Genomic DNA, 461,373 nt, shown 5'->3' on the forward strand with positions numbered 1-461,373 from the left:
ATGCATGGAGTGGTTATATCAGGAATAGTTTACTTAATCTAATAGAAACAGGTAAAGGGCAACCAACGCAAAAAGAAAAGACAACTGATGCTTCAATAAAATAATAGTTGGTGCTGTAAGACTGATTAATTAGCGATTGTATTTGTTTGTCGCTGGAAAGCAGGTAATTTGTCGCATTAAGCTCCTCTCAAATTCATTTACTCATAATAACTTTAAGTCATAAAAGTTAAACTATGAGAAAGCTGATAATAGAAGAGTGGATCTCGCTCGACGGCCATATATCTGACAAAGAGGGACAGTTAGATTTTTTTACTACCCTCACAGCGGAAGAAAACAAATATTCAGATGCTGACCAGTTGAAATTTCTTGAAACGATCGATACAATTTTGTTAGGTCGCAAGACCTATGAGTTGTTTGTTGATTTCTGGCCGAATGCTACTTCAGAGCAGGAAGTAATTGCCGACAAACTAAACGCAACGGGCAAACTCGTTTTTTCTAACACAATTGAAAAAGCTCCATGGGGCAAATGGCCCGAAGCAGAAGTGATAAAGGGCGATGCTGTTGAAGCAATCCGGAAATTAAAATCATTGCCTGGCAAGAATATGGTTTTGTGGGGCAGTATTTCATTGGCGCAGGCATTAATGAAAGAAAATCTTATCGATGAATATCACATCCAGTTATGTCCAGCATTAACAGGTGGAGGCAGAAAGCTTTTTCCTGATCAAGCAACCATGCAACAGTTTGAACTTATCGAAGTAAGGCAGTATCTCACCGGGGTTGTCTTTCTCAGTTATGGCAAGTTGAAATAAGCTTATCAGATTCGCTAACTTTATTCTTCAACTCATCTTGCCATGCAGCGTATCTATCTTTTCTTATTGTTGATGTGTTTACAGTTATCTCTGCCAGCTCAACAGCAGCCGTTACGTATTGGAGTAATTGGTCTCACTCATACACATGTGCATTGGATATTGGGAAGAGCAGATCGTGGCGATATAAAAATTGTGGGCATTGTTGAGCCCAACCGTGAACTGGCAGAGCGTTATGCAAAGCAGCATGGCTATTCAATGAATATCCTGTTTAGCAGCATGGATGAAATGATCGCTGTAACAAGACCGGAGGCTGTAACGGCTTTCGGAACCATCTATGAACATTTAAAAGTTGTTGAGACTGCAGCGCCAAAAGGTATTCATGTGATGGTTGAAAAACCATTAGCCGTAAGTATGGAGCATGCACAAAAAATGGAAGTATTGGCGAAGAAGTACAACATTCATTTACTTACGAATTATGAAACCACCTGGTACCCGTCAAACAAAAAGGTGAATGAGCTGCTGCAAAACGGAACAGTTGGCAGTTTGCGAAAAGTAGTGGTTCGTGACGGGCACAGAGGGCCCAAGCGAATTGGCATCAACAAAGAATTTCTTGATTGGCTTACTGATCCTGTTCAGAATGGAGGTGGTGCCTTGATGGATTTTGGTTGTTATGGTGCAAACCTTGTAACATGGTTACAGCATGGTAAGCGACCAACATCGGTAACTGCAGTTACACATCAATTGCAGGAGGAAAATAATCCTGATGTGGATGATGAAGCAACGATCATTTTAAACTACGATACTGCACAGGCAATTATACAGGCATCGTGGAACTGGCCCATTGGTCGTAAGGATATGGAAGTATATGGATTAACAGGCGCATTATATGCTGATAACCGTACAGCGGTCAGATGGCGCAAAGCGGAAGGCTATGATGGGTATAAAGAAGAAGCGTATCAACTGAAGGAAAATGAAAAACCGTTTGATGATCCGTTTGCTTTGTTTGCGGCTGTTATCCGGAAGAAGGTGGTTCTGAAACCGTATGACCTTTCCTCGCTGGAGAATAATATGCTGGTGGTAGAAATATTGCAGGCCGCCAGCGAAAGTGCTAAAACAGGACGAACTGTTAAGCTAAACTAGTCAAACCATAACAATGGGATGACCGGATAGGAACTGCCGGTAGTTTTTCCTACCTTGTATCGAAATAATCATTGTATGAATCAGTATAAATGTTTGCCTGCCTTGATCCTTCTTTCCCTGTTAACTGCCTGTGGTAATGGATTGGAAGAAGGAAGTACAACAGCACCTGCAACAAAAACTCCGCCACCGGTAACTATACAACCTGCAAAACCACAACAAACTGCACCTGCTGCAACAAGTACTGCCGGATTAAATCCTGCGCATGGACAACCCGGTCATCGTTGTGATATACAGGTGGGAGCGCCATTGAACAGTGCGCCTGCGCAAACAACAGCAACATCACCGCAACAACAAACAATAGTGATGTCTCCGCCGGCAACAACAGCACCAGTTACAACAACAGCTGCAGGAAAAAATCCACCGCATGGTCAACCCGGCCATCGTTGCGATATTGCAGTTGGGGCACCATTACCGAAATAATAATCATGATTTGATGGAAGAGTGGTGATCAACTAAACCACTCACAAAATTTTTTCAGATCAACATTTCCTCCGGAAAGAATAATGCCTGCACGTTTGCCTGCAAACAATTCTTTATTCTTGAGTAATGCAGCGAGTGGCACTACGCAACTTGGTTCAACAATGATCTTCATGCGTTCGTAAACCAAACGCAGGGTTGAAATGATTTCTTCATCACTTACAGTAAGAATATCAGCAACGTATTGTTGAATGATTGGGAATGTTTTATCGCCTAGCTTGGTTAATAAACCATCGGCAATTGTTTTAATATAAGGAGCAGTTTCTATCTTGCCGCTTTTTAATGACAGCACTGCATCGGCTGCACCTTCGGGTTCACCTGCATACACTTTTGTTTCCGGCGAAAAATAATGAGCGCTTAACAGTGTTCCGCTTAATAATCCGCCACCACCGACAGGTGCTAATAAAAAATCAAGTGAAGGAATTTCTTCGAGTAGTTCTTTGGCGCATGTTGCCTGCCCGGTAATTACACGGTCATCATTGTAAGGATGGATGAATTCTGCACCGGTTCTGTCAACAATGGCCTGCAATGTTTCTTCACGTGCCTGTTGATTGTTTTCGCAGAAAGTCACTTCAGCACCATAACCTTTTACCGCATTCACTTTTACACTGGGCGAATTATTGGGCATTACAATATATGCCTTGGTGCCCAACTGTCGTGCAGCATAAGCAATAGCCTGAGCATGATTACCCGATGAATGAGTAGCAATGCCGTTTACTGCTTTTTCCTTTGATAAACTGAGTGCAGCATTCATGCCGCCTCTTATTTTAAAAGCACCGATCTTTTGAAAATTCTCACACTTGAAAAATAATTCTGCGCCTGCAAGTTCATTAATGGTGTTGCAGGTAAGTACAGCTGTTTTGTGAATGAACGGTTTGATGCGTTCGTGTGCTTGTTCAATTTGTTCTTTGGAAATACTCATGATAATTATTCTGCTGTTGCTGCAATACAATCTATTTCAATACCACAACCATAGTTCAGTTGGTTGCAGGGCACAACAATACGTGCAGGTTTATGTTCGCCCATGATCTCAGCAAAAACCTGGTTGAATTTTGGCCAGTTGCTGATGTCGGCAATAAATACATTTACTTTCAGGATGTGATGTAAACTGCTGCCGCTTGCTTTCAGAATTGTTTCGATATTCTTCATGCACTGCCGCACTTCATCTTCAATGCTTCCAATTTGCGGTTCGCCTTTTTCATTGATCGCTAATTGTCCGCTTACATACACAGTGCCATTATGCACAATAGCAGGAGAGTAGTAGCCCTTTGGTGTGGGCATTGATTCGGGATAAATCTTTTTCATCTGATGTTATATTATTTTGTGACGATCCATTTAATACAAACAGGTTTCGATACTTTGATACGCTTCTTGGTATCTTCAAGCAACCCCGTTTGCTTATCAATTTTAAAGATCACAATCTCGTTAGTATCCCGGTTGGCAACCAATAAAAAATTTCCTGTGGGATCGAAATTAAAATTTCGTGGATGGATGCCAAGCGATGGTTGAAAACCTACAGGTTGTATCATGCCATTATCCTGATCGATCCTGAAAATGGCAATGGAGTTTGCATCGCCACGGTTACTGGCATAAAGAAAATTTCCGTCAGGCGATACGTGAATATCAGCAGAACCGAAAGCTCCCTGGTAACTGATGGGATGTGATGATGTGTTTTGTACAAGCGTCAACTTCCCTTCATTATATTTAAAGACACTGATGGTGCCGGTTAATTCTTCAATGAGATAAGCAAAGCCGAGTTTTGGATGAAAGTCAATATGGCGTGGGCCGGCACCTGCATTTACTTCAGCAAAAGGTTCATCTGCCGGTTGTAATGCTCCGCTTCCTTGCGCTACTTTGTAGATCATTACTTTGTCGCTGCCAAGATCGGGTACAAAAAGAAAACGATAATCAGGTGAAAAAACAGTTGCATGCACATGTGATTTCTCCTGCCTGCTGCGGTTGACGCTGCTGCCTTTTAACTGGATGATTTGTTTTGGCTGATTTACCTGTCCGTCTTGGCGTACTTCCATTACTGAAAGATTTCCGCTGGCATAATTTCCGGCAACGAGAATGTTGCCTTTTTTATTAATGCTGATATAACAGGGATGTGCACCTGCACTTGTAACCTGGTTAAGAAATTTTAGTGAACCATCCAGTTTGTTGAACTGAAATGCACTCACCATTCCTTTTTCATCATGATTGGCGGCGTACACATATTTATTGTCGGGCGAAACTACAAGGTAAGATGGGTTTGGCGTTTTTGCAGAACCTGCAGGAACCGCATCACCCGTTTGTGCATTGAATTTGTAAGTATAGATGCCATCACTTCCGGCATCGGTAAAAGTTCCAACAACCAAATGATATTGTTGTGCTGTAACAAAAGAAGTTATCAATAAACAAAGAGGCAGCAACAGTTTATACATGATCATAATTTTAGAATGATTGGCAGCTGCAATAGCGGGTACTCTTTCATTACTGCAGCGGCACTAAAGGTAAGGCATTCAATGCCTGCAACAAAAGAGCTGATACAGCAGCGGCATATATCAAACTTAAAATAATGATCTGTTGTTTTGTGCGTGTTACAAAAAAACCAAGCAGCGGTAAAAGCTGCAGCGCATGCATGCCAAAAAAATGTGCTATGCGTAAGTCGCCCGATTCTCTGCTCCAGTTCAACACCGGTAAACCTTGTGTGGTTTCCATTGCGCTGCCTACGGTGTGGCTCAATCGTGCAGCCATCATGCCACCTGAGAATGCAAACACAACAAATAGTACAAGCCCGAAACGTATGCCCCAAAGATAGGCAGGTGGTAATTGCGGGAAAGATTCTTTCCAGAAAAGAAATGCAACATAAGCTGTCCACAAAGTGATGATGCTGATGGCGATGCCCATTAAACTAAACATCAGCCCGTTAAAAGCCGAGGAAATATTGAAATGGGATAATTGACCTTGTGATGCACGAAGGGTTATATACACTAATTCGAATGCAAGTGTGATGATGAGCGTCCGACTGTAGAACTTTGTATGTAATGGTCTGTTCAGGTAATGCATGAACCAACCCATAGTGCAACTGAAGATTACTGTTGAAAGAAAAAACTTCATGGGTTTATACCATGCGTTGATGCCAAGCACAACTGTATCGCTGAAAATGATCATTGCAATACATACAACTGCACCAACTAAACAAATCAAACTAAAGAAATACAAGGTTTGATTTCTTCTTTTTAATTCTGTGAGGAAATAATTCATATGATCAATAATTATCAGCGAAGTATTGTTTGGTATAAGCCAGGCGAATGATGAGATACAGTAATAAACCAACCGGACCCAGCATAAATGTAAAGAACAGGCAGGGGATGAGTATCCAATGATTAATGCCGTGTTTCTGTGCATTTTTCTTGATCCAGATACCTGTCATCAGATCAAATGCGAGGTAGTGCACCCATCCGGCAGTAACTGCCGTTTTATCAGTAAATAATTGCATCACGCCATCAAGCGTATTAAATTTTTCGATGTCATCCGGATTAAAACTTTGGAAGATGAGCCATGCATATACAATGGCAAAGAGTGTGATGACCACACTGATCAATAATTTATCAACAGAAGGCCAGAAGGGGCTTGCGATCAAAAGAATTAACCAGGCAACTAAAGCAATGGTGCTGCAAAGTTGAAAAACAGAATCGGGACTCATGCAGAGAAGTTTTATGAAAGATAAAGAATTTCCAAGAGGTTCTTTATTATCCCGATTCTATCTCAATTAAAATCTGTTTATATCAACCGGAAAAATGAAACAATGATTTTATACCAGCTCACCCAGAGCTTTTATGATACGTGATTGAGTTTCTTCATCACTCAGTTCTTCTGGTACAAAAGCTTGTCCGATCACTTTTTCGTAAAGTTCAACATAACGTTTGCTGATGGTGTTGATCCATTCATCGCTCATTTCAGGAACGGTTTGTCCTTCCTTGCCCATGAAATTATTTTCGATCAGCCATTCTCTTACAAACTCTTTACTTAATTGTTTTTGGCGTTCACCTGTTTGCTGGCGTTCCTCAAAACCATCTGCATAAAAATAGCGGGATGAATCAGGGGTATGTATTTCATCCATCAGGTAAATAGTTTCACCTATTTTCCCAAATTCATATTTGGTATCAACAAGTATCAATCCCTGTTTGGCTGCAATTTCTTTTCCACGTGCAAACAGTTGCAATGCGTAACTGCTTAATTGGTTCCACTCTGCTTCTGAACATATTCCCTGTGCCGCAATTTCTGCTGGCGAAATATCTTCGTCATGACCCGCATCTGCTTTTGTCGAGGGAGTAATAATGGGAGTAGGGAAGTAATCATTTTCTTTCAAACCATCTGGCATTGCTGCACCGCAAAGTTCTCTTTTGCCCGAGGCATAGGTTCTCCATGCGTGACCAACAAGATTGCCACGCACCACCATTTCTATCTTAAACGGAACACAACGTTTGCCGATGCTTACATTAGGTGCAGGCACGTTTACCAGCCAGTTAGGACAAATATCTTCGGTTGCATGCAGCATGTATGCAGCAATTTGGTTTAATACCTGTCCTTTATAAGGAATAGGACGTGGAAGAATAACATCAAAAGCTGAAATACGGTTACTGGCAATCATCACAAGCCAGTTGGTACCAATACTGTACACATCTCTGACCTTGCCTTTATAATAGTTTGTTTGATTGGGAAATTGAAATGAATTCATGCGCCCGAAGATAATTTACCTTGCCCAACCTGCGAGCTATATGTTGAGTTTTTTCTTGAATTTCCGGCTGTTTTTGCAATTCTGCTATACTTGTTTTGGCAAAGAATAATTATCGCAACTAAATTGAAGTATAAGCTTTGCAGATAGTAATTGCCTTTTGCACAGATTGTACCCACTTTATGGTATTGTTGCTGGTTAACATCATTGTGTTGTAAAGAACAATTAGGATTAGCTGTTTGCTGAAAATATTTTTGATCTGTTGAAGCATGAAAAGCTTCAAAGTCACCAACCGGCTGAGTACTGTTTGCAGACTTACAAACTAAAATTCAAAATAATCGTTCCTCAAAAGGGTGGAAAGAAAATTTCTGAATAATACTAACAATCAGTATTTTGCTAATTACTTAACCAAAAACGACTTGACCATGCGAAAAAAACTGCCAGTTTTACTACTGCTGTTAACGTCCTGCCTTATTTCCATTTCCTCTTTTGCTCAATCTGTAACTATAAAAGGAAGTGTAAAAGGTACCAGCACCGGAGAAGCCTTGCCAGCTGTTTCAGTAACAGTGAAAGGCTCATCCGCCGGCGTTTATACAAATGATAAAGGAGAGTTTAGCATTACTGTTCCTTCTTTACCAGTAACACTTGTGATATCTTCTGTTAATTTTGAAACCAAAGAGGTGACTGTTGCTTCAGCTTCACAACAGGTTGAAGTTTCTCTTACTAGCAGCAGTCCTCAAATGGGGGAAGAAATTGTTGTTTCAGCGACGAGGGTAGCAATCCGTAAAATTGAATCGCCGGTAACAATTGAACAAGTGAGTGCAGCTAATATCCGCAACTCACCGGCTTCAACATTTTATGAAGTTGTTCAAAATCTGAAAGGTGTGGATATGCTTACATCATCACTTACTTTTAAAACTCCTACAACAAGGGGTTTTAACGGAAGTGGTAATACTCGTTTCAACCAGATTACGGATGGAATGGATAATCAGGCTCCCGGTCTTAACTTTTCAGTAGGAAGCATAATTGGCTTGTCGGAACTTGACGTAGATAATATGGAATTGCTCCCTGGTGCATCATCGGCTTTATACGGCCCGGGTGGTATGAACGGAACATTATTGATAAACAGTAAAAGCCCATTCAAATACCAGGGTTTTTCTTTCCAGATAAAGCAGGGAATTATGCACGCTGATCGAAAATATCGCCAGGAAGTTTCTCCCTACTACAATTGGAATCTTCGTTGGGCAGAAAAGATAGGAGAACGTGCTGCATTTAAAATTACATCTGAATTTATACAGGCAAAAGACTGGCTCGCTGCAGATCAACGTAATTATAAACGCCTTGGTACAACAGGGAATCTTATTCCCGGTACACGCACAACCGATCCGAATTATGATGGTGTGAACGTTTATGGTGATGAAACAACTTTTGATTTAGTACCATTCTTACAAGGCATTGGAGGGCAAGCTCCTTTTCTAGCCCCATACATTAATACTTTAACAGGCAGCCCGATCAATGTATCACGTACTGGCTATGCTGAACGGGATTTGGTTGACCCCAACACAGTAAATTTCAAATTAGGAGGGGCATTTCATTATAAAATAACTGACGATCTTGAAGCCATTGCAATGGGATATATTGGGTCTGGCAACTCGGTTTATACTGCCAGCGATCGCTATTCATTTAAAAACTTTATTATTAAACAATACAAATTAGAATTAAAGGCAAAGAATTGGTTTATCCGTGGATGGGCCACTCAGGAGGATGCAGGTGAATCGTATAACGCAACTGTCACTACCAGGCTTACAAACGAAGCAATTCGAAAAACAGTAACCTTTACAAATGGTCAACCTACACCACAACTTACAGATTGGGCAGTTATATATTCTCAGGCTTTTTTAGCGGGTAAATTATCAGGTTTAACTGATATTGATGCTCATAATAATGCCAGGAGTGTTTCAGACGCAGGAGCACCTAAACCAGGCACCGATCAGTTTAAACAAATTTTCGATCGAGTAAGGTCGGTCCCTATTTCTAAAGGAGGAGGCTTATTTATTGAAAAATCAGATTTGTATGTTGCGGAAGGACAGTATAATTTCTCGCACCTGACAGGTAATGTTGTCGATATCCTGGTTGGCGGTGATTTTCGCAGGTTTGTTCTGGATTCAGAAGGCACTTTGTTTGCCGATTCTGCTGCTCCGATACCAATTAATCAGTTTGGCGGCTATGCTCAAGTGAGTAAGAAATTGCTGAAAGATCGTTTGAATCTTACGGTATCTGGCCGTTACGACAAAAATGAAAACTTTGATGGACGATTTACTCCAAGAGCAACAGCTCTCATTAAAGTAAATAAAAATAACAGCATCCGCCTGTCCTATCAAACAGCCTATCGTTTTCCCAGTACGCAGCAGCAATGGATCAACCTGAGAGTAGGTGGAGATGTGCTCTTGATTGGAGGTGTAACAGAGTTAAGAGATTATTACAAGTTTAACTCGAATCCTATTTACTCGCTAGAAAGTGTTCAGGCCGGTGCACCAAAGGTTTATGACTATAAAGCGTTGAAACCGGAAAATGTAACCTCATATGAACTTGGTTATAAGGGTGTGGTTGCCGATAATAAACTGCTGATCGATGTTTATGGTTATTATGGACAGTATGAAAATTTCCTTGCACGTACATTGGTGGTTCAGTCAAAAACAGGGAATATTTCCGGTTTGAACAGTGCTTCAACACGACAGGTTTATTCTGTACCTGTTAATACTGAAGCAAAAGTAAAAACCTACGGTTATGGGTTGGGGCTTGAGTATAAGCTTCCGGGTAATTTTGTAGTCACAGTAAACGGTTCTTCCGATGTATTGCAAGATATTCCACCTGGTTACGTAGCATTTTTTAACTCTCCGAAATATCGTGCAAATGTGATCGTCGGAAATAACCAGTTAGGCAAACGCAAAAATATTGGATTCAATATCGCTTATCGTTGGCAGGATTCTTATTTCTTCGAAGGTGATTTCGCAAACGGTGAAGTGCCTGCCATTCAAACATTGGATGCACAGTTCAGTTATAAGATACCTAAAACAAAATCGTTGTTTAAATTAGGTGCTAATAACCTGTTGAATCAATATTATTATCATGCACCGGGTAACCCTTCAGTAGGTGGATTATATTATGTGAGTTATTCTTACAACATATTCTAATTCACGTATCGAACATTATTTAATCATTCATGAAACTGACTTCACATATGAAAAAGATTGTAAGCTACTCACTGGTTGCCTTGCTGTTACTGTCTTCGTGTAACAAAGATATTTCCGCGCCGGTGCCAAACTCATTCCCAACTCCAACGGGACAAAGCATTGGAGATATCATTAATACAGATGCTAATTATTCATTGCTGAAACATGCATTAACACGTGCTGGTTTATTAACTGCTGTTACAAATAAGAACTCAGTGTTTACGTTATTTGCCCCTAGTAACGCAGCATTTACAGCATCAGGAATACCAAGCACAGCAGTAATCGATGCAGTGCCATTAGCTCAACTTACTGCTATTTTAAGTTATCACCTTATACCTGGTCAGAAAGTAAGTTCAGCAGGTATTACTACAACGTTCCCCAATGTGCAGATGCCTACAGGTTTAATTTTCCCGGCACCTAACACAAATCCATTAGCACGCTTCAGTATTTTTCCTTCACGCAGAGGCAGCGCAGCATGGGCAAACAATATTCCTGTGACTGCTGCAGACATTGCGGTTGCAAATGGAGTTATGCACCAGGTGGCAGCAATTGTTGCACCTCCTACTAAATTGTTACTCGATACTATTAAAAATGATCCGGATTTAGATTACCTGGAAGCTGCTCTTGTCAGGGCTGATTCGGGATTATCAACCACTTCAGCGCCAAGTTTTCAATATTATTTAGGTAATGCTGCTATTGCGCCGGGAGCTAATTTTACTGTGTTTGCACCTAATAATGCAGCTTTCCAGGCGCTTATTTACTTCCTGGTTTATCAACAGGTATTTGCGTTAACCGGAAGTGCTGCTACAGCCGATGCTCAGGCAAATGGTGCTGTTGCTGCAGGCCCCGCATTTTTAGCAACAAATAACGTAACCACCGCTTTAGTAAGAGGAGTTGTGGCTTATCATGTTTTAACACAACGTGCATTTGCAGTGAATTTTCCAGGCACTGCTACCAATTATCCAACGTTTGTGAATGCATCGATACCAGCGCATCCTGGTGTTGCTGTTTCATCAACTATTACCGGAGGATTTGCTACGGGCTTAAGCGTAAAAGGGGTAGGTAATCCAAGCGCTGCGTCTGCTATACCGACTGCAGCTGGTGTTGATCGTCCCGCAATCAATGGCGTATTTTATAAAATCAATCAGGTTCTCTTGCCACAATAATAACTATTGATTAATAGAGTCTTCAACTGCCCCTTCATAGGGGCAGTTTTAGTTTAGAACGATCATTAAAATGATTCCTGTATTTTTACAACGGGCCAATTTAAACCAGCAGATGCAGATCATTTTGTTTGATACAGGAACCAGGGCAACATTTTATCCGTTTTCGCTAACAAGGCCTTTATCTGAATTTCGTTGTGGCATCTTTACAGCTAAAGAACGTTGGGCATTTGTATTACAGCAGGAAGTATTTGCCCTTACGGAAAATTATTTAACCAACGCTTACCCATTTTCACCAGGTGAAGGAGATGATTTTTTATACATCAATGCATCCGTTATTTTATCAAATGAATTAGTGGGAGAACTAAAAGCATTAACATCTGAGAGTGCACTGCTTCGAAATAGTAATTTAATTGCTGTTCGAACGAAGAACAGATTGACATTTCCAATAACAACAGAACAAACGAAACATTGTAGGGAAGTTGAGGGTCCTGTTACTGTTCGGTTCCTGCATTATCCTTATGATCTTGTGCTCGCAAACGATCAAATGATTCGCACAGATATTGAGTTGATCCGTTCAAAAAAACTATCTGCTGCAATTTCATCAACCAATCAGTTAATTAATCCTGAACAGATCTTTATTGAAGAAGGAGCGGAGGTTGAATATTGCACACTCAACGCATCAACCGGGCCAATTTATATTGGAAAAAACGCATTACTGATGGAAGGCAGTATGATCCGTGGACCGTTTGTTGCGCTGGAAAATGCAGTGGTAAAAATGGGTAGCAAAATTTATGGTGCAACCACAGTTGGAAAAAAATGTACGGTTGGTGGAGAAATTAAAAATTCGATCTTTTTCGATTATTCAAATAAAGCACATGATGGTTATTTAGGGGATGCGGTGATTGGTTCCTGGTGCAATATTGGCGCAGGTGCTTCCTGCTCCAATGTGAAAAATACAGCTGGCGAAGTAAAATTCTGGAATCCATTATTACATCAATGGATCAGCGCAGGAACAAAGTGCGGCGTAATGCTGGGCGATTATTCAAAAGTATCCATCAATGCATCGCTCACAACAGGAATGGTAAGTGGCATTTGCAGCAACATTCTCACTACAGGGTTATCGCCTAAATTTATCGCCGATTTTACCTGGAACATTCATACGGGTGAAAAATACATATTGGAAAAAGCTTTGCATGATATTGAGAACTGGATGCAAATGAAGCAGCAATCGTTAACTAACAACGATAAGCAGATACTGGAATATATTTACGCCCGACAAACATAAACTACGAATAAAAAAACAACAAGATTATGAGACAGCAAGTAGCCGCAGCAAACTGGAAAATGAATTTGACCTATCAACAGGCTGAGGAATTAATTAATGGCATCATTCACACACCTTTTACATTAGGAGCAGATCAACGTGCAGTTTTTGCTGTGCCGTTTCCATATCTGACAATGGTGGTAGAGAAGCTGAAAGGAAAGATCAACACAGGTGTGGCAGCTCAAAACGCTTATACAAAAACTTCAGGTGCATATACAGGTGAAACTTCAGTTGAAATGTTGAAGTCGATCAATGTTGGTTATGTAGTATTAGGTCATAGCGAACGCCGTGAATACTTTAACGAAACCAATCAAATGCTTGCAGAAAAAGTAAACACTGCTTTAGCTGCAGGTATTACACCGATCTTCTGTTGTGGTGAAGCATTGGATATTCGTGAAGCAGGCACACAAAATGAGTATGTGGGTAATCAATTGAAAGAAAGTTTATTTCATTTAAGTGCCGATGAACTAAAAAAGATCATCATTGCATATGAACCTATCTGGGCAATTGGTACGGGTAAAACTGCATCGGCAGAACAGGCGCAGGAAATGCATGCACATTTGCGTAGTGTATTAGCTGCACAGTACGGTACAGAAGTTGCAAATGAAATTTCTATTTTGTATGGTGGCAGTGTAAAAGGTTCTAATGCAAAAGAAATTTTTGGTCAGCCTGATGTTGATGGCGGACTTGTAGGTGGCGCATCATTAAAGGCAGATGAGTTTGTACAGATCATTCAGGCATTAAAATAAAAGAGGTATGAAGCGTGAAGAACAGCTGCAACCGCTTTCGCATCAACATCACAATGGATTGATGGCTGCATTACTTCTGAAAAAAGGAGTAGGGAAGCAGGCTGATCCAACAGTGATGGATGATTTTATTGTGTCTGTATGGAATGGGGAATTAAGAAACCATTTCATTAAAGAAGAAGTATATCTGCACCCACATGTGTTGCAGATACCTGCGCTCATGGATAAATATGAGCAAATGAAAACGGAGCATCACCAGATACGACGTATCGTTGATGCGATAAGAAGCGGTGATTCAAGCATAGCACTCATCACCGATTTTCATACCCTTCTTGAAAAACATATCCGCTTTGAAGAGCGTGATCTGTTCCCGTTTATTGAAGAGCAGATACAACCGGAACAGTTAAATGAACTGGGTAGAAATTTAGAGCCGCTTGAAAGCAAGGCCTGCTCTGATTATCCTGTAAAATTCTGGGAATAATGGTTTGATCATTTTTAAACACCGTTGCTTATGGCAAAAGTCCTCATCCTCTTTGCACATCCTGCAATGGAAAAGTCAAGGGTGCACAAACGTCTTGTTGAGCACATTCCGAGATCGGCTGATATACGGTTTCATGATCTGTATGAACGTTATCCCGATTTTGATATTGATGTTCCTTACGAACAACGCTTGTTACTGCAGCATGATGTGGTGATCTTTCAACATCCGTTTTATTGGTATAGTTCTCCTGCTATTATCAAACAATGGCAGGATCTGGTGTTGGAACATGGCTGGGCCTATGGTACAGGTGGCCGTGCAATTGCAGGTAAAAAATTTATGCATGCCATATCAACCGGCGGTTCCAAAAATTCTTATACCGAAGAAGGCAGGAATAAGTATTCGCTTGCAGATTACATGTTGCCGTTTCAACAAACTGCATATTTATGTGATGTTGAATACCTGCCACCGTTTGTGATACACGGTACGCATCGTTTACCCGAGACCGATATGGATCTTCATGCGTTACAGTATGAACAGATGTTGCTTGCACTTGTGCAAGACCGCATCAGCAAACCCGAGATCGAGAGTTGTATTTACATGAATGATCTTGTTCCTATTCCTAACGCAATACAATCATAACCGATGGATAATAATTCAATTCTTTTCCAGGCGATGGTGTATTTGGCAGCTGCTGTTGTAATGGTGCCACTTGCAAAACGTTTAGGTCTTGGTTCTGTACTCGGTTATTTGTTGGCAGGTATTTTAATTGGGCCCACTGTATTGCAGTTTATTGGCACTGAAGGACAGGATCTGATGCACTCAGCTGAGTTTGGTGTGGTGATGATGTTGTTCCTGATTGGTCTTGAACTGGAGCCCGCCTTGCTTTGGAAATTACGCAAAGCAATTCTTGGTTTGGGTGGATTGCAGGTGCTCATTACGTCCATTATTATTTCAGGTATTGCTTATTTTTTAGATCTGCCATGGCAATCTTCATTAGCAATAGGAATGGCATTGGCACTCAGTTCAACAGCATTGGTGTTGCAAACACTTGCTGAAAAAGGAATCAATCGTACCACAGCCGGACGTAGTGCGTTTGCGGTGTTACTCTTCCAGGATATTGCAGTGATTCCGATGCTGGCATTTTTTCCTTTACTTGCTATCGCCGGGTTAACACCTGCTGATGTTAATGTGAATGAAGCAGAAGGTTGGATAGAAAGCCAAAGTGGATGGATGCGGGCTTTGATTGTATCAGGTGCAATTGGTTTTATTATTATTGGTGGACGCTATTTAATTCCTCCCATTTTTCGTTTAGTAGCAGCAACACAGTTACGTGAAATGTTTACAGCAACTGCGTTGTTATTAGTAGTTGGCATTGCTGTGTTAATGTCTTCTGTTGGATTGAGCCCTGCTTTGGGAACATTTCTTTCCGGTGTAGTATTGGCAAACAGTGAATACAAACATGAATTAGAAAGTGATATTGAACCATTCAAAGGATTATTACTTGGTTTGTTTTTTATTGCAGTTGGCGCTTCTATCAATTTTGAATTGATCATGAATCAGCCGCTATTGATCTTTGGATTAGTGTTGGCGTTAATGTTTGTAAAAGCAGTTGTGTTATTAGTATTGGGTAAGATTTTCAAACTACTTGTTGATCAGAATATTATTTTCTCTTCATCTTTATCACAGGTAGGAGAGTTTGCATTTGTTTTGTTGAGTTTTTCGTTAACAGAAGGTATTGTTGAAAGAGGTTATGTTGAGATATTAATGGCTGTGGTAGCTATCAGTATGGCACTTACACCCATTGCTTTTTTCCTCAATGAAAAAATCGTGTTGCCATTTATTGACAAGCGATTATCATCAAACAAAACAGAAAAAGAGGCGGATGCGGTAAATGAAAAAAATCCGGTGATCATTGCTGGCTTTGGTCATTTCGGCAATACGATTGGACGTTTCCTTCGGGCACATGGTGTAAGGACAACGGTATTGGATATTGACAGCAACCGTGTGGAGTTTCTGCGTAAGATGGGTTTTAAAGTTTACTACGGCGATGCAAGTCGTTACGATATTCTGTTGGCGGCTGGTGCGGCTGAAGCAAAAATGATCATTATTGCAGTTGATGATCCTGAGAAGCGGTTACAGATGATCGAAACCATCAAAAAACATTTTCCTGATCTGCAAATGCTGGTACGCAGCAGCACAAGGGAAGATACCTACGATCAGATGAATGCAGGTATACTGCATATCTATCGTGAGACGATCGATACTTCACTCCGTATGGGTGTGGATGCTATGAAGATACTTGGTCACCGAGCATACACGGCACAACGTGCTGCACGAACATTCTTCCGTTACGATGAACAGAAGTTGAAAGATCTTTCCAAGCTCCGGGACAATGAAAAAGAATACATCAACCAGGCAAGAGAATACATTGAAGAACTGGAAGAAATTATAAAGGCTGATACAAAACAACTGCACCTCGTAAAAGATCTTGGTTGGGATGAGGATAGTTTGATTGCTGATGAGAAGGTGAAGAAAGATGAGTAATGAGTAATGAATGATGAGTTCTTGTAGCTAGGCGAATCTTAGATTTACCAAAGTTATTCATCACTTATTATTCATTATTCTTTCATAATATGTTGTGCTCTTTCCAGTCTGTCGTTCACAGCTCTACCCAAACCTTCATCAGGTAATAATTCCGCAAGAATAATATCTGCGTTCATGCTATCAACTTCACGTAAAACACGGAACAGATTTTTGGCAGCTTCATCTTTACTTCCGCTTGCAGATAAAATAAACTGTTGCTCTTTGGGAATATGGGGATGATACTGTTGAAAGTTGATGAGGAAGATTTTCGTTCCTTCAAACTGTGGCAGCAATTCATTGATCTTTCCTAAATATAGTGGAGTATGTGTGGCATAATGACTTTTCAATTGTCCCGGTGCAGATGGATTATCTGTAACCTTCTTGTGATGCTTGATCTTTTTACCGATCACAGCTTCAATCTGTTCAACCGCAATACCACCTAAACGATACAATTCAATTTCGCCTTCTTCATTCCAGCCCACAATAGTTGATTCAACGCCAACGCCACATGCGCCACCATCAAGTATGTATGGAATCTTGTCATTTAATCCTTCATAAACATGTGCTGCAGTTGTTGGACTAACATAACCCGATGGATTGGCACTTGGTGCAGCAACAGGAAAATCAAGTTGAGAAAGCAATTGTAATGTCAACGGATGATTCGGAACACGAATAGCTACCCGTTTACTTCCTGCAGTAACCAGATCAGGAACTGTTTGTTGTTTGTTGAAGAGCATAGTTAACGGGCCCGGCCAGAATGCAGCAGCTAACTGCTCTGCTTCTGTTGAAATATCTTTAATGAATTTCTTTGCCTGTTCAAATGATGCCACATGCATGATCAGCGGGTTAAACTGTGGCCTGTTCTTCGCTGCATAAATTTTCAGTAATGCATCTTCATTCAATGCATTGGCACCAAGTCCATACACTGTTTCGGTGGGTATGGCAACCAATTCGCCTTTCGTTAAATGTTCGGCTGCTGTTGTTAGATCAATGCCAATTTCTGTCTTCATCTTAAATGCTTACCGGTAATTTTTCTTCGTGATAACTATCAATCTTATCCATGTGCAGAATGGTAGTGCTGTTGTCTTCACTGGGCTCATACATCATATTAAATTTCGCACCATAAATAAACTCACTATGTATGTAAGAGCTTCGGCTCACAACAGTATTTGCATATTCTTCGTCGTAACCTTTTACAAAGACAAGAATTTCAGTTTCTGCTTCTTCTATTTCTTTTCTTGTAAGCTGATAAAGCGGGCTATTTTCATTTATCATATGTACAATCGTCCAGTTGGTTGCTAATGAATTAGCTTTTGATAATTCAAGGTCAAGACTGTAAAAGGTATTCTTTCGTTCCGTTTCATTCTCTGTATATTTCATGACACAGGTAACCTTCACTTCAACATCTGTTAAAAAGTGTTTTTTGAAAGGAGCAAAACGAAACATCAATGCGTAACCGTCTTTAAAAGGTGCGAACAATGCAATACTGCTGTATTTCATATATGCTTTTGGTTGCGAAAACCGGCCATAGATCAAACCTGTTGCTAATGCAAGCATCAAAATACCCGTGAACGATTCAACAGCAGCAATAGTGTTAGAGGTTAATGAATCAGGAAAAACATGCCCGTAACCAACAGTTGAAAGCGTTTGCGTACTAAAGAAAAATGCTTCCCAGAATTTGCCCATCACAGTTATCTCTTCCATCCCGCCTAAGTGATGAACACCCACAATGAAATAAATGCAGGCAAACACAAGGTTTACTACAACATAGGCTACGGCAATCAACGTAATAAATTTCCAGGAAGGAATCTTTAACATGTACTGAAACACACTGAACCGTTGCATGTAAGAAATGCCACGGAAACGTACATTTGGTCGGCCGTCTTTCTGAAAGAAACGACCACCGCTTTGCTTACTGTTTACGCTAAGCCCGGTTTCTTTATTTTCTTTTGCTAGGTTGTTGCGCCTGGTTCTGGTTGATGCCATAATTCAAATATCTGTAAAGCTACAGAATTGAAGCTTTACAGATATACCATCAGTTGCAGGGCGTGCAAATATTGTTTTTTGTACAACCTATTCGCTCTATATTTGAAACTGACTATCCTGAGTATGAAACTTGCAACAGCACTTTCCAAGAGTATTTTATGGCGTGGGTTTTACTTTCTTTCGGTGATGTTGCTTAATGTCCTGGTGGCAAGGCATTTTCAATCGGATGGCAGCGGGCAGATCTATTACATCATTAACCTGCTTGCTTTTACACTCATTATTATAAGTCTTTGCCTGGAAGCTCCGATGGGCTATTATCTCTCACAACAGAAAATGAACGAAACGCAACTTGCAGCCATTTCTGTTGCATGGACCATACTGATCATGTTACCGGGTTGGTTCATCATCCGTTCGCTGGAAGTACCAAAAGAAGGAATACTGCAATTGGCTGGATTTCATTTTTCGGCCACCGCTTTTCTAACCGGTAACTTGCTCATTACTTTTTTTGTTGCATTGTTTTATGCAAAGATGGATTTTGTACTACCCAACCTTTTGCTGGTAGCTGTTAATCTTCTGCTGATCATATTGGTGCCAAATAATGAATGGGTACAAGGCTTCATGAGCAGTGAAAACTATGTGCAGTTATATTTTCTTGGGTTCTTCATGCAGGGCTTCTCGTTGATGATTGCATTTTTGTTTCGTTATTTTAAATTCAGTGATCTGAAACGCATTCCAGCAGAGCTGATCAAACCTTTCCTGTCGTTTGCGTTGATCGCTGTTGTAACAAACGCTATGACGTTTTTAATGTACAGGATCGATTATTGGTTTGTAAATAAGTATTGTGATGATGCTGATCTGGGAAATTATATTCAGGCATGTAAGCTTGCGCAACTGTTCTTTGTTGTTCCATCTATTCTTGCAGCAGTAGTATTTCCAATGACAGCATCAGGCAGGAGAGAAGAGATGAATGAAAAAATGCAGTTGCTCTCCCGTGGATTGATTTTGTCTTATTGTATCGCATGTGGCGGATTGGTAGCTCTTGGTTATTGGTTATTCCCGTTTGTGTTTGGCGAAACGTTTGACAATATGTATGTGCCGTTTGTATTGCTGGTACCAGCTATTCTATCGTATTCAGTCATTCACCTGTTGGCTGCTTATTACAGTGGTAAAAAAGTGCTGAGTGTGAATTTTAAAGGGAACCTGATTGCGCTCGTCATTATTGTTGTTGGTGATATGCTGGTGATCCCACGCTTTGGTATTACCGGTGCGGCAATTGTGAGCAGTATCGGTTATATCTCCTATATGAGTTTTATTTTACTGATGCATCGTAAAGAATACAAAAGCCGCTTTGCTGATTTTCTCTTCTTTCGCAAAAAAGATGGACAGTTGTTTTATAAGCTGCTGATGGAAAAAATATCTTCACGTAAAACAGATGTATCATGAAAGTACTCTGGCTTTGCAGTTGGTATCCGCACAGCGTAGATCCTTACGATGGTGATTTTATTGAGCGACAGGCAAAAGCATTGGCATTACACATGCAGGTTGATGTGATACATGTTGTTCAGAATTTTAACTTCCTTAAAAAAGAAACAAGGTTACGAACCGAAGAAAAACGGGAAGGCCAGCTACATTCATCTGTTTACTTTTTGCCATTACCTAAAACAACGATCAGCTTTTTTCAAAAACTTCTCTTCAATAAGCAATATCAATCCCTGTATAAGAAACTGATTGCTGATTATATCAGTAAAAACGGCCAGCCCGATCTTATTCATTTACATGTACCGGTTAAGGCAGGTAGTATGGCTGTGCAGGTTAAGAAAGAAAACAATATTCCTTTTGTTGTGACTGAACATAGCTCCGCTTATTTTGAACATATACCGGAAAATTATTTCAGCCGTAACCGCTACTTCAGGTTTGTTACAAAGCAATCCTTTGAAGAAGCTGCGGCAGTAAGTTCAGTTTCTGATTGGTTGTTGACACGTTTGAATTCTCTCTTCGCCATCAAACAAACAAAACTCATTCGTAACGTTGTTGATACATCTCTTTTCTATCCTGTAGAAAATAAACATAGACGTCCGGTGCTCATCCATGTGTCAATGATGCATCCATTAAAAAATGTTGAAGGCATTTTACATGCATTGGCAGCGCTAAAACAAAAAAGTGCTCATTGGGAAATGTGGTTTGTTGGCCCTGTGTTGAAAGAGAATACAACGCTTGCAGAGCGACTTGGTATTGCTGATCAAATAAACTGGAAGGGAACACTAACATACAAGGCTGTTGCAGAATGTGTAAGTTCGGCAGATGCGTTGGTGCATTTCAGTAATTATGAAAATCTTCCTTGTGTGATCAATGAAGCGTTGTGTTGCGGTGTGCCGGTTATTTCATCGGATGTTGGTGGAATAGCCGAGCTGATAAATTCTTCGAATGGTGTTTTGGTTGCTCCCGGAGATATAAATGCACTCGCAAATTCATTGGAAGATTTTCTGCAACAAAAAATAAGCTACAATAAAACAGAAATAGCTGCAACGGCAGCTAATCAGTTTAGTGAACATATTATCGGCAAACAATTGCTGGAGTGGTATCAGGAACTGTTTGAAAAAAAATAAATCAGGATTTAAGTTTTGAAACAAGATCAATGTACTCCTGCATGGCAGCTTCTTTACTTTTGCCTTTTAATGCATCCCATGCTTCATACTTCGCTTTGGCAACAAAATCAAATGGGTTAGAAGGAGCATCAACGTTTACGTCACCTTCACTTGCCTGTTTGTAAAGTGAGTAGAGTTGAAGCAATGTATCGTTACTTGGCTTTTCGCTTAGTTCTTTGCTGTCGGCCACTGCTTGTTCAAATTGTTGATGCAAATCCATAAGTTGTAAGTTTTCACGAAAATAAGTGAATCCACTTAAATATTTTTTTCCAGAATCAGAAATTCGAGCTTTTGCAAATGTTTACCTGTAAGATCATCTTCTACAAAGGGTTTTCGTTCACCTGTTTCAGCATAGCCGTGGCGTTTGTACCAGTCGATCAATTCTTTTCGAACAGAGATCACCGACATGTATATCTTCCCTGATCCAATGTTTTTTGCATGTTCATCTGCGGCGTTAAGTAGCTGTTTGCCAATGCCTCCACCTTGCTGGTTGGGCGATACAGCGAACATACCCAGGTAAACTCCACGTTCATGTTGTTGAAGATTTACTGTGCCGATGATCTCGCCCTCTTCATTTGTGTATTTAAGAATAATACTGCCGGGTTGATTCATGACAATTGCAACCGAGGCCGCATCTGTACGTCGATCGCCGGCGATGAGATCAGCTTCCGTTGTCCAACCTCTTTTGGAACTTTCACCACGATAAGCACTGTTGAGCAGTTGAACAATTTGAGGAATATCTTCTGTTGTGGCTATTGCAATCATATGAGTTGATTTAAAGATGAAGCAAATTACATCTCCTGATCGAAGTAGATTTTGTAAAACCTGCGGCCGGTTACTTCATCGTAACCCTGTTCAATCAGTTCACGGTTGCCATGAATATAAATATGAAAGTTACGATCAAGTTTAATCACACTCTTAAACACTCTTGCCTGTTTTTTTACTGCAGAAGGGGAGATGGCAAATGAATCCGCAATTTCCATATTGTGTTCATGCAGATAAGATGAACCGAATTGCTGAAACGATTCAATCAGTTCAGGTTCACGGAACACTGCTTCCTGGAAATTATTGATATTGAAATTCTCATTTTCTTTAAAGTATGCAACGGATTTATTTAGTAATCCGGCCTGATCTGCTTTTGACGTTTCGAACGAAGCAGGCATATTGTTCACGATAAATTCTTTGGCGACTGAAAGAAAGTTTTTGGTGAACGCAAAACTATCTGCACATTCTTTTACTCCTAAAAAAACTTCTTTCCAGTAAATTGCTTCGTTGCCTTTGTTGGTATGATCGATCAAAAATAACCGATACCCATCTTCTGATTCTGTATCGAGGATTACACAGGCTTTATCTGCTTTGTTTGGATCAAGTCCTTTTTTTGATTGAATATCGAGTTGATCACGCATCAGATCAACCAACAGAAAATCTTTTTTGTTTTCTGCTTTGATGAGTACTATACCATCAACCGTTTTATTATCGAAACTTAAGTTTCTAAAATAGGCAGTGAACAATTCCCCAGGTTTAATGCCGGGGTGTGAACTTGCAGCAGCAAGATGTTTTGCCATCGCCACCGATTGCTCATGCAAACTGTTTGGCTTTTGAAATACTGCTTTGCAATACCCATACATTTCGTTGTACTTCAAATCTGTTTCGTGAACAAACTGGTATTGCTGTTCTTCTTTAAAGGCAGTTAAAAAGAATCGGCTGAGCAGATCACGCAAGGCAGTATCAGCTAACGGAAAACCTTCTTCCGTTAAAACAGTTTGACCATCCTGGTCGATATAATGCACGGAAAGCGCCTCAAGACTTGAATCGGTAAATGTAAACATGCAATGCAATTAGCTAAAGTGCCGCAAGATAAATGAATGTGCAGATAAGTATGCCATACTTATCTATCTGTTTCACTTGTTCAGAAAGTATAAGAAGTATGGCATACCTTAAGTAGAAGTATATCTTTTAATCCCTGTAATTCAAAGCTGGTTTACGATCGCCTAATAATGCTTTGTATTTATAGTCGCCGATCTGCTGTTTGAATTCTGCTTTTGCTTTTTCAATTAACTCGGGATGAAGAAACAGATCAATCGCAGTTAACGCCATTGTTTTTGCTGATACCATCATTCCTTTTGTTCCGATCTCCGTACCGCCACAGGCAACAGCCTGCCAGCTATGTGCTGCAGTGCCCGATACCCATGTAGCCGAACGCAAACCAACTGTTGGCACAGCATAACTCACATCACCAACATCTGTACTGCCGCCACCTGCATCCATTTCTATTTTCACTGGTTTTACAATGCCTGCGTTTGCAACAGGAGGAGCGGGGAACCCAAAAGTTGCCTGAAGTTTATTGCCGAAGTCAACTTCGGCTGCCGTGTATTGCACGCCACCGGTTTTCTCTAAGTTCTTCTGCATCACTTCAGCCAATGTTCTGTTGAGCAACAGATCATGTGTGCCACCGATCATTTCGAATTCCATTTTTGTATCGGTACCAATTGCAGCACCATTGGCTGCATTTACCACACGATTGAAAATACTTTGCACCTGGTCTCTCTTTGGGTGACGCACATAGTAATATACTTCTGCAAAATCAGGAATTACATTGGGCGCTTTGCCGCCATTTGTAATTACGTAATGAATCCGTGTTTCCTGTGGAATATGTTCACGCATCATGTTCACCATATTGTTCATTGCTTCAACGCCATCCAATGCAGAACGACCACGTTCAGGCGATGCTGCGGCATGTGCAGAAATACCACGGAAACGAAACTTGGCTGACATGTTTGCCAATGCACTTGTCATGGTTACTCCATTATCGTTACCGGGATGCCAGTGAATAGCAACATCTACATCTTTAAATAAGCCAGCACGTACAAGATATACTTTGCCACTGCCACCTTCTTCGGCAGGACAACCAAATACTTTAATGGTGCCGGTGAACTTTTTCTCTTCAATTAATTTTTTAATTGCAATGCCGGATGCGACAGATGCCACGCCAAACAAATGATGACCACAAGCATGACCCGCATCTTTGCCCGCACTTATTTTTTCAGGCGCATTAGTTTGTGATAAACCGGGTAATGCATCAAACTCAGCAAGAATTGCAATTACAGGAGAGCCGCTGCCGTACGTAGCAACAAAAGCGGTTGGAATACCGGCAACACCTGCTTCAACTGTAAAGCCATTATCTTTTAATGTTTGTTGTAAGAGTGCACTGCTCTTAACTTCTTTGTAACCTACTTCAGCATAATCCCAAATCTGGAACGCCATGGTTTTATACTGATCATAGTTCGCTTGAATAGAAGTTGATGCCTGTGTTTTTAACTGATCATCTTTTGTAACAGTTAGTTTCTTTTGTGCCTGCGCAAATGCAAAAAGGAACAGGGCGGTAGTTAATAAAACGCTTCTCATGCTGATTTGATTTTTGGAAGCAGGGAAGATAAGAAGCATTCGCCTAATAAAATTCAATGGTTACATATACAATCTTTTATAATCTCACATGTTTATGCGATAGGTAATGGAGACAATGCCAACTAGTTTTGCAACGTTTCTTCCCTTTGCGAAGTCAACTAAATAACTATGATACACAAATCAACCTTATTCATCATGGCAGCTATGTTGCTGCTTTTTGTTGCTTGTAAAAAAACTCCCGTTGTGCCGGTGCCTTCACCAACACCTGCTGATCTTGTTGTTCAATGGGATAATGCTTATCTCACAGATGAGAATACAGATTCAGCCTATATCTGGTGGAATGTAAATGGACAGCGTGTTCAAAAGAATATGACGAAAGAGGCGGGGAAGTTCATCATTTCGTTAGATTCTTTAACGGGAGGTGCTGCCACCATGGAGATCAGGCTGTATACAAAAAAACTGATGAACAGTCACCGTTCGATGTATGTGAAAAAGATAAACAAACCTGTCAATAATAAACTTGGATTAGTCTATACTGCTCCAACTTCTGTTAACGATGTAAACTGGGTGCCCCGTGTATTTATGAAAGATGGAGGGAATGGCGTGATCGCTGTAATGGGTATTCGTCCTGAAGATACCTTTCTGGGTTTGTATAATGTTGGTACTAAATGGATCGATCTCACTGTTGAGAAGATTTATTATAAAGGATTGAATGTTGTAGCAGGGAAATCATGGACTTGCTATGGCGACCATTGCATCATTCCGAATGGTATGTATGAGAGCGATGATTTTTTTGCATCAGTGCCGCCGCAACTGGCAGGAAAAGAATACAACCACATTGAGCAGTTGTTTATGTTTGGCGATGGCAACTATCGTAATGGCTGGAGTGTGTTGAGTTTTAACTATAATTTTTAAGACCCGGTCAACTCATCAGGTCGATCAGTCCTTTAAATACCAATATCAGGCCGATGATGGTGAGGCCGTATAAAGCAAAATTGAAGTTGCTGTTGTTTGTGAATAAAAATACAGTAAACATAAAACCTGTTGTTAACAGGAACACGCCAATGCCGCAGTAAACAAAAGCTGCATTGCGTTTCTTTTCGTTGCGGATTTTTTTCCACTCGTCGAAGTATCGCTGTGCTGCATCACCGGATAACCCGGTTTCCAATAATCGTTGAAGAATTTCCTCGGTGCTGAGGCCTTGTTGTTTAAGTGTATTGATGCGTAGCAATACATCCGGCAATTGAGCAGTATCCATTTACGGCAAGTTTAGGAGGAAGATAAAAATTTTCTGTGATTCCGCTATTCAAGTGTACAGCCTTTTTTTAGCTGATTGATGATCATATTGTAACAAAATAGGCATGCCAAAATGTATAGGTATTAAGTTGTTTAAAACCCAATCTCAACATTGCATTTCTTCTCTTTTTCCCCACCTCAAACACACTACTTTCCGCTCGCCTAATTCACCTATCTTTGCCGCCTTGAAATCGAAGGAGAATTAATGAAGAATATCAGAAATTTTTGCATCATTGCGCATATCGACCACGGAAAAAGTACCCTGGCTGATCGTTTATTACAAACAACCGGCACTATCAGCGACCGTGATATGATGGATCAGGTTCTGGACGATATGGACCTGGAACGTGAAAAAGGCATCACGATTAAAAGTCATGCCATCCAGATCAACTACAAACACAAAGACGGACAGGAGTATATTCTGAACCTGATCGATACACCCGGACACGTTGACTTCAGCTATGAAGTGAGTCGTGCACTGGCAGCCTGTGAAGGTGCTTTGTTGCTGGTTGATGCGGCACAAGGTATCCAGGCGCAAACCATTTCCAATTTATACTTAGCGATTGATAATAATCTTGAGATCATTCCCGTGATCAACAAAATTGATATGGACGGGGCGATGATCGAAGAAGTAAAAGACCAGATCGTTGAACTGATCGGTTGTAAACCCGAAGAAATTTTGTTGGCCAGCGGTCGTGCGGGAATTGGTATTGAAGAAATTCTGGAAGCAATTGTTGAACGTATTCCGCCACCCGTAGGTAAACCCGATGAACCATTACAGGCACTCATCTTTGACAGTGTGTTCAATAGTTTTCGTGGTGTAATTGTTTACTACCGTATCCGTAATGGGAAAATTAAAAAGGGCGATAAAGTAAAGTTTGTCAGTACCGGGCAGGAATATGATGCTACAGAGATTGGCATTTTGAAACTGAAGATGACGGAGAAGAAAGAGGTGACTTGCGGCGATGTGGGTTATATCATTACCGGTGTAAAAAATGCGAAAGAAGTAAAAGTGGGTGATACCATTACGCTTGCTGCTAATCCAACACAGGAACCTATCCAGGGTTTCCAGGAAGTGAAGCCGATGGTGTTTGCCGGTATCTTCCCGGTGGTTACTGAAGACTTTGAAGAGTTACGTGATTGCATGGATAAACTACAGTTGAACGATGCTTCACTAACCTTTGAACTGGAAACATCACAAGCACTTGGCTTTGGTTTCCGTTGCGGCTTCCTTGGTTTGCTCCACATGGAAATTATCCAGGAGCGTTTGGAGCGTGAGTACAACCAAACAGTGATCACCACTGTTCCAAACGTAAGTTTTATTGCTTACACCACTCGTGGTGAAAAAATACAGGTGAACAATCCAACACAGATGCCTGAGCCAACAGCGATGGACAGGATTGAAGAGCCGTTCATCAAAGCACAGATCATTACGAAGCCCGATTATATCGGTAATATCATGACGCTTTGTTTAGGTAAGCGTGGTATACTAATCAATCAAAGTTACCTTACACCAACACGTGTAGAGTTGATCTTTGAAATGCCGTTGACTGAAATCGTATTTGATTTTTATGATAAGTTGAAATCACAAACCCGTGGTTATGCATCATTCGATTATCATCCTATTGGTTATCGTGATGCAGATATTATTAAAATGGATGTGCTGTTGAATGGTGATAAGGTGGATGCATTAAGTGCATTGATTCATCGCAGCCGTGCGCAGGACTTTGGTCGCAAGCTTTGTGAAAAATTGAAGGAGTTAGTACCACGTCAGCAATTCCAGATTGCGATCCAGGCAGCTATTGGTGCAAAGGTTGTTGCCCGTGAAACCATCAGTGCTATGCGTAAGGATGTAACAGCGAAATGTTATGGTGGTGATATCAGCCGTAAACGTAAACTGTTGGAAAAACAGAAAGAAGGTAAGAAGCGTATGCGCCAGATCGGCAACGTAGAAGTGCCGCAGGAAGCATTCTTAGCGGTGTTGAAATTGGATGATTAATTAAAAAGCTGTCATCCCGAATGATGAGGGATCAGTTGAAAATAGTTACAGCACAAAGATTTTTCTTTGTGCTTTTTTATTGAAGTATTGTTTGAGGGCTATACAGAAAAATTATAAAATTAATGCTGAACGAAAGAGCAGCTTGTTTTTCAGATCATCAGTAAGTTCTATTATTTCAATTTCTTTAACTGCTGAAGAATAATTGAATCGCAAAGGAACTTCGGCTCTGATATATTGAATTTTACGAAGTACAATCTCGCCTTTGCTGTTTTCCTCTTGCAGATCATTCAGGTGAGGATCACTCATCACAAGCGAATCAATTCGTTTCCCTTTTGCATTAAGCAGAGAAATTTGCCAGTCGCCGGATTTTGATTCTGCATCTGCAGTTCCTTTCAATTCCCCACTCACCAACTGTTGCTGGATGATCTTCATGTTAGGGTTACCTGTAACAGAATCAATGATTGATTCGAGAGTGAGATAAAGTAACCGGTGTTCATCAGTTGCTGTTTTTTCTTTATTTGAAGATGACGACAGAGCCTGTTTTCTGTTGCAGCCGCTGTTTACAAAAACAAGAAAAAAGCAAAGGAGCAAATGTAAAAAGAAAGTATATTTATGATGTGGCGCTTTCATGCGGCATGAGTTATGTAACCGTGTAAAAATACTGTATTTCACCACATTGTTTACCCAAAACAAAAATGCACTATGAGCGATTTTACACTTAACAAAGAGCCTGATCTTGTCGTTACTGCCCGTTTTATTGAAAAGGGAGATGACGCTCCTTTATATGGTGACGATCTTACCGTAAGACTTTATGACCGTGATATAGCAGACGACGATTTTTTAGGTGAAAGCCGGTTGGATACTGATGGTCACATACGTATTGCTTTTGCACATGATGCATTTGTGAATGATGCAGCGTTTAATGAAGCAAGACCCGATTTTTATTTTATGATCATGAAAAACGGGAAGCCCGTTTATACCACCAAAGTATTGGAAGAGTTAAGTATTGAAGATCTCCAGCAATTCAGGATGGGAGAGGGAGATGTGGTTGATCTTGGAAGTTTTTTGGTGGATGTGAAACAGTAGTTTTTATTCCTCCTTTTAAAGTAAGTTGATTACGTAGTACTATGATATCAGAATTGATCAATTACAGCATTTATGTCTGGCCCTTTATCAGTTTTATTATTCTGCTTCTGATAACGGTGTTGTTTTTGTTAAGTCAGTATAAGGCACTGAAAGCTGTATCTGAAGAAAACAGAAAAATTGGTTTAAACGATATCTGGTTTCAACTCATACCATTCTTTAATCTTTACTGGTGGTTTGTTGTAGTAAATCGACTGTCAGCTTCATTTGCAGCAGAGTACGATAAATTGCAGATAAGTCATAATGAGTTATATCCAACCCGTGCCGCCGGTATTGTTACTCCATTACTTTATTTTTTAGCCCTCATTCCTTTTGACGAATTAAAAACTATCGCCACTTTAGGTTGGTTTTTGTGCTTTATTATTTATTGGGTGCAAGTATACAAATGCGGAAAACTTATTCTTGCTAACAAGGAATACGAACTTCTGGATGTAGAGCGAGAAGCGCTTGATAAAACATCTTAGCTTCTTATTTCTTGAAATATAATGCCGTGTTGTTTTAACTCCTCCAGTACGGGTTCATAAATTTCTTTGCGTGTAGGAATGTGTAATCCCTTCAGTTTTATTTTTTCCTCCAGTATCAATTTTGCAGCAATGCCCAATGGTAAACCAACTGTTTTAGCCATAGCTGTTCGTAAGTTGTCTTCTCCTTTTACTACTAAGCTGCTTTTGATGGATGAAGTAGTCCCGTCAAGTACATAGTCAATTTCATGCAGCATAACAATCATGTCTTTATCCTGCGGTTGCAAAACAAGCTTCTGCTCAACTTTCGATTGAAGAATATCTGCGCTGCATTTCGCAGCCGCAGGTAAAAGCTCGTTGCTTTCTAATGCAAGAAATGCAAACTGTTCGAGTATAATATCATGATCAGCTTCTTTCACATACAATTCAAGATACATGCGGAGGCTTAATTCTCTTCCCTCAATTTGTTGCAGCTTTGCACTTAACCACTCGCTGTATGTTTTGCATTTGCTTACTAATAAGTGATCCTGTTCATTGGTAAGATCAAGATCAACTACTACATCCCAGCCTTTACAAAAATCAGCGTAACGTAATGTTGTTCGAATGAATGTTGTGGTGTTTTCCAATCCATACAATGGTATATAGCTTAACGAATCACGGTTAGGATACCAGGCAAAAGCCGGCAACTCATCAACAACAATTTCTTTGCAGTTTTCAAATACTTCATTGTAGGTTTTTTGTACCAACTGGTCATTCTCTTTATAAGCTGCACCCGCATTCCCGGCCATTACGATGTTGCGTGGGTTCCAGCTTATTTTGTAATGCCATGGGTTATCATCACTTTCAGGCGCAACCAATCCGCCGCAATGCGATTTAAAAGATGTAATGCTTCCGCCTTTTGTTCTTATCTCATCAAACAATTGCATGGCGCTCATATGATCAATGCCGGGATCAAGACCCATTTCACACAAGAACAATAATTCTTTGCTTCGTATTTCAGCTTCCAGGTTCTTGATCGCATCATCTACATAAGAGGCATTGAGCAGGTTTCGTCCAATAGCTACACAATCTTTCAGCACATGAATATGCAAAAAAGGAGGGAGGAGAGAAATGACAAGGTCAGCAGATTCGATCAGTATCCGTCGTTCATCCGCATCGGTTACATTTATTTCAATTGCTTCGGTATTGGGAGCATTGCCCAATTTTAAACTTGCCTGTTCTGCATTGGCATCAGCTACAATCAACTTCCAGTTTTTTTCGCTAACAGTTGTTTTGAGATAGTCAATTAAAACTGTTGCAGATTTGCCTGCGCCAAATACAAGAATCGTTTTCAATCAAAATAAATTTTAAGAACGATAAAGTAAGGGGAGAAATCGCAAATAACCATAGGCAATTTATTGGCTGAATCAGTTTTGGGTGTTTGGCCTTCTATCAATAAATTTGCCCCACTTTAAAAACAAAGCTATTTCAATGAGAACAATTGCCATGCGTGAAGCCCTGCGGGAAGCAATGCAGGAAGAAATGCGCAGAGATGAGAAAGTGTTTTTGCTGGGTGAAGAAGTTGCCGAATACAATGGTGCTTACAAAGTAAGCCAGGGTATGCTCGACGAGTTTGGTGCAAAGCGTGTTATTGACACGCCCATTTCTGAACTTGGTTTTGCGGCCGTAGCGGTAGGTGCTGCACAAAACGGGTTACGCCCTATTGTTGAGTTTATGACCTGGAACTTTGCTGTGCTGGCATTGGATCAGATTTTGAATACAGCTTCAAAGATGCTGGCCATGAGTGGCGGACAGGTAGGTTGCCCCATTGTTTTTCGTGGACCAAATGGATCAGCCGGTCAGTTGGGTGCACAACACTCTACAGCTTTTGAAAGCTATTATGCCAATATCCCCGGTTTGAAAGTTATTTCGCCTTCGAATCCTTATGATGCAAAAGGGCTGTTAAAAGCTGCGATACGTGATGATGATCCGGTGGTTTTTATGGAATGTGAAGTTTGTTATGGTGACAAAGGCGATGTACCTGAAGGCGAATACATCATTGAAATTGGCAAATGCGATATTAAACGCCCCGGTCGTGATGTAACGATTGTATCTTATAACAAGATGATGAAAGTTGCTCTCGGTGCTGCAGAAGAGTTAGCAAAAGAGGGTATTGAAGCTGAAGTGATCGATCTGCGTACGATCCGTCCGTTGGATTGGTTCACTATTCTTGAGAGTGTAAAGAAAACAAATCGCCTGGTGATTGTAGAAGAGCAGTGGCCGTTTGCCTCTGTATCATCTGAAATTGCTTACCGCATACAAAAAGAGGGATTTGACTACCTCGATGCGCCGATCCGTCGTATAACCAGCGTGGATGCGCCAATGCACTATGCACCAACATTGGTGGGAGCTTACTTACCTGATGTGCCCCGTACGGTAAAACTGGTAAAGGAAGTGATGTACATGAAGAAGTAACTACGTCAAAATAAATGCTTTAAAGCCGGTCAATTTGATCGGCTTTTTGCATTACTGGACAAATAAATGTCCGTATAATTTTTTATTCGAAAGAATTGCAGCATATTTGCCACGGTTTTTCATAGGATATTGGATTTTAAACGAAGCTGGATTTCTATCCGGCTTTCTTTTTTTTAAAAGCAAAGGGGAGTCAGCCGCATTGCGGAATTACGAGTTTGTGGAAGCCAAGTACATTACGGCATCAGTCCTTCAACGAATAGGCGCAGGGTGCTTAACAGCAACCAAACAAAGCCGTAAGTGATACACACAAGAGAAAGGCCTAAAGCTGAAATTTTAACAGCGATCTTCCAGGCTGGCTGCGTAGAGATTGAACTTAACTTCATAGGGATTGGTTTTGGTACGTATCAAAAGTAAACATCATCCAATTCAAAAACAATCGGAGAAAACCTGTATTTTCTTTCGGTAATTACCGAAGCCATATTAACGCCAGCTACGTAGTTGAGTAGCGTAGAATGTCCATTCAGGAGTAGCTAACTTATCAGTTGAAGGCTCTCGATACCATGGACTTAGCTTTTTATCATTCAAATTATGAAGCACATGAATATCCTGTGCAGGCATGTAACTTTGGGCCAAGAGGAAGATGAGTTTGCCCGAGGATTTGTGCCGGGCAACATCCATCACAATCACTGCATGGCCGGGCGAACCGCCTTTTATGAGCACATCGCCAGCAGCTAAATACTTCCACTCCTTTGCTTTCAATTCCTTTTCAAGTGAAATGGTGCCGCACATACCAAACACGGTTTCCAGGTAACCTTGCCAACCACGATGTTTGTATTGATCCCAGCAATATTTCTTACCGGCGTTGTCTGCAAAGCAAATTGGCTTTTGTTGTTGCTTGAGGTATTCAGCCCGTAATCGCATTACGGCATCGGCACATTGTTGCAGATCTTTCTTTCCAACTGATATGTTCAATACTGCATATTGAGCAGTTTGATTGTATTTCGGTTGGCCATTGTAGAGGTAAACTGTCTTATCGTTTTTTAAAGATTGCTGACGAAGAAAATAACCAAAACTGTTTTCCTGTAATTGCAAACGCTCATATCCATCAGGCAATGGAATTTCCTTGATTTGTTTTATTGGAGCATGTTCGTAGGCTATATTATCTTTATGAAACAGTGGCACTACAAGAAAGCCGGCAGTAAGAAAGAAAAAAGCAGCTGCATACATACTTGCATGGTTTTTGGTTAGCTTTGAAGCAATTCAAAAAAAATTCCATAAAAGAACCTGTTAAACCATATGAGCCACATATTAATTATCGACGATGAGAAAGCAATCAGGAAAACATTAGGTGAGATCCTTTCTTATGAAGGCTATAAAATTGATGATGCTGAAAACGGTGACGAAGGATTAAAGAAGATCAAAGAAAAAACATATGATGTTGTTTTGTGCGATATCAAAATGCCCAAAGTGGATGGTCTTGAATTTTTAGAAAAAGCAAAAGAGATCAACCCGGATGTACCAATTATTATGATCTCTGGTCATGGTACAATTGAAACAGCTGTTGAAGCGGTGAAGAAGGGAGCGTTTGATTATGTTGCCAAGCCACCGGATCTGAACAGGTTGCTCATCACTATCCGCAATGCAATGGACAAGCAAACCCTTGTTACAGAAACCAAGGTGTTGAAACGTAAGGTGAGCAAGGTGCAGGAGATGATCGGCGAAAGTGGTGCATTGAAAAAGATCAAAGACACAATTGATAAAGTTGCACCTACTGATGCCCGTGTATTGATCACTGGTGAAAATGGTTCAGGTAAAGAATTAGTGGCAAGATGGATGCATGAGAAAAGCAACAGAGCCAACGGGCCAATTGTTGAAGTAAACTGCGCAGCCATACCAGGTGAGTTGATCGAGAGTGAATTGTTTGGTCATGAAAAAGGATCATTTACCTCAGCTATTAAACAACGCATTGGTAAGTTTGAACAGGCGAATGGCGGAACACTTTTTCTGGATGAGATCGGCGATATGAGTTTAACTGCACAGGCGAAAGTGTTACGTGCTTTGCAGGAAAGTAAAATAACAAGAGTTGGTGGTGAGAAAGATATCACCGTTGATGTGCGTGTGATCGCCGCAACAAATAAAGATCTGTTGAAAGAAGTGGAAGCGAAGAATTTCCGCCTTGATCTTTACCATCGTTTAAGTGTGATCATCATTCATGTTCCATCCTTGAACGAAAGGAGAGAAGATATTCCGTTATTGGCCGATCATTTTTTGCAACAGGTTGCTGACGATTACGGACAAACGAAAAAGGGCATCGACAAAAAAGCTGTTGAAGCTTTACAGAAACATAACTGGAGCGGTAATATCCGTGAGTTCAGGAACGTGATGGAGCGGCTTGTGATCCTTTCAGGAAAAGTGATCTCCGAAGAAGATGTCTACAATTTTGTGATCCCAAGGGCATGAGCCAATCAATTTATTGCATCAGCGGTTTAGGAGCAGATGAACGGGCATTCTCCCGGCTTCAGTTGCCGGGGTATGATCTTCATTTTATCAAATGGATCGATCCTGAGCCTAATGAATCGTTTACCGATTATGCTAAACGCATGAGCAGTTTTATTACAGAACCGGAGCCTATTATCATTGGACTGTCGTTTGGTGGTATGCTTGCAGTAGAATTAAGCAAGCTGATTCCTGTAAAGAAGCTCATCCTTATCTCATCAGTTAAAACAAGAAATGAAGAGCCTTGGTGGATGCGTACTTCAGGCAGGCTGAAACTTCATCAACTCATCAAACCTCAACCTCATCCTTTGCTCTATCCAATCGAGAATTATTTCCTCGGCACTCATACAAAGCCGGAAAAGAAGCTGGCCAATCATTTCAGAGAAACCGTTAATAAAGAGTATCTCAAGTGGGCTATTCATCAAATTGTGAATTGGAACAATGTAACAATTCCTGCTAATTGTCTACATATCCATGGAAATGCCGATAAGCTGTTCCCCATCAGGTACGTTAAGGCTGACTATGTAATTGACAAAGGCGGACATTTTATGGTGTTTAATAAAGCGGAAGAGATCAGTCGTATTATTTCTGATGAACTAAAACGGAGTTAACAGATACAGAATATTTGAGGGCAGGTTCGGGCTGCAAAACCGAAACCCTTACTTTTGTGAGCATTAAAAAAAGAGAGCATGTCTTTAAACGAGTTTCTTTGGATTTTTTACATCAATCTTTTCCTGGTTCTGTTACCTGCTATTGGCTTATATGGCATGTTTAAGAAAGCCGGTGTGGAAGGATGGAAAGCATTTGTACCTTTTTACAACGTATGGATCATGGTTGAACTTGCAGGTATGAAACGCTACTGGTTCTACCTTCAGTTTATTCCAATTGTAGGATGGTTCATCACCATCGCCATATTGATCGATTTTGTAAAAACCTTTGGCAAGTTTTCTTTCTGGGAACATGCTTTAACTGTATTGGTGCCGATTCTTTACTTCAGTTATATCGGTTATAATAGTATTGATAAATACCTGGGTGCAGAATCTGTTCATAAACATAAAAAATCTACCATCCGAGAATGGGTTGATGCAGCCATTTTTGCTATTGTTGCTGCCGGTTTAATAAGAATGTTTGTGTTTGAAGCATATGTGATTCCAACACCATCAATGGAAAGGTCGTTACTGGTGAATGACTTTTTGTTTGTAAGTAAAACGGCATATGGTACTCGTGTACCCAACACGCCCTTGGCATTTCCATTAGTACATCACACGTTTCCGGGCATCAAAACCAAATCATATCTCGAATGGATAAAGCTTCCATATCGTCGTTGGTTTGCAAAACCTGTAAAGCGGAATGATGTGGTGGTATTCAATTTGCCGGTAGGCGATACCGTTATTAACGACGAAGTAAATTTCGGATCGAAAGTAACATACTACGATGCAATTCAAATGGCTGGTGGCGACAGAAACCGTATCTGGAATGATTACGGCGATATCATTATCACACGACCAGTTGACAAACGTGAGAACTTCATCAAACGTGCTGTAGCAGTTGCGGGTGATACACTTGAAATAAAAAATGGAGTGGTGTACATCAATGGCAAAGTGAATGATATACCCAAAGGTGTTCAAACGAACTATTACTTAAGAACAAAGGGACAACCACTGGACTATACCATGCTTGAAGAAGAGTATGGCATCAGGGAAAGTTTGCGTGAGGTATCACAGGCGCCGGGTTTAGGTAATAATGTATATGAGATATTTCTTACACAGGAACAGTTAGATATTTTCCGCAAGTTGCCTTACGTAGATTCGATTGCGCCATTTGTTTCAACTTATTCAGCTAACGGACCAACAATGGGCGGCGATGTGTTCCCAAATGATACTGCTTACTGTAAATGGACGCTGGATAATTTCGGGCCACTGTACATTCCCAAAAAAGGAGCAACCGTTCAGCTTACACCTGAAATTTATAGCCGCTACGAACGTGTTATCCGCACATACGAGCATAATGATTTTGAAATGAAAGACGGCAAATTCATTCTCAACGGTCAGCCGGCTACCAGCTATACCTTTAAAATGAGTTACTACTGGTTGATGGGTGATAACCGTCATAACTCCCTCGACAGCCGTTATTGGGGCTTTGTGCCGGAAGATCATGTGGTGGGCAAGGCATCGCTCATTTTCTTTAGTTGGGATGGTGGTCCACGCTGGAAGAGGATTTTCCGTTCAATTAAATAAAACCTTATATTTGATATCGAGCTTTTATGATGGATCCTCCGACATGTTCGGGGGATTTTTTGTCAAAATAAGTGAACATGGATAAACACGAGTATCATTTCGAGTATGAGGTGTACGATTCAATTGACGACCTCACAGAAGAAGATAAATGGCTGCTAGATGAGGCCAGAGAAGTTACCCAACATGCTTATGCGCCTTATTCCCGTTTCCAGGTGGGAGCCGTTGCCAAACTGAATAATGGAGAGATCGTTGCCGGTAGTAACCAGGAGAATGCTTCTTTCCCAGCCGGTCTTTGTGCCGAGCGTGTGGTGTTGGCCTCCATCTCTTCGTTGTATCCTAAAATACCCATTGAGTCGATAGCTATCAGCTATTTCAACAACAATGGGGAAAGTAATCATCCCATTTCTCCCTGTGGCATTTGCCGGCAGGCATTGCAGGAGTTCAAGGAAAAGACTAAGCAACCAACCCGTTTAATATTGGGTGGTATGCACGGTAAGGTGTTCATCATACCTGATGCAGCAATGCTGTTACCATTGTCGTTTACCAGTACTGATCTGAAGTAATCAAAAAAGAGAAGATTTTTTGCCGGCCATTTTCGCTTCATGTTCCAGCAACCATTGTTTGCGGTGCAAACCACCTGCATAGCCGGTTAATTTTCCATCGGCACCAACTACACGATGGCAGGGAATAATAATTCCGATTGGATTTTTTCCGTTAGCCGAAGCTGCTGCCCGGATGCTTTTTACATTACCCAACCGTTTGGCCATATGCAGATAGGTGACCGTTTCGGCATATGGTATCTTCATCAGTTGATCCCATACTTTTTGTTGAAACGCAGTGCCTGCAGGATGAAGCGGCAGATCGAACTGCTTTCTTGTTCCTGCAAAATATTCATCTAATTGTTTGATGGCCTCCAGTAGAACAGGAGACGCTGTTGTTCCTGTTTCTATAATCGACACGTCATCACGAAATGACACAATAGTCAAGTTTTCATCTTCTGCTTGTAATAAAATTGTGCCGATTGGTGAATTGTAATAAACTGTATGAATTGATGCCTCAGCCAATTCTTCCTCCGTTTTGAACTTTCTTATCCGGTGTCAGTAAAATCACCTCTTTGTTTTCATCATACACGCCCAATACTAAACACTCGCTGAAGAAATTGGCAATTTGTTTTACAGGGAAGTTGATCACAGCAACGATCTGTTTTCCTTTCAACTCTTCTTTGTTGTAGTGATGTGTTATTTGTGCTGATGAACGCTTTATGCCCTGGTCACCAAAATCAATGGTCAATTGATAAGCAGGTTTTCTTGCATTAGGAAAATCAGTTACATCAATAACAGTACCTGTACAAATTTCTACTTTCTCAAAGTCGGCCCATGTAATCAACTCACTCATCCGATTCGTTTAATTGCGCAGCAAGCGAGAGGAGATCATTTTTCTTATATGCATTCTTCTCATTGTCGAAACACTTTGCATATTCTTCCAGCATACGTTGTATAATACGTTTGTTGTTTAGTGCTTTGAAATAAGAAGGAGTAGGAGGCACGCTGATACGTTTGAAATATGTTTCAACATCCTTGTGTGAAAATATTTGACCTGAAGCCCCATCCATATAAAACTGGATATGCTCGGGTGGAAATTCAGTACCGGTATTGTTTTCCGGATCATCATCAAAATAAGCAAGTATGAACTGGCGGGGAATGTTGATCATGTACAGATTAATATCCAGCAGGCTTGCCATTGACAGTATAAGAATGCCTATGGGAATTGCATTACCTTTTTTTGCTTCAACTAATTTATGTACAAGAAAATCATCGGGATGACTGTAATTGATCTCTGTGCCTTTGATCTTGTAATAGTTGAAGAGAATGTTGTTGAGTACATTCACTTTCTCCAGTGAGGTGAGGAAGCTGTTGAGCTCAAGCCACACATTCCTGCGCATTTTCTCCAGCTCCTGGTAGTATGTAAGCAAATTAAGATCGGGATATTGATAGCGGCTGATGAGTAATGCGCCGGTAAACAGATCGTGTTCCTTATCATTTGCCCATGCTTTCAGATCCATTTGCAGGTCACGGAAATGCAGGCTGTGGATGAGCATTTCAATACGCTCCTGCGTGTATTCATCGGCTGTTGTTTCCCATAAATGTTCAAGATTAGGGATGATCTCTTTACCAAGCGAAATGATCTTTTCACTCACTTGCGAGTACACTTCATCATCGGGATCATCAATGAGGTGGAGCAGGGCGGCTATTTCTTTTGTTTGTTCCATTACATGGGTTTCGGTAATCTAACGCTGTAAATCTGGATTTTAAATTGCAAAAACTGTCAAACATTTCTAAAAAAAGTTGTTCACAACGATGTGAATGAATAAAGTTGGAGGCTGATGCAGCGGAAAAATACCCCAAATAGGTAGTACCACTTAGCCGCAACTCAGGTTAGCACGAATTTTTAAAACAAAGCTTTAGTAATTGTTCGAAAGACAATTTAAGTGGAGTATCCTTGCACTACCAACAGTAATCCGATACCGAAAAACCAAATGGCGAAAGCCACTTTAAATCCAATTGATGGCCTGTTTTTGAATCCCGGCCCTATGAACCAACCAAAGCTGGCTTCTGTACCTTAAGAGAACGGACAAAGAAACAGAACAATTTTGAAGCAGCATAAGAGCCCCCGACAAACGGGGGCTTTTTTATTGAAGTAGGTTTATCCCGGAAGTTGTGAAATTGAATTGCTAGTCATCTTTATCAACACCGGCATATTCGCTCGGTGTTTTGCCAAACTGCTTTTTGAACTCCCGGCTGAAATATTTTCGATCATTATACCCAACATTGTATGCAACTTCATAAACGGTCATATCTGTTTGCTGCAGAAGTTGTGCAGCTTTTTTCAAACGCAGTGATTTTACAAATTCATTCACCGACATATTTGATACAGCCTTGATCTTCTTATAAAGAATAGGCGGGCTCATTGCTACTTTTCTTGCCAGTTTTTCTACGCCAAAATCCGGATCATCCATATGCTCATCTACCAGTTGTATTACACGGGTTAGAAATTCTTTGTCGACTGCATTAACAAATGTATCAGCAGCAGCTTCTGCAGTTGCAGTTGTTTCAGGTGCGGCAATAATCTGTTGACCGAATTTTTGCCGCAGCTTTTCACGTGCTGCCAACAGGTTGCGAACATTCAGTTCAAGTATTTTTGTACTGAATGGTTTGGTGATATAAATATCTGCACCGGTTTCAAGCCCACTCACCTGATCGTTCTGCGAGCTCTTTGCTGTGAGTAAGATCACAGGTATATGGCTGGTACGTTCATCCGTTTTTAATTTGCTGCAAAGTGTAAAACCATCCATCTCCGGCATCATCACATCGCTGATAATGAGGTCAGGTATCTGTTCAACAGCTGTGTTCCATCCCTGTAATCCATTTTCGCAGGTAATTACATTATATTGATCATTGAATGTTTCCAACACCAGCGTGCGTAATTCCGGATTGTCTTCTGCAATTAAAATACTGAATTGTTTGTCTTCTGTTGGCCCGGCTATAACCGGTTGATGAGGCACAGCAATCGGAGCCGGTTCGGCCGCTGCTGTTTGTATGACAGGATTTGTTTCTGTCAGAAGATTTGTTTCGAAGTGGCGATTGCCTTGCAGCAATGTAACAGTAAAAACGGTTCGACCTTCCTTTCCATTTACAGGCACTTCACTTTCAACACTGATGCTTCCTTTGTGCAGTTCCACAATATTCTTCGAAAGCGCCAGACCAATTCCATAACCTGTATTCTGCAAGCCATGATCTGCCACCTGGAAAAAATTAGTAAACAGTTTATCCAGGTACTCAGGAGCAATACCCCGACCATTATCTGTTACAGTAATGTTCACTTTGTTCTCTTTCTGTTCAACCATTAGAGAAATGCGACCGCCTTCCGGCGTAAACTTAAACGCATTTGCAAGCAGGTTAAAGAACACTTTCTCTAATTGCTCTTTATCAAAATACACCGGAATATCTTCTGCTTCATGAATAAAGGAAACATGGATGTGCTTTGCTGCTGATGTTTCCTGAAAGCTGTTATAAATATCCTGCAGAAAAGGAATGAGGTTGTACCGTTGAATATGCAGATTTAAATGATTGGTTTCTGCTTTGCGGAAATCCATCAGTTCACTAACAAGTTTCAATAAGCGGTTGGCATTACTTTTTACCTGTGTTAATTGTTGCTGAATAAATCCATCGTTTTGCTTTGTGTCGATCAGTTTATCAACCGGCGCCATGATCAACGTAAGATGCGTACGGATTTCATGCGACACATTGGTAAAGAAATTCAGCTTTACCTGGTGCAGTTCATCTTCTTTCTTTAATAATGCACGGAGGAAAAAGAAACGAACAACGAGGAACATTATGGCTGCGAATGTCAACACATAAATACAATATGCCCACCAGGTAAGCCAAAAGGGTGGAAGTATCTTCAGCTCGATCGAAGCAGGTGAGCTCCACACACCATCATTGTTGGCCCCTTTTACCAAAAAAGTGTAAGAGCCGGATGGAAGATTGGTGTAAGTAGCTGATGCCGTAGTAACATCGTTCCAGGTTTTGTCGAACCCTTCGAGTTTATAAACGTATTTGTTTTTAGAGCTCTTAATAAAGTTGAGTAATGCAAACTCAATGGTGAATACATTTTGGTTATGAGAAAAAACAATGCGTTTCGTTTGGTTGATGTTGCGGCTAAGTAATTTATCGTCGCCGTTAATGACAACATCTTTGTTAAATAACCGCAAACCTGTAAATACAACAGGTGCAACATAATTGTTCGTTTCAATTGCAGCAGGGAAAAAGCTTGTAATTCCATGATAGCCTCCAAAGAAAAATTCACCACGACTATCCTTAAGATAGGAGTTATAGTTAAACTCATTGCCTGCAAGTCCATCGCTTACAGTGTAAGTTTGAGCAGTTTTTAGTGCGGGGTTGTATTTAATCAATCCTTTGTCAGTACTCAACCAAAAGAATCCATTCTCATCTTCCAATAAGCTGATCACATTTGTATTGGGTAAACCATCTTTCTCCGTATAGCGTATAAATTTTCCATTGCTGCTGTTATACATAGCAATGCCACCTTCACTTAACGCTACCCAAATATTTCCTTTCTTATCCTGTGTAATGCTGTTTACAGGTAAATCGGAATTTATTTCTTTCATATTGTTGCCATTCACTACATACAAACCAGGAACTCCACCAATCCATATAGCTCCCTGTGCATCCTTATAAAATGTTCTTGCAGGAATGCCGTTAACAAAACCGTTAATACTGCTGAATGAAAGTGGCGTAAGTTCGGTTCCTTTTTTAATGAATAATTGCAACCCTTGGTTAGAACCAACCCAAAGTCTGCCATTTTCGTCCTCCATCAACGAATTGATTTCCGAGCGAAGCGTAGCTGCATCGTTTTCTTTATAGAGATGACGTTTGAATTTATTTTGCTTGCGGTCGAGTACATTTAATCCGCCCCCATGCGTGCCGCACCAGATGTTTTGTTCCTTATCTATCATCACAACTTTCACGAGGTTCGATCCAAGGCTGCCTGCATCACCCAGCTTATTTTTATAAACTGTAAATTGGTTTGTAGTGCGGTTATAATAATTCAACCCTCCACCTTCTGTGCCAATCCATAAGTTATATTGTCTGTCTTCCACAATGCTGCTCACCACATTATTACTAAGGCTTGAGCGTGTGGCATGATTTTGTAAAACTGAAAAGTTTGTACTGTAAGGATAGGTTGAGTTGGCGCCACCAAAATATGTGCCTATCCAAACAGAACCATTTGCATCTTCGTATAAACTGTAAATTGAATTCTGACTAAGGCTTTTTTTATTGCCGGGGTCGTTTTGATAGGATTGAATATTTTTTGTAACCGGGTCGATAATACTTAAACCTTCCTGGGTACCTACCCACAACAAGCCATTACGTGTTGATGTGATAATGCGGATATTATTATTAATAAGACCAGAAGTGTTGTTGCCTGTTTTTCCAAAACGGGTAAATGAACCGGTAATTGGATCAAATAAATTAATGCCACTGTTTTGTGTGCCTATCCATAGTTGTTGTTTGGCATCTTCCGTAATTGTTGTTACATGAACAGCACTTAATGAACGGGGATTAGAAGGGTCGTATGTAAAGTTTTCGAAACGGTAGCCATCCTTTTGTGAAATCATGCGGGTAAGTCCGTTATTACTGCCTACCCATAAGTGTCCGTTATGATCTTCAAAAACGGCACGCACATTATTACCTGCGATTGAATTAATTTTTCCCGATTTATAAATTTTCAGATTGTTGGGCTGCCGGTCGGCAAAAGCATAAAGTCCATTGGAACTACCAATCCAAAGCGTACCTTTTTTATCTTCATAAATGCAGTTAATATTAACAACACCGCTGTTTAGGGAAATCCGTTCGAAAACATCTTTTTCTTCGTTATAACGGTTAAGACCTGAATACGTGCCTGCCCAAACTGTTTTGCGTGAATCGCAGAAAAGCGAGACCACATCATTGTGAGATATGGTATTGCTGTCCTTAGCGTCGTAAACATAATTTTTAAAACGTGTGCCATCGTACCGGCTAACCCCCATTCTTGTACCAAACCACAAAAAACCAGTACTATCCTGGGTGATCGAAAGAACTGAATTGCTTGAAAGCCCACTTTCAATAGTTAGATGGTGAAATGACATGGTTTGTGCGTTGCCATGTAACAGTATAAAGAACTGAAGCAATGCAAAACAAACTTTCCTGAATAAGTTGGGGAGTAGATGAAAAACCTGGCACATATCGTTCATATCAACGGGCTTAAAAATAAAGATATTTAGATGAAACCCGACAACAGCTTCTCTGTTTCGTTTTAGTTTGTTATTGAAAATCAAAGGATTGTTTTTTCGTTTATAAAATTCACCCTATTCTTTTAGGTTTGTCACCCTATCTTTTTTTCACCGAAACAAATATTGCATTCAGAAATGTGCTGCCACGAATCTTTTAAGTCTTAAGTACTAAGAATTCTAACAGCACATCCCTTGATTATTTACTTAAAAACTTCTGCTCATGCGATTGCTGAAACATCATTCATTGCCACCCGGCAATAAATTTCTATTCGGGTTGGCTGTTCTTTTTTTCCTTCCATTTCTCGTTTTTGCTCAATCAAAAACAATAACAGGCACAGTAAAAGACGAAAACGGAACGCCCGTTTCCGGTGCGTCTGTTGCCATTAAAAAACAAAACACGGGTACAACTACAAATGAGGCCGGTAACTTTACAATTACTGCTGCATCCGGAGAAGTGCTGGTTATTTCGGCCGTAATGTTTGAACCAAAAGAAGTAACTGTTGGAACCGGAAACAGCATCAATGTTCAATTAAGATCGAAAGCCACTGAATTAAGTGACGTAGTGGTGGTTGGTTACGGTACCAGAACGAAACGGGATATTGGAGGTGGTGTATTAACGGTTGATCAGCAATTATTACAAAACAGACCGGTAACGAATACGTTGGATGCTTTGCAGGGAACCACTCCGGGTCTTGTCATCACCCGTACCAATGGTCAACCCGGCCGTGAGGGACTGACAGCGACGATCAGAGGCATCACTTCGCTTGGTGTAAATAATGCTCCGCTGGTTATTATCGACGGAGTAGAAGGTGACCTTAGTTCATTAAACCCCAACGATATTCAGACAATATCCATTTTGGAAGACGCTGCCTCTGCATCTATTTACGGTGCGAAAGCAGGTGGTGGTGTGATTTTGGTAACAACAAAAGGCGGCAGGGAAAATCAAAAAACTCGTTTTGACCTGACGACGATGTACAGCATCCGCACACCGTTTGCCCGTCCGGAATTGTTAAGTTCACGCAAGCAGGGCGAACTGATAAACGCAGCCAGAGTGTTTGCCAATCAAAATAAAGATTTTACTGATCAGCAACTGGAGTGGTTCGATGATCCGAATGTAAATGATGTATGGAATGCAAACAGCAGAACATGGGAGTACTACTACAATAATGACATGGTAGATATTTTGATGCGTAAACAAAGTACGCAGCGCAATGTCAATCTGAGTGCCTCGGGTGGTAGCGACAAATCCAGCTATTTGTTTTCAATAGGATATTTGGGCCAGCAAGGGGTCTTCAAATTTGGGCCCGACAGCTACAGCAGGTTTAATGCAAGGGTGAATTATAATACCAGATTTTCTAAGATTTTCTCGCTCGATACCCGCTTGTCTTTTGTGAAAGAAAATATACTGGCCCCATCGGCTTCTATTACAGGCGAAGGTTTGATGTATAATGTTTATTCTATACGTGCAGCCCGTAACCCTATTTTCACGCCCGGAACAAATGACAGCAAGTACGCATTTATTGGTACAATATCCACCGCTTACCCCGTTTTGAAAGATGGCGGTTATGATGAGGAAGACAGGTATAACATGAACGGCGTCATTAGCCTCACTGCTAAAAAAATTGTAAAAGGACTTGATTTAAAAGTTGTTTATAGTCCGGGTATGATTTTCTCAGCACGGGAAGTATTTGCAAAAACAGTTCCTCGTTTTTCGATTGATGAAAATATGATACCCATTCCAAGTACCGCAATCAACCCGGTAAATTCGCTTAATAAAACAAGGCCCTATACGCTTAGTCAAAACTTCTTCGCAACAGCCGACTACGATTTTAAATTAAAAGATCATCACTTCCATTTATTGGGAGGTACTGAATACAAAACCTATAAGTATGACTGGGTGCAGGCTATGCAAAGAGCTTTATTACTAAACAATTTTGAAACATTAAACTACACTACTCTGGCTACTGCCGATGTAACGAACGTAGCCGATAATATACAAGAAAACAGATGGTTGTCTTATTTCGGACGCTTGAGTTACGATTTTGCGAGCAAGTATTATTTTGAAGGTGTACTTCGTCGTGATGGAAGTTCACGTTTATCTCCGGGTAATAAGTTTCAGACGTTCTATGCGCTAAATGCATTTTGGCGTGCATCACAGGAAGAGTGGTTTAAGAGAACATTGCCTTGGGTTGATGAATTTAAAATTGCTGTTTCATACGGTACGGCTGGCGGTGCACAAACTGCCAATCCTAATTCCAGCAACTACGATTTCCAGAGTGTGTTGACAAGAGGTTTTTATCCCTTCAATGATTCCCGTACCGCATTTTTGCAACAAGCTGCACTGGCGTCAGAGGGCAAGCAATGGGAGATCATCGAAACAACCAACTTCGGGTTTGATATTGAAGTGTTGAAAAGAAGATTACGGTTGCATTTTGATTACTTCATCAAAGAAAATAACAATGTATTTGTTACACAAAATCTTCCTGAATTGTTGGGCGTAGCACCAAACAGCGCCAATCTGGCTGCAATCCAGGTGAAAGGCTGGGGTGTTACTCTTAAGTGGAGCGACAAATTCAGAAACGGAGGGTATTATGTTTCTGCTAACATCAGCGACGACAAAAATCAAGTTGTTCGCTTTGATGGAGCCAATACTTACTTCGCCGGAATTAACGGCACGATCTTAGGCATGTCAACCAACTCGATATTTGGTTACAAAGCAGATGGATATTTTGATACACCCGAAGAAGTGCAAGGGTCGCCCCGCAGAACCACCAATACCGGCGTAGGCGATATCAAATTGCTCGACATCAATAAAGATGGTTTCATTAACCAGGGTATAGGTACTGCCGCCAATCATGGCGATCTGGTTTATCTCGGTAATACAAACCCACGTTATGTTTTTGGTGTAAATGCCGGAGTGAACTGGAAGGGCTTCGACTTTTCTTTCCTCTTCAACGGGGTTGGTAAAAGAAGTATTGTAATTGATCCTACTGCCAGTATCGGGTTATACGACGGGTGGAGAATGCCTTGGGTTATTCACCAGGATTATTGGAGACCCGATAATTTAAATGCCAAATTCCCGGCTATACGTTTAAGTGACAGGGTAAACGACCAGGTTTCATCTCATTGGATTCAGGATGCGAGTTATATAAGGTTGAAGAATCTGCAAGTGGGTTATACATTCAGGAATTCGATGCATAACGTAAAAGGATTGGGTGACATCAAACTCTATTTTTCCGGACAGGATCTTTGGGAATTGACGGGCATGTGGTTTAAGTATTACGATCCGGAAAACACGGGCAGAGTATCATTTGGTTATCCGCTTTGGAGAAGCTATGCCATGGGTTTAAACATTAGCTTTTAGCCTTTCAGGAAATGCAATCACTATTATTAATTATTACAATGTTCAAGACATGCGTTTAAATAAAATCTTTATAATCAACTGTATTGCTGTTGCAGCTGTATGGCTTATCAGCCCCGGCTGTACAAAGCAACTGGATCTAAATACCAGGACAGTCATTACAGACCCGGTTTTTTGGAAGGACTCCAGCGATTTAATTGTGGGCACAAACTATTTGTATACAAGTATCCCTGATTTCAATACGCCTTTGGACGATCGGTATAGCGACCTGGCAATCAACCTAAGCTCTTCAGGTGCTTTTAATCTTAATCCAGTGAGTGATGGCAGCCGTCCTATTCCTTCTTTCGACGGGCAGTGGAATAATTTATATACGTTCATAAGGGCTGCCAATAATGTAATTGAAAAGGCTGCTGGTATTCCCGATGGTCCCATGAAAAGTAATTGTATCGGACAGGCACGTTTCTTCAGGGCTTTCGCTTATTTTCGATTGGTAAGAACATATGGTGCGGTGCCCTATCTTGCCAAAACCATTAATGGCAGCACTGATCCTGCTTTATATACTCCCCGTACAAACCGAGAAGCAATTGTTGACTCTATTTATGCAGATCTTGATTTTGCTGCAAGTGTTTGTCCGCAGGCAGATAAACTGCCGGGTAGTACCGCTACTGCAGGCCAGCCCGGCAGAGAGTATGGACGTGTTACAAGAAGTGCAGCTCTCGCTTTGAAATCACGTGTGGCATTATATGAGGGTTCATGGCACAAGTTTCACGGTGCACCTCAATTTACGGGAACAAAGGATCCGGCAAAACATTTTACCATAGCACGTGATGCGGCTTTGCTTGTAATGAACGAAGGAAAACACAGTCTTTTTACAAAAGATGGAGCCTTGAGTTATCAAAATCTGTTCAGGTACCCGGGCGAAGGTTATACAAATAACAGAGAAAATATACTCGTAAGACTATATGGAAAGGATATAAGCAATGTTATTGCCTCTCAGTCATATATGCGTACGCAACTTAGTGATGGTGGGAATTCCGCATCAAGAACTTTTCATTTACTGTCACTTTATGCAGACGGATTACCTGCTGGTAAATCTTCTCTTGATTCAAACGGTAAAGAAACAAGTCTGCTCACAGATTACAGAAACAGAGACCCTCGCTTTGTATTGACTTCATTCAAACTAGGCGATCCGGCCGCTTCTATCTCCGGTGGCAATCCTACTTACGGCAACACATACCACTATCATCAACAGAAATACTGGACAGGACAGGCAGACTTTTTAGCATCGCCAAATATTTTCTTAGACTTTATTGCTATACGTTATGGCGAAGTGCTGTTAAACTATGCAGAAGCTGTGTATGAATTGAACAATAGTATATCTGATGCCGATTTGAATATTTCTGTAAACCTGCTCCGTAACAGGGCTACGAATAATGATATTACAAAACTACCCTTGTTGACGAACGCTTTTGTTACTGCCAATGGATTAGATATGCAAACAGAATTACGCAGAGAACGATCTGTTGAACTGGCGTTTGAAGGTTTTCGCTACTGGGATTTGTTACGATGGAAAACAGCAGAAACAGAGCTGCTGAAACCAGTACTTGGACGTAAATACTTCAGCAGCGGCGTAAACTATGGTGGCGCTACTCGTCCCACATTACAGAATGGTTACGTTCTCTATCAGGCAGCAGATAAAAGAACGTTTAATGTAACCAGAGATTATTTGTGGCCCATACCAACTGCACAGATTGGATTAAGCAATAACACATTGACACAAAACCCTAACTGGTAATCGAAATCTTATAATATAGAATTTTTAAACAGCAGCAGTTTTAGTTTTCATATAGCAATAGCACCTGTTTATTTGAACGGGTGCCTTTTAAAATCTTTTTCGCATGACGTATGTATTGTTTACATCTATCGCATTGGCTTTTGCAACTACTGCAGCAGTTTGTGAAAATATACTCTGCATGATACAATCGAACCTTGCGAAGTATAAAACTTATAGTCTTCAATAATTAAAACGATTGTTTATGCTTCGTGTTTCTCTTTTGTTTGTGCTTTTTTTTATTGCTCTTACAGTCAATGCGTATGAAAAACGCAACCTGTTACAGAAAAAAGCAACTGTTGATCAGGTAAAAGCAAGTCTTGTTTCAAAAGCATCATGGATTAAGTATCCTGCGTACGCAAACAGGAATGGCTGGGATGCATTTACCGGTTCATTGAAAGATGAATTAATTAAAGAAGGTGAAGCCTATCTTAACTATACATGGAAAGTAGTTACTGCATCTGATTATTTAGAGTATGAACGAAGCGGTAGCCGTGTTGCTATGGAAAATCCATTTGGTGCAAACAATATTGCATTGAGTCGATTAGTATTTGCAGAGCTGGCCGAAGGGAAGGGGCGTTTCATGAACCAGATCATTAATGGTGTGTGGCAAACATGCGAAATGTCATCATGGGTGTTGTCGGCACATTTAGGTGCACAAAAAACAAAACGATCATTACCCGATTATCGTGAAGAGATCATTGATCTTACTTCCGCTGACATGGGTTCGTTCTTATCATGGACCTGGTATTTTTTGCATGATGAATTTGATAAAGTAAACCCTGTTATTGCTGCTAAGCTTCGTACAAATATCCAGAAACGTATTCTTGAACCGTACATGCAACGTAGCGATTATTGGTGGCAGGCATTCAATTACAAAACCGGTGTGCTCGTAAACAACTGGAATCCCTGGTGTAATTCAAATGTGCTCACTTGTTTTCTTTTACTCGAAGAAGATGACACGAAATTGGCAGCAGCAGTACATCGTACCATGCAGAGTGTTGATCATTTCATTAATTATGTGCAGGCTGATGGTGCATGTGAAGAAGGACCATCGTATTGGGGACATGCTGCCGGTAAACTATACGATTATCTTCAACTGCTCAGTAATGCAAGTAACGGTAAGCTTAGCATTTTTCATGAACCAATGATCAAACATATGGGTGAATACATTGCCCGTAGTTATGTTGGCAACGGATGGGTTGTGAACTTTGCCGATGCTTCTGCAAAAGGAGGTGGCGATGCAGGAGTTGTTTATCGTTACGGTAAAGCAGTCAACAGTACAGAGATGCAGGCCTTTGCGGCATATCTCGTGCAGGCTAATAAAGGTAAAGTTGAGATCAATGCATCACGTGATTTTTTTCGCAGCATAGAAAACATTTCATCATACAAAGATTTACTCGGAACAAAACCTTCATTGCCAACAGCAAATTACAGCTGGTATCCACAAACGCAGTTTTGTTACATGAAAACTAATACAGGATTTTTCTTTGCGGGTAAAGCAGGTTTCAACAACGAAAGTCATAACCATAATGATGTTGGTACCTTCTCATTCTATGTAAATGAAGTGCCGATGTTTATTGATGCAGGCGTGGGAACTTACACAAGACAAACGTTCAGCAGCGAACGTTACACCATCTGGACCATGCAGAGTAACTACCACAATTTGCCAATGATCAATAATAAACCTCAGCAATTTGGTGCACAGTATAAAGCAAAAGATGTTTTGTTTGACGCAAAAAAGAATTTATTCAGTGCTGATATAAGTAATGCGTATAACAAGGAAGCCGCAGTAAAAAAATGGATACGCAGTTACACATTGTCAACTAATCAACTGATCATTGATGATGCATTTGAATTAACGGAGTTAAAAGAGGCGAACCAAATCAACTTTATGACATGGGCCAAGCCTGACATTTCAAAAGCAGGCATTGTGCTGCTTGAAAAAGAAGGACAGTCCGTAAAGATGCAGTATGACGCAACACAGTTTGATGCAACCATTGAAACCATTCCGCAAACAGATCAACGTCTGTCACGGGTGTGGGGCAGTGAAATTTACAGGCTAAGTCTAACGGCCAAAAAACAACAATTAAAAGGGCGATACAAATTTGTAATCACCAAAAACGAATCTCTCAACGGTAAATAATATTTAATGAAACAATCGCTTGTACTTCTGGGCTTTATTTCTTTAGTGACATTCGCATTCCGTAGCGACAAAAACGAGACGGTTTTTGTAAAAGAAAATTTTACATATGCAGGTAAGCAACTCAAGAAAATGCTTACAGCAACCGAAATTAATAAACTTGCTTTTCCCCGTACGATTAATAAAACAGGGAAACTGGTTACAACAAACATGTACGACTGGACGCCTGGATTCTTTCCGGGCAGCTTGTGGTATGCTGCAGAGTTTTCAGGTGATGCAGCATTGAAAAATGCAGCACAGCAATGGACAGAGCGCCTCGAACCGCTGAAGACGTTTACGCAACATCATGATCTTGGTTTTATGATGTATTGCAGCTATGGCAATGCATACAGGCTTACAGGAAATGAGGCTTATAAAAACATTCTCGTTCAGTCTGCACGTTCACTGAGTACCCGTTTCAATCCTGTAACAGGTTGTATTAAATCATGGAACATATTCAAATCATGGCATGGAAGTAATACATACAACTTCCCGGTGATCATTGATAACATGATGAATCTTGAATTACTCTTCTTTGCATCAAAGGTAACGGGCGATACATCATTCCGTCATATTGCTGTTACACACGCAGAAAATACCATGAAGAACCAGATCAGAAATGATTACAGTTCTTATCATGTTGTTTGTTACGACACCATTACCGGTAAAGTGGCAGGTAGAGAAACTGCACAAGGCTATGCAGATAATTCAACCTGGTCGAGAGGGCAGGCTTGGGCTATTTATGGATTTACTATGGTGTATCGTGAGACAAAAGATCCCCGCTTTTTAAAAACAGCAGAAGGCCTCGCAGATTATTTTATGAATCATAAAAATCTGCCTGCGGATAAAATTCCTTATTGGGATTTTAATGCGTTGCAAAAAGGCTACACTCCCGGTGTTCGTTCACATGCAAATAATGTGAACATACTTTACCGTGATGCATCCGCAGCAGCAATTGTGGCTTCTGCATTAATGGAGTTGAGTACCTATAGCAGTTCGAAAGGAAATCAATACAGGAATTTTGCAGTAAAAATGCTGCATTCGTTGGCAAGTCCTGCGTACAGGGCACCACTAGGTAATAACGGTAATTTTCTGTTGATGCAATCCGTTGGCAGTATTCCACACAATACGGAAATTAACGTGCCGCTCGTGTATGCTGATTATTATTTTCTTGAAGCATTACAACGTTATGATCTGTTGATGAAAGGAAAGAAACTCTTTGCAGTTCAGAAAAAATAAGTTCTGTAATTTCAATCCATCATCTGTTTACTTACAATTCATCTTCATGAAAAAAAGCTTCGCACTTCCAGCACTCTTAGTTATAGCAGTTATATATACACAAAAAGTAACCGCACAAAAGGCAAAGAAAAAAGAACAAACGCAAATTGCGATTGTAACCGGTCAGCAGGATAGACTATTTTGGGCAAATACATTGTATAAAATTGCTTACCCTGTTGTTCATAACCTTGCTGAAGGAACGTTAAAACAAAATCTCCCGTTAGAATTAGGGCCACAGTATTACCTGCCTGTGAAAAAAGTAACGTACCTGGAAGCGGTTGGCAGAACAATGGCCGGTCTTGCACCTTGGTTAGCATTGCCTGATGATGTAACAGAAGAAGGTAAGATGCGTAAACAAATGCGTGATGAATTGTTGAAAGGTTTGGCCAATGCTGTTGATCCTAACCATCCGGATTATCTCAACTTCAGAACCGAAGGTCAGCCTATTGTGGATGCAGCTTATGTGGCACATGCATTTATCCGTGCACCAAAAGCTTTGTGGGAACCGTTGGATGCAACTACTAAAAAACGTTTTGTTGAAGAATTCAAATCATTACGCACAAGAAAAGGGGCGTATAATAATTGGTTATTGTTTGCCGGACTTACAGAAGGCTTTTTATTGAAAATAGGAGAGCAGCACGATCCGGCACGTATTGATTTCTCTATTCGTAAAATGAAAGAATGGTATGCAGGTGATGGGTGGTATAGCGATGGTGAAAAATTCAGCATGGATTATTACAACTCTTTTGTTATTCATTCAATGCTGGTTGATCTGCTCGGTACATTGGTTGAAAAGAAGATGGCGCAGCAACAGGATTATGATCTGGCATTACAACGCATGATCCGTTACAGTGAGTTTCTTGAACGTGTGATTGCACCCGATGGAACTTACCCCGCATTTGGTCGTTCCATTACTTATCGTACAGCAGCTTTCCAGGCTTTGGCACAAACAGCGTTGATGGAAAAATTACCTGCACATATCTTACCGGCACAGGTGCGTTGCGGATTAACTGCCGTAATGCACAAGATGTTTGATGGCAATCAAAACTTTGATAGTAATGGCTGGTTGGTTTTAGGTTTCAACGGACATCAACCGATGGTGGCCGATCAATACACTTCAACAGGTAGCTTATATATAGCCACACTTGGCTTTTTAACATTGGGTCTTCCGGCTGATAATAAATTCTGGACAGATCCTGCCGCAAGCTGGACAAGTAAAAAAGCATGGAGTGGAGAAACGTTGAAGAAAGATTATAAAGTAGAGTATTGATCGTTCATTCTGTAACGGGATTATAAATCGTTCAATTGTTTGCACAGTCCCGGGCGTTTGAAGAGAGTAGTTTGAACGCATGAAACATGTTTTGTTTTCGGCAAGACATTGTATAAGATCAGTTATCCCGTTGTACATAATCTTGCGCAAGCAACGTTAAAACTTAATCTCCCATTGGAAGTGGGACCACAGTATTAACTGACAGTGAAAAAGTGTGATTATCGAATTGTACAGATAATGATCCATTGATCGTGATTGACGGAGTGCCGCTCGCCGCTGGAGCTATCTCCGGTGCAGGGAACCCATTAAGTTTTAATAACCCCAACGATATCGAATCCTTCACCGTGCTGGTAACGGAAATTATATTTTTAAATTAAATAACAAATATGCGTAAGATAGCTGTCATAAGTGTACTGTACATCTTTGCCATTGTTGCAACAGGTGGTTGTCAGAAAAAGAAAACAGTAGAACCAACTCCAACACCCGATCCTCCGGTTGTACAAACAGGTTTTGCAAAAGGTGCTGATGTTAGTTGGCTTACTGAAATGGAAGCTGCAGGTAAAAAGTTTTATAATGCAGCAGGTGTGGAAACGGAATGTATTGCATTGATGAAATCACTCGGCATGAATACGATCCGTTTGCGTGTGTGGGTAAACCCAACTCAATCCTGGAACAATGCAGCGGATGTTGTGGCAAAAGCAGTGCGTGCAAAAAATCTAGGTATGCGTGTAATGATTAATTTTCATTACAGTGATACCTGGGCTGATCCTAAAAATCAAACCAAACCGGCTGCATGGAACGCTTTGAATTTTACAGCGCTTAAAACTGCATTGTCAGCACATACAAGCGATGTATTGAATCAATTAAAAACAGCAGGCGTTACAACCGAATGGGTACAGGTGGGCAATGAAACCAATGATGGCATGTTATGGCCCGATGGAGCAGCTAAAACCAACATGAGTAATTATGCGCAATTGGTGACTGCAGGCTATGATGCAGTGAAAGCGGTATTTCCTACAGCAAAAGTAATTGTACATATTTCCAGTGGTTGGGATAACGGACTCTTTCAATTTAATATCGGAGGATTGATTAACAATGGTGCAAAATTCGATGTGATTGGGATGTCGGTGTATCCTCAGTTTGTAGTAGCAGGTTGGGCAGTTGCCAATCAACAAGTCCTTGCCAATATGAATGATATGGTAGCACGTTACAATAAAGAAGTGATGGTGGTGGAAGTAGGGATGCCTTGGGACAGTGCGGCCGAATGTAAATTATTCCTCACCGATCTGATTGCCAAAACAAAAGCAGTCACTGGCAATAAAGGCTTAGGTGTTTTGTATTGGGAACCGCAAAGTTATGGCAACTGGAAAGGGTACACTAAGGGTGCATTTGATAACACCGGCAAACCTACCGTTGCGATGGATGCATTTAAAAATTAAGGTTCCATAAAAACAGATATTATGTGCCGTTGCCGGCACCAGAAGACTGATGTGGTTTAATCGTATCAGTAGTTTTTAAAAATTTCCTCCGTTTCTACGAAGGAAATTTTTAGCTATATCCGATTAACAGCAATACTTTTACAAGGTTTAGGAAAGGTAATATTATGAAAACAGCTTATTTACCGAAGATCAATTTCTGATCGTTTGAAGTAAGCAGGAAAGAATAAAGAATGAAACAAAAAACAGCTTGCATTTTTTGCGGCGACAATGATTATGTGATGCAAAAGAAACATCCCTTGCACTGAACAAGCGTTGTTATGGGATCCATTAAAAAAAGATGGGCACCCAACGCCACACCCTACCAGTACAACTTTGATTCCTTCGCAGAAATGTCTCCCGCAGGGGACATTTTTTTATACAGCGTTGAAGTGTAATTACGCCAAGTCCCTTTCCGGAGATGTGGTTGCAAAATAAAACATCATGAAACCAACTTTAGTTCCCATTTTGTTTCGTCGAATTCGATGAATGCCTGCCTTCATAGCTACTTGAACGTCAGTTACTATCATTTGGACAATTAAACTGTCAGAGTTCTTCTTCTTCTTCTGCAAGCTGTAAAAAAGTTAATTCTTTATTTCCGATGAGAGTAACGGCCAGTCAGGATGAAACACATGTTCCTGTTTCATCAGCTGCTCAATGATCTTAACTACTTCAGGAAATTTGCCAGCTACATTTTTTTGTTCTGATGGATCATTATTGAGATTATACAATTCAATCGGGGCGTTTTCATTCTTGCTTACACCCAATCGAACGCCTTTCCATTTTCCCCAACGTACGGCTTGTCGCCCATCGTTTTCATGAAACTCCCAATAGAAATGTTCATGTAGTTTTTGTTTGCCTTTATTGAAGAGTAGCAAAGGAACAATTGAAATGCCATCGATTTTTTCTGAAACAGGAATCTTTGCAAGTTCTAAAAACGTTGGATACATATCCCACAATGCTGCAGGTTGTGTAACAACAGCCGGTTTTATTTTAGTTGGCCAGTATGCAATAAACGGAACACGCATGCCGCCTTCATACAAATCACGTTTGATACCACGGTAAATGCCATTACTGTTGAAGAATTCAGGATCACCACCATTTTCTTTATGTGGCCCATTATCGCTGCTGAAGATGATGAGTGTATTTTCAGCCAATCCTTTTTCTTTGATGGCTTTTACAATTTCTCCAACATATAGATCGAGCCGTCCAACCATTGCTGCAAATTGTGCATGCGGGTATGCTTCAGGCTTCATATTATGCGCTCTTGTTCTTAATGCATTACCAGTCAACGGTTGTTCATTGAACTTTTGTTTATAATAGTTGTACAAACTGTCATGTGGGCCAATCACATCTCCATGGGGCAACGTGTAAGAGAGATACATGAAGAAAGGTTTGTTGCCTTGCTCTTTGATGTATTGCACCGCCTGTTGATGGATTAGTGCGGCAGAATAAATTGAATCGTATGTTTTGTTAATGGAGAGATCAACTTTGTTGTGATTGTTCCAGAGATATGGTGGGAAAAAATCATGCGCCAGGGCCTGATCGTTATAGCCATAAAACAGATCAAAACCTTTTTTATTCGGATCGCCACTATTCTGGTTGAATCCCATTCCCCATTTACCGAATGTTGCTGTTGCGTATCCATTTTGCTGTAAATAGTTGGCAAAAGTTTTGGTTGATTCAGGCAAAGGTGTTTGACCTTCGGGTGCAAATTGCTTATTGCCACGGATAGGAGTGTGGCCTGTGTGCAATCCTGTCATTAATGAGGCACGTGAAGGCGCACATACTGATGTGCCCGAATAAAATGATGTAAACTTTTTCCCTTTTGCAGCAAGTGCATCAAGATTGGGGGTTTCAATTTTCTGCTGACCGTAGCAACCAATCTCACCATAACCCAAATCATCTGCAAAAATGAAAATGATGTTTGGTTGTTGTGCCAATGTTGAGAAGCTGTTCAACAGGCAAATGGAAAGGAGAATCGAGAAAATAGTTTTCATGTTATTTTGGCTGACTTTTAGGAACTGCCGAAGTTAGTTGTTTAATGAAACTTTCATCAAACCCATTTCAGTTTTATTGGTAAAAGGAACGATAAAATAGTTATCACCGACAGTTTGCAATAGCGACAGCATAAAGTTGAATTGATGATACACACGAACTGGAAGAGTGTTGAAATGGCCATCGTCATTTGGATAAACTAAAAGCAATCCTCTTTTTTTAGCAACAAGTTCCTGCACCAGCAACAGGTAAGATGTGTTGTGCATCACAAACTGGGAATAAGGAGCTGGATGAATTTTATAATAATTGCCATTGTTTTTTATAAGGCTGTCTTTTTCTTTTTCCAACTTGCTGTTGAGCAATGTCATCCTTACTGCTGTTGGTGCTGAAGTGTAATAAGAATAATCGTAGGTCTGCGTATAGGTGAAATTTGGACCAAGGTCAGAATAAATATCTTTGCTCACCGTCATGCCGGTTTTTCTGTTGTATGGGGCAGCTGAAAAAAGAAGCCAGCCGGTCGTTTTATTTTTTTCAACGATAAAACTCGAAGCTGTATTGTCTTTAAAAACATCTGGCAAAATACTGATCGGTGCTGTTTCATTTAGTGCATGATTTAAACGAACCATAAAAGCTCCGGGTCTTACACCTCTGAACCCAGGAGGAGTTCGAAGCAGTGAATAGATAAAAACGCTTGAATCTTTGCTGTTATAGCGAATGGTGGGTGAACTGTAAAGATATTTTCCGCTTTCAAACTGTTTTGACAAAATGTCGCCAGATGCACAATTGATCTTTAACAGAGTTAAGATACTTGTTCCGGATTCATCCTGCGAAGTTTTCACAATAAACAAATTGTTACTGCTCAATGTTACTTCTCTTAATTCATCAGTACGAATATTGAAAGGGAATATGAGTCTTGTTACAATTTCGGCTTTTCGTTCGGGTTCAAGTTTTACAACTGTACTTTTGATTTTTTTGATGTTATTATAGTAAGTGTGCGAAACCAAAAAGAAATTATGATCAATATTAAACAGCTGAAAAGTGGCTTTGCTCTTGTTCCATGATGAATCAGCAGGGTCATTTAGAAGGTAGGAAATATCACTAATGGATCCGTTCCCGTAAATCTTTATAAGCAGATGCTGCAATGGTCGTTGTGTGTGTGCATACAACACATAATAGTCATTCACTTTAAGAAGCCTGATATCAGCATTTTCCGCAAGCCTGATATTCAACTCCCTTGTAGCTTGCAACTGCAACTGCTCGTTGAAAATATGAATGACTGGCTTTTTAACGTTGCTGAAGTGAATGAGATGATGAAAGCCATTAACATCGGCGATCAATTGCAGGTCGCCACCACCAGGTGTTTTCAACACACTTTTGCTGTATTGTATTTTTTGTGCTGCGGCAATCTTACAGCAAAACAAAAAAAATATGGTAAGCAGTCGATAGTTGTTCATATTTAAAAGAATAGCCGGTTTTATAAAAGTAACCGGCTATTTCTAAATGATCTGTTACAAATTGAGCCGGAAATTTATTTCACAGGCTCATAAATTTCAACTTCGATTATACTTAACCTTCCTTTGCTGTTTGCATCGTTTCGTGTTACGCCATCATCCAGCTTTTTACCGGATACCTCAGTTGAAGTTTCGCCGGTTAAGTTAGCTGATTTTATCAATTCGATCTTCAGCTTCTTACCGGTCAATCGTTTGCACACAATAGTACAGTAGCCCAGACTTGTTGGGGTATTGCCGCTGAATACTTCCTGCCCGTCAACAGAAATGCGTATCGGATAGCTGCGTGAGCGGAAATTATTCAGTTTTAGTGTAACCTCACTGATAGTTGCCGGTTGTTGCAGTTCGTATTCGATCCATGCAGTTGATAAATTGCCATCGTTATACCAATCAGTTAATTCGTTGTCATCAAAACTTGCAAAAGCGCTATCACTCTTTGATCCTGCAGTTGCTTTTACAATGGTTAATGCATTTCTTTTTTGCACAAACGATGGAGTAGAAGGAGTAGGGCCACGTTGCAGGTTGCCTTTTAAACCGAATGATGGTAATTGTGTACTTAGTCCATTGTTCACCGGTACAACAGTTGAATGTAATTGTAGTGAGGCGGTTTTTAAACCATCAGCTGTTGCAATTATTTTGATCTGCCCGGGTTTTGTTGTCGAACGGATAAGTACACGATTTACTCCGTTTTCAACAGGAAGCTCTTTTGAAAGAATAAAATTGTTTGGTCCTTGTGCCATACCACCTCTCCATTCTGCTTCGCCTTCCAGTTGAAAGTTGATCATGTTCATGGCAATGGGGCAACGTTGACCATTTGCATCAACAACTTCTACTTCAACTAATGCCAGATCATGACCATTCGCCTGTAAACCTTTTGGATGTGTGATGGGTGTTAAACGAAGTGCAACCGGTTTACTTGCTGTTGTTTTTTTTGTGCTGCAGAGTTGTTTGCCATTAACATCGTAGCCAACTGCTTTAATAGTTCCTTTTTGCCAACGCACTTGCTTAAACGTAAACTGAAAGCGATTGGTCTGCTCACCAAAGCCAAAGGATTTTCCATTGATAAACAATTCTACTTTATCAGCCGATGAGATCACAAAAAGATCCTTCACTGTTGTATCCGTGTAATTCCAATGACCAATAATGTGGATGCCCGGTTTTTCTACATCAACCCAGCCGTCCCACATAATTTTATGAGCGTAAAAATTTTCTTTGATGATACGTAATGCATCTACTTCACCACTTCTTCTGTAATTTTCTGCACCACGATGGTGCGTATTTGTTTCAGAGAAAACAATGTTCACACCGCCCGAACTCACACGCTTACCTGTGCCTGGACGCTCTTTCCAGAAATCGTACCAGCGAGCAATATTTTCCAACGCATGCGATTCCATGTTGCGGTTATAAATCTTTGCAGGTTCACCTTTATGCAAAGGCCCATCGCCATCTTTGTGATAGGGTGGTGAATAGTCATCCCAATACTTACGTAAACCTTCATCTCGAGAATACTCCATTGCCCACACAGGAATAGTTGCACTTTTATTGACGTATAACATTTCACCACCATACTCAGCTGTTTTACTGTCGAGCATTTCCCTGCTGCCGATTGCACGACCGCCAAACGGATCATATGCATCACGAATGGCTTTCATTTCGATCATGTGTTGCTCGCTGATGCTTTCATTGCCGCACTCATAAAAAATAATACTTGGATTATTGCGATTGTAAATGATCGCATCACGCATAACAGTTTTGCGTTGTTCCCAACGTGTACCCGTTACATCTCGTTCTGCATCACCTGCCGGCATTGCCTGCATTAATCCAACACGATCACAACTTTCAACATCCTGTTTCCAGGGAGTGATGTGCATCCATCGTACGAGATTACCATTGCTCTCCACCATTAGTTTATTACTGTAATCGCTCAACCAAGCTGGTACACTCATACCAATAGCAGGCCATTCGTTTGATGTGCGTTGCGCATAACCGTGCACTTGTATCACACGGTCATTTAAATAGATCATGCCTTCTTTAAATGCTGTTTTACGGAAACCTGTTTTTGTAACAACCACGTCAACCACTTTTCCATTGATGAGTAAACTTGTTTCTACATCATACAAATAACCATAACCCCAGCTCCAGAAATTAATATTGGATGCTACGGCTGATGAACTGATCGCTTTTGTTTCGTTTGGTTGAATGGTTACCGGAGCAGATGAAAATGTTTTCACAAATAGTCCATTCATGTCTTTGACTTTAACAGCATACGATACTGTTTGCTCTTTGCCCGATTCATTCTTTACCTCTGATGATGCAACAATGGTTGCTTTCTTGTTTTTAATATCAAAGTCTTTGGCGTAAATGTAAGTTCCGGTAGTGCCAAGATTATTATACAGTGGCAACGTTTGATAAACGTTGCCGGTAATATGCAGGAATACATTTTTACTAAGGCCGCCATAGTTCGCATTGAAGTTCTTGTCGATCCATTGATATTTTGTGTTAGTTGCTTTCTCACGGTATTCCCAACTGTTATCGGTTCGTACGGCAATTATATTGTCTTCGTTACCATACTTCAATAGGTTACTTATGTCGTAGCCAAAAGCAGTTACACCATTCTCATGCAAGCCAACATAGTTACCATTTACGTAAACAGCAGCAGCTTGTCGCACTCCTTCAAATTCAATAAATACTTTTTGTCCTTTTGCTGTTGCCGGCAATTTGAACTTTTTCCTGAACCATGCAATGCCTGTTGAAAGATCAACGATATCGTTTTTAAACGCTTCATCTTCGTTCCAGGCATAGGGAAGTGTTACCTGTTTCCATTTTGAATCATCGTAAGACAGATTGATCGCTGATGAGTCATCGCCTTTATATACTTTCCATGCAGGGTTGAAATTATATTTCGTTCGTTGTGCAAATGAGTTTACACTGGCTGATAAAAGAACAGCAAACAGCAGCAATCTTTTCATGTGGTATTTGTTATTTTAATTTGCTTATTTCTGTTCCCGCCAGCAGGAAACAGCCTAAGCCGTAATCTTCAAAATCGGGTGTGCTTGTATACGAAACAGGTTGACCGTCTTTAGGTTCTTTACCTGTCCCTTGAACATAGCCCAATTTGCCATCAGGATGCACCGCTTCTTTGCACATTGCATTCCAGGCTTTTGTAATTGATGATTTGTATGTTTGTTTATCGAGGATGCCGTTGTTAATGCCCCATGCGAAACCATAGATGAATAATGATGTGCCGGAAACTTCTTTACCACCAAAATTGTTTGGATCATTTAAACTTACATTCCAATAACCATCGGCACGTTGCAATGGCAGCAAGGCAGCACACATATCTTTAAAGTCCTGGAAGTATTCGTTGTAGTGGGGATCAGTTTTTGGCAAAGCCTCTAACGTTTTTGCTAAAGCGGCAACAACCCAGCCATTACCACGGCTCCAATAACAATCATCACTGTTTGGTTCTTTATAAGGAGGAACAAAGTCTTTATCTCTCCACCAAAGTTTTTCTGCCTGGTTGTATAAACCCATGCCGCCATGTTTGTATTTCGTGAAGGCATACATTTCATACATGCGGCTGAAGTAGGTTGTATCGTTATACAGATTACCAAGTTTTACAAACACCGGCATTGCCATTTGCAATGCATCGATCCAGTTCCAGTCATCTACTTTTTTTGTCACCATCATTGAATCAATGGAAGCTTTTATATCTTTCACACGCTCAGGATGTTGTTTGTTATCGATAAGATACATGTCGATATAGGTTTGCCCACAACATTGGTTATCAGCATTACGGGTTTTAACTCCGCCACGTAAACCCCATTTATGTTTTTCGCCCCATTGCAATGCGTAATCGTAATAGGCTTTTTGTTTGTCGATACTGTACAAAGCTATCAACCCTTCATAATAAACCGCACGTGTCCAGATATTACTCGGCCGCTCGATGTTGGTGAAAATTGATTTCCCTGCATCTGGCCATTTGTTCATGAAATATTGATTAGTAAGCCGGAGTGTCTTGAGGATCTTTTTCTTCGAAGGAATTTTTTGGGCCGATGTGGTTATAGTGAAAGCACAAAACAGCAGCAGATAACTGATTCTTTTTAGCATAGCAGCAATGTTAATTAATTAAGGTTCAATATTAGTTGATTATAAAATGCACAGCATCCTGCTGCATCCTGAATTATAAATAAGTTGTTGGCTTTTCAAATTTCGATTCGGGCCGTACTGTAAAATTATTCATGTACACTTTGGTATCCTTTTCCCAAAAAATATCGCATGAAATTTGTGACTATTTAAATCAACTGCTGAAAGTTTCGGGAACGATTGCGTAAAAAAACAAGCTGTTACAGGATGGTGCAGGATAGGGTCGCTTAGGAATTCATATATTTTTATTTGTCTTTTAACCATAACAATTGCTGCTTATATGAAATTAAAAAATCAGGTACGCTCCTGCGTATTACTATTGCTGTCATTTCTATTTGTCACCACTTCTTTTTCACAAAACACATTTAAAGTTTCAGGTAAAGTAACCGATGATGCAGGTAAAGCTGTTTCAGGAGCAAGTGTTTTAGTGAAAGGAACAACAATTGGTACTACAACAAATACCGATGGTGGTTTTGAACTAAATGCGCCTTCCGGAAAATCAGTCTTGGTTATTTCTTCGGTTGGTTTTGCCGATCAGGAAATTGCTATCAACGATCGCAGTTCCATTAATGTATCCTTAGTATCCGGTGCATCCAACCTTGAGGATGTTGTGGTGATCGGTTACGCATCTGTCAAGAAGAAGGATGTAACAGGCTCTGTTGCGGGCATCAACCAGAAAGAAATCAGATCAAGGCCTGTTGACAATGCTCTAATGGCTATGCAGGGTAAAGTTGCCGGTGTTGATATCACCTCCAATGAAAGGCCGGGCCAGATCGGTAGTATTAATATTCGTGGTGTACGTTCACTTACTGCGTCTAACACTCCACTTTTTGTGGTTGATGGAATTCCATTAACGACAGGTGGAATTGATTACATCAATCCAAATGACATCGAGTCAATTGATGTGTTGAAGGATGCATCAGCCACTGCTATTTTTGGATCAAGAGGTGCAAATGGTGTTGTAATTGTTACAACTAAGCAAGGTAAAGTGGGTAAAGTGCAAGTAAATCTTTACAACTCTGTTACTTTCGAAACTATCAGAGACTGGGCACCCATTATGTCTGCGTCTGAGTATATTGATTTTCGTCGTTGGGCAGTTTATTACAGCAACCCGGCAGTTCGTCCAAGAGGTGATGCACCAACAATTGCCAATGACCGGGATATTTTTCTTGCAACAGCAGATCCAACAGCCTGGAAAAATATTAGCAGAGGCTGGGCTTCCGGCACATGGGATGGCTCAAAAGTTGCCAACACAGACTGGACAGGCTTAGTATCGCAAACAGGTATTACTACTGATAACACCATCAGCGTTAGTGGAGGTACAAAAAACATTAAGGCGTATGGTTCATTCGGGTATTTAAATAATAGAGGCACATCTCTCGGTCAAAAATTTACAAGGTATTCAGCAAAAACCAGTGTGGATGTACAAGCTACCGACTGGTTTAATATGGGTGCCAGTATGAATGTTACTTATGGAATCCAGGAGTTTGGCCAGTCCAATCTCATCATTGGTTCATTTGTCGGTACTCCTGCTACCAGTATTTATGGTTCAGCCAGGGGGTTATTCAAATGGGCACAGCCTTACGATTCTGCCGGTAACAGGATCCTTTATCCCGGTGGTGATGTGGCTATAAAAACGGTAGTAGGTGAACAGAATTTTACACAAGATCAAAGATCAACGCTGCGTGCATTCGGAAGTCTTCATGCACAATTGGATTTTGGAAAAATTCATCCGGTTTTAAAAGGGTTGAAATATCGCATGAACTTTGGCCCTGACTTTTCAAGCTATACGAATGGTGTTTATATTGACGGGCAGTCAGCAGCCAGCAGCGGTATTAACGGAGCATCATTACAGGAATCCAAAACATATTCATGGACATTGGATAACCTCGTTTACTACGATAAAGAAATTAAAAAACACAGTTTTGGTCTTACGTTGTTACAAAGTGCTACAAAGTTTCATGCTGATCCTGTAAATCGAATTACAGGTACAGGCATTCCGTTTGCCAGCCAAAAATGGAATGCGCTTCACAACGGTGTACTTCCTGCTACTAATTTAACAGTTGCGCAAACTTCTGATTTGATCGAGCGTCAGTTAGTAAGTTACATGGCCAGATTAAATTATGGATTTGATGATAAATATTTATTGACTGTATCTGTACGTTCAGATGGAGCTTCGCAGCTTGCAGATGGAAATAAATTTGATCTGTTCCCAAGTGCTGCTGTGGCATGGAGAATCAACAGAGAAAACTTTATGCAGAATGCGGGATGGCTGAATGAATTGAAACTTCGTGTTGGTGTAGGTGTTACAGGTAACTCAGCAATTGATGCTTATAAAACAAAAGGAAGAACATCGCCCTTCTTTTATCCTATAGGTGGTGCTGTTAATGCAGCGTCACTTCCTGTTGTAGAGTTTGCAAACAAAGATCTGCGTTGGGAAAAAACAACACAATACAATGTTGGTCTTGATTTCTCTATATTCAAAAGTAGAATTTCAGGTGTAATTGATGTTTATACTTCACAAACAAAAGATCTGTTAATGGCCCGTTTAATACCCAGTGTTACAGGCTATACTACAACATTTCAAAATGTAGGAGAAACTGCAAACAAGGGTATTGATATTAACGTCAATACGATTAATGTAACCACTAAAAACTTTCAGTGGACAAGCAATATCAATGCTTCATGGCAAAAGGACAGAATAGTTACTCTCGCAAATGGTAAACAGGATGATATTAATAACAACTGGTTTATTGGTCAACCGAATGGAGTAATTTATGGTTTTGAATCAAACGGTATGTGGCAATACGCCGATACAGCAACAATGCGCAAGTTTGGTCTCAATGGCAACACGTTTACACCGGGTCAGGTAAGGCCCATTGACCAAAATGGTGATAACAAAATTGATGCAAACAACGACCGTACAATTATTGGTCACACAAGACCCCGTTGGATAGTAGGTATGACAAACAATTTCACTTATAAGAACTTTGAATTGTCAATTTTTATTTACGGCCGCCTAAATTATTGGTTTAGTACAGGTGGTGAAGCTCAAACTGCACGTGGCAACCAGCGTCAGATCAGTTACTGGACAGAGAATAACCAAAACAGTGAATATCAAAAACCTTTTTATTCTGTAGGTTCGGGTGATAACTATTCAGCTTCATTAGGATATAAGAAAGCGTCGTTTTTGAAAATCAGGAACATTTCTGCTGCGTACAACGTTCCCGCAAAGCTCCTGACGAATATGCACATGTCAAGTCTTCGTGTGTATTTCCAGGCGGCTAACCCTGGTATGCTGTTTTCGCAGATTAAGTTCATGGATATGGATGCAGTATCAATGTTCTCTAATCGTGGTTATACTTTTGGAGTTAACGTCGGATTTTAAATTGACTATTACTTGTTGGTAAATGTCTGTTACAACTATCAACAATAAAAAATATAAAAGATGAAAAATAAAATACTTAAAATAAGTCTGGTTGCCACCCTGGCGGTAATGGTCGCCACTTCGTGTAAAAAAACATTTTTAGATGAGAATCTTCAAACCATAAGGGATCTGGAGTATTATAAAACAGATGCGGGTATCCAGCAATTGGTTAATGGCGCCTACCACCAGGTATTTGCTACACCTTTTAATGGTGAAATGGCTTTTTCCAACATGTGCTATGGTGTGGATGAGTTTCGTGTAGGTGGTGATCCTTCAAACGGTATGTACAATTCCTACGGCAATACGTTTGGTGCATTTATTACGCCGAATAATGGAAATACAGTAGCAGCAAATGCCCAGTGGGATAATTTATACATCGGTATTGGGCATGCCAATATGATCATTGAAAATGCAACTGCCAGTGCGTCCACTGCTGATGCGATCAAGAAAACTGCTTTGGGAGAAGGTTATTTTTTACGTGCCTATAATTATTTAAGGTTGGTTAGCCAGTATGGAGCTGTTCCGTTAAAAACTAAACCCAGTACAGCTGTTGAACTTGAATTTACACGTGCCACTCCCAAGGAAGTATATGATTTGATTATTGCTGATTTTACACAAGCGTATAACCTCTTAGGTAATGGAGGTTCTCCTGCTAAAATAACCAAAGATGCGGCAGCACATTTTCTGGCAAAAGCGTACCTGAGTCGCACAAGCGAAATCAACGATTCATGGAATTCTTCAACAAAAGCGGCTGACCTGGCTGCAATCGTTCCGCTATGCGATGCTGTAATTGCCAACCACTCATTAGCTCCCAATTTTGGTGACCTGTGGCGTTATACAGCTCCTAATGGTGCTAACGAAAACCTCAGGGAAATCATTTTGTCCGCACAGTTTACATCAGACCTATCTGCAAGTGGCTCAAATACACAGCATTTATATTTTGTTTCCCGTTACGAAGATATTACTCAAATGCAAAGGGATCTTAGTGGCGATCGTCCGTTCAGCCGCTTGGCACCCACCCATTTTATGTACCGGATCTATGACATGCAAAACGATTCAAGGTTTTGGAAATCATTCAGGACAAAGCACAAGGTTAATGCTGCTGCTCCAACAGCACCTTATGTGCAGGGTGATTTAGGAATTATGTATGTTATTAATCAACCCGGAGATACCCGGTTTTCTGCAAACCTGTTAAATAATTCGGTGGTATATAGCGGAACCGGTAAAACGATACCCCATGTTTATATTGCGTACAGGAATGGGCAAACAAATGATATCGGATGGAATGATACCCGTAAGTTCCCCTCATTAAACAAGTACATGGATGGTTCACGCACAGCAGGCTTTAACGATGTAAGAGGGCTCCGTGATATTACACTTGCCCGTTCTGCTGAAACTTATTTAATTGCTGCAGAAGCAAAAATACGTGCAGCTAAATTAGGCACCGGATCTTATAGTGATGCCTTGGTTTACATTAACACTGTAAGAGCGAGGGCGCAATATGCCAATGGCGAAAGCCGTTCGGCTTATTATGATGGCGGAGCTGCACCAAGCAGCGCACCTCAATCGATTCCCCCTTCTTTTTTCCCTGAGAATTCTTATTACGAATCAAATAATATTCCTGTTACAACTGCTGCTTCAGCAAGTTTAGCTGTTACTAACATTGCAACATTACCGGCAAGTGATGAGTATATTATTAATCTGCTTGGCTATTCATCTACATACGACAGGATGTTATGCTTCTTGTTAAACGAAAGATCCAGAGAGCTTGCGGGTGAATATTTGCGCTGGCAGGATCTGTCACGCACCAAAACATTGATTGCCCGTGCCAAAGCATTTAATCCTGATGCTGCCCCCAACATTCAAGACCGTCATTTATTGCGCCCAATACCGCAAACATTCCTTGATGGTATTCAGTTAAATGGTGTAGCATTAACCGGAGCACAAAAGCAGGCAATGCAAAACCCAGGTTATTAATTAATTCTAATGTTAAAAAAAGCTGCTCCGTGAGCAGCTTTTTTTGTGCCCATTTTTCGGCATCGATTGCGTAAAAGCTACTCCTTTTCAGGATGGCACATGACGGTTGACTGTTATACCTACGTTAATTTAGTACCGTTAACATCAGTATCGATTGCTGTTCGATGCTGGTAACAATGAGTTGATTGCTAAACAAAGATTGCTGCTGTATGACCTCTGCTTCAAAACTTGCTGCTGTACATTGCCTTTTCCGGCATCAGTTTTCTTCTTTACAGTGTTCTTCAGCTGATTTTTGCAAACAATCGATTTCCCCTTTATATCTATTCCGAAATTCTGTATTTATCAAACGAAATAAGAAATGATCTGTAGCATTATGTCTAAGAAAGTAAAACAGGTGTTCTTTTTTTTGGTGACGATGACATTGTTCTTTGCCTGCCAGAAAAAATTCGACAAATTTTATGAGCGTCCTGACACATTGGATCAACCCATTTACCAGCAACTGCAGGCCAAAGGCAAGTTTGGTCAGTTCCTCAAGTTGATTGATAAGGCAGGGTATAAGCAAACGCTTTCTACTGCAGGTTACTGGACACTCTTTGCACCGCATGATTCTGCAGTTACTGTTTATCTCACACAAAACAGTATTGCAAGTGTTGATGCAATTGATTCAGCTTCGGCAAGAAAGATTGTTACATATTGCCTGGTGTATAATGCATTTAAGCAGGAACGGATCTCTGATTTCCAGAGCAATCTTGGTTGGGTAGAAAATGCGGCTTTTAAACGTCGTACTGCAAATTACACCGGCGTCTATGATGCGGTAAATTTAAGTGGCACACCCATAAAAGCTATTGCGTCAAACAGAAATACGATAGGAACATTTTCTTATGTTGATGCGGACAATAATAATAAGCATATCCCCATTTTCGAAACCGGGTTCATGACCGGTAAAACCTTAACTGCAACTGATTACAACTATTTCTATCCAACATCAACATATACCGGTTTTAATGTTGCTGATGCCAAAGTGGTAGAAAAAGATATTGCTGCTGAAAACGGAGTTATTCATGTAGTTGACAGGGTGATCACTTCTTTACCAAGTATCGATCAATACATTGGCAGCAACCCAAAATATAGTGAGTTTAAAAAATTGATGGACAGATTTCTTGTGGCTTATGTATTAAATCAAACCGTAACGCAGAATTACAAGAATATTTACGGAACATCAACTGATGTGTACACAAAAGTATTTGTTCCCAATATCGCTTTTTCACCAAATAACGAGAACTTCCTCAAGCAACAGGATAACGATGCTCAGTCTGATACATACACCATGTTTGTGCCTGAGAACGCAACACTTCTGAATTACATCAACACTGTTCTGTTAGAACATTACCCAACTGTTGAATCGTTACCTGTAAATATCATTTATGATTTCATGAATGCACATATGTGGCGCACTGCAGTATGGCCTTCCAAATTTGCCAGCACCTTCAATTCTGTTGGTGAAGAAGCAAGATTTAATGCACTGACAGATATTACTGATAAAAAGGTATTGAGCAACGGTATTTTCTATGGCACAAACAAAGTGCAGGATGCAAATGTGTTCAGCAGTGTTTACGGTAAGGCTTATTTAAACCCTGCCTATTCAATGATGACAGGCTTGCTGAATCTTGATCTGAAATTCCAGATATCAAATATTTATCAGAATTATACCTTGTTCCTGGTGAGTAATGCAGCACTAAACGCTGCCGGCTACAGATCAGATCCTACAGTTAGTAACAATGTAAATGAACAGTGGCGCTATACACCGCCAAATGGTGGTGCTGATGTAGTGGGCCTATCGGCATTGGTACGTCTGCAACGTATTCTGAATATGCATGTGATTCCGGGAAGAGATATTACGTCAGCAATTGCTCCGGGCGTGGCTCAATCTTATTCAGGTGAATTTATTAAGTTCAACGATAACCAGGTGGTTGGTGCAGGCAACGGAGATTTCGGCACAACGGCGAATGTTGTTGATAAAAAAACAGCCAAAAATGGCACGGTTTATTATCTCGACAAAATTCTTCAGTTCAGCGATACGCTCGTTGGCCGGCATATACAAAAATTAGGAACAACGCCAACACCGGCAACTTCACAATACAATTCGTTTTATCAATATCTTCTCAATTCCACAATTTTTAACGCATCAACCCGTGAAATACTACAAGTGGCATCAGGATCATTCTATACATTCTTTATCCCTGATAACGCAGCTATATTAAAGGCTGTTAATGATGGCTATTTACCCGGTACCGGCACGGCGCCAAATAAAGTACCGCTCTTTAATCCTCCACTTGCTGCTGACAAGGAAAAAGTTGCCAACTTTATTTATTACCATATTCTCAATAAGAAAAATATTGCAACAGATGGACAGGAGAGTGGAACGTTTGAGACCATTTTCAAATTTCCAAACGGCGACCCGTCATCCATCTTCGTCAACAATTCAACACCCAACTCAATTATTCTGAATGACATGATGAGTCGCTCTGCGAATGTCATTCAAGCTTCAAGTAATCAATTGAGCAACAGGTGTACGATTCATCTTATTAATAACTACCTGCGTTATAACTAAACCAATGACCCAAACAATGCAAAGTATGCGGAATAAAATTATCCTGATCTTTTCCTTTACGGCATTTCTTACCATTCTCAGCTTAGCAGCAGTGGCGCAGGAAGTTGTAAGAGGAAAAATTACAGACAAAGAAAACAAACCATTGCAAGGTGTATCGGTTTCTGAAATGGATGCTGATAACCGTATTGTAAAAGGTACGCAAACAGATATTGAAGGAAATTTTGTGTTAAAGAATGTAAACCCGAAGAACAGAATATCTCTTTCCTACATCGGTTATAAAACAGTTACACAGCGATTAAATGGTCGTGCTGTTCTTAATCTTTCTTTGGAAGATTCACAAGGTGACCTGGGAGAGGTAGTGATCATTGGCCGTCCTTCAACATCAAATGGTATGGTGAACATTCCTGAAAAGAATCTTACAACTGCTGTGGCAAAGATCAATGCTAAAGAATTGGAAGAAATGCAGGCACCAAGTATCGACCAGGCATTACAAGGTCGCTTAAGTGGTGTTGATATTACTGCATCAAGTGGCGATCCGGGTGCAGCTATGAATATCCGCATTCGTGGTGTATCATCCATTAACTCTACCGGTATTCCAATGATCGTTTTGGATGGTATGCCGTATGAAACAGAAATACCAAGTGATTTTAACTTCGGTACTGCTGATGAACAAGGATATGCTCAACTCTTAAATATTTCTCCCGCTGATATTAAAGATATTACTGTGTTGAAAGATGCAGCTGCAACCGCTATCTGGGGGGCAAAAGCTGCAAACGGTGTATTGGTGATCACAACAAAACGTGGTAGTATTGGTAAACCTTCCATCAACTACACATTTAAAGGTTCTGTGTCCTTAGTGCCAAAGCCTATCCCATTGTTAAATGGCGATCAGTATTCTACATTGATCCCTGAAGCATTCATGAACAGGATAGGTACTTCACTTAACACAACTGTTAACCGTGAATTTAATTACGATCCCAATGACCCTTACTGGTATTACAATTACAGTAATAACACAAACTGGATCGATGCTGTTTCAAGAACAGGTTATCTCCAGGATCATACTGTAAGTTTAGCTGGTGGCGGTGAAAAAGCAAAATACTTTGCATCTGTTGGCTACTTCGATCAGAAGGGTATTACCATTGGTACAGCATTGCAACGTATCAGCACCCGTATCAATCTTGATTATACTGTATCTGAAAAAATAAAATTCTTTACCAGCTTTTCATTCACGCATTCAAACCAATCAAGAAACTATCTCGGTTCAAACTCAGCAAGTGGTGAAGCTTCCATACGTGGTATGGCTTATATAAAAATGCCAAACATGAGTGTGTTTGAATATGATGCGTTAGGCAATCTTACCACTAACTATTTTTCACCTGCTGCAAACACACAGGGACAATACAGCCGTATCTACAATCCGGTTGCCATGGCTGATAAGGCAAAGTATTCAGTATTGGGTGACAGGGTGATCCCACGTTTCCAGGTTGATTATGACATTGTGAAAAAAGTATTGAAAGCTACATTCGATATTCAGTTCGATATCAACAATACAAAGAACAACAGCTTCCTTCCGCAAATTGCAACAGGACGTCCAAATACAGAAACAGTTGTAAACCGTGCGTATGATGGCGATATCGATGCCTTCAGTGTTGGAACAAAAACGAGCCTGGTTTATACACCTCAGTTTAAAAGCGACAAGCACAGTGTGCAGGCATATATGAATGTGCTCACTAACGATTATACAGCAGTTTACCAGGAAGTAATGTCATCGAACACAGCCTCTTCTCTGTTGGTGGATCCTTCAATTTCGTCAAGAACACAGAATAATGATCTCAGAGCTGTATCTGGTCAATCACAAACACGCTCGGTTGGTGCATTAATTGGTGCCCAATACAGCTTTATGGATAAGTACCTTTTTAACGCTACAGTTCGTGGCGATGGTAACTCACGCTTCGGCCCAAATTACAGGTATGGTGTGTTTCCATCTTTATCATTTCGCTGGAGAATTTCCGGAGAGAATTTCCTGAAAGATGTGGAGAAGATCGACGATATCAGCTTCAGAGCGAGTTATGGTATTTCGGGTGAAGCACCCCGTTATGATTACCTGTTCTATAACACGTACACCACATACGATTATGCATACCTCGATCAGGCAGGTATTTATCCTTCACGTATGGAGTTAAAGAACCTCCGTTGGCAGAATTTGCATGGAACAAATATTGGTTACAACTTCAGTTTGTTTAAAGGGCGTTTGCGTATGGATGGAGAGGTATACCGTAACAGAACAAAAGACTTGTTCTTCGATGGTTTACAGATCGCTTCGTACACAGGTTTTAATTCATTGTTCATGAATGTGGGTACAATGGATAACCAGGGTTGGGAAGTTGCTGTATGGACACAGCCTTACAAAACAAAGAACCTTACAGTTGGTTTTGATTTTAATATTTCAGGTAACCAGAATGTGATTCGTGAAATTTCTGAATTCTATCCTGCACAACGTGGTGATGTAACAAAGAACGGCGAGTATCTCCGCCTGTTACAGATCAACAACCCGTTTGGTTCTTTTTATGGTTACAGATATAAAGGTGTTTATAAAGACAAATCATCAACCATTGCATCGGATGCAAAAGGTAATCCGATCATAGGCCCCAATGGACAAACCATCTACATGCGTTTCAATTATCCGCAAACAGATTATATTTTCCAACCGGGTGATGCGATGTATGAAGACATCAATAACGATGGCAACATCAATTATATGGATGTTGTGTATCTCGGTAACAGTAATCCTAAACTTTCAGGTGGTTTTGGTCCGTCAATTACATGGAAGAATCTGCGTATTACATCTTTCTTCAGCTTCCGTTGGGGGTATGATGTAATTAACGGTACAAAGATGAGCACAACCAACATGTACAATTTCGATAATCAAAGTACAGCCGTGTTAAGCCGCTGGAAAAAAGAAGGTGATGTAACTGATATGCCACGTGCATTGATCGCTGGTGGTTATAACTGGTTGGGTAGCGATCGTTATGTGGAAGATGCATCTTATATCCGTTTCAGAACAATTACCGCCCGTTACAATTTTGATAAGAAGTGGTTGAAGAAGATGAACATGAAATCAGCCAGTTTTTATATCACAGCTGAGAACCTGTTCACTTTCACCAATTACTTAGGTCAGGATCCTGAAGTGTCAATGCGTGGTTCAGATCCGTTCAGGGTTTCTTATGATAATTCAATGACGCCACCGGCAAAAAATATTACGCTTGGTATTGTTGCGGGCTTCTAATTAAAATAATTATGAAAAAGAATATCATACTATCTTATTTACTGTTTTTTGTTTTCGCCGTGAGTTTTACGGGTTGTAAAAAGTGGCTGGCATTAAAGCCGCAGGATGGAATTGTGAAGGAAGAATTCTGGAAAACCAAAGAACAGGTTCAGGCATCTGTGGTTGGCATATACTCATCTATGATGGAGTACTCAACCGGATCATATGGAAATGTTAACTATGTTCCTTCAATGGCCGAGTTATTGTTTATTTGGGGAGAAGGCAGGGCTGATCATGTTGCTAATGCCACAGCTTCAAGCCCGGATGACATTGCACTGATCAATGTAAATATTCAACCAACCAATGTAAATGCAAACTGGCGCCCTTTTTACCGTACCATCAATTTCTGTAACACTGTAATTGAAAAGGCTCCGGAAGTACTTGCTAATGATAATACATTTACACAGGCACAACTTGATCAATACCTGAGCGAAGCATTAACCATCAGGGCGTTGATGTATTTCTATCTTGTTAGAACATTTGGCGATGTGCCGTTAAAAACGGATGCTACATTAAGTGATGAGAATATCACGCCTATTCCTAAATCACCAAAGGCAGATGTTTTCGCTCAGATCGTAACAGATCTGAAACTGGCCGAATCAAAAGCGGTTACTACATATGGTAATGTTGCTTCTGATAAAGGAAGAGTAACTGTTTACACGGTGAATGCTATTCTTGCAGATGTTTATCTCTGGATGGAAAAGTATACAGAAAGTATTGCTGCATGCGACAAGATCATCAATTCCGGAAAGTTTGGTTTAATAAGAGGCGCTACAAAAAATGGCCCGGTAGTGGAATACAATGAAGATTGGTTCAATACACTTTATTACAACGGCAATTCCAATGAGGGGATATTTGAATTGCAATATAGTCAACAACGTCTTAATCCATATTTTCCGATTTTTTCTTCAAGCATAAGTGCAAGAAGATGGACAGCCATTCCTGATCTTATGGACAGAGTGTTTACGGTTGATTTTGCCGATCCGAATAATTATGACATGCGTGGCGATGGTGGCTCTGTAAGGGCTGCAACATCAACTGTGTGGAAATACGTAGGTGCATCAGCAACCGGGTTACGTTCTATCGATCAGAGTTATGCTCATTGGTTCTTTTATCGTTATGCAGATATTTTATTGATGAAAGCCGAAGCGCTTAATGAACAGGGTATGGGGCAGGATGCTTTGGATATTGTTTACCAGGTTCGTGAAAGAGCAAACGCTCTTGATGCAACAGACCTGATGCCTGCAGCGAATGACAAAAACCTGATCCAGGATTTTATCATCGAAGAACGTGGAAGAGAATTTTGCTTTGAAGGTAAACGTTGGTATGATGTACTTCGCAATGCAAAACGCAACAATTATCAGCGTATTGGTATCCTGCTTAGTATGGTAGCTATCAGTGCTCCTTCCAATCTTCAGCAATCGGCACAAGCGAAATTTAAAGATATCAATAGTCATTACTTGCCGATCTATCTCTACGAGATACAAACAAATAAACAGTTAGTACAAAATCCATTTTATAAATAATTGAAACCTCGTTTTATGAAAAGAAATATTGTTCTTGCCATGGGTTTGATCGTTGTTTTAGCAATGATGTTTTCAGCACCTGGTTGCCGGAAACTGAAGATTGAAGAAGCAACAACCGAGGATGTAAATATTGTGGGATACCTGGATAAAAACCTTGATTCATTTTCACTGTTCCGACAGATCTTAGACAGAACAGGAAACTCCGCATTCTTGAATGCATACGGAGCGTATACAGTTTTTGCCCCAACAAACAGTGGAGTGAAAACTTATCTTACAAAAATTGGCGCCGCTTCAGTTGATGCAGCTGATCTTAATACGTTGAAAGATATGGTTCGCTTGCATTTGCTTGAAGATACCATTTACACCAACTCATTTACTGATGGCAAACTGCCGGTTATTACCATGTATGGCCAATACCTTGTTACTGCAGTTGCGAACTCAGAAGGCGTATCAAGTTATTTGATCAACAGACAAGCAATTGTTCAACGCTCGAACGTGAAAGTAGGGAATGGTATCATTCATGTAGTAAATAATGTATTGACACCCGCCATTAAAACTATTGCCAAGCAACTGGAAGATAATCCTAACTATTCCATTTTTGTGCAGGCATTAAAGGAAACAGGGTTCTTTACAAAACTCAACACCGTTGACAGTGATACATCAAAGAGATGGTTAACTGTTTTTGCAGAAAGTAACCAGGCTTTGGCTGATAGCGGTATTACAAGTTATGCGGCTCTGAAAACAAGATATTCTAAAACAGGTAACCCGGCCAATGCAAACGACAGTTTGCACATTTATGTAGCTTATCATATAACACAGGGGCTTAAATTTTTGGGAGACATTATCTCTACACCAACGCATATCACATTACAACCACAGGAAGTGATCAGTGTGAAACTGATTGATCAAAAAGTTGTATTAAATGAAGATGAGTTCAATGGTGTGCTGGAAAAAGGAATTATATTAAACAGAGATAAGAGTGATCTGGCAGCTACCAATGGTGTTTGGCATGATGCTGCAGCACATTTCCAGGTGAAATACAGAGCACCTTCGGCACTTTATTGGGATGTTTCTTCTTTTGACGAGATCAAGAAATTGCCGGCTTATTACAAAAAGGCGAACTACAATTTTGCCCGACCAACTGAAGCAGACAATCCAATAAGAGATCATTACTGGGGTTGGGGACCATTGGCGGGAACAAATACATTGTCTTATCTCTATTCAAGTTCAAGTTCGGTTTCAAACTATTCAGTAAATAATGATGTAAACATGCTGCCAATGGGCTTGCCAAGCCGGCCAATATGGTGGGAAATGAAAACACCTCCTATCGTCAAAGGCAAGTATAAAGTGTGGATCTGTTACTCATGGCAAAAACAGTCATCTAGTTCAAACATGCTTTGCCAGGTTTCAGTAAATGGAGTGATCATGCAACGTACCATGAACTTTACTGAAGCAAGACCAATTGGTACTGATGCAGAACTGGAAGCCATTGGCTGGAAGCGATATATTGAAAATGCCGGTACAGGTAACAGACAGGCAGCAAGACAGGTTGGCGTTATTGAGTTTACAACCACACAACAACAAACCATCCGGATTACCCCATTGTCTGGAACGCAGAATAATAACAACCTTGATATGATTCACTTTATCCCGATCGATCAGGATCAGATATTGCCAAGATTCAGACCGGATGGAACAAAGGTTTATCTCTAATAATTGAAGAACGACTCGACTGATAAAATAAAAAAATAATAAATGAAGAGCAGGTATAAAAGTTTGTTACTGGTTGCTTTGGGAACGATGCTGCTTTATGGTTGCAGTAAAGTAAAAGAAGAGCGCAATGCCATAACGGATGAATCATTAAAGATCACGTTGTTTGAATTGGTGAATGCCAACCCAGATCTGAGCACATTCGCAAAATATCTTGTGCAAACAGGATATGATAAAGTATTGAATTCTTCAAAAAGTTTTACAGTGTATGCTCCGGTTAACAGTGCGTTGGCCACATTAGATCCGGCGATTGTTAACGATGCCGCAAAGCTGAAATTATTTGTAGGTAACCATATTGCAGGGCAGCTTTACCGTACAGCCGATGTTCCTGTTCTCACAAGGGTCGGTATGTTGAACAGCAAGTACAACAATCTGAAGGGCACACAAATTGGTGATGCTGTGATTAAGAATGCTGATAAATATGCCGCAAACGGATTGTTACAGGTAATTGACAAATTTCTTCCTGCTTTGGATAACAGTTGGGAAGTACTTTCAACAAGTGCAGATATACCGTTGAAGCAGAAAGCATTCATGCTGTCGCTTTTCAGAAATGTATTTGACACAAGCAATGCAATTATTATTGGTGTTCATCCAACTACAGGCGAACCTATTTATCAACCAGGTACCGATTCAGTATACACGAATCTTTTCTGGAATCGTGTACATGATCTTAAAAACGAACAGAAGCAGTATACTTTGTTTGTACTCACAGACGCAGCATGGGATTCGGAGGTAACAAAGTTTAAACCTTACTATGTTGTTACGAATAATGCAGACAGTAATACTCTGGTTACAAGCTGGAATGTGGTGAAAGATTTTGCCGTTGACACTTTGTACGGCAATCCTTCTGCAATTCCTGATACTATTACATCAGAGTTTGGAACGAAGCTTCCTGTTGAGCGTTCGGCTATTGTAAAAACGATCAAGACAAGCAATGGCATTGTTTACATCATGAGCAAAATGAATGTACTCCCTGCTTCAAAAATGAAAACAATTCTGATAGAAGGTGAAAGTTATACCTCTACCAATGTAGACAGGAGAGGAAATACCTATTTCCGTGATCGTATTAATACACTCACCGGTAAAGATTTTCGTGATGTACTTGTTTTGGGTCATAACTCCAGCGGTTTTAACATTCGTTACGAGTTAAAAGAAATACCCTCTATAAAATACAAGGCATATTGGATGGCTTACAACGATTTTCAAACAGCGACATATACACAAAAACTGGCTATTGGTACGGTTGCCTCAGCAACTTTTGCAATGACGAATGTTGTTGCACTCAACTTCAACGAAATATATCTCGGTGAATTTACAATGAGTCAATATGCGCCTTTGTATAATATTTATTTAGTTGCAAATGGAACCAATCCAATTGTATGCGATTACATTAAACTCGTACCAAGCTTATAATAAAGGAACAAAAAAGATATTCGTAATGACAAAAACTAACTTACATAAACTGCTTTTAACATTGTTGCTGTCCGGGGGAGCTGTTTGCATGCAGGAATTAATGGCGCAGCAAACTCAAACTGTTAAGACAGATTCAACTAAGGCAAAAGTAAAATTGCCATTAACAGGTGTTGTTACAGATGCCGCAACAAAAAAACCACTTAGTGGTGTACGGGTTGCAGTAAGAGATTTTTCTGCTGCAATTACAGACGATGCTGGCGAATTTACATTAAACGTGCCCGCATATACTGCTGATGTTGAAATAACGGCAGATGGCTTTGCAAAAAAACAAGTGTCGTTAAAAGGAAGCAAGTCAATTACTGTTGCGTTGTTAAGCCAGCCGGCATCAACTTTCCAGGATGAAGTAACCCTTCCATTTGGCAAGATCATGAAACGCAATTTAACCGCAGCTGCTGTTGGTTATGATGCAAACAGTGAATGGCGTCGTCCGTTTGAAATTACTGATGCTGCTTTGCAAGGCAAGGTAAGTGGATTGAATGTTATACGTCGTTCAGGTACACCTGGTATTGGCGCAAATCTTTTTTTAAGAGGTTTTAATTCTCTTTATACCAGCAATGCTCCGTTAGTTGTTGTAGATGGAATTGTATACGATATCAATGATTATGGTTCAAGCATTATTGCTAACAACTATACCAATCCTCTCGCTCTGATCAATGTGCAGGATATCGATAACTACACAGTAGTAAAGGACGCATCTTCGATCTATGGTGTGAAAGGTGCAAATGGAGCTATTATCATTACAACATCAAGAGCAAAAGAAGAAGCAACCGCCATCGACTTTGGAGTGTACACCAGTTATAACCAGGCTCCTGATCTCATGCCGGTAATGAATGCCCATAATTACAGGATCTACTTAAGCGAGATGTTGCAAAGTAAAGGGATGTCGTCTTCAACTATTGCAGCATTACCTTATATGAATGATGATACTGCGTCTAATTCTTCTTACTATCGCTATCACAACAATACAAACTGGCAGCGTAATGTTTTCAACAATAGTGTCAATCAGAATTATTACCTGAAAGTAACAGGTGGTGATAATATTGCAACGTATGCATTAAGTGTGGGCTTCAGCAAAAATGCTGGTGTAATTACAAATACAGATCTTACACGGTATAATACACGCTTCAATGCTAAGTTTAACTTTTCAAAGAAATTCACCGGGGAAGCAAACCTCGCATTCAACTATAATCAAACAAATTTAAAATACCAGGGTGTAGTTGAAAAAACCGGTGCCTTATACACTGCTTTAACAAAGTCTCCATTCCTTGGCCCCAATGAAGTAAATGAAAAAGGGGTGCTTTCTCCTAACCTGGAAGATACTGATATACTTGGTGTAAGTAACCCTTCTGCATTGATCAATAATATGCAGGCTTATAACAGATACTACAGGTTTATGGGTTCTTATAAATTCAGTTACGATTTCAACAAATCATGGTCGGCATCAACTCTCTTTGGTCTGGTGTTCGATAAAGTGCGTGAAAATATTTTTGTGCCACGTAAAGGTGTAGCCAATGATACATTAAGCAGCTTTGTTGCAGACAGCCGTCTTGGTACACAGGTGAAACGTTTGTTTTCTGTATTCTCTGATTCAAGAATTGAGTTCAAAAAAACGTATAACCTGCGCCATAGCTTTTCTTCAAGATTAGGATTGCGGTACCAGCACAACAAAGCACAACAGGATTTTACTTTAGGTTACAACTCTGCTACCGATGAATTGATCAGCGTGCAAAACGGTATTAATGCATTGCGTCAAACAGGTGGTGGAATTGGCGAATGGAACTGGATGAATACTTACTTTAATGCAGATTATGGCTATAGAGATCGGTTGTTTTTCAGCTTTAATGCCGCAATGGATGGTTCTTCAAGATTTGGATCGCAAGTAAAAAATGGTGTAAATATTGGTGGTAACAGATATGCTGTAATGCCATCAATTGGTGCTGCCTGGTTACTTTCATCTGAAGGCTTTATGGCAAACACTACGCTTGATCTGTTGAAGCTTCGTCTTACTTACAGCATCGCAGGTAATGATGATATTGGCAATTATACAGGACGTCAAACATATGGATCACAAAACCTTCTAGGTATGCAGGGGCTTGTGCGTAATGGTATTCCTAACCCTGCCATCCAATGGGAAACAAACAAGAAATTAAATATAGGTGTTGACCTTGCTTTCTGGAACGAACGTATAAACGCAAGTGTTGATATATATAACAACAAAACCGAAAACATGCTGGTATACGAACCACTGGCAGCTGCAACCGGTTTTGAAAAAGTGCTTGCCAACAGTGGCAGCATGAAAAACAGCGGTATTGAATTTGCTGTAAATGCACGACTTGTTAATCAAGCTAAGTGGAAATGGGATGTAGGGTTGATGATCGCAAAAAATACAAACAAAGTGGTGTCGATCCCCAGTGGACAAATGACAACTGAATACTCTGGCGCAACCATCCTAACACAAAACTCGCTCCAGTCAACTCTCTTTTATGGTTACATCGCAAAGGGTGTTTTCAGCACTGAACAAGATGCAGCTAACTCAGGATTGAAGAAAAAAAATGCTGACGGTTCTTATACAAACTTCAGAGCGGGGGATGTTCGTTTTTTTGATATTAACAACGATAACATCATCGACGAAAAAGACAGAAGCATCATTGGTATTCCAACACCTGACTTTTTTGGAAGCATCAATACAAGAGTTGAATACGGTCGCTTTTCATTAGATGCTTTATTTACATTCTCACAGGGAAATGATATTTTCAACTTCCTGCGTTACAAACTTGAATCAGCAAGTGGAATAGAAAATCAATTGAATAGTGTTGTAAACAGATGGAGAGCAGAAGGACAAAGAACTGAAATGCCTAAAGCTACCTTTGGCGATCCGATGGGTAATAACCGTTTCAGCACACGCTGGATCGAAGATGGTTCTTATTTCCGTTTACGTAGTGCTTCCATTACTTATGCGATACCATTCAAAGATAAATTCATTAAGAATGCATCTGTATACCTCAGCGGAACCAATCTGTTTACACTGACAAGATATACAGGTTACGACCCTGAATTCAGTGCATCACCAAGCTTATTTGCACAAGGTATTGATACAGGTCTCGATCCGTTATACAGAAGTATTACACTTGGAGCACGGATAGGTTTGTAAGAAGGTATGTTGTTTAAAAAATGTGAATCTTAAATCTTACTTCAGTTATGAAGAAAATAAAGTTGATAAAATCTGTTTTGTTTGCAACGCTGCTGTTGAGTTTTGCCGGTTGTAAAAAAGTGTTTGATATAAAGCCGGAAGAGCAGCTCGATGAAAGCAATGCTTACCAGAACGTGTACGATGCTGATGCAGCAGTGGTAGGTATTTACGGAAAGTTCATGGGACTGGCCGAGCAATATGTTGTATTAAATGAATTACGTGCCGATTTGCTTGATGTAACAGTTAATTCAAATGAAAGTCTTCGTCAGTTAAGTACACATAGTGTAACGGAGAACAATCCATATGCAAGTCCGAAGCCTTTTTATGAATTGATCCTCAACTGTAATGATGTACTTGAGCATTTTAAAGTAATGGTTGCTGAAAAGAAAATGACGGAAGATCAGTTTAACCAACGCTATTCAGATGTTGGCGCATTACGTTCATTTGTTTATCTGCAACTGGGCATTCATTTTGGATCTGTGCCTTATATAACAAGTGCTTTGAAAAATGTTGACGAAGTAAAGAATGCCGGCAATTTCCCCCGTATTCCGTTTAATTTATTGCTTGACAGCTTGGTTAATTTTACAGAGGCGCTTCCATTTAAAGATGTTTACCCAACAGGTACTAATCTTAATATTACAGTAGATGGTTTCCCAACAGAAAAATTTTACATCAATAAACGTTGCCTGTTAGGCGATTTGTATTTGTGGAAAAATGACTTTGTAAAGGCAGCTACATATTACAGACAAGTAATGGAAGTAGCAACCACCGGCACAGCAGGAGAAAACTATTACTCTCAATATAAAATGGGCTGGTGGGGCACTGGTGCTGCACCTCACTATGTTTCCTATACAAGAGCTGGTGATGCTTCAAGTTTAATTTATAATGATGGATGGCGTACCATGTTTGAAAATACGTGGACATCCGATGGTTTCCGCCGTGAATGGATCTGGGCATTACCTTTTGACAGCAAATTCAAACCCGATAATTCGCTGATTAAATTATTCTCCCCGATAGGTGGAAATTATCTTGTACGCCCTTCACAGGAAATATATGACATGTGGGATGGCGAAACGCAACGTGTTGCTCAAGGAGGTTCTATTCCTTACGATGCTCGTAAATTATTAAGTACAATGACAATTGGTGGCCAACCTGTTGCCATGAAGTATTTGTACAATTACATTGGTTGGAATACTGCGTCCGCTTTAAATCCATTGCAGAAAAATGGCAAATGGTTCCTGTATCGCCAAACACACCTGCACATGCGTTTTTCTGAAGCAGCAAACAGGGCGGGAAAACATTTATTAGCCTGGGGCTTATGGAATGGTGGTATTCGTAGTGCCTATCCTAACCCAATTTCTGATGTAAGTCTTTATCATAACACATTATGGGAACCGTACCCTTTCAATTTCGATGCAAGAAACAGTGATAATAGTGTGCCTTATTTCCGTGCCGACTGGTATCGTAATCTTGGAGTACGTGGCAGAGCAAATATGATCAACGTAGCTATTCCAGCTTCAGATAGCCTGTTAAGTATTGAAAGTGGCATCATTAAAGAAGGTGCATTAGAAAACGCATTTGAAGGGACAAGATGGGCTGATTTATTACGTATTGCTATCCGTAGAAACGATCCTGCATTTATTGCAGATAAAGTATATAACAAACTGATCAAATCAGGGATCTCATCAGGAGCTGCTTCAACAGCAAGAGCAAAACTGATGACAAAAGATTATTACCTGCCATTTAAATGGTAAAATAGTTTTTCAGCAAGCAATCGATAGAAAAGGGCAGGAGGTAAAATACCTGTCTTTTTCATTTAAGTAATTACCGTGATTCGTTCAATACAGCACAGCAGCCAACGAAAACGATTAAGTTGAATACTCAATTCTATTCAGCAAAGACATGATATATTTAGCATATCAAACACAAACCAAATTGCCATGAAAAGAATAATTGTAAGTGTGGCTTTGCTTACAGTAACAGCAGCCAATGCACAGGTTAAAACCAAGCCAAAACAAAACGATGTAACAACTCCTTTGCATGCCATGAAAGTGGACTATCCAAGTCCGTATGGTGCTCCTTCAAAGGAAAGTGTAAAAGCCGTTGTAGATAAAGTATATAACTATCTGAATGCGGTTACGCCTGCTGAGATGATGAACAAGAAAACAGGTGCGGCTGTAACCGATGTGAATGCATTGGATACAAACACTGTGTTGAAGCAAGGTGATTTTCGTTTGACCAGTTACGAATGGGGGGTTACGTATTCTGCATTTCAACGGGCTGCCGAAACAACCGGTGACAAAAAATATGCTGCGTATGTAAAAACGAGATATGATTTCATGGCGAAATGGATCCCTGCCATTCAAAATAAATTTTCGTGGGAATATATCCGAAAGAAGGGATTGTTGTCGCAGCCAATCAATCCACATGCCTTGGATGATGGAGGTGCGGTTTGTGCATCTATGATCAAAGCACAAAACAGCGGCTTAAGTAATAATCTGCGTCCAATCATCGATCATCTTTCGAATTATGTCATCAACAAAGAATACCGTTTGAAAGATGGCACACTTGCACGAATGCGTCCGCAGGCAAATACACTTTGGCTTGATGATCTGTATATGGGTGTACCTACTATGGCCTTCATGGGCAAGCTCACAGGCGAAACAAAATATTATGATGATGCAGTGAACCAGTTGCAGCTTTATACCAAACGTATGTTTAATAAAGAGAAAGGTGTGTATATGCATGGCTGGGTAGAGAGCATGGAACATCATCCGGAATTCCGTTGGGCAAGAGCAAACGGTTGGGCATTGATGACGATGAGTGAAATGCTGGATGCATTACCCGAAACACATCCCGGCAGAGCATTTGTATTGCAACAATTCAAAGCACATGTAAATGGTTTGATGCAATACCAGGATGGCACTGGCTTCTGGCATCAGTTGTTAGACAGAAGCGATTCTTATCTCGAAACATCAGCTACAGCAATTTATGCGTATTGCATTACCCATGCTATCAACAAAGGATGGATTGATGCAATGACGTATGCACCAACAGCCATTCTTGCATGGAATGCAGTAAGCACAAAAGTAAATGCACAGGGACAGGTAGAAGGCACCTGTGTTGGTACAGGTATGGCTTTTGATCCTGCGTTTTATTATTACCGCCCGGTGAATGTGTTTGCTGCACATGGATATGGCCCGGTGATTCTGGCAGGCGCTGAAATGTATCAATTATTAAGTCAGTTCAAATTTGTGATCAACGACAGTTCACTGCAACTGTTGAAACAATAAGCACATGAAATTTTCTGCTCTTTTTATTACTGTTTTATTGATGTGTTGTTCTGTGAAAGCACAACAACCCAGTTACAAGTTTGATTTTGGTAACGAACGGCCAACCAAAGGATATATCAGTATCGGTGAGGGATCAAACTATACAGAAGAGCTTGGTTATGGTTTTACAAATGGATCGCAGGTAAAAGCGTTCGATCGTGGCGGCAACACATTAACCGGCGATTTTATTACATCTGATAAGCCATTTTATTTTTCGGTGAAACTGCCCGATGGTAATTATGATGTGAAAGTCATTCTTGGCGACGCCAAAGGAACTTCCGCTACAACAGTTCGTACAGAATGCAGACGATTGATGCTGGAGAATATCAAAACAGCAAAAGGCAAAATCGCTACACAAAATTTTACGGTGTATGTAAAGGATAGCTTGATCCGTGATGTAAGTGGCAAAGTCATTTCCAAAGTGCGGTTAAAACCAAGAGAATCTGAATACCTGCATTGGGATAATATGCTGACGATTGAATTCAACGATTCTTTACCGAAGGTTTGTGCAGTAGAAATCACTCCGAACAAAACAGCTACCACGATTTTTCTTGCAGGCAATTCAACAGTAGTTGATCAAAGCAGGGAGCCATGGGCGTCCTGGGGACAAATGATTCCCCGTTTTTTTGTTCCCGGCAAAATAGCAGTTGCTAATTATGCCGAAAGCGGAGAAGCATTGAATTCTTTTCTCAGCGCCAAACGTTTGGAGAAAATTTTGAGCGTCATGAAGCCGGGTGATTATTTATTTATTGAGTTCGGTCATAATGATATGAAGCAAAAGGGAGAGGGCATCGGCGCATTTACTTCGTATAAGAAAAACCTGCAGCGTTATATCAGTGAAGTAAAAAAGAAAGGCGGTATTCCTGTGCTGGTGACATCTATGCATCGCAGAAGATTTGATTCAACCGGGCATATCGTTAATACATTGGAAGATTATCCTGATGCGGTTCGTCAAACAGCTAAGGAAGAAAATGTGGCATTGATTGACCTCAATGCAATGAGTAAAATATTGTACGAAGCATGGGGGCCGGAAAAATCCATCAAAGCATTTGTTCATTATCCGGCGAATACATTTCCCGGGCAAACAACCAAGCTGGAGGATAACACACATTTCAATACCTATGGTGCTTATGAACTGGCGAAGTGTATTATAACCGGTATCCGCCATCAAAACTTACCGCTTGCAAAGTTGATCAAAAAAGACGTTCCTGTTTTTGATCCTGCAAAGCCATTGGCATTTGAAAAGTTTTATTGGCCAATGAGTTCGTTTGTTACGGCTACAAAGCCAGATGGGAATTGATTATTTCGTAGCAGGGTAGGCAGCCTTCAATGTTGTTGCTTCAGCAGCAGTAATTGGCAGAATGGTGCCATGCTTGGGTAATGGATTCGGAAAGTTGGCAGGTACAACTTCCCACTTCGGGTTCTCTAAATTTTTGGTACGCAAAGCCACATAGGTTTTTGTTGGTATCCATTTCTCAATCCATAAATAGAAAAAGTCGCCATTCACATCACCGGGATTCGACTTAAACACAAGCGGCGCTTCCGTTTCGGGAACACCTGCTTTTGCACCAATGCAATAATCCACCGTTTCCCATTCATTACGAAGTGCACGGAGATTTTTTGAACGTTCTAAAACGATATCATGGCAATTGTTATGTGCTTTATCAATTGATTTGGTGAAGCGATAATACCAATCGCCAACCTTTGTTACAGTGCAATCGATGCGCCACTCATCCGGTTGCCAGATCTGTGCTTCAGTGAATGTTACAAAGTCTCTTGTAGTGGCATACATGGGCGTATAGTATTTATTGCTGTCGAGTTTCGATGTCCAGAATACAACATATGCACCAATCGACTTATCCCAAAATGCCTCAGGTGCATACGTGTTCTGCACATTTGCTGGTGAAACCAACACATCTCTCTGTGCCGACCAATTAACTAAATCATGCGACTCCCATACCTGGATATAACGTTTACGGTCAGGGCCTTTTTCTCCTTTGAACCATTTGAGATCAGTCGCCATGAGGTAATAGGTATCTCCTTCAGGTGAGCGTATAATATGCGGATCTCTTAAACCTGTTGTGCCAATGTTTGAAGTGAATACAGGCTTGCCGCCATTCAGCTCATGCCAGTCCAATGCGTTGTTACCATTCGAAAGACTGAAATGTATTTTCTCTTCTGTAAAAGTGAAATGAACAAAAAGATAAGCCTCATCTGCTGCTTTCTTAAACGCCTTTACAATACGAACCGTAATATCTTTTGTTGCTGTAGCTGTGCCTTTTTTGATCGTAGCACGCAAGATCACGTTTACATCTTTACTGTTGGGCCGTTTGACTTCTCCGCTTGCTGTGATTAGTTTTTTATTGGCAGATGACCAGGTAATAGTTGCACCGTTGAGAGTGGTGGGCAATGTTAAGTTGCCGTAAGCTGCATTAGCGTTAACGATAGTGAGTTCAGCCGCAACCGCTTTTACAACCAACTCATCATTGCTTTGCGCTGATAAATGAGCTATAGCGACAAATGCAAGTACGATTAGTGAAGAAATTCTTTTCATAATGATTTATTTAACACTGAATGTTTTCTCAACTTGCTTCAATCCTTCTGCCGTTACTTTTATTTTTACAGTTCCTGCTGCTTGTGTTGAACGCAGAATGGCCATGGCAAAACCATTGTGCAGTCTTTTTTTCGTACCTGCAAACAAATCATCGCTTAAATGATTGCCATTATCCACTGCAATTAAAGTAGCAGCACCGCTTACTTCAAAACTGAGTTCAGCAGTTTCAGTCTGCACTTTATTCCCTTTGCTATCCACTGCATATACTTTTACATATTGCAGATCCATACCATCCGCTTTCCAGTTTGTGTTTTCCGTTTCAATAATTAACGCCACTGCTTTGCCGGTTGTCTGCAGTTCGTGTTGTGCAACCACTTTGCCTGCTGTTCGTGCAACAGCTTTAATGCTGCCTGCTGTAAACGGAATATCTTTCCAATAAATGGTATTGCGTTTTCTTACGTCGGTACTGTTTTTTTGTATGCCGATGGATTTGCCGTTTATAAATAATTCCACTTCGTCAGCATTCGTATACGTGTAGAGGTTATACTTTTTCCCTTCCTGCCTGTTCCAATGCGATGAGATCACTTTTTGTCCCACTACCTGGTCGTTCCACATCTTTACATCTCCTTCATTATCTACGATGCCAATATGCACCAACGGCTCATCTGTAAAAATGCTTTTGGTTAACCATGCCTGCGGAAAAGGTTCCATTGCATGATTGAAAAAAGAATAGTTCCAACCTTTCTTCGGCCATTTATCCGATTCGCCCCAATATTCAATAGCTCCCCAATAAGCAAGACCAACCATTTTATCTCTGTCCATGCCAAAGTAAGGAGAAGCTAACTCATTTGTTACAGCTTCGCTTTGATACACGATCATATCAGGTGCATGTTTCAAATACTCCTGGTAATCTTCCCATGTATAGTTGAAACTTGCAACATCAGTTACGGTTGACAACTCAGGTGGAACAATATTTTCTTTGATACGAAAATCGGGGTTGGCCCTGATGATTCCACCGGCACGTGCAGGGTACATAGCCACCGTTGTTTTACGGGTAGGGTCGTAACGTTTTGCAACTACATCCATGATCTTATAGGTGGTAATACCCCAATCAGTTGTTGGCCAATTCCAGCGTTCTTCCTGAAACTGTAATTCATTTCCAAAACTCCACATGATAACCGAAGGATGGTTGCGGTCTCTCTTGATCCACTCTTTTACATTATCATACCAGATATCATTCCACTTGGCATTGCCGGCCCACGCCTGAATGCTTCCCCATTTATCGTACAATTCATCAACAACTAAAATTCCTTTTTCATCGGCCAGTTTAAAAAATGATTCTGAATAAGGATTGTGTGAAGTGCGGATATGATTAAAACCAAAAGCTTTCAGTTTGTCCATCATCCGTGCAATGGAAGTTTCGTAAGCAGCAGCACCAACAGCGCCAAGATCATGATGATTGGCAACACCTTTCAGAAAAACTTTCTTGCCATTTAATTTCAATCCAAATTCTTTCGAGAACTCAATGGTACGTATGCCGAATTTCTCATTGCGTTTATCAACTACTTTACCATTTAATACCAATGAAACTTCGGCGGTATAAAGATTGGGTGTTTCGCAACTCCAAAGCTGTGGATTGGCGATTGTAACAGTTGGTAACGGTATTTCAACTTCTACCAGTTTTGATTTTTTGGGTGCGAAGGTTTTTGTTACTCCAACCTGTTTGCCATTCGGGTCAACTATTTTTGTAATGATCTCCAACTCATATTGTTTGTCTTTTATCCCTGCTACTTCTACTTGCACTTTTACTTCAGCGTTCTGATCTGTAATTTTTGGAGTAGTAATAAAGATTCCATGACGTGCAATAGATACACTGTCTTTTACTACCAAATGCACATTTCTGAAAAGTCCGCCCCCGGTATACCAACGTGAACCACCTTCAGTAGAAGAACGAACAGCCACCACATTGTCTGCATCGTATTTAATGATCGCTGCAATATCAGCTTCAAAACCAAGATAGCCATATGCTGTACCGCCGATCTTCTTTCCATTCACCCACACATCGCCATGCAGCATGATGCCTTCAAAATCGAGTAAAACCCGTTTGCCTTTCCAGCTTTCGTTTGCTTTAAATGTTTTGCGATACCAGCCAATGCCGTTTGTTTTAAATCCACGACCACGGTTAGCTGTTGAATCCCAGGGTTGTTCAATCTGAAAATCATGCGGCAGATCAAGCTTGCGCCAATCGGTGTCATCAAAAGAAATTGATTGTGCGTTTGGAATATCGCCAGCTTTAAATTTCCAGCCGAAATTAAAAAGCTGGTTAACTCTGATCTGTTCATTGCTTTGCTGTGCAAAAAGAAATGAAGTAAAACAAAGAGCAACAATGGTTGATAAAATTTTTATTCTCTTCATTATATCTTGTTTTCAATTGTAATCTTAAGAAATTAGAAAATCTATTTTGTTCGTTGTACAAGTAATACTTTATCCATAATACCAGAAGGCACCAATGATGTTTGTGGATTGGCTATCTCAGGATAGGCAAAAGTCAAACGTTCCGATTGCGGGAGTGATGCATCGCCAACCATTCGATTGGTTAAAGAATTCACCACCTGAATTTCAATTTCATTTTCTCCGTTCTTGATATAAGAAGTTAGATCAGCTTCCCAAGGACTGCACCAGACGGTTGACACTTCTTTACCATTCACAAATACACGTGCAATAGAACCTAACCTTGGAAAACGAAGCAATACTTGTTCGCCTGCAACAGGCTGCCCTATCTGAATTGTTTTGCGATACACAGCAGTACCTGAATAGTATTTGATCCGTTTATCTTCATTTTTAGTCCAGTCTTTTAAGCTGGTAAATATCACTTCACCGGGACCGCCCCATTTTGGATCAAAAAACACTTTCCATTCTCCATCTATTGATGTGATTTTTTCTTCAGTGCCATTTAATTTTGTTGGAAGAGATGGTGATGTTTGATTAGATGTAACAATGAATCCTGATTCGTTTGGTTGCAAAATAATATTTACTAACAGCCCCTCTTTTCCGGATGAAGTAACAGGTAATACAAATTGTTTTCCGGTTACAGGATCCCAATACTCTGCTTTGGTAGAGTTGGTGCGTAAATGGATTGTATCCTTAAAATAATTTTTGCTGTGATTGTTAAGAAAGTAAATATCATGATCTCCATATCGGCGATGTGCATAATAGATTTTATCAGTTGGTATATTTCCACTTTTAAAACCTGCATCGGGTCCGATTCCTTGTCTGGCTATTGCTTCAGCAAGCGTCATTCCCCAATAAACTTTACCCTTACCAACTGATTTTATTCCGGTTTGTTCTTTGCCCCATAATTGATTTACCAATTGCTGGTACTCTTTTGCGAAAGCAACATCATTTAAAGAACCTGAACCTAACGGACGATTACCATAAACAGCAACACCATCTTTTACCAATTTTACAATCTGTCGCAATGCATCCAGTGAAATGTCTGCTTTGTTTTCGAGCACCAGTAGTTGATAGCTCATTCCATCGGGAAGAACCATACGATTATTTTTACACGACATTCGATTGAGCAACGCATCTTTTGTAAACACATCAAAATCGTATCCTTCGGGAATTTCAGGTAAACGATTCGCCAGCAATTTTACCGGGGCATTGTCGCCCAAATAAATACACAGATCAATTACAGGAATTCCATTGCGCATCAATCCAGCACATCTTGCCTGGTAATCCCAAAATGGCCGGCTGTAGTTCCAATAAGTATTATTTCTGTTAAGTACATATTGTCTGCCTCCACCTGTACTTCCCGGAATTTTATCTAACCAGGGTTGATAGGCTGAAGCACAAACAACAAATTCCTGTGCGCCAAATGCATATGCGTAATCAGCAACATTCTTTGCATCGGCAAATGATTGACTGAATTTCAAATCTGTAAAAGCTTCTGCTGATGCAATCGTTTTTCCGTAAATGTGTGCGGCTGATGAAGTTTCCTTTACATCATAACTTCCATGAGTTTGATAGGCCCAGAATTCACCTTGCGGTTTCTCTACTTTTCCTTTGGCTTTAAAATTATCTGCAACAATTGTTAATCCATTGCCTACTGCCTGTCCCGTAAATACCACGCCGGCCTGTCTGCATAAACTATCTAACACAGCAAAATATTCATCGGCAACTAAATCGGAAAGTGTAAGCCGCATATCATATAAAAATCCGCTCGTTTCATCTTTTGAACCAACAATGTATCCGGCTAAGGCTGGCAGATATTTATTAATACTGTAACCACGACGTTGTTTAAATTTATGTTCAAATTCTGGTGTCCAGTTTTGCGAACCGGCTTCGTGACTATCCATATGCAAACCAGTCAATTCTATTCCAACTTTTTTTAGAGAGTCGGACATTACTTTGAAATAATTATTCCACTGTGTTATTGTTGCTATTGATGAGAGCTTATCGCTCTCCAATCCCATTAAATTAGGACGACCATGTTTTGTATTTACGCCAATTGATACACGGGCAAAACGCATAATCACCCATCGACCCGCAGGTACATTCCATTCCAGTTGGCCATTGTTCATTTCATTCGTCAAATCAATGATCTGCTTAGGATCAATGAGTGCGGATTGGGAATAAGCAGGTGTATTCTCCTTCTCAATATATTCAGAGTTCAATCCTGCCTTTTCTTCCCATTGATCCATTTTTGCCTGCGATGAAAGAATGAAATTTCCAATGGGCAATTCCTGTCCGGCATCTTTTGGGTAATTCCAGTCATGCAGATTCAATCGAAAATATTTTCCTTTCACAGGCGGAAATGAAATTGTTTTCTGATTCCATGTTGGCGATTCATACATCGGTTTCAAGTCACATACTTTGGTATACGTAACGCCATCTTCTGAAACTTCCAACTGACCCAGATCCGGTTGCTTTACATAACCGTAGCCATAAAAATCCTCAGACGAAGGGCCGGGCATATTCATCGCACCTGTTCTAGATTTACCTCTTGGGCGGACACGATAGGTTATACTTCTTGCAGTAAAAGCATTGTTGAATTCAAAATTGATAAAAACTGATTTACCCGTTTGTTGTGAAGGGATACTGATTAATTTATTATCCTTTGGAAAAACAATTGCGTTAACGTTCAATTGTGGGATGTTGGAAGATACTTTCGGAATTTGCGTAAGACTTGTTCCCCAATTTCCATCGGGAACAGGAAATGCAACTACAGCTACATCGTTTACTTTTCCTGATTTGCTTTTGCGGGCAGGTGCAGGGAGTTTGGCTTTAAAAAGCTGCCCCCCATTAATTACTGTATCAGTTGCATCAAGACGTTGCATACTTAACTCTTCGGTAATCCATGGGCCACCGGAAACATAGCCATTAGAAAGATGTGTTTCAAATGTTAATCCTAAACGTCTTGCTTCGGAAGCTGCAAAGCGAAACATATCCCACCATTCTTTTGAAAAAGCAGGCAAAGCATGCTCACCCTTGCCATGTTGCTGGTCGTAATATACCACGCCACCAACACCTTCTTTTTTAAATGCTTCTAAATCGGCAGTAATACCTTCCCTTGTTGTTTCCGTTTCTCCATGGAACCACCAAAGCTTTGTACGGGCTGTGTTAGAGGGTTGGGAAAATTCGTTCCTGATTTGTTGTAAGGAAGTATTTGGGGTTTGGCCGAAAACAGGAAAACAAAACAAAGACAATAAACAGTTTGAGAAAAAGAACAGCAGTATACGCATAATCGTTATTGTGCCCGTAAGTTAGAATCTGTCAATAGAGCAACAAGAAATTTGCCTGTTCAAAGTATATTCAAACTGATGAACAATATAACTTTCTGCAAATCAACTGTGAACAAGCAGCATGAACAAGCGGGAAGAAAGATGATTGCTGTCTTAAAAATGATAAAGCAGCTTCCCGTCGTACGATTTCAGGTCGCAGGTTTTTATAACACCTGTTCCTTCAAACTCCAGGAATAATCCTTTCATATTGCCTAATGATTGCTGATAGGAGCCTGTGAAAATTTGTTTGCCATTCACAAACAGGGTTACCTGTTTCTGATGGTTTACCAGTTTCACAGTAGTCCATTGACTGAGGTCAAGTACAAATTGCGATAGATCGTTGGTAGCGCCTTTAAATATTTGTTCACTCACAATATTCAACACCCGTTGACTGCAACCTGCATTCACCCATCTGAACCGGATGACATTGTTGCTGCCGGAAATCTGGAACTGTGTACTGCGGCAGAAGATTCCTTTTTCCTGGATATGGTTTTTAAATGTTGTTTCGAAGATGAAATCATCGGCACTTTGATTGAACGGCGTGTAATTGGAAAGCCTGGTTAAAACCGGCCCGGTGGTATCCAATCCCAGTTTAAACAATTGGCTGTTGGTTACTTCGAACAAACTGTCACTACCTGTTTTAATGACAGGAAGCGCATAGAAATGCACGGGTATATCATCCTGTCGATGAAATCCAAAAGCGATCCAGTTATTGGATTTTATATACGCACTGGTTTTTGCAAATGTTTGTTGCCGGGTTTGCAGAGAGACAGTAAACACACCGGGGATATAATAAATATGTGCAACATTTTTTTCATCTGGTTTGATGTATTGCCAGGGTGATTTATCACCAAAATTGACAAAGAGGCTATCCTCTGTTCCGGGCAATTGTAATTCAAAAACAACGGTGGCAGGTAAGAGTCCTTCGGTACGTGTAATGTTGATTGTGCCGTAAATATCTTTGGGTTTCCAATAACGAAAGAAAAGGAAGGCAACGATCGCTGTAATAAGCAAAAGTGCGGGGAACAAGAGTTTGCTTCGCTTTGAATTGTTTGCGCCGTTCGTAGCAACCGGTTTTGTTGAAGACGATTCTACCTGTTGTACAGTTTCAGGCTCTACATACTGCCCATATTTTTTTAATGCATCAACCGTGGCTTGCTGTGGAATATAATCATCATCAACCGAAACTTTGCCGAAGATCCTTTTCAGCGTACTGGGACTGATGTTTACATCTGTATCACCAAAAATCTCCCTGCTCAGATCGCTGAAATCGCCATGCTTCCAGTTTACAGCTGTGCCCCGGTTAAAGCGGTTTTCGCAACAGCGTATAATCTCATCCAGTTTTGCCTTTTTGCTCATCGAAACAAATATAGAGTAAATTGAAAAGTTACAGGACTGTACAGGATAACTGTTCGGTCTTTAACCCTTTACTTTATATGCTGTTTAAAATGCTGTATAAAAATGAGATTCTTCCAAACGGTTGCACTCCCGCTCGTATATTCATGTTCATTTCAGTTCCCGGCTTTCCCGACAATTTTCAATCGTAAAAAGAATCACATGAAACTATTGCTGCTTGCTTTGGTGATATCATCTGCTGCTTTTGCACAAACTGCATCCATCAACGTTGATCTGAAAAAAGAAACAGGCGACATGAAACCCGTTTGGGCTTGGTTTGGTTATGATGAACCGAACTATACCTATATGAAAGATGGAAAGAAATTGCTCACAGAGATTTCAAAACTCAGTCCTGTTCCTGTTTATGTTCGGGCACATAGTTTGTTGGTAACAGGTGATGGTACACCTGCATTAAAATGGGGAAGCACCAATGCTTATACCGAAGATGCAAATGGCAATCCCATTTACAACTGGCAAATCATCGACAGTATTTTTGATACATACATTCAACGTGGAATGAAACCGTTGGCGCAGATTGGTTTTATGCCGGAAGCATTGTCAACGAATCCGCAGCCATATAAACATGATTGGAAACCCGGCGATCCTTATTTCAAGATCATTACAGGCTGGGCTTATCCACCAAAAAATTATAACAAATGGGCCGAGTTGGTTTATCAATGGGTAAAGCACAGCGTTGAACGTTACGGAAAGAAAGAAGTGGAGAGTTGGTATTGGGAATTATGGAACGAACCGAACGGTTACTGGAAAGGAACGAAAGAAGAATTTTTCAAATTATATGATTATACGGCTGATGCTGTGAAACGGGCTTTGCCTACTGCAAAGATCGGCGGAATCAATATTGCCGGAACCGGAAGTAAAGGAGCCCAGGAATGGATGCATGCTTTTGTAAAGCATTGTTTTTCCGACACCAATTATGTGACAAAGAAAATAGGTTCGCCTGTTGATATGATCCTGTTTCATGCAAAAGGATCACCGAGAGTTGTTGATGGTCATGTGCAGATGAATATGGGAACGCAATTGAGAGATATTAATACAGGGTTCAAGTTTGTTGCATCTTATCCGCAGTTAAAACATCTTCCTGTGATCATTGGTGAATCTGATCCCGAAGGTTGTGCTGCCTGCGGTATGCACACCAATCCGGAAAATGCGTATCGCAACGGAACAATGTTTTCGAGTTACACAGCTGCATCTTTTGCACGCAAGTATTTATTGGCCGATTCATTTAACGTCAACTTTCTTGGTGCTGTATCATGGGCCTTTGAATTTGAGAATCAACCCTGGTTCTATGGCTTTCGTGATCTGGCAACAAACGGCGTTGATAAACCGGTGCTGAATGTGTTCCGCATGTTTGGGATGATGAAAGGAAAACGTGTATTGGTGCAGGGTAGCCAGATGTATGATTTGAAAACAATGGTTGACTCAAGTGTTCGTAGAAAATACAATGATGTTGGTGGATTGGCGGCAAAAGATAAACGTTCTGCAACGGTAATGTTGTGGAATTATCATGATGATGATGTGAAGAAGGATGCATTACCTGTTGCAGTAAACATCAATGGATTAACGGCAACAACAGTAACTGTCACTGAATATCGTATTGATGATGAACACAGCAACAGTTATGAAGTGTGGAAGAAAATGGGCTCGCCGCAAAATCCATCAAAAGAGCAAATAGCAATATTGGAGAAAGCCGGTCAATTAAAGACATTGGGTGCAGCAACGAAATTGAAAGTAACAAACGGTGTATTGAATATCACTCTCTCATTACCACAACAAGGCGTAAGCCTGTTGAAACTTGATTGGTGATGCCATAAATTAAATCGCATGAAACAGATTTTTATCATTGCAGCAGTATGTATATCAACAGTTGCATCTGCACAAATTGGCAAGCGTTTTCCATCGGAGCGTAAAGAAGTGATTGATCCGGTGACAGGAACAAAGCTTTTATTTCTTACAAGCACACCCGCCGGCGATTCAAAAATTTATCAGACACATAATCAATGGACGAGTGATGGAGAATGGCTCATCTTTCGCAGCAACCGTGCACGCAATGAAGCGCTGGCTGTGAATGAAAAAACAGGCGACATTGTACAGGTAACTGAAGGTGGTTACACAGGTATGTTGAATGTAGCACGCAAAACGATGAAGCTGTATTTTTTACGTTCATCTCAACGGGATACTGTAAGAAGAACAGCAGGCGACACCACACGCAGAAGAAATCCTATTCCATTACAGATTGTTGAAGTTGACCTGGCAAAAGTATTTGCTGATAGTAAAGCAGGAAAAATGAAAACTGCAAACAACTATCAACGTGTTTGCGGTACAATTCCGTTAGATCTTGAAGGCGGTGGTGATATGGCATTGGATGGCGATGAAGAGTGGGCTTATTTCCGTGTAGGAAAAAATGCAGCAGCAAAACATTTAGCTGCAGGAACAAAACCTGCTGATAATTTTGGGCCACGTAATATGGGTGCTGGCCCAACAGGTATTGCAGCGATGAACGTGTTCACAGGTGAAATAAAATATGTAGTGTCTGTTCCATTTCAAATTGGACATATACAAACCAACCCATGGGTGGCAGGTGAGATTGTGTTCTGTTGGGAAACAGGTGGTAAATCGCCACAACGTACATGGACAGTAATGCGTGATGGCACAGGTCTTCGTCCTTTATATCCTGAATCGGAATACGAATGGGTCACACATGAAGCAGTGATCGGCAAAGATGAAGTGGCAATAGCGATTATGGGGCACCGTAAGATTGGTGGCGTTGATACCACAGGCACAGCTGTTGGTGGTGCAAATCCCGGGCAGGATCCTGCATGGGGACCATCAGGTACAAGAGAAAAGCCAACAGGTCTTGCAATTGTAAATCTGCGTACAAGAGAAACCATCATTGCCGGGCAAACAAAAAGCGGAAGTGGTTTGTGGCATGTGAGCGGATCGCCTGATGGACGTTGGGCAGTGGGTGATGATTTTACAAGAAACATTTATTTGATCGATCGTAATACAGGTGAAATGCTGTTGTTATCAACCGGTCATAAACCAACAGCAGGTGATCATCCGCATCCAACGATGAGTCCGGATGGAACAAAGATTCAAATTCAATCAGCGATGTTATCTGCTGATGGACGATCCATGAACATCTGTATTATTCCTGTGCCCGAAGCGTGGTTAAAACGAACCTATAAATAAAACATGAAAAGACTCGTTGCATATTCTTTTGTGATGCTGTTGTTGATTTTCATCAGCAACACTTTATCAGCACAATTCCTCAACATTAAGAATGATGTCTTCTGGAATACAAAAGATGGCAAGCCGCTCTACAGCCAGGGTGGTGGTATATTTAAATTCAACGATGCAACTGGTAAAGAGAAATACTATTGGTATGGTGTGCAGTATAAAGAAGCAGATATCTATCGTAACAATCCATCCGTTACGTTACCAAACGCCACATTTGAATCAGTAACCTGTTACAGTTCTAATGATTTAGTGAACTGGACATTTGAAGCAGATGTGTTTACAAAAGAAGAAGCGTTTAAAACAATATCCAAAACCTGGGTGGGACGTTTAGGTGTTGCCTATATCAAAGAGTTGAAGAAGTATGCCATGTTTGTGCAGCATGGTAACCAGGTGTTGATCGCAGTTGCTGATTCGCCAACAGGTCAGTTCACCCAGCACCAACGAATCAATATGAAAGAGATGATCGGCACAAGTAACACCGGCGATCAAACTGTATTCACCGATGAAGACACAGGCAAATCATATCTCATCTATTCATATGGCAGCGGACGTAATAAAATTTATGTTTCTGAAATCGGACTAAAAGATGGGATGGTAAACCTGTTAGACTGTATCAAAGTTTTTCAAGGTGAAAGCAGGGAAGGCAACTGTATGTTCAAATACAAAGGAAAATACTATATGGCCGCATCCAACATTTATGGCTGGGATGCATCCTATGCATATTATTTAGTGGCCGATGATATTCGTGGACCTTACTTACCAACGAATGATATGTTGGTGATGAAAGGAAGTGAAAACGATTATGCACATGTAACACAAACCGGCTTCTTCTTCAATGTAAAAGGAAGCAAACAAGAGACGGTGATGTATTGTGGTGATCGTTGGGCCAACTTTGCAGGAAATGGATTGGGTTACAATCAATGGTTTCCGCTTTCGTTTAACGGCGCTGAACCTTATTTCAATTCACTCAGTTCCTGGCACATTAATGCAAAAACAGGAGAGTGGAAAGTGGCTGCTGATAATAACTATGTAAAAAACGGCAGCTTTGAAGCAGACAGAAGAAGAATCCCCAGTCATGTAAAACCGGTACAGGAATTTTTATTAGGCTGGACAACAACTGTGATTGAAGGCAACAAAGTTTCACTCGACAGTAACAGCTCACCTGTATTGAATTATTTCAATACCGAGAGCGACAGAAAGGTTGTGATTGGCGAAAAGAGTTTGCAGATCAGCGATAAAGTCAACTTTAAAAGAAAAGTATCACAAATTATCACTTCATCTCCCTATGTAAAACTGGAAGACGGCAATTACACACTCACAGCTAAAGTGAAAAACAGCAGTGGTTTTGCAAAGCTTGAAATGTATGTGGAGAGCAATAGTAAGATTCGATTATACCCTATCATTGAAGAAAATACATCATGGAAAACAATTACCATTGAGGGCATAATGGTGAAAGCAGGAAAAGTGGAGATTGGCTTTGTTGCTGAAGGTGAAGCCAATGCATTTTGTTATGTAGATGATGTAACATTTGTGAAAATCAAATAAAAAAAGAATCGTTTAATGAGAATAAATATTTATCGCATATTGAGTGCAGCAAGTTGTTTCCTGTTAATAAACGGAGCATTGTTTGCACAGCAAACGGAGATCCGTTACTTATCAGGCACAGATAAAGATCATACTGTTCCATGGGAATTCTTTTGTACAGGCGGAATGAACAGCGGTAAATGGACAACTATACCGGTTCCATCCAATTGGGAATTGCAAAGCTTTGGTGCATATAATTACGGACACGATGAAAAAGGCAATGGCAAAAAGAAAAGCACGGAACAGGGTTTATATAAGCGTCGCTTTATTGCAGATAAAACATGGGCCAACAAGCAAATCGAAATTGTGTTTGAAGGAGTGATGACGGATACTGAAGTAAAGCTGAATGGACAGGTAGTTGGGCCTGTTCATCAAGGCGGGTTTTATCGTTTTCAATATAACATAACACAATTTATTAAACCAGGTGTTGAGAATTTGCTGGAAGTAAATGTCAGCAAAGTAAGTGCCGACAGTACTGTAGACAATGCAGAACGTGAAGGAGATTTTTGGGTCTTTGGCGGTATCTATCGTCCCGTGTATTTAAAAATTTTACCTGCTTCGTTTGTGCAGCGTGTGGCCATTGATGCAAGAGCAGATGGAAAATTTGCAATGGATGTATTTGCTGAGCAGGTAAAAGAAGGAGATGAAATAACAGCACAGGTTAAAACATTAAAGGGCATTGCATTTGGAAAACCATTCACTGCAACTGTAACAAATACTTCAGAGAAAATTCAGTTATCAAATAGTTTTACAAATCCAAAACAATGGAATCCTGAATTTCCAAACCTGTATACTGTTGAAGTAAGCCTTCGTCGTAAAGGGAAAGTTGTACATGTGTTTCATCAACGTTTTGGTTTTAGAACAGTAGAAGTAAGAAAAGGTGATGGCATTTATGTCAATGGCGTGAAGATCATGATGAAAGGGGTGAACCGTCACAGCATCTGGCCGGAGAGTGGAAGAACATTAAGCCGCAAAATTCATTTGAAGGATATCGAATTGATCAAGGATATGAATATGAATTCTGTTCGTATGTCGCATTATCCACCTGATCCTGAATTTTTAGATCTGTGTGATTCACTCGGTTTGTTTGTATTGGATGAGTTAACAGGCTGGCAGAATAAATATGGAACACCCGTTGGTGAAAAATTGGTGAAAGAAGTGGTGACAAGAGATGTCAATCATCCTTCCATTTTATTTTGGGACAATGGTAATGAAGGTGGCTGGAATACGGATCTGGATGATGATTATGCCTTATACGATCCGCAGAAAAGAGTAGTGCTGCATCCCTGGAGTAATTTTAATAACGTTGACACCAAACATTATCCTGATTATAGTTATGTAGAAAAAGCTGCAGAGAAAGGCGATGTGTTGTTACATACAGAAATGATTCATGGTTTGTATGATGGTGGTCATGGTGCAGGGTTAGATGATTACTGGAAGCTCTTTCGGAAAAATCCAAGACATGCAGGTGGCTTCTTATGGGTATTGAGTGATGAAGCAATTGTAAGGAAAGATTTGAATGATAGTTTAGATACCGATGGCAATCATGCTCCTGATGGCATTGTGGGGCCGCATCATGAAAAAGAAGGCAGCTATTATGCCATAAAAGAAATATGGAGCCCTGTACAAGTTGCAAAACCAACACTTGATAAAAGCTTTGCAGGGAAACTATCCATTGAAAATAATTATCTCTATACAAATCTCTCTTCCTGCAAATTCAAATGGGAATTGTTGAAGTTTCCATTGGCAAAGAATAAGAAGACCGGTCATACTGTTATCACATCCGGTAATACATCCATTGCCATGGCAGCAGGAAAAACAGGAACACTTCAAATAGCACTTCCTGCAAACTGGGCGAATGCAGATGCATTGTCATTCACTGCAATTGATCAATACGGCCGTGCATTGTATACATGGGTATGGCCCATTCAACAACCTGCAACAATTGCAGAATTAAATATCGCAGCAACAAAGAAACCGGCAGCTGCAATAAAAGAATCTGTTGAAGGAAAAATGCTTTCCATTATTTGCGATGGCATCAGGTACGATTTTGATATAAGCACCGGTTACTTAACCACCGTTACAAAGAATCAACAACTGATTCCTTTTGGTAATGGGCCTGTGTTGGCGGGAGAAAAACAGACACTGCAAAAAATCAAACATTCAAAACTCGGCAGTAATAAATATGAAGTAGAAGCAGAATACACAGGTGATGCTTCACTTAATGTGAAATGGATCTTTGCAAGTGGATCACCTGTAAAACTGGAATACAGTTATACGCAATCAAAAGCTGCAGATTTTTATGGCATCAGCTTCAATGTTGATGAATCAAAACTGAAAGGAATGAAATGGTTAGGTGCCGGCCCTTATCGTGTGTGGAAGAATCGTTTAAAAGGCGCACCACTAAGTGTGTGGCAGAAGAAGTATAATAAAGCTATCACAGGCGAAGTCATCAGCTATCCTGAATTTTCAGGTTATCATGGAAATGTATATTGGATAACTGTTGAAACAGCGGCTTCTTCATTTACGGTTTATACTGATAAAGAAGATCTGTTCGTGCAGATGCTGAAACCACGCAAGGCATCAACCACATTTATTCCGCATGTGAATCCGCCATTTCCTGAAGGTAACTTTGGATTTCTGAATGCCATTGCACCGATTGGTACTAAGTTCAGGGCGGCAAATACAATGGGGCCACAAAGTCAAAAGAATAATCCTGTTTCGGGATCAGTGAGTGGAAGTCTGTGGTTTGAATTTTAAAATATTATAAACGATTTTATGAAATCATCTTTGCTGTTATTCGTTATTGTGTCCACGGTCTTTAATAGTGTGCTAGCACAAACAAAAGACACAAGCTTTCAATCAAACGGTAACCCCATCATCCGTCATAAATATACAGCTGATGCAGCAGCGATCGTTTATAAAGACAAAGTGTATCTCTATACCGGGCATGATGTTGCTCCGCCAAAAGAGAATCGTTATGTGATGCACGATTGGTTGGTTTTTTCTACATCAGATATGGTAAACTGGACAGAGCATCCATCACCCTTAAATGTAAAAGCATTTAAGTGGGCAAAAGATGATGCGTGGGCCTCACAAGTAATTGAACGCAATGGAAAATTTTATTGGTTTGTTGCCATTACACATGACAGTACGCACAGAGGAAAGGCAATCGGTGTGGCAGTGAGCGATAGTCCAACAGGGCCGTTTACAGATGCTATTGGTAAAGCACTCATCACAAATGATATGACGACAGAAGCAAAGATCAGTTGGGATGATATTGATCCAAGCGTGTTTATTGATGATGACGGACAGGCTTATCTCTTCTGGGGCAATACAACTTTGCATTATGTGAAGCTGAAAGAGAACATGATCGAAATGGATGGAGCTTTCAAAAAAATCGATGTGCCGAAATTTACAGAAGCACCCTGGGTACATAAACGGAATGGCTGGTATTATCTATCGTATGCTTACGAGTTTCCGGAAAAGATCACTTATGCAATGAGCAAGAATATCAATGGCCCATGGGAATATAAAGGCATCCTCAATGAAATTGCAGGGAACAGTAATACCAATCACCAGGCTATTATTGAGTTCAAAGGCAAATGGTATTTCATTTATCATAATGGTGCTTTGGTGCCCGACGCAGGAAGCTTTCACCGTTCGGTTTGTATTGATTATCTCTACTATAACAAAGATGGAACGATGAAGCGTGTAATTATGACCAGTGAAGGCGTAAAACCGGTTAAATAAGTATATTGCGCCCCAGTTATTTCAATTTCTTATGAGAAAATTCGTTAATCCCATACTTTTTACACTCGCAATTACGATTATCCTGCTTGAATGCGCCATGATCAAATTCAGGTCGAAGTTTCCCATAAACGTAGCCTACATCATCATTGTCGTTAATTTCCTCTATTTTAATTTTATCTTTTTCCCCGATGTACGCAGAAGGTACAGGGCGCTGAAACAGGCGGAAAAGTAGCAGGATTGTACAGGATAACCGTCCTGCTTTTAAGTCTTTACTTTATAGGCTGTTTAAAAGCTGTATAAAATGAAATTTCTCTCAACGGTTGCTCTGCTGTTCGCTACTGTATTGTCCCTGCATGCACAGGAAGTCCTCGAAACCGGCGGTAAAAAGATGCCGGACGAATGGATCGATAAAGACACCAAACATCGTGTAGTCAAATTAACAAGAATGGAAGGCAGGAGCAATCTCAGCTTTTACTTTCACAACAATCCTTTCATCGGCAACTCGATGGTGTTTTACAGCAGCAACAAAAACAATGTTGACAGTGTACGTAAACAGGAAATTTCAACTGTTGTTTCCGGTAACCGACAAATTCATTTACTTGATCTCAAAACATTAAAGAGTGAACAATTAACTCATCATCGCTTGCCGATGAATGGCGAGATCGTTGATAATAAAAAAGGAATCGTTTATTACCAGATCAGGGATACGGTATTTTGTGTAAATGCAAAAACAAAAGAAGTGAAAACTGTTTTTGTTTTTCCTGCTGATTTTAAAGGAACGGTGACGGCGATTAATGCTGATGGTACATTGTTAGGCGGTGCAAAATCAAGCGACGAAGAAAAAGAACTCTTTAAAAAATACCCCAACAAGTCAAGCTACTTCGATATTATTTACGAAGCAAAGCTGCCACGTACCTTGTTCACGATAAATGTAAAGACAAAAGAATTAGACAAAGTGCACAGCGACAGTGCATGGCTCAATCATGTACAGTTCTCAACAACCGATCCAAATCTTTTGATGTTTTGTCATGAAGGCCCCTGGCATAAAGTGAACCGTATCTGGACGATCGATGTGAAGACGAAGAAGATCACGCAGATCCACAAACGCATCATGGATATGGAAATAGCGGGGCATGAGTGGCCGAGTGTGGATGGACAAATTATCTGGTACGATCTGCAACAACCACGCAGCACGAAATTTTATGTGGAAGGGCATCACGTTAAAACCGGGCAAAAAACAAAATATGAATTGCAGCGTGATGAATGGAGTATTCATTTCAACAGTAATAAAGACAATTCATTGTTTTGTGGTGATGGTGGTAATTCAGGACAGGTTGCAAGAGCGAAAGATGGTATGTGGATCTATTTATTCAAACCCGATGGGGATAAGTTTATCTCAACCCGTTTGGTGAATATGAAGCATCACAATTATCGTCTTGAACCAAATGTGCATTTCAGTCCCGATGGTAAATGGGTGATCTTCCGTGCCAACTTCGAAGGCATTGAGAATGTCTATGCCGTTGAGATCAACGAAACAAAATAAACATCAGCTTATCAATATACGAATGAAAAAATTTATCACTCTTCTTTCCTTTAGTTGTTCCATCATCGTTGCACAAGCACAATTAAACTGGCCATCAGTTAACAATACAACCAAACCCTGGACACGTTGGTGGTGGGAAGGCAGCGCTGTAAACAAAGCTGATCTTACCTGGAACTTACAACAATACCAACAAGCCGGCTTGGGTGGTGTGGAGTTAACACCCATCTACGGCGTGGAAGGTTACGAAAAACAGTTCATCGATTTTCTGTCGCCGCAATGGATGCAGATGTTTTCTTATACACTCAACGAATCAAAACGTTTGGGGCTTGGTGTTGATTTGGCGAATGGAACGGGCTGGCCTTTTGGCGGACCATGGGTGAAAGACGAAGATGCCAGCAAAAGTATTTTCTACAAATCGTTTACTTTAAAAGGCAGCGAACAATTGAATGAAGCTGTTGAATACAAACAGGAAGGCTTCATCCGCACTGCCAATAATAAACCGGCAACATTTGAGCAGGTGTTGAAACCTGTATGGACAAATAAAAATTTACAGGCATTGGCATTGGATCAGATACAATACCCAGGCAAATTGCCTTTGCAAACATTGATCGCTTATTCTGATAAAAATGAAACGGTTGATCTTACAACAAAGGTTGATGCAAATGGAAAATTAAACTGGACTGCGCCATCTGGAAACTGGACACTGTATGCTTTGTTCCAAGGCTTACATGGTAAGATGGTGGAGCGTGCAGCACCCGGTGGTGAAGGTTATGCCATCGATCACTTTTCATTACAGGCTGCTACCAACTATTTCAAAAAATTTGATGCATCGTTCAAAGGCTATGATATTTCTTACCTGCGTTCCTTCTTTAATGATTCGTATGAAGTGGATGATGCAAGAGGACAAAGTAACTGGACAGCAACTTTCTTTACAGAGTTTAAAAAACGTAAAGGCTACGATCTCAAAACACAATTGCCAGCATTGTTTGGAAAAGATACACCCGAGAAAAACAGTCGTGTCATTTATGATTACCGTTCGGTAATTGATGAACTGTTGCTGGAACATTTTACCATGACCTGGAAGAAATGGGCGAGCACCAAAGGAAAGATGCTGCGTAACCAATCGCATGGTTCACCTGCAAACACATTAGACTTGTACAGCGTGGTTGATATTCCCGAAACAGAAGGAACAGATATCCTCCGTTTCAAATTTGCGACCTCAGCAGCAAATGTATCGGGCAAACAATTGGTATCATCTGAATCAGCTACATGGCTCAATGAACATTTCTTATCAAGCTGGGGCGATGTCAAAAAAGCAATCGACTTATATTTCCTCGGTGGTGTGAATCATATTTTTTATCATGGCACTGAATACTCACCGAAAGAAGCAAAATGGCCGGGCTGGTTGTTTTATGCAGCCGTGCATTTTCAACCAACCAATCCGCAGTGGAAAGATTTTCATGCACTGAACAGTTATATTACCCGCACACAAAGTTTTTTACAAAAAGGAAAACCGGACAACGATGTGTTGCTGTATTACCCCATTGTTGATCGCTATGCAGAACCGGGCAATGTATTACTACAGCATTTCGATGGCATGGAACGGAATTTTGTGAATACAGAATTTGAACATGTATCAAAATGGATGGTAGAGAAAGGATACAGTTTTGATTTCTTCAGCGAACGCCAGTTGCAGAAGTTTACCAATAGCGGAAACAATATCATCAGCAGCGGCAATGTCTATCGCACTATCTTATTACCTGCCAATAAACTCATCACAGAAAAAGCATCCCAGCAATTAGTAAAACTGGCGCAACAGGGTGCAACCATTCTTATTTATAAAAACCTGCCGCAGGATGTGCCGGGCTTTAATCAACTGGATGCAAGAAGAAAAACATTTCAGCAATTGATCAGTCAGTTGAAATTCTCTAAATCAGATAATCTGCAGAAAGCAATTGTAGGCAAAGGTGCATTCATGATCAGTGATGACCTGGATGTTTTGTTGCTGACAGCAAAAGCAAGAAAAGAAAGCTATACAGAGAAAGGCTTGTCTGTTCTTCGCCGGAAGAATGCAGAAGGAACCATGTGGCTCATCAACAACCGTACTGACAAGCCGTTTGAAGAATGGATTGAAATCAACAGCAATGCCGCTTCTTTTGGTTTGTTTGATGCCATGACAGGCAAAAAAGGATTGGCGAAATGGCGCAGGAACAGCAAGGGTGCAGTTGAAGTGTTGCTGCAATTGCAATCATATGAAGCCATCATTGTGCAATCATACGCAACAAAGAAAACAGGCGCTGCATTTCCATACAAAGAAAGCGTTGCACAACCACAGGAAATAAAAGGAGAGTGGACAATCAGCTTCCTTGACGGTGGCCCAACGATTCCGGCAGCAATCACCACTACCACTTTAAAATCATGGACTGAACTTGGCGAAGAAGATGTAAAGCATTTCTCCGGTACTGCGAAGTATAGCATCTCATTTGCAAAACCTGCCGGTAATGCAGGTTCATATTTGCTCAATCTCGGTGCTGTAGATGAAACTGCGGAAGTAATACTCAACGGCAAAAAGATTGCAACAGTCATCGGCCCCGTGTTTCAATGTGTAATTCCTGCATCAGCTATGCAGGCCAGCAACAAACTCGAGATCATCGTTGCCAACTTAATGGCCAACCGTATTATTTACATGGATAAGAATAACATTCCGTGGAAAATATTTTACAATACAAATATGCCTGCACGAAGGGCAGAAAACGCTAAGAAAGGTATCTTCACTGCAGCCGCATGGAGTCCGTTATCATCCGGACTACTCGGCCCTGTTACGATCACCCCTTTAAAATAAATCTATGCACCGCAGAACCTTACTGAAGCAATTAGCTGCTTCTGTTCCTGCAGTATGGCTGGCACAACATGCAGATGCTGCTTCTTTCTTTTCGTCAGATGATTTACAAATTGCAGACGGACCTTTTCAACCAAACTGGAATTCATTAGAACAGTATAAAACACCCGACTGGTACCGAAATGCAAAGTTTGGCATCTGGGCACACTGGGGACCGCAATGCGAACCTGAGTTTGGCGATTGGTATGCACGTGAAATGTATATGGAAGGCAATGGCAAATACAATTACCATGTTTCAAAGTATGGTCATCCATCGGAGTTTGGTTTTAAAGATGTGATCAACGAATGGAAAGCGGAGTTGTGGAATCCGGAAGAGTTATTGGAGTTATATAAAAATGCAGGTGCCAGATATTTTATGGCACTGGCGAATCATCATGATAATTTCGATTTGTACAACAGTAAATACCATAACTGGAATTCAACGAAGATCGGACCGAAGAAAGATTTGATCGCAGGTTGGGCGAAAGCAGCACGCAAGCAAGGTTTGCATTTTGGTGTGAGTGTGCATGCAGCGCATGCATGGAGTTGGTACGAACCTGCACAGCGCTCCGATACAAAAGGACCGAAAGCAGGAATTCCTTACGATGGCAAACTCACCAAGAAAGATGGCAAAGGTAAATGGTGGGAAGGCTTGGATCCACAGGAACTGTATGCACAAAATCATCCTCTGAGTAAAGCGAGTAATGATAATGCAGTGATACATGCACAGTGGGATTGGGGTGCAGGTGTAGCTGTTCCGGACAAAGCTTATTGCGATAAATTTTTCAAACGCACCATCGATCTCATTGATAAATACGATCCCGATGTGGTGTACTTCGATGATACCGTGTTGCCTTTATATCCCATCAGTGATGTTGGGCTAAAAATCGCTGCTCATCTGTACAACAAAAGCATCAAAACAAAAGGTTCGTTACAAGCTGTTATCAACGGAAAAATTTTAAATGAGCAGCAACGCAAATGCATGGTGTGGGATATTGAACGTGGACAAAGCAACAGCATTGAACCATTGCCCTGGCAAACCGATACCTGTATCGGCAGCTGGCATTACAATAAACCCATCTTCGATAATCATCGTTACAAATCAGCGAAAACAGTTGTACATACATTGGTGGATGTGGTGAGTAAGAATGGGAATTTGATGTTGAGTGTGCCTGTAAAAGGGAATGGCACCATCGATAGTGATGAACGAAAAATTGTTGAAGAGATCGGCCGCTGGATGAAAGCAAACAGCGAAAGTATTTACGATACAAGACCGTGGACGATTTTTGGCGAAGGACCTGCATTGGAGAATGCAGCACCGCTTTCGGCACAAGGTTTTAATGAAGGAAAAGGTAAACCAATGGAAGCGCAGGATATCCGCTTTGTTGTGAAAGCTGATGTGTTATATGCAACCGTCATGGGCTGGCCGGAGAACGGCAAAGTGCTCATTAAAAATCTCGGCAGCAACAGCCAGCATTACAAAAAGAAAATAAACAAAGTTGAATTGCTTGCTACTAAACAAACGCTGGCATTTGAACAAACAGCAGATGGATTGTTGGTGAACTTTCCGGAAAACAGACCGGAGGAGTTTTATGCAAATGCATTGAAGGTGATGAGTAGTGAGTAGTGAGTAGTGAGTGCCGAACATTCTGTATGTCTATCCCCTCTTGGGAGGGGTGGCAACATCTAACACAATCAACATAACCAATGGGGTGGGTTACTAAAGAAAACAAATGACCAAATTCTCAAACTATATCTTCTTCTTTTTCTTCCTGCTGTTCAGCATTCAACTCTCAGCACAAAACAAAACCGTCCCCAAACCTTTATACGACGATCCCATTTATCATGGCGCTGCTGATCCCGTCATCATCTACAACAAAGCAAAAAAGAAATGGTGGATGCTGTACACCAACCGTCGTGCATCGATTGAAGATTCAACCGTGCAGTGGGTACATGGTACAAGAATCGGTATTGCCGAAAGCAAAGACGGTGTAGAGTGGAACTATGTTGATACCGCCAATATCAATTACCGTCCCGATGTTGGTTACACCCATTGGGCGCCTGATGTCATTGAACACAAAGGAACCTGGCACATGTATCTCACTTATGTGCCAGGCACATTCAAAGACTGGAATCATCCACGGGTGATTGTGCACCTCACCAGTAAGGATTTAAAGAACTGGAACTATCAATCAACATTGAAGTTGGTAAACGAGAAAGTAATCGATGCATCAGTGTACAAGATCAACGATACCAGCTTCCACATGTGGTACAACAATGAAAAAGATGGCAAGAGTATTTATTATGCCGACAGTAAAGACTTGTACAACTGGGTCGATAAAGGCAAAGCCATTCCAGCAAGAGGCGAGGGAGCGAAAACATTTTATTGGCAGGGTAAGTATTTTATGATCATCGATGCATGGAAAGGCATGGAAGTGTACTCATCGACTGATTTATTAAACTGGACCAAACAACCCAAACGAATTTTAGAAGAGCCCGGCAAAGGAAAAGATGACCAGGCAATTGGCGGACATTGTGATGTAGTGGTGAGTAATGGTCGTGCTTTTATTTATTATTTCACACATCCGGGAAGAAGCAAAGCAAACCCTGCTGCAAGAGGTTCATTTGATGAGAAGCGAAGTGTAATACAAGTGGCAGAATTGAAATTTATCAACAATGAAATTGTTTGCAATAGAGACGAAGCCTTAACTTTCAAGCTGAAATAATCTGAAGCAATGTCTTACTCAGCAAACGAACAACGTTATCAGCAAATGCAATACCGCCGCTGCGGAAAAAGCGGTATCCAGTTATCGGCACTTTCATTGGGCTTATGGCACAACTTCGGTGATGTGGATGATGAAGCCGTGTATCGCAAAACCTTGCACACTGCTTTTGATTGCGGCATTACGCATTTCGATCTGGCCAATAACTACGGACCACCTCCCGGCAGTGCAGAAATTAACTTCGGCAAAATATTGAAGAATGATTTCGCTGCTTATCGTGATGAGTTGATCATTTCCAGTAAAGCAGGTTATTATATGTGGCCCGGCCCTTATGGCGAATGGGGAAGTAAGAAAAATCTTGTTGCAAGTTTGAACCATAGTTTAAAACGCATGCAGCTCGATTATGTAGATATCTTTTATCATCATCGTCCTGATCCCAACACACCATTGGAAGAAACCATGACTGCACTTGATCTCATCGTTCGACAAGGAAAGGCACTATATGTTGGTATCTCCAATTATAAAAGTGAAGATGCAGCAAAAGCATTTGCCATTTTAAAAGAATTGGGCACACCTTGTTTAATTCATCAACCCAAGTATTCCATGTTTGAACGTTGGGTGGAGAAAGATGGTTTACTCAATGTGCTTGAAGCTAACGGTGTGGGTTGCATTCCTTTTTCTCCATTGGCACAAGGACTGCTCACCAATAAATATCTCAAAGGAATTCCGGAAGGTTCACGTGCAACAAAAGGCGTGTTTTTAAAACAGGAACAGATCACCGAAGAAGTGTTGACGAAAGTAAGAGCACTCAATGACATTGCAACAACACGTAATCAATCATTGGCACAAATGGCATTGGCCTGGTTGTTAAAAGATGAACGGGTGACGTCTGTATTGATCGGTGCAAGCAGTTCAGCACAGTTGCTTGATTCGGTTGCTTGTTTAAACAATCTTGCTTTTACAAATGATGAGTTGAGCAAGATCGAAACTATTTTGGGCTAAAGCCCATCAATCACGAGTTTCATTTGAATTGCCCCGGCCTTAAGGCCGGGGCAATTCAAAGACAAGCCTCTAATGGGCTTTAGCCCTGATTGATTTTTATTATTGAACACAAAGAATTAAGTCATATAAAACGCATCATCATCATCATGAAAAAATTAAGCTTCCTTCTCCTTATTCAATTACTGGTCGTATCAGTTTTCGCACAGCTAAAAGTCGAACAACTCAAAACAGAAAACCTAACCAATCCCATCGGGTTGGATGTACTGCAACCATACTTCAGCTGGCAGTTGGTTTCTGATCAACGCAATACAATGCAATCTGCATATGAACTAAGAGTAGGCACAGAACCGGCCGCATTGGTCAAAGGCGAAGGCATTTGGAAAACAGGCAAGATCAATTCCGATCAATCAATTCATGTGCCGTACAAAGGAGCAGCACTCACATCAAACAAAAAATATTACTGGCAGGTGCGTGTATACGACAACAATGGTAAAGCTTCAGCATGGAGTACAATTGCTCATTGGCAAATGGGTTTACTCTCTGCTTCTGATTGGAAAGCACAATGGATCGAACCGGGTTATAAAGAAGACAGTGTGTTTGCTGCACCACTGATGCGCAAAGAATTCAGCAATTCGAAGAAAATAAAATCGGCAACGGCCTATATTACTGCGCATGGTTTATACGAAGCACAGATCAACGGCAAACGGGTAGGTGATGCATACCTTACTCCCGGCTGGACGAGTTATAACAAACGTCTGCAATACCAGGCCTATGATGTAACTGCCTTGTTGAAGAGCGGAGCCAATGCTATTGCTGTTACACTGGGCGATGGTTGGTATCGTGGAAATTTCTCCTTCGATCATCGCCGGAATATTTATGGAAAAGATATTGCACTCTTGTTTCAACTCGAGATCAGTTATACCGATGGAACAACAGCAACCATTGTATCGGATGCAAGCTGGAAATCTGCTACAGGTGCCATCCGTGCAAACGGAATTTATCAAGGTGAACTCATTGATGCACGACAGGAAAAGAATGGATGGACAGTTGCAGGCTATGATGATAACAACTGGGCTCCCGTTAAAACAAGCAATGCATCAAAAGATATATTAGTTGCTACCTATAACGAACCCATTAAAAAACATGAACGCTTTGCAACAGGAAAACTTATCACTACACCCAAGGGAGAAAAAGTGATCGACTTCGGGCAAAACTTAGTGGGCTGGGTGCAGGTAAAACTAAGAGGCAAAGCTGGCGATACCATCAAAATATCACATGCAGAAGTGATCGATAAGAAAGGAAATTTTTATACCGACAACCTGCGTGGTGCAAAAGCACAAGCTGTGTATGTACTCAAAGGAAACGGCGAAGAGATCTTTGAACCGCATTTTACCTTCTTTGGTTTCCGTTATATAAAAGTAGAAGGTGTTGCAGCTGAATTACAGCCCGAAAATTTTACCGCCATTGCTTTGTATTCTGCTATGGAGCAAACAGGAAGTTTCACTTCGTCCAATGAAAAGATCAATCAACTGCAACATAATATTGAATGGGGATTAAGAGGAAATTTTTTAGATGTACCAACTGATTGTCCGCAGCGTGATGAACGCATGGGCTGGACAGGTGATGCACAGGCTTTCTTCCGCACAGCAACATTCTTACGAGGCGTCAATAATTTTTTTAACAAGTGGATGAAAGATGTGGCGGCCGATCAAATCAAAACAGGAAGTATACCACATGTTATTCCAAATGTATTGGGCGAACAGGGATGGGCAGCAGGTGGCAGTGCAGGCTGGGCCGATGTATCAACCATCATCCCCTGGGAAATGTATTTGGTGTATGGCGATAAACGCATTCTCGAAAACCAGTACAGCAGTATGAAAGCATGGGTGGGTTATATGCAAAGCCAAAGCACAAATGATTTATGGAACAAAGGCAGTCACTTCGGCGATTGGTTGTTTTATACCATGGCCGATGATAATGATGGTAACGCCGCCATCACCAATAAGTATTTAATTGCACAATGCTTTTACGCTTACTCTACACAGTTACTCATCAATGCAGCAAAAGAGTTGGGAAAAAAAGATGATGTAGCAACATATAGCAACCTGTTACAAAAAATCAAAGAAGCATTCTTAAAAGAATATACAACGCCCAATGGTGCCACCATGAGCAACACACAAACATCGTATGTGCTGGCTTTGCAGTTCGATCTGTTTCCTGAAGCCATGCGTCAACAGTCGGCCGACAGGTTGGTGGCAAACATCAAACAATACGGTAATCATTTAACCACCGGGTTTTTAGGAACGCCTTATTTATGTCATGTGTTGAGTCGTTATGGATATAGTGATGTGGCGTATACATTGCTGTTACAGGAAACCTATCCATCCTGGTTGTATCCTGTTACAAAAGGTGCTACTACTATTTGGGAACGTTGGGATGGTATCCGCACCAATGGCGATTTCCAGGCCATCACCATGAACTCCTTTAACCATTATGCATACGGCGCCATTGGCGATTGGATGTATCGTGTAATGGTGGGGCTCGATAACGAAGATGGTTCCATTGGTTATAAGAAGATCCGCATCCGTCCGCATATCAGTGGCAAGTTCACCCATGCATCAGCCAACTACCAAACACAATTTGGTAAACTCAGCAGTGGTTGGAAATTGGAGAATGGAAAACTCATCCTGCATGCAGAAGTGCCGGCCAATACAACTGCTACTATTTATATTCCTGCAACCGCTGCAACTGATGTATTAGAAAATGGTCAGCCGCTTTCATCTGCAAAAGAGATACAGGTAGTGGGTAAGGAGAAGGAGTATGTTGTTGTGAAAGTTGGCTCGGGGAAATATGAATTTAGTACTGCTTATACAGCGAAGTAAAGGCAATAAGAAAAGCATGATGTAACCGGCGATATTGCTACTATCATCTTCTGTTGCGTCGCACTCTTGTACTGTAGTAATTCTATTCAGTATTCTAACTCCCGAGGTCGGCTGAGACCAAGCCCTAGGCCAAGACAATACATCAAATAATATAATATATTTGTATGGACAGTAATTTTAATGATAACATATAGAAAATACTATGGAGTGCATTTTTTGTGACCAAGAAAATACTGCGAAATCGATTGAGCATATTGTTTCAGAAGCATTTGGGAATAAAAGTTATGTCGCACAAAGGGGAAGAGTGTGTGATGATTGTAACAATAGGTTTTCAAAATTTGAAGGAACTGCTTTATCGAATAGTGTTTTTGTAATGGAGCGTGCAAGACTTGGCATTGCGACCAAAAAAGGGAAAAATGCAAAAGGAAAAGTTGATAATTTGGAAATAGCAGGTCACGAAGAATTTGAAAAAAACTTAATTACTATTAAAGGTTTGACGGATGATAACTTCATAGCCTTTGACCCTGATACTAAAACCGGAAAACTTTATGTGAAGTCGTTTGATAAGAGTGAAGTAGCTGCTTCAAAACTATTATTAAAAATGGCTTTATCTTCAATTTTCACTTCCCAACGAGAGTTGTTCAACAAATACGATTTTACAAACTTAAAACGTTTTCTTACAAACAAGGACAATGCCGATTGGCCATTTATGACCAGTGGCTATGAAATTGGAAAGTTTCAAAGTATACCTCGTTTTACGGATAAATTCAACTTGGGTAAGGTAAGATGTTCCTTACGATATTTTGAAATGGATGAGAATACCCTTTTGTTTATGTTTACTTATGGCGCCGTTTCAATGGTTATTAATTTGCTTAACAGAAATCTTGAATGGATAGAATCGTATAGCAATAGTGATAGTGTCTCTAGTTTATATCCTGAACATTTCAGAAAAAAAACTGTTACCGAAAAGAGGATTGTTGCAAATGGTTCCAAACAATAAAACATCAGCAATATGTTACTATCAGAAATTATTCTTGTTTCGTCGGCCTTAGTCTAGCCTCAGCCGACCTCGGGAGTTAGAAAACTTTTCTCGTATAAAGAAAAAACCTATTTTAGAGTTACGTCAGCAAGTGAAACTGCAACTGTGAATCACCGGAACAGCCAGAGCTAACCCAAACTCCACGCTTTACCCCGGATATTTTATTTTGATTGCTGCGCAAGAGAAGAGCAGAGTTGATGTGCCGGGATGCACCAAAGAAATATATTGACAGAAAGTGTATAACAACATTAACCGTGTATAAGCATTTAGGAACGTTTGCGTCCGAATAATGAAAAAGCGGATTGTGGTAACAACAATACAAAAAGTAGCACATTATCTAGTTAAATAGCAATAACACTTGTTTTATTTTGTTGCGTATAATAGCGTAAATATTACTGTTACCCACCATTTTAAAAAATCGACACAGTGACATTAATAATATCTTGGATAGGAGTTGACGACAAAAAAGACGGTAAAGAAATCTCTTCTATTTACATTTCGTCCGACAGCAGATACACTTGGAGGAACTTAGGAAAATATGATTATGGAGTAAAAGTCTTCGGCTCGACAAAATTTCCTGAAATATTCGGTTTTTGTGGTGACGTATTGTTTCCATCAACTATACTTGGACAAATTATTCCACAAATTGACAATGGTATATTGTTCGAGAATTCTGACAACGCAGAAACTAAAAGCAATAAAATATTCTCTTACTTAAAGACATCGTTTGAGAGTTACCCAAAAAATTTCATTGGCGAAGGTTTTACCATACTTCATGGGACTAGATTTGAAAAGTCATTTAAACTGTTCAAAACTTATCTCGGGTCGGACAAACAATTGCACAAAAAAGAAATTCCATTGGGCAACATCTCAACCAAGGTATTTAGCGGAGGCTATGGAGCAAGTGAATTTGACGAAAACTGGTTACAATGGGAAAGTGAGAAACATAATGACTACAGAACAAGTAGAGCAGTTTATCATTGCTTGTATAAAACATTAAAGGACATTAAAGACCCACGAACAGGTGGACTTCCACAAATTGTTGGGCTATACAGGAATAAGAATGCGAGACTGTTCGGAATTGTGGAGAACGATAAAAAGTATATTTACGGAAAAGAAAGCTCTGAGGACATAAATTCATCAAGCATTGAGTGGAGAAATGGAAATTTTGAACGCATGAACCCCGAGACATTGAAAATATTTGAGAGTGCACAACGACAACCTCAATAAAGAAGCAACTCCCTGACTCTCCACAAATATTTACTAAGGCATTTGGGGAGGTCGAGGTGGCGGGTAGTTTAACGACTACCTTCAGGGTATTTAAGAGTCAACTGTGGTGTAATTTAGATAGCACATCCACAACTAAGTGGAAGGACCTGGGGCGGAGCCAGGCGGCTTTTTTAAAATTTGATGAAGAAGAAAAATGGCTGATAACACTGGTTTTGTATCAGGGCTGTCATGCAAACTTGGAGCTTTGTGATTCTATTAAAGTTCAGTGCTATGAAACCCACCCGAACGGAAGGTCCGAAAACGTTGGCAGAAATAAAACATAATATACATGAACAAGCTTATTTCAAGACGGGGTATAATTCTAATTATTATTCCACTTTTCGTGGTTTTCCTTCAGGGTTTTTTACGCTTTGTATTGAAACATGACTTTAATACTCTTGGAATAACATTAGGAGCTTTAGGGCTTGGTCAAATGTTACCTTTTTTTTACTTCGACCATTTTATTGCTAATAAAGTGTTGGCTGTGGCACCGAGCTATAAAATGAACACCGATGAGTTACAAATTTCATATAAAGTAAAAGGAAATGTAAATCCGGAAGAAATCGACAAAGTTAAAAATTGGTTCATTATAGCTATGTTTGTTAGCTTAGCATTATTTTTAATAACAATTTACTTAGGTTTATCTGGAGAAATTGAATGGCATGTTTTTTTCGGAGGATTAAGTTGCATTATATCATGGATATTACTTGTTTTTAAATGGTAACTACTAATGCCTTACTGATAATAGGAGTGGTACTAAGTATTGCTTTAATATTTAGTGTTTTCATGATTATTACTAAATCAAGAAAAATTAGAAGCAACACAATTTTACAAGAACAAAGTTTGGATGATGCAATAAAAATTCTTACCTCACATTTTTACGAAAACGCAATAAAAGACGTTCATAAAAATGAAATCGAATCAGCAAAGCTAAAAACTCTTTTTGAAAAGGAATTATTAGCTCAATTTTTACTTGATCAAAAAATTTATCAAATTCAATCAAAGCAATCAAGAATTTTCAAAGCGAAAATTGACAATGTTTTAATTGCGAATGCAATTATTGACAATTTAAAAGAAAGAGAAAAAAATATTGAGTTTATAAAACGGAGTGCAAGTCTGTATATTAATATTGCAAAAATTATCACTTTACTATATTATTTGGAAAGAAAAGAATCTCAAATCAACTTAGACTTTAGTTCTCAAAATTTCCAATTAGATAAATATCGTTTTCGGATCGAAAAGGATATCCAAGGATCTGAACAAATTTTTGTTGAAGAGTAATTCCTGCTGCCTGCAAAAGTATTTTACGTCCGCACGGGGACTGGCCTTAGCCTATCCCGGGAATACGTAGAAGGATTGAATAAAGGATGTTAATCAACATCATAATGGTAAACAAATTCGTAAACATCCATGATTTCATCCTCTCCTGCCTGCTTTTTAAGTTGCTGAAAAATCTCTTGTTGCACTAAATAGTGGTTTTGGGCTTCTTCACAGTAGTCTTTTATTTTAATGGAATATTTGCAAGATAATTTAACTTTTATCTGGTCGTCAGAATTTTGTTCGGATTTTAAAACTATTACATCTCCTGGATTCAAAAAGTCATACTTACCATTTTGATCATAAACTGAATATTTCCCATATGCGTTTCTGTCATTGGGTTTATTATCCCCCGAAATGAGGATGATTTTATTTTTGTGGACTTTTCCCGATTTAGGGGCGGACAAAGTTTTGGGAAATAAACTAATTCTTGTAGCTCCTTCTCGTTCAAGAAATTTTATGTTGTTACCATCACCGATAACGTGAATAATGCGACTAAATGGACCATGTTCAAATCTGTAGTCTGCGTAAATGTGCGGAATCTTATGTATTGGTCCCCCTTTGTCATCGACCAAAAGAATTTGTTCGTATTTCAAGAGAGCCCATACGGAAATTTCAACTTGACTCGAAAATGGAAAACGTTCCCAAAAGTTCCGGACTGCTAGGTTATTCTTCATATTTTCAAGTCGTTCTTCTTCAGTTTCGAATTCGTCATATATCATGCTGGAGTCAAAGCCTTCAAACATGTCCCATTCTTTGAGTCGTGCATTATAAAAACCATAGTGCATTCGCAATTGAACCCAAATGCCATATACATTGTTCCCCTTAAAATAATATTTCCCCCATCTAGGTCTTAAATGAAAATCAGCGTATTCTTTTTCTCTGGGATAGAGATTGTCATTAATATCTCGTATTAGTATTTCGTGATGGCCAATGTTTTCTTCACCCAATACTTTGTACAATTTATTTTTAATAGTAACTAACGAGCGAATTTCTGAAGTGCGTGTTCTCTTTTTTGTAACTAATGAAATTCCAAAAAAAGTGAAAAGAATACGATCGTACTTCGGCATATGCAGCATATCTTCTAATTCTGCATTACCCCATAAATAAAACTCCATTACACCAGCTTTTTTAAGTCCTTCTCGAAATGCATCGTAGAATTTCTTGGAAAAAACAGCCGACGCTACTAGAATGTAGCCATATGGTGGAGAGTTTGGATTTACTGTTTCTTTTATTATTTTAGCTACTTTCTGTGGACCGATTGATTTTTCACGTTTACATTGAATCATCCATAAATTACCATCCATTGGATGTGTTGAAGGTGTTTCATCTTGTTCACTTTCTGATTCAGAATCATTATAGTTTTGAAAGACCCTTTCATAAGCCCGAATATCAAACCCTTCGTCGCTGCCTGCTCGACCGGTTGCTTCAATTGATTGCCAGTCTTTATAGTCATAAATTAATTCCCTTACAAGATCTTCAAATCTGTGAGGTTCGAGATCCTCAAAGTGTATTGGGCCATAAGTTCTAGTTACAGATGCTTTTTTCATGTTTTAAAGATATAAGAACATTTGAACATAATTTAATTCATTACCGAGTAAAAAACGTTCCAGTTTCTCATCATTTCTCCTCCGTAACAGTACAGGATGTTCTTCTTCCTCATCCCGCTTATTTTTATCCGATTGCTAAAGCATGCTGTATGAAAAGATATCTTGCTGTTATTCTTGTTTCCTGTTTTGTGTTGTCGGTTTCTGCCGCTCCTCCCAACAAGTACAATCTCATGATCGCTCCCGGCACGTTGTCTGAAACATCGGTGACTTTGTTGTGGGATAAGCAATATGGCGGAGATAGTTTGATGTATCACATAATCGTAAATGGTAAAACGCATGGGTTTACAGGTAAGACGAATTATACGTTAGATAAATTAAAACCTGCCACAACTTATAAAGTATCATTTCAATTAATTACCGGAAAGAATTCACAAACTAAAAAACAAACAGTTTTAAAATTTAAAACAGCAGCCCAAGGAAAAGTTTATAATATCCTCGACTTTGGTGCAAAGAGCGATTCTACCTTCATCAACACGAGCTTCATTCAAAAAGCCATTGATGCCTGCACGGCAGGAGGCACGGTGTATATTCCCAAAGGAACATTTTTAAGTGGCGCCCTGTTTCTGAAAAGTAATATGACCTTGCATGTGGCAGAAGGCGCTGTCTTACAAGGTTCGGTTGATACGCTTGATTACCTGCCACTGATCAAAAACCGTTTCGAAGGTTGGGAGATGTACACCTATGCAAGTCTCATCAATGCCGGTACCTTAAACCGTGATGGCTCGTACAATGTAAGGAACCTGCGCATCACCGGTGGCGGTACCATTAAAGGCGGTGGTAAAAAACTGGAACTGGCCTGCAAAGCTGCAAGAGGCATCCGCAGCAGGGGTCGCCTGATCTTATTAATGAACAGCCAGGATGTTAGCATCGACAACCTGACGATCACTGAACCTCCCTGCTGGACGATCCACTATCTCTACAGCGACAATATTTCCTGTCATAACCTTACCATCATTACAAAAGGCATTCACAATGGCGATGGCATTGATCCTGATTCATCCACCGATTCATACATCTTCAACTGCACATTCGATACAGGCGATGATTGTATTGCCATTAAATCGGGTAAGAACCCCGAAGGTTATTATGTAGGCAAACCAACTACCAATGTGCGGATCACCAACTGTAATTTCATTCGTGGTCATGGTATTTCCATCGGCAGCGAAATGAGTGGTGGTGTAAGTGGGGTGCTGGTGCAGGATTGTAAGGCAGGTGCGTTGTTGCATGGTATGCAGATCAAAGGCACCAAAGACCGTGGTGGTTATGTAAAGAATGTAACGGTCGACAATTGCCAGTTGATGAAGATCACGATTTTCTCAGCGGTGAATTATAACAACGATGGGGAAGCTGCTCCTGTGTTACCCACCTTTGAAAACTTTGTGTTCAAGAATATTGATCTGTCGCAGGCGAATGTAAAAGAGCCCGTGATCAATATCAACGGGTTTACCGATCCGAAGCATAAACTGCGGAATGTTGTGTTTACAAATCTTACGCTTCCGGAGAATGGAAAGGTAGTGATCAATGATGCGGAGAAGGTGAAGTTTGAAAAGGTGAAAACGGTAAATGGCCAAAAGCCGGAATATGTTGTTAAGAGTAGTACGGGTATTGTGTATTAGTGGAATGAAAGAGAACCCACCCCAACCTCCCGTGAAGCGGGACAGGCTCTCCGAGGAGGGGATAAGACGCTTCGGATGTGGCTTTACATTACGAAGAAAACTCCTTTTCGTTTCCCGTCATTGCGAGCCTTGTTGTTTGGCGAAGCAATCTCCCGTTACGGAGTTTGAATGAAGCAAAGCAGATTGCTTCGGCACAACTCCCTGCACAAAGCCGCAGCCACCGACGCTAAGGTCGGCGCCATGGCTCGCAAAGACGTTTCTTTATTAGTCCTCATCCTTCGATGCTGATATGCAGGACACCGCAGGATAGCTTACCTCCGCAGTACGTTAAATTTACACGCTGTTTAAACGATTGTGTATGCTGAAGATGTTCAAGGCTGTGCTCTGCTGTTCTCTGTTTTTTCTTGTGACAATTTGCAGGGCGCAAACCAATACGCTCTCTGTTTCTGAAAAACCTTCTTCCTTTTCTTTATTCACATCTTCTTCTGTTGCGAAGATCTGTGTTGATGAGCATGATGCAAAAGTGGTGAGTATTGCTGCCAATGCTTTTGCAAACGATGTGCAGTTGATCAGTGGCAAACAAATGCAGGTGCTGCATAAAATTCCGGCAAAAGGTTTTGTTGTTGTTGCAGGAACGATCGGTCAGTCAAAATTGATTGATGAACTAATCAAATTAAATAAACTTAATGTCAGTGCCATTAAAAATAAATGGGAACGGTTCAGTATTCAAACTGTTGGCAATAAACTGCTGATTATTGGGAGTGATCCGAGAGGAACTGCCTATGGTATTTTTCATGTATCGAAATTGTTAGGTGTGTCACCCTGGGTTTGGTGGGCCGATGCAATACCTGCAACCAAAAAGCAATTGTTCATTTCAGGTTCATACGTTTCAAACGAACCTTCAGTTAAATACCGTGGTATTTTTTTAAATGATGAAGACTGGGGACTGCAACCATGGGCCGCCAAAACACTGGAACCTGAAACAAAAGATATTGGTCCAAGGACCTATGCAAAGATTTTTGAGTTATTACTTCGCTTAAGGGCAAACCTGATCTGGCCTGCCATGCATCCTTCCACCAAAGCTTTTTTTCATTATCCCGGCAATGCACAAATGGCCACTGATTATGCTATTGTGATCGGCAGTTCGCATGCCGAACCCATGTTGCGGAATAATGTGGATGAATGGAAGGAGAATACAATGGGAGAGTTTAATTTCATAACCAATCATGATACTATCTATCAATACTGGGAAGACCGGGTGATTCAAAGCAAGGGCTTCAATGCGTTTTATACATTGGGTATTCGTGGCGTGCACGACAGCAAGATGCTTGGCGCCAATACATTGCAGGAACAAAAAGAGGTGATGGATAAAGCAGTGAAAGAACAACGTGAAATGTTGACGAAACATATTAACCCTGCTATTGAAAAAGTACCTCAGGCATTTATTCCGTACAAAGAAGTACAGGATATTTATGATTATGGTTTTGAAGTACCGCAGGATGTAACACTGGTCTGGTGCGATGATAACTATGGTTACATCAAACATTTTCCCAATGAAAAAGAACGGAAGCAGAAAGGCGGTAATGGTGTGTATTATCATATTTCTTATTGGGGAAGGCCGCATGATTATCTGTGGCTGGCCAGCACGCATCCTGCACAATTGTACACACAAATGCGGATGGCTTATGATAAAGGAGCAAAAGACATGTGGGTGCTGAATGTTGGTGATATTAAACCCGGTGAATATTTAACGGAATTGTTTTTAGATATGGGATGGAGTATGGATTCCATTGCCAACAATCAAAAAGGTTTAGAACAACATTTACATAACTTCCTTGTAAGAGAGTTTGGAAAAGCGAATGCAAAAGAACTGGTTTCGTTGATGAATGAATACTATCGCCTGGCGTATATCCGCAAACCTGAATTCATGGGCGCTACCAGAACCGAAGAAAGCGATCCGAAATATAAAATCGTTGCCGACTTACCCTGGAGTGAAGAAGAGATCAATCAACGGTTGAAAGAATATGCTGTGCTTGATGCGAAAGCAGTGCAGTTGTCCAAACGCATTTCATCAGCAAAGCAGGAAAGCTGGTTCCAGTTAATTGAATACCCGGTACGTGGTGCCGCAGCCATTAATCAGAAATTATTAATCGCACAACTGGCAAGACATGGCAAAGCAACATGGACATTAAGTGATGCTGCATACGATACCATTGTTTCTCTGACAAACAAGTATAGCAATCTTGGTAATGGAAAGTGGAAATACATGATGGATATGAAGCCAAGAAAACTGGCGGTGTTTGATAAAGCGATTCAGCAAACAGTTGACAAACCACTCGTACAAACAGCGAAGCCCTTGTTTGTCTTCAACGGAACAGGTTATAAAACATATACGGGTGTAAAACCATTGGCACATGGGCTGGGTTATCAGCGTGGAGCGATCAGTTTGCAAAAAGGAAGTTCTGTTTCCTTTGTGTTTACAGGTAACATTGATTCATTAAAGATCGTATTGGCATTAGCTCCCAATCATCCTGCTGAAGGAACAAAGATCCGTTACAGTATACAAGTTGATGATGGCCCTGTGCAAACAATTGACTATGCCACACAGGGAAGGAGTGAAGAGTGGAAACAGAATGTATTAAGCAACCAGGCGATTCGCACAACACGACATACAGTTGGTAAGTCTGCAAATCATGTAGTGAAGATTACGGCAGTTGATGAGGGAGTGATTGTTGACCAGGTGAAGCTGTATGAGTGATGAATGATGAGTGATGAGTAGTGAAAGGATAATAAAGTCGATAACAAACAATAAGAACAAATGATGAATAAGATTTACAAAGTTGGGTTACTTATAACTTACAACTTATTACTTATAACTTCTCTTCATAGCCAACAGAAGCAAATCCAATACCTCTCCGGTACCGATGCAAAGAATACCGTGCAATGGGATTTCTTTTGCACGGCAGGTCGTAACAGCGGCGAATGGAAAAAGATACAGGTGCCGAGTTGCTGGGAACAGCAGGGATTTGGTAATTACAACTATGGTCGTGATTACAAAACCCATGGAAAGAATTTTCGTTTCTACGATGAGAAGGGAATGTACAAGTATCAGTTTAAAATACCTGCTGCATGGAAAGGCAAACAGATCAATATTGTATTTGATGGCAGCATGACGGATACCGAAGTAAAGATCAATGGCAAGAGCGCAGGTGATATACATCGTGGTGCATTCTACCGGTTTAAATATGATGTGACTTCGCTGTTGAATTTCGATAAGGCAAATACACTGGAAGTAACAGTAAGTAAGATGAGTAGCGATGCAAGTGTAAACAATGCGGAACGGTTGGCTGATTACTGGGTATTCGGTGGCATCTTCCGCCCGGTGTTTTTAGAAGCAACACCTAAACAATACATCGACTATGTAGGAATTGATGCAAAGCATGATGGCAAATTCGCCATGCAGGTATGGACGAAGGGACTTGCACAAAATGCATTTGTTATAACAACCATTACCGATGCAAATAAGAAAGTGATCTCGACAACAAAAACTGCTGTTGCAAAAACAGATGAAAACATCATTGTATCAACGCAAGTCAACAATATTAAATCATGGACATCTGAAACACCGAATCTTTATACTGCAACTGTAGTGTTGCAGGATGCAGCAGGGAAGAAATTATATGAACTCAATGAGAAATTTGGTTTCCGCACAATAGAGGTAAAACATGGACAAGGGATTTATATCAACGGAACACAGGTGAAAATGAAAGGCGTCAACCGGCATTGCTTCTGGCCGGAAACTGCAAGATCATTATCCAAAGAAAATGAATTGACAGATGCACTGCTGCTGAAAGAAATGAACATGAACGCTGTTCGCTGCAGTCATTATCCCCCCGATAAATATTTTCTGCAGTTATGTGATTCATTAGGTATTTATGTATTGAATGAATTGGCTGGCTGGCAGAAATTCTATTCAGCCAAAGCAGGAGAGCCGTTGGTGAAAGAATTAGTGTTGCGTGATTTGAATCATCCTTCCATCATCTTTTGGGATAATGGAAACGAAGGCGGCACCAACAAAGAACTCGATGATGATTTTCTGAAATGGGATTTTCAAAAACGTCCTGTCATTCATCCGCATCATCGCCCGGGAAATCATTTCAGTGGCATTGATGGAAATCATTACGAAGATTATTACAGTACACAAAAAATTCTCAACGATTCACTCATCTATATGCCAACAGAAATGTTGCATGCACAGGATGATGGTGGAGGTGGCGCTGCTATGGAAGACTTCTGGAACCTGCATTGGAAGTCACAGAAGAGTGGGGGTGTGTTTATTTGGGTGATGGCTGATGAAGCGGTTATGCGTACGGATCTGAATAATGCGCTCGATGCAAATGGTTTGAATGCAAATGACGGGATACTAGGCCCGCATCGTGAAAAGGAAGGAAGTTTTTATGCATTACGTGAAATCTTTTCCCCCATTCAGCTTTCGTTGTCAGATCAATTGCCTTCAACGTTTAACGGAGAAATTGAATTGGAGAACCGGTTTCATTTTCTCAATACCAATCAGTGTACGTTTTATTGGGCATTGGTTGATTACAGTAAACCATTTGATCGTTTTGATGGCTATGTTGTAAAACAGAAAGGACAAGCACCTGCACCAACGGTGTCTCCCTTACAAAAAGGAAAGTTGAAAATTAATTTACCTGCAGACTATAAGAGCTATGATGCACTGGTAATTGTTGCAAAAGATAATTACGGGAGAGACTTGTACAAATGGATCTCCAAAGTAAAAGACAATGCTTCACTGCTGCAAAATTTTGTAACTGGGAAAAAAGATTCAACATCAATCAAAGAAACCGATAGTCTGTATACAATTACCGGTGGTGAAGTAAGTGTAGTGCTTGATAAATTAACCGGCAATCTTGTCACCAGCAAAAATACAGCAAATGATTATGTGCTCTCGTTTAATAACGGTCCGGTCCTGGTGAAAGGCAATGCTGCAGTTGTTTCTTCGAAAGCATACAAAGAAGAAAACAACCAAGTGGTGGAGTTCACCTACAGCGGGAATATGAGATATGTAAAATGGAAGATCAATGCAAGCGGCTGGACAACGATGGAATATGAATACAGTGTGGAAGGAGATCAACCATTTACCGGCGTGAGCTTTAACTACCCAGAGAATTATGTATTATCGAGTCGTTGGTTAGGCAAGGGCCCGGCACGCCAATGGAAAAATCGTATTGCCGGCACGCCTGTCAATGTTTGGCAAAATATTTATAACAATACACACACCGGTTATTCGCCCATTGTGTATCCCGAATTCAAAGGTTATTATGGTGAAGTATCCTGGATGGAATTAAGTACAGTACAGGGTAAGTTATACATTGCCAGTCCTGATACAGGTTTGTTTATTCGTCTGTTTGATTTTTATGCATTAAGTGATGCAGTGAAACCACATCCGGAAGTGCCTGTTGGAAATATTTCCTTTTTGGATTGTATTCCGCCAATAGGTACGAAGCTGGCAGTTGGCTTAACGACGAACACAAGAGTGTATGGCCCGATGAGCGAATTGAATCATGTGAAAGGAAGCAAGAAGCGTACATTGTATTTTTATTTCGGTATGCCGAAGACAACTGATTCAAAAGAGAATTACAGCAGACCGGCGATTGATAACGTTTTTGCCCCCATCCCCTAAAGGGGGTAAGGCAGCAGCTTTATTATCATGCAACAGTTTAATAGAAAATGACAATGAGACTAAAGTCTATATCTTTTTTTCTTAGTGCTTCTTTGTGCTTTTGTGCCTTTGTGGCTACTTCACAGGGTATCGATCGTGAAGCGGTTGTAAAGCGTCACAATGTAAAAGTGAACAAAGTTGATTCGCTTTCTTCCCTCACTGTTGGTAATGGCAATTTTGCTTTTACGGTTGATGCAACAGGTATGCAGAGTTTTCCGGATGCATACATCAAAGGAGTTCCATTAGGAACACAATCGGTATGGGGCTGGCATAGTTTTCCGAATACAGAAAATCTTCGTGTTGAAGAAGCACAGAAAGTATATGAGCTGGAAGGAAGAAAAATTTCTTACACCGTTCAGCCCAAAGAAAGGGGCAGAGTGAAGATGGCGGTTGAATATTTCCGTGTGAATCCGCATCGTTTGCAATTGGGCAATATTGGTTTGGAAATAAGAAAGAATGACGGAACACTTGCAACGGCAAATGATATTCAGAAGATCAGCCAGGAGTTGAATTTGTGGACAGGAATTATCACAAGCAATTTTGCAGTAGAAGGTGTGCCGGTGAAAGTAACAACTGTTGCACATCAGCAACACGATGCTGTTTCTTTTCGTATTGAATCGCCTTTGTTATTTAAGAACAGGATCACTGTTCGTTTACGCTTCCCTTATCCCAATGCACAGTTCAAAGATGGCGGCGATAATTTCAGTAAAGATGAGGCGCATACTTCATCCCTTTCAAACAGCACCGGCAGCGCACTCATCAAACGAACACTTGATACAACCAATTATTATGTTGATGTGAACTGGACTTCATCCGCAACAATGAAAAGGGAAGGAGCTCATTATTTTAAACTGCAACCAACGTCGGGTAAAGGTTTATTTGAATGCAGTTTCAGTTTCACTGAAAAGAAGCCTGTAACAACTATTACCAACTTTGCTAAAACAAAACAAAGCAGTGAACTCTCATGGAAAAAGTTTTGGTTAAGCGGCGGTGCTGTTGATTTTTCGCAGGTAAAAGAAACAAGAGCATTTGAGTTGGAACGCAGAGTTGTGTTATCGCAATATCTTACCAAAGTGCAATGCTCGGCTGCCTATCCTCCACAGGAAACAGGCTTGACGTATAACAGTTGGTATGGTAAACCACATCTGGAAATGCATTGGTGGCATGCCGTGCATTTTGCACAATGGGGCAGACCTGAGTTGATGGAAAAAAGTTTAGACTGGTATTTTAAAGTAGCCGAAAAAGCAAAGCTTATTGCCAAACGACAGGGCTTTGAAGGATTGCGTTGGCAAAAGATGACCGATAACAATGGTGATGAAGCACCTTCATCTGTTGGTGCATTTCTCATCTGGCAACAGCCTCATTTTATTTATATGGCCGAGTTGTTGTATCGTCATGATCCTACAAGTAAAACACTGAATAAGTATAAAGAACTGTTATTTGCTACAGCCGATTTCATGGCATCCTTTCCATCTTACAATCAGCAAACAAAAAAATACAATCTTGGCAAAGGCTTAATTCCTGCGCAGGAATGTTTTGATGCGGTATCAACCTTTAATCCTACGTATGAATTATCGTACTGGAGTTGGGCATTGGAAGTGGCGCAACAATGGAGAGTGCGTTCAGGTTTACCACGGGAAAAGAAATGGGATGAGATCATTAATAATCTTGCGCCATTGCCACAATTGAATGGTGTGTATCTCGCCGCCGGCAATACACCTGATTGTTACGATAAAGGATCGAAGTATTTAACGGATCATCCGGCAGTGTTAGGAGCATACAGTACCATCCCGGCTGCCAATGGTTTGGATACTGTTGTGATGAAGAAAACGTATTTCACTGTATTGGAAAAATGGGATTGGAATGAAACATGGGGATGGGATTATCCACTCATGGCGATGACGGCTGCACGTTTGCACATGGGTGAAGAAGCAGTGAATGCATTGCTGATGCCTGTCCGCACAAATACATATTTAGTGAATGGACACAATTTTCAGGATGATCGGTTAACGATTTATCTTCCGGGTAATGGTGGTGTGCTGAATGCTGTTGCATTGATGTGCACCGGTGCTGATGCAGATAAGGGAATCAATATTGGATTTCCAAGAACATGGAATGTGAAATGGGAAGGGTTAAAGAAAATGTTTTGATGAAAGGATTACTGTTTATATCGGCTGCTGTTTTTTGTTTGATGAATAATTCAACTGCACAAGAAAAGCAAAAGCTATGGCATGGCATTGAACGGCAAGTGCGTTATCATCCCGAAGGAAATGATATTGTGATTGAAAATGGGACAAGACGATTCAACCGTGCACTGTATGGCGGTAATACAGCTTTCCGTGCTGAAGTAGGCGACTTGCCTGAGTTTGCTTTGTATATGCCGGGGATGGGTGGTAATCTTAAATTTGGTCTTGTTGTAAACGATAAAAGCAAGTGGCTGATCGAATGTAAAAAGATCAAAGCCATTTACCGTGCAGGTTCGATGCTGTATGAGATCAAGGATGAGTTATTGGGAGATGGTGTTCTTCGTCTGCATGTAATTGCACTGTATGAAAACGAAGGAATGATTGTACAACTGCAAACAGATAATATTTCAACTGCTGTACAATTAGTGGCTGTATATGGTGGTGCAACGGGTAAAAAGTTTTCACGTGATGGTGATATCGGTGCCGATCCTGAATCATCATTTTTTTTAAAGCCGGAGTATTGCAAGGATAATCTGTACAAGATCAATAAGAATAATTTTACGCTGCTCTACGGTTTTGCAAAACCGTTAAGTGAAGAGGAACGATACGAAGTGCAGCACCTTCCTGCAAACGCCAACAACAGTTCTGCTGCTGCAGATAAAGGAAAAGAACTGGTTGGTATATTTCCTGAAACGGCTGTATTAAAAATGGCCGATGCAACCAAGCAACAATCGCCTGTTGTATTGTTACAGTCTGAAGTTGTTGCTGCACCGTTGATCACAGCAAGTCTGCCACTCAACAACAAACAAACTTATTTCTTCGCTATACAGAAACCTGAAAAAAAGCAAGCACTCTCTTACGTAGCTTTACCAAAACAATTTCAACAGGCAGAAGCAGCACGCAAAAAGATTGCTGATCGCATTAAAGTATCTACACCTGATCCGTTCATCAACACATTGGGTTCGGTGTTGGGAATTGCAGCTGATGGCGTATGGGAAGATCCATCGTTTATGCATGGTGCTGTTGCATGGCGCATGCGTTTGAATGGCTGGCGTGGTGCGTATGTGGCCGATGTATTTGGCTGGCACGATCGTGCACGGAAACATTTTGATGGGTATGCATTGTCGCAGGTAAAAACGCCGTTGACAGGCCCTGTTGTTTCAGATACGGCTTTGCATTTGGGTCGGCAGCAGGAAAAATTAGGCACATCCTTATTCAGCAGTGGATACATTTCACGAAACCCCGGTGGTGATTTGCGTGCACACCATTACGATATGAACCTTGTGTTCATTGATCAGCTCTTAAATCATTTCAACTGGACAGGTGATACAGCTTATGTTCGGCAAATGTGGCCATTGCTTGTTCGTCATCTTGATTGGGAGAAAAGAAATTTTGATGTGGATGATGATGGATTATATGATTCGTATGCTGCTATCTGGGCAAGTGATGCATTGCAGTACAGTGGTGGTGGTGTTACGCATTCATCGGCGTATAACTATCGTTCCAATAAAGTGGCAGCACAGTTGGCAAAGATCATTGGCGAAGATGGAAGCAAATATGAAGCAGAAGCGAATAAAATTCTGAATGCCATCAATCAGCAATTATGGATGAAGAACAAAGGCTGGTATGCTGAATATAAAGATCTGCTGGGCAATAAATTGCTGCATGAGTCGGCTGCATTGTGGACGATCTATCATGCGATTGATGAAGGCATTACTGATCCATTCCAGGCTTATCAATCATTGCAATATGTTAATCATTATATTCCGCATATCCCCATCATCGCAAAGGGATTGAAAGATTCATCGTTGTATACGTTGTCAACCACCAACTGGCAGCCTTATACCTGGAGTTTGAATAATGTAGCATTGCCCGAGCTGCTGCACACTGCATTGGCGTTCTGGCTGGGCGGACAAAAAGAAGAAGCTTATCGTTTATGGAAAAGTTCGTTGATGGAAAGTATGTACCTCGGTGCAAGTCCGGGTAATATTCAACAGTTGAGTTTTTATGATGCCATACGAGGTGAGTTGTACAGAGATTTTGCCGATCCCATTGGTATGGCCGGTAGAACATTGGTAGAAGGTTTGTTTGGTGTATTACCTGATGCATTGAATGATCGGTTGGTGATTAAACCGGGCTTACCGCAACACTGGAACAATGCATCCTTAACCACACCGAATATTCAGTTTGTATTTAAACGCACACGTTTGACGGAAGAATATTTGTTGCAGCCAACGTTTGGCAAACAACTGAAACTGCAGTTGATCATTCCTGCCTACAGAGATGCTGTTGAATCATTAACGGTAAATGGAAAACCTGTACAATGGAAAGTAGTGGATAGTATCATCGGAACGCCTTCGTTGCAGATCGATGTTGCGGCTGCAAAGTCGTATGTGGTTGTCATCAAATGGGAGGGTGAAGGATTTGAAAAGCCGGATTATAAAAAGACATACAACAGCAGCGAATTGGTACAGGTGAAACTGAGTAAGGCAATTATCTTAAATCATTATCAACCGGTGGAAGTGTTACGGAATTTAGTACGTGCATCAAATATTGTAACGGGGAATCTGAACAATGCAGGTGTAAACAGTTTGTACCTGCAGTTGAAGCAAGGCGATTTCAGTTGGTTTGAGCCATTGAACTTTTCGTTGATCGAAGATGAACCATTCATTGAAACTGTAACGATCACTCCCGAAACAAAATTTGAAACCGTTGATCTTACCCAACAGTTCAATGATGCGGTAACGAATATTTTTAAGAATGAATATTTATCGCCTCGACCTGCAGTCCCAACTTTGCAATTACCTAAGCAGGGAATTGGCAACTGGGCTTATCCGTTAACGACAGCAAACATCAGCGATGGTGGTTTGCGAGTAAAAGCAGGTATAAAGAATGAAGTTCGCATCAACAATATTCCGTTTAAAACAACTGCAACAGAAAAAAAGAACATTGTGTTTACATCGATGTGGGATAATTATCCTGATTCTGTTGTGCTGCCTTTGAGTGGAGCTGCATCGCATTCCTACTTCTTAATGGCGGGCAGCACCAATCCCATGCAAAGCAGAATGCTGAACGGAACGGTTGTAGTAAATTATACCGATGGTACTTCATCTGTACTGGAGCTAAAGAACCCCGAAAACTGGTGGCCGATTGAACAGGATTATCTCATCGATGGATTTGCGTTTACCGCCGGTGCAACGAAACCTACCCGTGTATTATTAAAGACCGGTGACGTGATGCCGTCGAATTATAAGTACACAGGCATCAAAGGTTTTTCCAACTTTGGTATTGATGGTGGCGCTGCAACGGTCTTAGATTTAAAACTGAACCCGCATAAACAATTAAAAAGTATTACGCTCAAAACCATCGCCAACGATGTAGTGATTGGGTTGATGAGTGTAACCTTGGTTCGATAAAAACCGGCCTAACTGATCTAAGTCTTAAATTGCTGAATAAACTTCTTTAACTATGTTGCTTGCAAAACGTTTGTTCTTTTTGATCGTTGTACAATTTGTTCTTACAATTAGCTATGCGCAAACAAAACAACAGCCTGATAAAGCATTGTTGAAAACAATTGAGCAGAATATGCTCGATGCTGCTGCCCAATACAAAGTGTTGGCGAATAATTTGCCTGCAGATAAATTTCCCAAAACATATTTCCCCACAACCAACAAATATGAGTTCAGCAATTCCGGGTGGTGGTGCAGTGGTTTTTACCCTGGTACATTGTTGTTTCTTTATCAACAAACAAAAGATGAAGCTCTCTACAAAGAAGCGCAACGCATTCTGGAAGTATTAAAGAAGGAACAGTTCAATACAACCACACATGATCTTGGGTTTATGATGTATTGCAGTTTTGGCAACGCCAATCTGATTCAACCATCTGCTTCATACAAAGACATACTTGTGACGAGCGCCAAATCATTGTCAACACGGTTCAGCCCGGTTACAGGTGTGATTAAATCATGGGATGGAAAAGCAAATGAGTACCTCGTGATCATCGACAATATGATGAACCTGAAATTATTGTTCTGGGCCACACAGGTAACAGGTGATTCTTCGTTTTACAAAATTGCTGTTACACACGCTAATACAACCATCAAAAATCATTTTCGTGCAGACAACAGTTCTTATCACGTGATCAACTACAATTCACAAACAGGTGCTATTCAACAAAAAAGAACAGCACAGGGTTTTGCTGATGAAAGTGCGTGGGCACGTGGTCAGGCATGGGGACTGTATGGCTATACTGAAACCTACAGGGAAACAAAAGACAAACAATACTTAGAGCAGGCGAATAAGATCGCAGCGTTTATACTGAATCATCCAAATCTGCCTGCAGATAAAATTCCTTACTGGGATTTTAATGCACCGAATATCCCCAATGCCTTGCGTGATGTGTCTGCTGCAACGATTATGGCCTCTGCTTTACTGGAGTTAAGCGGCTATGTCAACAAAGAATTATCTGTCAAGTATTTCAAAGCTGCAGAAACGATCTTAAAGAATCTATCAACCGAACAATACAAAGCAGCAGCAGGAACCAATGGTGGATTTCTATTGAAGCATAGTGTTGGGCATTTTCCCGCTCAAACAGAAATTGATGTGCCGTTAACCTATGCTGATTATTATTTTGTTGAAGCCATGATCCGCTACAAAGCGATGTTTAAATAATTGAATGATGAAGAAAATCTGTTTACTTGTTCTTGTATTGATGCAGTTACTGCGTGTAAATGCCCAGTCTGATTCCGTTTATATGTTTGCATATTTCAAAAACAACGGACAGGATGGCTTACATCTTGCCTACAGCAACGATGGCTTTACATGGAGCGCATTAAAGAACGACAGTTCAATCTTATATCCAACGGTTGCAAAAGATAAATTGATGCGTGATCCCTGCATCATTCGTGGAGCAGATGGTTTGTTTCATATGGTGTGGACTGTGAGCTGGAACGATAAAGGCATTGGTTATGCCAGTTCAAAAGACCTCATCAATTGGAGTGAACAAAAGTTTATCCCGGTGATGATGCAGGAAGATTCTGCTCGTAACTGCTGGGCACCCGAGATCACTTATGATGCAAAGCGCAAACAATACATGATCTACTGGGCTACTACCATTGCCGGTAAATACAAAGCCGATCCAAAAGTAGAGAATGGTTATAATCATCGCATGTATTCTGTGCTTACAAAAGACTTCAAAACCTTCAGTAAAACAAAACTGCTGTATGATAAAGGCTTTAACGTGATCGATGCAACGATCATCCCTGATGGAAAACAGTTGGTCATGTTCCTGAAAGATGAAACGAGAGAACCGGTGCAAAAGAATATCAAGATCGCTACAAGCAAAAAGATGAACAAAGGTTACAGCGATGCATCGGCGCCCATTACCGGTAATTACTGGGCAGAAGGGCCGACTACTTTAAAGATCAACGGCACCTGGATCGTGTATTTTGATAAATATAGAGATCATAAGTATGGTGCAGTTCAATCTACTGATCTGAAAAACTGGACAGATGTTTCGGATAAATTAGTAATGCCGAAGGGAATACGTCATGGAACGATTTTTACCATAAGCAGAAAGGAGTTTGAGTTGTTGCCTAAGTAAACAAATAAACAGATTAAGAATGCGTGCAAAAAAAAGCAATTTCTATTTTACAATTTGGGAAGTCTCTTTTGGAATATTAAGTCTATCGTCTGTTCTTATTGTCAAGTATCCTCTTTTGATTTTTTTGTCCACCATTATTGGATTAATAGGAGTTGAGCAGATGATTACCTATAAAAAACTATGGGTGATTGAAAATAAAATCTCCTTGCAAGAAGCCGGCAGCATGATCAAAAAACAGAAAATTCTTGTAAGAATTATTCAGGGATGTATTTTAATTACAGCAGTCATAATAGCAAGTCAAACTTTTCACAAGGTCAAATTCTGACAAGCTTATGCCAGTTTTAACTTACTAATCATATAACTGATCACCAAACCAAGTATTGCTATCACTGCAAAAGAATAACGCAGTCCTGCCAGTTCAGCAATATAACCGATCAATGGTGGCCCCATCAAAAAGCCCAAGAAGCCAACACCTGAAACAGTAGCAATTGCGATACCACTTGCCACATCTTTTACTTTTCCAGCAGTGCTATAAACTAAGGGAATAATGCTGCTTACACCAAAACCAACAATCAAAAATCCAATGGTTGACATGATGATGTTCGGAAATAAAACGGCTGTCATCATACCAACAAAGATCAACACACCACTTATCTGCACCATTTTGGTTCGTCCAAAACGTTCTGCGAGTCTATCGCCTGTAAAACGTCCCGTCGCCATCATGATCATAAACGAAGCATAACCCAACGATACCAATTCGCCTTTTACTTTCACCACTTCTTTAAAATACACTCCGCTCCAGTCGAACATACAACCTTCAGCACTCAAACAACAGAAAGCGATCAAACCCAATTGCAGCAACAAACCTTTCGGCATCTGGAATCGTTTCAACGAAGATGCTGTACGACTGGTAGGTGTAAGAATGAGATATTTCTGAAAGAAAATATTTAATGTAATCACCATTGCTGCAACGATCATGAAGTGATACATTGGCACTAATTCCAAACGCATCATCAATAAACCAACCAATGCACCTGTAAATCCTGCAGTGCTCCAAACTCCGTGAAACGATGCAAGAATGGATCGTCCATACAATGCTTCAGCATTTACTGCCTGTGTGTTCACAGAAATATTACAGAGATTACCCGTCAATCCAAATACGTACAAACATAAAGCTAACAACCACGGAGTGTTTGCAATTCCGATCGTGATCAATGTAAGCGCATAACCTACAGCCGCTAAACGAAGAACATACTTACTGCCAAAACGTGTAACCAATTTTCCACTGAAAGGCATCATGGTTAATTGTCCGGCGGGCAACGCTAATAAAATGCTGCCTAATGCTGCTTCAGATAAATGTAAAGTTGTTTTAATATCAGGGATGCGGCTTGCCCAACTGGCAAAGCAAATGCCCTGGCAGAAAAAGAATACAGATACGGCAATGCGCATCTGCAGATTCGAGTAGTGGTTGGTTGCTGTTGAAATAGTCGTCAAAGTCTCAATTAAAGAACGAAATTACCCGAAAATCAATGGCTAAACATAGCATTATCGTAATAAAATCGTGTAAACGTATTCGCAAACGTTTGTGCAGGATGCCGCAGGATAGATGAGGAAGCATCTATGGCTAATTTGTGAGCTAATGATTGCTATGTCTGTTTTCAAAATGAAATTTGTTTGTTTCTTTTTGTGCTGCTGTGTTCTTCATCAGCTACCTGCCCAACGTAAAATGGAAAAACTAAATCGTGGTACCGTTGCGGTTCGGGTGAACAGTTCGGAAGTATTTCTCAGTTGGCGATTAATGGGTACCGAACCATCAACTACTTCTTTCAATATTTATCGGGATGGAATAAAGATCAATGCCACAGCATTAACCGGTGCTACCAATTACAAACACAGTACCACAACAAACGGCACTTACATGGTTAAGGCTGTAGTGGACGGTACGGAAGAAAGTAATAGTGTTGAAGCTTCTGTGTGGGTGCAACAGTACAAACAGATCCCGATACAACAACCTGCAGGAGGTACAACGCCTGATGCGGTTGCTTATACTTACACAGCAAACGATGCAAGCGTTGGTGATTTAGATGGCGATGGTGAATATGAAATCATTTTAAAATGGGATCCTACCAATTCAAAAGATAATTCACAATCGGGCTATACCGGTAATGTGTACCTCGATGCCTATAAAATGAACGGCACCAGATTGTGGCGTATTGATCTTGGTATTAACATTCGTGCAGGTGCACATTACACACAATTCTTAGTGTACGATTTTGACAGTGATGGCAAAGCAGAAATAGCTTGTAAAACTGCTGATGGCACAAAAGATGGTATTGGTACAGTGATTGGAAATGCAACTGTTGATTATCGTAACAGTAATGGTTATGTATTGAGCGGACCGGAATATTTAACTGTATTCAACGGCATAACAGGTGCTGCAATGGATACTGAAAATTATACTCCCGCAAGAGGAACCGTAAGCAGCTGGGGTGATAGTTATGGTAATCGTGTTGATCGTTTTATTGCTGCCGTTGCTTATTTGGATGGAATCAATCCAAGTATGGTATTTGGTCGTGGCTATTATACAAGACTTGTAAGGAGTGCATGGGATTTTAAAAATGGGCAATTAGTACAACGCTGGATATTCGACAGCAATACAACCGGCAACAATGCGTACGCAGGCATGGGCAATCACCAGATGACTGTTGGTGATGCAAACGGCGATGGGAAAGATGAAATCTATAACGGATCAAGTGCGGTGAATTATGATGGCACCGGTTTCTTTGCAAATGGATTGGGGCATGGTGATGCATTGCATATGACTGACATGGATCCTGATCGTCCGGGTATGGAATTATGGCAGTGCTATGAAGAACCGGTAAAGTATGCAGGGAAAGGTTTGCGTTTGTTTGATGCGGCCACAGGTGTGCCCATCTGGGGCGTAAATGCAACAGGTGATATTGGTCGTGCACTGGCAGCGGATATTGATCCCCGTTATAAAGGATATGAATGTTGGGGCTCCACAGGTTATCTCTACAATGTGAAAGGCGATTCAGTCGGGCCATCACGACCTACCATCAATCATGCAATCTGGTGGGACGGAGATCTGCTGCGTGAAATACTGGATGATGAAAAGCTGGAGAAATGGGACTATGCCAATAACAGACTCAATCGTTTATTGACCTTATATCTCGCAAATCTGGGTTCAGCTTCAAGTAACAATTCAACAAAAGCAAATCCTGCGTTGACAGCAGATATATTAGGCGATTGGCGGGAAGAGATCATTATGCGTAGCGGCGATAATCAATTCCTGAATATCTATACAACCGTTAACGAAACAACACATCGCATTTATACGCTCATGCACGACCCGCAGTATCGTTTGGCAATTGCCTGGCAGAATGCAGCATATAATCAACCACCGCATCCGGGTTTTTATCTGGGCGATGGTATGAGTGCAGCGCCAATACCCAATATTCAACTGGTGAATGCTGTCACTACTCCTGTAAGCGATCAAACTGTTGCCGCAATAACTGTTGATGTATTTCCCAACCCTTCCGTAAAAACTTTTTTCATCAGAGCAAACGGAAGCTTTACTTTTCACATCTATGATGTTAATGGGAAGCTGCAGCAACAGGGAACAGCCGTAAATCAAATTGAAACCGGAACTGAACTGATGGCCGGTGTATATTTCGTGAAAGTGATGGCAAAGAAGCAACAAACAACAATTAAGATCATCAAACAATAACATGACTATAAGTAAGCAAAGCAGTTTTTCCCTTCTCTTTTTGTTTGTAACACTTACAACATTGGCGCAATCATCTGCTGCACCTGAGTGGACAAAGAAGGTCGGTGCACGAAGTTTTCCTGCAGGTAGAATTATTTATTACGTGAACAGCTACGGAGCCGTGAGCGATACCGTAACAGTTAATACAAAAGCCATTCAAAGCGCCATTGATGCCTGTGCTGCAAAGGGTGGCGGTATTGTTGCGTTTAAACCTGGCACTTATGTTACGGGCGCTATCTTTTTAAAGAACAATGTGCATTTGCGGATTGATAAAGGCGTGTTGATCCTTGGTTCACAAAACTTCGATGACTATCCGGATATGGATACACGTATTGCCGGGCTCGAAATGAAATGGCCTGCTGCATTGTTCAATGCGTTGAATGTTAAGAATGTGGCGATCACCGGCGATGGCATTGTAAACGCAAGAGGTAAATTCTGCTGGGATAAGTATTGGGAGATGCGAAAAGAGTATGATAAGAAAGGTTTGCGTTGGATCGTTGATTATGATGCAAAACGTGTACGTACATTATTAGTTCAAAATTCATCCGATGTTTCCATCAAAGGATTAACGTTTAAGAACGCCGGTTTCTGGACAGTACAATTATTGTATTCTTCTTACTTAACTGTTGATGGCGTTGTCATTAAAAATAACGAGGATGGAAGCGGCCCGAGCACTGATGGTATTGATGTGGATTCATCGAGCTGGGTGTTGATCGAGAATTGTGATATTGATTGCAACGACGATAACTTTTGTTTAAAAGCAGGTCGTGATTGGGATGGGCTTCGTGTAAATCGTCCAACAGAATATGTAGTGATCAGAAAATCCATTGCACGAAGAGGAGCAGGGCTTGTAACCTTGGGCAGTGAAACATCAGGCAGCATCCGTCATATTTATTGTACCGATCTCTACGCAAAAAATACAGACAATGGGTTACGAATAAAATCTGCCACCACACGTGGCGGAACCATTGAAGATATCTACTTTGTGAATTCTGTGTTGGATTCAGTACGTAACGCCTATCAATTCAATTTAAACTGGTATCCTGCCTATAGTTATTCAGAACTCCCAAAAGGTTATACCATGGAGACTGTACCTACTCATTGGAAATCGATGTTGCAGAAAGTAACGCCTGCAGAAAAAGGAACACCTTATGCAAAGAAATTCATCATCCGGAATGTAAAGATCAGCAATGCGCAAAAGGCATTTGAGATAAATGGTTTGCCGCAATCGTTGCTGGAAGATTTTCAGTTCATCAATTCGTTTATTTCTGCAGGAACAATTGGTACCATGGAATACACGAAAGGCTGGAAGTTTATCAACACAACCATTGATATTTCAACCAAACCTGTTGAAAAGAAAAAAGAACCCACAGGGATCGAAGAACAGGAGCGTCTAAAAGGATAGTTTGGTAATTGATAATTAGAAAATTGATAATTGAAATATGCAATGAAAAAATATTCCCCATCAGTTAGTCATTCACCATTCACCATTTACCATTCACGTTTTTTGTTGGTGCTCATTGCTTTCTTTGCGATGCTCAGTACACGGGCACAATACCAGATGGAGTTTCTTACACGTGGAGTGCATGCTGTGCCGGCGGGCAGTGGAAAAGTATTTGTGAGCTGGCGTTTGCTGGGAACAGAAGATAATAGTCTTGCATTCAATCTCTACAAAACTGTAAATGGCAAAACCAGTAAGCTGAATAAAACTCCATTGCTTAAAGCAACAGGGTTTACTGACGAAGCTGTTGATACAACTGCAGTGAATATCTACACTGTAAAAGCGATCATCAAAAAAAAAGAAGAAACAAAAGGCGAATCGTTTACACTTGCTGCAAATGCAAAACCATACACTTCAATTCCATTAAAAACGCCAACAGGCTATTCTGCGAATGATGCCAGTGTGGGTGATGTAGATGGTGATGGTGTGTATGAAGTGTTTATTCATATGGCTGGCAGGGGAAAAGATAATTCACAAGCTGGTGTTACTGATCCACCCATCATTCAATGTTATAAACTGGATGGAGCATTTTTATGGGAGATCAATCTCGGAAAGAATATTCGTGAAGGAGCACACTATACACAGTTCATGGTGTATGATCTTGATGGAGATGGTAAAGCAGAGATCGCTATGAAAACTGCTGATGGCAGTATTGACGGTAAAGGCAACGTGATTGGTGACAGTACAAAAGATTATCGTAACGAACGTGGATATATTTTAAGTGGCCCTGAGTTTCTCACTGTGTTCAACGGACAAACAGGTGCTGCTATTTCAACAGTGAGCTATGATCCGCCACGTCATCCATCATCTCTCAATCCAACAACTGATGAATTGAAGACGATCTGGGGTGATGGTTATGGTAACCGCATGGATCGTTTTATTGCAGCTATTGCATATCTCGATGGCAAACATCCATCCTTGGTGATGTGTCGTGGATATTATACAAGAACCGTATTGGCAGCTTGGGATTTAAAAGGAAATCAATTAGTTAAGCGTTGGGTGTTTGATAGTGACACACCGGGTAATAAAACATATGCAGGCCAAGGAAATCATAATATCAATGTATCGGATGTTGATGGCGATGGAAAAGATGAGATCATTTATGGACAAATGACGATTGATGATAACGGGAAAGGATTATACAGCACAGGTATTGGTCATGGTGATGCATTGCATACGAGTGATATGGATCCCGAGCGTCCGGGTTTGGAAGTGTTCGGCATACAGGAAAAGTTTGGTGATGCAGGTGCAAATTTCCGTGATGCAAAAACAGGTGAAGTGATCTGGAAGAAAGCATCGGTGAAAGCTGGTGAAGATGGGGAAGGCCCTGGTCGTGGTTTGGCATTGGATATTGATCCACGTTATCCCGGCTTTGAATGTTGGGTAGCGGGTGCAGGTATCACCGGTTTGTTTGATAACAAAGGAAATAAGATCGCAGAAAAAACGCCGCCCTGTAACATGGGTATTTATTGGGATGGCGATGCATTGAGTGAAGTGTTGAACGGAGTAAACATCAGCAAGTGGGATTATGTAAACAGTTCAATGGTAAAATTATTTGATGGAAGAGATTTCGGTTGTGTAAGTAATAACGGAACAAAAGCAAACCCCTGTTTAAGTGCTGATCTGTTTGGTGATTGGCGGGAAGAAATTATCTGTCGCACGACTGATAGTAAAGAGTTGCGTATTTATTCAACTTCTATTCCAACAGAAATTAAATTGTATACGCTCATGCACAATCCGCAATACCGTTTAAGTATTGCCTGGCAGAATGTGGCGTACAATCAACCTCCGCATGTAAGTTATTTTATCGGCGAAGGAATGAAAATGCCGCCTAAGCCGAATATTACAATTATTACAAAAAAATAAAACGGGCAGCACATGAAATGGATCAAAGCAAATGCAGATGTAGTACGATTGCTGTTATTATTTTTTGTAATGACCTCTTTTATTGTTAGCAATCATAAACCAACCATCTATATCATTGGTGATTCAACGGTTCGTAATACCAATCGTCCGCAATGTGGTTGGGGTGAAATGATCGGCGAGTTCTTTGATTCAACACAGATCAATATCAGCAACCAGGCAATGGCTGGCCGCAGCACAAGAACCTTCATAAAAGAAAAACGTTGGGATAAAGTGATGTCAACACTGACAGAAGGTGATTATGTAATTATGCAGTTTGGACATAATGAAGGCAGCAAGCCTGATACTTCACGTGGAGGTTATCGTGGAGTGTTAAGAGGAACAGGCGATGAAACCGTTTCGCTTACATGGATGGATAGCAGTGTTGAAGTGGTTCATACGTATGGATGGTATTTAAAGAAGTTTATTCGTGATGCAAAGAGTAAAGGTGCAAGACCAATCATTTGTTCGATGATTCCACGCAATCAGTTTGCAGATGGCAAAGTGAAACGTGCCAACAATGATTTTGGAAAATGGGCGAAGGAAATTGCAGAAAGCGAAGGTGTTTTCTTTATCGACTTAAATGCAATTACTGCTGATAAGTATGATTTGTTGGGGCCTGATCAGGTAAAGAACTTATTTCACGGCGATCATACACATACAAATGTTGATGGTGCAAAGATCAATGCGGCGTCTGTTGTGCAAGGTATTCGCAACTTAAGTAATGAATTGCCTCTTGTAAATTATTTAAAAAATTAATTACAGAATATAAATTTGAAGTATGAAATTAAGTAAGCTGTCTGCACTTATTGTTATTCTTGGAATACTATCGTTTACGATGATGCAAAGCAAGCCTGTATTTTATATCATTGGCGATTCAACCGTTCGTAATGGTGATGGCAGTGGAAGAAACGGGCAATGGGGCTGGGGTAGTTTTATAGCTGAGTATTTTGATACAACAAAGATCTCTGTTCAGAATCATGCCATCGGTGGTCGCAGCAGTCGTACATTTATTACTGAAGGTCGTTGGGAAAAGATCACTGCTAATTTAAAGAAAGGCGATTATGTAATTATGCAGTTTGGGCATAACGATGCAAGTCCTTTAGATGATACGGCACGTGCAAGAGGAACGATCCGTGGCATTGGCAACGACAGCTCTGAGATATGGAATCCTATTCGTAAGGTAAAAGAAACAGTGTATAGTTACGGAGCGTATATGCGCAGGTATGTACGTGAAACAAAAGCAAAAGGAGGAATTCCCATTGTATGTTCGTTGATACCACGCCATAACTGGAAAGATGGAAAGGTGAATCGCTCAAAAGATAATTATGCCTTGTGGGCACAGCAGGTCGCTAAGGAAGAAGGCGCTTATTTTATTGACCTCAATGAGTTAATTGCAGACAAGTACGATCAGTTAGGTGAAGCAGAAGTAAGCAAATACTTTCATGGCGATAAAACACATACAGGACTTGATGGAGCTAAGATAAATGCTGAGATTGTGATACAGCAATTGTTGAAACAAAACCCGGGTGAACTTTCACGCTTTATCGTAAAAAAATAATCAATACAAAAACTGCCAGATATGCCACGCATTGCATCACGCATGAAAATATTCAAGGGCCAGGAAGAAGAATACAAACGTCGCCATGATGAACTCTGGCCCGACCTTGAAGAATTGCTCCATCAAACAGGTATCAGTGATTACAGTATTTTCTTAGATGAATCAACTGGTGATCTGTTTGCTGTATTGCAAGCCGAAGATCCCGCAAAGCTCAGCGATCTGCCCAATCACCCCGTAATGCAAAAATGGTGGGCTTACATGAAAGACATTATGGAATCAAATCCGGATAACTCGCCGGTGAGTACCCCGTTAAAGGATGTATTCTATATGAAGTAATTAAGGAACAGATTATTTCTCTACTTCCAAATGATTATTCAGATTGGGAATGAATTTCAGCACCGCATGGAAATTCTTCTTGTAATGTTTTTTATCAAGCTTATAATAAAAGGCGCCTTTCTTTGAATTTGTTTTGTCCTTGTCTTTTTGTTTGATCAACAAACCTGTTGAAATGATCTTGCGGCTGAAGTTGCCTTTATCAAAATTTGTTTCATACACATCTTCAAACAAACTCTGCAACAACGGTAAGGTGAATTTTACAGGTAACAATTCAAACAGCAGGGGATGTAAGGCTGCCTTATATCTTAATTTCTCTCTTGCCATGGCTACCATTTGTGAGTGATCAAAGATCAGCTCAGGTATTTGATCGAGCTGAAACCACTCAGCATGATATTCTTCACTGATCTGTTTTTCATACTGGTGAATATCAATCAAAGCGAAATAAGCAACTGAAATCGTACGCTCAATCGGATCTCTGTCTTTTGCTGAAAAAGTATAAAACTGTTCGAGGTAAACTCCGTCAAGACCGGTCAGTTGTTTTAATACACGTTTAGCTGCCTCGTCGGTACTTTCTGCCGGCTGCACAAAACCACCCATTAAACTCCAATGGTCTTTTTTAGGCTCGAGGCCCCTTTTTATTAATAATATCTTGAGTTTATTACCATCAAATCCAAAAATGATACAGTCAACGGCAACAAGCAAGCGGGTCTGGTTTTGATACTTCAGCATGGCTTCGAAGTTAAGGAAGTAGGAATGAGGATAAAAATAAATGTAAAAATGACAATTACTATCAAAAAAGTATTTATTTTCATTTTTTAAACCAAAAGGCTTCCGGCCAACTGCTGAAAAAGTGCTGATCAGCAGGGAGGCTTTCAAAAACTTGCTAAAATGATTGTTGCCATTTCCAAAAGAATGTATGCTGCCTGCAGTACGCCCCGGTTTAATGCGCCAGGGAACTTCATTAAAACTTTATTCGTATTCGCTCTTGTACTGACGCATCACACTATCAGGGCGCAGAACTCTGTTGTTATCAATGCCGATTTAGGAAAAGACAAGATCAGTAAACATATCTATGGTCACTTTGCCGAACATTTAGGAACCTGCATTTACGGAGGCTTTTATGTAGGTGATACCAATAAGGTGATTCCCAATACAAATGGTGTACGAAACGATATTGTGGATGCATTAAAGAAATTAAAAGTGCCGAATCTTCGCTGGCCCGGCGGTTGCTTTGCTGATACCTATCATTGGAAAGATGGTGTTGGTCCTAAAGCAAATCGCCCCGCAATTGTAAACCGTTGGTGGGGTGGTGTTACTGAAGATAACAGTTTTGGTACACACGATTTTCTGAACATGTGTGAGATGATTGGGGCTGAACCCTATCTCGCAGGAAATGTTGGAAGCGGAACTGTACAGGAACTTTCTGATTGGGTACAATATGTAAATGGTAAACCTAATACAAGTCCTATGACTACATGGCGTGTAAAAAATGGCCGTGAAAAAGGATGGAATGTAAACATCTGGGGCGTTGGAAATGAAGCATGGGGTTGTGGTGGAAATATGAAGCCCGAGTATTATGCAAATATCTACCGTCAGTACGCTACTTATATGTCTGACTTTGAAAACGACGCTAAAAAATTCAGAGTAGCATCGGGTGCAAACGGAAATGATTACAACTGGACGGAAGTATTGATGCGTGATATTCCACATAATATGATGGAAGGTGTTGCATTGCATCATTATGCTGTGATTAATTGGAACCAAAAAGGTCCGGCAAGAGATTTTACCGAACAACAATATTTTGCTACCATGAGATCGGCCTGGCGCATGGAAGAATTTGTTACCCGCCATAGTACCATCATGGATAAATATGATCCGAATAAACGTGTGGCCCTGGTTGTTGATGAGTGGGGTGGATGGTACGAGGTGGAGCCTGGTACAAATCCCGGATTTTTATTCCAGCAGAATACAATACGGGATGCGATGATTGCAGGTATGACTTTGAATATTTTCAATAATCATGCTGATCGTGTACGCATGGCTAACCTGGCACAAACGGTAAATGTGTTGCAGGCGGTGATTCTTACAAACCAGGAGAAGATGCTGCTTACGCCCACTTACCATGTAATGGAAATGTACAATGTGCACCAGGATGCTACAATGCTGCCCCTGCAACTAAAAACAAATGATTATGTTTTGGGCAATGAAAAGCTGCCTGCAGTTTCTGCATCTGCTTCAAAAGATAAAAACGGAACAGCCCATGTATCACTTGTAAATATTGACGCATCAAAACCACAGACCGTAACAATTGATGTGCGTGGATTAAATATCAAATCTGTTTCAGGAAGAATTCTTACTTCAAAAAAACTGCAGGATTATAATTCATTTGATCAACCAACAAAAATTCAGCCAACGGCTTTCAACGGTGCTAAACTGAATGGTAATTCATTAGAAGTTCAGTTGCCTCCTTTTTCAGTTGTTGTTCTTGCCCTTAAATAATTTTTATCGATGCAGCATCAATTCAATAAACTATATTCAAAGAGAGTGATCATTGCGATAGCAGCAGTGCTCATTCTCTCGTCAAACTCATTTGCTCAGCAGAAAAAGACATTCATTATTAAAGCCAACCAGCCGGCTGCAACTATACAACCTACCATGTGGGGCGTATTTTTTGAAGACATTAATCTTGGTGCTGATGGTGGTATTTATGCAGAACTCATCAAGAACCGTTCATTCGAATTCTTTAAGCCACTTATGGGTTGGAGAGTTGATCAGAAGCCTTTCGTTGAGGGTGCTGTTACTGTGCAAAACAGGCAGGGAGCAAATCTTCCTAATCCCCGTTTCTTACGTGTGCAATTAAACAATGCAGCAAAAGGGAACCTGAGCATGACGAATGAAGGTTTCCGTGGAATGGGTATTAAAAAAGATCTGCGTTACGATTTCTCTGTGATGTATCGCACTGCAGGGAATATTAAACTGCATGTTGAATTACTGAATGCAAAGAATCAGGTGATCGGCAACAGTGTTGTTGATGCAACAGCAACCGGAGATGCGTGGAAGAAATTAGCAAAGAGTTTTCAATCAACTGACACAGCACAAAAAGGTCAATGCAGAATCTGGTTTGAAGGAACAGGCACAATAGATCTTGATATGATCTCTTTGTTTCCGGAAGACACCTGGAAGAAACGACCGGGTGGAATGCGTGCTGATATGATACAGATGCTGGCAGATATGAAGCCCGGCTTTATCCGTTTTCCCGGCGGTTGTATTGTTGAAGGCTTTGATCTGTCGAACCGTTATCAATGGAAAAAAACAATCGGGCCAATAGAAGAACGTCAGCTCATCATGAACCGTTGGAATATTGAATTCCCTCATCGTTCTGCTCCTGATTATTTTCAAACATTTGGTTTAGGTTTCTTCGAATACTTCCAGTTGTGTGATGATATTGGTGCAGAAGCATTACCCATTCTCAACTGTGGAATGGCTTGTCAGTTTAATTCTGCTGAGTTGGTGCCGTTAGATCAACTTGATCCTTACATACAAGATGCATTGGATCTCATTGAATTTGCCAACGGCGATGTAACAACTACATGGGGTAAGAAACGTGCAGAGATGGGACATGCAGCTCCATTCAATTTAAAATTTCTTGGTGTGGGTAATGAAAACTGGGGCCCGCAATACATTGAACGTTTAAAGATTTTCCAAAAAGCAATCAAGGAAAAATATCCAAACATTAAAATAGTTGCAAGCTCAGGTACAGGACCAGATGGTGATCGTTTTGAATTATTGAATACAGAATTGCGTAAGATGAATACCGATCTGATCGATGAACATTATTACCGCAGTCCGGAATGGTTCTTCAGCAGTGTAAGACGTTACGATAATTATCCTAGGACAGGTTCAAAAGTATTTGCAGGTGAATATGCTTCACATGTTGATAAAACAAACGGCGCACAACGTAACACCTGGCTGGCAGCTATCAGCGAAGCAGCGTTCATGACAGGTTTGGAAAGAAATGCAGATGTAGTGAGCATGGCATCATACGCACCATTGTTCTCACATATTGATGGATGGCAGTGGGCGCCGGATATGATCTGGGTTGACAATCTCCGTTCATATGGTTCACCTACTTACTATGTTCAAAAACTGTTCTCCTTAAATAAGGGTTCAAAAGTTGTTCCGCTTACGTTGAACAATGATGTTGTGGCCGGACAGGATAGCTTGTATGCATCATCAGTGATTGATGCAGCAACAAATGAACTGGTGATCAAGATCGTTAATGCATCAAACAAAGAGCAGGCAACTGTTTTATCTGTTGAAGGCGTGAAGAAATTAGTAGCACAGGGAAAGTTAACGGTTTTGCAGGGAAGCAGTTTAACAGTCGTGAATTCATTCGATCAACCAACACAGGTTTCACCGAAAGAATCAACCATCGCTATTAAAACGAAGAAGATTGATTACACAGCAGCTCCTTATTCATTCTCAGTATTAAGAATAAAACTGCAGTAAAAAATAATGAAGTGTTTTGCAACCATAATATTTGTCTTAGCTGTGTTGTTTGCAACTGCGCAGGGCAGGGGCGATTCTGTCGGCACCATTAAACCAACACGCCAGACTGGTGTGCATGATCCTGTAATGATCAAAGAAGGAAGCACGTACTACTTGTTTTGTACTGGCTTTGGTATTTCTGTTTTCTCATCAACCGATCTGCAAAACTGGAAAAAAGAAAAACCTGTTTTCGCTACCGCACCCCAATGGGCTGTTGATGCAGTGCCGGGTTATCGTGGTCACACATGGGCGCCCGATATCAGTTATTACAATGGTAAATATTATCTCTACTATTCTGTATCAACATTCGGAAAGAACGGTTCGTGTATTGGTGTGGCAGTGAATAAAACTTTGAATCCTTCATCACCCGATTTTAAATGGGAAGACTTAGGGAAAGTGATTCAGTCTTTTCCCGGGAAAGATCAGTGGAATGCAATTGATCCCAATCTCATTGTTGATGAAAAGAATGTTCCCTGGTTAAGCTTTGGTTCATTCTGGAGCGGACTTAAACTAGTAAAGCTGAACAGCGATCTCAAAACGCTTGCTCAACCTGAGCAGGTAGTTTCAATTGCTGCAAGAACAAAAGGCAGCGGAACTGATTCTTCAGGTGGCAATGCCATTGAGGCGCCGTTCATTTTCAAGAAAGGTGAATACTACTATTTGTTCGCTTCATGGGATTATTGTTGCCGTGGCGAAAAGAGCAATTACAAAGTAGTAGTGGGAAGAAGTAAACAGGTAACAGGCCCATATCTTGATAAAAATTCTGTAACTATGACCTCTAATGGCGGCACGCTGGTACTCGAAGGCGATGCTAAGGAATGGTTTGGTGCAGGACATAATGCGGTTTATCATGTTGATGATAAAGACTACATTGTTTATCATGGATATGATGCACTGGATAAAGGACGATCAAAACTATTAATTAACGAACTCGCCTGGGATAAAGAAGGCTGGCCAACATTAAAAAAATAAAACGATCATATGAATTTCAAAAAACTATTATTGATGACAACAATTACAACTGCTGCACTCACATCATGTGGCGATGGCGCTGAAAAGAAAAGCGAAGAATCAACAAATGAAAAAGTAACAAAAGTTGCATGGGGTGAAGCTGATGGCAAACCGGTTGACCTGTACACATTAACCAATGCAAATGGTGTACAGATCAAAATCTCAACGTATGGTGGAGTTGTTACATCATGGGTTACGCCTGATAAAGCTGGTAACAAGAGTAATGTCGTGTTAGGTTTCGATAGCTTGAGTGGTTATTTGGCTAAGCCTCCTTACTTCGGTGCCATCATTGGCCGTTACGGAAACCGTATTGGTAAAGGAACATTTAAGATCGATACAACAACGTATCAACTTGCAACCAACAATGGTGAAAACCACTTGCATGGCGGTAACAAAGGATACGATAAAGTAGTGTGGGATGCAAAAGCTGCTGACAGCACTGCGTCGTTGACACTTACTTATTTAAGTAAAGATGGAGAAGAAGGTTATCCCGGTAATCTCAACATCACCGTTGTTTATACACTCACAGATGATAATGAGTTATTGATCGATTATACAGCAGAAACTGACAAAGCAACTGTTGTGAATTTAACCAACCACAGTTATTTTAATTTAACTGGTGATGTAAACAATACCATTCTTGATCATCAACTGCAGATCAATGCCGATAAATATACACCTGTTGATGCAGGATTAATTCCAACAGGTGAATTGAAAGATGTAAAAGGAACTCCCTTTGATTTCTTACAACCACACAAAATTGGTGAACGTATTGCAGCGGTTGATGGCGGTTATGATCACAACTTTGTATTGACACGCAAAGGAAGCGATCTTGAACTGGTTGCAACATTGAGTGATTCAGTAAGCGGTCGTAAGCTGGAAGTATTCACCACTGAACCGGGTTTACAATTCTATTCAGGCAACTTCTTAGATGGCACAATCAAAACAAGTGATGGTAAATCAATCAATCTCCGCACAGGACTTTGTTTGGAAACACAGCATTTCCCTGATTCACCAAATCAACCAACGTTTCCATCAACCTTATTGAAGCCAGGTGAAAAATATCATACCGTAACCAAGTACAAAATTTCCGTTAATTGATTTTATAAAGTGAAATTATGAGTAGTGAAGCGTCTTATGTAATTGGTGTCGACTATGGATCAGATTCAGTACGAACAATTATTGTGAACACAGCAAACGGTGAGGAACTTGCTTCATCAGTGTTTTATTATCCCCGTTGGAAAAAGCAGTTATACTGCAACATGAATGAGAATCAGTTCCGTCAGCACCCCTTGGATTATGTGGAAGGTCTGGAGGTAACCATTAAAGAATGCGTAGCGAAGGTTGGCGCTGATGTTGCTTCAAAAGTAAAAGCGCTTTCTGTTGACACAACAGGATCAACACCTGTTGCAGTTGATAAAACTGGAACACCGCTTGCATTAACTCCCGGTTTTGAAGAGAATCCCAACGCCATGTTTGTGTTGTGGAAAGATCATACCGGTGTTGGTGAAGCAGCCGAGATCAACGCACATGCAGAAAAATTTGATACCAACTATTTACAATTTGTTGGTGGTATATATTCTTCTGAATGGTTTTGGGCAAAGCTCCTGCGTGTATTACGTGCAGATGAAAAAGTAAGAAACTCTATTTATTCATTTGTTGAACATTGCGACTGGATTCCTTTCTTATTATCCGGTGGAACAGATGTACATGCAATGAAACGTGGTGTATGTTCTGCAGGTCATAAAATATTATGGGCAAAAGAGTGGGACGGACTTCCTCCCAATGAATTCTTTGCATCATTAGATCCATTGCTTGATGGTTTTACTGATCGATTGTTCAAAGACACTTATCCTGCTGATCAATCAGTAGGAACTATCACGAAAGAATGGGCAGCCCGTTTAGGTTTGCCTGAAACTACAGTGATCGGTGTTGGTGCTTATGATGCACATATGGGTGCAGTGGGTGGACAGATCGAACCCTATTACTTAAGTAAAGTAATGGGTACATCTACCTGTGATATGATGGTGGCACCGGTGAAAGATGTGGAAGGAAAACTCATCAAAGGTATTTGCGGGCAGGTACCCGGTTCTGTTATTCCCAGTATGATCGGGTTAGAAGCCGGTCAATCCGCATTTGGTGATGCTTATGCCTGGTACAAACGTTTACTTACATGGCCGTTGCAACAGATACTATCGAAATCAAGTTTAGTTGATGATGATACAAAAGCAAAACTCATCAACGAGACTGAAGATGCAATCATTCCGCAATTAAGCAAGCTGGCAGAACAATTAGAAATTGATGAACATAGTGAACTGGCAGTAGATTGGTTCAACGGAAGAAGAACACCCGATGCCAATCAATTACTCACTGCTTCTATTACCGGTCTTGATTTAGGAAGCGATGCAGTGCGTATGTTCAGAGCAGTTGTTGAATCAACTTGTTTTGGTGCAAAAGCAATTGTAGAGCGTTTTGTAGAGCAGGGGATTCCTGTGAAAGGGTTGATCGGTCTTGGTGGCGTTGCAAAAAAATCTCCCTTCATTATGCAGATGATGGCTGATGTAATGAACATGCCCATCAAAATTCATAAATCAGAACAAACCTGTGCATTTGGCGCAGCCATGTTTGCTGCAACTGTTGGTGGTGTGTACAGCAAAGTGGAAGATGCCATGCAGGCTATGGGACAGGGGTTCGATGCAGAGTATCATCCTAATCCTGATCGTGTAGCGGTTTACCAGCACCGTTATGAAAAGTATAAAGAAGTTGGTGCGTTCATGGAAGCGCAAACAAAACAACAAGTAAGTGTAGAATCATTAACAGCATAATTCATGGGAAAGTATAGTCACATACAAGAAGAAGCATACGAAGCAAACATGCAGTTGCCCAAATTAGGGTTGGTGCTGTTCACCTTCGGCAATGTAAGTGCAGTCGACAGAAGCTTAGGTGTATTCGCCATTAAACCAAGTGGTGTTCCTTACGAAGATCTGAGTCCAGATAAAATGGTGATCGTTGATTTTGATGCAAACACAGTTGAAGGTTCGTTCCGTCCTTCATCCGATACAAAAACACATACCGTGTTGTACAAGCATTGGGAAAAGATCGGCGGCATTGTGCACACGCATTCAACTTATGCAACAGCATGGGCACAATCGCAACGGGATATTCCTATTTTCGGTACAACACATGCAGATTACAACACGGTTGATATTCCCTGTGCTGCGCCTATGAGCGATGACATGATCAAAGGCAATTATGAATACGAAACAGGTTTTCAAATTCTCAATTGTTTTAAAGACCGTGGATTGAGTTATGAAGAAGTGGAAATGATTTTAGTGGGCAATCATGCTCCGTTTACATGGGGTAAGAATGCAGCGAAGGCAGTGCATAACAGTGCAGTACTTGAGTTTATTGCACAAACATCATTATTGACCGAGCAGATCAATCCATCAGCACCACGTTTAAAAGATTCAATTCGTCAAAAACATTACGAACGTAAACACGGGCCTGATAGTTATTACGGGCAAGCATAAACTATTCTGTTCTTATTACAAGCAAACATTTAATCGATCACAGATATAATTAATAAAATGAAAGCGTTTAAAAATTTAGAAGTATGGTTTGTTACAGGCAGCCAGGACCTGTACGGAGAAGAAACATTAAAGCAAGTAGCAGCACACTCGCAGGAAATTGCAGGTTCACTCAACGATGCTGCTGTTATACCGGTGAACGTTGTGTTCAAACCAACAGTAAAATCATCAGAAGAAATATATGCTATCTGCGCCGAAGCAAATGCAGCCACCAATTGTATCGGCATCATTACCTGGATGCATACGTTTTCACCAGCTAAAATGTGGATCAGAGGATTGAATATTCTTCATAAACCATTACTTCATTTACATACACAATTCAACCGTGATATTCCATGGAGTGAAATAGACATGGATTTCATGAACCTCAATCAAAGTGCGCACGGCGACAGAGAGTTTGGTTTCATCGCCACACGCATGAAGGTGAAACGTAAAGTAGTTGTTGGTCATTGGCAGGATCCGAATGTATTGGATCGTATCAACACATGGGCAAGAGCTGCAGCAGGGTGGAACGATTCGCAAGGTGCACGCATCGTTCGTTTTGGCGATAACATGCGGTATGTTGCTGTTACCGATGGTGACAAAGTGGAAGCTGAAATGAAATTCGGTTACAGTGTAAACACACACGGCATTGGTGATCTGGTAAAAGTGATCAATGAAGTAAGTGATGCTGATGTAGATAAACTCACAGAAGAATATTTTGATACTTACAATGTCGTTGCCTCATTGAAGAAGGATGGTAAGCAATATCAATCACTTCGTGATGCTGCAAAGATTGAATTAGGGATGCAGTACTTTCTTGAACATGGAAATTACAAAGGCTACAGCGATACATTTGAAGATCTGCATGGCATGAAACAATTGCCGGGTATTGCTTCACAACGTTTGATGGGCAAGGGTTATGGTTTTGCCGGAGAAGGCGATTGGAAAACAGCAGCACTTGTACGCACCATGAAAGTGATGGGCACAGGTTTGAAAGGTGGTAACAGTTTCATGGAAGATTATACGTATCACTTCGATCCAAAGAACCCATTGGTACTTGGCTCACATATGCTGGAGATCTGCGAAAGCATTGCTGATGGAAAAGCGAATTGCGAAATTCATCCATTAGGAATTGGCGGCAAAGAAGATCCTGTGCGTTTGGTGTTTAATGTTGCAGCAGGTCCTGCGTTGAATGCATCAATCGTTGATATGGGTAACCGCTTCCGAATGTTAGTTAATGAAGTGGAAGCAGTAGCGCCTGTTGCTGATCTTCCAAAACTTCCTGTTGCAAGGGTTTTATGGAAGCCATATCCAAATATGAATGATGGCTGTGCAGCATGGATCTTAGCTGGTGGAGCACATCATACAGGCTACAGCCAGAACCTTACATCAGAGCATATGGAAGATTTTGCGGAGATGGCAGGTATCGAGTATGTCCGCATTGGTAAGCAGACCGACCTCTATCAATTCAAAAATGAGCTACGTTGGAATCAAGTTTTCTATAAGTAGACCATTCAATTGTTTTTATTCATAGATTTAAATCTTTTATATAGCCATCCTATTTTTTCAAAACGTAAAACTTGCTAATGAACAGTTTATCAGGCTTAGACATTCTCATCTTCGTTTTTTATTTCATTCTTGTTGCCGGTTACGGTTATTGGGTTTACAATAAAAAGAAGAAAGCCACCATCTCCGCATCACATGATTACTTTTTAGCTGAAGGTTCACTTACATGGTGGGCAATCGGTGCGTCGTTAATTGCTTCTAATATTTCGGCTGAGCAATTTATCGGCATGAGTGGTAACGGTTATTTTGTTGGTATTGCTGTAGCAGCTTACGAATGGATCGCTGCATTGGCATTGATCATCATTGCTGTTTGGTTCATGCCGGTATATTTAAAGAATAAGATCTACACCATGCCTCAGTTTTTGAAAACGAGGTATAACGAAACGGTGTCGCTCATCATGGCCATCTTCTGGTTGTTTTTATATGTATTCGTAAACCTTACTTCTATTTTATATTTAGGAGCGATCGCTATCAGCGGATTGATCGGGCCAGAATATTTACATACTGTAATGATCGCCCTCGCTGTGTTCTCACTCATCATTACATTGGGTGGTATGAAGGTGATCGGTTACACTGATGTTATACAGGTTGCTGTATTGATCATCGGTGGTTTTGCAACCATTTATTTTGCATTAACCATTGTGAGTGAAAAATTTGGTTTGGGCAGAGATGCAATGGCAGGTTTCAAAACATTAATGGATCAGGCACCGGATCACTTCCACATGATCTTAGATAAACCAACTGCTGCATCATCGCAGGAAGATGTCAACAAGTATTTGATCTTACCTGGTATTGCCATGTATTTCGCAGGTCAGTGGATCGTGAATCTGAACTACTGGGGTTGTAACCAATACATCACACAAAGAGCGTTGGGTGCTGATTTAGATACTGCACGTAAAGGAATTTTGTTTGCAGGATTCTTAAAGTTATTGATGCCGATCATTGTAATGTTGCCGGGTATTGCTGCTTATGTGTTGCACAAGAATGGTCATCTGGAAGGATTGAGAGGAATGGATGATGCATACTCTGCAATTCTTGGTTTCTTACCATCAGGGTTAAAAGGTTTGGCCATTGCTGCATTAACTGCTGCCATCGTTGCATCACTTGCAGGCAAGCTGAACAGTATTGGTACCATCTTTACATTGGATATTTATCTGAAATACTTCAGGAAAAAACCTGCGGCAGATCCACATGCTCCCGCTATGGATGCTGCTCCAACTCCTGTATATAATGAAGGGGAAGAGAAGAACATGGTTTGGGTTGGCAGAATGGCTGCATTGGTATCGATCGTATTAGCTGTAGTGTTTGAATGGAAAGATCTGTTAGGTATCAGTGGTGAAGGTGGCTTCACATTTATTCAGAAGTATACCGGCTTTATCAGCCCCGGTGTATTTGCCATGTTCATACTCGGTATGTTCTGGAAACGTACAACAGGTGCCGCTGCAGTTGCAGGTTTAATCACAGGCTTTGTAATGGCTATCTTCTTTAACAGCTTTGCTGTAACCGTATTTGGTCATGAAACATTGATGTACACCGCTTTCAAAAACAATGATGGTGTGTATGAAATTCCATTCCTGATCAATATGGGATGGGCCTTCTTTATCACCATGGCTGTCATGATCGGTATCAGTCTTACCGGACCGAAGGTTAATCCAAAAGCATTTGAACTGGATAAGTCAATGTTCAAGTTGAAACCTTCTGTTATTGCCATGATCGTATTTACATTGCTTATTCTTACAGCATTGTATGTGAAGTTCTGGTAAAATAAAAGTTGAACAGTTTATATAAACGATCGCTCATGTAAAAATCTTTTGTTGATTTGCATGAGCGATCGTGTTTTTAGTAAGTGATAAAAAAGAAAAGATGAGTGATAAGAAAGCATTTTTATTTGATTTGAATGGAACGATGATCGATGATATGCACTATCATATCAAAGCATGGCATGGCATATTGAATGAGTTAGGTGCAAATATTTCCATGGAGCGAATGAAGGAAGAATGTTATGGTAAAAATGATGAACTGCTTGAACGGATGTTCCCCGGCCGTTTTACGGAAGAAGAGAAACAGGTGATGAGTCTTGAAAAAGAAAAGCAATACCAGCAGCAGTTCAAGCCTTATTTAAAATTGTTACCTGGTTTGGATGCGTTTCTTGCAAAGGCAAAACAAAATGATATTCCAATGGCAATTGGCTCAGCAGCCATCATGTTCAATATAGATTTTGTGTTAGACAATCTGCATATCCGTGATCATTTTTCTGCATTGGTGAGTGCCGATGATGTGGCGGTAAGCAAACCCGATCCTGAAACATTTTTGAAATGCGCTGAACGATTAAGCGCTCAACCTGCCGACTGTATTGTATTTGAAGATTCACCAAAAGGAGTGGAGAGTGCAAAACGTGCAGGTATGAAAGCAGTGGTGTTAACGACTATGCACGAAGAATATGAGTTTGATGGATTTGACCACGTGTTGATGTGCGTGAAGGATTTTAAAGATGAACGATTGCGTTCACTGGTTTAAGGTGGAAGGTTTAAAGGGAAGCTGTTGTTTGTTGAAATGAATATACAGTTATTGGCGTGAATAAGCGCTTATGAGATGGTATTGCACGGTTATGTTTTTTTTGCGGATTGTACTAACAACAATACAAAAAGTTGAACACTAAATTATTGATTTTCAAGCACGATTTTTTTATGATATAGCGTCTTATATCATATATATTTGTGTTGGCTGATATTATGAAGACCCTACTTTCAATAACATTTTTGCTGCTCTTTGCAAGTTGCTTTGGACAGACAAAGCTCCAAAAACTTATTGCCGCAGAGTACAGAGTTGACAGCCCAAGAGTTGGAAACTTTACATATCTCGTTTCATACAACTTTGCAAATGGAGTTTTACTTTCAAAAGACACAATTCTTGGTGTCCCTACAAATAGAAAAGGTATAGCAGGCTCATATGTTCGGTACGACCTTGGAAAAAATTTTATTTACAAGAACAGGTTTGTAATATCAGGTATTGGAAATGTAATTGACATTAAGACTAAGTCATTGGTTATGGAAGAAAGTGACGACTTTATTTCAGCACATGGCGACACTTTAATATTTCACAGAGATAATATATTTACTGGAACAGGCTATCTAATGCTGGACTTAAGGTCAAGAAAATACAAATTTATCAATCAGGATGAAATGGATAAGGACAAAGACAGGAGAAGTTCCCCAGATAAATTGCATTATCTCTCTATAGACCAATCAAAAATTCCGTACAAAATATGGCTTCATAAACTAGACAGCAAAAAGGTATTGGTAGTCACCGATGCGGGGCATGGACCAAACATTATGTATTCAAGTCAATTCCCTACAATTGAAACTCATTGGATAAATAATCATGTCTTTCTTTACGTAATTCATGAAACAAAATTTGACAGTGAGAAGAAAGACTATTCAAAAGTGACGCTTCGCAAGTATGATATTAACACTAATTCGGACACAATGTTCTTTATTCTTGATACAGTTAATAATGGAAAAACAAATGGAAGGTTTTTTACAGATGAAATTGGTCAGTTAGTTTACAGAAGTAGTGGTTGGTCTTATCACTTGGTTGACACTTTAAAAAATGTTTTAAAAGACTATCCTTTTTACGAATTAGGTTTTGGCTTTTCAACAGCAAACAAGTCCGACAATGATGGAACTATATTAAAATACAATAATTCAGAAATAGCAAAGTATTGGTGTTCAAATGAAGTGGTTGGAAACGGAGTTATTGCAATAGAGTTTGGCGACATCGGTTCAAACCTTGCATATCCAAAAGGAATAATGACCTGGTCTAACCAGACAAAAAGTTGGACAACAACAGTAATTCCTTGGCTTTCAAAAATAATTGGCTGGGTGGACGAAGAATAACATCAGCCAACAAAAGTATTTGCAAAAGCAGGGCTGGACCATGTAACATCAGCTATGTGAAGACATCGGCAGCAGTTCGGGCTCGACGTTCAATGTTCAGCTTTAGTTCATAACTTCAAGAACATATTTTCAATTAGGCATTTGTACCGGGCTTGACAATCAATAAATTCCCTGCCTTCGAAAATACTCGAACGTTGTATGCCATTTTATGACAAGAGTTCCCATTTATCTAATTTTTATTTTTTCATTTTTTCTGAATTGTAAAAATCCTGTGCCAAAGGTCAACTTAGTCGGGTCGGCTGACCCAGACATTGTTCTAGTAAATATTGAGGATGGTAACAGAGAGTTTATCAGCAAAATATTATTGAAGATTGACAGTCTTAAACCAATTTTAATTGGTATTGATGTTTTTTTTATTAGCAAAAAGACGCCACAAGAAGACTCAGCCTTAATCAATTCATTGCAGAAAGTATACAATGACATTCTGATTTACGGGTTAGGCAACAATAACCCTTTTGAACATTCAGATTCAGCATTTACACAATACGTAACTGACGAAGGGTATCTTAAATATGACCGTACGCTTAGTCTAATCAGTAATATGACACCTTTGCCCAAAATAGAGAATACGGTTCATGAATCATTTGCCTATAAAATCGTAAAACATTGGAAGCCGGACTTTAAGTTAGACATAAAAGAAAATCAACAAATACCGATTAATTACCAACGGACTCTTGACAAATATTTAAAACTGGATGGCTCTCTCTTAATTGGTACAAACATTGACAATTTTGAATTGAAAGATAAAATATTCCTTGTGGGTTATATTGGCCCAGGAAGAGAAGACAAATACTCAACTCCTTTGCGATTCGTCGGAAAAGAACTTGAACATGACGAGCCAGACACATATGGACTTGTGATAATTGCAAATGAGATAAGGACATTACTTGATTATAAAAAGTAAAAACAGGCATACAACAGACGCATTTGTGCTATTGGGGTGCGACGCAAAGCGTCGTTCAACTTCTGTACGCTGTTCAGCTTTTTGTCCCAGCTTGACATTTACTATTGAGCAACAGAATATATTTTCTACTTTAGTTCTTCGTTCGGCAGTCGCTGCCGGGGGCGACGAATAGATGAAGCCCCCAACAGCACAAATGCCTTGACGTTAGCAGCAATTGTAAAATGACACAGCATCAATTTCAAGTCGGACCAATTAAGGTTAATCTACCTGACGAAAATCAAAATTATTTTTCAATTTTTCACGACTTAGCTGAATTATTTGAAGACGAGTTTCAAAGTGACGCTGTAAAAAAATTACGGAGCAAACTAAAAAATGTTAAGCCAAAGGCTTCTATTGAGTATGAAGCTGACAACACACATATTACAACATCAAACGCTGACACTTTAGTTGTAGTAATTACTGCAATCGAAGAACTTGCGACAGAAAAATTTAAAGTTTCATTTCAACAGCTTGACACCGTACAAATAACCGAACTTCTCAAAGCTGCTAAAAAGAACAGACCTAAACCTAAGGAATGGCAAACAGGAGATGTGTTTTCAATTCCTTTGTTAAATGACACATTCGCATTCGGACAAGTTTTAGACAAAAAATACTGCACTTGTGCTTTGTTCAATTTACAATCAGACAGTTCAACTTTGACAGAAGAACAATTTAAGAGACTGCAGCCCATTTCAATTCTTCATTTATCAAACGGCGACTTGTTAAACAATGGACATTGGAACATTCTTTATAATCAAACCGTGACGCTTAACCCAAGTAGCGGAAGTGGTGGAAGGTTTGGTGACATTGGAAGTTCATCATATGGACAATGCAAAGCTATGACAGACTTGGCTAATGCTTATTGGGGACTTGAACCTTGGAACGTAATGTATCGTGAAGATTATTATGACCAACTCTTGTTAAAAGGTTTGACACGACCTAAGACCGCACATGTTCTTAATGAGGCAGATAGGAAAACGTTTAGAAAAGAAAAGTTCGGGGTGGAGTAAGCTGACGAACAACATGCTGCTAACATTGGTATTGCCAATAGAATACTCCATCATTTCATCCCAATTGTCTATTTTTCAACTTTCTTAAAAAAATTAATTTGCGTTACATTTGGCGAGGATAACCAATCATCAGAACGATCATGATTGATCGCTATCCTTCAAAAAGCTATACGATTGCCATGTATAAAAAGACTATCTGGACAATAGTAACTATTTGTTCCATTCTACTGTTAGCTGCATCCTGCTTTCGCAGTAAGGGCAGCGATGTTTCTTCAATTCCAAAAACTGTCAGCTACAATTTTCATATCCGCCCCATTCTTTCCGACAAATGTTTTAAGTGTCATGGTCCTGATGGTAACAAACGGGCTGCAGGTTTGCGTCTTGACATTGCCGACAGTGCTTTCGCACCACTCAAAGAAACAAAAGGTGCTTATGCATTAGTTGCAGGGGATCCAGAAAATTCGGAATTGTATAAGCGCATCATTTCAACTGATCCCGAATACATGATGCCCGAACCCGAATCGCATTTGGGTGCTTTAAGTGAGCATGAAATAAACCTGTTTAAAAAATGGATCGAGCAAGGTGCAAAATATGAATCGCACTGGGCATTTGCCTCCCCAAAGAAAATTCCGCTTCCAAAAATAGATGATAAGGATCGTGCAAAAAATGAGATCGATTATTTTATCCTGAGCAAATTGGAAGAACAGGGTCTTGCACAAAATGAAGAAGCTGATAAGGAACGTTTATTAAAACGAATTGCACTTGATATAACCGGCTTGCCGCCATCAATTGAGATGATGGACAAATTTGTAAATGACAAAACTGAGTTCGCATATGAAAAAATGATCGATGAATTGCTGGCTAGTCCACAGTATGGTGAGAAGATGGCTGTGCACTGGATGGATGTTGCCCGCTATGCAGATAGCTACGGTTACCAGGATGATAATATACGGTCGCAATGGCCATGGAGAGATTGGGTGATCCATGCATTCAATAAGAATCTTCCTTATGATCAGTTTCTTACCTGGCAAATTGCAGGTGACATGTTGCCCGAAGCAAATAAAGAGCAAATACTGGCAACAGGATTTTTCCGTAATCATAAGTATACAGAAGAAGGTGGTGTGATTCCTGAAGAATATCGTGTGGAATACCTCGTCGATAAAACAAAAACCTTTGGTAAAGGAATATTAGGCATCACAATTGAATGTGCACAATGCCACGATCACAAATACGATCCATTCTCTCAAAAAGATTATTACTCCTTCCTTGCTTTTTTCAACAACACAAAAGAAGCAGGATTTGAAGGTGATGTAAGTGCATCAAAACCGGCAAAGAATCCAATACTCACTATCAGTGCAGAAGAACGGAAAAATATTCTCTCATTCATCAATACAAAAGATACCGGTAACCTTACTGTGTCTGTAATGGGCGAAAGAGATACACTGCGTAAAACTTTTGTGTTGAACCGTGGCGTGTACGATCAACCCGGTGAAGAAGTGAAAGCTGCAGCTATTCCTGCCGTAATGAAATTCGATACAAGCAAATTTACACGTAACAGGATCGGGCTTGCCCAATGGACAGTGAATAAAAGCAATCCGCTGACAGCAAGAGTTTTTGTGAACCTGATGTGGCAGGAATTCTTTGGAAGAGGCTTGGTAAAAACTTCCGGTGACTTTGGTATGCAGGGCGAGCTTCCTTCTCATCCTGAATTACTCGATTGGCTGGCGGTTGATTTTATGGAGAACGGATGGAACGTAAAACGATTAGTGAAACAGATATTAACATCAGCAACCTATCGTCAGTCAGCAAAAGTTTCAGAAGAGCAATTGAAGAAAGATCCGGAGAATGTTTATTTAGCAAGAGGTCCACGTATCCGTTTAAAAGCAGAGTTCATTCGTGATCTCTATTTATCCAGCAGTGGATTACTGGTAAAAACAATTGGCGGGCCAAGTGTGAAACCCTATCAACCCAAAGGTCTTTGGGAAGCTGCCACTTCAGGAAGAGGCGTACTAGCAGTATACAGACAGGATCATGGAGATGATCTGTACCGCAGGGGGCTGTATACATTTATTAAATTAACGGTACCGCCACCGGGTATGACCATGTTTGATGCCAGCAACCGTGATCAATGCGAAGTGAAGCGGTTAAAAACAAATACACCATTGCAGGCATTGATCATGATGAATGATCCCGCTGTACTGGAAGCATCAAGAGTGCTTGCACAAAAATTAATGCTGGATCAATCGGCAGTAGCTGATAAAATAACAAAAGCTTTTCGACTGATCGTTTGCAGAAAACCATCAGCCAAAGAAGTAAGTATACTGGAGAAGTACTACAACGAACAGCTGCAATTATTTCAACAGAAAAAATCTGATGCAACGATCATATTGAAGGCAGGTGAATATCCACAGAGTAATCAAGTGGATAAAAATAAATCTGCTGCGTTGATGAAAGCCATCAATACCATATTCAACATGGAAGAAACAATTACAAAAACCTGATGATGGAAAAACAAATTCTTGAACATGGTTTAAATCTAAACCGTCGCCGTTTTTTATCAAGACTTGGAATGGGCATTGGTGGTATGGCATTAGGCTCATTACTTGTTCCTGATATGCTTGGTGGTAATACGGAAGAAGCAATACTTGCCGGCTTGCCTCAATTTGCACCGAAGGCCAAGCGTATTATCTATCTCTTTCAAAACGGAGCGCCATCGCAATTAGATCTGTTTGATTATAAACCGATGCTGGAAAAAATGCATGGACAGGATCTGCCTGCATCTATCCGCATGGGGCAACGCTTAACAGGTATGACGGCCGACCAGGCAAAGTTTCCGTTAGCAGGAAGTTATTTTCAATTCAATCAATACGGACAAGCCAGAGCATGGATCAGTGATCTGCTTCCGCATACTGCAAGAGTGGTAGATGATCTCTGCATCATACGCAGTATGCATACCGAAGCAATCAATCATGATCCTGCATTAACTTTTTTTCAAACAGGAGCGCAGGTAGGTAACCGGCCAAGTATGGGTTCATGGCTTAGTTATGGCTTGGGAAGTGAGAATAAAAATTTACCTGCTTTCTGTGTGTTACTTTCAAAAGGAAAGGGAAATGGCCAGGGTGTTTATTCGAAATTATGGTCGAATGGTTTTCTTGATTCCGTTCACCAAGGTGTACAGTTTAGCAGTGGTGACAATCCGGTGTTGTATCTCAACAATCCGGATGGAATAGATAAAAATGAGCGGCGCAAGATGTTGGACAACCTTGCTGAACTAAACCAGGAAACCTATAAAGAATTTGGTGATCCGGAAATACAGGCAAAAGTGCAGCAATACGAAATGGCTTATCGTATGCAAACATCGGTACCTGATATAACCGATCTAAGTAAAGAACCGGAAGACATTATAAAATTATACGGACCCGATTGTTTAACTCCCGGTACTTATGCAGCAAACTGTTTGCTTGCACGAAAACTCTCTGAAAATGGTGTTCGCTTTGTGCAATTATATCACCAGGGTTGGGATGGGCATAACAATCTGCCAAGTCAGATAAAAGGCCAATGTGCTGATGTTGATAAAGCATCGGCAGCGCTTATTACCGATCTGAAGCAACGAGGTTTGCTCGATGAAACATTGGTGATTTGGGGTGGAGAATTTGGTCGCACAAATTATTGCCAGGGGCCGTTAACGAAAGAAGATTATGGTCGTGATCATCATCCACGCTGCTTTACCATCTGGATGGCAGGTGGTGGTGTAAAGCCCGGTGTGTATGGTGAAACAGATGAGTTTGGTTACAACATTGTAAAAGATCCTGTACATGTGCACGACTTTCATGCAACAGTGCTTCACCTGATGGGTATGAATCATGAACAACTTACATTTAAACACTTGGGCAGGCGTTATCGGTTAACTGATGTAGCAGGGAATGTGGTGAAAGGATTGATTGCCTAAAGCAGGAAGACAGAAGTACGATTTACGAAGTACGAGGTACGTACTTCCAACTTCGCAGTTCGTACTTAGAACAACACGAATAGATTTAAATCAAGAAGAGCAAATCATACTTAAAAAACTAAAGTTGAATCGCCGCACGTTCATTAAACATTCTTCTCTGGCAACAGCATCATTGTATGCAAGTCCGTTATTATCTGCTTCAGAAAAGAACGAAATCATTCTCGGGCATAACCATAAACGTTATCGCATCAATACCAACTGGAGCCAGGCAGACTTTGCACGCAACCCTGTAAAAGACTGTCATGAAATGGTGCAGGATAAATTGGGGCGTATTATTCTGCTGACCAATGAAACAAAGAATAACGTCCTCATCTATGATAAAAGCGGGAGACTGATCACAACCTGGGGAAATGAATATCCGGGTGCACATGGGCTTACGTTGTTTAATGAAAACGGTACTGATACATTATTCATTTGTGATAACAATCGCCACCAGGTAATTAAAACCACAATAGATGGGAGAGTATTAATGACATTGGACTATCCAAAAGAAACAGGTGCATACACAAAAGCAGATGAGTATGTTCCAACAGAAACAGCCATTGCTGCTAATGGTGATATTTATGTAGCCGATGGTTATGGAAAAGACTTTATTATTCAATACGATTACAAAGGCAGCTATATCCGTCATTTCGGAGGAAGAGGAAATGAAGAAAAGCATTTATTAAATGCGCATGGCATTTGCGTTGATTACAGGGATAAGAACAAACCTTGTCTTGTGGTTACTTCACGACAACAACATGCGTTTAAACGATACACCTTAAATGGAGTTTATATTGATACCATTCCATTACCCGGAGCATGGGTTTGCCGACCAGTTATAAAAGGCGATTATTTGTATGCTGCGGTTTTGCAAACAGATGCACGGCAAGGCGACAAGTCGGGTTTTGTAACAATACTCGATATAAACTATAAAGTGATCTCAAACCTCGGTGGCAATACACCTGCTTATACAGGTAATAAACCGAATGAACTGTACCAGACGATCAAAGTTTTTCAATACCCACATGATGTCTGTATTGATGATGAAGAAAACCTGTATGTAGCACAATGGAACAGCGGGCAAGTATATCCTTACAAACTCCAGCCTTTATGAAAAGACTAGTGTTCCTTTTTCTTCTGGCTATTACCCAATACAGTTTTGCTCAACAGTTATTTCAACTGGCACCACCAGTATTGAACTATCGATCTGTGTTTTTTCAAGATGAGACGACACTTGAAATAAAGTTTGAGCAGCCTGGTGCCGAAATCCGTTACACAATTAACGGTGATGAACCAACACCGAAAGATCTGCTTTACACAAAGCCAATAGTAATTGCAGGTAAAAGGGTAAGCATAAAAGCGAAGGCTATAGGAAAAGATTTTCTTCCATCAGAAACGGTTTACGTAGAGTTTATAAAGACAGGTAAAGTAATACAACAAATCAGTTTTACCACACCTCATCCAAAATACACAACGAATAATAAGAATCTGCTGAACGATCATATCGGCGGGAATACAAGTTTCAGTTCAGGTGCATGGTTAGGCTATGACTGCGATACAGTTGAAATCGATATTGAATTAAAAAAGAATGAAACGATCAACGGTGTATTGGTAGACATTTTGCAGAATGAAAGCAGCTGGATCTTTTTACCTGAACAGGTGATCTTGTATTATTACGATGAGGCTAAAAAAAGTTATCTTCCATTGGGTAAAGAAACTTTTAGTAGCGAACGGCCATCTCAAAAACAAATTGATGCCCGAGAAATTATTCCCAAAATTACGGTCAAAGCAAATAAGCTGAAGCTGATATTATATCCATTAAAGAAAATACCTGCATGGCATCCGGGCAAAGACAATCACGCCTGGTTATTCATTGATGAAATACAAGTATATTAATCATGTTACGTCTAAAGAATAGTTTGTTCAATATTTCTCTTTTGCTGAATTGCCTGTTGCTGTTCCTGTTATTTTTCGAAAACAGGATATCAGTGCCGCTATGGTTACAGGTAATTGGGCGCACACATCCACTTGTATTGCATTTTCCTGTGGTGTTAGTGGTCATGTATGCATTGCTTGTGTTGTTTTTTCATGCACAGAAAACAAAGGATGATCACAATCTGTATATCGCTGATCTTATTTTACAATTAGCTGCTTTTACTTCAGCCATTACTGCTTTGGCAGGATTTTTCTTATCAAAAGAAGAAGGCTATGATACTGATGCTTTGCAATGGCACAAATGGAGTGGGGTCGCTATTTCACTTTTTATGTTGCTGTGGTGTTTTTTCAAAAACATGTTACAAGCAAGGAAGATCACAGCTTTTGCTACTTCTATTGTGGCACTTGTGCTGATTGTCATTGCAGGTCACCAGGGCGCTGGCATAACACATGGAGAGAATTTTGTATTGGCTCCTGTAACACCTGAAAAAAAACAAGCTGCTGTATCAGTTGAAGAGGCGGAGTTGTATACCCACTTGGTGAAGCCCATACTTGAAGCCAAATGTATTTCCTGCCATAACAGCAAAAAAGCAAAAGGCGAACTGGTAATGGAAACAGAAGAACCGTTGTTGAAGGGAGGGAAGAACGGAGTTTTATGGGATAGTACTTCTGCCGATTTGGGTTTGTTGTTACGAAGAATACATTTACCACTTGAAGAGAAAAAGCATATGCCACCACAAGGCAAACCTCAATTAACAGATGATGAAATTGTAATATTGAGACACTGGATAAAAAAAGGATCAGATTTTAAATTGCGTGTTGCTGATCTGGCAACAGATGATTCATTGTTTGTAGTGGCAAACAATATTTTGACGGCTGCAGAAACAGCAGAATATGATTTTGATGAAGCAGATGCTGCTGTTGTTAAAGATCTCAATACAGTTAACCGGGTGGTTGCTGCAGAAGCACTTGAGTCACCGGCGTTGAATGTGAGTTTTTTCAACAGTAAACTGTTTAAAGCAGAACAGCTGGCAGAATTGTCTAAAATAAAAAAGCAGATCGTTTCACTTGATCTGTCGCAAATGCCAGTAAAAGATGTGGATATGAAGATCATCGGTGAGTTTGAAAATCTCCGGAAACTTAACCTGAGCTTTTCTGCGATTACCGGTGCCGGTCTTACAGAGTTGAAGCGGTTAAAATTTTTAAGAAGCCTTTCGATATCCGGTACAAAAGTTACTGCAGAACAGTTGAAACAGTTACAAAGCTTTCCGCAACTTAAAACAGTTTATACATGGAATATGCCTGTCGCTTCAGCTGATATGGAGAAAGTAAAAACGCAAATGAAAAACATTCGCTTTGAAACAGGTTTTAAAGGTGATACTTTGATTTTGAAATTATCAACACCTATTGTGCAGAATGAAGAATCGATCATCACTTCACCTATCCCATTAAAGCTGAAACATTACATCAACGGAACGACTATCCGGTTTACGAAAGATGGCAGCGATCCTGACAGCCTAAAGTCACCGGTATTTAAACCCGGAGAAATGATCGATGGAAATGTTTTTATAAAAGCAAAAGCCTACAAACCAGGCTGGATAAGCAGCGATATCATAGAAGTGAATTTTTACAGAAGTACTTATAAAGCTGATAGTGTATCATTCCTGTTGCAACCCGATCCTGCATATAAAGGAGAAGGCAAAATGTTATCGGATCATATAAAAGGTGAATTAAATTTCCGCTTAGGCAGCTGGCTGGCATGGCGACAAACAAGAATGGAAGCTTTGCTGCAATTCAATAAACCAACTATTGTAAAAAGCGTAACACTTAGTACGTTGATTGATGTTGCGAGTTATATTATGCCTCCATCAAGTATTGAAATTTGGGGGGGCGATGATATGAAGAAAATGAAGTTGCTTGGTACTTTAAAGCCAACACAACCAACAATGCTTCAGCCATCGTCGCTGCGGGGTTATGAATGTAAGTTCAACCCATCTACCGTAAAATATATCAAGATCATAGGTAACACTGTAAGTAAACTACCGGCTTGGCATCCGGGTAAAGGAGATAAGGGATGGTTATTTGTAGATGAAGTGCTGGTGAATTAAACACACTACACAAATATCCTGTTGTGATAATTGTAATTTTCCCTGAACTTCTTAGTTGGATTTTTTATTGGAAGCTGATGTAGAGTACAGATCAGTTGAACATATAACAGTTATATGCTAGCTGCAAGTTGCTCAAACAAATTGTTGAGCAGTTTTACACTTCTTCTTCCACATTAAATATGTACCCGGCTCCATACACATTACTCAAGCTGATCTTTTTCGATTGAGCGAAGATCTTCCGCAGGCGTGAGATAAACACGTCAAGACTTCTTCCAAGAAAGTAATCATTCTCCCCCCAAATGCGGATGAGGATGTCTTCTTTTTTAATACGTTTATTTTTGTTTTGATAAAAGTATTCGATCAGCTCTGCTTCACGGGTGGTGAGTTTAGCTACTTTTTTATCAGGTGTTGTTACAGTAAGCTGCTCACGGTTGTACAATATATCCCCGATCATATAAGTTGAGAGTTGCACTTTCGGCGCAACAGCACCGGAAGTCATCTTCAAAATATTTTTCAGCTTCAATGCCAGCTCATCAATATCAAAAGGCTTACTGATATAATCAGCAGCACCAATATTCAATCCCGTGAGCCGGTCTTTCTTTTCTGTGCGGGCAGTTAGAAAAACAAAAGGTATATGTTCTTTTATCTTCACAATGTTTTCTGCTAACTCGAATCCGCTTTTCTGCGGCATCTGCACATCCAGTAAACAAAGACCATAGGTGGATGCATTCTCCCGGAATGCTTTTAAGGCGTTCTTAGGATTATCATACCAGTCAATATCAAATCCTTTCGTCTCAAGATATTGTTTGATAAGACTACCCAGATCCTGTTCATCTTCCACAAAAAGTATTTTTTCTGTCATTTTCTCCTCGTTAATACATTACAATCATTGATCTTATAATTCACCGGATATAATCGGGATATAAATGATAAACTCCGTGCCAACCTGTTCCTTGCTGATCACTTCATAATCCCATCCGTGTGCATCAAGGCATTGCTTGGAATGATACAGGCCAAGCCCTATGCCAGGCGCATTGCTGGTTACCAGCGATGGATTACGATAAAACTTAAGAAACATTTTTCGTTTTACCTTACTGCTCATTCCATCACCGTTATCTTTTATACTGATCGCAATCGTTTGACTGCTTTTCGCATAAGTTGTAACAATAATTTCTTTTAACGATTTGTGATTGTATTTAACACTATTGTCGAGCACATTCAATATGATCGACGTAAAGTGAAGTTTATCGAGCAACACCAAATCTTCATCAGTTTTATTTTCAAATGTTATGTTAGCATTTGCCAAATCAAGATTGATGCGGTAATCCGAAATAATTTCTTCCAGCTCGTTGTTGATATGATGTTTCTCCAATACAAGCCGGACGGGTTTTTCGCCGCCGGTTTCAATGACCTGTTGCATCAGTATCGTAAGACGTTCGCTTTGTCGTTTGATGATATTATGAAGATTGTCGAGCTTTTGACTCTTAATGATCTGATTTTCGTTTTCAATGGTTTTATTGGCAATAATGATGGTTGTTAATGGTGTTTGAAATTCGTGGCTGATCGTATTGATAAAATCCGATTTCATTTCACTCGCTTTCTTTTGTCTGATCCAATTGGCAAAGGTTAAAAAGAAAATAGTAAGTATAGCGATGATCGAAAACACCGATAGTATTGTTTGCGGCAGCGTTTTGTAAACGATCTGTTGTAAACGATCAGGCCTGTCGCAATACAGAGCAAAATTCATACGATAGCTACGTGCAGTTGTTGCACTTACTTTTAATGCAGAAGCAAGCGTTTGCGGGCTATAGGTTTTTAATGTACCGCCGATCCTGGCTCCATGATGTTGTAAATAAGGCACAGTAGTTTTATAGTCAGGCTCAGTACTTGAAAATAGCGTGAAATACTGATTAGGCTCTATAGCAATGGCGAAATGCTCAATAAATAATGCATATTCAAGATTGGCGCTGAGGTTATGCTTTTTCTTGATCGAATCTAAAAATACATCCATGTTATTGGCTTCATTCAAAGCTTTGAACAAGGTATCGCACAAACGAGCTGAAAGGTTCTTAAATGCATCCGTATTGTGTAAGGCAAACGTTTCAAGGTTATCAAACTCTTTATAAAGAATACTGTCAATGATCTTTACAGCTCCAGGAAATACTTTGTCATTTACAATGCTTTCTTCATAAGCCGTTTTAATGATCTTCTTTTCATCAATATTATACACCTTCTCTTCAAGTTTGTAAATATTACGTATATGAATTAACTGCACCAGGCATAGAATGAGTGTGCAGATAATTGCTATAACCTTGAATAAAAAAATCCTGTTTCCTTTAAACATAAGCACTACACTGGTTTTACGAGCAGCTTGGAAAGTACAAAATAACTGCTTTCCGCCCGCCAAACTTTTCACGTTAAGTATTCATTAACTATTTGTTCGGTTTGTATTGACCACAGCATGATTTTATAAAAATTAGTATTGCTATCATTTTCTTAAACCAAAACTATTTATGAGCAAAACAATTGCATGTAAACCTTTTCTCTGCTTACTGCTGTGTTTCAGTCTTCTTGCTGTGGGAGCGACTGCCCAGAACACAATACGGGTAAGCGGTGTGGTGAAGGACAGACTTGACAAAGTTATTTCCGATGTGAGTGTTACCATTCAGGGTAATAACAAAGTCGGCACTACCACCAATGAGAAAGGAGAATTTACTCTCCAGGTATCAGCCAGCGATGTGCTGGTATTTTCTTACGTAGGTTTTATTGAAGTAACCAGGCCGGTAAACAACAATTTCTTCTTTGAGGTGATCATGGATGCCAAACAGGGCAGCCAGGAAGAAGTTGTAGTTGTAGGTTTTGGTAAAGCCAAAAAAGTAAGCCTTGTAGGTGCACAGTCTACAGTAAACGTAACAGAGTTAAAGCAGCCGGTTGCTAATCTCAGTACAGTACTGGCCGGTCGTGTATCAGGTATCGTTGGTGTACAACGTACAGGTTTACCGGGCGAGAACACTGCTGATCTCTGGATCAGGGGTATCTCTACCTTTGGGCCAAACGGTTCAGGTGCTTTGGTTATTATTGATGGTGTACAGGGTCGTGATATCAACTCACTCGACCCTGAAGACATTGCTTCCTTTACAATATTAAAAGATGCATCGGCTACAGCTGTTTATGGTGTGGCAGGTGCAAATGGTGTTATTCTCATCAACACCAAAAAAGGTAAAGCAGCAAAGGCTGTGTTGAAGTTCAACTACAACCAGGGGATTACTGCTTTTACCAAATTGCCTCAATTAACCGGTGCAGAATCTTACATGCGTTTACGCAATGAAGCACGTGTTGCTTCCGGTTTAGCTGCAGAATATTCACAGGCTTATGTTGATTCAACATTAAAAGGCAACCAACCTTACCTGTATCCGAATGTTGACTGGATGAAAGAGATCTTCAACAATTCGGGTGTAACACGTCGTTTTAATTTCAGTGCAAGTGGCGGTGCGGAATTGGCGAACTACTATGTGGCACTTGCTTATTACGATGAAGAAAGTTTGCTGAAGTCAGATGGCTCGCAGAGTTATGAATCAGATCAACGTTTCAAACGTTACAACTTTACCAGTAACATTAATATGAACTGGACAAAGACCACCAAATTTGATCTTGGTTTGCAAGGTTATATCACCAATTTAAATACACCGGGCTTTAATGCACAACAGGCGTTCAGAGAAGTGATGCAAACAACACCTATTCTCTATCCCGTAATGTATCCGGGAAATTTAGTGCCGGGTATCAATGCCGCAAATGCTCAACGTAACCCTTACGAAGAAATTACGCAAACAGGTTATATAAACAACTCAAGTAACCAGGTATATTCAAATGCAAAGATCACACAGGATCTGAAAGCGATATTACCCGGATTATCAGCCTATGCGTTGTATTCGTTCGATGCGTTTAACTCACAAACTATCAGCCGCACACGCCAGCGTAATACGTATAAAATAAATCCTGTTACTCCTTACAATCCTGATGGCTCTGTTAATCTGTTGCCTGTTATTACTTCAGGTTCTGATAACCTTGCCTATAGCAGAGCAAATGGTGGTAACAGATCATACTACCTTGAAGCAGCGTTGAACTATGACCGTGAGTTTAAAAAAGAACATCGTGTAACAGGATTGGTCCTTTACAACCAACGTTCATATATTGATGCGTTTGCAGCTAATTTAACAGCTTCGCTTCCTTTTAGAAGTATGGGTGTTGCCGGACGTGGTACATACTCATTCCAGGAGAAATATTTTGCTGAAGTAAACTTCGGTTACAACGGTTCTGAAAACTTTGCACCAGAAAAACGTTTCGGTTTCTTCCCTTCCATTGGTGTGGGTTGGGTAGTATCAAGAGAGAAATTCTTTGAGCCATTGGAAGGCGTATTTCAATTCTTTAAACTTCGTTACTCGGATGGTTTAGTAGGTTCCGGTGCTGGTGGTCGTCGTTTTGGTTTCTTAACGATAGTAACAGATGGTGCAGCCGGTTATACATGGGGTAATGGCACAAGCAACCAAGGCAGTGGTGGCGGTGTACAGATACAGGATTATGGTGCACCCGTGCAATGGTCTAAATCACGCAAACAGGATCTTGGTATCGAATTTAAAACACTCGATTCAAGATTATCGATCATTCTCGATTTCTTTAAAGAACACAGAACAGGTGTATTCCTTCAAAGAGCAAGCCTTCCTTCTTATGTTGGTTTGAATAATAATCCATTTGGCAACCTTGGCGTTATTAACAATGCAGGTTTCGACGCAACAGTTGAAACCACACCGTTCTACTGGGGCGAAACCAAATGGGATTTCAGAGGAACAGTTACGTATAACCGTGATATGATCATGGAAAATGATCAACCGGTACAACCATATCCTTACATGGAAAGAAGAGGTTACAATGCGCTTTCAACTTATGGTTATACAGCACTTGGACTCTTTACAGATCAACGTGAAATTGATAACGCAGCTGATCAAACGCCATTAGGTGGCAAACCAAGACCGGGTGATATCCGTTACAAGGATCTCAACAGTGATGGGTTGATCAACAACCTCGACATCAGTCGAATTGGTAATGGTGATGTGCCAAACTGGATCTATGGTTTTGGTTTTAATGTTGAATTCAAACGTTTCTATTTAGGTGCATTCTTCCAGGGTGTTAGCGGTGCTGATCGTTTGTTGGGTGGCGATGGTATTATTCCATTTAACAACAGCACTGGTCCGGAACGAAGCAATTTGCTTACGATCGCTGAAAGCAGATGGACAGAAGCAAACCCTGATCCAAAAGCATTCTATCCACGTCTTGCGTATGGTAATGCAGCAAACAGGAACAATGCAGTTGCAAGCACATGGTGGGTAAAAGATATTTCATTTCTCCGTTTAAAGAGTCTTGCGTTTGGCTACAACTTACCTGATAAATGGGTTAAGAAAATTGGATTTAGAAGTGCACAAGTATACGGACAAGGTTTCAATCTTATTTACTGGAGCAAGTTCAAGTTGTGGGATCCTGAACTCAACACGACAAATGGTGCGATCTATCCCAACACCAGAAACTTCTCTTTAGGTATTGAGTTTACCTTATAAACAACAAACGAACGAAAATGAAAAAAATACTTTCTATATCTCTGATCATGGCTCTTGTATCACTTGGGTCATGTAAAAAATACCTGGATACGGTACCTGATAATATTCTCACCATTGATGATGTGTTTAAAACACGTACCAATGTGATACGCTATATCGGTAATATATACCAGGCAATGCCAAATGAATTTAACCAGCGTTTCTCGGGATTTGAAAATTCCGGTAACTGGACAGGCGCTTCGGATGAAGGAAAATACACATGGGATTTTAATTACAGTACCAATATCAATAAAAGTGCATGGGCCAATACTGATGGAAGCATTTCAACCTATTGGGACAGTTATTACAGAGCAATACGGAATGCTACCGATTTTATTCAACGCATTGATGGTGCTACACCTGAGATCAGTATTGGTGAAAAAACGATCCTGAAAGGTGAAGCAAGAGCATTAAGAGCATTTTACTATTATCAATTGCTGCGCATTTATGGCCCGGTTGTTATTTTGGGTGAGGAGGTAATTCCTGTTGCAGCAACACCTGATGAAGTAAACAAACCACGTTCAACATTTGATGAGTGTATCAGTTTTGTAGTTGATCAGTTGGATAAAGCTTATACTGAATTACCGGTTAGCTCGGCAGTTGCTGGAAAGTTTACAAAAGGCGTTGTAAAAGCATACAAAGTACAGGCATTGATGTTGTCTGCGAGTCCGCTATTCAATGGTAATACTGATTATGCTTTGATGAAAAACGATGATGGCAAACATCTCATCAACCAAACATACGATGCAGGCAAATGGACGAAAGCCGCAACTGCAGCAAAAGAATTTATCAATGAATTTGCTCCCGGTACGTATGATCTGTTTAGAGTTTCTGATGCAAATCCGTTTAAAGCAGCTTACTTATCATCCCGTGATGTGATCATGCAGAGCTGGAATAAAGAATGGATCTTTGGTCGCTCCAATTCACGTTATGATATTATCCGTTATGATCGCACGCCATTCCATGCCGGTTATGCAAGTCAGCGTGGAGCAGGTGCTAACGGTGCCACACAGGCGCAGGTAGATGCTTACTTCATGGCAAACGGCAAACCTATTACTGATCCTACGTCAGGTTATACAGCAACTGGTTTCAGCAGTTTCCAGGCACCGTATGATAATACCACACGTTCAACCTTTAATCAATGGGTAAACCGTGAGCCTCGTTTTTATGTAGGCATTACTTATACCAATAGCGTATGGTTATATCCTGATCAGAATACCGGCAACCTCATTGTTACCAATATGGAATTTTCTGGTAACTCAGGTCTTGCACAAAGCACATCGGATGTTACGCCAACAGGTTATATCATTCGTAAAGGTGTTGCCAATACAGATGATGCAAGGGGTAATTTGTATTTGCGTTTAGCGCAGATCTATCTTGATTATGCAGAAGCGTTGAATGAATCAACTCCGGCTGATGCAGATATCTTAAAGTATCTCAATTTCATTCGTGAACGTGCAGGCATACCGCAATATGGAGCTGGTGTAAATCCATTGCCTGTCCCTGCAACACAAGCTGAAATGCGTGCGGCAATCCGTGCAGAAAGAAGAGTAGAACTGGCATTTGAAAATGTTCGCTACTTCGAAACAAGAAGATGGAAGATCGCCGAACAAACAGATGCAGGTCCGTTTTATGGTATGGATCGTACAAAAAACGGCACAGCATTTTACACAAAAACGTTGTTGGAAACAAGAGTATTCCGCAAAAGAGATTACCTGTTCCCGATTCCGGCAAACGAAGTATTGCGTAATCCGCTTATCAAACAAAATACAGGTTGGTAATTCATTCAATTCATCATCTCATATATATTAAGATGCAAAAAAATAATTTCTATAAATTCATTGCAGTGCTGTTGCTGAGCTCTACCATTGCCGCCTGCAACAAACCCGCCGATGTGGTATTGCCCAACGAAGGTTCGGTTTATATGCCGCAGGCAGTTGGCACAAGATCTAAGGTTGATCTGTTGTTCACATCAACCAACACAAGACAAGACCTGGTATTTGGCGCAGCATACGGTGGTGTTAAAGTTGCAGGGTCTGATAACTCTGTTTCATTTGTTGTTGATGCCGCAAAGGTGGCTGCTTATAATGCAGCTAATGGCACCAATTATACTCTGCTGCCGGCCAGCAGTTATGAATTGTCTGGTTTAAATACCGTGATCCCTTCCGGATCAACCAGTTCAACCCCGCTTACATTAACGGTAAAAACAAATACAGTTACAACAGGTATACGTTACATGTTACCGATCACTCTTACCAGTGCATCAAGCGGAGAGATTGTATCAACCTTACAAACTACGTATTTCCGTTTTGATACATTGCTGAAAAAGTCGATTGATGTTACCGGACTTGGAACATTAACGGTCAGTAATGAAAATAACGGAGGTCCGGACAATGGGGAGGGCTCTCCTAAACTGGTGGATAATGACTACAACTCTAAATATCTATTTCAAACATGGACCACAGCTTTGGCTACAAATGGTGGTGCGTGGTTTAAATTGCAGTTTGGTACTGCTGTTGCTGTAGGTGCATACACAATCACATCTGCTAATGATGCTGCATCACGTGATCTTAAGGATTGGAAACTCCAGGGTTCAAACGACAATACAACATGGGTTGATATTGACACACGAACCGGTGAGATGTTTCCGGCACGCTATCTCACAAGACGTTTTGAAGTGCCGGGAACACCGCAGGCTTATACTTATTACAGAATATTTATGACGGCCAATAACGGCAGCTCACTTGTTCAGATCGGTGAGTGGCGTTTGATCAGGTACGAATAAGTAACAGAACAGCAGCAATTCACTGAAGAATTGCTGCTGTTCTTTCCATTAAATAAAGCAGATGATTTTGTATCAATAAAACAACTGCAGGCTCAACAACTATAGGCAAACAAAACGAAACAATGAAAAGGATTATGTTCACTAGTGGATTAATCATGGCTTTATCAGCAGTTGGTTTATTGGTATCTGGTTGTAAAAAGAAACAAACAGGCGACACAACACCGCCGCCTGTTATTAACTACGACGTTCCGCCATCTACATGGCAGGAGCATTGGTTCGATCATACCCAGCTTGTTTCAAGAGTGTATTACGATACTTCACTTGTTGTGTATTACGATAATGATGTACAAAAATCAATTACCTGGCCCAATACGTTTGTTAAGGAGGTTTGGTTGTACTCGAGGAAAACATACGGTTACGAATTTGGTACAGATAAAAGATTGTATGCAGTTTTTCATGCAGGCAAATACAGTGGAGGACATCCAGGTTATTATTACAGCAACAGGCACGATAACCGGAATGTAATTGACTGCGGTTCCTCCAGTTTAAGCGCATGGACAACAGGCACAGGTAATGATCTTGATCTTGTAACACACGAAGTGGGACATGTGATAGAGAGTGCAAACAATAACGCAAAAGGTTCTCCTGCATTTGCGATCTGGAAAGACAGCAAGTGGATGGAGATTTACATTTACGATGTGTACAAAGGTTTGGGTCGCACTGCTGATGCTGATCGTTGGTATAATCTCATGATGGGCACAACAGATAATTTCCCACGCAGCAACACGCAGTGGTTTAAGAATTGGTTTTATCCCATTTACAATCAATATGGCGGTAGTGCAGTATTAAACAAATTCTTTAAGCTGCTTGCAGCTAACTTTCCGAAAGACGGCAACAAACAATATATGAGAGATCTCAACTGGGGCGAGTTCATTCATTTCTGGAGTGGGGCAGCAGGTTCAAATTTAAAACCATTAGCTACAACAGCATTTGGCTGGCCGGCCGAGTGGGAAACTCAATTCAACCAGGCGAAAATTGATTTTCCGTCTGTCACTTATTGAACCACTACTTGTATAAAAAAACATTTCTTCGCAATAGAATTCAACATCAATTTTAATAACGGACAATTATCAGCATGTTTAAAAGAAAAGTAACGATCATGGCGCTGGCCATATCATGTGTGGCGGCAGTATCAGCACAGGTAAAAGATCTTGTTCAATATGTAAACCCGTTGATGGGTACATTATCAAAACCCGATTTATCAAATGGGAATACCTATCCTGCCATTGGCACTCCGTGGCCGATGAATATGTGGACGCCGCAAACAGGCGACAATGGTAATGGCTGGCAATACACTTACACGGCTGATAAGATCCGTGGATTTAAACAGACACATCAACCTTCTCCATGGATGAATGATTACGGTGTATTCTCTATTATGCCGGTTTCAAAAAAATCGGTTTTCAAACAGGAGCAAAGGGCAAGTTGGTTCACACATAAAACAGAAACAGCTCAGCCACATTATTACAGTGTATACCTGGCTGATCATCATATTACAACAGAAATAACTCCAACAGAACGTGCAGCGATCTTCCGCATCACTTATCATTCAACTGATAGTGCATTTGTGGTGGTGGATGCATTTCGCAGAGGTGGTTATATCAAGATCATTCCCGAAGAAAATAAAATTGTTGGCTACAGTACCTATCATGCAAGAGGACGTTTGAAAAACTTCGCCAACTATTTTGTACTGCAATTCAATACACCATTCACCTTTAAGAAAGTCTGGTCGAAAGATGCGTATGTGGATGGACTGGAAGTGAAAGCAGATACAACCGGTGCAGTGATCGGTTTCAATATCACCAAGGCAAATCAGCAGGTGATCGTGAAAACATCTTCTTCCTTTATCAGCATTGAACAGGCTGAGTTGAATCTGAAAAATGAAGTTGGCAGCAAAAACTTTGAACAGGTAAAAACAGAAACAAAAAAATACTGGAACACGGTATTGTCGAAAATACAGGTAGAAGGAGCAACAGAAGAGCAATTAAAAACATTCTACTCCTGCTACTACCGTGCAGTGATGTTCCCGAACAAACTATACGAGAAAAATGCGGATGGAGAAATTGTGCACTACAGTCCGTACAATGGAAAAAAGGAAAAGGGCTATCTCTATGGTGGCACAGGTTTCTGGGATACATTCCGTGCATTGTATCCTTTCTTGAACCTCGCTTATCCTTCCATCAACAAAGAAATGCAGGAAGGTTTGTTGAACGCTTACAAGGAAGGTGGTTTCTTACCTGAATGGAGCAGTCCGGGCTTTGCTGATATTATGGTGGGGAATAACTCAGCTTCTGTTGTTGCAGATGCATATTTAAAGAGTGCAAAGATCAACGATATTAATAAATTGTACGAAGGCTTATTGAACGGCGCCAACAATGAAGGTCCTGTGCATGCAGTTGGACGTTATGGTGTGAAGTATTACAATGCCTTGGGTTATGTGCCGTACAATGTAAAGATCAACGAGAATGTTGCACGTACATTGGAATATGCATACGATGATTTCACCATTTTCAAACTGGCGCAGAAGCTTGGCCGCCCCGCATCTGAAATTGAATTGTACGCACAGCGCTCACTCAACTACAGGAATCTGTTTGATAAAGAACGGAAGCTGATGCGTGGTAAGAATGCACAAGGCGATTTTCAATCACCATTCAATCCATTGAAATGGGGAGATGCGTTTACAGAAGGTAACAGCTGGCACTACACCTGGAGTGTGTTTCATGATATTGATAACCTCGCAAACCTGATGGGTGGACGTAAACAGTTTGCAAACATGCTCGATTCTGTTTTTTCATTACCCCCAATCTTCGATGATAGTTACTATGGCGGTACCATTCATGAGATCCGTGAAATGCAGATCGCTAATATGGGACAGTATGCACACGGTAATCAACCGATCCAGCATATGATCTATCTCTACAATTATGCAGGTGAATCGTACAAAACACAATATTGGGTGCGTGAAGCAATGAATCGTTTGTACAAACCAACTCCTGATGGTTATTGTGGTGATGAAGATAACGGACAAACATCTGCCTGGTATTTATTTTCGGCAATGGGATTTTATCCTGTTTGCCCGGGAAGCGATCAGTATGTAATAGGTGCGCCGTTGTTTAAGAAAGTAACCTTGACACTGGAAGACGGAAAGAAATTTGTGATCAATGCAGCAGCCAACAGTGATGCCAACCGTTATGTGAAATCACAAACATTGAACGGCGCTGCCTACAGCAAAACATGGCTTTCTTATTTTGATGTTATCAAGGGCGGCTCATTTACCTTAAACATGAGCAGCGCACCCGACAAAGCAAGAGTAACAAAAGAATCAGATCTGCCTTATTCGTTTTCAAAAGATGAAAAAGCATTGTACGATAAAGTAAAAGGCATTCAGCCTCCGGGTTTATCAACCATTACTTTGCCTGCAAAGCCTGATACCATTGCAAAGAATGGATTAACACTTTACATGATCGATGAAGAAAGCAGTTTAACAAAAGAATTCAAACAACGTATGATCGATGCATTCTTTCTGCAATATCCCAAGCTCATACAGAAGTATAATCTCAATGCAAAGAAGGCCATCAACTTTGTGATCGATCAAAAGTATGATGGAGTAGCAGTGACAACGGCTGACAATCGCATTGTATATAATCCTGCATGGTTTCACAAGAATCCCGAAGACATTGATGTGGTAACACACGAACTGATGCATGTAACGCAGGCGTACAAGTTCAACAATGTTCCGGGCTGGGTTACAGAAGGTATTGCTGATTTTGTGCGAGCAACAGAAGGGATCAATAATGTAAAAGGCAAATGGGCAATGCCTGAATTGCAGGCAACACATAGCTATAAAAGTGCGTACCGTATTACTGCACGTTTCCTGTTATGGATCACGCAGAAATATCAAAAAGATTTTGTGGTAAAGCTGGATGATGCTGCACGTACCAATAAATACTCGCAGGAGTTTTGGAAAACGAATACCGGTAAAACTGTGGATGAATTATGGACGGAGTACACAGCAAGTCCAAAAGTAGAGATCACTTATAATTAGATTGATGAATATGTTGAATAAGATAAAAGCAAGTGCATGGATCGTGGCGTTAGGAATAACAGCAACAGCATCTGCACAGCAAACGAAATTAACTTCCTATGTAAATCCATTGATCGGCACAGCCAAAATGGGTCATACATTTCCCGGCGCAACGGTGCCGTTTGGTATGGTGCAGTTAAGTCCTGATACAGATACCTTGCAGTATTTAGATAAAGGACGTTACAATCCCAACATGTACAAGTATTGTGCGGGTTACCAGTACACCGATAAAACAATTGTCGGCTTCAGTCATACACATTTCAGCGGCACAGGTCATTCTGATCTCGGAGATTTTTTAGTGATGCCCACTGTTGGTGCATTGAAATTGAATCCCGGTGTTGCAACAGTGCCACGCAGTGGTTACCGTTCTGCTTTTAATCATGAAACAGAAAAAGCAAGTCCGGGTTATTACAGCGTTGTGCTTGATGATTATAAAGTAAAGGTAGAGTTAACCGCAACAGAGCGTGTAGGTTTTCATCAATATACTTTTCCGGAAGCAACAGATGCACATATCGTTTTAGATATGGTGCATGGCATTTACAACTATCCTGAAAAGAACGTGTGGACATTTGTACGTGTAGAAAATGATACGCTTATTACAGGTTATCGCCAAACATTGGGATGGGCCAGAACAAGAACAGTGTATTTCGCTATCACCTTTTCAAAACCCATCAAGAGTTACGGCAGTGTAAATGAAAAGCAGGAAATGTATGGCGGCTTCTGGCGCAAGTTCAATCAAAAAGAAAACTTTCCTGATCTGGCAGGTCGCCAGCTAAAACTCTATTTCAATTTCGATACAAAAGCAAATGAAAAAGTAAAGATGAAATTTGCTTTGTCGGGTGTAAGCTCAGCAGGTGCATTGCTGAATCTGCGTACTGAAATTCCACATTGGAATTTTGAACAAACAGTTGCTGAAGCAAGTGCAAAGTGGGAGAGAGAATTACAACGCATACAGATCGATGCAAACCAGGAAACAAAGCAGAATTTTTACACAGCCATGTACCATGCGTTTATTGCTCCGAATACTTTTATGGATGTGGACGGACAATACCGTGGGCTCGATCAAAATAATCACAAGGCAGGAGGCTTCACCAACTACACCACGTTTTCGCTGTGGGATACTTACCGTGCATTGCATCCCTTGTACAATATTGTACAGCAGAAACGCAACAGCGATATGGTTAAATCGATGATGGCGCATTACAATGAAAGTGCATTGCATATGTTGCCTATCTGGAGTCACTATGCAAATGATAACTGGTGCATGAGTGGTTATCATAGTGCAGCTGTATTGGCCGATGCTATTGTAAAAGGCACAACCGATGTAGATGCAAATGCTGCTTTGAATGCCTGTATTTCTACTGCACGTCGCAGCAATTACGAAGGCATTGGCGATTATGTGAAGTATGGCTATATCCCCACTGAGAAATCAGGCGTGTCTATCTCCAACACATTGGAATATGCATACGATGATTGGGCAATTGCGCAACTGGCAAAGAAGGTTGGCCGCATGGATGTGTATGAAGAGTTTATCAAACGTTCAGCCAATTACAAAAATGTATTCGATAAAGATGGTTTTGTAAAACGCAGAGATGCAAATGGCAACTTCCTACCCAATGCCGATCTTTTGAGTACACATGGACAAGGGTTGATCGAAGGCAACTCCTGGAACTACAGTTTCTTTGTGCCGCATAATCCAACTGATCTGATTACATTAATGGGTGGCACGAAAAAGTTTTTAGCCAATATGGATTCGTTGTTCACCATGTATTTGCCCGATAAATATTTTGCAGAAACAGAAGACATTACCCGTGAAGGAATTATTGGTACGTATGTGCATGGGAACGAACCAGCACATCATGTTGCTTATTTATACAATTTTGCAGGCAAGCCCTGGAAAACGCAGCAACTCATTCGCCGAATTTTAGCGAATCAATACAAACCAACTGTTGATGGGCTGGGAGGGAATGATGATTGCGGACAAATGAGCGCCTGGTATATTTTCAGTTCATTGGGATTTTATCCGGTTGCACCCGGTTCCGATGAATACGAAATCGGCAGCCCAATCGTAAACAATGCGGTATTCAATTTAGAGAATGGAAAACAATTAAAAATTACGGTTCAGAATCAAAGTGAAAAGAATATGTATGTAAAAAATGTTTTGATCAATGGAAAAGCATTAATAGGCACAGCAATCAGACATAGTGATTTAATGAATGGTGGTGAGATCGTGTTTGTGATGGCGGATAAACACAGCAAATGATTAATGAGAAATAAATCCCTGCAAAGCTTTCCAGCTTAGCGGGCAACAGTCAGCAGCAGTCTTTTAGGGTTAAAGAAAACGGCAACTTTCCAGTTGCCGTTCCCTTTTATTTGATCGTTCTTCTTTTAACACCTTCATTCGTAATGACGACAGGCTTGATAAATCCATTTTCATCAAACGATAAATATTCAATGCAGGTTTCCCTGGAGTTACCGTCTTTTTCTGTCAACGGTCTGCGGTGATAAACAATATACCATTCATTTGTTCCCGGAATATTGATCACAGAATGATGACCTGCACCCGTTGCGATCTTCGGATCCTGCTGTAATATTTTTCCAACACGTTTAAATGGCCCGAATGGTGAATCACCAATGGCATATGCCACACTGTAATTGGGGCCTGTCCATCCACCTTCCGACCACATAAAATAATATTTGCCGTTGCGGATAAACATAAACGGTCCTTCCACATAGCCTTCCGGAGTTATTTCTTTAAATGTAGTAGTGTCTTTAAATGGAATAAAGCCAGTGAAATCATTTTTCAGTTGAGCGATATTGCAATGACGCCATCCACCGTATATCAAATAATACTTTCCGTCTTTATCATGAAACACAAACTGATCAATAGGTTGCGCACCATTGTGAAATTTATCAATCAGTGGTTTGCCTAAATGATCTTTGTAGGGCCCCTGTGGTTTATCTGCAACTGCAACACCAATACCGCCATATTCATTGTTGTTCTGAATATCATTTGCACCAAAGAAAAGAAAGTATTTGTTTTTCTTTTTAATGATAGAGGGTGCCCATACTGCACGCTTTGCCCATTTGATAGAAGCGGTATCCAAAATTCGCTCATGCTTTGTCCATCTAACAAGATCCTTCGACGAGAATGCATCAAAGAAAACCTGTTTATTGTACGGCGCAGAATAAGTAGGGTAGATCCAGTACTGTTTATTGAAGATGATCGCTTCCGGATCGGCATACCAGCCTTTGAATAAAGGATTGCCGGAATAAGCTGTATCTTTTTTTGCCTGCTGAGCTACTGCTGCAGATGTAAGCGTAATTGCTAACAGTAGGGGTAAGAGCCGTTTAGAAATGGTATCAGATAATTGCAAGGTTATATGTTTCATCGTTTACCCGTTGATCAGATGTTAATGTATGAAAAAGAATGATTGCTTAGCTCCCTAAAAATAAAGGAATGAGACCAAGCGAAAACTTAATGAAAACTAAATGAACGCAAAATGCCGCTGTACTGCTTTATTTTTACAAGACTTGACGTTTGGGATTATAAACAAAGATTTTCTTTCATATAGCTTTGTTATTTACTAATTCATTGTTACTATCATTAACTAAAATATGAAACAACTGCTTGCAGTACTCCTGCTTTTAATAATCAACCAGCTACATGCCCAGCATACCTGGAAAATTGTACCCGGAAAGATCAGCTCTCCCTGGGCCGAAAAAGTAAATCCCGTCAATCCATTACCGGAATACCCACGTCCGCAATTGGTACGCAGCAACAATTGGGTTAATCTGAATGGCCTTTGGGAATACTCCATTCTTCCAAAAACTGAACAATCTATTCCTGCAGCAACACAAGGAACTATTCTTGTGCCATTTGCCGTTGAATCTTCTTTATCAGGTGTAGGTAAAACAGTAGGTAAGGATAGTGTGTTGTGGTATAAACGAACTGTATCAATTACAGCACTAAAAAATAAAAATGTATTGCTGCATTTTGGTGCAGTTGATTGGCAATGCACTGTATTTATAAATGGCAAAGAAATCGGTTCACATAACGGTGGTTACGATCCGTTCTCATTTGATATTACTGCAGCATTAAAAAAAGGTGCAAAGCAGGATATTGCTGTTCGTGTTTGGGATCCAAGTGATGAAGGTCCGCAGCCACGAGGTAAACAGGTAAAGAAGCCGCATGGCATTTGGTACACACCGGTAACAGGTATCTGGCAAACAGTATGGGCAGAGTTTGTATCACCCACTTATATTATTGAAACAAAACAAACTCCTGATGTAGATCGCAAGTTAGTACGTGTAAGTACAAAGCTTGAAAATATGCTAGCTGGCGATCAACTTATTATTACTGCATGGGATGGAACAGCAAAAATTGCGGAGCAAACACTCACTAGTAGCAGTGAAGTGGTTTTAGCGATAGCAAATCCAAAATTGTGGTCAACCGAAAATCCTTTTCTATACGATTTAAAATATACGATCCTGCGTAAAGGAAAAGTGATCGATGAAGCGAAGAGTTATTTTGCCATGCGCAAAATTTCCATGAAACCCGATGCAAAAGGCATTCAGCGGATGTTACTCAATGATGAATTTGTATTTCAGTATGGCCCTTTAGATCAGGGTTGGTGGCCCGATGGTTTATATACCGCAGCAACTGATGAAGCATTGAAGTTTGATATTGCGAAAACAAAAGAGATGGGCTTTAACATGATACGCAAACATGTGAAAGTAGAACCTGCACGTTGGTATTACTATTGTGATGTAATGGGCATGTTGGTGTGGCAGGATATGCCAAGTGGTGATCTGGGCAACAATTGGGAAAGCCGCCCTGGTGTGTATGGACGTGCAACAGATAAGCAACGTACTGCCGAATCGGAATCGATCTTTCGTATAGAGTGGACAGAGATCATGCAGGATTTGCACAACTTCCCAAGCATTGTTGTTTGGGTGCCGTTCAACGAAGCGTGGGGGCAGTTCAAAACAAAAGAAATTGTTGAATGGACGATGCAGAAAGATCCATCTCGCTTAGTGAATACAGCAAGCGGCGGCAACTTTGAAGATGTGGGCCATATTACCGATCTGCATAATTATCCTGAACCGCTAATGCCACAACCGGAATTGTTTGGCAAGGGTACTGTGCTGGTGCTTGGCGAGTTTGGTGGTTTAGGTCTGCCTGTTGAAAATCATACATGGCAGGAAAAAAATAATTGGGGTTACCAGAGTTTTAAAAACAATACAGAATTGTGGAACCGGTACGCAGAGTTTGTAAATCGTATTCCCGAGCTCATCACAAAAGGATTGTCGGCAGCTGTTTATACGCAAACTACCGATGTGGAAGTAGAAACAAATGGTATTATGACCTACGACCGTAAAGTAATTAAAATGCCGGTTGAAAAATTAAAAACGCTCCATCAACAACTTTACAAAATTGAACTGAAGTAAAATTCAGCACTTAGTTGAAGTGCCTTTAAAGAGAAGAAGCAAGGGCCGTTTTATCAGAAGCCAAATAATCGTAAACCGAACGAACCAGCAATCACTTCTTCTGGTAAATAAATAAAAAGCCTTGATAGTTTTCTATCAAGGCTTTCGTGCCCAAGACTGGATTCGAACCAGCACATCCTTGCGAACGCTGCGACCTGAACACAGTGCGTCTACCAATTTCGCCACTTGGGCAGCGGGGTGCAAATATAGCTGAATTTTGATTATTGCCAACAAGGGTAACGATCGATTTTATTTCGTTTTCTCCCGCTTCAACCCAATTAAGAGAATACCTGCTATCACCAGCAGGGTACCTACGATTTGCGCAATGGTAATCTTTTCACTCAAAACAAAATGCGCCTGGAGAATGGTTGACACAGGACCAATACTGGAAATGATCGCCACGTTATTCGAACCGATCCGTTTGGTGCCACCTGCAATAAGATAGGAGGGCAATACCGTTGCAACTATACCCAACAGTAATCCATAGATCCAATGTTCCTTCGCCACATTAGCAATAGAAGCAACATCATGCAAAAAAAGAAAATGAACAAAGATGCCTGCCGTTGCGGCCAGCATTGCAAACGATGTAAACGCCGTGGCACCTGTAAGCGGAATCAACCTTCCACTGCCCACAATATAAACGGCATAAGTAATAGAGCAGAGAAACACCAGCAATCCACCCCAGAAAAAGCCCGGCTGTAAGTGATAGAGATTAAACTCCCCGGCATAAGCTAAACCGATACCAAGGTAGGTAAGCAGCAATGCCAGTTTTTGAATCTTTTGGATGTGCTGCCGAAACACAACTGCATTGATCAACACCACAAAGCTGGGGTAAAGAAATAGGATCAACCGTTCAAGCCCTGCCGAGATATAACGTAATCCTTCAAAATCAAGATAACTGCTCACGTAATAACCCAGCAATCCAATGAATACAAGCTGCATCCATTTCTTCAGACTGAGATCTGTTTTGCTTTTTTGTTTTGTAACAAATAACACGGCTATGTAAAATGGCAATGCAAACAACATGCGTAAGGTTAACAGCGAAAGTGCATCAATACTAATATCAGCAAATGCCTTCTTCACAATAATGGCTTTCGTAGAAAACAATACCGAGCCAATAAGCGTCAATGCAAAACCAATAAAAGCAAGAGAATATTTCTTAGGCATATACGTAAATAAAAAAGTCCTGCTGAATACAACAGGACTTCGAAATGATATTTAATTAACCAGACCTGTATTAAACGCTCACATTAAAATCACGCAGTGCATCGTTCAGACTTGTTTTCAGGTCGGTACTTGGTTTACGCTGACCAATGATCAATGCGCAACCAACACCAAATTCACCTGCAGGGAATTTCTTGGTATAAGAACCAGGTATCACTACACTGCGAGCAGGAACACGGCCTTTCATTTCAATCGGCTCTGCACCGCTCACATCAATAATTTTTGTTGATTGTGTTAACACCACATTGGCGCCAAGCACTGCCTCTTTTTCAACACGTACACCTTCTACCACAATACAACGGCTGCCCACAAACACACCATCCTCAATAATAACAGGGCTGGCCTGTAAGGGTTCAAGCACACCACCAATCCCAACACCACCACTCAGGTGAACGCCTTTGCCGATCTGTGCACAGCTTCCCACCGTTGCCCATGTATCAACCATAGTGCCTTCATCAACGTACGCCCCAATGTTTACATAGCTTGGCATCAACACCACATTTTTTGCGAGGTAAGCACCATAACGTGCAACCGCATGCGGAACTGCACGCACACCAAGCTCTTTATAATTTTTTTTCAATAACATTTTATCGTAAAACTCAAACGGCTCCACATCCCAGGTCTGCATTTGCTGAATACCAAAATACATCAGGATCGCCTGCTTCACCCATTCATTTACCTGCCATCCATCGGCAATTGGTTCAGCAGTGCGCAAACGGCCTTTATCAACTTCTTCAATAACTGCACGAACGGCATCACTGTACTTATTATCTTTCAACAGTTCACGGTTGCCCCATGCTTCGAGGATCAAATCTTTCATCGTAATTCAATTTTGCTGCGAAAATAATTCTTAATAGAATACCAGCTGCAGTTTTTCATAGCATCGCCGGTTGCGTCGCAAGCTCTTGTACGTTCAGCTTTCATGGCAGCTAAAAACACACAATCGTTCACCATTGCCAATTAACCATTGTCTATTGCCCATTCACAACTCACCATTCACAATTGTATCTTTGCCCCCATGAACATTGGCTTCGATGCAAAAAGGGCTTTTCACAACCAAACAGGGCTGGGGCATTACAGCCGCACGTTGATCCATTCTTTGGCCGGTTATTTTCCGCAGCATGAATATTTCCTGTTTAATCCGAAGGCATCAACTTCGTTTCAATTCAATGAAGCCAATGTTCATGAAGTGTTGCCTGGTTCTTTTTTGTCGAGGAAATTATCAGCAGCCTGGCGAAGCAATTGGGTTAAGAAAGATCTGCAGAAGTTAAACATCGATCTGTATCATGGATTGAGTCATGAAATACCGGTCAACATTCAAAAGACAGGCATCAAATCCATCGTTACCATTCACGATCTTATTTTTGAACGTTATCCTGAACAATTCAAATTCATCGATCGGAAGATCTACGCTAAAAAATTCCGTTACTCATGTGAGCATGCCGATAAGATCATTGCCATCAGCAATCAAACCAAACAGGATATCATTGATCTCTATAAAACACCGGCAGAAAAAATAGAAGTGTGTTACCAAAGTTGCAATCCAGCTTTTGGTGAACCTGTAACGGAAGAAATAAAACAAATCATAAAGACAAAGTATAATTTACCTGATCGTTATTCTCTATATGTCGGTTCAATTATTGAGCGGAAGAATCTTCTGAATATTTGTGTAGCAATGAACCTGCTGCGTAATGAAATAAACATTCCATTGGTAGTAATTGGTAATGGTGGTGAATACAAACAAAAAGTAAAAGATTACGTTCAACAGCATAAATTAGAAGACCGCATCATTTTTCTTTCAGATAATCCATCAGCTAAACATTCACCTGGCTTTCAATCAGCACAGGATTTCCCGGCTATTTACCAGCAGGCAATCGCCATGATCTACCCATCCGTATTTGAAGGATTTGGCATTCCTGTATTGGAAGCATTGTGGAGCCGCATACCAGTCATCACTTCTAACGTTTCATGCTTACCCGAAGCAGGAGGCGACGGTGCTTTTTATGTTGACCCAACCAAACCGGAAGAAATTGCAGAACAAATGAAATGCATTCTCAACGATGAATCATTTGTACAACAGCAAATCGAAAAAGGCTGGCAACATGCACAACGCTTCAGCAATTATAATACTGCTGTCAAAGTGATGCAACTGTATGAACAAGTTGTCTGAACTCCCGCTTAACGGGACAGGCAATGATTTGGGGAGATTATTGGATTAGGAAGATATCTGTCCCAACGTTTTAAATAATTAGAATGTTTATCCCTTCCCTGGAGAGCCTGCTCCGTTTTACGAAGGGCCGTAGAGACTTACACATAGTTCAAACAAATAGGGTGGGTTTTCATCTATCATACATCCTAAATCAAACATCAGAAATCGTTTTCGTATTTTCGCCTCCGTATGATGATCGATTGTTCAGCAAAAGAATTAGAATTATTAAAGATCATAGGTGATTGTGCACAGCGTTTGAATGTGCCTTGTTACCTCGTTGGTGGTTTTGTGCGTGATAAATTGTTGCAACGTACCTGTAAAGATCTTGATTTTGTTTGTGTAGGCGATGGCATTGAATTGGCACAGGAAGTAGCAAGACAATTCAAGCCGCAACCGCAGGTTTCCATTTTCAAAACATTTGGTACGGCTAATATTAAACACGGTGAATTCGAGATTGAATTTGTAGGTGCACGTAAAGAAAGTTATGCATCGCATTCACGTAAACCGGAAGTAGAACCAGGCACATTGAAAGACGACCAGAAACGCAGGGACTTTACCATCAATGCACTTGCCATCAGTTTAAACAAAGATGATTTTGGTGCATTGGTCGATCCGTTCAATGGTATTGAAGATCTAAAGCTGAAGATTATCCGCACACCATTAGAACCGGGCACTACGTTCAGCGATGATCCGTTACGTATGATGCGGGCTATCCGCTTTGCATCGCAACTTGATTTTACTATTCTTCCTGAGACATGGCTGGGCATTATTGAAAATGCTGATCGCATTCACATCATATCCAAAGAGCGTATTGCAGATGAACTCAATAAAATTGTGTTAAGCAAAAAACCATCTGTTGGTTTTGATTTGTTGTACAAAAGTGGTTTGCTGAAATTATTCTTTCCGCAAATGGTTGATCTTGCAGGAGCAGAATATATCGATGGCAAAGGTCACAAAGATAATTTCTATCACACACTGCAGGTATTGGATAATATTTCAGAAAACACAAATGATCTGTGGCTGCGTTGGGCGGCGATTCTTCATGATATTGCAAAACCAGCCACAAAACGTTTTGAACAGGGGCATGGCTGGACATTTCATGGACACGAGGTTGTTGGTGGCCGTATGGTGCCAAAGATTTTTGCACAACTAAAACTTCCTGCAAATGAAAAAATGAAATTTGTGCGAAAGATGGTGGAGCTGCATCTGCGTCCCATCAGCTTAACCAAGGAAAACATAACGGACAGCGCTATCCGCCGTTTATTATTTGATGCCGGTGAAGACTTTGATGCATTAATGACCCTGTGCAATGCTGATATCACATCAAAAAATCAGCAGAAAGTGCAACGTTATATGCAGAATTTTGAAATGGTGCGCCAGCGTTGCAAAGAAGTAGAGGAAAAAGATCATATCCGCAACTGGCAACCACCCATTACGGGTGAGATCATCATGAAAACCTTTAATGTGCCACCTTCACGTGTAGTTGGTGATCTTAAAACAGCTATTAAAGATGCTATTTTAGATGGTGATATCGATAATAATTACGAAGCAGCCTATGCTTTTATGCTGCAAAAAGCAAAAGAAGTTAATCTTGTTCCTGTGACTGAATAATTTTACTTTTGTTAAGTACCAGTTTGAATCATCTTACCGGATTTTCAAATTGGTGCATTTTCAAATTTTCAAATTGCACTATGGCCATTTTACGTTTCAGGGTTTATTGGGAAGAAGACGATGCGGTTTACCGTGATGTTGCTATCAGGCATACACAGAACTTTAAGGACTTGAATGATATTATCCTCAAAGCCTATGAATTCGACAATAAACATAAAGCTACATTTCACCGCAGCAACGATCTGTGGCAAAAAGGGCGTGAAATAACACTTGAGAAATATGATAAAGGTTACAAGGTTGATCCTTTGCTGATGGAAGAAACGAAGATCGGCGGTGAGATACATGAACCAAATCAGAAATTTATTTTCATCTACGATTTTAATAAAAACTGGACATTCCTTGTTGAGCTGATCAATGTAAGCAAAGAAGAAAATCCAAAACTTACTTATCCATGCATGGTTCGAACGGAAGGTATTGCTCCGAGTCAATATGGAACAAAAGGACTTGTTGGTGATAAGTTAGCCGAAGTGGAAGAGAAGTATGACCTGAGTGCCGTAGGCGATGGTTTTGGTGAAGAAGGCGAAGAAACCGAAAGTTCGGAGGAAGAGGAAGAAAGCGGCACGGAAGAAGAGGATACAGCATTCTGATTTCTGATATAGGATATCTGGTGTAGGATAAGGCTATATATTGGCTACTCACTATTGATTATTTGTCAGATTCTCTACGAGATATACAACACGATTGAGTTCTTTACAAACTCATCAACAACATGAACAAAACTGTTATTCTTATTGCAGGGCCAACCGCCGTTGGTAAAACAGCAGTTGCCATTCAACTGGCAAAATATTTCCACACAGAAATTATATCCGCCGATTCACGGCAATGCTTTAAAGAAATTACTATCGGGGTTGCCAAGCCTACTGTTGAAGAATTAAAAGAAGTAAAGCATTACTTCATCAACTCACATTCCATTCACGAAACAGTTACAGCGGCTTCCTTTGAAAAATATGCATTGCATGCAGTAGATGAAATATTTCAACAGCATGATCTTGCTGTAATGGTGGGTGGCACCGGTTTATACATCAAAGCTTTTTGCGAAGGCATGGATGAAATTCCCGCAACAGGCGAAGCTTTACGAAATGAACTGCAACAGAACTATCAGCAACATGGAATAGAATGGCTGCAACAACAGCTGCAACAATACGATCCGTTGTTTGCCTCAAAAGGTGAAATGCAAAATCCTCAGCGTATGCTCCGTGCATTGGAGGTAGTTCAATCAACCGGCGAATCTATTCTTGCGTTCAGAAAAGGAGAGAAGCAACAACGAAGTTTTAATATCATTAAGATGGGGCTTGATCTGCCAAGAGAAGAATTGTATAACCGCATCAATCATCGTGTAGATGTGATGATGGAAGAAGGTTTGTTGAAAGAAGCAAAGGAAGTTTATCCATTGCGCCACCTTAATGCTTTACAAACAGTTGGCTACAGGGAACTGTTTGATCATTTTGATGGGAATTGTTCATTGGAGAAAGCAATAGATAAGATCAAACAAAACTCACGTCATTACGCCAAGCGACAGCTTACCTGGTTCAGAAGAGATGAAGCAATGAAATGGTTTCATCCATCACAAATGCAGGAGATCACTGAGTACATATCCCAACAAATAAAAAACGGGCAATCAACTGATGATGCCCGTTTGTAAAGTCAGAATATATTGATCTAAAACTTAAAACCTATTGTTGCAATGATCTGTCCATTTGAGAGATTATTCTTTGCATACGGATAAGAAGCATCCGTTAATGTGTACGGCACATGGAAACCACGTCCGAAACTGTGCAGGTAAGCCAGATCAACAAAGAATCCTTTGTCACGGTAACCAACACCAAGACTTGGTGTCATACGCCATCCTTTTAATTCTTCACCAAATGTATCTGCAAAAAACTCTTTGTTATAAGGGCTACCCATAAAATTAAAGCCTGCACGCACCATTATTGTTTCAAACTTCAGCTCTCCACCAATTCTTGTATTAATGGCCATTTTGTACATATCATCAATTACCTGGTTCACGGAATTGAAGTATGCATCATCACCATTATCTGTTCCTGCGTTACTCTTATAAGTCATCATTTTGTAATCGACCAACTCAACATCGCCTGTAATAAACGCTTTTTGTTTTGTTACATCACTTATCTCACGAAAAACATAAGAAAGACCAAGACCGGCCTTCCATGGCGTGATCATACGGTAACTATACCTGTTCTCATCACCTTCAATTCCTGTAAGGATATTGACATCACCTGTATTGTAAGTGTAAGTTGTGGGTTTTGTAGGATCGTTATTTACTTTCTTCGAATAGTTTTCAATATTGCTGGTGATGGAAGCACTAGCATAATCCGTCAGAGTAATAATGGAAGGTGAGTGAAAGGTTAAACCAATACGAAAATATTCAACAGGCTTAATGATCATCCCCAACTTGGCATTAACGCCACCGCCTCTTGTTCCAAGATTTTCAGTGAAGGTGAAACTTTCAAAATCATTATCCGTATTACCCGTACCATCTTTTTCAACAACAGTAGTTTTTCGATCGTACTGTACAATAGGGATACCAATTGTAACACCATATAAAAATTTCTCATTCAGGTTCCAGGCCATAGCTGCAGCAACTTCACTCATGCCGCCTTTTGTTTCATAGGCAAATGACTGATCAAGATTCTTACTGATGTCAGCGTTTGTAAAAATTGAATTACCATTTATATCAATCAGGTAAGATTCATATGCCTGGCTTGCGCCCAAGGGAAAACGGCTGCGGATATCATCAAATGAAGTGTAACCACTGCGTACAATCTCTTCCAGCCATTTTTCAGAATAAGAACTGTTTAAGTTTTTACCGCCATACGTAAATTTCGAATTGAAATTCGCTGATTGGTTTACTGCAATGGAGAAGGTTGTATTTTTTAAATTGCTGCTGCGAAAGCGATTACCAAAACTGAAAATAACACCACTGGTTCCACCTGTAAATTTACTTTTTGTGCCCTTGGTGGTTAGATCGTTATAATCTGTTTTAAGTGTATTGAAATTAAATCCCGGTGTAAAAACAATTTCATTCGTTTTGAATTGTCCCAATCCGGCCGGGTTAATGAATGCTGAACTGATATCACCACCAAGCGAAATATTTGTGCTGCCAATGGATTGTAAACGTGCTGATCCTGCTGATGTTTGGTAAGAATAGCGTAGTGCATCAAATACGTCCTGGGCAAAACTGAATTGGATAGAGCACACAGCTATTCCTGTTATGAAAATTCTTTTCATATTACAATGTATTTCCTGAGAAATAAGGTCATGAATTAATTACGGCGGCCGCCTGATGAGCTTCCACTTTTACTTGAAGAAGAGGAACCTGAAGACGAACTGTTGCTGCTGCTGTTTGAGCCACTGCTGAACGTTCTGCTGCTTCCACCAGAAGAGCTTGAATTGTTGCTGTTGCCAAACAAACGGCTGCTTGATTCCCTGCCTCCGCTGTAAGAATTGTTGTTGCTTCCACCAAAGAAACCTGTACGTCTGGTACTGTTGGTGTTGTTACCGAAGTAACGGCTACCGCTGTTAGACGTTGAAGTTTTTCCGTAGTTGAAATTACTACCTGCATTCGGGAAACGCTGAATAGGAGCCGAGTAGCGGATACCGGTGCTGTACTTTGGTGCTGCAGGTCCTGAAATAACGATCAGGTTGTTGCTACCGGGTATGCAGATAAAAGGGGAGTTCCAGCTGTTGTAGTAACCACCATAACCGTGGGTATTCCATGCCCATGAGTTGTAAGGATTACTCCAGGTGTTCCAACCCCAGGTATTGTAAGGATTGTTCCAGGTATTCCAGCCCCAGCTGTTATAACGTGGCGTATTCCAGTAAATATCATCATCAAAACGGAAACGTGGATCACGGATCTGTTGGCGTAAACGACGATCTTCTAAGTTGCGATCGTTGTAAGAAACTCTGTCATCTTCATCACGGTCAACCTGCACATAGGTTTCATTTACACGGCCGGGTGAATAATAAACGTCATCAGGAGTTTGTCCTGTGCGATAGGTGGCGCAGGAGGTCATTCCTGCAGCTATCAAACCGATAAGTAAAATTCTGGTTACCATGATGTTTTGAATTTGAGGTTTGTAATGTGAAGTTACTACTTTTGCAACTTCGTGTATAGCTCGTACTATATTTTAACAAATGACAAGCCACAGGCATCTTTTCGTTGCAGAATGGCTGTTAAAGTAACTCTAAACATTACGTAAAGGAACAGAACAATGGCTGAGGCAATTACTACCCGGGAGAAGGACTATTCGCAATGGTATAACGATCTTATTCTGAAAGGCGGTTTGGCCGATTATTCGGCCGTTCGTGGTTGTATGGTGATCAAACCGTATGGCTTTGCACTTTGGGAAAACATGCGTGACCAGTTAGACAAGATGTTTAAAGAAACCGGGCATGTAAATGCATATTTCCCGTTGTTCATCCCCAAGAGTTTTTTGAGTAAAGAAGCAGCCCATGTGGAAGGTTTTGCAAAAGAATGTGCGGTGGTAACCCATTATCGTTTAAAGAACGATCCAAACGGTGGCGGCATTGTGGTTGATCCCGATGCAAAGCTGGAAGAAGAACTGATCGTTCGTCCAACATCTGAAACCATTATCTGGAATACGTATAAAGACTGGATCCAATCGTACCGTGATCTGCCTTTGCTCATCAACCAATGGGCCAATGTGGTTCGTTGGGAAATGCGTACACGTTTGTTCTTGCGTACGGCTGAATTTTTATGGCAGGAAGGTCATACAGCACACGCAACTGCTGAAGAAGCGGTGGTGGAAACAAGGAAGATGCTGGATGTATATGCCGAGTTTGCTGAAGAATGGATGGCAGTTCCCGTAATCAAAGGTGTGAAAACGCCAAATGAGCGTTTTGCCGGTGCTGAAGACACCTATTGTATTGAAGCTTTGATGCAGGATGGCAAGGCTTTGCAGGCTGGTACTTCTCATTTCCTTGGACAGAATTTTGCCAAGGCATTTGATGTGAAGTTTAGTAACAAGCAAAACGAACTGGAATATGTGTGGGCCACAAGTTGGGGCGTAAGTACAAGATTGATCGGTGGATTGGTGATGGCACACAGCGATGACCAGGGATTGATCCTTCCTCCAAAAATTGCTCCTTTGCAGGTAGTGATCGTCCCCATTCATAAGGGTGAAGAGCAACTGAATGCCATTACTGAAAAAGTGAACGGATTGGTTGCTGAATTAAAAGCATTGGGCATTCGTGTAAAATACGATAACAGCGATAATGCAAGACCGGGCTGGAAATTTGCTGAACATGAGCTGAAGGGTGTGCCTGTGCGTATTGCCATTGGCGGTCGTGATCTGGAAAACAACACAGCTGAAGTTGCACGTCGTGATGAGAAAACAAAATCAACGGTAAGCATGGATGGCTTGGCAAAACACCTGCATGCATTGCTTGAAGAGATACAGCAGAACATGTTCAACAAAGCAAAAGCTTTTCGTGACAGTCACATCACGAAAGTTGATACATGGGATGAATTTGTTTCAACCCTCGAAACGAAAGGCGGATTTATTTCAGCACATTGGGATGGCAAAGCAGAAACGGAGGAAGAGATAAAAACAAAAACAAAAGCAACCATCCGTTGTATTCCGTTGAACAATGAACAGGAAGAAGGGAAGTGCATACTCACCGGTAAACCATCAAAAGAAAGGGTGTTGTTTGCGTTGGCGTATTAAGATTTCACACAACTATAAACGGGAAGCATGACTGTAATGGTCATGCTTTTTTTGATTTGAAAATATTCGCTGCGCATTGTATGTTTGGAGAATGCAAGTATTTTTCTTAACCAGCTTTTATGCCGATGCCGTTCTGTGGCTGGAAAAGAATTTACTTACCTGCCCGAGTAAAAAATTTCTGCACATTGAATGCCCTGGCTGCGGCTTGCAGCGAAGCTATATTGCGTTGATGAAAGGTGATTTTGCCGACAGCTTCCAATTATATCCGGCCGCCATCCCCATGCTGTTACTTTTTTGTTACCTACTGCTGCATGTATTCTTCAGGTTTAAGAGTGGCGGAAAAATCCTCATGATACTTTACATTTTTTGTGCATCAATTATTGCTGTACATTATATTTACAAAATTGTGACTCACCAAAACTTAACTTAATGGAACAAAATCAGCCCGATTATTTAACCCCGAACCCTCAACATGTATTACCGTCATTACCCAACGCAACAACAGTATTAGTCTTAGGTATCTTATCAATTGTTGTTTGTTTTATTACCGGAATAATTGCATTGGTTCTCGCAAATAAAGACCTGGCTTTGTATAATGCCAATCCCGGCGCTTACAGCGCATCTTCACTCAGCAATATTAAAACAGGAAGGATCTGTGCAATTATTGGCATAGCGCTACAGCTTGTGGGGCTTATCATTTATATCATCTTCATTGTAGCCATGTTCTCAGCTGTAGCTACAAACGAATTCAGATAATTTTTAAACAAAACCAACTAATATGGAACAATCGCAACAACCACAATTTCAGCAACCTCTCCCAAATGCCACCGCCGTACTTGTATTGGGAATTCTTTCAATTGTTGTTTGTTTTATCACTGGCATTATTGCATTGGTGATGTCAAAAAAAGACATGGCACTATATGCAGCCAATCCGGGTGCATACACTGAGGCATCCTATAAGAATATTAAAGCAGGGCGTATTTGCGCAATCATTGGTTTGGTTCTTCAGGGCATAGGCATCCTGATTTACATTCTTATGGCTGTAATTTTTGTAAGTGCCGTAGGAGCATCCGGAGGATTTAATTAAGTCATAAGATTCATTCAATTAAATAACCGCTTCAGTTGAAGCGGTTATTTAATTTATGCATATTCCGAAATCTTCTTAATGAAAATTCTTTAATATATTTAACCCTCATCAAAAAACTAACTGTATGGATCAAAATGAAACGACCTTGTTTAAACTTGAAGTAGAAGAATTATCAACCAGATTTCTTTCTGAAACAGCAAAATGGGGTAAATTCCTATCTATTGTTGGGTTTATCTTCATCGGTTTAATTGTAATACTTGCCATTTTCGCTGGCACCCTGCTTGGAACAATGGCTGGCTTCGGCGGAAATGCAATGCTTGCAGGAGGGATGTCGATATTTATAACAATTCTATACCTGGCGATAGCTGCATTATATTTCTTTCCTTGTCTTTACATGTTTCGTTTTTCAACAAGAATGAAAAGAGCATTGGCAGAAAACAATCAGGAGTTACTAAACTCATCGTTTGAAAATCTGAAATCCTGTTTCAAATTCATGGGGATTATGACCATAGTTTTTATTTCAATCTATGTGCTTGCATTTCTTGTTGGTACACTCGGTTCACTTGGATCATGATCAGCAAACTAATTTCATAAAAAAAGCCGCTTCAAATGAAGTGGCTTTTTTTTTATTCTTTCGTTGCGAGGTAATTATAATCGGCGATCAGTTGTTGCAAAAACATATCCACTTCCATATCTGTTTCAATCTGGAGAACGGTTTTAATTCGTCCTGCAATACGATGAGCTGTTTCAAAGTTGTTGCGCTTATATGTATCGTTCAACACTGTTTTGATTGTGTTAATATCACGATCGCTCAATTTCAATACCTGCGGGAATTTCACTGCATAATCTTTCTGTGTAATTTCCATGAACACCGTATCATGTATCGAACTTTTAATACGGGTGCTCACAATAGCTGTATTCGCCGCAAGATCACCTAAGCGTTGGTTATTAGCGGTAACAGCAATAATGATGATGACAATAACACCAAACATTCCCACAAAGATCAATTGCAACAGGATCCAGAAACCGGGATAGACAAACGAAAACACAAGTGGCCATTCCCATACACGAAAGAACCAGCGTAACAGGTATTGACTGATGGTAGGATCGCCGCCATCCAAACTCATCACACGAATACCCATGGCCATTTTTCCAAGGCTCTGTCCGTGAAACAGAATTTCAAATACCGGATGATAGAGCAGGAGCGGAACCGATATCGCAAGAATATCTACACCGGTTGCAAAACTTCCTTCCAGCCGCACACCATCGTACAACACAAAACGCATAAACATGGCATAAGCCACCATGATCATCAAATCAAGAAAATAAGCCAGTAACCGCTTGAAGAAAGGAGCAATTTCAAATTCAAGTGAAATATTAAAGGGCGTGCTGATCTGTACGTTTGACATGCGGTTATTTCTGGTTGTAAATTAAAGGAATAATTTCTTCCACAGATGACTGTAATTAAAAATTACTTGGTATTTTCAATTTTCTGACTCACTATGAGAGAAGCACTTTTTATCAAGAAGAATGCGCAGAAATGGAATGAATACCAATATCTGCAAACCGAAGACCCTGATCAGATGGCAGACCGTTTCATTACCCTGCTGGATGACTTGAGTTATGCGAAGACATTTTACCCTCATAGTAAGGTTACACGTTGGATCAACAGCCTCGCTGTAAGTATTTATCAAACCATTTATCAAAACAGGAAACAACGGTTTTCACGTCTAATCACATTCTGGCAATATGAATTGCCTTTGATGTTCCGTAAACATCACCGGATGTTTTTGTATACCTTCTTATTTTTTGTATTGCTGTTTGCAATGGGTGTGCTCTCGTCCATGAAAGATGATCAGTTTGTAAAAGGTGTGTTAGGAGAAGATTATGTTGCAATGACGGAAGAGAATATTGAGAAAGGTGATCCGTTTGGTGTATACAGCAGTGAAAGCAGGTTTGCAATGTGGGTGCTTATTGCATATAACAACATCAAAGTTGGTTTCCTGATGGTGGCAGGAGGAATTTTGTTTGGTATCGGCACCTTATATGTTTTCTTTACAAACGGCATCATGATCGGCAGCTTTCAATACATGTTTTTTGCAAAAGGATTAGGCTGGCAAAGTGTGTTGGTGATCTGGATACATGGCACTCTTGAAATAGCAGGAATGATCATTGAAGCATGTGCAGGTTTTGTATTGGCAAGAAGTATTTTATTTCCCGGCACATTTACAAGATGGGTTTCGTTCAAACGTGGCGTGAAAGATGCCATGAAGATCTGCGTAAGTCTTATTCCCATTACAATACTTGCCGCTTTTCTTGAAAGTTATATCACACGACTCAGCTCAAATGCATTTGACAAAACCACCAATACATCATTACCGGTTCCAATCAGCATCAGTATACTGGCTGTATCCTTTTTGTTTATTCTCTGGTACTTTGTGATCTATCCTATACGTTTAGAAAAAAGAATAAAAACCGATCCTGCATTTGCAGAAAAAATCCTTGCATGACGAAACGCTTTCCTTATTTCCTGTTGTTAGTAATGCTGGTTACTTTTTTAAGTAACCCGGCAGAACTGTGTGCGCAGGTAACAGTGGACAGCAGTGTTCAGGTGATTGAGGAACCGGTTGTTGATACAACAGCAGTTTATGATGATGAATATGAGGAGGAGGAAGAAGTTGAAGTGTTCGATACTACTTTGCATCGTTCAATATGGGTTTATTCTTCTGACAGTGTTCGCTCATTCAGATCGCAGAAAGAGTTTGAGTACATGAAGGAACTCGACAGCCTGTTGAAAAAACGCCAGGAACTGCTGCTGCAAGAACAAAAGAAACAAAGAGGCAAACGGGTGGTGAATATTTTTCCGTTCATCGAAGTATTGTTGTGGACTCTTCTCATTGGTGCATTGTTATTTGTGCTCTATCGTGTTTTTCTTTCAGACCGTGGTTTGTTTGCATCTCCACTTCGAAACAAAAAATTATTGGTTGAAGAAGAAAAGTTTACGGATGATGTTTATCTCGATCAACAATTACAACAGGCGATAAAAGAGGGCAACTACCGTTTGGGCATTCGTTTTCTCTACCTGCAATCGCTTAACAAACTTTCTGAAAGGGGCTGGTTACAGCTCTCGCCCGATAAAACAAACTATCAATACGTACGTGAACTGGCAAAGCCACAATTGAAAAATACATTTTCACGTATCACATTACATTATGAATATGCATGGTATGGTGATTTTGTAATTGAGCAACATGTATTTGAACCGATAAAGAAGGAATTCGAACAGTTCCATCAAACCATTAAACAAAGTTGAGTAACCGCTTACGATATTTTTTTTATGCCTGTTTCTTCAGCTTGCTTGTTGCTTGTGGAGGAAAGGATAATATAAAGCTGCCCGATATGCGGCACAGCTATTCAAAAAGCAGCAAGAAACCGTTTGGCACCTACACTGCGCACAGTATGTTTCGCAGTAAATACCGTTACTCACAGATCGAGATTCTCAACAAACCATTTTACGAGAACCTTGAGTACCCACTTGGCAGCAAACAAAGTTTGTATGCGGTGATCAGCAGAAGTGTTTACTTAAACGATAGAGACCGTGACGCCATTCTTGAATACGCAGCAAAAGGCAACCAGGTATTTATATCGGCTGAATATGTTGATGCACAGTTATTAGATACATTGGATCTTAATGTGCAGTATGTAGCCATGAACAGTCTGTTCCAGCAGGTTGATACTGCAGGACCCATGCGTCAAACTTCAGTAACAGTTCATCGGCAGGATTCAATGAAAGCTGCATCATATGGTTTCTTTTATTTACCATTTGAAGCACATTTTGTTCGTCCCGATGAAAGCAATGCGCTTGTACTTGGCACAAACGATGAAGGAAGTCCAAACTATATTTCTGTTGTGCATGGTAACGGTCGTTTTTTCTTTCATCTTAATCCGGAAGCATTCAGCAACTATTACCTGTTAAGCGGGCAGAATAAAAAATATGCAGAGGAAGTATTCAGTTACTTACCTGCTGAACGGAAAACTGTTTATTGGGATGATTACTATCGCATTGGCCGGTCGCCCAATAAGAACTTTTCCTTATTCGACGTATTTCTTGAAAACCTTATTTTGAAATGGGCATTGCTGATGTCTTTATTACTGTTGCTCCTGTATATTGCCTTTGCAAGCAAACGTAGGCAACGGGCAATACCCATAAAACCTGTTAACAGTAATGCAAGCATTTCGTTTGTAGAAACCATTGGCCGTCTTTACCTGCAGAAAAAAGACAATCAGAATATTGCACATAAGATGACCACGTACTTTCTTGAACATATACGAGCCAGGTATTATCTCAACACAGCGCACCTAAATGCAGAATTCTTTTCATCGCTTTCACGCAAGAGTGGGGTAGATGAAACGGAAGTAAAACAGTTTTTTCAATTCATTCAGCAGTTACAGGAAGAATCACACGAGGTTACGGATACAGAATTGCTGGAGTACAATAACCGTATGCAGCAATTCTTTACCAATAAGTACGAAATACGAAGTACGAGATATGGGTAACGTACTTCTGACGTCGTACCTCTTACTTAAAATAATTTGAACAGACATAAAATATAAACGCATTCATGGAAAATCAATTTTTTGAACAACGCACCGATCTTTCGCAACTCAACAATGCTATTGCTACTATTCGTGAAGCAGTGGGTAAAGTAATCGTAGGGCAGGAGCAAATGCTGGAATTGATGATCGCCGGTATTCTTGCCGACGGACATATTCTTATTGAAGGTGTACCCGGTGTTGCAAAAACATTATCAGCGAAGCTGATGGCAAAACTGATCGATGCGGATTTTTCACGCATTCAGTTTACACCCGATCTGATGCCGAGTGATGTGTTGGGTACGTCCGTTTTTAATCCGAAGGAAGCAAGCTTTCAATTCAAACAAGGCCCGTTGTTCAGCAATATAGTATTGATCGATGAAATCAACCGTGCCCCAGCAAAAACGCAGTCGGCTTTATTTGAAGTCATGGAAGAACGCCAGGTAACTGTTGATGGTACCACTTACCAGATGAGTGTGCCCTTTATGGTATTGGCTACGCAAAACCCGGTTGACCAGGAAGGAACTTATCGTTTACCTGAAGCACAGCTTGATCGTTTCCTGTTTAAGATCGAAGTGGGGTATCCATCGCTTGAAGAAGAAGTTATCATTCTGAGTAATCAACACCAGGCGGATAATCGTTTTCTGCTGAATGAGGTTACCAAAATATTATCAGCAAGTGACATTGCACAATACAGAGAAACAATCCGCAGCATTGTAGTAGAGCAGAAACTGCTTGAGTTTATTGCACGCATTGTACATGAAACACGCAATAATCCATCCTTGTTCCTTGGTGCATCGCCACGTGCTTCGTTAGCCATTGTGAAAGCATCAAAAGCATTTGCGGCTATGCGTGGGCGTGATTTTATTACACCGGAGGATATTATTGAAGTAACACCACATGTATTGCGTCACCGTATTATTCTTACACCTGAAAAAGAAATGGAAGGTATTACGGCTGATGAATTAGTTGACCGCATCATTAAATCATTGGAGGTACCACGCTAAGATGTTCTGGCTGTTTTTACTTTCAGGCGCAATTATTTACCTGCTTGCACACTTTGTGCTGAAGTCACTGTATTTCAGTGCACGCTTCTTTCAGTTGCTGGCAGTGAATATTGCATTATTCCTGCTTGCTTATTTTTTCCCTGAACTGGAAACGCCAGCAAAATTGTTTTGTCTTTTATTATCGATCGCATTGGCAGCCGATCTCTTTTTTCTTTTTGCAATCAATCGTAAACCGGTGATCGAACGTGATCTGCCTGAGCGTTTAAGTAATGGTGATAATAATCCTGTTCATATTCAATTGCAGAACCTTTATCCATTCCCTGTTAAAGCAGAAGTGATCGATGAATTACCCATGCAGTTTCAGCAACGGGATTTTTCAATGAAATTGAATTTAAAAGCAGGCGAGAGCCGGGAATTGAGCTATCAGCTTCGGCCAACTGAACGTGGAGAATATCATTTTGGGAAAGTACAGGTCTTTATAAGATCCCTGCTGGGTTTTGTTGAACGTAGATTTATTGGGGCAGAAGATGTGATGGCGCCGGTGTATCCTTCCTTCATTCGTATGCGGCAATACCAGTTGCATGCAGAAGCCGCCCAAACAAAAGAAAGCGGCAACAGACGTTTGCGTAAGATCGGTCACAGCATGGAGTTTGAACAGGTAAAAGAATATGTGCAGGGCGATGATGTGCGCACACTCAACTGGAAAGCTACGGCACGCAAAGGGTCATTGATGGTGAATTCTTATACTGATGAAAAAAGTCAACAGGTATATTGTGTGATCGATAAAGGTCGGCTGATGAAAATGCCCTTCAATGATTTAACCTTGTTGGATCATGCGGTGAATGCAAGCCTGGTGATGTGTAATGTGGCCTTACATCGGCAGGATAAATTTGGACTGATGACGTTCAGCAATAAGATGGGATCGGTTTTAGCTGCTGATCGTAAACCTGTCCAACTTGAAAAAGTATTGCAGCTGCTCTATAATCAACAAACAGCATTTCTTGAATCTGATTTTGAATTACTATACACACGTGTGCGTGCAACTGTAAAGCAACGCAGCTTAATTATTCTCTTCACCAATTTCGAATCACTGGCAGGTATGCAGCGACAGATGCAATACCTGAAACGTATTGCCAAGTATCATTTACTGCTGGTGGTTTTCTTTGAAAATACAGAGTTGAAACAAGTGGCAGGACAGGAAGTAGGTGATATTGAAGATCTGTATGTAAAAACCATTGCCGGCAAATACATGCACGAAAAACAACTTATCGTGAAAGAATTGCAGAATTCAGGTATCTTAAGTATTCTCTCCGCACCGGAACATGTAACGGTGAATACCATCAATAAATATATTGAGATAAAAACGAGACAGGCGATTTAGAGAAAAGCAAGGCACAAGGTTCAAGAAGCATGCTACTCGCCGGTACGGTCGCAGACCGTCAGACTTATAGCGACTTACTCCTTCTCATAAATATTAAAGATCCGTTTTACTGCCGATACGATTGTTGTAGCAAGAATAGCTCCTGAAAATGCCAGGAAAATATCTTTCTGTGCATCCCAGATATCACCTTGAGTTCCTAAGTATGCATCGCCTTGTGCTTTAAAGAAAATATCAGCAACTGCCCATTCGATCAATTCATAAAAAGCACTGATGGATAAGGTGATCTCAATGGGTAAGATCCATGAAACAAGCTTTGGATATTTCAACCACTTCAAAAACATTTCACGCATGGGATACGCCAATAAAAAACCAAAGCTGAAGTGAACGATACGATCGTAGTTGTTTCGTTTTGCATCAAACACATCCTGCAGATAATAACCTAATGGATTTTCGGCATAGGTATATTTGGAGCCATATACATGCAGGCACATATAAATACAAATCAACAGGTAAGTAAGATCGCTGAACTGAAAACGCTTAAATGTTACGATAAGAAAAATAAGAAACAGAAAGGTCAACGTATTTTCAAGCATCCAGTTACTCATATCGGTTGTTCCCAAATAAGTATTAACCCACACAGCAGTGAAAACAGAAACAAATAGCCATAACCAGTAATTTTTTGTCAGTGGTGTTCTGCTGTTTGATATTGCAATTGTAAAAGCCATAACGCAAGTGAGATTTTGGTATGATTTGTAAAAATATGATTTGAGTAATTGAAAACACAATAATAGTGGCTGTAACCGCAATATCACCACTTCAACTAAGTCCATTACCTTTGCCCACTACATGAAACAGGAAGAACCAACAATTTTCACAGAAGGACAGGTGATACTCGTTGATAAACCATTGGAATGGACATCACACGACGTGGTGGCAAAAGTGCGGAATGCCATCAGAATAAAAAAAGTAGGTCATGCAGGTACGCTTGATCCATTGGCAACGGGATTACTCATCCTGTGCACCGGCAAGTTTACCAAACGCATCAACGAATACCAGGCACGTGAAAAAGAATACACAGGCACTTTTACCATCGGCGCAGTTACTCCAACCTACGACCTGGAAAGTGAACCGGAACAATTGAAAGATTACTCATTTGTTACACCTGAACTCATTCATGAAACAACAAAGCAATTCATTGGTGATATCATGCAGGTGCCGCCTACACACTCAGCTATCAAGCGTGATGGAAAGCCTGTTTATCTGTTAGCAAGAAAAGGAGTGGATGTGGTGTTGGAACCAAGACCATTGCACATTGCAGCATTCGAGATCACAAAAATTGAACTTCCTGTTTTGCATTTTCGTGTAGTGTGCTCAACAGGAACCTACATCCGGAGTCTTGCACATGATTATGGTAAGGCATTAGGTTGTGGCGCACATCTCAGCAGTTTACGCCGTACACGTATCGGTGAATTCACAACTGATGAAGCAAGAACATTACCTGAAACATTGGAATGGATAAAAGAAGTAAAAGCGGCAATGCCACCAACTGAATAAACAGCTACCACTGGAACGGATAACCAATACCCAGCGAGATATTGATATTTTCATAGCGCCAGGTGCGTGCTTCAGTTGAACGGCTGAACAGATTCTCAATATCATTTAACTGAGGGATACGCCACCCTGCGTTTGTTGCAGCAAACGGGTAAGCAGGATTCTTTAAGCGATAGCCAACATCAACACGAATAAGAAAGAGTCCAACAAAATCTAAACGGAAACCAGTGCCCACACTCACACTCAAATCACGGTAGAGATTTTTTAATTGAAATACTACTGTGTCGTTACCAATATTACTTTGGTTCCGGAAGTTCCACACGTTACCAATATCAGTAAACAATGCACCACGAAGAATTAATGTGTTGGGCCAGATGCTTAATATATTATAACGGTATTCAACATTTGCTTCAAGGATCATATCACCCGAGCGGCTGAAAAACTGGTTTCTTCCTGTTCTTACATCTGCAATACTTGCACCAGGACCAATACTGCGCAATGGCCATGCACGCATACTGTTCGGGCCTCCACCTGCATACTGTTTAAAGAAAGGCATACTCGATGTATCGTTGTCATACAAAAATCCGCCACCTGCTGCTGCACGAAAAACCCAACGTTCCTGTTTTGTCGCCGGGCTTATGATTTGGTATTTAAATTCAGCATCACCTTTTACATACTCAAATAATTCTTCATCAAATAAATTAATTGCATTTTTTAAACGGCCGGCCAATGCACCTGATTCTTCGAAATTCAATCGCAATGCAGAAAGATGATTTTGTCTTTTCTTATTTTGAAAACGTTTAGTATAGTTAATACTTGCTGCACCTAACCCCAATACAAAACCTTGATTAAAAGAGTTGCGAAGGAATACATTGTTCGCAAGCTGATCTTTGAACGATTGTGATAGATCATAGAGTTTTACATACTCCACATTCACGGGACTAATTCTCCAGATTGCATTTCCTGGTGTTTGAAACTGCCAACCAAAAGTTGAGCTTGCTGTTGTGAGCGCAAACAAACCGTTCTGGTTGATATTCCTGTCAATAAAAGAAATAGAAGACGTGAGGAATGTTTTGCGGTTGAGCCATCTTCTGCTCTTACGTGTAAACAACCACGACGGGATACGGGGTGAGCTGATTGAATTACTGAATGATAACTCGGTTGCCTGCAAACCGGAATTGATAGGAGGTAACCCTAATTCAATACCACCACGCAACGTGTTATTCATCTGAATACCTTGTTTGGCAATATTCCTGTCCTGCAAACCAACTGTTACACCAAAACCAACAAGATTCCCTGCAGTAGTTAATCCTGATTGTACCTGGTTAAACACACTCTCCACGTTTGCACTAAACGTAAATCGTTTATAAGGGATCATGAACACATCATAGTCGATAGCATTTGAATCTTCGGGAACAAGTTTTGGTTGTATCCTGATCACCTGCCACACATTCAACTTGTTTAATTCATCAGCTGTTTGATTCAATTTCAACGAACTGAATAAACTATCGGTACGTAAACGAAGATTACGACGTATGAACGCCGGTTTGAATTTCCCTTCCTGGAAACGAACGGTGATATTATTTCTTACACTATCAATGTATTGAACCGAATCAATATTATCACCTCCCTTGTATTCAGGATAAACAACAATGTTGCGGTTATAGAATTGCCTGAAGATGGAATCTTTCAGTTTTGGTTTAGTGCGTATATAAACATTGATCAGGGGGTTCTTTCTGCGTTCCTGTGCCTCCTGGAACACTTCAAACTGGCGAATAGGATCAAGTGCCAGGCTTGGATCAAGTAATGCAAGGAAAGTTGTATCGACGTCAGCGTAGATGGCATCACGGTTCATATTGTAATAACCATTGTTGCGGTAGAGTTCAATCAGTCTGTTCATTTCTCTCGATATCAATTCCTCGCTAAAAGGCATTCCTTTCCGCAAAAATGTTTGCGAACCATTTTGTTCTGTCAGTTCCTTTATTGGTAATATCTGTATGCGGTTCGAATCATTGGGGATGAGTGCTATCGAATCGATACGAAAAACAGGTCCGGTGTTTACTCTGAATATAGTAGCAGCTCTTATCTGCAAACGATCCGGATCTTCTTTGTGAACTGAGTCGATATAAGTAGTATCAATCGTAACCTTTCCGTTATAATAACCCATTGTTTTCAGATAGATCTGCATATTACGGGCACTTTGATTAGCATAGGCTGTATCAAACACCGGTGGATTTTCAATACGTTTGAATAAAAGCCAACGTTGCCTTACGATTACCCGCATACTGTCATCGAGCTGTGTTTCCAAACCACTTTTCAGTACCGATAATGAATCCTTACTAAGCTTGTTATTGACCACATTGATCTGGTTGAAATAAACAAAGGGCTTATTCTTTTGATATTTCTTTACTTTATATTTACCCCGAGTTAATAATTTTGAATTGCAGGAACTAAGCACCGAGAGTACTGCCAGACAGGTAAATATGGTAATGGTTAACCGGGTGAAGCTCATAAAATGATGATCGATGCTCAGTAAAAATGAAATCAAATATATCCAAAGTTTAGGCCATAAAAAAAGAAGGGATGAAGAACGGCTCTTTTTAATGGAAGGAAGCAAGATGGTTGCCGAGCTTTTAGAGCATTATCCCTCACAGATTGTGCGGTTATACGCCACCGAAACTTTTTATGAACAACATCCTGCTGCAAAGCAAATTCAGCAACATCACATTGTTTCGGATGATGAACTGACCCGTATTTCCCAATTACAAACACCTAATCAGGCGTTGGCGTTGGTACATTATTTTTCCGAACAGGAAATTGAACCACCTTCAGCTGAGTGGATCTTGGCCCTGGATGGCATCCGTGATCCCGGTAATATGGGCACCATTATTCGACTGGCCGATTGGTTTGGCATCCGCACCATTATCTGTTCTCCTGATTGTGCTGATATCTATAACCCCAAAGTGGTGCAGGCAACAATGGGCAGCATTATGCGTGTAGCTGTTGCTGAAAAGGAGTTGGATGCTTTTCTTGCCAATCAACAGTTACCTGTTGTTGGCGCAATGCTTGGCGGCAAAGAACTTTCTTCCTTTGAATTTCCAAAAGCAGGTATCCTTGTTATTGGAAACGAGTCGAACGGCATTCGTGAAGATGTGATCTCTTTACTTACAGATAAACTCATGATCCCACGTTTTGGTGAAGCGGAATCATTAAATGCGGCAATTGCCACGAGTATTTTCTTGTGGGAGTTGAAAAGGGAATAGAGGCACGGATGACACTGATAAGAAAGATTTCCGCAGATAGGTTTAATCTGTGAATATCCGTTTGATCAGTTATATCTGCGTTTCTATCAAACTGCAGAAATACCAACTCTGCTTTTCACAAATTCATTTCGCTCCAGTTCATTCAACATAAACTGTGCAAGGTCGCCTGCGTTAATTCTATTGAGGTTGGGTTGTGGAGGATAATCCCTGGCAGTAATATAATTACCAGTTGGGCCATCGTTGATAATATCAGGACTGCAGACAAAGGTCCAATCCAGAGGAGAGTCTTTTAATGCATTATATGCTTTGCGATGTTCATTGCCAACCGGCAGGTATTCTTCAGGATAATCTTTCTGATCAATAATGAGTGAATGTTCATCGAAATTCAAAATACTCATATTACCCAATGCAACAATACGTTTAACAGCGGCTTTCTGCATTTGGGCTACAATCGTTTTCATACCAAGCGAACGTGCTTTATCTGATCCGTCAAACGCTCCGCCAATTGCACTCAATACAGCATCACAACCTTTAACAGCGTGCAATATATCTCCGGCATCGAACAACCCACCTTTAATTTTCTCTAACTTGTCGTTTTCGATATCCATTTCATATACATTCCTGCCATAGGCCTTTACCGAATGGCCACGCCACAAAGCCTGCTTTACCAACTGACTACCAACCTGACCTGTAGCGCCAAATACAATTAATTGCATGCTGTTTCTCTTTATACTTCCAATTTACAAAAGCCGATTGAGACTGTTAAATTTAAAATGCAGCCAACCTCTGGTAAAGAATTACAATCTTTGCAGTTAAATCAACAAGTTGAAACAAGTTTACTTCCTCATACTGTTTATATTCTCAGTTGGTCTTGTGCGTGCGCAAAAGATCGATAGCCTGTTCTTTAATCTTTACACCGACAGTTTAAAGAAAGGTTCCTGGAATTATATTAATGTTGATGCGAAGCTCAGCAACGGCAGTTATATGCCATTAACCAGCGAGCAATTAAATTTTAAAGTAAGCAATGGGAAATTACAGGGAAACAGCGTTTGGATTGGATGGGAATTTACTGACGATTCTGTTGTTGTTGAAGTATCGCTGAAAAAAGATGTTTCTGTTCGCAAATCAATTACTATCTGGATCAAAAAGAAAGATGAGCAATTGAACGCACCTTTGAATGATTCATTACTTCAACAGATCAATGATCGGCCTAAAACTCCCAGAAAGAAACGAAAGAATTAACCGCCTGTTTTTTTCTTGACAGGAGGTTTTGCTGCTGGTTTTGTTGTGGTTGGTTTTTTCGGAGCCGGTTTAGTGGTAGCAGGCACTTCCATTCCTTCGCCCATTTTTAAACGATTGTTGAAATCAATAGCTTCCGGTATCGGCGCTTCTCCATCTTTCAATTTAAAATCAAATACTTTATCGATGTGCAGCCATTGTCCGTTGGTCCATTTGAAACCTTCATAATCACCATCAGGAATTAACGTGTAGCGTTTGCCGGGTTCATTTGTTTCTGATATCAGGTGATCGAAGATGATCATATCCAGTTCTTCATCATACTGCACCCTTGCTCTTCCATCTTTTTTATATTCCAATAAGAAACGATTTAATGCCGGCTTCGGAACAGAATCTTTTGCATAAGAGAATGCAGAAGGTATTCCAAACATCGGCGTGCCGTTATCATCAAACCACATTACATCGAGCCACTTTTTTGTAGTTCGTGCATCATTTTCATCGTAACCAAAGAGCGTATAGTATTTGCGTCCGTTATGTTCTTTTTCGAGAATGCGATAGTACACTGCACCAACCCACCACATGTTATTGGCAACGGTATCAACATCATTTGCAATAAACTGATCGGCATCACGAAGCGGAATAAATTTTTCTTTTCCTTTTGGTGATCGAAGTTGAATAAATCCTTTCTGCCTGCAATAATCATCATCTCTTACAACCTGCCAGGTGAAAATGCGGAAGGAGCTATCAGGGCTGTAAACTTTTGAAATTGTTTTTAAGGAATCAAACGGAAACTGGTATGATTTATCCTGGATAAGTGCCCGAACAAGTATGCGTGTGAAATTGCTATCGCTGCGAAAACGAACGGCTGCATCTGTCCCACGTACGATCTCGTAACCAAAACGTTTGAGTGAATCTTCACGAAGTTTGAATTGCTTCAATTCAGCAGGAGTGAGTTGCTGTGCCGAAGCCACAAACACAAACGAAACGCAGAGAAGGGTAAAGAGTTTTTGCATGCAGACTATTAACTGATTAGGGGCAAAATTATTGTGTTTCAGGCTTTGCTCACGAGCGCTGTGGCAAATGCTAACAAATCTTTATACTGTGCATCTACGGTTGAGGGATCGGGGTTCTCTTCAGGCCGTGTGGGAAGGTAAACAGTAAAGGCACCGATCTTTCGTCCAAACCACATATCGTTGGGCATATTCCCCACCATAATCGACTTACTGAAATCAACAGCCGGAAAATCTTCTTTGGCCTGGTAAGCCATGCCCGGATTAGGTTTGCGGTTGATGTGTTTGTTATCTGTTTCAGGACAGAAATAGATCTTATCAATACGACCGTTGTTTGTACTGATCTCCTGCAACATGTTCGTATGAATTTCCAACAGATCTTCAAGGGACATTAATTTCTTACCAACACCGGCCTGGTTCGTAACCACAAAAATGCGTGGAAACAAAGTCGACAATTGTTTGATGGCTTCCAGCACTCCGGGCATGAAATGAAATTCATTCCAGTTCTTGATATAATCGCCCACCACGTCCTGGTTAATCACACCATCACGATCGAGAAACAATGTCCAGTCCTGATCGATCAAGGGTAATTCCTTATGTGGTAACGGCATAAAGTAAGCTGTATTTGCAGGATGATTTGTTGGGAGTGTTGTATGGATCATGATCAGCTTTTTGCAGCGAAATAACGCTCTTCTACCAATTGACAAATGATATGTCCAAGCATAATATGGCTTTCCTGTATGCGAGGTGTTGTTTTCGATGGCACATTGAACAAATGATCGCTCAATGGTTTTAGTTTACCACCTGTTTCGCCGGTAAATCCTATTGTGATCATGCCTTTTTCTTTTGCCGCTTTAAAGGCTTCAATGATGTTGGGTGAATTACCTGAAGTTGATAAACCAACCAGTACATCACCTGCGTGACCAATACCTTTTACCAAACGTGCATAGGCCACTTCAAAACTATAATCGTTGGCAATAGCTGTGAGGTAGGATGTGTTTACATGCAATGCTTCTGCAGGTAATGCTTCACGATCGAGATAAAAACGACCACTGAATTCTGCTGCTAAATGTTGTGCATCAGCAGCGCTGCCACCATTACCACAAAAAAGAACTTTCTTGCCGTTTCGGAATGCATCAACAATAAGATCGCTGATGGCATCCAATTTTGCAATGACTGTTTCATCGTTGAGGAGTTGCTGTTTTACAGCAATGGAATCAAGAATAACCTGTTTGATCTGTTCGCTCATGCTGCAAATGTAAAAGAAAAGCTGCAAGCTGTTCGCATAGGTATGCCATACCTATCTATATTAAAATTTTACTCAGCCTGATAAGTAGGTGTGGAATATCTAACACTTTAAACTGATGCTGCCAGTTGTAGAACCGCTGCCGTCATTTTATCCCAGCCATATTTCTTTTTTTCGTCCCGGAGATAAGGCAGAAACTGTTCGCTACCTGTTTGCATATACTCCTGCATGGCTGCTGCAATAGCATCAACCGTTGGTTCACAAACCAGGCCAACTTTACCATGTGGCACAAACGCAGGAAGTCCACCAACATTGGTAACGATCATGGGAATTTCGAAATGATAGGCAAGGGGAGTAACACCACTTTGTGTGGCATTGCGGTAAGGTTGCACCACTGCATCTGCTGCACAGAGATAATATTTTACTTCACTATCAGCAATGAATTCTGTTTTGAGAATAAGATCATCTTTAAGCTGAAGTTTTTCAATGAGTTCATCGTACTGTTTGCGGTCTTCATAAAACTCACCTGCAATTAGTAATTTGGAATTGGGATTTAGGATTTTGGGGTTTTTCAATTGTGCAAATGCCTCCAGTAACATATCAAGTCCTTTGTATTTGCGGATGAACCCGAAGAAAAGAAATACAAATGTTGTTTGATCAATACCGAGATGAGTGCGTGCTTCCTGTTTTGAAACTGCGTTGCCAAACACATCGTACAACGGATGTGGTTGAAGTATTGCAGGTTTTGTTTGGGTGAACATACGCAGATCGCTGAGCACTTTTTCACTCATGGTGATAAAGGCATCAACCGGTTTAATAAAATACTTTGTGAATGCATGATCGCCGAAACGTTTTTCATGCGGCACTACATTATCGGCAATGCAAACGATCTTCGTCTGTTTGTTTGATTTGATGCGACGAAGAATAGTTCCCAAAGCAGGCCCAATCAATGGCAGCCAATAACGAACGACGACAAGATCGGGCCTCAAATTTTTTATTTCATTCCCAACTGCTAACCAGTTGATTGGATTGATGGAGTTGACTTTTATGTTGATGTTAAGATCAGCAGGTGCAGGTTCAGATGAATATTGTGTTGTGCCCGGAAATAGAAAATCCGGGTACTGTAAGCTGAATGAGTAAATAGTTACATCGTGTCCTTCGTTTTGAAATTGTCTTGCTAATCGCTCATTAAATATGGCGATACCACCACGTAGGGGATGAGCAGGACCGAGGATCACTATTTTCATAACCCAGTTTTATCTCCAATCAAATACACATTTCGCTCGGGAGCATTACGTGCAATCAATTCACCAATAAAACCTGCAAGGAATAATTGTGAGCCGATCACCATTGAAACCAATGCAATGAAAAAAGTAGGACGATTGGTAATCGAAAAATTAAAATCAACCAGCTTTGAAATAACCAGGTAACCACTGATGATAAAACCAATCATAAAAAATAACGTGCCCCATAAACCAAAGAAATGCATGGGTCGTTTACCGAACTTACCAACAAAAGAAATGGTGGCAAGATCAAGGAAACCATTTACAAACCTGTCCCATCCAAACTTGGTAACACCGTATTTTCTTTTGCGGTGTTCAACTACTTTTTCACCGATCTTCCGGAAGCCTGCCCACTTCGCCAACACAGGAATATAGCGATGCATTTCGCCATACACTTCAATACTCTTTACCACCTTACCATTGTATGCTTTCAATCCGCAATTAAAATCGTGCAGGTAAATGCCACTCATTTTACGGGTAGCTGCATTAAATAATTTCGATGGAATATTTTTGGTCAGAGTATTATCGTAACGCTTCTTTTTCCATCCACTCACTATATCAAATCCATCAGCAGTGATCATCTTATATAACTCAGGAATTTCATCGGGACTATCCTGCAAATCAGCATCCATCGTGATCACTACCTGACCTTGTGCTGCTTTAAACCCTTCGTTTAATGCAGCTGATTTGCCATAGTTACGTTGAAAAGAAATGCCCTTGATATTACTGTTAGCAGCACGGAGTTGCTTGATCACATCCCACGAACCATCGGTGCTGCCATCATCCACCAAAATAATTTCATACGAGAGTTGCTGATCATTCACTACACGTTCGATCCATGCACATAGCTCGGGTAACGATTCAGCTTCATCTTTTAATGGAATAACAATACTCAGGTTCATAGGCGATATTAAATAGATTTCGGCATGTTTGCGTTAGGATTCTTTTTGGCAATACCGGCACCAATCAATGAAGCGATGCCTCCAATGAAAGCATAACTGAATAGTGAACCAACCACACCAAAAAGGAAAAAGTATTTACTTGTAAATTCAATCGCCTTATCAATTGTTTCTTCATTCATCTGGGGATTCTCTTCCATCCCTTTACGTGCCATCTCCATCGCTTTTTCTTTCACTTCCGGCATCAGGAATGTTGACAAGATAAACCCGGCAATTGCAATAAGTGTAACAATTGCAGCAGTCTTAAAACCATGACCAAATACAGAACCGAATGTTACCTCGCCATCCATATCAACCGAAAAAGAATAACAGGCCCACACTATAGCAGCCAGATAACAAACGATGGTAACCCACTGCACCCAACGTTCGTAAATATCAAATACCTGAAACAGTATACCTATCAGGACAACAGCAATGCCAATAATTAAACCCTTGACAAAATGTGACGTTACTTTCTTTTCCATAAACAAAAATTTAGTTCAGTTTAAGTTGATTGTTATTGATGATCCCAATCACTTTTCCTCTCAGCTCTTTACCAATAAAGGCAGAGTTCTTTGATTTGGAGCGGATGGCATCGGTTTCAAACACATATGTCGCCTCGGGGTTAAACAATGTTACATTGGCCATGGCACCTTCTTTTATTGAAGGCATTTCAATATCCAAAACCTTGCGTGGGTTGATGCTTACAAGTTCCACCCAGCGTTCGGCACTTAGATCATTTCCAAAAACAGCTCCCATAACGCCATAACAACTTTCAAGGCCAACCATGCCGGGTTTGGCGTACTCAAACTCACAAATCTTACTGTCGTATTCATGTGGTTCATGATGCGTGGCAATACAATCAACCGAACCATTCAACACTGCTTGTCTTAATGCATCACGCTCAACAGCCGTACGGAGTGGTGGATACAATTTCAGGTTGGTATCATAACTCTGCATGTCTTCATCTGTAAAATAAAGATGAGCAGGTGTTACAGAGCAACTGATAGCCGCACCACTTTCCTTTGAACGGTTAATATATTCAATACTCTTGGGCGAAGTAACACCGGTGAAATGCAGTTTTGATTCTGCATAACGGGCAAGCTTAATATCTCTTGCCACCTGAATTTCTTCCGCAAGGATTGGTTTTCCGGGCAATCCAAGCCTTGTGCTGATGATGCCTTCATTCATCAAACCATAAGTTCCGATGGTTTTATCATCAGGTATCTGGATGATGGTACCATTGAACGCTTTTACATACTGCAACGCTTTCAATAACAATCCTGCTGATTGTACAGGATGCAATCCGTCGGTAAAAGCAGCAGCGCCTGCAGCACGCATATCATACATCTCAGCCAGTTCTTTTCCTTCGGTTTGTTTGGTAACAGCACCCAATGGGTGAATATTCACAGGTGATTGTCTTGCCTTCTGCACAATGTATTCCACCTGCGATTTGCCAGACACAATGGGGTTGGTATTGGGCAATACCATCACATCTGTATAACCACCTGCGGCTGCAGCTTCAATACCCGTTTCCAACGTTTCTTTAAATTCAAAACCGGGATCGCAGAAGTGCGCAAACAGATCGACCCAACCCGGCGAAAGATGAAGATTTTTTTCTTCGATCACCTGATCTGCCTGTTGCTGTGGCAACGAACCAATGAGTTTAATTTGTCCGTTATCAATAAATACATCCTGTATAGTTTGATGGAAAGGAGACTGAGGATCGATAATGTGCGCCTGTCTGATGAGAATGGTCATGTAAGAAGTTCAGATTATTGCGCCGCTAAGATCGTTTTTTTTGATTGATTTTGTGCGAAATAGATATAAATCTTACATTTGCTGCCCGCTGAAATCCAGGGGTGGATTTCTGTTTTTTTGTTCGGGACGTAGCGCAGCCCGGTAGCGCACTAGCATGGGGTGCTAGGGGTCGCTAGTTCGAATCTAGTCGTCCCGACTAAGGCAAAAGCTTCACTGAAAAGTGAGGCTTTTGTTTTTTCCATATCCATTTTTTTTAATGAACAGTAACGCCTCCGTATAAAGCTGGAGGATCGTCCCGACAACTCAAAGCATTGATTTTTCAACGCTCTTTTTATTGCTAATGATTATTTCACATCTTAACATTAGGGGATTGTACCATGATAACAACTTTAGGTATTAGCCAACCATTGCATTTACAATGAATGCAACCGTTTGCTCAAATTGATTAGCTGGTAATGAATGGTATGCTGTTAGTCGTAATTTAGATTGAAACTGTAAAAACGATGGATCAACAGATATAGGTGAGCAGAAATAACCCGTTGATTCATTTATTGCTTGTTCATTCTAATGATAAAAAAATGTTTAAAGGTTTGTCATCCGTTTTTTCGTTAATAACTTTTTTGTTTATTCATTCCGCATACAGCCAGTCATCAGCACTGTCAACCTGGGAACAGGGGTTAGAGAACAGGATCAGTTCAGATTGGCTGGTTCACCCTGTGAAAGCAAAAGCAGCCCTTTATTCTTCCGTTGATAAGAAGGACATTATTCTGTATAACGGTTTGGTGAAACGTGTGTTTAGGTTAACCCCGAATGTGGTATGCACAGACTATATAAATTTAATTACCGGTCAACAATTATTGCGTGCCATAATGCCGGAGGCTTCTATTACAATTAACGGAAAAGAATATAATGTTGGCGGATTGCATGGGCAAAAAGAGAAAGCCTATCTTTTACCTGAATGGGTAAACAGTTATACTAAATCAGATAATGACTTTCAACTGGAAAACTATACAACCGGAGAATTGTTGCAGCCCATTAACTGGAAACAAAAAGATTGGTGGGCATTAAACAGCCATCAGCCAAAAGGCAAAACAATCAGCTTTACTTACCGCAACAAGAAAGCTGAATTGAAGGATGTTGCAGTTATTGTTCATTATGCTTTATACGATGGCATTCCCGTGATTGAAAAATGGCTGACCATCGAAAACAAAGGCCCAAACTCTTTTACAATTAACAAAGTTAAAAACGAAGTACTTGCATTGGTGGAAGAAGAAAGTGCTGTTGTAGGCAAACCGGAGCAAATGAAAAAGCCACAGGGAATTTATGTTGAAACGAATTATGCATTCAATAATTCAATGCGGTATGATATCAGTGATCAGACATTACATTGGAAAACAGACCCCACCTATACATCGCAGGTAAATTATAATTACGAAACACCCTGCATTCTTGAAGTATATCCTGATAAAGCGCCGGGCATTGAACTGCGGCAAAACGAATTGTTCACTTCTGTACGATCTTATGAATTACTGATGGATAGTTATGATCGTGAACGCAGAGGACTTGCAATAAGAAAAATGTACAGAACCATTGCGCCATGGACAACAGCTAACCCAATCTTTATGCATTTGATAAGCAGTAATGATGATCAGGTAAGATTGGCCATTGATCAATGCGCTGCAACAGGTTACGAAGCATTGATCTTAAGTTTTGGCAGCCACTTGAATATGGAAGATTCGTCGGACGCAAATATTCAGAAATGGAAATCGCTTGCACAGTACGCACATCAGAAGGGTGTGCAGATTGGAGGTTATTCACTCTTTAGTTCAAGAAGGATCAGTGATGAACACGATGTAATTAATCCTGCCACTGGAAAAACAGGTGGTGCTTTTTTTGGAAATGCACCTTGTTTTGGAAGTAAATGGGGACTTGCTTATCGTGATAAAATAAAATACTTTTTTACGCAAACCGGTTTTGATATATGGGAAAATGATGGCCCATATCCCGGAGATGTATGCGCATCAACTACACATCCAGGCCATAAAGGCCTTGATGATTCGCAATGGAGACAGATGGAAATTCAAAAAGAACTATATCGCTGGCTGAATGAAAGAGGGGTATATATCAATGCTCCTGATTGGTATTTCTTAGATGGCACACATAAAATTGCAATTGGCTACAGGGAGGTTAATTTTTCGTTGTCAAGAGAGCAACAGAAAATCCTGAACCGTCAGAATATTTATGATGGTACATGGGAAAAAACGCCTTCCATGGGTTGGGGCTTTGTACCATTAACTAAATACCAGGGGGGAGGCCCTGAAGCAGTTCTTGAGCCTTTAAATGATCACTTAACAGACTATGAGCAATTAATGATGCAGTATTATGGTGCAGGTGTGCAGGCTTGTTACAGAGGGCCGAGATTGTATGATACCGAAAAAACAAAACAAACAGTTATATCAGTTATTAACTGGTACAAAAAATACAGGGAGATATTGAACAGTGATGTCATACATCTGCGACGAGCCGATGGCAGAGATTGGGATGGTATTCTGCATGTTAGTCCTCAACTGAAACAAAAAGGATTGATGATGCTCTATAACCCCACAAATACTTCAATTACAAGAACAATAAAAATTCCGCTCTATTATACGGGGTTGAGCAGTACAGCAAAGATCAGGGAAAAAGAAAGTATTTTTAAACCTTACAGTTTAGGAAGAGACTATAGTGTTGAACTAACAGTGACCATACCTGCAAATGACTATACATGGTTCGTGATTGAGTGATAAAAAATGTCTTCGTTTTTTTATTAACACACAAAAACAACGCTACCTTATATACATTAAATGTTTGATTGAAAACTATGTTTCAGTTTTACAGCGAATCTCTCAACGTCAACGAAAAAGGCACTTCCTCATGTTTTCGTTCATTACTCAACACAGCCTGCGCCGCCATTTCTCCCATCTTTTTAAAATCGGTTGAAATAGTAGTAATGCCGTTTAAGATAAAACGTTTCCAGGGAGTTTCATTGTAAGAGATAATACCGATGTCTTTTCCAACTTTCAATTTTGTTTCCTGTATTTTTTCGAGTAATACAACGAGGTCGTCTTCCATGAGGTTGATATAAGCTTCACCTTTGCGGATGGGTTCGGCAGCAATTTCATGAACAACTTTGTAAGCAAAAGCATATTCAGTGCAAAAACGTTCAAAGCCTTCCAATATCTCATTCGGGAAATAAGTGTAAGAGGGGAACACAATTTTCAAGGTCTGGTAATTACTCAACTGCGGCAGAGCTGTTTTTAGTGCATTGAAAATATCTTTTTCAAAATTTTCGTACACCGCACCGTATTCACCTTTAATACCGGGGATAATTTTATCGAGCAGAATTAATGCGCCTTCATCTATTTCATTGATCACTTCATATGCATTTTCACCACCTTCGAGGAAATGAGGGATGATAACATAATGCGTATATCCTTTCTTACGGCTTTGCATCAGCTTTTTAAATAAAGCATAGTCATTATTATAAATGTAGAAGTCAATGGCCGCCTGGTCGCCAATGGTTGCCACAAATGAATCATAAATGATTTTCTTGTGCGCACTTAATTTATTAAAGAGCAAAAATACCCTGATATCCTGCCGGATGTCTGTCTTCGCAATAAAATAACCCTTCCCCGGTACTGAACCAACCACACCTAATTGTTTCAATTGGCGGTACGCCTTTTCGGCTGTGTCACGGGCAATGCTCAATTCAAAACTGAGATCGTTGATGGAGGGCAGGAGATAATCTTTACCGATACTGCCCATTTCAACAGCCTTGAGAATGGAATTCACAATCTGCACATACTTGGGAGTGATCGACTGTTCATCAATAAGGATATGGCGGTATATGTTATCAGACATAATCAATTTGTACAGGTGGGTTTAAAGCATAATCGTCCGATAAAATTAATGGTTCTGCAGCTATTATGCGGTAGTTAAACAGATTGCTTGCTACTCAGGATAGTACATGACGGGATTTCTCAACAACCGTTTTACTTTTATCTTCAGATGTTTGCTATATAAACTATTACAATGCAGGTATTACTCGGCGTTATTTTTCATTTCATAGGCGGTTTCGCATCAGGCAGTTTTTATATTCCTTATAAAAAGGTAAAAGGTTGGCATTGGGAGAGTTACTGGATTATTGGTGGTTTATTCTCCTGGCTCATTGTTCCACCTGTAGCTGCTTATCTAACCATTCCCGGTTTTGCAGAAATAATTCAAGGTGCAGCCTTCCCGGCTTTGTGTGCCACATTCATTTTTGGCGTGTTGTGGGGAATTGGCGGCTTAACCTATGGACTAGGTGTTCGCTATCTCGGTGTATCACTCGGCAGCAGCATCATCCTTGGTTTGTGTATGGTATTTGGTGCCATCATCCCTGCTATTTATTACGATTTCAGTCCTGTTGCAGGAAAAGATACATTCAGTGCAATGGTTGGTTCCACATGGGGACTTACCATCCTTGCCGGGTTATTGCTTTGTATCATAGGTATTATCATAAGTGGTAAAGCCGGTGTAATGAAGGAGAAAGAATTGAAAACTGCTGCCACCGATCCACATGGTGCAGAAACTTCGGTTGAATACAAGTTTGGCTTAGGTATGTTCGTAGCTATTGTTTCGGGTGTATTAAGTGCCTGTTTCAATTTTGGTTTGGAAGCCGGACAGGAAATGGCAACTGTTGCCAATGAAACATGGAAAGCAGCCAACCCCGGTGAAGGTGAGTTCCTTTATCGCAACAATGTGATCTATGTTGTATTGCTTTGGGGAGGTTTAACAACTAACTTTATATGGTGCATGATCCTGAATGCCCGCAACAAAACATTCGGCGATTATACCAATCAAAAAACACCATTGTTAAGAAACTATTTGTTCTCAGCGTTAGCAGGTACAACTTGGTTCTTACAATTTTTCTTTTATGGTATGGGCGAAAGTAAATTGGGTAATGGCCCAAGCTCATGGATCTTACACATGGCCTTTATTATTCTTGTGGCCAATATGTGGGGACTTGTATTGAAAGAATGGAAAGGTGTAAGCAAAAAAACAATTTCAACAATTATCATAGGCATCATTGTCATTATCCTCTCTGTATTACTGGTTGGATATGGCAACAGCCTCCATGTATAAAAATTTTAACTGAAAAGAATAGTATATGTCAGTAGCAACAAAAGATTTCAAACACGTAAGTTACTTATGGGACGACGCTAAAGCCGCAGAGCTGGCTGGAGATGAAGTGGCATTACTCGTGTATCGTTCTAACTTATTGGGAGCCGATCTCCGTTTAACCAACTATGGTGGTGGTAACACGTCGTGCAAAGCCATGGCCAAAGATCCGCTTACAGGAAAAGAAGTGGAAGTGATGTGGGTAAAGGGTAGCGGTGGCGACCTTGGCACCATGAAGCGTAGTGGACTTGCAGCATTATATGTTGATCGTTTGCGCAGCTTAAAAAATATCTATCGTGGTATTGAGCATGAAGATGAAATGGTAGAACTCTTCAATCATTGTATTTATGATCTTTCTTCAAAAGCTCCATCTATTGATACACCGTTACATGGTTTTCTTCCATTCAAACATATTGATCACTTACATCCTGATGCAGCCATTGCTATTGCAGCAGCAAAAGATGGTGAGAAGATCACCAAAGAATTATTCAACGGAACAATTGGTTGGGTAAAATGGCAGAAACCAGGTTTTGAATTAGGTTTGATGCTAAAGCAATGTCTGGATGAAAACCCCGGCATTCGTGGCATCATGCTCGGCTCACATGGTTTATTTACATGGGGCGATACAGCTTACGAATCATACATCAACACGCTTGAAGTAATTGAGCGTTGCGCAGAATATTTGCAGGACAACATCGCCAAACAAAAAACAATCTTTGGTGGTGCTAAACTGCAATCATTACCGGAAGCCGATCGTAAAACACAGGCTGCTGCATTAGCACCGGTATTACGTGGTTTCTGCTCTTCACAAAACCGCATGATCGGTCATTTTACCGATGATGCAAGAGTACTGGAATACATCAACTCGAATGATCTTGATCGTTTGGCTCCTTTGGGAACAAGCTGTCCCGATCACTTCTTACGTACAAAGATTTCTCCTTTGGTGTTAAATCTGGAAGCTGGTGAAGATCTGAGCGATGTAAAAAAGATCAAAGAAAAAATTGCTCCTTTATTCGAAGCTTATCGGGCAATGTATGCTGAGTATTACAATACTTGTAAGCATCCGAACAGTCCGGCCATGCGTGATCCCAATCCTGTGGTAATTATTTATCCCGGTGTTGGTATGTTCACCTTTGCAAAAGACAAACAAACAGCAAGGGTAGCAGCTGAATTTTATATCAATGCGATCAATGTAATGAAAGGTGCTGAAGCTATTTCAGAATATACTTCATTACCACGCCAGGAAGCATTCAACATTGAATACTGGTTACTGGAAGAGGCAAAACTGCAACGTATGCCGAAACCAAAAGCATTGAGTGGCAAAGTTGCGCTCATTACCGGCAGCGGTGGTGGTATTGGTAAAGCCATTGCAAAACGTTTTGCTGAAGAAGGCGCCTGCGTTATTCTCAACGATATGAATGCTGAACGTTTAGCTGAAGCAAAAGATGAGTTTGTAAAACAATTTGGCAAAGATATCGTGGCAGCCGACATATTGGATGTTACAAAAGAAACAACAATTGCAGATACACTCACAACTGCAGCACTTGCATTTGGTGGTGTTGATATTATTGTAAACAACGCCGGCTTATCGATCTCTAAATCAATCGAAGATCATACAGATAAAGATTGGGATATCCTTTACGATGTATTAGTAAAAGGTCAGTTTGTGGTAACACAAAAGGCTGTTGAAGTAATGCGCAAGCAGGGTATTGGTGGCGACATCTTAAACATTGTAAGTAAGAACGCATTAGTTAGCGGTCCTAACAATGCAGGTTACGGTTCTGCAAAAGCTGCACAACTGCACTTGTCGAGATTGAACGCTGCTGAACTCGGTAAGGATAAGATCCGTGTGAACGTAGTTAATCCCGATGCTGTTATTGCAGGCAGTAATATCTGGAGTGGTGGTTGGGCCGAAGGTCGTGCCAAAGCTTATGGTATTACGGTTGAAGAATTACCTGCTTACTATGCCGGACGTACATTATTAAATGAAATCATTTTACCTGAAGATATTGCCAATGCCTGTTTTGCTTTTGCAGGAGGTTTATTAGGCAAATCAACCGGTAACGTATTGAATGTGGATGGCGGTGTTGCCAATGCATTTGTACGCTAAGGATTTTTTCTCATAATCAATAGTAGTTAAAGGGTTGATAGCTCTCTATCGACCCAATTTTTAAATTGAGTAACTTGTTATACAAACTTGCTTTATGTTGTTAGAAAAAAACAGGATCGCTGACTTTAACGCATTACATGCAGCAGATCACAAACGCAAATTCGATTTCGTTTCTTCAGAGATAAATAATGTGGAAGAGGTGCTGCAAAAGCTCATCGACTTCCAGGTGGCTATTCCCAGCTGGGCATTGGGCACGGGCGGTACACGCTTCGGACGTTTTGCAGGCGCAGGCGAGCCCGGCAATCTTGAACAAAAGTTGGAAGATGTAGGATTGCTGCATGCGCTCAACCAATCGAGTGGTGCAATTTCATTACACATTCCATGGGATATTCCTGAGAACTATGCATCTATTAAAGCTACCGCTGCACAGTTGGGTTTAAAGTTTGATGCCGTGAACTCTAATACATTCCAGGATCAGAAAGATCAGGAGTTGAGTTATAAATTCGGTTCATTGCAACATGTAAACAAGGCTGTGCGTAAACAAGCTATTGATCATAATATCGAAGTAATTAAACATGGTGTTGAACTTGGCTCAACCGCATTAACAGTTTGGTTGAGTGATGGCAGTTGTTTTCCCGGTCAATTGAATTTCAGAAAAGCATTTCAGAATACATTGGAAAGTCTGCAGGAAATCTATGCAGCTTTGCCTGCTGACTGGAAAGTGTTTGTTGAATACAAAGCATTTGAACCAAACTTCTACTCAATGACGGTGGGAGATTGGGGACAATCATTATTGTATGCAAACAAACTTGGTCCTAAAGCATATACATTGGTTGATCTTGGTCATCATTTGCCCAATGCAAACATTGAACAGATCGTTGCATTGTTGTTGATGGAAGGCAAACTTGCCGGTTTCCATTTCAACGATAGTAAATATGGTGACGATGATTTGACTGTAGGCAGCATCAAACCTTACCAGTTGTTTTTAATTTTTAATGAATTGGTAGAAGGCATGGATGCTAGAGGCATGGATCACACAACTGACTTAGGTTGGATGATCGATGCAAGTCATAACGTAAAAGATCCGTTAGAAGATCTGTTACAATCAGTAGAAGCCATCATGATCGCTTATGCACAGGCGTTAACTGTTGATCGTAAAAAATTAAATGCAGCACAGGAAGCAAATGATGTAGTGGCGGCACAGGAAATTCTGCAACATACATTCAGAACAGATCTGCGTGCACTGGTTGCTGAAGCAAGATTAAGAAGTGGAGCAGCATTGTATCCTTTACAATTCTTCCGTGATCAGAAACTCAGGGAGCAATTGATCAAAGAAAGAGGCAGTAAGACTGTTGCAACAGGATTGTGATGAGTAAGATTCCCGTTATAGCGATTTTCGACATTGGTAAAACCAACAAGAAACTGTTGTTGTTCGATGAACATTACAATGTTGTTCATGAAGAAAGCCGGCAGTTGAATGAAGTAAAAGATGAAGATGGTTTTGCATGTGAAGATGTGGAACTGCTTACACGATGGGTGAACGATTCATTTGAAAGTTTATTGAAAGATGACCGCTTCCAAATTAAAGCGGTTAATTTTTCTGCATACGGTGCAAGCTTTGTTTATCTTGATGAAGAGCTCAAAGTTATCCCGCCTTTATATAATTACCTGAAACCCTACGCACCTGCATTACAGAAAAAATTTTACAAAACATACGGCGGAGAAAGCCGTGTTTCAAAAGAAACAGCATCGCCTGTGTTAGGTAACCTAAATTCAGGTATGCAGTTATACCGGTTGAAATATGAAAAGCCGGAAGTATTTGCAAAGATCAAATACGCACTGCATCTGCCACAGTATTTATGTTTTATTCTTTCAGGCAAGTTGCATACCGATATAACGAGCATTGGCTGTCATACAAACTTGTGGGACTTCCAGGAAAAACAATATCATGATTGGGTAAAGCAGGAAGGAGTGGCTGAAAAATTTGCACCTGTTTTAAAAAGTAATGCTGTCGCAGGCCATACAACTAAAAAGATTCCGGTAGGCGGAGGTTTGCACGACAGCTCATCCGCTTTGATTCCTTATCTCGCTTCATTTCATGAGCCCTTTATCCTGTTGTCTACAGGTACATGGTGTATCACATTAAACCCTTTCAATCATTCGCAGTTGAGTGATCTTGAATTGCACCAGGATTGTCTATGTTATCTTTCTTACGAAGGCAACCCGGTGAAAGCATCCCGTTTATTTGCAGGCTATGAACATGAGCAGCAAACAAAACGTTTGGCTGAGTTTTTTAAACTTCCGGAAGATCATTATAAGACAGTTGAATGCAATCAGAAGATGATCGATCAACTGGAGTTAGGTAAAACCGTTATGAAAAAAGGTGCTGATGATGTAATGATCCAGCAATCGGTTTTTGCTAAAAGAGATTTAAAGAAATTCAAAAATTACGAACAGGCTTATCATCAGTTAATAGCCGATATCATCACTCAGCAATTGTACAGCACCAATTTAGTATTGAAAGGAACACAGGTAAAACGTATTTTTGTGGACGGTGGTTTCGGAAAAAATCCCATCTTTATGCATATGATGGCGGAAGTGTTTCACGGTATTGAAGTTTATGCCGCATCTGTGGCACAGGCTTCTGCGTTGGGAGCAGCATTGGTGATGCATGAGCATTGGAACAAAAAAGTATTACCAACCGACATCATAGAATTAAAATATTACTCAGAACATCAGAAACGATGAAGTGTTGAACGTATGAAAGTTGGCTTATTCATTCCCTGTTACATCGATCAGTTTTATCCACAGGTAGGTATTGCAACATTACAACTATTAGAAAAACTGGGATGTAACGTTTCTTTCCCCCTCAATCAAACCTGCTGCGGACAGCCAATGGCCAACAGTGGATTTGCAGCCCTCAGTAAAAATTGTGATAAGAATTTTGTTGCCAACTTCCGAGGCTTCGATTATATCGTAGGGCCATCGGGCAGTTGTGTATTGCATTTAAAAGAGCACCTGCACGATGAGCAACACCCCGGAGAAGCACAACACATCCGCAAACATGTGTATGAACTCACTGAGTTTTTAGTAGATATTCTGAAGATAGAAAAGCTTGATGCTTCTTTTCCACATAAAGTAGGATTGCATAATAGTTGCCACGGACAACGTGGTTTGCATCTTTCATCTATGAGCGAAAGAATGTTACCTGCGTTTTCAAAACCACAACAATTGTTGAGTATGGTGAAAGGTCTGGAACTTTCATTACCTGTACGCAGTGATGAGTGTTGCGGCTTTGGTGGTACATTTTGTGTGTTTGAAGAAGCCGTGAGTGTGAAAATGGGTAAGGATCGTATTGCAGACCATGCAACCAATGATGTTGACTACATTACCGGCGGTGACGTTAGTTGCCTTATGCATTTAGAAGGTATCTTAAAACGCAATGGCAGCAACGTTAAGACCGTTCATATTGCTGAAATTTTAAACAGCAGCTTATGAGTATAAGTAAACTTTCACACGCTGAAGCTGCAGAACAGTTCATTAAAGATGAACCAAGAACTGACTGGCATGATGAAACACTTTGGTTCGTTCGTCAAAAAAGAGATAAAGCTGCTCATGGCTTACCTGAATGGGAAAAGCTGAGAGAATGGGCATCGCAAATAAAAGATCATACACTTTCCAATCTCGATAATTATTTAAAAGAATTTGAAAGCAAGGCGCAGGATAACGGTGTGATTGTACACTGGGCTGCTGATGGAGAGGAACACAACCGCATTATTTACGACATCATTACGCATCACAAGATCAAAAAGATCGTGAAGAGCAAGAGTATGCTTACGGAAGAATGTGGGTTGAATGAATTCTTACATGCAAAAGGAATTGAAACTGTTGATACAGATCTTGGTGAACGTATTGTGCAGTTCCGGCAAGAAGCACCCAGTCATATTGTATTACCTGCCATTCACCTGAAGAAACAGGATGTAAGTGATACATTTCATGAACATCTTCATACCGAAAAAGGAAATAACGATCCGCAATATTTAACCGAAGCTGCACGCCAGCATCTGCGTGAAAAATTTATTGAATCTGAACTCGCTATTACAGGTGTAAACTTTGCAGTTGCAGAAACAGGCGGTTTTATTGTTTGTACTAATGAAGGCAATGCCGATATGGGTGCACATGCTGCAAAGATTCATATTGCCTGTATGGGTTTTGAAAAGATGATCCCGAAGGCAGAACATCTTTCTGTATTTCTTCGTTTGCTTGCCCGCAGTGCAACAGGTCAGCCAATTACAACATACTCCAGTCATTTTCATAAACCACGAGAAGGGCAGGAGATGCATATTGTGATTGTTGATAATGGCAGAAGCAGGCAATTAGGTCGTGCTGATTTCAGAAATTCATTGAAGTGCATCCGTTGCGCTGCATGTTTTAATACCTGCCCTGTTTACAGGAGAAGCGGCGGACATAGTTATCATACTGCAGTTGCCGGTCCAATTGGTTCTATTCTTAATCCCAACATTGATATGCGTGCAAACGCCGATCTTCCGTTTGCATCTACACTTTGCGGCAGCTGCAGCAACGTGTGCCCCGTGAAGATCGACATTCATGATCAGTTATGGAAATGGCGACAGGTATTGGTTGCAGAAGGTTATGTTGATACAACAAAGAAAATTGGTTTGAAAGGAATGGCTTTTGTATTGGCAAGACCGGGACTTTATCGCTTTGCCGGTAAAGCAGGCCGTGCAATGATGCGGATGTTCCCGTGGTTGCTGAATAACAAACTCAATCCCTGGTACAAACAACGGGAGATGCCGGCACCTCCTAAAGAAAGCTTCCGTGATTGGTACATCAAGAATAAACAACAATGAGTGCAAGAGAAACGATATTAAAAGCCATTACGGCAAATAAACCAACATTGGTTGATCTGCCTGCAATTGATTTGGCAGATGTGATTCAATACACTGATCTGTTACAACAATACAAAACAGTCTTGCAAAGTATTGGTGGTGGTACGGTTGAATTACAAGACCTCAACTCATTAAAAGAAGAACTGGAAATAAAAAAAGCAAATGGTGATTTTGTAGTGAACAGGGTTGCTTCATTAGGAGAGGTTGAAGATTCGATTGAACACTTAACTGCAACTGATCTTGCTGCTGTTGATACAGCTTATTTGCAAGGAACCATTGCTGTAGCTGAGAATGGCGCTATCTGGCTATACGAAAGCCAGATGGGAAATCGCCTGCTGCCATTTATTTGCCAGCATTTAGTGATTGTGATTGAAAAGAAAAAAATTGTTCCCACCATGCATCACGCTTATCAGCAAATTGAAAATGCAAAAGAAGGCTTTGGTGTTTTCCTGGCTGGTCCTTCTAAAACAGCCGACATTGAACAATCGTTGGTGATCGGTGCACATGGCGCAAGAAGTTTGATCGTTTACATTGTTGGATGATAGAGTCAGGGATGACGCTGACTAAGACGGATGAAAATGGATAAGATCAGTGAAAATCAGCTCAAATCTGTGTCATCTGCGTATCTATATCTTCAGCACACACATTCGTTAGGGTATTAATTTTTTTCTGCTACTATTCTTTCTGTTTCTTTGTGCTCACTTGCTTTTTCGGCAACTTTTGCTTTAACCTTTTAATCCTTTGTTCATGCGTGTTTTGATTGCTTTTCTTTTTCTCTCTTTTTTCCACACAAGTGCAGTTGCACAGGTAGGTATCACAAGTCCTGATAAAAAAATTACCGTGCAGGTTTCTGTAAATAACGAAGGTGCTATTAAATACAGCGTACGATACATGGAGCAGGAAGTGCTTCGTTCCTCTTCATTAGGACTCACCACGTCAACCGTTGATTTTTCAAAAGGGAATAACCTGTTGCGTGCAACACCTGTGCAACAGGTGAACGATACTTACATGATGGTTTATGCCAAGAAAAAACAAAGCAATTACACTGCTAATAAACGCACAGTACAATTTAAAAATAAGAATGATGAAGCTTTGGATATTATTTTCCAGGTATCGAATGATGCAGTGTCATTCCGTTACCAGTTTAAAGCAAAAAATAATTTTAGCGATAACATCACCAATGAATTAACAAGTTTTCATTTTCCTTCAACAGCAAAAGCATGGTTACAACCCATGCAGGTTTCTAAAACAGGATGGGAGCAAACCAATCCTGCATATGAAGAGCATTACGTACAGGATATGCCCGTTGGTACAAAATCACCATCTGCTGCAGGTTGGGTATACCCGGCGTTATTTCACAGCAATGATGCGTGGGCATTAATTACGGAAGCTTCATTGGAAACAAGTGACTGTGCCACACGATTAAAAGCCGAATCACCTGATGGTGAATACAGCATCGGCTATCCCGACCCTCGTGAGATCATTACCGGTAAAGGACTGTTGCCCACATTTCAATCAACCTATACTTCTCCGTGGCGCATCATCACCATTGGCAGTCTTGCAACCATCATCGAATCAACTGCAGGAACTGACATGGCTAAACCATCAACAATAAAGAACAACTCCTTTATCATTCCCGGCAAATCTTCATGGAGCTGGATCAATTCCAAAGATGATTTCATTGTGTATGATGAACAGAAAAAATATATCGACTTTGCGGCTGCTATGAATTGGCAATATTGTTTAATTGACGCCGATTGGGACAGAAAGATCGGGTACGAAAAAATTAAAGAACTGGCTGATTATGCCAAGACAAAGAATGTGGGTTTACTGTTATGGTATAACTCAGCAGGCGATTGGAATACGGTAAAATATACACCACGAAATTTCCTGCTCACAACAGAAAGCCGTGCAAAGGAATTTCAACGTTTAAAAGACATGGGTATCAAAGGAGTAAAGATCGATTTCTTTGCAGGCGATGGACAATCGGTGATAGCGTATTATTTAGACATTTTAAAAGATGCTGCGAAATATGAGTTGCTGGTAAATTTTCATGGAGCAACGTTGCCGAGAGGATGGGCTCGCACTTATCCGCATTTAATGACAACCGAAGCTGTGCGTGGTTTTGAAATGATCACATTTGAACAAGCCGATGCAAATAAGGAAGCCACACATTGTACTATGCTTCCATTCACCCGTAATGCATTCGATCCAATGGATTTTACTCCGATGAATCTTTATAAAATTCAAACCAGGGTGCAGCGTAAAACAACATCGGCTTTTGAATTAGCAACATCGGTTTTATTTCTTTCAGGCATTCAACACTTCGCCGAATCACCTGCCGGCATGCAACAGGTGCCTGCAAAAATTCAGCAGTTTCTGAAAGATTTGCCAACCACTTGGGATGATGTAAAATTCATCGATGGTTTTCCGGGCAAGTATATAGTGATTGCACGTAAGTATAAAAACAAATGGTACATCGCCGGCATTAATGGTGAGCAAACAGAAAAACAACTTACACTTAACCTCGCCGCATTTGGCAAAAGAGGAACCTTGACAACAGATGGTGAAACAGCTTTGTCATTCAGCGAAAAAGCGATCACAACAAAGAAAAAACTCGACATCAGCATGCAGGCTGCAGGCGGTTTTGTGATAGTGCTGGAGTAAACTCAGGCAGCTTCATTCGTCATATACAACTTCTGGTATTCCAGTGGCGTTTGCCCGGTAAAACGTTTAAACGTTTTGTAGAAATTAGTGATGTTGTTGAACCCGCTTTCGAAACAGATCTGCGAAATACTCAGCTTGTTTTCAATCAACAATTTACTTGCATGACCAATACGAAGCTCGTGCAGGAAGTTACTGTACGTTTTGCGTGTATGCACTTTAAAATAACGACAGAACGAATTGGAACTGATGTTTGATACTTCAGCAATCTTCTTCAGACTGATCTTTTCTTTAAAGTGTGCCAGCGTGTAGGCATAAACGGCATTAATACGTTCAGTCGATTTTTCTTCAACCAATGTAGTAAACCCGGCCGATGAAATCTGTTTGAGCTGTTTACTCTGCGAAATCTTCGTTAGTATCTGCAACAGCAATACGATCCGTTCGGTATCTTTTACATGCAGCATTTTTTCCAGCTGTTCTATTACAAACTGTTTTGTTGCTCTGGTAATACTAATGCCACGCTTTGCTTTTTCAAGCAACTGTTTCAGCTTTTTATTCTCGGGGATTTCGAGAAAACGTTCGCCCCAAAAATCCTCCCTGAAATGCACAACAGTTGATTGTGCCCGCAGTATTTTGTTTTTTTGAAAATACGTATCATCACATCGCCAGAGGTGGGGAAGATTAGCACCCACCAGTATCACATCATCTTTTTTAAAACGTTGTATCGAATCACCAATGAACTGAATGCCTGTTCCCTTTTGAATGTGCAGCAACTCCACTTCGGGATGAAAGTGCCAGCGGTTATAGAAATACGGAACCACATCATGCCGTATGTTAAAGCTTTGATGCGGTGCGGTGCTTACCTTGAGCAGATGCGGGTTCATTACAGTATTTTAACACAAAATAACGAAATATGCCAGCAGATTGCCAAAATAGTACAAGACAAAGCCAATAAAAGTAAAAGCAAATGATGAATCATTAGCTACTTTTACCTTAACAATCATCCTGTTTTGAGGATGAACAAGTGATTCAAAAAACTTCATTCAAAGCATTGCTATATGAAATGAGCCATAAAAATTATCAAGTCAATTAATTTCAAAGACGATGATAATTTTTATGGCGAATAACATATGACCAAAAAGTCATAAAAGTGAACATATGAAACAGAATGTATTAAAAGTACATCCGGCAGATAATGTACTGGTGGCACTGAAAGACCTGAAAAAAGGCGAAACAATCAATTTTCAAAGCGAGTCCATAACACTTACTGAAGATATCGCAGGCAAGCATAAAATTTTTATGCAGGATATGCAGCCCGGCGAAAAGATCATCATGTATGGTGTTACCGTTGGTACCATTGCGCAACCTGCTGCAAAAGGAGCCCGCATGAGCACCGAGAATACCAAACATGCAACTGATCAATTCGATTACCGTGGCTCCAACTTTACATGGACAGCTCCTGATGTTTCAAAATTTTCCAACAGAACATTCATGGGTTATCATCGCAAAGATGGTCGTGTTGGCACAGCCAACTATTGGATATTTATTCCGATGGTGTTTTGCGAAAACAGAAACCTTGATGTTATGAAAGAAGCCATGCATAACGAACTCGGTTATGCAGTAACAGGTAAATACAAAACCTTTACACGTGAGTTGGTAGAAGCCTACAAAAATGGCGAAGACATAACAAAGGTTGATATTTCAACTGCATTATCAAGTAACGGCAACAGTCGTGTATTTAAAAATATTGATGGGATTAAATTTCTGAATCACCCGGGTGGTTGCGGTGGTACTAGACAGGATGCAGAATTGCTCGGTAAATTATTAGCTGCATATGCAGATCATCCAAATGTTGCAGGTGTAACAGTGATCAGCCTTGGTTGTCAAAACCTGCAGGTGCGTGATTTTGAAAAATCATTGGCAGAACGTAATCCGAAATTTGATAAACCTGTACTCATCTTCGAACAACAGTTGAGCAAGAGCGAACCACAGATGATTGCAGAAGCGATTCAGCAAACATTTACAAATTTGATTCAGGTAAACAATATCGAACGTAAACCTGCACCGCTTTCTGAATTGGTAGTAGGCGTGAAGTGTGGCGGCAGCGATGGCTTCAGCGGTATTTCTGCAAATCCAGCTGTAGGTTATTGTGCTGATCTTGTTGTTGGCTTAGGTGGTAAAGTATTGCTGGCAGAGTTTCCGGAATTGTGTGGTGCAGAACAGGATCTTATCGATCGTTCGGTGAACGAACCAACTGCCCGCAAGTTTATAAAACTGATGACCGATTATAACAACCAGGCTCTTGCAGTAGGTTCAGGTTTTCATATGAATCCATCGCCCGGTAATATCAAAGATGGTTTGATCACTGACGCCATTAAAAGTAATGGTGCGTGCAAAAAAGGAGGTACATCACCTGTAACCGATGTGCTCGATTATACAGAGCCTGCAGTAAAACCCGGTTTGAATTTAGTGTGTACACCCGGTAACGATGTGGAAGCAACAACAGGTAAAGCGGCGAGTGGAGCAACGTTGATCTTGTTTACAACAGGTTTAGGTACGCCAACAGGTAATCCTGTTTGTCCGGTAATCAAAGTGTCAACCAATTCAAATCTTACCAAACGCATGGGCGATATTATTGATATCGACACGGGCAGTATCATTGAAGGTGAAAAAACAATTCCTGAAATGGGCGAAGAAATACTGGAGTATGTGATCCGTGCTGCGAGTGGCGAAGTGATTCCGAAAGCCGTATTACTCAACCAGGACGATTTTATTCCATGGAAACGTGGTGTATCTCTTTAACCAAGCTATCGTTATAAACTATGTTTCAACTAACAGGCAAAACAGCGATTGTTACAGGAGGTGGTAGCGGCATCGGCCGGGCCATTTCAACTATGTTTGCTAAACAGGGTGCTTACGTTTTTATTTTTGATGTAGATGAAAAAGGTGCGGCTGCAACTGTTGCAGACATTCAGCAAGCTGATGGTAAAGCAGAAGCAGTGATCCTCAACATCACCGATCAGCAGGCCATTAAAACAGCTGCACAAAAAATTGTTGATCAGCATCAACGCATCGATATTTTGGTGAACAATGCAGGTGTTGCACACGTGGGCACAGCCGACTCTACCAATGAAGAAGATTTTACACGTCTCTTTAACATTAATGTAAAAGGTGTGTACAATTGTTTGCATGAGATCATTCCGTTTATGAAAGCACAGCAGAAAGGTGTGGTGCTGAATATGTGTTCCATTGCAGCATCTGTTGGCATCACCGATCGATTTGCTTACAGCATGAGTAAAGGGGCTGTATTAGGGATGACACTTTCTGCAGCACGTGATTACCTCGCTTACAATATTCGTGTAAACAGTATTTCGCCTGCACGGGTGTTTACACCATTTGTAGAAGGCTTTATTGCAAAGAACTATCCCGGTAAAGAAGAAGAGATTTTCGACAAATTATCAAAGAGTCAGCCAATAGGACGCATGGGTACAGCTGATGAAGTAGGGCACCTGGCATTATATCTCTGCAGTGATGAAGCTGGCTTTGTTACGGGCTGCGATTATCCGCTCGATGGTGGCTTTATAAAACTTAACAACTGAACATAAGAATCAACCATAAACTTATAAACTGAAGAAATGAAACTGATACGTTTTGGAGAAACCGGTAAAGAAAAACCCGGCGTAATGTTAAGCAGCATTTGCTATGATGTGTCTGCACATGTAAGCGATTACGATGAAGACTTCTTTGCAAATGATGGTTTGAAAAAATTAGAGCAGCTTGTTGCAACGGAAAAATTACCGGCAGTGACGGTTGATCGTTACGGATGTCCTGTAAAACGTCCTTCGAAAATTGTTTGTATCGGTTTAAACTACAGCGATCATGCAAAAGAAACAGGCGCAACACCTCCTCCTGAACCGGTGATCTTCTTCAAGGCAACCACAGCCATTGTTGGTCCGAATGATGAAGTAATGATTCCCCGAGATTCTGTAAAGACCGATTGGGAAGTGGAACTGGCAGTGGTGATCGGTAAGAAAGCATCTTATGTAGAAGAAGCTGACGCAATGGATTATGTAGCGGGTTATTGTTTGCATAACGATATCAGCGAACGTGAATTTCAACTGGAACGAAGTGGTACATGGGATAAAGGAAAAGGTTGTGATACGTTTGCACCAATTGGTCCATGGCTCGTTACAAAAGATGAAGTGAAGGATGTGCATGCACTTCGTTTGTGGTTAACCTTGAATGGCGAAAAAATGCAGGATGGTTCAACCTCAAACCTCATCTTCAATGTTCCGTTCCTCATTTCATACGTAAGTAAATTCATGACCCTGTTGCCCGGTGATATTATTTCAACAGGTACACCTGCAGGTGTTGGACTTGGTATGAAACCACCAGTGTATCTCAAACCAGGTGATGTAATGGAACTCGGCATTGATGGTTTGGGAACATCAAAACAAACTGTGATTGCATTTAAGAAATAAATTATACGCCCCGTCAGACGTCCTCGTCGGACGGGGTTAGCTTTTAACATCAACTCTTACAAACATTAACGATTGCCCAATGACTGATCAAAAAAATAAGCCGTACCTCTTTGCGTTTGCATTAGTAACAAGTTTGTTTTTCCTCTGGGGGTTTGTACATAATCTCGATCCCATATTAATTCCTCACCTGAAAAGATCTTTCACGTTAACAACAACTCAATCAACGCTGATTGATTCTGCTGTGTTTATAGCCTACTTCGTAATGGCATTACCTGCAGGTTTTATCATGAAGAAGTTTGGGTATAAGATTGGTATCATTTCAGGATTACTGTTATTTGCTATCGGATCGTTCATGTTTTTACCTGCAGCAGATTACCAGTCGTACAATTATTTTCTTATTGCTTTGTTCATCATTGCCTGTGGTTTAACAATTCTTGAAACAGCTGCTAATCCTTATGCTGCTGTATTAGGCGATCCTAAAACGTCTACACAACGACTCAACTTTGCACAATCATTCAATGGCTTAGCTGCTGCACTGGCCCCGGTCATTGGTGCAAGAATAATCTTAACGAAAGGTCATACAGATGAAGAGTTAAGTGTAATGACTGATGCCGCAAGAAAACTTGCACTGGCATCAGAAGCGGCTTCAGTAAAGATGCCCTATATGATACTTGGAATTGTTCTGGTAGTTGTAGCTGTTTTATTTGCCATTACACATTTACCGAAACTAAATACAGATCCGGCTCATACGCCCAGCAAAAATATTTTTCATGCTTTTAAACATAAGCATTTAACATGGGCGGTTATAGCACAGTTCTTTTATATAGGCGCACAGGTTTCTGTCTTTAGCTTATTTATTTTATATGCAGAAAAATCTGCGTCATTACCACAAGTTACTGCAGCAGATTATTTAGGTGCATGTGGAATTGCATTTCTGATCGGTCGATTTCTTGGAACATTCTTTATGCGATTTATCCTTCCGGAAAAACTATTGGCATTATATGCTGCAATAAATACGTTGTTGTGTCTGATTGCCATTTTTGCTACAGGCATGATCACGGTGTACGCCGTAATTGGAATTTGCTTCTTTATGTCGATCATGTTCCCGACAATTTTCTCATTGGGTATTAAGGATCTGAAAGGCGATACCGAATACGGCAGCAGTTTAATTATTATGTCAATTGTTGGAGGTGCCATTCTTCCTAGGTTCTTTGGAAATATCAGTGACTGGACTGGTAATATTCAACATGGATACATCATTCCATTAATCTGCTTTGTTGTTATTCTGTTTTTTGGATGGACAGGTCATAAAGTTGTTTCAACTGATAAATAGTTAACCATGCCACGTTATTGCCTGACAGTTGATTTAATAAACGATCCAAAGCTTATTGCTGAATACGAAGCTTATCACGAACGCATCTGGCCCGAGATTGAAGCATCGATCAAAGATTCAGGAATTACCGGTATGGAAATTTACCGGTATGAAAACCGTTTATTTATGATCATGGAAACCAACGACAGCTTTTCATTTGAAGCGAAATCTGCTGCAGATGCCTCCAATGAAAAAGTGCAGGAATGGGAAACACTGATGTGGAATTACCAGCAGGCTTTGCCCACTGCGAAGAAAGGAGAGAAGTGGATCGTCATGAAAAAGATATTCGACTTAAATAATCAATCATGAAGATCATCGATACACATCAGCATTTCTGGAAATACGATCCTGTGAATTACAGCTGGATCAATGATGAGATGCAGGTAATACGAAAAGATTTTTTACTAGGTGATCTTGCCGTTGTTGTGAACGAACACAAACTGCAAGGCACCGTAGCAGTACAAGCCGATCAGACAGAAGCCGAAACAGATTGGTTACTGCAACTTGCTGCAAAAAACGATTTTATCAAAGGCGTTGTTGGATGGGTTGATCTGCGCAGCAGTAATATTGAAGAACGTTTGCAGCATTATCAACAGTTCAGTAAACTGAAAGGCTTTCGTCATGTGTTGCAGGGCGAAGAACCTTCGTTCATGTTGCAGCAAGATTTTATCAATGGCATCAGCAAACTTCAGCAGTATAATTTCACTTACGATATACTTATCTTTCCAAAACATCTCACTGCTTCATTAGAATTGGTTCAGCAATTTCCGGAACAGAAGTTTGTGATCGATCATGTGGCAAAGCCATACATCAAAGATGGTAAGATCGATGAATGGAAAACAGGTATGCAGCAGCTTGCAAAACAAAGCAACGTGTACTGCAAGATCAGCGGTATGGTTACCGAAGCTGATTGGAAGAACTGGACGGCAGATGATCTTCGTCCATGTATCGATGTTGTGGTTGAAAGTTTTGGTATCGATCGTATCATGTATGGCAGCGACTGGCCTGTTTGCCTCGTTGCCTCTTCATACAAGAGATGGTTACAAACAGTAAAAGATTATTTCAGTTCATATTCAACAGAAGACCAGGAAAAAGTTTTCAGCAGCAATGCGATCAAATTTTACAAACTCTAAATCAGACATCACTCATTATTCATCACTCATAACTCATTCATATGAATCTCCAGTTAACAGATAAAATAGTCATTGTAACAGGCGGTGCAAAAGGCATCGGCAAAGGCATTGTAGATGTATTGGCAAAAGAAGGAGCTATTCCCGTTATTGTTGGCCGCAGTGAAGCAGATAATCTGCTTGCTGTAAAAGAAGTGGAAGCTGCAGGTGGTAAAGCCTGGCAAGTAGTTGCTGAATTATCGCAACCGGAAGAATGTGAGAAAGCAGTAAAAGCGGTGATCGAAAAATTCAACCGCATTGACGGGCTCATCAATAACGCCGGTGTAAACGATGGAGTTGGTTTGGAGAACGGCGATTACAAACGCTTTGTAGAAAGTCTGCACAAAAACGTCGTGCATTATTATTTGATGGCGCACTTTGCATTACCAGAGTTGAAGAAATCAAAAGGCAGCATTGTAAACATCACTTCAAAGACTGCAGATACAGGACAAGGCAATACCTCAGCTTATGCTGCAGCCAACGGTGGACGTAATGCATTAACAAGAGAGTGGGCCGTAGAACTTGCAAAATATTCGATCCGTGTAAATGCATTGGTGGTTGCTGAATGTTATACTCCGCTGTACGATAAGTGGATCAAAACATTACCGAATCCTGAAGAGAAATTAAAAGAGATCACTTCAAAAATACCTTTCGAACAACGCTTTACCACTGCTGAGGAAATTGCGAATATGACGGTGTTTTTGTTATCGCCTGTATCGAGCCACACAACAGGCCAGTTGATTTATGTGGATGGTGGTTATGTGCATCTCGACAGAGCAATGGCGAATGCGTAACACACGGTCCGACGCCCTCGTCGGACGGACAACTCGTTATTTTCATGATTACATAATTGCTGTTTGTAATCATTTAACCATAAACAATAAAAAAATGAAACTGTTTCGATTGCTGTTTACAGGCTATGCATTGCTGAGCATAGCAACTGGTTCCCTTGCACAAACGTACACGCCCACTGCAGCAAATCTTGCGGCAAGGGAAGAATTTCAAAATGATAAGTTTGGGATGTTCATTCACTGGGGTGCATCTAGTGTACTTGGTCATGGTGAGTGGGTGATGAACAACCGCAACATCCACGTGAAGGAATACCAACGTCTCATCAATATTTTCAATCCGCAGAATTTTGATGCGGCGAAATGGGTGGCCACTGCAAAAGCTGCGGGTATGAAGTACATCACGTTCATCACAAGACATCACGATGGTTTCAGTAACTGGGATACAAAGCAAAGTGACTGGAAGATCACAAAAACGCCTTATGAAAAAGATGCGTTGAAACAGTTGGCTGATGAGTGTCATAAACAAGGCATCAAATTGTATTGCTACTATTCATTGCTTGATTGGTACCGCAGCGACTATCAATACGAGACAGGTAAAACTGGAAAGGGCACAGGCCGCAAACAAAAAAGTGATTGGGAAAGTTATATACGTTTCATGAAAGCACAGTTGACCGAACTGCTTACGAACTATGGTGAAATTTCCGGCATCTGGTTCGATGGACATTGGGATCAACTGGATAATGATGTGGACAAAACACTTAAATCAAAAGTGAACTGGCATTACGATGAAATTTATGAACTCATTCATCGTCTGCAGCCCCAATGTCTCATCAGCAACAATCATCATCTGTTACCAATTCCCGGTGAAGATTTCCAGGCATTTGAAAAGGATCTGCCTGGCCATAATACAACAGGTTTCGGCGGACAATCTGTTTCTCAACTTCCTTTGGAAACATGTGAAACCATGAACGACAGTTGGGGTTTCAACATCACCGATCGTAATTACAAAACATCAAAGAACCTCATTCAATACATGGTGAAAGCGTCGTGTTACAATGCCAACTTTTTATTAAATGTTGGGCCAATGCCCGATGGAACAATTCAACAGGAATTTACTGATACATTGGCGTTAATGGGTAAATGGCTGCAGCAATATGGCGCAACTGTTTATGGTACAAGAGGAGCAATCACCACACCGAAAAACTGGGGCGGCTTTACACAAAAAGACAAAACCGTGTATATGCACATTTTGCAAAAGCAGGAAAGCGATTATATTTTCATTCCTGAGTTAAAGCAAAAAATCAAAAAGGCAAGTACACTTGATGGAAAAACAGTCATCAAATTCAAACAACAACCCGAAGGAACGTTTATCTATTTGAACGGCATCATTTGGGATAACATTGATACCATTTTAGAGTTGCAGTTGCAATAACTGTTGAAGTAACAGCAATGATATAATTGAAAAGCATGTGCAAGGATTTTGTGAAAAACAAACTTTACACATGTTTTTCTTTTACCCACTGTTATGATAAAAGACGTTTCTAAACATACAATCTCTTCTTACTTTTGTACTATATGTACAAACCAACCTTGTACCTTATAGCAACTATTGCACTCATCTTTCTCATCAGCAGTTGTGCAGTTAACAAGCAACCGGAAGCTGTTCGTTTCCGTGCATTGCAAAAAGGACGGATTGCCGATGACAGCAGCTATGTTTATTCTTTGCCTTATGAAACCGGCAAAAAGCATTTGATCGTACAAGGTTATTTCAGCAGGTTCACACACCGCAACAGAGCAGCCATTGATTTCAAGATGAAACGGGGCACACCCATTTACGCAGCAAGAGGTGGAGTGGTCACAAGAGTAAAAGAGGATGGTGATAAGGGAGGGCTCGACAGAAATCTACGTCAATACGGAAACTCAATCATCATCAATCACAATGATAATACACGTGCCGGTTACTGGCATCTGCAATACAATGGTGTTGTGGTAAACGTTGGTGATACGGTTAAGCAAGGACAACTGATCGGCTATAGCGGCAAGACGGGCTACAGTGCCTTTCCTCATCTGCACTTTATTGTATGGCGATCAGAAGCCGGCGGCTGGCGACAGATCGGCACCCGTTTTCAAACAAAAAAAGGCGTAAAATACCTACGGCCATACAGAAGCTACAGGCGACCAAACGAACAGTAATGATTTCCCTTAATTTCGCTGCTATGACTCCCGAACGAAGAGAACGATTACTATCGGTGTTAAATAAACGACAGCCCGATCTTACAGTTGTACTGGAAAATGTGTTTGATCCGCATAATATTTCTGCTGTAATGCGCACATGTGATGCTGTAGGCATCCAGGAAATCTATGTGTTGACGAATAAGATTCCACGTCATAAAAAATGGGGTGCAAGAAGCTCCTCCAGTGCAGCCAAGTGGTTAACAGTTCATCAATTTGAAAGCGCCGAAGAATGTTTTGCTGCGTTGCGAAAGAAATACAAAAAGATCTATACCACACATCTCAGCAGCGATGCCGTGAGCTTGCATGATATTGATTTTACAGAAAGTGTTGCATTGGTCTTTGGTAACGAACATGCAGGCGTAAGCGATGAGATCATTGCGATGGCTGATGGTAATTTTATTATTCCGCAGATGGGTATTATTCAATCGCTCAATATTTCTGTTGCATGTGCTGTGAGTATCTACGAAGCTATGCGCCAAAAGAAAAATGCAGGTCATTACGATAAGCAACGTCTTGATGACAGCACATTTAACACATTATTGGATGAATGGGGATTTCGGGCTGATGATCTGGACGCCATTAAACAGGAAGAGCAGTAACTTTAGAATATGAAGCAACTCCTTTTCATATCCGTTCTTATTCTAACGATTACCAGCGTTGATGCACAACCCATCAAACGTTGGAAGATGGATGACCTGTTGCAATATGCAGATACAAACGATTCTGTATTGGTCATAAATTTCTGGGCAACCTTCTGCGGCCCATGCATTGCTGAACTTCCATACTTTCACAGCATCACTAATAAATACAAAAAGCAAAATGTAAAACTGTTATTGGTGAGTCTTGATTTTAAAGAATATTATCCGAAGCGTATTCGTGACTTTGCCAACAAACGAAAATACACAGCAGAGATCGTTTGGCTGGATGAAGAAAAGCCCGATGATTTTTGTCCACGCATAGATAAAAACTGGACAGGTTCGATGCCTGCTACTTTATTTATTAATAAGAAAACAGGTTACCGCAAATTTGTAGAAGCCGAAATGAAACCGGAAGACTTAGAAAAAGAAATAAAACTATTATTAGGACAAATTGATCCATAGAAATAAACCCCGCTCATGGCGGGGTTTATTTTATTCCAACAGAATTGTTGTTTATGATTTACGCTTAATACCGCAGCCCATTGCTTTTGATGTTTTCATACTCACATCTTTACCACCCACCATTTCATCAATTGCTACTTTTAAATGATCACGTGTGCTTGCTGATGGCGTTTTCGGATTATCCGTGATTGCACCATGATAAACGAGTTTCATATCCTTATCAAACAGATAACACTCGGGTGTAACACGTGCACCAAAAGCATCGGCCATGGCGCTGTTATCGTCCATTACATAAGGATATTTATAACCCTGCGATGCTGCATATTCTTTCATACGTGCAGGTGAATCATCACCAGCACGTGAAGTTTCATTTGAATTTAAAACGATGACACCAACTTCTTTGCCAAGCGCATAAGCATATCCTTCAGCCGCCACTTGTTGATTTTTCACCACCCACGGACAGGTATTGCAGCTAAACACAACCAGCAATCCATTCTTCTTCTTTACATCAGCGAAAGAATATTCCTTACCAGAAATATCTTTCATCTTTTTTGTTGCGTTGGGAATGGCGGCGCCAATGGTCAACTCATCGGGTAATGCCGTAAAGGCAACAAGTGCAACAACCACTGTAACTGATAAGAGGATCTTTTTCATAATAAAGTGTTTGTTTAAAGTTACGAAGGTTCTTTTTTGTTTTCAGCACCACTCATCTCTTCATTGAGCCTTTTATCGCTCTGACGCTTGAGCAGCTTGATGCTGAGATTCAATTCAAAACCAATTAACAATACCAATGAAATAAAGTTTACAAAGATCATCAGGATCAGGATGGTACCGATAGAGCCATAGATGGTATAGGCTGCGAAATTGTTGATCCAGTAAGAGAACATGAAAGTGAACAGGATAATGAGGGCACTCGCTACAATAGAACCCGGCGAGATCAGCTTCCATTTCTTTTCAACCGATGGTGCATGTTTGTAAATAAATGCAATGGAATAGAAAAACAACCCAACGATCACTACCCAACGTACAATAATGATGAGCCATTTGATGAACACACTATCGATCTTTAACAACAGCAGCAACCAGTTGAACAATGCACCTTGTGTGATGAGCAATAAAATACTGGCAATGAAAATAAGTATGATCACAAACGTTAAACGGATGGCTTTCCAACGATAAGCAAAGAATGCTTTGCTTTCTTTTTCATGGATCGATTGATTAAAGCTATGAATGATCCCCAACACTGCATTCGACGAAAAGTAAAGGGAGGTAATAAAACCAATCGAAAGCAAACTGTTCTTGGGACGTTTAAAAAAATCGTCAAGGAAGTTTTCCACTGCATCACGTGTTGCGGCATTGGGTGTTATTTCACGTACAAATGAATTCACCTCATTGTAAAACTGATCGGCAATAGGGAACAGCGGCACCAATGAAAATAAAAAGATACAGGCTGGTGGCAAAGCCATGATAAAGTTGAACGAAATGGCTGCGGCACGTTGATTTAAACTGCCTTTCTTGATCTGCTGAACAAAGAAACGGCTTACCTCATACAGTGAAATACCTTCGAACCCGAAAGGCCGAAAGCGTTTGCTGAAACGGATGATCGTCCGTATTACAGGTAAGCGGTAAATGAATTCTTCAATCCTCATGAAGCCCTAAAATACTTTATTTCCTGATTACCTGATATTTAAACTATCGAGCCACTGCTGGTAGGCTTTTGCATTTTTGAAATGATCTGTCTCGTTTGATGCAAAAGCATGGTAGCCGTTACCGTTAGGTTTTGCGCAGAAGAACAGGTAGTCGGTTGAAGCTGCATTCAATACTGCGTCGATCGTTGTTTCAGACGGGGTGCAGATAGGACCGGGGGGTAATCCTTTGTTGCGATAAGTATTGTATGGCGACGAAGCGGTTGAATTGATATGACCAAACAATAACCGTTTGATCGTGAAATCGCCGATAGCAAATTTCACGGTGGGATCAGCACCGAGGTTCATATTTTTTTTCAAGCGGTTGAGATAAACGCTGGCGATGGTTGGTTTCTCATCGTTACGAAGTGTTTCTTCTTCAACAATGGATGCCATGGTATGCACTTGCTCCGGAGTTAAGCCAAGTGCTGCCGCTTTTTGTTTCCGTTCCGCAGTCCAGAATTTGGTACGTTGCTCATGTAGCTTTCGAAAAATGCGTTGCGGACCGGAATTCCAAAGAAGGGAATAGCTATTTGGAAATACTGAGGTCATCACGGTATTTGTATCAAGACCAAATTTCTGTAATGAATCATTGTTGATGAGATAGGCGAACATGGTTGCAGAATCAGTTTCGAACTTGCGGCCGATGAGTGCAGCCAGATCTTTTCTTGTTCTCAGTTTAGTAATCACAAGATTGACCGGTGTTTGAGAACCGTTCCGCAACTTACGTGCAAGTGTAAGCAAGCTGCTCCCTTTTTCAATTTCGTATTTACCGGGGCGGAGACGTTTCCATACATCTAAACGTGCTGCAACCATTTCAAACAAACCGGGATTCTTTAAAAAACCTGAATCTTTCAACGACTGCATTACCGCTTTTTGATTGGCATTGCCGGTATAGATGTAGAGATATTTTTTTGATTCGTTGAACGCAGTAGCACTGCCCAAAAATTTCCAGGCAAAAAACAAAGCAACAAGACATAAGAGAAGAAAACTGTAGCCGATAACTTTTTTCATTTGAGAGGTATGGTTTGTTCAAAGAATTGGTTTTAGTGAAATTATTGTGCCAACAAAGGTCAATAAGATTACAAATGATGCAGTGTGCCCTTCTACTTCACTCAGGATAAACTTGCCAATGCAGTTGATCATTGCACAACACCCGGATTCAAAATAAAACAAAAACCCCGACGCAATGGTCGGGGTTTCAGAAAATATTTTAACTGATTACTTTGCAGGAGCAGGAGCTGGCACTTGCTGCGGCGCATTTTGTGCAGGAGCAGTTTGTACAGGCTGATTGGTTGCTTTTTCCAGGTTACCTGAACCGGTAGAACCGGTGGTATCTGAAATAAACAGTGAAGACACCAGGCAAAGAATACCAATGATGGCTGCAAACAACCAGGTACCTTTTTCCAGCACATCTGTTGTTTGTTTAACACCCATAAACTGGTTGCTGAAACCGGCAACAGAGCCACTTAAACCGCCACCTTTGGGGTTTTGAACCAACACTACAAATCCTAATAATGCACTGGCCAAAACTACCAGTATGATAAATAACCAAATCATTGTTTATTGTTTTAATTCGTCAATTCGGGAGGCAAAATAAACGCTTTTTTCGGGATGCAGCAAACTTAATTTGCGGTACAAATCAATGGCTTGCGCCTTTTTACCCTGTTTCACCAGCACTTCGGCCATGGTTTCGGTAACCACTTCGGTTTGCTGATTGCTTTCTTTTGCTATAGAAACCACTTCTTTTTCTTCTGTTACGTCTAATTCTTTTTTCTCTTCCACGTAGATCTTTTTCATGGAACGGAGCCACTGCGTAAAACTTTTTACCTGTTTACCCAGTTGATCGTTCTCAAGTTTCTCTTCCCGTAGTTTAATTCCCTGGGAAGCAAAATAATCAACGGTATGAAAAGGCTCAAACGTAAACACGGGCTTTTCTCCAACCGGCCCAGGCTTTTGTGCATTCATTAATTCTTCTTTTGCAAAATCTGAACCAATTGTTGCCTCGGCTGCCAGTTCTGCATCAGCATTCGTCATGAAATCAGCCACTTCACGTTGAGCATCTGCTTCAATCATTGCTTCGGCCTGTTCTTCTATGTCGAGCTCCTTTATAAATTGATCTGCTTCTTTATCGGCCTCAGCCTGCAACACATACTCCGCATCAAGTACAGCGTCTGTAACTACGTTTACATCTTTCACATCACAGATGTCTTCTGCTTCAACCATAGCTTCGGCATCTAATGATGCATCTGTTTCATCAATTTCGATCAATGCGTCCGCTTCCGATGTGACTACAACAGGTGTTGATTCCGTTGCAATAAATTTATTGAGTTGAGCGCCCGACCACAAAGGCTGGTTGAAATAGACCATTGCTTTCTGCAGCTGTTTATCAGCATTAAGTGATCCTGTTTGTTTTTGCTTTGCAGCAAGGAGCAGTTGTGCGGTTCCAAACCATGGGTATTGATAAGCCATCATTTCCAGATCGGCCACAGTTGTTTCTTTCAGCAAACCTGGTTGCTGCAGCAATCGATTCAAAACATCTGCATTTATCATTGGGGCAAGGTAATAGAAAAAATTACCAGTTGGAGAAAATGCGGTTAAAAATTTCGTCGGTCATGTTCTGTACAATCAGATCAGTTAATTCTGCTTCCGCGGCGGATAGTGATTTTGATGCAGAGAAATCGAAGTTGCGTGTAAGATCAGCTTCAAAATTTTTCTTATCATCCAGCCTGTTTTTAAACACGAGATGAACAGTTACATTCAACCGGTTTGATGCAGCCTGTTGATTGGATATACCGGAAGTAGTTACATAATAATCGGTGATCTGTCCGCTGATATCATAATGTGCATCATCGCTGTTTGTTTGAGACAAACGTGTTTGATTCACAATTTTCTGACGAAGCTTATCTGTTAAACGCTGACTTAAATTCGGATTTACAATTCTTGCCCTGTTCTCGATGTAATTCACTTTTACCGTTTTTACTTCGGGTGGAATAGAAACATCTTTGAAGGAATAGCAGGAGGAAAGAAGATACGATGTAAGAAGTACGATGTACGAAATCGTTGCCAACTTATAAAGCTTTACAAGTTGCGGGGTGCCGTACTTTGTACTTTGTACTTTGTACTTTGGATTTTTATCAGAGTTCTTCAATATCATACTCCTTCAGTTTTCTGTAAAGTGTTCTTTCACTGATGCCGAGATCAAGTGCTGCATCACGACGTTTGCTTTTATGTTTCTTCAGTGCCTTAATGATCAACTCTTTTTCCTTGTCCATGATATTGAGACTTTCTTCCACCTCTACATGATCATGAATATCACCATTGCCACCAATAATCACCGGTTGAGTGGGAGCATTGTTGTTCATGATGGGTTGCGATGTTTCCAATGATTTATGATCATTCATCATTGTATCATTAAAAAAATTGCCCGGCATTTGCACCGATCCTCCGCCATGCTGCAACACTTCAAGGAACATTTTCTTCAATTCAGTTACATCACGCTTCATATCAAAAAACAACTTGTACAGAATTTCACGTTCATTGGCAAACTCAGTACCACTACCTGCTGCTGCCGGTTGATGCGCCAAAACAGGTAAGCGGTTAAAACTCCGTTCAGGTAAGAAAGGTGTAAGATCTTTTGCCGTTACAATTTTATTAGTTGAAAGAACGGAAATCTGTTCTGCAATATTCTTCAATTCCCGCACATTACCGGGGAATGGATAACTGATTAACAGATTTTTCGCATCATCTTCCAACTGCACAGGTGTTGTTTTGTAACGCTCAGCAAAATCAACGGAGAATTTGCGGAAGAGGAGAGGAATGTCTTCTTTACGGTCACGCAATGACGGCACCCGAATAGGAACAGTATTTAAACGGTAATAAAGATCTTCCCTGAACTTGTTGTTTTGTGTAAACTCAAATAACTCTTTGTTGGTAGCAGCAATTACACGCACATCTGTTTTCTGTACTTTGGAAGAACCAACACGAATAAATTCACCTGCTTCCAACACACGCAGCAAACGTGCCTGTGTGCCCAATGGCATTTCACCAATCTCATCTAAGAAAATTGTACCGCCATTCACTGTTTCGAAATAACCCTTCCTTGCATCAACAGCACCGGTGAACGATCCTTTTTCATGACCGAATAGTTCTGAATCGATCGTTCCTTCAGGAATAGCACCACAGTTCACCGCAATAAACGGATTGTGTTTACGGGTTGATAAGGAATGAATGATCTGCGAAAACACTTCTTTACCAACACCACTTTCACCATTAATGAGTACCGTTAAATCTGTACCGGAAACCTGCACCGCCACATTCAATGCATGATTGAGTGAAGGTGAATTACCTATAATACCAAACCTGTTTTTTATACTTTGTAGATCCATTGTTATTGATTTGAAATTGTACCAAGCAATGTGCCTTTTGTACAATCATGCACCTTTACCATTACGTAATCGCCTTTCTTTAAATCATAATTTTCTTTCGGGAATACGATCACTTTGTTTTGTGAACTGCGTCCCATCCAACTGCTTTCATCTTTCTTACTGTTACCTTCAATCAGCACTTTATATGTTTGACCAACATCTCTTTTGTTACTATCGAGCGATAAAAAATATTGTTTATCTACTATTTCCTGCAAACGTCTTCTTTTCACATCTTCAGGAATATCATCTTTGTATCGTTTGGCTGCAAGCGTACCCGGGCGCTCACTATAAAAATACATATACCCATAATCGTATTGGCTGTACTCCATAATGCTCAACGTATCCTGGTGTTCTTCTTCTGTTTCGGAACAGAAACCTGTGATGATATCAGAACTCAACCCACAGTCAGGAATAATTTCCCTGATGCGGTCCACTTTCTTCATATACCATTCACGTGTGTATGTTCTGTTCATCAATTGTAAGATGCGTGTGTTGCCACTTTGCACAGGAAGATGTATATAGTTGCAGAGATTTTCATATTTAGCTATTGTATGCAGCACCTCATCTGTAATATCTTTCGGGTGTGATGTTGAGAAACGCACACGCAACAGCGGCGACACCAATGCCACTCTTTCCATAAGCATGGCGAATGAAACCGTCTCATTACTTTTTTCATCCACAAAATAATAGCTGTCCACATTCTGGCCGAGCAATGTTACTTCTCTGAAACCACGGTCAAATAAGTCTTGTGCTTCTGCTACAATTGATTTTGCATCACGACTGCGCTCACGGCCACGTGTAAAAGGAACCACGCAAAAACTGCACATGTTATTACAGCCACGCATGATGGAGATGAATGCACTCACGCCATTACTTTCCAAACGAACGGGCGAAATATCCGCATAGGTTTCATCACGGCTCAGTAACACATTCACTGCTTTCTGCCCCCCTTCAGCTTCTTCAATTAAACCGGGCAGAGTGCGGTAGGCATCAGGCCCCACCACCATATCGACCAGTTTTTCTTCTTCCAGTAAGTTTGATTTCAAACGCTCCGCCATACAGCCCAACACACCCACCAGCAAACCTGGTTTGCGCATTTTAGCTTTTCTAAATTCTGTTAAACGCTTGCGGATGGTTTGTTCTGCTTTCTCACGAATAGAACAGGTATTGAGCAGAACCAGGTCGGCTTCTTCCGTATCACGTGTAGCGCCGTAACCTGCACCGTTTAAAATACTGGCCACAATTTCACTATCACTGAAATTCATTGCGCAGCCATAACTTTCGATATAAAACTTCTTTTTGTAGTGATTGGGATCGTTCGCAAAGGGGGCATAAGCTTCCCCTTGTCTGTTTTCATCGTGAACTTTGGTATCAGTCATCAAATCCATCATAGTCTTTCGCAAATTGAGCAGGCAAAGTTAGTGAAACAATTCTATTTCGTGACAGATTGACAGCGATTGAGACCGCTGGTGGAAATAGCCTATTATCGTCTAAGCTTTGAAACTAACTTTAACCCTTAAATTGAACTATTTGCATCCCAGATCGATTCTTCTTTTCCTGATTATCAGCGTTTTTAGTTTCTTCAATCTTTCAGCACAACAAGCTAAAAAAGACAGGGTGATCATTGGAACGGTGATCGACACGAGCAACCAGAAAGCCGTGATGGGTGCAACAGTGGCGGCAATTTCCCTTTCAGATACCACAAAGCAATCCTTCTTTTTAACCGACAAGAACGGAGGCTTCAATTTCTCCAACCTGTCGCTGGGTTATTACCGTGTTCGGATCAGCGCGGTTGGTTATCGTCCCCTCATTATCGACAGTATTCATTTGCGCAACGACCGGGCGGATTTCAATTTGAATGATATTCCGCTAAACAACCAATCGGTTGAACTGGCCGAAGTGATTATTTTTGTGGAGAAGCCCCTGATCGAATCAAAAGATGGAAACATCACATTCAATGTTGGCGAAAGTGCATTGAGCAATGGCAGCACTGCAACCGAACTGTTGAAACAAACACCACTGGTGACAACAGATGCCGATGGAAAAATAGCAGTACGTGGAAAAGAACCAAAAATATTGATCGATGATAAACCTGTTGAATTAAATGCCCAACAATTGCAGGACCTACTTGAAAGTATGCCGGGCAGTATGATCGAAAAGATTGAAGTACTCACCAATCCGCCGCCACAGTATGCAAATGAGCAAGGCGGCGTCATTAATATCGTTACAAAAAAGGGGAGAGTTGGTTTTGGTGCAAGAGTAAATCTGTATGCAGGGTCACGTGGACAAACAGGCGTCAGCACCAACTTCAATTACAGAAAGCAGGGTTTTGCTGTTAATCTGAATGCAGGAGTGGGGTACAACGAATTTCAATCAGAAGGTTATAGCAACCGCACCAATATTTATAAAGATTCAAGTAACCAGTTAAAGATCATCAACAATTCATTCAATAAAAGTATTCGCCCCAGTTTTCGATTGAATGTTGATTATGAACTCAACAAACGCAACAGTTTCAATTTTGTGGCGCAGTACAACCAAGGCAATACAAATAACAGCGGCTTTAACCGTTATACGAACATCAATCGTTTCGATGAAATATCAAGGTTGAGTGAACGAACTGTTGCATCAGAAGGTCGAAACTATAATCCATCCATCAACCTGAGTTATCAGCATAAAACCAAACGCCCCGGCGAATCTGTAAGAATGGTATATGCATTGAACTTTGGGCAATCGGAAAGTGTACGCAACTTCTTCCAGCAGTTTTTAAATGCTGATGATACGCCAACAGGAGTAGACAGTACACAACGCCAAACAAATAATACACGATCAAACGGCTACAGCATCAATATTATCTACGACCGGCCTTCAGCCAATAAGAAAACAAGTTTATCAACCGGTGTTGCTTACTATCGTAATAACAGTCATGTTGTGCTTACAACCGATTTCATGAAAAAGCCGGAGAATATTTTTCAGAAAGCCGAACTGTTGAGTAACAACTTTAAGTTTCATCAGGATGTGATCAGCACACGTGTTTCAATGAAACATATTTTTAAGCCGGGATTTTCTTTCACAGCAGGTTCTGCATTTGAACAAACGAATTTTCTGTTTGAACTATTCAGGGATAATAAGACGGAATACAATCGCTACTTCAATATACTTCCATTTGCTAATCTTAACCGCAGCTGGAAGAATGGAATGAATCTGACGTTCGCTTATCGTCGCACCATGCGCAGGCCGGGTATTGGCGAATTAAATCCTGCTATCGATTACGGCGATCCATACAATCTGCGTTATGGCAATCCTGATCTCTTGCCTTCGCAATCACATACATTCGATATGGTGGCAGGTAAAACAAAAAGTAAATACTTCGCTAATGTGAGTGTGGGTTACAATTTAGTGGAAGATGTATTCAGCCAGATTCGAACATTGGCACCAGATGGAAAAACAACCGTTACATGGAATAACGTAAGCAACCGCCAGGAGTATGAAGCAAGTACATGGGCAGGACTTACCATCAGTCGTAAATTAAGAAGTAATATCAGCGCAAGCTATACGTACAACAAGTATGGAACATTCGATAAACAGGTACGCAAATTTCGTGATGGAGGCTCATTTACTTCCAACTTCAGTACCAATTATAATCCAACAGATCTGTGGACGTTTACCGGTGCATTTTCATTTAACCGCTTTGCAAATCCGCAAGGGACAGTTCGCAGCAATATCTCCATGAACATTGGTGCGCAATACAAACTGTTTAAAAAGAAAGTGATCATCAGCATTAATACAACCGATCCGTTCATTCAGCAACAGAACAGGGTGTTTACTTACGGACCCAACTTCAATTTAGAAAGTTATAACCGTACACAAACAAGAAACTATCGTGTTACACTCAGCTATAACTTTAATAAAACATCCACTGTTAAACGTAAAACAGTGGATGTGCTGAAGAGTATAAAAAAATAATTACTTTAACTTTTCTGCGAGATACATGTATTGCGGATGCAAATGATGCGGAAACATATTATCTGCCGATTGGCTTTCAGGATATAGTTTAAAATAATCAACATCGGGTAACAATACGATCATGTTTCCTGTGCGTACATAATGATTACTGGCGTAATAAGCAGGAGGAACAAAGCCCGGCAATGTTTTCTGCACCGTCTTCGAAGTCATTGAGCCAAGATATTTCTGATATCTTTTTTGTGCTTTGCTTGGCGGCTTACTCAACTGGTTATACATGTACTTCAACGCAAGACTCGTTGGGAACTTTTGCTTTTTAATGATCCCTTTTGCATGTATAAACGGGTTAGATAAATTAAAATCGGATAATGTTTGAATTGAAATGGGTACTTCAGGAACCCAATCAGCAGCGTTCACCACATTGTAAGACCAGCCGTTCTGTGTCATAGCTTCATATTCATGAGCGAAATAAAGATTGCCTGGTTTGGGTCCTGCACTGCAATAGGTCTTAAATCGAATATCAGCAGGCAGCTTACCTGTTTTTTGCAGGTTATACAAATAAGCAGTAACAAGGTAAGCAATACCACCGCCCTGGCTATGCCCCACAACGATCATGTTTTTTGTTCCGCTTTTGTAGGTTGAATCAATTTTCGGCATCATATCTCTTGTAATAAAAGCGGTGCTTACTAACCAGCCAACATGCACAGCAGCTTTTGGGTTAGATGCAAGTTCATATTCAAATACATCATTGGTTGATAACTGCAGTTGGCCTTTTGCAGGAACCATGGCTGCATAAAAATTAGCCAGCCAACTCGTTGCATTGGTTGTTGTACCACGTATGCTGAGCACAGCTGTTCCCTTACCATCGTTCCACAGATCCCATAAATTCTCCAAACCAATAACCGGTGATTGGTACAACATTTTAAACCGTTGCGGTTCAGCAATTTTTTTATAATAATTCTCTTCAGCAGATGTGCGTGCCGATACTTTCATGAGCTCAATATATTCTGCTTTATCAAAACCGGGAGCCAACTGTGCTTCAGCGTTATGAAAGCACAACATAATTACAGTCAACAAAAGGAATTGCTTTAACATAAGTAGTTTTTTGGTAATGATGATTTGATTATTGTTGCAAGCCTAACAAGAATGTAGCATACAAACCGCCGGGATTGATATTCGGTCCGCCGGTTAATGCATTGTTGTTTGATTTCCATTTGCTGTTACCTAACGGTATATAATAACCGGCACGGAATCCAATTACAATTTTCTCCAGCAAACGCTGATCGCCAACACCAACTTTGCTTACGTGTAAACCCACATGCCCCATAAACTGATTAGAAGAAACATGGTATTGGTTAGCAGTTCCGCCAAAATAGGAACCGAGGGAAGTATTGCTTACATCATCACCTGAAACACGTGCACCGAAAAAGGAATACACCAGACCGGCGTAAGGAATTACCTGCATCTTTTCATTACGTGTTGCTACAAAACCCAGCGATGTGCCTACTTGTGTAGAACGCAACCAGTTGCTTTGATCACCATCTTTTTTATTGCCGCTGAAAGTTGCAAAATTAAACAGTGAAGCAAGTCGTGCTTTTGGAAAGATGGTATAAAAACCGCCACCACGTGTAAAATAAAAATCACGGAACTGTGGCAATCCTTCGGCTGCAAGAATTTTATTGAACTCGCTCAATTGTGGCGAATTAAATCCCGCAATTGAATGGATCACAAGTTTTTTTTCATTTGATTGTGCAATCATGCTTTCTGAAAACAAAAACAGGCAAGCAATTAGAGAGGCAGTTAGCTTTTTCAGGTTCATATTGTTTGGTTTGGTGAATTGACTACTTGCGGACGAAGCGCATTACTGCCACATCATCGATCAGAAAATTGAGCGTATTGTCATCGCTTAATGCATACTTGTTCACTTTCTGCAACATAGACGTAAATGTTTTTTCACCATTGCCGGGACAGGCCATCATGGTAGAAATACCCGGTTCAAACTTGATACTGTTTCCATTCATCGTGTACTTGCTGCTGAAACCATTACAGCTTGTATTTCCACTGATCATTGATTGACCTAATTCAAAACGAATGAAAGGTTTTTTCTCAGGATACAAACCATCAAATGCAATACGGATACCGGAGATATAATTCAGTTCCCAGTTACCATCAAGTTTACTTGTTGTTGCTTCAACGGCAGTAAATTTTGCTACTTCCGTTTGACCATTGAAAAATTTCAGCACATTATTTTCAATCTGCCACCTGTTTGTTTGTGAAATAGCAGGCAAAAACAGACTTTCTGTTTTATCATCATTCAGGCAGGCCATTTTTGTTACTGCCAATGGTGAAAATTTGATCTCGTAATTTCCATTGATCGTGAATGTTCCGGATAAACGGTTGCAACCGGTGAAACCTGCAACAGTATTCACCTGGCCGGGAGAAAAGACCAGGTGTGCAGATCTTCCTGATTCTGAACGAACAGGCTTCCCATTAACTTCGGAAAGATACCAGCGATACATATACAGCAACTCGCTGCCACTGGTTACGGTTGGTGCATTATTCACAACAGGATTTGTTTCAGTTGTTGGTGCTGTAGTTGATGTTGGTTTACTGCTCTTGCAGGAAAATGCCTGCAGCAGTAACATAGAGATTGAAAGAACAAAAAAAGTCTGTTTCATAACATAAGTTTTTGTGCAGATGATGAAAGAGATATCATTACATAAAGTAAGAAGGAGTGGAATCTAGTTTTTGCAATTTGTTAGGATTAGTTTCAGGCCATTATAGCTGGGTATTACACCTGATTTGAATTGCATTTTACCATCTTTCTCTTCCATAGCCGCATAACCTTCAGTAAGTGAACTGTCTTTCTTCAGAAAAGTAAGTTCACGAACAGATTGTTTTCCTTCAGACATGAATGTATAATCAGCAAGAACAGTATCGTTATGCAGCACACCTTTTATGGTTCCCTTGTTGCGGTCTTTGCCTGCAAGCTGGTAAAGCAGATCACCACTAACCATATCATCAGGGCCAACAACCAATTCTAACATAACAGTATCCCGATTGTTGATAAACTCATAACAAAAATGAGCAGGGTCGTCGGCAGAAGTGGGTGGAACAGCTATAGTGTCTGTTTTGGTGTCTGCTTTTTCGGTTTCGTTATTACAGGAAAAAACAAAAAGACTTAGAAGAATTGGTAGTGCCTTTATAAGCTGCTGTGCTTGTCTCATTAGAAGTGTTTATGTTAACCTAGTAAATATTATAAATATTCCTGATAATTGTTTATCCTTTATTGAAAACATGAAATAAAAACTACAACAAACAACAATCCCGCTTCTTAAAAGCGGGATTGTAATACTCAGGAAAACCAACAGGAATGTTTACATTCTCTTTTCTTTTCAGTTTTTTGTTCTGTTTGTTTTTCTGATTTCATTCCAGTTCTGCGGTTGATGTTGGCAATGGCAACCAATGCTACAAATGCCAGCAGCAACGTAATGATAAATACTCTTTTCATAACCGGAGATTTAGTTACTATAAGTTACAAAACATCTTTAAAGAGTGAAACGAATTTTTGCTGAACGGAAATGAAAGGATGTGGAGCGGGGATTGTAATTTAGGCACATCAATTTAAACACATGTCTGAAACAAATATGAACTTTCACACCCGTAAATGGGTGAAACCCGAAGACCTGAATCCCAACAGCACCTTATTTGGCGGGCGTTTGCTGCAATGGATCGATGAAGAAGCAGCACTCTATGCGGTTATTCAACTGGAGAATCCACATGTGGTCACCAAGTTTATTTCTGAGATCAACTTTATTTCTGCACCACGGCAAGGCGATATTATTGAGATCGGCATATTAGCCACCCACTTTGGCAACACATCACTTACCATGCGTTGCGAAGTGAGAAACAAACTTACCCGTGAACCTATTCTACGAATTGACAAGATCGTTTTTGTAAATGTCAGTCCGGAAGGTAATCCAACACCGCATGGGAAAACTGAGATCACGTTTGTGAAAGACAGATTATAACCATTTTGCTTTCGTGCCAACACTCTATAACTAAACTGCTATGATTAAAACATCTATTGCTTTACTTACAGGCATACTTTACCTGCAAAATACTATTGCCCAGAAGGTTTACGATACTAACGAACCTACTTCAGCAAGAAGCATAAGCCACAGGTGGGAACTTGATTCATCAACCAAACGAAAAACATTCACCATTACTTCTTACCGCCCTGTTTATATTACCGGAGGACGATGGAGCAGCAACCCCAACGAACGCCCATTTAGTGAAACACCCGGTTACACCTTACCGTTCAGAGTTGACTACAATAATTATGAAGCTAAATTTCAACTCAGTTTTAAAACAAAACTCGCTCAAGGCATTTTTGGTAAAACAGGTGACCTGTGGATCGCTTATACACAGAAATCGCATTGGCAGGTGTACAATTCAAAACTGTCAAGATCATTTCGTGAAACAAATTACGAGCCGGAAGTGATGCTGAACTTTGCTACTAATTTCAATTTATTGGGATTAAAAACAAGAATGCTTGGCGTCGTATTTAATCACCAAAGCAATGGACGCACCTTACCACTTTCACGCAGTTGGAACAGGGTGATCTTTGTTGCGGGTCTTGAAAAGAAAAACTTCATTATTTACCTGCGGCCGTGGATACGTATTCCGGATGAAGATGATGAGAACCCGGAAATAGTAAATTATATCGGACGTTACGAAATGAACATGATTTATAATTGGAAGAAATTGCAACTGGCATTAACCAACAGTCATCCATTAACATTTAAATCAAGTAACATTGGCAGGGGACGACTGCAATTTGATGCAGTGTATTCCTTGCTCTGGAATATGAAAGGACATTTTCAATACTCTGTTGGCTATGGCGAAACCATGATCGATTACAACCACAACCAAACCACACTTGGTTTAGGAATTTCATTGATCGAATGGTAAAGAAAGTAAAATGGGCAATAAGCAACACGCAATTGTTCTCCCTATTGCCAATTGCCTGATGCTTATTTATTCCTCGTCATCTTCTTCATAATAAGCATCCTGACTGTAGTATAATTTTTCCCAGGCGGTAACAGCTTTATCATCGAGACATTCAACGATATCGTGAATAGGCGCATCTTTTTTCTTCCACACAATTTCTTCGCCTTCGCTGTAAGTGGAAATGCAAAGTGCATGATCGCTCTTGAAATGCACCTTGATCAACTGCAGGGCATTTTCTTCTTTTTCCTGGACGAGGTAATTGCAACCGGCTTCCAACAAATCATACGTGTACATACTTCACAAATTTTAAATCTTCAACAATACTGTTCTGGCGAATTTTAATGGGCAGTTGGAGTTGGGAATCGGGGGTTGTAGTACCAGGTTAGTGTTGAAACAAATGTAGCATCATTTCCGTGAATTGAGATAGCCCAACATCACCCGAAAAGGCTCTTTTTACAAAAAATTAATACGTTTATTGAAAATCAATGGGTTGGATTAGTCCAGCTCAACCACTGAGACCTTCTTGCCCTCAAAGTTCACCTGGAGGATCTTAATGGACCGGACAGGCTGACCGTTTTGGATGGCTGGCTCCCAGTCATATTGGTTCATCCAGATCCTGAGCTGTTGAAAGTCGGGCCTTACATTGCTGTTGGGGCGTGCCTCGTAAGTGCAGGGTTTCCCGGTTTTATCGATAAGTATGCTGATGGTGATCTTTCCGCCTGCCTTCTTTTGGGTGTATTGGTCGAAGAATTTTTCGATATGTGATTCGAGGCTCGGCTTTTTTGTTTTCCACTTAGCCGTTTGCTGCACACGCACATAAATATCATCAAATGGATTTGCGCCGAATTGTAAACAACTGTCGAGTTTATAAACTTCCTGTTGTTGCTGAGCGTTGGCACTAATGGCCACGATGAAAAGGATAGAGGATAAGTATGTTTTCATTTGGTAAATATAGAAAATAGCCTCGAGTGTGACTTGTTAGCTATGGGTAAAACATAACAAGACAGGTAGCTGAACGTCTGTTTTCAGCTTCTAAACATGATTTGAATCTGTAAAAATTATTCTTCGTGCTTGCGGTTAAGCACCCAAATAAGATAAGCGCCTAAAAAGAGGAATATACCAAGACCACCAAAGATGAGTGCGGTGAGCACTTTCTGTGCACCGGATGATAATACCATTGACAATGCAATTACCAGGTAAACGATATAGATGGTAAGGAGGGTATAAATCTTTTTGTCCATGCTTGTGATTTTAGTGATGCGAAATTGAGAAATAATCAGTTACAGGCCAAAAATTATTCACAGGGTTGTGAACAAATAAGGGAATGGCAGGGGAGGTGTGTTTTGTTATATTTGCCCGTTCCGGTGAAGAAGTACGATTGGCCGACTTTAGCTCACGGTTGAACTGAAGTACAAGAGTGCGACGCCCATGCAGCTGATTGAAAGACTGCTGCCGGTAACCAAAAACGAGAACTACAAATTATAAACTGATCAATGGCCGAAGAAAAAAAGAACCTGTTCGATTACGATGAGAGCTCGATTAAAACCCTCGACTGGCAGGAGCATATCCGTCTCCGTCCGGGAATGTACATTGGTAAACTGGGCGATGGCAGCAGTGCCGACGATGGTATTTACGTGTTGTTAAAAGAGGTGTTGGATAACTGTATTGATGAACACACCATGGGCTACGGTAAAGCGGTGGATGTAACCATTGAAAAAGGCGTAGTGACCATTCGTGACTATGGCCGTGGTATTCCGCTGGGTAAAGTGGTGGATGTGGTGAGCAAGATCAACACCGGTGCCAAGTACGACAGCAAAGTGTTTCAGAAATCTGTTGGTTTGAATGGTGTGGGTACAAAAGCTGTAAACGCATTGAGCCAGTATTTTAAAGTAACTGCGTTTCGTGAAGGCAAACAAAAAACTGCTGAATTTGAAAAAGGTATTTTAACCAAAGAACATAAAGAAGAGAAAACAACGGAAGGTAACGGTACCGAAGTAACGTTTATTCCCGATAACAGTGTTTTTAAAAACTATCACTACATACACGAGTATCTTGACAACCAATTCTGGAACTATTGTTATTTGAATGCGGGATTGGTGATCAACTTCAATGGCAAAAAGTATGTATCGAAGAATGGATTGCTCGATCTGTTGCAACGTAAAACGAATGAAGATGAACTGCGTTATCCCATCATTCATCTGAAAGGTGAGGATATTGAGGTTGCTATTACACACGAGAATCAATACGGCGAAGAATATTACTCATTTGTAAACGGACAGTTTACCACGCAAGGCGGTACACATCTTGCAGCTTTCCGTGAAGGTTATGTAAAAACCATCCGTGATTTTTATAAGAAAGATTATGATGCAGCCGATATACGTGGAAGTATTTGTGCTGCTGTGAGTGTTCGTGTACAGGAACCGGTATTCGAAAGTCAGACAAAAACAAAACTCGGTTCCAGCGTGGTGTATGAAGGCGGCCCAACGATGAAGAATTTCGTGGGCGATTTTCTTGCACGTGATCTTGATCTTTACCTGCACAAAAATCCGTCGGTTGCTGAAGCGTTGAAAAAACGTATTGAGCAAAACGAGAAAGAACGTAAAGAACTGGCCGGTATTAAAAAGCTCGCCAATGAACGTGCCAAGAAAGCCAATCTTCACAATAAGAAATTAAGAGACTGTCGTTTTCATTACAACGATGAAGCAACAGGCAAGGACAAGGATAAAATTATTGAGAAGCAAAAGGAAACAACCATCTTTATTACCGAGGGTGATAGTGCGAGCGGAAGTATAACCAAGAGCCGCAATGTGGAAACACAAGCCGTGTTTAGCTTGCGTGGTAAACCGCTCAACTGTTATGGGCTAACGAAGAAAGTGGTGTATGAGAATGAAGAATTCAATCTCCTGCAACATGCTTTGAACATCGAAGATAATTATGAAGACCTGCGTTACAACAACATCGTCATTGCAACCGATGCCGATGTGGATGGTATGCATATTCGTTTATTGCTGATGACATTCTTCCTGCAGTTTTTCCCCGACCTGGTGAAGAACGGGCATGTGTTTATTTTAGAAACACCGTTGTTCCGTGTACGTAATAAACAGGAAACGATTTATTGTTACGATGAAGGGGAGAAGCAGGCAGCTGTAAAAAAACTCGGAAATAAACCGGAGATCACACGCTTTAAAGGTTTGGGTGAGATCAGTCCGGAAGAGTTTGGCCGTTTCATTGGTGCAGAAATGCGCAAGCAACCGGTGATGTTGTTACCTGAAACACATATACAACAGGTGTTAGAATATTATATGGGTAAGAATACGCCGGACAGACAGGAGTTCATTATCGATAACCTGAAAGTAGAATTAGATAAAGTAGAAGAAACTGTATAATTCCCTTTAACTAATGTTTGAATTTCACGCCGACAGGAAACGTTACTTCGATATACAGATACAAAATACTGAACGGTATGTGTTGCCCTTTATTGAGAAAGCATTCACTGTAAAGCCGGGTATGCGTGTGTTGGAAATTGGTTGTGGTGAAGGCGGTGTATTGAAAGCGTTTATTGATAAAGGATGCACAGGCGTTGGTATTGAACTTGATGAAAGCCGGTTAGTGAATGCAAGAGAATGGATGAAGGAAGAACTGCAGCAAGGCAAAGTCACCTTTCATTCAAAAGATATTTACAAAGCAACCGAAGCCGATTTTGGTGGTGCGTTTGATGTGATTGTGTTGAAGGATGTTATTGAGCATATTCATGATCAGCCAAAATTGATAGAATGGATGAAAAGTTTTTTGACAACAAATGGTGTGATCTTCTTTGGCTTTCCTCCCTGGTATATGCCGTTTGGCGGTCATCAGCAGATCAACAAAGGTAAATGGTTAAGTAAGTTGCCTTATTATCATTTGTTGCCAACGCCCATTTACAAATGGCTATTGAAATCGAATGGTGAGAACTGGGAAGAAATGCTGGAGATAAAAGAAACAGGAATTTCAATTGAGCGGTTTGAGCGCATTTGTAACGAGAAAGGATACAATGTCATCAACCATACTCATTTTTTAATTAACCCGATCTATGAATACAAGTTTGGCTGGAAACCGAAAGAACAGTTTGGATTGGTGAAAGCCATTCCGTTTGTTCGTAATTTCTTCACCACTTGTGTTTATTATTTGATACAGGCAAAACAGAATTAGATTTTATGATACATATTGTTTTCAATGAAGCTGATATTGATGTATTGCAAAAGGCAATAGAACTGGATGAAACATTGCAGGGCGAAGTGCTGCAGGTGGAAGATGATTATGCGGTTGGTCCACTGAAGGATATTTATACCGAAGAAGGTATTGCTGCCCGTCGTGCCTGGTGGAAAGAAGTATTGACCGGCACCGAACTTGAAAAGAAAATAGATGAAGGTGATGTAGATGACAATAAACTTGTTGCCTTTATCATTGAGCGTTTGCAAATTAACGAAGACGAGAAAGTGTGGATCTGGGCAGCACAAAACAAACATGATGTGAGCGGTTACTATTGGCTCATCAGTCAGTTGAAAGATTTCCAGGGCCGCATTTATATTTTGTACCTGAATAACCTGCCGTTCATTAACGAGAAAGGACAGTTGTTTTATCCTGAATGGATCAGCACTATTCAGCCAAAAGAGATGACAAAAGCAAAGAAACTTGCACGTTTGGTTACAGCAAGTGAGTTTGAAGTTGATCCGGATGAATGGACAAAACTCTGCAATGAAGAAAAAGGTGTCCGTTTACTGGAAGGTGGAAAGAAACTGGGACAGAAGGATTATGATTTTTATGATGCAGACCTTAAGAATTTTATTTCGGGTGATTGGCAGAAAGCAAGTAAGATCATTCACCAGTTCCTGAGCAAGAATAAACAGACAACCGGCGATATGTATTTGCTGTGGCGTTTAAAACAATTGGTTGCAACTGACATGTATGATGTGCAGGGTGAATTGAAGAACATGAAAGATTTTGAGCTGAAGAAAAAATCGGGGCAGTTGTTTGAAGCGACACAACCGTCTGAACAGTGATTTAAAGAGAACAAAAGGAATCAGAAGATGTGTTGGAATATTATGATAGAAACTAACATCTGATAAGATGAAAGCAATACTGAAACTGGAAGAATTCGCAATGTTTCTTGCATGTTTATACACGTTATACCTGTTTGATGCAGCGTGGTGGGTGTACCCGGTTTTGTTGCTTGGTCCGGATATCAGTATGCTTGGCTATTTAGCTGGTGATAAAGTTGGTGCCTGGAGTTATAACATCTTTCATCATAAAGGGATTGCAGTGCTGTTATTGATCACCGGGGTGTATGCAAATATTGATGAATTGTTTTTTACAGGTGTTATTTTGTTAGGACATGCATCAATGGATCGTGTTGCTGGTTATGGTCTGAAATATGAAAATGGATTTAAGTATACGCATTTAGGAGAAATAGGAAAGAAATAAATTATGAGTGCTGCTAAAAAGAAAGAAAGTGTTTTCGACAATGAAGGCGGTGTACAGGGACAGTATAAAAACTGGTTTCTCGATTACGCATCGTATGTAATTCTTGAACGTGCCGTACCGGCAATGGAAGATGGTTTAAAGCCTGTGCAACGTCGTATTCTTCACGCCATGAAAGAAATGGATGATGGTCGTTTCAACAAAGTGGCGAACATTATTGGGCAGGCGATGCAATACCATCCGCATGGTGATGCAAGTATTGGTGATGCATTGGTAAATCTTGGACAGAAAGATCTGTTGATCGATACACAAGGTAACTGGGGCGATGTGCGTACAGGTGATGATGCAGCTGCTGCACGTTACATTGAAGCACGTTTGTCGAAATTTGCATTGGATGTTGCCTTTAACAACAAAACAACCGAATGGCAATTGAGCTACGATGGTCGTAAGAACGAGCCTGTGGTATTGCCGATGAAATTTCCGTTGTTATTGGCACAAGGTGCAGATGGTATTGCCGTTGGTCTGTCAACAAAAATTCTTCCACATAACTTTTGCGAGTTAATTGAAGCGTCCATCAAAGCATTGCGTGGAAAACGTTTTGAACTGTTACCCGATTTTCAAACGGGCGGCATGATCGATGCAGCAAATTACAATGATGGTAAACGTGGCGGCAAAGTGCGTGTGCGTGCATTGATTGAAGAGCTTGATAAGAAAACATTGCTCATCAAAGATGTGCCTTACGGTGTAACCACAACAAGTTTGATGGAAAGCATTGTAAAAGCAAACGACCAGGGCAAAATAAAAATTAAGAAAGTAACAGATAATACCGCTGCAGAAGTAGAGATACAGGTTGATCTTGCACCGGGTATTTCACCTGACATTACCATTGATGCGTTGTATGCATTTACCGATTGTGAAGTTTCGATTTCACCCAATGCATGCGTAATTGTTGATAACAAACCGCAGTTCCTCACCGTAACAGATCTGCTGAAATATTCTGCTGAGCAAACAAAAGAGTTGCTGAAGAAAGAACTCGAGATAAAACTTGGCGAATTGCAGGAGAAATGGCATTACACTTCGCTGGAAAAAATATTCTTCGAAGAACAGATCTACAAAGAACTCGAGAAGAAACATGAAACATGGGATAAAGTGATTGTCGCAATAGACAAAGCATTCGTTCCATTTAAAAAACAACTCCGCAGAGATATTACGAGAGAAGATATTCTGAAGCTGACGGAAAAGCCTGTACGTCGTATCTATCGTTTGGATATTGATGAACTGAATCAACAGATCAAAGGATTAGAAGCAGACATTAAGCAGGTGAAACACGATTTGGAAAACCTGGTTGATTATGCAGTAGCTTATTACGAAAACCTGTTGAAGAAATATGGCAAGGGTCGTGAGCGTAAAACAGAGATCAAGCCTTTTGAAGTTATTCAAATAAAACAAGTAGCCATTGCCAACACCAAACTTTACATGAATCGTGAAGATGGTTTTGTTGGTACATCGCTGAAGAAAGATGAATTCATTTGCGATTGTTCCGACTTTGATGACATCATTGTATTTACCAAACGTGGTTTAATGAAAGTGGTGAAGGTGAGTGATAAAGCTTACATCGGTAAAGACATTATTCATGCAGCCGTGTTTCAGAAAAATGATGAGCGTACTACCTACAACATGATCTATGCCGATGGCAAAGGCGGTGTGAGTTATGCAAAACGTTTTAACGTTACCGGTATTACAAGAGATAAGGAATACGATCTTACAAGAGGCGATGATAAAAGCAAAGTGCATTACTTCACCGTGAATCCAAATGGTGAAGCAGAGGTGGTGAAAATATTGCTGAGCCCGAATTGTACTGCACGTATTAAAGAGTTTGATTTCTATTTTGAAGAACTCGATATTAAAGGTCGTAGTAGCATGGGTAACCAGGTAACCAAGTATCCCATCAAGAGTGTGAAGTTTAAAGAAAAGGGCCGAGCTACATTAAGCGGAAAGAAAATGTGGTTCGATGATAAGTTTGGGCGTTTAAACACAGAAGAGAAAGGAGAGTACCTTGGCAAGTTTGAACCTGAAGATCGTGTGCTGGTTATCTACAAAGATGGCAACTACGAAATTACCGACCAGGAAATGACCCAGAAGTTCGATCCGGAAAATATTCTGTTGATCGAGCTCTTCAGGCCAGAACGCATCATCACTGCTGTGTATTTAGACAATGATAAACTGCAGTATAATGTGAAGCGTTTCAAAATTGAAACCACCACATTAAAGAATAAATTTTTCTTTATCAAAGAAGGAGCGAAGAATTATCTCGAAGCTGTTACGACTGATGAAGAACCGGTGTTGTCTGTTAAAAGTGGTAAGGGCACACAAGTGCGTAGTGCAAAAATAAAACTGGCGAAGGTTGCAGAAGTCATGGGCTGGAAAGCAGTGGGGGCAAAGCTTACAGACTTCAACAAGAGTATTGAAATGGAATGGGTGAAGGAAGATCCAAATGCTCAGCCGGAGTTGTTTGGACAGTGAGTAATGAATGATGAGTAATGTGTTTAACGGCGATTGCAATGCAATCGCCGTTTCATTTTACAACAGTTTGTTAAGAGGCGTTCCGTTAACAAAAGATTAGAAACTGTCGTACATCTATGCAAAACATTTCTTCATCTGAATGAACAAGCAGTTACTAAAAACCTGCAACCATTTTTATGAGGACTACATACCTAAGCTTACTCGTAGTGTTTACTACAGCAGCCATTACAACCAACGCACAAATTAAACCTGTTATCAAAGCAGGTGTTATTCAATCAACCTGGAAAGGAGAAGCAAGAGAATCTTTTACACAATTGGTCGATCAGACAGATGGCTACATCAGCAGCCGAAACAGAACGGCCTTTTATGTTGGTGCCGGCGCCGAACTTCCTCTTGGTGATTTTGTTTCAATTGAACCTTCGCTCGTTTATACGCAACGTGGCTATGGTATTAAAGGTAATCTTACAATCAATCAATTAAAGATCGATGCACTTGATGCAAGAGCTACTGCTCAAATGCATTATGTTGATCTTCCCGTGTTGCTGAAAGTAAAGCCTGTTGCCGGTTTGCAGCTTTTTGCCGGTCCACAGGTTTCTTATTTAGTAAAGAATAATTTACGGGCCGATGTTTCTGTATTCGGCTTTTCACTTCTTAACCGTGATATTGATATCACCGAGCAATTCAACCGTTGGGATGTGGGTGTAACGGGTGGTGTAGGTTACGAGTTTGAAAATGGCATCGGTATTACTGCAGCTTATGAAAGAGGATTTCAACGCCTCGACAAAAACCAGAATTTCAAAGCATTTAACGAAGGATACAAAGCAGGGTTAACATACAGATTTTAATTAGCTGAATAAACGATATAACTATGAAACCTTGACCGATGATGCAGTACCCGGCATCATCGGTTTTATTCATCACTATCAACAATCTCTCCATAGTTGATCAGTAACTCTTCGCCTGCTTTTATTTCACGGAGTGTTTCAAAATCTTCACCATCATTGATCGATATAATATTTGGCGATTCATCGTGATTCAGAAAGTTTACAATATCCATCACCTTGAACCCATAATCAGGAACATAGTAATGGTCATCATCAAACAAACAATAAGTCTCCACCAATTCTTTGCTGTGAGCAGGCAGTGCATCAATCTCACTTCGCTCGATCTTGATCCACTCGCCAATGTTTTTTGAGAATAATCCACGCTGACCTTTTGGAATGTCCCGTAATGCAAACACTCCGTTGCCATGAATGGGAGAGGGCTTCATCATCACCCATGTATCATGTTTCAACTCTTGCAATAATTGTTCTTTGGTCATATTGTAATTTATATACAATGGCCGACTGGAATAGCGGCCATTGTATATAATTTTATTTCACATACTTTTTCAATTCACGCTCTGCATCACGGTTCTTAATGGTTTCCCGTTTGTCGTGGAGTTTCTTTCCTTTACCCAAACCAATTTCAAGCTTCGCTAAATTATTTTCGGTAAAGAAAATGCGGAGAGGAACAACGGTATAGCCTTTTTCTTTCAGCTTGTTTTCCCACTTTTTAATTTCTTTTTTGTTGAGCAGCAATTTGCGGTCGTGTACTGCCAGGTGATTATTGGTAGTACCGAATTTATACTCTGCAATATGCAGACCTTTGATCCAGAGTTCGTGTTTATCAAAAAAACAATAAGAGTCGGAGAAACTTACTTTGCCTTCACGGATCGATTTTACTTCCGTTCCAACCAATACCATCCCTGCCACTAATTTGTCTTCAAAATAGTAATCATGAAAAGCAGAGCGGTTTTTTAATTCTGTCATTTTACAAATAAAAAAGCAATCAATAAAAGTTGAATCAACTCATATTGATTGCAAATATAAAATTGATCTCTTTAGTTCTTAAATAATGTAAACAGCACGCCGAATTTCTGTTTCATTTCTTTCCGGTCGATGATGAGATCGAGGAAGCCGTGTTCCAGCAAAAACTCACTGCGTTGGAAACCTTCGGGCAGATCTTTTTTAATGGTTTCTTTAATCACACGGGGACCGGCAAAACCGATCAATGCGCCCGGCTCACCAATATTAAGATCTCCCAACATCCCAAAGGAAGCAGTTACACCACCAAAGGTTGGATCAGTAAGCAACGTAATGTAGGGGAGCTTCGCATCACTGAGTTGTGAGAGCTTACCTGAAATTTTTGCCAGTTGCATCAATGAAAATGCACTTTCCATCATCCTTGCACCACCACTTTTACAAATGAGGATCATAGGGAGTTTATGTTCAATGCAATAATCGGCAGCACGTGCAATTTTTTCGCCCATTACACTTCCCAACGAACCGCCGATGAAATCAAAATCCATACAGCAGATCACCGTTCCATGTCCTTCGATCTTACCAACCGCTACACGGATTGAATCGTGCAGATCAGTTTTCTTCCAGATATCTTCCAATCGTTTCTGGTAAGGTTTCAGATCTGTAAACCCGAGATAATCTTTGGAGCGGATATTATCGAACAGCTCCGTGTATTCATCACCATCAAACAGGATATCGTAATATTCAGCACTGCCAATGCGGTGGTGATAATTACAATTGGGGCATACATATTTATTCTCCGCTAATTCGGTTGAAGTACCGGTATGCTTACATTCAGGACATTTGGTCCAGAGACCTTCCTGGATTTCTTTCTTTTCTGAAGTTGATGTAAGAATCCCTTTCTGAACCCGTTTAAACCACGACGAACGTAATGCATCTGCCTGCGGCAGATCGTCGCCCGTTAGATTTTTCTCAATATCCTCTTCTTTTTTTGCCATCGTTCTTTGATTTGAAAAGTGGGTAAAAGTAAGCAATTAAGCGTTTCTATTCACACAGTTCAGATCTTCGAAAGCAACCTCGAGGCGTTTGATAAAGCTTTCTTCGCCTTTACGCAACCATACACGGGGATCGTAATGTTTTTTGTTAGGGCTATCCGGGCCTTCGGGATTACCGAGCTGACCTTGCAGATAGCCTTCGTTCTTTTTGTAATTGTTGAGAATACCTTCCCAGAATGCCCATTGCAGATCGGTATCGATATTCATTTTAATGGCACCGTAGCTGATAGCTTCACGGATCTGATGTTGAGGTGAACCGCTACCGCCGTGGAATACGAAGTAAACAGGTTTTGGTCCTGTACCTAATTTTTTCTCAATATGCACCTGGCTGTTATGTAAAATGATTGGAGTTAACTGCACATTGCCTGATTTATAAACACCATGTACATTTCCAAAAGCAGCAGCCACAGTAAAGAGTTTGCCCACTTTGCTCAATTCAGTATAAGCATATTCAACATGCGCTGGCTGTGTGTAAAGTTTTTCATTGTCAACATCGCTGTTATCTACACCATCTTCTTCACCACCTGTAACACCCAGTTCAATTTCAATACCCATGCCTAATGGAGCCATACGTTTGAAATATTCTACTGAAGTATGAATGTTTTCTTCCAACGGTTCTTCACTCAAATCGAGCATATGTGAAGAGAAAAGAGGTTGACCTTTTTCTTTTTTGTATTCTACACCGGCATCAATTAATCCACTGATCCAGGGTAACCATTTTTTTGCGGCATGATCGGTATGTAACACAACAGGCACACCATAATATTTAGCTACGTTATGAATATGCAACGCACCGGAAATAGCACCACTGATATTTCCCTGCAATTTGTCGTTTGGCATTCCCTTGCCGGCAATGAATTGTGCACCGCCATTTGAGAATTGAATGATCACGGGAGAGTTTACTTTTGCTGCTGTTTCAAGCGTTGCATTGATTGTATTTGTACCGATTGTATTTACTGCGGGGAGTGCAAACTCATTATCTTTTGCATCTTTTAATAATGCCTCGAGTTCTTCACCAAAAAGGACGCCGGCTCTGTACTTGCTCATAATTAAAGTATTAATAGTAGTTGAAAAAGACGGATCTGTATCCGTATTAAAGCGCCGCTAAGATAGTTAAATACTGGTTAGCAGCTTTTCACAATGGCAACTTTTTACAGCTTTACAAACGTGTATTAGTAAAAATTGAAAACGAGCAATCCCGGCTCTAATTCAACCTGTTTGATTGCTGCTTTTGCAATTTCACCGCTGAGGAATGATTCTTTTTCCTGTTGAGAAGAGTAATAGAAAAAATAATACCTGATTTTATATTGACTGATCTCAGTCAATAATTCCTTACTGTAGTAAGAAGGCTTGGTAATGGTGTAAAACGGATTTTTTGTAAGATAGGCAAACACCATGCATTCATCCACTTTGGCATTTGCTGTAAACGATCCGCTGATCTGCTGCTGTTTCATTTGTTCAGCCGTATCAAAAATACTTTTATGCCCATACACCTGATCTTTTAAATGATTGATCGGTTCAAGTAAAAAACTTCCAAAGAAAAATAACCAAACGATCAACCGCTGCCATTTCCTCATTTGCACCTGTAGAAACAATTGCTGCATTAACAAAGTGCCTGCGATCAAAAAGATGAAAGATGTTGCCCAGATAAATCTTGTTTCAAGATGCAGCAATAAATAACCTGATGGCAATGCGAGCATGCCAATGAGTAAATACAGCCACTCTTTTGTTTTGTGTTTGAAATACATAAACCCGCTCACAAATAAAATTGCAGGTGCTAGAAACGAAAGATCATGCATGCATTTCAGCCATGCCTGGAAATTGAACAGCACAACCCTTATCTGATGTAATGCAATTGTGATCAAGGGAACTGATTGCAGATTATCAACTTTTACATGCCAGGGATCTTCCCATACAGATGATGAACCGTCATGGGGTGGCGTTTGAAAAACAGGACCTGGTAAAGGTTCTCCTGTAAAATTCCAATGGGCATTGAACTTCCCAAAAGCGATCATCCATTCACCATACTTCCAATGCAAAGCCATTAACCATGGAAACGTAAAAAGAAAAAAAGTGAAGAAACCTGCAGCAAGCTGTTTAACTGCATTGCTTCGGCTTGGATTGAGAAAAATATGAATGACAAGAAAATGAAAAATAAAAAAAGGAAACCCATACGATTTAGCGAGATAGAATAAAGCCCCCATAAAACCCGCCAGTAAATTCTTTGGTATACTTTCAAAGAAGTCCTGTTGCTTAATAAGATTGAAATAAATCAGCAATAGAAACACGAGTAATGCGTCGGCAGCCAGTTCAAAATAGCAATAATGTAGAAGTATAATAACACTTATCAACTGGATAGCAGTTTTCAGCCAATCCTCTAATAAAAATTTATTAAGCAACGAATAAAGAGCGCATAATGAACCTAAGGAAAAAATAAGATTACTGAGCTTAAATGCAGCCCAATCGTTCAAACCTAATTTGAGCAAAGGCACCACCAACCATGAATGCAACGGGTTCCAAAAACCATTTACTGCCAGTTTCCATTCGCCTTTCAAATAGTGATGTGCCACTTCCATATATCCAACCGCATCAAGATCTGACACGAATTGATAGAGCGGCCATGTAACAGCAAACAGGATACAGAACAGGGCAAGTGAAAACGGAAGTCGTTGTTTATGCAGTAAGTTCATCGCTTAAAAATAAGCTTTCTCTTAGTTTAATGAAATAGTCGGTTGCATATAATGTTCTGCTGCCGTACCAACTGAATAATTCGCCATCAACAATTTTACAAACAGGTAATTGCCCAATGCTGCTTTGCCGCAACCATGTCTGCTTAAATGCATCAAGATGTTTTTGTTTGAAAGGAAATGGTTCTGATGAAAACAATACCGCCTCAACATCACGTTTCATCAATTCTTCAATTGTAAGAACAGGGTATCGCTGTTCAGTTACAAATACATTTTCAAAGCCGGCCAACTCCATCATGTGACTGATAAATGTGTCGCCACCAACTGTCATATAAGGCTCCTGCCAAATGAGGTAAGCAGCCCTGATGGGTTTTGAACAAACGGACAAACCTTTAAAAATATTTTGAATGTTGTTGATGAGTTGATTTGCTTTATCAATTCGATCTGTAAGAAAGCCCAGGTGTTCAATTACTTCATAACTCTCTTGCAGGTTACTGATATCGCTGCAATAAACCGGGCAAAACTGCTGAACAGCTTCTACCTGCTCTTTTATATTTTCTTCTTTACTGGCAATGACAAGATCAGGTTTTAGTGATTCAATTAAGGGAAGATTCACTTGTTTGGTGCCTCCAATTCTTGTTTTACTTCTGAACCACTCTTCCGGATGAACACAAAATTTTGTTATGCCGACAACTTCGTCGGTCAATCCCAAATCAAATAATAATTCAGTAAGTGATGGAACGAGGGAAATTACCCGTTGGGATGGGAAAGGGATAGATACAAAATTGCCTGTTTGGTCCTGAACTTGTTTCATTTCATTTTCAAACAGGCAATTTAATTAATTCAGCGGTTCCTTTGGTGTTTGATGGTTTTCCTTGGTACGAATTCAATTTTACTAATTCAAAGGATTTTGGAACGCTGCAATATCTTTCTTTCAGAATATCTCTTTTTTACGAGCAGATAAAAAGAAAAAAAGATCTGGATTTCAGAGGACATTAGTTTGGATTTTACTTGGTTTTCTTAGGATCCAGATCTTTTTAATAAAGCCTTTTTTGGTCTCTTGGTTTCCGCAACAGATTGCTCTGCCATGGTGGCTTTTGGTTCTTCTTTCGGACGTTTGGATAGGCGGTTCTTCGGTTAGGATGTTTGGATTTTTCTTTGGTTCTTCTTCGGACGTTTGGACTTCGTTGGTTCTTCTTTAGGATAATTGGTGGTTTCTTCAGTTAGGACAACATTGGATTTTTCAACGGTTTTTGGTTTTCTTACAGGTTGTTGGATTAAAAATAGTTTTTCAAAGTGGAAGTCAATTGATATTGGATTTTTAATTCTGGTTTTTTAATGGATTTGGATATCAAGTCTAAGTGTTTTTCTTAAGTCAGTTGTTTGATTGTGTTTCAATCAACTTCCGATACAAAAGTAAATGGACTGTTAAGACTGTACAAGAGCAGTATTTCTCTTTTTAACAACATCGGTATTTACCCCCTCATACGTAAAACTACGCATATTTAACCCGTGTACTTACGCTATCAACTTTGTTATTCTACTAATTCCAGAGGAAAACAGCGTGAAATAACTCCTAAACACAATAAAGCCGCTGTTAACAGCGGCTTTATTTATTGCTTAACGTTATTATAAAAATCATTTCGCCAGCGATTGTATGATGTCGTACTTGGTAACAATATGAAAATTTCCTGCTTCATCTTTGCTTAATACTGCTCCATTCTCTTTGCTGATGAGTGTACTTAATCGCTCAATGGGTGTATCAAATGCAACGATTGGTAAAGGAGCTTCCATGACTGCTTCCACACTTGCATGCTTTATCTCCGGATTGGAAAAAACTTTATTGAACAACCCGTTTTCAGAAATAGAACCGATCTGGCCATTACCGTTAATTACAGGTATCTGTTCAATATCATATTTCTTCATCAGCTCTACAGCTTCAGCAACAGTATGTGTAGGTTCAATACTGATCAAACGGTTATGTGCACGTGAAGAAACAATATCCTTAAATGTTTTTACATCAAGGAAACCACGCTCCATCATCCATTGATCGTTATATACTTTACCAACGTAGCGACTGCCATGATCATGAAAAACACAAACAACCAGATCATCTTTCTTTAAACGGTCTTTCAACTGCATCAATCCCTGCAAACAACTTCCTGCGCTGTAACCGCAAAACAAACCCTCTTCTTTTGCAAGCCTCCGTGCCATGATAGCACCGTCTTTATCAGTTACCTGTTCAAAATGATCGATCACACTCATATCATAATTCTTCGGCACAAAGTCTTCACCAAAACCTTCACTGATATAAGGATGAACTTCACCCATATCAATTTCACCTGTGCGGAAATACTTTGTAAGCAATGAACCGTACACATCAATGGCCCATACCTGTATGTTTGGATTTTTTTCTTTCAGGTATTTTGCAGCACCGGTAATCGTACCACCTGTACCTGCAGTGCAAACAAAATGTGTGATCTTTCCATCGGTTTGCTCCCAAATTTCAGGACCTGTTGATTCATAATGTGCCAACCGGTTTGCAAGATTATCGTATTGATTCATGTGTAAGGAGTTGGGAACTTCTTTTGCCAGCCTTGCTGCTACACTATAATAACTACGTGGATCTTCAGGTAAAACATTTGTTGGGCACACGATCACTTCTGCACCTACAGCTTTTAAAATATCAGCCTTCTCTTTCGATTGTTTATCGGTAGTAACGAAAATACATTTGTAACCTTTTACTACGGCCGCCAATGCAAGTCCCATACCTGTGTTACCGCTTGTTCCTTCAATGATTGTACCGCCGGGTTTTAATTTTCCTTCCTGTTCTGCAACTTCCACCATCTTTAACGCCATACGGTCTTTAATGGAATTGCCTGGATTGAAATAATCAACCTTGGCAGTAACAGTGCAGGGGAGTTGACGGGTGATTTTGTTTAACCTGATGATAGGTGTGTTCCCGATCGTTTCGAGAATGTTGTTCTTAATATTCATATCGCAACCATGCTTTTTAGGTGGCGAAGTTACGATGAATACCCGACTGTAGTTACACAGCCTTCTTATTGCGCCGCAGGTAACGATCCAGATAGAGTAATCCCATCACAACATTTAACATTAATAATACATTGAGCCATGTGCTGTTGATGAGCAACTTGTAATCGAAAGACAAAGATGGTAATTGATAGCCTTCGCCGCTTGATGATGCGGAAGACCAATCGATCAATGTAAAACTATAGATCAAAAATCCAACGATAGTAACGATAAAAAATAATGCTATCGAGCGAATGATGGTTTTATTGATGTATTTTTTTGTTGCCGGTGCAGGTTGCAATCCTTGTAACTGATCCATTACATTCATACTGAAACGCATGGATGGCTGTTCAAGTTCCACATCGGCCTTCAGAAGTTGATTGATCTCTTTCAGCTCACTGTACTTTGCACGCCATATTGCATCAGCAGCAATCATCTTCTCCACATAAGCAACTTCTTCTGTTGAAGAACTGCCATCAATATAACCCCAGATCTTTTCTTCCATTTGTTGAGTATGCATACAAACGATTTTATGAATTAATGTAGTCTTCCACTTCAACAGCAAAATGCTGCTCCATTTTTTCTCTCAGCTTTTGCCTGGCTCTGTGCAGTTTTACTTTTGCATTATTAGGTTGTATCCCCAATATCAAACCAATTTCTTCCAGGCTTTGTTCGCCTTTGTAAAATAACAACAGCAATTTCGCATCATCGGGTGGGAGAAGAGCAATGGCATCATTCACCATTTTAATTTTCGATTTCTCTTCCACCATATTTGCTCTCATACCTGCATCCTGTTGATCGGCCAATTCAAATACATGATCCTGATCAATTGAATGCACCTGCAGTTTCTTCTTACGCAAAAAGGTTAAGCACAACGATGTTACAATTGTATACAGCCATGTACTGAATTTTGCATCACCCCTGTAATCATTCAAACAACGATATGCCTTTATAAATGCGTTCTGCGCCAGCTCTTCGGCATCTTCACGGTTCTTTGTATAACGGAGGGCAATGGTAAATACAAACGACTGGTAACGGGTAACAATAACCTCGTATGCCCGTTGGTCGCCTTTCAGCACCCGGGTGATGATCTCCTTATCCGTTGAGCCATTCTCCATATTCAGTAGATAAGACGCCGCCTGTAACAGGCTGGTTACAGTCTTTTTATAAAGTTGAATAGATTTTTTGAATAGGGGCTTGAAAAAAATATTCTGAAAACCTGTAACCGGATTAAATCTGCTGTTGTCATAGATGCTGTACACTTTTTAAAAACGCAAAATCAATTATTATGGGTCCTGCTGAAGTTTTAATTCCGATACTGGTTCCGCTGGGAGCAATGGCATTGGCATTTGGTCTGTTCTATTTAAGGAACAAAGAAAATATGTCGATGATTGAAAAAGGGATGAATCCGAAAGAATTCGCTAACCGTCCTGCGCCATATCGCAATCTGAAGTGGGGTTTGTTGCTGGTGGGTGCGGGCATTGGGTTATTCCTTGCTTATGTTCTGCACACATATGTATTAAAGATCGATGAAGAGAATCCGGTGATGTACTTTTCAATGATCGGCATTTTTGGAGGGCTGGGCCTTATCCTTTCATACCGCATCGAGAAAAAGGAAACGCTGGATAAAGTATAACATACGTCAACAACCTTATCAGAAGTAGAAAGCCTCCTGCAAGAGCGGGAGGCTTTCTACATTTATTTCTTTAGTTCCAGTAAAGCTCTGCTCACTAAAGGGTCGAATAAGTTGCGCATTTTTACATAGCCTTCCGTGTGCCAGATATAGCGGCTGAGCGAACTGATGAAATTCTTTTTTACTGTAGCCAGCTGCCGTTCTGTAAGCGACGAAGGACTTACGCTGTCTGTTGCTATTGAACTGTTAATATAATTATTAAGGGAAGCATCAGCGTTGGTGTACTGTTGCAAGGCAGCAGGATCTTTTAATCCTTTTAAAGCTGCTCTGTTTCTGATAAAATAAAGATAGGCCGCATCACTTACCTGCTCTCGAATAATCATGCGGTTTGCTTTTGGTAACTGATCGGCTGAATCCACAGCTACATAAATGTCAGGAGAAATACCGCCGCCACCATAAACAATACGTCCGCCCTTGGTTTTATATTTCTTGCCATTATGTGTTGCTGAATCACCATGGAACAGTTCTCCATTGGTCAAACGCTCACTAACTTCTGATTTATAGGTCGCTTTATCACCTCTGTTATAAGGCTTCTGAATACTGCGGCCAATAGGAGTGAAATAGCGTGATACAGTTAACCGAACGGCACTGCCATCGCTTAACGTAAATTGCTCCTGCACCAATCCTTTTCCAAAAGATCGGCGACCGAGGATCGTTGCCCTGTCCCAATCCTGTAATGCACCTGCCAGCACTTCACTTGCAGAAGCAGAACCTTCATCGATCAACAATACCAGTTTGCCTTCTTCAAACAAACCCGGCCTGCGGGCTGCATAGCTTTGTCTTGGATATGATTTGCCTTCAGTATATACAATTTCCTTGTTATCTGACAGAAACTCATCGGCCATCTGAACGGCATCATCCAGCATTCCCCCGCCATTTCCACGAAGGTCAAGAATGAGTTGCTTCATACCGTCTTTTTGCAGACGTTCCAGGTTTTGCATAAATTCTTCATAAGTGGTAGCCGAAAACTTTACAACCCGCACATAAGCAATTCCCGGTTCAATCATGTAAGCAGCATCTACACTTTTGATGGGGATTATGCCACGTTGTATGATCAATTCAAAAGGTTTATTATTGCGGATCAGCTTTACTTTTACTTCAGTTCCCTTGGGGCCACGAAATATTTTGCGGATATCTTCCGGCTTTTTTTTCATACCGGAAATAATAGAATCATTGGCTGAAATAATGCGGTCGCCAACCTGTAGCCCGGCTTTTTCTGATGGACCTTTTGGCATCACAAACAATACATGCAATGTGTCGTTCAGCATTCCGAACTCTAATCCAACACCCTGGTAATTGCCCTGCATGTCTTCATTGACCATCTGCACTTCAACAGGTGGAATATAAATTGAATGTGGATCAAGCTGGTTCAAAACATCCTGAATTGCAAACTGACCAAGTGAGTCGGTGCTTACCGTGTCAACATATTTCTGTTTCACCAATTCAAGGATTTCCTGCACGGGGTTGGGCTTGGAACGGCCAAAAAAAGAAGGTGCATAGCTGCCCATATTGTCACGCAGTTTATACCCAAAAAACATCCCGATGATAAGCGATACGGATAAGAGAACAGGAAGCCAAACTTGTACTTTCTTTTTATTCATGAACATGCTTTCGTGTAAAAAGTGGTGCGAATTTCATGAAAATAAAGCATATTGCCCTCTCGCTTTTGTTTCAATTTTTATATTTTACAGAAAAGGCCCGAAAAACGTAATAGCGGTATGAGTGCGATCAAATTAATAGCAGATAGCGGCGCCACCAAGGCAGAATGGTGTTTATTAAAGGGTAAAAAGAAGAAAATACTTTTTACACAGGGCATTAGCCCGTTTTTAATGACCAGCGAACAAATAGGCAGTTTATTGAAAAAGGAATTGAAACCAAAGCTGGCAAAGGAGTCCATTAAAGAAATTTATTTTTACGGCACCGGCTGCAGCAGCGAGCATAATATTAAAAGTGTAAAAAAGGCACTGAAAGAAACATTTCCTTCCGCAACAAAGATTAAAGTTGATCATGACATGATGGGTGCGGCAAAAGCACTTTGTGGTCATGATAAAGGCGTTGCCTGCATCCTCGGTACCGGGTCGAATGCCTGCTTTTTCACAGGCACACGCATTTCAAAAAACAGCCCCGGACTTGGGTATGTTTTGGGCGATGAGGGCAGTGGGGCCTATCTGGGACGTAAGGTTATTCAGCATTTTTTGTACAACACATTTGATGAAGAATTAAAGGCCAGATTCATGTCAAAATACAAAACTGACCGTGTAGAAATTCTCGACAATGTATATCGCAAACCATTACCCAACAGGTATATGGCGTCGTTTGCATTATTTCTTGCAGAAAACAGGGGGCATTACATGGTTGAGAATATTATTGAAGATTCGTTCAACGATTTTTTCTTTAATCACTTATACAAATTCCGTGAAAGCTGGTTGTATCCAATCCACTTTACGGGAGGTGTTGCCTATGCTTTTCGTGATGTGTTGAAATCCATGTGCCACGCTTACGAATTGCAGTGCGGCCGTATACTTAAAAACCCGATGCAGGGATTAATCGAATATCATAGCTAATTTTACAGCATGGCGGAACAATTTGTACGAATTACTGAACAGGAATCGCATTATCATCACCTGGAAAATATGACTGTAGCAGAACTGCTGCAAAACATTAACAAGGAAGACAGTACCGTGCCTGCCGCTGTTGAAAAAGCCATACCCCAAATTGAACCGTTGGTTACCGCCATCACAGATAAAATGCTCATGGGGGGCCGTCTTTTTTACATTGGCGCCGGCACAAGTGGCCGCTTGGGTATTGTTGATGCCAGCGAATGTCCGCCAACTTATGGTGTTCCTTATGGTTTGGTGATCGGCATTATTGCGGGTGGCGAAAAAGCCATTACAAACGCCGTTGAGTTTGCAGAAGACAATAAAGAACAAGGCTGGGCCGATCTTATAGCCCATAATGTTTCAGATAAAGATGTGGTGATTGGTATTGCTGCCAGCGGAACTACACCTTATGTAATTGGCGCATTGGAAGAATGCCGCAAACGAAATATCATAACTGGCAGCATCAGTTGTAATCCCGGTTCGCCTGTTTCAGCTGCTGCCGATTACCCCATTGAAGTGGTAGTAGGTCCTGAATTTGTGACTGGCAGCACCCGCATGAAAAGCGGCACCGCCCAAAAACTGGTGTTGAATATGATTTCTACCTCCATCATGATCCAGTTGGGCAGGGTAGAAGACAACCGCATGGTGAATATGCAGCTGAGCAACGAAAAACTTGTGGACCGGGGTGTAAAAATGCTTATGCTTCGCAGCGGACTCACAGACTACAATGAAGCCCGGGATCTCCTGCTCACACATGGCACCGTAAGAAAAGCGCTCACATCCATTGGACAATAAAAAATGTAAACAAACAATTTGCAACAGGGTATATGCAAACCCTTTAATTCATTGTTGCCATTGGCGAATTTCTCTATTGTCTGTTGATTATTGCCTGGTGCAATTTTCCTTCCTCCGTTCATAAAAATGTAACAGTAAAAGGTTGCATATGCTGGTAATTGGTTGTAACTTTTGTAGCCGATACAGTAAACACCAATAAACTGCACATTATGAAAGAAAAATTTTTACTCTCAGCTTTCCTTTTATTCAGCTTAGCAAATTTTGCACAAAAATCATCATTTATTTACGCCATCAGTTCTCCGGAAAACCAGAGCAATTGGGTGAGCATTCAAATGATGAGCAGCAAACAAGGCGATATTGTACAAACAGTATATGATCCTGCAAAAAAATACGTTGCCATTTTTGATGCGGTAACAGAGCGCAACCTCAATGCATGGCCAACAGCAACAACTGTTGCTGCTGCAGCATTTGATGCATCCAATCAACGCATGTTCTATGTGCCGATGCGTATTCCTGAGTTACGCTGGGCCGATGTTAGAGAACCATCTTCACCTAAATTTTACACACTCACTTCGCCTTTGTTGAGTAAGTTGAATATGACTGACCCTGCTAATCATATTACAAGAATGACCATTGCTGCAGATGGTTATGGCTATGCAGCAACAAATGATGGCAATCATTTATATCGTTTCAGTACAGGTAAAAAACCAGTGTTAACAGATCTTGGAAATATCGTTGATGCTGCAACAAACGGAGCTTTGTCTGTACATAGTCAATGCAGCAGTTGGGGTGGAGATATGGTGGCAGGTACTGATGGTTTGTTATATCTCATCACACAAATGAGAAATGTTTACAGTATTGATCCTTCAACACGTTTTGCAACCCATCTTGGAACAATCAAAGGATTGCCTGAGAACTTTACAGTCAATGGTGCCGCTGCAGATAACGATGGCCGTGTACTCATCAGTTGCAGTTATGGCAATCAACCTTATTACTATCTCGATCTGACAACATTTAAAGCCGACTTAGCATTTGGTACTGAAAAACGCATCAACGCATCTGATCTTGCAAGTGGCAATCTTGCATCTCGTGCAGCTATTAATAACGGACAATACATAACCGGCCGTTCTCCTTTTGAAATGGCCAATCAAAAAATTGCCATGTATCCTAATCCGGTTACAGAACGTCGGTTTCAATTAAGTTTTGAAGAAACAGGAAAAGGCATTCATACCATCCAGGTATTAGATCTATCCGGAAAAATTCTGCTCAATAAAATCGTAAACATCAGCGGTCCCGGTCAATACGAAGGAGTGGAACTGCAACAACAATTAAGCAAAGGAATGTACATGGTAAAAGTGCTGAACAGTGAATCGAAAACAATTTATTCATCAAAATTTGTGATGCAATAGCTGGCGGGTTTTTAAGGTAACAAGAGCGGTTTAATAGCCGCTCTTGTTGTTTAGATGAAAAATTATTTTAAGACTAACGCTTGTTTCATCGGCAGCAGCATTTAACTTCACAGCCATAATGAAAAAGACAGTTGTACATATTCACTCCTCATCCATAGCTTCATCGGCTACTGGTACAACTACATTTACAACTACGATCCGCTAAGCGGATTGTATATTACCATATTACCCCAAGGGCATTTTTGCTGCAGAACAAGAAACATCTTCTGATCATTTAACGTAAACTTTTATGCTGGTTTTAAAATTTGGTGGCACTTCAATGGGAAGCGCAGAGGCAATCAAACAGGTTGTTGAGATAGTAAAAGAAAAAGCAAAGGAATCTTCTGTAATACTGGTGGTGAGTGCAATGAGTGGCACAACCGATCTCTTGCTTAACTGCGGCACAAAAGCTGCAAACGACGATGAATCGTACAAGGAAATCCTCAAGCAAATTGAAACAAGACACCTTGATACGGTAAAGTCATTGATACCGGTGCAGCAGCAAAGCAGCGTATTGAGTATGGTAAAGAAACTTTGCAATGAAATTGAAGACATCTGCAACGGTATTTACCTTTTGAATGAATCTTCACTGCGTACAAAAGATAAACTGGTGAGTTATGGCGAATTGCTTTCGTCAACCATGATCAACGCCGCATTTAATTCAAATGGCACAAGTGCTGTTTGGAAAGATGCACGTGAACTCATACGCACCAATTCAAACTACAGCAATGCAATTGTTGATTTTGCAATTACCAATCAGCAGATAAAAGATTTCGTCAGCAGCACATCACAAAAGATCATTGTGCTGCCTGGTTTTATTGCCAGCGATGCAGACAATATCACTACAACATTAGGTCGTGGTGGTTCTGATTACACAGCAGCAATTCTTGCAGCAGCAGTTGATGCAAGTGCCCTGGAAATATGGACAGATGTAAGCGGTATGATGACCGCAGACCCCCGCTGGGTTCCAAATGCAAAAATTATTCCTTCCATTTCTTACCAGGAGGCAATGGAGCTTTCACACTTTGGTGCAAAGGTGATTTATCCGCCAACTATTCAACCCGTATTATCGAAGAATATTCCGGTTTGGGTGAAGAATACATTTGCAGCAAAAGATCACGGAACTGTAATTGAAAATAAATCTGATTCGACCAATATCATTACCGGCATCTCCAGTATCAATTCATTGGCTTTGTTAAGTCTTGAAGGTAGTGGCATGATCGGCATACCCGGTTTCAGCAGCCGTTTGTTTGCGGCATTGGCAAATGCGCAGATCAATGTTATTCTCATTACACAAGGCTCAAGTGAACACTCAATTTGCGTGGGTGTGGATGTTGCTTCTGCTGCAAGAGCAAAAGAAGTAGTTGATAAAACATTTGAATACGAAATTGCAACTGATAAAGTTGATCCGTTACAGATCGAAGAAAAATTATCCATTGTTGCATTGGTGGGAGATCAGATGCGTCACCACACCGGTATCAGCGGAAGAATGTTTTCTGCATTAGGTCGCAATGGTATCAACATTCGTGCAATTGCACAAGGTTCAACTGAACGTAATATTTCTGCAGTAGTTGCAACCGACGATGTACGCAAAGCTGTGAACGTTTTACATGAAGAGTTTTTTGAAACAATTCAGAAACAGGTAAACCTTTTCATTGTTGGCACAGGTAATGTAGGCAAAAGATTATTGGCACAATTAAAACAACAGCAAGGATTTCTTGAACAGCATTTGCGTTTGCATGTGAATATTGTTGGGTTGAGTAACAGTCGTAAAATGCTTATCAACGAAAATGGAATCGATCTCAATAAATGGGATGAGCTGTTGCAAAATGGCGAAGTTTCAAATCTTGATCAGTTTGTACAATCCATCATCAAACGTAACCTGCGTAATTCTGTTTTTGTTGATGTTACGGCCAATGCAGTTATTGCTGATGTGTATGCATCCTTACTTGAAAAGAGTATAGCAGTTGTTGCATGTAATAAAGTGGCAGCATCATCCAAACTCAACAATTATAAAAAGCTGAAACATCTTTCAACAGAATTCAATGCACCGTTTTTGTTTGAAACAAATGTTGGTGCCGGGTTACCCATTATTGGTTCGTTGAACGATCTGATGCGCAGCGGGGACAGAGTGCACAGAATGGAAGCTGTATTAAGTGGCACACTCAATTTTGTATTTAATCATTACGACGGTACAAGACCTTTTGCAGATGTAGTAAAGCAGGCACAGGATGAAGGTTACACTGAACCCGATCCACGTTTGGATCTGAGTGGTACTGATGTAATGCGTAAAATATTGATTCTTGCACGTGAAGCAGGCGTGCAAATGGAAATGGAAGAAATTACATGCAATGGCTTTTTACCGGAAAGTTGTGTAAAAGGAAGCGTTGCTGATTTTTACGAAGCAATGAAAAAAGAAGAAGCACATTTTAAAGCCATCTTCGATAAAGCACATGCAGAGAATTGCAAATTGAAATTTGTTGCAAGTTTTAACGATGGTAAAGCAAGTGTAGGTTTGCAGCATATACCACCTCAGCATGATCTCTATCATTTGTATGGGAAAGATAATGTAGTTCTTTTCTACACCGATCGTTACAAAGAACAACCGATGGTGGTGAAAGGTGCAGGTGCAGGCGCAGAAGTAACAGCAAGTGGTGTGTTTGCAGATATTTTAAGAGCCGCTCAAAAATAATTATGATGAAAGAAGTAGAAGTGAAATGCCCGGCAACTGTTGCCAACCTTGTCTGCGGATTTGATATCCTTGGCATGGCCTTGCAGGAGCCCTATGATCTCATGAAATTGAGATTGATCGATGAGCCAAAAGTTTACATCACCAATAAAGATGAATACGATCTGCCAACAGAAGCGGAGAAAAACGTGGCAGGTGTGGTGTTGTTAGCCATCATGGAAAAGATGGATAACAAGTTTGGCTTTGAAGTAGAGATCGAAAAACACATTAAGCCGGGTAGTGGTCTTGGCTCGAGTGCTGCAAGTGCTGCAGGTGCCGCTGTTGCTGCCAATCAACTGTTGGGAAATATTTTTTCTAACGATGACTTGGTTCAGTTTGCAATGTTTGGTGAGAAACTCGCAAGTGGTGTAAAACATGCAGATAATATTACGCCTTGTATAATGGGTGGTGTTACGTTGATCCGTTCGATACATCCATTGGATATTATTCAGCTCAATTCACCTCCGCTGTTTGTTACGGTTGTGCATCCCCAGATTGAGGTTAAAACAAGTGATGCACGACAAATACTTCGAAAAGAAGTATTGCTGAAAGATGCCATTAAGCAATGGGGCAATATAGCAGGGCTTGTTGCAGGATTTGAAAAAGGCGATACTGACCTGATCGGCAGAAGCCTGGAAGATGTGATCATTGAACCTGTGCGTAGTATTTTAATTCCCGGTTTCGATGAAATAAAAACAAGAAGTAAAGAAGCAGGTGCATTAGGTGGTGGTATTTCCGGCAGCGGACCTTCCATTTTTATGTTGAGTACAAAAGAAACAACAGCAAAGAATGTCGAAGCAATTATGCAGGAAGTATTTCATCGTTTAGGAATTGATTATAAAACTTATGTTACTTCTATCGCTAAAAACGGAGTTGAAGTAATCACTGGTCAATAGACGATTGGCAATAGGCAAACCAATTTTCAAATTCTCAAATTTTCAAATTGAACTATTATAGTCTTAATAAACAATCACCCATTGCTTCGTTTAAAGAAGCAACTATTCTTGGGCAAGCGCCTGATAAAGGATTGTATTTTCCTGAAAGCATTCGACAGGTTGATAAAGAGCTCATCAGCAATATCGAAAACATCAGTAATGAAGAAATTGCTTTTCGTGTGATCAAACCATATATCGGTAATGAAATTGCTGAAGATGAATTGTACCGAATCGTATCAGAAACAGTAAACTTTCCGATTCCGCTTGTGCAGGTGAGTGAAAACATTTCTTCGCTTGAATTATTTCATGGACCAACGCTTGCGTTTAAAGATGTAGGCGCAAGATTTATGAGTCGTTGTCTTGGTCAGTTTGTAAAAGGCGCTGATAAAAAAGTAACCGTACTCGTTGCAACAAGCGGTGACACCGGTGGTGCTGTTGCCAATGGTTTTTACAATGTAGAAGGAGTGGAGGTTGTGATCCTTTACCCAAGTGGCAAAGTGAGCAGTGTGCAGGAAAAACAATTAACTACACTCGGCAACAATATTCATGCCCTGGAAGTAAACGGAACATTTGATGACTGTCAGCAATTAGTAAAGCAGGCATTCACGGATGCCGCATTAAACAAAGAGTTATTTCTTACTTCAGCCAACTCCATCAACGTAGCAAGATGGCTTCCGCAACAGTTCTATTATTTCTTTGCTTACAAACAATGGAAGCAAAAAGATCAGCCTCCTGTAATATGTGTGCCTAGTGGAAACTTCGGAAATATCTGCGCTGGTATTCTGGCGCACATGAGTGGCTTGCCGGTGAAACATTTTGTTGCAGCTTGTAATGCAAACGATATTGTGCCCAACTTCATGCAGTCGCAACAATACCAACCAAAGCCTGCGGTAGCAACGATCAGCAACGCAATGGATGTAGGCAACCCCAGTAACTTTGTACGTATTCTCGAACTGTTTCATCAACAGTTTCCGCAATTGAAAGAAAAATTCAGCAGTGTAAGTATTACCGATGAAGAAACAAAACAAACCATGAAACGTGTGTACGATGAATTGCATTATACACTCGATCCGCATGGTGCTGTTGGTTATTTAGCATTGGAACGATATTTAGCTGATGTGAGTGACTCATCGTTAAAAGGCATTTTTCTCGAAACAGCACACCCGGTTAAGTTTTATGATGTGGTAGAACCTGTGTTGAATCAAACTATTCCATTACCCGATGCTGTAAAAGAAATTATTGATCTTCCAAAGAAATCAACACTAATGAATGTCTCGTTTGAAGAGTTGAAAGATTTTTTATTGAAAGCCTGATATTTATTTTATCAACTAAGCTGTTTTCCCTAAATTGAGCAAAGAGTTGCCTGCCGTACATAAAACAGTACGTATGCAACTCTTTTTGCTTTATTAACACTCAAAATCAATATGGACAGCGAACTACTGATACAAAACTATCAGACCGGCTCTGCATTATTTGACGAAATGCAGAACAGTGGCCAAATAAGGCTGCCCTATCAAAAGCTGGTCGAAGAACTGAAACAGCACAATATTGCTGATCTCCATCTTAAACACAAGCTGGCGGGTGATCTATTTATGAGCCAGGGCATCACCTTTACGGTGTACAGCGATGATGCAGGCATTGAACGCATCTTTCCTTTTGACATTCTGCCACGCATCATTACCGCTGCCGAATGGGTGCATGTAGAAAAAGGAATTCAACAACGTTTACGAGCACTGAATCTTTTTCTCAAAGATATTTACAGTGAGCAGCAGATCATTAAAGACAAAATCATTCCGGCTGAACTCATTGCTTCCTGTCCGCATTTTCTGCATGAAGTAGCAAGTATTAAAGTGCCGCATGATATTTATGTACACATCTCCGGTATTGATCTTATTCGTGGCGAAGATGGAACGTTTTATATTCTGGAAGATAATCTGCGTACACCATCAGGCGTATCGTACATGTTAGAGAACAGGGAAGTAACAAAACGTTTGTTTCCTGATCTGTTGTCAAATGCCAATGTGCGAATGGTGAATAATTATCCGTTGATGTTGCATAATAACTTAATGGCATTATCACCAAGACCCGTTTCTAATCCAACCGTTGTATTGCTGACACCTGGTATTTATAACTCTGCTTATTACGAGCATACATTCCTTGCACGGCAAATGGGTATCCAGTTGGTGGAAGGAAGAGATCTGGTGATCGATAATCACAAAGTGTTCATGAAAACAACCAGTGGTTTGCAACAGGTTGATGTGATCTATCGACGCATTGATGATGAGTTTATGGATCCTTTGCTGTTCCGTCCTGATAGTATGTTGGGTGTGCCGGGTATTATGGGCGCTTATCGTAAAGGCACAGTTGCGTTGGCCAATGCAGTTGGTAATGGTGTTGCTGATGATAAAGCGGTGTATGCTTATGTACCTGCTATGATCAAATATTATCTGAATGAAGAACCGATACTTCCTAATGTTCCCACTTACCAGATGAGCAATGACGATGAACGGAACTATGTATTTGAAAATATGCATAAGATGGTAGTGAAACGCACCAACCAAAGTGGAGGCTATGGAATGTTGATGGGTAATAAAGCAACCGAGGAAGAAATGCGTTTGTTCAAAGTAGCAATTGAAAAAAGCCCGAGAGAGTTTATCGCTCAACCGATCATTCAGTTGTCAACTGTTCCTTGTTTTATTGATGGGGAACTAAAGGCAAGACATGTTGATCTTCGTCCGTATGCATTGTGTGGTCCTGATGGTATTAAGATTGTTCCGGGTGGTTTAACAAGAGTTGCGTTGAAAGAAGGTTCGCTTGTTGTAAACTCATCACAGGGTGGGGGAAGTAAAGACACCTGGGTCATTGACTAAGTACGAAATACAAAGTTGAAAGTACGAAGTAAAACAGGTTACAGGTTGCTGGTTACAAGTGAAGTAAACCGCACGTTCAAACCAGAAACTTGAAACAAGAAACTAATTCTAAATCTAAAATCTGAAATCATAAATGCTTAGCCGTGTTGCCGATTCAATGTTCTGGATGAACCGTTATATGGAACGGGCCGAAGGTTTATTGCGTGTATTACTCACCAACTATGTACTGTCGCTCGATAAAGGACCTTACGGCGTTCATTCATGGAGACCTGTGCTTGAAACATTTGGTAATCTTTCCGATGAAGAAATGAAGCAGATCGAATATTCATCTGCCAATACATTGCAATATCTTATCCTGAGCAGAGCAAACAGCAATTCACTCCGCAGCATCATAAACAAAGCAAGGGAAAATGCAAGAGGCATGCAGGATCACATTACCAAAGAAGTGTGGGAAGAAGTGAACCTGATGTATCACACCGTTAATCAACCGGGGCTCGAAAAAAAATTATCAGGAGCAGAAGCTTTACCAAGTATCGATAAATTATTAAAACTTTCGTTAACCTACGTAGGAGTTATTGATACTACCATGCCACGTGGTATGGGTTGGAACTTTATGAACATTGGCCGGTTGATCGAACGTGCAGTGCTTACAGCTGATATTACCTACAAACAATTTGAACAGATCAAGTTTGATCTCGACGATCACAAGGATATTCTTTACTGGCGAAACCTTTTGCTTTCGCTATCAGGTTATGAGTTACACATGAAAAATTATCAAGGCAGTGCTACGAATATGAATGTGCTGCACCAGGCTATTTTCAATCATCATTTTCCACGTTCAGCTGTTTATTCACTTTCCCGTACAGAAAAATATCTCACAGAAGTGTTGGAAGAAAATGAACCACCACAAAAACAGATGATCTATCGTGAATTTGGCCGTATTTACAGCCGTGTAAAATTTGCAGATGAAAGCTCCATCAAACAGATTACATTGCAACGCTTTCTGCAGGATACCAAACAGGACCTGCTGAAATTTTCACATGTATTAGGTCAACAATTTTTCTCGTACGCATAGTAACAATAAAGGATGCCCGTTTTTCAGATCCATCACGTAACAAAATATAATTACAACAGGCCTGTAAAGGAAAGTGTGAACCAGTTGCGTATTTATCCTGTTGCTTCCGATCAGCAGGAAATTTTACAACACGAAGTAAACATCACTACCGATCCTGAATTGTTTTTCTTTCTTGATTATTGGGGCAACCGTTGTGCCGATTTCAGCTTGTTGGCTGCACACACTTCTTTGATCATCGATAGCAGGGTGGTGGTGCGAACCATTGGTAAAGAAAGCGTTCCTATTGTTGAGAGCACAAGAGATGAGTTGCAACAAATAGTTGCTTCCGATTTTCATTTGCTTGAACTTTCTAGACCTGAAGAAATACTTGCCACAAAAGCATTACAACAGATCTTAACCTCGCTCGATTGTGAACACAAAACGGTGATGCAGATCGTAGAAGCTTGCTCCGGTTATATTTTTTCTGAATTCAAATACATAAAAGGGATCACCAATATTGAAACAACAGTTGATGAAATACTGGAACACCGTAGTGGCGTGTGCCAGGATTTTGCACATGTACTGTTGCAGCTTTTGCGAAGCATGGGCATTCCCAGCCGTTATGTGAGTGGGTATATCTGTCCGAACAAAAACGGGATGCGTGGCGAAGGCGCTACACATGCCTGGGTGGAAGCCTATATTCCTCAGCTGGGTTGGGTGGGTATTGATCCTACCAATAATGTATGGGTTACAACACACCATATTAAGCTGGCGGTTGGTCGTGATTTTAACGCCTGCTCCCCGATCAAAGGAACCTTTAAAGGCCTCGCTAAACAAACACTTTCAGTTTATGTATCTGTTGGTTATGAAGACGGACATGTGTTTGAAGAACTCAACGATGTGCAGATGCAGATCACAGAATCAGTAAAGGAAGCAGAGCGTATAGCAGCTGAAGAAGCAGCCCAGCAGCAGCAATAACCGTAATTCTGTCTCTACAAAAGTGTCGTGGTTTTACTACATGTAAAGGCAACTTTTCAGCTTATCTTCACGTTACAATAAAACCAATATCTTAAAACCCAAACCTGTATCCACATGAAAAAGCCATTATTCTTCGACGATCAGGCGCACATTGCAGAACAATTTACTATTGTTGAAGACCACACCAGCCAATTAGCCGCTTTAGCTTTTCACAAAGTAAATGCTTACAAACTTTCTTTGCAAAACCACGCTTATTGCATGAGTCGGGCCGAGCTTCATAATCTCCTCAAATCAACGCTGTTCAATTATGTTCACCCTTGTACGGTGTTGCAAATGGTAAGTTATTTCGACGACAGCAGCGATAATTGATTTTTATTTTTATTTATCGGTTCAATGCTGAAATTTGCAGGAACTATCAGTTGAAAGATAGCCTTGTGAAGTATGCATGATATTGAACCCTTTTACAACTGGCGGCATATTTATGTTAGCGAAGAAGATGAACATTCCCCGTTCTATGGCCGTCAATACTCCGAGTTTGAGTACTCTCAAACCGTTTATAACTACTATATCCATCCGCAATGGGATGATTTTGGAAGCAAAACCCTTTACCTGAAAATTTTAATTGCTGATTACGAAGAAAAATATGCCATTATTGAAATGTTGGGCGAATGGAACGATGCTATTGAGAACGATGTGATGGAACTAAAGCGTGAGGTAATTGATAAGCTGATGACTGAAGGCATTTATAAATTCATCATAGTAGCTGAAAATGTACTCAACTTCCACAGCAGTGAAAAAGATTATTATGAAGAGTGGTATGAGAACTGTGCCGATGAAAATGGCTGGACCATTATTCTGAACATGCCTGAACAGACCCAGTACGATTTCAAAAAACTAAAACTCAACCGTTACCTTGAATTGATGGAACTCGACAACTGGCGTATTTATAAACCCTATCATCTTTTTAAAAAAATTGATGGAGAATTAAACCAGCGCTTAGTGGTTTAAAGAACGGGTAAAATACCCTTTAGGAGGTATAGTATTTGTAATTTTTTTAAGTAAAATTTGCAGCGTGTAATTCGCTTTTATCTCCCAAACCAAATTGTATGTATAACAAAAAGATCTTAACGACTCTGCTTTTTTGTGCCCTTAGCATTACTTCACTGGTTGCACAGTCAACACTCGATGAGCAATCCGGAGGAGCTGCACCTGTTAACGTTAAACCATCTGTTGAGAAAACGGATAAACACAAAATGAATATTTTAAAAGTGAACCTGATGGCACTCGCTTTAAAAAACTATTCATTTCAGTATGAGCGTGTATTAACAAAGAAAATCTCGGTAGCCGTGGGTATACGAAGCATGCCAACAGGCGGTTTACCATTTCTGAGTAATTATGTTGACGATATTGCTGATGGAGATCCGGATCTTGAAGCAAATCTCCGTGCATTAAAAGTGGGCAACTTCGCCATTACTCCTGAAGTACGTTTTTACCTCAACCAGAAAGGTTATGGCCGTGGGTTTTACATTGCGCCTTATTACCGTTATGCAAAATTCAATTCAGATGAATTGCCAATAACTTTTGATGGTGATGCAAACACAACTAAAACGATCAAATTAAAAGGAGATGTAATTACTCACAGCGGAGGACTAATGATCGGTGCCCAATGGCATTTAGGTAAAGTTGTTACATTGGATTGGTGGATTCTCGGTGCACATTATGGAACAAGCAATGGAACATTAAGCGGTACACCATCATCCAGTCTTTCAGCAAACGAACAAACTGAAATTAAAAATACCATCGAATCATTGGAACTTCCTTTAACAAAAATTACTGCCGAAGTAAGTGCTAATAATATCAAGGCTATTGTTGATGGCCCTTGGGCTGGCGTAAGAGCTGGACTAACTATTGGTATTAAGTTTTAATCATTAGAATTAAAATGATATTTAAAAATGCCCCGGTAAATGGGGCATTTTTTATTACATTAATCATAATTACCTGTATTTTGAACCTGTTCCTACCCTAAATTTGCAACGGCTTTCCAAAACAACTTTTATGACATTCAAGCAGATGTTCACTTCTTCCATTGGGAAAAAATTGGTAATGGGTCTTACTGGCTTATTCCTTATTACTTTTTTAATCGTACATGTTAGTATCAATGCCTGCGTTTTTGCAGACTTGGTTAATCCCGATGATAACGGGCAAATGTTCAATAAAGCAGCTCACTTCATGGGCTCAACAGTTCTCATCCGTATCATGGAGGTTGGCTTAATGGCCGGCATCTTACTGCACATTATACAAGGCTACATGCTGGAACTGCAGAACAGGCAAACAAGATCTGTTGGCTACGATGTTTCCATGGGAAGCAAAGGCAGCAAATGGTACAGCCGCAGCATGGGTTTGCTGGGCACATTGCTTTTGTTATTCTTTGTTTTACACTTCAGTCATTTTTGGGTACCTGCACGTTTTACACATGCGGGACTTGATATACCCGTTAACTACAACGGAGTTGACATGCACGATATGTTCGGCTTAATGAAAGTAACCTTTAGTGAACTGTGGGTGGTGATCGCTTACCTTATTGGTTGTTTCTCTTTATTCTGGCATTTGATGCATGGTTTCCAAAGTGCTTTCCGCACTGTTGGTGTAAGCAACAATCGTTATCTGTTGTTGTTAAATACAATTGGTATTGGTTTCTCAATTGTCGTTTCTGTATTATTTGCATTGATGCCAATTGCTTTTCACCTGAAGTGGATTGAATAAGTTTCCTGTTGCTGTCTGCAGCACTGTTCAAGTGTGCGACGCAACAAAAGCCGAATAGATAACACAAAAGCTGACTACACAAAAAATACCTTATAAATTGTACGATAACCGAATTTGATACGATATGCTCAATTCAAAAATTCCTGCCGGTCCGTTAGATACTAAATGGGTAAATTATAAAAACACCTGTAAACTGGTGAATCCTGCCAACAAACGCAGTCTTGAAGTGATTGTAATTGGTACAGGTTTGGCCGGTGCATCTGCAGCTGCTGCATTAGGTGAGCTCGGGTACAAGGTGAAAACATTTTGTTTCCAGGATAGTCCACGCCGTGCACACTCTATTGCTGCGCAGGGTGGTATCAATGCTGCCAAAAATTATCAGAACGATGGTGACAGTACTTACCGTTTGTTTTATGATACGATCAAAGGTGGCGACTATCGTGCACGTGAAGGAAACGTTCATCGTTTGGCAGAAGTGAGTGCAAACATCATTGACCAATGCGTTGCACAAGGTGTTCCTTTTGCACGTGAGTATGGCGGTTTGTTGAGTAACCGTTCTTTTGGTGGTACACAGGTACAACGTACATTCTACGCTGCGGGCCAAACAGGTCAGCAGTTATTGATAGGGGCTTACCAGGCATTGGAGCGCCAGATCGCTTTGGGTAATGTAACTCAGTATTCACGTCATGAAATGCTGGATATTGTCATGATCGATGGAAAGGCCCGTGGTATTATTGCCCGTAACCTGGTAACAGGTGAGCTGGAGCGCCACTTCGGTCATGCAGTACTGTTATGCAGTGGCGGTTACGGTAACGTATTCTATCTTTCTACAAACGCAATGGGCAGTAACGTTACTGCTGCATGGAAAGCGCATAAGAAAGGTGCGATGTTTGCCAACCCTTGCTTTACACAAATTCACCCAACCTGTATTCCTGTAAGTGGTGATCATCAAAGTAAGCTCACGTTGATGAGTGAATCGCTTCGTAATGACGGACGCATTTGGGTTCCGAAGAAACAAGGCGATACACGCAAGGCCAACGAAATTCCTGAAGAAGAAAGAGATTATTATTTAGAAAGAAGATATCCTGCATTCGGTAACCTCGTTCCCCGTGACGTAGCAAGCCGTGCAGCGAAAGAACGTTGCGATGCAGGTTATGGTGTTGGTTCAAGTAAGCAAGCTGTTTATCTTGATTATGCTGCCGCTATTCAACGTTACGGAAAAATTGAAGCAGGTAAGCGTGGTATTAACGCCGATGCTGAAACCATTACGCAGATGGGTAAGGATGTTGTGAAAGAAAAGTATGGTAACCTCTTTGATATGTATGCAAAGATCACCGGTGAAAATCCATACGAAGTACCTATGCGCATTTACCCGGCAGTACACTATACCATGGGTGGCTTGTGGGTTGATTATGAACTGATGACGAATATTCCCGGTTTATATGCATTAGGTGAAGCAAACTTCAGCGACCATGGTGCAAACCGTTTGGGTGCAAGTGCCTTGATGCAGGGATTGGCTGATGGATACTTCGTTATTCCATACACAATTGGTAACTATTTAGCCGATGAGATTCGCACCAAAGCAATACCAACTGATCATCCTGCATTTGCTGAAGCGGAGAGCAAGGTTCGTGACCGCATTCACATGCTCATGAATATTAAAGGAACTAAAACAGTTGAAAGTTTCCACAAGCGTTTGGGTAAGATCATTTGGGATAAATGTGGTATGGCCCGCAATGCTGAAGGTTTGAAACAAGCCATTAAAGAAGTGCAGCTGTTGAAGCAGGAATTCTGGAGTGATGTACGTATTCCTGGCGATATCAATGAAATGAACCCTGAGCTTGATAAAGCAAATCGTGTTGCCGACTTTATTGAATTAGGTGAGTTAATGTGTATTGATGCATTGAACCGTGAAGAAAGTTGTGGCGGTCATTTCCGTGAAGAACACCAGACAGAAGATGGTGAAGCATTACGTCATGATGACAAGTACATGTATGTAGCTGCATGGGAAATGAAAGGAGATCACGAATGGCAGTTGCACAAAGAGGAGTTGAATTATGAAGTGGTGAAACCAAGTCAACGTTCTTATAAATAATTTTAAAATCGCTTTTGATTTTATGGAACATAAAAATATCAATGTAAAACTGAAAGTTTGGCGCCAGAAGAACAGCAACGATAAAGGTTCGTTTGAAACCTACGATGCAAAGAACATTTCGCAGGAAATGAGTTTCCTTGAAATGTTTGATGTATTGAACGAAGAGCTGATCGGCGAGGGGAAAGACCCAATTGCTTTCGATCACGATTGCCGTGAAGGTATTTGTGGGATGTGCAGTATGTACATCAATGGCCGTCCGCACGGTCCTTGGGAAGCAAACACAACCTGTCAGTTGCATATGCGTGCGTTCAACGAGGGTGATACGATTGTGGTGGAGCCTTGGAGAGCAAATGCATTTCCGGTGATCAAAGATCTCATGGTAGACCGTTCAGCATTTGATCGAATAATTCAGGCTGGTGGTTACATCAGTGTAAACACAGGTAATGCCGTTGATGCAAACGCATTGCCAATTGATAAAGCAAAAGCGGATGCAGCCTTTGCTGCTGCGGCCTGTATTGGTTGCGGTGCTTGTGTGGCCGCTTGTAAGAACTCTTCGGCTATGTTGTTTGTAAGTGCGAAAGTGGCTCACCTTAATCAATTGCCACAAGGCGAACCCGAAAAGAAAACACGTGTACTGAACATGGTAGCACAAATGGATAAAGAAGGTTTTGGAGCTTGTACCAACACCGGCGCTTGCGAAGCAGTTTGTCCGAAAGAAATTTCGCTGACCAATATTGCACGTCTGAATGCAGATTATGCAGCTGCAAGTTTAACAGCAAGTAAATAAGCAGCCATAGCCTGTTGATAGATGAGTAACCGAAGACTTAATCATCATATTTAAACCTCCGTTAACGGAGGTTTTTTATTGGAAGAATAGCGGGCCTTTGGTATTAAAAAAAACCTTGAACTCCGGTTAGCACAATAAATTCTATTTTTACGCATTCTTATCCTGAAAACCACTGACTTATCAGAAAACTCGTCTTTTTCCTTGTCGTATTGCTATCCTCTCTGCTGTCGTTTGCACAGCAGCCCAACTCCTTATCGAATCTGCGTAGCAAAAAGATCAGTACAAAAACAAGTTCGGTTAAACTTGACAGTCTCAGCATCGTTCCAAAATCAGTCATCATTCCAGGCATTGCAACGGAAAATTTCACTGTGGATGAAGTGAATGGCCGGTTGTTTTGGGTAAGTCCACCAGCCATAGATTCAGTGATGGTTACCTACCGTGTGTTCCCATACAAGTTGAATGCACAGGTGCAGCGTATGAATTTCGAAGACATCAAAAACAACTTCCTCACCGAACCTATTACAGTCGATCAGACTACCGGCTTTGGCAAAGGCATGTTCGATTTTGGAAATGTAAACTACAACGGAAGTTTTGGCCGTGGTATTTCGTTTGGTAACAACCAGGATGCAGTGGTGAATGGTGTATTGAATCTCCAGATCAATGGTGTAATTGGCGACAGCATGATGCTTTCTGCTGCATTGACCGATAACAATATTCCGGTGCAGGCAGAAGGAAATACACAGCAATTGAATGAATTTGACCGTGTGTGGATTCAACTGAAAAAGAAAGGCTGGCAACTGAACCTTGGCGATATTGATATCAGAAGAAACGATGCGTACTTCCTCAGCTTCTTTAAACGGCTGCAGGGTATTTCGTTTCAAAACGAAGTGAATGTATTTAAACAAGGGAAGAATTCAACGCTTGTATCCGGCGCCATTGCAAAGGGAAAGTTTAACCGTTATGTATTCCAGGGACAGGAAGGCAACCAGGGACCGTATCGATTACAGGGACCGAATGGTGAACTGTTCTTTATTGTGCTTGCAGGAACGGAGCGTGTGTTTATTGATGGCGAATTGATGCAGCGTGGCGAAGACCAGGATTATGTGATCAATTACAACACAGCTGAAATTACTTTTACTCCACGACGCATGATCAACAAAGACCGGCGTATACAGGTGGAGTTTGAATATGCCGATCGTAATTTTCTTAACTCACAATTTTTTGTTGGAAATGAATTGACAGTAAATCCCAAACTCACATTCAGGGTGAACGCCTTTTCAAATGCTGATTCAAAAAATACATCTGTAAACCAGTTTTTGACAACCGAACAAAAACAATTTCTGTTTGATATTGGTGATCGGGTAGAGACAGCATTGTATCCATCCATTGCAAAAGATACGTTTGCTGCCAATAAGATCGTGTATCGATTGGTTGATTCAACGGTTAACAGTATTACTTATGATTCAGTGCTGGTTTACACAACCATTGATCAACCCGATGTGTACACCGCATCTTTCACCGATGTTGGTTTTGGCAATGCAGATTATATGTTGGAAGAAGCAGGAGCAAACGGAAGAACATTCAAATGGATCGCTCCGGTGAACGGCGTGCGTCAAGGCAGGTATGCACCCGCTGTACGGTTGGTTGCACCACGTACGCAACAAATGTTGACTGTTGGAACAGATTATCAACTCACGAAAGAGTTATTAGTTAAAACAGAACTCGCCATCAGCCGTTTTGATATCAACACACTTTCACGAAAAGATAAAACGAATGATGATGGTGTAGCCGGCAGAATAGCATTGCAATACAACAATCAGTTCAAAGGCAATCCGAAAAAACCATTGACCTATAAACTCAACAGCAGCTACGAATTTGTGCAGGAAAGTTTCCGTGCATTGGAACGTTTACGTCCCGTTGAGTTTACAAGGGAGTGGGGGCTTCCCATTTTTCTTCAACAGGAAAAAGAACAGATCATCGGTGCGGGTGTGGAGTTGATGCGCACAACCAATCACCGTTTCAGTTATAACATACAGAATTATCAACGGGGTTTCCTGTTCAAAGGTATTCGTCATGCAGTGCAGCATGGTTTTTCAAACAAAGGCTGGACATGGACGGGTAATCTCAATTACTCATCAACTGATAGTGGCAGTAACAAAGGTTTTTTTCTTCGCCCAACAGTTGATCTGAAACGGAGATTCGATAAACTGGATAAAATAGAATTAGGTGGACAATACTATTTAGAACACAGTGAGACCCGCAACCGTATCACCGATAGTTTATCATCTCTCACATTCATGTGGGACACATGGACGCTTTACTTACGCTCGAAAGAAGCAAGCAATAAATGGGGATTGAATTTCTTTACCAGAAGAGATAAGTTGCCTCTTGGAAAAGCCTTGCAGCAAACAGATCGCAGCTTTAACTATAATGCTTATGTTGAATTGATGAGCAGTGAAAAACATCAGTTTCGTTTAAACGCAACCATACGGGAGTTGAAAGTTTATAACAGTCAACTTACAGGACAAAAAGCTGAACGTTCGGTTTTAGGTCGTGCTGAATATTTTGTGAATGAATGGAAAGGAATGCTCACCGGAAATATTTTGTACGAAGCGGGTAGCGGACAGGAGCAACGGCGTGACTATTCGTTCTTAGAAGTACCAGCCGGGCAAGGTGAATACACATGGAACGATTACAATACCGATGGCATTCCGCAATTAAATGAATTCGAAGTTGCGCTCTATCAAGACCAGGCCCGCTACATTCGTGTATTTACACCCACACTTGATTTTATTCGTGCAAACTATAACCAGTTTAACTACAGCGTTAACTTAAACCCAAGGGCATTGATCGATCTGAACAAAGCGAAAGGAATGAGTAAGTTTTTAACACGCATTACGGTTCAATCAGGTTTGCAGATATTTAAAAAAGAGATCTCCGATAAAAACATCAACCTCGATCCATTCTCAAAACCAAAAGCAGATACCAGTCTAATTTCATTAAGTTCTATTTTAACCAATACATTATTCTTTAACCGAACAAGTAATGTATGGGGTGTTGATCTTACACATGTGCAGAACGTTGGGCGATCAATTCTTACCTATGGTTTAGAAACAAGAACACTGCGTGATTTGTCCGGACGAATTCGTTGGAATCTCAGTAAGAAATTTTCAACAAATATTCTCGTGAAGAAGATCACGAATCAACTCGAAACACCCAAATTCGGAAACAGGAATTACAACCTTGCCCAATGGGTAACCGAACCATCGATCAGTTTTCAGAGCGGAACAAAATATCGGTTCTCTTTAAATTATAAATACGAGGAAAAGCAAAACCAGGATGGGCAGAAGGAGCGTGCATTGATCAACTCCATCATTACGGAGATGCGTTACAATGTACTTTCGAGCAGCACGATCAATGGCAAATTTCAATTCAGCAATATCGCTTTTAATGGTGCTACTAATTCAACCGTTGCCTTTATAATGTTGGATGCGTTATTACCGGGCAAAAACTTTTTATGGAATATCGACTTTACAAGAAGGCTGGCCAATAACATGGAAATTAACTTCACCTATGAAGGAAGAAAACCCGGTGAAGCAAAAGCTATTCATACGGGCAGGGCAAGTGTAAGAGCGTTGTTTTAATAAACGCTGTCTATTTGAAACTGTTTACAAAAAGATAGTAACTGAATTTTTAGAGATGTCTCCTTCGTCGGCATGACGACAACTTTCCATATGGTCTGACGGTTTTCAACCGTGCCGACCAATAAAAAGAGCGGTGGAAGAATCCACCGCTCTTAATAAACCATCAACGTGTATGTATGCTTAGCTAAATAAGCCGCCTTTACGTAATGTTTTTGAACCTTCGCCAATTTTGAAACCGTTATTGTAGATCTCAACTTTGTAAGCGCCTTCTACAAATTTTGCACCTGGCTTCCACTCAATTGAAACAGGAGTTGTTTTACCTGCAGCGAAAGTAAGAGTTGACATTTTTGTAAACACTCTTTCACCTTCTTCTCTTGTTGTGAAACGACCGCTACCCAAAGCTTCATTACTTACAACTTGTCCTGTAGGATCTGTGATCACCACATAAACATCTTTTGTTGTACCTTCTTCACCAACACGGTTGAATACGTTGAATGATAAACGGATTTTATCAACACGCTTTGCAACATCTTTTTCTTTTTCTTTACCATTCTTACGCTCATCGATTGTTACGATATTGATGTTTGAAGCATTTAATGTAGATGCTACATCCAGTTTTTCTTCAACTACTTTCTTTTCAGCAGAAGTTTGATCGTACTGAACCTGTAAAGCTTCTTTCTGAACTGTCAATTCCTGCTTGTCAGTTTTCAGTTGCAGGTTTTCACCACGCAATGTTTCAACTTCTACTACAAAACCACTGATCTTTTCGTTCAATTCATTGATCAAGCGTTTTGCTTCAGCCAGATCAGCTGCTGTTTTATTTTGCTTATTCAGTAACGTTTGAATACGCTTTTTCATGTTACCGATTTCGCTGTCTTTAGTTTTAACCAGGCTGTCCATGCTGGCATTCATGCTTGTTAATTCATCAAGACGTTGAAGTGCAGAGTTGTACTCTGTTTGAATAGCACCTTTGCTGCTGTCGCTTGTGCTCAATTGTGCCTGTAACTGTGTTGTTACTTCTTTGGTTTTTGATTTGTCCCAGATAATGTAACCCCAGGTACCTAATAAAGCTGCAATTAATAACCCGTAGATCAACCCACGGTTACTGTTCTTTGGCGCTGCAGGTGGATTATCCTGAGGAGCTGCGGAAGGATAGTTTGAATAAGACATACTGTTTGATTTTTAAGTTTTAAAATTTATTTTTAGTTCATGGCTAACCAACAACACATTCAACCCGACCACATCCTGGTACTCGATATCGAGACAGTACCACAATTTGCTTCGTTTGAAGAGCTGCCGGAACTATGGAAAGTTCTCTGGGCAGACAAAATTTCCAAAACCATGCCAGAAAATTTTTCGCCTGCTGAAATGTATGAACAAAGAGCCGGAATTCAGGCTGAATTTGGCAAAATAATCTGCATCAGTACAGGCTATTTCTACACAGATAAGGGCGGAAGAATGTGTTTTCGATTAAAATCTTATGCAGGAACTAATGAACAACAGCTGTTAGCTGAATTTATTACTGCTGTTGATAAGTTTAATAAAACCACACCCGCCATGCATTTTGCCGGGCACAATATTAAAGAGTTCGATATTCCTTACATCAGCCGGCGCATATTGATCAACGGGCTCACTTTGCCCGCTTTTCTTCAATTCAGTGGTAAAAAGCCCTGGGAAACGAACCTGGTAGATACCATGCAGCTATGGAAGTTTGGCGATTATAAAAATTATACTTCACTTAACCTCTTAGCACATTGTTTAGGTATTCCAACGCCTAAAGAAAATACTGACGGCAGTCAGGTTAAAGAAATTTATTATGTACAAAAAGATCTTCCCCGTATTGTTGAGTATTGCCAGAAAGATGTGATTGCTACGGCCCAGATTTTTCTACGGCTGCAACAATTACCTTTGCTGCCGGCTGAAAATATTTTTATTGCCGACCAGGTAAAATGAGTGTAACAAAGATTCTTAACGACTGGAAAAAGAAAAGCTTCAAACCTGTATATTGGTTTGAAGGGGAAGAAGATTTTTATATTGATCAGTTGGTTGATGCTGCAGAGCATAACATTTTAAGTGAGGCCGAAGCAGGTTTTAATCTTTCTGTTTTTTATGGAAAGGATGCGGCGTGGAGTGATGTGGTGAATGCATGCATGCGTTATCCTATGTTTTCTGATAAGCAGGTAGTGATACTGAAAGAAGCACAGCAGATGAAAGATATTGATAAGCTTGAAGGCTATATCAATAATCCACTTTCATCAACAATTTTTGTAGTTGGTCATAAAGAAAAAAAAGTTGATGGTCGCAGCAAGCTGGCCAAACTGTTGAAAGAAAAGGGTGAAGTACTCAGTACAAAAAAAATGTATGACAATGAATTACCTGCGTGGACACAAGACTTCATTGAAAGCAAAGGTTACCAGCCCACACAAAAAGCAGTTCATTTATTAGTTGATCATATTGGTAATGATCTCAGCCGTATTGCCAACGAGGTAGATAAAGTAATCCTTAACCTCGGCAATCGAAAAACAATCACGGATGATGATATTGAAAACTTTGTTGGCATCAGCAAAGAATACAATGTGTTTGAATTGCAGAATGCAGTTGGCAAAAAGAATTTATCCAAAGCATTACAGATCGTTCAGTATTTTGAAAGCAATCCCAAAGCTGCCCCCATTCAATTAGTGTTACCATCACTATATAGTTATTTCTCCAAAGTGTTTATGTTGTTTGGTGCGCAAGGCGATGATAAAGCAGTTGCAGCACAAACCGGTATCAATGCATGGTTCCTGAAAGATTACAAAGCATCAGCGTCAATTTATGGTTTCGAAGGCGTGCAGGCAGCACTACTGTTGATGCATCATTATAACTTGAGAAGTGTTGGGGTGGGGGATGTCGGTACAGAAGATGCATCGCTGCTGAAAGAGATGATCTATAAGATGATGATGTGAGGGGGAGGCAAGTAGTCAGTGGTCAGTCGTGAGTGTGAGCGAAGTCGAAATATTCGAAATCAACATAATCTTCAACGCATACGGTTGCACCGGATCGTTTACATCAGCACAACATCCATTACCTTCGCAGCAAATCTGCAATCGCAAATCTAAAATCATAAATCAGCCATGGCTTTAATGAAATCGATCTCCGGCATTCGTGGTACCATTGGTGGTGCACCCGGCGATAATCTTACTCCTGTTGATATTGTAAAATTCACAGCTGCATACGCAACTATTCTTGGCAAAGGCAAAAAAGTAATTGTAGGTCGTGATGGCCGCATGAGTGGTGAAATGGTGTGTAGCCTTGTGGTGAATACATTACTCGGTATGGGGCTCCATGTAATTGATCTTGGTTTAAGCACAACACCCACCGTTGAAATGGCTGTGAAGTTTGAAGGTGCTGATGGCGGTATCATTCTAACGGCATCGCATAACCCAAAACAATGGAATGCCTTAAAGCTGTTAAATGAAAAAGGTGAATTCATCAGTGCGGAGCTTGGACAGCAAATGTTGCAGATAGCAGAAAAAGAAGCATTTGATTTTGCAGGAGTAGATGAGCTGGGCACTTACTCAGCCGACGATACCTTGCTGCAAACACATATTGATGCCATCCTTGTTCATCCATTGGTAGATAAAAAGATCATTGCTGAAAAGAATTTTACTGTGGTGATCGATGCCATCAACAGTTCAGGTGCTGTTGCAGTTCCGGCATTGCTCGAAGCATTGGGTGTAACAAACTATACGGTTCTTCATGCAGAGATGCATGGCAACTTTGCACACAACCCCGAACCACTTGCCGAAAACCTCGTTGATCTTTGCACAGAAGTAGTAAAACAAAAAGCTGATCTCGGTATTGCTGTTGACCCCGATGTGGATCGCTTGTGTTTTGTAAGTGATGACGGCAGTTTATTTGGTGAAGAATATACGTTGGTTGCCGTAGCAGATTATATTTTATCAAAACAAAAAGGCAATACCGTTTCTAATCTTTCATCCACACGTGCATTGAAAGATGTAACAGAGAAACATGGTGGCGAATATTTTGCAAGTGCAGTAGGCGAAGTGAACGTGGTAAAAATGATGAAGGACGTAAATGCTGTCATTGGTGGCGAAGGCAACGGTGGCATTATTGATCCGCAATTGCATTACGGAAGAGATGCATTAATTGGCATTGCATTGTTCTTAACACATCTTGCTCAAACCGGAAAAACAACCGCAGAGCTTCGCAAAACATATCCTGATTATTTCATGAGTAAGCAAAAGATCGATCTGCCGAAAGAGACTGATGTAAAAGCTTTGCTGGCAAAAGTGAAAGATCAATATTCCGCTCAGCCTGTAAATACAGTTGATGGGGTAAAGATCGATTTTGATAAGAGCTGGGTGCATTTACGCAGCAGCAATACAGAACCTATTATCCGGGTTTATTCGGAAGCTTCAACAATTGAAAAAGCGGATGGGTTAGCAAATGAGGTAATGAATGTGATTAAAAGCCTGATGTAACTTTAATTCAGAAAAATAGCGCAGAGAACAAGAGTAAAAGAGTTTGACGCAGAGTAGCTCAGCGCAAGCTCCACATCTCACTTCTCTGCGCCAAAGTTTAGAAGCTTTATCTTATTATCTTTGCAGCCTCATTTCCCTTAACATGACCCGTATTTATTTCGACAACGCCGCCACAACAGCCATCGATCCTCAGGTATTAGATGCCATGTTGCCTTATCTGCAAAACGGATTTGGCAACCCTTCTTCTATCTATTCGTTTGGGAGAGAAACAAGATTGGCCATTGAAAATTCACGCAAATCAGTTGCAAAAATTTTGAATGCACACCCCGCTGAAATTTTCTTTACAAGTGGCGGTACCGAAAGTTCTAATACGGCCATCACCGCTTCTGTTCGTGATCTTGGTTGTAAACATATCATTACATCAGCAATTGAACACCACGCAACATTACATACTGTTGAATACCTCGATAACCGTGATGAAGCGAAAGTGAGTTATGTAAATGTGTTGCCCAATGGTCATATCGATCTTGAACACCTCGAGCAACTGCTTGCATCAACCGAAGAAAAAACATTGGTTACGCTTATGCATGCCAATAACGAGATCGGCAACATTACCGACTTGCATGCGGTAGGTAATTTGTGTAAAATGTATAACGCTATCTTTCATTCCGATACTGTTCAAACCATCGGGCACTTTCCGTTAGATCTGCGCAGCACACCCGTGCATTTCATCAGCGGTTCTGCTCATAAATTCCACGGACCAAAAGGTGCAGGACTTTTGTACATCAATGAAAACGTTCACATCAAACCTTACATACATGGTGGCGGACAGGAACGTAACATGCGTGCAGGTACAGAAAATGTGTACGGCATTGTAGGTTTTGCAAAAGCATTACAGATCGCCACCGATAAACTGGAAGAGGAGAGTGCACATATCCAAAGCATCAAGTATTACATGATCGAGCAACTCAAGAAAAATATAAAGGGCGTAAGTTTTAATGGCGACCCGATGGGAAGAAGTAACTACACAGTGTTGAATGTGAGTTTCCCAAAATCAGAAAAATCGGAAATGCTGTTGATGAATCTTGATATGGATGGCATCTGTGCATCCGGCGGAAGTGCATGCACAAGCGGTGCACAACAAGGCTCGCATGTGATCCGGGCAATTAACAGCAACCCCAATCAAATACCTGTTCGTTTCTCATTCAGTAAATACAATACAAAAGAAGAAGTAGATGTTGTGGTGGAAAAATTAAAAACACTGATCTAAAATTTACCTGATCAGTATCTGCTTTTCCAGTCGCTCTTTTGCTGTACGCATTTGCACAATGTAAGTTCCTTTCTGCATTTCATTTCCAGGAAATGGAAGAGTGAACTCACCTGCCTTTACCTGTTGATCAATAAGATGTCTGATTACACGCCCGTTGAGATCGTAAACTGTTATTGAAATTTTGCCTGCTGTTTTTACACTTACATTCATCCATGAATCTGCCGTAACAGGGTTAGGATAAACAGTAAAATTAAACGGCCTTATGCGGTTCTCTGAAATTCCTGAAACGACATTCACATTTATCTGTCCCTTCATACCTGAACCAAAATGCGCACTGCAGCCATAGTAAATAGTTGTACCGGCCATTGCAGCCGTAATATTTAAAGTAAAATCTGAAGATGAACCAAATCCATCTTGAACTGCGTTGTTTGCATTCCAGTTTGCCAGGCTTACCTGTATCAAAGGGTGATCATTGGTTGCCTGGATGATCACTACATCACCAACATTTACAGTAAGCGTAGCAGGCGAATAACTAAAGCCACTGATATTTACATTATACTGTGCTGCTTTTAAAGAGGAGAACAAACCACACATGATGAAAAGAACCAATAGCTGTTTCATGACCGAAGGTTTAGTTAATAGATAATACAACCTGTTTCCGGAATGAACGGATATAATAAGAGAACAGTTGCCACACGTAAATAAAAATGTCTAAATTTCAGCTCTAAAAATTGATTATGATCCTGCGTAGATTACTGCTTGCTGCCCCCACAGTTATGCTTTTTGCGAACTCATGCACAACGAAAGTTGAAAAGAAAACCGAGCCTGTTGCTTCATCAGGCATACCGGAATATGTTTTACAATCGAATATTTACGAGGTGAACGTAAGACAATACAGCCCCGAAGGAACCTTTAAGGCATTTGAAGCATCGCTGCCACGTTTAAAGGAAATGGGAGCAGAGATACTTTGGTTCATGCCCATTACCCCAATCAGTAAAGTTGATCGAAAAGGTGTGCTGGGAAGTTATTATGCTGTTGCTGATTATACAGCAGTGAATCCTGAGTTTGGCACACTGGAAGACTGGAAGAGCTTGGTGAATAAAGCACACGAACTGGGTTTTAAAGTAATTACCGATTGGGTTGCCAATCACACAGGCGCAGATAACAGATGGATACAAAGCAATCCTGATTTTTTTGTAAAGAAAGCAGATGGCACATTGGCTTTTGCATTCGATTGGAGCGATACACGTGATCTCAACTTCTGGAATCCTGTTTTGCACGACAGCATGATCAATGCTATGAAATTCTGGTTAACCGAAACAAAAATCGATGGGTTTCGTTGCGATGTGGCGGGTGAAGTGCCACGCAGTTTCTGGCAAAAATGTATTGCTGAATTAAAAACAGTAAAGCCTGATATTTTTATGTTGGCCGAAGGCGATGTGGCATGGTTACATGATGCAGGCTTTCATGCAAGCTATGGTTGGGATGGTTTTGCCAAAATGAAAAAAGTAGCAAAAGGCGAAGCGAGTGCGAAAGTACTCGACACAGTGATCCGTCATTTAGATGAATCCTATTCGCCGAACTATATTAAAATGTATTTCACCAGCAACCATGATGAGAACAGCTGGAACAAAGCCGACTATGAAACAATGCCCGGTGAAGTACATGCACCATTTGCGGTGTTAACACAAACATGGAAAAATACATTGCCGTTAATTTACAGCGGACAGGAAGAACCTTTCCTTGATTCGATTTCATTTTTTTATAAAGACACGATTGCTTTCAGTAAATATCAACGTGCCCCTTTTTACAAAACATTACTGGTTTTGCGTAAGAGCACACCTGCATTGGCAGTTGATGCAGCTTATACAAAACTCGTTTCCTCTAATGATGATGCAGTCTTTGCATACACAAGAGAAAAAGGCGGAAAGAAAGTATTGGTGATCCTCAATCTTTCTAACAAGCCACAAACTGTTACCTTAACCGGTGCTATTGCAGGCGAAACACAAAATGTATTTGCAGATAAACATGAACATTTAACCGATGGGCAAAATTTTGCATTAGCGCCTTGGGGCTATTTAGTTTACAGTTATTAAGATGTCAGATAAACCAATTGCATACTTGATACCAATGATCGTTGGAGGTTTTATCTTCTGGATATTCTCCGGCTTTCAGGGAAACTATAACGAGCAATTAAACCAGAAGAATAGTAACAGAAGTTTTTGGATCGGTTATTTATCAATCATGATAATAATCACATTGATCCTGATTTCATTATTCAAATAAAAAAGATGGAGTGCTTAATTGCACTCCATCTTTTTTCTCTTTTCCCTCTTTCAATTTCTTAGCTAATAAATCCCAACGCCTTGATCAACTCATCAGGCAACTTCGGCAATTTTCTCCGTTCAATCAAGTAAGTAGAGAGTGCAGCCAAGTCTTTAAAAATGTAATGTTGCTGCACAGCTCCTTCCAAATATCCTGCACCACTTGTATTGCCCGTACCAACCCGCATACCGATCATACGACGCACCATCACATAATGTTTATGTCGCCAGCCCGCCAGCCAATGATCAATTTCAATCAAGGTATCAAGTATTTGAAACGAAGTTTGAAACACGGGAAAATCTCGATACAGCATAATGAACAATGCACTACGCATGGCAGCATCGCTGAACGAACCATCTGCTTGTTTTTCCTGTATAAACTGTGTATCAAAATCGGCCAGCTTATGTTGTTCCCTTTCTGTTAAACTGCTTTGATAAATATTTCTGTAATCGTTCCAGAAAGCATGCAATTCAGTTGGTGGATGCAATACGGCGTAACCTTTCCAGAATTTCTCATCAAAGAATGGCATACGTTCTAACCATTGATTGATCAGCTGCAAAACGGTTTGAGATCCTTCAATAGAATTGATCTCGTTAAAATCATTCTGCGCAAAACCACCTTCGTTGGTACGCTTGTAATAATCATGCTGATGACGTTTCTCCATTTTCAAACCAAGCGTTGCTTCAATTAAACGAAACTGTTTGCTTTGAAAACCCGATGCAGGAGTGAGCAGGTTACGGAATTCAAGAAAATCCATCGGCGTCATGGTGTCAAGTATCGTTACCTGTTGATTCAGCAATTCTAATATTCGTGTAACACGTTTCAAACGATGACGGCACAGATTCAGATCTTCACTGTTATCATCTACCTTTTCTTTGCTGAATACTTTTTTTACAAAGTCCAGTTCAAATAAAATCTGTTTGAACCATAGTTCATAAGACTGGTGAATGATGATGAACAACATTTCATCATGCGCAGGTTGCTGGCCTTCAGCAAAACTTAAAAGATGCTGGCTGTCGAGAATTTTCTCCAGCTGCAAATAAGAAGGGTAGTACTGTCCGTTATCAGGTTTCATGTGTAAATTTTAGTTGTTTATGGCCACATGTTATTCGCCAGAAAATTTTTATGGCTCATTTCATATGCTTTCGTTAAGGCGGCAAGGTTAAAGAAATTTCATGAACTTATATCAGGCTGCAGTTACTTTGCTATACGAATTCATTTATTTATCCGTTTTATCAAATAACGTATCCTGTGTAAGACTGGCTTTATTTTTGCAAAACAAATATTCATATGCAAAAGAAACTGATCTTAACCTTACTCACCGTTGTAACCTTTACTGCACTTACTGCACAAGATCTTCGTTTAAATCTCTTTGGAGGTATGGCCAATTACAATGGCGATCTTCAATCAAGACCAATAACTTTTCAGCAGGCTCGATATAGTGTGGGGCTTTGGGCCAGTTATGACATCAACCCCTATGTGATGTTGCGTGGCGGGCTTCATTTTGCCGAGGTAAGAGCGGAAGACCGTTTTCAAAAGAACCCAGCAAACATCTTGCGTAATCTCAGTTTCGCAACAAATATCATCGAATTACATGCCGGTGCTGAATATCATTTTCTTGGAATGACCGACAGGGTTTTCTCACCTTATGTTTTTGGTGCCCTTGCAGGTTTTTATTACAATCCGTATGCATATGACCAGGGAGGAAACAAGGTTTTCCTGAAACCACTGTCAACAGAAGGACAGGGTTTAGCTGGATACCCCGATCGTCAGCCATATAGTTTAACTCAATTTACAGTTCCACTTGGCGTAGGTGTTCGTATGGTACTTACCGACAGGATTGATGTTGGTGCAGAGTTTGGCTACCGCAAAACATTTACTGACTACATGGATGATGTAAGTCGTTCTTATGTTGATCAGGCTGTGTTACTTGCTTCACGTGGACCAAAAGCTGTTGAAATGGCATTTCGTACACCGGAAGTTCCCGGTCATTCAATCGATCCTTATCCGGTTGATTTGGAAAAAAGAGGCGGCTCCGAATTTAAAGACAATTACTACTTTCTCGGTTTAACATTCACCTATCGTATCACCGGCGGCGACCGTTCGGGAGGCCGTTTAAGCGGCGGACGTGGTGGTGGCAAACGACGTTCAAGTTTAGGCTGTCCTACTAACGTTTTTTAAACGGATTTTTCAACTAAAAAATCACCCCGGTTTTCTTATCCACAAACTGCAATAAATTGTTGAAAAACAGTGAAAATAAAGGCTGTTTTTCTGTCGGGTTCCGTATGCTTTTCGGTATCTTTGGCCGCTTCAATTTAAGCGACATTTTAAGCTATGGATCAAACAGAAAATACAATGGAAAACGGGCAGGATAGGAATGGTCGTATCATACCCGTAAATATCGAGGAGCAAATGAAAACTGCCTACATCGATTATTCGATGTCAGTGATCGTTGGCCGTGCGTTGCCCGATGTAAGAGATGGATTAAAACCCGTTCACCGCCGCATTTTGTATGCAATGAACGAACTGGGTTTGCAATACAACAAAGCCTACAAGAAAAGTGCAAGAGTGGTGGGTGAGGTGCTTGGTAAGTATCACCCCCATGGCGATGGATCTGTTTACGATGCCATGGTGCGTATGGCCCAGGAATGGAGCATGCGTTACACCTTGGTTGATGGCCAGGGTAACTTTGGTAACCAGGATGGTGATGGCCCTGCAGCGATGCGTTATACCGAGGTAAGAATGGAACGTCTTACCGAAAGTATGCTGGGCGATATCGATAAAGAAACAGTCGATTTTCAAAACAACTTCGATGATTCCGAAAGAGAACCTTCGGTTCTTCCTACACGTATTCCGCAATTATTGGTGAATGGTTCAAGTGGTATTGCTGTTGGTATGGCTACCAACATGATGCCGCATAACCTGGGTGAGGTAATTGACGGCTGTATAGCGTTTATCGATAACCGGGAGATTACGATCGATGAGTTGATGACGCATGTAAAAGCTCCTGACTTTCCAACTGCCGGTACCATTTACGGCATGGAAGGCATTAAAGCCGGTGCTCATTTTGGACGTGGTCGTGTTGTGTTGCGTGGTAAACTAACCATCGAAACAAAAACAAGTGGCCGTGAACAGATCATCATTACAGAAGTACCGTACCAGGTAAACCGTGATGCATTAACCGATAAGATCGGTCAGTTGGTGAATAATAAAGTGATTGAAGGTATTGTTCACGTAAACAACGAGAGTAACCAAAAGGAAGGTACACGTATTGTTGTTGACCTGAAGCGTGATGCTGTTGCCAACGTGATCGTGAACCAGCTGTTTAAGTTCACCGAACTGCAAACTTCTTACGGCATCAATAATGTTGCCATTGTAAAAGGCCGACCAAAAACACTTAACCTCAAAGAACTCATCTCTGAGTTTGTTGAATTCCGTCATGAGGTTGTTGTACGTCGTACGAAATATGAATTACGCAAAGCGCAGGAAAGAGCACATATCTTATTAGGTTATCTGATTGCATTAGATCATCTCGATGAAGTAATTGCTCTCATCCGCAGTTCTGCAACACCCGATGTTGCCAAAGAGAATTTGATCAATGCAGGTTGGGGATTGGATGAAATACAAGCCAAAGCAATTCTTGAACTCCGTCTCCAGCGTTTAACAGGCATGGAGCGTGATAAGATCAAGAATGAATATGATGAGTTAATGAAACTGATCAATCATTTGAACGAGCTTTTATCAAACGAAACCATGCGTTTCGATCTCATTAAAACCGAGTTACTCGAAATAAAAGAGAAATTTGGTGACGAACGTAAAACAGAGATCACTTACTTAGACAATGAAGTGCGTATTGAAGACCTCATTAAAGAAGAAGATGTGGTGATCACTATTTCACATCATGGTTATATCAAACGTACTTCGGCTAATGAATACCGTCAGCAACGCAGAGGCGGCAGGGGAGCAATGGGTAGTAAAACAAGAGAAGAAGATTATGTAGAACATCTCTTTGTTGCATCTACTCACCATACACTTTTATTCTTCACGGAAAAAGGAAGGGTGTATTGGCTGAAGAGTTATGAAATTCCCGAAGGCGATAAAACAAGCAAGGGCAGAGCTATTCAAAACCTGATGCAATTACCGCCTGATGATAAAGTGAGAGCAATTATTGATGTTGCCAATATCGAAGATGAAGAATTTGTGAAGAATCATTACATTGTATTGTGTACAAGAAAGGGTATCATTAAGAAAACGCTTTTGGAAGACTTTAGCAGACGCCGTGCAACTGGTGTTAACGCTATCACCATCGTTGAAGGTGATGAATTACTAGAAGCGAAGATGACTGATGGAAGCAGTGAAATTATGATGGCGGTGAAAAGCGGCCGTGCAATTCGTTTCCCTGAAGAAAAAGTAAGACCAACGGGTCGTGGTGCCATCGGTGTTGCAGGTATTGAAGTGGATGATGAGAATGACGAGGTGGTTGGTATGATTTGTGTTAACAGGGATGACACCAGCCGCACTGTATTGGTAGTAAGTGAAAAAGGATACGGTAAGCGTACCCCTGTTGATGAATACCGGATGACCAACAGAGGTGGTAAAGGTGTAAAAACAATTAACGTGACTGATAAAACAGGTCCGTTGGTTGGTATGCTGGAAGTGACCGAGAAAGAAGATCTGATGATCAGTTGTAGGAGTGGTATCACTATTCGTATGAAAGTGAATCAGATCAGTGAACAGGGACGTGCTACACAAGGTGTTAAACTGATACGGGTTGATGATGGCGATGAAATTGCAGCAATTACCCGTTTGGATGAAGAGGAAGAAGTAGTAGATGCAACTGATGTACTACCGGAAGCATCTGATAGTTCTGACAATAACATTTCTGACAACTCTGATCATAACACAACAACGACCGACGAAACACCTGAATCATCTGACAATCAGTAAAAAACAATAAACACAAAAAATAAAGAGATGAAAAAATTTCTTTTCTCAGCGGTTGCTGTACTGTTTTGCCTGGGTCTTTCTGCACAGGATGTAAAGAAGATCCGCAATGCTTACGACAAAAAAGATTGGCCAAAAGCAAAAGAGGCAGTTGATCTTGCTTTAGCGAATGAAAAAGAACAAAAGAATTGGGAAGCCTGGTATTACAAAGGATTGATCTATGGCCAGATCGCCAAAGATGCAACCCTGAAGGCAACCGTTCCTGATGCATGGATGCAATCATTCGATGCCTATCAAAAAGCAATGGAGCTTGACCAGAAACAGTCGGAAGTTTATATGATGACAAGGCAGTATCCGATTTTTGATAACTATCTCGAATTGCAAAAAGAAGCCAACCAGTTATACAATAGCGGCAACTACCAGGGCGCTTTGGATGGCTATAAAAAAGCCGACAAAGTTGGTCGTTTCATCTTTAAAAATAAATGGGCGCTGAGCGAAGTTGATACCATCCTGTATTACTATGCCGGTGCTGCTGCTATGCAGTTAGAAAATAAAGAAGAAGTAGTTTCTTTCTTCCAGAAAATAGCTGATGCCAACATTGGTGGCGAAGGTTATGATGTGGTGTACCGCTATCTTACTTATTACTACGATCAGAAGAAAAATCCGGAGTTAGCAGCTAAATATGCTGAAAGCGGACGTAAGCTTTATCCAAAGGATACTTACTACGATCGTATTGAACTCGATAAAATGCGTAAGAGCGGGGCAGATGCGTTAGAAATATTTAAGAAGTACGAAGGTATTGTTGAAACAGACCCTAAAGATTACGAGGTGCGTTACGATTATGCAGCTGAGATCTTTAACTGGCTCTATATGGATTCAAAAGCAACAGCAGAACAAAAACCTGCTTACTTCGACAAGATCATTTCTGCATTGAAGAAGTGTATTGAACTTGATCCAAAGCAGCCAGATGCTCATTTGCTGATCGGTAAAACCTATTTCAATGAAGCTGCTTTTATGCAGGATGAAATGAAGAAGATAAAAGGAACAACTCCGGCCGACACACAAAAGAAGACTGAGATGAAAAAACAAATGGAAGACCGGATGAAAGAGGCACTTCCTTATTTAGATAATTCAGCGGCTATTTTTGCCGCAATGACGGCCGATCAAATGAAAGATAAGCGTACGAAAAACGAATACAAATCAACTTTGTATCTTTTAACAGAAGCCTATCGTTTTCTCGGCAATAAGGATAAAGAGAAAGAATTTGATGCAAAATACCAGGCGTTAAATCAATAAGCCAGGTGTTCTCTCAACTTTAAGGCTGTCGTTTTACGACAGCCTTTTTTTATTACATTTAATAAACAGAATTAATAAGATATGTCATTGAAACTGAACCGTACAAGCTTTGGCGATCCGAAAAATACCGGCAACGTTTTAAATCGGGAAGAAGCATTTAAGCTGTTAAATGATTGGGTGAAAAATGAACGCCTGCAACTTCACATGAAACAGGTTGGCCACCTCATGAAATGTTGGGCACAGGAAAAAGAAGGTTTACAGGAAGCTGATCAATGGCGGTGGGAAATGGCTGGTTTATTACACGACGCAGATTGGGATCAATGGCCCGACCAGCATTGCAGCAAGATCATTGAAGAACTTGAAGCCAGGAATATTGACCCGGAGATCATACGGGCAATTGCGAGTCATGGACCAAATCATTTTGGTGTTGAGCCGGAAACAAGGATGGACAAGATGCTGTATGCTTTCGATGAATTAAGCGGATTGATCCATGCATACAGTTTAATGCGACCGGAAGGTTATGCAGGCATGGAATTGAAAGGCGTTAAGAAACGATTGAAAGAAAAAAGCTTTGCGGCAAATGTGAATCGTGAAGAAATTATGGATGCGTTAAACAGGGCAGGTGTCGATCTGGAAACTCTGGTGCCATTCATGATAGAGAGACAATCCAGTGTTAAGTAGTCCCGTGCGGCTATTTAACATAAAAATTTGTTATAAGACTTCTCACCAACACGCTCTTATTTTACGCAGTATGTAGCTTTCTGACTTTTCGCCGTGGGAAGCAAAACATAATGGCAAGGCGGGTGTGTTAGCTATGTTTTGCTTCCCACGGCGAATTGGAAGATTGCGGTTAGTGAGAACGTCTGATAACAGAATATTATGTCTAAACACATGGACTTGTGGAATCGGGTTTGTAAGTTTATCAAAGGCAAAACCGATTCGGATGGCTCACCAAAAACTCACAGGAAATAGGCCGTAGGCCTTGTGTATTAAAAGAAAAAACCACCGCTGTAACGATGGTTAAATAATATCGGCTGTCTTGGCCAGCCATAACAAAGTTAATGAATGTTATGGCAACATACTTGTTTATTCAATCAGTTTTACTATCTTTTTCCTTTGGTTTTTTTATAGCCGCCTTTATTTCGGCTTACACGAAAAATAAAAAGGTTAATGCCGATATTTTTGATTCTAAAAGGATTGATAGTAGCGATAGGGATAATAATACCTAGTTATCAGTTAATAGTTAATAAAGAAAAAAAAGGGGTGCACCGAATCAATGGATTTGGTTGGCTTTTGATTTGTTTTGCCATTTTAACGGGTTTAGTTAGCATAATCGAGGGTATTAGCAATAAAAATTCAAATAGGCCTATTTTGGATGTTTTGACCTACGATAGACCTAATCCAATTCTAGTTAAAGACAGTCTTTTTGAAAGATACCAGTTTATCGCAAGCGTAGGAACTTTAACGGACGAAATGGCTTACAAAATAAAAGAGAAATTTGTTTTGATAAATGCCTTTAAAGGAGGTTATGTAATCGGTGGTTCTACAACAATTAATCAGGCAAATGAATCTATAATTTTAGAAAAGCAGACTGCTCTTAGATTTTCATCCGAATTTTGGAATGACATTAGACAGCCAAAGACGGACTCTTGTTATTATTTCTTAAAAGTAGACTATGAAAATGAAAGTGGTGACGAACAAAAGCCTTTAAGAAAAATATATGGCTTTACGCTGATGGATGTAAAAAAGCCTATTTATGAGGTTAATTCTCACACATACCAACTAATGAAGAAGATTCTTATAAAAGAAAATCAGTGGTGATAATAAGCAACAAAAAAGCCCCAAACGGGGCTTTAAATATTATTCAGCAGATGTAGTAGGGACAAAGTCGGCATTTTCTAAAGAAAGCCACTTTCCAACTTTTGACATTTTGACTTCTAAGTTAGAAAGACGTCTATCTATTGATTCTAAACTTTGGGCAACTTGTTCCATATTTGCCTCTATTGATAAGACAGAACGTAAAACTTGGGTGTTGATTTGCTCATTAGACATGGGCTAGAATTTAGAATTTAATATTTAAGCGTAACAGTTGTTTAGCAATATTAGTAAAAACTTTTTTTATAAAGGATGTTTGTATACATAAATAGACCAAAAATTTATAAAGGCTCTTTTACTCAAAAGTAAGGTTATTTTAAAGTTTAGTAATTCTGGTTATAGTTCCCACGAGTGGGCGGGCTTTTGGTGGCGGGGTGTTTAACATAATATTAATTATACGAATAATTATAGCCTAAAATATTCAAGCTCAGCGGCTAAGTCAAGGTGTGAATGTTGCTCCTGCAGGCGTTTTGCCAGTTCGTAATGCTTTTGCAGGAACTGTTTGTGAAGTTGTGATGTGGGATGAAACGGTTTATGATTTCGTGCAGTTACCAACTGGCGGATTTCTTTGATCAATTGTTTTGTGGGTTCAGTAAACGCATAGTCTGAAAACTTTTCCATTACAAACTGCGTAGCGGCATAGTTCGGATGCGCCAGGTCAATATCATAGAAACGGTAATCACGCAATACATCGATCACAAGTTCATAAGCCGGGAAATAAAACAACCGGTCGAACTTATTCACCAGGTGATGTACCGTTTCCAGCAAACGGGCTTTGCTCCGGTTATTCTCAACCACACCGTCTCGCAAATGTCTTACCGGGCTGATGGTGAAAATGATCTTGAGCTTGGGGTTAAAATGAAACAACTGGTGAATGGTATTATCAAGCTCAGCTACCTGTTCGTCGATTGGAATAAGGTATTTGTCGAACCATTGCCCCGGTGCCTTGTGGCAGTTGGCCACAAAACGGCCATTATCCACCAGTTTGTAAACGAATGATGACCCTAAAGTTATGATGAGCCAGTCGGCTTTTTTCAGGAATTGATGAGCCGTGTGTTGAGAGTTATTTATTCGCTCCAAAGCCTGTTTCTGATCCGGCTGTGAGAATTGACTGTGATGGCTCCAGCTTTGCCAAAGCTCGTTATAATGAAACAGATCGTCGCTGGTGTACTCTTTATCCTGTATATAAGAAACAAGATTACGGCAAACACTTATTGGCTCAAACAGAATACCATTTGGATTTTGCAATACTTTGAATTTCAAATCACTAAGATTATTTCCAATATGCTCTGTAAAGCAGCTCCCGATCAATAAAACCGAGTGTTGGTGTGTTATGGGCGCCGGCAACGGCTTAATCTCAATAGTAGCGATCAGGTTCATTAGTTAAATATTTCACCGGCAATCAGCAGGCTATTTTGCAAGGCTTGCGTATTCAGTTGCAGGCTGTTGGTTTCTTCAAAATATCCGATCATTTTTTCTGTATCCATATTACCCACCAGCTCGTCATCGGCCATGGGACACCCCCCAATTCCTTTTAATGCACCATCAAAACGCCTGCAACCGGCTTCGTAGGCAGCTGCCAGTTTCTCACGCCAGTTAACACTTGTTGAATGAAGATGCACACCAATTTCTGTTTCGGGCAATTGATTCACTAAATAACCGGCCATTCGTTTCACTTGTTCAGCAGTAGCCAGTCCAACTGTATCAGCCAAAGAGATTGTTTCAATTCCCAACTCAACCAACTGCTCCGCATAACTGAAAACAATTTCTTCCGTCCATGGATCACCGTATGGATTACCAAAACCCATAGACAGATAGACCACCAATTGCTTTTTATTCTTGATACAAAGTTCCTGGATCGCCTCTACCCTTTTGATCGATTCATTGATCGAACTATTTGTATTCCGCTGCTGAAATGTTTCCGAAACGGAAAATGGGAACCCGAGATAATTGATCTCGTCAAACAAAACCGCATCTTCAGCTCCCCGTTCATTTGCAATGATTGCCAATAGTTTCGACCTTGAATCTGCTAATTTAAGTTTAGGTATTACCTGGCTTGTATCGGCCATTTGCGGAATGGCTTTGGGTGAAACGAAACTGCCAAAGTCGATGGTATCAAAACCAACTTCCAATAATGCATTCAGATACCTGATCTTTTGCTCAGTAGGAATAAAGGTCTTCCAACCCTGCATAGCATCACGTGGACATTCAATAAGTTTAATGGATTGTTGCGCCATAACCGGCACAAAATTAAGCGAAGTGAATGGTTTTAAACTTTTAATGCATTTACCTTCTCACGCATGGCATTAAAGAAACGGTTACGGTCTTTCTCTCCCGTTGCGCTGATTTGAGTTGATCGACTAACCAGTGTAAAAAAATTGGCAAATGCTTTTTCATTAAAGCGGGGATCTTTTGTAATAAGATAACTCAACACATTGTAGGTAACGAAGGAAAGCTTCTCTTCATTTAATTCCAGAAGAATGGTATTACTGCCAATGATCACTTCGTTTACATAAAACTGGAGTGGTGCCCGGTAAACGATATCCGGATCCCCGGGCATGAACTTGATCCCCTTTTCAACTTCCAACTCAATATGATCAAGACATTTCTGGAAAGAATCAATAACGATATTCAAGTCTTCGGGGTGCTTAAAGTATCCGCCTTCTTTGTAATACTTTAATTGACTTAACGTACTGTTGATACTCTCTGCGTTCCATAATTCCAGGGAAGGAATTTTATTATACTCACGGATAATCTCCTGACCAAGATGAAAGCAATCAAGCAAAGGAAACTCTTCAAGCGAAAACAATTTGCCTTTGTACTCCGGCATATCCTTAATTGTCTTGCTCCAGAAAAAAGTTTTAAAGGCCGCAATTTCAGGATAGAGATAAAAATGATAAAACGTAATATCCTTACAGAAATAAAGCATCCGCTTACTTGCAAATGAGTTGAAATATTTCATGTATTCCAGCATTGCTTTCAGGTATTGATCAAACGAGATACGTTCATCATTTATTTCAGGTGCACGAAAAACAACGAGCTCATTTTGTAATTGTAAAACCTGGTCAATTGATATTTTGAAATGATGACTGAGTGTTTTGAGTTCAGAAAGGGATACTTCCTTTTCGCCTCGTATGCGACGGTAGGCACTGTCGTTACTGATGTTAAGCAAATCTGCTACCTGGTCAACCAATGAAATATGAGATGGCAATGAAGTCTTAATGTACTGGAATAACAGTACCTGTGGGTGGTTCGTATCCATAATCTCTGGTTTTTGGGTTTTCTGCAAACGAGTGACCGATGATTTGCAGAAATTAATAATTACTAGTAAGATAGTCAGATTTTTCGCAAATCACAATACCGTGTTGAAGGTAGAAATGGCCGGTTTGTGGTATTAACCGCCAAATTGAAAAATGCACAGGTGTTAAGCAATTATGAAAGGCCTATCGACAGATGTAGGTTTGACATGTCAATTGACAATCTATCACTAACAATCAAAACCTAAAACAATGAGAAAGATTCTACTCATCGCCGCAGTATTTTCATTCAGCTTGTTCAGAGCTTCTTCCCAGGTAAAATTTGGATTCAATGCCGGAATCTCAGTTTCAAATGCAGTTTCAAGAGACAAGGAAGAAAATGAAACCGAAATATCTGATCCTATTGCAGGTTTGAATATTGGTTTTGTAACGACTGTGCCCATAGGTAAAAACTTCTCTTTTGCGCCCGGATTAAATTTTGTTCAAAAAGGTGCAAAGCAGTCTGAGAGTTATGAATCTCTTGGAGCGGAAACTATAACCATTAACTGGCAGGGCAGATTAAGTTGTCTCGAGTTACAGCTACCAATTCTTTATAATACAAATGGCGAAAAAGGCAAATTCTTTTTGGGAGCCGGCCCAACACTTTCATACGCAATAAGCGGAAAAAGTAAACTAAAAATAACCGGAGAGGAACAGGAGGACAGAAAATTAGATTTTGGCAATTCCAATGAGGATGATTTACGTCCCTTTGATATTGGGGCAAACGTATTAATTGGATATATGATCAACAAAGGATTCGTTGTATCTGCAAATTATAACATGGGATTATTAAACTTAACCCCTGGTGATGATGCAAAGGATATGTCCAACCGATTCGATTATTACTCATTGAAAATTGGTTGGATGATTGGCAAATAAAATCAAACAAAGAACACTACATGGAACACAACTTCAACCCAAATAAAGGCGATTATAAATATATCCTTGAAGAAGAACAACGCAAAGAGACCGGGGAAGCCCCAACTGCCCCGGCCTCATCAAATCAAAGTTTAAGCGCTCGTTTCTGGAACTGGCTTCTTGTTTTCTTCCTGAAACGTTCGAAACGAACGGATCAAATCAAAATCACTTTTCCTGTACTCTTTGAGTTTTTTTGCTAACCGCATCACCGCTACTATTATCACCAACTAAACCATTTACTATGCGAATCTCACATTTACTCATTTTGATAACCGTATGGATGAAATCAGAAGTAAAAGCACAGGTTACAACTCCAACACAAACTATACGTGGGCGTGTGGTTGATGCCGAAAGCCAATCACCCGTTAAAGGCGCAACAGCTACAATTGAAGGGACGCTCTTTACAGCCATGACAGATACCTCCGGTAATTTTGTATTGCCTGGCATACCTGTTGGCCGCCAACGTGTGCAAGTAAGCTTTGTTGGCTACCAGATCTATCTATCAGATTATTTTATTCTCAACTCTGCAAAAGAAACTGATTTGCAGATCACACTTATAGAAGAAAAGAAAAGTCTGGGGCAGATAACGATCACGGGCACCCGAAATCCAAAACTACCCGTCAATAAATACGCACTGGTGAGTGGCCGATCGTTTTCTGCAGAGGAAACACAACGATTCGCTGCAAGTGCCAATGATCCAGGTCGCATGGCCATGGGGTTTCCCGGCGTGCAACCAAGCAGAGATAGCAGAAACGATATTATCATTCGTGGTAATAATCCTGTGGGTATGAACTGGCGACTGGAAGGTTTGGATATTCCAAATCCCAATCACTTTGCACGCAGAGGAAGCAGCGGCGGAGGTATTACCATTTTCAGTTTAAGTGTTTTAGATCATTCAGATTTTTACACCGGAGCCTTGGCTGCTGAATACGGCGATGTATTGAGCGGTGCTTTTGATGTGCACTTTCGCAAAGGCAATCAGCAAAAAGCAGAACATACATTTAAGGCAGGTATGATCGGTCTTGAGTTTTCAACTGAAGGACCCATACAGAAAGGAAGAAGTTCTTATTTGGTCAACTATCGTTATTCATTTCTGGATATTTTAAACGCCTTCGGCATTAATCTCGTTGATGAACGTGAACGAAATAAATTTCAGGATGTATCCTTCAATCTTGCATTCAATAACAAGAAGAATACGGTACAAACAAATATCTGGGGAATGGGTGGTTACAGTAAAGAAAACTTTCTTGCCGTAGACGACACAGCACAATGGAAGCAGTATGATGATTATGCTGTTTATGAAAACAGTACGTTGATGGGTGCGTTTGGCATTGCACAAACGATCAAACTCAATACGAAGTCGTTTATCAAAACATCCATTGCAGTAATGGGACAGCAGATCAAATGGGTGGATGATACGCTTACGAAACAACAGGTGGCAACGAAAGTAAATGATGAACTGTATAACAACAACCGTGTTTCAGCAACTGTTTCATTTAATCATAAAGTAAATACAGTTGTAAACTTTAAGGCAGGCATGTATGCAAGTCTGCTGGATTATAAGTTTAATAAAGGCGAATGGAATTATACAAACAATTCTTTCAAACCAAATGTGATCATGGGCGAAGGAAACAGTTGGCTGTTACAACCATATCTGCAATTTGGAATAAAGCCCAACAGCCGCATTCTCATCAACCCCGGTGTACACAGCATGTACTTTGCGTTGAACAAACAGTTTGTTATTGATCCACGGCTTTCAGTACAATATCGTTTTTCTGCTAAAACCAATCTTACTGCTGCATATGGATTGCACAGCAAACTTCTTCCGCTGGGTTCTTATTTCTATCAGTCAGGTTCTTCTTTTCCCAATAAGGATCTGAAGATGATGCGATCACATCACTACATCCTTGCATTTGATCAAATGCTGGGAAAGAAGTGGCGCTTTCATGTAGAGGCTTATCGCCAACAGTTATTTCAGATACCTGTTGTAGACAATATTGACAGAACTTATTGGATATTGAATGAGATGGAAGGTTATGCCAATGAACCATTGGTAAGTAAAGGAAAAGGAACAAACACCGGTGTTGATCTTTCATTGGAAAAATTCTTCTCGAAAGGTCTGTTCATGATCGCATCATTCTCTGTGTTTGATTCAAAGTTTATTCCGTTGGATGGCAAATCATACAACACCCGGTTTAACTCACGTACAAGCGCATCATGGGTTGGTGCAAAAGAATGGAAACTGAAAAAGAATAAAGTACTGCAGGCAGGTTGGAAAGTGTTATACAATGGAGGCGTGCCCCTCTCCCCTCTTGCTGCTGTGCAAAACGGAAGCTCAAGACAACCTGTACTTGATGAAACAAAGCCTTACTCAGAATATACAGATGCATACTTCAGAACTGATGGACGTATCTCACTTCGAAAAGATAAAAAGAAGATCAGTTGGCAGCTTGCACTTGATATTCAGAATCTGTTTGCACAAAAGAACATTGATCCCTTAGGCAGAAGATATGACCCTACAACTAATCAATGGACATTCAAACAACAATCGGGCATTGTTCCTGTGTTGAGTTATCAGGTAGATTTTTAGAATTATCCCCGTTGCTTCATTGCCTCATACAATATCATGGCCGTTGCTACACCTACATTCAAACTTTCAAAATCTCCTTTCATGGGGATTTTGAAAGTTTCATCGCAGATCTTCATCAGTCCGGGAAAAACACCTTTTTCTTCACCACCCATGACAATGGCGCAGGGTTCTTTGAAATCGCAATCATAAATACTTGTCTTCGCTGTCATTTCACTGGCAAATACACGAATGCCATTCAGATGAAGATCATCAACAGCTTTCATTAAACTGTTCACTCTGCAAACAGAAATCAATTCTAAAGCACCCGCACTTGTAAGAATTGCATCTTCATTCAATGCCCCTACTCCTTTATCGGGAATAATAATCGCATGAGCGCCGCAACACAAAGCAGTGCGTGCAATGCCACCAATATTTCGAATATCAGTAACACCATCAAGAATAACGAACATTGGCACTTCGCCTTTCTCCACTACCCAGTCAATTACCTGTTGCAGATCCTGGTAACGGATCTTTGAAAGTTGCGCAAGACATCCCTGGTGATCGCTTACATTAAAACTGTTTAGCTTTTCAACCGGTACTTTATTAACGGGCACCTGTTGTTTAAATGCGAGCTTTTGAATTTCTTCTGCAACATCGCCATGCAAGGTATTCTGCATATAAATGCGATCAAGCTGCTTCCCTTCCTGTAAAGCTTCAAGCACAGGAATGCGGCCGATCACTAAAGTAGATTTCTTGGGACGTTGTTGTTTTTGACGGAACTGTTTCACGCTGCAAAGAAACATAAAAAAGAAACCCACAAACCTTTCGGTTTATGGGTTGAACCACATTGATGGTTTTGTTTGGGTTATTTTAAACCGAAAGCCTTTTTCACTTTCGATACATAATCTAATTTTTCCCAGGTAAACAGTTCCACTTTTACTTTTTTCACTTTACCATCAGGGCTCTTGAATGTTTTTTCTACTACTTCAGGAACACGGCCCATATGACCATAAGCAGCAGTTTCGCTGTAGATCGGGTTACGCAGTTTCAAACGCTGCTCGATAAAGTAAGGACGCATATCGAAGATACCTTCAACGATCTTGGCAATAGCTCCATCGCTTAAATCAACCTTTGCAGTACCGTAAGTATTTACGTTAATTGAAGTTGGTTTTGCAACACCAATTGCATAAGAAACCTGCACCAACACTTCGCTGCACAAACCTGCAGCAACTAAGTTCTTTGCAATGTGACGTGTAGCGTAAGCAGCTGAACGATCTACTTTAGACGGATCTTTACCGCTGAATGCACCACCACCATGCGCACCTTTGCCACCGTAAGTATCAACAATGATCTTACGACCGGTTAAACCTGTATCGCCATGTGGTCCGCCAATTACGAACTTACCTGTGGGGTTGATATGATATTTAATATCATTATTGAACAGCTTAGCGTATTTCTTGTATTTTGATTTGATACGTGGGATCAGAATGTTGATCACATCAGCTTTGATCTTTGCCAGCATTTTTGCTTCTGCATCAAAATCATCATGCTGTGTAGAGATAACAATTGCATCGATGCGAACCGGTTGATTGTTATCATCATATTCCAAAGTTACCTGGCTCTTTGCATCAGGACGCAGGTAAGGCATTTTTGAATTCTTTTCACGACGGATAGCCGCTAACTCGATCAACAGATTGTGAGCAAGATCCAACGCCAATGGCATGTAATGTTCTGTTTCGTTAGTTGCATAACCAAACATCATACCTTGGTCACCGGCGCCCTGTTCTTCTTTTTTCTTACGATCAACACCTTGGTTAATGTCAGCACTTTGCTCATGAATAGCGCTTAACACACCACATGAGTTTGCTTCGAACATATATTCACTCTTTGTATAGCCGATCTTTTTAATTACACCACGGGCAATTTCCTGAACATCGAGGTAAGCTTTTGAACGTACTTCACCAGCCAAAACAACCTGGCCGGTTGTAACCAATGTTTCGCAGGCTACTTTTGATTGAGCATCAAATGCAAGAAAATTATCAATGAGTGCATCACTGATTTGGTCAGCTACTTTATCAGGATGACCTTCAGAAACTGATTCAGATGTAAATAAGTAAGGCATAATAATGAGTTTAGATGTTCCGTTATTTTTTGTTCGGAAAGCCGCAAAGATAAGCCGTGAAACAATTCAAAACTTACGGCTTTGAGTAATAGATACGCACATACATTTTTTGTGTAGGATGCGAGCCCCCACCGAGTTGCACACGACCGTAAGCTAACGGGTTAAGAGACGAAGCACTGGCTTTTTTGGCAGTGAAATGAACAATGTATGGAGCCGAAAGTTTAAAGTCCCGTCTTGTTGTTTTATTATTCACGAGGTTCTGAATATAGCTGGTCATGTTCAAGCGATATTCAGAGATAAGATTATTGGAAGCGTCCCTTATAAAATTGTTCCCTCCTCCAGTATAATCATAATCGAACTTGAACATTGTATCCAATTGCTGATTTAAGGTAGAAGCTGGTGTCATGTAGTATTGCTGATCAAAAGGGATCGGCTCAACAGCACCTGAAGCAGAGAAACTCGACATATGCAGGAAAGGCGGCATAAACATATTTTCAAGCGTCAACGGACCTTGGTAAACCTGCTGGGCAACCAACTCTGCACGATGAATGATGTAAGAACCTCTTGTTAATGTATCAAGACCAGGAATCGACACCCGAACGGCTGTTCCGGGAGCTGATTGAACATACACAAGGCTCGATGGAACACCGGCATTTATTACAGGCTGAGCAGTGCTGCCCGCATAATTGCGATGTATTTTGTTTGCATTAGCACTGCGGATGGTATCATTCACGAAGGTAAAACGTGCAACTGAGTTAGTATCCTTTCCCTCCCTGTTTTTTAAACGGTAGTAAAGATTAAGTCTTGTTGTTTCGCCGGTAAGTTGAAAATAGTTGATCACATTTCCACTTGTAACAGAATCAGCAACAATTGCAAAACCGTTAAGGAAGTTCTTGAACGTTGTATCGTTCTGAAAAGCACCATTTACATTGTCCTGATCCAATAACAATCGACCAAACGCATCACTCAAACGAATACGTAGTTGATTAAATACACTATCAGGTTTATATGCAGCTCGGTAAGGCCTTCTGATGTCACCTACAGTAACAGAAGCTGATCCAAGAAAATCTCCTGTAGAAAAATTTGGAGCGTCTGTTAAGCGGTATAATTTATTTGCTTTAAACGTTGGGTCACTGATTTTATACACATTCACTTTTGAAACTGCAGAAGTATCGCCATATGCACCTGTGAAAGATAATGAGAGTACACATGAGTCAAGGAACAAACTGTCTTTTGATACAGGATATGCAAATGGATAAAGTGTTGGGAGTAACTGCAGATACATAGAGGCAGTTGTTGTACCAAACATCGGATCGTTGATATAACCTAACAAATGCTGATCTGCTTTACCACTATATGTTGAATCGATTTCCAGATAGTTGGTTGTTGTAACAGGAAGTATAATGGTGTCTGTGATCAACCGATCAGTGCCAGGTAACAGATCACCTCCCAAAGTTGTACGCTCTAACTTTGTACAACTGCTGATAAGAATCGCAAAAAATAAAAATACAAATAAAAAGGAACTTTTACTGCGCATTTCCGGTGTGAGAAAACTCATAGAATGATGACAATATTATTTCGACGAAAGGTCGGTATATAGTTGTAAATAGTCTGTTAAATCACCATCTGGTTTAAATGGTAACACTTTCTTTCCACGCACTTTGTTGAACTCTTCCAACAATTTCTTATCTACTTTTTCAGCACCAAATGTAATCGCATCAGCATACGACGCACCACCACGGAACATGGCTGTGTTGTTCGCATCCTTATAAGGCTCAAGGTCTTTGTCTTTAATACTTGCATGAATATTTGCCAGCTTTAAAAACTTAGCTCCCAGTTTTTCCTTAAATGTATTTTGACCAACAGTATAAATGAGTTTGCTGTTACCAAAAACAGGCTCCTTCTTATATGCTGTTTGCAGATACATAGGAATTAAACCGGTCATCCAGCCACTGCAATGAATGATATCAGGAGGCCATCCGAATTTCTTTACAGTTTCCAAGGCACCTTTACAGAAAAAGATCGTACGAAGATCGTTATCATCAAACCACTTCTCATTTTCATCATGATAAATGAACTTGCGTTTGAAGAAATCTTCGTTCTCTAAAAAATAAACCTGCAAACGTGCGTTGGGTAAAGAAGCAACTTTGATCTGGAGTGGATAATCATCATTGTCAACCGAAACATTAATACCACTAAGCCTTACTACCTCGTGTAAACGGTGACGACGTTCATTGATGACACCGAAACGGGGCATAATGCAACGAATTTCGAAACCACTGTCATTTGCTTTGATCGCCAGTTGATTGACAATAGAAGAAAAATCTGTTTCTTCCAGATACGGAGACATTTCACTGGCAATAAATAAAATTCTTTTCTTTGCTGCTACCATTACTGATTGTTAAAGAATCGTTACCTGTTAAATAAGGTGTGCAAAGGTAGTGGATTTTAGGCAAAAGGCCTGTATTAGACATGTTTTGCCCTCAAAAAACAACATTCATGCTCATTTTTCATACCGTTCACCAACTACAGAATTACCTCCGCCATCAAAAGCAGAAAGGCCTGATAACGGGTTTCGTTCCCACAATGGGCGCCTTACACCAGGGTCATTTGTCATTGCTTGAGGATAGTAAAAAGGCCACCGATCTGACCATTTGCAGCATTTTTGTGAACCCCACACAGTTCAACGATCCCAAGGATTTTGAAAAATACCCGGTTACGATAAGTATTGATGTTGAACTTTTGTTGAAGGCGGGTGTGGATGTACTCTTTCTTCCCTCGGTAAAAGAAATTTATCCCAATGGAACAGTTAATCAGCCACATTACGATCTCGGCTTTTTAGAAACGGTGCTGGAGGGGAAATACCGTCCCGGTCATTTCCAGGGAGTGTGCCAGGTGATGCATCGTCTGCTCACAATTGCAGATGCACATCATTTATTTATGGGTCAGAAGGATTACCAGCAATGCATGGTCATCAATCACCTGATTGAAACCCAAAAAATTCCAACCAAACTGCATATTGCCCCCACCCTTCGTGAAAGTGATGGACTGGCGATGAGCAGCCGCAATATGCGTTTAACAAAAGAAGACCGGCAAACTGCGGTGGCCATTTCGCAAACACTTACTCAAATGAAAATGCAATTGCAGCCGGGTTCTTTGCAAAAGATAAAAGATGATGCAACCGCTTTTCTCACATCAAAAGGCTTCAGAGTTGACTATACTGAAATAGCACATGCCGATACTCTTGCGTTGGTTAATAATTGGAATGGCACTGATCCGGTTGTGGCTTTAATTGCAGCCTATATTGGAGAAATTCGCCTCATCGATAACATGCTGTTAACAAAAACAGATTAAGTACGTACTTCGAAGTGCGCTTTTGTACCTCGTACCTCATACTTCGTATTTATAAAAAACTTTCCTTATAAATTTGCCATATGGAAATTGAAGTATTAAAGTCGAAAATTCATCGGCTTACGATTACAGAAGCAAATCTTCACTATGTTGGCAGCCTTACATTAGATGAAGACCTGATGGATGCCGCCAATATGATCGAGTATGAAAAAATTCAGGTGGTGAACGTAAACAACGGTAACCGTTTAGAAACTTATCTCATAAAAGGTAAACGTGGAAGCGGTGTTTGTTGTTTGAATGGTCCGGCTGCCCGTCAGGGTTCTGTTGGGGATGTGGTAATTATCATATCTTACGCCACCATGGATTTTGAAAAAGCAAAAAGCTTTAGTCCATGGGTTGTGTTTCCGAAAGAATCAAATAAACTTTAGACAGGCCAATACATTATGCTCAAGAAAAGAATCATCCTTGCTGTACAGTTTTTATTTTTCCTTGGGCTTGGATTGTTTCTTGTGTGGTGGATGGCCCGTGGCATTGATGATAAAGGTTGGGCTCAGATAAAAGTTTCATTGCAGCAGGCCAACTATTGGCTTTTTGTTCCTGTATTTGCGATGCTGCTGCTCAGCCATTATGTGCGTGCCCTGCGTTGGAAAATATTAATGGAGCCATTGGGTTATAAGCCGGGTACATTCAATGTTTTCAATGCAGTTATGATCGGCTACCTGGCCAATCTTGCCTTCCCCCGTTTAGGTGAAGTATTGAAATGTACGCTACTTGCACGTTACGAAAAAGTAGCTCCTGATAAACTCGTTGGTACTATTGTGGCCGAACGTGCCATTGATCTTGTTTGTTTGATCACAGCATTTGTGATCACCATCCTTTTGCAGATCGACACAGTTGGCAGTTATGCATTAGACATGCTGCAAAGTATTTTCAAAGGAAAAGGCGACGGATTTTCATGGCTTCGACTCGGCATGGTACTTGGCATTGCTGCTTCTTTTATCCTGATCGCTTATTGGATACTCAGCCGTTTTGCACATATACGCATCATTGAACGTATCAAGAATGTGATCAAAGGAATCTGGCACGGTTTAAATAGTGTTCGCTTTATCAAGCAACGTCGTTTATTTCTTGTTCATACAGTTCTTATCTGGACACTGTACTTTATGAGCAGCCGTGTTGGTTTTTATGCAATGGAAGAAGTATCACATCTTGGCACAAGAGAAGCCTTTTCTATTCTTTCATTCGGAAGTATTGGTATGATTGCTACACAAGGTGGTATCGGTGCTTACCAGTTTATTGTACAGGAGATATTGATGCTGTATGGTCTTTCACAGATCACCGGTTTTACATTCGGCTGGATCTTGTGGATCGCTCAAACACTTGTGATCTTATTAGGCGGATTGATCTGCTTTATTCTTTTACCCGTTCTTAATCGTAAACGCAATGAAAGCAACCAAACACATTCAGCAGAAAATACTTGATGCCCATCAACTTCAACAGGAATTGATGCGTTGGCGAAAATTCAGCAAAAAGGTTGCGTTTACCAATGGCTGTTTCGATATACTGCATGCCGGGCATATCCATTCCTTAATGCAAGCGGCATCGTTTGCTGATGTATTGATCGTTGGTTTGAACAGTGATGCTTCAACCAAACGATTGAAAGGTGATAACCGTCCCGTCAATAATGAACAGAACCGTGCATTACTATTGGCTTCTTTGGTAATGGTAGATGCGGTGGTTTTGTTTGATGAAGACACACCTTATGAACTCATCAACTCTATTCTGCCTGATGTATTAGTGAAAGGTGGCGATTATACAGTTGATACAATAGTTGGCGCTAAAGAAGTAATGGAGAATGGCGGAACAGTAGAAATAATTCCATTGGTAGAAGGATTGTCAACCACTTCTCTCCTGCAAAAAATTGAACGGCTTTGATTTTTTGCAAAAACTTAATGTTGTAACTGTTGATGCCTTCTTAATTTTAGTGTAAGTATTCCAGATAGTTATGGCATCAGAAAAACGCAAGACGATTGTTCGTGATATCAGCTGGTTATCTTTTAATGCAAGGGTGTTGCAGGAAGCCAACGACCCCTCTGTTCCCCTCCGTGAACGTGTTCGTTTCCTCGGGATTTTTTCAAACAACTTAGATGAATTTTTTCGTGTGCGTGTAGCCACGCTCAAACGTATGGCTGAGTTTGGCGATAAGGCCAAGAGCAAAATGCACATGGAGAAAAATCCACAAAAGATCCTTGAGGAAATACAGGATGTGGTGCTTCAACAACAAAATGAATTCAACCGTATCTGGAATCATGTGCAGCAGGAATTAAAAAAAGAAAAGATATTTCTTGTTACTGAAAAACAATTGAGCCGTGATCAGAAAAAATTTGTAGAGACTTTTTTTGATGAAGAAGTGAGACAGGAAGTAATTCCGCTTATGATCGAAAGTAACCCGCAGATACCTTACCTGCGTGAACGTTCTTTATACCTGGCCGTTGCCATGAGCAACAAATCAAACGCCTATAAAAAGAAATATGCATTGATCGAGATACCGGCGAAGTTCAAACGCAGGTTTGTGAAGCTCCCCTCACCTGCCGGGCATCACCACATTATTTTAATGGAAGATGTGATCCGGCATTGTTTGCCCAAGATATTTTCCTTCATGGGTTTTGATGAGTACAGTGCACACATCATTAAAGTAACAAAGGATGCAGAGATCGATCTTGATGCAGATGTTAGCACTTCACTCATTCAGAAAATTGAGAAGGGATTAAAGAACCGTCGCAAGGCAAAACCTGTGCGATTTATTTATGATAAAGAAATTGATGCCGGATTATTAGAATACCTCATTCGTCGTTTAAATCTTACCAGAAGGGATAATATTATTCCCGGTGGACGCATTCACAACTTCCGCCACTTCATGGATTTTCCAAACGAAGTGTTTAAAGTGAAGCATGAACGTAAAAAACCATTCCCACATCCCGTACTCCGCAAAACCATTCGTGTAACGGATGAAATCATTCGACAGGATTTACTCATGCATTTCCCTTATCATTCATTTGACGTGGTGATCGAGTTACTGCGTGAAGCAGCAATGGACCCCGATGTAAAAGAGATCAAGATCACTGCGTATCGCCTCGCTGAAAACTCAAAAGTGATCAACGCTCTTGTAAATGCATCACGAAACGGGAAAGCTGTAACAGTTATGCTGGAGCTCCGTGCACGTTTTGATGAAGAAGCAAATCTTGAATGGAAAGAAAAACTGGAAGAAGAAGGCGTACGTGTATTGATCGGTGTGCCCAACATGAAGGTGCATGCAAAACTCTGCGTTATAAAAAAACGTGTGCAAAACAAAACGATTCAATATGGTTTTGTAAGTACCGGGAATTTGAACGAAGGCACATCAAGGGTTTATGGAGATCATTGCCTGCTTACTTCCAACCGAAAGATCATGGCAGATATCAACCGCATCTTTACTTACCTTGAACAGCCCGTAATGAGCCGGTTGAAATACCTGCGTCAATGTAAAACCTTAGTTGTTTGTCCAACGGGTATGCGCAGGCAGTTTATGCATCTCATCGAAAATGAGATCAAGAATGCACACAAAGGATTACCCGCCTCCATCATTTTAAAAATGAACAGTTTCAGCGATGAGCAACTCATCGAAAAATTATACGAAGCTGCAAGAGCGGGTGTTGAAATAAAACTGATCGTTCGTGGTATTTTCTGTATGCTTACCCAAAGCAATAAATTCAAAAGTCAACCTTATGCCATCAGTATTGTTGATCAATATCTTGAGCATAGCCGTGTGTTGATATTTCACAATAATGGTAAAGAGAAAGTTTATCTATCTTCGGCAGACTGGATGATACGCAATCTTGATCACCGTATTGAAGCGGCTGTTGAAATTACCAACAAAGCCATTCAGGAGGAGTTGAAAGAATGTATCAACATCCAGTTAAAAGATAATGTAAAAGCGAGGATACTGGATAACAACCTGCAGAATGCATATGTAAAACGTAAAGGAAAAACAGTGCGTTCACAGGTAGAGATCTATAATTTCCTGCATCAAAAAATTCCGAAGCAACTTGAAACTGGCCGCCATTGATATAGGAAGTAACGCAGCAAGATTACTCATTACCGAAGTAGAGGAAAATGAGAAAGGTGTTCCTCAATTCAATAAACTCAACCTTGTGCGTGTGCCACTTCGTTTGGGTTTTGATGTGTTTGAAACAGGTGATATTCCTAAAACGAAGATCAATAAGGTTATAGAAACCATTAAGGCATACAAACACTTACTTAGCATTTATGAAGTGAAGTACCTGAAAGCATGTGCCACTTCTGCCATGCGTGATGCAAGAAATGCCGAAGACATCATCCGGAAAGTGAAAATGGAAACCGGTATTGAAATACGTGTGATCAGTGGTGATGAAGAGGCTTCCTTTATTTACGAAAATCATATTGCCGAAAATTTAGCGAAGGACCATTCCTATCTGTATATTGATGTGGGTGGTGGCAGTACAGAACTTACTTTTTTTAATGCAGGCAAGCTGGTATTTAAAGAATCGTTCAACATTGGTACGATTCGTTTATTAAAAAACCAGGTGAACGATAAGCTGTGGGATGAAATGAAAGAATTCATTAAGCTGGGTACAAAAGGCATCAACGGTATTATTGCCATTGGTTCCGGCGGCAACATCAACAAAGTATTTTCATTATCAAAAAAGAAAGAAGGCAAACCTCTCTCACTCGAACTGTTACGTGATTATCATAAAGAATTCAGCAGTTTTTCATTGGAAGAACGAATGAAGCAGTACAAATTGCGTGAAGACAGAGCCGATGTAATTCTTCCTGCCATCCAGATATACATTAACGTTATGCGTTGGGCCGATATCGAAGAAATTTATGTACCAAAGATCGGCTTGGCTGATGGACTGGTGCATATGCTATACGATGAGGTGAAAGCTAAAAAATTTAATGCCTCAACTTTAGTATTGTAATTTCAACTCACCAAATTTCAAATCCTACATGTCAATTAATAAAGAAGTAAAACGCATCACGACCAACACACTTCAAAAAATGAAGTTGAACAGCGAAAAGATCTCGATGATCACCGCTTATGATTTCTCTTTTGCAAAATTATTTGATGCAGCCGGTATTGATGTGATACTTGTTGGCGACAGCGCCAGTAATGTAATGGCGGGGCATGAAACAACCTTGCCTATTACGCTTGAGCAGATGATCTATCATGCACAATCGGTGTTGCGTGGCATTCATCGCTGCCTCGTGGTAGTTGATCTTCCGTTTGGTACTTATCAATCCAATTCAGATATAGCGCTGGCATCTGCCATCCGCATCATGAAAGAAACCGGTGCGCATGCCATTAAACTGGAAGGTGGTGAAGAAGCATTGGAATCGATCAAACGGATTGTAAATGCTGGTATTCCTGTTATGGGCCACCTGGGATTAACGCCTCAATCCATTTACAAATTTGGCACATATACCGTTCGTGCTAAGGAAGAAGAAGAAGCAAATAAGTTGAGAAGAGATGCGTTGCTGCTGCAGGAAGCAGGTTGTTTCGCAACGGTTTTGGAGAAAATACCTGCACAACTTGCGAAAGAAGTTTCAACCAGTCTGCATATCCCCACCATTGGTATTGGTGCAGGTAACGATTGTGACGGGCAAGTGCTGGTGATGCATGATATGCTGGGTATTAACACTGAGTTTAAACCAAGGTTCCTTCGTAAATATTTAAACCTGGGTGAACAGATCACAAGTGCTGTTCAGCAATACATCACCGATGTAAAGTGCGGTGATTTCCCGAATGAACATGAATCGTACTAAAAAACACGTTGATTCACTGCAATGTTGCATTATCTGCAATTTCTGAAAATAATAACGGCTGAAAACACTATAAATAAGATCGGTTTTGCTTCTTCTGTTGCAAACAGTAGACTACCTTTAAGTATCGTTAACCAAAAACGAAATACCATGCTACGATCAACATTAAAACTCCTCCCGTTCTTATTCCTCGTTTTATTTGCAGCAAATTCCTGTAAAAAGAAAAGCGACCCGAAATCAAAAACACAGCTTGTCACAGAAAGGGACTGGAAAATGACCAAGTTCGAGGTAAAGGAAAATAACAACGCCTGGGATGATCTTCTTGCAGGACAACCTGCTTGCGATGCGGATGATCGTCATGTGTTCCGCACAAATAATACTTACGAAATAAATGAAGGGCCTTCTAAATGTGTTCCAACAGATCCGCAAATTGTAGATAATGGCACATGGTCATTTGGGGATAATGAAACCAAATTTATTTATGACGGCATACCGTTTACAATTGATCAGTTGGACGGAAACACATTAGTAATTTCATATACCGACAATACCAGTCCTCCCGATGTTTATTATTTCAAAATAACTTTCACGCATTAATTATAAACAGTAAGATTATAGATATAAAGAACAAGGCCTGCAAATGCAGGCCTTGTTCTTTTATCACCATAACTATCTTACTTCAACTTCGCCAATGCTTCTTTAATTCTTTTGTAAGCTTCTTCAATTTTTTCCAGACTGTTGGCAAATGACAAACGGATACAATCAGGTGTACCGAATGCACGACCTGTAACAGTTGATACATGCGCTACATTCAACAGATACATACAAAGATCATCAGCATCGTTAATTACGTTTGTACCATCTGATTTGCCAAAGTAATAGCTCACCTGAGGAAATACATAAAAAGCACCATCGGGTTCAGCTAATTTCCATCCGGGGACTTCGCTTACCAGCTCCATTACACGCTTCTTACGACGTTCAAATTCTTTCGTCATTTCATGCGTGGGAGTTTGATCACCCACCAAAGCATCAATTGTTGCACGTTGTGTAACAGCATTGGTACCACTGGTAAACTGGCCCTGTAATTTTTCACAACCTTTTGCCACGTCAACATTCGCAGCAATATAACCAAGACGGTAACCCGTCATGGCATAACCTTTACTCAAACCGTTTACAATGATCACCTGGTCTTTGATAGCATCGAACTGAGCAATGCTCTCGTGTTTACCAACAAAATTGATATACTCATAGATCTCATCAGAGATGATGAAAATTTCAGGATGCTTTGCAAACACATCTGCAAGGCTCTTTAATTCATCATAACTATAAACTGAACCGGAAGGATTACATGGAGATGAAAACAAAAATACTTTTGTTTTAGGAGTGATCGCAGCTTCTAACTCAGCTCCTGTGATCTTGTATTTATTTTCCATTGTGGTGGTAAGAATAACAGGTACGCCGCCTGCGATCTTTACCAACTCAGAATAAGTAACCCAGAACGGAGCAGGAATAATTACTTCATCACCCTGATCAACTGTTGCAAGGATCACATTTGCCAAACTTTGCTTGGCACCTGTTGATAATACAATGTTCTCAGGTTTATATTCGAGATTGTTGTCACGCTTTAATTTTACACAAACAGCTTCACGTACATCAAGGTAACCAGGTACCGGAGTGTAGTGACTGTAGTTATCGTCTACTGCTTTCTTTGCTGCTTCTTTAATATGTTTTGGTGTATCGAAATCGGGCTCTCCTAAACTCAAGTCAATTACATCAACACCTTTTGCTCTTAACTCACGGCCGAGCTTTGCCATCTTTAACGTCTCAGGTTCGCTGAACCTGCTCAAGAGGGAAGAAAGTTTCATTTGTTTTACTGAATTAAATTGATTGTTCGCCGCAAGTTACCGCATCCGCAGCTATTGCTTGTTAGTTATGTTTGATAATTGAAAGAGAAAGTGAGTCAGCATTGGTTTTGCCGAGGTAACCTTTCATTACAAGCGAGTAAACAGCGCCCTTGCTGAATTGTAATTGGTATTGCCTGGTTATGCCGGCATTTGCAATCGACCTGATCTTAATGGTTACGGTTGTATCTGCATAGAAGGATTGAAATGCACCCGAGCTGAGCAAATTTGCCTGCGTGAGTTTTCCTGCGTAAGGTTTTGCAGCAATTACCACTGAATCCTGCAGAATGTTGGCAGGACGGTTAGTCAACACTTCAAGGGAATCAACATCAGGGCTTAAATGCAGCAAACGGATCTTCGATTGTTTGCCCAAACCTGTTGTGTCAAGATTGTCTTCCACAAAAAAGTATTTCAGCTTATCAGTTGTGGCCGTGTCAAACAGAAAAAAGGAATAGCGACCTTTTGTATTACTGAATAACAAATTGGCTAATTGCACTGTACCAAGCTGTAACCTGTAATTATTAAATCCACTGTCAACGCTAACATAATTTGCGGGTATATTTAAAGCGTTCAGATAATTGAAAGTGCCAACAGTTTTTAGATTCTGCAACACATCAATGCTCCCTGTACCTGCTGATGCATGCACAATATTCAACTGCATTTGGGTGCCGGGCACAACATCCTTTTTACAGGATTGAATGATACAAATTGAGCAAAGCAGACTGACTATAACACAGTACCTCTTCAAGTCTTTATTCATAATATTCACGGGCTGCAAATTTATTTATCGTAGCTCACTTTAAATTTTGAAAGATCGGGTTGATGCTTTCGTTTACGTTTTACTTCTTCTTCATAAATAATCTTGCCAAGATTTTCTAAGAAGGGTAACCCGACAGAATCATAATCGTATTTATCATCGTTAAGAATGCCATCTTCATTGCAATAGATAGTTGCACTCAGCATAAACTCGATGTTCTTTTCAAAATCAACAATGTAAGCTACATCAGTTAAGAATCCGTACGACCACCCTACTTTGTTAAAAATGCGGATGTGTTTTGGAATGGATGTTTTCTTTTGTGTGCCAAACATGAGGAACTTACAATATGCATCAAAAAAATGAGTCGTATCGTATTCAGGAAATCTTGTTTCACCCGGAAGCTGACTCATGTATTGATAAAGAAACTTATAATCGGCTTCGTTGATCTTGAAACGCTGTTGTGCAGGAACTGCTTCTGGAAACAACACGCTTCTCAAGATATTGTGAAGGTCTTTCAGATAGATCCTGTTCTTCCTGCTGAAATCCATGGCTGTATTCACCAACTGATCTTTTTCATCGAGATACCCTTTGCCCAGAAAATCATTTCGGGTGAGGTAGTTGTAATTACTCTTAATCAATGGCTGTTCAAACAAGACTTTGCCGGTACTGTCACGAAAGCTTACCGGGTTAGTTATGCGGTGAAGTTCTTCCGGCATCGTGATAGCAAGCCGGCGAATGATCTGCACATCTGAATATCCTTTTGCCTTTAACTGATCGTGCAGGTATTGCTGACCCAAAAATTCGTAAAGCCGGTTGTTGGCATCGTTATCACTCACCACAAAAATCTTTTTGATGTAATGCTCAACGGTTGGCCGTCCATCGGGTGAAGTTGGATCGTTATACACGGCGGTTAAACCATCCTGCCCTTTTTCTGTGATCATGGTGGCGTTGCGGCTGATTCCAAGCTGGTTTAGTTTCTCCAAAGCGAGAAAAGCCACCGGCATTTTCACAGTTGAGGCCGGGTAAAAGTAGTCGTCGGGCTTCAGGTTAAAGTTATAATCGGTAAAACGGGGGCGGTTCTTTTTGTCCCTGTCAATGCGGGTATACATGATCTTTACACGCATGGAATCACGGTTGGCGAGCACTTTAGAAAAAAGATCCGGATGCTGCTGCATGAGATTCTCAAGAAAATTTTCGTTGGCAACCACTGTTTTAGCAGGTTTACAGGCGTTCAATATGAGCAACAGAGCCAGGCTGAAACTGATAAAAACGACAGATTTGAACATGGCCAAAAATAACACATAAACCCTTACTGCAAACAGCCTTAGAATAGTGGATAACAGTGATTTGGGGCCTGTTCGCTTTCGATATGAAACCCCTATCTTTGCCCTCCTTAAAAAATAAGAACCCAAATTATTATTCTACTATGGCACTGAAAGGTTTGGTTAGGTTTTTTGCGATCATGCTCATCTTAATTTCTGTTTGGCAATTAAGTTTTACGTGGATTGTCAACAATTTTGAGCGCAAGCAAAAAGCCAGAGCTGAGAAATTTGTCAAGAACAATTTCGGAACTGCATCAAAAGAAACGAAAGACTCTGCAACGAACGCTGTCTACCGCAGGTATATCGACAGTTTAAAAGAAAAGGAACTCCTTGATATTCCTGTTCTTTTTCCAAAGCTTACTTATCAAAAAGCAACTGAACAGGAACTGAACCTTGGTTTGGATCTGCAAGGTGGTATGAACGTAACATTGGAAGTTGGTTTAGATGGCTTGATCCGTTCAATGAGTAACAATCCGAAAGATGTTACACTCAACAACGCATTAACAAGTGCCATTGCATTGAAAAAGAACAGCGATGCTGACTTTGTAACGCTCTTTGGAGAAGCATTTAACAAAGCTTCATTGAATGCAAGACTTGCTCCTCTTTTTGCAGGCGGTAAAAATAAAACGATCAAGATCGATGCAAGTAACAGCACTGTTCTTGAAGCTATACGTGTTGAAGCAAGAGATGCCATAAAAAGAACTTACGATCGCTTAACAGCACGTATCGATCAGTTTGGTGTTGCCCAACCGAACATCAGCTATGACGAAAATAAAGGTATCATTACAGTTGAACTTGCAGGTATTGATGATCCTGAGCGTGTACGTAAATTCTTACAGGCTACAGCGAATCTTGAATTCTGGGATACTTATTCAAATGCTGATCCTGTAGTGGCGCAAAGCATCGCACAGATCGATCAAAAAGTAAAAGCATACCTCAGCGGTAAAACCGATACTACATCAACAGACACAAGTGGTGCTCCAAAAGTTGACACTACTGTAACTGCCGGCGCAAACAATAACCCTGTATCTTCTCTTTTTGCACCTAACCAGCCCGATGGTTCTGCCATGATCGGCATGATCCGTATTTCAGATACAGCCATGTTCTCGAAATATGTGAACCTCGATGTTGTTAAGAATTCTATTCCTGCAACCATGCGTTTCATGTATGGTGCCAAGGCAGAAGCTAAAAATAAGAGCGGCGAAAGCATGTTGCCGATCTACGTTATTAAAACTGTACCCGGCTCTGACCAACCAAAACTTACCGGTGAATATATTACAGATGCACGCCAGGACTTTGATCAACGTAACAACGAGGTAGAAGTGCAAATGGAAATGAATACACGTGGTGCAGCCATTTGGGAAAAAATGACCGGTGATGCATTTAATGGTAAGTATGCCATTGCAATTGCACTTGATAACTATGTATATTCTGCACCCGGTGTAAATAACGGCGCTATCAGCGGCGGCATTTCACAGATCAGCGGAAGCTTTACTATCCAGGAAGCACAGGATCTTTCAAGCGTGCTACGCACAGGTAAACTTCCTGCTCCTGCTAAGATCGTTCAGGAACAGGTTGTTGGTCCAACACTTGGTGCTGAAGCGGTGAAAGGTGGTTCATTATCATTCATCATTTCATTTATTATCATTTTCATCCTGATGTTGGTGTATTACAACACCGGTGGATGGATCGCTAATATTGCCCTTATCTTAAACCTCCTGTTTACCGTTGGTGTGTTGAGTGCTTTTGGTGCAACCTTAACTGCTGCAGGTATTGCCGGTTTAGTATTAACTATCGGTATGGCAGTGGATACAAACGTTATCATCTTTGAACGTATCAAAGAAGAATTAACGAAAGGCAAGAGTTACCAGATGGCGATCGAAGATGGTTACAGACGCTCATTGGCTCCTGTACTTGATGGTCATATTACTACCCTCTTAACATCATTTATTCTTTTATACTTCGGTTTAGGTCCGGTAAAAGGTTTCGCAACTACACAGATCATCGGTATCCTGTTGAGCTTGTTCTGCGGTATCCTTGTATCAAGACTGATCACCGACATGTGGACAAACAAGAAACGTCACTTTGAATATTTCACTGCTGTTTCACGCCGCATCTTTGCTCACGCTGCTTACAAGTTCATTGAGTTCCGAAAGTACACTTATATGATCTCTGCAGTTGTGTTAGTCTTAGGTATTGGCACTTTGTTCAACGGCTTTGATTACGGTGTTGAATTCCGTGGCGGTCGTAGTTACACTGTTAAGTTTGATCGTGAGTTGAAGAATGAAGAAGTAGCAAACGAACTCAACAAAGTGTTTGGCAAGTATCCTATTATTAAAACGGTAGGTACTCCTAAGCAATTGAATATTACAACTGATTACATGATCGATCAACCAGGCGAAACGATAGATGCGCAGGTTGAAACAAAACTGTATGAAGGTTTAAAAACCTTCTTACCTGCAGGTACAAGCTACGAGCAGTTTAAAACTGGTTTCAAACAAAGTTCACAAACTGTTCAGCCTACCATTTCGGATGACTTGAAGAAAGGTGCATTATGGGCAACCATTCTCGGTTTGCTGGTAATTACACTTTACATCTTTATCCGTTTCCGTGACTGGCGCTATTCAGTTGGTACAATTGTAGCCTTGTTGCATGACGTATTGGTAACACTCATTGTATTCTCTTTCCTCCGCAATATTGTTCCATTCCCGTTAGAGATCGATCAGCACTTTATTGCAGCGATCCTTACTGTAATTGGTTTCTCAATGAACGATACGGTGGTAGTATTCGATCGTGTGCGTGAATACAGTGCAAAAATGTTTGGCCAGCCTAAAGGTGTAATTCTTAACAAAGCCATCAACGATACATTGGCCCGTACAGTAATGACTTCATTAACTGTATTCTTAACCTTGTTAACGCTCTTCATCTTTGGTGGTGAAGTAACAAGAGGTTTTGCCTTTGCGATGTTGATCGGTGTTATTACCGGTGTTTATTCATCTGTGTTTGTTGCGGCACCGATCCTTATGGATTTTGCAAAAGACAAACCACTGGGCGAACCTGAAAAAGATAAAACACTTGCTAAAGCAAGACATTCTATCAGCTAATAATTTCAGAACAGATTATATAAAAGAACCCCGATCAAATGATCGGGGTTCTTTATTTAAATGAGTTTATGTGTTATCACACTTAGAACTCAGGACTTACAACTTTGTGTTTACCTATACCCATTCCATTTACGATTCTGCTTATCAAACACCCAATAAATTCCATTTGAATAAGAGAAATTAAAAAAGGTTTCAATTTCAAACTGAACAGGCAACTTAATTACCTGGCTCATGTAACCCGATTTGATATCGTACAGCTCCACCTGTTTCTTTGCTACGTTCAGCAAGCCAATTTCAGCACCTTTCGTTCCTGTATAAATGATAGAACGAACATTGTAGGTTTGTTCAAAATCAGCAAGTGATAGTGTGGTTGCATCGTTTGCATTCATCGCACCAAAATGAAGTTGAACAGATTTACGTTTATCATTTCCATCTGTTGAATAGCAAACAATATTCAATCCATCAAGAAACAATACTTCATTGTCTTCCGTATTTAATACACCTGCACTGTTTTGATCGGGTTGATATAGCCCTTCCCTTTTCAAATTCAGTTTTTCGGGTAACCCATCCTTGTTGAGCTCGTATGAAAACCATCCAAAATCTTTATACGCATTTCCTTCCAGTTGTTTTGTTTTGGGGTTATACCAAAGACCACGTACATCAATTAATGTTTTCTGTTCATCACCTGAAACAACCCTGCCATTTGCATTAAAGATCACCAGAGGAAATTCTGCATTACCTGCCTGTGCAGCGTAGTACAATTTTTCTTTTGGGTTATAGGCAACAGACGCTCCATTGGCACCACCTTCAGGGATGGTCATATCCATCACTTTTTCGGCAGATATAATTTTCAACTCTTTATTGCCTGTGTTTTTTTCATCTTTCGTTGCCTCGTTACCAAGCAAGCCTGATACCGCCGCCGGCTTTTTTTTCTGTGCAATGGCTTCATTGCCTGTTAAAAGTGCAAGAACAACTAAGGGAAGGAATATTTTTTTCATCGATACTTTTTTATGCTAGTTACAGCAATTTATTTCTTTTTTCAATACCGTGTAATGGGTACAAAAAAACTCCCCGCAGGGAGTTTATAAATTAACGATGCAACGAGGTATAATTAAACTGCAAAGCTGGTACCACAGCCGCAGGTTTTGCTTGCATTGGGATTGCTGAATGTAAAGCCACGGTTGTTCAACCCATTATCCCAATCGATCTGCATTCCGTAGAGGTACATGCCATGACTTTTCTCCATGATACAGGCAATACCATCTATCTCAAATAATTCATCATTCTCTTTTTTCTCATCAAACTCAAGCACATAACTCAACCCTGAACATCCACCACCTTTTGCACCCACACGCAGGTATTTACCTTCGGGCTGTTCAGTTGACAATCTTTTCAACTCCTCAACTGCCGTTGCCGTGAATGTAACCGGTGCCATACTTATCGTTTCCATACTTGTATTATTTACTGCAAATTTACGCAGTAATTGCCTTTCCTGTACAAACTGTCTGCAACCCTTGTTTTCAACTGCAAAAACCTATTTTTGCTTCAATTCAGTCTTTATGGATACAATTTATTATTACTTATTCGGCGGCGCTGCTGTAGTTTTTATTGCTTTGGGTTATTACTTGCGTGTAAAAGGAAAAAAAGAATTACTCGAGGAACAACGCCAGGCGGCTTTGCAGGAGCAGGCATTAAGACAACAACAGACAGCTGCCCCGCAACCACAACCAAGAAGAGCACCAACTGTAAACCCCGAAATGCTCCGCCTGCAATTGCAGGCTTACGAACGCATGACCATTTTATGCGAACGTATTGGGCTTAACAATTTGCTTGGACGTTTGCCCATCAACCAACTATCTGCGGCTGAACTGCAGAACCTGATGGTGCAATCGATCAAAACAGAATTTGAATACAATGTGAGTCAGCAATTATATGTTTCGAATGCTGCATGGGATGGCGTTAAAAACCTGAAAGAGCAGAATATATTTATTATCAACGAACTTGCTTCAACACTGCCGCAGGGAGCAACAGGAGCTGATCTCAGTAAAAAAATCATTGAACTGCTGTCGCATGATGAACATGTATCCTTACAAAATATTGTGGCAACACTCATCAACAACGAAGCCAAACAACTGATGGGATAACTCATCTTCAACGATTGCCTGCTTATGGAAGAAAAAAAGATCTACACTGATTCGGGAATTGAAGTAAAACCACTTTACAATGGAGCCGGTGAACAGGAATTACCCGGACAGTTTCCGTTTACACGTGGTGTGCAGCCCGATATGTACCGTGGTAAACTGTGGACCATGCGTCAGTACGCAGGTTTCTCAACTGCTGAAGAAAGCAACAAACGCTATCATTATTTATTATCACAAGGTGTGAGCGGTTTAAGTGTTGCATTTGATCTGCCTACGCAAATTGGTTACGACAGCGATCATGCATTGGCGGAAGGCGAAGTGGGAAAAGTTGGTGTAGCTATTGACAGCATTGAAGATATTCAAACTCTGTTTGATGGCATTAAACTGGAAGATGTTTCTACTTCAATGACCATTAATGCAACCGGTTTTATTCTTCTCTCTTTTTATGTTGCATTAGCAAAACAACAAGGTGCCGATCTGAAGAAGATCACCGGTACTATCCAGAACGATATTCTAAAAGAGTACGCTGCAAGAGGAACCTATATCTATCCGCCAAAACCAAGCATGCGTATCATCACTGATATTTTTGAATGGTGCAGTCATGAATTACCGAAATGGAATACGATCTCTATCAGCGGCTATCATATACGTGAAGCAGGAAGTACAGCAGTGCAGGAAATTGCATTTACATTGGCGAATGGAAAAGCGTATGTAAAAGCTGCATTGGAAAAAGGATTAGACATTAATGTCTTTGGTAAACGTCTTTCCTTCTTCTTTAACGCACACAATAATTTGTTTGAAGAAGCAGCAAAGTTTCGTGCAGCCCGTCGTATGTGGGCGCAGATGATGAAAGAACTTGGGGCAACAGATCCTAAAGCGATGATGTTGCGTTTTCATACACAAACAGGTGGCAGCACACTTACAGCACAACAACCACTCAATAATATTTCACGGGTAACCATCCAAACATTAGCTGCTGTGTTGGGTGGCACGCAATCATTACATACAAATGGGTATGATGAAGCGTTGAGTCTGCCTACAGAAGAAGCTGCACGCATTGCATTGCGTACACAACAGATCGTTGCCTTTGAAAGCGGCGCACCTGATACCGTTGATCCATTGGCCGGAAGTTATTATGTGGAGGCGCTCACCGATGAAATTGAGCAGAAGGCATGGGATCTCATTTCAAAGATCGATGTGATGGGCGGCAGTGTATCTGCTATTGAAGAAGGATTCATCCAGGATGAAATTGCCCGGAGTGCATACGAATATCAACGCAATATCGAGAATGGATCTAAGATCATCGTCGGCGTTAATAAATTCCAGGTGAAGGAAGAAAACACAACACCTGTTTTCAGGATCGATGACAGCATTCGTGCAGTGCAAACAGAAAAGCTTCAACGTTTAAAAAATAACCGTGATCCCGGCAAAGTGGACCAATGTCTGCAGGAGATCAACGACCGAGCCGGCAGTGGCGAAAACCTGATGCCGGCCGTGATTACTGCTGTTGAAAACAAATGCACCCTTGGTGAAATTTCAGATGAGCTAAGAGCTGTATATGGTGAGTATAAATAAAAGACGACTTATCACAATCAGCCCTTCAACTAATAATGATTAGCCCGGCTAGTTGTATATTCATACATCTTTATCTAAAATTTCAACCATGGCATCTAACAATACTTCAGCATCTCCGGTAATGAATGAGCATATTGCTGCTTTTCTGAAAGAGCAGTCAGTTATTTCAATTGCAACAACAGTAAATGATGAGCCTTATTGTGCTTCCTGTTACTATGCGTTTGAACCAACCGAAAACCTGCTTGTATTTAAATCGGATGCAGACACAAGACATATTGAAGATGCGTTAAAAAACACTCGTGTAGCGGGAACGATCCTCCCCGATAAAATTAACAAGGCGAAAGTAAAAGGCGTGCAGTTCAATGGAACATTCATGAAAGCCGAAGGCAGTATTGGCAGCAAGGCCAAGGAAACTTATCTCAAAAAATTTCCGGTCGCCGGTCTCTTTCGTGGAGATATCTGGGTAATTGAAATAAGCCGTATAAAGTTTACCGATAATACGCTGGTATTTGGGAAGAAGTTATTATGGGAACGATAAATAAATTTCTTCTAATTGAAAGCGGATGTAATTGATACATCCGCTTTTTTTATTTTCCTTATCTTTCCACAATTACAATACTTCCATAGGTATAATCTTTTTCAGAGTTAATAATTTTGGCACTAAAGCAATGAAAAAAAACTACATAATTCTCTTATTCCTGTCAGCCATACTTTTCAGTAGAATCAATGCTCAAAGCCTATCTATCCCAGATTTAAATAATCTGTTAAAAATGAATGAACTTGAAGTTGATTCATTCATGCTTTTAAATAATTATAAACATTTCAAAGGCGACACTGATACAGATTTCAAAATCATGTCCTATACCAATGTGTACGAGAACGAAGGCGTTATTAATACACGATATTTTAGTATTGGTTACAATTATAAAATAAAAAGTACTGATATAACCTATCGTGTATCAAACAAAACCGAAGCAGATGAAATCATTGGTTGGCTGGAAAAAAATGGCTATAAATTAAAAACAACCTCGATAGATGATATTGCGGGAGGAAAGCCAAGCAAGCTTACTTCTTATAATAGTAATAAACAATCAATCGTCTTTATAAAAACGATCCGGAAAGTAAAGGAAAAAGATGTCCCTTATTATCAGTTTGAGCTTTCAACAATGTTTTAAAATAAATACTATGCGAATTTCAGTTTTACTTTTATTCACTTGTTATTTTACAATAACGCATGCTCAGGAACCTCCTGCCTTCATTAAAGATAGCCTTGAACGCTACATTGAACGTGGCATGAAAGACTGGAACATTCCCGGCCTTGCCATCACCATTGTAAAAGATGGAAAGATCGTTTTCATAAAAGGCTATGGTGTAAAAGAAGTGGGCAAACCTGAAAAAGTGGATGCAAATACCCTGTTCATCATTGCATCAAACTCAAAGTTGTTTACAGGAACCAGCCTTGCATTAGCAGAGCATGAAAAGAAATTATCATTGGATGATAAAGTAACAACACATATCCCCTGGTTCAGGCTGTATGATTCAACATCAACCAAATTGGCAACAGTGAGAGATATGTTGTGTCATCGGTTAGGCACCAAAACATTTCAAGGCGATTTTACATTCTGGAACAGCAATCTGCCCAAAGATTCCATCATCTGGAAAATGCGTCTGCTGAAACCGGAAGGAGAATTTCGTCAGAACTATGGTTACTGCAATGCAGGTTTTTTAGTGGCAGGAGAAATTTTACAAAAAGTGACCGGTAGTACGTGGGAACAATTTGTAAAAGATCGGATGCTCAATCCCATTGGCATGACTAATACATACATGAATACAGCGGGTATGGCTAACCGTAAGAATGTGGCTGTTCCCTATTCCAATTCATTTGGACCATTAAGCAAATTGCCTTACGATGAAATTGACAATCTTGGCCCGGCAACAAGCATGATCAGTTGTGTGAATGATCTCAGCAAATGGTTGATGTTTCAATTAGACAGTGGAAAGATCAACGGACAAGCTGTTATTCCATGGCAAGTATTACAAAAAACAAGAGACGGTAATATTTTAACAGGCACACGCAAATCCCCATACTACCCTACTCATTTCCGAGCGTATGGTTTAGGTGAATACATGACGGATTATAATGGCAAACAGGTGTATTGGCATACAGGTGGTGCGTTTGGTTTTGTTACCAATGTATGTTTTATACCGGAAGAAAAACTCGGTATCAGCATCTTAACCAATAACGATAACCAGAATTTCTTTGAAGCATTACGTTACCAGATCATGGATGCGTACTTAGGTGTGCCCTATGTTGACAGAAGTAAATTCTTATTACAATTTCAGCAACAGGACCAGGTGTTGAATGATTCAAAAATAAAAGGCTGGGAAGAACGTGTAAAGAAAAAACCTTCACTGCCGGTAAGTGCTGAGGCATTTGTTGGTTCTTATTACAATCATGTGTATGGAAACATGCAGATTGTAAAAGAGAATAATGAACTTACAGTTTTGCTCAGTCACCATCCAAAACTGAAAGGCAAGCTTGAATACATCGACAATAAAAATTTCCTGCTCACCTGGAATCATCCTTCGTATGGAAAGTTTGCTGTTCCGTTCGAAATTAAGAATAACAAAGTAAGCGCCATCGAAATAAAAGCATCTGACTTTGTTGAATACGATGGCTATGTGTTTCTTAAAAACTAATGTTCACTTCCAACTAAACTACAAAGCATGAGAAAACTGTTTTCATTAATCGTTCTGTGCACAACTGTATCGTCAGTATCAGCGCAAAACATCCAGCAACTGATCGACCAGAGAGCAAAAGCATTATTACCAAAAGTAATAGAGTGGCGCAGGCATCTTCATCAAAACCCGGAGCTTGGTAACCGTGAGTTCAAAACAATGGCGTACATCGCCAATCATCTAAAAAGTCTTGGCCTGGAAGTAACAACCGGTGTTGCAAAAACAGGTGTGGTTGCCATACTAAAAGGCGGCAAACCAGGTTCAGTTGTTGCACTGCGTGCAGATATTGATGCGCTACCAATTGTTGAGCGCACCAATGTTCCTTTTAAATCAACTGTGATGGCAGATTACCTAGGCCAACAGGTTCCTGTGATGCATGCATGCGGACATGATACACATGTTGCTATATTGATGGGCACAGCCGAAGTACTTGCAACAATGAAGAAAGATGTGCCGGGCACAGTGAAATTTATTTTTCAACCTGCTGAGGAAGGCCCTCCCGGTACTGAGGAAGGTGGTGCACCGTTGATGGTGAAAGAAGGTGTAATGGATAATCCGAAAGTGGATGCCATTTTCGGTTTACATATTGCTGCTGGTCTTGAAATCGGTAAGATCAAATATAAAAGTGGTGCGTTCATGGCAAGCAGCGATTGGTTCACGATTAAAGTAAAAGGCAAAGGCGCACATGGCTCTGCTCCGTGGAGTGGCATTGATCCCATTATGATATCAGCACAAATCATAAATGGTTTGCAAACTATTGTGAGTCGTAGCGAAGATTTAACGAAAGCTCCCGTTGTGATTACTGTTGGAAAATTCAATGGTGGTGTACGTGAAAATATTATTCCGGAAGAAGTAAGTTTCAGCGGCACCATTCGTACACTTGACGGAGCTATGCAAAAAGATGTGTATGAGAAGATTCGTCGCACCGCTTCCAATATTGCCGAAGCTTTGGGCGGCACTGCTGAAGTAACAATTGATAATAAAACATTGGTGACATATAATACGCCAGCATTAGTAAGTAATACCATTGCTTCTTTACAAACAGCTGCGGGTGCAGAAAATGTAAGTGAAGGAACATGGACAACAGGTGCCGAAGATTTTTCTTTCTTTGGTGAAAAAGCACCTGCTTTCTTTTTCAATCTTGGTGGTATGCCGAAAGGTGCACAACCAACCAGCCATCATACGCCTGATTTTTTAATTGACGACAGCATGCTTGATGTAGGCGTAAAAGCCTTTTGCAATATTGTATTTGATTATGGGAAGGTGAAGAAGTAATGCTTAGGTATGCCATGTCTATGAGCAGTTATTGATAATAATATCATTCTGCAATAGACATGGCATACCTACTTACCGTTTCAAAAATTTATTCTTCAACAATTGCTCCATCACATCTTCCTTTTCATTTCGGCTAATCGGAATGCGGTGTTCTCCGATACGTATTTCATTTCCATCAATAGCATCGATCTTAGCCGCATTTACAATAAACGACTTATGTGTTTTGATAAATTGCGATGCAGGTAAATATTCTTCCACCGATTTCATGGTGAGATAGCTGATGTATTTCTTTTCAGCTGTATAAATACAAACATAATTCTGTAACGCTTCTACATACTGTACATCCTTGAAAGCGATTCGGACAAAACGGTTATCAGCCTTGATATAAAAATCAGTTTGTTGCTCTGCACTTTCAGCAGCTTTGTTTTGTTGCCGCAGCTCGTAGTACTCTTTTGCTTTCATGGCTGCTTTCAGAAAACGGTCAAACGAAATAGGCTTTACCAGATAATCCAATGCATTCACTTCAAAACCATCCAATGCATATTGCGGATAAGCTGTGGTAAAAATAACCGGCGGCGCCTGTTGTAGTGATTTAAAAAAATCAATACCGGTGATCTTTGGCATTTGTATGTCGAGCAAGAGTAATTGCACATCTCCCCTGCTGATCATATCAGCAGCTTTTAACGGATGATCAAACTCTCCCACCAGTTGCAGAAAATCTACATCAGTCACATACTCTTTCAATCCCTTACGGGCAAGCGGTTCATCATCTATGATTACAACATTGATCAACATTATACATCCAGTTTAAGATGAACAGTATAAACTTCCGCTCCGTTTTGTATGTTGAGATCATACTTGCCGGGATATAACAATTCCAATCTGCGTTTTACATTCTGCAGTCCGATGCCCCCATTCTTTTCTGTACTTATCGCATCTTCTTTTGAATTCTCTACCAAAAAATCCATAGTGCCGTTTGCTTTGGAGAGTTTCACTTTTACGTAGTTTGTTTCATTGCTTCGATGTGAAATATGTTTGAATGCATTTTCAACAAATGATACCAGTAATAAAGGTTCAATTGAGAAACCTTTCACTTCAGGTGTGGATGAAAAGTCTACCGTGTACTGATCATCTTTGCGAAGTTTTTGTAACGACACATAATCATTTAAAAAATCGATCTCTTTTTCAATCGGTATTTTATCGCCACCGGCTTCATACAATTGATACCGCAACATATCTGAAAATTTGTGCAGTGCCTCTCTTGCTTCTTTGTTTTCTTTATCAATCAAAAAATAAACAGCATTGATAGAATTAAACAGGAAATGCGGATTGATCTGTGATTTTAAGAAACTCAATTCAGCTTCTGCTTTTTCTTTTGCCATGTCAGCCATCTTTTTTTGCATGGCGGTATAATCAAACATCAATTTAAATGCGGCACCCGCCAGCACAAGAAAGAAATGAGGAATTACGTTGTCATACACTCTATCTTTCCAATTGCCCGATATATTCAGCAGTGCAGGGTTGTTGGTCATGCGGCCAATAATATTCATCTTCAGCAAACTGCTGAGAACAATTAAACTGATGAGTGTAACAGCAAACAGAACATATTTCTTTTTGTAAAGAAGTTTTGGGATAAGAACATAGTTGGTGAAATAAACCAACGCTGCAAGATCGATCACTTTAATAAGTGTTACCTTAAACGCAGTGGCAGGCAGACTATACCCTTCATACCGGAACATGAACCATGTGCCGAACACCAGCATCCAGATGATCACATGATGCAGCTTGTATTTCAAAAAAAATGGAGCGTTGTGCATACCTCAAAATAAATGTACAAAATCCGCCTGTTAAAAAGGATTACAGTTCCTGTTGGTTTTTGCTGACGAAATGCAAATCTGCCGTTTGTCAAGAAACAACTGCATCATGTGTAAACTAATTGTAATTGCTGATAACTTTTTGCAAGCTTTACAGTATTAAATCTTTTTGTATGAAGCTTATCATCACATTCACATTTATTCTTCTTACAAATGTACCTGTAAGTTCCTGCGCACAACAGCAAACATCAAAAGATGTAAAAATTGATCCCGGTGGTTGCGAAGGATGTGAAGCGATCTACGAAAGTCCGATTCCATTTGATAAATTAGAACCGATGGTATGGCTTCCTGATTGGAATTTGCCGGGACAAAAACTGGCAGTGAACGGAACGGTGTACAAAGCTGATGGCAAAACACCTGCTGAAGGAGTGATCATTTACATTTATCACACTGATCAAACGGGCATTTATCCTCAAAAGGGTGATGAAAAAGGTTGGGCGAAACGACATGGCTATTTACGTGGCTGGATGAAGACTGATAAAAATGGTTTTTATAAATTCTTTACACTTCGACCAGGTTCTTATCCCAACAGCAAAAATCCGGCGCATATTCATATCACTATTAAAGAACCGGGCAAACAGGAATACTGGATCGATGAATTTGTGTTTGACAATGATCCTTTTCTGACGCAAGAAGAAAGAAGCCGATTGAAAAACCGTGGAGGAAGCGGCATCCTTACTATGAAACCGGGCGGCAGTATGGTAAAAGCAGAACGGAATATTTATCTCGGAAAAAATATTCCAGGTTATCCTAAATAACACGCATTGATCATTAAACCTTATCCTTTGGTCGGCACGGCTGAAAACCGTCAGACCACTATCATTACTTTGAAGAATTTCTTGCACCAAACAACAAACTGCCAATACGCACCATCGTACTTCCCTCTTCAACTGCAACTTTATAATCGCCACTCATACCCATGGAGAGAATTGTGAAGGGTGAAGGGTGAATGGTGAATTTGTCAGCACTTTTATTGAATAACATTTTCAAATATCGAAACTCGCTTCTTACTTTTTCCAGATCATCACTGAACGAAGCCATCCCCATCAAACCACATACACGCACATTTGTCATTTTCAAATTTTCAAATTCCTGAATGATCAAATTAAGCTCTTCTTCATTTAATCCGAACTTCGTTTCTTCCTGTGCAATGTGCACCTGCAGCAACACATCAATTATACGGTTGTTCTTCCCTGCTTCTTTATTGATCTCTTTCAACAACTTCAAACTGTCAACGCCATGGATCAACTGCACAAACGGTGCAATGTATTTCACCTTATTACTTTGGAGGTGACCAATAAAATGCCAGCGGATATCTTTTGGCAATGCAGCTTGTTTATCAACCAACTCCTGCACATAGTTCTCACCAAAATCCCGATGACCTGAATCGTATAGTTCAACAATATCTTCAACAGGTTTGGTTTTGCTAACCGCTACCAGTGTAACCTGCTTTGCATCTAATTCCTGCTTGACCGTTTGATATGCTTCTGTATTAACTGCCATTGTACAAAGTTGCTGAAAATAAAAATGTGCTGATCATTTTCAAATCAGCACATTCACAAATTTTCAAATGATGTTTATTTCAAAATACTTCTGCTGATAACGATCCGTTGCACTTCGCTTGTTCCTTCATAGATCTGAGTGATCTTGGCATCACGCATCAACCGTTCAACATGAAACTCTTTTACAAAACCATAACCGCCATGCACCTGCACTGCTTCTGTTGCTGTCCACATAGCCGCTTCGCTTGCAAATACTTTTGCCATTGATGAGCTGAGTGTATAATCGATGCCATTATCTTTTTCCCATGCGGCTTTTAAACAAAGTAAACGGGCTGCTTCTATCTTTGTTGCCATATCGGCCAGCTTAAACTGAATAGCCTGGTGATGCATAATCTCTTTACCAAATGCCTTGCGTTGTTTGGAATAAGCTAATGCCAATTCATAAGCCCCGCTTGCAATACCGAGTGCCTGCGCAGCAATACCAATTCGTCCGCCTGCTAATGTTTTCATCGCAAACTTGAAACCAAAGCCATCTTCACCAATACGGTTTTCCTTTGGCACTTTTACATCCTGGAACGAAATGCTGTGCGTATCACTTCCACGAATACCTAGTTTATTTTCTTTTGCACCAACACTTACACCCGGCCAACTCTTTTCCACAATAAATGCATTGATGCCTTTGCTTCCTTTCGATTTATCAGTTTGCGCAATTACCAGGTAAACAGATGCAGAGTTACCATTGGTGATCCAGTTTTTAATGCCGTTTATGACATAATGATCGCCTTTTTCATCTGCTGTTGTTTGTTGTGAAGTAGCATCGCTTCCTGCTTCGGGTTCGCTCAACAAAAATGCCCCAATATATAATTCTCCGTCTTTCTTGCCCTGCGCAAGTGGCGTCAGGTATTTTTGTTTTTGCCCTTCGCTTCCATACTCCTGCAAACCATAACAAACAAGACTGTTGTTTACACTCATACACACGCTTACACTCGCATCGATCTTACTGATCTCTTCCATTGCCAGCACATAACTCACCGTATCCATGCCTGAACCACCGTATTCCGGTTTTACCATCATGCCCATAAAACCCAGATCGGCCAGTTTACTGATCTGTTCTTTCGGGAATTTCTGTAATTCATCACGCTCAATAACGCCGGGTAAACATTCTGTTTTGGCAAAGTCACGGGCAGCTTTTTGAATCATTAACTGCTCCTCTGTTAATTCAAAGTGCATATAGAGTTTAAAAGTTTGCGGCAAAGATAAGGGATACTAACAGTTGAAAGCTTTTCGTTCATTTTGCAACTAAATAAATACCTGCTTCAGGGTATTTGTATCTTTAGTCTGCATTGTAACTTTCAACCAAAAATAAACCCACATATGAAAGCCTTTGTTTTCATTAGTTTTATTAGCCTTATCCTTTCCGTACAATCCTCTGCACAAACCTGTCTTAGCGGCGACTGTAGTTCCGGCTTTGGCAAATTCAAATACGAAAACGGCGATATCTACGAAGGCGAGTTTTACGACGATAAACGTGAAGGCTTTGGTGTGTACACTTGGAAAACCGGTGAAAAATTTATTGGTGAGAGTCTTGCCAACACCTTCAGTGGATTTGGGGTAATGGAGTTTAAAGACGGCACAAAGTACATCGGCGATTTTAAGAATGGCGAGTTTGATGGTGAGGGTGAAAAAACATATACCAACGGTACAAAACAGACCGGCATCTTCGAAAAAGGAAAATACCTCGGTAAAATATCTTACTACGGAAAAGCAGTTGGCACCACAGGTTGCCTGAATGGCGATTGCGAAGGTGGTTATGGGATGAAATACTATAGCGGCAACGACCGTTACTTTGGCTATTTCAAAACCGGTAAGCGTGATGGTTACGGCGCTTATTATTGGGATGATGGTACACGCTGGGTTGGCCAGTTTGAGCAAAATCTGTTGACAGGCTATGGAACTTATTTCTTCATAACGGGAGAAAAGTATGTGGGTTATTTTATTGACAGTAAACGTAATGGCTGGGGTATTAATTACGATCCAAACACTGGTGTTAAGAAAATCGGATTTTGGAGTGATAATAATCTGATCACACCAAAATCAACGCTGGTAAAAACCGGCGGAGCAACAGGCTGCATCAGCGGTGATTGTAAAAATGGCTATGGCAAGTACGTTTACAACAACGGCTACTACGAGGGCTATTTTAAAAACGGTTACCGTAATGGACAAGGCAAGTATTACTTTGATATCGGCGACTTCTATTCAGGAAATTTTGATGATAATAAATTTAACGGCAAAGGAACTTACTACTATACCAATGGTGAACGCTACACCGGTGAATGGAAAGACCAGCGTACACATGGTAAAGGAGAACTTGTTCAGTTTGATGGTACGTTGAAGGTCGGTTACTGGAAAGAAGGCACCTACCAGGATAAAACCACGCCTCCTCCGGGTTACGATGCATGGGTGCGAAACAATTATCAGACAGGCACCGGCTCCGGAACAATTGCAGCAAATAACAAGCTTCCAACAACAACAAACACGAATAACAAACCTGCGGTTACAAACCCAACCAATACAAAACCCAATACTACAGGGACTACTACTACCGGAACCAATAAACCGAGTGGCAATAACACAAATCCGACCAACAATAACAAACCAACTAATAATACAGCTAACAACAATATTGTTACCACAGGTTCAAATACAAGCGGATTAGTTACAACGAACTTCAAAAGGAAAATGGCGCTCATCATCGGCAACCAATCTTATCAATATACTACTGCACTCAAAAACCCGAAGAACGACGCCCGTTCAATGGCGCAGGTGTTGCGTTCATGCGGATTTGAAGTGATCGAAGTAATTGATGGCAGCGCATCGCAAATGAAAACAGCCATCCGTGATTTTGGTGCAAAGATCATTGGAGCCGATGTGGCATTATTTTACTATTCAGGGCATGGTATGCAGGTCGATAATTTCAATTACATCATCCCTGTAGATTTCAGGTTGCAGACCAAAGCAGATATCAAAGAAGATTGTCCGAATATTAACTGGGTATTGAACAGGATGGAAAATGCAGCAACGAAATTGAACATTGTTATTCTGGATGCATGCCGCAACAATCCGTTCGATCGTGGTTCGTTTGGTGAAGATGATGCAAATGAAGGATTAGCTTCTATTACCCCACCAGATAATACTGTTATTTCCTTTGCAACAGATCCAGGCTCCGTAGCAAGCGATGGCGTTGCAGGTACCAACGGATTGTACACCGGCTCGTTGATCAAATATATTGCATCGCCCAACATGCAACTTGAAAACGTGTTTAAATTAACCGGTCGAGAAGTGAGAGAAAAATCAAGTGGCAAACAAAAGCCATGGCTCAATACAAACTTCTACGACATTTTCTATTTTAAAATGCAGTAACTTTTTCGAAAGAATGTTTTCATGAGTCAGACAACACTCAACGCAGAATATTGGAGTAATCGTTATCAACAGCAGCAAACAGGTTGGGATATCGGTTATGGTTCCACTCCTCTTGTGGAATACCTGCAATCACTAAAAGATAAAAGCATTTCTATTCTTATACCCGGCTGCGGCAATGCTTATGAAGCAGAATGGTTATTGCAACATGGCTTTACCGATATAACTGTGCTGGATATTTCACCTGTGCTTACTGCCGCATTAGCAGAAAGATTCAAAGGGCAACCTATCAATATTATTACGGGTGATTTCTTTGAACACAATGGACAGTATGATCTTATTCTTGAACAGACTTTTTTCTGCGCACTTGATCCCACATTGCGAAGCAGGTATGTAGAACATATGCATCAACTCCTGAAACCAGGCGGTGAGCTCGTGGGTGTATTATTCAACAAAGAATTTGAAGGAGGGCCGCCATTTGGTGGCAGCAAAGCAGAATACGAAGAACTTTTCAGCAAACATTTACACATAAAAAAAATGGAGCTGTGTTACAACTCCATTCTTCCACGCCGGGGCGCTGAACTATTTTTTAGTGCTGATGGTAAAGTTTAACCTCGCCTCTTCCCATTTCACGTAAGTAAGCTACATGCGATGCAATGGCCATACGCATCTTCGGATATTCAATATACTCCACATTAAATTCCTGACAGGTTTGCTTAATGATGCGACTGATGGCCGGATAATGCACATGCGAAATTTTTGGAAAAAGGTGATGCTCTACCTGGAAGTTCAATCCACCAACCAGCATTGAGATCAGTTTATTTCTTGTAGCAAAGTTTGCAGTTGTTTTCAACTGATGAATAGCCCACTCATCCTGCAGGCGACCATCTTCTTCGCTTGGCATTGGAAAATGTGTATGCTCAACAGTGTGTGCCAACTGGAACACAATACTGATCACCACACCTGCAAACAAAGTAGTTACAAGGAAACCAACTAACCATGGAACAAATCCTGCAAAGTAAATTGGTATACCAATAAAAATGATCAGGTGAACTAATTTAAACGCCCAGAATACAACATGATCTTTCACTTCCATTTTCTTCAATGGCATGTTACCGATCTTCTTGCTGAAATATTTCTGATAGTCCATTACAAATATCCAAAGGATATAAAGCAATGCATATAAAAACCAGAAATAGTAATGCTGGTATTTGTGCAGCTTGTATTTTTTCTGTGTGCTGCTCATGCGTAACCAGGGCTGAATATCGATATCATCATCTACCCCATCAATATTGGTGTAAGCATGATGAATAATGTTGTGTTTGAAATTCCACATAAAGCTGCTGCCGCCTAACATATTCAATGAAAACGCAGCCATTGTATTCACCACTTTATTTGTACTGAAACTTCCGTGTGCGCCATCGTGCATCACGTTAAAACCAATTGCTGCAATCAATCCACCTAACACGATTGATTCAGCTACACCCAGCCACCAAACCGGTGTAAAGAAAACCAGGTGAACATAAATAGCCACTAAAGCAACACCAAAACCGATAGCTTTAAAATAGAGGTTGAAATTTCCTGTTGGCTTTTTACGTTGTTCTTCGAAGTATGAATTAACCCTTCTCTTTAGTTCTGTGTGGAAGGATTGTGCCGTTACGGCAAATTTAGGAGTGCTCATTGTACAATAAAATAATTGTGCAAAGCTAACGATTATCGCCCTTTTTACCTCTAAACTGTTGAAGAATGACAGAGGATTAACAGTAATATCTACAAACAAACATTAGGTGCTCACCTGTATTAATGCATCGAACGTGTTGATACCTATACGTTTCTCCGTAATAAACCCTTCTCCATACTCAACACCAATGCGTTTGCCAAACATCTTATGTCTGCTGATGATTGTTTCAAAATAAGCCGGTGTGGATATATAGGTCTGTGGTTCATCAGCACCGGGATTAGGATTATGAAACTGTGTTCCGTATGCTTTAATGCTTTCTACTTTACGATCGAATACCGAACTGATGTCGAAAATAAAATCAGGTTCTGCATAACGATCCTGGATATAATGGAACACATACTTTGGCCGCCATGCCTGCTGTGCTTCACCATTAAAGCTTGTTTCAATTTTACGAAGACCAGATAAAAAACTTGCATCGGATACAAGCTTTGATGAACGTCCATGATCAGGATGACGATCAACCAATGCATTACAGATTACGATCTCCGGTTGGTATTGACGGATCTTTTGAATGATCTGCATTTGATGCTCTTCATCATTTTTAAAGAAGCCATCACGCATACCTAAATTCTCTCTTACATGCACGCCCATGATATTTGCAGCAATGGCTGCTTCTTCTCTTCTTGTTTCTGCGGTGCCCCTTGTGCCGAGTTCACCACGTGTTAGATCGATCACACCTACTTTTTTTCCGTTGTTAATTTCAACCATCAATGTTCCTGCACAACTCAATTCAACATCATCGGGGTGAACGCCAAATGCGAGTATATCTAATTTCATGCTTTAAAATTTTGGAGTGTGAAAGTAGGAAATATGGATAGAAGAACAAGTAAGTAAAAGGGAGTTACCATGTTAAGGGCTTTACGTATGAGCATTTATACTTCACAAAACAAAAGTGCCATTGATCTATTTCTTTTCATTTATATCAAGATGCTTTCTACAGTAATTTGCTATGTCTGTTAACTTCATTTTATCTGCAGTGCCAGCAAGTCCCAACCAAAATTCCTCTGAAGGATGAAACTCTGTTTCTTCTGCAAATTCGATTAAACTGTCAAGCGCAAGCCCCCATTCTCTCTTATCTAAAAACTCAATACTATTCGTAACATGTATATCTTTCCTATAAGAATCAGGCAAATTGGCAATCAGGCGTCTCATAGTTTGGTCTGGCGACAAGTCAATTTTCAATTGTCGTTTAATAAAGTTTAAGAGTTTCACTGTTAGTCTTTTGAGAGATGCTACTGATAATCTGTTAGTACATAACAATCTTTATTCACGACCTGTTACAGTTGAAGCAGCGGAAGTATATCCCGGCGCACCATAATACATCCGGTCTATTTCCAGAACGATGTCTTCAATCTGTTTATCGAATTTATCATCCTTTGGATTCCATGCCTGTTTTAAACTGGTGCCTGCAAAGAACATGAGTGTCTGGTAAAAACCTGCAGTGAAACCGCCTTTCATTTCATGTACAATTTCGTAACAGTTGTTACCTGTCTGGCGGTTGATCAATTTCATCAACACCTTACCCTGGTAAATAGAAAGATCAGTTACCTTATCTGTAAAGCTTGATCGTAATTCTTTTTCTCTTGACTTGATGTATTTCTTACGGTCAGATTTTGCCTTGATATTTTCGAGATGTTTATTTACATCATTCATCACCACACCTGCAGAACGGGCATACGGATACGTGAGATAAACTGCATTTCTTAACCTCGTCCAATTGGCCCAATATTTCTCCGCTTCTTTTGGATTACCACCCCATACAAATACTTCACTGATTTCTCTTCCACCAATGATCTCACCATTGATGAGCATAGCTTTCACGTAAATGGTATCGTTTACGCCATATTCTGTTTTAATGATTTGTTTGGGAGAAGTTGAATCGGGATGCGGTGGCAATACTTCCTGTGCATATAACGCAGCATTGCTGAACAGCAAGCAGAAAAGGAGTACAGATAAATATGATATGCACTGATAACTCTTCATCGGCAATGTAAATTAAGCATTCTCCCCTGTTTATACAACAGACAGGAAGAATGTAACCGACGCTGCCTTGTGAAGATTTTCTTAAAAAGCTGCAAGCTGTTCGCTGCCAGCAAATGTAATAATCCGTGCAAATCAGTTATATCTGCGTCATCAGTGACTCTATCAAACAGATTTCAGTTCAGATCTCCTGTTTTTCTGAATATGATTCCAGGTGGCCAGCATAGAGCCAAAGGTCATGAGCAAAATACCCAGCCACAACACATTAATCATCGGGAACTGATAAGCTTTGAGCGTTACATATTCCAATACAGAGTTGCTTTCTTTCACCCCAAGTTTAATTCCATCTGCTTCAGCACCGCTGAATGCCAGTACTAGGCTTTGTGAAATAACTGTATCGGCTACCGGCATAATGTTGTTGCCACGCAGGATCAGCAATGGCTCAGCAGCATAACGGCTGCTGTCTTTTGCATAAACTGTAACTGAAGCCGCAAAAACTGAATCGGTTGATTCGTAAGGAATGTTTTTGCGTTTAATGTCACGACCAACATTATCCAGCACCAGGAAACCTTGTGAATAAAAGACAGTATCGCCCGGCTTTATTTTATGTTCCCTGAACGTAGAAGTGTCTTTATTTTTTTCTTTGTTGGGCAATGATGTGATGTAAGTAAATACATCTTTATGGAGATAGTGTTTACTGTCAGGGTTAGCCATAATGCCTTCGTTGCCTTTGAAGTTCACAAATGCATCAGGATAAAGTGTAAACCCTTCGTCCTTATTCTTATACTTGAAATGAATTTTGAAATATTGCTTGGGATCAGATGGATGGGTTGAATCGCCCTGGTAAGTCACCATGTACTTACCCATGTCTGTTGCAATACCTTTTACCAAGGTTAAGTTCTCAGCAGGGTTTTCTTTGCTCTGCTCGCCAAAATTAACCATGATACCACTCGTGTTCCAACTGATCACTTCTTTCTTTGAGGAAGAGATGAGAATACCAAGCAAGGTTAAACCAAACCCAACGTGTGCAATGGATGCACCGGCTTTGATCATCTTTCCTTTGATGCCGGTAAAGATGTACATGCCATTGGCAACAACACCAAACACAGCAGCAAAAATGCTGAGGTGGATGATCGCCAGATAACCTACTCCGTATTTGTTATAATTGATATCGCCCCAAATGCTGATGCTTAAAGAAGCGATCAAGGCAATTAATGCCGGCAACCAGATTGACTTAATGAAAGCAGCTCCGGTTGTTTGTTTGTATTTTAAATACTGACTGATGGCGGTAAGCAGTGCGATCACAAATGAAAAAAGAATCAGCACTTTGTTGTAAGAATATTCAATGTCCTGCGCAGGTGCATATTTGGTTCCGAAAAGTTTATTGAATACCGGTAACGATGTTTTTCCGATAATGAAGATGGCCGAAATAAAGAACAATAACGAACCGACGAATAACCAGAACTCTCTTGAGCTGAATGCTTCTTCTTTCAGGATAGTTGGTATTTGCTTGTATCGAATTGCAAACAACGTCAATGAAGGAATAACAAAAATCAACAGAAAGACCAGCAACTGAGTATTCATGCCGAGGTCTGTAAACGCATGGACACTTGTATCGCCTAAAATTCCACTACGTGTTAAAAAGGTGGAATAGATGATGAACAGGAACTGCAGTATAAAAAATAAGAAGGTAGCTCGTAAAGAATGACCAGTGTGTTTATAAGCGATCAACGTATGGATACCACAAATGGCGATTAACCAAGGCACCAGCGATGCATTCTCTACAGGATCCCAAGCCCAGTAGCCACCAAAGGTTAAACTTTCATAAGCCCATGCAGCGCCCATCATAATACCCAAACCAAGAATACCGGCACTGAAAATGGCCCATGGACGGGCAGGTAATACCCAACCGCCAAAATCCTTCTTCCATAGTCCGGCAACAGCAAATGCAAACGGAACAATGGTGCTGGCAAAACCGAGGAAGAGGACTGGCGGGTGAATTGTCATCCAATAGTTCTGTAACAAAGGGTTCAATCCATTTCCATCACGTATAAAGCTCAGGTAATCGCTGCGTAAATGACCTTCTGAATCAAACCCGATCGGGAATTGCTCAGGACTCAGCATCCCTTCATTACGCATCAACACAAACGGATTACTACCTAGTTTAAAATCGAAGAAGTAAATACCTATGACCATGGTAGCCAACGCAAACTGCATAAAGCTGATGGTCACCATAACAGGCGCTTCCCATTTCCTTTCACGCAACATGATAATGCCACCTAACACACAATGCCAGAAACTCCAGAGCAGGAAGCTGCCCTCCTGTCCTTCCCAGAAACAGGCAAGAATGTATTGCATGGGCAACTGGTAGTTACTGTGCTGCCAGGCATATTTGTATTCGAACCGATGATTAGAAATAATGAAATAGAGTACTGCAAAAATGCCGATGATGGCAATGATCTCTGCAAGGAATGAAACACGTGCAATCCGTTTCCAGCTTTGCTGTACTGATGGTATTTGGGATTGTGTTGCTTTGAAGTAAGCAACTGTTGCCAGTAATGAGGCGACGAATGAAAGAATAGCTAAAAAATTTCCGATCTGTCCGGGCAATAACTGTTCACCTATAAATGGCATGGTTCGGTAATTGGTTCAAAAAAACTATTTCGCAACGTGGAGTTAACTCAATTTTTATTACTTAGCTACTGTGCTGATCTTCGCCTTTTCGTCTTTGTACTTGCTTGGACATTTAATGAGAATATCATCACACAAAAAAGCACTGTCCGTCATCTTTCCTTTCAACACCATACGCTCACTACGCTCCATATCTGTTGGTGGTTTCCCTTTCATGTAAACCACTTTTGTAGACCCTCCTAAAGAATCAACCACATGAAAACTCAGGTAATTGGGATTTTTAAGTGCATCGTATTCGATCTCTTTGCCATTGGCTGTATCAAGCTTGGCGATGAGGTGTAAAAACTTACCGGGCTTGGCTTTTGCTGAATCAATGGTATCGTAGGTTGAAAGGTCGCCCATGCTGCTGATAAGGATACCTATCGCTACCGCAATCACGATTAAAATCAGGATATGTGAGGTCTTCATTCGATGCTTTTTTATTGCAGCCGCAAAGTTAGACCAAAAACAAGTCGCTTTTTGTGATGGTAAACATAAAACACAGATAATTGGATAGATGGCATAAATCCTTGCAGCAACTGTTGAGACCGTTGAGCCAATTGCAACTATTTTTTCGAGTTGCATCCTCAACTATTAACTCAAACCTCCTGTTTCAGAATTTTCTTCTTTGTGCAAAACTTTCCATGCAACTCTTTCCGGTTGTAATAATGTCTATTACCTTTGCGAAGTTTTTCCAAATTGTAACCACATGGCCGATCTATCGGGTTTTGACCCCAACAGCGCAGGTAACCCCAACAATAATATTTTCGGGCTTCCATTTTCAGAAGAAGATGCAGATTTGATCATATTGCCCGTTCCCTGGGAAGTAACCGTAAGTTACAAAGCAGGTACAGCCCGTGCACCAGAGCATATTTTCCGGGCAAGCCTTCAGGTTGATCTGCTCGATAATGATACCAATGATGCATGGCGACGTGGTATTTACATGCGTGATGTAGACCGCAGCATTCTCCTCAAAAGCGATTATCTCCGTAAAGAAGCCGAACTCTATATCAATTATATATCACAAGGCGAAAACGTGAACGATAATAAGTTCATGTGCAAAACACTTAAGGAAGTAAACGCCGGTAGTGTGTTCCTCAACAACTGGGTATATGAGCAAACAAAAGCTTTGCTTGATAAAGGCAAATTGGTTGCCTTGCTTGGTGGTGATCACAGCACTCCGCTGGGTTACTATAAAGCCATTGCTGAAAAATATGGGGATTTTGGAATACTGCAGATCGATGCGCATTTTGATCTGCGTGAATCATATGAAGGTTTCGTTTACTCCCATGCCTCCATCATGTATAATGCGTTGAAAGAAATTCCGCAGATCAGGAAACTGGTACAGGTCGGCGTACGTGATTTTGGCGATAACGAGTGGAAAATCGTTTGCGAAAGCAACTCCCGCATCGTTCCTTACTTTGATAGGGATTTAAAAGAGCGTTTGTATGAAGGACAAACCTGGAAGCAGGTGGTTGACGAAATTATTGAACACCTGCCGGCCAATGTGTACATCAGTTTTGATGCCGATGGGCTTGATCCGAAACTTTGCCCACACACAGGTACACCTGTTATGGGTGGCCTTGAAACCGAACAGGCTTTTTATTTATTCCGCAAGATCATTACAAGTGGCCGAAAACTTATTGGCTTCGATCTGAATGAAGTAGGCGTAAGCTCGAATGAGTGGGATGAAAATGTTGGTGCCCGTGTGCTTTACAAGCTCAGCAATATGCTGCTGGCATGTAATCCTAATTAAGCTTATTATATTAAATCAACTAGAGGTTCACTTTGTATGAGCCTCTTTTTTTGTGCTGTTAAGTGTAAGTATGTTGCCGGCAGCGGACTTGAGCAAATTTTCCATGGTGAGTGTAAGCTTGCAGGATGTCCTAAAAAAAGAAAGCCAACCCTGAAAAGAGTCGGCCGTTGCTAACCTATGAAAAACACCTACGTGCAATATAGAATAAAAAACAATTCACCGTGTGGTTGAAAAAGACATTTTAAACTATGTCAGAAAAAAAATGACAAAACTGAAGTGATTTGGGTAGATCAACAAGTAAAAACCAAGAGAGAATAAAACGAGATGAGAGGTACGGGCAAAAAAATAGGCCGTCCCTGGAAAGAGTCGGCCGTTGCTAACCTATGAAAAACACCTATGACACAAAAGAACAGCTAAAACTGATATTATTTTGTAGTATAAAATATGATATTGGCAATGTTTTTTGTGTTTTTCACATTTTTGAGAGAGGAGTGTGCAAAACCTAAAGCCGGTAAAAGAGAGCATTTCTCCTTTACCGGCCTTATAGAATGAAAGCAGAACGATTACCTGTTCACCCTTACTAATCTGCCTGATATTTTTTCAGAACCAATTCGAAGCACATAAATCAATTGCCCCGACGATTGACCTGTAACTTCCAGATCATAATAGCTTATACCTGCGGGTACAAAACCACTATACACTGTTTTTACTTTTTGCCCCTGCATATTAAACACTTCAATGCTGCCGTTACCGGCACGCTCTGTTGTTACAGAAAATCGTACTCTGTCAGCAAATGGATTGGGAATTGCTTTGATAGCTACACTCAGTGGTGCAGTGATCATTACCTGTTCAGGCTGCTGCGTGTTATTGATGGCAGCAGGATTTTCAGTAATTGGTGCTTCTCCTTCACACGATGTAATGGCAAAACAAGTATGATCGAGCTTGCGGCGAACGGTTATTGAATAACCTTCCCCGGCTTTAAAGCTGAAGACCGGATTATCGGTAAAATCGCCTCCATTACTAAATTCAAAAATGGAATTATCATACTCTTCCAGCGATCCTGCTTTCACGACTTTTAACGTACCTGTTGATGATGTGCAACTGGGATGAGTGACAATCAGCACATCCGCTGCAGGTGTTGCGCCTGCTGCTGCCAGTACTTCTTTTGTAACTCCGTCTGAAATACAACCTGCACTTGATTTACTTCTGATGACATAATTGCCCGGTGCCAATGAAGCAAAGATGCCTGTTGCATTCGTAAAGTCGGCAGGGTTAATACTGTTCAAACTAAAAGTGAGACCAGCTTTTGAAGATGTAACTGTAATAGTTCCTGTTGAAACTGCACATGTTGGTTGCGTTACATCGGCGGTAATTGTTCCGGGTCTGCTGTTAACTGTAAGACTAATCGCAATACTGTTCGTACAACTTGCAGCATTGGTATTGGTAACTTTTGCATACACCGTTGTTGTTCCAGTTACATATGGAGACGATATCGAGTTTTGAAAAGCAGCATCACTATACCAGTTGAGGCTTACATTACTTTGTCCGTTGAGGATTGTTGTTGCAAGTCCGCTTAGATCAAAGCTGGCAGTTGTTCCTCCGCCATCAGTAGAACACAAAATTGCACTTGTTGATGTAACAGTTGGCGTTCGGTTGACAGTTAACGGAACTGCAATACTGCTGTAACAATTTGCAGCATTACTATTGCTCACTTTCGCATACACAGTTGTTGTAGCTGCTACATGTGGTGATGAAATAGATGCTGATAATTCAATATTACTATACCAGGTAATACCAACATTCTGCTGACCATTAATGATCGTCGCCTCCAAACTACTAAGATCGAAACTGGCGGTTGTTCCTCCCGGATCAGTTGAACACAAAGTTGAAATTGCTGCGGATACCGTTGGAGTTCGGTTAACAGTTAAGGAAACAGCAATACTATTATAACAACTTGTTGCATTACTATTAGTCACTTTTGCATACACCGTTGTTGTACCCGTTACATGCGGCGATGAAATGGCTGTAGTTAAACCAATATTACCATACCAGGTAACACCTACATTTTGCTGACCATTAATGATGGTTGCTTCAAGAGCTGTTAAATTAAAACTGGCAGTTGTACCTCCAGGACTTGTTGAACACAATGTTGAACTGGCAGCCGTTACAGTTGGAGTTCGGTTAACAGTTAAGGGAACAGCAACACTGCTGTAACAGTTTGATGCACTACTGTTACTCACTTTTGCATACACAGTTGTAGAGCCTGTTACATGCGGTGATGAAATAGATGCTGATAATTCAATATTACTGTACCAGGTAATGCCTACGTTCTGCTGACCATTAATGATGGTCGCTTCAAGACCAGTTAAATTAAAACTGGCGGTTGTTCCACCAGGATCACTTGAGCACAATGTAGAGCTTGCAGCTGATACCGTTGGAGTTCGGTTAACAGTTAAGGGAACTGCAATACTGTTATAACAACTTGCCGCATTACTATTAGTCACTTTTGCATACACCGTTGTTGTACCTGTTACATGCGGAGACGAAATGCCCGTTGTTAATTCAATATTACTATACCAGGTAACACCTACATTTTGCTGACCATTAATGATCGTTGCTTCAAGGCTACTAAGATCAAAACTGGCTGTTGTTCCGCCGGGACTTGTTGAACACAACGTTGAACTGGCAGTTGATACTGTTGGTATGCGGTTCACTGTTAAAGGAACTGCAACACTGCTGCTACAGCTTGCTGCATTGTTGTTGGACAATTTTGCGTACACAATTGTACTACCTGTAACATATGGAGATGAAATAGAATTTTGGAATGCTGCGTCGCTGTACCAACTAAGAGTCACTCCCGTTTGTCCATTCAATATTGTTGACCCGAGACCAGTCAGGTTAAAACTTGCAGTTGTACCACCCGCATCTGATGAACACAATGTCGCACTTGCAGAATTGGCAACAGGTGTAACAAACACGTTAAGGGTGACCGTTCCATAAGTGAAAGCAGACGGATCGGAGTTATTAGTAACTTTTGCAAAAACCTGTGTTGTACCACTTACATAAGCGCCCGGATTGTTGATAAGATTGGTCAAAGCAACATTACTGTACCACGTAACACTTACATTTTGCTGACTGCCGATAATAGTACTGTTCAAAGAAGTAAGATTGAAAGTAGCAGTTGTGCCACCCGGAGCATCGGAACATTTTTCAGCAATGGTTGAACCGGCAGTTGGAATAATGACTGTTATGTATTGGCCGGGAGGCAATGAATAACACTTGGATGGAGTTCCCGGACAACGTGGCGTTGATGCACCTTGACAAAAATCTGTGTTACCTGTACCCCATCCAATAAATACATCGGTTAATAATATTTCGGTGCCACAAGGCCAACCGATATTCTGGCTGAAAACAACTTTCGTTGTACCAACGGAGGCAAGTGCAGTTGAAAAACACTCACTTACAGTTGCATAAATAATAGTAGGATCAAGCTTATTGACCACTCTTGCATAAATAAATACGCCTACTCTTGGGGTTTTGGTAGTAAGTTCAAGCGCCAATTTTACGTTCGCTGCACCTTGACATTGAAAACTACTTGTTAATGGGTTGTAGGGAGAATTAGGTTCAACAAGGTAAGCAGTTTTGATCTGTATGTCATTAGATGTACAACCATTTGTACAATCAACACGTGGATCAAACTGAGCATAACTATTGATGCTGAAAAGAAGAAGAACCGTTAGAAAAAAATGCTGTGGGTAGAAATGATTACATATTGCTGATTTTTTTGCGGATAATTTGTTTCCGTACTTTTTGGGGAATAGAAGATCTGCACAAATCTTCTGTGTGGATTTGAGTAGCATACATTTTGGGTTGATTGGTTAACAATGTGGTTTGAAGTGGGAAAACTTCAAAAAAGAGTATGGTTTTACAATACAAAAGATTTGCCTGGAGGCGAGTTATCTGCCGAAAGAAAATCATCTTTCAGATAAGTAGTTAAAGGCAAAGCACTGCCAGAACAATGATATAGCTTCATTGAAAATGTACTTTTGATATTTAATAAAAAAGGTACTGGCGTAATTCAGGAATATTGGAGAGAAATTAGAAAGACGGTTAGACTGGACGAGGAAAAAGGAGTAAAAATTAACCTATAGTAAAATAGTGCTGTTTTATCGCTTCGTCAAATATTTGTTTAGTTAATATATTCATTTCGCAATAATATCATCAAACATAAATTGCATAACTACGATACGGATGATGACTATATGTGACAGCACTTACATTCATCATAGTTGCATATTTTCATTATACTGTATCTTTAACTTGCCATGAATACATATCGAATTCCCATTTTCTTTGAACCATTTGAAAAACAAAAAAAGGCTGCCCGCCTTTTACATTTATTGGCAGGCTTTTTAATGATTGCCAATGCATGGGGCGAATTTAAAACCCCTACCCCGGGTTTATTTTTTGTTGTTTTACAAATTGCAGCGGCACTGCTGATCATTCTCTATTCATTTGTTGGGAAAAAATGGATTGCCGATCAATCAAGGAGCAATGGCATCTTTCGTTTACTTGGCGCTGCTGTTCTGTTTTATGCAGCCTGGCATTTTTTGCAATTGAACGAAGGCATGAGAGCAGTACTTCAGTTCTTTGCCGGCGGCGGTCTGTTGTTCCTGTTCTTTACCGAACGAAAGATCTTTTCAACCTGCTACGTCACAATTGATGAAAAGGGCATTCATACGCCTGATAATCTCAAACAACGACTGATCGAATGGAAGAATATTGACAACATGATCGTTAAGAATGATTTTGTTTCCATCAACACCATCCAGAACCAATTTATCCAATACGAGACGGGTGCAGTACTCAGCGAATTGCAAATGGATGAGATGAATGCATTCTGCAGGGAACGCTTTACAAAAAACTGATCTAAAAAGGTACAAGGCGCAAGTGACAAGGCACAAGACAAAAGCCTCAACTTTTCTTCCGTGTGATAATGTATCCACCATTTCCAGCACCTTGAACCTTGAATCTTATGCCTTGTAACTTCAATTTTTAAAATATCTTTGCATCAGTGAAGAAACTTATCTGCATAGTATTCCTGGGGGCTTATCTCATCTCCTCAACAGAGCTTCGACAGCTGTTGAAGTTTCCATTGCTGATAGAGCATTATGCAGAACACAAAGCAGAAAACCATTCACTCAACTTACTGCAATTCCTTGCAATGCATTACAATGATGAGAATATTATTGATCTCGATTACAGCAAGGATCAGCAATTACCGTTTAAATCACAAGGCGGATATACCGGTGCAGTACTGAGTGTATTTGAACCTACTCCCTTCTATTTACTGATACCTAAAGTTGAGATCGATTTACCTGTTGCACATGCTATCAGCAACGAAAGCTTTATAAGCTCAACCTTCCGTTCTTCTATCTGGCAACCGCCCAAAGCCTGTTAAGCAATATCAATTTTTCTTATTTCAGTAAACTTTTCTTTCAATGAAAGGAAGTTATTGCTGTATTACTTATGATCTAAACAAAACAGGTAATGCTGAATGCCATTATACGGTTTTCCGTAAAAAACAAACTTATTATCGGGTTACTCATTATTGGTCTTATTGGTTATGGCAGTTATGAAATTACAAGACTGCCCATTGATGCTGTGCCTGATATTACCGATAACCAGGTGCAGGTAATTACTGTTGCGCCTTCGTATGGTGCAACAGATATTGAACGGCTCATCACTTTTCCTATTGAGCAGGTAAACAATAATATTCCCGGCTTAGTGGAGATCAGGAGCTTCTCCCGTTTTGGTTTATCACTGGTAACAATTGTGTTTGATGATAAAACCGATGTGTACTGGGCACGCCAACAGGTAGCCGAACGTTTGCAAAAAGTAAAGGATATTATTCCGAAAGAGATCGGCACACCTGAACTTGCGCCGGTAACAACGGGACTTGGTGAGATCTATCAATACGTTGTTCGTCCTGAAAAAGGTTACGAGAATAAATACGATGCAACGGAATTACGCACTATACAGGATTGGATCGTTCGTCGTCAATTGCTGGGTGTACAGGGTGTTGCCGAAGTAAGCAGCTTTGGCGGAAAATTAAAACAGTACAGTATTGAAATTGATCCTGCAAAACTATTCTCTTACGGTATCAATATCAGCGATGTATTTACTGCACTCGAAAAAAATAACCAGAACACCGGTGGCGCTTATATTGAAAAAGGCGCAACGGTTTTATATATCCGAAGCGAAGGTCTTGCAGGAAGTCAGGAAGACATCGGCAACATTTCGATCAAACGTACAAACAGCGGCGCTCCATTATTTATACGTGATGTGGCTGAAGTAAAGATCGGTCATGCTACACGTTATGGCGTCATGACATTTAATGATGAAGGTGAAGTAGCGGGTGCAGTTGTGATGATGTTGAAAGGTGCCAACAGCAGCGAAGTGATCAGGAATGTAAAAGATCGTATTGCGCAAATACAAAAAACATTACCCGAAGGTGTCAAGATCGAAGCATTTCTAGACCGTACAAAAATGGTGGGCCATGCAATAGGTACAGTAAAAACAAATTTGCTCGAAGGTGCATTGATCGTTGTATTTGTACTTGTACTTTTTCTTGGAAATTTCCGGGCAGGCATTTTAGTAGCGTCTGTAATTCCACTGGCAATGCTGTTTGCTGTGATCATGATGAACATGTTTGGCGTGAGTGGTAACCTGATGAGTTTAGGTGCACTTGATTTTGGCTTGATCGTAGATGGTGCAGTTATCATTGTTGAAGCGGTGATGCATCAACTGAGTCACAGTAAAAAGTTCAACAGCACTTATCGGTTAACTGGTGAACAAATGGATGCCGAAGTAAATCACAGTGCCAGTAAGATGATGAACAGCGCTGTGTTTGGACAGATCATTATCCTTGTTGTTTATCTACCCATCTTCACTTTGCAGGGCATTGAAGGAAAGATGTTCAAACCAATGGCACAGACAGTTGCCTTTGCATTGCTGGGTGCGTTCATTCTTTCGCTCACTTACATTCCTATGATGAGTGCGTTGTTCCTCAGCAAGAAAATTCATCATAAACAAAACCTGTCAGATAAGTTCATGATCTGGCTGGAACGAATCTATCAATCAGCATTAGATAAAGTACTCAACTTTCCTAAGACTGTTATTGCTGCTGCGCTATTATTGTTTGCATCTTCGATCCTGATCCTTCGTTCACTTGGCGGTGAATTTATTCCGGCATTAGAAGAAGGTGATTTTGCGGTTGACACAAGAGTATTAACGGGAAGCAATCTGCAAACAACGATCGATTACACACAGAAAGCAGCACATATTCTCAAAACAAGATTTCCTGAAGTAGAGAAGATCGTTACCAAGATCGGCAGTGGCGAAGTGCCTACTGATCCTATGCCCATGGAAGCAAGTGATCTGATGGTGATCTTGAAAGACAAAGAAGAATGGACCTCGGCAAAAACATTTGATGAACTGGCAGAAAAAATGGGTGATGCATTAAAAGATGTGCCCGGCATTACAACCGGTTTTCAATATCCGGTACAAATGCGTTTCAATGAATTGATGACAGGTGCAAGACAGGATGTGGTTTGTAAAATTTTTGGTGAAGACCTTGATTCACTTGCACACTACGCACAAAAAATGGGCAAGATCATTAACACAGTTGAAGGCGCAAAGAGTTTGTATGTAGAAACGGTGAATGGGTTACCACAGATCATTATTCAATACAACCGTGCTTCTATTGCACAGTATAATTTGAGTATAGCTGATATAAACAAAGTTATAAATACTGCACTTGCAGGACAAAGTGCAGGGATGTTGTTTGAAGGTGAAAAGCGGTTTGACATTGTAGTGCGTTTAAAAGGCGATCAGAAAAAAGATGTAAAAGATATTCAGCAATTACTCATCCCTACTCCATCCGGTTCACAGATTCCGTTATATCAACTGGCCAATGTAGAAATTAAAGAAGGCCCAAATCAAATACAACGTGAAGATGCCAAACGACGTATTGTTGTTGGCTTCAATGTCCGTGGTCGTGATGTACAAAGTATTGTGAACGAGCTGCAGAAAAAAACAGAGCAACAATTAAAACTCCCAGCGGGCTATTATATAACCTATGGCGGTGCATTTGAAAATTTAAATGAAGCAAAGCAACGGTTGATGATCGCAGTGCCTGTTTCGCTACTGCTCATTTTTGTCTTACTTTATTTTGCATTTGGTTCTGTAAAACAAGGCTTACTCATTTACTCAGCCATTCCGTTATCTGCCATCGGTGGTATTTTATTTCTTGCAATGCGTGGCATGCCGTTCAGCATCAGTGCAGGTATTGGTTTTATTGCACTGTTTGGTGTAGCAGTACTAAATGGCATTGTATTGATCGCAGAATTTAATCGATTGCGAACAGAAGGAATGCATGATGTTCGGCGAATCGTTTTAATGGGCACCAAGATCCGTTTACGTCCTGTGTTGATGACAGCTTCTGTTGCATCGCTTGGTTTTTTACCAATGGCATTGAGTAATGGTGCAGGTGCAGAGGTACAACGGCCGCTGGCAACTGTTGTCATTGGCGGTTTGATCATTGCGACCTTCCTCACCTTATTTGTACTACCTGTGCTTTATATCATTTTTGAAAAAGGAATCAAGATGAAAAAGAAAAACAAAAGCATGCCGATAGGTATTTTGATATTGATGCTTCTCTTACAGGGAACAGCAACTGCACAATCACCTATCAGCCTGCAGGCGGCTATTGATACCGCAGTAAAAAATAATCTGCTGCTAAAGAATGAACAATTAGTTGCACAATACAAACAGTTACTCATACCATCTGCTTCGATTGTACCGCAAACAACGGTTCATGCTGAAGCAGGACAGTTCAACAGCATTTACACCGATACAAGATTTGGCTTGTCACAAAGCTTCAGTTTTCCAAAAGTGTACGGCACTCAAAAAGATCTGCTGCGTGAAGAATGGAAAAACAGTTCGCTTTCTACAGCAGTGAAGGAAAAAGAATTGAAGCAACAGGTGCAATCAGTTTTCTATCAGCTGGCATGGCTGCAGGAAAAAGAAAAACTGTTGCAGTATGCTGATAGTTTATTCACCGATTTTTACAAACGAACTGAACTGCGTTTACAAAAAGGCGAAAGTAATATCCTGGAGAAAGCAACCGCAGAAACACAACTCGGGCAAATAAATATTCAACGAAAACAACTGCAACACGACAAAGCAGTTTTACAATTACAGTTTCAGTTACTGCTCAACACAACCACAGGTTTTACTCCCGCAGTGCAAACGTTGAAGATGCCTGTTCAGTTGACAAGTGCTGAATTCAGTTCGCATCCATCGATCATTCTTGCACAGCAACAGGAACGTATTGCTGATGCAACTATTAAAGCAGAACAATCGAAACTGTTGCCTGAACTGTCGTTGGGCGTTTTCAGCACAAGCATTATTGGAATTGGTGCCGATGATAAGTATTACAGCAGTGCAAAACGTTTTCAATCGGTGCAGCTGGGAGTTGGCATTCCTGTTTTTGCGAGGGCACAAAAAGCAAAGATCAACAGTGCAAGGTTCAGTAAACAGATCGCAGCCAATCAATCAGCGATCAGTTTGCAAATACTTTCTTTCAACTATCAAAAAACGTTAGCATTGTATAAGCAGCATAATGAAACAGTCAACTATTTTGAAAGTACAGGTTTGAAAAATGCTTCCGTCATCATTGAAACTGCAACCAAACAATTCAACAGCGGCTTGATCAATTACCTCGAATGGTTTATGCTGGTGAACCAGGCTACGGCAGTAAAGAATGATTACCTCGATGCTGTGCGGAATCTCAACGAAAGCATTATTCAACTCAACTATTACAACAACCAATAAACGAACGATCATGAAATATTCAATCCTGTCTATATCACTTCTGCTGTTGCTGGCCTGCAACAGTAAGAATAAAACGGAAGGAACAGAAACCGTGCTTGAAACAACAACCGTCACACTCACCGATGCTCAACTAAAAAATGCAGCACTTGAATTAGTGCAGGTACAGCAACGTTCCGTTTCTTCTATATTAAAACTCAACGGACGCATTGATGTGCCGCCGCAGAACATTGTTTCTATCAGTGTGCCATTAGGTGGCTATCTGAAATCAACAAAGTTGTTACCGGGTATGCATTTACGGAAAGGTGAAGTGATCGCTATCATCGAAGACCAGCAATATATTCAGTTGCAACAGGATTACTTAACAGCCAAAGCAAAGATCGGTTTTACTGAGGCCGAATACCTGCGTCAAAAAGAGCTGAACGAAAGCAAAGCCAGCAGCGATAAAGTATATCAACAGGCCGAAGCAGAATTCAGAAGTCAGAAAATACTCATCAGTGCATTAGGTGAAAAACTGAAACTGGCCGGCATCAACACCAATCAGCTCACCGAGCAAAACATCACCCGCAGTATTCAACTGCACTCGCCTATTGATGGTTATGTATCGAAAGTGAATGTAAATATTGGTAAATATGTTGCTCCTACTGATGTTTTGTTTGAATTGATCAACCCGACAGATATTCATCTTGCATTAACCGTATTTGAGAAGGATGTGAACAAACTTTTTATCGGACAAAAGATTGTATCGTATACCAATAATGATCCTGAGAATAAACATTACGGTGATATCATTCTAATTGGTAAAGACCTTGGGCCCGACCGCAGCACGGAAGTGCATTGCCATTTTGATGATTATGATAAAACGCTCATCCCGGGCACTTACATGAATGCAGATGTTGAAGTAAAGAATAAAGCCGCATGGGTTCTACCGGAAGATGCGGTAGTGCGGTTTGAAAACAAGCAATACGTCTTCGTTAAAAAGACCGAGAAAACATTTGAGCTATTGGAAATTCAACCCGGCGTTTCCGAAAACGGATTCACCGAAATTCGGAATGATGAAAGCTTGCAGCAAAAACAAATAGTAAGCAAGGGGGCCTATACTTTACTGATGAGCCTGAAGAATAAAGCAGAAGATTAAAAAATTAAATTATTTAACAGCAGTATGCAAATCGAAAATGATTTGCATGCTGCTGTTGATGACATAAAATCACTGTGACTTATGTCACATTAGATTGCATCATTTATATATTGTTGTACCTTTATAGAAATCTAAACATACCGTGTACAATAAAAAATTAGTACAAGCGTATAAAGGTTGAAACACTCCCCACCAATTTCTATTTCTGTTTAAGATCAATGCCACTGCAGCTTGCTGCCGGGTAATTGAATTTTTTTACGTTAACGATAAACCGCATAGCACATGAAAAAAATGATGCGCATGGGGAGTGTAATTGTTATTGCCTTTACCTTTTTCTTTCATGCCTGCAAACATCAAATTCCGGTGACTCCCGACAATGGCAATCCCGGTGGTGTTTCCGGTATACCCGGCACCGTTGGTCGTACTTGCAGTACCGACTCAGTTTATTTTGCCAATGATATTTATCCACTCCTCAGCTCAACCTGTGCTATGGCCGGATGTCATGATGCTATCACACATAAAGAAGGGATCGATCTTTCGACCTATAATAATATCAAAAATTATATCGTGGCTGGTAATGCATCGGAAAGCAAGATTTACAAAACCATTATCAAAACAGATAATGAACGGATGCCTCCTCCTCCAATGCCTGCATGGACAACTGAACAGGTAACAAAACTCCGTACATGGATCAACCAAGGTGCAAAAAACAATGCCTGCGACAGATGTGATACAACTGATTATAAATTCAGTACTGCCATCAAACCTTTAATACAGAATAAATGCCAGGGCTGCCATAATCCGGCATCATTGGGAGGAGGAATTGATCTGTCAACTTACACAGCAATCAAAGCTGCAGGTACTAATGGTAAACTCTATGGTTCCATTAATTGGTCGGCCGGTTATATTCCAATGCCACAAGGCGGATTAAAAATGCCGGACTGTGAAATCAAACAGATCAGAAAATGGATCGATGCAGGCATGCTCAATAACTAAACTAAAAAAGTATGAAGCGGATCATCATGTATGTGTTCATCATTCTCAGCAGCTCCTGTTATTACGATGCTGCAGATCTTTTATATCCAGCCAGTGGCGTTTGTGACACCACTCCAACATCGTATTCACAAAAAGTTGTGCCGCTGCTGCAACAACAATGTTACAGTTGTCATTTGAATGCGTCAACAGGCGGCGGTATTATGATGGGCACTTATACTGCAGACAAAGTACTTGCAACAAACGGTAAACTTTATGGAAGCATCAGTCATACGGCTGGTTATTCAGCAATGCCGAAAGGCGGAGCAAAAATGACCAACTGTCAAATTGCAATTATTAAACAATGGATCGATGCGGGAACACCTGCTAATTAATAAAGTTGTTATGAAACGGAAAAAGATTCTCAGAAACAGTTTACTTCTTATGCTGATACTTGGAACAATTGTAGCTTATTTCGCTTACAGAGAATACAACCGAAAATCAGAAAACGTTGACAAACTTGAAGCTGAATTTGAACTGACAACCGATGAACTGATCCGGGAGTTTACAGAAAATGAACAAGCAGCTACACAAAAATATGCGGGCAAAGTACTTCAGGTGGAAGGGCAATTAAAGACAACCGACGTTGATGATAAAGGAAATTATACTGTTGTGTTGGGCAATCCTGCTTTGCCTTCATCTGTGAGATGCAGTATTGACACAATATTTTCTGTTGAAAAAAATAATCTGCAGATCAACATTCCAATTACAGTTAAAGGGATCTGTACAGGTTTCAATGCCGATGAATTGGGCATTGGTTCTGATGTGTTGCTGAATCGGTGCATCATCATTCAAAAATAAACTACTACACACTAAATCAGCAGATATGAAAAAGATAAGTTGGTTACTCATTGTTTTACTGTTTGCAGGAACAGTTTTTGCACAGGACAAATATTTTACTAAAACCGGTAAGATCAATTTCGATGCTACTTCTCCCGGCTCTCCCGAACAAGTTGAAGGCATTCATAAAAGCGTGCTTTGTGTACTTGACACGAAGACCGGCAATATGCAATTCTCTGTTGCCATGAAAGGCTTTGAATTTGAACGGGCTTTAATGCAGGAACATTTCAACGAAAACTATATTGAAAGCGATCAGTTTCCCAAATCAGAATTCAAGGGAATGATCAGCAACAACAGCAGCGTAAACTATACAGCAAATGGTGAATACAAGGTTTCAGTAAAAGGAAAGCTAACCATACATGGTATAACAAAGGACATTGAAACAACTGGAAATCTTGTGATAAAAAATGGTAAGATATCCGCAACCTCTGTCTTTACAGTTCTGCTTGCCGATTATAAAATAAGCATACCGGGCCTGGTTGCAGACAAAGTTTCAAAAACGGCGAAGATCATTGTGAATTGTTTGCTCGACCCATTGCGCTAAATAAACAACTCATTCTTCAATCAACATGAAAAAGCAAACTTATTTCGCAGCCGCATTATTTTTCCTGATGTTTTCTTTCAAAGCAAAAGCACAGGAAACCGAAGACTTGTTAAGTCTTGTTGATTCAGGAGGCACAACGAAGACATTCATCAAATCTGCATTCAAATCAACAAGAGTCATCAATGGTCACTCGTTGGAATTTCTTTCGCCCGGCACGATGGACTTTCGTATACTGCATCGATTCGGGCAGCTTGATCAGGGATACAAAAACTTTTTCGGTTTAGACCAGGCCAGTATGCGCATGGGTTTTGATTTTGGATTGTATCGTAACCTGATGATTGGCGTTGGCAGAAGCACCTTCAAAAAAGAACTGGATGGTTATTTCAAATACGCACCCATCATGCAATCAACAGGAAACAAAAGTTTTCCAATGACCATTGCCATCGCAGCCGGTATTACCATGAATACTTCTCCTTGGGCCGACCCAACCATCAACAATTATTTTTCGTCACGCCTTGCCTATTATTACCAGCTGATAGTTGGAAGAAAATTCTCTGAACGTTTTACACTGCAGTTAACACCAACAATGGTTCATACAAATCTCGTTGCACTGCATACGCAGCCAAACGATGTGTTTGCACTTGGTGCCGGAGCACGTTTAAAATTGACAAAACGCATTGCACTCACAGGTGATTATTTCCACTTGTTTAATGGTATTGAGCGGGGAGTTACTTATCATCCCCTGTCGATTGGTGTTGATATTGAAACCGGCGGCCACGTGTTCCAACTTCATTTTTCCAATGCAACCGGTATGAACGAACGGGCCTTTATTAATGAAACAACAACACGCTGGGGCAAGGGAGAGATCAGGTTTGGTTTTAATTTATCGAGAGTGTTCCAGTTAAAAAAGAAAGCAAAAACAGATAGCTGAAATAACGGATCGCCATTTTTTAAGAAAACTAAAACAGTTTATTTTTCCGGCTTCATAAAAAAATCCGCAGCTTTCGTGTGGATTTTTTTATGAACGGCATCTCACAGAAAACCTACTGCTATGGCATCACCACTTTCCGTTTCAATTGTGCATCCTGCTTACAGTAATCTGAAAAAAATCAGCCCCATCCTACATTTCCTTGCCGGCACGGTGTTTCTTGCGGCCGCCATTTATGAGTTTCGGATGGATAACCGCATTACCGCCTTCTGCGAAATTGTGATTGGCATTGATGTGATTGCGCTTGCATTTATGCGGGGCTTTGCTGAAGAATCAACCCGTCTCAATGCCATGTTTCGTCTTATTGAAGTCGTGGTGTTTGGCGGATTAGCCATTCTGGCCTTCCTCGATCAATCCTGGATCACGGTTGTTTTAATGGCAATAGCAACCGGCATGTATTACTACGTTTTCCATTGCGAACGCAAGATCATCAACAGCGAGCGGGTTGCTGTTCATCATTTGGGGGTTACTATTTCCAATTTTCCCAAGGATAAAGAACTGGATTGGGAGCAGATCCACCAGCTGGAAGCCCTGCCCCACAGCATCACCATACACACTATCCGTAATAAAACTCTGCGTTTTGAGTTCCAAAAAGCAATTGCTTTCGACGAACTGGAACAAATTCACGAATTTTGCAGACATTATCTGAAAAGTGAATAGTGAATGGTCAATGGTGAATCAGCCAAACCGCACACATTCACCATTCACAATTGACAATTCACTATGGCCTTAAAACATTCTCCTTATTTATTATACTCCGACGGGAACGGAAATATTTTTGAAGACACTTCACTTTACGCAGTGGGTCGTGAAGCGTGGGATGCATTTCCGATAGATTTGGACAACTGGATGGAAATGCCCGAAGGCGGCAATCTCTACGAATTACCAGACCGCAAAGGCATTGGCATTGATGTAAAAACAGGCGAAATGCGTTTGTGTGAAAAAGGCTGGGCCGTAGCTGCCTTTATCCCTCCTGCACATACCAGTTTATTTATTGCTGCATTTGAATGTGAACCCGGTGCTGATACACTACCGCTCTTCTGTTATACGGCTGTAGGTTGGCATGATGATAAATTTTATGTGCCTGCTATTCGCATTGAACAGGATATTCGCCAGGAATGTGCGGGATATAACGATGAAAAGATTGAAACAGGTGCAGAACATCTTATAAAGACTTATCCGCATAACCGTTTGGTAAAACATTTAATGGAGAATTGCTGCAATACGTACAACTGTCCGGCAGCAAGAAATTTTGCGATGAGTCGTTGGGAATGTCCCATTCCGGTTTCACCTGCATGTAATGCCAATTGCATTGGATGTATTTCATTTCAACCAGTGGAAGAACATATTCAAAGTCCGCAGGATCGTTTAACCTTTAAGCCAACTCCCGAAGAAATTGTTGAGTTCACTGTCCCGCACCTGGAAACAGCGCCCTACCCGATTGTTTCATTTGGACAAGGATGCGAAGGCGAACCTTTGCTGATGTGGGAAACCATGCGTGATGCCATTATTGAAATGCGGAAGCATACACAAAAAGGAAGCATCAACATCAACACCAATGGTTCAAAACCTGATGCAGTAAAAGTTTTGTGTGAAGCAGGATTGAATTCAATTCGTGTAAGTACCAACAGTGCCCGCAAGCATGTGTATGAAGCTTACTATCGCCCTAACAATTATCAATTTGAAGATATTGTTGAGAGCTTGAAAGTAATGAACAGTTATGGTGGCTGGACGAGCATTAACTATTTTGTATTCCCTGGTATTACTGATTGTGTGGAAGAATATGAAGCATTAAGAAAGCTGATAAAAGAAACGGGGTTAAAGATGATCCAGTGGCGCAATTTCAATATTGATCCCGATTGGTATCTTGGCAAACTCGGCATTACTGAAACCAGTGAAATACTCGGCGTAAAACAGTTTATTGAATTGATCAAAGAAGAGTTTCCTGATTTGAAGCATGGATATTTCAATCCGCCGATTGAACGGATCAAAGGAAATTACGAAGTTGATTTTGCACATTGGTAACACTGGTAGGCACAGTTGAAAACCGTCAGATCATTACGATAAAAGGGTTGCCAACTTCTAAAAAATTGGCAACCTTTACTTTTTCAGTTTACATTCCGTAAGTTCATGCTCAGTTCATGCAACGCCCCAACCATATTTTGCCACTCATTGTACTGTCGCAATTTGCAGGCACATCGTTATGGTTCAGCGGTAACGCCATTCTTACAGAGATCAGCAAAGCATTTCAACTACAACAAGACGGATTAGCGATCGTTACCTCATCGGTACTTATTGGTTTTATCACCGGTACTTTTTTATATGCCATCACAGCTATTGCCGACCGGTTTAAACCATCAGTTGTATTTTTTATTTCGTCGTTGCTGGCGGCTTCTGCCAACCTGCTCATCCTGTTGCCGCAACAGGATTTTTTATTGCTGGTACTGTCAAGATTCTTTGTTGGATTTTTTCTTGCAGGCATTTATCCAGTAGGTATGAAGATCGCTGCGGAGTGGTACGAAAAAGGATTGGGCAAAGCATTGGGCTATCTGGTTGGCGCATTAGTGATGGGTACCGCATTTCCTCATTTGCTCAAACAATCAGGCTGGGATTATAACTGGAAACATGTGCTGTTGTTTACTTCATCTGTTGCAGCAGCAGGCGGATTGATTATTTATCTGTTTGTACCTCGTGGACCGTTTTATAAAAAAGGCAGCAGCTATTCGTTTGATGCATTTAAAAACAGTTTTCGCTTTCCCAACTTTCGTGCAGCATCGTTTGGTTACTTTGGTCACATGTGGGAGTTGTATGCATTTTGGGCATTTGTTCCTGTTATCCTGAATATTTACACAAAGCAAAATGCTGCTGTGATGAATGTACCATTTTGGTCGTTTATTATCATTGCCGCAGGAGCAATTGGTTGTGTGGCCGGAGGATACATCACACTCAAACAAGGAAGTGCAAAAGTGGCCTATGCCGGCATGTTAGTTTCGTTTTGCTGTTGCGTGTTGTCTATCTTCAGCTTTGCATTACCGCCTTTCTTATTTCTTTTCTTCTTATTGATTTGGGGATTTGCTGTGGTGGCTGACTCGCCACAATTTTCTTCCATCGTTGCACAAACAGCGGTGGCAGAAAATAAAGGTTCGGCATTGACCATTGTTACCTGTATTGGTTTTTCCATTACGGTTGCGAGTGTATATGTGCTGAATCGATTGTTTGAGCAATTCATGCAATCACCGTATGTCTTATTGATCCTTGCGCCGGGGCCTTTGTTTGGTTTGTGGAAATTAAAACCCTTACTGAAACAAAAGACCTTCAACTAAACAGGAGTTTTAATTTTCATATGAAATAAGTTCTCCAGCACCAATGCTTGCACTTTGCTGCGTCTATATTTGGCCGATGAAGCCAGCCAGCCAAAACCACATTGTACTGGGGATTATTCTTGCCATAGTTGCCACCATCATCTGGAGTGGCAATTTCATCGTGGCCCGTGCTGTCATCAATGATATCCCCCCTGTTACCTTGGCGTTCTTCCGCTGGCTCACTGCCTGCATTATTCTTTTGCCCATTGCCTGGAAACATATCAAACCATCGTGGCAGATCGTAAAACAAAACAAAGCTTACTTTTTTTGGACAGGTTTAACAGGCATCAGCCTCTTTAACACGTTTGTCTATATCGCCGGACATAGCTCAACAGCCATCAACCTTGCTTTGATTGGCACTACTTCCTCTCCCATCATGTCCATCATACTAGCACATTACTTTTTGAAAGAACATATTCAATGGCGTCGCATCGTTGGTATAATATTATGTGTGGCGGGTATTCTATTTTTGTTAAGCAAAGGAAGTTTTGAAAACCTGTTACACTTACAATTTACCAAAGGCGACGGTTGGGTTTTGCTCGGCGCATTAAGTTTTGCCATTTACAATATTCTTGCACGTAAAAAACCAAAAGAAATCTCAGCGATTGGTTTTTTGTTTTTTGTTTTCTGCATCGGTACCGCTTTATTAATCCCCGCTTTTTTCATTGAGGCTTCTTATGTAAAACCTGTAGAATGGACCTGGCAAACCGGCTCAGTCATTCTGTATCTCGGTTTAGGAACATCTGTGATTTCTTTCTTACTATGGAATCGTTCAATCAAAGAATTGGGCGCCGGCCGAACAGCTTTGTTTGGCAACTTAATTCCCATCTTCAGCAGTATTGAAGCGGTCATTATTCTTGGCGAAAAAATAAGTTATATTCACATCATCAGTTTCCTGTTGATCGTTGCAGGACTTGCAATCGATAACAGTGTGTTGTTGAAACGAAAATAGCTTTATGAAATAAACATAAAAAGTATTGAGCTAATTTATCTCAGCAGCGATGATAATTTTTATGTTTATACTATGGGGCTAACATCAATAACTATTGGCACATGAAAAAGGTGATCATCATTGGTGCAACATCCGGCATCGGCAAGGCACTTGCAATCCGCTATCTGAAAGCAGGACATCGTGTTGGCATCACCGGCCGGCGTGCACATTTGCTGGATGAAATAAAACAATACTATCCCCAACAGACTTTCACAGCAGCATTTGATGTAACCGGCAACGAAAACATTGTTCATCTTGAACAATTAATTGAACAATTGCAAGGCATGGATCTGTTCATTTATAATAGTGGATATGGCGAAGCCAGTAAAGAATTGAATTGGGCAATGGATAAAAAAACAACGCTCATTAACGTAAACGGTTTTGCAGAAACAACCAACTATGCTTTCAACTATTTTGTAAAGCAAGGGCACGGACAAATTGCAGCTATTTCATCCATTTCAGCTTATCGTGGTAACAGCTGGGCACCAGCATATGGCGCCAGCAAAGCTTACATTAGTAATTATATGGAAGCGCTGAGCATTAAAGCTTATCGTATGAAGTTGCCGATCCATATTACAGATATTCAACCAGGTTTCGTTCTCACCGATATGGCCAAGGGCAATAAATTATTCTGGATGGCTCCGCTTGAGAAAGCCACTACGCAAATGATCGAGGCCATCGAAAAGAAAAAACGGAGAGTGCAAATCACAAAGCGCTGGGCCATTGTTGCATGGTTATTGAAGTGGTTACCTTTCTCTCTCTATAAAAAGCTCGGCTGATCCAACTGCTAACATTTTCTTAAAAGCTTCACAGCCATTATGCAATGTGGCATGGTTTTCCATCGTTAAGGATAAAAGAGCTAAATTCGATGTATCAAACTTCAACCATGCAATCAGCAGACACACAGAAAAATTATAAAGCAGCAGCCATCACATTTGTGGTGCATGCAGTGTTGCTGGTTTTATTTTTTGTGATCACCATTGCTATGACAGGTCCCACACCACCAACTGTGGAAGAAGGTATTGAAGTAAATCTTGGCAACAGCGATATTGGTTTTGGCGATGTTCAGCCGTTGATCCCCGACGAACCTGCTCCTGAAGCCATTCCTGAAACAACCACCACACCTCCCCAACAACAGATTGCAGCAGCAGTTGATGAAACTGAAAAAGAACTGAGTGAGCGTGATGATGAAGATGCGCCGGAAGTGAATAAACCGGCTAAGGTTACGAAGCCGGCTAAGGTCGTTCCAAAAGAGAATCCTCCTGTTGCAACAACGAAACCTGCAACAACAACAGTCGTTAATCCAAAACCTGCTCCTCCAAAACCAAAAGCGGTATATGGTGGCGGCACAGGTACCGGTGGAAATAATTCTGACACGTATAACAACAGCCGTAACCAGGGTATTGCAGGTGGCACAGGCGATCAAGGAAAGTCAAACGGCAATCCTAACAGTGATAATTACAATGGGAATGGCGGCACCGGTTCCGGTGGTGGACCACGAGTTACCAGTGGTAACCGAAAGATCATTAAATACTATTCATTCAGCGGTGATCTTGAAAAAGCAACAATCTATGCTGTGATTAAAGTATCACCTGAAGGTCGTGGCACATTTGTTCGCATCGGACCACGTTCAACTTCTGTGAGCCAGGCTTATGCAAATGCGATCATCGAATATCTCCGTAACATTCAGTTTGATAAAACCGCTCAGGAATCAACTGTTACTGTTCAGTTTAACTTTAAAGTGAACGATTAATTCTAAATGCTGAAGCTATTTAAATACCCCTTACTTCTTTTCTTAAGCGGATCGCTTGTTACAATTTTTGGCGCATGGTCAAAAATTTTACACATGAGTTTTGCTGACATCCTTTTAACGGTTGGAATGATACTGCAGGCGATTGGAGTCTTATTTGCAATGTACGTGTTGGTAAAATCTAAGTAACGGAAAATTGCTCCACTCTAAATAACATCAATTTATATACAAACGATGTACTTTCTTTTTAGCCTGTCCTATTGCACCAAAACCAACTCTCTTCATCCATTTATTTTACCATTCACGCACAAAAGATAAACAGAACATCTGTATCGTATGTTTCCTACGTATGTTTATATACGTAACCTTCGAACTTCTCCTACCACCCGTTAACACTGGTCAAAAACACCATCAGTTATTATCTATTCCCTTTAAAAACGCAGGATCATGAAGATGGTTAGGTTATCGTTATTGTCTGATACAATCAGCCGCATTAAAAAGATTGGCTACACAGATGAACTTGATGGGTATGCCGCACGCCGTTTAGGTATTTTCAACACACTTAATTTTATTGGCCTACTTACAGGGATTATCATTCCGTTGATAGCCATTCTTAACAAAGGCTATTTACCTGTTATTGCCTGGATCGTTGCAGCAGCTCCTGCATTCATCAGTTTAGTTGTACTGATTGCGAATTATTACCGTCGATACAACTTTGCCATGCTCTGGTATTTTATTCTGTACCCCGCCATTACTTCACTGGTGTATATGGATAGCATTGATGTTGGCATTGAATTGTTTTTCATCCTGTATGCCGTATTCGGCGTATTCTTTTTACAACAATTAAGATTGATCTTACTTGCAATCAGCTTTTCACTCATCAGTTATTTTGCTGTATTTGTAGTTGAGCAGAACTATGAATTCGTGATGAGAGATATCAATTACTCTTTCTACGTATTCAATCATGTCCTTTCAGTTGCTTTAATTTTCATTGGTTTATTCCTGATCAAAAAAGAAAATAAAGATTACCAGGCCGAAATATTGAACAGTAACGAAGAGTTGTACAGGTATACACAGGAGATCGAAAAACAGAAAGAAGAACTGGCTGAATTAAATAATCTGAAGTCGAAATTATTTTCGGTGATCTCTCATGATCTGCGCACACCATTATATGGATTACGCAATTTATTTAAAAGTGTAGAGCAATATGATCTGCCCGCAGAAGAAATAAAAGTATTGATACCTGATGTAGTAAAAGATCTGCACTACACAACTGATTTGATGGAGAATCTGCTGCAATGGGCCAAGAGCCAGATGAAGGGTGAATCGCTTTCACCACAATTGATCGATATGAACAAACTCATTCACGATGTGCAACAGGTTGTTCGACTGCAAGCCGAAAACAAACAGGTATATCTCAAGACAAAAGCTGACAAGCCCGTTTATATTTATGCTGATAAGGAGATGATCGAAGTAGTTTTACGTAACCTCATCAGTAATGCCATTAAATTCACGCCAAAAGAAGGCGAAGTAGTGATTGATGTAAAAGAAGAAGATGAATTGATTGAAGTACTTGTTCGGGATACGGGCACCGGTATGAGTGAAGAAGCAAAGAACAAATTATTTGGTGATGAACATTTCACTACCAAAGGCACATCTAACGAATCAGGCACAGGTCTTGGCTTAATGATCTGCAAAGAATTTCTCAAGAAAAACGGCGGCGATATTCATGTAGAAAGTGAACTGGGTAAAGGAAGCACCTTTGCTTTTACTTTACCACGAGCCTGATGTACAAACAGTGCATGCAACTTCTATCTTTGCTGCATGACTTACCAGGAGACGATCGATTATCTCTTTACCCGGCTTCCCATGTTCAGCCGTATTGGTGCTGCTGCTATTAAAAAAGATCTGCATAACACCATTGCGTTATGCGAGGCGCTGGATAATCCTTACCAGCATTTCAAGAGCATTCATATTGCAGGTACAAACGGGAAAGGATCTGTAAGTCATATGCTCGCTGCAATTTTACAGACAGCCGGTTACAAAACTGGTTTGTACACTTCCCCCCACCTGCACGATTTTCGTGAACGTATTAAAGTGAATGGAGAAATGATTGCTGAACAATACGTAGTTGATTTTACGAAACGTGTGCAACCATTGATCGATGAAATTGAACCTTCTTTTTTTGAGATCACCGTGGCCATGGCGTTTGAATATTTTAAAGATCAGAAAGTTGATATCGCTGTCATTGAAGTGGGGCTTGGCGGACGATTAGACAGCACCAACATTATTACACCTGAGCTATCCATTATTACTAATATTGGTTGGGACCATATGAACCTGCTTGGCGATTCGCTTGAAAAAATCGCCTATGAAAAAGCAGGCATCATCAAGCAACAAATCCCTGTTGTAGTTGGAGAAACCTTACCTGAAACAAAACCGGTGTTTGAGCAAAAAGCAAATGCCATGCAGGCTCCGTTACATTTTTCATACGATGAGTTCAATGTAAGCGGTAAAAAAACAATTGATCATAAGCTAGTTGTTGATGTGCAAGAGCGGAAAACAAAAACTGCATTTCAATATACGCTTGACCTGCCCGGTGTTTATCAAACAAAGAATATACTGACAGCGCTTTCATCTGTTCGTCAACTGCAGCAACAAGGCTGGAAGATTTCCGAAGAACATGTACAAACAGCGTTGGCAACGAGCAGACAGATCAATGGCTTGCACGGACGTTGGGAAGTGATTCATGAACACCCAACTGTGGTAATGGATGTTGGACATAACGAAGATGGTGTGAAACAGATCGTCGCTCAACTCAAAGAAAGCAGCTACAACAAACTGCATATCATCATCGGCATGGTAAAAGATAAAGAGATTGAGAAAGTGTTGGCTTTATTACCAACAGAGGCAACTTACTATTTCACCAAAGCACATATACCGAGGGCATTACCTGAAGCTGATTTGCATGCAAGAGCTTCGGTATTTAAACTGGAAGGTGAAACATTTGAAGATGTAAACAGTGCAATCAGCACAGCTTTACATTACGCAGCAAAAGATGATTTGATCTTAGTTTGTGGAAGTGTGTTTCTTGTGGGCGAAGTTGATGTCAAGGCAATAGACAATAGACAATAGGCAACAGACAATGGGCAAATCTCTGCAAAAACTCTGTTTCCTCTTTTCTCTGCGGTAAAAATAATTCCGTCCGGCGATGGAGTCTGAAGTGCCGTCAATATTTCAATTCACCCAACTTCTCTAATCCATACAACAAAGCTGTAGTGTGCATACTTTGAAGCAATTTGTTTTCACGGATAAGTTGTTTTACCTCGTTTATGCTCAGCAGGTGCACTTCTATATCCTCGCCGTCATCCAATTTTTGCTCTGTTACTTTTTCGCCACCGGTAGCAAGATAAGCCCTGAGCAAATTATTGTTTGTAGAAGGGTTTGCAGAAGTTTGGCAGAGATATTCAATTTTATCAAACCGGTAACCGGTTTCTTCAAGCAATTCCCTTGCAATTGCGTCCTCATAGGAAGCATCCGATGCATCTACACAACCGCCCGGTAACTCCATCAATGTTTCACCCAAGGCGTGGCGGTATTGCCGCACCATGATAAATTTCCCATCCTTCGTAAGTGCCAACGCTGCTACCCATTCCGGAAATTCGTACACATAGTAAGGATCAATGACCTTACCATCCGGACGTTCGCATACATCTTCCCGAAGCGTAAGCCAATCACGTTGAAATAAATATTTTGAAGAGATCGTTTTCCAGTTCATGATTCGTTCATTGTTAACAGTTCATTGTTCATCCTAAAACATGTTTCAAGCCATGAACCATCAGCTATGAACCATGAACTATTCTCACCATCCTTTTCTTTCCCGCAACGATGTAATATGTGCTGCATGATGTTTGCCATGCCATGCATAGTTACCAAGCAAGTACCAAAGATCAAATTGCTTTTTTGATTCGGAGTGAATATAAGTCCGCTTCCACTGCTCATCTTTCAGCGTTGAAAACAGCGCATACAGCTTTGCATGAATGGTATGCAGCATGGTGAGAGATACATTCACCGGCAATAAAGTGTACTCGGCTGTTTCAGCCCATTTCACTTCATCATAACCCATCACCGTGGGATTATCTTCCGTTAACGTAAATTTCAAACGGCTCAATGCATTGAGGTGGCTGTCGCTTACATGATGCACAACCTGGCGCACCGTCCATCCGCCATCACGGTAAGGTGTATTCAACTGTGCTTCATCTAAATTTTCAATGGCCCGCTCTAATAAGCCCGGCAAGAATTTTATATCAGCTAACCATTCTTCTTTCAATGCTTCACTGAAGGGAGCCGGCTCATATTCACCAATGGGATAACGTAAATCCATAATAGTTGATGGTTAATGGTTCATAGTTCATGGCACTCGGTTTTACAAACAGCTATCAACCATGAACTATGAACCTTCGTTTATTTCTTCACTGGTCTTACTTCCAGTAATTCCATTTCAAAAATCAATGTAGCACCGCCCGGAATCATTCCGCTTCCACGCTCTCCATATCCATACTCGCTTGGAATAAATAATTGCCATTTACTGCCTGCAGGCATCAACACCAATGTTTGTTTCCAACCCTCAACCAATTGATTTAATGGATAAACAATCGGTTGACCACGGCCGTAAGATTCATCAAACACATTGCCATCAAGTAATGTTCCTTTGTAATGTGCTACGATGGTATCTTCCAGCAATGGCTTTGGCCCGGTGCCCTGCTTGATAATTTTGTATTGAACACCGCTTGGTAATTCCACAACACCGGGTTGTTTTTTGTTTTCTGTAAGGAATTTCCTTCCTTCTTCTTTTACAGCAGCATTCTTCTTCGCCATATACTCCTGTAGTTTTTGTTGTATAGTCATATTTGCAGTATTAGCATCCATTAAGGGAGTGGGATTATTTTTCAATGCATCAGCAATGCCTTTGTTCAACGCAACATAGCTCATGTTCTCAATGCCTTGTGCCTGCATGTTACCGCCAATGTTTAAACCAATGGCATAACTTAAACTATCAAGACCGTTTCGAAGCAACGGTTTTGGTGCTGCCGGTTTTGCAGCGGGTTTAGTTGTTGGCTTTGTGGTAGTAGTTGTTTTTTTAACAGGTGGTTTTGTGCTTTGCGCAATACCTGCAACAGCAAAGGATAATGATAAAACTGTAAGAGAAAGAATACGCATGTGATTAATTGATTAAAAATTTATTCGTCACGCAGAGCGTGACCGGTTAATGAAATAAATACATCTTCTAAATTGGCTGCCTTCATTTGTTTGGGCCGTTCAAACCCTGTTCCAAGCAATTGATCGATCAGTTTTGAAGGGGAATCAAGTGCAACAATATTACCACTGTCAATAATGGCAACACGGTCGCAAAGATATTCAGCTTCGTCCATGTAATGTGTGGTAATGATCACGGTTGTTCCTCTTGCCTGGATGTTGCGCACAAGATCCCAAAGATTTCTTCTTGCTTGTGGATCAAGCCCTGTTGTGGGTTCATCAAGGAAAACAATTTTTGGTTCATTGATGAGCGTGGTGGCAACGGAGAAACGTTGTTTCTGTCCGCCACTCAACTCCTTGAATTTTGCTTTCGCTTTTTCTTCAAGGTTCACTGTTTTCAACAAAGCCATTGGATCAACAGTGCGGTTATATAAACCGCTGAAGAGCTGGATCAATTCAACCAACGATAAGCCCGGATAATAACCCGACGTTTGTAATTGCACACCAATGATCTGTTTAATATCATTCGCCTGCTTGTCGAGATCAAAACCGTTTACAGCTACAGTGCCACTTGTTTTTTCACGTAACGTTTCAATGATCTCAAGCGTTGTTGATTTGCCTGCACCATTGGGGCCAAGCAAACCAAATATCTCGCCTTCATACACATCAAAGCTGATGCCCTTGACAGCTTTAAAGCTGCCATAGTTCTTCACTAAATTCTTTACCTCGATGATTTTTTCCTGCATCTTATTCTTAAGTAAGAGAAACTCTATTATGCGTGTTTTAAAATAAGTTCCATTTTTATATCTGCCGTTTCAAATGGCGAATCTTTCATTTCAATATATTCAAAACCATATTTTTCATACAGCTTCAGTGCATTCTTTAATTGATGGTTCGAGAACAACTCGATCTTCACTGCCCCTAACTCATTTGCTTTCTGCAAACAGGTTTCCAATAATAATTTACTGATGCCTTTGCCCTGCCATTGTTCTGTTACACTCATCTTCGCCAGTTCATACACCTGGTCCCCTTCATGGATCAACGCTGCAGTGCCAACAATTTCATCAGCTGCTTTTGCCAGGTAAATAACGCCACCCTTATCTACTATCATTCCTTGTGGATCATTCAACACAACCATATCAGCTTCTTCACGCAGGTTGTATTTATCAAGCCATTCAAGATTTAATTGTCTGAATGCATCATGCCATTCTTTACTGTAAGAAATAATTTCGACCATTACTTATAATAACTTTCCAGTTCACTCATCATATTCTTACTGCCAATAAACATCGGCACACGCTGGTGCAGTTCTGTTGGCTGCACATCAAGGATCGGAATTTTTCCATCCGTTGCTCTTCCCCCAGCCAGTTCCATAATAAATGCAAACGGGTTACATTCATATGCCAACCGTAATTTGCCATTTGGACGATCAAGGGTACCTGGGTACATAAAAATTCCACCCTTGATCAAACTCCTGTGCACATCTGCCACCATGCTGCCAATATAACGTTGTGTATAAGGACCACCGTTTGATTTATCTTTTTTCTGACAGGCATTGATGTATTCCTGCACGCCTTTTTCATAACGGAAAAAGTTACCGTGATTCACCGAATAAATATTTCCATCATGCGGACATTTAATATCGGGATGGCTCAAACAAAATTCACCAATGGAAGGATCTAATGTAAACCCATTCACTCCTCTTCTTGTTGCATACACCATCATGGTACTGCTGCCATATACCATATAACCCGCAGCAACCTGGTTGCGTCCTTTTTGTAGAAAATCTTCTTTCGTACATGGCTTACCTCTTTCACTCACACGACGGTATACACTGAAGATGGTGCCAATAGAAATGTTCACATCAATATTACCACTGCCATCAAGCGGATCAAACATCACCACATACTTTGCGTTGTTGCTGATCTCGTCATCAAACACCACAATATCATCCATCTCTTCACTGCCGATGCCGGCACAACTGATACCATGTTGCAGCACTTTCATAAACTGCGTGTTGGCATAAATATCCAGCTTCTTCACATCTTCACCCTGCACATTTACACTTCCATGATCGCCTAAAATATCTACAAGTCCGGCTTTATTTACTTCTACGTTTACACGTTTGGCCGCAAGACCAAGATCACGGAGCAGACTACTCAATTCACCGGTCGCCTGTGGAAAATTGCGTAGCTGTTGGATGGTAAACTCATCCAGCGTTGATATTCTTCTATCTATACTCATACAGTTGTTTTAAGCAATTTCGTTGTAAGCAAAAGTAAGGGTTTAAGGCAGATGATTGAGTGAGCAGTTGTGCAAATAGCATCGCCTGTTGCCACGCTCGTTTCGCAGTTCCTTTTACATAGCATCAAGGGAAATACATCTTTCCGGTTTTGCTATCTTTAAGTATGGAATGGACATGGATCATCATTGGAGTTATTCTTGCAATTGTGGCAATTGCAGGAAGTATACTGCCACTCATACCCGGCCCGCCAATTGCCTATGTAGGTTTACTGTTGCAACAACTTCGTGACGAAAAACCTTTCTCAACCAATTTCCTGCTTTTATGGGCAACTATTGTTGTAGTATCGCTTGTTCTCGACTATATCATTCCCATCTGGGGCACTAAAAAATTCGGCGGAACAAAGTATGGCGTTTGGGGTTGCACCCTTGGTTTTTTAGTTGCATTCTGGCTGGGACCTTGGGGTATCATCATAGGTCCGTTTGTTGGGGCATTTATTGGTGAAATGATCGCTCAGCAAAACTCAAACATTGCATTCAAAGCGGCATTGGGTTCGTTTGTTGGCTTTCTTGCAGGCAGCTTTTTGAAACTGGTGATCTGCTTTTTTATGCTGTATTATATTTTGACGAGTATTTAACCAGTGTGTTCATTCAGGAAAGACTCACAACCTAAATTAAAATGTTGTTCAGTCAACTTGCAGGTGAACAGACAACAACTTCCCGGCAACAATCAACTGACTTTAAACGTAAAATACTTCTGTGAAAAATAGCTAAACGCCACCACAAAAAAAGTGGTGCAGATCTTCGCCAGCGTGGCATACATGTGAAAGGTTTCTACAAATATTTTCAGGAAAAAATAATTCAACAGAATTGCGCCTGCTACCACGATCATATATTTAGGCAACTGCTCCCGCTTACGTACGGTACTTCCTTCAAACACTACATAACGGCTGAGAAAAAACCCAACCGGAAACGTTATAATAAACGACATCAGGAAAGCCGCAATATGTGGACTCACCGTCATAAACGGTGTGTGCACCATTTGCTTGTCAAGAATAAAATTATAGCTGATATAAAACAGCAGAATATCAAGCACAGTGTTGCCGCCGCCGCACGCCGCATACCTGAATGTTTGCATGGGCATGATCTTTCGGAATGGTGGATAGAACCAATCGATCACCGCATGAATAAAAGCAACAACACCATTGATCATAAGTGGCGGCAAAGGTAAAGATTTGGTCATTAGTTTAAACCAGGCTCTGCAGCATCCGCTTTTGATTACAATTAAACGCTGTTTTGAACGTAGCTTTGCAAAAAAATGATATGCGTCTAGTTGTAGTTTCTGTACTCTTTTTGTTGATGAGTTGTAACAGTGGTGCCCAAACGGGCAAAGAAGTATCAGCCGATGAATTTGAAAAAGGTCTGCAACAAGGAAATGTACAGTTGCTGGACGTACGAACTGCAGGCGAATTCCGGACAGGCCATATTAAAAAAGCATTACAGGCAAATTGGAATGATCAACAAGAATTTGCCGACCGTACCTCTGCACTGGATAAACAAAAACTGGTTTACATCTATTGCCTGAGCGGCCCACGCAGCAGTGCCGCAGCAGAATGGTTAAGAGCAAACGGCTTTCAGCAGGTAGTAGAATTAAAAGCCGGTTTCAGTGGCTGGAAGCGAAATGGAAAACCGGTTGAAGGAATGGTGGATGTAAAACAAATGACCATGTCTGAATACCAACAGCAAATTGCCGGCAAAGAATATGTGCTGGTAGATTTTGGTGCAGAATGGTGCCCGCCTTGCCGTAAGATGGAGCCGATCGTCAATGAATTCCTGGCACAACATAAAGAGATAACCTTCTTTAAAATTGATGGTGGCATACATACCGATTTAATGAAACAATTAAATGCTGAAGGTTTGCCCACTTTTATACTTTTGAAAAAAGGCCAGGAAGTTTGGCGTTACAAAGGTGTTCTTACCCCTGAAGAACTAAACACGATCTGGACAAACAAGAAATAGTAACTTTAAGAGAGAAGCATTAAAACATGGAAGCACTTTCTGCCGATCAGAAAACATGGTATCGTAACTGGTTTAATTCACCATACTATCATCAATTGTATTTTCAACGTGACGAGCAGGAAGCTGCTGCGTTTATCGATCGTCTCTTATCAAAACTCTACCCGGCGCCGAACGCCATGATGCTGGATGTGGCCTGCGGACGTGGAAGACACAGTATCCATCTTTCATCAAAAGGATATGCTGTAACAGGTATCGATATCAGTGAAGACAGTATTGAAGAAGCCAAACAATTTGAAACGGATAAGCTAGAGTTTTTTGTGCATGATATGCGATTACCTTTTCGCATGAACTATTACGACTATGCATTCAACTTCTTTACAAGTTTTGGATTCTTCCGTACACGCCGTGAACACGATAATGCCATCCGCACCATTGCTCAATCATTAAAACCCGGCGGCACATTCGTGATCGATTATCTCAACACGCATTATGTAGAAAATCATTTGCAGTACAAAAGTGAATTTCAGAAAGATGGCGTAACCTTCTATATCACCCGCTGGCTCGATGAAACACATTTCTATAAAAAGATCATTGTGGAAGATGAAGCCAACCTGGAAGAACCACTTGAGTTTACGGAGAAAGTAGCGAAGTTTTCCTTAGGCGATTTTAATGATATGTTTTCGTTTTACGATTTGCAGGTGCAGGAGGTATTTGGCGATTATCACTTTGAACCCTACCATGTAAACAATTCACCACGATTGATCATCATTGCAAAGAAGGTTAAGTAGCGTAACAACTACGGCTTAACACTTGCCTTCTTATTATTCAACAACATCCAGCGTGAAGATTCGTACAGCGCAATGGTTTCGACTGCCATTTGCTTTTTTGTATGCTCGTATTTTTCTTTAGAGAGTAAGGGCGCATTAAAATGCAGTGGCACCAATGTGTCCTTCTGCAGATTCATATTGAGGATATAGTAAAATTCATTATTCACCATGCCGATCTTTGCTTCATCATGATGAATGATAAACGCAAAATCTTTTCCCGCAGGTTTTCGCAACAAGTCACGACCAATGGTCGTATTTGTGTAAGGCTGATTCAATAACCCTGCAATGGTTGGTAATACATCTACCTGGCTCACTACTTCTTTACGCTTCTCAGGTTTGATAAACCCTGGTGCATAAAATAACAATGGCACATGTTCATCCGTCAGGCGTTCGTTGGTCCATGCATCAGGGTATAAAGCCGTGGCATTCCCTTTTACACCATGATCGCCAACAAACACAAACAAGGTATTGTTGAACCAAGGCTGTTGCTTCGCAGCTTCCATGAACTGTTGAATACTGTAATCGGTATACAACAACGCTTCCATTTCTTTCTGTGAATCAAAGCCATATTTTTTCAACTGCAATTCATCAACCTGCCTTGCTGCAACGGCGGCTGTATCTTCTTCAGGCAAAACAAACGGACGGTGATTATCGGCTGTTTGTATAATGCTGAAGAAAGGAGTTGTTTGTTGCGATAAAACCTGGTTGGCTTCATTAAATAAATTTTTGTCGCTGATGCCCCACACATTAAACTTCGGACTTTTATACATTCCTTCTTCATACAAATGAAGTCCGTTCACATTATTTACCAGCAAACCTTTAAAATTATTGAACTCACTATTGCCACCAATGAAATAAAATTTCTCATGATTGGTAAATGAATTGAGAATAGTGTGCTGATCAATGGCTTCAATATTTCTTGTTGAGAATTTACTCAACTGTACATCGGGCACACCACTCAATAATGCAAATACACCTCTCGCTGTTCCAAAGTGCGGGGAAAAACATCTTTCAAACAACAAACCTTCATTTGCCAGTTGCTGTAAATAAGGTGTTGTATTAAGCGGGTTCCCACTCAATCCCGTCTTATACATACTGAGCGATTCGCAGATCACCAATACCACATTCATCTTTTTCGCCGGCTCTGCAAACACTTCTCTGCGCTGAAAATTGAGCATGGCTGATTCCTTTGGAAGCTGCAACAACTCCTTCATAGCATCAAACTGAACCTTTGCACTTCCATCATCAGTAAAGGGCTTTCGGAAACGAAGTGTGGTAAAGAAATTCTCCAATGGATTCAATGCGAGGTACGCTTTAAAATTATCACCCAGCTTAAATGCATCTTTCCATGTTAATGGTTTTGCCGGGTTGCTGCCTGCCACACCAATGATCAGCAACAACATCATCCAGAAAGTACGCACCGGTTTAAACGGATGTTTGATGGTGTGAACTTTTGAATGACTTCTCTGAAAGAAGCGGTACAATCCATAAATAACCAACGACAATAACAGGAATATCCAAAACAACGGGTACGATTGCCAAAGCATACTCATTGATATGGCGAAATCTTCAATAAAGTTGAGTGCACTTGCATTGAGCCTTGTTTCCACATAATCGAAGTGTCCGAAATCGGCGCCAAAGAAAAACAGGAGAAAACTGCTTACAACAACCAGGTATATGATCCAGAATCGTTTTGTTCTGGAAGATTGAAAGGGTGAAAAGCGGTTGAAGCTTCCGGCAATAAGTAACGGTGCCAGCAAAATGCACACCCAACGTAAATCAAAACGCATTCCCATTAAAAAAGATGGAACCGCATCCGAAAAAGAAACGCCATCGGGTCTGAATGAATAAAAGGTAAGTACACGCATGATGCTGAACAGCAACATGAAGAAGACAAACAAACGTAACACCCACCGTGAAGTTGGTGGTAATTGAAAGCGATGACCCATAGTTTCCTTAAGCAAAGCGCAAAAGTAGAAAGAATTCCCTTGTTGAAAGGTTTATTCCATAAACGGTTTGTTATATTTGGCAATATCATGCTGAAGTCAGTGTTACAATTGGACCGCTCCCTTTTTTACTACATCAATAACAGGTGGAGTAATGATGTGTTTGATGCATTCATGCCTTTTATCCGTAACCAGTATTTCTGGGTGCCGTTATATTTATTTCTGCTGGCTTTTGTGTTTACAAATTTCAGAACAAAGGCATTGTGGTGGGTGCTTTTCTTCCTTGCAACATTTGCTTTAACTGATCTCATCAGTGCATCTGTCATTAAAACTTTGGTTGAGCGGCCACGCCCCTGTGCCGATCCCATTGCTTCAGAAACTGTGCGCATGCTGATCCCCTGCAGTTACAGTTACAGTTTTGTTTCATCACATGCCACAAACCATTTTGGTATGGCCATGTTCATGTTCATGAGCATGAAACAATTCAGCAAAAGATGGATATGGCTGGTATTTGGCTGGGCTCTTATTATCAGTTTTGCACAGATCTATGTTGGTGCTCATTTTCCGGTTGATGTGCTTGGCGGCAGTCTTTTAGGTATGCTTATTGGTCATAGAACAGCCATTGTTTTCAACAAACAATTTGGCGGGCTACAGGTTAACTGATTGTTGCTTATTTTCAATAAAAAGAGCACTTACTCAAAGGATTGTATCTTTGCGCTTTGACAACAATGGAAATATTTATACTACTCGTTCTTATTTTTCTCAATAGCTTATTTGTAATTGCCGAGATCACATTGGTTTCAGCCCGCCGTTCCCGCCTTGAAATGTTTGCCGCAAAGGGCAGCAGCAGTGCCCGGACAGCCCTTGAACTCTCAGAGAATCCTGAAGTTTTTTTATCGGCAGCGCAGATCGGTATTACGCTTATTGCCATCCTTACCGGTGTTTACTCAGGTGAAAAATTCGGGAAAGATCTTGCACCCATATTTGAGAATATCCCTTTGGTTGCAGAATATGCAGAAGGAATTGCTACTGGTATTGTGGTAGTAATCGTAACCATTCTTTCAATCATACTCGGCGAGCTTATCCCCAAACGAATCGGGCTGATGAATGCCGAAAAAATTGCCATGGCTGTCGCCAAGCCCATGAAGTTTTTTGCAAAAGCAGTTCATCCGTTGGTGTGGTTTTTAAATAAAAGCACCAACCTCATTTTTCGTTTGTTCAATGTGAAAACTGTTTCCGACAATCATGTAACGGAAGAAGAGATCAAAGCCATCATCAGTGAAGGAACTGAACAGGGTACTATTGAAGAAGCAGAACAGGAAATTATTGAACGTGTGTTTCATTTAGGCGACCGAAACATCACTTCGTTAATGACACACCGCAACGATATTCTTTGGTTCGATCTGAATGATAACGAATCGTCCATTAAAGAAAAGATCATCAATCAACCTCACTCCATATACCCTATTTGCGATGGCGATCTTGATAACATTAAAGGGTTTGTGTCCATCAAAGACATGTATGTGTCAGATGATTATACCTTGTTTAAAGACTTGATGAAACCGGCTTTGTTTGTACCTGAAAACAATTCAGCCTACCAGGTATTGGAACGATTTAAACAGGGAAAGATCCACAGTGCATTTATTGTTGATGAATATGGTAGTGTTCAGGGAATGATCACACTCAATGATATCCTCGAAGCAATTGTGGGTGATATTCCTGAGCCGCACCAGGATGATTATGAAATTATCAAAAGGGATGATGGCAGTTATCTGGTAGATGCACAAATACAGTTCTACAAATTCCTTTCACGTTTTGAGAAAACAGAATGGATGAACGAAGGCGAACAGGAATTTGATACGCTGGCCGGTTTTATCCTGCACGAATTGGAACGCATTCCACATGCCGGTGAAAAATTCGAATGGAAAGGATTTACATTTGAGATCATCGACATGGATGGTCACCGCATTGATAAAGTATTACTTCATGTGCCTGATGGTGTGGGTGAAGAATAACCGTTGAATGTGTGATTGAATGATGAATATGATCATCTTATTCGCAATCAATCTCCCACCCCACAATTCTTAATCTTCCCTTTCAATTACATAAACAAGTGAACTGCATTGTTCTTTATGCAGCAATGCATTAAAGTTCGACACAAGACCATTCCAGATACCTTTTAAGAAAAAACCCTTCTTATACTTTTCACTGAGCAGTGAAATGTAAAAACTATCAAGCCACATGCGTCTTGTACCAATTACCCGCATACCATTGCGTTTCATAAGCATGCGCATGGAATTTGGAGAGAAATGATACAGATGCCTCGGCACATCATAACTCGCCCAGAATTCTTTATAGATCGCCGCATCTTTGCTTGTATAATTAGGAACAGCAATAATGAGCTTACCTGTTGGTGCCAGTAAGTCTTTTATCCGGTCAACATACTCATCTAACTGATGCACATGCTCCAGCACATGCCACATAGTGATTACGCTGTAAGTTTGTTCAGGTAAACGAAACAATTCATCAGAAGGATAAATATCACAGTTGTATTTCTTGATGGCTTGCTTTCTTGCCTCGGGATCAGGTTCAAGACCAACCACGTTCCAGCCGGCTCTTTCCATTGTATGTGCAAATGTTCCGGTACCGCTGCCGATATCAAGCAACATCCCCACCTGGCGTTTGGAAGCCTTTTTTACCAGTTTCTCTTTCGACATCATGGTAAAAAAACGTGCAATATGGTAAAGAAAGTTGATCACGCCCTTCTTCGTATTACTATGCGAAATGTAAGCGGAAGATTGATAATAAGGACCGATCTTATCTTCTGAAGGGGCATTTAACGTATATCTCAAACCGCACATACCACACTCAGCGATCGTGAATGTTTCACCACTTACCGTGTGATCTTTTGCAGTTTGTACAGGTTTGATGGATTCATTTTTACAGACCGGGCAGTTGGCATAACTCATCAGCTGAAGATTCATGATTGGAGCAGTTCGTTTCTGGGTCATGGATTATTGAATTTTATGCAATGGCGGCGCTTCGTTCAGCTTCAGCTTCTGGTTATTTCCCTGTTTGCTCCATTGCGGTGAATAATTAGCGAATAGCAAAATACTTATTATAGCCGACAAGAACAATGCCAGCACAATCATCCACCAAAGATTGAGGGGTTTTCTCTTAACACCCGTCAGTAATTCCGTCATCTCTTCGCTTGTTTTTTCCTGCTCACCTACCAGTATGGAATGCGAAGTATTCTTACGAATTATTTTCTCTGCAGTTACGGGATTTCCCTTTACCGCCTCATAAAGCGACGAAAAATGAAGCAATTTCTGCTCATCTTTTGTAAAAACGCCAAGTCCGTTCAAGGTCATTTCCCCTTTTTCAGATAATGTACGTTGAAATTCAGTTGATAGGTTTTGCTGTAATGTTTTTACCTCTTCCCTGTCTACATTCAACTCTTTTTGAAGCCAATGCTCAAATTGCTCATCAGTTCCGGTAACGGAAGAAGAATAATGAAGTATAAATTCCGGCGCATACAACAGCCGGTTTGGGAAATCGAGCCGGGCAGGCAGGTGCTCAACCGAAAACGTACCGATTCCCTGTAAAGAAACCCTTTTTTGAAAAGAAAGATAGCGTAATACCAGTTCAACCATGACTTTACTGTTGCTTTTGGTCAAAAGTAAGTCTTATTCCCGCAAGTAGATTAAATCCAACTACCTGGTAATTATTCCAACGTTGGTATGTATTATTGAAGATATTATTGAATTGCCCCCACACGCTGATAAGGGGGTGAACTTTAAATTCCATACCTGCATTCAGGTCAAACGCACCACGGAGACGTTCGCTGCTTCCGCTTATATCTTTCCGGTACACCGCTCCCTGCCATGAAAGAAGATCTGCTTTCACCATGATCTTTTTGCTCGGCTGCCAACGCAGTGCCGCACTCAATTCAATCGGCACAAAGTGCCAGGGTCTTGCCTCGTCTTGTTGATTAAGAAAATTATAGATATCCATTTTAGCGCTGGCATTAAACTGATCCTGCAAAACAAAACCTATTTCGCCCTGTGTGTGCAATGCCTGCAGTTTTCCTTCACGCAATACTTCAAATAATCCCGGCCGAACATGATTACTAAACAATGGAATACTCAGGTACTCCAGGAAACCGGTTTGCACACGGTAATTGAACGAATTGGCAAGTGTTCCTTTAAAACCACCATACAACTCAGTAATGCGTGTATTGAATTGTGATAACGGCTGATTGATCCACGGATTTTTTGATACAAGATGCTGATAGGTATTCTTCTGCACATAGCCTGTCCAGCCACCGGTTAATATGATTTTCTTTTCCTGCAGATGAATGTCGAGTAAGACATCGGGCAGCACATTTAATTTACCCTGATCCCATGTTGGACGGATCCCAGCCTTAATAAACAACCTCGATGTTTTCAACATAGCCGCAGCATTCAGGAAAAACACATTGTTGGTATAGGCTTCTCCGCCGGTTGGCGTATAAGTAGTGAGATCAAAATTGCCACGCACCAACAAACCAAAGCTGTTGCCAAATCTTACTTCCACGGGAAGATCAAGTACTCCGTTCGTTTCGGTTGAACGGGTATCGCTGAACACATTGATATTAAGATCGGGATTGTAGCTGATGCCGAAACGGTTAACAAATGCATTGCGCACTCCTGCCCTTATGTTGATGGTTTGGTATGGCTTCTTTAATGAATCCTCTTTTGAATTGGCAAATACCGGATCGGGGCCGTATAAAAAGAAAGATTGATTTTGATAACCGGCCTTGCCATACACTTCAACATTTTTTACAACAGAATTGATATTGGCCGAAAATGCCGTGTTGCTGAAACGCTGCACTCGCAGCTTACCTCTTTGCGACAGATGATTCGCAAATAAGGTGAAGTTTGTTTTCTTACCGTCGCCTAATGTAAAACCCGCATCTAATAGCGGTGTATTGTAGTTGCCGTAACCTACCTTGATATAATTACTGTTGTGCGCCTGTCCCGCCGAATCAATTTGCAGTGACATTGGCTTTAAGCCAACCGGCTGCAGGTTAAAATATAAATTCTGAACAGGAATATTGTAAGCCAGATTGGGTGCGCCTGTTTCAGGAGCTGGCGGTGTTGCATTGAAATTAAGTTTCACTGCATTTTTCAACACAGGCTTAAATGCTGACACAATTTCAACAGATTGTTTTTTGGTTGTATCCTGTGCAAAAACAGCTGCAGACGTAAAACAAAGTGCCAGTGAAAATATAAATCGTTTGTTCATGTTCATTAATTCGTTGTTGGTTCATCTAAAGCTCCACCGCTAACCAGGCTTCCGTACCTCTCAACTACGCCAAAGCTTCGTTGAGCAGGCTTACCTCGTACTTCTAACTTCGTACTTATCACTATCCTTCAATCTTCGAATTCTTCTTTTCTTCTTCAGTTACCTGTTGCAGTTTTGTCTGTGCTTCCTGTTTTAATTGCAGGTTGGTAGCATTGTCTACAACACTCTGATAGGTTGCTTTCGAATTGAAGTAATCTTTTTGCTTCAAATAAATATCTCCAAGTAATATGTATGATTTGGTTACCCAGAAATCATACGAACCACTTTTGTTGATCACTTCAAACGCAGCTTTTTCTGCATTGGTCAGGCTGTTGAGATCAAATTGACATTTGGCAATTTCATACCTCGCTTCTGCTGCCCACTCTCCTTTGTTGAGATTCACCACAGCACGGTACGATTGAATGGCGAGATCATATGTGTTATTCAACTGATGATTTCTTCCGGTCACAAGATTTGATAACGCTTTATCATCATTCCCTGCACCTTTTGCGATCAGCAGATCTTTTGCTACATCAGCGGCTTGCTTGTATTCTTTCAATTGATAATGACAACGCAATAATCCACGCAAAGCTTCTAACCTGCTTTCATCTGTTGTGGCAACAGTACGCAGAATTTCATAATAAGGTTGTGCCTTTGCATAATCTTTCAATTCAAAATAATAAGAACGGGCAGCGATCAATGCACTCTTTTCTGCATATTGGCTGCTACCCTGCTTCGCTACATACTCATAACCCGGCAATGCACCCTTCCAGTCTTTACGCAGCATAAAACATTCACTACGGTTATAATGAGCATCCAACGCATTGGCGCCATTCGGAAAACGAGTGAGATAACTATTGATCTGCTCAACAGCACCTGTACAATCGTTGTTATTGAGTTTCACTTCAACTGCAGCGTAGGCCAATGAATCAGCTTCGCTGGCTGAAACATTTTTACCAGTTGAACGGATGAAGGCTTCGTATTCCTGCGGTCTTCCTGTTTCTACATAAATAGCACGTATGTTTTCCAAAGCAAATGCTGCCTCTTCACTGTTTGGATATTGCTGTAATAATTTCTTGTAGTTATCTAACGCTTCCTGGTTTTTATTAAGGTTACTGTAGCAAACAGCTAATTGTAAAAGTGCAGTTTGTTTAAAGCCTGTGTTCTGCGCCGCATTGATCACATTGTTGAGGAAAGGAATCGCTGCCTGGAATTTTTCATCGGCCATATAGGTTTTTGCAATTTCCATATTGGCATCAGGTACTAAATTGCTGCGTGGATACAAACGTTGCAAGGTGCTCATCTGATCGATCTTGCCCTTGCTGTTATTAATTCCGGCGAGCATTGCTTTTTGATACAATGCATAATCTGCATTTGGCCATGAATAATCAATTGCTTTTTGATACATGCTTAATGCAGTGGTATAACTCTTCTGCATAAAATAACAATCAGCTAAACGGATATGCGCATCCTGGTCGATTGGTGCGGAGTTAAGTGCTACACGACCAACTGCTTTTTGAAAAAATCCCTGTGCAACCAAAAAGTTTTCTTTGCGCAGGTAACAATAACCCATGTTGTAATTCGCTTCCTTCACGGTTGCTTCACCCATACCCGGGTTTCCGCTTTGCAAAAACTTATCATAGAAGCGAATGGCGTCATCCAGACGATCATTACGGTAAGCGATCTCTCCTTTCCAGTAGTTGGTCAATGGAAGAACCGGCGCATTGTATTTGTCTTTTAAAATTTTATCCAGCAGCTCATCGGCTTTGTTCAACTGACCATCATTGATCAACTCAGCAGCACGACCATACAACATGCGTGGATAGAGTTTCTTTGTTGATTCCGACGGATCGACAAGCGACTCCATTAAAGAGATGGCATCTTTATAGTTGCTTGTGCCTGTGAGTAGACCCACCAATAATTCTTTTGCTTCATTACTATAAGTACTTCGGGGATACTCATTCAAAAAACGTTTGAATTCGCTGATGGCTACACCCTGGTAACCTAACTCATACGAAAGCTTTGCATAGTTGAATAAGGATACTTCACGCTGTTGCTGATTGCTGTTATTGGCAGCACAAAATGCAAAGGCATTCCTTGCATTTTCTTTCTGATTTGTTTTTAGATAAGCATCACCCAGCATATACATTGCACTCTGGCTAAGCGAATCTTCACTGCCACTTAACTGTTTAAAACCGTCGATAGCTTTGGTCAGTTGATTATTTTGATAATAGCTATAACTGAGTTCGTACAGATCCTGGCGGGATACTTTATCTGCTTTGTTTACGTATTCTTCTAATAACGGAAGTGCACGTTTGTAATCTTTCTTTTCGAAATAGGCATGACCAAGCAGTTGCTTCATCTCCAGATCATATAATATGTTGGGACGCTTTACTGCTTCTTCGGCGATCTTGATGGCCTTATCTTTTTCTCCACGGAAATAATAGATTGAAGCAATATAGAATGGAACGATCTTGCCATACTCAGGATGATCTTTCACTTTTTCAAAACAGCCCAATGCTTCATTGTATTGCTTATCGTTGTATGCAAGAAAACCGTAAAAATAATTTGCATCGAGGTAATGCTTATCATCCGGCATTTGCCGAATGGTATTGAACAAAGGCTTCGCCTGACCGTAACGCTTTAAATGAAAATAGCTATACCCCATTCTGAATTTTGATTCAGATATCTGTTCATTATTCAAGCTGGCGATCTCTGCCTTTTCATAAAACTCCAATGCATCTGTAAACAATTGCTTGCGGAAATAATAATTCGCCAAATGAAAACTCAATTGCTGTGTGCGTGGCATATTATGTACCACCGTAATAAACTCCCGACTGGGTTGTACAGCTCGTTCATCGTTTTGTTGCAAGCCACAAGCCAACAGATAATAATCGATCTCCTGCACCTTTATACCTGCATTAAGGATGGTGGAGCTTTGCACTTCCTGCTTCAACTCACGCAATAACGGCATCGCCAAACTGTATTGATCAGTTAGGAAATATTCCTGAGCCTGCTTGAATTTTGCGTTGGGATCGTTATTAATAGCTGTTACCTGCGCACTCACTTGCACAGAAAAGCACAAGAGCAGGAACGAAAGAATGTAAGTAATGCGGTTGTTCATTGCCGGGTAAACGTTCATCGTTGGTAAATATTTTAACCTGTCGCTTAAAGTCCGTTCGTCGGGCTAAAGGTAAATTGTCCTTTTCCTTTCAAACACCATTCCAGATTTTTGTGGATAAAAGTTGAGCTTCCGTTAATTTCGCAACCTGGAATCAATATTCTTGAAACGAACTGCAATGATAGTCTCATTTTTCATTGCGGCTAAAACTACAACGGAGACATGAAGAAACTCTTATCTATTAACTATTCTGCCACAGCTTTTAACATTTCATTCTTATTATTGAGGCTTGTTTTTGGTATCAGCCTTTGTGTAAACTATGGTTACGACAAGCTCGTGAACTTTGCAGACAGGAAAGATCATTTTGTAAATCTCTTCGGAATCGGGAGTACGGCCACACTTGCATTAGTTGTGTTTGCAGAGTTCTTTTGTTCCATTTTTGTGGCCATTGGATTATTTACACGCTTCACCGTATTGCCTATTGTTATTGCAATGGGTTATGCATTTTTTGTTTCGCATAACAGTGCCTTGTTTGCAAAAGGCGAAGTAGCAGCCTTATATTTAACAGGCTTCTTTGCTATTTTACTATGTGGCCCGGGCAAGGCAAGTGTTGATGGAATGATCAAATAAAAGAAACCATGTTTAACAGTGAAACCAATATAAGGGTGCGCTATTCGGAAACGGATCAGATGAATGTGGTATATCATGGAAACTATGCCCAGTATTTTGAAGTGGCAAGAGCTGAAGCCATTCGTGAAATGGGTATTACTTATAAAGAAATGGAAGAGATGGGAATTGTGATGCCCATTGTTGAACTGCACACCAAGTTTCTGCGGCCTGCAAAGTATGATGATCTGCTGACGATCAAAACACAATTGCGTGAACTGCCAACCGACCACAGGATTGAATTTCATCATGAAGTGTATAATGAAGAAGGTAAACTTTTAACCATTGGCCGTGTTGTATTGTATTTTTTAGATGCTAAAACAATGGCCCGGAGTGCGATGCCCTCTGCTTTGGCAAATCATCTTCTGCCCTACTTCAATTAACTTCATTTATAAATTCACTCCATGCAGCAACAATCAATCTACGCCTCCATCATTACCATTGGAGATGAATTATTAATAGGACAAACCATTGATACGAACAGTGCATGGATGGCACAGGAGTTAAATAAGATCGGTGTTTGGGTGAAACGTCGTGTAGCCGTTGGAGATTCAAGAAAAGACATCTGGCAGGCATTGGATGAAGAATCACAATCTGCACAAATTATTTTAATTACCGGTGGACTTGGCCCAACAGCCGACGATATTACCAAACCATTGCTCTGCGATTATTTTGCTGGCAAAATGGTAGTAAATGAAATGGTACTGGAGCATGTAACAGCTATTTTTCGGCGCTTGAACCGTCCTATCATTGAACGTAACATGAAACAGGCCGAAGTGCCTGATGTATGTACAGTGCTGATGAACAAACGTGGCACAGCGCCAGGCATGTTATTCCGAAAAGGTAACTGCATTTATATTTCAATGCCGGGTGTACCACATGAAATGAAAGGCATTATGACGGATGAAGTTCTGCCCCTGTTGAAACGGGAATACAAAATGCCGTTTATCCTTCACCGTACATTACTGACTGCAGGTGTTGGCGAATCATTTATTGCAGAAAAGATCAGTGCATGGGAAGAAGGACTTCCTTCAGATATTAAACTTGCATATTTACCAAATTATGGCATGGTTCGTTTGCGCTTAACCGCCACCGGTGCAAACAAAGAACAACTGGATGAACAGCTTGACCATCTCTTTGCAGAACTGCATGTTCTTGTAAAAGAATGGTTGATCGTTGCTGAAGATATACCGCTTGAACAGGCATTAGGAAACCTGTTGTTAAGCAGGAAGAAAACAATGGCAACGGCCGAAAGTTGCAGCGGTGGTTATATTGCTCATTTAATTACTGCCATTCCAGGTTCATCAGAATATTTTAAAGGAACAGTGGTGGCCTATGCTTATGATGTAAAGGAAGATGTGCTGGGTGTGCAACATTCAACACTTGAAACAAAAGGTGCTGTGAGCGAAGAAACAGTAACTGAAATGCTCAACGGTCTCTTACAAAAAACCACAGCTGATTACGGTATTGCTACAAGCGGTGTTATGGGGCCGGGCGGTGGTACAGATGACAAACCCGTTGGTACGGTATGGGTAGCAGTTGGTTCAAGAGAGAAGATGATCGCAAAAAGATTACACTTCCGGTTTGACCGATTAAAAAATATAGAATTAACGGCAACAAATGCTTTGCTGATGCTGTTCCAGTTTATTGAGGGAGAGCAGGATAAATAAGTGGCCAATCCTTACCTTTGACGCCTATTAACGATTGTTTGTCCAGGTTACCGGTGCAGTTGTCAGTAAGATGATACCTGCAGTGTGGCACAAGTGAGTGACACAACCGGTGATGAATAAAGTTCCCTTTGCTGGTCAACAAAAAAATAAAACATCAAATTATTATGGCTTTAGTTGATTTAGTAATGCCTAAGCTCGGTGAAAGTATTATGGAAGCAACCATTTTGCGTTGGCATAAGAAACCGGGCGACAGTATTAAAATGGATGAAACTGTACTTGACATTGCAACGGATAAAGTTGACAGTGAAGTGCCAAGTACTGCTGAAGGAGTTTTGAGCGAAGTATTGTTCAGTGAAAATGACGTGGTGCCTATTGGTGCCGTTATTGCACGCATTGCAACAAACGCTGCTGAAACTATTGCTGCACCACCCGTTGTAACTGCTCCTGTTGTTGAATCGGTTGCTGAATTTGTTGAAGAAGCAATTCCTTACCAACCTGCAGGTGCTAAAGTAAGTGCACCAACAAATGGTATTCGTTTTTACTCACCTCTTGTGCTGAATATTGCAGCTCAGGAAGGCATTGGGATGGCAGAACTGGAGAAAATTCCGGGTACAGGTAATGATAATCGTGTTACTAAGAAAGATATTCTGCAGTATGTGAGCACAAGGAAAGGCGGAAGCAGTGGTTATACTCCCCAAGCTGCACCTAAAGAAGATGTATTGGTTGTGCCAATGAACAGAGTTGAACAGCCAGTGCAACAACCTGCTCCTGCTCCATCCATGGCACCGACAGTTTACAGCGGAAATGTAGAGATCATTGAAATGGATCGTATGCGTAAGTTGATTGCTGATCACATGGTGAGAAGCAAACAAACGAGTCCGCATGTAACCAGTTTTACCGAGACTGATGTAACCAACCTTGTACAATGGCGTGATAAGATGAAAAAGGAATTTGAAAAACGTGAAGGAACGAAGATCACGTTTACTCCTTTGTTCATTGAAGCAATAGTAAAGTGCATTAAGAAATATCCATTAATCAATAGTTCAGTTGATGGCGACAGGATCATTGTGAAGAAAGACATCAACATTGGTATGGCTACTGCTTTACCAAGTGGCAACTTAATTGTACCTGTGATCAAAAATGCAGATCAATTGAATCTCGTGGGCTTAACCAAACAGGTTAACAATCTTGCAGATTCTGCACGTAACGGTAAACTGAAAGCTGATGATACAACCGGTGGAACGTTTACGTTAACCAATGTTGGAACCTTTGGTAGTTTGATGGGCACACCGATCATTAACCAGCCACAGGTTGCAGTTTTAGCAGTGGGCGTTATTAAAAAACGTCCGGTGGTGATTGAAACACCAATGGGCGACAGCATTGCCATCCGCCACATGATGTATTTAAGTATGAGTTACGATCATCGGATCATTGATGGCAGTCTTGGAGCTACTTTTTTAACGGCTGTAGCAAATGAGTTGCAGAATTTTAATCCCGATAGAGATTTGTAATCACATCAATGTATAAATTGAAATCCCGGTTCAGTTGAACCGGGATTTTTTATCTCTAATATTTTTTACGTTCGAAGCTATACTTCTTACCTTTTCGTTTTACAATAAACAGGTTATCGTACTCTGTTTCCGCAAGATCAGTTAACAGCGACTGTCCCATCATTTTATTTACAAGATCATCAACGGTATTTGAATGACCAACCAGCAACACGTCACCTTTTTGAATTGCTTTTACACGGTCAATAAATTTATCAACTGTATCTCTTGGTGAATATAATTGTATGGTCACTCCTTCCGCTTCACTCAATGGCTTAGCAGTTGATTGTGTACGGATATAGGGAGTTGAAAAAATTGCAGCAAATGATTTGTCCTGCAATAATGTTTTCAGGTTTTGTGCCCGTTGCTCGCCTTCTGCACTCAACGGAACATCGCTGCTCATATTAGCGTTGGCTGTTGCTTTTTCTGCATGGCGCACAATGTAATACGTATTTCGGCTGCAGGATGACAAAAGAATCAACAGAAAACTAATCGTTAAAACAGATGATAAAGTTTGCTTGGGGAAAACTGGCATGAAACAAGGTTTTAAATTATTGAATGAGTTTTGTAAATTTAAGGAACAAAAACCCAGTAAAACTCCTCGTGTATGAAGACTTTATCCGAAACCTGGTTTGCCGATGGCTTTATTGACTTTGAGCTGAAGAAGTATACCCTGCTCGCCTACTTGCAGGAAGTAAATAAATATTTCAACGAAGCCAAATTGTATCCGCAACTTGCGGATGTGATCTTTCACTATAACAATCTTGTTGCCTTCAGGGAAAATAAAAAATACCTCCAGGAACAATTCCCGAAAAAACTGACAGGCATACAAATCGAAAAACTTCAGTTGCTGTATGAACAGATGATTGAAGATGATGAGCTGATGCAGGAACTGGAAACCATTATGCATTATTCCATTGCCACCATGAAAACGACGATTTCAAATGGCACAGAGATCTATGAAATGGTGGAGCAAAGTATTTCAATTTCTCCAATAGGCATCATACCTCTTGACACAAGAGAAGGTTATTTATTTTTACGTAACACCAATGCCAAACAGACAAAAGTGTATCAATACCGTCTAAGTTTTTTTGAGCGTCATGATGAGCAATACCGCACATTGAAAACAAATTTTGTTGATTCGTGGATCAGTAATATTGTAAACACTTACGAGAATATTAAAGGTGAACTTATCCGCAATAAAACTGAATTACCTAACCCGGCGGTGTATAGTATTGAAACAAATCTTTCTTACCCGGTGGAAGAAACATTTTTACCAATTGCAAAAAGAAGTTTTGTGAAATTCCTGAGTGCTGCGTAGAATCAGAATTGTTTCAGCAGTTCATCAAATTTTATCCAGTAAATATCATCCAGTCCGTTACCTGGACCGGAAAGTTGTTTCTTTAGTGTTGATGCCGTAACAGGTTTATCAAACGGGCCTGTATGCATATTTCTGTTACTCGTAAAGAACAACGTGCGTTTATCCCAACTTACAAACGGGCAATAATCCAATCCTTTTGAGTTAACCAATGCACCGAGATTCTTCGCTTCCTGCCACTCTCCTTTCGCATCCTTTCTACTGATGTACAGATCACCTTTTCCTAAATCATCTTTACGACCGTAACCGGTAAATAAAATAAACTGCTCATCAGGATCAACAAAAGCATTGAACTCATAGCCTTTTGAATTGACTGCTGTTGAAACAGGAACAGGTGATTGGTATTGACCGTTCCTCCATTCACACATGAAAATATCTTCTTTGCCTACTGCATTCTCAAGTTGAGCAGTAAAATAAAGATTACCGCTCTTTGCAATGGATGGATAGAATTCATCATGCGGAGAGTTTACTGAGAAGCCTAAATGAACAGGTTTTCCCCAACTGCCGTTTGAGTTTTTTACGACATACCAAAGATCAAAATCATTTGTAGTATCAGTTGCATCAACTTTCCGATTGCTGCTGAAGAATATCTTTTTGCCATCGGGTGAGAACTGTGCTTCAAGATCATTATACATTCCTGAAAACGGCGCAACCTGCGCTTCGCCCCATTTGCCATTCTTCAGTTGAATGTGCATGATGGTGCTGCTGATAAAATCTTTGTGCTGAATAGTGAAAAATAGTTCATCGCCTTTTGGAGAAATGGTAAAGTCACGGTTGATCAATCCGTCAGAAATAATTCCCTGCGCAAATACCATTGGTTTAGCTGTTGCATTTCCCTGATTGAGATAATTTACCTGCTGTGCTTCGGATTGTAAAACAAACAACAAACTGACAATTGTGATAAGGTTGCGCATAACGTGATTTTTAAATGAAATCAAAAAAGGCCGGAGACAAAGTCCGGCCTTTTATTACTGAGGTTTTATTTTACAAGATCAAATCCCCAATCAATGCCTTTGTTTGCCGCAGGCACACCTTCTACCATCCACTTGGGCATTGGTGCTCCTTTCAGGTAATGATCAAAGAATTGGCTTAAACGAACTGAAAGATCTTTTCTGTTCCTGCGTTCAACGAGATTATGATCTTCATCATTGTATTGCAAGAACCACGCTTTCTTATCTAAGCGACGTAATGCTGTAAAAAACTCAATACTCTGGTACCAAGGCACAGCACCATCTTTATCGTTATGCATCAACAACAATGGTGTTGTTACTTTATCTGCTTTAAACAATGGTGAGTTTTTAGTATATAAATCAGGACGTTGCCATGGTGTTGCACCTAAACGTGTTTGTGAACGCTCATACTGGAACTGTCTGCTGATGCCTGCACCCCAACGGATACCACCGTAAGCACTGAACATATTTGCCACAGGTGCACCTGCACCTGCTGCTGCAAACATTTTTGTGCGTGTTACAAGATATGCAACCTGGTAACCTCCCCAGCTTTGTCCCTGTATCGCCATTTTTGTACTATCAACAAATTTCATTTTGCTGAGATACTTTCCGGCACTCACTACAGAGTTGTAGGCACTTTCGCCCGGCTCTCCATCTTTATAATAAATGTTTGGATCAAACACGAGATATCCATTGCTTGTGAAATAAGCAATGTTTATTGTTGATGCACTCGGTGCCGGTGTGCGGTAACCATAACGTGTATCTGAATTACGTTCGTAGAAATAAAAGATCACCGGGTATTTTTTGTTGGGATCGAAATTCTCAGGCTTGAATAATAAACCTTCTGATTCTTTACCATCAAACATTTTCCATTTATGCAATTCAACCGTGTACCAGTTGTAATCTTTTTGCTGCTCATTGATGGAGCTTAATTGTTTAGATGCTTTGTGATCCTGTGCAGTACTCATTGTTGTAGAGAAGAGGCTTGCACTCATTTGAGGAGTCATAGCTGTATAAATCAATACATCGCTATTCTTTCCTTTCAATACATTGTTGCTATTGATCACAGCAGGATTAGTTACTGCTATTGATTCGTTAAGCACAAAATTGCTGCCCAACTTGTGTGTCGTTAAACCGTATCCTTTCTCTTTGTTATCAAATACTCCAAGTAGTAAAGTTTGACCATCTTTTACAAAACGTTCTTCACGATCCAGTTCGCTGTAACGGAAGGTCAATTGCTTTTTGCGGCCAATACCATTGGTGATAGAAACAGGTTTTTCTTTTCCTGTCGGGTCAACTTTCCAGATATCGAATTTATCATACACATACAATGCTGCATCATTTTCATGCCAGCCCATTACGCCATGTGGAGGAGGATCATCGGGATGATCATCATCTTCATCAAACAAAGGAACTTTAATATCTTTTGTTGCTACGACAGTTTTACCCGTTGCCACTTCATACGACATGTATTGATGTGTCTTCCAATCGAACCACATCACAAACTTTCCTTTCGGTGAAATGCCACCACTGCGGATCTTTTTGCCAATCAGTTTTCGTTCACCGTTTTTCACATTTACCAAATACAGATCATTATAATTATGTTGCTCCCATTGATTTTGCTTGCGATAGGGTTTGCTGTCGTAACCAATTGCCACATCTGCATCATCTTCATCCGTTGTAACAACACGTTCCAATGTTTCATTTGCCAAAGGAGTTACGGCAGAAGCATCGCCGTGCAAAACAGTTAAATAGCTGCGGCGCAGTTCATTATTCACCTGTAACAATTGCTGAGGCTGAAGTTCGGGATCATTATAATGCCAGATATCAAGTCGTGCAGTTTCAAACTCAACAAGGTTGGTATCTTTTGGCTGACGGATTGGTGCTAAACCAAAAAATAACCGATCTCCTTTCTTGCTGAATTTATTGGAATAATCAGGACTTACCGTCATCCCTGTTTTTACTGAAGCAGTTGAACGGTCAACACGTAAACGGGCGCTGTCCATGCCGGGTTTGAAATACCAGAGTTTGTAAAACTTACGTAACGCTTTGCTCACGCTGTCACGCTCTGCTACAAAAGCAACCTGCGTACCCGCAACATCCATTGCGTAATTCTTTGCATCATTGAAACCTTGCAAAACAGTATCTACTTTTCCTGTTGAAGTATTCATCCAAAGAACAGCAGATTTACTTAATGTATCGGTATTCTTCCTTGAAGTTTCGATCAACAATACATTTCCGTTTTCACTGAAATAATATTCATTCACCAATTTAAATTTCTTCTCTTCGCCTGTGATTGTATTACGAACGATCAGTTCTGTTCCTTCTTCAACAGGTTCAGCAGTTGGTCTTGCGGGAGGTCTTGCTCCACCTCTCTGAGCTTGTAACACAGTTAAACCTTTTGTTTTTGCTTCATTGGCTTTGTTCTTTAAACTGTCAGCAACCCTCATCAGCGAATCAGCCATTGAAACCATTTTATTGATTTGCGTAAGCGAGTCTGGTTTCGCTGCGGGCTTGGGTGGTTCAGGTAAAGCTTTATCCATATGATAAGCTACCCAGCCATTTCCTTTCTCAGGTGTTTTAAATGTTTTTACCCGGGCCACTTTCCAAACACTATCCTTTCCTAATTCAACAATTGCCAGACTATCTTTTGGCAGTTCATCAGGACGTTTCTTCTTAATTCTTGCATCACGGGTATCTTTGAATAAAGGGCGGATCTTGAAGATCACAAAACGACTATCAGTGGTAATAACAGAACTGTAACCACGGGCAACAGTCTTTTTATAATTACCATTGGTCGATTGAATGATCATATCACCATCACCTTCCTGTGGATTCACCATATACACGACCCATTTACCATCATCACTTATCTGGGCGCCTTGTACACTTTGCCACCGATCGTACACCGAATGATCGAGGGGCTTTTTGGATTGAGCAATGCTTAACAGCGGAACTGAAAGCAGAAGACAAAAAACGAAATTTCTCATGTGCAGTAGTTTTTTAAAAGTTCATCAAGTTAAATTAAACAATTATGCCGTAACCTTGTTTTACACCAACGGAATATAACACTTATGAACAGATACATTTTAAGCTTACTCCTTATCACGCTCTCCGCCTGTCCTGTTTTTGCGCAGAACAAAGGCATTATCGCCGGCACAGTAATCGACAAATCAACACAGCTTCCGCTTGATGCCGTTTCAGTAAAAGTTGAAAACACGGAATGGGGTTCGGTTACCGATTCATTGGGACGATTCCGTATCAGCAATATCGACCCTAAATCATACAATATTGTTTTCACAAAAGTTGGTTACAAGGCGTACACGATTTATAATATCGTTCTCACCTCCGGCAACGAAACCAGTGTTACGGTTGAACTGGAAGAAGAAATAAAATCTATTGGCGAAATAACGGTAACGGGGAAACGTACAGCCAAAGTGGCCACACTTGAAACACCGCTGAGTGTGCAACGATTAACTACTGAAGAGATCAAAGCAAACCCGGGCGGTAATTTCGATATCAGTCGTGTGATCAATACACTGCCCGGTGTTGGTGGAACGGCCGGAAGTGTGGGTGGCTTTCGCAATGACATTATTATTCGTGGTGGAGGGCCGGGTGAAAATGTGTTTTATTTAGATGGAATAGAAATACCTGTGATCAATCACTTTGCAACACAAGGTGCAGGCGGCGGACCAACAGGTATTCTGAATGTGAGTTTTATTGAAGATGTAAAACTCAGTTCTTCAGCGTTTGATGCCCGTTATGATAACGCACTCAGCAGTGTATTTGAATTCAAACAAAAAAGAGGAAATAGTAATCGTGTACAAGGGAATGTTCGCTTAAGTGCAACAGAACTCGCTGCAACATTAGAAGGGCCGCTCAGCAACAATAAGAAAACAACTTTTTTAGCCAGTGCACGCAGAAGTTATCTCCAGTTCTTATTCCAGGCACTGGATCTTCCTATCCGTCCAAACTATTGGGATTTTCAATACAAAGCCACACATCAGTTTGATAAGAAAACAACATTAACCGTTTTGGGCGTTGGTGCCATTGACGAATTCAGTTTTGCAGCACCATCAGAGGCTACACCAGAGAAATTATACATACTCAACAGTAACCCGAATATTAATCAATGGAATTATACAGTAGGTGCTGCGTTAAAGCGGAATATTAAAAACGGTTTTTGGAATCTTGCGATCAGTCGTAATGCATTCAACAATAACATTACCCGTTTTGAGGATAACCTCAACCCCACTCCTGCCAGGCAATCGTTAGATGTTACATCAAATGAAACAGAAAATAAACTACGTTTTGATGTAAACCAAACCTTGAATGGATGGAAGCTGAGTTATGGCGCTGTTTTACAAAACCCGCAATTCAGTAATGAAGGTTTTGCACGTATCCGTGCAGAAGTAAGAGATACATTAGGTAATCTTGTTCAACCTGAAGTGAAAGCCAATTTCAACACTTCAAAAAGTTTTGTAAAACTGGGTGGATTTGTACAGGCAGGCAAACGTTTCTTTGATGATCGTTTGGGTGTAAACGTTGGTGTTCGTGTTGATGGAAATACATTTACTGACGAAGGAATAAATCTGTTTCAAACATTTAGCCCACGTGTAGGATTAAGTTACGTGTTAAGCGATCAATGGACGGTGAATGCAAGTATAGGCCGTTATTACCGTTTGGCTCCTTATACTATTCTTGGTTTTCAGAATAATAACGGCAACTATGTAAACCGGGATGCAAAGTATCTGCGCAGCGATCATTATGTTGTGGGGTTTGAATACTTACCAAAGAATACGACACGCTTTACCATTGAAGGTTTCTACAAACAATATGGCAATATGCCGGTGAGTGTGCGTGATGGAATTAACCTTGCAAACAAGGGTGGCGATTTTAATATTTTAGGTAATGAAGATATTGTGAGCACAGGAAAAGGACGAACCTATGGTGTTGAGTTTTTTGCACAACAGAAATTAACGAAGCGATTTTATGGAGTATTCAGTTACACCTTATTCATCAGTCAATTTAGTGGTGTTGATGGAAAATATGTTGCAAGTGCATGGGATAACCGTCACCTGCTGAGTGTAACATGGGGTTATAAATTTCCACGTAACTGGGAACTTGGTTTAAAATTCCGTTACCAGGGCGGGGCTCCGTTTACTCCGTTTGATGAAACAGCAAGCCGACAAAACTATCTCAGCACAGGAGAAGGTATTTTGGATTATGCAAGGTTGAATCAAAATCGTTTAACCGCATTCAATTCAAGTGATGTGCGGATTGACAAGAAGTGGAATTTTAAACGATTAACATTGGATGTATTTCTGGATGTGAGTAACTGGTATGTAGCAAAGAGTCCGGCATTTCCGCAATACACATTTCAACGTACACCCAACAACAGCGGCTTTGCAACAACAAACGGAAAACCAATTGCATTTGATGGAAGTAATGCAATACCTGTTATACTGCAAAACAATGATCCGAGTGTAACACCAACGATTGGATTTATTATTGAGTTCTAATCTTAAATACAAAGTACGAGGTACGAAAGTAATTCAGTAAAGATTCAACTGAAGCACGCCAATTGTACCTCGTACTTCTTACTTCGTAGTTTTCTTCGCTTGCCATACCCGCACAGTTTGTATCACCACACTTGCTACGATCAACAGGATTCCCCAATAGAATCCTTTGCCTAAGTCTTTGTTTTCATTGTACAATAAAAAAGCAAGCAGAATGCCATACACAGGTTCAAGATTGTAAGTAAGATTAGCAGTAAACGGTGAAATCTTTTTCAATGCATTCACTGATAATTGAAAAGCAAGTACTGTACAGAACAATGCAAGCATCAACAACCAAAACCAATCGTTTAATGTTGGGATATATTTTGTAGCCGGAGAAAATTGTAAATAGAGCGGCAGCAATAAACTTAACATCAACCATCCCCCACCCAATTCATACAAGGTTAAGTTAGCAGCAGGTATATGTTGAATTAACCGCTTATTAAAAATGGGAAACAAAGCAGATAAAAATGCAGCGGCAACACCCAGCAGAATACCTGTTTTGTAATGCACATCAAAATGAAAGATGAGATAAATGCCGAGCAATACCAATAAACCCAATAATACTTCTACCAAATCCAATCTTCGTTGATGTAAAAGCGGTTCGAGGAACGCAGTGAAGGAACCTGTAGCAGCAAAGCACACCAAAGCGATCGATACGTTGGCATACTTTATACTTCCGTAAAAGAATACCCAATGCAAAGCAATGAGTGCTCCAATACCAATACATTGCAGTAAGTACTTCCGTTCAATACGGATCGATTGTTTGCGGATGAAGAAAATAAGTAGCAGCAATAATGATGAAAGCAACATCCTGTACCACACCAGCCAGCCTTCGTTCAACTCGATCAAACGGCCAAGCACACCTGTAAATCCTGCTAAGAAAACAGCAGCATGCAGTTGTAAAAAAGCTTTGGTAGTTGGATGCATTAATTAGAGAGATCAATGATTGCTTTGTGCAACCACATCATCAGATGAATATTTTGAGAGGGCCTCGCCTGTTTTCTTGATCTTTTGATGATAATCTTTGAATAGGCTTTGCCAACGCAGTTTCAATACACCAAGAATACCTTCCTTCACAATGCCTTTGTTCATCTTACTTGCACCAAGTTTACGATCAACAAAGGTGATCGGCACTTCTTTGATCTTGAACTTCAGTTTCCAGGTGGCAAACTTCATTTCGATCTGGAACGCATATCCAACAAAATGGATCTTATCAAGATTCAACGCTTCCAGTAATTCTTTTCTGTAACAAACAAAACCGGCAGTTGGGTCCATTACCGGCATCCATGTGATGAGTCGTGTATATAACGATGCGCCTTTTGAAAGTAAGATGCGTCTTTGCGGCCAGTTGGCAACAGCGCCGCCCTTTACATAACGGCTGCCAATGGCAAGATCAGCACCACCTGTTTTGCAGGCATCAACCAAACGTGAAAGATCAGCAGGATTATGACTGAAGTCGGCATCCATTTCGCAAATGAACTGATAGCCTTTTTCAATAGCCCATTTAAAGCCGTGAATATAAGCGGTACCCAATCCCAGTTTGCCTTTACGCTCTTCAATAAATAACTGATTGGGAAAAGAAGGCTGTAATTGCTTTACAATTTGCGCAGTACCATCAGGAGACCCGTCGTCGATCACCAACACATGAAAACCTTCATGTAACGTAAAAACGGCACGGATAATATTTTCGATATTTTCCTTTTCGTTGTATGTGGGTATGATGACGAGCTGTTCCAATCTGAATGTTTGCGTTGCAATTTAGTTGATTTCAAAAACCTTCAACAAAACTTCTTCCTGTAAAGAAACGTTTAGTTCTTCTTTAACAGGGTTCGGTTTAATATCTCCGTGAGCTTTTGTTTGGTATGCAGAGGAAAATCTCCTTTCATCATCCAATCATAATACTGAGGTTCCTGCTTTAATACCAATGTTACAGGCTTGCCTTTATGCTTACCGAAATTAAAAACCTCTACACCATTCTCCATTACAAACCTACGGGCAAAATCAACGATCTGATCTTCGCCTGTAAACTTTACAATGGCATCAACACTTGCACCCATTTGAGGATAACGTTTCACCTGTGCTTCTAACACTTCCCATGTTGCCAATGCATCTACTTCTGCACTGTGGGCACCGTCCAATACTTTATCGCAATAAAACTTATATGCTGCACTGAGTGTACGCTGTTCCATCATATGAAACACCCGTTGCACATCAAGCAAAGAGCGATCATTCAATTCAATATCCAACCCTGCACGCAGAAATTCTTCAACCAGCAACGGTATATCAAAACGGTTGGAATTATAACCTGCCAGATCGCAATTAGCCATGAACATTTTTATTTCATTAGCAGCCTGCTTAAAGGTTGGCGCATCTTTCACCATTTCATTGCTGATGCCATGTACTTCTGTTGAACCGGGAGGAATGGGCATTTCCGGGTTAATGAGCTTCCGCTTAACCTGGCGGCTGCCATCGGGCATAATTTTCACGATGGCAATTTCAACGATCCTGTCGCTGCTGATATTTATACCGGTAGTTTCAAGATCGATAACGGCTAGCGGACGGTTCAGTTGTAAACTCATATTATTATTACCGGGTTGGTTAGTGGCGTCGAAACCCATCGAAATCTGTTGGCTCATGAGCAAAAATAACTAAAACAAAGGCACCATCAGATACTGAAATACACTTACTGAGCGTTTAAATCATGTAATTTCGATGAATTTCTCAAAAACATGGTTATTTTTGCGGAACCAAAATCCGTTTAATTATGAAAAAAGTAATGATCTCTCTTCTCGTAGTTGCAATTGCAGCATTCGTATTCACTTCTTGCGCCAGCAGTAAGCGTGGCATAGGTTGTCCTACAAGCTCCAGTAACAAACCTTTTAGAGCTTAAGCTGTTATTACAGGAAACTAGTTTACATGAATTGGATCCCTTTACGTTCCATAGAAGACCTGGAACATGTCATTTATTTGTCGAAAGAAAAGCCACAGGTTATTTTCAAACACAGCACCCGTTGTAATATCAGTTCGGTTGCCAAGAATCGTTTGGAAAGAGCCGGGGCAGGTGAACTTCAGTTTCATTATCTCGATCTGATCTCCTATCGTCCTTTATCAAATTCTGTTGCTGAGCGTTTTGCTGTTGAACATGAATCACCACAAATACTGGTGATAAAGGATGGTAAATGCATATATAATGAAAGCCACATGGGTATTGATATGGACGAAATAAAAGATCAGCTTCAACTCAACTAATAAAGAAGGCCACCAATTCGGTGGCCTTTTACTTTAGGGTCATAATCAAACAAATGGTTCTACATAGCTATTATTTTCGAGGGAACTCCAATGCAGCATGTGCGGCTGCCAAACGGGCAATGGGCACACGGAACGGAGAACAACTCACATAGTTCATTCCAATTTTATGGCAGAAGATCACGCTTTCCGGATCGCCGCCATGCTCACCACAAATCCCAATTTTCAGATTTGGTTTGGTGATGCGTCCTCTTTCAACACCTATTTTAATTAACTCACCCACGCCACTCTGATCAATTGTCTGGAATGGATCGGATGGCAGTAATTTCAGATCAAGATATTTCGGCAAGAATCCGCCAATATCATCACGACTGAAACCAAAGCTCATCTGTGTAAGATCGTTTGTACCAAAGCTGAAGAAATCGGCTTCTTCTGCAAGACTGTTTGCTTTTAAAGCAGCACGTGGTATTTCAATCATCGAGCCATATAAATAAGGAATCTTCTTCACGTTCATTTTTTCACAGGTCTGTTTGTAAACCTCGTTCACAATTTCACGTTGGTGACGCAACTCATGCTTACCACACACCACAGGAATCATAATTTCAGGCATTGCTTTTTTGCCTTTGCGGATGAGTTCTACGGTTGCTTCAAATATGGCACGTATCTGCATCTCTGTAATTTCAGGATAGCTGATGCCTAAACGTACACCACGGTGACCAAGCATCGGGTTGTTTTCATGCAATGCCAACACTCTGCGTTTTAATACACTCATCCGAATACCCAACTCCCTACTCAACTCCTGGAGTTTTTCGGCATCATGCGGAACAAATTCATGTAATGGCGGATCAAGTAGACGGATCGTTACAGGATGTCCGTTCATTACTGCCAACGTATCCTTAATATCTTTTTTCACAAATACAAACAATGCATTCAATGCTTCACGGCGTTCCTTCTCTGTTTTGCTCACGATCATTTTTCGTAACAGGAATAACGGTTCTTCACTTCCTTCACCATAAAACATATGTTCGGTGCGGAACAAACCAATACCTTCTGCGCCAAACTTGAATGCTGTTGATGCATCTTCAGGTGTTTCAGCATTTGCACGTACACCTATCTGTTTGGTTTTATCAACCAGCTTCATCAAATCTTTGTAAGATTGATTTTTTTCGATATCAATATCAACCAATGCCATGCTGCCTTCATACACCAAACCTTTGGTACCATTCAAACTGATCCAATCGCCCTCTTTAATGATCACATCATTTTTTGCATGAAAGACTTTTGTGTTGCTGTGAATTTCAATATCGCCACAACCAACAATACAGCATTTACCCCAGCCACGTGCCACGAGTGCAGCGTGTGATGTCATACCACCTTTTGTTGTAAGGATCGCTTGTGCTTTATGCATACCATCCACATCTTCGGGTGAAGTTTCTTCACGCACTAAAATCACTTTTTCACCACGTGAAGCCCACTCAACCGCATCTTCTGATGTAAACACAACACGACCTTTTGCTCCACCCGGACCAGCCGGTAAACCTTTTGCAATAACCGGTTGAATCAATTCCACTTTTGGATCGAGCATAGGCAACAACAATTCAACCAATTGATTCGGACTTACACGAAGTATAGCTGTTCTCGCATCAATCAATTTTGATTTATACATATCCATTGCCATGCGCACAGCTGCAATACCATTTCGCTTTCCAACACGGCATTGCAACATATAGAGCGTTCCGTTTTCAATCGTAAATTCAATATCCTGCATGTCTTTGTAATGTTTCTCCAAACGTTGTTGATAACCATCCAATTCTTTGTATAGAGACGGCATCAGTTTTTCAAGCGTAGTAAACTGTTCGCTCTGTGCATTCTTTGAATATTCATTTACAGGTGCAGGAGTTCTTATACCTGCTACCACATCTTCACCTTGTGCATTCACTAAGTATTCACCATAGAAATAATTTTCGCCATTACCAGGGTTGCGTGTAAAGGCAACACCCGTTGCACTTTTATCGCCCATGTTACCAAACACCATGGCTTGCACATTTACTGCAGTTCCCCATTCGTCAGGAATTTTTTCAATACGGCGATATTCAATGGCACGTTTGCCCATCCAGCTGCTGAACACAGCACCAACACTACCCCATAATTGTTCGTATGGATCTTCAGGAAATGGTTTGCCCAATACTTTTATAACGGTTGCTTTAAAATCCTTCACCAGTTTTTTTAATTCATCCACTGTAAGATCAGTATCGAACTTGTATCCTTTTGTATGTTTTACTTTCTCCAGTTTTTCATCTAATACTTTTCGGATGCCTTTACCACCCTTTGGTTCTGCGCCTCCTGCTTTTTCCATCACCACATCAGCATACATCATAATTAAACGGCGGTATGCATCATAAGCAAAACGTGCATCGCCACTCTGTTCAATAATTCCTTTGATCGTATTTTCATTCAAACCAACATTCAATACTGTTTCCATCATACCGGGCATACTGCGTCTTGCACCTGAACGTACAGAAACAAGCAGAGGATTTTTTAAGTCACCGAATTTCTTGCCGGTGAGTTTTTCCATTTTGGCCAATGCTTCCTGCACCTGTTGATTCAATACTTTCGGATACGTTTTTTTATTGCCATAATAGTAAGTACACACTTCTGTCGTTACCGTAAAACCCGGGGGAACGGGCAAACGAAGATTGGGGTGCCCGGCCATTTCAGCCAGGTTTGCTCCTTTTCCACCTAACAGGTTTTTCATTGATTCATTACCATCGGCCTTGCCGCCGCCGAAGGAATAAACATACTTGATTGGTTTTTTAACTGTTGCCATGATTGAAGATTTTTAATGACAGGAAGAAGAGCGTAAGAAATTTGCAATCGCTTTGTCCCTTTATGTTATTTGTTTTATTTCGAAAGTAAAAGTAGACGGGTGCCATGGGCCAAAGAATGACTGTTCGCAAGAAAAAAACTTACCACCGTCAGCCGACAGTTCATATTTTGTACTTATAGATGACCATTATTAGGAAGCAGGAATTTGGAATTAGGATTTGGATTTTCTCCTTTTCTATTGACAATACAGTTTAATTTGCCTAGCTTTCTTATTCTTCCGCACAATGTGAACCATATTTTGGTCTACCCCTTCTCTTTTCACATTTAAAACAAACCGAACATGAAACGATTTCTTGTTGGAATGATGTCATTCCTTTTGCTTGCAGCCTGCAACAATCCTAAACCAGAAGAAACTGCCGAAACTACTCCTGCTGCCACCGACAGCAAACCCCAACCTGCTGAATTTGCTGATCCCAAATACACAGAGATCGGTAAAAGCGGATTAGCCAGCATGTCTTCAGGCGATGTTGACGGATGGTCTTCCAATTGGGCCGATAATATTGTGTGGCAATGGAACAATGGTGATAGCGTAGTTGGAAAGGCGGCTGTAGTTAAATACTGGAAAGACAGAAGAGGAAGTATGATTGATTCCATCAGCTTCAGCAACTATATCTGGCTGCCACTTAAAGTAAACCAGCCACAATCAACAGAACAGGCAGGCATATGGTTACTCAGCTGGTATGCCGTTAATGCGAAATATAAAACCGGCAAACGCATGATGCAATGGATACACACCGCCCAGCATTTTGATGCCAATGATAAAATTGACCGTGTCGTACAATACCTCGATCGTGTGCCTATTAATGCAGCGATGGCTAAATAAGTTTTCTCATGCTTGATAGTTAGAGTCCGGAGGCTTGCTTCCGGGCTTTTTATTTGCCCCTGTTAAAAAATGACAAGCGGAAACAATTCTGTTTAATTAGTTGCTTTCTTTGAACCACAAAAAACAATCATCAACATGCATAAGGTTTTTCTTATCGGTACTTTATTGTTTACAACTGCCGCCTCAGCTCAACAGAAAATTGATTTCGAAACTTATAATCCCCCTTCCACGCTGGTGGTGCCACAGCATCCCGTAACAAAATCGAAATTCCCTTTTATTGATGTACACAATCACCAGTTTCAGATGACAACAATGGATCTGAACAAACTCACGGTTGAAATGGATAAACTCAACATGCGTGTGATGGTGAACCTGAGTGGTGGCAGTGGCGATAACATTACAAAAGCAGTTGCGAATGCGAAAACGAATAAACCCGGAAGGTTTATTGTTTTTGCTAATGTTGATTTTAAAGGTGTAGGTGAAGCCGGATGGGGCGAAAAAGCTGCAAAGCAATTGGAAGATGATGTAAAGAATGGAGCAAATGGTTTGAAGATCTATAAGAGTCTTGGTTTTAGTGTAAAAGATATTAATGGCAATCGTGTTCCGGTTGATGATGCAAGACTTGATGCAGTTTGGAAAAAAGCAGGTGAATTAAAAATACCTGTGATCATTCATACGGCCGATCCGAAATCGTTTTGGGATCCGCTGGATAATACCAATGAACGCTGGCTGGAGTTGATCATTAATCCAAACAGGAAACGTGGTGCAGATAATCCTGTGCCATGGGAAACATTAATTAATGAGCAACATAACTTATTCAGAAAACATAAGAACACCACCTTCATTGCTGCGCATTTTGGCTGGTACCCCAACGATCTTCAAAAGCTCAGTAGTATTCTTGATGCAATGCCGAATGTGGTAGTTGAGTTTGGAGCTGTGATCGCAGAGATCGGCCGGCAACCAAAAATGGCAAAAGCTTTCTTTACCAAATACCAGGATCGTATTCTGTTTGGGAAAGACAGTTGGGTACCTTCTGAATATGCAACTTACTTCCGTGTGCTTGAAACAGAAGATGAATATTTTCCTTACCATAAAAAGTATCATGCATTCTGGCCAATGTATGGTATGGGTTTGCCTGATGCTATTTTAAAGAAAGTGTATTATAAAAATGCTTTGCGCATTATACCTAATATTGATAAAAGTGGTTGGCCGGAGTAAGTTTTAAAATATTGCAAAGCAAATCAGATATAAAGCAAAAAAACTTTTCAAACAACTAAGAAAAGTTTCGTTTAATAAGATTTATTGTGGCTTCTGGTTGCTAAAGACAGGTTTAACTTATTTAAAAGACTACTATAATTTAAAAGCTCCTCTTAGTACCATCATTTTTTATCATTTTAATCAGTCTACTGTCAAATGTTTGATGGTTAGGGCATTCCGTGCAGCATTATTTAAACATAAAGTATCTATACTGTTACCGTTCATCCAATCTTGTTTTCTGAATAAGCAAAAGAGAATAAATTGCAAGAACTGCTTTCCGTATAGATTATAGCTTCCTGAAACTCCCCTACAATTATTATTTTTTTTTTAAACCAAAATGAGTATGAGAAAATTTGTATGCATGCTATTGGCGTTGCTATTACTGCAAGCGCAACTTTGGGCACAATCCAAGACAATTTCAGGAAAAGTGACTGACGACTCAGGAGCTCCAATTGCAAACGTAAGTGTGCAGGTAAAGGGCTCTAATGTAGGTACAGTGACAAAAGAAGATGGTACTTATTCTTTATCCGTTTCCAACACAGCCAAAACCCTTATTTTTTCAGGAGTAGGCTTGGAAACAGTTGAAGTACCAATCGGCTCAAAATCGATTATCAACCCTACTCTTCGTCAGAGCGAAAAATCACTTGAAGAAGTAGTTGTTGTGGGCTATCAAACAGTGAGAAAACGAGATGTGGCTTCTGCTGTATCAAAAATTGGAGCTGCTGAAATTGACAACCTCCCCATGCCAAACTTTGCTCAGGCTATGCAGGGCCGTGCAGCCGGGGTTATTGTTGCAGCTGCCAACGGTGTGCCGGGTGGATCATTAAGTGTTATAATACGTGGCGTTGGTTCTATTTCCGCAGGTACGACTCCTCTGTATGTTGTTGATGGTATTCAACTAAACACAGGTACCGGTTCAATTAACACACAAAACAATCCGCTTAACTTTTTAAATCCAGATGATATTGAATCAATCGAGATTTTAAAAGATGCTGCTGCTGCCTCCATTTACGGGGCTCGTGCTGCAAATGGCGTTGTGATTGTAACAACAAAAAAGGGTAAATCAGGTAAACCTAAATTTACTTTCAATGTATACCAAGGGCAATCTTCTCCTCTGCAAATGGTAGAGTCGCTTAACTCACAACAATGGTTTCAGTTAAGAACAGAAGCATTGACTTATGCAAACCCTGCCTCAACAGCAGCGTCAATCCGGAATACGGTATTAAGTAATATGGGCTTGCCAACTACTACAAGTCAAGGCAAAGTTGATAGTTTGCCGACTTATGATTGGCAAAAGGAAACTTTTGGAAAAGGATCGATCTTCAATGCAGAGTTGTCAATGCAAGGCGGTTCACAAAACATAAATTATTATGTGTCCGGATCGTATTCAAAACAGAAAGCTTTTATTGCCCCAACCGATTTCCAACGTGGAGCCTTACTTACAAAGGTGAGCTTCAAAATCAATGAAAAGTTTACGCTTGATAATTCAATCAGCTTAAGTACTTTTTGGCAGAATGCTCCTTATAGTATTGGTAACACTGGCTTTGGTAACCCCGCCTATGCATCAGCAATGATTTTACCAAATAATCCAATTTATAATCCTGATGGCACGTATTATGGGCTTCCGGGTTCTGGTCAAAACATGGCAGGCACATTCAACCACAACGTAGTTGCAGTTGGCGATTACGTAAAATATAATACAAGAACCAACCAGTTAATCGGAAGCTTGGCATTAACCTATAAAGTATTGCCAGATCTTACATTAAAAACATTAGTTGGTCTTGATTATCGCTCAACACAGGATCAACGTTACCAGGATCCTCGTGTTAACGATGGTTTTGGTGTAAGCGGTCGTTTATCAAATCAAGTTGACTGGAATACAAACTTCATCTCGACAACAACGGCTAATTATCGTAAAACTATTGCGGCTGATCATGACATTAATCTATTAGGTGGTGTTGAATTTAGAAGAGATCAGAATCAATGGTTTCAGGCAGATGGGCAAGGTTTCCCGACATACTTGTTGCAATATATGAGTGCCGCTTCAACCCCAGTAGCCGTATCGGGTCAATGGACTGCAAGCGCCACCTTCTCCCAATTTGCTAAAGTTGGTTATTCTTATCTTGGTAAATACATTTTCAACTACACCGTTCGTCGTGATGGATCGAGCCGATTCGGTTTAAATAACAAATACGGCATTTTCCAATCAGCACAAGTTGCCTGGAATGCAAAAGATGAAGTATTTCTAAAGAATGTAGATGAAATTTCAGAATTAAAAATCCGTTATTCATTTGGTCAGGCAGGTAATGATCAAATAGGAAACGTTTTGTATGCACAGCTGTACGGCGCCACAAGATTGTATGGCAATAGCTCAGGTATATTCCCAAGCCAATTAGGAAACCCCGATCTTAGCTGGGAAACACGTGAAGAGCATAACATAGGACTTGATTTAGGCTTATTTAAAAACAGAGTGTTGTTGACAGCAGATGCATACAAAAGAACAAATAAAGACCTCCTTCTTGCACGCTCACTTTATAACACAACCGGCTTTAGCAGTATAACGCAAAATCTTGGTCAGGTTGAAAATGAAGGTTTGGAATTATTATTAAGTGTTAAACCATTTGATGGTAAATTCAAATGGACGTCTTCTTTTAACATCGCTTTTCAAAGAAATAAAGTAAAAGAATTGTATGATGGCTTGCAAGCTTTACCCGGAGATGCATCTATACGTGTAGGCTCGCCACTTGGTTCTTTCTTTGTTGCGGAATGGGCAGGTGTTAATCCTGCAACCGGACGTGGTATGTGGTATGATATTAACGGGAATATTACGTACAACCCAACTGCAGCTGACAGGAAAATTGTTGGAAACATTTACCCAAGCAAGTTTGGCGGATGGAACAACACTCTATCTTATAAAGGATTTTCATTGGATGTATTTTTCCAATATGAATATGGCCGTATAAGACAAGATGGTCAATATACGCAAATGATGCGTATGGCCGGAGCTACAGTAAATACATTGCTTTATGGCTACAACACACGTTGGCAAAAACCTGGCGATGTTGTTCCAACACCAAGACCATTTAATGGCCTTGCAGATTTCAACAGTGTTGGTTGGGGAACTGGTACACGTTACCTCTTTAAAACAGATTATATAAGATTAAAACAGCTCACATTAGGTTACGATATTACTTCAGAGTTGGCTAAAAGAATGAAGATAGATGGTGCGAGAGTATATGTACAAGGCATTAACCTCTGGACATATACAAAATGGCCAAGTTATGACCCTGAATTTACGGGCGATAATTTCGGTATCATTCCACAATCGAAAAACATCACTGTTGGTTTACAGGTTCGTCTTTAATCTTATCGAAAAATAGAATCATTATGAAAAAAAATAGTTTCAAATTATATCTGGTTTGCATTCTTGCAGGAGTGATTGCACTTAGTTCCTGTAAAAAGCAACTTGACATACCATCCCGCAACTCGCTGGATGCATCAATTGCATTAAATACAAGAGCTGGTATTGAAGCAGCTCTCAATTCAGTATACTCAGTACTTAAACGGGAATCTCATTACGGAAGAGATCTGTTTTCTGTAACAGAAGCAATGGCCGATGTTGCCTTTGCAAATGGACGATCTTCAAGATTGCTTGGTGAAAATCGTAATCAATCACTTGCTAATGTGAACATATGGGGTGGTTCTTACGGAGCAATCAATGAAATTAATCTCACCCTTGCTGCTGCTCAAAATGTTGGTGATGCAACTGCGGCTGATAAAACAAGATGGGAAGGTGAATTCAAATTTCTACGTGCACTTTACTATTTTGATCTTGTAAAAAACTATGCTTATATCCCAACTTTTACTGTGCCTGCACAGGACAAAGGCGGTGTGGTATTAACACTGGAAGGCTTTAATTCTGCTGCTGACGCTGCTGCATTTCGCCCATCAAGAGCAACTACCGCCGCTGTATATGCACAAATTATGACTGATCTGTACCAGTCAATGACGGCTTTGTCAAATAGCAATCGTGGCCGCAACTATGCAAGTAAACATGCGGCATTGGCTTTAGGATCAAGAGTTGCTCTTTACCAAGGCAACTGGGCAAAGGCTGATTCTTTTGCTACAGCGGCAATTACATTGTCTGGTGGTATTGGCGCTATGACGAATACTAGCAACTACGTAAGTGGATGGAGAGCTGCAGATCATCCTGAAGGAATTTTTCAGGTATGGTATGCAACATTAGCAGAAAATTTAGGTGTTAATACATCACTTGCTGCCACACATACTACACTTGCCGCACCAGGTGCTTCGGCAAGTCCAAGACAAGGTCAGGGTGATTTGGTTCCTAATGGATTCTTATTAACTCAACTTGGTATTTCTGGCTTCCCATCAAATCTTGCTCAATCACCACCTCTTCCTGCTTTAACGTATAGTGGTGATATCAGAAATAAGTTATTCGAATGGGGTGTTAATGCTGCAGGCCATTATGTAGAGTGTACTAAATGGTTAGGCAAAAACGGCGGACCTAATTGGGATAATAGTGTAATCTTACGTTGGCCGGAATTATATCTTAATCGTGCAGAAGCAAGATACCGTTTAAATAATGAAGCTGGTGCGTGGGCTGATTTGAATGTTATTCGCACAGCACGTATTGTAGGGTTTACCGTACCAGGCGTTCAGGACCTAACCGGCCAGGCTTTATTGGATGAAATATTAAAGCAACGTATGCTTGAGTTTGCATTTGAAGGGCATCGCTTTTATGATCTGAAAAGAAATGGTTTAGAAATCGTAAAAGTAAATCCTGCTGTTAACTTACCAGCTACAGACTTCAGACTTCTTCCCAGAATTCCTGTTGGTGAAATTGATGGCAATCCGAATATGCAACAGAATTTTAATTATTAATAAAGCATAAGAAAATATGAAACGAAGCATAAATTTTTTAACAGGCAGTCTATTAATGGCGATCCTGTTTACCTCCTGTATTAAAGAGGATGTGAAATCATTTCAAGGGAAAACGGTGCTTGAGTTTGATGCAACTGTTTTGAACTCCGCCACTACACCTTATACGTATCACGTTGCAACAAGAACCCCTCCGTTTGGTATTCCCACCACAACGGCCAACTCTACTGCAATAAGCAGAACACTTACCACACCAGTTCGCCTGAGGGTAAATCTTGTGGGCGCACAAAGAAGCAGTGATGAAGTGATAACATTCAAAGTATTAACTGATGTTACACCAGCTTCACCCAATCTGCTCGCCGTAGCTGGAACACATTATAATATTACAGGTACAACATTTACAATTCCTGCGAACAGCAGCTTTGGTGAAGTTGTGATTAATATTGTAAACCCAGGCACAAGCAGCACAAGTCCACGAGAAGTGCATGTTGAGCTTGTTGGGAATGACAATGTGAAACCAAGCGAAAACTACAAACGTGTTGGTATAAGAATTGCTCAAAACTGAGTGGTTAACTAGACAACATAAAAAAGGCCGTTCAAATGAACGGTCTTTTTTTATAGTTATACTTTAAACTCATCTGTAAAATGATAAAAAGCCACCAATTAAATTGATGGCCCTGGCTCTCCTCGAGCCCAGATTATTCTTATGGAGAAGCCCGGTTACCCGATAATAACCGATGGCGTCCATGATTGATCTGTAGATTTCATGAATACCTCCTTTTCTTTGATGAAGATTAAATTTAAGAAATTGCGTTGATGAGAAAAGAATTGTTTAACTATTTATTTGAGATCATTTTTTTTAAGCAAGAACAGAGTTGCATGTTCATTGACCGCCCCATCATCAGCTACAGCATAGATGCAAAGGCGTTAACATCTGAACCTTTAAAGAGAAAATGCTGATATCGATTCTTGAGATGCTTATTTTTACTGCATGCAACATTTCCCGGGATTTATTGAAGACAAAGAAAAGGAATGGCAAACTGCAGGCGAAGGTATCCGTCGCAAGATAGTTGCCTATGATCCATCTGTTATGCTGGTAATAGTAGATTTTGAACAAGGCGCCGTTGGTACGTTACATAAACATGAGCATGTACAGATCACTCATATTGAAAGCGGCGTGTTTGAAGTAGAGATCGCCGGTGAAAAGAAAGTACTCAAGGCCGGTGATGGCTTTCACATATTATCTAATGTAGAGCATGGCGTTGTTTGTTTGGAAAAAGGTGTACTCATTGATGTGTTCAGCCCCATGCGGGAAGATTTTCTACCGTAACAACAGTACAGCAAACCGACAACTACAATTTCACAAATGGAAGGAACGATCAGAGCTAATATCAAACCAGGCATGCAAGTGCTCATCATCTTAAAGAAAGATCAACGTACGGGTAATCTTACAGAAGGCTTTGTAAAGGATTTACTCACGAGTGCACCTAAGCATCATCGTGGTATTAAAGTCCGCTTGCAGGATGGGCAAATTGGCCGGGTGCAAAAAATCATACAGGACGAAGATTGATTGTAAAAAACTGACTGCAAATAAATATCCGGCAGAAAATTATTCATGCCGGATATTTGCAAACAATTGCGGGCTGCAAATTATTTTTTCTTTTTCAATGCTTTGATCATCTCCGGTGTTGCTTCTTCAAAACTGATAGCATAACCACCTCCTGCTGCAACCCATTGTTTCAGTTTTGATTTATTTGTTACAACTATTTTCTTAATCGTGTATGCCTGTGGTTTTGTTTTATAATGTGCATCGGCAGCATCTGCATACACTTTAGCAATGTAGTTCTTACCATTCTCTAGAAAATCAAACGAAATGTTCGATGTGCGTGCTTCCTCACCTCCTACACTACCCAAAAACCATTTCCCGGTTTTCTTTGCCTTGCGTGCAACAGTGATGTATGCACCGGGTTCTGCTTCGAGATATTTGCTATCGTCCCAATCAACCGCAACATCTTTGATGAATTGAAACGCATCGGGAAAACGCATATAATTTTCCGGCAAATCAGCAGCCATTTGTAATGGACTGTACATCGTTAAATACAATGCGAGCTGATTCGTAAGTGTGCTGTTTACATGCGAATTATTACCGGGATTTAATTTACTGATGTCCATTTCAAATACACCGGGTGTATAATCCATTGGCCCACCCATTAAACGTGTAAATGGCAACACCGCCACATGATTAGGTTTTGAACCACCAAATGCCTGGAACTCGGTACCACGTGCCGATTCATTACCAATAAGGTTAGGCCATGTGCGTGCAATACCTGTTGGTCGCACTGCTTCGTGCGCATTTACCATGATCTGGTATTGTGCAGCTTTCTCAAGTGCGTATTGATAATGATTAATGATCCACTGACTATAGTGATGTTCCCCTCTTGGTAAAATATTTCCAACATAACCACTTTTCACTGCATCATATCCATTTGCTTTCATGAATTTATAAGCTGTATCCATATGTCGTTCGTAGTTACGAACAGAGGAAGATGATTCGTGATGCATGATCATCTTCACGCCTTTTGATTTTGCATATTCACGAATACCCACTACATCAAAATCAGGATAAGGTGTTACAAAATCAAATACATAATCTTTTGATTGACCAAACCAATCTTCCCAACCAACATTCCAGCCTTCTACCAGCACGCCATCAAAACCATGTTGTGCTGCAAAATCAATTAATTCTTTTACGTGTGACGTGGTTGCTCCATGCCGGCCATGTGGTTTTGCTTTACTGAAATCGCTTACCCCTAATTGTACAGCCGGAAAATCATCCGTATAAGACCATGCACTTTTACCAGTGATCATCTCCCACCAAACACCCACATACTTCACAGGTTTGATCCAGGAGGTTTCTTTGATCTTACTTGGTTCGTTGAGATTGTAAATTATTTTTGATGCAAGTACTTCCCGTGCATCGTCACTTACAATAACAGTGCGCCACGGTGATGTAGATGGTGTTTGCATATAGCCTTTATCACCAACAGCATCGGGTGTAAGCCAGCTTTCAAACACATTGGTTTTATCATCAAGATTCAGATGCATGCAGGAATAGTTAATGAGTGCTGCTTCGTGCAGGTTGATGTACAAGCCATCATCACTCTTCATCATCAAAGCTGTTTGTACACCTGTTGGTGAAAAAGGTGTTTGTGATGCATTGCTTGAAATAGATCCTTTCATCAATCCACGTATTTCTGATAAACGTGAACGGGTATAATCGTATTCCTGCGTATCATAATCGCCGGCGATCCACCATGCAGTATGATTGCCTGTCATGGCAAACTGACTATGCTCTTCTTTAATAACGAAATAATTAAAATTCTTTTGCGCTGGGAATTCATACCGGAAACCCAATCCATCATTGAACAAACGGAAACGGATAACAAGCTGACGGTTGGTTTCTTTCTGTTGTAAGGTAACCGCAAGTTCGTTGTAGTTGTTACGGATATTACTTACTTCACCCCAAACAGGTTGCCATGTTTCATCAACTGTATTTGTTTGGGTTGTTGTAATGACGAAATCATTGCGCAATGATTTTTTGTCATTTTTCAATTCGAGTCCCAGTTTACTTGGCAAGATCACTGCTTTGCCTTTGTAGGAAAGCCGGTACTCCGGCGTGCCTGCACTGTTCAAACTAAATTGTAATTGTAACTGACTGTTGGGAGAGCGAAGTTCCTGTGCAAACGAAAATACACACAGGAACAGCCATGCTGCGATACAGCTGATTCTTTGTTTCATAATCAATAGTTGTTAAGAGTCGGGCGTAAAGGTAAATGTTTGCATCAGTAATCGGCAACGGCAACAACTGATAGAAATGAAGATTTTCTCCCTGCTTAACTGATTCTCATCATTGAAAACGTTTGCGGTAGTGCAAAAAAATCGGGCACAAACTTGCGTTCATGCCCGACTAACTGTAAACTATTAACTACAAACTATTTCTTCCCCTTCACATATTTCTCCAGCCACATATGCTCTTCCCACAAGAGGTGCAAGATATTTTCTTTACCACGGTAACCATGCGCTTCGTAAGGTAAACTTACATAACGAACATTGCCACCATTGCCTTTCAATGCCTGGAACATACGCTCACTTTGAATAGGATAAGTTCCTGTATTATCATCTGTATCACCATGCACCAACAGGATCGGTGTTTTGATCTTCTGCGCATAGCTGAACGGACTCATATCAAAATACAATTGCGGAGCCTGCCAGTAAGTGCGATCTTCGTTCTGAAAACTGAATGGGGTTAATGTTCTGTTGTAAGCACCACTGCGTGCAATACCTCCTTTGAACCAATTGGTATGCGACAATAAATGCGCTGTCATAAACGCACCATAGCTATGTCCGCCTACACCCACTCGTGTGCTATCACCAACACCCATTGCTGCTAATTTATCAATCGCTGCTCGTGCATTTAATTTCAACTGATCAATAAAATCATCATTTGGTTTTTTATCCGGGTTTGTACTTACGATCGGCATCTCTGCTGCATCTAACACAGCATAACCCTGCGTCACCCAAAAGATCGGGCTTCCCCAACTGATACGTGTAAATGTATTTTTTGAACCACGCACCTGAGCAGCATCACGTGCATTGGTAAACTCACGTGGATAAGCCCACATCAACACTGGCAACGGACCATCTTTCTTAACATTATATCCCTTTGGTAAATAAAGATTACCGGTAAGATCAACACCATCGGCACGTTTATAAGAGATCTTCTCTACACTCACACCTTCAAGTTGCGGATATGGATTTTTGAAATCAGTGATCTGCTTTCCACCTTCAGGCACCACTCCCTTTAATGTTTTCATGTGATAGTTCGGAACAACAGTTTGTGTTTCTTTACGTGTAAGAACAGTGAGACTGTTACGATCGAGTACTTCCATCACCATTTCATACTCATCTTCTTTACAACGCCAGATGATCTCATTCTTTTTTGTTGCAAGATCAAAATAAGCGAGGAAAGGAAGATCACCTTTTGGTGATGCACCTGTTGTATTATTCATCAACAGTTTACCATCTTTCGGGATCACCACATCACGACCATAACTGTTTTTTTCTGTTACAGGTGAACCGGGATTATTGTAGAGATCCGTCATGCTGCGTTCCATCAACAATTCCATTTCACCGGTTGAAGGATTCCAGCGACTCATACGGCCGATCACTTTGCTGCGAAGCATTTCTTGCACAATGGCAAACGTGCTGTTGCCCCATGTAACACCACCGTAACGCATTTTTGTTTTAAACAATTCTTTCTGTTGTGCAGTGAATGGTGCTGCTAATGCATACACTGCATCACGAAACTCAGCTGTGTTTTTGATCAATCCACCATCCAATGCTTTGCACCACACAATCGTTGCTGCTTCATCATCACGCCACTCAATATTGCGGGGAACATCAGCCACATTATCATTACCGCCGGGTGCTGTTTCAGATGAAGGAATCTTTGCCAGTTCTTTTACCAGTTTGCCACTCGCATCATGGATTGTAACAGTTGTATTAAATCCATTTGCAGGAACTACATAAGAGAATGGCTTATTGATCGTGCGAACGAGTAAATATTTTTTATCGGGAGATGCGCTGACTGAACTATAGATCGCAGGTTGATTGATCTTTGTTTCAACGCCGTTCACATTCTTCACCAATTGTGAAGTCGCAAAGAATTCAAACAACTGCTCATCGTAAGGCGATTTGATCATATCCTGGAAAGTAGGACGTGGCGATGCACTGCCATAGCTTTCCTGAACTGTTGGCCCTTTTGGCGTAATAGGACGCTTGGGCATTGCAGCAGGTGATTTTGTTGCTGTTTTGTACAACAGTGTATTATCATCTAACCAACTGAATGCAGCACCTAATACCACATTCAAAGCTGTCTTGTTTACTTTCGTTGCTTTTTGTGTGGCAATATCCACCACATACAGATCAACGATGGAGCCTGTGCTGTTGGTAAATGCAAACTTCTTTTCGTTAGGACTCCACGATACTGAGTTCGCCAGCAGATTTGCAGGCAGGCCTGCAATTTTGTACTCTTTACCTGAGGCAATATTCTTCAGTGTAAAGTTGTTGATGTAATTCTGACGGCTTTGTGAAAAATTAGCCGGGTTAATACGCAAACCGGCAACTCTTACTTCAGGCTGACCCAGTTCATCAACCAACGGGTACATATTTCGCTCGATCAATAACATCCATTGGCCTTTGCTGTCCACACTAACTGCAGGCGTGGGTTTTGCTAAAGCAAGGTCCATAATGTCTTTTGGAGGAAGTTGATAATTGACCGCATCCTGTGCAAACAGGTTCAGTGAAATAAACAATGCGAACAAAAGGGATAATTTTCTCATGCGTACTTATATTTTGTGAGTTACGTGTTACAGTCACTTATTCGTGTAAAAACGGAGCACAAATGACTGTTTGTTCAGGATTTCGAATGTACAGATACCCCATCATTCTCAACAACCGTTCAACAAATTGTTTGTTCTCTCAAGTGTTCTGTTGAACTTCAACCCTGTTTCGTACTAACACTCGTGAACAATAAACACTTCAATAAATTATTTGTGAATTCAGTTTCAGCCCTTATTTTTGCGCCATGATTTTAAACGCACATACACATCATCACCATACTTGCCCAAACAGGTAAGCCAGATGATGCGTTGTATATAACAATAGTAGAGGGCTTACGGAAGTAGGCCTTTTTTTATTGCCCGAACTGAAAAAAACAAACGAATTAAAGAATAATATGATGCAGGAAAAAAAATACACCCCGCTCAGCGAAATAAGCGGAGGTAATGCAGAAAAACCATCGAAGCTCAGAATTGCGATTCAGAAGAGTGGACGGCTGTATGATGATTCAGTAAAACTGTTGAACGAATGCGGTATTGAACTACGCAATGTAAAAGACCGTTTGAAAACAGAAAGCGATACGTTCCCGATGGAAGTATTCTTTTTGCGTGATGATGATATACCTCAATATGTGGAAGATGGTGTTGCTGATATTGGCATTGTAGGTGAGAATGTATTGTTTGAAAAAAACAAGAAAGCAGAGATCGTTGAGAAGCTTGGTTTTGGTAAATGCCGTTTGAGTCTGGCCATTCCTCGTAGCGAAACCTACCAGGGTGTGCAAAGCCTCGATGGCAAACGCATTGCCACCAGTTATCCTTTTTTGGTGAATGAGTTTTTAAAGAAGAACAACATCAGCGGTGAAGTACACGAGATCAGCGGCAGTGTGGAGATTGCACCTGGAATTGGTTTAGCTGATGTGGTAGTTGATCTTGTAAGCAGTGGTTCTACCCTTTTCATGAATGGATTGAAAGAAGTGGAAACCATTCTTCAATCCCAATCGGTATTGATCAAAAACAACAAGCTCAACAAAGAACAGGAAATACTGTTAGATAAATTATTGTTCCGCATTAAAGCTGTCAAAAAAGCAAAGCGTAATAAATATGTGTTGATGAATGCACCAAATGAAAAGTTGAGTGAGATCATTGCGCTGCTTCCCGGCATGCGCAGCCCCACAGTTTTGCCATTGGCAGAAGGTGGCTGGAGCAGCGTGCACAGTGTATTGAGTGAAGATGAATTCTGGGAAAAAATTGAACAGTTGAAAGCGGCAGGAGCTGAAGGTATTTTGGTTGTGCCGATTGAGAAGATGGTGATGTGATGAATTTGAAAATTTGATGATTGTGAAATTTGAAAATGAAAAAAGAGAATGCAGATCATAAAACATCCCAAAAAAAGTGAGTGGAGCAGGTTGCTCAAACGCCCGGCAATTGATTCATCATCGCTGGAGGCAAGTGTTACAAATATTTTGCACCAGGTAAAAGCAAGTGGTGATGAAGCGTTGAAACGTTTCGCTACCATTTATGATAAGGTATCAGTTGCTGAATTATTGGTTTCAAAAGAAGAGATCGATGCAGCGTCTTCAACCATCAGTAGCGAATTGAAAGACGCCATTGCTCTTGCGAAAAAGAACATTGAAACTTTTCATGCAAAGCAGGTAGGTACTGTGGAGAAAGTGGAAACCATGCCCGGTGTTGTTTGCTGGCGCAAATCAGTCGCCATTGAAAAAGTGGGTTTGTATATTCCCGGTGGTACCGCTCCCCTCTTCTCAACTATTTTAATGTTGAGCATTCCGGCAAAAATTGCAGGATGCAAAGAAATTATTTTATGTACACCTCCCGGTAAAGATGGAAAGATCAATGCAGCCATTTTATACACAGCCAAACTGGTGGGCATTACAAAAATATTCAAGACCGGTGGTGCACAGGCCATTGCTGCCATGGCGTATGGAACAGAATCTGTTCCGCAGGTATATAAAATTTTCGGTCCGGGAAATCAATATGTAACCTGTGCCAAACAGTTGGTGCAGAAAGATGGCGTAGCCATTGATATGCCTGCAGGACCAAGCGAAGTATGCGTAATGGCCGATGATGCAGCCAACCCTTCATTTGTTGCAGCTGATCTTTTATCGCAGGCTGAGCATGGTGTTGATTCGCAGGTGTTGCTGGTGAGCAATTCTGAAGCAATGATCAACGATGTATTGATCGAAACCGCAAAACAACTGGAACAATTACCACGCAAAGAATTTGCAGCAAAAGCATTGGAGAACAGCAAGGCAATCTTGTTACATACAACAACAGAAATGATCGAGTTGGTGAATGAATATGCAGCTGAGCATCTCATCATCAGTTGTAAAGATGATGAAGTAATTGCTGAACAGATCATCAATGCAGGTTCGATCTTTCTTGGCAACTATTCACCCGAAAGTGTGGGCGATTATGCAAGTGGCACCAATCATACGTTACCAACCAACGGTTATGCAAAAGCATACAGTGGTGTAAGCGTTGATAGTTTCGTTAAAAAAATTACATATCAGAAATTAACCAAAGAAGGATTACAGCATATTGGCAAAGCAGTTGAACTGATGGCGGAAGCAGAAGGGTTGGAGGCGCATGCGAATGCTGTCAAGAAAAGAATACAGGATATAGGAAAGAGAAGTTAGAATAAATAAAACTTTACTTTTAAATGGCAACAACAAAGTTTCAGGAATTAATTGTTTGGCAAAAAGCACATCAATTTGTTTTGTCGGTTTATAAATACACAGAATCTTTTCCAAAATCAGAGACATATGGCTTAAGTTCTCAATTCAGGCGTGCTGCTGTTTCTATCGCAGCCAATATTGCCGAAGGCTATAAAAAGAAAGGACTTGCAGATAAAGCCCGTTTCTTCAATATTGCACAAGGGTCATTAGAAGAATGTCAATACTATCTTATTCTCGCTTCTGATCTTGGCTTTGGTGAGGTTGTCGAAAAACAATCACTACTTGACGAGGTTTCGAAAATGCTGGAATCTTACATGAGTAAAATTCTATCTTCTAACTCCTAAATTCTATCTTCTTTATATGTTCGATTTAAATACATTACTCCGCTCCAACATCAAAGCCCTTGTGCCCTACTCTTCTGCCCGTGATGAATTTCACGGCGAAGCGAAAGTGTATCTTGATGCCAATGAAAACAGCATCGGCTCACCCTTGTTGAAATGGTACAACCGTTACCCGGATCCGCAGCAACAAAAAATCAAGGAGAAAATTTCTGCTATCAAGGGCGTATCAACAAAGCAAATCTTCATTGGCAATGGCAGCGATGAATGTATTGATCTTCTTTACCGTGCATTTTGCAATCCCGGAGTTGACAATGTCATTATATGTCCGCCGACATACGGCATGTATGAAGTGAGTGCCAACATCAACGATGTGGAATTGCGTAAAGCACCCTTGCTTGATGATTTCCAGCTTAACCTTGCACACATGGAAACTTTGGTGGATGAACACACAAAACTCATCTGGATCTGTTCACCCAACAACCCGACAGGTAACAGCATCAACATGGCTGATATAGAAATGGTGCTGAATAATTTTGATGGCATTGTGGTGGTGGATGAAGCGTATATTAATTTCTCCCGTCAGCGTTCGTTGGTCACTCTGCTCGCCGATTATCCAAACCTTGTGGTAATGCAAACACTCAGCAAAGCATGGGGATTGGCTGGGTTACGTTTAGGTATGGCATTTGCAAGTGAAGAGATCATCAACGTTTACAATAAGATCAAACCACCTTATAATATCAGTGAAGCGGTACAGGAATTGGTGGCGAAAGCTCTCGACAATGTGGAGGATGTGAACGAAATGATCAAAGAACTGGTGAAAGAACGTAAGCGTTTGGAAACAGAATTGCCAAAACTGGCAGTGGTAGAAAAAGTGTATCCCAGCGATGCAAATTTTCTATTGGTGAAAGTGGTGGATGCGAGAGGTATTTACGAATATTTACTGGCGAACCAGATTGTAGTGCGTGACCGGAGTAAAGTACTGTTGTGTGAAGGATCATTACGGATAACCGTGGGAACAGCCAGAGAGAACGATGAATTACTAAACGCTTTGCAGAAATTTATTGTTTAACGTTAACTTTAAAGCCGAAACAATCATTCATGAAAAAAATATCAATCGTTTTATTTATTGCTGTCACTGCATTCGCTTTCACTAATCAGCAACCCGATATGAAGGCCTCTATGCAACGTGGTAAGAAAGTATATGAAACCCATTGTCTTTCATGCCATCAACCCGATGGTAAAGGTTTGCCCAGAATGAATCCTCCCCTGGTAAAAACAAAACAGGTACTGGGCAATAAAACACAACTGATCAATATTATTTTAAACGGTCTCGATGAAGAGCTGGTGATCAATGGCGAAACTTATTTTAACCCAATGCCTTCGCAACCTTATTTAAAAGACCAGGAGATAGCTGATGTGTTAACTTATGTGCGCAACAGTTTCGGTAACAAAGCAAGTTTGGTTACAACAGCAGAAGTAAAAGCAGCAAGAGCTAAAATCAAATAATAAAAATGAAGCGAGTTTTATTTATCGACAGGGATGGCACACTTATTAATGAAGCCCCTCCTACTTATCAACTCGATTCGTTTGATAAGCTTACATTTTATCCTGATGTGTTCTTTTACCTGCGTAAGATCGCTGCTGAGCTTGACTATGAATTGGTGATGCCAACCAACCAGGATGGCATGGGTACCGATAGTTTCCCCGAAGATACTTTCTGGCCTGTCCACAATTTTGTGCTGAAGAGTTTAGCAAATGAAGGCATTGTGTTTAGTGATGTGTTGATCGACAGAACTTTCCCACATGAGAATGCGCCCACACGTAAACCGGGCACGGGCATGTTTGCCAAATACCTCAACAATCCAGACTATGATCTGGCAAATTCGTTTGTGATTGGTGATCGTATCACCGATGTACAATTGGCAAAGAACCTCGGCTGCAAAGCCATCTGGATGAATATTGATGCTAATCTTGGTGCTGCTGAAATACAGGATAAAGTAATTGAGCTTCGTCAATCAACGATTGCTTTAGAAACACCCCATTGGAAAGAGATCTATGAATTTCTAAAACTCGGTTTGCGTACGGTTACGCATGAACGTAATACCAATGAAACAAAGATCAGTGTTGAACTGAATGTTGACGGCAGCGGCAAAGCAAATATCCACACCGGACTTGGTTTCTTTGATCACATGCTCGACCAGATCGCAAGACATGGCAAGATGGATCTCAACATCACCACCAATGGTGATCTGCATATTGATGAACATCATACCATTGAAGATACCGGCATTGCATTGGGAGAAGCCTTCGGTAAAGCTCTTGCCGATAAGCGTGGCATGGAACGTTATGGCTTTGCATTGCCCATGGATGAGGCCGATGCAAAAGTGCTGATCGATTTCGGCGGCCGCAACTGGATCGTTTGGAATGCAACATTCAAACGGGAAAAGATAGGTGAAATGCCAACGGAAATGTTCTTCCACTTTTTCAAGTCATTCAGCGATGCAGCAAAATGCAACCTTAACATCGAATGTCATGGCGATAATGAACATCACAAGATCGAAGCCATCTTTAAAGCATTTGCCAAAGCCATCCGCATGGCGGTAAAGCGTGATCCGTTGAGTAATTATTTACCATCTACCAAAGGAGTATTGTAATTACATTTATAAAGAATATTGACAAAACGCAGAGAAAGAAGATCTCTGCGTTTTGTTTTTTGTGCGACTAATAAATATAATCACTTACGATAAGTAAATCCTTTCGGTGCTTTCAGTTCTCCGTAGTCATACATGTTAATGTAAAGGGTAATTGGCTTGTCGAGTCCTTCATAAATTACTTCGTATATATCGAGCAGACCTACATTGTTAAAACCGTTTGCTGTTTTAAAGGCACAACAACTTCCTCTTCGCATATAAGTAATTGTTTCACCGTTTGGCCCAAGTAAAGCATTTAAAAAGCGACGTTCATTAAATGGGCCACTACTCTCTTTTACGCCACCAACCTTTATGGCTGTATTCTGGCTGTAACCGTATGACTCATCTGATGTAATGGTTGTTAATGCAAACGTCTGCTGATCAAGCATTGCATAATGAATCCTCTGACCAGTCTCTCCATTAGCAGGGTTATTTGATTGTGCAGTTTTTTTGCTGCCGGTACAGGAACTAAAAGTTAGTGCGGTAAAAGCCACGAAGGCAAAAAGTACATGTTTCATAAGCAATTTTTTGAATGAGATGCGCTTGTCTATGAAATTACATAAACCAACAACAGAAATCAGTTGTTGTGATGACCTGCAGTTCAACAGCGGCTGATACATGTCATAGCAGGACCGAAAAATTGAAAATACATTTATATTATAAAACACGGTTTATGAAAACGATTCTTGTTCCCATCGATTTCTCCTCCACTTCACTGAATGCCGCTTCATATGCTTTACAATATGCCCGGCAAGTGGGCGGTAAGCTCATGCTAATGCATGCATACCGGCAGCCATTGCTTTTTCCGTTATATCAAGGCGTTGAAGTTTCGCCTGAGGGAATGCGTGAGATCAAGAAAAAAGAACTGGAATTAGTAGCCAATCAGCTTGCGGAACTGGAACCATTGATCAAAGTGGAACATATGATGTTTGACGGGGAACTGGTTGACGTACTTACATCGCTCACCGATGCGATGCAGGTAGCTTTCATTGTAATGGGCATAACAGGTGCAGGTAAACTGAAAGAGAGATACATTGGCAGCAACACACTGGCTGTAGCAAAAAGTTGCAAAGTGCCCGTGTTGATCGTTCCTGAAAATGCAGTGTTTACACGCATCAACGATATTGGTTTAACAACCGATTTCAGAGATGTGATAAAAACAATACCTGATCATATAGTAAGTGAACTGATCAAATCAACAGGAGCAAGATTACATGTGCTGAATGTAGATTTTAAGAACAGGCAGTGGACAAACGACACTCCTTTCCAAAGCGGATTAGTAGAAACAATGTTCCAGCAATATCATCCACAATACCACTTTATCGACAAACAGGATATGGTTGAAGGATTGAATGAGTATGCCAATAAATTCAGTATTGAATTATTATTGGTGATACCGCAGAAACATAACCTGATTGAAAAAATATTTTCAGGCAGTCATACAAAAGAACTGATCTTTCACAGCGATGTGCCTGTAATGGTGATGCATGAGTAAATTCTTAAACAGCGTTATATGGAATGAACAAAGGCAAAGGTAAATCTGGCGGGCTCGGCTAAAATAGCCGGGCCCGTTTTTTATTATGCATCTGGAAATCTATTTCCAGAACTGCGATTCCTGTTTTGTTTCGATAAGCTTTTGTTTGGTTTGAGTGTATCCTTTTTCAATGAGCTGTTTCCAGTTATTCCAATCCAGAAATTTAAATTCTTTCAGATCAAGATCCAGAAATACAGAGACATTTGTTTTACTGCTCTCCTGCCTGTGCCTGCTGTTGATGGTGATGCTGTTTACAAGTATAGATGAGATGCCTGGCAGTTGATGAGTTGCTGTATTGGTGATCTTACTCCAGAACAGTTCCCAGGAAGTAGGCACTTCGTGCAGATCGAACATTGCTGTTTCTTCAGCCGATAAGGAAACAGCAATAACATGCCGCACCGGTTTTTTATACATTGCTTCAACCGGGAGATTATCAATTACACCACCATCAATGTGCAGATGTTTATTGATGATCACAGGAGGAAATACACCGGGTATCGCCATGCTCGCTGATACCTGCAGTTGTGTTAAACCCCTGTCATGAATTTTTAATGATGCACTTGAAAAATTAGTCGACACACAATAAGTGTAAACCCACAGATCTTCAAGATGCGAATCACCAAACATAGTATCTAAAAACTTCCGGATCTTTTTACCCGACATCAACGAAACAATCGGCAATGTTAAATCGTTTGAGGTTAATTTACTATCAGCCGCAAGCTTACACATGGCATTTGCCTTATCAAAATCAAAATCAAGAAACGATAATCCTGCGCCATACACCGCTCCCGCACTTGTGCCACCAATAAAATCAAACTCAATACCAGCTTCGAGTAATGCTTTTGCAGCTCCCACATGTGCAAACCCTCTTGCACCTCCTCCACCCAATACTAATCCGGTTGCCTGATGTGTAACAATGCGGCAAAACCTGCGTATATCAGCTGCCTTATTTTTTCGCATGTGCAAATGCAGATCCACCTTTCGTTGGTTAAACCATCGTCTTGTGTTAAATGGCAACGGTGCGTTCTCTTCATGCAACAACAACAGGTAGATCTTTTTATTCATCACATTGTCTGAATACAAATGCAATACTTTTTCAATCTCGTATATGTGACAGTCGGCATAAAAATCTGTTGCAATGATCACAAGATCGCAGTATGCAATGCATTGCTTTGCCCATTCAGGATTTTCCATATCACACACCAGGAAATTAAGACCGGGTTGTTTTTCCATGTCATCAAACACGCTATGATCATTTTCACCTGAATGCGAAGCATAATCATAAATACTGATGCCTAAACCCATCTTTCCTAATTCGTCCTGGATAGCGCCTGTATAAGCGCTTACATCATTCGTCGGTTGCAGATTTACCACTGCAATATTTTTCGGTGCCGCATCCATTTTTGTTTGATGATTGTTGCGGCGCATCCGTTCAATAATAAACTTTGTAATAGTGCCGGCGAAGGAAGGAAATTGCTGCACGAGTGTTTTATAGTTATCATCTTCCAGTTGCAGGATAAGCGATCTGCGTAATGCAACCACCGATGCACTGTGTGGCTCTTGAGTAAACAGGGAAAACTCACCAATGGGTTCACCGGCTGAAATATCACCCAGAATAAAAATATCGTTTTCCGTATGTTGAATGGCTCTGAAACGGCCGGATAAAACGATGTAGAACGAATGTCCTTTCTCGCCTTGTTGAAACAGGTATTCACCTGCCTCAAATGCAAGCATGGTTGTCACGCTTAAAATATTCTCTATCTGCTCATCATTCATTTCTCCAAATAAACTTACCAAAGATTGGTGTAAGAGCAACTTGTGGTCGGCTGTTTGATTCATTGCATTGCGCTGATAATCGTTAACAATATGGCTGAGTTATTTCAACAGTACGGGATATAACATGCATGATACAGAAAAGATAATTAAAAATCACTGTACATCTGATGAATAGCTGATACATTTACCCGTCTTACTACTCTTTGCATTATATTGTAGCGTAAACCAAATTGCGTATGGGCAGCTTCGAGAAATTTATTGACCTGGCGAACTCCATTATCTGGAGCAATGCACTCATCTATCTTTTACTTGCTATTGGTATTTATTTTTCGTTCAGGATGCGATTTTTCCAGATCCGTTTAATAAAAGATATGGTCAGACTACTGATCAATAACGACAAATCAAAAGCGGGCATCTCTTCATTCCAGGCACTATCGGTTTCTTTATCGGGCCGGGTGGGTACCGGAAATATTGCAGGCGTTGCTACCGCTATTTTTATTGGAGGACCAGGTGCTATTTTCTGGATGTGGTTAACTGCATTTCTTGGTTCCGGCTCTGCGTTTGTTGAATCGGCATTGGCACAAATCTACAAGCGCAAAGAAAAAGGTGAATACAGAGGTGGCCCTGCCTATTATATTGAAAAAGGATTTCGCAATAAGAAAATTGCAAAACCGTATGCCATTGCATTTGCAATTTGCACGATCGTTGCAACAGGATTACTGTTACCTGGTGTTCAGTCAAATGGTATTGCTGCAGCTGTAAAAAGCGCATTCAGTATTGACCATGTTTACACAGGAATTGTGCTGGCAGTTTTATTAGGGCTTATCATTTTCGGCGGCATTAAAGCCATTGCCAACGTAGCCCAGTATGTTGTTCCCTTTATGGCAATCGGCTATATTCTGATAGCTGTTATTGTATTAGTGATGAACTATACAAAAATCCCTGAAGTGTTTTCATTAATCATTACAAGTGCTTTTGGAGCCAAGGCAACATTTGGTGGCATTATAGGAGCCATGATTACTATTGGTGTAAAACGTGGTGTTTACAGCAATGAAGCAGGACAAGGTACAGGCGCACACCCCGCCGCTGCTGCAGAAGTATCACACCCGGCAAAACAAGGGTTGGTGCAGGCTTTCTCTGTATATATTGATACGCTGTTTGTTTGTTCTGCAACAGCTTTTATGATTCTTGTTACAGGCATGTATAATGTAAAGGGAACCGATGACCAATTGATCATCAACAATAACGTGTACTACACACAGGATGGAGTAAAACATCCTGATGGCAGTGCAACATATACGCAAGCTGCTATTGATAAAACTTTTAACGGTAAAGAAATATTTGATGAAAGTTACGTTGGCGCAGGAAGCTACTTTGTTGCCATTGCATTATTTTTCTTTGCCTTTACAACACTTATGGCCTACTATTATATTGCTGAAACGAATGTGGCCTACCTTACCCGGAAACGGGGCGGACCTGCATTGATGTTTCTGTTGAAAATTGCCATCCTTCTTGCGGTTTTCTTTGGCTGTGTACGTACAGCAAAAGTTGCATGGGGCCTGGGCGATATGGGTGTTGGCCTGATGGCCTGGCTCAACATTATTGCCATTCTTGTTTTGCAAAAACCAGCCCTGCTTGCATTCAAAGATTACGAAAAACAAAAAGCTGAAGGAAAAGATCCGGTGTTTGATCCCGTTCCGTTAGGAATAAAGGATGCTGATTTTTGGGAACAAGAGTTTAAAGAACAGAAATCTTAGTTGATATTGTGATGCACATTGCTTCGTCGATGCCTGTTATGCGGGCAGGCGAAGCAATTTTTTTTAAAATAATAAGATAACAATGCAGGCATGCTGTACCTCACACATACTTTTCCTTCTACAGCAAACTGTGATAAGCATACGAGAAAAGGGCTACATCATCTTTACTTTCCCACTTTCAATAACATCTCCACCAATGCTTCCACTGCCGACCATTGCGGATTATGATCTGCTTCCAGTTGCACAACAGGCCAGCCTTTCTTTTTTGCACGTTCCGCCTGCAATGCAAAATCATCGGCTGAAGCATCAACACCTTTTGCAACAGTAAGAATATAAGTAGTGGGCAAGCTTAACCGTTTTGTATTCGTAAGCGAAATGGTATCGGTAAATGTTTTTACAGGATGTGGTACATCTTTCGGTGGCGCCTGCCCCGGTTTTACCCATGCAGGTATCAGATAACCATTGCTGGCCATTTTCATTAATCCATCAGCACGTGCACCTTGTATGGTTAACACACTTTCTCCGTGATCAGGTACAAACGCATCGAGGTAAATTAATTTACTGATTCGTTCCTGCACACGATCAGCCACACCTGTAATGACCATGCCACCATAACTATGTCCAACAAGAATAACATTATGCAAATCTTCATACAAGATCATATTCACTACGTCATTGATATGCGTATTCAATCCCACTTCAAGTGATGCAAGATGCACTCGTTCTCCCTGCCCTGTTAATGACGGACGATATACGATCGCTCCTGTTGCTGTCATTAACGAGTCCGTTTTTTTGAAAGCCCAAGTGCCACCCCATGCACCATGCACAATTACATACACGGGTTTTGCTGATGATTGAGCAGAGATGAGTTGTGTAGCGTTGACTGAAATGACGAGCAGTATTGAAACCAAATATCGATTCATGATGTATTGCTTAAATGTTCAACCGGAAAGATATAAAGTTATGCGATGTATATTTTTGTTTCTTCAGGATTCGGCTGTTTCATCAACAACTAATCATAATTCGCTTCATTAGGAATTCTGTAACCAAACGGGTTTTTATCTCCCAGGGAACCACCCATGTTGTTTGTGATATAATCATCCATCCCTGCTGAATACACTTTCATTATTTTTTTCCATACTGAATTATTACGTAAACCCAGCCAGGCCTGTCGTTATCAAACAGGTTTTTATACATTAACCCGGATCGCAAAGCTTTCTCCAGGCAATACAGTACTTTTGCGTTTTGCTTCAATAACGCAAAGCAGAACAGTCAGTATGAATTTAGAATGAAACGTGATGCTTTAAATGCGGATGTTGAAATAAAAGAATGCAGTATGTTTCTACAGGTTACAGCCGAATGCTCAAAGGCAAATGTCAGCAACTTCTATTGCTATTCAGCCCTGTTCATAATGAAACTGCTTTCCTGTTTTACAAAACCAACTTTTGGATAATATTCCATAGCTGACGGAACAGATAACAGCAGCACCATCGATTGCTCACCTACTTTCTCCTTTGTTAAGTTGATGAGCTTTTTGCCGATCCCTTCTTTTTTATACTCATGTCTTACTGCAAGATCGGCAAGGTAACAACTCCACACCCAATCGGTAATACAACGGGAAACACCCACCAATAAATCATTGTCCCACGCTGTAACTATTAGGTTTGAGTTGTCGATCATTTTCTGCATCCGATCTTTGTCATTTGTTGGACGAGGTAAGCCAGCATTGTTGTAGAGTTCTATTAGTTCATCAGCCGTTGGCTTACGATCGAAAGAAAATATTATTCTTGAGTTTGTGTTTATTGATTCCTGCATTTTTCAATGTATTAAATTCTGAAATGTAACCGAATCATCAGCCCGGCACACTTAAACCGGCCTTTCTGAAAATTTCAGCAATCTCTTCTTCAATCGGCAATGGTTTTAAAGGCGGCACGTTTGCACCTCCGGTATTGCCAACTGGTATTTTTCCAACAAATGATTTTACACCACCCACCAATAACCGTGGGATCTGTCCAACAATTTCTTTACCGTCCTTAATTTTTATTCCGAAGAGAAACATTTTCCAATGCACATAACTGTGTTCAAACGGGTATGCCTGCCCTATGACATGTGCTTTTTCTAAATGCCGCCATGCCATTTGCAGATCATTCCTCCGCACCGCCGTTTTATACTCGTTTAACTCTTTCAGAAAGTATGGCTTCAACGATTTTGGCATACTTGTATTTAAGTTCATCGTCTGCTATTTAATGATTTGTCATTAAAGTTAAAATTCCGAGAAATAATCCGATAAATTTACCGGTTCATCAAAACACATCCTTACTTCTTGCGAAACTTCAACAGCTTTGCCGCCCTTATATCACCCACATAAATATTTCCATTGTTATCAACTGCAATATCATGATACCAGGAAGCTGTTCGTTTATTTTCTCCACTGCTGCCAAATTGAAAATTGATATTTCCTGAACTGTCGTATTGAAAAACCTTTGAACCCTTGTTGCCCATATCAGTTGTCAGGTTATAATCAAAATCGATGGCGTAAAGTTCTTGCGCACTGTCGATTGTTACAGATGGCAGTTGCGGTACGGAATCTCTATTCTTCAACACCCGCAGAAATTTACCGGTCTTATCAAACACCTGGATGCGGTTGTTTTGCCTGTCGGCTACATAAACGTTTTCTTCTTTATCAAGCGTAATACCATGTGGTATATCAAACTCACCTTCATCACTTCCTTTTGATCCCCATTCCAGTAAATAGTTACCCGAAGCCGAGAACTTTACCACCCTGCTGTTGCCATAACCATCACTCACATAAAAAGAACCATCATTGGCCACTGTAACATCAGTGGGTAAATTAAAATGCAAGGAATCGTTGCCGGGAGTTTTTGCAATACCCAGCTTCATTAATAATTGTCCGTCATGACTGAATTTTAATATCTGATGTAAACCAACATCGGTCACCCAAATATTATCATCCTTATCAACCGTTAACCCATGCGGCATAATAAACTGGTTAGCCCCCCATTCATTGATGATCGTTCCTGTTTCAGCATCAAGCTCCAGTATGGTATTCTTATCAATAAATGCTTCGGGAAAAGGCGTCGTCCATTTTCTTCCTGCCCGGTGAAAAACAAAAATGTGTTGTTTACTGTCAATACTTATTCCTGTTGGCTGACCAAACGAATACCCGGCAGGCAACTGCGGCCAATTGTCAACTAATGCATAGTTGATTGACTGATCATTATTCTTCCTGTCTGTATCATTATTGCAGGCAATCATCAAAACAGCAGTAAGTAACAGGCAAATTTTTATTGTATGCATCATCCTTTGATCATTGTTTTTAAAAACGTTTGTACTGCTTCCGATTTCCCGATTGGTTCCAGCAAAAAAATGAACATGTTTACACCCATCGCCAAATAAGTAGCAGGATGTTTTAACTTGTTGTATTTCCATGCCGCAATCAGCAACATAGCAATGATCATCCCCTGTGCTATGTAAATGGGTGCCATAATATCAATGTTTGGCCAGTCTTTTCTATTAATACCGATATAAACATTCTGTACGCCCCTGCCAAGTGCAGGCATCATGATCAGAAACACAGTAGTAATAAGCCACCATGCATGATGCTCTATTTGCTTGCGGTGGATAATGCTTTTAATGATGGCAAAACCAAACGCCGTCATCATGACGATTTCTACTGCCGCCACACCATAAAAGAACCAGGGTTTGAACGGACCAAAACGTTCCGGATTTTTCATGATGGCTTCTGTTGTTGCAATATCACGGTGCATCATACTTAATGCCGTTAAACAAACAGCACCGGCAATGAACATTCCGATGATGCCATTGGTGCGGTGCAGGTTTAATTTGCCATGTGTTGCCCAGTAAGGCTGCAGAATAAGATAGAGATACCAGATAGTTCCTGTCCAGTAATGCACATGAACACTCCAGGCATTGTCTGTAAAATCGCCCCAGTAATCTCTGAAAATACCGAGTTGCATAACCAGCATGGGTATAAACATCCACAGGTATAAGTTTTTATAACGCTGCATATGTAAACAGTTTTAGAGTTTTAGAGTTTTGGTGATTGATGAATGAAAGATGAGTAACAGCTGATATTGAAGAAAGATAAACTGTTCTTTTGAGTTATACAAGAAATGCTATCAGTCAACTATCCACACGATACTTTGCGGATGAAGTGATCAATAATTTATTTCAACTATTTTTTTATTCTGCAGTTTCTGCATTTGCACAGGCACAATGTTTAATATCTCTTCCTTCAACGTGTCAATAAGTTTTGTTTTAATATGATCACGATGAGTTACAAGGCTCACTTCACGTGCAGGGCTTGGGCGTTTTAATTGCTTCACCAGTTTCAACTGTGTTTTACTAAACTCCATTACTGCCAGCTCAGGTAAAATGGTAATGCCATCACTTTTATCCACCATGCGTTTCAGTGTTTCAATATTACCGGTTTCATACTTGAAATTAAAATCACTGCTTTTGCGAAGCTCACATAAGTTTAAGATCTGCGAGCGGAAACAATGCCCTTCTTCCAGTAACCACAATTGATTCGGATCAAGCTCACTTGCCAATACATACTTTTTATCACTCAATGCATTCTTAGCCGATACATATACAAACAGCTCTTCATAAAACAATACATATTCTTTGATTGAAGGATCCTTCAACGGAGTAACCACAATACAGCAGTCGAGTCGGTTGTTCTTTAATTCATGAATCACATCTTCTGTGATCGATTCTTTGATCACCAGGTTCAACTGCGGATATTTCTCCCTTACAGCTTTGTACAACGATGGCAACAGATAAGGAGCAAGCGTTGGAATAATACCAATTCGCAATTCTCCCGACAGCGTATCTTTCTGATCGTTGATGATCTGTTTGATCATGTTCGATTCACGTAAGGTAGTGCGTGCCTGTGCAATAATATCAACCCCCACTTCAGTAGGTATAACGGGTTGCTTGGTACGGTCGAATATCTTCACCCCAAGTTCTTCTTCCAGTTTCTGTATCTGCATACTGAGGGTTGGCTGGGTAACAAAACATTTCTCAGCAGCCACGGCAAAATGCCGGTGCGTATCTAATGCAACAATGTATTCTAGCTGGGTCAGAGTCATAGACAAATACTATATGATCATAAAAATAATCAATTTGTGTTATTACTTACACTGCCTTAGTTTTGAGGCCCGAAGAAAAAGACCTGCAGTTCAATCTCATTTCAAACAATTCAGCTTAATCATTAAAACATGGATAATAACACATCTCAAGCCAAGTGTCCTTTCAGCGGTGGCGCATTAAAGCAAACCGCAGGCAGTGGCACAAGAAACCGTGACTGGTGGCCCAACCAGTTAAAGTTGAACATTCTTCGTCAGCACTCTACCCTTTCGAATCCAATGGGTGAGTCGTTTAATTATGCAAAGGAATTCAACAGTCTCGATCTTGCTGCCGTTAAGAAAGATATTTATGATCTCATGACCACTTCGCAAGATTGGTGGCCTGCAGATTATGGTCATTATGGTCCGTTTTTCATCCGTATGGCGTGGCATAGTGCAGGAACGTACCGCATCAGCGATGGTCGTGGTGGCGGTGGCGCAGGGCAACAACGTTTTGCACCGCTCAACAGCTGGCCGGATAATGCCAACCTCGATAAAGCACGTTTGCTGCTTTGGCCGGTGAAAAAGAAATACGGCAAGAAACTTTCATGGGCCGATCTGATGATACTTGCAGGTAACTGCGCCCTTGAATCAATGGGCTTTAAAACATTTGGTTTTGCAGGCGGACGTGAAGATGTATGGGAACCACAGGAAGATGTGTATTGGGGAAGTGAAAAAGAATGGCTGGCACCAAGTAACAATCCGCATAGCCGTTACTCAGGCGATCGTGAATTAGAAAATCCATTGGCTGCAGTGCAAATGGGTTTGATCTATGTAAACCCTGAAGGACCCGATGGTCATCCTGATCCGCTTGCTGCTGCACGTGATATTCGTGAAACCTTTGGTCGTATGGCAATGAACGATGAAGAAACTGTTGCGTTGATTGCAGGTGGACACAGCTTCGGCAAAACACATGGCGCTGCTGATCCCGGTAAATATGTTGCAGCAAAACCCGCAGAAGCAGGTATTGAAGAACAAGGTCAGGGTTGGAAAAATACATTCGGTACCGGTAATGGTGCTGATACTATCACAAGTGGTTTAGAAGGTGCGTGGACAACTACTCCTGCAAAATGGAGCCACGATTATTTTAAACATCTCTTCAGCTACGAGTGGGAATTAACAAAAAGCCCTGCAGGTGCACATCAATGGAAACCAAAAGGCGATGTTGGAGCAGGTACTGTGCCCGATGCACATGATCCATCAAAACGTCATGCACCGTTTATGCTCACAACAGATCTTTCAATGAGAGTTGACCCGGCATACGAAAAAATCTCCCGTCACTTTTATGAGAACCCTGCTGCATTTGAAGATGCATTTGCAAGAGCATGGTTTAAACTCACGCACCGTGATATGGGACCAAAAGCCCGTTACCTCGGCCCTGAAGTGCCTGCAGAAGAATTGATCTGGCAAGATCCGGTTCCTGCTGTTACACATGAACTCATCAATGAAAATGATATCGCTGCATTGAAAGCAAAAGTGCTTGCATCAGGACTTAGTGTTACACAACTTGTATCAACAGCATGGGCATCGGCATCTACCTTCCGTGGTTCTGACAAACGTGGTGGTGCAAATGGTGCACGCATTCGTTTGGCACCGCAGAAAGACTGGACAGTAAACAACCCTGCACAATTGCAGAACGTGTTAACTGTTCTTGAAGCAATTCAAAAAGAATTCAACAGTGCGCAAACAGGTAATAAACAGGTTTCACTTGCTGACTTAATTGTACTTGCAGGATGTGCAGCAGTTGAAAAAGCAGCTAAGGATGGCGGTTTTGCGGTATCTGTTCCTTTCACTCCCGGCCGTACAGACGCTACACAAGAGCAAACAGATATTGAATCATTTGCTGTACTTGAGCCTGCTGCTGATGGTTTCCGCAATTATCTGAATGTAAAACGCAGCGTTGCAACATCAGAAGAAATGCTCATCGATAAAGCACAACTGTTAACACTCACTGCGCCTGAACTAACGGTGCTGGTTGGTGGCATGCGTGTACTCGATACAAACTTCGATGGTTCAAGACATGGTGTGTTTACAAAAACACCCGGCGTTCTTACAAACGATTTCTTTGCAAACCTCATCGATTTCACGATCACCTGGAAAGCAGCCGATCCTGTACAACAGGGCTTCTTTGGCACCGATCGTGCAACGGGTGATTTAAAATGGACTGCTACCCGTGCCGACCTGGTATTTGGCAGCAACTCTGAGCTTCGTGCTCTTGCTGAAGTGTATGCATGTGAAGATGCGAAAGAGAAGTTTGTGCATGATTTTGTTGCCGCATGGAACAAGGTCATGAACCTCGATCGTTTTGATTTGGCGTAATCGTAAATAAGCATAAGAATCAACGTGTAAGCCGGCCTGGAAACAGGCTGGCTTTTTTTATGCAGGGTTGCCAACCTTTGGAAGGTTGGCAACCCTCAAGCCTATCATGATGCAACCTATCTGCTGCAACTATTAGAAGACATTGCTTAGAAAGAAAACTACAACCTGATTTTTAAAGTAACGGAAGGAATGGATTTTACAACTAACGACTTGGAATTGGGTACATTTATTTGTTGATTACTTAAAGTAATTGTTGCGGCCTTGCGGGCATTTTTGGCAGAGCTGATAAAGAAAGGGATACTGGCTAAGTCAACAACAGCCCCGGCCATAAAAAGACAAAATCCTATCACCTCGCCTTTACTAAAAATTTCCAATACCCCTTTTGGTTCTTCAAAAGTACTTCCAACAACAGCCCCGGCAACGATCATGGCTGTACCACCAACCAATAATACCCTGCCGGTTGTTTTTTGATTTTTACTTTTCTGTAAATAATCCTGCTTTGTCAATTTATGAACCGGCTCTGTTAGTTGAGCTGATATCGAAATACAGATACTTATAAACAACATCGAAATAAAAATCTTTTTCATACAACGATTTTTAGAATTTTATCAAGTTATACTCCGTTAATGCTGAAGAAAATGATTAATGTCAGATTGCTATGTGATTACAATTGTTCCACTCCCTTCTGGCAATGTCTCCAGAAAGGAACATTGGATTAGAAAGAAATTTTTTCTGCTGATCAGCATCATTGCATTACGTCTTAAACCGAAGTTATCTTAGCAGATAGTAATGCTATGCAGCATTTGTTATATGTTTAATGCCGGGATATATGAAACCTGTACACCCTGAATTTCCTGTAATTGCTTTCATTTTCTTAACAGCTATACTTCTACTGTTTTCTTCCTGCGATGTATATTATTTTTCACAACCACAGCCTTACGACAAACCTGATTTGTATCATTTTCCACAAACTTTCAGAGGTGAGTGGATAAGTGAACATGCAGATGAGGTAATTATTATAGAAGAGAATTTTATACAGATCATTTCACCAGCTTCTGCAAAAAAGGTAATAAAAGGGATATGGCCACAAAAAGATTCATCAGGAGAAAATGTTTATCCGCAATATCCTTTTTCGATTATGCAATACGACGAAGTTTCCAAAGCACATTTCAGAAAAGATAACTATGTACTTGCAGATACACTTATTTACGAAATTAAAAACAACGCCTTTCTTGCAAAAGGTTATACCTGGAAAGATAACAGGGATACGATCTGGTATGAGGTGAAAGACAGCTTCTACATTGATCTTGGAAGGAATGCATTTTTGCGGCAGATTGATACCAACATGTTTGTACTAAACATCAGAAGCCATTTAATTTCAGGTGGAGTGAAGCAGATGCATGCAGGCTGGTGGTTTGTGAATATACTGCAGTTAAAAAAAGATGGCAGTATTGATTACCTTACAAATTCAGAAAAAACCGATAGCTTATCCTGCATGATTTATGAAAGTTCATCCTCTGAGAGGCAAGATATTTTTTTCATGAATTGCAAATGGTCGGCAGCAACCATAAAAACTTTGTTGAAGACCGGCTATTTTGATACAACCAATTTTAAAAATATCCGGAAAGACTGATTGTTACAGCATGTAATGATTACCGCTGCCGGATAAAATATTTTGCAGACATTTTTTGTACGCCGGGGTCTCCCCCGCCTTGGCTCCTGTGTTCACAAATAAAATACGAAGACAAATACAGGTGCAAAAAATTATCGCAGGTATTTATCAAACCAATCTGAAAACTGATAGTACTCCGGTAACATATCTTCAATACCATGTCCAACGCCTTTTTTTACGATTAATTTATTTGCCACACCTGCTTCTTTTAGTTTTGCATTAAACGATACCGATTGTTGCAAGGGTACAATTCCATCAGCATCACCATGAATAATGAAAACCGGCGGGTCATCAGATGTTATGGAATAGATGGGCGAAATTTCTTTCATGATTTTATTTCTTTGAACAGAATCGGAAATACTATTCAGTGTTCTTGCTCTTCGATCATAGTTTCTAAAATTAAATGCTTCGCCTATCCGTACATTTTTTATCAGGTTTTTGTCTTGCAGAATATCAAAACTGTCTTTACCCCAATTAAGGAAATCGGTCGGGGGATATAATACGGCTACCGCCTGTACTTTGGAAGACACTCTGTCGACAGGGTCATTAGCCAGCGAATCAATTTTTGCATCCGCCATTCCTAAGATTAAAGACAAATGGCCACCCGAAGAAAAACCTGTGGCTCCTATTTTATTTGGATCAATTCCAAACTTACCTGCGTTAAAACGGATATATCTTACAGCTCTTTTAAGATCATTGATCGCATCCGGTATCGCATAACGAGGCTGAGAACCGTGCATTACAACAAACACTGAATATCCTTTTTTCAAATAGCCGTGAACTAATTCAGTTTGTATTTCATTGCTGAAAGACAACGATATCCATGCACCACTTTGTACATGAATGATCGCCTTACCATTTGATCTTACTTTAGGCTTTATCCAAACTAATGTAAGCCCCATGCCATCTTTTTTTCCATAGATCAATTCTACCTGGGGAAAACTGTTCTTCTTTGCCTGTTGGTAGATCTTTTCAATTATCAGTTGCCAACGTTTGTCTTTTTTTACAGCGTTAAAAGAGTTGTCATTTTTAATTCCATCTACATCAGCGTTACTTAGCTTATCTGATCTGGATATAATTTCAAGATAGTGAAAAGCACTGTCAGGAATATTTGCTAAAGACCATAATGCCGCACAAAAACTATATCTGAATAATACTGCATCATTTCCCTTACCTCTTATGCCTTCAGCATAAGCCAAAGCAGAATTTTTATAGTCTTTTGCTCCATACAGTGAGTCTCCTTTATAGAAAAATTCAGCAGGAGTTTGGGCAAACGAGAATTTTATGAAAAGAATGTTCAGAACTAAACCAATAATATTCTTCATAAATTGATTTTATATGTGGAGTAGAAGGGAACAAATTGCAATCATTTAAGCTGTTGTTGATCAATTATTCAAGGCAACATTCAGAGTTTGATGTGGGTTGGCAAGTAGCATCCCATCGGCCTGCAACCGCTGCTGATTGAAAATACATTGATAAAGTTATGTACAAAAGCCAATAGTTATTCGTCAGCTTATTTTGGAGCCACGTCTCCTGAAAGGGACGTGGCGTAATTACATTTCAACGCTGTATAACGAAACGTCCCTGCGGGAGACGTTTCTGCAAAGGAAGATATTTTTAAGCCCCGCTTTTGGCAATACCATGTTGTGCGTTTGTTTTTATTCTGTCAACGATTTGTTTTCCGATGTAGCCTTTTAGTTTGGGGCATTGTCGTCTGTAATATTCATTCCAATAGCTAATCATTCTGCTCTCTGTCTGTTGCCAATACGTAGGATTTTCGTTGATGAACCTAACGTAATTGCTGATTGTCTTATCGTTTACTTGTTTGTCTAAAACTGTCAATATTTCCATTACGTACTCACCCAAAAGCTGAAAAGTGTAAGGAATTACAAAATAGTCGTTGCTGTTAAAAAGTTGCTCCAAATGTCGCTGTCGCACAAATCCATTGTGATGTCTTGAATAAATGCAATGTAGAATTGTTCTTTGAAGTGCCGTTAGTTGCTTTTCCTTTTCACCTTGCGGCTCATCAAAATATAATCTGTAAGGAATTTTTAATAGCTCGCCGTTAAGATAAACGCTCTGCATCAATGAATGTATTAAGTTGTCAACCTGATGAATTTTTCCGTCTGCTAAAAGCACATTTCGGTTAAATGGCAACATCTTGATTACTTCTTCCACGTCCTGTCGTAATGAAGAGGGAAAGGCATTTGTCAGCCAAGTCTTTTCAGAGTCTTCAATTTTGGATGCGAACATAGAAGTTTTAGTTCTTTCTAAAGTGACGCACAACGGGCAGGGCTTTATGCAGGTTGGGAATTTGTATTCCGTCCGCCGAAACCAAAGCCTGGATATGCACTGCCGATGATTGTTTCAACGTCGAGCCACAATTGCACAAAACCTTTTGTTGGTGTAGTTTTTATGTCCCTGTATTTGCCGTCAAATCCTTTCTTGTTGACCTATATGTTAAACCAAGAAATAATAAGCCTATAATAACTGTCATTAATATGGTTATCACATTCTCATAAATTTGACTTGTATTCAATTTAATATTTTCGACAATTGCTGTCTGAATTCCATTTAATGCTCCGTGTGCTATTGAGGCAGGTATAAAGCTATTGCTTTTTAAAGTAAGCCAAGCATAGAAATATGAAGTTGCAATTAGCCTAATTGGAAAAAGGATGAAACTTCCGACAATTGGATTGTCTGGATAATTGTAGCCGTTAAGCAACATAGGTAAATGCCACATTGACCAAATAAAACCTAAAATTGTTATGCCTTTAAACAAGCCGAATCGGTCTGTCAATAAGGGTTGTAATAAACCACGCCAGGCAAACTCTTCTCCTGTGGCAATGAAAGCATTTAACATTGCAAACACCGCTCCTGTTATAAATATGTTTGAAGAAAATACGAACCAGGATTGATTACCTCTGCCAAATAGAAATGGGCCGCCCATAATAGTTACACCTGAACCGGAAAAGCTAAACCATTCAGATTGTCCGTAGTTTAAATTTTGAATGGTTATTAGAACGGCAAATGCAATAATAATGGGGATGAATACAGCAAAAAATGAGGTAATGAAGATTTTAGAATTAGGTTTCCAAAATAGTTTCTGTTTTAAATTCTTATTTCTATTTAAGAAGTAAATTGTCACAACAAGCGGTGTCAACATAGTTCCGGCAAGCCAAATCCTTGCTGGGTCACTATTGACACTTCCGGTACTAATAATTGCTAAGATTTGAATTGTCCAACTTACTATTAGTAAAAGTGCGATGTAAGTGTAAAGCTGTTTTGTTGTTGCCATTATCTTTTGCCTGTGTTAAAATGAGTCTGTCTAAAATTGACAGCAACGGACAGAGCTTGCTGCAGTGCTGGATTTATATAATATCCAGCCCGGAGCCGCAGCCGATTGAAAAACTGATGATGAAGATAACAACAAAAAGCTGATAGAATTCCGTCGGCTGGATATGGGCTGCTGGCGATATAATGCTGAGAATAATTCACCTGCCACATTGCAGCAAACTCCGTGTTGTATGTTCGCCCTTCGTCTTGGTGATTTCAATAATAAAGTGTTTCCATAATAGCGGAGAATTCCCCGGAGAATTGTTTGTTTTAATAGGTCTGGTCAGCATTTAGGTGTTACATAATACATGAAAATTAATTATAGTTTAACGCCTTAAAGCCATTCAAAATTTTATTATTCCTTCACTTGCAGATCAACGATCTTGTTTTCTTTGTTGAACTGTATCATGAACCCTACTATCTCTTTGCTAAATAACAGCCTGTAACGATACTCCCTGGTACCATCACCCAATTCTTTTCTGGAAATCAACTCTGATTTTAAAAATTTACCTTTTGATTTAAAATATTCCGAACCTCTTGCCTGCATGGTGCTATCCATTAGCTCCGCTGCTAATTCTGTCGAGAACTGATCAGCACGCAATTTCTTTTCAGCCACATTATTGATAAACCCGTTTACCAGTTTTGTAATACCGGGTTCTGTATCCTTTATTGTTTTTAAACTGGCAATGCTTAACTCCGGTTGAACTATCTGTAATATCCTGGTTGAAATTTTATAGGTACTGGCTCGTTTAAGATTTGCAAATACCACCACCGCTATTTTCTTTTCGGGATAGCGTTTGATGGTGCATTCAAACCCCTGCCAGCTACCATTGTGCTCTACTATCCGTTTGCCATTTACAGAATCAAGTGACCAGCCAAACCCATACTGTTCGAAAGTTCCGTCGTTGAGTTTGGTAGGCGCCCACATCATATCGTAATATTCTTTCTTCAGCAGTTTCCCCGCATTTAAACCTGCTTCCCATTTCGCCATATCCAATGCTGTTACATACATTGAACCATCTGCTGTGGTATTGATGGAAGGAGATACCCACTCCTGATTTTTTATGCTGTCATTTACCAACCGATACCCTGCAGCCCTGTTCGGTACAATATTCTCTTCGGTGATGATCCTTGCTGTTGACATACCCAACGGCGTAAACACCCGTTCCTTTAAATATTCACCATAAAATTTACCAGCAACTTTACTGATAATTATGCCAAGGGTAGCATAACCCATATTACTATATCGCTGTTTTTCACCGGCCTTAAATAGTAATGGTCTTTTTTTATATTCCTGATACAAACTATCCTCGGTATAATTGGCC

Annotated in this window: 372 protein-coding genes and 2 tRNA genes (2 of these 374 only partly in view); 235 read left to right on the plus strand and 139 right to left on the minus strand. The window is 40.6% G+C overall.

What is annotated here, in order from left to right:
• From H4075_RS10810 to H4075_RS10825, 4 genes are all read left to right on the plus strand, one after another.
• A protein-coding gene (locus H4075_RS10810) for an SRPBCC family protein (protein WP_182806523.1) crosses the window boundary here: on the plus strand, positions 1 to 104 show its 3' portion. 367 nt of this gene lie to the left of the window's left edge; 104 of the gene's 471 nt are visible here — the last part of the coding sequence; the start codon falls outside the window, past its left edge; the stop codon is at positions 102 to 104.
• A gap of 129 nt (positions 105 to 233) precedes the next feature.
• Positions 234 to 809, plus strand: a complete 576-nt coding sequence (locus tag H4075_RS10815) for a dihydrofolate reductase family protein (RefSeq protein ID WP_182806524.1) — start codon at positions 234 to 236, stop codon at positions 807 to 809.
• A 42-nt stretch (positions 810 to 851) separates the two neighbouring features.
• The gene (locus H4075_RS10820; RefSeq protein ID WP_182806525.1) at positions 852 to 1,949 is read left to right on the plus strand and encodes a Gfo/Idh/MocA family protein; all 1,098 of its coding nucleotides are present in this window, start codon (positions 852 to 854) and stop codon (positions 1,947 to 1,949) included.
• A gap of 75 nt (positions 1,950 to 2,024) precedes the next feature.
• Positions 2,025 to 2,429, plus strand: a complete 405-nt coding sequence (locus tag H4075_RS10825) for a hypothetical protein (RefSeq protein ID WP_182806526.1) — start codon at positions 2,025 to 2,027, stop codon at positions 2,427 to 2,429.
• 28 nt (positions 2,430 to 2,457) lie between these two features.
• Here H4075_RS10825 and H4075_RS10830 read toward each other — a convergent pair whose 3' ends face one another.
• The 6 genes from H4075_RS10830 to H4075_RS10855 form a co-directional block, all read right to left on the minus strand.
• A complete protein-coding gene (locus H4075_RS10830) occupies positions 2,458 to 3,408 on the minus strand; it encodes a pyridoxal-phosphate dependent enzyme (RefSeq protein WP_182806527.1) in 951 nt (316 codons plus the stop codon).
• Between the two features lie 5 nt (positions 3,409 to 3,413).
• A complete protein-coding gene (locus H4075_RS10835) occupies positions 3,414 to 3,791 on the minus strand; it encodes a RidA family protein (protein ID WP_182806528.1) in 378 nt (125 codons plus the stop codon).
• An 11-nt stretch (positions 3,792 to 3,802) separates the two neighbouring features.
• On the minus strand, positions 3,803 to 4,909 hold the full coding sequence (locus H4075_RS10840; protein WP_182806529.1) for a lactonase family protein: 1,107 nt from the start codon (positions 4,907 to 4,909) through the stop codon (positions 3,803 to 3,805).
• 49 nt (positions 4,910 to 4,958) lie between these two features.
• Positions 4,959 to 5,732: a hypothetical protein gene (locus tag H4075_RS10845; protein ID WP_182806530.1), complete on the minus strand. Its 774-nt coding sequence runs from the start codon at positions 5,730 to 5,732 to the stop codon at positions 4,959 to 4,961.
• 4 nt (positions 5,733 to 5,736) lie between these two features.
• Complete coding sequence (locus H4075_RS10850; protein ID WP_182806531.1) at positions 5,737 to 6,174, minus strand: ABA4-like family protein; 438 nt, start codon at positions 6,172 to 6,174, stop codon at positions 5,737 to 5,739.
• A gap of 108 nt (positions 6,175 to 6,282) precedes the next feature.
• Positions 6,283 to 7,209 (minus strand): phosphoribosylaminoimidazolesuccinocarboxamide synthase, encoded by a 927-nt coding sequence (locus tag H4075_RS10855; protein WP_182806532.1) that lies wholly within the window; start codon positions 7,207 to 7,209, stop codon positions 6,283 to 6,285.
• A gap of 422 nt (positions 7,210 to 7,631) precedes the next feature.
• Between H4075_RS10855 and H4075_RS10860 the strand changes: the two genes are divergently transcribed.
• The 7 genes from H4075_RS10860 to H4075_RS10890 all read left to right on the plus strand — a co-directional run bounded on the left by H4075_RS10860 (position 7,632) and on the right by H4075_RS10890 (position 16,700).
• Positions 7,632 to 10,400 carry a TonB-dependent receptor gene (locus tag H4075_RS10860; protein WP_182806533.1) on the plus strand — a complete coding sequence of 923 codons (2,769 nt, stop codon included), beginning with the start codon at positions 7,632 to 7,634 and terminating at the stop codon, positions 10,398 to 10,400.
• Between the two features lie 47 nt (positions 10,401 to 10,447).
• Positions 10,448 to 11,605 (plus strand): fasciclin domain-containing protein, encoded by a 1,158-nt coding sequence (locus H4075_RS10865; protein WP_182806534.1) that lies wholly within the window; start codon positions 10,448 to 10,450, stop codon positions 11,603 to 11,605.
• A gap of 70 nt (positions 11,606 to 11,675) precedes the next feature.
• Entirely contained in the window at positions 11,676 to 12,890 is a 1,215-nt protein-coding gene (locus H4075_RS10870) for a putative sugar nucleotidyl transferase (protein WP_182806535.1), read from the plus strand.
• Between the two features lie 26 nt (positions 12,891 to 12,916).
• The gene (tpiA, locus tag H4075_RS10875; protein ID WP_182806536.1) at positions 12,917 to 13,678 is read left to right on the plus strand and encodes a triose-phosphate isomerase; all 762 of its coding nucleotides are present in this window, start codon (positions 12,917 to 12,919) and stop codon (positions 13,676 to 13,678) included.
• 7 nt (positions 13,679 to 13,685) lie between these two features.
• The gene (locus tag H4075_RS10880) at positions 13,686 to 14,156 is read left to right on the plus strand and encodes a hemerythrin domain-containing protein (RefSeq protein WP_182806537.1); all 471 of its coding nucleotides are present in this window, start codon (positions 13,686 to 13,688) and stop codon (positions 14,154 to 14,156) included.
• A 30-nt stretch (positions 14,157 to 14,186) separates the two neighbouring features.
• Positions 14,187 to 14,795 carry a glutathione-regulated potassium-efflux system oxidoreductase KefF gene (kefF, locus tag H4075_RS10885; RefSeq protein WP_182806538.1) on the plus strand — a complete coding sequence of 203 codons (609 nt, stop codon included), beginning with the start codon at positions 14,187 to 14,189 and terminating at the stop codon, positions 14,793 to 14,795.
• Positions 14,796 to 14,798: 3 nt separating this feature from the next.
• The gene (locus tag H4075_RS10890) at positions 14,799 to 16,700 is read left to right on the plus strand and encodes a monovalent cation:proton antiporter-2 (CPA2) family protein (RefSeq protein WP_182806539.1); all 1,902 of its coding nucleotides are present in this window, start codon (positions 14,799 to 14,801) and stop codon (positions 16,698 to 16,700) included.
• 74 nt (positions 16,701 to 16,774) lie between these two features.
• Here H4075_RS10890 and H4075_RS10895 read toward each other — a convergent pair whose 3' ends face one another.
• Both H4075_RS10895 and H4075_RS10900 read right to left on the minus strand, forming a co-directional pair.
• A complete protein-coding gene (locus tag H4075_RS10895; RefSeq protein WP_182806540.1) occupies positions 16,775 to 17,749 on the minus strand; it encodes an L-threonylcarbamoyladenylate synthase in 975 nt (324 codons plus the stop codon).
• 1 nt (position 17,750) lies between these two features.
• Entirely contained in the window at positions 17,751 to 18,725 is a 975-nt protein-coding gene (locus tag H4075_RS10900; RefSeq protein ID WP_182806541.1) for an ion channel, read from the minus strand.
• A 123-nt stretch (positions 18,726 to 18,848) separates the two neighbouring features.
• On the opposite strand from H4075_RS10900, the gene H4075_RS10905 reads away from it, so the two are divergent.
• Together H4075_RS10905 and H4075_RS10910 are read left to right on the plus strand one after the other, a co-directional pair.
• Positions 18,849 to 20,168, plus strand: coding sequence for a lipopolysaccharide biosynthesis protein (locus tag H4075_RS10905; protein WP_182806542.1), 1,320 nt, complete (start codon positions 18,849 to 18,851; stop codon positions 20,166 to 20,168).
• On the plus strand, positions 20,165 to 21,331 hold the full coding sequence (locus H4075_RS10910) for a glycosyltransferase (RefSeq protein ID WP_182806543.1): 1,167 nt from the start codon (positions 20,165 to 20,167) through the stop codon (positions 21,329 to 21,331). Before H4075_RS10905 ends, H4075_RS10910 begins: the two co-directional genes overlap by 4 nt.
• Before the next feature lies 1 nt (position 21,332).
• Here H4075_RS10910 and H4075_RS10915 read toward each other — a convergent pair whose 3' ends face one another.
• The 4 genes from H4075_RS10915 to H4075_RS10930 form a co-directional block, all read right to left on the minus strand.
• On the minus strand, positions 21,333 to 21,590 hold the full coding sequence (locus tag H4075_RS10915; RefSeq protein ID WP_182806544.1) for an acyl-CoA-binding protein: 258 nt from the start codon (positions 21,588 to 21,590) through the stop codon (positions 21,333 to 21,335).
• A gap of 35 nt (positions 21,591 to 21,625) precedes the next feature.
• Complete coding sequence (locus tag H4075_RS10920; protein WP_182806545.1) at positions 21,626 to 22,135, minus strand: GNAT family N-acetyltransferase; 510 nt, start codon at positions 22,133 to 22,135, stop codon at positions 21,626 to 21,628.
• A gap of 26 nt (positions 22,136 to 22,161) precedes the next feature.
• The gene (locus H4075_RS10925; protein ID WP_182806546.1) at positions 22,162 to 23,199 is read right to left on the minus strand and encodes a nucleoid-associated protein; all 1,038 of its coding nucleotides are present in this window, start codon (positions 23,197 to 23,199) and stop codon (positions 22,162 to 22,164) included.
• Positions 23,200 to 23,326: 127 nt separating this feature from the next.
• The gene (locus H4075_RS10930; protein WP_182800888.1) at positions 23,327 to 24,775 is read right to left on the minus strand and encodes an amidohydrolase; all 1,449 of its coding nucleotides are present in this window, start codon (positions 24,773 to 24,775) and stop codon (positions 23,327 to 23,329) included.
• Positions 24,776 to 24,943: 168 nt separating this feature from the next.
• On the opposite strand from H4075_RS10930, the gene H4075_RS10935 reads away from it, so the two are divergent.
• Complete coding sequence (locus H4075_RS10935; RefSeq protein WP_182800889.1) at positions 24,944 to 25,690, plus strand: hypothetical protein; 747 nt, start codon at positions 24,944 to 24,946, stop codon at positions 25,688 to 25,690.
• 7 nt (positions 25,691 to 25,697) lie between these two features.
• Here the strand turns inward: H4075_RS10935 and H4075_RS10940 are convergent, their stop codons facing one another.
• Complete coding sequence (locus H4075_RS10940) at positions 25,698 to 26,033, minus strand: hypothetical protein (RefSeq protein ID WP_182800890.1); 336 nt, start codon at positions 26,031 to 26,033, stop codon at positions 25,698 to 25,700.
• A gap of 243 nt (positions 26,034 to 26,276) precedes the next feature.
• Between H4075_RS10940 and lepA the strand changes: the two genes are divergently transcribed.
• Complete coding sequence (lepA, locus tag H4075_RS10945) at positions 26,277 to 28,070, plus strand: translation elongation factor 4 (RefSeq protein WP_182800891.1); 1,794 nt, start codon at positions 26,277 to 26,279, stop codon at positions 28,068 to 28,070.
• A 111-nt stretch (positions 28,071 to 28,181) separates the two neighbouring features.
• Here the strand turns inward: lepA and H4075_RS10950 are convergent, their stop codons facing one another.
• Positions 28,182 to 28,700, minus strand: a complete 519-nt coding sequence (locus tag H4075_RS10950; protein ID WP_182800892.1) for a hypothetical protein — start codon at positions 28,698 to 28,700, stop codon at positions 28,182 to 28,184.
• Between the two features lie 72 nt (positions 28,701 to 28,772).
• On the opposite strand from H4075_RS10950, the gene H4075_RS10955 reads away from it, so the two are divergent.
• Together H4075_RS10955 and H4075_RS10960 are read left to right on the plus strand one after the other, a co-directional pair.
• Positions 28,773 to 29,156, plus strand: coding sequence for a hypothetical protein (locus H4075_RS10955; protein ID WP_182800893.1), 384 nt, complete (start codon positions 28,773 to 28,775; stop codon positions 29,154 to 29,156).
• Between the two features lie 125 nt (positions 29,157 to 29,281).
• The gene (locus H4075_RS10960; protein ID WP_182800894.1) at positions 29,282 to 29,677 is read left to right on the plus strand and encodes a hypothetical protein; all 396 of its coding nucleotides are present in this window, start codon (positions 29,282 to 29,284) and stop codon (positions 29,675 to 29,677) included.
• On the opposite strand, the gene H4075_RS10965 is transcribed toward H4075_RS10960, so the two are convergent.
• The gene (locus H4075_RS10965; RefSeq protein WP_182800895.1) at positions 29,674 to 31,008 is read right to left on the minus strand and encodes a saccharopine dehydrogenase C-terminal domain-containing protein; all 1,335 of its coding nucleotides are present in this window, start codon (positions 31,006 to 31,008) and stop codon (positions 29,674 to 29,676) included. The genes H4075_RS10960 and H4075_RS10965 overlap by 4 nt on opposite strands.
• A 136-nt stretch (positions 31,009 to 31,144) precedes the next feature.
• On the opposite strand from H4075_RS10965, the gene H4075_RS10970 reads away from it, so the two are divergent.
• Complete coding sequence (locus H4075_RS10970; protein ID WP_182800896.1) at positions 31,145 to 32,128, plus strand: pyruvate dehydrogenase complex E1 component subunit beta; 984 nt, start codon at positions 31,145 to 31,147, stop codon at positions 32,126 to 32,128.
• A 480-nt stretch (positions 32,129 to 32,608) separates the two neighbouring features.
• Here the strand turns inward: H4075_RS10970 and H4075_RS10975 are convergent, their stop codons facing one another.
• Entirely contained in the window at positions 32,609 to 33,355 is a 747-nt protein-coding gene (locus H4075_RS10975; protein ID WP_182800897.1) for a DUF4846 domain-containing protein, read from the minus strand.
• A 69-nt stretch (positions 33,356 to 33,424) separates the two neighbouring features.
• Between H4075_RS10975 and H4075_RS10980 the strand changes: the two genes are divergently transcribed.
• The 4 genes from H4075_RS10980 (at position 33,425) to H4075_RS10995 (ending at position 37,424) form a co-directional block, all read left to right on the plus strand.
• Entirely contained in the window at positions 33,425 to 34,588 is a 1,164-nt protein-coding gene (locus H4075_RS10980; RefSeq protein ID WP_182800898.1) for a sigma-54-dependent transcriptional regulator, read from the plus strand.
• Positions 34,585 to 35,235: an alpha/beta fold hydrolase gene (locus H4075_RS10985; protein ID WP_182800899.1), complete on the plus strand. Its 651-nt coding sequence runs from the start codon at positions 34,585 to 34,587 to the stop codon at positions 35,233 to 35,235. The genes H4075_RS10980 and H4075_RS10985 overlap by 4 nt, the downstream gene beginning before the upstream one ends.
• Positions 35,236 to 35,313: 78 nt before the next feature.
• Positions 35,314 to 36,861, plus strand: a complete 1,548-nt coding sequence (locus tag H4075_RS10990; protein ID WP_182800900.1) for a S26 family signal peptidase — start codon at positions 35,314 to 35,316, stop codon at positions 36,859 to 36,861.
• Between the two features lie 77 nt (positions 36,862 to 36,938).
• Complete coding sequence (locus H4075_RS10995; RefSeq protein WP_182800901.1) at positions 36,939 to 37,424, plus strand: cytidine deaminase; 486 nt, start codon at positions 36,939 to 36,941, stop codon at positions 37,422 to 37,424.
• Here H4075_RS10995 and H4075_RS11000 read toward each other — a convergent pair whose 3' ends face one another.
• The 4 genes from H4075_RS11000 to H4075_RS11015 form a co-directional block, all read right to left on the minus strand.
• A complete protein-coding gene (locus tag H4075_RS11000) occupies positions 37,425 to 37,925 on the minus strand; it encodes a methylated-DNA--[protein]-cysteine S-methyltransferase (protein WP_220494736.1) in 501 nt (166 codons plus the stop codon). It abuts the gene before it with no gap.
• Positions 37,918 to 38,256, minus strand: a complete 339-nt coding sequence (locus tag H4075_RS11005; RefSeq protein ID WP_182800902.1) for a tRNA-binding protein — start codon at positions 38,254 to 38,256, stop codon at positions 37,918 to 37,920. Before H4075_RS11005 ends, H4075_RS11000 begins: the two co-directional genes overlap by 8 nt.
• Positions 38,249 to 39,130 carry a transglutaminase family protein gene (locus H4075_RS11010; RefSeq protein WP_182800903.1) on the minus strand — a complete coding sequence of 294 codons (882 nt, stop codon included), beginning with the start codon at positions 39,128 to 39,130 and terminating at the stop codon, positions 38,249 to 38,251. Before H4075_RS11010 ends, H4075_RS11005 begins: the two co-directional genes overlap by 8 nt.
• Before the next feature lie 462 nt (positions 39,131 to 39,592).
• Positions 39,593 to 43,675 (minus strand): hybrid sensor histidine kinase/response regulator transcription factor, encoded by a 4,083-nt coding sequence (locus H4075_RS11015; RefSeq protein ID WP_182800904.1) that lies wholly within the window; start codon positions 43,673 to 43,675, stop codon positions 39,593 to 39,595.
• A gap of 259 nt (positions 43,676 to 43,934) precedes the next feature.
• Between H4075_RS11015 and H4075_RS11020 the strand changes: the two genes are divergently transcribed.
• From H4075_RS11020 to H4075_RS11045, 6 genes are all read left to right on the plus strand, one after another.
• The gene (locus H4075_RS11020; protein ID WP_182800905.1) at positions 43,935 to 47,078 is read left to right on the plus strand and encodes a SusC/RagA family TonB-linked outer membrane protein; all 3,144 of its coding nucleotides are present in this window, start codon (positions 43,935 to 43,937) and stop codon (positions 47,076 to 47,078) included.
• Between the two features lie 49 nt (positions 47,079 to 47,127).
• On the plus strand, positions 47,128 to 48,870 hold the full coding sequence (locus H4075_RS11025) for a RagB/SusD family nutrient uptake outer membrane protein (protein ID WP_182800906.1): 1,743 nt from the start codon (positions 47,128 to 47,130) through the stop codon (positions 48,868 to 48,870).
• A gap of 241 nt (positions 48,871 to 49,111) precedes the next feature.
• Positions 49,112 to 51,052 (plus strand): heparinase II/III domain-containing protein, encoded by a 1,941-nt coding sequence (locus tag H4075_RS11030; RefSeq protein WP_182800907.1) that lies wholly within the window; start codon positions 49,112 to 49,114, stop codon positions 51,050 to 51,052.
• Positions 51,053 to 51,058: 6 nt separating this feature from the next.
• Positions 51,059 to 52,327 carry a glycoside hydrolase family 88 protein gene (locus H4075_RS11035; protein ID WP_182800908.1) on the plus strand — a complete coding sequence of 423 codons (1,269 nt, stop codon included), beginning with the start codon at positions 51,059 to 51,061 and terminating at the stop codon, positions 52,325 to 52,327.
• 46 nt (positions 52,328 to 52,373) lie between these two features.
• A complete protein-coding gene (locus tag H4075_RS11040) occupies positions 52,374 to 53,636 on the plus strand; it encodes a DUF2264 domain-containing protein (RefSeq protein WP_182800909.1) in 1,263 nt (420 codons plus the stop codon).
• 386 nt (positions 53,637 to 54,022) lie between these two features.
• The gene (locus H4075_RS11045; protein ID WP_182800910.1) at positions 54,023 to 55,075 is read left to right on the plus strand and encodes a glycoside hydrolase family 53 protein; all 1,053 of its coding nucleotides are present in this window, start codon (positions 54,023 to 54,025) and stop codon (positions 55,073 to 55,075) included.
• A gap of 620 nt (positions 55,076 to 55,695) precedes the next feature.
• On the opposite strand, the gene H4075_RS11050 is transcribed toward H4075_RS11045, so the two are convergent.
• The 4 genes from H4075_RS11050 to H4075_RS11065 all read right to left on the minus strand — a co-directional run bounded on the left by H4075_RS11050 (position 55,696) and on the right by H4075_RS11065 (position 62,727).
• Positions 55,696 to 57,111 (minus strand): arylsulfatase, encoded by a 1,416-nt coding sequence (locus tag H4075_RS11050; protein WP_182800911.1) that lies wholly within the window; start codon positions 57,109 to 57,111, stop codon positions 55,696 to 55,698.
• A 33-nt stretch (positions 57,112 to 57,144) separates the two neighbouring features.
• The gene (locus tag H4075_RS11055) at positions 57,145 to 58,563 is read right to left on the minus strand and encodes a hypothetical protein (RefSeq protein ID WP_182800912.1); all 1,419 of its coding nucleotides are present in this window, start codon (positions 58,561 to 58,563) and stop codon (positions 57,145 to 57,147) included.
• 74 nt (positions 58,564 to 58,637) lie between these two features.
• Positions 58,638 to 61,586: a DUF4982 domain-containing protein gene (locus tag H4075_RS11060; protein WP_182800913.1), complete on the minus strand. Its 2,949-nt coding sequence runs from the start codon at positions 61,584 to 61,586 to the stop codon at positions 58,638 to 58,640.
• A gap of 10 nt (positions 61,587 to 61,596) precedes the next feature.
• On the minus strand, positions 61,597 to 62,727 hold the full coding sequence (locus tag H4075_RS11065; RefSeq protein WP_182800914.1) for a glycoside hydrolase family 88/105 protein: 1,131 nt from the start codon (positions 62,725 to 62,727) through the stop codon (positions 61,597 to 61,599).
• Between the two features lie 316 nt (positions 62,728 to 63,043).
• Between H4075_RS11065 and H4075_RS11070 the strand changes: the two genes are divergently transcribed.
• The 11 genes from H4075_RS11070 (at position 63,044) to H4075_RS11120 (ending at position 86,697) form a co-directional block, all read left to right on the plus strand.
• The gene (locus H4075_RS11070; protein ID WP_182800915.1) at positions 63,044 to 66,151 is read left to right on the plus strand and encodes a SusC/RagA family TonB-linked outer membrane protein; all 3,108 of its coding nucleotides are present in this window, start codon (positions 63,044 to 63,046) and stop codon (positions 66,149 to 66,151) included.
• A gap of 60 nt (positions 66,152 to 66,211) precedes the next feature.
• Positions 66,212 to 68,167, plus strand: a complete 1,956-nt coding sequence (locus H4075_RS11075) for a RagB/SusD family nutrient uptake outer membrane protein (protein ID WP_182800916.1) — start codon at positions 66,212 to 66,214, stop codon at positions 68,165 to 68,167.
• Between the two features lie 373 nt (positions 68,168 to 68,540).
• A complete protein-coding gene (locus H4075_RS11080) occupies positions 68,541 to 70,778 on the plus strand; it encodes a fasciclin domain-containing protein (protein WP_182800917.1) in 2,238 nt (745 codons plus the stop codon).
• Positions 70,779 to 70,803: 25 nt separating this feature from the next.
• Positions 70,804 to 74,067 (plus strand): SusC/RagA family TonB-linked outer membrane protein, encoded by a 3,264-nt coding sequence (locus H4075_RS11085; RefSeq protein ID WP_182800918.1) that lies wholly within the window; start codon positions 70,804 to 70,806, stop codon positions 74,065 to 74,067.
• Between the two features lie 11 nt (positions 74,068 to 74,078).
• Positions 74,079 to 75,632 (plus strand): RagB/SusD family nutrient uptake outer membrane protein, encoded by a 1,554-nt coding sequence (locus H4075_RS11090; protein WP_182800919.1) that lies wholly within the window; start codon positions 74,079 to 74,081, stop codon positions 75,630 to 75,632.
• Between the two features lie 15 nt (positions 75,633 to 75,647).
• On the plus strand, positions 75,648 to 77,345 hold the full coding sequence (locus H4075_RS11095; protein WP_182800920.1) for a fasciclin domain-containing protein: 1,698 nt from the start codon (positions 75,648 to 75,650) through the stop codon (positions 77,343 to 77,345).
• A 42-nt stretch (positions 77,346 to 77,387) separates the two neighbouring features.
• Complete coding sequence (locus tag H4075_RS11100; RefSeq protein ID WP_182800921.1) at positions 77,388 to 78,815, plus strand: fasciclin domain-containing protein; 1,428 nt, start codon at positions 77,388 to 77,390, stop codon at positions 78,813 to 78,815.
• Positions 78,816 to 78,840: 25 nt separating this feature from the next.
• Positions 78,841 to 82,026 carry a SusC/RagA family TonB-linked outer membrane protein gene (locus H4075_RS11105; RefSeq protein WP_182800922.1) on the plus strand — a complete coding sequence of 1,062 codons (3,186 nt, stop codon included), beginning with the start codon at positions 78,841 to 78,843 and terminating at the stop codon, positions 82,024 to 82,026.
• A 47-nt stretch (positions 82,027 to 82,073) separates the two neighbouring features.
• Entirely contained in the window at positions 82,074 to 83,819 is a 1,746-nt protein-coding gene (locus H4075_RS11110; protein WP_182800923.1) for a RagB/SusD family nutrient uptake outer membrane protein, read from the plus strand.
• A gap of 186 nt (positions 83,820 to 84,005) precedes the next feature.
• Positions 84,006 to 85,358, plus strand: coding sequence for a glycoside hydrolase family 88/105 protein (locus H4075_RS11115; protein ID WP_182800924.1), 1,353 nt, complete (start codon positions 84,006 to 84,008; stop codon positions 85,356 to 85,358).
• A 4-nt stretch (positions 85,359 to 85,362) separates the two neighbouring features.
• The gene (locus tag H4075_RS11120) at positions 85,363 to 86,697 is read left to right on the plus strand and encodes a rhamnogalacturonan acetylesterase (RefSeq protein ID WP_182800925.1); all 1,335 of its coding nucleotides are present in this window, start codon (positions 85,363 to 85,365) and stop codon (positions 86,695 to 86,697) included.
• Here the strand turns inward: H4075_RS11120 and H4075_RS11125 are convergent, their stop codons facing one another.
• The 4 genes from H4075_RS11125 to H4075_RS11140 all read right to left on the minus strand — a co-directional run bounded on the left by H4075_RS11125 (position 86,698) and on the right by H4075_RS11140 (position 95,093).
• Positions 86,698 to 87,951 carry a glycoside hydrolase family 43 protein gene (locus tag H4075_RS11125; protein WP_182800926.1) on the minus strand — a complete coding sequence of 418 codons (1,254 nt, stop codon included), beginning with the start codon at positions 87,949 to 87,951 and terminating at the stop codon, positions 86,698 to 86,700.
• Positions 87,952 to 87,957: 6 nt separating this feature from the next.
• Positions 87,958 to 90,366 (minus strand): glycoside hydrolase family 2 TIM barrel-domain containing protein, encoded by a 2,409-nt coding sequence (locus tag H4075_RS11130; RefSeq protein ID WP_182800927.1) that lies wholly within the window; start codon positions 90,364 to 90,366, stop codon positions 87,958 to 87,960.
• Between the two features lie 41 nt (positions 90,367 to 90,407).
• Positions 90,408 to 93,695, minus strand: a complete 3,288-nt coding sequence (locus tag H4075_RS11135) for a glycosyl hydrolase (RefSeq protein WP_182800928.1) — start codon at positions 93,693 to 93,695, stop codon at positions 90,408 to 90,410.
• A 153-nt stretch (positions 93,696 to 93,848) separates the two neighbouring features.
• Positions 93,849 to 95,093 carry a hypothetical protein gene (locus H4075_RS11140; RefSeq protein ID WP_182800929.1) on the minus strand — a complete coding sequence of 415 codons (1,245 nt, stop codon included), beginning with the start codon at positions 95,091 to 95,093 and terminating at the stop codon, positions 93,849 to 93,851.
• A gap of 198 nt (positions 95,094 to 95,291) precedes the next feature.
• On the opposite strand from H4075_RS11140, the gene H4075_RS11145 reads away from it, so the two are divergent.
• From H4075_RS11145 to H4075_RS11215, 15 genes are all read left to right on the plus strand, one after another.
• The gene (locus H4075_RS11145) at positions 95,292 to 96,953 is read left to right on the plus strand and encodes a GH39 family glycosyl hydrolase (RefSeq protein WP_182800930.1); all 1,662 of its coding nucleotides are present in this window, start codon (positions 95,292 to 95,294) and stop codon (positions 96,951 to 96,953) included.
• Between the two features lie 18 nt (positions 96,954 to 96,971).
• Positions 96,972 to 98,339, plus strand: coding sequence for a TolB-like translocation protein (locus H4075_RS11150; RefSeq protein ID WP_182800931.1), 1,368 nt, complete (start codon positions 96,972 to 96,974; stop codon positions 98,337 to 98,339).
• Positions 98,340 to 98,342: 3 nt separating this feature from the next.
• The gene (locus H4075_RS11155; protein ID WP_182800932.1) at positions 98,343 to 99,932 is read left to right on the plus strand and encodes a family 43 glycosylhydrolase; all 1,590 of its coding nucleotides are present in this window, start codon (positions 98,343 to 98,345) and stop codon (positions 99,930 to 99,932) included.
• A gap of 15 nt (positions 99,933 to 99,947) precedes the next feature.
• Positions 99,948 to 102,731, plus strand: a complete 2,784-nt coding sequence (locus tag H4075_RS11160; protein WP_182800933.1) for a glycoside hydrolase family 2 protein — start codon at positions 99,948 to 99,950, stop codon at positions 102,729 to 102,731.
• Positions 102,732 to 102,749: 18 nt separating this feature from the next.
• On the plus strand, positions 102,750 to 103,724 hold the full coding sequence (locus H4075_RS11165; RefSeq protein ID WP_182800934.1) for a glycoside hydrolase family 43 protein: 975 nt from the start codon (positions 102,750 to 102,752) through the stop codon (positions 103,722 to 103,724).
• A gap of 301 nt (positions 103,725 to 104,025) precedes the next feature.
• Positions 104,026 to 105,267: an oligogalacturonate lyase family protein gene (locus tag H4075_RS11170; RefSeq protein WP_182800935.1), complete on the plus strand. Its 1,242-nt coding sequence runs from the start codon at positions 104,026 to 104,028 to the stop codon at positions 105,265 to 105,267.
• Between the two features lie 22 nt (positions 105,268 to 105,289).
• The gene (locus tag H4075_RS11175) at positions 105,290 to 108,109 is read left to right on the plus strand and encodes a glycosyl hydrolase (RefSeq protein ID WP_182800936.1); all 2,820 of its coding nucleotides are present in this window, start codon (positions 105,290 to 105,292) and stop codon (positions 108,107 to 108,109) included.
• Positions 108,110 to 108,113: 4 nt separating this feature from the next.
• Complete coding sequence (locus tag H4075_RS11180) at positions 108,114 to 109,772, plus strand: alpha-L-fucosidase (RefSeq protein WP_182800937.1); 1,659 nt, start codon at positions 108,114 to 108,116, stop codon at positions 109,770 to 109,772.
• Between the two features lie 106 nt (positions 109,773 to 109,878).
• Positions 109,879 to 110,871 carry a family 43 glycosylhydrolase gene (locus tag H4075_RS11185; RefSeq protein WP_182800938.1) on the plus strand — a complete coding sequence of 331 codons (993 nt, stop codon included), beginning with the start codon at positions 109,879 to 109,881 and terminating at the stop codon, positions 110,869 to 110,871.
• A 9-nt stretch (positions 110,872 to 110,880) separates the two neighbouring features.
• Positions 110,881 to 111,870, plus strand: coding sequence for an L-glyceraldehyde 3-phosphate reductase (gene mgrA / locus H4075_RS11190; RefSeq protein WP_182800939.1), 990 nt, complete (start codon positions 110,881 to 110,883; stop codon positions 111,868 to 111,870).
• Positions 111,871 to 112,016: 146 nt separating this feature from the next.
• Positions 112,017 to 114,752, plus strand: a complete 2,736-nt coding sequence (locus H4075_RS11195) for an alpha-L-rhamnosidase (protein WP_182800940.1) — start codon at positions 112,017 to 112,019, stop codon at positions 114,750 to 114,752.
• A 202-nt stretch (positions 114,753 to 114,954) separates the two neighbouring features.
• Entirely contained in the window at positions 114,955 to 115,752 is a 798-nt protein-coding gene (locus H4075_RS11200) for an HNH endonuclease (RefSeq protein WP_182800941.1), read from the plus strand.
• Between the two features lie 465 nt (positions 115,753 to 116,217).
• On the plus strand, positions 116,218 to 117,021 hold the full coding sequence (locus H4075_RS11205; RefSeq protein WP_182800942.1) for a hypothetical protein: 804 nt from the start codon (positions 116,218 to 116,220) through the stop codon (positions 117,019 to 117,021).
• Positions 117,022 to 117,349: 328 nt separating this feature from the next.
• Positions 117,350 to 117,784: a hypothetical protein gene (locus H4075_RS11210; RefSeq protein WP_182800943.1), complete on the plus strand. Its 435-nt coding sequence runs from the start codon at positions 117,350 to 117,352 to the stop codon at positions 117,782 to 117,784.
• Positions 117,778 to 118,341 carry a hypothetical protein gene (locus H4075_RS11215; protein ID WP_182800944.1) on the plus strand — a complete coding sequence of 188 codons (564 nt, stop codon included), beginning with the start codon at positions 117,778 to 117,780 and terminating at the stop codon, positions 118,339 to 118,341. Before H4075_RS11210 ends, H4075_RS11215 begins: the two co-directional genes overlap by 7 nt.
• Positions 118,342 to 118,430: 89 nt before the next feature.
• Here the strand turns inward: H4075_RS11215 and H4075_RS11220 are convergent, their stop codons facing one another.
• Positions 118,431 to 119,927 (minus strand): PDDEXK family nuclease, encoded by a 1,497-nt coding sequence (locus H4075_RS11220; RefSeq protein ID WP_182800945.1) that lies wholly within the window; start codon positions 119,925 to 119,927, stop codon positions 118,431 to 118,433.
• A 149-nt stretch (positions 119,928 to 120,076) separates the two neighbouring features.
• On the opposite strand from H4075_RS11220, the gene H4075_RS11225 reads away from it, so the two are divergent.
• The 8 genes from H4075_RS11225 to H4075_RS11260 all read left to right on the plus strand — a co-directional run bounded on the left by H4075_RS11225 (position 120,077) and on the right by H4075_RS11260 (position 135,456).
• A complete protein-coding gene (locus H4075_RS11225) occupies positions 120,077 to 121,603 on the plus strand; it encodes a glycosyl hydrolase family 28 protein (protein WP_182800946.1) in 1,527 nt (508 codons plus the stop codon).
• A 358-nt stretch (positions 121,604 to 121,961) separates the two neighbouring features.
• On the plus strand, positions 121,962 to 124,361 hold the full coding sequence (locus H4075_RS11230) for a glycosyl hydrolase 115 family protein (RefSeq protein WP_255460168.1): 2,400 nt from the start codon (positions 121,962 to 121,964) through the stop codon (positions 124,359 to 124,361).
• Between the two features lie 60 nt (positions 124,362 to 124,421).
• The gene (locus tag H4075_RS11235; RefSeq protein ID WP_182800947.1) at positions 124,422 to 127,304 is read left to right on the plus strand and encodes a glycoside hydrolase family 2 TIM barrel-domain containing protein; all 2,883 of its coding nucleotides are present in this window, start codon (positions 124,422 to 124,424) and stop codon (positions 127,302 to 127,304) included.
• Positions 127,305 to 127,414: 110 nt separating this feature from the next.
• On the plus strand, positions 127,415 to 129,493 hold the full coding sequence (locus H4075_RS11240; protein WP_255460169.1) for a hypothetical protein: 2,079 nt from the start codon (positions 127,415 to 127,417) through the stop codon (positions 129,491 to 129,493).
• On the plus strand, positions 129,493 to 132,945 hold the full coding sequence (locus H4075_RS11245) for a DUF4450 domain-containing protein (RefSeq protein WP_182800949.1): 3,453 nt from the start codon (positions 129,493 to 129,495) through the stop codon (positions 132,943 to 132,945). Before H4075_RS11240 ends, H4075_RS11245 begins: the two co-directional genes overlap by 1 nt.
• Before the next feature lie 52 nt (positions 132,946 to 132,997).
• Positions 132,998 to 134,200 (plus strand): glycoside hydrolase family 88 protein, encoded by a 1,203-nt coding sequence (locus H4075_RS11250; RefSeq protein ID WP_182800950.1) that lies wholly within the window; start codon positions 132,998 to 133,000, stop codon positions 134,198 to 134,200.
• 4 nt (positions 134,201 to 134,204) lie between these two features.
• Positions 134,205 to 135,131, plus strand: coding sequence for a glycoside hydrolase family 43 protein (locus H4075_RS11255; RefSeq protein ID WP_255460170.1), 927 nt, complete (start codon positions 134,205 to 134,207; stop codon positions 135,129 to 135,131).
• A 19-nt stretch (positions 135,132 to 135,150) separates the two neighbouring features.
• Entirely contained in the window at positions 135,151 to 135,456 is a 306-nt protein-coding gene (locus tag H4075_RS11260; protein ID WP_182800951.1) for a hypothetical protein, read from the plus strand.
• Between the two features lie 5 nt (positions 135,457 to 135,461).
• On the opposite strand, the gene H4075_RS11265 is transcribed toward H4075_RS11260, so the two are convergent.
• The gene (locus H4075_RS11265; RefSeq protein ID WP_255460171.1) at positions 135,462 to 136,625 is read right to left on the minus strand and encodes an MFS transporter; all 1,164 of its coding nucleotides are present in this window, start codon (positions 136,623 to 136,625) and stop codon (positions 135,462 to 135,464) included.
• Positions 136,626 to 136,857: 232 nt separating this feature from the next.
• Between H4075_RS11265 and H4075_RS11270 the strand changes: the two genes are divergently transcribed.
• The 6 genes from H4075_RS11270 to rhaM are packed head-to-tail and all read left to right on the plus strand — an operon-like array spanning position 136,858 to position 144,218.
• Complete coding sequence (locus tag H4075_RS11270; protein ID WP_182800952.1) at positions 136,858 to 138,879, plus strand: rhamnogalacturonan lyase family protein; 2,022 nt, start codon at positions 136,858 to 136,860, stop codon at positions 138,877 to 138,879.
• Position 138,880: 1 nt separating this feature from the next.
• Positions 138,881 to 140,323, plus strand: a complete 1,443-nt coding sequence (locus H4075_RS11275) for a glycoside hydrolase family 28 protein (RefSeq protein WP_255460172.1) — start codon at positions 138,881 to 138,883, stop codon at positions 140,321 to 140,323.
• A 42-nt stretch (positions 140,324 to 140,365) separates the two neighbouring features.
• Positions 140,366 to 142,285, plus strand: coding sequence for a rhamnogalacturonan lyase (locus tag H4075_RS11280; protein WP_327059375.1), 1,920 nt, complete (start codon positions 140,366 to 140,368; stop codon positions 142,283 to 142,285).
• Between the two features lie 12 nt (positions 142,286 to 142,297).
• Positions 142,298 to 143,080 carry a rhamnogalacturonan acetylesterase gene (locus H4075_RS11285; protein WP_182800953.1) on the plus strand — a complete coding sequence of 261 codons (783 nt, stop codon included), beginning with the start codon at positions 142,298 to 142,300 and terminating at the stop codon, positions 143,078 to 143,080.
• Positions 143,081 to 143,102: 22 nt separating this feature from the next.
• Entirely contained in the window at positions 143,103 to 143,882 is a 780-nt protein-coding gene (locus H4075_RS11290; RefSeq protein WP_182800954.1) for a rhamnogalacturonan acetylesterase, read from the plus strand.
• A 21-nt stretch (positions 143,883 to 143,903) separates the two neighbouring features.
• Positions 143,904 to 144,218, plus strand: a complete 315-nt coding sequence (rhaM, locus tag H4075_RS11295; RefSeq protein WP_182800955.1) for an L-rhamnose mutarotase — start codon at positions 143,904 to 143,906, stop codon at positions 144,216 to 144,218.
• 12 nt (positions 144,219 to 144,230) lie between these two features.
• Here the strand turns inward: rhaM and H4075_RS11300 are convergent, their stop codons facing one another.
• The gene (locus H4075_RS11300; protein WP_182800956.1) at positions 144,231 to 144,947 is read right to left on the minus strand and encodes an NUDIX hydrolase; all 717 of its coding nucleotides are present in this window, start codon (positions 144,945 to 144,947) and stop codon (positions 144,231 to 144,233) included.
• A gap of 159 nt (positions 144,948 to 145,106) precedes the next feature.
• Between H4075_RS11300 and H4075_RS11305 the strand changes: the two genes are divergently transcribed.
• The 17 genes from H4075_RS11305 (at position 145,107) to H4075_RS11385 (ending at position 168,855) form a co-directional block, all read left to right on the plus strand.
• Positions 145,107 to 146,717 carry an alpha-N-arabinofuranosidase gene (locus H4075_RS11305; protein ID WP_255460173.1) on the plus strand — a complete coding sequence of 537 codons (1,611 nt, stop codon included), beginning with the start codon at positions 145,107 to 145,109 and terminating at the stop codon, positions 146,715 to 146,717.
• A gap of 9 nt (positions 146,718 to 146,726) precedes the next feature.
• Positions 146,727 to 148,727, plus strand: coding sequence for an alpha-L-arabinofuranosidase C-terminal domain-containing protein (locus H4075_RS11310; RefSeq protein ID WP_182800957.1), 2,001 nt, complete (start codon positions 146,727 to 146,729; stop codon positions 148,725 to 148,727).
• A 6-nt stretch (positions 148,728 to 148,733) separates the two neighbouring features.
• The gene (locus tag H4075_RS11315) at positions 148,734 to 149,738 is read left to right on the plus strand and encodes an arabinan endo-1,5-alpha-L-arabinosidase (RefSeq protein ID WP_182800958.1); all 1,005 of its coding nucleotides are present in this window, start codon (positions 148,734 to 148,736) and stop codon (positions 149,736 to 149,738) included.
• A gap of 33 nt (positions 149,739 to 149,771) precedes the next feature.
• Entirely contained in the window at positions 149,772 to 150,878 is a 1,107-nt protein-coding gene (locus tag H4075_RS11320) for an aldose epimerase family protein (protein ID WP_255460174.1), read from the plus strand.
• Between the two features lie 17 nt (positions 150,879 to 150,895).
• Complete coding sequence (locus H4075_RS11325; RefSeq protein ID WP_182800960.1) at positions 150,896 to 152,602, plus strand: ribulokinase; 1,707 nt, start codon at positions 150,896 to 150,898, stop codon at positions 152,600 to 152,602.
• Positions 152,603 to 152,605: 3 nt separating this feature from the next.
• Complete coding sequence (locus H4075_RS11330) at positions 152,606 to 153,307, plus strand: L-ribulose-5-phosphate 4-epimerase (RefSeq protein WP_182800961.1); 702 nt, start codon at positions 152,606 to 152,608, stop codon at positions 153,305 to 153,307.
• Between the two features lie 57 nt (positions 153,308 to 153,364).
• Positions 153,365 to 154,855, plus strand: coding sequence for an L-arabinose isomerase (gene araA / locus H4075_RS11335; RefSeq protein ID WP_182800962.1), 1,491 nt, complete (start codon positions 153,365 to 153,367; stop codon positions 154,853 to 154,855).
• 77 nt (positions 154,856 to 154,932) lie between these two features.
• Positions 154,933 to 156,675 carry a sodium:solute symporter family transporter gene (locus H4075_RS11340; RefSeq protein ID WP_182800963.1) on the plus strand — a complete coding sequence of 581 codons (1,743 nt, stop codon included), beginning with the start codon at positions 154,933 to 154,935 and terminating at the stop codon, positions 156,673 to 156,675.
• 100 nt (positions 156,676 to 156,775) lie between these two features.
• Positions 156,776 to 157,429 (plus strand): HAD family hydrolase, encoded by a 654-nt coding sequence (locus H4075_RS11345; protein WP_182800964.1) that lies wholly within the window; start codon positions 156,776 to 156,778, stop codon positions 157,427 to 157,429.
• 215 nt (positions 157,430 to 157,644) lie between these two features.
• A complete protein-coding gene (locus H4075_RS11350) occupies positions 157,645 to 158,808 on the plus strand; it encodes a hypothetical protein (RefSeq protein WP_182800965.1) in 1,164 nt (387 codons plus the stop codon).
• A gap of 208 nt (positions 158,809 to 159,016) precedes the next feature.
• Positions 159,017 to 159,772 carry a CHASE2 domain-containing protein gene (locus tag H4075_RS11355; protein ID WP_182800966.1) on the plus strand — a complete coding sequence of 252 codons (756 nt, stop codon included), beginning with the start codon at positions 159,017 to 159,019 and terminating at the stop codon, positions 159,770 to 159,772.
• A gap of 221 nt (positions 159,773 to 159,993) precedes the next feature.
• Entirely contained in the window at positions 159,994 to 160,821 is an 828-nt protein-coding gene (locus tag H4075_RS11360) for an Imm26 family immunity protein (RefSeq protein ID WP_182800967.1), read from the plus strand.
• 140 nt (positions 160,822 to 160,961) lie between these two features.
• On the plus strand, positions 160,962 to 163,322 hold the full coding sequence (locus H4075_RS11365) for a PSD1 and planctomycete cytochrome C domain-containing protein (RefSeq protein WP_255460175.1): 2,361 nt from the start codon (positions 160,962 to 160,964) through the stop codon (positions 163,320 to 163,322).
• On the plus strand, positions 163,322 to 164,770 hold the full coding sequence (locus H4075_RS11370) for a DUF1501 domain-containing protein (protein WP_255460176.1): 1,449 nt from the start codon (positions 163,322 to 163,324) through the stop codon (positions 164,768 to 164,770). The genes H4075_RS11365 and H4075_RS11370 overlap by 1 nt, the downstream gene beginning before the upstream one ends.
• A 124-nt stretch (positions 164,771 to 164,894) precedes the next feature.
• Positions 164,895 to 165,926, plus strand: coding sequence for an NHL repeat-containing protein (locus tag H4075_RS11375; RefSeq protein ID WP_182800968.1), 1,032 nt, complete (start codon positions 164,895 to 164,897; stop codon positions 165,924 to 165,926).
• Positions 165,923 to 166,708 (plus strand): chitobiase/beta-hexosaminidase C-terminal domain-containing protein, encoded by a 786-nt coding sequence (locus H4075_RS11380; protein ID WP_182800969.1) that lies wholly within the window; start codon positions 165,923 to 165,925, stop codon positions 166,706 to 166,708. The genes H4075_RS11375 and H4075_RS11380 overlap by 4 nt, the downstream gene beginning before the upstream one ends.
• A gap of 2 nt (positions 166,709 to 166,710) precedes the next feature.
• Entirely contained in the window at positions 166,711 to 168,855 is a 2,145-nt protein-coding gene (locus H4075_RS11385; protein ID WP_182800970.1) for a c-type cytochrome domain-containing protein, read from the plus strand.
• Between the two features lie 154 nt (positions 168,856 to 169,009).
• Here the strand turns inward: H4075_RS11385 and H4075_RS11390 are convergent, their stop codons facing one another.
• Positions 169,010 to 169,717: a response regulator transcription factor gene (locus tag H4075_RS11390; protein ID WP_182800971.1), complete on the minus strand. Its 708-nt coding sequence runs from the start codon at positions 169,715 to 169,717 to the stop codon at positions 169,010 to 169,012.
• A 33-nt stretch (positions 169,718 to 169,750) separates the two neighbouring features.
• Positions 169,751 to 171,199, minus strand: a complete 1,449-nt coding sequence (locus tag H4075_RS11395) for a sensor histidine kinase (RefSeq protein WP_182800972.1) — start codon at positions 171,197 to 171,199, stop codon at positions 169,751 to 169,753.
• A gap of 169 nt (positions 171,200 to 171,368) precedes the next feature.
• Between H4075_RS11395 and H4075_RS11400 the strand changes: the two genes are divergently transcribed.
• From H4075_RS11400 to H4075_RS11425, 6 genes are all read left to right on the plus strand, one after another.
• The gene (locus H4075_RS11400) at positions 171,369 to 174,464 is read left to right on the plus strand and encodes a SusC/RagA family TonB-linked outer membrane protein (protein ID WP_182800973.1); all 3,096 of its coding nucleotides are present in this window, start codon (positions 171,369 to 171,371) and stop codon (positions 174,462 to 174,464) included.
• Positions 174,465 to 174,481: 17 nt separating this feature from the next.
• Positions 174,482 to 176,284 carry a RagB/SusD family nutrient uptake outer membrane protein gene (locus tag H4075_RS11405; protein WP_182800974.1) on the plus strand — a complete coding sequence of 601 codons (1,803 nt, stop codon included), beginning with the start codon at positions 174,482 to 174,484 and terminating at the stop codon, positions 176,282 to 176,284.
• A gap of 32 nt (positions 176,285 to 176,316) precedes the next feature.
• Positions 176,317 to 177,288 carry a BT_3987 domain-containing protein gene (locus H4075_RS11410; RefSeq protein WP_182800975.1) on the plus strand — a complete coding sequence of 324 codons (972 nt, stop codon included), beginning with the start codon at positions 176,317 to 176,319 and terminating at the stop codon, positions 177,286 to 177,288.
• A gap of 122 nt (positions 177,289 to 177,410) precedes the next feature.
• Positions 177,411 to 178,349, plus strand: coding sequence for a hypothetical protein (locus H4075_RS11415; RefSeq protein WP_182800976.1), 939 nt, complete (start codon positions 177,411 to 177,413; stop codon positions 178,347 to 178,349).
• Between the two features lie 74 nt (positions 178,350 to 178,423).
• Complete coding sequence (locus H4075_RS11420; protein WP_182800977.1) at positions 178,424 to 181,393, plus strand: GH92 family glycosyl hydrolase; 2,970 nt, start codon at positions 178,424 to 178,426, stop codon at positions 181,391 to 181,393.
• A 10-nt stretch (positions 181,394 to 181,403) separates the two neighbouring features.
• Positions 181,404 to 183,695 carry a GH92 family glycosyl hydrolase gene (locus H4075_RS11425; protein WP_182800978.1) on the plus strand — a complete coding sequence of 764 codons (2,292 nt, stop codon included), beginning with the start codon at positions 181,404 to 181,406 and terminating at the stop codon, positions 183,693 to 183,695.
• A 106-nt stretch (positions 183,696 to 183,801) separates the two neighbouring features.
• Here the strand turns inward: H4075_RS11425 and H4075_RS11430 are convergent, their stop codons facing one another.
• Positions 183,802 to 184,824 (minus strand): glycoside hydrolase family 43 protein, encoded by a 1,023-nt coding sequence (locus H4075_RS11430; RefSeq protein ID WP_182800979.1) that lies wholly within the window; start codon positions 184,822 to 184,824, stop codon positions 183,802 to 183,804.
• Positions 184,825 to 185,050: 226 nt separating this feature from the next.
• Between H4075_RS11430 and H4075_RS11435 the strand changes: the two genes are divergently transcribed.
• Complete coding sequence (locus tag H4075_RS11435; protein WP_182800980.1) at positions 185,051 to 186,883, plus strand: glycoside hydrolase family 2 protein; 1,833 nt, start codon at positions 185,051 to 185,053, stop codon at positions 186,881 to 186,883.
• Between the two features lie 147 nt (positions 186,884 to 187,030).
• Here H4075_RS11435 and H4075_RS11440 read toward each other — a convergent pair.
• The 3 genes from H4075_RS11440 to H4075_RS11450 form a co-directional block, all read right to left on the minus strand.
• Positions 187,031 to 187,114: transfer RNA gene (locus tag H4075_RS11440), tRNA-Leu, on the minus strand.
• Positions 187,115 to 187,171: 57 nt separating this feature from the next.
• Entirely contained in the window at positions 187,172 to 188,089 is a 918-nt protein-coding gene (locus tag H4075_RS11445; protein WP_182800981.1) for a DMT family transporter, read from the minus strand.
• Between the two features lie 70 nt (positions 188,090 to 188,159).
• Positions 188,160 to 188,966 (minus strand): 2,3,4,5-tetrahydropyridine-2,6-dicarboxylate N-succinyltransferase, encoded by an 807-nt coding sequence (locus H4075_RS11450; RefSeq protein WP_182800982.1) that lies wholly within the window; start codon positions 188,964 to 188,966, stop codon positions 188,160 to 188,162.
• A gap of 198 nt (positions 188,967 to 189,164) precedes the next feature.
• On the opposite strand from H4075_RS11450, the gene H4075_RS11455 reads away from it, so the two are divergent.
• The 4 genes from H4075_RS11455 (at position 189,165) to miaA (ending at position 193,668) form a co-directional block, all read left to right on the plus strand.
• Positions 189,165 to 190,316: a glycosyltransferase family 4 protein gene (locus H4075_RS11455; protein WP_182800983.1), complete on the plus strand. Its 1,152-nt coding sequence runs from the start codon at positions 189,165 to 189,167 to the stop codon at positions 190,314 to 190,316.
• A gap of 228 nt (positions 190,317 to 190,544) precedes the next feature.
• Positions 190,545 to 191,966, plus strand: a complete 1,422-nt coding sequence (locus tag H4075_RS11460) for a CCA tRNA nucleotidyltransferase (protein ID WP_182800984.1) — start codon at positions 190,545 to 190,547, stop codon at positions 191,964 to 191,966.
• Between the two features lie 80 nt (positions 191,967 to 192,046).
• Complete coding sequence (locus H4075_RS11465; protein ID WP_182800985.1) at positions 192,047 to 192,613, plus strand: IS1096 element passenger TnpR family protein; 567 nt, start codon at positions 192,047 to 192,049, stop codon at positions 192,611 to 192,613.
• A 122-nt stretch (positions 192,614 to 192,735) separates the two neighbouring features.
• Positions 192,736 to 193,668 (plus strand): tRNA (adenosine(37)-N6)-dimethylallyltransferase MiaA, encoded by a 933-nt coding sequence (gene miaA, locus H4075_RS11470; protein ID WP_182800986.1) that lies wholly within the window; start codon positions 192,736 to 192,738, stop codon positions 193,666 to 193,668.
• 17 nt (positions 193,669 to 193,685) lie between these two features.
• On the opposite strand, the gene H4075_RS11475 is transcribed toward miaA, so the two are convergent.
• On the minus strand, positions 193,686 to 195,275 hold the full coding sequence (locus tag H4075_RS11475) for an OmpP1/FadL family transporter (RefSeq protein ID WP_182800987.1): 1,590 nt from the start codon (positions 195,273 to 195,275) through the stop codon (positions 193,686 to 193,688).
• Positions 195,276 to 195,310: 35 nt separating this feature from the next.
• On the minus strand, positions 195,311 to 196,105 hold the full coding sequence (locus H4075_RS11480) for a hypothetical protein (protein ID WP_182800988.1): 795 nt from the start codon (positions 196,103 to 196,105) through the stop codon (positions 195,311 to 195,313).
• A gap of 156 nt (positions 196,106 to 196,261) precedes the next feature.
• Between H4075_RS11480 and proS the strand changes: the two genes are divergently transcribed.
• From proS to H4075_RS11505, 5 genes are all read left to right on the plus strand, one after another.
• Positions 196,262 to 197,737 (plus strand): proline--tRNA ligase, encoded by a 1,476-nt coding sequence (gene proS / locus H4075_RS11485; protein ID WP_182800989.1) that lies wholly within the window; start codon positions 196,262 to 196,264, stop codon positions 197,735 to 197,737.
• 91 nt (positions 197,738 to 197,828) lie between these two features.
• Positions 197,829 to 198,167 carry a DUF2752 domain-containing protein gene (locus tag H4075_RS21815; protein WP_182800990.1) on the plus strand — a complete coding sequence of 113 codons (339 nt, stop codon included), beginning with the start codon at positions 197,829 to 197,831 and terminating at the stop codon, positions 198,165 to 198,167.
• Positions 198,167 to 198,493, plus strand: coding sequence for a CCC motif membrane protein (locus H4075_RS11495; protein WP_182800991.1), 327 nt, complete (start codon positions 198,167 to 198,169; stop codon positions 198,491 to 198,493). Before H4075_RS21815 ends, H4075_RS11495 begins: the two co-directional genes overlap by 1 nt.
• A 22-nt stretch (positions 198,494 to 198,515) precedes the next feature.
• Positions 198,516 to 198,824, plus strand: coding sequence for a CCC motif membrane protein (locus tag H4075_RS11500; protein ID WP_182800992.1), 309 nt, complete (start codon positions 198,516 to 198,518; stop codon positions 198,822 to 198,824).
• A gap of 124 nt (positions 198,825 to 198,948) precedes the next feature.
• Positions 198,949 to 199,398: a DUF5362 family protein gene (locus H4075_RS11505; RefSeq protein ID WP_182800993.1), complete on the plus strand. Its 450-nt coding sequence runs from the start codon at positions 198,949 to 198,951 to the stop codon at positions 199,396 to 199,398.
• A gap of 52 nt (positions 199,399 to 199,450) precedes the next feature.
• Here H4075_RS11505 and H4075_RS11510 read toward each other — a convergent pair whose 3' ends face one another.
• Positions 199,451 to 200,233, minus strand: a complete 783-nt coding sequence (locus H4075_RS11510) for an RDD family protein (RefSeq protein ID WP_182800994.1) — start codon at positions 200,231 to 200,233, stop codon at positions 199,451 to 199,453.
• 93 nt (positions 200,234 to 200,326) lie between these two features.
• Here H4075_RS11510 and H4075_RS11515 point away from each other — a divergent pair, with 93 nt between their 5' ends.
• From H4075_RS11515 to H4075_RS11535, 5 genes are all read left to right on the plus strand, one after another.
• Positions 200,327 to 201,334 (plus strand): stage II sporulation protein M, encoded by a 1,008-nt coding sequence (locus tag H4075_RS11515; protein WP_182800995.1) that lies wholly within the window; start codon positions 200,327 to 200,329, stop codon positions 201,332 to 201,334.
• A complete protein-coding gene (locus tag H4075_RS11520; RefSeq protein ID WP_182800996.1) occupies positions 201,331 to 202,137 on the plus strand; it encodes a DUF4129 domain-containing protein in 807 nt (268 codons plus the stop codon). The genes H4075_RS11515 and H4075_RS11520 overlap by 4 nt, the downstream gene beginning before the upstream one ends.
• An 86-nt stretch (positions 202,138 to 202,223) precedes the next feature.
• Positions 202,224 to 203,381, plus strand: coding sequence for a DUF4350 domain-containing protein (locus tag H4075_RS11525; RefSeq protein ID WP_182800997.1), 1,158 nt, complete (start codon positions 202,224 to 202,226; stop codon positions 203,379 to 203,381).
• A gap of 65 nt (positions 203,382 to 203,446) precedes the next feature.
• Positions 203,447 to 204,424, plus strand: a complete 978-nt coding sequence (locus H4075_RS11530) for an AAA family ATPase (RefSeq protein ID WP_182800998.1) — start codon at positions 203,447 to 203,449, stop codon at positions 204,422 to 204,424.
• 1 nt (position 204,425) lies between these two features.
• On the plus strand, positions 204,426 to 205,805 hold the full coding sequence (locus tag H4075_RS11535) for a DUF58 domain-containing protein (protein WP_182800999.1): 1,380 nt from the start codon (positions 204,426 to 204,428) through the stop codon (positions 205,803 to 205,805).
• Positions 205,806 to 205,879: 74 nt separating this feature from the next.
• Here H4075_RS11535 and H4075_RS11540 read toward each other — a convergent pair whose 3' ends face one another.
• A complete protein-coding gene (locus H4075_RS11540; RefSeq protein ID WP_182801000.1) occupies positions 205,880 to 206,530 on the minus strand; it encodes a DUF2238 domain-containing protein in 651 nt (216 codons plus the stop codon).
• A gap of 121 nt (positions 206,531 to 206,651) precedes the next feature.
• On the opposite strand from H4075_RS11540, the gene truB reads away from it, so the two are divergent.
• Positions 206,652 to 207,359 carry a tRNA pseudouridine(55) synthase TruB gene (gene truB / locus H4075_RS11545; protein WP_182801001.1) on the plus strand — a complete coding sequence of 236 codons (708 nt, stop codon included), beginning with the start codon at positions 206,652 to 206,654 and terminating at the stop codon, positions 207,357 to 207,359.
• A gap of 4 nt (positions 207,360 to 207,363) precedes the next feature.
• Here truB and H4075_RS11550 read toward each other — a convergent pair whose 3' ends face one another.
• Entirely contained in the window at positions 207,364 to 209,904 is a 2,541-nt protein-coding gene (locus H4075_RS11550; RefSeq protein WP_182801002.1) for a BamA/TamA family outer membrane protein, read from the minus strand.
• On the opposite strand from H4075_RS11550, the gene H4075_RS11555 reads away from it, so the two are divergent.
• Positions 209,882 to 210,619: an RNA methyltransferase gene (locus H4075_RS11555; protein WP_182801003.1), complete on the plus strand. Its 738-nt coding sequence runs from the start codon at positions 209,882 to 209,884 to the stop codon at positions 210,617 to 210,619. The genes H4075_RS11550 and H4075_RS11555 overlap by 23 nt on opposite strands.
• 86 nt (positions 210,620 to 210,705) lie before the next feature.
• Here the strand turns inward: H4075_RS11555 and H4075_RS11560 are convergent, their stop codons facing one another.
• Positions 210,706 to 211,335: an NAD(P)-dependent oxidoreductase gene (locus tag H4075_RS11560; RefSeq protein WP_182801004.1), complete on the minus strand. Its 630-nt coding sequence runs from the start codon at positions 211,333 to 211,335 to the stop codon at positions 210,706 to 210,708.
• A gap of 109 nt (positions 211,336 to 211,444) precedes the next feature.
• Here H4075_RS11560 and H4075_RS11565 point away from each other — a divergent pair, with 109 nt between their 5' ends.
• A complete protein-coding gene (locus tag H4075_RS11565) occupies positions 211,445 to 211,861 on the plus strand; it encodes a hypothetical protein (protein WP_182801005.1) in 417 nt (138 codons plus the stop codon).
• Here the strand turns inward: H4075_RS11565 and H4075_RS11570 are convergent.
• The 7 genes from H4075_RS11570 to H4075_RS11600 form a co-directional block, all read right to left on the minus strand.
• Positions 211,858 to 212,868 (minus strand): hypothetical protein, encoded by a 1,011-nt coding sequence (locus tag H4075_RS11570; RefSeq protein WP_182801006.1) that lies wholly within the window; start codon positions 212,866 to 212,868, stop codon positions 211,858 to 211,860. The genes H4075_RS11565 and H4075_RS11570 overlap by 4 nt on opposite strands.
• Positions 212,869 to 212,906: 38 nt before the next feature.
• On the minus strand, positions 212,907 to 213,527 hold the full coding sequence (locus H4075_RS11575; protein ID WP_220494741.1) for a D-glycero-alpha-D-manno-heptose-1,7-bisphosphate 7-phosphatase: 621 nt from the start codon (positions 213,525 to 213,527) through the stop codon (positions 212,907 to 212,909).
• A gap of 2 nt (positions 213,528 to 213,529) precedes the next feature.
• On the minus strand, positions 213,530 to 214,114 hold the full coding sequence (locus H4075_RS11580; RefSeq protein WP_182801007.1) for a D-sedoheptulose-7-phosphate isomerase: 585 nt from the start codon (positions 214,112 to 214,114) through the stop codon (positions 213,530 to 213,532).
• Between the two features lie 107 nt (positions 214,115 to 214,221).
• Positions 214,222 to 215,358, minus strand: a complete 1,137-nt coding sequence (locus H4075_RS11585; protein WP_182801008.1) for a glycosyltransferase family 4 protein — start codon at positions 215,356 to 215,358, stop codon at positions 214,222 to 214,224.
• On the minus strand, positions 215,355 to 216,296 hold the full coding sequence (locus tag H4075_RS11590) for a glycosyltransferase family 2 protein (RefSeq protein WP_182801009.1): 942 nt from the start codon (positions 216,294 to 216,296) through the stop codon (positions 215,355 to 215,357). Before H4075_RS11590 ends, H4075_RS11585 begins: the two co-directional genes overlap by 4 nt.
• 8 nt (positions 216,297 to 216,304) lie before the next feature.
• Positions 216,305 to 216,817, minus strand: a complete 513-nt coding sequence (locus H4075_RS11595; RefSeq protein WP_182801010.1) for a DUF4199 domain-containing protein — start codon at positions 216,815 to 216,817, stop codon at positions 216,305 to 216,307.
• A gap of 10 nt (positions 216,818 to 216,827) precedes the next feature.
• A complete protein-coding gene (locus H4075_RS11600) occupies positions 216,828 to 218,093 on the minus strand; it encodes a dihydroorotase (protein ID WP_182801011.1) in 1,266 nt (421 codons plus the stop codon).
• A 122-nt stretch (positions 218,094 to 218,215) separates the two neighbouring features.
• Here H4075_RS11600 and H4075_RS11605 point away from each other — a divergent pair.
• Both H4075_RS11605 and H4075_RS11610 read left to right on the plus strand, forming a co-directional pair.
• Positions 218,216 to 218,289, plus strand: a tRNA-Pro gene (locus H4075_RS11605).
• A 424-nt stretch (positions 218,290 to 218,713) separates the two neighbouring features.
• Positions 218,714 to 220,876, plus strand: a complete 2,163-nt coding sequence (locus H4075_RS11610) for an alpha-galactosidase (RefSeq protein WP_220494742.1) — start codon at positions 218,714 to 218,716, stop codon at positions 220,874 to 220,876.
• Positions 220,877 to 220,964: 88 nt separating this feature from the next.
• Here the strand turns inward: H4075_RS11610 and H4075_RS11615 are convergent, their stop codons facing one another.
• Positions 220,965 to 221,993 carry a substrate-binding domain-containing protein gene (locus H4075_RS11615; RefSeq protein ID WP_182801012.1) on the minus strand — a complete coding sequence of 343 codons (1,029 nt, stop codon included), beginning with the start codon at positions 221,991 to 221,993 and terminating at the stop codon, positions 220,965 to 220,967.
• A 171-nt stretch (positions 221,994 to 222,164) separates the two neighbouring features.
• On the opposite strand from H4075_RS11615, the gene rhaT reads away from it, so the two are divergent.
• The 8 genes from rhaT to H4075_RS11655 all read left to right on the plus strand — a co-directional run bounded on the left by rhaT (position 222,165) and on the right by H4075_RS11655 (position 232,979).
• On the plus strand, positions 222,165 to 223,256 hold the full coding sequence (gene rhaT / locus H4075_RS11620) for an L-rhamnose/proton symporter RhaT (protein WP_182801013.1): 1,092 nt from the start codon (positions 222,165 to 222,167) through the stop codon (positions 223,254 to 223,256).
• Positions 223,257 to 223,281: 25 nt separating this feature from the next.
• Positions 223,282 to 225,402 (plus strand): bifunctional aldolase/short-chain dehydrogenase, encoded by a 2,121-nt coding sequence (locus H4075_RS11625; RefSeq protein ID WP_182801014.1) that lies wholly within the window; start codon positions 223,282 to 223,284, stop codon positions 225,400 to 225,402.
• 94 nt (positions 225,403 to 225,496) lie between these two features.
• Entirely contained in the window at positions 225,497 to 226,771 is a 1,275-nt protein-coding gene (locus tag H4075_RS11630) for a sugar isomerase (RefSeq protein ID WP_182801015.1), read from the plus strand.
• Positions 226,771 to 228,150, plus strand: a complete 1,380-nt coding sequence (locus tag H4075_RS11635; RefSeq protein WP_182801016.1) for an FGGY-family carbohydrate kinase — start codon at positions 226,771 to 226,773, stop codon at positions 228,148 to 228,150. Before H4075_RS11630 ends, H4075_RS11635 begins: the two co-directional genes overlap by 1 nt.
• Positions 228,151 to 228,162: 12 nt before the next feature.
• A complete protein-coding gene (locus H4075_RS11640) occupies positions 228,163 to 228,900 on the plus strand; it encodes a (Fe-S)-binding protein (protein ID WP_182801017.1) in 738 nt (245 codons plus the stop codon).
• Complete coding sequence (locus tag H4075_RS11645; protein ID WP_182801018.1) at positions 228,897 to 230,273, plus strand: lactate utilization protein B; 1,377 nt, start codon at positions 228,897 to 228,899, stop codon at positions 230,271 to 230,273. The genes H4075_RS11640 and H4075_RS11645 overlap by 4 nt, the downstream gene beginning before the upstream one ends.
• Positions 230,270 to 230,854 carry a LutC/YkgG family protein gene (locus H4075_RS11650; RefSeq protein WP_182801019.1) on the plus strand — a complete coding sequence of 195 codons (585 nt, stop codon included), beginning with the start codon at positions 230,270 to 230,272 and terminating at the stop codon, positions 230,852 to 230,854. The genes H4075_RS11645 and H4075_RS11650 overlap by 4 nt, the downstream gene beginning before the upstream one ends.
• 205 nt (positions 230,855 to 231,059) lie before the next feature.
• Entirely contained in the window at positions 231,060 to 232,979 is a 1,920-nt protein-coding gene (locus H4075_RS11655) for a glycoside hydrolase family 97 protein (RefSeq protein ID WP_182801020.1), read from the plus strand.
• A gap of 2 nt (positions 232,980 to 232,981) precedes the next feature.
• Here H4075_RS11655 and H4075_RS11660 read toward each other — a convergent pair whose 3' ends face one another.
• Entirely contained in the window at positions 232,982 to 233,860 is an 879-nt protein-coding gene (locus H4075_RS11660; RefSeq protein WP_182801021.1) for an AraC family transcriptional regulator, read from the minus strand.
• A gap of 274 nt (positions 233,861 to 234,134) precedes the next feature.
• Here H4075_RS11660 and H4075_RS11665 point away from each other — a divergent pair, with 274 nt between their 5' ends.
• The 11 genes from H4075_RS11665 to H4075_RS11715 all read left to right on the plus strand — a co-directional run bounded on the left by H4075_RS11665 (position 234,135) and on the right by H4075_RS11715 (position 244,124).
• On the plus strand, positions 234,135 to 235,778 hold the full coding sequence (locus H4075_RS11665; RefSeq protein ID WP_182801022.1) for a UxaA family hydrolase: 1,644 nt from the start codon (positions 234,135 to 234,137) through the stop codon (positions 235,776 to 235,778).
• A 20-nt stretch (positions 235,779 to 235,798) separates the two neighbouring features.
• A complete protein-coding gene (locus H4075_RS11670; RefSeq protein WP_182801023.1) occupies positions 235,799 to 236,575 on the plus strand; it encodes an SDR family NAD(P)-dependent oxidoreductase in 777 nt (258 codons plus the stop codon).
• A gap of 36 nt (positions 236,576 to 236,611) precedes the next feature.
• Positions 236,612 to 237,457: a fumarylacetoacetate hydrolase family protein gene (locus tag H4075_RS11675; protein WP_182801024.1), complete on the plus strand. Its 846-nt coding sequence runs from the start codon at positions 236,612 to 236,614 to the stop codon at positions 237,455 to 237,457.
• A 79-nt stretch (positions 237,458 to 237,536) separates the two neighbouring features.
• Positions 237,537 to 238,790, plus strand: a complete 1,254-nt coding sequence (gene fucP, locus H4075_RS11680; protein WP_182801025.1) for an L-fucose:H+ symporter permease — start codon at positions 237,537 to 237,539, stop codon at positions 238,788 to 238,790.
• A gap of 6 nt (positions 238,791 to 238,796) precedes the next feature.
• Entirely contained in the window at positions 238,797 to 239,138 is a 342-nt protein-coding gene (locus H4075_RS11685; RefSeq protein WP_182801026.1) for an L-rhamnose mutarotase, read from the plus strand.
• On the plus strand, positions 239,135 to 239,962 hold the full coding sequence (locus H4075_RS11690) for an amidohydrolase family protein (RefSeq protein WP_182801027.1): 828 nt from the start codon (positions 239,135 to 239,137) through the stop codon (positions 239,960 to 239,962). Before H4075_RS11685 ends, H4075_RS11690 begins: the two co-directional genes overlap by 4 nt.
• Before the next feature lie 41 nt (positions 239,963 to 240,003).
• Entirely contained in the window at positions 240,004 to 240,792 is a 789-nt protein-coding gene (locus H4075_RS11695) for an SDR family oxidoreductase (RefSeq protein WP_182801028.1), read from the plus strand.
• A 94-nt stretch (positions 240,793 to 240,886) separates the two neighbouring features.
• Positions 240,887 to 242,221 (plus strand): alpha-L-fucosidase, encoded by a 1,335-nt coding sequence (locus H4075_RS11700; RefSeq protein WP_182801029.1) that lies wholly within the window; start codon positions 240,887 to 240,889, stop codon positions 242,219 to 242,221.
• 143 nt (positions 242,222 to 242,364) lie between these two features.
• Positions 242,365 to 242,982 (plus strand): M23 family metallopeptidase, encoded by a 618-nt coding sequence (locus H4075_RS11705; RefSeq protein ID WP_182801030.1) that lies wholly within the window; start codon positions 242,365 to 242,367, stop codon positions 242,980 to 242,982.
• The gene (locus tag H4075_RS11710; protein WP_255460177.1) at positions 242,982 to 243,623 is read left to right on the plus strand and encodes a TrmH family RNA methyltransferase; all 642 of its coding nucleotides are present in this window, start codon (positions 242,982 to 242,984) and stop codon (positions 243,621 to 243,623) included. Before H4075_RS11705 ends, H4075_RS11710 begins: the two co-directional genes overlap by 1 nt.
• Positions 243,624 to 243,632: 9 nt before the next feature.
• Positions 243,633 to 244,124: a TlpA disulfide reductase family protein gene (locus H4075_RS11715; protein WP_182801031.1), complete on the plus strand. Its 492-nt coding sequence runs from the start codon at positions 243,633 to 243,635 to the stop codon at positions 244,122 to 244,124.
• A gap of 51 nt (positions 244,125 to 244,175) precedes the next feature.
• Here the strand turns inward: H4075_RS11715 and H4075_RS11720 are convergent, their stop codons facing one another.
• The 8 genes from H4075_RS11720 to miaB form a co-directional block, all read right to left on the minus strand.
• The gene (locus tag H4075_RS11720; RefSeq protein WP_182801032.1) at positions 244,176 to 244,778 is read right to left on the minus strand and encodes a redoxin family protein; all 603 of its coding nucleotides are present in this window, start codon (positions 244,776 to 244,778) and stop codon (positions 244,176 to 244,178) included.
• Between the two features lie 20 nt (positions 244,779 to 244,798).
• On the minus strand, positions 244,799 to 245,773 hold the full coding sequence (locus H4075_RS11725) for a YihY/virulence factor BrkB family protein (RefSeq protein WP_182801033.1): 975 nt from the start codon (positions 245,771 to 245,773) through the stop codon (positions 244,799 to 244,801).
• 27 nt (positions 245,774 to 245,800) lie between these two features.
• Positions 245,801 to 246,823 carry an endolytic transglycosylase MltG gene (mltG, locus tag H4075_RS11730; protein ID WP_182801034.1) on the minus strand — a complete coding sequence of 341 codons (1,023 nt, stop codon included), beginning with the start codon at positions 246,821 to 246,823 and terminating at the stop codon, positions 245,801 to 245,803.
• 207 nt (positions 246,824 to 247,030) lie between these two features.
• Complete coding sequence (gene secG, locus H4075_RS11735) at positions 247,031 to 247,369, minus strand: preprotein translocase subunit SecG (protein WP_182801035.1); 339 nt, start codon at positions 247,367 to 247,369, stop codon at positions 247,031 to 247,033.
• Positions 247,370 to 247,372: 3 nt separating this feature from the next.
• A complete protein-coding gene (locus H4075_RS11740) occupies positions 247,373 to 248,362 on the minus strand; it encodes a hypothetical protein (RefSeq protein WP_182801036.1) in 990 nt (329 codons plus the stop codon).
• Positions 248,363 to 248,384: 22 nt separating this feature from the next.
• A complete protein-coding gene (locus tag H4075_RS11745) occupies positions 248,385 to 248,966 on the minus strand; it encodes an LptE family protein (protein ID WP_182801037.1) in 582 nt (193 codons plus the stop codon).
• Positions 248,947 to 250,197, minus strand: coding sequence for a sigma-54 interaction domain-containing protein (locus H4075_RS11750; RefSeq protein WP_182801038.1), 1,251 nt, complete (start codon positions 250,195 to 250,197; stop codon positions 248,947 to 248,949). Before H4075_RS11750 ends, H4075_RS11745 begins: the two co-directional genes overlap by 20 nt.
• A 2-nt stretch (positions 250,198 to 250,199) precedes the next feature.
• Positions 250,200 to 251,627, minus strand: a complete 1,428-nt coding sequence (gene miaB, locus H4075_RS11755) for a tRNA (N6-isopentenyl adenosine(37)-C2)-methylthiotransferase MiaB (protein WP_182801039.1) — start codon at positions 251,625 to 251,627, stop codon at positions 250,200 to 250,202.
• A 139-nt stretch (positions 251,628 to 251,766) separates the two neighbouring features.
• On the opposite strand from miaB, the gene H4075_RS11760 reads away from it, so the two are divergent.
• Entirely contained in the window at positions 251,767 to 254,199 is a 2,433-nt protein-coding gene (locus H4075_RS11760) for an outer membrane beta-barrel family protein (RefSeq protein ID WP_182801040.1), read from the plus strand.
• On the opposite strand, the gene H4075_RS11765 is transcribed toward H4075_RS11760, so the two are convergent.
• The 5 genes from H4075_RS11765 to H4075_RS11785 form a co-directional block, all read right to left on the minus strand.
• A complete protein-coding gene (locus H4075_RS11765; protein WP_182801041.1) occupies positions 254,200 to 255,291 on the minus strand; it encodes a lipase family protein in 1,092 nt (363 codons plus the stop codon).
• A gap of 28 nt (positions 255,292 to 255,319) precedes the next feature.
• Positions 255,320 to 256,015 (minus strand): hypothetical protein, encoded by a 696-nt coding sequence (locus H4075_RS11770; protein ID WP_182801042.1) that lies wholly within the window; start codon positions 256,013 to 256,015, stop codon positions 255,320 to 255,322.
• Between the two features lie 22 nt (positions 256,016 to 256,037).
• Complete coding sequence (locus tag H4075_RS21620; protein WP_220494744.1) at positions 256,038 to 256,874, minus strand: META domain-containing protein; 837 nt, start codon at positions 256,872 to 256,874, stop codon at positions 256,038 to 256,040.
• Positions 256,875 to 256,937: 63 nt separating this feature from the next.
• Positions 256,938 to 257,423: a hypothetical protein gene (locus H4075_RS11780; protein ID WP_182801043.1), complete on the minus strand. Its 486-nt coding sequence runs from the start codon at positions 257,421 to 257,423 to the stop codon at positions 256,938 to 256,940.
• A gap of 128 nt (positions 257,424 to 257,551) precedes the next feature.
• Positions 257,552 to 257,707: a hypothetical protein gene (locus H4075_RS11785; RefSeq protein ID WP_182801044.1), complete on the minus strand. Its 156-nt coding sequence runs from the start codon at positions 257,705 to 257,707 to the stop codon at positions 257,552 to 257,554.
• A 121-nt stretch (positions 257,708 to 257,828) separates the two neighbouring features.
• Here H4075_RS11785 and H4075_RS11790 point away from each other — a divergent pair, with 121 nt between their 5' ends.
• Both H4075_RS11790 and H4075_RS11795 read left to right on the plus strand, forming a co-directional pair.
• Positions 257,829 to 258,227 carry an acyl-CoA thioesterase gene (locus H4075_RS11790; protein ID WP_255460178.1) on the plus strand — a complete coding sequence of 133 codons (399 nt, stop codon included), beginning with the start codon at positions 257,829 to 257,831 and terminating at the stop codon, positions 258,225 to 258,227.
• A gap of 40 nt (positions 258,228 to 258,267) precedes the next feature.
• Positions 258,268 to 259,170: a phospholipase A gene (locus H4075_RS11795; RefSeq protein WP_182801045.1), complete on the plus strand. Its 903-nt coding sequence runs from the start codon at positions 258,268 to 258,270 to the stop codon at positions 259,168 to 259,170.
• Between the two features lie 66 nt (positions 259,171 to 259,236).
• On the opposite strand, the gene H4075_RS11800 is transcribed toward H4075_RS11795, so the two are convergent.
• From H4075_RS11800 to H4075_RS11810, 3 genes are all read right to left on the minus strand, one after another.
• Entirely contained in the window at positions 259,237 to 259,503 is a 267-nt protein-coding gene (locus H4075_RS11800) for a hypothetical protein (protein WP_182801046.1), read from the minus strand.
• A gap of 201 nt (positions 259,504 to 259,704) precedes the next feature.
• A complete protein-coding gene (locus tag H4075_RS11805; protein ID WP_182801047.1) occupies positions 259,705 to 260,151 on the minus strand; it encodes an energy transducer TonB in 447 nt (148 codons plus the stop codon).
• Between the two features lie 116 nt (positions 260,152 to 260,267).
• Entirely contained in the window at positions 260,268 to 260,450 is a 183-nt protein-coding gene (locus H4075_RS11810) for a hypothetical protein (RefSeq protein ID WP_182801048.1), read from the minus strand.
• Between the two features lie 252 nt (positions 260,451 to 260,702).
• Between H4075_RS11810 and H4075_RS11815 the strand changes: the two genes are divergently transcribed.
• The 6 genes from H4075_RS11815 to H4075_RS11840 all read left to right on the plus strand — a co-directional run bounded on the left by H4075_RS11815 (position 260,703) and on the right by H4075_RS11840 (position 268,034).
• Positions 260,703 to 262,595, plus strand: coding sequence for a DNA topoisomerase IV subunit B (locus H4075_RS11815; protein WP_182801049.1), 1,893 nt, complete (start codon positions 260,703 to 260,705; stop codon positions 262,593 to 262,595).
• A 13-nt stretch (positions 262,596 to 262,608) separates the two neighbouring features.
• On the plus strand, positions 262,609 to 263,397 hold the full coding sequence (locus H4075_RS11820) for a class I SAM-dependent methyltransferase (protein WP_182801050.1): 789 nt from the start codon (positions 262,609 to 262,611) through the stop codon (positions 263,395 to 263,397).
• A gap of 5 nt (positions 263,398 to 263,402) precedes the next feature.
• Positions 263,403 to 264,248 (plus strand): DUF1835 domain-containing protein, encoded by an 846-nt coding sequence (locus H4075_RS11825; RefSeq protein WP_182801051.1) that lies wholly within the window; start codon positions 263,403 to 263,405, stop codon positions 264,246 to 264,248.
• Positions 264,249 to 264,315: 67 nt separating this feature from the next.
• The gene (locus tag H4075_RS11830) at positions 264,316 to 264,669 is read left to right on the plus strand and encodes a DUF4260 domain-containing protein (RefSeq protein ID WP_182801052.1); all 354 of its coding nucleotides are present in this window, start codon (positions 264,316 to 264,318) and stop codon (positions 264,667 to 264,669) included.
• A gap of 3 nt (positions 264,670 to 264,672) precedes the next feature.
• Entirely contained in the window at positions 264,673 to 267,189 is a 2,517-nt protein-coding gene (locus tag H4075_RS11835; RefSeq protein WP_182801053.1) for a DNA gyrase/topoisomerase IV subunit A, read from the plus strand.
• A 176-nt stretch (positions 267,190 to 267,365) separates the two neighbouring features.
• Positions 267,366 to 268,034 carry a porin family protein gene (locus H4075_RS11840; protein WP_182801054.1) on the plus strand — a complete coding sequence of 223 codons (669 nt, stop codon included), beginning with the start codon at positions 267,366 to 267,368 and terminating at the stop codon, positions 268,032 to 268,034.
• Between the two features lie 65 nt (positions 268,035 to 268,099).
• Here the strand turns inward: H4075_RS11840 and H4075_RS11845 are convergent, their stop codons facing one another.
• The 9 genes from H4075_RS11845 to H4075_RS11885 all read right to left on the minus strand — a co-directional run bounded on the left by H4075_RS11845 (position 268,100) and on the right by H4075_RS11885 (position 276,884).
• Positions 268,100 to 268,510, minus strand: a complete 411-nt coding sequence (locus H4075_RS11845) for an SET domain-containing protein (RefSeq protein ID WP_182801055.1) — start codon at positions 268,508 to 268,510, stop codon at positions 268,100 to 268,102.
• Positions 268,511 to 268,562: 52 nt separating this feature from the next.
• Positions 268,563 to 269,000 carry an SsrA-binding protein SmpB gene (gene smpB, locus H4075_RS11850; RefSeq protein WP_182801056.1) on the minus strand — a complete coding sequence of 146 codons (438 nt, stop codon included), beginning with the start codon at positions 268,998 to 269,000 and terminating at the stop codon, positions 268,563 to 268,565.
• Positions 269,001 to 269,071: 71 nt separating this feature from the next.
• Complete coding sequence (gene accD, locus H4075_RS11855; protein ID WP_182801057.1) at positions 269,072 to 269,989, minus strand: acetyl-CoA carboxylase, carboxyltransferase subunit beta; 918 nt, start codon at positions 269,987 to 269,989, stop codon at positions 269,072 to 269,074.
• A 36-nt stretch (positions 269,990 to 270,025) separates the two neighbouring features.
• The gene (gene fbaA, locus H4075_RS11860) at positions 270,026 to 271,093 is read right to left on the minus strand and encodes a class II fructose-bisphosphate aldolase (protein WP_182801058.1); all 1,068 of its coding nucleotides are present in this window, start codon (positions 271,091 to 271,093) and stop codon (positions 270,026 to 270,028) included.
• 125 nt (positions 271,094 to 271,218) lie between these two features.
• Positions 271,219 to 272,736 (minus strand): hypothetical protein, encoded by a 1,518-nt coding sequence (locus tag H4075_RS11865; RefSeq protein WP_182801059.1) that lies wholly within the window; start codon positions 272,734 to 272,736, stop codon positions 271,219 to 271,221.
• Entirely contained in the window at positions 272,720 to 273,547 is an 828-nt protein-coding gene (locus H4075_RS11870) for an ABC transporter substrate-binding protein (RefSeq protein ID WP_182801060.1), read from the minus strand. The genes H4075_RS11865 and H4075_RS11870 overlap by 17 nt, the downstream gene beginning before the upstream one ends.
• Positions 273,548 to 274,371: 824 nt before the next feature.
• Positions 274,372 to 275,730 carry a pyridoxal-phosphate dependent enzyme gene (locus tag H4075_RS11875; protein ID WP_182801061.1) on the minus strand — a complete coding sequence of 453 codons (1,359 nt, stop codon included), beginning with the start codon at positions 275,728 to 275,730 and terminating at the stop codon, positions 274,372 to 274,374.
• Between the two features lie 52 nt (positions 275,731 to 275,782).
• The gene (locus tag H4075_RS11880) at positions 275,783 to 276,286 is read right to left on the minus strand and encodes a hypothetical protein (protein ID WP_182801062.1); all 504 of its coding nucleotides are present in this window, start codon (positions 276,284 to 276,286) and stop codon (positions 275,783 to 275,785) included.
• A 10-nt stretch (positions 276,287 to 276,296) separates the two neighbouring features.
• Positions 276,297 to 276,884: an RNA polymerase sigma factor gene (locus tag H4075_RS11885; protein ID WP_182801063.1), complete on the minus strand. Its 588-nt coding sequence runs from the start codon at positions 276,882 to 276,884 to the stop codon at positions 276,297 to 276,299.
• A 170-nt stretch (positions 276,885 to 277,054) separates the two neighbouring features.
• Here H4075_RS11885 and H4075_RS11890 point away from each other — a divergent pair, with 170 nt between their 5' ends.
• Positions 277,055 to 277,402, plus strand: coding sequence for a DUF6249 domain-containing protein (locus H4075_RS11890; protein ID WP_182801064.1), 348 nt, complete (start codon positions 277,055 to 277,057; stop codon positions 277,400 to 277,402).
• A gap of 62 nt (positions 277,403 to 277,464) precedes the next feature.
• On the opposite strand, the gene H4075_RS11895 is transcribed toward H4075_RS11890, so the two are convergent.
• Positions 277,465 to 279,060, minus strand: a complete 1,596-nt coding sequence (locus H4075_RS11895; protein WP_182801065.1) for a S41 family peptidase — start codon at positions 279,058 to 279,060, stop codon at positions 277,465 to 277,467.
• 117 nt (positions 279,061 to 279,177) lie between these two features.
• Here H4075_RS11895 and H4075_RS11900 point away from each other — a divergent pair, with 117 nt between their 5' ends.
• The 16 genes from H4075_RS11900 to H4075_RS11975 all read left to right on the plus strand — a co-directional run bounded on the left by H4075_RS11900 (position 279,178) and on the right by H4075_RS11975 (position 300,156).
• A complete protein-coding gene (locus tag H4075_RS11900) occupies positions 279,178 to 280,023 on the plus strand; it encodes an N-acetylglucosamine kinase (protein ID WP_182801066.1) in 846 nt (281 codons plus the stop codon).
• 9 nt (positions 280,024 to 280,032) lie between these two features.
• Complete coding sequence (gene murQ, locus H4075_RS11905) at positions 280,033 to 280,854, plus strand: N-acetylmuramic acid 6-phosphate etherase (protein ID WP_182801067.1); 822 nt, start codon at positions 280,033 to 280,035, stop codon at positions 280,852 to 280,854.
• A 209-nt stretch (positions 280,855 to 281,063) separates the two neighbouring features.
• Positions 281,064 to 282,263, plus strand: a complete 1,200-nt coding sequence (locus H4075_RS11910; protein ID WP_182801068.1) for a T9SS type A sorting domain-containing protein — start codon at positions 281,064 to 281,066, stop codon at positions 282,261 to 282,263.
• Between the two features lie 289 nt (positions 282,264 to 282,552).
• On the plus strand, positions 282,553 to 284,994 hold the full coding sequence (gene thrA / locus H4075_RS11915) for a bifunctional aspartate kinase/homoserine dehydrogenase I (RefSeq protein ID WP_182801069.1): 2,442 nt from the start codon (positions 282,553 to 282,555) through the stop codon (positions 284,992 to 284,994).
• 2 nt (positions 284,995 to 284,996) lie between these two features.
• Positions 284,997 to 285,926, plus strand: coding sequence for a homoserine kinase (locus H4075_RS11920; protein WP_255460179.1), 930 nt, complete (start codon positions 284,997 to 284,999; stop codon positions 285,924 to 285,926).
• A gap of 47 nt (positions 285,927 to 285,973) precedes the next feature.
• A complete protein-coding gene (gene thrC / locus H4075_RS11925; protein ID WP_182801070.1) occupies positions 285,974 to 287,278 on the plus strand; it encodes a threonine synthase in 1,305 nt (434 codons plus the stop codon).
• A 111-nt stretch (positions 287,279 to 287,389) separates the two neighbouring features.
• Positions 287,390 to 288,835 (plus strand): circularly permuted type 2 ATP-grasp protein, encoded by a 1,446-nt coding sequence (locus H4075_RS11930; protein ID WP_182801071.1) that lies wholly within the window; start codon positions 287,390 to 287,392, stop codon positions 288,833 to 288,835.
• A 133-nt stretch (positions 288,836 to 288,968) separates the two neighbouring features.
• Entirely contained in the window at positions 288,969 to 289,910 is a 942-nt protein-coding gene (locus H4075_RS11935) for an alpha-E domain-containing protein (RefSeq protein WP_182801072.1), read from the plus strand.
• A 12-nt stretch (positions 289,911 to 289,922) separates the two neighbouring features.
• Complete coding sequence (locus H4075_RS11940) at positions 289,923 to 290,867, plus strand: transglutaminase family protein (protein ID WP_182801073.1); 945 nt, start codon at positions 289,923 to 289,925, stop codon at positions 290,865 to 290,867.
• 114 nt (positions 290,868 to 290,981) lie between these two features.
• Positions 290,982 to 291,236 carry a hypothetical protein gene (locus H4075_RS11945; protein ID WP_182801074.1) on the plus strand — a complete coding sequence of 85 codons (255 nt, stop codon included), beginning with the start codon at positions 290,982 to 290,984 and terminating at the stop codon, positions 291,234 to 291,236.
• Between the two features lie 72 nt (positions 291,237 to 291,308).
• Positions 291,309 to 291,875, plus strand: coding sequence for a hypothetical protein (locus H4075_RS11950; protein ID WP_182801075.1), 567 nt, complete (start codon positions 291,309 to 291,311; stop codon positions 291,873 to 291,875).
• A gap of 98 nt (positions 291,876 to 291,973) precedes the next feature.
• Positions 291,974 to 292,792: a DUF3575 domain-containing protein gene (locus tag H4075_RS11955; protein ID WP_182801076.1), complete on the plus strand. Its 819-nt coding sequence runs from the start codon at positions 291,974 to 291,976 to the stop codon at positions 292,790 to 292,792.
• A 130-nt stretch (positions 292,793 to 292,922) separates the two neighbouring features.
• A complete protein-coding gene (locus H4075_RS11960) occupies positions 292,923 to 293,630 on the plus strand; it encodes a succinate dehydrogenase cytochrome b subunit (RefSeq protein WP_182801077.1) in 708 nt (235 codons plus the stop codon).
• Positions 293,631 to 293,754: 124 nt separating this feature from the next.
• Positions 293,755 to 295,725 (plus strand): fumarate reductase/succinate dehydrogenase flavoprotein subunit, encoded by a 1,971-nt coding sequence (locus tag H4075_RS11965; protein WP_182801078.1) that lies wholly within the window; start codon positions 293,755 to 293,757, stop codon positions 295,723 to 295,725.
• A 22-nt stretch (positions 295,726 to 295,747) separates the two neighbouring features.
• On the plus strand, positions 295,748 to 296,512 hold the full coding sequence (locus H4075_RS11970) for a succinate dehydrogenase/fumarate reductase iron-sulfur subunit (RefSeq protein WP_182801079.1): 765 nt from the start codon (positions 295,748 to 295,750) through the stop codon (positions 296,510 to 296,512).
• Between the two features lie 209 nt (positions 296,513 to 296,721).
• A complete protein-coding gene (locus H4075_RS11975) occupies positions 296,722 to 300,156 on the plus strand; it encodes a hypothetical protein (RefSeq protein ID WP_182801080.1) in 3,435 nt (1,144 codons plus the stop codon).
• A gap of 180 nt (positions 300,157 to 300,336) precedes the next feature.
• On the opposite strand, the gene H4075_RS11980 is transcribed toward H4075_RS11975, so the two are convergent.
• Entirely contained in the window at positions 300,337 to 301,326 is a 990-nt protein-coding gene (locus H4075_RS11980) for a hypothetical protein (RefSeq protein ID WP_182801081.1), read from the minus strand.
• A 39-nt stretch (positions 301,327 to 301,365) separates the two neighbouring features.
• On the opposite strand from H4075_RS11980, the gene H4075_RS11985 reads away from it, so the two are divergent.
• The 4 genes from H4075_RS11985 to H4075_RS12000 all read left to right on the plus strand — a co-directional run bounded on the left by H4075_RS11985 (position 301,366) and on the right by H4075_RS12000 (position 305,910).
• Positions 301,366 to 302,109, plus strand: coding sequence for a 3'-5' exonuclease (locus H4075_RS11985; protein WP_182801082.1), 744 nt, complete (start codon positions 301,366 to 301,368; stop codon positions 302,107 to 302,109).
• Positions 302,106 to 303,101, plus strand: coding sequence for a DNA polymerase III subunit delta (gene holA / locus H4075_RS11990; RefSeq protein WP_182801083.1), 996 nt, complete (start codon positions 302,106 to 302,108; stop codon positions 303,099 to 303,101). Before H4075_RS11985 ends, holA begins: the two co-directional genes overlap by 4 nt.
• Before the next feature lie 168 nt (positions 303,102 to 303,269).
• Positions 303,270 to 304,640, plus strand: coding sequence for a phosphoglucosamine mutase (gene glmM / locus H4075_RS11995; protein WP_182801084.1), 1,371 nt, complete (start codon positions 303,270 to 303,272; stop codon positions 304,638 to 304,640).
• Between the two features lie 142 nt (positions 304,641 to 304,782).
• A complete protein-coding gene (locus H4075_RS12000) occupies positions 304,783 to 305,910 on the plus strand; it encodes a cysteine desulfurase family protein (RefSeq protein WP_182801085.1) in 1,128 nt (375 codons plus the stop codon).
• Positions 305,911 to 305,913: 3 nt separating this feature from the next.
• Here the strand turns inward: H4075_RS12000 and H4075_RS12005 are convergent, their stop codons facing one another.
• Positions 305,914 to 306,531: a cupredoxin domain-containing protein gene (locus H4075_RS12005; RefSeq protein ID WP_182801086.1), complete on the minus strand. Its 618-nt coding sequence runs from the start codon at positions 306,529 to 306,531 to the stop codon at positions 305,914 to 305,916.
• Between the two features lie 116 nt (positions 306,532 to 306,647).
• On the opposite strand from H4075_RS12005, the gene H4075_RS12010 reads away from it, so the two are divergent.
• Positions 306,648 to 308,006: an alpha-amylase family glycosyl hydrolase gene (locus H4075_RS12010; RefSeq protein WP_182801087.1), complete on the plus strand. Its 1,359-nt coding sequence runs from the start codon at positions 306,648 to 306,650 to the stop codon at positions 308,004 to 308,006.
• A gap of 248 nt (positions 308,007 to 308,254) precedes the next feature.
• On the opposite strand, the gene H4075_RS12015 is transcribed toward H4075_RS12010, so the two are convergent.
• Complete coding sequence (locus tag H4075_RS12015; protein WP_182801088.1) at positions 308,255 to 309,310, minus strand: tryptophan 2,3-dioxygenase family protein; 1,056 nt, start codon at positions 309,308 to 309,310, stop codon at positions 308,255 to 308,257.
• Positions 309,311 to 309,525: 215 nt separating this feature from the next.
• Here H4075_RS12015 and H4075_RS12020 point away from each other — a divergent pair, with 215 nt between their 5' ends.
• The 5 genes from H4075_RS12020 to H4075_RS12040 all read left to right on the plus strand — a co-directional run bounded on the left by H4075_RS12020 (position 309,526) and on the right by H4075_RS12040 (position 316,296).
• Positions 309,526 to 310,416, plus strand: a complete 891-nt coding sequence (locus H4075_RS12020) for a DUF6089 family protein (protein ID WP_182801089.1) — start codon at positions 309,526 to 309,528, stop codon at positions 310,414 to 310,416.
• A gap of 153 nt (positions 310,417 to 310,569) precedes the next feature.
• Positions 310,570 to 313,182 carry a DNA gyrase subunit A gene (gene gyrA / locus H4075_RS12025; protein WP_255460180.1) on the plus strand — a complete coding sequence of 871 codons (2,613 nt, stop codon included), beginning with the start codon at positions 310,570 to 310,572 and terminating at the stop codon, positions 313,180 to 313,182.
• Positions 313,183 to 313,209: 27 nt separating this feature from the next.
• Positions 313,210 to 314,475 (plus strand): tetratricopeptide repeat protein, encoded by a 1,266-nt coding sequence (locus H4075_RS12030; RefSeq protein ID WP_182801090.1) that lies wholly within the window; start codon positions 313,210 to 313,212, stop codon positions 314,473 to 314,475.
• Between the two features lie 81 nt (positions 314,476 to 314,556).
• Complete coding sequence (locus H4075_RS12035) at positions 314,557 to 315,156, plus strand: HD domain-containing protein (RefSeq protein WP_182801091.1); 600 nt, start codon at positions 314,557 to 314,559, stop codon at positions 315,154 to 315,156.
• 489 nt (positions 315,157 to 315,645) lie between these two features.
• Positions 315,646 to 316,296 carry a hypothetical protein gene (locus H4075_RS12040; protein WP_182801092.1) on the plus strand — a complete coding sequence of 217 codons (651 nt, stop codon included), beginning with the start codon at positions 315,646 to 315,648 and terminating at the stop codon, positions 316,294 to 316,296.
• A gap of 39 nt (positions 316,297 to 316,335) precedes the next feature.
• Here the strand turns inward: H4075_RS12040 and H4075_RS12045 are convergent, their stop codons facing one another.
• From H4075_RS12045 to H4075_RS12060, 4 genes are all read right to left on the minus strand, one after another.
• Positions 316,336 to 316,527: a hypothetical protein gene (locus H4075_RS12045; RefSeq protein WP_182801093.1), complete on the minus strand. Its 192-nt coding sequence runs from the start codon at positions 316,525 to 316,527 to the stop codon at positions 316,336 to 316,338.
• 228 nt (positions 316,528 to 316,755) lie between these two features.
• On the minus strand, positions 316,756 to 317,730 hold the full coding sequence (locus H4075_RS12050; RefSeq protein ID WP_182801094.1) for a GSCFA domain-containing protein: 975 nt from the start codon (positions 317,728 to 317,730) through the stop codon (positions 316,756 to 316,758).
• Positions 317,730 to 318,587, minus strand: a complete 858-nt coding sequence (locus H4075_RS12055) for a hydroxymethylglutaryl-CoA lyase (protein WP_182801095.1) — start codon at positions 318,585 to 318,587, stop codon at positions 317,730 to 317,732. The genes H4075_RS12050 and H4075_RS12055 overlap by 1 nt, the downstream gene beginning before the upstream one ends.
• A gap of 32 nt (positions 318,588 to 318,619) precedes the next feature.
• The gene (locus tag H4075_RS12060; protein WP_182801096.1) at positions 318,620 to 319,612 is read right to left on the minus strand and encodes a hypothetical protein; all 993 of its coding nucleotides are present in this window, start codon (positions 319,610 to 319,612) and stop codon (positions 318,620 to 318,622) included.
• Positions 319,613 to 319,859: 247 nt separating this feature from the next.
• On the opposite strand from H4075_RS12060, the gene H4075_RS12065 reads away from it, so the two are divergent.
• The 3 genes from H4075_RS12065 to H4075_RS12075 are packed head-to-tail and all read left to right on the plus strand — an operon-like array spanning position 319,860 to position 323,154.
• Positions 319,860 to 320,525 (plus strand): porin family protein, encoded by a 666-nt coding sequence (locus H4075_RS12065; RefSeq protein WP_182801097.1) that lies wholly within the window; start codon positions 319,860 to 319,862, stop codon positions 320,523 to 320,525.
• A 20-nt stretch (positions 320,526 to 320,545) separates the two neighbouring features.
• Positions 320,546 to 320,764 (plus strand): hypothetical protein, encoded by a 219-nt coding sequence (locus H4075_RS12070; RefSeq protein WP_182801098.1) that lies wholly within the window; start codon positions 320,546 to 320,548, stop codon positions 320,762 to 320,764.
• Positions 320,765 to 320,805: 41 nt separating this feature from the next.
• A complete protein-coding gene (locus H4075_RS12075; protein WP_182801099.1) occupies positions 320,806 to 323,154 on the plus strand; it encodes a TonB-dependent receptor in 2,349 nt (782 codons plus the stop codon).
• A gap of 2 nt (positions 323,155 to 323,156) precedes the next feature.
• Here the strand turns inward: H4075_RS12075 and rlmB are convergent, their stop codons facing one another.
• From rlmB to H4075_RS12095, 4 genes are all read right to left on the minus strand, one after another.
• On the minus strand, positions 323,157 to 323,921 hold the full coding sequence (rlmB, locus tag H4075_RS12080) for a 23S rRNA (guanosine(2251)-2'-O)-methyltransferase RlmB (RefSeq protein ID WP_255460181.1): 765 nt from the start codon (positions 323,919 to 323,921) through the stop codon (positions 323,157 to 323,159).
• 77 nt (positions 323,922 to 323,998) lie between these two features.
• Entirely contained in the window at positions 323,999 to 325,255 is a 1,257-nt protein-coding gene (metK, locus tag H4075_RS12085) for a methionine adenosyltransferase (protein WP_182801100.1), read from the minus strand.
• A gap of 73 nt (positions 325,256 to 325,328) precedes the next feature.
• On the minus strand, positions 325,329 to 326,813 hold the full coding sequence (locus H4075_RS12090; protein ID WP_182801101.1) for a DUF4270 family protein: 1,485 nt from the start codon (positions 326,811 to 326,813) through the stop codon (positions 325,329 to 325,331).
• Positions 326,814 to 326,828: 15 nt separating this feature from the next.
• Positions 326,829 to 327,647: a glycogen/starch synthase gene (locus H4075_RS12095; protein WP_182801102.1), complete on the minus strand. Its 819-nt coding sequence runs from the start codon at positions 327,645 to 327,647 to the stop codon at positions 326,829 to 326,831.
• 107 nt (positions 327,648 to 327,754) lie between these two features.
• Here H4075_RS12095 and panC point away from each other — a divergent pair, with 107 nt between their 5' ends.
• The 8 genes from panC (at position 327,755) to H4075_RS12135 (ending at position 335,041) form a co-directional block, all read left to right on the plus strand.
• Positions 327,755 to 328,609 carry a pantoate--beta-alanine ligase gene (gene panC, locus H4075_RS12100; protein WP_182801103.1) on the plus strand — a complete coding sequence of 285 codons (855 nt, stop codon included), beginning with the start codon at positions 327,755 to 327,757 and terminating at the stop codon, positions 328,607 to 328,609.
• Positions 328,610 to 328,689: 80 nt separating this feature from the next.
• Positions 328,690 to 329,034 carry an aspartate 1-decarboxylase gene (gene panD / locus H4075_RS12105; RefSeq protein WP_182801104.1) on the plus strand — a complete coding sequence of 115 codons (345 nt, stop codon included), beginning with the start codon at positions 328,690 to 328,692 and terminating at the stop codon, positions 329,032 to 329,034.
• Positions 329,035 to 329,049: 15 nt separating this feature from the next.
• On the plus strand, positions 329,050 to 330,087 hold the full coding sequence (locus tag H4075_RS12110; RefSeq protein WP_182801105.1) for a lysylphosphatidylglycerol synthase transmembrane domain-containing protein: 1,038 nt from the start codon (positions 329,050 to 329,052) through the stop codon (positions 330,085 to 330,087).
• A complete protein-coding gene (gene rfaE2 / locus H4075_RS12115) occupies positions 330,050 to 330,541 on the plus strand; it encodes a D-glycero-beta-D-manno-heptose 1-phosphate adenylyltransferase (protein ID WP_182801106.1) in 492 nt (163 codons plus the stop codon). The genes H4075_RS12110 and rfaE2 overlap by 38 nt, the downstream gene beginning before the upstream one ends.
• 70 nt (positions 330,542 to 330,611) lie before the next feature.
• Entirely contained in the window at positions 330,612 to 332,711 is a 2,100-nt protein-coding gene (gene ppk1 / locus H4075_RS12120; RefSeq protein ID WP_182801107.1) for a polyphosphate kinase 1, read from the plus strand.
• On the plus strand, positions 332,692 to 333,603 hold the full coding sequence (locus tag H4075_RS12125; protein WP_182801108.1) for a Ppx/GppA phosphatase family protein: 912 nt from the start codon (positions 332,692 to 332,694) through the stop codon (positions 333,601 to 333,603). Before ppk1 ends, H4075_RS12125 begins: the two co-directional genes overlap by 20 nt.
• Positions 333,604 to 333,631: 28 nt before the next feature.
• Positions 333,632 to 334,447, plus strand: a complete 816-nt coding sequence (gene panB / locus H4075_RS12130) for a 3-methyl-2-oxobutanoate hydroxymethyltransferase (protein ID WP_182801109.1) — start codon at positions 333,632 to 333,634, stop codon at positions 334,445 to 334,447.
• 147 nt (positions 334,448 to 334,594) lie between these two features.
• Positions 334,595 to 335,041 carry a hypothetical protein gene (locus H4075_RS12135; RefSeq protein WP_182801110.1) on the plus strand — a complete coding sequence of 149 codons (447 nt, stop codon included), beginning with the start codon at positions 334,595 to 334,597 and terminating at the stop codon, positions 335,039 to 335,041.
• A gap of 77 nt (positions 335,042 to 335,118) precedes the next feature.
• Here H4075_RS12135 and H4075_RS12140 read toward each other — a convergent pair whose 3' ends face one another.
• The 3 genes from H4075_RS12140 to H4075_RS12150 all read right to left on the minus strand — a co-directional run bounded on the left by H4075_RS12140 (position 335,119) and on the right by H4075_RS12150 (position 338,388).
• Positions 335,119 to 336,309, minus strand: a complete 1,191-nt coding sequence (locus tag H4075_RS12140) for a pyridoxal phosphate-dependent aminotransferase (protein WP_182801111.1) — start codon at positions 336,307 to 336,309, stop codon at positions 335,119 to 335,121.
• A 61-nt stretch (positions 336,310 to 336,370) separates the two neighbouring features.
• Positions 336,371 to 337,021 carry a DUF4397 domain-containing protein gene (locus H4075_RS12145; protein ID WP_182801112.1) on the minus strand — a complete coding sequence of 217 codons (651 nt, stop codon included), beginning with the start codon at positions 337,019 to 337,021 and terminating at the stop codon, positions 336,371 to 336,373.
• Positions 337,022 to 337,125: 104 nt separating this feature from the next.
• Positions 337,126 to 338,388: a serine hydrolase gene (locus H4075_RS12150; RefSeq protein ID WP_182801113.1), complete on the minus strand. Its 1,263-nt coding sequence runs from the start codon at positions 338,386 to 338,388 to the stop codon at positions 337,126 to 337,128.
• Between the two features lie 140 nt (positions 338,389 to 338,528).
• Here H4075_RS12150 and secDF point away from each other — a divergent pair, with 140 nt between their 5' ends.
• The gene (gene secDF, locus H4075_RS12155) at positions 338,529 to 341,528 is read left to right on the plus strand and encodes a protein translocase subunit SecDF (protein ID WP_182801114.1); all 3,000 of its coding nucleotides are present in this window, start codon (positions 338,529 to 338,531) and stop codon (positions 341,526 to 341,528) included.
• 110 nt (positions 341,529 to 341,638) lie between these two features.
• On the opposite strand, the gene H4075_RS12160 is transcribed toward secDF, so the two are convergent.
• Both H4075_RS12160 and H4075_RS12165 read right to left on the minus strand, forming a co-directional pair.
• Positions 341,639 to 342,526: a hypothetical protein gene (locus H4075_RS12160; RefSeq protein WP_182801115.1), complete on the minus strand. Its 888-nt coding sequence runs from the start codon at positions 342,524 to 342,526 to the stop codon at positions 341,639 to 341,641.
• Positions 342,527 to 342,639: 113 nt separating this feature from the next.
• Entirely contained in the window at positions 342,640 to 342,978 is a 339-nt protein-coding gene (locus tag H4075_RS12165; protein WP_182801116.1) for a HesB/IscA family protein, read from the minus strand.
• 109 nt (positions 342,979 to 343,087) lie between these two features.
• Here H4075_RS12165 and H4075_RS12170 point away from each other — a divergent pair, with 109 nt between their 5' ends.
• The 6 genes from H4075_RS12170 to H4075_RS12195 all read left to right on the plus strand — a co-directional run bounded on the left by H4075_RS12170 (position 343,088) and on the right by H4075_RS12195 (position 349,258).
• Positions 343,088 to 343,672: a DUF7935 family protein gene (locus H4075_RS12170; RefSeq protein ID WP_182801117.1), complete on the plus strand. Its 585-nt coding sequence runs from the start codon at positions 343,088 to 343,090 to the stop codon at positions 343,670 to 343,672.
• 24 nt (positions 343,673 to 343,696) lie between these two features.
• Positions 343,697 to 345,244 (plus strand): acyl-CoA mutase large subunit family protein, encoded by a 1,548-nt coding sequence (locus H4075_RS12175; RefSeq protein WP_182801118.1) that lies wholly within the window; start codon positions 343,697 to 343,699, stop codon positions 345,242 to 345,244.
• 88 nt (positions 345,245 to 345,332) lie between these two features.
• Positions 345,333 to 345,782, plus strand: coding sequence for a PNPOx family protein (locus H4075_RS12180; protein ID WP_220494746.1), 450 nt, complete (start codon positions 345,333 to 345,335; stop codon positions 345,780 to 345,782).
• A gap of 232 nt (positions 345,783 to 346,014) precedes the next feature.
• Positions 346,015 to 346,419, plus strand: coding sequence for a hypothetical protein (locus H4075_RS12185; protein ID WP_182801119.1), 405 nt, complete (start codon positions 346,015 to 346,017; stop codon positions 346,417 to 346,419).
• Positions 346,420 to 346,429: 10 nt separating this feature from the next.
• On the plus strand, positions 346,430 to 347,944 hold the full coding sequence (locus H4075_RS12190; RefSeq protein WP_182801120.1) for a serine hydrolase: 1,515 nt from the start codon (positions 346,430 to 346,432) through the stop codon (positions 347,942 to 347,944).
• A gap of 27 nt (positions 347,945 to 347,971) precedes the next feature.
• On the plus strand, positions 347,972 to 349,258 hold the full coding sequence (locus tag H4075_RS12195; protein ID WP_182801121.1) for an amidohydrolase: 1,287 nt from the start codon (positions 347,972 to 347,974) through the stop codon (positions 349,256 to 349,258).
• Between the two features lie 72 nt (positions 349,259 to 349,330).
• Here the strand turns inward: H4075_RS12195 and H4075_RS12200 are convergent, their stop codons facing one another.
• Both H4075_RS12200 and H4075_RS12205 read right to left on the minus strand, forming a co-directional pair.
• Positions 349,331 to 350,053: a LytR/AlgR family response regulator transcription factor gene (locus H4075_RS12200; protein WP_255460182.1), complete on the minus strand. Its 723-nt coding sequence runs from the start codon at positions 350,051 to 350,053 to the stop codon at positions 349,331 to 349,333.
• Positions 350,053 to 351,054: a sensor histidine kinase gene (locus H4075_RS12205; RefSeq protein ID WP_182801122.1), complete on the minus strand. Its 1,002-nt coding sequence runs from the start codon at positions 351,052 to 351,054 to the stop codon at positions 350,053 to 350,055. The genes H4075_RS12200 and H4075_RS12205 overlap by 1 nt, the downstream gene beginning before the upstream one ends.
• A 191-nt stretch (positions 351,055 to 351,245) precedes the next feature.
• On the opposite strand from H4075_RS12205, the gene H4075_RS12210 reads away from it, so the two are divergent.
• Positions 351,246 to 351,890 (plus strand): dioxygenase family protein, encoded by a 645-nt coding sequence (locus H4075_RS12210; RefSeq protein ID WP_182801123.1) that lies wholly within the window; start codon positions 351,246 to 351,248, stop codon positions 351,888 to 351,890.
• Positions 351,891 to 351,954: 64 nt separating this feature from the next.
• Here H4075_RS12210 and H4075_RS12215 read toward each other — a convergent pair whose 3' ends face one another.
• Positions 351,955 to 352,635, minus strand: a complete 681-nt coding sequence (locus H4075_RS12215) for a YggS family pyridoxal phosphate-dependent enzyme (RefSeq protein ID WP_182801124.1) — start codon at positions 352,633 to 352,635, stop codon at positions 351,955 to 351,957.
• A gap of 74 nt (positions 352,636 to 352,709) precedes the next feature.
• Positions 352,710 to 353,864 carry an acyl-CoA dehydrogenase gene (locus H4075_RS12220; RefSeq protein ID WP_182801125.1) on the minus strand — a complete coding sequence of 385 codons (1,155 nt, stop codon included), beginning with the start codon at positions 353,862 to 353,864 and terminating at the stop codon, positions 352,710 to 352,712.
• Positions 353,865 to 354,008: 144 nt separating this feature from the next.
• Here H4075_RS12220 and H4075_RS12225 point away from each other — a divergent pair, with 144 nt between their 5' ends.
• Together H4075_RS12225 and H4075_RS12230 are read left to right on the plus strand one after the other, a co-directional pair.
• On the plus strand, positions 354,009 to 356,054 hold the full coding sequence (locus tag H4075_RS12225; RefSeq protein WP_182801126.1) for a caspase family protein: 2,046 nt from the start codon (positions 354,009 to 354,011) through the stop codon (positions 356,052 to 356,054).
• Positions 356,055 to 356,075: 21 nt separating this feature from the next.
• On the plus strand, positions 356,076 to 356,663 hold the full coding sequence (locus tag H4075_RS12230; RefSeq protein ID WP_182801127.1) for a methyltransferase domain-containing protein: 588 nt from the start codon (positions 356,076 to 356,078) through the stop codon (positions 356,661 to 356,663).
• Here H4075_RS12230 and H4075_RS12235 read toward each other — a convergent pair.
• The 6 genes from H4075_RS12235 to H4075_RS12260 form a co-directional block, all read right to left on the minus strand.
• The gene (locus H4075_RS12235; protein ID WP_182801128.1) at positions 356,641 to 357,732 is read right to left on the minus strand and encodes a fatty acid desaturase family protein; all 1,092 of its coding nucleotides are present in this window, start codon (positions 357,730 to 357,732) and stop codon (positions 356,641 to 356,643) included. The two genes, H4075_RS12230 and H4075_RS12235, sit on opposite strands and share 23 nt — an antisense overlap.
• A 102-nt stretch (positions 357,733 to 357,834) precedes the next feature.
• Entirely contained in the window at positions 357,835 to 358,569 is a 735-nt protein-coding gene (gene bshB1 / locus H4075_RS12240; RefSeq protein WP_182801129.1) for a bacillithiol biosynthesis deacetylase BshB1, read from the minus strand.
• Positions 358,570 to 358,695: 126 nt separating this feature from the next.
• Positions 358,696 to 358,944 (minus strand): hypothetical protein, encoded by a 249-nt coding sequence (locus H4075_RS12245; protein ID WP_182801130.1) that lies wholly within the window; start codon positions 358,942 to 358,944, stop codon positions 358,696 to 358,698.
• 111 nt (positions 358,945 to 359,055) lie between these two features.
• Complete coding sequence (locus H4075_RS12250; RefSeq protein WP_182801131.1) at positions 359,056 to 359,775, minus strand: DUF4294 domain-containing protein; 720 nt, start codon at positions 359,773 to 359,775, stop codon at positions 359,056 to 359,058.
• A gap of 162 nt (positions 359,776 to 359,937) precedes the next feature.
• Positions 359,938 to 362,406 carry a cytochrome c biogenesis protein CcsA gene (ccsA, locus tag H4075_RS12255; protein ID WP_182801132.1) on the minus strand — a complete coding sequence of 823 codons (2,469 nt, stop codon included), beginning with the start codon at positions 362,404 to 362,406 and terminating at the stop codon, positions 359,938 to 359,940.
• 57 nt (positions 362,407 to 362,463) lie between these two features.
• Positions 362,464 to 362,871: a cytochrome c maturation protein CcmE domain-containing protein gene (locus H4075_RS12260; RefSeq protein ID WP_182801133.1), complete on the minus strand. Its 408-nt coding sequence runs from the start codon at positions 362,869 to 362,871 to the stop codon at positions 362,464 to 362,466.
• A gap of 280 nt (positions 362,872 to 363,151) precedes the next feature.
• Between H4075_RS12260 and H4075_RS12265 the strand changes: the two genes are divergently transcribed.
• Complete coding sequence (locus H4075_RS12265; protein ID WP_182801134.1) at positions 363,152 to 364,198, plus strand: agmatinase family protein; 1,047 nt, start codon at positions 363,152 to 363,154, stop codon at positions 364,196 to 364,198.
• Positions 364,199 to 364,761: 563 nt separating this feature from the next.
• Here H4075_RS12265 and H4075_RS12270 read toward each other — a convergent pair.
• Positions 364,762 to 368,058 carry a beta strand repeat-containing protein gene (locus H4075_RS12270; RefSeq protein WP_182801135.1) on the minus strand — a complete coding sequence of 1,099 codons (3,297 nt, stop codon included), beginning with the start codon at positions 368,056 to 368,058 and terminating at the stop codon, positions 364,762 to 364,764.
• 465 nt (positions 368,059 to 368,523) lie between these two features.
• Between H4075_RS12270 and H4075_RS12275 the strand changes: the two genes are divergently transcribed.
• The 18 genes from H4075_RS12275 to H4075_RS12355 all read left to right on the plus strand — a co-directional run bounded on the left by H4075_RS12275 (position 368,524) and on the right by H4075_RS12355 (position 387,872).
• Positions 368,524 to 369,126, plus strand: a complete 603-nt coding sequence (locus H4075_RS12275; protein WP_182801136.1) for a hypothetical protein — start codon at positions 368,524 to 368,526, stop codon at positions 369,124 to 369,126.
• Positions 369,127 to 369,272: 146 nt separating this feature from the next.
• Complete coding sequence (locus H4075_RS12280) at positions 369,273 to 369,659, plus strand: hypothetical protein (protein ID WP_182801137.1); 387 nt, start codon at positions 369,273 to 369,275, stop codon at positions 369,657 to 369,659.
• Between the two features lie 89 nt (positions 369,660 to 369,748).
• The gene (locus H4075_RS12285) at positions 369,749 to 374,095 is read left to right on the plus strand and encodes a CusA/CzcA family heavy metal efflux RND transporter (RefSeq protein WP_182801138.1); all 4,347 of its coding nucleotides are present in this window, start codon (positions 369,749 to 369,751) and stop codon (positions 374,093 to 374,095) included.
• Between the two features lie 10 nt (positions 374,096 to 374,105).
• Complete coding sequence (locus H4075_RS12290; protein ID WP_182801139.1) at positions 374,106 to 375,230, plus strand: efflux RND transporter periplasmic adaptor subunit; 1,125 nt, start codon at positions 374,106 to 374,108, stop codon at positions 375,228 to 375,230.
• Between the two features lie 282 nt (positions 375,231 to 375,512).
• Positions 375,513 to 376,226, plus strand: a complete 714-nt coding sequence (locus H4075_RS12295; RefSeq protein ID WP_182801140.1) for a c-type cytochrome domain-containing protein — start codon at positions 375,513 to 375,515, stop codon at positions 376,224 to 376,226.
• Between the two features lie 11 nt (positions 376,227 to 376,237).
• Positions 376,238 to 376,597: a hypothetical protein gene (locus tag H4075_RS12300; RefSeq protein WP_182801141.1), complete on the plus strand. Its 360-nt coding sequence runs from the start codon at positions 376,238 to 376,240 to the stop codon at positions 376,595 to 376,597.
• Between the two features lie 10 nt (positions 376,598 to 376,607).
• Positions 376,608 to 377,063 carry an OB-fold protein gene (locus H4075_RS12305; RefSeq protein WP_182801142.1) on the plus strand — a complete coding sequence of 152 codons (456 nt, stop codon included), beginning with the start codon at positions 376,608 to 376,610 and terminating at the stop codon, positions 377,061 to 377,063.
• 25 nt (positions 377,064 to 377,088) lie between these two features.
• The gene (locus tag H4075_RS12310) at positions 377,089 to 377,646 is read left to right on the plus strand and encodes a YceI family protein (RefSeq protein WP_182801143.1); all 558 of its coding nucleotides are present in this window, start codon (positions 377,089 to 377,091) and stop codon (positions 377,644 to 377,646) included.
• 25 nt (positions 377,647 to 377,671) lie between these two features.
• Positions 377,672 to 378,577, plus strand: a complete 906-nt coding sequence (locus tag H4075_RS12315) for a DUF5777 family beta-barrel protein (RefSeq protein WP_255460183.1) — start codon at positions 377,672 to 377,674, stop codon at positions 378,575 to 378,577.
• A gap of 120 nt (positions 378,578 to 378,697) precedes the next feature.
• Complete coding sequence (locus H4075_RS12320; RefSeq protein WP_182801144.1) at positions 378,698 to 379,294, plus strand: hypothetical protein; 597 nt, start codon at positions 378,698 to 378,700, stop codon at positions 379,292 to 379,294.
• 63 nt (positions 379,295 to 379,357) lie between these two features.
• Positions 379,358 to 380,659, plus strand: coding sequence for a radical SAM protein (locus H4075_RS12325; protein WP_182801145.1), 1,302 nt, complete (start codon positions 379,358 to 379,360; stop codon positions 380,657 to 380,659).
• A gap of 116 nt (positions 380,660 to 380,775) precedes the next feature.
• The gene (locus tag H4075_RS12330) at positions 380,776 to 381,957 is read left to right on the plus strand and encodes an MFS transporter (protein WP_182801146.1); all 1,182 of its coding nucleotides are present in this window, start codon (positions 380,776 to 380,778) and stop codon (positions 381,955 to 381,957) included.
• A gap of 76 nt (positions 381,958 to 382,033) precedes the next feature.
• Entirely contained in the window at positions 382,034 to 382,948 is a 915-nt protein-coding gene (locus H4075_RS12335) for a DMT family transporter (RefSeq protein ID WP_182801147.1), read from the plus strand.
• Between the two features lie 101 nt (positions 382,949 to 383,049).
• Positions 383,050 to 383,766 carry an SDR family NAD(P)-dependent oxidoreductase gene (locus tag H4075_RS12340; protein ID WP_182801148.1) on the plus strand — a complete coding sequence of 239 codons (717 nt, stop codon included), beginning with the start codon at positions 383,050 to 383,052 and terminating at the stop codon, positions 383,764 to 383,766.
• A 107-nt stretch (positions 383,767 to 383,873) separates the two neighbouring features.
• Positions 383,874 to 384,740, plus strand: coding sequence for a hypothetical protein (locus H4075_RS12345; RefSeq protein ID WP_182801149.1), 867 nt, complete (start codon positions 383,874 to 383,876; stop codon positions 384,738 to 384,740).
• A 6-nt stretch (positions 384,741 to 384,746) separates the two neighbouring features.
• Entirely contained in the window at positions 384,747 to 384,926 is a 180-nt protein-coding gene (locus tag H4075_RS21820) for a GldL-related protein (protein WP_407657615.1), read from the plus strand.
• A 258-nt stretch (positions 384,927 to 385,184) separates the two neighbouring features.
• Entirely contained in the window at positions 385,185 to 386,525 is a 1,341-nt protein-coding gene (locus tag H4075_RS12350; RefSeq protein ID WP_182801150.1) for an ATP-binding protein, read from the plus strand.
• A gap of 36 nt (positions 386,526 to 386,561) precedes the next feature.
• Positions 386,562 to 387,872: a bifunctional folylpolyglutamate synthase/dihydrofolate synthase gene (locus tag H4075_RS12355; RefSeq protein ID WP_182801151.1), complete on the plus strand. Its 1,311-nt coding sequence runs from the start codon at positions 386,562 to 386,564 to the stop codon at positions 387,870 to 387,872.
• A 94-nt stretch (positions 387,873 to 387,966) separates the two neighbouring features.
• Here H4075_RS12355 and H4075_RS12360 read toward each other — a convergent pair whose 3' ends face one another.
• The 6 genes from H4075_RS12360 to fbp form a co-directional block, all read right to left on the minus strand.
• On the minus strand, positions 387,967 to 388,515 hold the full coding sequence (locus H4075_RS12360) for an NUDIX hydrolase (protein WP_182801152.1): 549 nt from the start codon (positions 388,513 to 388,515) through the stop codon (positions 387,967 to 387,969).
• Positions 388,516 to 388,599: 84 nt separating this feature from the next.
• A complete protein-coding gene (locus H4075_RS12365; protein ID WP_182801153.1) occupies positions 388,600 to 389,121 on the minus strand; it encodes a YfiT family bacillithiol transferase in 522 nt (173 codons plus the stop codon).
• A gap of 80 nt (positions 389,122 to 389,201) precedes the next feature.
• Positions 389,202 to 389,957 carry an FKBP-type peptidyl-prolyl cis-trans isomerase gene (locus H4075_RS12370; protein ID WP_182801154.1) on the minus strand — a complete coding sequence of 252 codons (756 nt, stop codon included), beginning with the start codon at positions 389,955 to 389,957 and terminating at the stop codon, positions 389,202 to 389,204.
• Between the two features lie 20 nt (positions 389,958 to 389,977).
• A complete protein-coding gene (locus H4075_RS12375) occupies positions 389,978 to 390,739 on the minus strand; it encodes an ABC transporter ATP-binding protein (RefSeq protein ID WP_182801155.1) in 762 nt (253 codons plus the stop codon).
• A gap of 26 nt (positions 390,740 to 390,765) precedes the next feature.
• Positions 390,766 to 391,230, minus strand: coding sequence for a GNAT family N-acetyltransferase (locus H4075_RS12380; RefSeq protein ID WP_182801156.1), 465 nt, complete (start codon positions 391,228 to 391,230; stop codon positions 390,766 to 390,768).
• Positions 391,230 to 392,237 carry a class 1 fructose-bisphosphatase gene (gene fbp, locus H4075_RS12385; protein ID WP_182801157.1) on the minus strand — a complete coding sequence of 336 codons (1,008 nt, stop codon included), beginning with the start codon at positions 392,235 to 392,237 and terminating at the stop codon, positions 391,230 to 391,232. The genes H4075_RS12380 and fbp overlap by 1 nt, the downstream gene beginning before the upstream one ends.
• 164 nt (positions 392,238 to 392,401) lie before the next feature.
• Between fbp and H4075_RS12390 the strand changes: the two genes are divergently transcribed.
• Positions 392,402 to 392,872 carry a DUF456 domain-containing protein gene (locus tag H4075_RS12390; RefSeq protein ID WP_182801158.1) on the plus strand — a complete coding sequence of 157 codons (471 nt, stop codon included), beginning with the start codon at positions 392,402 to 392,404 and terminating at the stop codon, positions 392,870 to 392,872.
• 92 nt (positions 392,873 to 392,964) lie between these two features.
• Here the strand turns inward: H4075_RS12390 and H4075_RS12395 are convergent, their stop codons facing one another.
• A complete protein-coding gene (locus H4075_RS12395; protein WP_255460184.1) occupies positions 392,965 to 393,477 on the minus strand; it encodes a GtrA family protein in 513 nt (170 codons plus the stop codon).
• Positions 393,478 to 393,557: 80 nt separating this feature from the next.
• Here H4075_RS12395 and H4075_RS12400 point away from each other — a divergent pair, with 80 nt between their 5' ends.
• Positions 393,558 to 394,253, plus strand: a complete 696-nt coding sequence (locus tag H4075_RS12400) for a thioredoxin domain-containing protein (protein WP_182801159.1) — start codon at positions 393,558 to 393,560, stop codon at positions 394,251 to 394,253.
• A gap of 26 nt (positions 394,254 to 394,279) precedes the next feature.
• Positions 394,280 to 395,041: a class I SAM-dependent methyltransferase gene (locus tag H4075_RS12405; RefSeq protein WP_182801160.1), complete on the plus strand. Its 762-nt coding sequence runs from the start codon at positions 394,280 to 394,282 to the stop codon at positions 395,039 to 395,041.
• Positions 395,042 to 395,049: 8 nt separating this feature from the next.
• Here the strand turns inward: H4075_RS12405 and H4075_RS12410 are convergent, their stop codons facing one another.
• Positions 395,050 to 397,029: an LTA synthase family protein gene (locus tag H4075_RS12410; protein WP_182801161.1), complete on the minus strand. Its 1,980-nt coding sequence runs from the start codon at positions 397,027 to 397,029 to the stop codon at positions 395,050 to 395,052.
• 87 nt (positions 397,030 to 397,116) lie between these two features.
• On the opposite strand from H4075_RS12410, the gene H4075_RS12415 reads away from it, so the two are divergent.
• The gene (locus H4075_RS12415) at positions 397,117 to 397,689 is read left to right on the plus strand and encodes a phosphatase PAP2 family protein (RefSeq protein WP_182801162.1); all 573 of its coding nucleotides are present in this window, start codon (positions 397,117 to 397,119) and stop codon (positions 397,687 to 397,689) included.
• Between the two features lie 65 nt (positions 397,690 to 397,754).
• Positions 397,755 to 399,041 (plus strand): hemolysin family protein, encoded by a 1,287-nt coding sequence (locus H4075_RS12420; protein ID WP_182801163.1) that lies wholly within the window; start codon positions 397,755 to 397,757, stop codon positions 399,039 to 399,041.
• A 69-nt stretch (positions 399,042 to 399,110) separates the two neighbouring features.
• Here H4075_RS12420 and H4075_RS12425 read toward each other — a convergent pair whose 3' ends face one another.
• From H4075_RS12425 to H4075_RS12440, 4 genes are all read right to left on the minus strand, one after another.
• Positions 399,111 to 400,037: a class I SAM-dependent methyltransferase gene (locus tag H4075_RS12425; protein ID WP_255460185.1), complete on the minus strand. Its 927-nt coding sequence runs from the start codon at positions 400,035 to 400,037 to the stop codon at positions 399,111 to 399,113.
• 3 nt (positions 400,038 to 400,040) lie between these two features.
• Positions 400,041 to 400,679, minus strand: a complete 639-nt coding sequence (locus H4075_RS12430) for a DUF4229 domain-containing protein (RefSeq protein ID WP_182801164.1) — start codon at positions 400,677 to 400,679, stop codon at positions 400,041 to 400,043.
• Between the two features lie 4 nt (positions 400,680 to 400,683).
• Positions 400,684 to 402,312: a hypothetical protein gene (locus H4075_RS12435; RefSeq protein ID WP_182801165.1), complete on the minus strand. Its 1,629-nt coding sequence runs from the start codon at positions 402,310 to 402,312 to the stop codon at positions 400,684 to 400,686.
• Positions 402,313 to 402,433: 121 nt separating this feature from the next.
• Positions 402,434 to 405,493: a tetratricopeptide repeat protein gene (locus tag H4075_RS12440; RefSeq protein WP_182801166.1), complete on the minus strand. Its 3,060-nt coding sequence runs from the start codon at positions 405,491 to 405,493 to the stop codon at positions 402,434 to 402,436.
• A 201-nt stretch (positions 405,494 to 405,694) separates the two neighbouring features.
• Between H4075_RS12440 and H4075_RS12445 the strand changes: the two genes are divergently transcribed.
• The 4 genes from H4075_RS12445 to H4075_RS12460 all read left to right on the plus strand — a co-directional run bounded on the left by H4075_RS12445 (position 405,695) and on the right by H4075_RS12460 (position 409,319).
• On the plus strand, positions 405,695 to 406,102 hold the full coding sequence (locus H4075_RS12445; protein WP_182801167.1) for a DoxX family protein: 408 nt from the start codon (positions 405,695 to 405,697) through the stop codon (positions 406,100 to 406,102).
• Between the two features lie 8 nt (positions 406,103 to 406,110).
• A complete protein-coding gene (locus tag H4075_RS12450) occupies positions 406,111 to 406,521 on the plus strand; it encodes an acyl-CoA thioesterase (RefSeq protein WP_182801168.1) in 411 nt (136 codons plus the stop codon).
• 21 nt (positions 406,522 to 406,542) lie between these two features.
• A complete protein-coding gene (locus tag H4075_RS12455; protein WP_220494748.1) occupies positions 406,543 to 407,808 on the plus strand; it encodes a CinA family nicotinamide mononucleotide deamidase-related protein in 1,266 nt (421 codons plus the stop codon).
• A 164-nt stretch (positions 407,809 to 407,972) separates the two neighbouring features.
• Entirely contained in the window at positions 407,973 to 409,319 is a 1,347-nt protein-coding gene (locus H4075_RS12460) for a dihydrolipoamide acetyltransferase family protein (protein ID WP_182801169.1), read from the plus strand.
• Between the two features lie 55 nt (positions 409,320 to 409,374).
• Here the strand turns inward: H4075_RS12460 and H4075_RS12465 are convergent, their stop codons facing one another.
• The gene (locus tag H4075_RS12465) at positions 409,375 to 409,890 is read right to left on the minus strand and encodes a SixA phosphatase family protein (protein WP_182801170.1); all 516 of its coding nucleotides are present in this window, start codon (positions 409,888 to 409,890) and stop codon (positions 409,375 to 409,377) included.
• A 72-nt stretch (positions 409,891 to 409,962) separates the two neighbouring features.
• Here H4075_RS12465 and H4075_RS12470 point away from each other — a divergent pair, with 72 nt between their 5' ends.
• Entirely contained in the window at positions 409,963 to 410,676 is a 714-nt protein-coding gene (locus H4075_RS12470) for a hypothetical protein (RefSeq protein WP_182801171.1), read from the plus strand.
• A gap of 2 nt (positions 410,677 to 410,678) precedes the next feature.
• Here H4075_RS12470 and H4075_RS12475 read toward each other — a convergent pair whose 3' ends face one another.
• Positions 410,679 to 411,647: a TolB-like translocation protein gene (locus tag H4075_RS12475; protein WP_182801172.1), complete on the minus strand. Its 969-nt coding sequence runs from the start codon at positions 411,645 to 411,647 to the stop codon at positions 410,679 to 410,681.
• A gap of 65 nt (positions 411,648 to 411,712) precedes the next feature.
• Positions 411,713 to 414,673 carry an alpha/beta hydrolase family protein gene (locus tag H4075_RS12480; protein WP_182801173.1) on the minus strand — a complete coding sequence of 987 codons (2,961 nt, stop codon included), beginning with the start codon at positions 414,671 to 414,673 and terminating at the stop codon, positions 411,713 to 411,715.
• 84 nt (positions 414,674 to 414,757) lie between these two features.
• Here H4075_RS12480 and H4075_RS12485 point away from each other — a divergent pair, with 84 nt between their 5' ends.
• The gene (locus tag H4075_RS12485; RefSeq protein ID WP_182801174.1) at positions 414,758 to 417,205 is read left to right on the plus strand and encodes a TonB-dependent receptor; all 2,448 of its coding nucleotides are present in this window, start codon (positions 414,758 to 414,760) and stop codon (positions 417,203 to 417,205) included.
• Between the two features lie 78 nt (positions 417,206 to 417,283).
• Here the strand turns inward: H4075_RS12485 and H4075_RS12490 are convergent, their stop codons facing one another.
• The 3 genes from H4075_RS12490 to H4075_RS12500 form a co-directional block, all read right to left on the minus strand.
• Positions 417,284 to 418,171 (minus strand): DMT family transporter, encoded by an 888-nt coding sequence (locus H4075_RS12490; protein WP_182801175.1) that lies wholly within the window; start codon positions 418,169 to 418,171, stop codon positions 417,284 to 417,286.
• A 12-nt stretch (positions 418,172 to 418,183) separates the two neighbouring features.
• A complete protein-coding gene (locus H4075_RS12495; RefSeq protein ID WP_182801176.1) occupies positions 418,184 to 418,981 on the minus strand; it encodes a polyprenol monophosphomannose synthase in 798 nt (265 codons plus the stop codon).
• Positions 418,982 to 419,052: 71 nt separating this feature from the next.
• Positions 419,053 to 419,880: a 3'-5' exonuclease gene (locus H4075_RS12500; RefSeq protein WP_255460186.1), complete on the minus strand. Its 828-nt coding sequence runs from the start codon at positions 419,878 to 419,880 to the stop codon at positions 419,053 to 419,055.
• A 280-nt stretch (positions 419,881 to 420,160) separates the two neighbouring features.
• On the opposite strand from H4075_RS12500, the gene ytxJ reads away from it, so the two are divergent.
• On the plus strand, positions 420,161 to 420,493 hold the full coding sequence (gene ytxJ, locus H4075_RS12505) for a bacillithiol system redox-active protein YtxJ (protein WP_182801177.1): 333 nt from the start codon (positions 420,161 to 420,163) through the stop codon (positions 420,491 to 420,493).
• A 70-nt stretch (positions 420,494 to 420,563) separates the two neighbouring features.
• Here ytxJ and ppdK read toward each other — a convergent pair whose 3' ends face one another.
• Complete coding sequence (ppdK, locus tag H4075_RS12510) at positions 420,564 to 423,317, minus strand: pyruvate, phosphate dikinase (protein ID WP_182801178.1); 2,754 nt, start codon at positions 423,315 to 423,317, stop codon at positions 420,564 to 420,566.
• 339 nt (positions 423,318 to 423,656) lie between these two features.
• On the opposite strand from ppdK, the gene H4075_RS12515 reads away from it, so the two are divergent.
• The 7 genes from H4075_RS12515 (at position 423,657) to H4075_RS12545 (ending at position 431,928) form a co-directional block, all read left to right on the plus strand.
• Positions 423,657 to 424,199 (plus strand): nuclear transport factor 2 family protein, encoded by a 543-nt coding sequence (locus H4075_RS12515; RefSeq protein WP_182801179.1) that lies wholly within the window; start codon positions 423,657 to 423,659, stop codon positions 424,197 to 424,199.
• Positions 424,200 to 424,334: 135 nt separating this feature from the next.
• Positions 424,335 to 425,417: an amidohydrolase family protein gene (locus H4075_RS12520; RefSeq protein WP_182801180.1), complete on the plus strand. Its 1,083-nt coding sequence runs from the start codon at positions 424,335 to 424,337 to the stop codon at positions 425,415 to 425,417.
• A 382-nt stretch (positions 425,418 to 425,799) separates the two neighbouring features.
• Positions 425,800 to 428,820 (plus strand): SusC/RagA family TonB-linked outer membrane protein, encoded by a 3,021-nt coding sequence (locus tag H4075_RS12525; RefSeq protein ID WP_182801181.1) that lies wholly within the window; start codon positions 425,800 to 425,802, stop codon positions 428,818 to 428,820.
• Between the two features lie 23 nt (positions 428,821 to 428,843).
• Positions 428,844 to 430,361, plus strand: a complete 1,518-nt coding sequence (locus H4075_RS12530; protein WP_182801182.1) for a RagB/SusD family nutrient uptake outer membrane protein — start codon at positions 428,844 to 428,846, stop codon at positions 430,359 to 430,361.
• A 16-nt stretch (positions 430,362 to 430,377) separates the two neighbouring features.
• Positions 430,378 to 430,923: a hypothetical protein gene (locus H4075_RS12535; protein ID WP_182801183.1), complete on the plus strand. Its 546-nt coding sequence runs from the start codon at positions 430,378 to 430,380 to the stop codon at positions 430,921 to 430,923.
• A gap of 426 nt (positions 430,924 to 431,349) precedes the next feature.
• Positions 431,350 to 431,688 carry a cupin domain-containing protein gene (locus H4075_RS12540; RefSeq protein WP_182801184.1) on the plus strand — a complete coding sequence of 113 codons (339 nt, stop codon included), beginning with the start codon at positions 431,350 to 431,352 and terminating at the stop codon, positions 431,686 to 431,688.
• Positions 431,689 to 431,724: 36 nt separating this feature from the next.
• On the plus strand, positions 431,725 to 431,928 hold the full coding sequence (locus tag H4075_RS12545; protein WP_182801185.1) for a YwbE family protein: 204 nt from the start codon (positions 431,725 to 431,727) through the stop codon (positions 431,926 to 431,928).
• Between the two features lie 80 nt (positions 431,929 to 432,008).
• Here the strand turns inward: H4075_RS12545 and H4075_RS12550 are convergent, their stop codons facing one another.
• Together H4075_RS12550 and H4075_RS12555 are read right to left on the minus strand one after the other, a co-directional pair.
• On the minus strand, positions 432,009 to 434,156 hold the full coding sequence (locus H4075_RS12550) for a glycoside hydrolase family 97 protein (protein ID WP_182801186.1): 2,148 nt from the start codon (positions 434,154 to 434,156) through the stop codon (positions 432,009 to 432,011).
• A gap of 194 nt (positions 434,157 to 434,350) precedes the next feature.
• Entirely contained in the window at positions 434,351 to 436,759 is a 2,409-nt protein-coding gene (locus H4075_RS12555; protein WP_182801187.1) for an alpha/beta hydrolase family protein, read from the minus strand.
• A gap of 395 nt (positions 436,760 to 437,154) precedes the next feature.
• Between H4075_RS12555 and hisG the strand changes: the two genes are divergently transcribed.
• Genes hisG through hisB form a run of 6 tightly spaced genes read left to right on the plus strand, consistent with a single transcriptional unit; the run spans position 437,155 to position 442,447 of the window.
• On the plus strand, positions 437,155 to 438,072 hold the full coding sequence (gene hisG / locus H4075_RS12560; RefSeq protein ID WP_255460187.1) for an ATP phosphoribosyltransferase: 918 nt from the start codon (positions 437,155 to 437,157) through the stop codon (positions 438,070 to 438,072).
• Positions 438,073 to 438,120: 48 nt separating this feature from the next.
• Complete coding sequence (hisD, locus tag H4075_RS12565) at positions 438,121 to 439,413, plus strand: histidinol dehydrogenase (RefSeq protein WP_182801188.1); 1,293 nt, start codon at positions 438,121 to 438,123, stop codon at positions 439,411 to 439,413.
• Positions 439,414 to 439,436: 23 nt separating this feature from the next.
• Entirely contained in the window at positions 439,437 to 439,796 is a 360-nt protein-coding gene (locus tag H4075_RS12570; protein WP_182801189.1) for a four helix bundle protein, read from the plus strand.
• Between the two features lie 16 nt (positions 439,797 to 439,812).
• Positions 439,813 to 440,862: a histidinol-phosphate transaminase gene (hisC, locus tag H4075_RS12575; protein WP_182801190.1), complete on the plus strand. Its 1,050-nt coding sequence runs from the start codon at positions 439,813 to 439,815 to the stop codon at positions 440,860 to 440,862.
• 29 nt (positions 440,863 to 440,891) lie between these two features.
• Complete coding sequence (locus H4075_RS12580; protein WP_182801191.1) at positions 440,892 to 441,299, plus strand: c-type cytochrome; 408 nt, start codon at positions 440,892 to 440,894, stop codon at positions 441,297 to 441,299.
• Between the two features lie 5 nt (positions 441,300 to 441,304).
• Positions 441,305 to 442,447, plus strand: a complete 1,143-nt coding sequence (hisB, locus tag H4075_RS12585) for a bifunctional histidinol-phosphatase/imidazoleglycerol-phosphate dehydratase HisB (RefSeq protein ID WP_182801192.1) — start codon at positions 441,305 to 441,307, stop codon at positions 442,445 to 442,447.
• Positions 442,448 to 442,527: 80 nt separating this feature from the next.
• On the opposite strand, the gene H4075_RS12590 is transcribed toward hisB, so the two are convergent.
• Positions 442,528 to 443,001, minus strand: coding sequence for a 2-dehydro-3-deoxyphosphooctonate aldolase (locus tag H4075_RS12590; protein ID WP_182801193.1), 474 nt, complete (start codon positions 442,999 to 443,001; stop codon positions 442,528 to 442,530).
• Positions 443,002 to 443,156: 155 nt separating this feature from the next.
• Here H4075_RS12590 and H4075_RS12595 point away from each other — a divergent pair, with 155 nt between their 5' ends.
• The gene (locus H4075_RS12595) at positions 443,157 to 443,978 is read left to right on the plus strand and encodes a universal stress protein (RefSeq protein WP_182801194.1); all 822 of its coding nucleotides are present in this window, start codon (positions 443,157 to 443,159) and stop codon (positions 443,976 to 443,978) included.
• 99 nt (positions 443,979 to 444,077) lie between these two features.
• On the opposite strand, the gene H4075_RS12600 is transcribed toward H4075_RS12595, so the two are convergent.
• Positions 444,078 to 445,856 carry a patatin-like phospholipase family protein gene (locus tag H4075_RS12600; protein ID WP_182801195.1) on the minus strand — a complete coding sequence of 593 codons (1,779 nt, stop codon included), beginning with the start codon at positions 445,854 to 445,856 and terminating at the stop codon, positions 444,078 to 444,080.
• Between the two features lie 173 nt (positions 445,857 to 446,029).
• On the opposite strand from H4075_RS12600, the gene H4075_RS12605 reads away from it, so the two are divergent.
• The gene (locus tag H4075_RS12605) at positions 446,030 to 447,550 is read left to right on the plus strand and encodes an alanine/glycine:cation symporter family protein (protein WP_182801196.1); all 1,521 of its coding nucleotides are present in this window, start codon (positions 446,030 to 446,032) and stop codon (positions 447,548 to 447,550) included.
• 164 nt (positions 447,551 to 447,714) lie between these two features.
• Here H4075_RS12605 and H4075_RS12610 read toward each other — a convergent pair whose 3' ends face one another.
• The 6 genes from H4075_RS12610 to H4075_RS12635 form a co-directional block, all read right to left on the minus strand.
• Positions 447,715 to 448,473: an alpha/beta fold hydrolase gene (locus H4075_RS12610; protein WP_182801197.1), complete on the minus strand. Its 759-nt coding sequence runs from the start codon at positions 448,471 to 448,473 to the stop codon at positions 447,715 to 447,717.
• A 469-nt stretch (positions 448,474 to 448,942) separates the two neighbouring features.
• Positions 448,943 to 449,365 carry a GNAT family N-acetyltransferase gene (locus H4075_RS12615; protein WP_182801198.1) on the minus strand — a complete coding sequence of 141 codons (423 nt, stop codon included), beginning with the start codon at positions 449,363 to 449,365 and terminating at the stop codon, positions 448,943 to 448,945.
• 37 nt (positions 449,366 to 449,402) lie between these two features.
• Entirely contained in the window at positions 449,403 to 449,783 is a 381-nt protein-coding gene (locus H4075_RS12620) for a DUF3703 domain-containing protein (RefSeq protein WP_182801199.1), read from the minus strand.
• Positions 449,784 to 449,866: 83 nt separating this feature from the next.
• Positions 449,867 to 450,871 carry a peptidyl-alpha-hydroxyglycine alpha-amidating lyase family protein gene (locus H4075_RS12625; RefSeq protein WP_182801200.1) on the minus strand — a complete coding sequence of 335 codons (1,005 nt, stop codon included), beginning with the start codon at positions 450,869 to 450,871 and terminating at the stop codon, positions 449,867 to 449,869.
• Positions 450,868 to 451,599 carry a hypothetical protein gene (locus H4075_RS12630; protein ID WP_182801201.1) on the minus strand — a complete coding sequence of 244 codons (732 nt, stop codon included), beginning with the start codon at positions 451,597 to 451,599 and terminating at the stop codon, positions 450,868 to 450,870. Before H4075_RS12630 ends, H4075_RS12625 begins: the two co-directional genes overlap by 4 nt.
• Positions 451,600 to 451,749: 150 nt before the next feature.
• A complete protein-coding gene (locus tag H4075_RS12635; protein WP_182801202.1) occupies positions 451,750 to 452,685 on the minus strand; it encodes a hydrogen peroxide-inducible genes activator in 936 nt (311 codons plus the stop codon).
• A 129-nt stretch (positions 452,686 to 452,814) separates the two neighbouring features.
• Between H4075_RS12635 and katG the strand changes: the two genes are divergently transcribed.
• On the plus strand, positions 452,815 to 455,040 hold the full coding sequence (gene katG / locus H4075_RS12640; protein ID WP_182801203.1) for a catalase/peroxidase HPI: 2,226 nt from the start codon (positions 452,815 to 452,817) through the stop codon (positions 455,038 to 455,040).
• A gap of 158 nt (positions 455,041 to 455,198) precedes the next feature.
• Here katG and H4075_RS12645 read toward each other — a convergent pair whose 3' ends face one another.
• A complete protein-coding gene (locus H4075_RS12645) occupies positions 455,199 to 455,627 on the minus strand; it encodes a hypothetical protein (protein WP_182801204.1) in 429 nt (142 codons plus the stop codon).
• A 242-nt stretch (positions 455,628 to 455,869) separates the two neighbouring features.
• On the opposite strand from H4075_RS12645, the gene H4075_RS12650 reads away from it, so the two are divergent.
• Positions 455,870 to 456,673, plus strand: a complete 804-nt coding sequence (locus H4075_RS12650) for a hypothetical protein (RefSeq protein WP_182801205.1) — start codon at positions 455,870 to 455,872, stop codon at positions 456,671 to 456,673.
• Positions 456,674 to 456,804: 131 nt separating this feature from the next.
• Here the strand turns inward: H4075_RS12650 and H4075_RS12655 are convergent, their stop codons facing one another.
• The 4 genes from H4075_RS12655 to H4075_RS12670 all read right to left on the minus strand — a co-directional run.
• Positions 456,805 to 458,037, minus strand: a complete 1,233-nt coding sequence (locus H4075_RS12655; protein ID WP_182801206.1) for an alpha/beta hydrolase — start codon at positions 458,035 to 458,037, stop codon at positions 456,805 to 456,807.
• 292 nt (positions 458,038 to 458,329) lie between these two features.
• The gene (locus H4075_RS12660; RefSeq protein WP_182801207.1) at positions 458,330 to 458,965 is read right to left on the minus strand and encodes a hypothetical protein; all 636 of its coding nucleotides are present in this window, start codon (positions 458,963 to 458,965) and stop codon (positions 458,330 to 458,332) included.
• A 160-nt stretch (positions 458,966 to 459,125) separates the two neighbouring features.
• The gene (locus H4075_RS12665; protein ID WP_182801208.1) at positions 459,126 to 460,010 is read right to left on the minus strand and encodes a CPBP family intramembrane glutamic endopeptidase; all 885 of its coding nucleotides are present in this window, start codon (positions 460,008 to 460,010) and stop codon (positions 459,126 to 459,128) included.
• Positions 460,011 to 460,403: 393 nt separating this feature from the next.
• A protein-coding gene (locus H4075_RS12670; RefSeq protein WP_182801209.1) for a serine hydrolase domain-containing protein crosses the window boundary here: on the minus strand, positions 460,404 to 461,373 show its 3' portion. The gene runs 434 nt beyond the window's last position; 970 of the gene's 1,404 nt are visible here — the last part of the coding sequence; its start codon lies off the right edge, out of view; its stop codon occupies positions 460,404 to 460,406.

It is taken from the genome of Lacibacter sediminis, assembly GCF_014168535.1.
GTDB classification, from domain to species: Bacteria; Bacteroidota; Bacteroidia; order Chitinophagales; family Chitinophagaceae; genus Lacibacter; species Lacibacter sediminis.

Bases quoted from the DNA above. Each gene is read 5' to 3' on its own strand.
- H4075_RS10815 (WP_182806524.1), top strand. From the start codon at position 234: ATGAGAAAGCTGATAATAGAAGAGTGGATCTCGCTCGACGGCCATATA.
- H4075_RS10820 (WP_182806525.1), top strand. From the start codon at position 852: ATGCAGCGTATCTATCTTTTCTTATTGTTGATGTGTTTACAGTTATCT.
- H4075_RS10825 (WP_182806526.1), top strand. From the start codon at position 2,025: ATGAATCAGTATAAATGTTTGCCTGCCTTGATCCTTCTTTCCCTGTTA.
- H4075_RS10830 (WP_182806527.1), bottom strand. From the start codon at position 3,408: ATGAGTATTTCCAAAGAACAAATTGAACAAGCACACGAACGCATCAAA.
- H4075_RS10835 (WP_182806528.1), bottom strand. From the start codon at position 3,791: ATGAAAAAGATTTATCCCGAATCAATGCCCACACCAAAGGGCTACTAC.
- H4075_RS10840 (WP_182806529.1), bottom strand. From the start codon at position 4,909: ATGTATAAACTGTTGCTGCCTCTTTGTTTATTGATAACTTCTTTTGTT.
- H4075_RS10845 (WP_182806530.1), bottom strand. From the start codon at position 5,732: ATGAATTATTTCCTCACAGAATTAAAAAGAAGAAATCAAACCTTGTAT.
- H4075_RS10850 (WP_182806531.1), bottom strand. From the start codon at position 6,174: ATGAGTCCCGATTCTGTTTTTCAACTTTGCAGCACCATTGCTTTAGTT.
- H4075_RS10855 (WP_182806532.1), bottom strand. From the start codon at position 7,209: ATGAATTCATTTCAATTTCCCAATCAAACAAACTATTATAAAGGCAAG.
- H4075_RS10860 (WP_182806533.1), top strand. From the start codon at position 7,632: ATGCGAAAAAAACTGCCAGTTTTACTACTGCTGTTAACGTCCTGCCTT.
- H4075_RS10865 (WP_182806534.1), top strand. From the start codon at position 10,448: ATGAAAAAGATTGTAAGCTACTCACTGGTTGCCTTGCTGTTACTGTCT.
- H4075_RS10870 (WP_182806535.1), top strand. From the start codon at position 11,676: ATGATTCCTGTATTTTTACAACGGGCCAATTTAAACCAGCAGATGCAG.
- tpiA (WP_182806536.1), top strand. From the start codon at position 12,917: ATGAGACAGCAAGTAGCCGCAGCAAACTGGAAAATGAATTTGACCTAT.
- H4075_RS10880 (WP_182806537.1), top strand. From the start codon at position 13,686: ATGAAGCGTGAAGAACAGCTGCAACCGCTTTCGCATCAACATCACAAT.
- kefF (WP_182806538.1), top strand. From the start codon at position 14,187: ATGGCAAAAGTCCTCATCCTCTTTGCACATCCTGCAATGGAAAAGTCA.
- H4075_RS10890 (WP_182806539.1), top strand. From the start codon at position 14,799: ATGGATAATAATTCAATTCTTTTCCAGGCGATGGTGTATTTGGCAGCT.
- H4075_RS10895 (WP_182806540.1), bottom strand. From the start codon at position 17,749: ATGAAGACAGAAATTGGCATTGATCTAACAACAGCAGCCGAACATTTA.
- H4075_RS10900 (WP_182806541.1), bottom strand. From the start codon at position 18,725: ATGGCATCAACCAGAACCAGGCGCAACAACCTAGCAAAAGAAAATAAA.
- H4075_RS10905 (WP_182806542.1), top strand. From the start codon at position 18,849: ATGAAACTTGCAACAGCACTTTCCAAGAGTATTTTATGGCGTGGGTTT.
- H4075_RS10910 (WP_182806543.1), top strand. From the start codon at position 20,165: ATGAAAGTACTCTGGCTTTGCAGTTGGTATCCGCACAGCGTAGATCCT.
- H4075_RS10915 (WP_182806544.1), bottom strand. From the start codon at position 21,590: ATGGATTTGCATCAACAATTTGAACAAGCAGTGGCCGACAGCAAAGAA.
- H4075_RS10920 (WP_182806545.1), bottom strand. From the start codon at position 22,135: ATGATTGCAATAGCCACAACAGAAGATATTCCTCAAATTGTTCAACTG.
- H4075_RS10925 (WP_182806546.1), bottom strand. From the start codon at position 23,199: ATGTTTACATTTACCGATTCAAGTCTTGAGGCGCTTTCCGTGCATTAT.
- H4075_RS10930 (WP_182800888.1), bottom strand. From the start codon at position 24,775: ATGAGAAGCGTTTTATTAACTACCGCCCTGTTCCTTTTTGCATTTGCG.
- H4075_RS10935 (WP_182800889.1), top strand. From the start codon at position 24,944: ATGATACACAAATCAACCTTATTCATCATGGCAGCTATGTTGCTGCTT.
- H4075_RS10940 (WP_182800890.1), bottom strand. From the start codon at position 26,033: ATGGATACTGCTCAATTGCCGGATGTATTGCTACGCATCAATACACTT.
- lepA (WP_182800891.1), top strand. From the start codon at position 26,277: ATGAAGAATATCAGAAATTTTTGCATCATTGCGCATATCGACCACGGA.
- H4075_RS10950 (WP_182800892.1), bottom strand. From the start codon at position 28,700: ATGAAAGCGCCACATCATAAATATACTTTCTTTTTACATTTGCTCCTT.
- H4075_RS10955 (WP_182800893.1), top strand. From the start codon at position 28,773: ATGAGCGATTTTACACTTAACAAAGAGCCTGATCTTGTCGTTACTGCC.
- H4075_RS10970 (WP_182800896.1), top strand. From the start codon at position 31,145: ATGAGAACAATTGCCATGCGTGAAGCCCTGCGGGAAGCAATGCAGGAA.
- H4075_RS10975 (WP_182800897.1), bottom strand. From the start codon at position 33,355: ATGTATGCAGCTGCTTTTTTCTTTCTTACTGCCGGCTTTCTTGTAGTG.
- H4075_RS10980 (WP_182800898.1), top strand. From the start codon at position 33,425: ATGAGCCACATATTAATTATCGACGATGAGAAAGCAATCAGGAAAACA.
- H4075_RS10985 (WP_182800899.1), top strand. From the start codon at position 34,585: ATGAGCCAATCAATTTATTGCATCAGCGGTTTAGGAGCAGATGAACGG.
- H4075_RS10990 (WP_182800900.1), top strand. From the start codon at position 35,314: ATGTCTTTAAACGAGTTTCTTTGGATTTTTTACATCAATCTTTTCCTG.
- H4075_RS10995 (WP_182800901.1), top strand. From the start codon at position 36,939: ATGGATAAACACGAGTATCATTTCGAGTATGAGGTGTACGATTCAATT.
- H4075_RS11005 (WP_182800902.1), bottom strand. From the start codon at position 38,256: ATGAGTGAGTTGATTACATGGGCCGACTTTGAGAAAGTAGAAATTTGT.
- H4075_RS11010 (WP_182800903.1), bottom strand. From the start codon at position 39,130: ATGGAACAAACAAAAGAAATAGCCGCCCTGCTCCACCTCATTGATGAT.
- H4075_RS11015 (WP_182800904.1), bottom strand. From the start codon at position 43,675: ATGAACGATATGTGCCAGGTTTTTCATCTACTCCCCAACTTATTCAGG.
- H4075_RS11020 (WP_182800905.1), top strand. From the start codon at position 43,935: ATGCGATTGCTGAAACATCATTCATTGCCACCCGGCAATAAATTTCTA.
- H4075_RS11025 (WP_182800906.1), top strand. From the start codon at position 47,128: ATGCGTTTAAATAAAATCTTTATAATCAACTGTATTGCTGTTGCAGCT.
- H4075_RS11030 (WP_182800907.1), top strand. From the start codon at position 49,112: ATGCTTCGTGTTTCTCTTTTGTTTGTGCTTTTTTTTATTGCTCTTACA.
- H4075_RS11035 (WP_182800908.1), top strand. From the start codon at position 51,059: ATGAAACAATCGCTTGTACTTCTGGGCTTTATTTCTTTAGTGACATTC.
- H4075_RS11040 (WP_182800909.1), top strand. From the start codon at position 52,374: ATGAAAAAAAGCTTCGCACTTCCAGCACTCTTAGTTATAGCAGTTATA.
- H4075_RS11045 (WP_182800910.1), top strand. From the start codon at position 54,023: ATGCGTAAGATAGCTGTCATAAGTGTACTGTACATCTTTGCCATTGTT.
- H4075_RS11050 (WP_182800911.1), bottom strand. From the start codon at position 57,111: ATGAAAACTATTTTCTCGATTCTCCTTTCCATTTGCCTGTTGAACAGC.
- H4075_RS11055 (WP_182800912.1), bottom strand. From the start codon at position 58,563: ATGAACAACTATCGACTGCTTACCATATTTTTTTTGTTTTGCTGTAAG.
- H4075_RS11060 (WP_182800913.1), bottom strand. From the start codon at position 61,586: ATGAAAAGATTGCTGCTGTTTGCTGTTCTTTTATCAGCCAGTGTAAAC.
- H4075_RS11065 (WP_182800914.1), bottom strand. From the start codon at position 62,727: ATGCTAAAAAGAATCAGTTATCTGCTGCTGTTTTGTGCTTTCACTATA.
- H4075_RS11070 (WP_182800915.1), top strand. From the start codon at position 63,044: ATGAAATTAAAAAATCAGGTACGCTCCTGCGTATTACTATTGCTGTCA.
- H4075_RS11075 (WP_182800916.1), top strand. From the start codon at position 66,212: ATGAAAAATAAAATACTTAAAATAAGTCTGGTTGCCACCCTGGCGGTA.
- H4075_RS11080 (WP_182800917.1), top strand. From the start codon at position 68,541: ATGTCTAAGAAAGTAAAACAGGTGTTCTTTTTTTTGGTGACGATGACA.
- H4075_RS11085 (WP_182800918.1), top strand. From the start codon at position 70,804: ATGCGGAATAAAATTATCCTGATCTTTTCCTTTACGGCATTTCTTACC.
- H4075_RS11090 (WP_182800919.1), top strand. From the start codon at position 74,079: ATGAAAAAGAATATCATACTATCTTATTTACTGTTTTTTGTTTTCGCC.
- H4075_RS11095 (WP_182800920.1), top strand. From the start codon at position 75,648: ATGAAAAGAAATATTGTTCTTGCCATGGGTTTGATCGTTGTTTTAGCA.
- H4075_RS11100 (WP_182800921.1), top strand. From the start codon at position 77,388: ATGAAGAGCAGGTATAAAAGTTTGTTACTGGTTGCTTTGGGAACGATG.
- H4075_RS11105 (WP_182800922.1), top strand. From the start codon at position 78,841: ATGACAAAAACTAACTTACATAAACTGCTTTTAACATTGTTGCTGTCC.
- H4075_RS11110 (WP_182800923.1), top strand. From the start codon at position 82,074: ATGAAGAAAATAAAGTTGATAAAATCTGTTTTGTTTGCAACGCTGCTG.
- H4075_RS11115 (WP_182800924.1), top strand. From the start codon at position 84,006: ATGAAAAGAATAATTGTAAGTGTGGCTTTGCTTACAGTAACAGCAGCC.
- H4075_RS11120 (WP_182800925.1), top strand. From the start codon at position 85,363: ATGAAATTTTCTGCTCTTTTTATTACTGTTTTATTGATGTGTTGTTCT.
- H4075_RS11125 (WP_182800926.1), bottom strand. From the start codon at position 87,951: ATGAAAAGAATTTCTTCACTAATCGTACTTGCATTTGTCGCTATAGCT.
- H4075_RS11130 (WP_182800927.1), bottom strand. From the start codon at position 90,366: ATGAAGAGAATAAAAATTTTATCAACCATTGTTGCTCTTTGTTTTACT.
- H4075_RS11135 (WP_182800928.1), bottom strand. From the start codon at position 93,695: ATGCGTATACTGCTGTTCTTTTTCTCAAACTGTTTATTGTCTTTGTTT.
- H4075_RS11140 (WP_182800929.1), bottom strand. From the start codon at position 95,093: ATGAGCAAAAAGGCAAAACTGGATGAGATTATACGCTGTTGCGAAAAC.
- H4075_RS11145 (WP_182800930.1), top strand. From the start codon at position 95,292: ATGAAACTATTGCTGCTTGCTTTGGTGATATCATCTGCTGCTTTTGCA.
- H4075_RS11150 (WP_182800931.1), top strand. From the start codon at position 96,972: ATGAAACAGATTTTTATCATTGCAGCAGTATGTATATCAACAGTTGCA.
- H4075_RS11155 (WP_182800932.1), top strand. From the start codon at position 98,343: ATGAAAAGACTCGTTGCATATTCTTTTGTGATGCTGTTGTTGATTTTC.
- H4075_RS11160 (WP_182800933.1), top strand. From the start codon at position 99,948: ATGAGAATAAATATTTATCGCATATTGAGTGCAGCAAGTTGTTTCCTG.
- H4075_RS11165 (WP_182800934.1), top strand. From the start codon at position 102,750: ATGAAATCATCTTTGCTGTTATTCGTTATTGTGTCCACGGTCTTTAAT.
- H4075_RS11170 (WP_182800935.1), top strand. From the start codon at position 104,026: ATGAAATTTCTCTCAACGGTTGCTCTGCTGTTCGCTACTGTATTGTCC.
- H4075_RS11175 (WP_182800936.1), top strand. From the start codon at position 105,290: ATGAAAAAATTTATCACTCTTCTTTCCTTTAGTTGTTCCATCATCGTT.
- H4075_RS11180 (WP_182800937.1), top strand. From the start codon at position 108,114: ATGCACCGCAGAACCTTACTGAAGCAATTAGCTGCTTCTGTTCCTGCA.
- H4075_RS11185 (WP_182800938.1), top strand. From the start codon at position 109,879: ATGACCAAATTCTCAAACTATATCTTCTTCTTTTTCTTCCTGCTGTTC.
- mgrA (WP_182800939.1), top strand. From the start codon at position 110,881: ATGTCTTACTCAGCAAACGAACAACGTTATCAGCAAATGCAATACCGC.
- H4075_RS11195 (WP_182800940.1), top strand. From the start codon at position 112,017: ATGAAAAAATTAAGCTTCCTTCTCCTTATTCAATTACTGGTCGTATCA.
- H4075_RS11200 (WP_182800941.1), top strand. From the start codon at position 114,955: ATGGAGTGCATTTTTTGTGACCAAGAAAATACTGCGAAATCGATTGAG.
- H4075_RS11210 (WP_182800943.1), top strand. From the start codon at position 117,350: ATGAACAAGCTTATTTCAAGACGGGGTATAATTCTAATTATTATTCCA.
- H4075_RS11215 (WP_182800944.1), top strand. From the start codon at position 117,778: ATGGTAACTACTAATGCCTTACTGATAATAGGAGTGGTACTAAGTATT.
- H4075_RS11220 (WP_182800945.1), bottom strand. From the start codon at position 119,927: ATGAAAAAAGCATCTGTAACTAGAACTTATGGCCCAATACACTTTGAG.
- H4075_RS11225 (WP_182800946.1), top strand. From the start codon at position 120,077: ATGAAAAGATATCTTGCTGTTATTCTTGTTTCCTGTTTTGTGTTGTCG.
- H4075_RS11230 (WP_255460168.1), top strand. From the start codon at position 121,962: ATGCTGAAGATGTTCAAGGCTGTGCTCTGCTGTTCTCTGTTTTTTCTT.
- H4075_RS11235 (WP_182800947.1), top strand. From the start codon at position 124,422: ATGATGAATAAGATTTACAAAGTTGGGTTACTTATAACTTACAACTTA.
- H4075_RS11245 (WP_182800949.1), top strand. From the start codon at position 129,493: ATGAAAGGATTACTGTTTATATCGGCTGCTGTTTTTTGTTTGATGAAT.
- H4075_RS11250 (WP_182800950.1), top strand. From the start codon at position 132,998: ATGTTGCTTGCAAAACGTTTGTTCTTTTTGATCGTTGTACAATTTGTT.
- H4075_RS11255 (WP_255460170.1), top strand. From the start codon at position 134,205: ATGATGAAGAAAATCTGTTTACTTGTTCTTGTATTGATGCAGTTACTG.
- H4075_RS11260 (WP_182800951.1), top strand. From the start codon at position 135,151: ATGCGTGCAAAAAAAAGCAATTTCTATTTTACAATTTGGGAAGTCTCT.
- H4075_RS11270 (WP_182800952.1), top strand. From the start codon at position 136,858: ATGGAAAAACTAAATCGTGGTACCGTTGCGGTTCGGGTGAACAGTTCG.
- H4075_RS11275 (WP_255460172.1), top strand. From the start codon at position 138,881: ATGACTATAAGTAAGCAAAGCAGTTTTTCCCTTCTCTTTTTGTTTGTA.
- H4075_RS11280 (WP_327059375.1), top strand. From the start codon at position 140,366: ATGAAAAAATATTCCCCATCAGTTAGTCATTCACCATTCACCATTTAC.
- H4075_RS11285 (WP_182800953.1), top strand. From the start codon at position 142,298: ATGAAATGGATCAAAGCAAATGCAGATGTAGTACGATTGCTGTTATTA.
- H4075_RS11290 (WP_182800954.1), top strand. From the start codon at position 143,103: ATGAAATTAAGTAAGCTGTCTGCACTTATTGTTATTCTTGGAATACTA.
- rhaM (WP_182800955.1), top strand. From the start codon at position 143,904: ATGCCACGCATTGCATCACGCATGAAAATATTCAAGGGCCAGGAAGAA.
- H4075_RS11300 (WP_182800956.1), bottom strand. From the start codon at position 144,947: ATGCTGAAGTATCAAAACCAGACCCGCTTGCTTGTTGCCGTTGACTGT.
- H4075_RS11305 (WP_255460173.1), top strand. From the start codon at position 145,107: ATGATTGTTGCCATTTCCAAAAGAATGTATGCTGCCTGCAGTACGCCC.
- H4075_RS11310 (WP_182800957.1), top strand. From the start codon at position 146,727: ATGCAGCATCAATTCAATAAACTATATTCAAAGAGAGTGATCATTGCG.
- H4075_RS11315 (WP_182800958.1), top strand. From the start codon at position 148,734: ATGAAGTGTTTTGCAACCATAATATTTGTCTTAGCTGTGTTGTTTGCA.
- H4075_RS11320 (WP_255460174.1), top strand. From the start codon at position 149,772: ATGACAACAATTACAACTGCTGCACTCACATCATGTGGCGATGGCGCT.
- H4075_RS11325 (WP_182800960.1), top strand. From the start codon at position 150,896: ATGAGTAGTGAAGCGTCTTATGTAATTGGTGTCGACTATGGATCAGAT.
- H4075_RS11330 (WP_182800961.1), top strand. From the start codon at position 152,606: ATGGGAAAGTATAGTCACATACAAGAAGAAGCATACGAAGCAAACATG.
- araA (WP_182800962.1), top strand. From the start codon at position 153,365: ATGAAAGCGTTTAAAAATTTAGAAGTATGGTTTGTTACAGGCAGCCAG.
- H4075_RS11340 (WP_182800963.1), top strand. From the start codon at position 154,933: ATGAACAGTTTATCAGGCTTAGACATTCTCATCTTCGTTTTTTATTTC.
- H4075_RS11345 (WP_182800964.1), top strand. From the start codon at position 156,776: ATGAGTGATAAGAAAGCATTTTTATTTGATTTGAATGGAACGATGATC.
- H4075_RS11350 (WP_182800965.1), top strand. From the start codon at position 157,645: ATGAAGACCCTACTTTCAATAACATTTTTGCTGCTCTTTGCAAGTTGC.
- H4075_RS11355 (WP_182800966.1), top strand. From the start codon at position 159,017: ATGACAAGAGTTCCCATTTATCTAATTTTTATTTTTTCATTTTTTCTG.
- H4075_RS11360 (WP_182800967.1), top strand. From the start codon at position 159,994: ATGACACAGCATCAATTTCAAGTCGGACCAATTAAGGTTAATCTACCT.
- H4075_RS11365 (WP_255460175.1), top strand. From the start codon at position 160,962: ATGATTGATCGCTATCCTTCAAAAAGCTATACGATTGCCATGTATAAA.
- H4075_RS11370 (WP_255460176.1), top strand. From the start codon at position 163,322: ATGATGGAAAAACAAATTCTTGAACATGGTTTAAATCTAAACCGTCGC.
- H4075_RS11380 (WP_182800969.1), top strand. From the start codon at position 165,923: ATGAAAAGACTAGTGTTCCTTTTTCTTCTGGCTATTACCCAATACAGT.
- H4075_RS11385 (WP_182800970.1), top strand. From the start codon at position 166,711: ATGTTACGTCTAAAGAATAGTTTGTTCAATATTTCTCTTTTGCTGAAT.
- H4075_RS11390 (WP_182800971.1), bottom strand. From the start codon at position 169,717: ATGACAGAAAAAATACTTTTTGTGGAAGATGAACAGGATCTGGGTAGT.
- H4075_RS11395 (WP_182800972.1), bottom strand. From the start codon at position 171,199: ATGTTTAAAGGAAACAGGATTTTTTTATTCAAGGTTATAGCAATTATC.
- H4075_RS11400 (WP_182800973.1), top strand. From the start codon at position 171,369: ATGAGCAAAACAATTGCATGTAAACCTTTTCTCTGCTTACTGCTGTGT.
- H4075_RS11405 (WP_182800974.1), top strand. From the start codon at position 174,482: ATGAAAAAAATACTTTCTATATCTCTGATCATGGCTCTTGTATCACTT.
- H4075_RS11410 (WP_182800975.1), top strand. From the start codon at position 176,317: ATGCAAAAAAATAATTTCTATAAATTCATTGCAGTGCTGTTGCTGAGC.
- H4075_RS11415 (WP_182800976.1), top strand. From the start codon at position 177,411: ATGAAAAGGATTATGTTCACTAGTGGATTAATCATGGCTTTATCAGCA.
- H4075_RS11420 (WP_182800977.1), top strand. From the start codon at position 178,424: ATGTTTAAAAGAAAAGTAACGATCATGGCGCTGGCCATATCATGTGTG.
- H4075_RS11425 (WP_182800978.1), top strand. From the start codon at position 181,404: ATGTTGAATAAGATAAAAGCAAGTGCATGGATCGTGGCGTTAGGAATA.
- H4075_RS11430 (WP_182800979.1), bottom strand. From the start codon at position 184,824: ATGAAACATATAACCTTGCAATTATCTGATACCATTTCTAAACGGCTC.
- H4075_RS11435 (WP_182800980.1), top strand. From the start codon at position 185,051: ATGAAACAACTGCTTGCAGTACTCCTGCTTTTAATAATCAACCAGCTA.
- H4075_RS11445 (WP_182800981.1), bottom strand. From the start codon at position 188,089: ATGCCTAAGAAATATTCTCTTGCTTTTATTGGTTTTGCATTGACGCTT.
- H4075_RS11450 (WP_182800982.1), bottom strand. From the start codon at position 188,966: ATGAAAGATTTGATCCTCGAAGCATGGGGCAACCGTGAACTGTTGAAA.
- H4075_RS11455 (WP_182800983.1), top strand. From the start codon at position 189,165: ATGAACATTGGCTTCGATGCAAAAAGGGCTTTTCACAACCAAACAGGG.
- H4075_RS11460 (WP_182800984.1), top strand. From the start codon at position 190,545: ATGATGATCGATTGTTCAGCAAAAGAATTAGAATTATTAAAGATCATA.
- H4075_RS11465 (WP_182800985.1), top strand. From the start codon at position 192,047: ATGGCCATTTTACGTTTCAGGGTTTATTGGGAAGAAGACGATGCGGTT.
- miaA (WP_182800986.1), top strand. From the start codon at position 192,736: ATGAACAAAACTGTTATTCTTATTGCAGGGCCAACCGCCGTTGGTAAA.
- H4075_RS11475 (WP_182800987.1), bottom strand. From the start codon at position 195,275: ATGAAAAGAATTTTCATAACAGGAATAGCTGTGTGCTCTATCCAATTC.
- H4075_RS11480 (WP_182800988.1), bottom strand. From the start codon at position 196,105: ATGGTAACCAGAATTTTACTTATCGGTTTGATAGCTGCAGGAATGACC.
- proS (WP_182800989.1), top strand. From the start codon at position 196,262: ATGGCTGAGGCAATTACTACCCGGGAGAAGGACTATTCGCAATGGTAT.
- H4075_RS21815 (WP_182800990.1), top strand. From the start codon at position 197,829: ATGCAAGTATTTTTCTTAACCAGCTTTTATGCCGATGCCGTTCTGTGG.
- H4075_RS11495 (WP_182800991.1), top strand. From the start codon at position 198,167: ATGGAACAAAATCAGCCCGATTATTTAACCCCGAACCCTCAACATGTA.
- H4075_RS11500 (WP_182800992.1), top strand. From the start codon at position 198,516: ATGGAACAATCGCAACAACCACAATTTCAGCAACCTCTCCCAAATGCC.
- H4075_RS11505 (WP_182800993.1), top strand. From the start codon at position 198,949: ATGGATCAAAATGAAACGACCTTGTTTAAACTTGAAGTAGAAGAATTA.
- H4075_RS11510 (WP_182800994.1), bottom strand. From the start codon at position 200,233: ATGTCAAACGTACAGATCAGCACGCCCTTTAATATTTCACTTGAATTT.
- H4075_RS11515 (WP_182800995.1), top strand. From the start codon at position 200,327: ATGAGAGAAGCACTTTTTATCAAGAAGAATGCGCAGAAATGGAATGAA.
- H4075_RS11520 (WP_182800996.1), top strand. From the start codon at position 201,331: ATGACGAAACGCTTTCCTTATTTCCTGTTGTTAGTAATGCTGGTTACT.
- H4075_RS11525 (WP_182800997.1), top strand. From the start codon at position 202,224: ATGCGGCACAGCTATTCAAAAAGCAGCAAGAAACCGTTTGGCACCTAC.
- H4075_RS11530 (WP_182800998.1), top strand. From the start codon at position 203,447: ATGGAAAATCAATTTTTTGAACAACGCACCGATCTTTCGCAACTCAAC.
- H4075_RS11535 (WP_182800999.1), top strand. From the start codon at position 204,426: ATGTTCTGGCTGTTTTTACTTTCAGGCGCAATTATTTACCTGCTTGCA.
- H4075_RS11540 (WP_182801000.1), bottom strand. From the start codon at position 206,530: ATGGCTTTTACAATTGCAATATCAAACAGCAGAACACCACTGACAAAA.
- truB (WP_182801001.1), top strand. From the start codon at position 206,652: ATGAAACAGGAAGAACCAACAATTTTCACAGAAGGACAGGTGATACTC.
- H4075_RS11555 (WP_182801003.1), top strand. From the start codon at position 209,882: ATGCTCAGTAAAAATGAAATCAAATATATCCAAAGTTTAGGCCATAAA.
- H4075_RS11560 (WP_182801004.1), bottom strand. From the start codon at position 211,335: ATGCAATTAATTGTATTTGGCGCTACAGGTCAGGTTGGTAGTCAGTTG.
- H4075_RS11570 (WP_182801006.1), bottom strand. From the start codon at position 212,868: ATGCAAAAACTCTTTACCCTTCTCTGCGTTTCGTTTGTGTTTGTGGCT.
- H4075_RS11575 (WP_220494741.1), bottom strand. From the start codon at position 213,527: ATGATCCATACAACACTCCCAACAAATCATCCTGCAAATACAGCTTAC.
- H4075_RS11580 (WP_182801007.1), bottom strand. From the start codon at position 214,114: ATGAGCGAACAGATCAAACAGGTTATTCTTGATTCCATTGCTGTAAAA.
- H4075_RS11585 (WP_182801008.1), bottom strand. From the start codon at position 215,358: ATGAAAATAGTGATCCTCGGTCCTGCTCATCCCCTACGTGGTGGTATC.
- H4075_RS11590 (WP_182801009.1), bottom strand. From the start codon at position 216,296: ATGAACCTGAGTATTGTTATTCCATTAAAAGATGAAGCTGAATCGTTA.
- H4075_RS11595 (WP_182801010.1), bottom strand. From the start codon at position 216,817: ATGGAAAAGAAAGTAACGTCACATTTTGTCAAGGGTTTAATTATTGGC.
- H4075_RS11600 (WP_182801011.1), bottom strand. From the start codon at position 218,093: ATGACCATTCTCATCAGACAGGCGCACATTATCGATCCTCAGTCTCCT.
- H4075_RS11615 (WP_182801012.1), bottom strand. From the start codon at position 221,993: ATGTCTGATAACATATACCGCCATATCCTTATTGATGAACAGTCGATC.
- rhaT (WP_182801013.1), top strand. From the start codon at position 222,165: ATGCAGGTATTACTCGGCGTTATTTTTCATTTCATAGGCGGTTTCGCA.
- H4075_RS11625 (WP_182801014.1), top strand. From the start codon at position 223,282: ATGTCAGTAGCAACAAAAGATTTCAAACACGTAAGTTACTTATGGGAC.
- H4075_RS11630 (WP_182801015.1), top strand. From the start codon at position 225,497: ATGTTGTTAGAAAAAAACAGGATCGCTGACTTTAACGCATTACATGCA.
- H4075_RS11635 (WP_182801016.1), top strand. From the start codon at position 226,771: ATGAGTAAGATTCCCGTTATAGCGATTTTCGACATTGGTAAAACCAAC.
- H4075_RS11640 (WP_182801017.1), top strand. From the start codon at position 228,163: ATGAAAGTTGGCTTATTCATTCCCTGTTACATCGATCAGTTTTATCCA.
- H4075_RS11645 (WP_182801018.1), top strand. From the start codon at position 228,897: ATGAGTATAAGTAAACTTTCACACGCTGAAGCTGCAGAACAGTTCATT.
- H4075_RS11650 (WP_182801019.1), top strand. From the start codon at position 230,270: ATGAGTGCAAGAGAAACGATATTAAAAGCCATTACGGCAAATAAACCA.
- H4075_RS11655 (WP_182801020.1), top strand. From the start codon at position 231,060: ATGCGTGTTTTGATTGCTTTTCTTTTTCTCTCTTTTTTCCACACAAGT.
- H4075_RS11660 (WP_182801021.1), bottom strand. From the start codon at position 233,860: ATGAACCCGCATCTGCTCAAGGTAAGCACCGCACCGCATCAAAGCTTT.
- H4075_RS11665 (WP_182801022.1), top strand. From the start codon at position 234,135: ATGAAACAGAATGTATTAAAAGTACATCCGGCAGATAATGTACTGGTG.
- H4075_RS11670 (WP_182801023.1), top strand. From the start codon at position 235,799: ATGTTTCAACTAACAGGCAAAACAGCGATTGTTACAGGAGGTGGTAGC.
- H4075_RS11675 (WP_182801024.1), top strand. From the start codon at position 236,612: ATGAAACTGATACGTTTTGGAGAAACCGGTAAAGAAAAACCCGGCGTA.
- fucP (WP_182801025.1), top strand. From the start codon at position 237,537: ATGACTGATCAAAAAAATAAGCCGTACCTCTTTGCGTTTGCATTAGTA.
- H4075_RS11685 (WP_182801026.1), top strand. From the start codon at position 238,797: ATGCCACGTTATTGCCTGACAGTTGATTTAATAAACGATCCAAAGCTT.
- H4075_RS11690 (WP_182801027.1), top strand. From the start codon at position 239,135: ATGAAGATCATCGATACACATCAGCATTTCTGGAAATACGATCCTGTG.
- H4075_RS11695 (WP_182801028.1), top strand. From the start codon at position 240,004: ATGAATCTCCAGTTAACAGATAAAATAGTCATTGTAACAGGCGGTGCA.
- H4075_RS11700 (WP_182801029.1), top strand. From the start codon at position 240,887: ATGAAACTGTTTCGATTGCTGTTTACAGGCTATGCATTGCTGAGCATA.
- H4075_RS11705 (WP_182801030.1), top strand. From the start codon at position 242,365: ATGTACAAACCAACCTTGTACCTTATAGCAACTATTGCACTCATCTTT.
- H4075_RS11710 (WP_255460177.1), top strand. From the start codon at position 242,982: ATGATTTCCCTTAATTTCGCTGCTATGACTCCCGAACGAAGAGAACGA.
- H4075_RS11715 (WP_182801031.1), top strand. From the start codon at position 243,633: ATGAAGCAACTCCTTTTCATATCCGTTCTTATTCTAACGATTACCAGC.
- H4075_RS11720 (WP_182801032.1), bottom strand. From the start codon at position 244,778: ATGAAAAAGATCCTCTTATCAGTTACAGTGGTTGTTGCACTTGTTGCC.
- H4075_RS11725 (WP_182801033.1), bottom strand. From the start codon at position 245,773: ATGAGGATTGAAGAATTCATTTACCGCTTACCTGTAATACGGACGATC.
- mltG (WP_182801034.1), bottom strand. From the start codon at position 246,823: ATGAAAAAAGTTATCGGCTACAGTTTTCTTCTCTTATGTCTTGTTGCT.
- secG (WP_182801035.1), bottom strand. From the start codon at position 247,369: ATGATTTGGTTATTTATCATACTGGTAGTTTTGGCCAGTGCATTATTA.
- H4075_RS11740 (WP_182801036.1), bottom strand. From the start codon at position 248,362: ATGATAAATGCAGATGTTTTGAATCGATTGCTGCAGCAACCAGGTTTG.
- H4075_RS11745 (WP_182801037.1), bottom strand. From the start codon at position 248,966: ATGATATTGAAGAACTCTGATAAAAATCCAAAGTACAAAGTACAAAGT.
- H4075_RS11750 (WP_182801038.1), bottom strand. From the start codon at position 250,197: ATGGATCTACAAAGTATAAAAAACAGGTTTGGTATTATAGGTAATTCA.
- miaB (WP_182801039.1), bottom strand. From the start codon at position 251,627: ATGATGGATTTGATGACTGATACCAAAGTTCACGATGAAAACAGACAA.
- H4075_RS11765 (WP_182801041.1), bottom strand. From the start codon at position 255,291: ATGTTAAAGCAATTCCTTTTGTTGACTGTAATTATGTTGTGCTTTCAT.
- H4075_RS11770 (WP_182801042.1), bottom strand. From the start codon at position 256,015: ATGAACCTGAAAAAGCTAACTGCCTCTCTAATTGCTTGCCTGTTTTTG.
- H4075_RS21620 (WP_220494744.1), bottom strand. From the start codon at position 256,874: ATGAAACAGACTTTTTTTGTTCTTTCAATCTCTATGTTACTGCTGCAG.
- H4075_RS11780 (WP_182801043.1), bottom strand. From the start codon at position 257,423: ATGAGACAAGCACAGCAGCTTATAAAGGCACTACCAATTCTTCTAAGT.
- H4075_RS11785 (WP_182801044.1), bottom strand. From the start codon at position 257,707: ATGAAAAGAGTATTTATCATTACGTTGCTGCTGGCATTTGTAGCATTG.
- H4075_RS11790 (WP_255460178.1), top strand. From the start codon at position 257,829: ATGTCTGAAACAAATATGAACTTTCACACCCGTAAATGGGTGAAACCC.
- H4075_RS11795 (WP_182801045.1), top strand. From the start codon at position 258,268: ATGATTAAAACATCTATTGCTTTACTTACAGGCATACTTTACCTGCAA.
- H4075_RS11800 (WP_182801046.1), bottom strand. From the start codon at position 259,503: ATGTACACGTATGATTTGTTGGAAGCCGGTTGCAATTACCTCGTCCAG.
- H4075_RS11805 (WP_182801047.1), bottom strand. From the start codon at position 260,151: ATGAAAACATACTTATCCTCTATCCTTTTCATCGTGGCCATTAGTGCC.
- H4075_RS11810 (WP_182801048.1), bottom strand. From the start codon at position 260,450: ATGGACAAAAAGATTTATACCCTCCTTACCATCTATATCGTTTACCTG.
- H4075_RS11815 (WP_182801049.1), top strand. From the start codon at position 260,703: ATGGCCGAAGAAAAAAAGAACCTGTTCGATTACGATGAGAGCTCGATT.
- H4075_RS11820 (WP_182801050.1), top strand. From the start codon at position 262,609: ATGTTTGAATTTCACGCCGACAGGAAACGTTACTTCGATATACAGATA.
- H4075_RS11825 (WP_182801051.1), top strand. From the start codon at position 263,403: ATGATACATATTGTTTTCAATGAAGCTGATATTGATGTATTGCAAAAG.
- H4075_RS11830 (WP_182801052.1), top strand. From the start codon at position 264,316: ATGAAAGCAATACTGAAACTGGAAGAATTCGCAATGTTTCTTGCATGT.
- H4075_RS11835 (WP_182801053.1), top strand. From the start codon at position 264,673: ATGAGTGCTGCTAAAAAGAAAGAAAGTGTTTTCGACAATGAAGGCGGT.
- H4075_RS11840 (WP_182801054.1), top strand. From the start codon at position 267,366: ATGAGGACTACATACCTAAGCTTACTCGTAGTGTTTACTACAGCAGCC.
- H4075_RS11845 (WP_182801055.1), bottom strand. From the start codon at position 268,510: ATGACCAAAGAACAATTATTGCAAGAGTTGAAACATGATACATGGGTG.
- smpB (WP_182801056.1), bottom strand. From the start codon at position 269,000: ATGACAGAATTAAAAAACCGCTCTGCTTTTCATGATTACTATTTTGAA.
- accD (WP_182801057.1), bottom strand. From the start codon at position 269,989: ATGGCAAAAAAAGAAGAGGATATTGAGAAAAATCTAACGGGCGACGAT.
- fbaA (WP_182801058.1), bottom strand. From the start codon at position 271,093: ATGAGCAAGTACAGAGCCGGCGTCCTTTTTGGTGAAGAACTCGAGGCA.
- H4075_RS11865 (WP_182801059.1), bottom strand. From the start codon at position 272,736: ATGAACTTACTGCATAAACAACGACTTCCGTTTTCACTTGCCCTGTTC.
- H4075_RS11870 (WP_182801060.1), bottom strand. From the start codon at position 273,547: ATGAAACAAGTTCAGGACCAAACAGGCAATTTTGTATCTATCCCTTTC.
- H4075_RS11875 (WP_182801061.1), bottom strand. From the start codon at position 275,730: ATGAATATTAAGAACAACATTCTCGAAACGATCGGGAACACACCTATC.
- H4075_RS11880 (WP_182801062.1), bottom strand. From the start codon at position 276,286: ATGCATACTCAACAAATGGAAGAAAAGATCTGGGGTTATATTGATGGC.
- H4075_RS11885 (WP_182801063.1), bottom strand. From the start codon at position 276,884: ATGGAGAATGGCTCAACGGATAAGGAGATCATCACCCGGGTGCTGAAA.
- H4075_RS11890 (WP_182801064.1), top strand. From the start codon at position 277,055: ATGGGTCCTGCTGAAGTTTTAATTCCGATACTGGTTCCGCTGGGAGCA.
- H4075_RS11895 (WP_182801065.1), bottom strand. From the start codon at position 279,060: ATGAATAAAAAGAAAGTACAAGTTTGGCTTCCTGTTCTCTTATCCGTA.
- H4075_RS11900 (WP_182801066.1), top strand. From the start codon at position 279,178: ATGAGTGCGATCAAATTAATAGCAGATAGCGGCGCCACCAAGGCAGAA.
- murQ (WP_182801067.1), top strand. From the start codon at position 280,033: ATGGCGGAACAATTTGTACGAATTACTGAACAGGAATCGCATTATCAT.
- H4075_RS11910 (WP_182801068.1), top strand. From the start codon at position 281,064: ATGAAAGAAAAATTTTTACTCTCAGCTTTCCTTTTATTCAGCTTAGCA.
- thrA (WP_182801069.1), top strand. From the start codon at position 282,553: ATGCTGGTTTTAAAATTTGGTGGCACTTCAATGGGAAGCGCAGAGGCA.
- H4075_RS11920 (WP_255460179.1), top strand. From the start codon at position 284,997: ATGATGAAAGAAGTAGAAGTGAAATGCCCGGCAACTGTTGCCAACCTT.
- H4075_RS11930 (WP_182801071.1), top strand. From the start codon at position 287,390: ATGGACAGCGAACTACTGATACAAAACTATCAGACCGGCTCTGCATTA.
- H4075_RS11935 (WP_182801072.1), top strand. From the start codon at position 288,969: ATGCTTAGCCGTGTTGCCGATTCAATGTTCTGGATGAACCGTTATATG.
- H4075_RS11940 (WP_182801073.1), top strand. From the start codon at position 289,923: ATGCCCGTTTTTCAGATCCATCACGTAACAAAATATAATTACAACAGG.
- H4075_RS11945 (WP_182801074.1), top strand. From the start codon at position 290,982: ATGAAAAAGCCATTATTCTTCGACGATCAGGCGCACATTGCAGAACAA.
- H4075_RS11950 (WP_182801075.1), top strand. From the start codon at position 291,309: ATGCATGATATTGAACCCTTTTACAACTGGCGGCATATTTATGTTAGC.
- H4075_RS11955 (WP_182801076.1), top strand. From the start codon at position 291,974: ATGTATAACAAAAAGATCTTAACGACTCTGCTTTTTTGTGCCCTTAGC.
- H4075_RS11960 (WP_182801077.1), top strand. From the start codon at position 292,923: ATGACATTCAAGCAGATGTTCACTTCTTCCATTGGGAAAAAATTGGTA.
- H4075_RS11965 (WP_182801078.1), top strand. From the start codon at position 293,755: ATGCTCAATTCAAAAATTCCTGCCGGTCCGTTAGATACTAAATGGGTA.
- H4075_RS11970 (WP_182801079.1), top strand. From the start codon at position 295,748: ATGGAACATAAAAATATCAATGTAAAACTGAAAGTTTGGCGCCAGAAG.
- H4075_RS11980 (WP_182801081.1), bottom strand. From the start codon at position 301,326: ATGTCTTATTCAAACTATCCTTCCGCAGCTCCTCAGGATAATCCACCT.
- H4075_RS11985 (WP_182801082.1), top strand. From the start codon at position 301,366: ATGGCTAACCAACAACACATTCAACCCGACCACATCCTGGTACTCGAT.
- holA (WP_182801083.1), top strand. From the start codon at position 302,106: ATGAGTGTAACAAAGATTCTTAACGACTGGAAAAAGAAAAGCTTCAAA.
- glmM (WP_182801084.1), top strand. From the start codon at position 303,270: ATGGCTTTAATGAAATCGATCTCCGGCATTCGTGGTACCATTGGTGGT.
- H4075_RS12000 (WP_182801085.1), top strand. From the start codon at position 304,783: ATGACCCGTATTTATTTCGACAACGCCGCCACAACAGCCATCGATCCT.
- H4075_RS12005 (WP_182801086.1), bottom strand. From the start codon at position 306,531: ATGAAACAGCTATTGGTTCTTTTCATCATGTGTGGTTTGTTCTCCTCT.
- H4075_RS12010 (WP_182801087.1), top strand. From the start codon at position 306,648: ATGATCCTGCGTAGATTACTGCTTGCTGCCCCCACAGTTATGCTTTTT.
- H4075_RS12015 (WP_182801088.1), bottom strand. From the start codon at position 309,310: ATGAAACCTGATAACGGACAGTACTACCCTTCTTATTTGCAGCTGGAG.
- H4075_RS12020 (WP_182801089.1), top strand. From the start codon at position 309,526: ATGCAAAAGAAACTGATCTTAACCTTACTCACCGTTGTAACCTTTACT.
- gyrA (WP_255460180.1), top strand. From the start codon at position 310,570: ATGGATCAAACAGAAAATACAATGGAAAACGGGCAGGATAGGAATGGT.
- H4075_RS12030 (WP_182801090.1), top strand. From the start codon at position 313,210: ATGAAAAAATTTCTTTTCTCAGCGGTTGCTGTACTGTTTTGCCTGGGT.
- H4075_RS12035 (WP_182801091.1), top strand. From the start codon at position 314,557: ATGTCATTGAAACTGAACCGTACAAGCTTTGGCGATCCGAAAAATACC.
- H4075_RS12040 (WP_182801092.1), top strand. From the start codon at position 315,646: ATGCCGATATTTTTGATTCTAAAAGGATTGATAGTAGCGATAGGGATA.
- H4075_RS12045 (WP_182801093.1), bottom strand. From the start codon at position 316,527: ATGTCTAATGAGCAAATCAACACCCAAGTTTTACGTTCTGTCTTATCA.
- H4075_RS12050 (WP_182801094.1), bottom strand. From the start codon at position 317,730: ATGAACCTGATCGCTACTATTGAGATTAAGCCGTTGCCGGCGCCCATA.
- H4075_RS12055 (WP_182801095.1), bottom strand. From the start codon at position 318,587: ATGGCGCAACAATCCATTAAACTTATTGAATGTCCACGTGATGCTATG.
- H4075_RS12060 (WP_182801096.1), bottom strand. From the start codon at position 319,612: ATGGATACGAACCACCCACAGGTACTGTTATTCCAGTACATTAAGACT.
- H4075_RS12065 (WP_182801097.1), top strand. From the start codon at position 319,860: ATGAGAAAGATTCTACTCATCGCCGCAGTATTTTCATTCAGCTTGTTC.
- H4075_RS12070 (WP_182801098.1), top strand. From the start codon at position 320,546: ATGGAACACAACTTCAACCCAAATAAAGGCGATTATAAATATATCCTT.
- H4075_RS12075 (WP_182801099.1), top strand. From the start codon at position 320,806: ATGCGAATCTCACATTTACTCATTTTGATAACCGTATGGATGAAATCA.
- metK (WP_182801100.1), bottom strand. From the start codon at position 325,255: ATGCCTTACTTATTTACATCTGAATCAGTTTCTGAAGGTCATCCTGAT.
- H4075_RS12090 (WP_182801101.1), bottom strand. From the start codon at position 326,813: ATGAGTTTTCTCACACCGGAAATGCGCAGTAAAAGTTCCTTTTTATTT.
- H4075_RS12095 (WP_182801102.1), bottom strand. From the start codon at position 327,647: ATGGTAGCAGCAAAGAAAAGAATTTTATTTATTGCCAGTGAAATGTCT.
- panC (WP_182801103.1), top strand. From the start codon at position 327,755: ATGCTCATTTTTCATACCGTTCACCAACTACAGAATTACCTCCGCCAT.
- panD (WP_182801104.1), top strand. From the start codon at position 328,690: ATGGAAATTGAAGTATTAAAGTCGAAAATTCATCGGCTTACGATTACA.
- H4075_RS12110 (WP_182801105.1), top strand. From the start codon at position 329,050: ATGCTCAAGAAAAGAATCATCCTTGCTGTACAGTTTTTATTTTTCCTT.
- rfaE2 (WP_182801106.1), top strand. From the start codon at position 330,050: ATGAAAGCAACCAAACACATTCAGCAGAAAATACTTGATGCCCATCAA.
- ppk1 (WP_182801107.1), top strand. From the start codon at position 330,612: ATGGCATCAGAAAAACGCAAGACGATTGTTCGTGATATCAGCTGGTTA.
- panB (WP_182801109.1), top strand. From the start codon at position 333,632: ATGTCAATTAATAAAGAAGTAAAACGCATCACGACCAACACACTTCAA.
- H4075_RS12135 (WP_182801110.1), top strand. From the start codon at position 334,595: ATGCTACGATCAACATTAAAACTCCTCCCGTTCTTATTCCTCGTTTTA.
- H4075_RS12140 (WP_182801111.1), bottom strand. From the start codon at position 336,309: ATGAAACTTTCTTCCCTCTTGAGCAGGTTCAGCGAACCTGAGACGTTA.
- H4075_RS12150 (WP_182801113.1), bottom strand. From the start codon at position 338,388: ATGTTCAAATCTGTCGTTTTTATCAGTTTCAGCCTGGCTCTGTTGCTC.
- secDF (WP_182801114.1), top strand. From the start codon at position 338,529: ATGGCACTGAAAGGTTTGGTTAGGTTTTTTGCGATCATGCTCATCTTA.
- H4075_RS12160 (WP_182801115.1), bottom strand. From the start codon at position 342,526: ATGAAAAAAATATTCCTTCCCTTAGTTGTTCTTGCACTTTTAACAGGC.
- H4075_RS12165 (WP_182801116.1), bottom strand. From the start codon at position 342,978: ATGGAAACGATAAGTATGGCACCGGTTACATTCACGGCAACGGCAGTT.
- H4075_RS12170 (WP_182801117.1), top strand. From the start codon at position 343,088: ATGGATACAATTTATTATTACTTATTCGGCGGCGCTGCTGTAGTTTTT.
- H4075_RS12175 (WP_182801118.1), top strand. From the start codon at position 343,697: ATGGAAGAAAAAAAGATCTACACTGATTCGGGAATTGAAGTAAAACCA.
- H4075_RS12180 (WP_220494746.1), top strand. From the start codon at position 345,333: ATGGCATCTAACAATACTTCAGCATCTCCGGTAATGAATGAGCATATT.
- H4075_RS12185 (WP_182801119.1), top strand. From the start codon at position 346,015: ATGAATGAACTTGAAGTTGATTCATTCATGCTTTTAAATAATTATAAA.
- H4075_RS12190 (WP_182801120.1), top strand. From the start codon at position 346,430: ATGCGAATTTCAGTTTTACTTTTATTCACTTGTTATTTTACAATAACG.
- H4075_RS12195 (WP_182801121.1), top strand. From the start codon at position 347,972: ATGAGAAAACTGTTTTCATTAATCGTTCTGTGCACAACTGTATCGTCA.
- H4075_RS12200 (WP_255460182.1), bottom strand. From the start codon at position 350,053: ATGTTGATCAATGTTGTAATCATAGATGATGAACCGCTTGCCCGTAAG.
- H4075_RS12210 (WP_182801123.1), top strand. From the start codon at position 351,246: ATGAAGCTTATCATCACATTCACATTTATTCTTCTTACAAATGTACCT.
- H4075_RS12215 (WP_182801124.1), bottom strand. From the start codon at position 352,635: ATGGCAGTTAATACAGAAGCATATCAAACGGTCAAGCAGGAATTAGAT.
- H4075_RS12220 (WP_182801125.1), bottom strand. From the start codon at position 353,864: ATGCACTTTGAATTAACAGAGGAGCAGTTAATGATTCAAAAAGCTGCC.
- H4075_RS12225 (WP_182801126.1), top strand. From the start codon at position 354,009: ATGAAAGCCTTTGTTTTCATTAGTTTTATTAGCCTTATCCTTTCCGTA.
- H4075_RS12230 (WP_182801127.1), top strand. From the start codon at position 356,076: ATGAGTCAGACAACACTCAACGCAGAATATTGGAGTAATCGTTATCAA.
- H4075_RS12235 (WP_182801128.1), bottom strand. From the start codon at position 357,732: ATGAGCACTCCTAAATTTGCCGTAACGGCACAATCCTTCCACACAGAA.
- bshB1 (WP_182801129.1), bottom strand. From the start codon at position 358,569: ATGAAATTAGATATACTCGCATTTGGCGTTCACCCCGATGATGTTGAA.
- H4075_RS12245 (WP_182801130.1), bottom strand. From the start codon at position 358,944: ATGAGACGCCTGATTGCCAATTTGCCTGATTCTTATAGGAAAGATATA.
- H4075_RS12250 (WP_182801131.1), bottom strand. From the start codon at position 359,775: ATGAAGAGTTATCAGTGCATATCATATTTATCTGTACTCCTTTTCTGC.
- ccsA (WP_182801132.1), bottom strand. From the start codon at position 362,406: ATGCCATTTATAGGTGAACAGTTATTGCCCGGACAGATCGGAAATTTT.
- H4075_RS12260 (WP_182801133.1), bottom strand. From the start codon at position 362,871: ATGAAGACCTCACATATCCTGATTTTAATCGTGATTGCGGTAGCGATA.
- H4075_RS12265 (WP_182801134.1), top strand. From the start codon at position 363,152: ATGGCCGATCTATCGGGTTTTGACCCCAACAGCGCAGGTAACCCCAAC.
- H4075_RS12270 (WP_182801135.1), bottom strand. From the start codon at position 368,058: ATGCTACTCAAATCCACACAGAAGATTTGTGCAGATCTTCTATTCCCC.
- H4075_RS12275 (WP_182801136.1), top strand. From the start codon at position 368,524: ATGAATACATATCGAATTCCCATTTTCTTTGAACCATTTGAAAAACAA.
- H4075_RS12285 (WP_182801138.1), top strand. From the start codon at position 369,749: ATGCTGAATGCCATTATACGGTTTTCCGTAAAAAACAAACTTATTATC.
- H4075_RS12290 (WP_182801139.1), top strand. From the start codon at position 374,106: ATGAAATATTCAATCCTGTCTATATCACTTCTGCTGTTGCTGGCCTGC.
- H4075_RS12295 (WP_182801140.1), top strand. From the start codon at position 375,513: ATGAAAAAAATGATGCGCATGGGGAGTGTAATTGTTATTGCCTTTACC.
- H4075_RS12300 (WP_182801141.1), top strand. From the start codon at position 376,238: ATGAAGCGGATCATCATGTATGTGTTCATCATTCTCAGCAGCTCCTGT.
- H4075_RS12305 (WP_182801142.1), top strand. From the start codon at position 376,608: ATGAAACGGAAAAAGATTCTCAGAAACAGTTTACTTCTTATGCTGATA.
- H4075_RS12310 (WP_182801143.1), top strand. From the start codon at position 377,089: ATGAAAAAGATAAGTTGGTTACTCATTGTTTTACTGTTTGCAGGAACA.
- H4075_RS12315 (WP_255460183.1), top strand. From the start codon at position 377,672: ATGAAAAAGCAAACTTATTTCGCAGCCGCATTATTTTTCCTGATGTTT.
- H4075_RS12320 (WP_182801144.1), top strand. From the start codon at position 378,698: ATGGCATCACCACTTTCCGTTTCAATTGTGCATCCTGCTTACAGTAAT.
- H4075_RS12325 (WP_182801145.1), top strand. From the start codon at position 379,358: ATGGCCTTAAAACATTCTCCTTATTTATTATACTCCGACGGGAACGGA.
- H4075_RS12330 (WP_182801146.1), top strand. From the start codon at position 380,776: ATGCAACGCCCCAACCATATTTTGCCACTCATTGTACTGTCGCAATTT.
- H4075_RS12335 (WP_182801147.1), top strand. From the start codon at position 382,034: ATGAAGCCAGCCAGCCAAAACCACATTGTACTGGGGATTATTCTTGCC.
- H4075_RS12340 (WP_182801148.1), top strand. From the start codon at position 383,050: ATGAAAAAGGTGATCATCATTGGTGCAACATCCGGCATCGGCAAGGCA.
- H4075_RS12345 (WP_182801149.1), top strand. From the start codon at position 383,874: ATGCAATCAGCAGACACACAGAAAAATTATAAAGCAGCAGCCATCACA.
- H4075_RS21820 (WP_407657615.1), top strand. From the start codon at position 384,747: ATGCTGAAGCTATTTAAATACCCCTTACTTCTTTTCTTAAGCGGATCG.
- H4075_RS12350 (WP_182801150.1), top strand. From the start codon at position 385,185: ATGAAGATGGTTAGGTTATCGTTATTGTCTGATACAATCAGCCGCATT.
- H4075_RS12355 (WP_182801151.1), top strand. From the start codon at position 386,562: ATGACTTACCAGGAGACGATCGATTATCTCTTTACCCGGCTTCCCATG.
- H4075_RS12360 (WP_182801152.1), bottom strand. From the start codon at position 388,515: ATGAACTGGAAAACGATCTCTTCAAAATATTTATTTCAACGTGATTGG.
- H4075_RS12365 (WP_182801153.1), bottom strand. From the start codon at position 389,121: ATGGATTTACGTTATCCCATTGGTGAATATGAGCCGGCTCCCTTCAGT.
- H4075_RS12370 (WP_182801154.1), bottom strand. From the start codon at position 389,957: ATGCGTATTCTTTCTCTTACAGTTTTATCATTATCCTTTGCTGTTGCA.
- H4075_RS12375 (WP_182801155.1), bottom strand. From the start codon at position 390,739: ATGCAGGAAAAAATCATCGAGGTAAAGAATTTAGTGAAGAACTATGGC.
- H4075_RS12380 (WP_182801156.1), bottom strand. From the start codon at position 391,230: ATGGTCGAAATTATTTCTTACAGTAAAGAATGGCATGATGCATTCAGA.
- fbp (WP_182801157.1), bottom strand. From the start codon at position 392,237: ATGAGTATAGATAGAAGAATATCAACGCTGGATGAGTTTACCATCCAA.
- H4075_RS12390 (WP_182801158.1), top strand. From the start codon at position 392,402: ATGGAATGGACATGGATCATCATTGGAGTTATTCTTGCAATTGTGGCA.
- H4075_RS12395 (WP_255460184.1), bottom strand. From the start codon at position 393,477: ATGACCAAATCTTTACCTTTGCCGCCACTTATGATCAATGGTGTTGTT.
- H4075_RS12400 (WP_182801159.1), top strand. From the start codon at position 393,558: ATGCGTCTAGTTGTAGTTTCTGTACTCTTTTTGTTGATGAGTTGTAAC.
- H4075_RS12405 (WP_182801160.1), top strand. From the start codon at position 394,280: ATGGAAGCACTTTCTGCCGATCAGAAAACATGGTATCGTAACTGGTTT.
- H4075_RS12410 (WP_182801161.1), bottom strand. From the start codon at position 397,029: ATGGGTCATCGCTTTCAATTACCACCAACTTCACGGTGGGTGTTACGT.
- H4075_RS12415 (WP_182801162.1), top strand. From the start codon at position 397,117: ATGCTGAAGTCAGTGTTACAATTGGACCGCTCCCTTTTTTACTACATC.
- H4075_RS12420 (WP_182801163.1), top strand. From the start codon at position 397,755: ATGGAAATATTTATACTACTCGTTCTTATTTTTCTCAATAGCTTATTT.
- H4075_RS12425 (WP_255460185.1), bottom strand. From the start codon at position 400,037: ATGACCCAGAAACGAACTGCTCCAATCATGAATCTTCAGCTGATGAGT.
- H4075_RS12430 (WP_182801164.1), bottom strand. From the start codon at position 400,679: ATGGTTGAACTGGTATTACGCTATCTTTCTTTTCAAAAAAGGGTTTCT.
- H4075_RS12435 (WP_182801165.1), bottom strand. From the start codon at position 402,312: ATGAACAAACGATTTATATTTTCACTGGCACTTTGTTTTACGTCTGCA.
- H4075_RS12440 (WP_182801166.1), bottom strand. From the start codon at position 405,493: ATGAACGTTTACCCGGCAATGAACAACCGCATTACTTACATTCTTTCG.
- H4075_RS12445 (WP_182801167.1), top strand. From the start codon at position 405,695: ATGAAGAAACTCTTATCTATTAACTATTCTGCCACAGCTTTTAACATT.
- H4075_RS12450 (WP_182801168.1), top strand. From the start codon at position 406,111: ATGTTTAACAGTGAAACCAATATAAGGGTGCGCTATTCGGAAACGGAT.
- H4075_RS12455 (WP_220494748.1), top strand. From the start codon at position 406,543: ATGCAGCAACAATCAATCTACGCCTCCATCATTACCATTGGAGATGAA.
- H4075_RS12460 (WP_182801169.1), top strand. From the start codon at position 407,973: ATGGCTTTAGTTGATTTAGTAATGCCTAAGCTCGGTGAAAGTATTATG.
- H4075_RS12465 (WP_182801170.1), bottom strand. From the start codon at position 409,890: ATGCCAGTTTTCCCCAAGCAAACTTTATCATCTGTTTTAACGATTAGT.
- H4075_RS12470 (WP_182801171.1), top strand. From the start codon at position 409,963: ATGAAGACTTTATCCGAAACCTGGTTTGCCGATGGCTTTATTGACTTT.
- H4075_RS12475 (WP_182801172.1), bottom strand. From the start codon at position 411,647: ATGCGCAACCTTATCACAATTGTCAGTTTGTTGTTTGTTTTACAATCC.
- H4075_RS12480 (WP_182801173.1), bottom strand. From the start codon at position 414,673: ATGAGAAATTTCGTTTTTTGTCTTCTGCTTTCAGTTCCGCTGTTAAGC.
- H4075_RS12485 (WP_182801174.1), top strand. From the start codon at position 414,758: ATGAACAGATACATTTTAAGCTTACTCCTTATCACGCTCTCCGCCTGT.
- H4075_RS12490 (WP_182801175.1), bottom strand. From the start codon at position 418,171: ATGCATCCAACTACCAAAGCTTTTTTACAACTGCATGCTGCTGTTTTC.
- H4075_RS12500 (WP_255460186.1), bottom strand. From the start codon at position 419,880: ATGAGCCAACAGATTTCGATGGGTTTCGACGCCACTAACCAACCCGGT.
- ytxJ (WP_182801177.1), top strand. From the start codon at position 420,161: ATGAATTGGATCCCTTTACGTTCCATAGAAGACCTGGAACATGTCATT.
- ppdK (WP_182801178.1), bottom strand. From the start codon at position 423,317: ATGGCAACAGTTAAAAAACCAATCAAGTATGTTTATTCCTTCGGCGGC.
- H4075_RS12515 (WP_182801179.1), top strand. From the start codon at position 423,657: ATGAAACGATTTCTTGTTGGAATGATGTCATTCCTTTTGCTTGCAGCC.
- H4075_RS12520 (WP_182801180.1), top strand. From the start codon at position 424,335: ATGCATAAGGTTTTTCTTATCGGTACTTTATTGTTTACAACTGCCGCC.
- H4075_RS12525 (WP_182801181.1), top strand. From the start codon at position 425,800: ATGAGAAAATTTGTATGCATGCTATTGGCGTTGCTATTACTGCAAGCG.
- H4075_RS12530 (WP_182801182.1), top strand. From the start codon at position 428,844: ATGAAAAAAAATAGTTTCAAATTATATCTGGTTTGCATTCTTGCAGGA.
- H4075_RS12535 (WP_182801183.1), top strand. From the start codon at position 430,378: ATGAAACGAAGCATAAATTTTTTAACAGGCAGTCTATTAATGGCGATC.
- H4075_RS12540 (WP_182801184.1), top strand. From the start codon at position 431,350: ATGCAACATTTCCCGGGATTTATTGAAGACAAAGAAAAGGAATGGCAA.
- H4075_RS12545 (WP_182801185.1), top strand. From the start codon at position 431,725: ATGGAAGGAACGATCAGAGCTAATATCAAACCAGGCATGCAAGTGCTC.
- H4075_RS12550 (WP_182801186.1), bottom strand. From the start codon at position 434,156: ATGAAACAAAGAATCAGCTGTATCGCAGCATGGCTGTTCCTGTGTGTA.
- H4075_RS12555 (WP_182801187.1), bottom strand. From the start codon at position 436,759: ATGAGAAAATTATCCCTTTTGTTCGCATTGTTTATTTCACTGAACCTG.
- hisG (WP_255460187.1), top strand. From the start codon at position 437,155: ATGATGCAGGAAAAAAAATACACCCCGCTCAGCGAAATAAGCGGAGGT.
- hisD (WP_182801188.1), top strand. From the start codon at position 438,121: ATGCAGATCATAAAACATCCCAAAAAAAGTGAGTGGAGCAGGTTGCTC.
- H4075_RS12570 (WP_182801189.1), top strand. From the start codon at position 439,437: ATGGCAACAACAAAGTTTCAGGAATTAATTGTTTGGCAAAAAGCACAT.
- hisC (WP_182801190.1), top strand. From the start codon at position 439,813: ATGTTCGATTTAAATACATTACTCCGCTCCAACATCAAAGCCCTTGTG.
- H4075_RS12580 (WP_182801191.1), top strand. From the start codon at position 440,892: ATGAAAAAAATATCAATCGTTTTATTTATTGCTGTCACTGCATTCGCT.
- hisB (WP_182801192.1), top strand. From the start codon at position 441,305: ATGAAGCGAGTTTTATTTATCGACAGGGATGGCACACTTATTAATGAA.
- H4075_RS12590 (WP_182801193.1), bottom strand. From the start codon at position 443,001: ATGAAACATGTACTTTTTGCCTTCGTGGCTTTTACCGCACTAACTTTT.
- H4075_RS12595 (WP_182801194.1), top strand. From the start codon at position 443,157: ATGAAAACGATTCTTGTTCCCATCGATTTCTCCTCCACTTCACTGAAT.
- H4075_RS12600 (WP_182801195.1), bottom strand. From the start codon at position 445,856: ATGAATCAAACAGCCGACCACAAGTTGCTCTTACACCAATCTTTGGTA.
- H4075_RS12605 (WP_182801196.1), top strand. From the start codon at position 446,030: ATGGGCAGCTTCGAGAAATTTATTGACCTGGCGAACTCCATTATCTGG.
- H4075_RS12610 (WP_182801197.1), bottom strand. From the start codon at position 448,473: ATGAATCGATATTTGGTTTCAATACTGCTCGTCATTTCAGTCAACGCT.
- H4075_RS12615 (WP_182801198.1), bottom strand. From the start codon at position 449,365: ATGCAGGAATCAATAAACACAAACTCAAGAATAATATTTTCTTTCGAT.
- H4075_RS12620 (WP_182801199.1), bottom strand. From the start codon at position 449,783: ATGAACTTAAATACAAGTATGCCAAAATCGTTGAAGCCATACTTTCTG.
- H4075_RS12625 (WP_182801200.1), bottom strand. From the start codon at position 450,871: ATGATGCATACAATAAAAATTTGCCTGTTACTTACTGCTGTTTTGATG.
- H4075_RS12630 (WP_182801201.1), bottom strand. From the start codon at position 451,599: ATGCAGCGTTATAAAAACTTATACCTGTGGATGTTTATACCCATGCTG.
- H4075_RS12635 (WP_182801202.1), bottom strand. From the start codon at position 452,685: ATGACTCTGACCCAGCTAGAATACATTGTTGCATTAGATACGCACCGG.
- katG (WP_182801203.1), top strand. From the start codon at position 452,815: ATGGATAATAACACATCTCAAGCCAAGTGTCCTTTCAGCGGTGGCGCA.
- H4075_RS12645 (WP_182801204.1), bottom strand. From the start codon at position 455,627: ATGAAAAAGATTTTTATTTCGATGTTGTTTATAAGTATCTGTATTTCG.
- H4075_RS12650 (WP_182801205.1), top strand. From the start codon at position 455,870: ATGAAACCTGTACACCCTGAATTTCCTGTAATTGCTTTCATTTTCTTA.
- H4075_RS12655 (WP_182801206.1), bottom strand. From the start codon at position 458,037: ATGAAGAATATTATTGGTTTAGTTCTGAACATTCTTTTCATAAAATTC.
- H4075_RS12660 (WP_182801207.1), bottom strand. From the start codon at position 458,965: ATGTTCGCATCCAAAATTGAAGACTCTGAAAAGACTTGGCTGACAAAT.
- H4075_RS12665 (WP_182801208.1), bottom strand. From the start codon at position 460,010: ATGGCAACAACAAAACAGCTTTACACTTACATCGCACTTTTACTAATA.